This window comes from Algoriphagus pacificus (assembly GCF_017254845.1).
In the GTDB taxonomy this organism is placed as follows: domain Bacteria; phylum Bacteroidota; class Bacteroidia; order Cytophagales; family Cyclobacteriaceae; genus Algoriphagus; species Algoriphagus pacificus.
In genome coordinates, this window is the sequence record NZ_JAFKCU010000002.1 from 403701 (window position 1) to 865073 (window position 461373).

At 39.3% G+C, this 461373-nt stretch carries 403 protein-coding genes and 1 pseudogene (2 of these 404 running past the window's edge); 201 read left to right on the forward strand and 203 right to left on the reverse strand.

The window, feature by feature from the left end:
• The 7 genes from J0A69_RS08510 to J0A69_RS08540 form a co-directional block, all read left to right on the forward strand.
• Positions 1 to 1932: the 3' portion of a SusC/RagA family TonB-linked outer membrane protein gene (locus J0A69_RS08510; RefSeq protein WP_236032754.1), read on the forward strand. 1599 nt of this gene lie to the left of the window's left edge; only the last 1932 of its 3531 coding nucleotides appear in the window; the start codon falls outside the window, past its left edge; its stop codon occupies positions 1930 to 1932.
• 11 nt (positions 1933 to 1943) lie between these two features.
• On the forward strand, positions 1944 to 3461 hold the full coding sequence (locus tag J0A69_RS08515) for a SusD/RagB family nutrient-binding outer membrane lipoprotein (RefSeq protein ID WP_206586136.1): 1518 nt from the start codon (positions 1944 to 1946) through the stop codon (positions 3459 to 3461).
• 56 nt (positions 3462 to 3517) lie between these two features.
• Positions 3518 to 4456 carry an RraA family protein gene (locus J0A69_RS08520; protein WP_206586137.1) on the forward strand — a complete coding sequence of 313 codons (939 nt, stop codon included), beginning with the start codon at positions 3518 to 3520 and terminating at the stop codon, positions 4454 to 4456.
• 25 nt (positions 4457 to 4481) lie between these two features.
• Positions 4482 to 5759, forward strand: coding sequence for a mandelate racemase/muconate lactonizing enzyme family protein (locus tag J0A69_RS08525; protein WP_206586138.1), 1278 nt, complete (start codon positions 4482 to 4484; stop codon positions 5757 to 5759).
• A gap of 55 nt (positions 5760 to 5814) precedes the next feature.
• A complete protein-coding gene (locus tag J0A69_RS08530) occupies positions 5815 to 6777 on the forward strand; it encodes an RraA family protein (protein ID WP_206586139.1) in 963 nt (320 codons plus the stop codon).
• Positions 6778 to 6870: 93 nt separating this feature from the next.
• Complete coding sequence (locus J0A69_RS08535; RefSeq protein ID WP_206586140.1) at positions 6871 to 8355, forward strand: mandelate racemase/muconate lactonizing enzyme family protein; 1485 nt, start codon at positions 6871 to 6873, stop codon at positions 8353 to 8355.
• 158 nt (positions 8356 to 8513) lie between these two features.
• Positions 8514 to 9536, forward strand: coding sequence for a bile acid:sodium symporter family protein (locus J0A69_RS08540; protein WP_206586914.1), 1023 nt, complete (start codon positions 8514 to 8516; stop codon positions 9534 to 9536).
• Here J0A69_RS08540 and J0A69_RS08545 read toward each other — a convergent pair.
• The 7 genes from J0A69_RS08545 to J0A69_RS08575 form a co-directional block, all read right to left on the reverse strand.
• Positions 9533 to 9952: a nuclear transport factor 2 family protein gene (locus tag J0A69_RS08545; protein ID WP_206586141.1), complete on the reverse strand. Its 420-nt coding sequence runs from the start codon at positions 9950 to 9952 to the stop codon at positions 9533 to 9535. The genes J0A69_RS08540 and J0A69_RS08545 overlap by 4 nt on opposite strands.
• Before the next feature lie 262 nt (positions 9953 to 10214).
• On the reverse strand, positions 10215 to 11081 hold the full coding sequence (locus J0A69_RS08550) for a cation diffusion facilitator family transporter (protein ID WP_206586142.1): 867 nt from the start codon (positions 11079 to 11081) through the stop codon (positions 10215 to 10217).
• 123 nt (positions 11082 to 11204) lie between these two features.
• The gene (locus J0A69_RS08555; protein WP_206586143.1) at positions 11205 to 12512 is read right to left on the reverse strand and encodes an APC family permease; all 1308 of its coding nucleotides are present in this window, start codon (positions 12510 to 12512) and stop codon (positions 11205 to 11207) included.
• A 102-nt stretch (positions 12513 to 12614) separates the two neighbouring features.
• Complete coding sequence (locus J0A69_RS08560; protein WP_206586144.1) at positions 12615 to 14375, reverse strand: arylsulfatase; 1761 nt, start codon at positions 14373 to 14375, stop codon at positions 12615 to 12617.
• 67 nt (positions 14376 to 14442) lie between these two features.
• A complete protein-coding gene (locus tag J0A69_RS08565) occupies positions 14443 to 15576 on the reverse strand; it encodes a DEAD/DEAH box helicase (RefSeq protein ID WP_206586145.1) in 1134 nt (377 codons plus the stop codon).
• Between the two features lie 86 nt (positions 15577 to 15662).
• Positions 15663 to 16886: a multidrug effflux MFS transporter gene (locus J0A69_RS08570; protein WP_206586915.1), complete on the reverse strand. Its 1224-nt coding sequence runs from the start codon at positions 16884 to 16886 to the stop codon at positions 15663 to 15665.
• A 222-nt stretch (positions 16887 to 17108) separates the two neighbouring features.
• The gene (locus J0A69_RS08575) at positions 17109 to 17555 is read right to left on the reverse strand and encodes a cupin domain-containing protein (protein ID WP_206586146.1); all 447 of its coding nucleotides are present in this window, start codon (positions 17553 to 17555) and stop codon (positions 17109 to 17111) included.
• A gap of 165 nt (positions 17556 to 17720) precedes the next feature.
• Between J0A69_RS08575 and J0A69_RS08580 the strand changes: the two genes are divergently transcribed.
• From J0A69_RS08580 to J0A69_RS08590, 3 genes are read left to right on the forward strand one after another with little or no spacing between them, the layout of a single operon-like run.
• Positions 17721 to 20264, forward strand: a complete 2544-nt coding sequence (locus tag J0A69_RS08580) for a DUF7133 domain-containing protein (RefSeq protein ID WP_206586147.1) — start codon at positions 17721 to 17723, stop codon at positions 20262 to 20264.
• A 23-nt stretch (positions 20265 to 20287) separates the two neighbouring features.
• Complete coding sequence (locus tag J0A69_RS08585; protein WP_236032759.1) at positions 20288 to 21379, forward strand: sugar phosphate isomerase/epimerase family protein; 1092 nt, start codon at positions 20288 to 20290, stop codon at positions 21377 to 21379.
• A 34-nt stretch (positions 21380 to 21413) separates the two neighbouring features.
• The gene (locus tag J0A69_RS08590) at positions 21414 to 22193 is read left to right on the forward strand and encodes an SDR family NAD(P)-dependent oxidoreductase (RefSeq protein WP_206586917.1); all 780 of its coding nucleotides are present in this window, start codon (positions 21414 to 21416) and stop codon (positions 22191 to 22193) included.
• Here J0A69_RS08590 and J0A69_RS08595 read toward each other — a convergent pair.
• From J0A69_RS08595 to J0A69_RS08610, 4 genes are all read right to left on the reverse strand, one after another.
• A complete protein-coding gene (locus tag J0A69_RS08595) occupies positions 22186 to 22728 on the reverse strand; it encodes a dihydrofolate reductase family protein (RefSeq protein WP_206586148.1) in 543 nt (180 codons plus the stop codon). The two genes, J0A69_RS08590 and J0A69_RS08595, sit on opposite strands and share 8 nt — an antisense overlap.
• A 66-nt stretch (positions 22729 to 22794) precedes the next feature.
• Positions 22795 to 23448, reverse strand: coding sequence for an SGNH/GDSL hydrolase family protein (locus J0A69_RS08600; RefSeq protein WP_206586149.1), 654 nt, complete (start codon positions 23446 to 23448; stop codon positions 22795 to 22797).
• A 65-nt stretch (positions 23449 to 23513) separates the two neighbouring features.
• Positions 23514 to 25205 (reverse strand): DUF2207 domain-containing protein, encoded by a 1692-nt coding sequence (locus tag J0A69_RS08605; protein WP_206586150.1) that lies wholly within the window; start codon positions 25203 to 25205, stop codon positions 23514 to 23516.
• 49 nt (positions 25206 to 25254) lie between these two features.
• Positions 25255 to 25818, reverse strand: a complete 564-nt coding sequence (locus J0A69_RS08610) for a LemA family protein (protein WP_206586151.1) — start codon at positions 25816 to 25818, stop codon at positions 25255 to 25257.
• 430 nt (positions 25819 to 26248) lie between these two features.
• Here J0A69_RS08610 and katG point away from each other — a divergent pair, with 430 nt between their 5' ends.
• Complete coding sequence (gene katG, locus J0A69_RS08615; protein ID WP_206586152.1) at positions 26249 to 28501, forward strand: catalase/peroxidase HPI; 2253 nt, start codon at positions 26249 to 26251, stop codon at positions 28499 to 28501.
• A gap of 53 nt (positions 28502 to 28554) precedes the next feature.
• On the opposite strand, the gene J0A69_RS08620 is transcribed toward katG, so the two are convergent.
• Both J0A69_RS08620 and J0A69_RS08625 read right to left on the reverse strand, forming a co-directional pair.
• The gene (locus J0A69_RS08620) at positions 28555 to 29343 is read right to left on the reverse strand and encodes a polysaccharide deacetylase family protein (RefSeq protein WP_206586153.1); all 789 of its coding nucleotides are present in this window, start codon (positions 29341 to 29343) and stop codon (positions 28555 to 28557) included.
• A gap of 21 nt (positions 29344 to 29364) precedes the next feature.
• Positions 29365 to 30696, reverse strand: a complete 1332-nt coding sequence (locus J0A69_RS08625; RefSeq protein ID WP_206586154.1) for a GntP family permease — start codon at positions 30694 to 30696, stop codon at positions 29365 to 29367.
• Positions 30697 to 30946: 250 nt separating this feature from the next.
• Here J0A69_RS08625 and J0A69_RS08630 point away from each other — a divergent pair, with 250 nt between their 5' ends.
• Both J0A69_RS08630 and J0A69_RS08635 read left to right on the forward strand, forming a co-directional pair.
• Positions 30947 to 32983, forward strand: coding sequence for a family 20 glycosylhydrolase (locus tag J0A69_RS08630; protein WP_206586155.1), 2037 nt, complete (start codon positions 30947 to 30949; stop codon positions 32981 to 32983).
• A 94-nt stretch (positions 32984 to 33077) separates the two neighbouring features.
• Positions 33078 to 33953: a DUF808 domain-containing protein gene (locus J0A69_RS08635; RefSeq protein ID WP_206586156.1), complete on the forward strand. Its 876-nt coding sequence runs from the start codon at positions 33078 to 33080 to the stop codon at positions 33951 to 33953.
• 35 nt (positions 33954 to 33988) lie between these two features.
• Here the strand turns inward: J0A69_RS08635 and J0A69_RS08640 are convergent, their stop codons facing one another.
• The 13 genes from J0A69_RS08640 to J0A69_RS08700 form a co-directional block, all read right to left on the reverse strand.
• Positions 33989 to 34465, reverse strand: coding sequence for an acyl-CoA thioesterase (locus J0A69_RS08640; protein WP_206586157.1), 477 nt, complete (start codon positions 34463 to 34465; stop codon positions 33989 to 33991).
• A complete protein-coding gene (locus J0A69_RS08645) occupies positions 34449 to 34850 on the reverse strand; it encodes a hypothetical protein (protein WP_206586158.1) in 402 nt (133 codons plus the stop codon). Before J0A69_RS08645 ends, J0A69_RS08640 begins: the two co-directional genes overlap by 17 nt.
• Positions 34851 to 34853: 3 nt before the next feature.
• Positions 34854 to 35444, reverse strand: a complete 591-nt coding sequence (locus J0A69_RS08650) for a TMEM175 family protein (protein ID WP_206586159.1) — start codon at positions 35442 to 35444, stop codon at positions 34854 to 34856.
• 3 nt (positions 35445 to 35447) lie between these two features.
• Positions 35448 to 36371 (reverse strand): SGNH/GDSL hydrolase family protein, encoded by a 924-nt coding sequence (locus tag J0A69_RS08655; protein WP_206586160.1) that lies wholly within the window; start codon positions 36369 to 36371, stop codon positions 35448 to 35450.
• Positions 36372 to 36379: 8 nt separating this feature from the next.
• Positions 36380 to 36835, reverse strand: coding sequence for a nuclear transport factor 2 family protein (locus J0A69_RS08660; protein WP_206586161.1), 456 nt, complete (start codon positions 36833 to 36835; stop codon positions 36380 to 36382).
• An 84-nt stretch (positions 36836 to 36919) separates the two neighbouring features.
• The gene (locus J0A69_RS08665) at positions 36920 to 38479 is read right to left on the reverse strand and encodes a M81 family metallopeptidase (RefSeq protein ID WP_206586162.1); all 1560 of its coding nucleotides are present in this window, start codon (positions 38477 to 38479) and stop codon (positions 36920 to 36922) included.
• Positions 38480 to 38630: 151 nt separating this feature from the next.
• Positions 38631 to 38972: an L-rhamnose mutarotase gene (locus tag J0A69_RS08670; RefSeq protein ID WP_206586163.1), complete on the reverse strand. Its 342-nt coding sequence runs from the start codon at positions 38970 to 38972 to the stop codon at positions 38631 to 38633.
• A gap of 11 nt (positions 38973 to 38983) precedes the next feature.
• The gene (locus J0A69_RS08675) at positions 38984 to 39799 is read right to left on the reverse strand and encodes a sugar phosphate isomerase/epimerase family protein (protein ID WP_206586164.1); all 816 of its coding nucleotides are present in this window, start codon (positions 39797 to 39799) and stop codon (positions 38984 to 38986) included.
• Position 39800: 1 nt separating this feature from the next.
• Positions 39801 to 40823, reverse strand: coding sequence for a zinc-binding alcohol dehydrogenase family protein (locus tag J0A69_RS08680; protein WP_206586165.1), 1023 nt, complete (start codon positions 40821 to 40823; stop codon positions 39801 to 39803).
• Between the two features lie 12 nt (positions 40824 to 40835).
• Positions 40836 to 41768 carry an aldo/keto reductase gene (locus J0A69_RS08685; RefSeq protein WP_206586166.1) on the reverse strand — a complete coding sequence of 311 codons (933 nt, stop codon included), beginning with the start codon at positions 41766 to 41768 and terminating at the stop codon, positions 40836 to 40838.
• A gap of 46 nt (positions 41769 to 41814) precedes the next feature.
• Positions 41815 to 43410 carry a sulfatase gene (locus J0A69_RS08690; protein ID WP_206586167.1) on the reverse strand — a complete coding sequence of 532 codons (1596 nt, stop codon included), beginning with the start codon at positions 43408 to 43410 and terminating at the stop codon, positions 41815 to 41817.
• A 94-nt stretch (positions 43411 to 43504) separates the two neighbouring features.
• Positions 43505 to 44236, reverse strand: a complete 732-nt coding sequence (locus J0A69_RS08695) for a peptidylprolyl isomerase (protein WP_206586168.1) — start codon at positions 44234 to 44236, stop codon at positions 43505 to 43507.
• Positions 44237 to 44251: 15 nt separating this feature from the next.
• Positions 44252 to 46489, reverse strand: coding sequence for an FdhF/YdeP family oxidoreductase (locus J0A69_RS08700; protein ID WP_206586169.1), 2238 nt, complete (start codon positions 46487 to 46489; stop codon positions 44252 to 44254).
• A 252-nt stretch (positions 46490 to 46741) separates the two neighbouring features.
• Between J0A69_RS08700 and J0A69_RS08705 the strand changes: the two genes are divergently transcribed.
• Entirely contained in the window at positions 46742 to 47278 is a 537-nt protein-coding gene (locus J0A69_RS08705) for a pyridoxamine 5'-phosphate oxidase family protein (protein WP_206586170.1), read from the forward strand.
• A 99-nt stretch (positions 47279 to 47377) separates the two neighbouring features.
• Here the strand turns inward: J0A69_RS08705 and J0A69_RS08710 are convergent, their stop codons facing one another.
• From J0A69_RS08710 to J0A69_RS08735, 6 genes are all read right to left on the reverse strand, one after another.
• Entirely contained in the window at positions 47378 to 47713 is a 336-nt protein-coding gene (locus J0A69_RS08710; RefSeq protein WP_206586171.1) for a HopJ type III effector protein, read from the reverse strand.
• Positions 47714 to 47765: 52 nt separating this feature from the next.
• Positions 47766 to 48572 (reverse strand): metallophosphoesterase family protein, encoded by an 807-nt coding sequence (locus tag J0A69_RS08715; protein ID WP_206586172.1) that lies wholly within the window; start codon positions 48570 to 48572, stop codon positions 47766 to 47768.
• 104 nt (positions 48573 to 48676) lie between these two features.
• Positions 48677 to 50002 (reverse strand): ADP-ribosylglycohydrolase family protein, encoded by a 1326-nt coding sequence (locus J0A69_RS08720; protein ID WP_206586173.1) that lies wholly within the window; start codon positions 50000 to 50002, stop codon positions 48677 to 48679.
• 27 nt (positions 50003 to 50029) lie between these two features.
• Positions 50030 to 50986: an NAD(P)-dependent alcohol dehydrogenase gene (locus J0A69_RS08725; RefSeq protein ID WP_206586174.1), complete on the reverse strand. Its 957-nt coding sequence runs from the start codon at positions 50984 to 50986 to the stop codon at positions 50030 to 50032.
• 131 nt (positions 50987 to 51117) lie between these two features.
• A complete protein-coding gene (locus J0A69_RS08730) occupies positions 51118 to 51939 on the reverse strand; it encodes a class I SAM-dependent methyltransferase (RefSeq protein ID WP_206586175.1) in 822 nt (273 codons plus the stop codon).
• Positions 51940 to 51947: 8 nt separating this feature from the next.
• Positions 51948 to 52460: an OsmC family protein gene (locus tag J0A69_RS08735; RefSeq protein ID WP_206586176.1), complete on the reverse strand. Its 513-nt coding sequence runs from the start codon at positions 52458 to 52460 to the stop codon at positions 51948 to 51950.
• Positions 52461 to 52714: 254 nt separating this feature from the next.
• Between J0A69_RS08735 and J0A69_RS08740 the strand changes: the two genes are divergently transcribed.
• Positions 52715 to 53269 carry a DUF2911 domain-containing protein gene (locus J0A69_RS08740; protein ID WP_206586177.1) on the forward strand — a complete coding sequence of 185 codons (555 nt, stop codon included), beginning with the start codon at positions 52715 to 52717 and terminating at the stop codon, positions 53267 to 53269.
• A 7-nt stretch (positions 53270 to 53276) separates the two neighbouring features.
• Here the strand turns inward: J0A69_RS08740 and J0A69_RS08745 are convergent, their stop codons facing one another.
• Together J0A69_RS08745 and J0A69_RS08750 are read right to left on the reverse strand one after the other, a co-directional pair.
• Positions 53277 to 54572: an alpha/beta hydrolase family protein gene (locus J0A69_RS08745; protein WP_206586178.1), complete on the reverse strand. Its 1296-nt coding sequence runs from the start codon at positions 54570 to 54572 to the stop codon at positions 53277 to 53279.
• Positions 54573 to 54684: 112 nt separating this feature from the next.
• Positions 54685 to 55488 (reverse strand): M90 family metallopeptidase, encoded by an 804-nt coding sequence (locus tag J0A69_RS08750; protein WP_206586179.1) that lies wholly within the window; start codon positions 55486 to 55488, stop codon positions 54685 to 54687.
• 160 nt (positions 55489 to 55648) lie between these two features.
• Between J0A69_RS08750 and J0A69_RS08755 the strand changes: the two genes are divergently transcribed.
• Entirely contained in the window at positions 55649 to 56833 is a 1185-nt protein-coding gene (locus J0A69_RS08755; RefSeq protein WP_206586180.1) for a dicarboxylate/amino acid:cation symporter, read from the forward strand.
• Between the two features lie 6 nt (positions 56834 to 56839).
• Here the strand turns inward: J0A69_RS08755 and J0A69_RS08760 are convergent, their stop codons facing one another.
• The 6 genes from J0A69_RS08760 to purL form a co-directional block, all read right to left on the reverse strand.
• Positions 56840 to 57769 (reverse strand): DUF1593 domain-containing protein, encoded by a 930-nt coding sequence (locus J0A69_RS08760; protein WP_206586181.1) that lies wholly within the window; start codon positions 57767 to 57769, stop codon positions 56840 to 56842.
• 72 nt (positions 57770 to 57841) lie between these two features.
• A complete protein-coding gene (locus J0A69_RS08765; RefSeq protein ID WP_206586182.1) occupies positions 57842 to 58534 on the reverse strand; it encodes a DUF5995 family protein in 693 nt (230 codons plus the stop codon).
• 77 nt (positions 58535 to 58611) lie between these two features.
• The gene (locus J0A69_RS08770) at positions 58612 to 60399 is read right to left on the reverse strand and encodes an arylsulfatase (RefSeq protein WP_206586183.1); all 1788 of its coding nucleotides are present in this window, start codon (positions 60397 to 60399) and stop codon (positions 58612 to 58614) included.
• Positions 60400 to 60504: 105 nt separating this feature from the next.
• Positions 60505 to 61173 (reverse strand): hypothetical protein, encoded by a 669-nt coding sequence (locus J0A69_RS08775; RefSeq protein WP_206586184.1) that lies wholly within the window; start codon positions 61171 to 61173, stop codon positions 60505 to 60507.
• A 570-nt stretch (positions 61174 to 61743) separates the two neighbouring features.
• A complete protein-coding gene (locus J0A69_RS08780; protein WP_206586185.1) occupies positions 61744 to 62736 on the reverse strand; it encodes a DCC1-like thiol-disulfide oxidoreductase family protein in 993 nt (330 codons plus the stop codon).
• A 289-nt stretch (positions 62737 to 63025) separates the two neighbouring features.
• Positions 63026 to 66712, reverse strand: a complete 3687-nt coding sequence (purL, locus tag J0A69_RS08785; RefSeq protein WP_206586186.1) for a phosphoribosylformylglycinamidine synthase — start codon at positions 66710 to 66712, stop codon at positions 63026 to 63028.
• 329 nt (positions 66713 to 67041) lie between these two features.
• Here purL and J0A69_RS08790 point away from each other — a divergent pair, with 329 nt between their 5' ends.
• The 5 genes from J0A69_RS08790 to J0A69_RS08810 all read left to right on the forward strand — a co-directional run bounded on the left by J0A69_RS08790 (position 67042) and on the right by J0A69_RS08810 (position 74338).
• Positions 67042 to 67656: a TetR/AcrR family transcriptional regulator gene (locus J0A69_RS08790; protein WP_206586187.1), complete on the forward strand. Its 615-nt coding sequence runs from the start codon at positions 67042 to 67044 to the stop codon at positions 67654 to 67656.
• Entirely contained in the window at positions 67643 to 69070 is a 1428-nt protein-coding gene (locus tag J0A69_RS08795) for a TolC family protein (protein ID WP_236032760.1), read from the forward strand. Before J0A69_RS08790 ends, J0A69_RS08795 begins: the two co-directional genes overlap by 14 nt.
• A 78-nt stretch (positions 69071 to 69148) precedes the next feature.
• Complete coding sequence (locus J0A69_RS08800) at positions 69149 to 70282, forward strand: efflux RND transporter periplasmic adaptor subunit (protein WP_206586188.1); 1134 nt, start codon at positions 69149 to 69151, stop codon at positions 70280 to 70282.
• A 3-nt stretch (positions 70283 to 70285) separates the two neighbouring features.
• Positions 70286 to 73690, forward strand: a complete 3405-nt coding sequence (locus J0A69_RS08805; protein WP_206586189.1) for an efflux RND transporter permease subunit — start codon at positions 70286 to 70288, stop codon at positions 73688 to 73690.
• Positions 73691 to 73825: 135 nt separating this feature from the next.
• Positions 73826 to 74338 carry a UpxY family transcription antiterminator gene (locus tag J0A69_RS08810; RefSeq protein ID WP_206586190.1) on the forward strand — a complete coding sequence of 171 codons (513 nt, stop codon included), beginning with the start codon at positions 73826 to 73828 and terminating at the stop codon, positions 74336 to 74338.
• Positions 74339 to 74366: 28 nt separating this feature from the next.
• Here the strand turns inward: J0A69_RS08810 and J0A69_RS08815 are convergent, their stop codons facing one another.
• The 5 genes from J0A69_RS08815 to ligA form a co-directional block, all read right to left on the reverse strand.
• On the reverse strand, positions 74367 to 75068 hold the full coding sequence (locus J0A69_RS08815; protein ID WP_206586191.1) for a hypothetical protein: 702 nt from the start codon (positions 75066 to 75068) through the stop codon (positions 74367 to 74369).
• Between the two features lie 130 nt (positions 75069 to 75198).
• Entirely contained in the window at positions 75199 to 75387 is a 189-nt protein-coding gene (gene xseB, locus J0A69_RS08820; RefSeq protein ID WP_206586192.1) for an exodeoxyribonuclease VII small subunit, read from the reverse strand.
• Positions 75384 to 76694: an exodeoxyribonuclease VII large subunit gene (gene xseA, locus J0A69_RS08825; protein WP_206586193.1), complete on the reverse strand. Its 1311-nt coding sequence runs from the start codon at positions 76692 to 76694 to the stop codon at positions 75384 to 75386. The genes xseB and xseA overlap by 4 nt, the downstream gene beginning before the upstream one ends.
• 5 nt (positions 76695 to 76699) lie before the next feature.
• Complete coding sequence (gene dapA / locus J0A69_RS08830) at positions 76700 to 77563, reverse strand: 4-hydroxy-tetrahydrodipicolinate synthase (RefSeq protein WP_206586194.1); 864 nt, start codon at positions 77561 to 77563, stop codon at positions 76700 to 76702.
• A gap of 75 nt (positions 77564 to 77638) precedes the next feature.
• Positions 77639 to 80089, reverse strand: coding sequence for an NAD-dependent DNA ligase LigA (gene ligA / locus J0A69_RS08835; protein WP_206586195.1), 2451 nt, complete (start codon positions 80087 to 80089; stop codon positions 77639 to 77641).
• Positions 80090 to 80224: 135 nt separating this feature from the next.
• On the opposite strand from ligA, the gene J0A69_RS08840 reads away from it, so the two are divergent.
• Positions 80225 to 80860 carry a TetR/AcrR family transcriptional regulator gene (locus tag J0A69_RS08840; protein ID WP_317194855.1) on the forward strand — a complete coding sequence of 212 codons (636 nt, stop codon included), beginning with the start codon at positions 80225 to 80227 and terminating at the stop codon, positions 80858 to 80860.
• 94 nt (positions 80861 to 80954) lie between these two features.
• Positions 80955 to 83015, forward strand: a complete 2061-nt coding sequence (metG, locus tag J0A69_RS08845) for a methionine--tRNA ligase (protein WP_206586196.1) — start codon at positions 80955 to 80957, stop codon at positions 83013 to 83015.
• Between the two features lie 106 nt (positions 83016 to 83121).
• Here the strand turns inward: metG and J0A69_RS08850 are convergent, their stop codons facing one another.
• Positions 83122 to 84027 carry a YitT family protein gene (locus J0A69_RS08850; protein ID WP_206586197.1) on the reverse strand — a complete coding sequence of 302 codons (906 nt, stop codon included), beginning with the start codon at positions 84025 to 84027 and terminating at the stop codon, positions 83122 to 83124.
• A 297-nt stretch (positions 84028 to 84324) separates the two neighbouring features.
• Between J0A69_RS08850 and J0A69_RS08855 the strand changes: the two genes are divergently transcribed.
• From J0A69_RS08855 to J0A69_RS08865, 3 genes are read left to right on the forward strand one after another with little or no spacing between them, the layout of a single operon-like run.
• A complete protein-coding gene (locus tag J0A69_RS08855) occupies positions 84325 to 85752 on the forward strand; it encodes a circularly permuted type 2 ATP-grasp protein (RefSeq protein ID WP_206586198.1) in 1428 nt (475 codons plus the stop codon).
• 6 nt (positions 85753 to 85758) lie between these two features.
• Complete coding sequence (locus J0A69_RS08860) at positions 85759 to 86751, forward strand: alpha-E domain-containing protein (RefSeq protein WP_206586199.1); 993 nt, start codon at positions 85759 to 85761, stop codon at positions 86749 to 86751.
• Between the two features lie 35 nt (positions 86752 to 86786).
• Positions 86787 to 87668, forward strand: a complete 882-nt coding sequence (locus tag J0A69_RS08865) for a transglutaminase family protein (protein ID WP_206586200.1) — start codon at positions 86787 to 86789, stop codon at positions 87666 to 87668.
• Here the strand turns inward: J0A69_RS08865 and J0A69_RS08870 are convergent.
• The gene (locus J0A69_RS08870; protein ID WP_206586201.1) at positions 87656 to 88423 is read right to left on the reverse strand and encodes a DUF6503 family protein; all 768 of its coding nucleotides are present in this window, start codon (positions 88421 to 88423) and stop codon (positions 87656 to 87658) included. The two genes, J0A69_RS08865 and J0A69_RS08870, sit on opposite strands and share 13 nt — an antisense overlap.
• A 195-nt stretch (positions 88424 to 88618) precedes the next feature.
• Here J0A69_RS08870 and J0A69_RS08875 point away from each other — a divergent pair, with 195 nt between their 5' ends.
• The 6 genes from J0A69_RS08875 to J0A69_RS08900 all read left to right on the forward strand — a co-directional run bounded on the left by J0A69_RS08875 (position 88619) and on the right by J0A69_RS08900 (position 99075).
• Positions 88619 to 89839, forward strand: coding sequence for a PepSY-associated TM helix domain-containing protein (locus J0A69_RS08875; RefSeq protein ID WP_206586202.1), 1221 nt, complete (start codon positions 88619 to 88621; stop codon positions 89837 to 89839).
• 356 nt (positions 89840 to 90195) lie between these two features.
• Positions 90196 to 90864, forward strand: a complete 669-nt coding sequence (locus J0A69_RS08880; protein WP_206586203.1) for a response regulator transcription factor — start codon at positions 90196 to 90198, stop codon at positions 90862 to 90864.
• The gene (locus J0A69_RS08885) at positions 90861 to 92228 is read left to right on the forward strand and encodes a sensor histidine kinase (protein WP_206586204.1); all 1368 of its coding nucleotides are present in this window, start codon (positions 90861 to 90863) and stop codon (positions 92226 to 92228) included. Before J0A69_RS08880 ends, J0A69_RS08885 begins: the two co-directional genes overlap by 4 nt.
• Positions 92229 to 92317: 89 nt before the next feature.
• On the forward strand, positions 92318 to 96646 hold the full coding sequence (locus J0A69_RS08890; RefSeq protein ID WP_206586205.1) for a CusA/CzcA family heavy metal efflux RND transporter: 4329 nt from the start codon (positions 92318 to 92320) through the stop codon (positions 96644 to 96646).
• A complete protein-coding gene (locus J0A69_RS08895) occupies positions 96646 to 97806 on the forward strand; it encodes an efflux RND transporter periplasmic adaptor subunit (RefSeq protein ID WP_206586206.1) in 1161 nt (386 codons plus the stop codon). The genes J0A69_RS08890 and J0A69_RS08895 overlap by 1 nt, the downstream gene beginning before the upstream one ends.
• Before the next feature lie 174 nt (positions 97807 to 97980).
• On the forward strand, positions 97981 to 99075 hold the full coding sequence (locus tag J0A69_RS08900; protein WP_206586207.1) for an alkaline phosphatase family protein: 1095 nt from the start codon (positions 97981 to 97983) through the stop codon (positions 99073 to 99075).
• 48 nt (positions 99076 to 99123) lie between these two features.
• Here the strand turns inward: J0A69_RS08900 and J0A69_RS08905 are convergent, their stop codons facing one another.
• From J0A69_RS08905 to J0A69_RS08920, 4 genes are all read right to left on the reverse strand, one after another.
• Positions 99124 to 99561 carry a VOC family protein gene (locus J0A69_RS08905; RefSeq protein ID WP_206586208.1) on the reverse strand — a complete coding sequence of 146 codons (438 nt, stop codon included), beginning with the start codon at positions 99559 to 99561 and terminating at the stop codon, positions 99124 to 99126.
• A 145-nt stretch (positions 99562 to 99706) separates the two neighbouring features.
• The gene (locus J0A69_RS08910) at positions 99707 to 100483 is read right to left on the reverse strand and encodes a class I SAM-dependent methyltransferase (RefSeq protein ID WP_206586209.1); all 777 of its coding nucleotides are present in this window, start codon (positions 100481 to 100483) and stop codon (positions 99707 to 99709) included.
• Positions 100484 to 100495: 12 nt separating this feature from the next.
• Positions 100496 to 102229: a glycoside hydrolase family 13 protein gene (locus J0A69_RS08915; RefSeq protein WP_206586210.1), complete on the reverse strand. Its 1734-nt coding sequence runs from the start codon at positions 102227 to 102229 to the stop codon at positions 100496 to 100498.
• 32 nt (positions 102230 to 102261) lie between these two features.
• Positions 102262 to 102657: a DUF1801 domain-containing protein gene (locus J0A69_RS08920; protein ID WP_206586211.1), complete on the reverse strand. Its 396-nt coding sequence runs from the start codon at positions 102655 to 102657 to the stop codon at positions 102262 to 102264.
• 126 nt (positions 102658 to 102783) lie between these two features.
• On the opposite strand from J0A69_RS08920, the gene J0A69_RS08925 reads away from it, so the two are divergent.
• Positions 102784 to 103551 carry a hypothetical protein gene (locus J0A69_RS08925; RefSeq protein WP_206586212.1) on the forward strand — a complete coding sequence of 256 codons (768 nt, stop codon included), beginning with the start codon at positions 102784 to 102786 and terminating at the stop codon, positions 103549 to 103551.
• A gap of 78 nt (positions 103552 to 103629) precedes the next feature.
• Positions 103630 to 104391, forward strand: a complete 762-nt coding sequence (locus tag J0A69_RS08930) for an SDR family NAD(P)-dependent oxidoreductase (protein WP_206586213.1) — start codon at positions 103630 to 103632, stop codon at positions 104389 to 104391.
• A 22-nt stretch (positions 104392 to 104413) separates the two neighbouring features.
• On the opposite strand, the gene J0A69_RS22715 is transcribed toward J0A69_RS08930, so the two are convergent.
• Positions 104414 to 104923, reverse strand: coding sequence for a VOC family protein (locus J0A69_RS22715; RefSeq protein WP_317194856.1), 510 nt, complete (start codon positions 104921 to 104923; stop codon positions 104414 to 104416).
• Positions 104924 to 105102: 179 nt separating this feature from the next.
• On the opposite strand from J0A69_RS22715, the gene J0A69_RS08940 reads away from it, so the two are divergent.
• The 3 genes from J0A69_RS08940 (at position 105103) to J0A69_RS08950 (ending at position 108694) form a co-directional block, all read left to right on the forward strand.
• Positions 105103 to 105711, forward strand: coding sequence for a hypothetical protein (locus tag J0A69_RS08940; RefSeq protein ID WP_206586214.1), 609 nt, complete (start codon positions 105103 to 105105; stop codon positions 105709 to 105711).
• 4 nt (positions 105712 to 105715) lie between these two features.
• The gene (locus J0A69_RS08945) at positions 105716 to 106237 is read left to right on the forward strand and encodes a GNAT family N-acetyltransferase (RefSeq protein WP_206586215.1); all 522 of its coding nucleotides are present in this window, start codon (positions 105716 to 105718) and stop codon (positions 106235 to 106237) included.
• 78 nt (positions 106238 to 106315) lie between these two features.
• Entirely contained in the window at positions 106316 to 108694 is a 2379-nt protein-coding gene (locus J0A69_RS08950) for a tetratricopeptide repeat protein (protein WP_206586216.1), read from the forward strand.
• A 60-nt stretch (positions 108695 to 108754) separates the two neighbouring features.
• On the opposite strand, the gene J0A69_RS08955 is transcribed toward J0A69_RS08950, so the two are convergent.
• Complete coding sequence (locus tag J0A69_RS08955; protein ID WP_206586217.1) at positions 108755 to 109432, reverse strand: OmpA family protein; 678 nt, start codon at positions 109430 to 109432, stop codon at positions 108755 to 108757.
• A gap of 211 nt (positions 109433 to 109643) precedes the next feature.
• On the opposite strand from J0A69_RS08955, the gene J0A69_RS08960 reads away from it, so the two are divergent.
• From J0A69_RS08960 to J0A69_RS08995, 8 genes are all read left to right on the forward strand, one after another.
• Positions 109644 to 110492 (forward strand): alpha/beta hydrolase, encoded by an 849-nt coding sequence (locus J0A69_RS08960; protein ID WP_206586218.1) that lies wholly within the window; start codon positions 109644 to 109646, stop codon positions 110490 to 110492.
• A gap of 66 nt (positions 110493 to 110558) precedes the next feature.
• Positions 110559 to 111806 (forward strand): alkaline phosphatase family protein, encoded by a 1248-nt coding sequence (locus J0A69_RS08965; protein WP_206586219.1) that lies wholly within the window; start codon positions 110559 to 110561, stop codon positions 111804 to 111806.
• 1 nt (position 111807) lies between these two features.
• Positions 111808 to 112206, forward strand: a complete 399-nt coding sequence (locus tag J0A69_RS08970; RefSeq protein WP_206586220.1) for a group III truncated hemoglobin — start codon at positions 111808 to 111810, stop codon at positions 112204 to 112206.
• 52 nt (positions 112207 to 112258) lie between these two features.
• On the forward strand, positions 112259 to 113134 hold the full coding sequence (locus tag J0A69_RS08975; protein WP_206586221.1) for a formate/nitrite transporter family protein: 876 nt from the start codon (positions 112259 to 112261) through the stop codon (positions 113132 to 113134).
• 13 nt (positions 113135 to 113147) lie between these two features.
• A complete protein-coding gene (locus J0A69_RS08980; protein ID WP_206586222.1) occupies positions 113148 to 113879 on the forward strand; it encodes a 3-keto-disaccharide hydrolase in 732 nt (243 codons plus the stop codon).
• Between the two features lie 137 nt (positions 113880 to 114016).
• On the forward strand, positions 114017 to 114763 hold the full coding sequence (locus J0A69_RS08985) for a hypothetical protein (RefSeq protein WP_206586223.1): 747 nt from the start codon (positions 114017 to 114019) through the stop codon (positions 114761 to 114763).
• Between the two features lie 50 nt (positions 114764 to 114813).
• Entirely contained in the window at positions 114814 to 115842 is a 1029-nt protein-coding gene (locus tag J0A69_RS08990; RefSeq protein ID WP_206586224.1) for a hypothetical protein, read from the forward strand.
• Between the two features lie 80 nt (positions 115843 to 115922).
• Positions 115923 to 117080 (forward strand): hypothetical protein, encoded by a 1158-nt coding sequence (locus tag J0A69_RS08995; RefSeq protein ID WP_206586225.1) that lies wholly within the window; start codon positions 115923 to 115925, stop codon positions 117078 to 117080.
• Between the two features lie 10 nt (positions 117081 to 117090).
• Here the strand turns inward: J0A69_RS08995 and J0A69_RS09000 are convergent, their stop codons facing one another.
• The 6 genes and pseudogenes from J0A69_RS09000 to J0A69_RS09020 form a co-directional block, all read right to left on the reverse strand.
• Positions 117091 to 120048: a DNA polymerase III subunit alpha gene (locus tag J0A69_RS09000; protein ID WP_206586226.1), complete on the reverse strand. Its 2958-nt coding sequence runs from the start codon at positions 120046 to 120048 to the stop codon at positions 117091 to 117093.
• Between the two features lie 396 nt (positions 120049 to 120444).
• A complete protein-coding gene (locus J0A69_RS22820; protein WP_449500906.1) occupies positions 120445 to 120726 on the reverse strand; it encodes a pentapeptide repeat-containing protein in 282 nt (93 codons plus the stop codon).
• A 48-nt stretch (positions 120727 to 120774) separates the two neighbouring features.
• Positions 120775 to 121005, reverse strand: a pseudogene (locus J0A69_RS22825) (pentapeptide repeat-containing protein); the annotation flags it as partial.
• Positions 121006 to 121062: 57 nt separating this feature from the next.
• Positions 121063 to 121872, reverse strand: coding sequence for a creatininase family protein (locus tag J0A69_RS09010; protein WP_206586228.1), 810 nt, complete (start codon positions 121870 to 121872; stop codon positions 121063 to 121065).
• A 15-nt stretch (positions 121873 to 121887) separates the two neighbouring features.
• Positions 121888 to 123708, reverse strand: a complete 1821-nt coding sequence (locus tag J0A69_RS09015; protein WP_206586229.1) for a tetratricopeptide repeat-containing sensor histidine kinase — start codon at positions 123706 to 123708, stop codon at positions 121888 to 121890.
• Positions 123709 to 124164: 456 nt separating this feature from the next.
• Positions 124165 to 124785 (reverse strand): hypothetical protein, encoded by a 621-nt coding sequence (locus tag J0A69_RS09020; RefSeq protein WP_206586230.1) that lies wholly within the window; start codon positions 124783 to 124785, stop codon positions 124165 to 124167.
• A 328-nt stretch (positions 124786 to 125113) separates the two neighbouring features.
• Here J0A69_RS09020 and J0A69_RS09025 point away from each other — a divergent pair, with 328 nt between their 5' ends.
• Positions 125114 to 125812, forward strand: a complete 699-nt coding sequence (locus tag J0A69_RS09025; RefSeq protein ID WP_206586231.1) for a ferritin-like domain-containing protein — start codon at positions 125114 to 125116, stop codon at positions 125810 to 125812.
• A 24-nt stretch (positions 125813 to 125836) separates the two neighbouring features.
• On the forward strand, positions 125837 to 126655 hold the full coding sequence (locus J0A69_RS09030; protein ID WP_206586232.1) for a ferritin-like domain-containing protein: 819 nt from the start codon (positions 125837 to 125839) through the stop codon (positions 126653 to 126655).
• A gap of 241 nt (positions 126656 to 126896) precedes the next feature.
• Here J0A69_RS09030 and J0A69_RS09035 read toward each other — a convergent pair whose 3' ends face one another.
• Both J0A69_RS09035 and dinB (J0A69_RS09040) read right to left on the reverse strand, forming a co-directional pair.
• Entirely contained in the window at positions 126897 to 127433 is a 537-nt protein-coding gene (locus tag J0A69_RS09035; RefSeq protein WP_206586233.1) for a GNAT family N-acetyltransferase, read from the reverse strand.
• Between the two features lie 60 nt (positions 127434 to 127493).
• Positions 127494 to 128684: a DNA polymerase IV gene (gene dinB / locus J0A69_RS09040; protein WP_205638841.1), complete on the reverse strand. Its 1191-nt coding sequence runs from the start codon at positions 128682 to 128684 to the stop codon at positions 127494 to 127496.
• Positions 128685 to 128904: 220 nt separating this feature from the next.
• On the opposite strand from dinB (J0A69_RS09040), the gene J0A69_RS09045 reads away from it, so the two are divergent.
• From J0A69_RS09045 to J0A69_RS09055, 3 genes are all read left to right on the forward strand, one after another.
• Positions 128905 to 129306 carry a four helix bundle protein gene (locus tag J0A69_RS09045; RefSeq protein WP_206586234.1) on the forward strand — a complete coding sequence of 134 codons (402 nt, stop codon included), beginning with the start codon at positions 128905 to 128907 and terminating at the stop codon, positions 129304 to 129306.
• Positions 129307 to 129371: 65 nt separating this feature from the next.
• Complete coding sequence (locus J0A69_RS09050) at positions 129372 to 130067, forward strand: XRE family transcriptional regulator (protein ID WP_206586235.1); 696 nt, start codon at positions 129372 to 129374, stop codon at positions 130065 to 130067.
• 96 nt (positions 130068 to 130163) lie between these two features.
• Positions 130164 to 130628, forward strand: a complete 465-nt coding sequence (locus J0A69_RS09055) for a methylated-DNA--[protein]-cysteine S-methyltransferase (protein ID WP_206586236.1) — start codon at positions 130164 to 130166, stop codon at positions 130626 to 130628.
• Between the two features lie 2 nt (positions 130629 to 130630).
• Here the strand turns inward: J0A69_RS09055 and J0A69_RS09060 are convergent, their stop codons facing one another.
• Entirely contained in the window at positions 130631 to 131143 is a 513-nt protein-coding gene (locus J0A69_RS09060) for a RidA family protein (protein WP_206586237.1), read from the reverse strand.
• A 74-nt stretch (positions 131144 to 131217) separates the two neighbouring features.
• On the opposite strand from J0A69_RS09060, the gene J0A69_RS09065 reads away from it, so the two are divergent.
• Both J0A69_RS09065 and J0A69_RS09070 read left to right on the forward strand, forming a co-directional pair.
• Complete coding sequence (locus J0A69_RS09065) at positions 131218 to 131682, forward strand: GNAT family N-acetyltransferase (protein WP_206586238.1); 465 nt, start codon at positions 131218 to 131220, stop codon at positions 131680 to 131682.
• Positions 131683 to 131785: 103 nt separating this feature from the next.
• On the forward strand, positions 131786 to 132610 hold the full coding sequence (locus tag J0A69_RS09070) for a universal stress protein (RefSeq protein WP_206586239.1): 825 nt from the start codon (positions 131786 to 131788) through the stop codon (positions 132608 to 132610).
• 1 nt (position 132611) lies between these two features.
• Here J0A69_RS09070 and J0A69_RS09075 read toward each other — a convergent pair whose 3' ends face one another.
• Both J0A69_RS09075 and J0A69_RS09080 read right to left on the reverse strand, forming a co-directional pair.
• A complete protein-coding gene (locus tag J0A69_RS09075) occupies positions 132612 to 133535 on the reverse strand; it encodes a DUF6089 family protein (RefSeq protein ID WP_206586240.1) in 924 nt (307 codons plus the stop codon).
• A gap of 52 nt (positions 133536 to 133587) precedes the next feature.
• Entirely contained in the window at positions 133588 to 134490 is a 903-nt protein-coding gene (locus tag J0A69_RS09080; protein ID WP_206586241.1) for a mechanosensitive ion channel family protein, read from the reverse strand.
• Positions 134491 to 134656: 166 nt separating this feature from the next.
• Between J0A69_RS09080 and J0A69_RS09085 the strand changes: the two genes are divergently transcribed.
• The 5 genes from J0A69_RS09085 (at position 134657) to J0A69_RS09105 (ending at position 141206) form a co-directional block, all read left to right on the forward strand.
• The gene (locus J0A69_RS09085) at positions 134657 to 136198 is read left to right on the forward strand and encodes a bifunctional GNAT family N-acetyltransferase/carbon-nitrogen hydrolase family protein (RefSeq protein ID WP_206586242.1); all 1542 of its coding nucleotides are present in this window, start codon (positions 134657 to 134659) and stop codon (positions 136196 to 136198) included.
• On the forward strand, positions 136180 to 136755 hold the full coding sequence (locus J0A69_RS09090) for a KdsC family phosphatase (protein ID WP_236032762.1): 576 nt from the start codon (positions 136180 to 136182) through the stop codon (positions 136753 to 136755). Before J0A69_RS09085 ends, J0A69_RS09090 begins: the two co-directional genes overlap by 19 nt.
• The gene (gene kdsA / locus J0A69_RS09095) at positions 136752 to 137603 is read left to right on the forward strand and encodes a 3-deoxy-8-phosphooctulonate synthase (protein ID WP_206586243.1); all 852 of its coding nucleotides are present in this window, start codon (positions 136752 to 136754) and stop codon (positions 137601 to 137603) included. Before J0A69_RS09090 ends, kdsA begins: the two co-directional genes overlap by 4 nt.
• Before the next feature lie 7 nt (positions 137604 to 137610).
• Positions 137611 to 139257, forward strand: coding sequence for a L,D-transpeptidase family protein (locus J0A69_RS09100; protein WP_206586244.1), 1647 nt, complete (start codon positions 137611 to 137613; stop codon positions 139255 to 139257).
• A 260-nt stretch (positions 139258 to 139517) separates the two neighbouring features.
• The gene (locus J0A69_RS09105) at positions 139518 to 141206 is read left to right on the forward strand and encodes a L,D-transpeptidase family protein (protein WP_206586245.1); all 1689 of its coding nucleotides are present in this window, start codon (positions 139518 to 139520) and stop codon (positions 141204 to 141206) included.
• Here the strand turns inward: J0A69_RS09105 and J0A69_RS09110 are convergent.
• Positions 141157 to 141861 carry a murein L,D-transpeptidase catalytic domain family protein gene (locus J0A69_RS09110; protein WP_206586246.1) on the reverse strand — a complete coding sequence of 235 codons (705 nt, stop codon included), beginning with the start codon at positions 141859 to 141861 and terminating at the stop codon, positions 141157 to 141159. The two genes, J0A69_RS09105 and J0A69_RS09110, sit on opposite strands and share 50 nt — an antisense overlap.
• Positions 141862 to 142157: 296 nt before the next feature.
• Here J0A69_RS09110 and J0A69_RS09115 point away from each other — a divergent pair, with 296 nt between their 5' ends.
• Both J0A69_RS09115 and folE read left to right on the forward strand, forming a co-directional pair.
• On the forward strand, positions 142158 to 142568 hold the full coding sequence (locus tag J0A69_RS09115; RefSeq protein WP_206586247.1) for a 6-pyruvoyl trahydropterin synthase family protein: 411 nt from the start codon (positions 142158 to 142160) through the stop codon (positions 142566 to 142568).
• Positions 142528 to 143232: a GTP cyclohydrolase I FolE gene (folE, locus tag J0A69_RS09120; protein WP_206586248.1), complete on the forward strand. Its 705-nt coding sequence runs from the start codon at positions 142528 to 142530 to the stop codon at positions 143230 to 143232. Before J0A69_RS09115 ends, folE begins: the two co-directional genes overlap by 41 nt.
• A gap of 86 nt (positions 143233 to 143318) precedes the next feature.
• Here folE and J0A69_RS09125 read toward each other — a convergent pair whose 3' ends face one another.
• Positions 143319 to 143759 (reverse strand): DUF4174 domain-containing protein, encoded by a 441-nt coding sequence (locus J0A69_RS09125; protein ID WP_206586249.1) that lies wholly within the window; start codon positions 143757 to 143759, stop codon positions 143319 to 143321.
• Positions 143760 to 143896: 137 nt separating this feature from the next.
• On the opposite strand from J0A69_RS09125, the gene J0A69_RS09130 reads away from it, so the two are divergent.
• On the forward strand, positions 143897 to 145465 hold the full coding sequence (locus J0A69_RS09130; RefSeq protein ID WP_206586250.1) for an L-serine ammonia-lyase, iron-sulfur-dependent, subunit alpha: 1569 nt from the start codon (positions 143897 to 143899) through the stop codon (positions 145463 to 145465).
• Positions 145466 to 145493: 28 nt separating this feature from the next.
• Here J0A69_RS09130 and J0A69_RS09135 read toward each other — a convergent pair whose 3' ends face one another.
• On the reverse strand, positions 145494 to 148217 hold the full coding sequence (locus tag J0A69_RS09135) for a DUF6797 domain-containing protein (RefSeq protein ID WP_206586251.1): 2724 nt from the start codon (positions 148215 to 148217) through the stop codon (positions 145494 to 145496).
• A gap of 283 nt (positions 148218 to 148500) precedes the next feature.
• Between J0A69_RS09135 and J0A69_RS09140 the strand changes: the two genes are divergently transcribed.
• From J0A69_RS09140 to J0A69_RS09155, 4 genes are all read left to right on the forward strand, one after another.
• The gene (locus J0A69_RS09140; RefSeq protein WP_206586252.1) at positions 148501 to 149634 is read left to right on the forward strand and encodes a hypothetical protein; all 1134 of its coding nucleotides are present in this window, start codon (positions 148501 to 148503) and stop codon (positions 149632 to 149634) included.
• Positions 149635 to 149710: 76 nt separating this feature from the next.
• Positions 149711 to 150844, forward strand: coding sequence for a hypothetical protein (locus tag J0A69_RS09145; RefSeq protein WP_206586253.1), 1134 nt, complete (start codon positions 149711 to 149713; stop codon positions 150842 to 150844).
• Positions 150845 to 150901: 57 nt separating this feature from the next.
• On the forward strand, positions 150902 to 151582 hold the full coding sequence (locus tag J0A69_RS09150; RefSeq protein WP_206586254.1) for an SDR family NAD(P)-dependent oxidoreductase: 681 nt from the start codon (positions 150902 to 150904) through the stop codon (positions 151580 to 151582).
• A 74-nt stretch (positions 151583 to 151656) separates the two neighbouring features.
• Complete coding sequence (locus J0A69_RS09155; RefSeq protein ID WP_206586255.1) at positions 151657 to 152649, forward strand: phosphotriesterase family protein; 993 nt, start codon at positions 151657 to 151659, stop codon at positions 152647 to 152649.
• 66 nt (positions 152650 to 152715) lie between these two features.
• On the opposite strand, the gene J0A69_RS09160 is transcribed toward J0A69_RS09155, so the two are convergent.
• Both J0A69_RS09160 and J0A69_RS09165 read right to left on the reverse strand, forming a co-directional pair.
• Positions 152716 to 154425 carry a M28 family peptidase gene (locus tag J0A69_RS09160; RefSeq protein ID WP_206586256.1) on the reverse strand — a complete coding sequence of 570 codons (1710 nt, stop codon included), beginning with the start codon at positions 154423 to 154425 and terminating at the stop codon, positions 152716 to 152718.
• Between the two features lie 52 nt (positions 154426 to 154477).
• Positions 154478 to 155083: a hypothetical protein gene (locus tag J0A69_RS09165; protein ID WP_206586257.1), complete on the reverse strand. Its 606-nt coding sequence runs from the start codon at positions 155081 to 155083 to the stop codon at positions 154478 to 154480.
• 298 nt (positions 155084 to 155381) lie between these two features.
• Between J0A69_RS09165 and guaA the strand changes: the two genes are divergently transcribed.
• The 3 genes from guaA to hemL all read left to right on the forward strand — a co-directional run bounded on the left by guaA (position 155382) and on the right by hemL (position 160008).
• Positions 155382 to 156911, forward strand: a complete 1530-nt coding sequence (gene guaA / locus J0A69_RS09170; RefSeq protein ID WP_206586258.1) for a glutamine-hydrolyzing GMP synthase — start codon at positions 155382 to 155384, stop codon at positions 156909 to 156911.
• Between the two features lie 148 nt (positions 156912 to 157059).
• Positions 157060 to 158712 carry an ABC transporter substrate-binding protein gene (locus tag J0A69_RS09175; protein WP_206586259.1) on the forward strand — a complete coding sequence of 551 codons (1653 nt, stop codon included), beginning with the start codon at positions 157060 to 157062 and terminating at the stop codon, positions 158710 to 158712.
• 3 nt (positions 158713 to 158715) lie between these two features.
• Positions 158716 to 160008, forward strand: coding sequence for a glutamate-1-semialdehyde 2,1-aminomutase (gene hemL / locus J0A69_RS09180; protein ID WP_206586260.1), 1293 nt, complete (start codon positions 158716 to 158718; stop codon positions 160006 to 160008).
• A 30-nt stretch (positions 160009 to 160038) separates the two neighbouring features.
• Here the strand turns inward: hemL and J0A69_RS09185 are convergent, their stop codons facing one another.
• Positions 160039 to 161124, reverse strand: a complete 1086-nt coding sequence (locus J0A69_RS09185; protein ID WP_206586261.1) for a DUF3667 domain-containing protein — start codon at positions 161122 to 161124, stop codon at positions 160039 to 160041.
• Between the two features lie 92 nt (positions 161125 to 161216).
• Here J0A69_RS09185 and J0A69_RS09190 point away from each other — a divergent pair, with 92 nt between their 5' ends.
• Positions 161217 to 161573: a Spx/MgsR family RNA polymerase-binding regulatory protein gene (locus J0A69_RS09190; protein WP_206586262.1), complete on the forward strand. Its 357-nt coding sequence runs from the start codon at positions 161217 to 161219 to the stop codon at positions 161571 to 161573.
• Here the strand turns inward: J0A69_RS09190 and J0A69_RS09195 are convergent.
• The 5 genes from J0A69_RS09195 to J0A69_RS09215 all read right to left on the reverse strand — a co-directional run bounded on the left by J0A69_RS09195 (position 161567) and on the right by J0A69_RS09215 (position 169219).
• Positions 161567 to 162949: a c-type cytochrome domain-containing protein gene (locus J0A69_RS09195; RefSeq protein WP_206586263.1), complete on the reverse strand. Its 1383-nt coding sequence runs from the start codon at positions 162947 to 162949 to the stop codon at positions 161567 to 161569. The genes J0A69_RS09190 and J0A69_RS09195 overlap by 7 nt on opposite strands.
• A complete protein-coding gene (locus J0A69_RS09200) occupies positions 162942 to 163817 on the reverse strand; it encodes a sugar phosphate isomerase/epimerase family protein (protein ID WP_206586264.1) in 876 nt (291 codons plus the stop codon). Before J0A69_RS09200 ends, J0A69_RS09195 begins: the two co-directional genes overlap by 8 nt.
• 2 nt (positions 163818 to 163819) lie before the next feature.
• Positions 163820 to 165328 carry a DUF1501 domain-containing protein gene (locus J0A69_RS09205; RefSeq protein ID WP_206586265.1) on the reverse strand — a complete coding sequence of 503 codons (1509 nt, stop codon included), beginning with the start codon at positions 165326 to 165328 and terminating at the stop codon, positions 163820 to 163822.
• A 90-nt stretch (positions 165329 to 165418) separates the two neighbouring features.
• Positions 165419 to 168157 (reverse strand): DUF1553 domain-containing protein, encoded by a 2739-nt coding sequence (locus tag J0A69_RS09210; protein WP_206586266.1) that lies wholly within the window; start codon positions 168155 to 168157, stop codon positions 165419 to 165421.
• 114 nt (positions 168158 to 168271) lie between these two features.
• Positions 168272 to 169219 (reverse strand): NAD-dependent epimerase/dehydratase family protein, encoded by a 948-nt coding sequence (locus tag J0A69_RS09215; RefSeq protein WP_206586267.1) that lies wholly within the window; start codon positions 169217 to 169219, stop codon positions 168272 to 168274.
• Between the two features lie 155 nt (positions 169220 to 169374).
• Between J0A69_RS09215 and kbl the strand changes: the two genes are divergently transcribed.
• Positions 169375 to 170568 carry a glycine C-acetyltransferase gene (gene kbl, locus J0A69_RS09220; RefSeq protein ID WP_206586268.1) on the forward strand — a complete coding sequence of 398 codons (1194 nt, stop codon included), beginning with the start codon at positions 169375 to 169377 and terminating at the stop codon, positions 170566 to 170568.
• Between the two features lie 150 nt (positions 170569 to 170718).
• Here the strand turns inward: kbl and J0A69_RS09225 are convergent, their stop codons facing one another.
• From J0A69_RS09225 to folP, 3 genes are all read right to left on the reverse strand, one after another.
• Entirely contained in the window at positions 170719 to 171444 is a 726-nt protein-coding gene (locus J0A69_RS09225; protein WP_206586269.1) for a DUF5715 family protein, read from the reverse strand.
• Positions 171445 to 171697: 253 nt separating this feature from the next.
• Complete coding sequence (gene cdaA / locus J0A69_RS09230; protein ID WP_206586270.1) at positions 171698 to 172576, reverse strand: diadenylate cyclase CdaA; 879 nt, start codon at positions 172574 to 172576, stop codon at positions 171698 to 171700.
• Positions 172573 to 173454, reverse strand: a complete 882-nt coding sequence (folP, locus tag J0A69_RS09235) for a dihydropteroate synthase (protein ID WP_206586271.1) — start codon at positions 173452 to 173454, stop codon at positions 172573 to 172575. The genes cdaA and folP overlap by 4 nt, the downstream gene beginning before the upstream one ends.
• 17 nt (positions 173455 to 173471) lie before the next feature.
• Between folP and J0A69_RS09240 the strand changes: the two genes are divergently transcribed.
• The 3 genes from J0A69_RS09240 to J0A69_RS09250 are packed head-to-tail and all read left to right on the forward strand — an operon-like array spanning position 173472 to position 175640.
• Positions 173472 to 174020 carry a DUF1599 domain-containing protein gene (locus J0A69_RS09240; RefSeq protein WP_206586272.1) on the forward strand — a complete coding sequence of 183 codons (549 nt, stop codon included), beginning with the start codon at positions 173472 to 173474 and terminating at the stop codon, positions 174018 to 174020.
• Positions 174013 to 175113, forward strand: a complete 1101-nt coding sequence (locus J0A69_RS09245) for a BT_3928 family protein (protein WP_206586273.1) — start codon at positions 174013 to 174015, stop codon at positions 175111 to 175113. The genes J0A69_RS09240 and J0A69_RS09245 overlap by 8 nt, the downstream gene beginning before the upstream one ends.
• Positions 175110 to 175640 (forward strand): shikimate kinase, encoded by a 531-nt coding sequence (locus J0A69_RS09250; RefSeq protein WP_206586274.1) that lies wholly within the window; start codon positions 175110 to 175112, stop codon positions 175638 to 175640. The genes J0A69_RS09245 and J0A69_RS09250 overlap by 4 nt, the downstream gene beginning before the upstream one ends.
• Here J0A69_RS09250 and J0A69_RS09255 read toward each other — a convergent pair.
• Positions 175630 to 177141: an OmpP1/FadL family transporter gene (locus J0A69_RS09255; RefSeq protein ID WP_206586275.1), complete on the reverse strand. Its 1512-nt coding sequence runs from the start codon at positions 177139 to 177141 to the stop codon at positions 175630 to 175632. The genes J0A69_RS09250 and J0A69_RS09255 overlap by 11 nt on opposite strands.
• Positions 177142 to 177217: 76 nt before the next feature.
• On the reverse strand, positions 177218 to 178558 hold the full coding sequence (locus J0A69_RS09260; RefSeq protein WP_206586276.1) for a hypothetical protein: 1341 nt from the start codon (positions 178556 to 178558) through the stop codon (positions 177218 to 177220).
• 122 nt (positions 178559 to 178680) lie between these two features.
• Here J0A69_RS09260 and proS point away from each other — a divergent pair, with 122 nt between their 5' ends.
• From proS to floA, 3 genes are all read left to right on the forward strand, one after another.
• A complete protein-coding gene (gene proS / locus J0A69_RS09265; protein ID WP_206586277.1) occupies positions 178681 to 180162 on the forward strand; it encodes a proline--tRNA ligase in 1482 nt (493 codons plus the stop codon).
• A gap of 92 nt (positions 180163 to 180254) precedes the next feature.
• Complete coding sequence (locus tag J0A69_RS09270) at positions 180255 to 180713, forward strand: NfeD family protein (RefSeq protein WP_206586278.1); 459 nt, start codon at positions 180255 to 180257, stop codon at positions 180711 to 180713.
• 3 nt (positions 180714 to 180716) lie between these two features.
• Positions 180717 to 181727, forward strand: a complete 1011-nt coding sequence (floA, locus tag J0A69_RS09275) for a flotillin-like protein FloA (RefSeq protein WP_206586279.1) — start codon at positions 180717 to 180719, stop codon at positions 181725 to 181727.
• 10 nt (positions 181728 to 181737) lie between these two features.
• On the opposite strand, the gene J0A69_RS09280 is transcribed toward floA, so the two are convergent.
• Positions 181738 to 183303 carry a WG repeat-containing protein gene (locus tag J0A69_RS09280; RefSeq protein ID WP_206586280.1) on the reverse strand — a complete coding sequence of 522 codons (1566 nt, stop codon included), beginning with the start codon at positions 183301 to 183303 and terminating at the stop codon, positions 181738 to 181740.
• A 91-nt stretch (positions 183304 to 183394) separates the two neighbouring features.
• Positions 183395 to 184663, reverse strand: coding sequence for a glutamyl-tRNA reductase (gene hemA, locus J0A69_RS09285; protein WP_206586281.1), 1269 nt, complete (start codon positions 184661 to 184663; stop codon positions 183395 to 183397).
• 199 nt (positions 184664 to 184862) lie between these two features.
• Here hemA and J0A69_RS09290 point away from each other — a divergent pair, with 199 nt between their 5' ends.
• Positions 184863 to 185543: a ComEA family DNA-binding protein gene (locus J0A69_RS09290; RefSeq protein WP_206586282.1), complete on the forward strand. Its 681-nt coding sequence runs from the start codon at positions 184863 to 184865 to the stop codon at positions 185541 to 185543.
• On the opposite strand, the gene J0A69_RS09295 is transcribed toward J0A69_RS09290, so the two are convergent.
• A complete protein-coding gene (locus J0A69_RS09295) occupies positions 185528 to 187186 on the reverse strand; it encodes an amidohydrolase (protein WP_236032766.1) in 1659 nt (552 codons plus the stop codon). The two genes, J0A69_RS09290 and J0A69_RS09295, sit on opposite strands and share 16 nt — an antisense overlap.
• 33 nt (positions 187187 to 187219) lie before the next feature.
• Here J0A69_RS09295 and J0A69_RS09300 point away from each other — a divergent pair, with 33 nt between their 5' ends.
• The 17 genes from J0A69_RS09300 (at position 187220) to J0A69_RS09380 (ending at position 207786) form a co-directional block, all read left to right on the forward strand.
• Positions 187220 to 187693: a type I restriction enzyme HsdR N-terminal domain-containing protein gene (locus J0A69_RS09300; protein ID WP_206586284.1), complete on the forward strand. Its 474-nt coding sequence runs from the start codon at positions 187220 to 187222 to the stop codon at positions 187691 to 187693.
• 60 nt (positions 187694 to 187753) lie between these two features.
• On the forward strand, positions 187754 to 188467 hold the full coding sequence (locus J0A69_RS09305; RefSeq protein WP_206586285.1) for a Crp/Fnr family transcriptional regulator: 714 nt from the start codon (positions 187754 to 187756) through the stop codon (positions 188465 to 188467).
• Positions 188468 to 188503: 36 nt separating this feature from the next.
• Complete coding sequence (locus J0A69_RS09310; protein WP_206586286.1) at positions 188504 to 189019, forward strand: rhodanese-like domain-containing protein; 516 nt, start codon at positions 188504 to 188506, stop codon at positions 189017 to 189019.
• 71 nt (positions 189020 to 189090) lie between these two features.
• The gene (locus tag J0A69_RS09315) at positions 189091 to 189930 is read left to right on the forward strand and encodes a DUF547 domain-containing protein (protein WP_236032769.1); all 840 of its coding nucleotides are present in this window, start codon (positions 189091 to 189093) and stop codon (positions 189928 to 189930) included.
• A 23-nt stretch (positions 189931 to 189953) separates the two neighbouring features.
• Positions 189954 to 191309, forward strand: coding sequence for an NAD(P)/FAD-dependent oxidoreductase (locus J0A69_RS09320; RefSeq protein WP_206586287.1), 1356 nt, complete (start codon positions 189954 to 189956; stop codon positions 191307 to 191309).
• Positions 191306 to 192850 (forward strand): 4Fe-4S binding protein, encoded by a 1545-nt coding sequence (locus J0A69_RS09325; RefSeq protein ID WP_206586288.1) that lies wholly within the window; start codon positions 191306 to 191308, stop codon positions 192848 to 192850. The genes J0A69_RS09320 and J0A69_RS09325 overlap by 4 nt, the downstream gene beginning before the upstream one ends.
• On the forward strand, positions 192851 to 194320 hold the full coding sequence (locus tag J0A69_RS09330; RefSeq protein WP_206586289.1) for a cellulose synthase family protein: 1470 nt from the start codon (positions 192851 to 192853) through the stop codon (positions 194318 to 194320).
• Positions 194310 to 195020: a glycosyltransferase family 2 protein gene (locus J0A69_RS09335; protein WP_206586290.1), complete on the forward strand. Its 711-nt coding sequence runs from the start codon at positions 194310 to 194312 to the stop codon at positions 195018 to 195020. The genes J0A69_RS09330 and J0A69_RS09335 overlap by 11 nt, the downstream gene beginning before the upstream one ends.
• Positions 195021 to 195031: 11 nt before the next feature.
• Complete coding sequence (locus J0A69_RS09340; protein WP_206586291.1) at positions 195032 to 195907, forward strand: hypothetical protein; 876 nt, start codon at positions 195032 to 195034, stop codon at positions 195905 to 195907.
• Positions 195908 to 196038: 131 nt separating this feature from the next.
• Positions 196039 to 197259: a glycosyltransferase 87 family protein gene (locus J0A69_RS09345; protein WP_206586292.1), complete on the forward strand. Its 1221-nt coding sequence runs from the start codon at positions 196039 to 196041 to the stop codon at positions 197257 to 197259.
• Positions 197249 to 197992, forward strand: a complete 744-nt coding sequence (locus J0A69_RS09350; RefSeq protein WP_206586293.1) for a DUF6503 family protein — start codon at positions 197249 to 197251, stop codon at positions 197990 to 197992. Before J0A69_RS09345 ends, J0A69_RS09350 begins: the two co-directional genes overlap by 11 nt.
• Positions 197993 to 198018: 26 nt before the next feature.
• Positions 198019 to 198771: a DUF6503 family protein gene (locus J0A69_RS09355; protein ID WP_317194858.1), complete on the forward strand. Its 753-nt coding sequence runs from the start codon at positions 198019 to 198021 to the stop codon at positions 198769 to 198771.
• Position 198772: 1 nt separating this feature from the next.
• Positions 198773 to 199996, forward strand: coding sequence for a bifunctional alpha/beta hydrolase/OsmC family protein (locus J0A69_RS09360; protein ID WP_206586294.1), 1224 nt, complete (start codon positions 198773 to 198775; stop codon positions 199994 to 199996).
• Positions 199993 to 201030, forward strand: coding sequence for a glycoside hydrolase family 113 (locus J0A69_RS09365; protein WP_236032770.1), 1038 nt, complete (start codon positions 199993 to 199995; stop codon positions 201028 to 201030). The genes J0A69_RS09360 and J0A69_RS09365 overlap by 4 nt, the downstream gene beginning before the upstream one ends.
• A gap of 153 nt (positions 201031 to 201183) precedes the next feature.
• A complete protein-coding gene (locus J0A69_RS09370) occupies positions 201184 to 203862 on the forward strand; it encodes a TonB-dependent receptor plug domain-containing protein (protein WP_206586295.1) in 2679 nt (892 codons plus the stop codon).
• A 238-nt stretch (positions 203863 to 204100) separates the two neighbouring features.
• A complete protein-coding gene (locus J0A69_RS09375; RefSeq protein WP_206586296.1) occupies positions 204101 to 205789 on the forward strand; it encodes a hypothetical protein in 1689 nt (562 codons plus the stop codon).
• 11 nt (positions 205790 to 205800) lie between these two features.
• Positions 205801 to 207786, forward strand: a complete 1986-nt coding sequence (locus J0A69_RS09380) for an ATP-binding protein (protein WP_206586297.1) — start codon at positions 205801 to 205803, stop codon at positions 207784 to 207786.
• Between the two features lie 6 nt (positions 207787 to 207792).
• Here J0A69_RS09380 and J0A69_RS09385 read toward each other — a convergent pair whose 3' ends face one another.
• On the reverse strand, positions 207793 to 209484 hold the full coding sequence (locus tag J0A69_RS09385) for a hypothetical protein (RefSeq protein ID WP_206586298.1): 1692 nt from the start codon (positions 209482 to 209484) through the stop codon (positions 207793 to 207795).
• A 309-nt stretch (positions 209485 to 209793) separates the two neighbouring features.
• Here J0A69_RS09385 and J0A69_RS09390 point away from each other — a divergent pair, with 309 nt between their 5' ends.
• Positions 209794 to 209997: a YgaP family membrane protein gene (locus J0A69_RS09390; protein ID WP_206586299.1), complete on the forward strand. Its 204-nt coding sequence runs from the start codon at positions 209794 to 209796 to the stop codon at positions 209995 to 209997.
• 149 nt (positions 209998 to 210146) lie between these two features.
• Complete coding sequence (locus J0A69_RS09395; protein WP_206586300.1) at positions 210147 to 211532, forward strand: Gfo/Idh/MocA family protein; 1386 nt, start codon at positions 210147 to 210149, stop codon at positions 211530 to 211532.
• A gap of 51 nt (positions 211533 to 211583) precedes the next feature.
• On the opposite strand, the gene J0A69_RS09400 is transcribed toward J0A69_RS09395, so the two are convergent.
• Genes J0A69_RS09400 through J0A69_RS09410 form a run of 3 tightly spaced genes read right to left on the reverse strand, consistent with a single transcriptional unit; the run spans position 211584 to position 214520 of the window.
• The gene (locus J0A69_RS09400) at positions 211584 to 212831 is read right to left on the reverse strand and encodes a DUF2264 domain-containing protein (protein WP_206586301.1); all 1248 of its coding nucleotides are present in this window, start codon (positions 212829 to 212831) and stop codon (positions 211584 to 211586) included.
• Between the two features lie 8 nt (positions 212832 to 212839).
• A complete protein-coding gene (locus tag J0A69_RS09405; RefSeq protein ID WP_206586302.1) occupies positions 212840 to 213715 on the reverse strand; it encodes a 3-keto-disaccharide hydrolase in 876 nt (291 codons plus the stop codon).
• 1 nt (position 213716) lies between these two features.
• Complete coding sequence (locus J0A69_RS09410) at positions 213717 to 214520, reverse strand: endonuclease/exonuclease/phosphatase family protein (protein WP_206586303.1); 804 nt, start codon at positions 214518 to 214520, stop codon at positions 213717 to 213719.
• Between the two features lie 188 nt (positions 214521 to 214708).
• On the opposite strand from J0A69_RS09410, the gene J0A69_RS09415 reads away from it, so the two are divergent.
• Positions 214709 to 216316: a DUF748 domain-containing protein gene (locus J0A69_RS09415; RefSeq protein ID WP_206586304.1), complete on the forward strand. Its 1608-nt coding sequence runs from the start codon at positions 214709 to 214711 to the stop codon at positions 216314 to 216316.
• 45 nt (positions 216317 to 216361) lie between these two features.
• Here J0A69_RS09415 and J0A69_RS09420 read toward each other — a convergent pair whose 3' ends face one another.
• A complete protein-coding gene (locus tag J0A69_RS09420) occupies positions 216362 to 216736 on the reverse strand; it encodes a PRC-barrel domain-containing protein (RefSeq protein WP_206586305.1) in 375 nt (124 codons plus the stop codon).
• A gap of 158 nt (positions 216737 to 216894) precedes the next feature.
• Positions 216895 to 217506 (reverse strand): FMN-binding negative transcriptional regulator, encoded by a 612-nt coding sequence (locus J0A69_RS09425; RefSeq protein WP_206586306.1) that lies wholly within the window; start codon positions 217504 to 217506, stop codon positions 216895 to 216897.
• 99 nt (positions 217507 to 217605) lie between these two features.
• On the opposite strand from J0A69_RS09425, the gene J0A69_RS09430 reads away from it, so the two are divergent.
• Positions 217606 to 219870, forward strand: coding sequence for a helix-turn-helix domain-containing protein (locus tag J0A69_RS09430; RefSeq protein WP_206586307.1), 2265 nt, complete (start codon positions 217606 to 217608; stop codon positions 219868 to 219870).
• Positions 219871 to 219920: 50 nt separating this feature from the next.
• Here the strand turns inward: J0A69_RS09430 and J0A69_RS09435 are convergent, their stop codons facing one another.
• Positions 219921 to 221567, reverse strand: coding sequence for a carboxylesterase/lipase family protein (locus J0A69_RS09435; RefSeq protein WP_206586308.1), 1647 nt, complete (start codon positions 221565 to 221567; stop codon positions 219921 to 219923).
• Between the two features lie 90 nt (positions 221568 to 221657).
• Here J0A69_RS09435 and J0A69_RS09440 point away from each other — a divergent pair, with 90 nt between their 5' ends.
• Positions 221658 to 222356 (forward strand): NUDIX hydrolase, encoded by a 699-nt coding sequence (locus J0A69_RS09440; protein ID WP_206586309.1) that lies wholly within the window; start codon positions 221658 to 221660, stop codon positions 222354 to 222356.
• Between the two features lies 1 nt (position 222357).
• Here J0A69_RS09440 and J0A69_RS09445 read toward each other — a convergent pair whose 3' ends face one another.
• Both J0A69_RS09445 and J0A69_RS09450 read right to left on the reverse strand, forming a co-directional pair.
• Complete coding sequence (locus tag J0A69_RS09445; protein ID WP_206586310.1) at positions 222358 to 223536, reverse strand: DUF4421 family protein; 1179 nt, start codon at positions 223534 to 223536, stop codon at positions 222358 to 222360.
• A gap of 71 nt (positions 223537 to 223607) precedes the next feature.
• A complete protein-coding gene (locus tag J0A69_RS09450) occupies positions 223608 to 225143 on the reverse strand; it encodes a M20/M25/M40 family metallo-hydrolase (protein WP_206586311.1) in 1536 nt (511 codons plus the stop codon).
• Between the two features lie 205 nt (positions 225144 to 225348).
• On the opposite strand from J0A69_RS09450, the gene J0A69_RS09455 reads away from it, so the two are divergent.
• Both J0A69_RS09455 and J0A69_RS09460 read left to right on the forward strand, forming a co-directional pair.
• Positions 225349 to 225888, forward strand: a complete 540-nt coding sequence (locus tag J0A69_RS09455; RefSeq protein ID WP_206586312.1) for an ECF-type sigma factor — start codon at positions 225349 to 225351, stop codon at positions 225886 to 225888.
• A 12-nt stretch (positions 225889 to 225900) separates the two neighbouring features.
• Positions 225901 to 228441 (forward strand): serine/threonine-protein kinase, encoded by a 2541-nt coding sequence (locus tag J0A69_RS09460; protein ID WP_206586313.1) that lies wholly within the window; start codon positions 225901 to 225903, stop codon positions 228439 to 228441.
• Between the two features lie 2 nt (positions 228442 to 228443).
• On the opposite strand, the gene J0A69_RS09465 is transcribed toward J0A69_RS09460, so the two are convergent.
• Positions 228444 to 229985, reverse strand: a complete 1542-nt coding sequence (locus J0A69_RS09465) for a thiol-activated cytolysin family protein (protein ID WP_206586314.1) — start codon at positions 229983 to 229985, stop codon at positions 228444 to 228446.
• Between the two features lie 91 nt (positions 229986 to 230076).
• Positions 230077 to 230736, reverse strand: coding sequence for an NAD-dependent epimerase/dehydratase family protein (locus J0A69_RS09470; RefSeq protein ID WP_206586315.1), 660 nt, complete (start codon positions 230734 to 230736; stop codon positions 230077 to 230079).
• Between the two features lie 225 nt (positions 230737 to 230961).
• Here J0A69_RS09470 and J0A69_RS09475 point away from each other — a divergent pair, with 225 nt between their 5' ends.
• Both J0A69_RS09475 and J0A69_RS09480 read left to right on the forward strand, forming a co-directional pair.
• Entirely contained in the window at positions 230962 to 231642 is a 681-nt protein-coding gene (locus J0A69_RS09475; protein ID WP_206586316.1) for a twin-arginine translocation signal domain-containing protein, read from the forward strand.
• An 11-nt stretch (positions 231643 to 231653) separates the two neighbouring features.
• Positions 231654 to 232067, forward strand: coding sequence for a DsrE family protein (locus J0A69_RS09480; RefSeq protein ID WP_206586317.1), 414 nt, complete (start codon positions 231654 to 231656; stop codon positions 232065 to 232067).
• A 51-nt stretch (positions 232068 to 232118) separates the two neighbouring features.
• Here J0A69_RS09480 and J0A69_RS09485 read toward each other — a convergent pair whose 3' ends face one another.
• Positions 232119 to 232904, reverse strand: coding sequence for an NYN domain-containing protein (locus J0A69_RS09485; protein WP_206586318.1), 786 nt, complete (start codon positions 232902 to 232904; stop codon positions 232119 to 232121).
• Positions 232905 to 233051: 147 nt separating this feature from the next.
• Here J0A69_RS09485 and J0A69_RS09490 point away from each other — a divergent pair, with 147 nt between their 5' ends.
• Together J0A69_RS09490 and J0A69_RS09495 are read left to right on the forward strand one after the other, a co-directional pair.
• A complete protein-coding gene (locus J0A69_RS09490) occupies positions 233052 to 235226 on the forward strand; it encodes a B12-binding domain-containing radical SAM protein (RefSeq protein WP_206586319.1) in 2175 nt (724 codons plus the stop codon).
• Positions 235227 to 235317: 91 nt separating this feature from the next.
• The gene (locus tag J0A69_RS09495) at positions 235318 to 235884 is read left to right on the forward strand and encodes a Pycsar system effector family protein (RefSeq protein ID WP_206586320.1); all 567 of its coding nucleotides are present in this window, start codon (positions 235318 to 235320) and stop codon (positions 235882 to 235884) included.
• Positions 235885 to 235930: 46 nt separating this feature from the next.
• Here J0A69_RS09495 and J0A69_RS09500 read toward each other — a convergent pair whose 3' ends face one another.
• From J0A69_RS09500 to J0A69_RS09550, 11 genes are all read right to left on the reverse strand, one after another.
• Complete coding sequence (locus J0A69_RS09500; protein WP_206586321.1) at positions 235931 to 236821, reverse strand: dienelactone hydrolase family protein; 891 nt, start codon at positions 236819 to 236821, stop codon at positions 235931 to 235933.
• 193 nt (positions 236822 to 237014) lie between these two features.
• Entirely contained in the window at positions 237015 to 238325 is a 1311-nt protein-coding gene (locus tag J0A69_RS09505) for a polysaccharide deacetylase family protein (protein ID WP_206586322.1), read from the reverse strand.
• Positions 238326 to 238433: 108 nt separating this feature from the next.
• Positions 238434 to 239015, reverse strand: coding sequence for an O-methyltransferase (locus J0A69_RS09510; protein ID WP_206586323.1), 582 nt, complete (start codon positions 239013 to 239015; stop codon positions 238434 to 238436).
• Between the two features lie 75 nt (positions 239016 to 239090).
• A complete protein-coding gene (locus tag J0A69_RS09515; RefSeq protein WP_206586324.1) occupies positions 239091 to 239780 on the reverse strand; it encodes an SIMPL domain-containing protein in 690 nt (229 codons plus the stop codon).
• Between the two features lie 108 nt (positions 239781 to 239888).
• Entirely contained in the window at positions 239889 to 240857 is a 969-nt protein-coding gene (locus J0A69_RS09520) for a Kelch repeat-containing protein (protein WP_206586325.1), read from the reverse strand.
• Between the two features lie 119 nt (positions 240858 to 240976).
• Entirely contained in the window at positions 240977 to 241825 is an 849-nt protein-coding gene (locus tag J0A69_RS09525; protein ID WP_206586326.1) for a prephenate dehydrogenase, read from the reverse strand.
• Between the two features lie 93 nt (positions 241826 to 241918).
• Positions 241919 to 243067: a pyridoxal phosphate-dependent aminotransferase gene (locus J0A69_RS09530; RefSeq protein ID WP_206586327.1), complete on the reverse strand. Its 1149-nt coding sequence runs from the start codon at positions 243065 to 243067 to the stop codon at positions 241919 to 241921.
• Positions 243067 to 243891 (reverse strand): prephenate dehydratase, encoded by an 825-nt coding sequence (locus tag J0A69_RS09535; RefSeq protein WP_206586328.1) that lies wholly within the window; start codon positions 243889 to 243891, stop codon positions 243067 to 243069. Before J0A69_RS09535 ends, J0A69_RS09530 begins: the two co-directional genes overlap by 1 nt.
• A 3-nt stretch (positions 243892 to 243894) precedes the next feature.
• A complete protein-coding gene (locus J0A69_RS09540) occupies positions 243895 to 245136 on the reverse strand; it encodes a 3-phosphoshikimate 1-carboxyvinyltransferase (RefSeq protein ID WP_206586329.1) in 1242 nt (413 codons plus the stop codon).
• 17 nt (positions 245137 to 245153) lie between these two features.
• On the reverse strand, positions 245154 to 246188 hold the full coding sequence (gene aroB / locus J0A69_RS09545; protein ID WP_206586330.1) for a 3-dehydroquinate synthase: 1035 nt from the start codon (positions 246186 to 246188) through the stop codon (positions 245154 to 245156).
• Positions 246189 to 246275: 87 nt separating this feature from the next.
• On the reverse strand, positions 246276 to 247373 hold the full coding sequence (locus tag J0A69_RS09550; RefSeq protein WP_206586331.1) for a chorismate mutase: 1098 nt from the start codon (positions 247371 to 247373) through the stop codon (positions 246276 to 246278).
• Between the two features lie 526 nt (positions 247374 to 247899).
• Here J0A69_RS09550 and J0A69_RS09555 point away from each other — a divergent pair.
• The 3 genes from J0A69_RS09555 to J0A69_RS09565 all read left to right on the forward strand — a co-directional run bounded on the left by J0A69_RS09555 (position 247900) and on the right by J0A69_RS09565 (position 252632).
• Positions 247900 to 249081: a proline dehydrogenase family protein gene (locus tag J0A69_RS09555; RefSeq protein WP_206586332.1), complete on the forward strand. Its 1182-nt coding sequence runs from the start codon at positions 247900 to 247902 to the stop codon at positions 249079 to 249081.
• A gap of 83 nt (positions 249082 to 249164) precedes the next feature.
• Positions 249165 to 250871 carry a lysine--tRNA ligase gene (lysS, locus tag J0A69_RS09560; protein ID WP_206586333.1) on the forward strand — a complete coding sequence of 569 codons (1707 nt, stop codon included), beginning with the start codon at positions 249165 to 249167 and terminating at the stop codon, positions 250869 to 250871.
• Between the two features lie 312 nt (positions 250872 to 251183).
• Entirely contained in the window at positions 251184 to 252632 is a 1449-nt protein-coding gene (locus tag J0A69_RS09565) for a M48 family metalloprotease (protein WP_206586334.1), read from the forward strand.
• A gap of 93 nt (positions 252633 to 252725) precedes the next feature.
• Here J0A69_RS09565 and J0A69_RS09570 read toward each other — a convergent pair whose 3' ends face one another.
• Positions 252726 to 253469, reverse strand: coding sequence for a DUF4197 domain-containing protein (locus J0A69_RS09570; protein WP_206586335.1), 744 nt, complete (start codon positions 253467 to 253469; stop codon positions 252726 to 252728).
• A 220-nt stretch (positions 253470 to 253689) separates the two neighbouring features.
• On the opposite strand from J0A69_RS09570, the gene J0A69_RS09575 reads away from it, so the two are divergent.
• Positions 253690 to 254904, forward strand: coding sequence for an arginine deiminase (locus J0A69_RS09575; RefSeq protein ID WP_206586336.1), 1215 nt, complete (start codon positions 253690 to 253692; stop codon positions 254902 to 254904).
• Positions 254905 to 254970: 66 nt separating this feature from the next.
• Here J0A69_RS09575 and J0A69_RS09580 read toward each other — a convergent pair whose 3' ends face one another.
• On the reverse strand, positions 254971 to 257766 hold the full coding sequence (locus J0A69_RS09580; RefSeq protein WP_236032772.1) for a putative LPS assembly protein LptD: 2796 nt from the start codon (positions 257764 to 257766) through the stop codon (positions 254971 to 254973).
• Here J0A69_RS09580 and J0A69_RS09585 point away from each other — a divergent pair.
• The 3 genes from J0A69_RS09585 (at position 257765) to J0A69_RS09595 (ending at position 261203) form a co-directional block, all read left to right on the forward strand.
• Positions 257765 to 258565, forward strand: a complete 801-nt coding sequence (locus J0A69_RS09585; RefSeq protein WP_206586337.1) for an N-acetylmuramoyl-L-alanine amidase family protein — start codon at positions 257765 to 257767, stop codon at positions 258563 to 258565. The two genes, J0A69_RS09580 and J0A69_RS09585, sit on opposite strands and share 2 nt — an antisense overlap.
• Before the next feature lie 136 nt (positions 258566 to 258701).
• Positions 258702 to 260312: an acyl-CoA carboxylase subunit beta gene (locus J0A69_RS09590; protein WP_206586338.1), complete on the forward strand. Its 1611-nt coding sequence runs from the start codon at positions 258702 to 258704 to the stop codon at positions 260310 to 260312.
• Between the two features lie 48 nt (positions 260313 to 260360).
• Positions 260361 to 261203 carry a transglutaminase-like domain-containing protein gene (locus tag J0A69_RS09595; protein WP_206586339.1) on the forward strand — a complete coding sequence of 281 codons (843 nt, stop codon included), beginning with the start codon at positions 260361 to 260363 and terminating at the stop codon, positions 261201 to 261203.
• Here J0A69_RS09595 and J0A69_RS09600 read toward each other — a convergent pair.
• Together J0A69_RS09600 and J0A69_RS09605 are read right to left on the reverse strand one after the other, a co-directional pair.
• A complete protein-coding gene (locus J0A69_RS09600; protein WP_206586340.1) occupies positions 261200 to 261778 on the reverse strand; it encodes a thioredoxin-like domain-containing protein in 579 nt (192 codons plus the stop codon). The genes J0A69_RS09595 and J0A69_RS09600 overlap by 4 nt on opposite strands.
• A gap of 7 nt (positions 261779 to 261785) precedes the next feature.
• Positions 261786 to 262415: a 4'-phosphopantetheinyl transferase family protein gene (locus J0A69_RS09605; RefSeq protein ID WP_206586341.1), complete on the reverse strand. Its 630-nt coding sequence runs from the start codon at positions 262413 to 262415 to the stop codon at positions 261786 to 261788.
• A 36-nt stretch (positions 262416 to 262451) separates the two neighbouring features.
• Here J0A69_RS09605 and J0A69_RS09610 point away from each other — a divergent pair, with 36 nt between their 5' ends.
• The 5 genes from J0A69_RS09610 to J0A69_RS09630 are packed head-to-tail and all read left to right on the forward strand — an operon-like array spanning position 262452 to position 266023.
• Positions 262452 to 263366 (forward strand): WD40 repeat domain-containing protein, encoded by a 915-nt coding sequence (locus J0A69_RS09610; RefSeq protein ID WP_206586342.1) that lies wholly within the window; start codon positions 262452 to 262454, stop codon positions 263364 to 263366.
• Positions 263367 to 263369: 3 nt separating this feature from the next.
• Entirely contained in the window at positions 263370 to 264341 is a 972-nt protein-coding gene (locus J0A69_RS09615) for a DivIVA domain-containing protein (RefSeq protein WP_206586343.1), read from the forward strand.
• Complete coding sequence (gene folB / locus J0A69_RS09620; protein WP_206586344.1) at positions 264341 to 264706, forward strand: dihydroneopterin aldolase; 366 nt, start codon at positions 264341 to 264343, stop codon at positions 264704 to 264706. The genes J0A69_RS09615 and folB overlap by 1 nt, the downstream gene beginning before the upstream one ends.
• Positions 264699 to 265562, forward strand: coding sequence for a ChaN family lipoprotein (locus J0A69_RS09625; protein ID WP_206586345.1), 864 nt, complete (start codon positions 264699 to 264701; stop codon positions 265560 to 265562). Before folB ends, J0A69_RS09625 begins: the two co-directional genes overlap by 8 nt.
• Positions 265563 to 265564: 2 nt before the next feature.
• Positions 265565 to 266023: a DUF4268 domain-containing protein gene (locus J0A69_RS09630; protein ID WP_206586346.1), complete on the forward strand. Its 459-nt coding sequence runs from the start codon at positions 265565 to 265567 to the stop codon at positions 266021 to 266023.
• 32 nt (positions 266024 to 266055) lie between these two features.
• Here J0A69_RS09630 and J0A69_RS09635 read toward each other — a convergent pair whose 3' ends face one another.
• The 3 genes from J0A69_RS09635 to J0A69_RS09645 form a co-directional block, all read right to left on the reverse strand.
• On the reverse strand, positions 266056 to 266550 hold the full coding sequence (locus J0A69_RS09635) for a DUF4136 domain-containing protein (RefSeq protein WP_206586347.1): 495 nt from the start codon (positions 266548 to 266550) through the stop codon (positions 266056 to 266058).
• Positions 266551 to 266666: 116 nt separating this feature from the next.
• A complete protein-coding gene (locus J0A69_RS09640; RefSeq protein WP_206586348.1) occupies positions 266667 to 267170 on the reverse strand; it encodes a DUF6265 family protein in 504 nt (167 codons plus the stop codon).
• Positions 267171 to 267203: 33 nt separating this feature from the next.
• Entirely contained in the window at positions 267204 to 267518 is a 315-nt protein-coding gene (locus J0A69_RS09645) for a HesB/IscA family protein (protein ID WP_206586926.1), read from the reverse strand.
• Between the two features lie 111 nt (positions 267519 to 267629).
• Here J0A69_RS09645 and J0A69_RS09650 point away from each other — a divergent pair, with 111 nt between their 5' ends.
• The 7 genes from J0A69_RS09650 (at position 267630) to J0A69_RS09680 (ending at position 273501) form a co-directional block, all read left to right on the forward strand.
• The gene (locus tag J0A69_RS09650) at positions 267630 to 268151 is read left to right on the forward strand and encodes a DUF7935 family protein (protein WP_206586349.1); all 522 of its coding nucleotides are present in this window, start codon (positions 267630 to 267632) and stop codon (positions 268149 to 268151) included.
• A 3-nt stretch (positions 268152 to 268154) separates the two neighbouring features.
• Positions 268155 to 268568: a YkvA family protein gene (locus J0A69_RS09655; RefSeq protein ID WP_206586350.1), complete on the forward strand. Its 414-nt coding sequence runs from the start codon at positions 268155 to 268157 to the stop codon at positions 268566 to 268568.
• A gap of 31 nt (positions 268569 to 268599) precedes the next feature.
• Positions 268600 to 269226: a thioredoxin family protein gene (locus J0A69_RS09660; RefSeq protein ID WP_206586351.1), complete on the forward strand. Its 627-nt coding sequence runs from the start codon at positions 268600 to 268602 to the stop codon at positions 269224 to 269226.
• The gene (locus J0A69_RS09665) at positions 269223 to 269936 is read left to right on the forward strand and encodes an NAD-dependent epimerase/dehydratase family protein (RefSeq protein ID WP_206586352.1); all 714 of its coding nucleotides are present in this window, start codon (positions 269223 to 269225) and stop codon (positions 269934 to 269936) included. Before J0A69_RS09660 ends, J0A69_RS09665 begins: the two co-directional genes overlap by 4 nt.
• Positions 269933 to 270385, forward strand: coding sequence for a D-aminoacyl-tRNA deacylase (dtd, locus tag J0A69_RS09670; protein WP_206586353.1), 453 nt, complete (start codon positions 269933 to 269935; stop codon positions 270383 to 270385). The genes J0A69_RS09665 and dtd overlap by 4 nt, the downstream gene beginning before the upstream one ends.
• Before the next feature lie 52 nt (positions 270386 to 270437).
• Positions 270438 to 271922: a sulfatase family protein gene (locus J0A69_RS09675; protein WP_236032774.1), complete on the forward strand. Its 1485-nt coding sequence runs from the start codon at positions 270438 to 270440 to the stop codon at positions 271920 to 271922.
• Between the two features lie 97 nt (positions 271923 to 272019).
• A complete protein-coding gene (locus J0A69_RS09680; RefSeq protein ID WP_206586354.1) occupies positions 272020 to 273501 on the forward strand; it encodes an ATP-binding cassette domain-containing protein in 1482 nt (493 codons plus the stop codon).
• 49 nt (positions 273502 to 273550) lie between these two features.
• On the opposite strand, the gene J0A69_RS22720 is transcribed toward J0A69_RS09680, so the two are convergent.
• Entirely contained in the window at positions 273551 to 276244 is a 2694-nt protein-coding gene (locus tag J0A69_RS22720) for an alginate lyase family protein (RefSeq protein ID WP_206586355.1), read from the reverse strand.
• A 225-nt stretch (positions 276245 to 276469) separates the two neighbouring features.
• Between J0A69_RS22720 and J0A69_RS09690 the strand changes: the two genes are divergently transcribed.
• Positions 276470 to 277729, forward strand: coding sequence for an aminotransferase class V-fold PLP-dependent enzyme (locus tag J0A69_RS09690; protein WP_206586356.1), 1260 nt, complete (start codon positions 276470 to 276472; stop codon positions 277727 to 277729).
• 4 nt (positions 277730 to 277733) lie between these two features.
• On the opposite strand, the gene J0A69_RS09695 is transcribed toward J0A69_RS09690, so the two are convergent.
• From J0A69_RS09695 to J0A69_RS09705, 3 genes are read right to left on the reverse strand one after another with little or no spacing between them, the layout of a single operon-like run.
• On the reverse strand, positions 277734 to 278120 hold the full coding sequence (locus tag J0A69_RS09695; protein ID WP_206586357.1) for an iron chaperone: 387 nt from the start codon (positions 278118 to 278120) through the stop codon (positions 277734 to 277736).
• A 10-nt stretch (positions 278121 to 278130) separates the two neighbouring features.
• Entirely contained in the window at positions 278131 to 279171 is a 1041-nt protein-coding gene (locus tag J0A69_RS09700) for a zinc-dependent alcohol dehydrogenase family protein (RefSeq protein WP_206586358.1), read from the reverse strand.
• 28 nt (positions 279172 to 279199) lie between these two features.
• Positions 279200 to 279826: a MarC family protein gene (locus J0A69_RS09705; protein WP_236032776.1), complete on the reverse strand. Its 627-nt coding sequence runs from the start codon at positions 279824 to 279826 to the stop codon at positions 279200 to 279202.
• A gap of 117 nt (positions 279827 to 279943) precedes the next feature.
• Here J0A69_RS09705 and J0A69_RS09710 point away from each other — a divergent pair, with 117 nt between their 5' ends.
• Positions 279944 to 280282: a nucleotide pyrophosphohydrolase gene (locus J0A69_RS09710; RefSeq protein ID WP_206586359.1), complete on the forward strand. Its 339-nt coding sequence runs from the start codon at positions 279944 to 279946 to the stop codon at positions 280280 to 280282.
• Between the two features lie 7 nt (positions 280283 to 280289).
• Here the strand turns inward: J0A69_RS09710 and J0A69_RS09715 are convergent, their stop codons facing one another.
• The 5 genes from J0A69_RS09715 to J0A69_RS09735 form a co-directional block, all read right to left on the reverse strand.
• The gene (locus J0A69_RS09715) at positions 280290 to 280763 is read right to left on the reverse strand and encodes a hypothetical protein (RefSeq protein ID WP_206586360.1); all 474 of its coding nucleotides are present in this window, start codon (positions 280761 to 280763) and stop codon (positions 280290 to 280292) included.
• Between the two features lie 39 nt (positions 280764 to 280802).
• Complete coding sequence (locus J0A69_RS09720; RefSeq protein ID WP_206586361.1) at positions 280803 to 282293, reverse strand: sulfatase; 1491 nt, start codon at positions 282291 to 282293, stop codon at positions 280803 to 280805.
• 278 nt (positions 282294 to 282571) lie between these two features.
• Positions 282572 to 283282: a 2-phosphosulfolactate phosphatase gene (locus J0A69_RS09725; protein ID WP_206586362.1), complete on the reverse strand. Its 711-nt coding sequence runs from the start codon at positions 283280 to 283282 to the stop codon at positions 282572 to 282574.
• A gap of 6 nt (positions 283283 to 283288) precedes the next feature.
• Positions 283289 to 284383 carry a glycine cleavage system aminomethyltransferase GcvT gene (gcvT, locus tag J0A69_RS09730; RefSeq protein WP_206586363.1) on the reverse strand — a complete coding sequence of 365 codons (1095 nt, stop codon included), beginning with the start codon at positions 284381 to 284383 and terminating at the stop codon, positions 283289 to 283291.
• Between the two features lie 163 nt (positions 284384 to 284546).
• Positions 284547 to 284873, reverse strand: a complete 327-nt coding sequence (locus tag J0A69_RS09735) for a HesB/IscA family protein (protein ID WP_206586364.1) — start codon at positions 284871 to 284873, stop codon at positions 284547 to 284549.
• A 95-nt stretch (positions 284874 to 284968) separates the two neighbouring features.
• On the opposite strand from J0A69_RS09735, the gene mce reads away from it, so the two are divergent.
• A complete protein-coding gene (gene mce / locus J0A69_RS09740; protein ID WP_206586365.1) occupies positions 284969 to 285427 on the forward strand; it encodes a methylmalonyl-CoA epimerase in 459 nt (152 codons plus the stop codon).
• Positions 285428 to 285587: 160 nt separating this feature from the next.
• Positions 285588 to 286616: a thiamine-phosphate kinase gene (gene thiL / locus J0A69_RS09745; RefSeq protein ID WP_206586366.1), complete on the forward strand. Its 1029-nt coding sequence runs from the start codon at positions 285588 to 285590 to the stop codon at positions 286614 to 286616.
• Positions 286617 to 286765: 149 nt separating this feature from the next.
• On the opposite strand, the gene J0A69_RS09750 is transcribed toward thiL, so the two are convergent.
• Positions 286766 to 287143: a hypothetical protein gene (locus J0A69_RS09750; RefSeq protein WP_206586367.1), complete on the reverse strand. Its 378-nt coding sequence runs from the start codon at positions 287141 to 287143 to the stop codon at positions 286766 to 286768.
• Positions 287140 to 288546, reverse strand: a complete 1407-nt coding sequence (gene rlmD / locus J0A69_RS09755; protein ID WP_206586368.1) for a 23S rRNA (uracil(1939)-C(5))-methyltransferase RlmD — start codon at positions 288544 to 288546, stop codon at positions 287140 to 287142. The genes J0A69_RS09750 and rlmD overlap by 4 nt, the downstream gene beginning before the upstream one ends.
• A 108-nt stretch (positions 288547 to 288654) precedes the next feature.
• Here rlmD and J0A69_RS09760 point away from each other — a divergent pair, with 108 nt between their 5' ends.
• The 4 genes from J0A69_RS09760 (at position 288655) to J0A69_RS09775 (ending at position 295153) form a co-directional block, all read left to right on the forward strand.
• Positions 288655 to 289467 carry an SDR family oxidoreductase gene (locus J0A69_RS09760; protein WP_206586369.1) on the forward strand — a complete coding sequence of 271 codons (813 nt, stop codon included), beginning with the start codon at positions 288655 to 288657 and terminating at the stop codon, positions 289465 to 289467.
• A complete protein-coding gene (locus tag J0A69_RS09765; protein WP_206586370.1) occupies positions 289468 to 293346 on the forward strand; it encodes an AAA domain-containing protein in 3879 nt (1292 codons plus the stop codon).
• Positions 293347 to 293522: 176 nt separating this feature from the next.
• A complete protein-coding gene (locus J0A69_RS09770; protein ID WP_206586371.1) occupies positions 293523 to 293858 on the forward strand; it encodes a helix-turn-helix domain-containing protein in 336 nt (111 codons plus the stop codon).
• Complete coding sequence (locus J0A69_RS09775; RefSeq protein WP_206586372.1) at positions 293852 to 295153, forward strand: type II toxin-antitoxin system HipA family toxin; 1302 nt, start codon at positions 293852 to 293854, stop codon at positions 295151 to 295153. Before J0A69_RS09770 ends, J0A69_RS09775 begins: the two co-directional genes overlap by 7 nt.
• 12 nt (positions 295154 to 295165) lie before the next feature.
• On the opposite strand, the gene J0A69_RS09780 is transcribed toward J0A69_RS09775, so the two are convergent.
• On the reverse strand, positions 295166 to 295936 hold the full coding sequence (locus J0A69_RS09780; protein ID WP_206586373.1) for a YdcF family protein: 771 nt from the start codon (positions 295934 to 295936) through the stop codon (positions 295166 to 295168).
• 170 nt (positions 295937 to 296106) lie between these two features.
• Here J0A69_RS09780 and J0A69_RS09785 point away from each other — a divergent pair, with 170 nt between their 5' ends.
• Both J0A69_RS09785 and araD1 read left to right on the forward strand, forming a co-directional pair.
• Positions 296107 to 299052, forward strand: coding sequence for an FAD-binding and (Fe-S)-binding domain-containing protein (locus J0A69_RS09785; protein WP_206586374.1), 2946 nt, complete (start codon positions 296107 to 296109; stop codon positions 299050 to 299052).
• Between the two features lie 26 nt (positions 299053 to 299078).
• A complete protein-coding gene (gene araD1 / locus J0A69_RS09790) occupies positions 299079 to 300095 on the forward strand; it encodes an AraD1 family protein (protein ID WP_206586375.1) in 1017 nt (338 codons plus the stop codon).
• 51 nt (positions 300096 to 300146) lie between these two features.
• Here araD1 and hutG read toward each other — a convergent pair whose 3' ends face one another.
• The 4 genes from hutG to hutH form a co-directional block, all read right to left on the reverse strand.
• Complete coding sequence (gene hutG, locus J0A69_RS09795; protein ID WP_206586376.1) at positions 300147 to 301109, reverse strand: formimidoylglutamase; 963 nt, start codon at positions 301107 to 301109, stop codon at positions 300147 to 300149.
• Positions 301110 to 301117: 8 nt separating this feature from the next.
• A complete protein-coding gene (locus tag J0A69_RS09800) occupies positions 301118 to 303118 on the reverse strand; it encodes a urocanate hydratase (protein WP_206586377.1) in 2001 nt (666 codons plus the stop codon).
• Positions 303119 to 303201: 83 nt separating this feature from the next.
• Positions 303202 to 304428, reverse strand: a complete 1227-nt coding sequence (gene hutI / locus J0A69_RS09805) for an imidazolonepropionase (protein ID WP_206586378.1) — start codon at positions 304426 to 304428, stop codon at positions 303202 to 303204.
• 15 nt (positions 304429 to 304443) lie between these two features.
• A complete protein-coding gene (gene hutH, locus J0A69_RS09810) occupies positions 304444 to 306009 on the reverse strand; it encodes a histidine ammonia-lyase (RefSeq protein ID WP_206586379.1) in 1566 nt (521 codons plus the stop codon).
• A gap of 98 nt (positions 306010 to 306107) precedes the next feature.
• Between hutH and J0A69_RS09815 the strand changes: the two genes are divergently transcribed.
• The 3 genes from J0A69_RS09815 to J0A69_RS09825 all read left to right on the forward strand — a co-directional run bounded on the left by J0A69_RS09815 (position 306108) and on the right by J0A69_RS09825 (position 309090).
• On the forward strand, positions 306108 to 306974 hold the full coding sequence (locus J0A69_RS09815; RefSeq protein ID WP_206586380.1) for a LysR family transcriptional regulator: 867 nt from the start codon (positions 306108 to 306110) through the stop codon (positions 306972 to 306974).
• Positions 306975 to 307112: 138 nt separating this feature from the next.
• A complete protein-coding gene (locus tag J0A69_RS09820; protein ID WP_206586381.1) occupies positions 307113 to 307901 on the forward strand; it encodes a helix-turn-helix domain-containing protein in 789 nt (262 codons plus the stop codon).
• Positions 307902 to 307968: 67 nt separating this feature from the next.
• Positions 307969 to 309090: a glycoside hydrolase family 16 protein gene (locus tag J0A69_RS09825; RefSeq protein ID WP_206586382.1), complete on the forward strand. Its 1122-nt coding sequence runs from the start codon at positions 307969 to 307971 to the stop codon at positions 309088 to 309090.
• An 8-nt stretch (positions 309091 to 309098) separates the two neighbouring features.
• Here J0A69_RS09825 and menD read toward each other — a convergent pair whose 3' ends face one another.
• From menD to J0A69_RS09840, 3 genes are read right to left on the reverse strand one after another with little or no spacing between them, the layout of a single operon-like run.
• Complete coding sequence (menD, locus tag J0A69_RS09830; RefSeq protein WP_206586383.1) at positions 309099 to 310781, reverse strand: 2-succinyl-5-enolpyruvyl-6-hydroxy-3-cyclohexene-1-carboxylic-acid synthase; 1683 nt, start codon at positions 310779 to 310781, stop codon at positions 309099 to 309101.
• On the reverse strand, positions 310778 to 311995 hold the full coding sequence (locus J0A69_RS09835; RefSeq protein WP_206586384.1) for a chorismate-binding protein: 1218 nt from the start codon (positions 311993 to 311995) through the stop codon (positions 310778 to 310780). Before J0A69_RS09835 ends, menD begins: the two co-directional genes overlap by 4 nt.
• Positions 311996 to 312418, reverse strand: coding sequence for a hotdog fold thioesterase (locus J0A69_RS09840; RefSeq protein WP_206586385.1), 423 nt, complete (start codon positions 312416 to 312418; stop codon positions 311996 to 311998).
• A 52-nt stretch (positions 312419 to 312470) separates the two neighbouring features.
• Here J0A69_RS09840 and J0A69_RS09845 point away from each other — a divergent pair, with 52 nt between their 5' ends.
• The gene (locus tag J0A69_RS09845; RefSeq protein WP_206586386.1) at positions 312471 to 313088 is read left to right on the forward strand and encodes a histidine phosphatase family protein; all 618 of its coding nucleotides are present in this window, start codon (positions 312471 to 312473) and stop codon (positions 313086 to 313088) included.
• Here the strand turns inward: J0A69_RS09845 and J0A69_RS09850 are convergent.
• From J0A69_RS09850 to J0A69_RS09860, 3 genes are all read right to left on the reverse strand, one after another.
• The gene (locus J0A69_RS09850) at positions 313078 to 313497 is read right to left on the reverse strand and encodes a hypothetical protein (RefSeq protein ID WP_206586387.1); all 420 of its coding nucleotides are present in this window, start codon (positions 313495 to 313497) and stop codon (positions 313078 to 313080) included. The two genes, J0A69_RS09845 and J0A69_RS09850, sit on opposite strands and share 11 nt — an antisense overlap.
• Before the next feature lie 109 nt (positions 313498 to 313606).
• Entirely contained in the window at positions 313607 to 314377 is a 771-nt protein-coding gene (locus tag J0A69_RS09855; RefSeq protein ID WP_206586388.1) for a zinc ribbon domain-containing protein, read from the reverse strand.
• 3 nt (positions 314378 to 314380) lie between these two features.
• On the reverse strand, positions 314381 to 315481 hold the full coding sequence (locus J0A69_RS09860; protein ID WP_206586389.1) for a Nif3-like dinuclear metal center hexameric protein: 1101 nt from the start codon (positions 315479 to 315481) through the stop codon (positions 314381 to 314383).
• A 41-nt stretch (positions 315482 to 315522) separates the two neighbouring features.
• Here J0A69_RS09860 and lpxK point away from each other — a divergent pair, with 41 nt between their 5' ends.
• From lpxK to J0A69_RS09890, 6 genes are all read left to right on the forward strand, one after another.
• A complete protein-coding gene (lpxK, locus tag J0A69_RS09865) occupies positions 315523 to 316572 on the forward strand; it encodes a tetraacyldisaccharide 4'-kinase (RefSeq protein WP_206586390.1) in 1050 nt (349 codons plus the stop codon).
• A gap of 4 nt (positions 316573 to 316576) precedes the next feature.
• Positions 316577 to 318514 carry a putative porin gene (locus J0A69_RS09870; RefSeq protein WP_206586391.1) on the forward strand — a complete coding sequence of 646 codons (1938 nt, stop codon included), beginning with the start codon at positions 316577 to 316579 and terminating at the stop codon, positions 318512 to 318514.
• Position 318515: 1 nt separating this feature from the next.
• Entirely contained in the window at positions 318516 to 319127 is a 612-nt protein-coding gene (gene miaE / locus J0A69_RS09875; protein WP_206586392.1) for a tRNA-(ms[2]io[6]A)-hydroxylase, read from the forward strand.
• Positions 319128 to 319130: 3 nt separating this feature from the next.
• Positions 319131 to 319613 carry a GyrI-like domain-containing protein gene (locus J0A69_RS09880; RefSeq protein ID WP_206586393.1) on the forward strand — a complete coding sequence of 161 codons (483 nt, stop codon included), beginning with the start codon at positions 319131 to 319133 and terminating at the stop codon, positions 319611 to 319613.
• A 120-nt stretch (positions 319614 to 319733) separates the two neighbouring features.
• Positions 319734 to 320978 carry an ABC transporter permease gene (locus J0A69_RS09885; protein ID WP_206586394.1) on the forward strand — a complete coding sequence of 415 codons (1245 nt, stop codon included), beginning with the start codon at positions 319734 to 319736 and terminating at the stop codon, positions 320976 to 320978.
• A 117-nt stretch (positions 320979 to 321095) separates the two neighbouring features.
• A complete protein-coding gene (locus J0A69_RS09890; RefSeq protein ID WP_206586395.1) occupies positions 321096 to 322784 on the forward strand; it encodes a GMC oxidoreductase in 1689 nt (562 codons plus the stop codon).
• A 29-nt stretch (positions 322785 to 322813) separates the two neighbouring features.
• Here J0A69_RS09890 and J0A69_RS09895 read toward each other — a convergent pair whose 3' ends face one another.
• Positions 322814 to 323167, reverse strand: coding sequence for a DUF805 domain-containing protein (locus J0A69_RS09895; RefSeq protein ID WP_206586396.1), 354 nt, complete (start codon positions 323165 to 323167; stop codon positions 322814 to 322816).
• A 275-nt stretch (positions 323168 to 323442) separates the two neighbouring features.
• Between J0A69_RS09895 and pnuC the strand changes: the two genes are divergently transcribed.
• Entirely contained in the window at positions 323443 to 324069 is a 627-nt protein-coding gene (gene pnuC / locus J0A69_RS09900; RefSeq protein WP_206586397.1) for a nicotinamide riboside transporter PnuC, read from the forward strand.
• Positions 324047 to 325120 carry an acyl-CoA dehydrogenase family protein gene (locus J0A69_RS09905; RefSeq protein WP_206586398.1) on the forward strand — a complete coding sequence of 358 codons (1074 nt, stop codon included), beginning with the start codon at positions 324047 to 324049 and terminating at the stop codon, positions 325118 to 325120. Before pnuC ends, J0A69_RS09905 begins: the two co-directional genes overlap by 23 nt.
• A 40-nt stretch (positions 325121 to 325160) precedes the next feature.
• Here the strand turns inward: J0A69_RS09905 and J0A69_RS09910 are convergent, their stop codons facing one another.
• The gene (locus J0A69_RS09910) at positions 325161 to 327170 is read right to left on the reverse strand and encodes an alpha-amylase family glycosyl hydrolase (protein ID WP_206586399.1); all 2010 of its coding nucleotides are present in this window, start codon (positions 327168 to 327170) and stop codon (positions 325161 to 325163) included.
• A gap of 129 nt (positions 327171 to 327299) precedes the next feature.
• Positions 327300 to 328619, reverse strand: coding sequence for a tRNA (N(6)-L-threonylcarbamoyladenosine(37)-C(2))-methylthiotransferase MtaB (mtaB, locus tag J0A69_RS09915; protein ID WP_206586400.1), 1320 nt, complete (start codon positions 328617 to 328619; stop codon positions 327300 to 327302).
• Positions 328620 to 328852: 233 nt separating this feature from the next.
• Between mtaB and J0A69_RS09920 the strand changes: the two genes are divergently transcribed.
• From J0A69_RS09920 to J0A69_RS09940, 5 genes are all read left to right on the forward strand, one after another.
• Positions 328853 to 331015 carry a glutamine synthetase III family protein gene (locus tag J0A69_RS09920; RefSeq protein WP_206586401.1) on the forward strand — a complete coding sequence of 721 codons (2163 nt, stop codon included), beginning with the start codon at positions 328853 to 328855 and terminating at the stop codon, positions 331013 to 331015.
• A 443-nt stretch (positions 331016 to 331458) separates the two neighbouring features.
• Positions 331459 to 334521 carry a SusC/RagA family TonB-linked outer membrane protein gene (locus J0A69_RS09925; RefSeq protein WP_206586402.1) on the forward strand — a complete coding sequence of 1021 codons (3063 nt, stop codon included), beginning with the start codon at positions 331459 to 331461 and terminating at the stop codon, positions 334519 to 334521.
• Positions 334522 to 334523: 2 nt separating this feature from the next.
• Positions 334524 to 336122, forward strand: coding sequence for a SusD/RagB family nutrient-binding outer membrane lipoprotein (locus J0A69_RS09930; RefSeq protein WP_206586403.1), 1599 nt, complete (start codon positions 334524 to 334526; stop codon positions 336120 to 336122).
• 144 nt (positions 336123 to 336266) lie between these two features.
• Entirely contained in the window at positions 336267 to 337118 is an 852-nt protein-coding gene (locus J0A69_RS09935) for an ROK family protein (RefSeq protein ID WP_206586404.1), read from the forward strand.
• A gap of 7 nt (positions 337119 to 337125) precedes the next feature.
• Positions 337126 to 338994, forward strand: a complete 1869-nt coding sequence (locus J0A69_RS09940) for an FAD-dependent oxidoreductase (RefSeq protein WP_206586405.1) — start codon at positions 337126 to 337128, stop codon at positions 338992 to 338994.
• 6 nt (positions 338995 to 339000) lie between these two features.
• Here J0A69_RS09940 and J0A69_RS09945 read toward each other — a convergent pair whose 3' ends face one another.
• From J0A69_RS09945 to J0A69_RS09990, 10 genes are all read right to left on the reverse strand, one after another.
• Positions 339001 to 340446 carry a sulfatase family protein gene (locus J0A69_RS09945; RefSeq protein WP_206586406.1) on the reverse strand — a complete coding sequence of 482 codons (1446 nt, stop codon included), beginning with the start codon at positions 340444 to 340446 and terminating at the stop codon, positions 339001 to 339003.
• Between the two features lie 20 nt (positions 340447 to 340466).
• Complete coding sequence (locus J0A69_RS09950; protein WP_206586407.1) at positions 340467 to 341792, reverse strand: vanadium-dependent haloperoxidase; 1326 nt, start codon at positions 341790 to 341792, stop codon at positions 340467 to 340469.
• Positions 341789 to 345073, reverse strand: a complete 3285-nt coding sequence (locus tag J0A69_RS09955; RefSeq protein ID WP_206586408.1) for a VCBS repeat-containing protein — start codon at positions 345071 to 345073, stop codon at positions 341789 to 341791. The genes J0A69_RS09950 and J0A69_RS09955 overlap by 4 nt, the downstream gene beginning before the upstream one ends.
• 20 nt (positions 345074 to 345093) lie before the next feature.
• Complete coding sequence (locus tag J0A69_RS09960) at positions 345094 to 346341, reverse strand: ROK family transcriptional regulator (protein ID WP_206586409.1); 1248 nt, start codon at positions 346339 to 346341, stop codon at positions 345094 to 345096.
• A gap of 454 nt (positions 346342 to 346795) precedes the next feature.
• Positions 346796 to 346960 carry a Lacal_2735 family protein gene (locus tag J0A69_RS09965; protein ID WP_206586410.1) on the reverse strand — a complete coding sequence of 55 codons (165 nt, stop codon included), beginning with the start codon at positions 346958 to 346960 and terminating at the stop codon, positions 346796 to 346798.
• A 39-nt stretch (positions 346961 to 346999) separates the two neighbouring features.
• Complete coding sequence (locus tag J0A69_RS09970) at positions 347000 to 348571, reverse strand: toxin-antitoxin system YwqK family antitoxin (protein ID WP_236032779.1); 1572 nt, start codon at positions 348569 to 348571, stop codon at positions 347000 to 347002.
• 124 nt (positions 348572 to 348695) lie between these two features.
• Complete coding sequence (locus tag J0A69_RS09975; RefSeq protein WP_206586412.1) at positions 348696 to 349259, reverse strand: hypothetical protein; 564 nt, start codon at positions 349257 to 349259, stop codon at positions 348696 to 348698.
• 1 nt (position 349260) lies between these two features.
• Positions 349261 to 350259 carry a 3-oxoacyl-ACP synthase III family protein gene (locus tag J0A69_RS09980; protein ID WP_206586413.1) on the reverse strand — a complete coding sequence of 333 codons (999 nt, stop codon included), beginning with the start codon at positions 350257 to 350259 and terminating at the stop codon, positions 349261 to 349263.
• 90 nt (positions 350260 to 350349) lie between these two features.
• Positions 350350 to 351048: an SOS response-associated peptidase gene (locus tag J0A69_RS09985; protein ID WP_206586414.1), complete on the reverse strand. Its 699-nt coding sequence runs from the start codon at positions 351046 to 351048 to the stop codon at positions 350350 to 350352.
• 34 nt (positions 351049 to 351082) lie between these two features.
• Positions 351083 to 352042 carry a YheT family hydrolase gene (locus tag J0A69_RS09990; RefSeq protein WP_206586415.1) on the reverse strand — a complete coding sequence of 320 codons (960 nt, stop codon included), beginning with the start codon at positions 352040 to 352042 and terminating at the stop codon, positions 351083 to 351085.
• 120 nt (positions 352043 to 352162) lie between these two features.
• On the opposite strand from J0A69_RS09990, the gene J0A69_RS09995 reads away from it, so the two are divergent.
• From J0A69_RS09995 to J0A69_RS10010, 4 genes are all read left to right on the forward strand, one after another.
• A complete protein-coding gene (locus tag J0A69_RS09995; protein ID WP_206586416.1) occupies positions 352163 to 353815 on the forward strand; it encodes a pyruvate dehydrogenase complex dihydrolipoamide acetyltransferase in 1653 nt (550 codons plus the stop codon).
• 136 nt (positions 353816 to 353951) lie between these two features.
• Entirely contained in the window at positions 353952 to 354494 is a 543-nt protein-coding gene (gene hslV, locus J0A69_RS10000; RefSeq protein WP_206586417.1) for an ATP-dependent protease subunit HslV, read from the forward strand.
• A gap of 105 nt (positions 354495 to 354599) precedes the next feature.
• On the forward strand, positions 354600 to 355265 hold the full coding sequence (locus J0A69_RS10005; RefSeq protein ID WP_206586418.1) for a TetR family transcriptional regulator C-terminal domain-containing protein: 666 nt from the start codon (positions 354600 to 354602) through the stop codon (positions 355263 to 355265).
• A 3-nt stretch (positions 355266 to 355268) separates the two neighbouring features.
• A complete protein-coding gene (locus J0A69_RS10010; protein WP_206586929.1) occupies positions 355269 to 356588 on the forward strand; it encodes an ABC1 kinase family protein in 1320 nt (439 codons plus the stop codon).
• Between the two features lie 30 nt (positions 356589 to 356618).
• Here J0A69_RS10010 and J0A69_RS10015 read toward each other — a convergent pair whose 3' ends face one another.
• Positions 356619 to 357827 (reverse strand): PQQ-dependent sugar dehydrogenase, encoded by a 1209-nt coding sequence (locus J0A69_RS10015; RefSeq protein ID WP_236032783.1) that lies wholly within the window; start codon positions 357825 to 357827, stop codon positions 356619 to 356621.
• Positions 357828 to 357919: 92 nt separating this feature from the next.
• Between J0A69_RS10015 and abc-f the strand changes: the two genes are divergently transcribed.
• Both abc-f and J0A69_RS10025 read left to right on the forward strand, forming a co-directional pair.
• Complete coding sequence (abc-f, locus tag J0A69_RS10020; RefSeq protein ID WP_206586419.1) at positions 357920 to 359842, forward strand: ribosomal protection-like ABC-F family protein; 1923 nt, start codon at positions 357920 to 357922, stop codon at positions 359840 to 359842.
• Positions 359843 to 359882: 40 nt separating this feature from the next.
• On the forward strand, positions 359883 to 361154 hold the full coding sequence (locus J0A69_RS10025; RefSeq protein WP_206586420.1) for a type IX secretion system plug protein: 1272 nt from the start codon (positions 359883 to 359885) through the stop codon (positions 361152 to 361154).
• Between the two features lie 51 nt (positions 361155 to 361205).
• Here the strand turns inward: J0A69_RS10025 and cas6 are convergent, their stop codons facing one another.
• The 5 genes from cas6 to J0A69_RS10050 form a co-directional block, all read right to left on the reverse strand.
• On the reverse strand, positions 361206 to 362096 hold the full coding sequence (gene cas6, locus J0A69_RS10030) for a CRISPR-associated endoribonuclease Cas6 (protein WP_206586421.1): 891 nt from the start codon (positions 362094 to 362096) through the stop codon (positions 361206 to 361208).
• Positions 362097 to 362193: 97 nt separating this feature from the next.
• Positions 362194 to 363291 carry a redox-regulated ATPase YchF gene (gene ychF, locus J0A69_RS10035; protein WP_206586422.1) on the reverse strand — a complete coding sequence of 366 codons (1098 nt, stop codon included), beginning with the start codon at positions 363289 to 363291 and terminating at the stop codon, positions 362194 to 362196.
• 6 nt (positions 363292 to 363297) lie between these two features.
• Complete coding sequence (locus J0A69_RS10040) at positions 363298 to 364383, reverse strand: AI-2E family transporter (RefSeq protein WP_206586423.1); 1086 nt, start codon at positions 364381 to 364383, stop codon at positions 363298 to 363300.
• A gap of 82 nt (positions 364384 to 364465) precedes the next feature.
• The gene (locus tag J0A69_RS10045; protein ID WP_206586424.1) at positions 364466 to 364789 is read right to left on the reverse strand and encodes a DUF3276 family protein; all 324 of its coding nucleotides are present in this window, start codon (positions 364787 to 364789) and stop codon (positions 364466 to 364468) included.
• A gap of 170 nt (positions 364790 to 364959) precedes the next feature.
• Positions 364960 to 365307: a 4Fe-4S binding protein gene (locus J0A69_RS10050; protein WP_206586425.1), complete on the reverse strand. Its 348-nt coding sequence runs from the start codon at positions 365305 to 365307 to the stop codon at positions 364960 to 364962.
• 138 nt (positions 365308 to 365445) lie between these two features.
• On the opposite strand from J0A69_RS10050, the gene J0A69_RS10055 reads away from it, so the two are divergent.
• Positions 365446 to 366462, forward strand: coding sequence for an acyl-CoA reductase (locus J0A69_RS10055; protein WP_206586426.1), 1017 nt, complete (start codon positions 365446 to 365448; stop codon positions 366460 to 366462).
• Here J0A69_RS10055 and J0A69_RS10060 read toward each other — a convergent pair.
• Positions 366459 to 368237: a sensor histidine kinase gene (locus J0A69_RS10060; protein ID WP_206586427.1), complete on the reverse strand. Its 1779-nt coding sequence runs from the start codon at positions 368235 to 368237 to the stop codon at positions 366459 to 366461. The two genes, J0A69_RS10055 and J0A69_RS10060, sit on opposite strands and share 4 nt — an antisense overlap.
• A gap of 327 nt (positions 368238 to 368564) precedes the next feature.
• Between J0A69_RS10060 and J0A69_RS10065 the strand changes: the two genes are divergently transcribed.
• Both J0A69_RS10065 and J0A69_RS10070 read left to right on the forward strand, forming a co-directional pair.
• Positions 368565 to 370832: an aconitate hydratase gene (locus J0A69_RS10065; protein ID WP_206586428.1), complete on the forward strand. Its 2268-nt coding sequence runs from the start codon at positions 368565 to 368567 to the stop codon at positions 370830 to 370832.
• A 294-nt stretch (positions 370833 to 371126) separates the two neighbouring features.
• The gene (locus tag J0A69_RS10070; RefSeq protein ID WP_206586429.1) at positions 371127 to 374063 is read left to right on the forward strand and encodes an ATP-binding protein; all 2937 of its coding nucleotides are present in this window, start codon (positions 371127 to 371129) and stop codon (positions 374061 to 374063) included.
• On the opposite strand, the gene J0A69_RS10075 is transcribed toward J0A69_RS10070, so the two are convergent.
• The 7 genes from J0A69_RS10075 to J0A69_RS10105 all read right to left on the reverse strand — a co-directional run bounded on the left by J0A69_RS10075 (position 374051) and on the right by J0A69_RS10105 (position 385503).
• A complete protein-coding gene (locus J0A69_RS10075; protein ID WP_206586430.1) occupies positions 374051 to 375004 on the reverse strand; it encodes a tetratricopeptide repeat protein in 954 nt (317 codons plus the stop codon). The two genes, J0A69_RS10070 and J0A69_RS10075, sit on opposite strands and share 13 nt — an antisense overlap.
• Complete coding sequence (locus tag J0A69_RS10080) at positions 374967 to 376064, reverse strand: AI-2E family transporter (protein WP_317194863.1); 1098 nt, start codon at positions 376062 to 376064, stop codon at positions 374967 to 374969. The genes J0A69_RS10075 and J0A69_RS10080 overlap by 38 nt, the downstream gene beginning before the upstream one ends.
• A 64-nt stretch (positions 376065 to 376128) precedes the next feature.
• Positions 376129 to 378168 carry a M3 family metallopeptidase gene (locus tag J0A69_RS10085; RefSeq protein WP_206586431.1) on the reverse strand — a complete coding sequence of 680 codons (2040 nt, stop codon included), beginning with the start codon at positions 378166 to 378168 and terminating at the stop codon, positions 376129 to 376131.
• A 373-nt stretch (positions 378169 to 378541) separates the two neighbouring features.
• Complete coding sequence (locus J0A69_RS10090) at positions 378542 to 380977, reverse strand: zinc-dependent metalloprotease (RefSeq protein WP_206586432.1); 2436 nt, start codon at positions 380975 to 380977, stop codon at positions 378542 to 378544.
• A 64-nt stretch (positions 380978 to 381041) separates the two neighbouring features.
• Positions 381042 to 383150, reverse strand: coding sequence for a ComEA family DNA-binding protein (locus tag J0A69_RS10095; RefSeq protein WP_206586433.1), 2109 nt, complete (start codon positions 383148 to 383150; stop codon positions 381042 to 381044).
• On the reverse strand, positions 383141 to 383956 hold the full coding sequence (locus tag J0A69_RS10100) for a PorV/PorQ family protein (protein WP_206586434.1): 816 nt from the start codon (positions 383954 to 383956) through the stop codon (positions 383141 to 383143). Before J0A69_RS10100 ends, J0A69_RS10095 begins: the two co-directional genes overlap by 10 nt.
• Positions 383957 to 384042: 86 nt before the next feature.
• The gene (locus tag J0A69_RS10105) at positions 384043 to 385503 is read right to left on the reverse strand and encodes a POTRA domain-containing protein (RefSeq protein WP_236032787.1); all 1461 of its coding nucleotides are present in this window, start codon (positions 385501 to 385503) and stop codon (positions 384043 to 384045) included.
• Positions 385504 to 385569: 66 nt separating this feature from the next.
• Here J0A69_RS10105 and yidD point away from each other — a divergent pair, with 66 nt between their 5' ends.
• The gene (gene yidD, locus J0A69_RS10110; RefSeq protein ID WP_206586435.1) at positions 385570 to 385791 is read left to right on the forward strand and encodes a membrane protein insertion efficiency factor YidD; all 222 of its coding nucleotides are present in this window, start codon (positions 385570 to 385572) and stop codon (positions 385789 to 385791) included.
• Here the strand turns inward: yidD and J0A69_RS10115 are convergent.
• The 5 genes from J0A69_RS10115 to J0A69_RS10135 are packed head-to-tail and all read right to left on the reverse strand — an operon-like array spanning position 385788 to position 391021.
• Positions 385788 to 386891 (reverse strand): prolipoprotein diacylglyceryl transferase, encoded by a 1104-nt coding sequence (locus J0A69_RS10115; protein WP_206586436.1) that lies wholly within the window; start codon positions 386889 to 386891, stop codon positions 385788 to 385790. The two genes, yidD and J0A69_RS10115, sit on opposite strands and share 4 nt — an antisense overlap.
• A gap of 1 nt (position 386892) precedes the next feature.
• On the reverse strand, positions 386893 to 388737 hold the full coding sequence (gene nadE, locus J0A69_RS10120; protein WP_206586437.1) for an NAD(+) synthase: 1845 nt from the start codon (positions 388735 to 388737) through the stop codon (positions 386893 to 386895).
• Positions 388738 to 388765: 28 nt separating this feature from the next.
• Positions 388766 to 389506, reverse strand: a complete 741-nt coding sequence (gene rnc / locus J0A69_RS10125) for a ribonuclease III (RefSeq protein ID WP_236032789.1) — start codon at positions 389504 to 389506, stop codon at positions 388766 to 388768.
• Between the two features lie 8 nt (positions 389507 to 389514).
• Entirely contained in the window at positions 389515 to 390765 is a 1251-nt protein-coding gene (gene fabF / locus J0A69_RS10130) for a beta-ketoacyl-ACP synthase II (RefSeq protein WP_206586439.1), read from the reverse strand.
• Between the two features lie 19 nt (positions 390766 to 390784).
• Positions 390785 to 391021: an acyl carrier protein gene (locus J0A69_RS10135; protein ID WP_092791287.1), complete on the reverse strand. Its 237-nt coding sequence runs from the start codon at positions 391019 to 391021 to the stop codon at positions 390785 to 390787.
• A 152-nt stretch (positions 391022 to 391173) separates the two neighbouring features.
• On the opposite strand from J0A69_RS10135, the gene J0A69_RS10140 reads away from it, so the two are divergent.
• From J0A69_RS10140 to J0A69_RS10155, 4 genes are all read left to right on the forward strand, one after another.
• Entirely contained in the window at positions 391174 to 391602 is a 429-nt protein-coding gene (locus J0A69_RS10140; protein ID WP_206586440.1) for an IPExxxVDY family protein, read from the forward strand.
• A 7-nt stretch (positions 391603 to 391609) separates the two neighbouring features.
• Positions 391610 to 393040: a pyruvate kinase gene (gene pyk / locus J0A69_RS10145; protein ID WP_206586441.1), complete on the forward strand. Its 1431-nt coding sequence runs from the start codon at positions 391610 to 391612 to the stop codon at positions 393038 to 393040.
• Positions 393041 to 393234: 194 nt separating this feature from the next.
• Entirely contained in the window at positions 393235 to 395097 is a 1863-nt protein-coding gene (locus J0A69_RS10150; protein ID WP_206586442.1) for a fasciclin domain-containing protein, read from the forward strand.
• A 164-nt stretch (positions 395098 to 395261) separates the two neighbouring features.
• Positions 395262 to 396032, forward strand: a complete 771-nt coding sequence (locus tag J0A69_RS10155) for a LytR/AlgR family response regulator transcription factor (protein WP_206586443.1) — start codon at positions 395262 to 395264, stop codon at positions 396030 to 396032.
• A 16-nt stretch (positions 396033 to 396048) separates the two neighbouring features.
• Here J0A69_RS10155 and J0A69_RS10160 read toward each other — a convergent pair whose 3' ends face one another.
• Genes J0A69_RS10160 through J0A69_RS10180 form a run of 5 tightly spaced genes read right to left on the reverse strand, consistent with a single transcriptional unit; the run spans position 396049 to position 399807 of the window.
• Entirely contained in the window at positions 396049 to 397632 is a 1584-nt protein-coding gene (locus J0A69_RS10160) for an NFACT RNA binding domain-containing protein (RefSeq protein ID WP_206586444.1), read from the reverse strand.
• Positions 397632 to 398396, reverse strand: a complete 765-nt coding sequence (locus tag J0A69_RS10165; RefSeq protein ID WP_206586445.1) for an MBL fold metallo-hydrolase — start codon at positions 398394 to 398396, stop codon at positions 397632 to 397634. Before J0A69_RS10165 ends, J0A69_RS10160 begins: the two co-directional genes overlap by 1 nt.
• A complete protein-coding gene (locus J0A69_RS10170) occupies positions 398393 to 398671 on the reverse strand; it encodes a hypothetical protein (RefSeq protein WP_206586446.1) in 279 nt (92 codons plus the stop codon). Before J0A69_RS10170 ends, J0A69_RS10165 begins: the two co-directional genes overlap by 4 nt.
• A gap of 3 nt (positions 398672 to 398674) precedes the next feature.
• The gene (locus tag J0A69_RS10175; RefSeq protein WP_206586447.1) at positions 398675 to 399052 is read right to left on the reverse strand and encodes a response regulator; all 378 of its coding nucleotides are present in this window, start codon (positions 399050 to 399052) and stop codon (positions 398675 to 398677) included.
• Positions 399052 to 399807 carry a response regulator gene (locus tag J0A69_RS10180; RefSeq protein ID WP_206586448.1) on the reverse strand — a complete coding sequence of 252 codons (756 nt, stop codon included), beginning with the start codon at positions 399805 to 399807 and terminating at the stop codon, positions 399052 to 399054. Before J0A69_RS10180 ends, J0A69_RS10175 begins: the two co-directional genes overlap by 1 nt.
• 44 nt (positions 399808 to 399851) lie before the next feature.
• Here J0A69_RS10180 and miaA point away from each other — a divergent pair, with 44 nt between their 5' ends.
• Positions 399852 to 400763 (forward strand): tRNA (adenosine(37)-N6)-dimethylallyltransferase MiaA, encoded by a 912-nt coding sequence (gene miaA / locus J0A69_RS10185; protein WP_206586449.1) that lies wholly within the window; start codon positions 399852 to 399854, stop codon positions 400761 to 400763.
• Here miaA and J0A69_RS10190 read toward each other — a convergent pair.
• Both J0A69_RS10190 and pfkA read right to left on the reverse strand, forming a co-directional pair.
• Complete coding sequence (locus J0A69_RS10190) at positions 400748 to 401011, reverse strand: hypothetical protein (protein ID WP_206586450.1); 264 nt, start codon at positions 401009 to 401011, stop codon at positions 400748 to 400750. The two genes, miaA and J0A69_RS10190, sit on opposite strands and share 16 nt — an antisense overlap.
• A gap of 73 nt (positions 401012 to 401084) precedes the next feature.
• A complete protein-coding gene (pfkA, locus tag J0A69_RS10195; RefSeq protein ID WP_206586451.1) occupies positions 401085 to 402059 on the reverse strand; it encodes a 6-phosphofructokinase in 975 nt (324 codons plus the stop codon).
• 129 nt (positions 402060 to 402188) lie between these two features.
• Between pfkA and J0A69_RS10200 the strand changes: the two genes are divergently transcribed.
• The 7 genes from J0A69_RS10200 (at position 402189) to J0A69_RS10230 (ending at position 408860) form a co-directional block, all read left to right on the forward strand.
• Positions 402189 to 403079, forward strand: a complete 891-nt coding sequence (locus J0A69_RS10200; protein ID WP_206586452.1) for an aldo/keto reductase — start codon at positions 402189 to 402191, stop codon at positions 403077 to 403079.
• Between the two features lie 86 nt (positions 403080 to 403165).
• On the forward strand, positions 403166 to 405352 hold the full coding sequence (locus tag J0A69_RS10205; RefSeq protein ID WP_206586453.1) for an acylase: 2187 nt from the start codon (positions 403166 to 403168) through the stop codon (positions 405350 to 405352).
• A 269-nt stretch (positions 405353 to 405621) separates the two neighbouring features.
• Entirely contained in the window at positions 405622 to 406206 is a 585-nt protein-coding gene (locus tag J0A69_RS10210; RefSeq protein WP_206586454.1) for a hypothetical protein, read from the forward strand.
• 139 nt (positions 406207 to 406345) lie between these two features.
• Positions 406346 to 406609: a TIGR03643 family protein gene (locus tag J0A69_RS10215; RefSeq protein ID WP_206586933.1), complete on the forward strand. Its 264-nt coding sequence runs from the start codon at positions 406346 to 406348 to the stop codon at positions 406607 to 406609.
• A 16-nt stretch (positions 406610 to 406625) separates the two neighbouring features.
• Positions 406626 to 407255 carry a flavin reductase family protein gene (locus J0A69_RS10220; RefSeq protein ID WP_206586455.1) on the forward strand — a complete coding sequence of 210 codons (630 nt, stop codon included), beginning with the start codon at positions 406626 to 406628 and terminating at the stop codon, positions 407253 to 407255.
• On the forward strand, positions 407252 to 407398 hold the full coding sequence (locus tag J0A69_RS10225; protein ID WP_206586456.1) for a DUF2256 domain-containing protein: 147 nt from the start codon (positions 407252 to 407254) through the stop codon (positions 407396 to 407398). Before J0A69_RS10220 ends, J0A69_RS10225 begins: the two co-directional genes overlap by 4 nt.
• Positions 407382 to 408860, forward strand: a complete 1479-nt coding sequence (locus J0A69_RS10230) for a cryptochrome/photolyase family protein (RefSeq protein WP_206586457.1) — start codon at positions 407382 to 407384, stop codon at positions 408858 to 408860. The genes J0A69_RS10225 and J0A69_RS10230 overlap by 17 nt, the downstream gene beginning before the upstream one ends.
• A gap of 385 nt (positions 408861 to 409245) precedes the next feature.
• Here J0A69_RS10230 and J0A69_RS10235 read toward each other — a convergent pair whose 3' ends face one another.
• Complete coding sequence (locus J0A69_RS10235; protein WP_206586458.1) at positions 409246 to 409635, reverse strand: single-stranded DNA-binding protein; 390 nt, start codon at positions 409633 to 409635, stop codon at positions 409246 to 409248.
• Positions 409636 to 409913: 278 nt separating this feature from the next.
• Between J0A69_RS10235 and J0A69_RS10240 the strand changes: the two genes are divergently transcribed.
• The 7 genes from J0A69_RS10240 (at position 409914) to J0A69_RS10270 (ending at position 416265) form a co-directional block, all read left to right on the forward strand.
• Positions 409914 to 410801 carry an alpha/beta fold hydrolase gene (locus tag J0A69_RS10240; protein ID WP_236032790.1) on the forward strand — a complete coding sequence of 296 codons (888 nt, stop codon included), beginning with the start codon at positions 409914 to 409916 and terminating at the stop codon, positions 410799 to 410801.
• 154 nt (positions 410802 to 410955) lie between these two features.
• The gene (locus J0A69_RS10245; RefSeq protein WP_206586459.1) at positions 410956 to 411843 is read left to right on the forward strand and encodes a hypothetical protein; all 888 of its coding nucleotides are present in this window, start codon (positions 410956 to 410958) and stop codon (positions 411841 to 411843) included.
• Between the two features lie 127 nt (positions 411844 to 411970).
• On the forward strand, positions 411971 to 412717 hold the full coding sequence (locus J0A69_RS10250) for a DUF6090 family protein (RefSeq protein WP_206586460.1): 747 nt from the start codon (positions 411971 to 411973) through the stop codon (positions 412715 to 412717).
• 323 nt (positions 412718 to 413040) lie between these two features.
• The gene (locus tag J0A69_RS10255) at positions 413041 to 413502 is read left to right on the forward strand and encodes an SRPBCC family protein (RefSeq protein WP_206586461.1); all 462 of its coding nucleotides are present in this window, start codon (positions 413041 to 413043) and stop codon (positions 413500 to 413502) included.
• Between the two features lie 10 nt (positions 413503 to 413512).
• Positions 413513 to 413944: a DUF1801 domain-containing protein gene (locus J0A69_RS10260; RefSeq protein ID WP_206586462.1), complete on the forward strand. Its 432-nt coding sequence runs from the start codon at positions 413513 to 413515 to the stop codon at positions 413942 to 413944.
• 69 nt (positions 413945 to 414013) lie between these two features.
• Complete coding sequence (locus J0A69_RS10265) at positions 414014 to 414376, forward strand: DUF2200 domain-containing protein (protein WP_206586463.1); 363 nt, start codon at positions 414014 to 414016, stop codon at positions 414374 to 414376.
• A gap of 164 nt (positions 414377 to 414540) precedes the next feature.
• Positions 414541 to 416265 carry a tetratricopeptide repeat protein gene (locus J0A69_RS10270; RefSeq protein WP_206586464.1) on the forward strand — a complete coding sequence of 575 codons (1725 nt, stop codon included), beginning with the start codon at positions 414541 to 414543 and terminating at the stop codon, positions 416263 to 416265.
• 11 nt (positions 416266 to 416276) lie between these two features.
• Here J0A69_RS10270 and J0A69_RS10275 read toward each other — a convergent pair whose 3' ends face one another.
• Positions 416277 to 418496: a xanthine dehydrogenase family protein molybdopterin-binding subunit gene (locus J0A69_RS10275; RefSeq protein WP_206586465.1), complete on the reverse strand. Its 2220-nt coding sequence runs from the start codon at positions 418494 to 418496 to the stop codon at positions 416277 to 416279.
• Entirely contained in the window at positions 418493 to 418966 is a 474-nt protein-coding gene (locus tag J0A69_RS10280; protein WP_206586466.1) for a (2Fe-2S)-binding protein, read from the reverse strand. The genes J0A69_RS10275 and J0A69_RS10280 overlap by 4 nt, the downstream gene beginning before the upstream one ends.
• Positions 418967 to 419163: 197 nt before the next feature.
• On the opposite strand from J0A69_RS10280, the gene J0A69_RS10285 reads away from it, so the two are divergent.
• The 6 genes from J0A69_RS10285 to J0A69_RS10310 all read left to right on the forward strand — a co-directional run bounded on the left by J0A69_RS10285 (position 419164) and on the right by J0A69_RS10310 (position 423831).
• On the forward strand, positions 419164 to 420945 hold the full coding sequence (locus tag J0A69_RS10285; RefSeq protein WP_206586467.1) for an SGNH/GDSL hydrolase family protein: 1782 nt from the start codon (positions 419164 to 419166) through the stop codon (positions 420943 to 420945).
• 8 nt (positions 420946 to 420953) lie between these two features.
• On the forward strand, positions 420954 to 421451 hold the full coding sequence (locus J0A69_RS10290; protein WP_206586468.1) for a GNAT family N-acetyltransferase: 498 nt from the start codon (positions 420954 to 420956) through the stop codon (positions 421449 to 421451).
• A gap of 57 nt (positions 421452 to 421508) precedes the next feature.
• Positions 421509 to 422660, forward strand: a complete 1152-nt coding sequence (locus tag J0A69_RS10295; RefSeq protein WP_206586469.1) for an aminotransferase class V-fold PLP-dependent enzyme — start codon at positions 421509 to 421511, stop codon at positions 422658 to 422660.
• 66 nt (positions 422661 to 422726) lie between these two features.
• Positions 422727 to 423095, forward strand: coding sequence for a DUF2116 family Zn-ribbon domain-containing protein (locus J0A69_RS10300; protein ID WP_206586470.1), 369 nt, complete (start codon positions 422727 to 422729; stop codon positions 423093 to 423095).
• 13 nt (positions 423096 to 423108) lie between these two features.
• Positions 423109 to 423528 (forward strand): VOC family protein, encoded by a 420-nt coding sequence (locus J0A69_RS10305; RefSeq protein ID WP_206586471.1) that lies wholly within the window; start codon positions 423109 to 423111, stop codon positions 423526 to 423528.
• A gap of 21 nt (positions 423529 to 423549) precedes the next feature.
• Complete coding sequence (locus J0A69_RS10310; RefSeq protein ID WP_206586472.1) at positions 423550 to 423831, forward strand: GNAT family N-acetyltransferase; 282 nt, start codon at positions 423550 to 423552, stop codon at positions 423829 to 423831.
• Here the strand turns inward: J0A69_RS10310 and J0A69_RS10315 are convergent.
• Positions 423828 to 424094, reverse strand: a complete 267-nt coding sequence (locus J0A69_RS10315; protein ID WP_206586473.1) for a hypothetical protein — start codon at positions 424092 to 424094, stop codon at positions 423828 to 423830. The two genes, J0A69_RS10310 and J0A69_RS10315, sit on opposite strands and share 4 nt — an antisense overlap.
• 25 nt (positions 424095 to 424119) lie before the next feature.
• Here J0A69_RS10315 and J0A69_RS10320 point away from each other — a divergent pair, with 25 nt between their 5' ends.
• The 3 genes from J0A69_RS10320 to J0A69_RS10330 all read left to right on the forward strand — a co-directional run bounded on the left by J0A69_RS10320 (position 424120) and on the right by J0A69_RS10330 (position 427388).
• A complete protein-coding gene (locus tag J0A69_RS10320) occupies positions 424120 to 424527 on the forward strand; it encodes a GNAT family N-acetyltransferase (RefSeq protein WP_206586474.1) in 408 nt (135 codons plus the stop codon).
• 223 nt (positions 424528 to 424750) lie between these two features.
• Positions 424751 to 426256 (forward strand): S10 family peptidase, encoded by a 1506-nt coding sequence (locus J0A69_RS10325; protein ID WP_206586475.1) that lies wholly within the window; start codon positions 424751 to 424753, stop codon positions 426254 to 426256.
• A gap of 4 nt (positions 426257 to 426260) precedes the next feature.
• The gene (locus tag J0A69_RS10330) at positions 426261 to 427388 is read left to right on the forward strand and encodes a serine hydrolase domain-containing protein (RefSeq protein ID WP_206586476.1); all 1128 of its coding nucleotides are present in this window, start codon (positions 426261 to 426263) and stop codon (positions 427386 to 427388) included.
• 4 nt (positions 427389 to 427392) lie between these two features.
• Here J0A69_RS10330 and J0A69_RS10335 read toward each other — a convergent pair whose 3' ends face one another.
• From J0A69_RS10335 to J0A69_RS10345, 3 genes are all read right to left on the reverse strand, one after another.
• On the reverse strand, positions 427393 to 427782 hold the full coding sequence (locus J0A69_RS10335) for a response regulator (protein ID WP_206586477.1): 390 nt from the start codon (positions 427780 to 427782) through the stop codon (positions 427393 to 427395).
• Positions 427783 to 427956: 174 nt separating this feature from the next.
• Positions 427957 to 429585, reverse strand: a complete 1629-nt coding sequence (gene groL / locus J0A69_RS10340; RefSeq protein ID WP_206586478.1) for a chaperonin GroEL — start codon at positions 429583 to 429585, stop codon at positions 427957 to 427959.
• A gap of 38 nt (positions 429586 to 429623) precedes the next feature.
• The gene (locus J0A69_RS10345) at positions 429624 to 429902 is read right to left on the reverse strand and encodes a co-chaperone GroES (RefSeq protein ID WP_184493485.1); all 279 of its coding nucleotides are present in this window, start codon (positions 429900 to 429902) and stop codon (positions 429624 to 429626) included.
• A gap of 217 nt (positions 429903 to 430119) precedes the next feature.
• Here J0A69_RS10345 and J0A69_RS10350 point away from each other — a divergent pair, with 217 nt between their 5' ends.
• On the forward strand, positions 430120 to 430839 hold the full coding sequence (locus tag J0A69_RS10350) for a hypothetical protein (RefSeq protein WP_206586479.1): 720 nt from the start codon (positions 430120 to 430122) through the stop codon (positions 430837 to 430839).
• A gap of 2 nt (positions 430840 to 430841) precedes the next feature.
• Here the strand turns inward: J0A69_RS10350 and J0A69_RS10355 are convergent, their stop codons facing one another.
• The 9 genes from J0A69_RS10355 to J0A69_RS10395 form a co-directional block, all read right to left on the reverse strand.
• On the reverse strand, positions 430842 to 431789 hold the full coding sequence (locus J0A69_RS10355) for a sterol desaturase family protein (RefSeq protein WP_206586480.1): 948 nt from the start codon (positions 431787 to 431789) through the stop codon (positions 430842 to 430844).
• Between the two features lie 163 nt (positions 431790 to 431952).
• The gene (gene secG, locus J0A69_RS10360; protein ID WP_206586481.1) at positions 431953 to 432318 is read right to left on the reverse strand and encodes a preprotein translocase subunit SecG; all 366 of its coding nucleotides are present in this window, start codon (positions 432316 to 432318) and stop codon (positions 431953 to 431955) included.
• 10 nt (positions 432319 to 432328) lie between these two features.
• Positions 432329 to 433087, reverse strand: coding sequence for a hypothetical protein (locus J0A69_RS10365; RefSeq protein ID WP_206586482.1), 759 nt, complete (start codon positions 433085 to 433087; stop codon positions 432329 to 432331).
• A gap of 32 nt (positions 433088 to 433119) precedes the next feature.
• Positions 433120 to 433659, reverse strand: a complete 540-nt coding sequence (gene lptE / locus J0A69_RS10370; RefSeq protein ID WP_206586483.1) for an LPS assembly lipoprotein LptE — start codon at positions 433657 to 433659, stop codon at positions 433120 to 433122.
• Positions 433643 to 434935 (reverse strand): sigma-54 interaction domain-containing protein, encoded by a 1293-nt coding sequence (locus J0A69_RS10375; protein ID WP_206586484.1) that lies wholly within the window; start codon positions 434933 to 434935, stop codon positions 433643 to 433645. Before J0A69_RS10375 ends, lptE begins: the two co-directional genes overlap by 17 nt.
• Positions 434932 to 436410: a tRNA (N6-isopentenyl adenosine(37)-C2)-methylthiotransferase MiaB gene (gene miaB / locus J0A69_RS10380; protein ID WP_206586485.1), complete on the reverse strand. Its 1479-nt coding sequence runs from the start codon at positions 436408 to 436410 to the stop codon at positions 434932 to 434934. The genes J0A69_RS10375 and miaB overlap by 4 nt, the downstream gene beginning before the upstream one ends.
• 145 nt (positions 436411 to 436555) lie before the next feature.
• Complete coding sequence (gene dinB, locus J0A69_RS10385; RefSeq protein ID WP_206586486.1) at positions 436556 to 437650, reverse strand: DNA polymerase IV; 1095 nt, start codon at positions 437648 to 437650, stop codon at positions 436556 to 436558.
• Positions 437631 to 438830 carry an anthranilate synthase component I family protein gene (locus J0A69_RS10390; protein WP_236032792.1) on the reverse strand — a complete coding sequence of 400 codons (1200 nt, stop codon included), beginning with the start codon at positions 438828 to 438830 and terminating at the stop codon, positions 437631 to 437633. Before J0A69_RS10390 ends, dinB (J0A69_RS10385) begins: the two co-directional genes overlap by 20 nt.
• Positions 438831 to 438948: 118 nt before the next feature.
• Positions 438949 to 439674: a YceI family protein gene (locus J0A69_RS10395; protein ID WP_206586488.1), complete on the reverse strand. Its 726-nt coding sequence runs from the start codon at positions 439672 to 439674 to the stop codon at positions 438949 to 438951.
• 146 nt (positions 439675 to 439820) lie between these two features.
• On the opposite strand from J0A69_RS10395, the gene J0A69_RS10400 reads away from it, so the two are divergent.
• The 7 genes from J0A69_RS10400 (at position 439821) to J0A69_RS10430 (ending at position 445986) form a co-directional block, all read left to right on the forward strand.
• Positions 439821 to 440333, forward strand: coding sequence for a gamma carbonic anhydrase family protein (locus J0A69_RS10400; RefSeq protein ID WP_206586489.1), 513 nt, complete (start codon positions 439821 to 439823; stop codon positions 440331 to 440333).
• 98 nt (positions 440334 to 440431) lie between these two features.
• Positions 440432 to 440968, forward strand: coding sequence for a hypothetical protein (locus J0A69_RS10405; RefSeq protein WP_206586490.1), 537 nt, complete (start codon positions 440432 to 440434; stop codon positions 440966 to 440968).
• Between the two features lie 101 nt (positions 440969 to 441069).
• Positions 441070 to 441783 carry an alpha/beta hydrolase-fold protein gene (locus J0A69_RS10410; protein ID WP_206586491.1) on the forward strand — a complete coding sequence of 238 codons (714 nt, stop codon included), beginning with the start codon at positions 441070 to 441072 and terminating at the stop codon, positions 441781 to 441783.
• A 40-nt stretch (positions 441784 to 441823) separates the two neighbouring features.
• The gene (locus tag J0A69_RS10415) at positions 441824 to 442780 is read left to right on the forward strand and encodes an ATP-grasp domain-containing protein (protein WP_206586492.1); all 957 of its coding nucleotides are present in this window, start codon (positions 441824 to 441826) and stop codon (positions 442778 to 442780) included.
• A 17-nt stretch (positions 442781 to 442797) separates the two neighbouring features.
• Positions 442798 to 443925 carry a carboxylate-amine ligase gene (locus tag J0A69_RS10420; protein ID WP_206586493.1) on the forward strand — a complete coding sequence of 376 codons (1128 nt, stop codon included), beginning with the start codon at positions 442798 to 442800 and terminating at the stop codon, positions 443923 to 443925.
• Positions 443926 to 443958: 33 nt separating this feature from the next.
• Positions 443959 to 444792 (forward strand): type 1 glutamine amidotransferase, encoded by an 834-nt coding sequence (locus J0A69_RS10425; RefSeq protein ID WP_449500905.1) that lies wholly within the window; start codon positions 443959 to 443961, stop codon positions 444790 to 444792.
• A gap of 3 nt (positions 444793 to 444795) precedes the next feature.
• Positions 444796 to 445986: a hypothetical protein gene (locus J0A69_RS10430; protein ID WP_206586494.1), complete on the forward strand. Its 1191-nt coding sequence runs from the start codon at positions 444796 to 444798 to the stop codon at positions 445984 to 445986.
• 29 nt (positions 445987 to 446015) lie between these two features.
• Here J0A69_RS10430 and pyrE read toward each other — a convergent pair whose 3' ends face one another.
• Positions 446016 to 446660 carry an orotate phosphoribosyltransferase gene (pyrE, locus tag J0A69_RS10435; protein WP_206586495.1) on the reverse strand — a complete coding sequence of 215 codons (645 nt, stop codon included), beginning with the start codon at positions 446658 to 446660 and terminating at the stop codon, positions 446016 to 446018.
• A gap of 97 nt (positions 446661 to 446757) precedes the next feature.
• Between pyrE and J0A69_RS10440 the strand changes: the two genes are divergently transcribed.
• Positions 446758 to 447447 carry an NUDIX hydrolase gene (locus J0A69_RS10440; RefSeq protein ID WP_206586496.1) on the forward strand — a complete coding sequence of 230 codons (690 nt, stop codon included), beginning with the start codon at positions 446758 to 446760 and terminating at the stop codon, positions 447445 to 447447.
• On the opposite strand, the gene coaD is transcribed toward J0A69_RS10440, so the two are convergent.
• Genes coaD through J0A69_RS10460 form a run of 4 tightly spaced genes read right to left on the reverse strand, consistent with a single transcriptional unit; the run spans position 447435 to position 449863 of the window.
• Positions 447435 to 447890, reverse strand: coding sequence for a pantetheine-phosphate adenylyltransferase (gene coaD / locus J0A69_RS10445; protein ID WP_206586497.1), 456 nt, complete (start codon positions 447888 to 447890; stop codon positions 447435 to 447437). The genes J0A69_RS10440 and coaD overlap by 13 nt on opposite strands.
• A 2-nt stretch (positions 447891 to 447892) precedes the next feature.
• On the reverse strand, positions 447893 to 448711 hold the full coding sequence (locus tag J0A69_RS10450) for a DUF3822 family protein (protein ID WP_206586498.1): 819 nt from the start codon (positions 448709 to 448711) through the stop codon (positions 447893 to 447895).
• A gap of 12 nt (positions 448712 to 448723) precedes the next feature.
• Positions 448724 to 449305 (reverse strand): hypothetical protein, encoded by a 582-nt coding sequence (locus J0A69_RS10455; RefSeq protein WP_206586499.1) that lies wholly within the window; start codon positions 449303 to 449305, stop codon positions 448724 to 448726.
• Between the two features lie 48 nt (positions 449306 to 449353).
• Positions 449354 to 449863: an NUDIX domain-containing protein gene (locus tag J0A69_RS10460; RefSeq protein ID WP_206586500.1), complete on the reverse strand. Its 510-nt coding sequence runs from the start codon at positions 449861 to 449863 to the stop codon at positions 449354 to 449356.
• 14 nt (positions 449864 to 449877) lie between these two features.
• Between J0A69_RS10460 and J0A69_RS10465 the strand changes: the two genes are divergently transcribed.
• The 3 genes from J0A69_RS10465 to J0A69_RS10475 all read left to right on the forward strand — a co-directional run bounded on the left by J0A69_RS10465 (position 449878) and on the right by J0A69_RS10475 (position 452896).
• Positions 449878 to 451323, forward strand: coding sequence for an ATP-dependent DNA helicase (locus J0A69_RS10465; protein WP_206586501.1), 1446 nt, complete (start codon positions 449878 to 449880; stop codon positions 451321 to 451323).
• Positions 451324 to 451441: 118 nt separating this feature from the next.
• On the forward strand, positions 451442 to 451837 hold the full coding sequence (locus J0A69_RS10470; RefSeq protein ID WP_206586502.1) for a DUF1573 domain-containing protein: 396 nt from the start codon (positions 451442 to 451444) through the stop codon (positions 451835 to 451837).
• A 207-nt stretch (positions 451838 to 452044) separates the two neighbouring features.
• Positions 452045 to 452896, forward strand: a complete 852-nt coding sequence (locus tag J0A69_RS10475; RefSeq protein ID WP_206586503.1) for an alpha/beta hydrolase — start codon at positions 452045 to 452047, stop codon at positions 452894 to 452896.
• Between the two features lie 13 nt (positions 452897 to 452909).
• On the opposite strand, the gene J0A69_RS10480 is transcribed toward J0A69_RS10475, so the two are convergent.
• A complete protein-coding gene (locus J0A69_RS10480; protein ID WP_206586504.1) occupies positions 452910 to 453557 on the reverse strand; it encodes a DUF2306 domain-containing protein in 648 nt (215 codons plus the stop codon).
• A 310-nt stretch (positions 453558 to 453867) separates the two neighbouring features.
• Between J0A69_RS10480 and J0A69_RS10485 the strand changes: the two genes are divergently transcribed.
• Positions 453868 to 455613 (forward strand): ABC transporter ATP-binding protein, encoded by a 1746-nt coding sequence (locus J0A69_RS10485; RefSeq protein WP_206586505.1) that lies wholly within the window; start codon positions 453868 to 453870, stop codon positions 455611 to 455613.
• A 27-nt stretch (positions 455614 to 455640) separates the two neighbouring features.
• Here the strand turns inward: J0A69_RS10485 and J0A69_RS10490 are convergent, their stop codons facing one another.
• The 7 genes from J0A69_RS10490 to J0A69_RS10520 all read right to left on the reverse strand — a co-directional run.
• Positions 455641 to 456330 (reverse strand): HAD family hydrolase, encoded by a 690-nt coding sequence (locus J0A69_RS10490; RefSeq protein ID WP_206586506.1) that lies wholly within the window; start codon positions 456328 to 456330, stop codon positions 455641 to 455643.
• A gap of 78 nt (positions 456331 to 456408) precedes the next feature.
• Positions 456409 to 457329: an alpha/beta hydrolase gene (locus tag J0A69_RS10495; RefSeq protein WP_206586507.1), complete on the reverse strand. Its 921-nt coding sequence runs from the start codon at positions 457327 to 457329 to the stop codon at positions 456409 to 456411.
• A gap of 11 nt (positions 457330 to 457340) precedes the next feature.
• A complete protein-coding gene (locus J0A69_RS10500) occupies positions 457341 to 457682 on the reverse strand; it encodes an L-rhamnose mutarotase (RefSeq protein ID WP_206586508.1) in 342 nt (113 codons plus the stop codon).
• On the reverse strand, positions 457679 to 458995 hold the full coding sequence (gene fucP / locus J0A69_RS10505) for an L-fucose:H+ symporter permease (RefSeq protein ID WP_206586509.1): 1317 nt from the start codon (positions 458993 to 458995) through the stop codon (positions 457679 to 457681). The genes J0A69_RS10500 and fucP overlap by 4 nt, the downstream gene beginning before the upstream one ends.
• Positions 458995 to 459765 carry an L-fucose dehydrogenase gene (locus J0A69_RS10510; RefSeq protein WP_206586510.1) on the reverse strand — a complete coding sequence of 257 codons (771 nt, stop codon included), beginning with the start codon at positions 459763 to 459765 and terminating at the stop codon, positions 458995 to 458997. Before J0A69_RS10510 ends, fucP begins: the two co-directional genes overlap by 1 nt.
• 23 nt (positions 459766 to 459788) lie before the next feature.
• Positions 459789 to 460619 (reverse strand): amidohydrolase family protein, encoded by an 831-nt coding sequence (locus tag J0A69_RS10515; RefSeq protein ID WP_206586511.1) that lies wholly within the window; start codon positions 460617 to 460619, stop codon positions 459789 to 459791.
• Positions 460616 to 461373: the 3' portion of a fumarylacetoacetate hydrolase family protein gene (locus J0A69_RS10520; RefSeq protein WP_206586512.1), read on the reverse strand. Its footprint extends 103 nt past the window's final position; 758 of the gene's 861 nt are visible here — the last part of the coding sequence; the start codon falls outside the window, past its right edge; it ends in the stop codon at positions 460616 to 460618. Before J0A69_RS10520 ends, J0A69_RS10515 begins: the two co-directional genes overlap by 4 nt.

Here is a 461373-nt window from a genome sequence, read left to right on the forward strand (position 1 = left end):
TATTCCAATGAGGTTAATAAAAACCCGCCAAACATTGGTCAGCAAGACAATACCATTCCTGTGGCTTTATACAATATGGCCAATTCTATGCCTTTAGATGTCCTCAGAGACAATCGATATGATGCCAATGGAAACGAAGCTGTTTATTCAAGATTTAGAAACAGAACCAATCCTTATTTCACACTTTCTGATCAATTCCAAAATATCAGGAGAGATAGGATTTTTGGAAACGTAGCAGTGAAATACCAGCTGACTGATTGGCTATTTGTCCAAGGTAGAGTCGGTCAGGATTACTGGAGTAGAGATCAGGATTATAACAACTTCCCAACAGGCCAAGCATCAAGAGCTCCTGCGCCAGCTGGTTTCGTAAACGGTGTCTACACGCAGGAGCAAAGAAGATTCAGAGAAATCAACACTGACTTCTTGATCAATGCAAACAAGAAATTCGGTGACTTGGGTGTGAATGCGAACTTCGGTGGAAACCACATGCAGAGAAGGTCTGATCTCAATAGTGTTCAAGTAACAGACTTTGTAGTTAGAGGACTTTATACCGTACAAAATGGTCGAGCAAAAGATCCGATTTATGATTTGAATGAGCGGGCTGTAAACTCATTGTATGGATCGGCGGAATTTTCATATCTGGATAAGTTTTTCTTGACAGGTACAGTTAGAAACGACTGGTTCTCCACGCTTTCAAAAGCAAATAGAAGCATTTTATATCCATCTGTTTCAGCCAGTTGGGTATTCCACGAAAATCTAAATACAACGGGTTGGTTGAATTTTGGAAAGGTAAGAGCAGCCTATGCTGAAGTGGGTAGTGACGCCGACGTGGGAGCTTATTCAAATGTGCTTTTCTATGGAATAAACAATAATCTGTTTGGTGGTCAGCCTGTTGGTGGACCGAATGGTACTAACCTTCCAAACCCGGATTTGAGACCGATGAGAATTGGCGAGGCTGAAATTGGTTTTGAATTGAGCATGTTCCAAAGCCGAGTAAGTTTGGACATGGCGCTTTACAGAAAAATCACAACAGATCAGATCGTTAGTGCTCAGATCTCTGATGCTTCTGGCTTTGTCAATACTTCCATTAACAGTGGCAAAAGTGAAAACAAAGGAGTGGAAATGTTATTGACGCTGGTTCCTGTAGAGACCAAGGATTTTACTTGGGAATCTTCAATGAATGCAGCCTATAATGTCACCGAAGTTTTGAGCTTGTTGACTGATACACCAGGTGAAAGAATCACTGTAGGAACCCACGTTTTCAACGGTGAATTGAGACAAATCGTAGGAATGGAAATGGGACAGGTTGCTGGTTTTGGTTATAGAAGAGATGCACAAGGAAGAAAGATTTTTGGAGCAAATGGGATTCCTCTCAGAACTCCTGACCTAATCAATTATGGAAGTGCTTTGCCTAATTGGGTGGGTGGTTTTACCAACTCGTTCAATTACAAAGGGGTGATGCTTTCATTCTTGATAGACTTTAAGCTAGGGAACATCATGCTTTCCGGTACTAACTTCAATGCCGTCCGTCATGGGTTGCACAAAATGACATTGGAAGGAAGAGAAGGTGGGGTAGTAGGAGATGGAGTCAATGAAGCAGGAGAAATCAATACTGCAGTTGCTCCAGTTCAATCCTATTGGGAAGTGGTGCGTTCCCAAGCTTTAGTCGAGCCGGTAATTTTTGATGGTGGATATTGGAAGCTGCGGCAAATCACGCTGGGCTATGATTTCACGAAGCACTTACCTGCAAATCAACCTTTCAAGTCTGTCAAGCTCAATTTTGTAGCGAACAATGTACTCATGCTTAAGAAATGGGTGGATAATATAGATCCGGAGTCTTTTGGATATTCCTCAGATAACTTGGTGGGAATGGAATCCACTGGATTACCATCTACTAGAGGAATAGGATTTAATCTAAATGTTAAATTTTAAGCTCTAAAGACATGAAAAAGATAATTTTAAATATAGCAATTTTCGCAGCGGTCGCATTCGCAACTTCCTGTGACAGCAATTTCGATGAGCTCAATACCAATAAAGTTTCTGCGACTTCAATTGATCCCGCATTCCAATTAAATCAGGCAATAGTGGGTTGTGCTTATCCCAATGGTAGTTTGATTTATGACATCGGTATTGTTCAGCAGATTATATCTCCGAACTCCGGGGTTTTGACTGGTGCCAATTACAATCAGGATAACAGAAACGCAACTCAGGAACTTTGGCAAGGTTACTACCGAAATGTGATAAAAAACACTCGGGATGTAATTAACAGAATACAAGACCAACCTGAGCGTGCCAACCTGTTGCATATGACCAGAATCATTCAGGCTTTCGCCTTTATGGTTTTGACTGATGATTATGGTAGCATTCCTTATTTCGAAGGAGGTCAGGGATATTCTCAACAGATATATCTTCCAGTCTATGATTCTCAGCAAGCCATTTATGAAGATCTAATAAAAGAGCTTTCTGAGGCTACAGCAGCTTTGAATACAGCAGGAAGAGTAGAGTCGGCTGATATTTTATATGCCGGAGACATCAATAAATGGAAAAGCTTCGGTTATTCTCTCTTGCTTAGAGCAGGGATGAGACTGAGTGAAGTAGATGCTGCTAAAGCTCAGCAGGTTGTTCAGACAGCTTTCCAGGGCGGAGTTATCACTGCCAATAGTCAAAATGCTGTTATTCGACATGACCCGAACTATACAAATACGATTGGTAACCTTTTGAATTCCACAGAAGCTTCCAATTTCTATTTGACTGCTCCTTTTGTGAATTACTTGAGAAGTAAAAATGACCCTCGACTTTCTGCCATTGCGATTACCTATGTAGGTGCTAAATCCGGTCCGGAGCAAACACCTGCCAATGGTACTTATGATGCTTCTGTGCATGTAGGTATGCCGATGGGTAATGACAATGCTGGAGCTGTAAAAGCTGCATCCGATGAAGGTTTGGCGAGCTTTTATGAATTTGCGCAAGCTGATAGAAGAAGACTGGCGAAAAATACTGCGCCAAACTTCTTGGTAACAGCTTCTCAGACCAATTTGCTTTTAGCAGAAGCCAGACAAAGAGGTTGGATTACTTCAGGAACCGTTGAATCCTACTACAATGCAGGAATTAGAGCTCATATGGACCAATTGGGAACAGTTGATCCAGGATCAGCCATTGCTCCCACTGCAGTGGATGCATACCTTGCTGAAAATCCATTCGACGCTTCTATGGCTTTGGAGCAAATCAATACTCAATATTGGGTTTCTTCCTTTTTGAATGGTCCTGAGGCATTTGCGAATTTCAGAAGATCTGGTTTTCCAGTGCTTAATACAAATCCATTCCCCGGAAAAGAAGTGGATTTCATCAACCGTTTGACCTATCCTAATTCCGAAATTTCTGTAAATTCAGAAAATGTTAGTGCTGCGATCTCTTCACAAGGACCTGACAACCTAGCAACCAAAGTTTGGTGGGACAAATAGTTTTCTGCAGGGCTTGGTAATCACCAGGCCCTGTTTTATTTAAATCTAGATTAATCATGCTTAAAAAAATTACAATCACCCTTTTCTTGTCATTATGCATGCTGGCTGGCGTAAATGCCCAGCAGATTTCTAAAGAAGAAATGCTCTTTTTGACACAAAAGTGGACTGGAGAGAGGTATGAGGATGGCAGGCCAAAAGTTTCTGATGATATCCTCAGAAGAATGAAAGAAGTAACCCACGATGAGGCATGGGCGGTGATGAAAAATGAAGGCTATCGCTATCAATATGCTGATGGTTGGGGGCTCACAATCAATCCTGATAGTGTTTTAGTAGGAAGGGCTTTGACTGCCACGTTTATGCCAGGTAGACCAGATATCCATGATGCCATAGATGAGAGAGGTAAAAAAGAAGGAAAGCGCGGTCAAAATTCTTGGCCAGTGGACTTGCTTCAACCAGGAGATGTCTATGTAGTAGATCAATTTGGGATTCATAATGGTGGACCGACCATTGGAGATAATGTCGGAAATGCAATCTATGCCAAATCCGGCAACGGGATTGTTTATGATGGAGCGATTCGTGATATCGTTGGACTAAAAGAAATAGGCTCTTTTACATCCTATGTTTCCAGTTATCATCCCTCTCACCATAATCAACCAGGCGATTTGAATACCATGTTGATTGGAATCAACAAACCCACTAGAATTCATCAAGTGACTGTTATGGCTGGAGATGTTGTCCTGGGAAGAGATGGAGGAGTATCCTTTATTCCAGCTCATTTGGCTGAGAAAGTAGTGGTGACTTCAGAGGTAGTCCGCCTGAGAGATATGTTTGGTCATGAGCGACTAAGAGAAGGAAAATACACTGCAGGGCAAATTGACACCCGCTGGTCAGATGAGATAGAAAAAGACTTTTCCCAATGGCTCAATGATCACATCGACGAACTACCTATTGCCAGGGAACAAATACAGGAAATTTTAAAGAAAAGAACCTGGTAAGCTTTAAGTAAACTCAATTTCAATCATGAATAACAAAAAATCACGAAGATCCTTTTTACAAAAAGGAGCCGCTCTTGGATTAACCGGCGCTGGTCTATTGACGAATTTTGGCACTGGTCTACAAGCAGCAGTTCAAAAACAAAACAATTATTCTAACCCCTCAGACCTAAAAATCACTGATGTGAAATGCGGATTTGTCCGCGGAGCTGTTTACGTAAAAGTGTATACCAACCAAGATGTGTGGGGATGTGGAGAAGCAGTGGATGCAATCCATGGCTCATATTACTTGGTCAAAAGACTAGGAAATCAGCTTAAGGGTCAAAATCCCCTAAATCCAAATCGACTTGCTGAGCAGTTGAGAAAAGGATCATTTTTCGGAGGTGCTCAATCCGGAGTTTTTGTGGCAGTTTTGACAGCCATTGAAACTGCCCTTTGGGATATTACTGGTAAGGTTTTTAACGTTCCTGTTTATCAGCTATTAGGCGGAAAATTCCGGGATAAGATCCGGGTTTATTGCGATACAGCTCTTTACACTTCTACCAATCCAAAACCTTCAGATTATGCCGCCGCAGCAAGAGATGCTGTGGACCGAGGTTACAATGCTGTAAAATTTGATGTGGATGATGGTAGAGATCCAAACAAATATGACCGTTTCAATTGGACTGCAAGTCCTGCAGAAATAGATCGGATGTACAATGCCATCGCTGCGGTAAGGGAAGAAGTAGGGCCAAACATAGATGTCTGCGTGGATATGCATGGTCGCTATGATGCAGTCACAGGGATGAAAATGGCAAAAATGTATGAGCCTTTGAATTTGATGTGGTTAGAAGAACCTGTTCCTGCCGATAATCCGGAAGTGTATAAGAAAATCACACAAGAAACGAGTACACCTATTTGCTCAGGAGAAAATATCTATCTGGCTTACGGATTCACCAAGTTACTTTCTGATGGTGCTTTAGATATAATCATGCCTGACCTTCAAAAAGCTGGAGGATTAGGTGAAGCGCAACGTATCGCCAATCTGGCAAACCTCTATTATGTGCCATTCTCTCCGCATATGGTTGCCTCATTTTTAGGAGCAATGGCTAGTTGTCATGTCTGTGCTTCAGTTCCCAATTTCCAAATCATGGAATGGCAGATCTACATGGACAAGGATGACCTTTGGAAAGATATTGTGACATACGATGGGCCGAGGACTGAAAATAGCTTTATCACACTTTCAGAAAAACCGGGAATCGGAGTTGAAATCAACGAAGAAGGCATGAAAAAATATGCCGTTCCAGGGATACCTTTCTTTGAATAATTAATGCACCCTAACCTTTGGTTAGGGTATTTTAAACGATAAACCCTTCATACCAATGAACCCTAAATTTTTACAAAAATCATCTTTTTGTGCTGTTGCCCTGACAGGATTGCTTTTGTTTTCTTCCGGCAAAATCGCAGCACAAAATGTTGGAGCCTCTCCCGAATATATCAAAGCGCTGACCTCTCAATGGACAGGCGAACGATTTCCTGATGGTAGGCCAAAAGTCTCCGATTCCATTTTGGAACGGTTGAAAAACATCTCCATAGAAGAAGCCTGGGGTGTTTTACGAAATAAAGGCTTTCAGAATCAATACGAAGGAGACTGGCAAATAATGCTTCCGGACGAGGCGATGACCGGCCGTGTTGTAACAGCTCAATACATGCCTTTAAGACCAGATCTGGAAAAACAAGTTAAAGATCAAGGCGTGGAAAAAGAGGGGAGATCTCCTAAAGGTGGGACCAATTCATGGCCGATTGATATCCTTACCAATGGTGATGTTTATGTAGCAGATGGCTATGGGAAAATTGCCGATGGAACCTTGATCGGCGATAATCTCGGGAATGCAATTTTTGCAAAATCCCAGCGAGGAGTAGTTTTCAATGGATCCGTTCGAGATCAGGAAGGCCTTTCAGAAATCGAGGGATTTAATGCCTGGATGAAAGGACAAGATCCATCCTACATCCAACAGATGATGTTAACCTCTATCAATACTCCAATAAGAATTGGAAGAGCAACCGTGCTGCCAGGAGATATTGTTTTGGCCAAAAAATACGGAGTGATATTTATTCCAGCCTATTTGGTAGAGGAACTGGTTTTGACTTCTGAAGTCACTGGTTTGAGAGATGAATTTGGGCATCAAAGGCTCCGTGAGGGAAAATACCTGGCTGGACAGATTGATAGCCAATGGACTGAAGAGATCAAAAAAGACTTTCTGGATTGGTTGAATAATTATCCTGGGAAGCTTCCTATGACAAAGGAAGAGCTGGATAATTACTTGAAAGAAAGAAATTATTGAGTTTACAAAAGGCCACGACTTTTGTAAATCCTTTTTGTCGGTGTGGATTTTCCGACATTCTAAAATTTTTACAAAACAATAACCCAAGAAACTATGAAAAGTACTCTACAAAACCTGATTGAAAAAAATAAAATCCGCGAACAGCAGTATGCTGCCCAGCGGCAGGCCGAAATTGATAATCCTTTGACCAAGGATAATAGAAGAGATTTTTTGAAGAAAACTGCCCTAGGCGGCTTGAGTTTGACAGCCTTGATGGGTCTTAGTATTGAAGATACCATGGCAGAAACTACTAAAAACGTACGTCGGGCTTCAGCACCATCAGACTTAAAAATCACAGATTTACGCTATGCCCATACAGCTGTGATGGGAGGGACAGCCATTCTTCGAATCGATACGAACCAAGGGATTTATGGACTGGGTGAGGTTAGAGATGGGGCAGATCCTAAGTACGCTTTGATGCTCAAAAGCCGAATTCTAGGTGAGAATCCCTGTAATGTGGAGAAGATCTTTAAAATCATTAAGCAGTTTGGCGGACAATCCCGTCAGGCTGGCGGTGTCTGTGGAGTAGAGATGGCATTATGGGATCTTTGCGGTAAAGCATACAACGTTCCCGCTTGGCAATTACTTGGAGGTAGGTATCGGGATTCAATTCGATTGTATGCAGATACTCCAGAGGCAAGTTCGCCTGAGGAACAGATGAAATTGATCAAATATAGAACGGAAGAGCAAGGCTATACCTGGCTAAAAATGGATGTTTCTATTGGGGAGATTATGGATATTCCAGGTTGTATCGTTAATCCGGAGATTTTTAAAATGGGTAAAAGCCAATGGCAAGGAGGTTATATGTCTTACGCCAATACGGCTCATCCATTCACAGGAGTTCAAATCACTGAAAAAGGATTGGATGAACTAGCCAAAATAGTGGATCTTGTGAGAGGCATGGTAGGATATGAGATTCCTCTTTCGACAGATCACTATGGACATTTTGACCTGAATAACTGTATTAGATTGGGGCAGGCTCTGGATAAATATAGACTAGCATGGCTCGAAGATATGGTTCCATGGCAGATGTGGGAGCAGCATAAAACTATTACTAATGCACTCAATACTCCGACTACTACTGGAGAGGATATTTATCTTCTTCAATATTTCAAAGACTTGATCGACAATCATGCGGTGGATATTGTGCATCCTGATTTGGCTTCTTCTGGAGGGCTTTTGGAAACAAAGAAAATAGCAGATTATGCGGAAGAAAAAGGAATTTCCATGGCAATGCATCAGGCAGGAACTCCAGTATCTTTCATGGCAAATGTCCATTGTGCTGCCGCAACTCAGAATTTCTTGGCTTTGGAACACCACTCAGTAGATGTTCCGTGGTGGGAAGATATGGTGACCATGACAGGGGGAGGAAAAATGATCGATAAAGGATATGCACCAGTCCCTTTGGATGCGCCTGGTCTTGGAATTGAATTAAACGAGGAGGTGGTCAAGGCACACTTACATCCTTCCGATCAATCATATTTTGCTCCAACAGATATGTGGAATGATAAGCGTTCGCATGACAGAACTTACAGTTAAACACCTATTTTACCTATAGTAGAACCCGAAAACTTGCTTTAAAGCTTGTTTTCGGGTTAATTTCAAAAGAATTCACCCAAAATACCATCATTTTGAATCCAAAAATCACCAAAGCCTTATCGATTTTCTCAGTTGTCCTATTCCTCGCAGCGATTGCAATGAGTGTATTCTCAGACATTTCAAACGCAGGATTTTTATGGATTGGTTTCTTCTTTATTTGTGCGATTTCATTTTTGGGAAATCCCAAATTGAAAGGGTACGCCTATTCCATGATGATATTTGGCTCAGTGGCAATCGCATTGTATTTCCCTCAATATTTTGTCGAATACAAAGGCTATAAATTCAGTGCGCTGATTGTTCCCTTGATCCAGATCATTATGTTTGGAATGGGTACATCCATGAGTGTGAAGGATTTTTTGGGAGTAGTTAAAATGCCTAAAGGCGTGTTGATTGGGGTTTTTTGCCAATTTTCTATCATGCCTTTTATTGGATTTACTTTGGCAAAATTGAGCGGGTTTCCTCCTGAAATTGCTGCAGGTATGATTTTGATTGGATGCTCTCCTAGTGGGATGGCTTCAAATGTGATGAGTTATTTGGCAAAGGCTAACCTTGCCCTTTCTATTACAGTAACTTCTATTACCACTTTATTGGCACCTTTAGTTACTCCGTTTTTGATGGGCTGGCTTGCAGGAGAATTCGTCGCAATTGATGTGGTCGAGATGATGTTTAGCATCGTGAAAATGGTCATCATACCAATTGGTGCTGGATTATTATTTAATTATTTCCTTCAAGGGAAATCCAAGTGGTTGGACGATTTGATGCCTATTATCTCTATGGCGGCCATCGCACTGATCCTCGTAATCATCGTCGCTGCCGGAAGAGATAGCTTGTTGGACATTGGACCTTTACTGATCGTTTTGGTGATATTTCATAATCTAGCAGGTTATGCTTTGGGGTATTGGGCAAGTCGATTATTCAAGCTGAGTGAAAAAGATTGCAGAACAATCGCCATAGAAGTAGGTATGCAAAACGGAGGTCTTGCTTCTGGAATAGCAAAAGAAATGGGGAAAATCGCAACAGTGGGTTTAGCACCAGCGGTTTTCGGTCCATTTATGAATGTTAGCGGATCAATTTTAGCCTCTTATTGGCATAAAAAGCCAATTCCTGAGGAAAAAGCTTAGGGTAATTTATAAGCTTGTCGGGCCAGTAATTTCCACTGGCCTTTTTCTTTGTGCCAAACTAGCATAACTCCGATTTCTATGGAATTGGAAACTCCGCCATCTGTAATATCAGCAGCAAGTTTATGCCTCACAATTGCAATATCCTTTTCCATTTGAATCGTTTGATCTTTGAAAGTAATGGATGCAAAATCTGAAACTCCACTGACTAATGCCTCTATAAATTGAGATTGGTTTTCAAGTTTGCCGCTGGAATGTCCATAGCTAAGATTCTCTGAGCTAAGGGCTTTAAGGTTTGCTTCGGTAGGATCAATGAGTGCTAAGCGTAATGCTTCTACTTTTGCTTCGACTTCTCTTTCTGCCTGTGCAAAAACAAGGGTACAACATAGAAGAAAGCAGAGAGTAAAGAGGGTTTTCATGGGTTTGATTGCTAAAGATTTTTACAATAAGTAAGGCACTAAAATCAAGTGGATACTTTTTTTAGATTTCGGATTTAAGATACAAAAAATATATCCTCATGCTTTCTGTAGAACCATGATTATTGTGTGGTCAAATTGAATGAGACCTGGGTAAATCCAATCAGGCATAGGTACATGGAGAAGGAGAAAAAATGCTCTTGTTGGAAATTTAAACGAGACAAACCATCTTTTCTCGAAAGATGGTACAAGCAAAATCTAATTTTTAAAAAGGCTCAATGTGAATAAGGACATGTCCCAATTGTGGAATCTCTTTTCGAAGTCGATCTTTTAATAAATGGGCGATGTCATGTCCTTCGGTAACGGTTAAATCACCTTCTACACAAGCATGAAGGTCCACATGGTATTTCATTCCTGCTTTTCGGATAAAACATTTTTCGGTGCCTTTCACGCCTTTTACTTTCAAAGCTACTTCTCGGATTTCATCGGTCAACTCGGCATAATTGTTTTCATCCATGATTTCTCCCAAAGCAGGCCGAAAAATCTTATAACTGTTGTAAGCAATGAAAACCACTGCTACCAAAGCCGCATAATCATCTGCAACCTCATATCCATCACCGAAATAAATCGCGATTGAAATCCCGATAAAAGCTGCCACTGAGGTGATCGCATCACTGCGATGATGCCAAGCTTCTGCTTTTAAGGAATCAGAATTCAACTTAATACTTCGTCGCATGACTATCTGGTAGGAAATTTCTTTCCACAAAATGATGGCTCCCAGAATCCACAAAGTAAAAGTCTCAGGAACTTTGTGGGGAGTCTGAATATGCTGTATGGATTGATAGGTAATCGTTGTGGCTGAAACTATCAAAAAGGCAACCACCAAAAAGGTCGTGAGAGGTTCTGCCTTTCCATGGCCATAGGGATGATTTTCATCTGGGGGACGACTTGCATATTTCAGCCCAATCAAAACCAGAATTGAAGCAAAAACATCCAAAACTGACTCGATTCCATCCGCAATCAATGCATAAGAATGACCGAAAATACCTGCCAAAAATTTGATTGCAGCCAATGCCACATTCCCAAGCATACTGAAAACGACTGTTCTGACAGCTAAATTTTTGCGGGGCATTTTATTCGAAGTCAATTAAATTAAAAATGGATGTGAAAATAATCCCAACCATTTTTAATAGGTTGAACAGAATGGCAAAGGTCTAGGTTTCTGCCAAGCATAAAAACTAATTTTACAAAAAGATCAAGCCTGCCTTTTTCCAGCCTTACTGATCCAATAGAATCCTGATCCAATCAGGATCAACACAGCAGTCATCCAAATCGAAGTCCAGCTGACCTGCATCATGAGCCATAGACAAGCCAATATTCCTAAAATGGGAATCAAATAACCTGCTTTATTGATAAATCTTCCTTCACTTTTGAATCTAGGTCTTAGGACTGGAATCGCTGCACAACTCATGATAAAAAGGAAAAGTCTGGAAAGTACAGTCATAGCTGCCAGGAAAGTAAAGGAGCCAAAAGCAGTCAATAGAAAAGCCGCAATTCCAAAGAAAATGACTGAATTCGCTGGTGTCAAAAACTTGGAATGAACCTCACCAAACCAATTTGGTAGGGATTTTTCCAAAGCCAAAGCATAGGTAACCCGAGTTGCAGAAAACATAGAGCCAATTAGGTTTGCTAAAACGGAAGTTGCTACTCCAATCATAAGAAATACAGCTCCTATATTTCCAAAAAGAGCTGATGATGCATCCAGTAGAGGCGTTTTACTTGATGCCAAATCAGGTACAGCTGCTTGAGAAACTAATTGGATCAACATGTATAAAACAGCCACAATCACCAGGCCTAGCAGTAATCCAACTGGCATGTCTCGTTCGGGATTTTTTGCTTCACCAGCAGGCACTACAGCCCCTTCAAAACCCACAAATGCATAAATCAAAAGTAAAGCTGCTGCCCCAAGGTTAGAACCCGAAGGTAATGGGCTTTCAAAGGTTGGTAAAACTTCTGGTCCAAGAATCAAAAATCCGCCAAGTATCAATCCCAATAAGACGGAAAATTTCACAATCGTAAACACTGTCATTGAGCGGATGGACTCCACAGATCCTAAAATATTGACCAAACTCAAAGCAGAACAAGTCAAGGCTAGCGTAATCAATCTGCCAGCTCCAGACCCTGCAATGGGTAGGAAATAAGCAATGCTATCAGTCAGTAAAACGGTATTGGCAGCAAAGGAAATCAACCGGGCAAGGTAATAAAGCCATCCACCTTGAAATCCCACAAAAGAACCAAAAGCCAATGTTCCGTAGCGAATTGGACCTCCTGTTCCTCTGAAATAGCTCCCTAGCTCAGCAAAGCACAAGATCACGGGAAGAATTAAAAGAGCGCAAAAAGCATAAATCCAAACACTGTATTCTCCTGCCAAAGCTGCTGCTCCAGAAGGCAATCCAAAAATTCCCGCTCCGATCAATCCATTAACCACAAGCATCCAAACTCCCCAAAGTCCTAGATTTCTTGGTAATTTCTCTTGGACTTCTTGACTTGAAATTTGAGGCATGAAAGGCGGTTTTTTTTGATTCTTGCTAAAAAGATAAGCCAAAAAATTATTTCAGTAAATCAGATTTTCAGCTTTCAAGAATTTATTTGATGGTTGGTAAGCTTATTTCTTGGTAATTTCCACCCAAAAAGGAAAAATCTGTTTTCCTTCGACCTCATAAAAAGGAATGATTTTCGACTCAATTCTTGGTAATTCTATGTCTTTCATTTCTAGGAATTCTAAAGGGGAGGCGGATTCATCTTTTGATAAATTCACATGAGGTCCAATTTCCAAAACCATCTTTCCTTTCGCCGCAACCGGCTTCACAAATTTGAATTTAAAATCATAAATACCCGGTTCCAGCTCTACATCCCAATAGCCAAAGATTTCCTCCTGTGCCCAAATGCCTCGTTGACCGCCAGCGTCATTTCGATTTAGAAAAACCGGATTTTCTTCAGCTGATCCAATTTTGATTTTGGGAGGGTTCAGGATGTTTTGTTCATTGACCAATTCCTCGTAGATATGATCCATTTCATCTTTCAATGCTAATCCTAGACTCTCTTGTGTGGAAATTAAATTGGTTTGTTCGTAGGGATCATCTTTAAGATTATACAGTTCAAAGTCCCCAATAGAAGCGTTAAAATCAGTTTTTCCAACTAGCTTCCAGCCGGATTTTTGGATTGAGATGTTGTTATATCGCTCAGGGAATTTACGTGTCCAATAGGAGAATAAACTCCGGTTTTCAAATTCATTTTTGTTCCCATTTAGGAGTGGAACCAAGCTTTTTCCATCAATTTTTCGATCTGAGGGGATTTCAAAACCAATCAAATCCCCCAAGGTAGGAAGGATGTCTAAATGTGCCGTCAATGCCTCTATTGTCTGGGGTTGAGAAAATTTCTTTGGAAATTTTAGAAGTAGGGGAGCCCTTACACCTCCTTGAAAAACATTTCCCTTTAATCCTCTCAAACCTGAAACATAACGCTGCTGCTGGGGTCCATTATCGGTCATGAAAAGAATGATTGTGTTATCAGCTATCCCTAAATCCTCCAGTTTGTTGAACAGTTTTTTTAGATTGTCATCGATGTTTTCCACCATCGCATAGACTTTCCTTGCATCCTCCTTTTGGGATTCATTCATAGGATAAAAAGGTTTTCCATCCTCTCCAAACCCTAAACTTGGATCCAAATCCTTGTATTTTTGATAGTATTCATCTGGAACTTGAAGAGGAGTATGAGGGGCGTTGAATGCCAAATAGGTAAAAAAAGGGTGGTCTTTGTTTTTTTCTAAGAATTTGATTGCGCCTTCAGCAAAGATATCAGAACAGTATCCTTCAAAAGCTTCCTGCTGATTATTATGCCAAAGCACAGGGTCAAAATAACTTCGGTCTCCTTGATAATAGGTAGTAAAATCACCCACTTGACCCATTCCTCCCGAGAGGTGAATCAATGATTCATCAAAACCTTGATCACTTGGCCGCATCGGATAATTATCCCCCAAATGCCATTTTCCAAATATCCCAGTTGCATAATTTTTGGCTTTTAACAATTCTGCAATTGTGATCTCACTTGAAGCCATCATAGCTCCTCCGTTATAAGTATCTCGAATTCCTGTTCTCAAAGAATACCTTCCAGTCATCAAACTTGAGCGGGTTGGAGCACAAACGGGAGAAACATAAAAATTGGTGAACTGGACACTTTCCTTGGCAAGTTGGTCCAAGGTTGGTGTATTGACATGTGGGTTTCCAGTAAAGCCAAAATCTCCATATCCTTGATCATCAGTAATAATGAGGATTACATTGGGTTGAGTTTGGGACAAAACCCTAGTCTGTAGAACAAAGGAAATTAAGAATAAGGAAATACTTAAAAATGCTTTGGGAAAGGTCATTTGGATTTTCTAGCTCATGGAAAGAGATAGAAGTTCCTTTAAAAAAATGAAAATTCAAATCAGCTTACTAAAAATCCATGTCATCCGTACTTCTGAGCTGCACGTGTTTTTTCATTTTTTTCTGGATGATTTTAAAGTGGTGCAAATCCTCTTCAGTGATCAAAGAAATAGCCTCGCCAGTTGCACCTGCTCTCCCAGTTCTCCCGATTCTATGCACATAATCTTTTGGAGATCTGGGCAATTCATAATTTATCACAAGGGGTAAAAACTGTATGTCTATCCCCCTGCCAGCCAAGTCTGTTGCTACCAAAACTCTTGTTTTGCCGGACTTGAATTTTGCCAAAGCTTCTGTTCTGGCTCCCTGACTTTTATCTCCATGGAAAGCCACAGCATCAATCCCATTTTTCACCAATTTATTGGCGACGTTATTTGCAGTACGAATGGAAGAAGTGAAAACCAAAATTTGTTTCCAATCCCCGGATTGTAGGATATGACGTAATAAAGGGCCTTTTTTCTCCGCTTCTACACGATAGGCATACTGATCAATCAGATCCACATCCATTTCAGCAGCCTTTACAGTGATTTTTTTTGGATCTTTCAGAAGAGAAGAAATCATCTTTTCCAAGGTTTCATCCATTGTTGCTGAAAACAAGATGTTTTGACGCTTTTTAGGTATTTCGGAAAGGATCTGGTTGACTTCTTCCCTGAATCCCATATTCAGGACCTTGTCCATTTCATCAAGCACCAAAATTTCTACTTGGGATAGCTGAAGTGAATTTTTAGATAATAGATCCAAAAGCCTGCCTGGCGTAGCAATAAGGATGTCAGTTCCATTTAATTTCCGCATCTGTGGATTGATGGAAACTCCTCCAAAAACCGCAACCGTTTTTACCCTTCTATTTAAAAATCTTGAAAAATTATCTGCAACCTGTGCTACCTGTGAAGCCAATTCCCGCGTAGGAACCAAAATCAACACTGGGATATTTCTTGAGCTATTTTCTTTTTTGCCTTGAAGAATCTGGAGGATAGGTAAAATGTAGGAAGCAGTTTTACCTGAACCTGTAGGTGCAATTCCTAAAATATCCTGGGTTCCTAAAATGGCAGGAATCGCTTCGATTTGAATAGGATAGGGAGTTTGATAATTAGCTTTCTCAGTAGCAGTCACTAACTGCTGATTCAATCCTAAATCAGAAAATTTCATGGGTTCCAAATTTGGACAAAGGTAAGGATGTTCTTTGATTGAGTTTTGCCTAGAAACCAATCATTCCATTCTTTGCTCTAAAATAGTTAGCTCGCAAAAGCCTCCTCTTTGTAAACTTTGCTGATCGTACCTCGAATGTTTTGATCAGTTTTCAAGGCAATAAAGCCAGCAAGTGCGCAGGCGGCCATTCCAGCAACCATTGGCAATGAAGTTCCATCGTGAAAAAAGCTTACCCCAGCAGAAGCCAATCCCCCAAATGCCATTCGCACGCTTCCCAAAATGGCAGAAGCACTCCCCGCATTTCGAGAAAATGGAGCCAAGGATAGAGCGGCAGTATTCGGTCCGTTTAATCCATGAGCAGTTAAAAACACAAACATCAGCGCCAGTAAAATGCCCACTCCAAACCATTGAAAATAGATTCCAATAACTAAAAGAAGCCCAACCAGAACCTGATAGTGCATCGAGAAATTAATGATTTGCTGGCTAGTAAATCTCCTCAAGAGCAAGTGATTTAGCTGTGTGGAACCAATCATCGCAAAGGCCAAAACTGCGAAAATCCATCCATACTGGGTTTCACTAACCCCGTAGATATTCATAAAAACATCTGCTGAACCTGCGATATAAGCAAAAGGAGCTGCTCCAGCCAACCCACCAACCAACATATACACCAAGAACTGGCGGTTTTGCAAAACCTGAATATAGTTTTTCCACACTTGATTTGGCTTCAGCGATACTAATTTATCCGGATCTGCGCCATCAGGTAAAACATAAATTACTGCTAACCAAATGATTACTGTTAAAATAGCCAGTATTATAAACACCCAATGCCAATGGTAAAATGCAGTTACAAATCCACCGAGTGTTGGAGCAATCATAGGGGAAACGGCAATCACCAAAGTCAATAAAGCGAGAACTTGAGCGGTTTTTTTTACAGGGAAAATATCTCTCACCATTGCTTGCGCTGCCACCATTCCTGCACAACCACCAATTGCTTGGAGAAATCTCATAAGGATTAGATTTTCCACCGAGCCAGAAAGCGCACAACCAATAGAAGCCAAGACATAAATCCCTAACCCAGCATACAAGGGTTTCTTTCTTCCATATTTGTCGAGCAAAGGCCCATAAAAAAGTTGTCCGATGGCGATGCCCACCAAATACCCCGTTAAGGAAAGTTGGATATTGGCAATAGAGGTATCCAAATCTCTTGCCATTGCAGGAAATCCAGGCAGATACATGTCTATGGAAAAGGGGCTGATTGTACAAAGTGCGCCTAATACCAAGACAATTTTGAAGTATTCCTTTTTTGAAATTTTCCTATCCAATTAAAAACTGATTTTATCTCACCAAACTATTCTGAGCAAACAGGTTTGATTCTTATTGAGTTCGTAAAATTCGGCCAAATTAATTGACAAAAAAATAAAGAGGAGAACTTAATTTTGAGAATTAAATAATTGATAATCTGAAAACAATAGATCTTTTTAGGTTTCTATGTTTGCTTTTGAATACTCATCGATTGTTAGAAGATAATTTTTTTAAGGATTTGTTTCCTCCAACACTTTCGTAATGGTCATGCCTTCACTTCCAGCATAAAAGACAATGATTTCTGCTGGGACATCTCCGGAATTGACTCCAAAATGAACCGTATTAACTACCTCGATAATAGGATCGCCAGCTTTCATTTTTAATTTATTTCCAAATTCATCTTCTACGGTAAGTTCTCCTGTCAAAAGAACTCCTGCATTGATTACTGGATGAAGATGCTTAGGTAAAGTTGAACCCGGGCCTATGGTGATTTTCAAAATAGAAATTTTAGGTTTCCCCTCAGGATAGGCAGGAATTGGGTTTCCATTCCAAGTTTCTTCCGACGAAATCAATACTTCTGAAGTATTTGAAGTAATCTGGCTGACTGTGATGAAATAAGTGAAAAGAGAGGCCAAAGCTATTAGCAGTAGAGCAAAAATTGGCTTGATTGTTAGCATATGTAGATCAAAATTAATTCGTGAAAAGTGTCAAAAGTAATCCGGATTTTTTTAACCGTTTGGTAAAATAGTCTTGTGAATCAATCGAATAAGTGTCAAATTAGGAAAACTGTCCTTTTAATAAAATTAATGTAGAAGGATGGAATAATAACCCAAAATAAACCTATGTCGATTCACCGCTATGCGGGCATCCTGTTGCTGGTGTCCCTGATGTTTGCTTGTTCCCCTACCGATAGCGAAGATATACGAGGCATTTCAGCTCCAAAATCACCCGATGAAGAGCTTAAAACCTTCCAGCTGGAACCTGGCTTTAAAATCCAATTAGTAGCCTCTGAACCGATGGTACAAGAGCCTGTGGCTATTCAGTTTGATGAGGATGGAAGACTTTGGGTAGTTGAGATGAGAGGCTACATGTCAGACATGGAAGCAAGTGAGGAGGAGAAACCCATCGGAAGAATTTCTGTTTTGGAGGATACGGACGGGGATGGAGAAATGGATAAATCGACAATTTATCTCGACAGTTTGATCATGCCGAGATCCATCGGTTTGTTTTCCGGAGGAGCTTTGGTAGCTGAAAATAATGCACTTTGGGTGACTAAAGATCTTGATGGAGACCTAAAATCAGACTCTAAAGTTCTATTGGATTCCACTTATTCCAAAAGTGGTGTAGTCGAGCACACCGATAATGGATTTGTGAGGAATTTAGACAACTGGTATTACAGCGCCAAGTCCCGCCTCAGGTATAGACTTCAGGGAGATGAATGGATACGGGATTCTACTGAGTTTCGTGGACAATGGGGGATTTCCCAAGACGATAAAGGCAGGCTAATCTATAATTACAATTGGTCTCAGCTTCATGGAGACTTGGTGCCTGCGAATTATATTTTTGAAAATAAAAACTACACCCCATCCGTGGGTATAGATTATGGATTGACAATAGACAGAAGAGTTTATCCAATCCGATCCAATCTTGCTGTAAATCGAGGTTATATTCCAGGTACTTTAGATGAAGAGGGAAAATTGCTGGAATTTACCTCTGCTTGCTCACCGGTAGTTTATAGAAGCAACTTATTTCCAGAAGAATTTCATGGGAATATTTTCGTGATGGAAAATGCCGGGAATCTGGTCAAAAGAAATTTGGTCACTGAAAAAGGAGTTTATCTGGAGGCAAAAGATCCCAACCCAGGTACTGAATTTTTAGCTTCTACTGATGAAAGATTTCGGCCCGTCCATGGTTCGGTCGGCCCTGATGGAGCGCTTTACATAGTCGATATGTATCATGGGATTGTCCAGCATGTGGCATACATGACGGAGTATCTCAAAGAACAGACGATTGAGAGGAGATTGGATGCTCCTGTTCATATGGGCAGAATCTGGAGAATTGTTCCTGAAAATGCTCAAGTAAAAGCACCTGAAAAACTCTCCCAGAAAACTGATCAAGAATTGGCGGAATTTCTCTCTCATGCAGATGGTTGGTATAGAGATATGGCTCAAAGGCTTTTGATTGAGAGAAATGCTAGCGCTATTGAGACTGAATTAAAAAATCTGGCTAAGAATTCTTCTGAAAACTATGGGGCTATCCATGCTTTGTGGACTTTGGAAGGTTTGGGGCTTGCAGATTCAGAATTTTTAATGGACCTATTGAATCATGAAGATGAACTGGTTCAGGCCAATGCTTTAAGGGTTTTGGATAAGCAGGTGGAGACAAATCCCTTACTTCAAGAAAGGTTAGGAGAAAAAATGATTGCCATGTCTCAAAATCCAGGTCCGGAATTGGGACTTCAACTGGCTTTGAGTTCCTATGCTCTTAATGACAAAAACAATCAAGTTGTATTGACAAATATCCTCCAAAATCAAGGCGAAGATCCACTCATAAGAGACGCTGTATTGAGTAGTTTGGAAGATAGAGAGTTTGATTTTTTGAAGACGCTGTGGAATCAGGAAAACTGGGGTAAATCCCAATCTGATAAAGAAATGGTGTTGGAAATGCTCACTGCTGCAATTATAAAAAAAGCGGATGAAGGCGAAATTAAAAATCTTATCAGCTTGATAGACCAAGATGATATGGGCTGGAAGGAACATGCTGTATTGGCCTCTATGGCCATTCAATCCGGAAATTCTCCAGAAGTAGGTTTTGTGGCATATTCCTCCGAACCAAATTTATTTAAAAGGGCAAACCTGCCTCTGGAATCCAATCGAATCGCCATGTTAAAAAGGCTTTTTTCTTGGCCGGGTTTTGATCCAAGCCAAATCACAACTGCGGAAGGCAATTTGGAGGGAAAAGAGCTGAAACAATTTGCTGAAGGAAGGCAAAAATTCCTTGCTAGCTGTGCAAGTTGCCATGGGGCAAACGGGAAAGGTCTGAATAGGATGGGTCCACCGCTTGCCAATTCTGAATGGGTTTTAGGGGATGAAAATCGATTAACTCTGATTTTACTGCATGGCTTGGAAGGAGCAATCGAAGTAGATGGTAAAAAATACGATGCTCCTGAAATTCTTCCTGTCATGCCCGCACATTCTACAATGGATGATTCAAGTATTGCTTCGATTTTGACCTACATTAGAAATGAATGGGGAAATCAAGCGACTGCAGTAACAGGAAGAACTGTCGGAAAAATGAGGGTGACTTCGCAAGGTAGAGTGTACCCTTGGTCTCCAGCTGAATTGAATCAGCATGTAGAAAAATTAAATGCCAGTGAATTCAACTAGAACGACAATAGCCCAAAATATCTATGAAAAAAAATCATCAAATACTGCAGGAAGGAAGAAGGGATTTTATCCGGAAAGCAGGTTTGGGAGCTCTGGCGATGAATTTTCCATTTCCTGAGATTCCCCAAAGTCTTGCGGGAATTCCCATGGGGATTGTCGTTCATTCCTATGCCGCTCGCTGGCATTCGAAAACATCCAGCTCGGTTTACCCCGGCTTTGAAAATGCCCTTGACTTGATAGCCCACTGTGAAAAAATTGGTGCTGGAGGAGTCCAGGTAGGCGTCAATGGATGGGCAAGTGACTTTGCAAAAAAGGTGAGGGATGTCAGAGAAAAAAGCGGATTATATCTGGAAGGCAGCATTGGATTGCCTAAATCTTCCACCGATGTTTCCAACTTTGAAAAAGAGGTAATTGCCGCAAAAGAGGCTGGAGCGGAAGTTTTGAGAACTGTCTGCTTGAACGGAAGAAGGTATGAAAACTTCCACTCGGAAAAAGAATTTCTTGACTTCAAAACAGGAGCTTTGGTTTCTCTGGCTTTGGCAGAGCCAATTGTAAGCAAGCATAAAATGAAATTGGCTGTAGAAAACCACAAAGATTGGAAAGCAGCTGAATTGGCTGAAATTATCCGAGATCTAGGAAGTGAGTGGGTTGGGGTAACGGTCGATTTTGGGAATAATATGGCTTTATTGGAAGATCCCATGGAGGTTATTTCCACTTTGGCACCGCTGGCTTTTTCTACCCACGTGAAAGACATGGGTGTCAAAGAATATGATCAAGGATTTTTACTGTCTGAAGTTCCTTTGGGAGAAGGGATTGTAGACCTCAAAGCTGGGGTGGAACTATGCAAAAAATATAACCCTACTATCAATTTCAGCTTAGAAATGATCACCAGAGATCCTTTGGAAATCCCTGTTTTGATTGAGGAGTATTGGGGGACTTTCCCTGATTCCAATGCCTTAACCTTAGCCAGGATTTTAAAAAAAGTAAAAGAAACCAGCTTTGAAAAAGGTCTCCCAGAAGTTTCTAACTTGACTTCAGAAGAACGATTGGCTTTCGAAGAAGCTAATGTGATAGCCTGCTTGGATTATAGTGAAAAGAGTTTGGGGCTTGGATAAGATTTAATAAAAACAAAAAATAATGAGCAATACGATGAGTGAATTACCAGGAATTAAACTTTTTGATCTGACAGGAAAATCGGCCATCATCACAGGAGGATCCAAGGGTTTGGGTCAGGCTATGGCAGCCGGACTTGCCAGTGCTGGGGCAAATGTGATGTTGGTCAGTAGAAATTTGGACGAAGGCAAAAAAGCCGCCGATGAGATAGCAAGTGCTTATGGAGTAAAAGCTATATCTTTTGAAGCGGATGTGGTGAATGAAGATCAAACCATTGCCATGGCCAAAGCTGCCAATGATGCATTTGGAGGCATCGATATCTTGATTAATTCAGCGGGTATTAACATTCGTGGGGCAATAGATGAATTGACTTTGGATGATTTTCAAAAAGTGATGGACATCAATGTGACTGGTACTTGGCTTTGCTGTCGTGCGGTTACTCCTTATATGAAAGCTGCCAAAAGTGGAAGCATCATCAATTTGTCAAGTACTTTGGGTGTGGTTGGTTTAGCGAATCGAACTCCATATACTTCCAGCAAAGGTGCCGTAGTTCAAATGACAAGGGCTTTAGGATTAGAATTTGCACCTTTCAATATCAATGTCAATGCGATCTGTCCTGGACCTTTTCTAACCGAAATGAATCTACCTATTGCAGATACAGAAGAAGGGAAAAAGTTTGTTGTTGGAGCCACCGCTTTAGGAAGGTGGGGGGAACTAAAGGAAATACAAGGAGCTGCAATTTTCTTAGCTTCAGATGCCAGTAATTACATGGTTGGATCGCTGGTTACAGTTGATGGAGGATGGACTGCTAGGTAACTTCTCGCTCTCGAACAAAATGATTTTGAGCCACCTTATCGAAAAATAAGGTGGTTTTTACACATTTAAAGACCAGTTTTTTTGGAAGGCTACCGAAAAGAGGAATACCTTCTCCCAAAAGAACCGGAATGGTGGTAATGATCATCTCATCGATCAGGTCTTCAGCTAAAAAAGTTTGAATAGTTTTGCCCCCATCGATGTAAAGGTGATGAAAGCCTTTGCTATGAACTTCAGTCAACACTTCTTGAATTGAACCTTTGACCAAAAACACTTTACCCGATAATCTTTCGGGAATTTCAGTCATAGAATTGCTCCAGACAAAAACAGGTTTTTTATAGAACCATTCTCCTTCAAAAGCTTCAACAACCTTATAGGTATTTCTTCCCATCAGAAGTGCGTCGATCTGTGAAGTGAATCCTTCATAACCGGTATCAATATGATCTATCTCAGGAAAAGTTGAAAGCCAGTCCAATTCATCGTTTTTTCCTGCGATAAAGCCATCTAAGCTGGTTGCGATAAAAACACTATTTTTCATTTGCCTCAAATTTTCTCTTCAAATATGCCAAAAGGTTGACTAAACTGTAGTAAAACGACGGGGGAGTTATCGGATTTCTTTATCTAAAAATTCATAGATGATCTCGGCCAACTGTTCATATCCTTCTGGAGTATAATGCACATCGTTATCCCCAAGTCCATTGCTTTTATGAATCGAAATGGAAGGATTATATAGATCATTGATTAAGACTCCATGTTCCTTCATGACTTTTTTGGCAACTTGATTATATTTTTTAGGATCCTTTTTGAATCTCCCTGCTTCGTTTTCTGGGACATAGGTAGTGCTGACAAAAATCAATTTTGCATCAGAAAGCTTTTGGATTTTTGTTACTAGAGCATCAAGATTTGCCTGATATTCCTCCAAAGAATAAGTAAGAGTCCCGTTTATTTTATCACGATTTCCATATTCTTTGGAGTCTGGATGGCGATAGCATAAATCCCACAATCCCCAGTTGAATTGAATGATATCCCAATCCTCTTCACCGATCCATTCATCAATTTTGTCAAGGCCAGTTCCTGTATGTTGCGCATTTCCGGGATTATGTACGACGATAGCAGACTCACCAAATTTTTCCTGAACAAAAGGTGTATAGCCGATGGAAATAGAATCACCGATAATAAGGATTTTAGGTTTTTCTTCAGTGCTGAGGATGACTGATGAAAACAGGAAGACAGCCGCAAAAGTGATCGATTTTATCATCTAGTTCAGTCAAATGAAAATGGGTGAAATTAGTAGAATAAGCATGGTTTGGTGGTATTTGGAGTTTACCAGCTTCCTCCGCCTCCACCTCCGAAACCGCCTCCTGAAGAGCCTCCTCCTCCTGAACTTCCAGAGCTAGATGGTGAACTGACCATGTTGGATTGAGTAGCACTAATGGAGCTAGAAAAGGATTGAGAAAAATGATTCATAGATGTCATCCTTCCTGATGTGGAGGAATACCAAGTAGGTGGAGGCAAATGCAATGCATCAAATTTCTTGGTCCACCTTTCAAAAAGACCAAAAGCCAATGCATAGCTCATAGTGGTCTCAAAATAACTGGGATCTTCTTTCAAAAGCATCCTCAATTTATTTTCCTCAGCCACTCTGATGAAGGATTTGAAGCCTTTCAACTCAGATAAAATCTGACTCCCTTTTTTGTTCTTTTTGATTAAAAACTGACTCATAATCAATAGAAAAATACAAGAAACCACCGTGCACACAGCTGCTAGAATTCCCCAGAAAAAGAAATTCATTGGAGTTAGGATAATGATAAGGAAAATTAATCCTGCAATGGTATAATTCCTGATTTTCCTAGATTCATTCACATAATAGATTTGAGCTGCATCTTTTAAAGCACTAGAAGCACTGCCCATAGTTGTGTAGAATTTGTCCTTCAGACTACTTACCAAAACTTCATCATTCGATCCATATTTTGAGAATAAACCATTGAAAAGTTTGATCTGGTAGTCTGGTACATCATCTCCAAGGTTCTGTAATTTGATAAGCTTGGTGTCATCCTTAGCAAACCAACCTTTTTTATCTATTTCCTCAATTTTTATAAAGCCTTGGGAAGCCCAATAAGGAATCAGAGAAATCAAGTCTTGATTATCGCTGGAATCATCAATCAAATAACCGACCATGGCAGGATCCAATCCTTCTGGTGGATAGTAACTGGTGGTTGTGGTTACTTTGTCGTCTTGTCCGTGCTTTTTCCAAATTCTAAAAAACCCAAAAAATAGCCCTGCAAGCAAAATGGTCCAGCCGTAATCTGTCCAGAATGGCCAAATAGGCTTTATTTCCTTAATACTAGCTGCAGGAAGCTTCAGCAAAACAGTAACACTTTCTCCTTGGTAAGAAATAAAATCATCCACACTTTTGCCAGAATAGACTCCATTTGAATAGGTGGTAGTAAAGTCTGTACTGGGTTCAGAATTTCCATATTCACCTGTGTAGATATAGGAATCACCATCCCCAATAGTGGTATTTTCTGGAAGTCTAATGTTGAATTCAATATTCTTGAACCCTGGCTCCCAGTCCAATGGTTTCAGGTTCCAGTAAAATTGAACTTGGTTATTTTCATGGATAAAGGCATTGTAAACACGGTAGCGAATTTCAAAAGTCTGTGGACCTTCAATGGTAAAGCCAGCATCACCTATCTTGATTTGGGCAGAACCATTTAGGCGTTGCTCAAACTTGGAGCTTTTTTCAAACTTATAATTCAGAACTTCTATATCAGTGATTTGAATATCTCGCTCTTCACGAGATCCATCCATCGTTACAAAGTCATAATTGGTCTGGATTTTCCGATAGATTCCATGCTTGGGAACTTCAAAAAACAGGTCATATTTCTCAACGACATCAAAAAAACCTTCTTCCGAAAGGGTTATGTCCACTTTATAGGAATTGACTGAATATCCTTGCGCAAAAAGATCGAATTGCAGGGAAAACAGGAATAAGAGAAAAATTACCTTTTTCAAAATTTAATGAAGCTTTGGGTTACTGAAGACTATTTTGGAAAGATGCAGACTATTTAGAGAAATCAATTTTGACATTTTCTCTGCTTTCTGGCTCAGCCTCGAAATATTCGAAATGCTGGTAATTAAACATTCCCGCAAACAGCACACCTGGAAAGCTTTCTCCATAGGTATTGTTTTCACGGACTGTTCCATTGTAATATCTTCTGGCTCTTTCGAGGTTTTCTTCAATCTCGTTGAGTTTATCCTGAAGTTGTAAAAAGTTTGTATTGGCTTTTAAATCCGGATAAGCTTCACTCAAAGCAAAAATGCTTCTCAAGGTTTTCTGGAGCTGATTTTCTGCTTCAATTTGTTTATTGATGTCTCCAGATGGAACTGCCATGGCTGCGTTTCTAGCCTGAATTACTTTTTCCAAAGTTTCCTGTTCATGAGCTGCATATCCCTTGACCGTCTCAACCAAATTTGGGATTAGATCATATCTTCTTTTTAAAGCCACGTCAATATTGCTCCAAGCGTCTTTGACCGTATTTTTGTTTTTGACAAAGCTGTTGTAAATGTTGATCATCATAAGTCCGATGAACAAAGCGATAGCGAGGATGATAAAAAATGGAACCATAAGTATAAGTTAATTAGTGTGGGTAAAGTGAAATTATTGACAAGACTCTTTCAATCAATTAGATAGGTTTCAAAATACTACCTTTTATCCAAAACTCAAGAAAAATAAGTAGGGGAAGATTCAAGATTGAGATGTTTTCTGCATTTGAAGTTTTGAATTACTGGAATCTGCTGTAAAAATTAATTTCAAACAATAAGGATGTTTGGAGAGTCATGAGAGTTGTGAATTTAAAGACTTATTGGATTGATGATTTAAATCAGTTTAGAGAAAACCAGCTACCTGTTTGGCTCAAATTTTCTTAAATTACTGATCCTCAAAAAGAGATTGACTAAGTAAAATAGTCATAGGTTTTATCTATCAAAATTAATATTCTATAAATTATATTTTTGATATCTTCACAATTGGAATTAAAACTAAAACCCTAACATATATGGATAACCCTCATAATCATTCGTCAAATGGAAATAGTTTCGATGTAAACAACGGTGCATCAAAATGCCCTTTCACCGGCGGATCAATGAAAGCAGTTGCTGGTGGAGGAATGCGCAATCGTGACTGGTGGCCAAACCAATTAAAACTTAACATTTTGCGTCAACATTCTTCTCTTTCAAATCCAATGGAAGAATCTTTTGACTATGCAAAAGAATTCAACTCACTTGATTTGAAGGAAGTTAAGAAAGATATCTTCGAGTTGATGGAAACATCACAGGATTGGTGGCCGGCAGATTTTGGTCATTATGGTCCTTTCTTTATCAGAATGGCTTGGCATAGTGCCGGTACTTATAGAATTCAAGATGGAAGAGGAGGAGGAGGTTCAGGAACTCAGCGTTTTGCTCCTTTGAACAGCTGGCCAGATAATGCCAACCTTGACAAAGCCAGATTATTATTATGGCCAATCAAGCAGAAATATGGCAAGAAACTTTCTTGGGCAGATTTGATGATCTTGACAGGTAACTGTGCATTGGAATCCATGGGATTGAAAACCTTTGGATTCGGTGGTGGTCGTGAAGACATCTGGGAGCCTGAGGAGGATGTGTACTGGGGTTCTGAAGGCCAATGGATGGGTGATGAAGACCGATACAGCGGAGATCGAGTTTTGGAAAACCCACTAGGTGCTACTCACATGGGTTTGATCTATGTGAACCCAGAAGGACCAAAAGGTCAACCAGATCCAATTGGAGCTGCAAAAGATATTCGTGAGACTTTTGGCCGTATGGCTATGAATGATTACGAAACTGTAGCGCTTATCGCTGGAGGCCATACTTTCGGTAAAACTCACGGTGCAGCAGATCCAACGAAATTTGTAGCTGCAGAACCTGCAGGAGCTCCTATCGAAGAAATGAGTATGGGATGGAAGAACTCTTACGGAACTGGAAATGCCGCTGATACTATCACCAGTGGTATTGAAGTGACTTGGACTACTACCCCTACAAAATGGAGCAATAACTTCTTTGAAAATCTTTTCGGATTTGATTGGGAATTGACCAAAGGTCCAGGAGGAGCCTATCAGTGGACTCCAAAAGGTGGAGCAGGTGCTGGAACAGTTCCTGATGCTCATGATCCATCTAAAAAACATGCTCCTGCAATGTTGACGACAGATTTGGCTTTGAAATTTGATCCGGAATACGAGAAAATTTCTAGACATTTCTACGAGAATCCTGAGGAGTTTGCAGATGCTTTCGCTAGAGCTTGGTTTAAGTTGACTCATAGAGATATGGGGCCTGTAGCTAGATATTTAGGTCCAGAAGTTCCTTCAGAAGAGTTGCTTTGGCAAGACCCAATTCCTACTCCAAATTATAAACTCGTAGATGCTTCAGATGTAGAAGACCTTAAGGCAAAAGTTTTAGCTTCTGGTCTTTCAGTTTCTGAATTGGTTTCAACGGCTTGGGCTTCTGCTTCTACTTTCAGAGGTTCTGATAAACGCGGTGGTGCCAATGGTGCTCGAGTGAGATTAGCTCCTCAGAAAAATTGGGAAGTAAACAACCCAGCACAATTATCAAAAGTCTTGGAAGTTTTGGAAGGAATCCAAACTGAATTTAATAGCAAGCAAGTTGGAGGAAAGCAGATTTCAATTGCTGACATTATCGTACTTGCAGGTTGTGCTGGAGTAGAAAAAGCTGCTAAAGATGCTGGATATGATGTGAAAGTTCCTTTCACTCCAGGAAGAGGTGACGCTTCTCAAGATCAAACTGATATCGAATCCTTCGACGCATTGGAACCAGCAGCAGATGGTTTCAGAAATTATTACGCTCCAAAACACAAAGCTTCAGCAGAGGAAATGTTAATTGACAAAGCTCAATTGATGACTTTGACGGCACCTGAAATGACTGTGTTGGTTGGTGGAATGCGCGTTTTGGGTACCAATTATAATGGTGCGAAACACGGAGTATTTACTGACAAGCCTGGAGTTTTGACAAATGATTACTTTGTTAATCTATTGGATCTTAGAACTACCTGGAATGGTACCACTGATGCTCAAAATGTATTTGTTGGTAGCGACAGAACTACTGGTGAACCAAAATGGACTGGTACAAGAGTCGATTTGATCTTTGGTTCAAATTCTGAGCTTAGAGCGATTGCAGAAGTTTATGGATGTGCTGATTCAGGTGAAAAATTCGTAAAAGACTTCGTTGCTGCTTGGGATAAGGTTATGAACCTAGACAGATTTGATCTAAAAAAATAAGTAACAGAATAAACAGAAAAGGTGATCTGATTTCAGCTCACCTTTTTTTATGCCTAATTATTCAGCTTTTTAGTAAAGTCCGGTGAGATTTTTTCTTTGGCCTCAGTAAAATCAATATAATCAGCCAAACCTTCCATAGAGATCACCCGATAGTTATTCTCTTGTAAAAAATTCAAATATTCTTTGAATAGCGCGGGAGGTGTATTGACCCAAGGGTGTTCAATGTCAGGTACTCCATGAATGGTGAGGATGACTATTTTTCCATCTTTAGCTTGTTTCAAAGCCTCAAAAATTTCCTCTTTATTATTTTCATCAGTTGCCCAACTAGGAATCAAATAGGGATGGTCAGTTAATGGATCATAGGCTCTGCTTCCTCCTGCACGGGCGCTAGAATAATTCAAATCTTCTAAATATATCAAAGCCTGTTCATTTAATCCATAACCTGGATAGGCAAAGGTGCTTGGGTTAGGAATTCCAAGAGAATCACATTTTTGCTCGATATACCTCAGTTCTTCGATGAATTTGGCTTGATCTAACTTAGAGACATTGGCATGGTGATGTGTATGATTCCCTACTTCAAACCCCATTTTATCTAATTGCTGGATCTGTCTCCAATTCATGTAGAGTGTGCTATCCTGAGAATTTGGAGGGAATTCGCACACATAAAAGGTGCCTCCAAAACCATATTCCTTTAATAATGGAGCGACAACTGAATAATGACTTGCCGGTGCATCATCAAAGGTCAGAACAACCAGTTTATCAGGAATCGGGTGCTTGAGAATCTGGGATTTTCCAGTTTGGTAAATCGAAAAAGCAAAAATCAAAAGGAGTAGCTTTTTCATGAATATGCTGAGAATCTTGGACTAGTTTAACAACAAAGTAATCACGTAAATCATCAGAATGGCCGTGATTGACATGATAAATGTGCCAAAGCTATGGGATTTATTCCCCTGCTTGATCGAGAGTCCCGAGAGCTGAGTGACAGCCCAAAAGAAGCTGTCATTCGCATGGGAGATGGCCATGGCACCTGCACCCGTTGCTAATACGGCAAATACACGCATCGTATCTGAATCCAGTCCTAAAGTAGCCAGCAAAGGAGCAATGATCGAAGCTGTGGTGATCATTGCAACTGTAGAAGATCCTTGGGCTGTCTTTAGAGAAAAAGCAATTAAGAATGGCAAGAAAATCCCCCAGCTTGCGCCACTTAAGCTGGAACTGACCAAATCGCCTATCCCTGAATTTTGAAGCATTTTCCCAAAAACTCCACCTGCTCCGGTGATCAGGATAACCGGGGCAGCGATCAGCATTGCTTCACCAATCCAACCACTGGCGCTTAGAAGTTTTTTGTCATATTTTGAAGGAAGAGAAAATGATAAAAATGCTCCAATCAAAAGCGCTATGACAGGACTTCCCAAGAATAAAATGATGTTCGTAAAACTGTTATCTCCAAATGGTTGGGTAGGGTATTTCGCGATGGACGCCAAAACGATCAAGACCAAAGGAATAATGATGGGCAAGAAAGAATTGAAAGGAGTAGGAGCTTTCTTGGTTTCTTTTTCAGGGTTTGTAGTGGCGAATTTTGGCTCCAAAGGAATCTTGGAAACGAATTTATTGACAAAAATATAGCTGGGAATCAATGTTACTAAACTGACAATGAGGCCCCAGAAAATAACCATTCCAAGGTCTGCCTCATAAATTCCGGCAGTTGCAATAGGCCCTGGAGTTGGGGGAACCAACGAATGTGATGCAGTTGCTCCTAAAGCCAAAGCTATTGTAGTAGCAGCATAAGGCACTTTTCCCTTAAGAGAAAGTGACTTGCTGATCGGATTCATCATGATGAAGGTACTATCTCCAAACACTGGAATCGACAAAATATAACCACTGAAAAGCATGGCCGAAGTGACGCGTTTTTCACCGATCCAAGAGAGTATTTTCTGTGCAATAACTAAGGCTCCACCCGTTTTTTCCAAGAATGTCCCGATCATCACACCTAGTAAGATCAATAAACCTATACTGCCCAGTACTCCTCCAAAACCATCAGAAATTGATTTGAGAATAAGATCCGTAGACATTCCGGAAAGCAATCCATAAAAAATTGCACCTACAAAAAGAGCCAAGAATGGATGAATGTCAAATTTGACGATGGCGATCATGATAAAAGCAAGCGCCACCAGGATAATCAGGAGGGTAAGCATGTGGGAACTAGGTTTATTTTGGGTTGGTAGGTTTGAATTACCTCTGGTTAAACCTAAAAATTAAATAAAATTGCCCAATAAAAAAGGCTGGGAATGAATTAAGTTCTTCAAAGCTTGGATTTAGGCAAGATAAAAGCTTGAGCTAGGTCCGAATCCCTGATTTTCTTTAAGTAATCCAGCTAGCGGCAGAATTTTTTTTATTTTAGGTTCTATCTTTTTAAATGATTTTCATAGCTGTAAAAGTCTCACCATGAAATTTGCCTTCCAATCCATTTTAATTTTCGCACTTCTCATTAGTTACGCATGTTCCCCAGCATTAAAGGAAGAGGCAAACTTCCAACTCCTTCCGGTTCCAGCAGAAGTCTCTTGGATGGGATTCTCTAGATTGAATCCTTCGGAGATCAAAGAAGTTTTGGAAAAAGCGAAACATGAATTTACCTCCGGAAATAAACTGGAAGGCTTTAATGAATCTGATTTGACTTTGGTCTTGGATGAGGGATTTGAATTAAAAAATGAGGGATATCAGCTAGGTATCAATGCAGATGGAATAAACATCCTATCCAATTCTGAAGCCGGATTATGGTATGGTTTGATGACTTTGGAGCAGCTAATCCAAGATGCTGAAGATCAAAATGCCTATTTGCCTCTAGTGGAAATCAAAGATGAGCCAGCTTTGGCTTACCGTGCAGTGCATTTAGATGTGAAGCATCATCTGGCGAAAAAAGAATATTACTACGAACTCATGGATCGCTTCGCTGCAATGAAGATCAATGCGATTATCATTGAAATTGAGGATAAACTAGCTTATCAACTTCAGCCAAAAGTTGCCGCACCTGACGCTTATTCTATTGAAGAGTGGAAAGCAATTTCGGATTATGCAATGGCTAGGAATATTCGGATGTCACCTTTGGTACAAGGGCTTGGACATGCCTCATTTATTTTAAAACATCCAGAATACGTTTCTGTAAGAGATGATCCGGAAAGTGATTGGGCTTTTAATCCCCTTGATGAGAAAACCTATGAAGTCCAGTTTGACTTGTACACGGATGCTTTAAAGGCTTTTACACATGCCAATTACCTGCACGTGGGAGGAGATGAGGTTCATACCACGGGGAGGAATAGTGGGATGTCCCCATTGGAGCTCCAGCTTACCTGGCTAAACAGAGTAAGTAAATATGCTGAAGAAAAAGGATTAACTCCGATTTTTTGGGATGATATGCCATTGCAAAATGCTGGACTTTATAGATCTATTTACAATCGAAATTTGAGTGAAGCTCAAATTGATAGCATTTGGTCTGTCAATGAATCCAAGCTCAATGAGTTTGTGGACATGTTCCCAAAGAACTGTATTTACATGCGCTGGAATTACAGCATGCCTGAGTCTCCCGGAAATAAAAGAGCCATTCAGTGGTTTACTCAAAATGGATTTAAAGTGATGGGAGCAACAGCTGGACAGACCCGATGGAATTTGATGCCTTTGGAAAACAGCAATACTGCCAATATTCGAGATTTTGCCTTAAGCTCAATTGATCTGAATGCAGATGGGTTGTTATTGACACTTTGGGATGATGATTCTCCGCTATTTGAATTGTATCAGCGTGGAATAGCGACTTTCGCAGAATACACATGGTCAGGTCAAAAAAGAACTGAAGATGAAATTCATACAGCTTTTCGTCAGCGAATGTTCGGGCCTGACTTGGCGTCAGAAGAATATGCTTTCATAGAAAGTCTGGAGGGACCTGTTGCTTTCTGGAAAAATGCTTTGCTGGATGGAACAGATAGAAATAGACTAAAAAAGCTTAGTAAAACTCCCGATGAATTTTTAATAACAATGCCCATTTTGGATTCAGCAGGAGCCTGGACAGCAAAATATCAGGAGAGAGTTTCCAAAGCAGAAGAAAATCTGAAAATCGTTGAAGAGGTTTTAGCAAAGATTGAGGCTTCTAAAAAAGCAGCTTTGAGGAATACCTATAATCTGGAAGCCTATGAGCAGGTTGCCAAAGTGGTACAGTTTACCAATCAGGCTTTACTTACATTAGCAAAACTTGATCATCCAAGCGGAGAGGAAAGAAACATTGCCAAAGCAGAATTAGCTGGAATGGAAGCTAAATGGAATGCCATAGAATCTGAATTAGAGAGCGTTTACGGCAAAACCAGAGTGTTGAATAAACCAGACGACTATGTGTTAGATCAAGACCATCACATTCACTTAGCTAATCAAGCAAAGAAATTTTCCGATTGGCAATTTCATGTTGAAAATTTGTTTTTAGAAAAGATCAAAGAGTAGCCTTTGTAGGAACACATACTGGCCTTATCTTCACCAATCAATTTGAACACTAAAGATTGAGTAGTTTTTCTTTTTAAATGATTATTTATAAACCATGGCATCAGGAATATTTGCGCTGCTGGATGATATAGCCACATTAATGGATGATGTGGCAGTAATGAGTAAAGTTGCAGCGAAAAAGACGGCAGGAATTTTAGGTGATGATTTGGCAGTAAATGCAGAGAAAGCTTCAGGCTTCGTCTCTGACCGAGAGCTTCCTGTGCTTTGGGCAATCACCAAAGGTTCACTACTCAACAAATTGATTATTTTACCTTTTGCCTTTCTTCTAAGTGCTTTTGTTCCCATAGCCGTCACCATTATTTTGATCATAGGAGGGGTGTATCTGGCTTTCGAAGGGGCAGAGAAAATCTATGAGTATTTAGTGCCGCATAAACATGAAAATAAAGTCGTCTTAATTGAAAATCTCAGTGAAGAGGAGATTTTGAAAAGGGAAAAGGAAAAAATCAGATCTGCTATTGTAACTGATTTTATTCTTTCAGTTGAGATTATAATTATTGCTTTAGGAACAGTGGTAGAATCTCCGATTACTACTCAGATTTTTGTAGTAAGTATAATAGCCCTATTGGCTACTGTTGGTGTTTATGGCATCGTAGCTCTGATCGTAAGAATGGATGAGTTTGGTTACAGATTGATTGCGATCAATGAGGAAGACGATAGTTTTTCAGACAAGGTAGGAAGGATTTTAGTCAATGCTCTTCCCAAAATCATCAAAGGAATGGGAGTCATCGGAACGGTTGCTTTGGTGTTGGTTTCTGGAGGCATTTTTTCTCATAACATTGAGTTTTTCCATCATTTTCTGGAATCCTGGCCTTCGCTACTCAAAGATATTTTGCTTGGCTTGGTAATCGGTTTTGCAGCTTTTGGGATATTTGAACTATTCCATAAGCTCTTCAAAAAGAAAGCACATTAAAAAAGGCTCCATTTGGAGCCTTTTTTGGTTAATTACTATTCGTTGAAAAAGGGTTTCATCTCGTTATGGATGTTTTCCCTCAAGGTTTTCAGTCGCATGGCGTATTCTTCCAACTTCTTTTCTTGGTCAGTTTGAGGTATCCAAGGCTTCACTGTCTTTGGATTACCATGTTCATCCACGGCAACAAAAATGATAATGCAATGGGTTTTTTTCTCGAATTGATGCTCAGAAAAATCCCTGGAGTAGACCTCAACCATGATGTGAATGCTTGAGTTTCCGGTATAGATTACTGCTGCATCTATTTTGATTACTTCACCGATATTTATGGGTTTGTAAAAACGGATCCCACCAACATACACTGTCACACAATAGCTTTCTGCCCAAGTCCTGGCGCAAGTATAAGCTGCCTGATCGATCCATTTCATCACCACGCCTCCATGGACTTTTCCTCCAAAATTTACATCAGAAGGTTCACTGATAAATTGAAATGAGGTTTTATGTAGATTTTCCATTTTTTGTTTGAAGAGGGTGTGTGAATAAAATTAAGGCAAAAATCACTGCGAATACAGTGTAAATCCCCGCCAGGATCAAGAAGGGAATCTGATCGAAATGTTGAGGGAGAAATTTGAGCAGAGCCAAAGCTCCCATGATAAAATGGGTAAAATTCCCCACGGCAATGGGGCGATTATAAATTCCCCCAATCGTACTTCCTCTGACCATCCAATTAATCATCGCAAAGCCAAAATATAAGGCGCCAGTAAGTTGTAAAAAAATAGAAGCAGCTTCAGGAAGACCGAAAAATGCCGCAGTTTCTTGAGGTATAAAGGCAAGGTCAATGCCTATCAATCCTAAAAACACAGCACTTAGTGTGAAAATTAACTTGGTGTTGAGGTTCATGAGTTAGTTTATAGATTCTTCTTCCTCGAGAGTTCGCTCGATTCTTTTATCTGGGATTAGCCACATCAAAGCCACAAGGATATAAAATAAAGCTGAAATCCAGCTATTGATCCAACAGGATGCGATCCCAAGAATGTATAGAATCGGAGAAAGTTTCCCTTTAAAGTCCGAGCCCACGGCTTTTGCCAAAATCCCCTCTGTCCCATGTTCTTGGATGATGAGATTCTGTAAAATAAAATAGGCAATTGCAGCCATCAGAAGAATCCCTCCATAAAGCGCCATGGTCATAGGAGCAAAGTTGTTTTCACCCATCCACCCCGTTACAAATGGCACCAAGGAAAGCCAAAACAAAAGATGAAGATTTGCCCAAAGGATAGGCCCCGAAACACGCTTGACAGTATGCATCATGTGGTGATGATTATTCCAGTAAATTCCGAGATAAATAAAGCTCAAAATATAACTGAGAACCACAGGGATGAGAGGTTTCAAATCTGCGAGTTCATGCCCATGGGGTACTTTTATTTCCAAAACCATAATGGTAATGACAATCGCCAAAACCCCATCGCTAAATGCTTCTAATCTTCCTTTTTGCATGAGTTAGTGCAGTAAATCCCGAATTTCTTTTTCCAGTAAATCAACCTGAATATATGCTTCATCCAGAGGCAAGCCTTCTGCCAATCCAGGTCTCAAATGCCCCGTGGACCGAAGCCAAGCATCCCGAAGAATTGCCTGTTTTTTAGAAATCAAATTGAATATTTTTTCTCCGTTTTCAAATTCTGAAATAGCGGATTGGAAGGTGCCAAATTCTTCAGCTTCAAGACCTAGATATTCCAAAATCGGTCTGGCCATCAACCAATGTCCCAATTCACCAGGATGTATCCCGTCTTTAGCCAAAAAGAATTCCGAATCCGTTTTTCGTTGGTCCTCCAAATATTTCCGCATCGGCCAATGCAAGTCAATGACTTCCCAATCGTCTGTATACCTTTTGCTGATCAACCAATCCGAATAATTGTCCAGCACATTTGCATAGGCTTCTCCTTTAATTGGATCATAGATAGGAGGCGCAAGGAAAATACTTTGGGCATTTATGGAAGCAATTTCACTTGCTAGCCATTCGATTCCATCTTTATATTTTTGAAAGCGAGAATCATCCAAAGGCAAGTAAATGCCATCATTCATACCATAATTTGCAAAGACAAGATCGGGTAGAATCTGCTCGAATATCCGATCTATTCTCTCATGGAGATCCGGCCTTGGAAAAGCCCCACCGGCATGTCCTTCCTCGGAAAGTCCGGAAACAGTTTCACTCGGGAGGCCCAGATTGATCCATTCTATGGTTGATTCAGGATGTTTTAAACGGTAATAGGTTTCGATAAATGCGATATACTGACCCGCATAAGTGATGCTATTCCCCAAAAACAAGATCTGTTGTGTATCTCCAGAAATGGGAGTTTTTTCTTGGCAGTTCGCTTTGGTAGCAAGCAAAAAACAGAAACAGAAAATGAGTAATCTAAACTTCATTGTTTTTCTTATTTGTCTGCGGCAGGAAAGCTATGCAGATTTTTGATTCTCCACCCATCCTCAGTCTTAACGGCAATCACACTTTCAATCCAATGAATCTCACGAGTGACTTCTCCGTCTTTTAAAAACGTCGCATAATTATGATAGATCGTATAGCCCATGTTTTGGTCCACCCGGGTTTCTATAAAATCAATTTTATTGACACGCTCTCCTGAGTTTCGTTTTTTAGCATTTTCCAAAATTCCTTTGATGATACCCATGTCCCAGATTTCGCCATTTTCCAAGATTTTGATATCAGGAGTGTAAAATCTATCTAGTTGGTCGAGATTATAGGAGGAAAACAAAACGTCGAAAGATTCCTGCACCAAATTTTGGATTTGTATTTCATCAGAAAGTGGTTTTTCCTGTGAGAAAGAGGAAATGGTTGTTCCGAGGAAAAGAAGAAGAAAAATCAGTTTTTTCATGGGATTAAATCGGGTATCTAAATTGAAGATAAAAAAATGCTGCTCCTTTTGAGAACAGCATTTTAAATTAATTTTCTAAAGCCATTATTTCAGTTGATCTGAAGCAGGAATGAATTGTGTGCTCAAGTCTGGATCAGGCATGTCTTTATCGAGCGGGAACATTGGTCTTTTGATGCGTTGGTATCCCAATCTTTCCAGATCTTGATCCACTCCGCCTGGAGTCAATGCCATCACCCAATCACCTCTCATATCATAAAGTTCAGGAACTAAATACCCGATTTTAACCATCACGATATCGGCTTCCCTCGGATTTAACCCCAATTCAGTGAAGTCGCTTTCATTGTGATAAGGTTTTCTCTTTTTGGTGACGATTACATGAACCGAACCAATTTTTACCACTACTTCCACCTCTGCAGCTCTGTCTCCTTCTTTGATGAATTCTACTGTTCCTTTTAATGGCACCGGTGGAGCAAAGCGATCATCTACTGCTGCTCCGGCAGTTCCTTCTACTGTTCCACCCACGCCAACTTCCACCGCTTTTTCCACGAATTCAGGTCCTGGAATCGATGCATAGATTAAGGTTGGACCATCTTCAGATTTAAATTCAGGCCTTTTCAAAACTTCAGTGATAGTCCACGTTACATCCCCAGCGCCTCCTGCAGTAGGATTGTCTCCCATGTCAGAAATCATATAAGGCTTTTTGTCACTAGCCAAAGCCATTTTAAGACTTTCATCCAATGTTGCTACTGGAGCTACAAACTCAAATTCATTTCTCACATCCCAAAAGCTATTTGCCAGGTATTCTGCAGATTCGGAAACAGCTTTTTCATCATCTCCAGTGACCATCACTACGGCATGATTTCTTGGTTCGTCAGCCCAAGCATATCCAATCCAGATAGCTGCATCGATCACTCCCTCTTTCTCTATCTGGCTAGGGATTTTCGCATAGAGGCTCTTTCCCGGATCAATTCGGGTACTGGTTTTCTCACCCGGAAGCAGGATAGGTACTGGAATCCAGGCTTTGTAAGCAGGTTTGCCTTTACCACTTTCCAATCTGTCAAGCATATTCTCGACAGCTCTTTGTTTGGATTCCAAAGCATCTTCGTGAGGAGCCATTCGGTAACAGGTAATCAAATCTGTGTGTTGGGCCAATCGCTCAGAAACATTACCGTGCAAATCCATCGAGGTAGAAATTAGCGTTTCTGTTCCTACCACATCCCGCACTTTGGCTATGAAATCTCCTTCAGGATCATCCAAACCCACCACGCTCATGGCGCCATGGATGTCAAAGAATAAGCCATCATAAGGAAGGTTTTCTTTGAGCATTTCCAGAGTCACTCCAACTAAGGAATCATAGGCTTCTCTTGTTACAATTCCACCCGGAATCGCATGACCTCTTAAAGTTGGAAACCACTCGGCTCTACCTCTGTCTACTGAACCTGAATCCAGAAAAGGATAATAGCTGAATATTTCTTCTCCCACTCTTGTACGAAATGCCGCAGCATCACTTTGAGCAGGGGAGAAGGTGCTGGATTCTATGGCCAAACCAGCGATAGCGATTCGGGGAAGTTTTTCTTTCGTTTCTGGACTGGAACAGCCAAATGCAAGTAAAATTGCCAAAAGGCCAAAAATTGAATTTCTCATGAAATTAGTGTTGGGTATTAGAAATGATGTTGAACAGATCATTTGGGCTGTTACAAGTATGGGGGATTTTTTCTGAAATCTTAAAAATTTCAGTTGGAGTTTTACCAATGGTGTTTTTCACTTACCAAAGAAGCAGAATGAAATAGATGGTTTATTCTCCTGATTTGAAAATTCTCTTCATCAAGACCCATTTTTCTCCTGGTTTCGCCCAAGGAATTGCTTGCTGGTATTTCCACATCAGGTTTTCCCATTCCTGAATCTTAGGATTTGCTGCATCCATCTTCGCTTTTTCCTCAAAGGTGAATTCATCCGTTGTTTCCAGAATCATAAACATCCGATTCCCTGTGCGGAAGATTTCAATATTGGTCACTCCACAATCGATGTCATGCTGGGTTACTTCAGGCCAGGCATTCCCTGAGGCATGATACTGTTCGTATTCTTTGATGGATTCCGGGTCGTCTATTAAATCCAACGTGAGGCAAAATCGCTTCATGGTGTCTGGGTTTATCGAAAATATTTTTTGAAAGATTGAATCGTCTGTAAAGCCGCTTCATCAGAGCTTGGTTCAGGAAATGCCTCTGCAGAAATAAAACCTGAATAGTTGATCGATTTAATTGCTTGGGCCACTGAATCCATTTCTGTATGACCCAAACCAATGGCTTTTCTGTTGCTGTCGGCAAAATGAATATGACCAATATAAGAACCAGCTGACCGGATACTTTCAGCCATATCAGCCTCCTCAATATTCATGTGAAACAAGTCTGCCAGCAATTTTACGTGTTTTGTTTTGAGCTTTTCTAAAAATTCAACTCCAGCTTGCAGAGTATTCATTAAGTTGGTTTCATAGCGATTGAGCGGTTCATATATCAAGAATGTCCCTGCTTCTGCAGCCTTTTCTCCAAGAATTTCTAAAGCTTCAGCTAGCCAGAAAAGTGTTTTTTCACGGTCATTTCCTGCCAAAACATTTCCTTGCATAGAGCCAATGATGGCTGGAGCTCCGAAGATTGCACCAAAGGAAATCATGTCAGAGATAAAGGAAATTGCCTTTTTTCTGATATCAGGATTTTGATCAGTCAGAGTCAAGCCATGAATTACTTTTCCGGCACCTGTTCCAACAGCAGAAAGTTCTAGATTGAATTTTTGTAAAAGCTGCTTCAGATTATCTATTGCTATAGTGTCTGAGGCGGGCGTAAATAATTCAATCGCGTCAAAACCAAGATCGGAAGCCTTTTCCATGCCTTTTTCCAAGTCATGCCAATAGATCCAAGGGCCATAGGTGATTTGTGGGACTAGAGCTATGGTGGTACTAGATTTAATCATTTTATGCTTGGTCAAAGTCTATCATTAATTTGGTGATTCCGACAGGATTTGCATCCCAGTCTATCATCGTTTGAGGCGCTTCATCTATGGTAACTACTTTGCTTATCACATCATCAACCGGAAATTTTCCTTCTTCCAGATATTTGATAACAGTCGGGAAGTCACCCAAGCAATTTCTGGAACCGAGGATTTCAATCTCTTTTTGCACAAAGAGCGAGGTGTTAAAGTCCACATCTTTTTTAGCATAGCCAATGCAAACCACTCGTCCCGTAAAAGCAACTTCCTCTACTGCAGCTCTGTAAGTTGCCGGACTTCCTACCGCCTCTATGATTACATCTGGACCATCGTTATTGGAATATTTCTGAAGAGCCTCGTGAAGGTTTTCTTTGCTAGGATTGATCGTTTGGGCAACGCCAATTTTCTTGGCGATTTCTAATTTATTGTCATCTAAATCAATTGCAATAACTTGCGCTCCTCTTTCTACAGCAGAAGCAATTGCGCCCATACCCACAATGCCACAACCTAAAACAGCGACAATATCCTCATCAGTAATCCTCCCTCTTTCTGCCGCATGAAAACCAACTGTTAGCGGTTCTGCCAAGGCAAGTTCGCGGAGCGAAAGCTTACTTGAAGGGAATGTGTCCTGATAAGGAACCGAGATGTATCGAGTCATGGCCCCGGGTCGTCTCACTCCCATGGTTTTATTGGTCTTGCAGGAATTGGGTCTGCCTTTTCTACAGGCTTTACAAGTTCCGCAATTTTGGTAGGGGTAAATGGTGACATTGGTTCCTACTTTAATAGAATCAGGGACATTAGGTCCGATTTCTTCTATGGTTCCGCCCACTTCATGTCCCAGGATATTTGGGTATTCTTGTAAGGGAAATAACCCTCTAAAGCTATTCAGATCTCCTCCGCAGAATCCAACCATTCCCACGCGAACCAAAACTTCTCCTGATCCAACTTTGGGTTTTTCTACTTCCTGAACCTCAGTTTTTCCAACTTCAGTTATTACTAATGCTTTCATTTCAATAGGTATTTATAGGTTGTTTTCTGGTTTACCTTCAAACCACATTTTATTTTTCACAGGTGCCAAAAGGGTAGTAATGTCCTTCAATAGCGATTCCGGAATTTCAAAATCAACAGCTTTTACATTCTGCTCAATGATTTCTGGTTTATTCATCCCTACAATTGTCGTGGCAATATCAGGGTGATCCATGGCATATCGCAAGGCAACATCACTTAACTGAACCCCATAGTTTTGGCACATTTCCAACAAAATTGGCTGCATGGCTTTCACCTCATCTGGTGATCGATGCCATTCAGGAAGCGGGGCGTCAGAAAGAATCCGCTGCATCAAAGGTGCGGCATTCATCAATCCAAATCCTTTTTCCTTCGAAAGAGGAACCAACTCGTCATTAATTTCATCTTCAAGCAAGTTGTAATGTGCCCAAGAAAGAACCGTGTCGATTTCCACTTCTCTGGCTATTTGCGCAAGGTATCTTACTGGCAATCCAGTAATTCCGATAAATCGGGCTTTTCCACTTTTTTTAATTTCCTGAATGGCAGGAATCGCTTCTTCGATAATCTGTTTTTTGTCGACGAACTCAATGTCGTGAAGCTGAAAGAGATCCACATAATCAGTTTTCAAGCGGCTTAAAGATTCATCGATGCTTTTAAAGATTCTTTCCCTTGAAAAATCAAATTCCTGAAGCCCATATCGACCACATTTGGTCGCTAAAATGATGTCCTTTCTTTTTCCTTCCAGCCCTTTTCCCAATCGCTCCTCCGCCAAAGTCAAACCATAGAAAGGAGAAACATCAAAGAAATTGACTCCATTATCGATGGCATAGTGGACAGTTCTTTTGGCTTCTTCTAGGGTACATTCATCGAAGACATTGCCCAAGGGTGAAGCTCCAAAACCAAGGATGGAAACCTCTAAATTGGTTTTTCCTAAGAGACGGTATTTCATAATTTTTTATTTCGGGTTTTTTTTTAAAAAGTCTAAGCTTAATTAATCAGTCAATCGTCTTACTCCCCCACCAATCTTTATTAGGTTGGAAATCTTTCGACAACATGGCTTCGCGTTGATTTTCCAATCTTTCTATCAAGGTAGTGCGATAATTCATGTTGACAATAGCAGCTGAATCAGGATCATATAAAGGATCTTCACTGGCCATGTTTGCATTTCGTTCTGCCAACCAGGTTAGAAGTTCCTTCGAAAGTTCTGCTGTTTTAGTAGGGTTTACAGCGGCTAAATCATTCTCCTCACCCAAGTCATTGGCGAGATTATAAAGCTCATCATGCCCATCCTCCCAATAATGAATCAATTTCCAATCTCCTTTTCGAATGCTGGAATTGGGTTCTCCTCCTTGATTTCCATAATGCGGATAATGCCAATACAAAGACCTTTCTTCCAAGTTTCCCCCTTCCAAAAGTGGACGGATACTCGTTCCATCTAGAGTCTCATAATTTGGATTGATTCCTGCGAATTCTAATAGGGTTGGATAAAAATCTATCCCAGCCACAGGAGTATCGTTTTTAGCTCCGTTGTTATTTAGCCAAGGCACATAAACCAAATAGGGAATCCTCGTTCCTCCTTCAAACTGATAGCCTTTTCCACCTCTCAAAGGATCCAAATTGGTGGAATAATTATCTCCAGAAACAACTCCTCCATTATCGGAGGTGAAAATGATGATGGTGTTTTCTGACAATCCAAGTTCCTCCAACTTATTTATAACCGCTCCAACAGCCTCATCCATTTGTTCTATCAAACCTGCATAAACAGGATTATCCTGATGTTTTCTTGCAGGTAAAACTCGTTCCATTTCAAAACCTACACTATCAATTCCCATAGCTTCAGCCTTGTTTCGATACCTTGCCCATTTTTCCTCCGAGGTTTGAATTGGAGCGTGTACAGCATAAAATGAGAGGTAGGCAAGAAATTTTTCTTCTTGGTGCTGCTCAATAAACATATTGGTTTCCTTGGCTAGTTTCATGGATAAACTCATGCCTTTTTCCTCTGGAAAATCCTCCATAAAAGGGTTTTCAAAAGGGGAGAAGTATCCACCAGAATAGGGGCCTCCAACATGGTATCCTCCTTTATTGAAGTCAAATCCATGATCTGTAGGGAGAGAATTTTCTTCCGCGGATCCCAAATGCCATTTTCCTGCGAAAAAAGTAGTGTAGCCTGCTTCTTTCAACGCTTCAGGAAGCGTGGTCATTTCCTTCGAAAGCTGATGTTCGTAATCTGCAGGAAGTAGTTTTGAATAACGCTTGTAACTTCTCCATTCCTCTCCGGCTGGAGCTCCAATCCAATCCGTAATGCCATGATTTGCGGTAAATTTTCCAGTCATCAAACTTGCTCTCGATGGACTGCAAACGGCACTATTGGCATAGCCATTTGTGAAAATCATCCCTTTCGAAGCGAGCTTGTCTAGGTTTGGAGTTTCATAATACTCGCTTCCCATAAAACCTACATCATTGTACCCCAAGTCATCCACTAGAATAAAAACAATGTTTGGCTCGGTAGGTACAGATGGTTTGCTGGTACAAGAGAAAAGAAAAATGCTGATCAAAAGCCAGACAAAAAAGAGGGGGTTAAAGGTTTTCATGAAAAGAAACAGGGATTATGATGGGTTTTCTTACTTGGGTTTTAAGTCTTCCTCTAAATAATTCGATTTGTTAATAAAGAGAAGTCCTTTTTGATTACCGGAGCTTTTTCGGCTGATTCAGGAGATATAATTTCATTCTAATCGGATTTACTGGCTCATCCCTTTCACCTGTCTCAGTTGTGGCGATTTTATCCAAAACCTCATAGCCAATTTCCAGTTCTCCAAAAACCGTATAACCCCCATCTAAATGTGGAGTGCCACCCACGGTAGTGTATAGCGTTCTTTGAGTATCATTCAGAGTCAGGTCTCTGTCTTTAACATGTTCCTCCAAAGAACTCTCTGTGTAGGGATTTCGCTGAACAATATAAAATTGAGTGCTGCTACTCGCTTTTTCTGGGTTGTTTGTTCTGGCTGCCGCCAAAGCACCTCTTTTATGGTAAATGCCCTGCTCTGTTCTGAATTCGGCTGGAATTAATTCTCCTTGGAAAGGAGCTGTTTCTTCATCTTCAGTTGGATTTGGTCTACCGCCCTGGATCATAAATTCATTAATGACACGGTGAAATTCCAGACTGTCGTAATAATTTGATTTTACTTTGGCTACAAAATTATCCCGATGCAAAGGGGTTTGGTTGTACAGTTTCACCATCATATCTCCTTCACTTGTCGCGATAAGGACATGATAAAGGCTGTCTTTTTTGGGGATTAGAGACTGGAAAGTTTTGATTTTTTCGAGTTCGGCTCCAGAATAGGCTGAATTGATTTTACTACTTTGACAGGAGCTGAAGCCAATTAATAAAATTAGACCTAAGTAAAATTTAAATTTCATAGATGCTGTAGGTTGCTAAGATTGGATGATTTTTACTTTGACTGATTTACTTGCCGGCGTATTGCTTTTTCTGGCTTTGAGTTGCAATGGAACTAGCTCATTGCATTCCGGAAAATAAGTTGCGATACACTTTGAAGGAATGTCATAGGGAACGATGGTCAGTCCTTCCACTTTTCTATTTTTTCCGCCGTATTCATTGTATAAAGTTACAGGTTTTTCGAGGTCAAGATTGAAAAAGGAAATATCATTCTTGTTCATCAACACCACCGTTCTGATCCCATAAATTCCTCTGTAACGATCATCCATTCCATAGATGGTTGTGTTGAATTGATCATGACTTCTGATCGTCATCATCATCAGATCATCCTCCTCTAACTGGTAATCCGGTAGTGAATTTATTGTGAATCGGGCTTTTCCGATGTCATTGGTGAATTTTCCTTCCCTCGGTCCATTTGGCAACTCGAGAATGGAATTACCCTTCAGTTTTTCATTGAATGACTCAAATCCTTTCACAGACTTGGCGATCAAATCCCGGATGTTATCATAATTGTCGATCAATGAATGCCAATCAACGATTTCATTTCCAACAGTTCTAGAAGCAATTTGGGAAATGATATGAGGTTCACTCAATAGATATTCAGATCGGGCGGGCTGATTTCCTTGGGTGCTGTGAACCATCCCCATGGAATTTTCAACTGTCAGTTTTTGGATACCGGATTTTTCCTGAATGATGTCTGTTCGTCCGAGACAAGGTAAAATAAACCCAATCTCCCCGGGATGTAAATGCGATCTATTCAGCTTGGTGGACACATGAATTGTCATCGCACAATTTTCCAAAGCTTTTGTGGTAAAACTGGTATCCGGAGCAGCTGAAAGTAAATTTCCACCCATGGACATAAAGACTTTTCCAGGTTTATCATGCATCAATTCAATCGCTCCTACCACATCTACTCCATGTTTTCTAGGCGGTTCAAATTTAAAAGTGGAGGCCAAAGTGTCTAGAAATTCTTTACTTGGTCTCTCCCAAATACCCATCGTTCTATCTCCCTGAACATTGCTATGACCTCTCACTGGGCAGGTGCCAGCTCCAGGCTTTCCTATACTTCCTTTTAGCAACAACAGGTTGACAATTTCTTGGATGTTGTCCACCGCATTGACATGTTGGGTCAAACCCATGGCCCAGCAAGCGATGATCTTATTCCTTTTGGAAACCAAATCAACAAACTCTTCAATTTGATCAGATTCTAAACCAGTTCTGGAAATCAATGTCCCAGTATCTATTTGCTCCAAGGAATTGCGATAGACTTCAAAGCCATCAGTTTTCCCTTGAATAAAATCTTGATCTATGATTGAGGGATCATTTTTGGAGCGTTCCAGTAATTTTTTGGCAATTGCTTGAACCAATGCCACATCTTCGTTGATCCTGACTTGAAGATATAAATCAGCAAGTGGGGCACCGATTCCCAAAAATCCCGAAACAGTTTGGGGATCTTCAAAACTCAGTAATCCAGCTTCTTTTAGTGGATTGATGACTACGATTTTTGCACCATTGTCTTTTGCCTTTTTTAAGGCAGAAAGCATTCTAGGATGGTTCGTGCCTGGGTTTTGCCCAAAAATCAGAATCAATTCCGATTGATAGAAATCTTCCAGTTTTACAGATCCTTTCCCGATTCCCAAGGTATGACTCAGGGCTACACCACTTGACTCATGACACATGTTGGAGCAGTCGGGCATGTTGTTCGTGCCGAAAATCCTGACGAAAAGTTGATAGAGAAAAGCGGCTTCATTGCTGGTTCTTCCAGAGGTATAAAAAATCCCATCATCCGGTGTGGGAAGACTTTTTAATTTCGATCCGATTGTTTCGAAAACTGTATTCCAATCTACAGGGGAGTAATGAGTTTCACCTTTACGGATCACCATTGGTTGAGTCAATCTTCCCTGATGCCCCAGCCAATAATCACTTTGTTTCCGCATTTCCAAAATGGAATGTTTGGCGAAAAAGGCAGCATCTGCATTCTTGTCTATTGCCTCTTCGGCGATTGCCTTGACTCCGTTTTCGCAGTATTCACCAAGCTTAGATCGATGAGCAGGATCTGGCCAAGCGCATCCAGGGCAATCAACTCCGCCTTTCTGATTCAATGTTCCTAGAATCTTAAAAGTCTTATTGACTTTCATAGCCTGGAAAGCTTTTTCCATAGCATGATAGACTGCTTTTGGTCCTGCTGCTGAACTTGCGGGTTTACCTATTTTCATGGATTTCTTCAATCAATGATTAAAAATACGATAAATAGGCAAAGGAACCTGCTGTAAAGTTTTACCTCAGAATGGGGAATTTTTTCGGAAAGAGGAATTCAAAATATTGCCTTTTTACACAATCCCTAAACTCGGAATACTTAAAAATCGCCCATTTAAGCTTTTAGAGTGGATTTAAGAAAATTTTAAATCAGAGGATGCTCTAAGGCAAGGGCTTTGCACTTTAGAGTATAGTTAATCAAAATGAATGTTATGGAAACTATAAATAAAGAATCAAAAAGTTCAAATGTCGAAAACCTCAATGGAAAAGCTGCTGTAAGCAAAATCCGCGATATGGTGGATTCTTCCAGCCTGTGTTTTTTCCAAACGGAAGTGTCATTTGACGAAAACCAATCTGCAAGACCTATGAGTATCCAAAAATCGGATGATGATGGAACACTTTGGTTTTTGAGTGCTGTAGACAGCGCGAAAAATGCAGAAATCAACAGCAATCCTAGAGCTAGACTCTTTTTCCAGAAGCCTAGTTCCATGGAATTTTTAGAGCTGCAGGGAAAAGCAAAAATCACTCAAGACAAAGAAATGATCTATGAACTTTGGGATTCCCTAGCCAAGAACTGGTTTCCTAAAGGGAAAGATGATCCAAGAATCTCAGTGATCAAATTTACTCCTCAGGCAGGTCATTATTGGGATACCAAGCATGGTGCAGGCCTAGCCGGAGCAAAAATGCTCTTTGGAATGATCACCGGTAAAAAAGTAGATGTAGGGGTAGAAGGTGAGCTGAAGGTATAAAAGAAACTCTGAGACCTGAACATCTCAGCAGTGCGAATGACGCATAAGTTTAATAGGTTTTTGAATTGATAAAGGATCCGGTATTCGCCGGATCTTTTTTTATTTCTCTTTCAAAGCATGTCTTTCGAAAGCAATTCCTTCCCAACCAAACTCAATGAAATTTCGGATATTTTGATGATCTGTTCCCTCAGAATTTTCCAAAACATCCTTTCTGTAATAATCTCCAAATAGATGAAGCGTCTGTTCTTGGCTAAGGGATTCAAGTTTTGCAAAGCTGAAAATCTTGCAGGAACCGTTATTTTGATTTGCCTCATTTACAGTATTTCCATTTGTAAATCGGGTAGGGGTAAATTCAAAATGGGAGTCGATATGGCTAATCACCTCTGCAAACGAAATGTTTTCAGGGGACTGCTTGATTTTTTCTTGTAGGGTCATGAATAATTTTTTGGCAAATATAAGAGGAAAGAAAAGTCAGATAACCCTCTTTTTAGAGTGTATGCCCATTTAAAACCATTCCCGTATCCACAGTTTTCAGGTAAGTGATTGTTTTGCCATCTTCTAGAATTTCTACTACCCGATAAGTATGAAAAGGATTTCCCCAGCTTCCACCAAAATGCCCATCCCAAAGGTATGGTTTGCCTTGGTTGATCATTATGCCATCCACGTCATGGTCATGCCCGTGAAACACGGCTTTTACTTTCGGATAATGGCTGATCGTATCTAAAAAATCATCGCATTTTACAGCGTTTCTTGTCCAGTCATTTTGTGAAATATGAATAAAAACAAAGACATGAGAGAGCTCTTTGAATTTTTCCAGTTCTGACTTTAAATAGCCAACATCCCCACATAAGTATTCCCCAGCTTCATTCGAGCAGTTCAATAGAACGACTCCAGATCCGTCTTTGACTTGAAAAGAATGATTTTCTGGATATCCCCAAATGTTTTCCCATTCTCCTGATGCTAGTCGATCGTGATTTCCACGGGTGACATAGTAAGGAGATTTTAAGGAATCATAATACAACTTAACCTGTGGCATAAATGCAGGATCATCATGAATCAAGTCTCCGTTGAAAATAACAAAATCCACTTGCTCCTCGGAGTTGATAGACTCCATCAGCTTTTTATGGGTTCCCGTAAAATCCGTTTTGGGTTGCCCGAAATGCCCATCGGAAGCAATGATGAATCGTAGTTTCTTAGGCTCTTCCTGAATGGTTTTGCTCAAGCTATCCAGTGGAATCGCCATAACTGCCGAAGAGATCAGACTTAGCTTTTGAAGGAAAGGTCTACGTTTCATAGGAGATTTTGCTTTGAACCATTAAGTTCTAAAAAGTAATCCAAATTGAATTGCTGTTCATCATTTATTAACGGAATGATTATCCAGAAGCAAAGCGAAAAGAATTACCGAATTGGGATAATCCATTCATTTTTTACCGAATCCACTTTTCCATTCATTTCATTTAAAATCACTCTTTCAGTGATTCCAAGGCCGACTTTTGCCATGTTTTCAAAGCTGTCAATTCCATTATTTGGGAAATTGATTCGAGTTCGATGAATATTGTATCGGTTCGAGAATTTTCTTCTGAAAGCGTTTTCAACTCCTTCTTTTCCTAGCATAAAACCGAGCATTCCTCCCCAGGTTGCAGTTGGATTGTCTGAATCCCAACCTGCCAAAGTCCCGATTTTGATGGTTTCTAGTAGGTCTCCTTCTCCATAAAACAAACTGACTAGACTCGCCGCAAAATTGATCCCTGCAGCAAAACATCCATTGCAAGGAAGGTTTTGCGAGGTAAGATCGTATCCATCCAGTTGATTGACTTGATAGCGAAAATAAACGGAATCTCTGGCCTGTTCCCAAGGAATCCCAGATTCATATTTTGCTAGAACATAATCATACATTTTACTGGAATAGGAATCCTCAGGTAGCACTGTTTTTGATTCATCAGCCACAGCAAATACCCTTTCTTTCATTGAGAGATCTGGATTTGATGTAGCTGCTAAAGCATGCATGGCAACATAAAATTCAGAGATCCATTGTGCGTTTTCTCTTGCTGTGGTTTGAATGGGTAAAGCTGCCATTTTCAGTGCGATTTCTGGTCTACCTGGAGCAAAAAGGCCAAAGATCTCTGTGGTCAATTGCGCATCGATCATTTCAAAATGTTCATTCAAAGTCGGATCGCTGGTTTGTGGAGGCACAACGCCATCCTGCATCAGATCAAAGGCTGTTTGGTTGGAAACCCATAAATAATTTTCCTCTTCTTTCTTGATATGATTCAACCAACCTTCCCGGATTTGTTCACCTGTGAGGAATGAAGTTTGATGTTGATTTAATAGAAATTGATATATATACTCAATGTCCGTGTCATCGTCAGAACCCCAGATTTCATCCTCATCTTCAAAGACAAAATCTATGGTTGGAGATAAATCACTGGGAATTCCTTCTGCCCAAATACTGGGTTGATCCGGAGTTCCCCAATCGTTTCTAGTGTAAAAATCTCCAGTCTTTATTTGACCAATATTCCCGACTTTATCCATTTCAGTTACCAATCCAGTCCAGTTGGCGATGCATTGTGCCAGCCAAAAGCCATATAATTTCTCTTGATATTCGGCTTTTGAAATCACAATATCTGTTGTCTCCGACTCGGTTTTTGGCTTTTCTGAGCAGGAAATCAGAAAGAGAAAAAGAGCAAAAAAGCTATAATTCAAAAAAGAGTTGCTGAGTTTCATTGGTGATGGATGATAGATTGGAGATAATTAGATGGTAACGATCACATTTCCTGTTTTTTGGCCGGATAAGACATATTGATAGGCTTTCGAAATTTCATCCAGAGGATATGTGCTGTCAATAACCGGTTTGAATTTCCCTGTTTTCAGTAAATCCAAAATATAAGGCATGGTCTTTTTTTGGCTAAATGGGATAGGGAAGATCACTTTTTTGGATTTACTGCCTTTGGTAGTCAAAGCATAAAAGATGTTTTCTGCATTTGGGCCAAGCTCAGAGGAGATATATATACCCGAATCTTTCAAGATGGGTTTGCAGGCTCCAAAGGTGCTTTTTCCTACCGAATCGAAGATAAAGTCAAACTTTTCGGCTGATTTAGTGAAATCCTCTTTATCGAAATCAATGATTTTATCAGCTCCAAGAGATTTCATCAATTCAAAATTTTTGGAATTTGAGGTAACTGTGATTTCAACCTCAAATAATCTGGCGAATTGAAGAAGAGCTGAGCCAATAGCTCCAGTCGCACCATTGATCAGGATCTTTTGACCTGGGTTAATAGATACATAGTGGATAAAAGAATAAGCATAGTGAGCACCTTCTAGGCTGGCAGCTGCCAAAGTATAATCGATGCCTTCAGGAATCTTCAAAAGCGCATCTTCTTTTATAGTTAGTAATTCAGACTGAGACTGGAGTCCCATATCCAAAAAACCAAAAACGCGATCTCCTTTTTTGAAAGAAGAAACACTTTTTCCAAGCTCTAAAATCTCGCCGGCAAAATCTGTCCCTAAGATTACTTTTCTTGGCTTTGGGAAACCTAACATCATCTTCATGATAAATGGTTTTCCTGTAAGATTAGCGCAGTCAGTCCGATTCACTGTAGTAGCTTTGACTTGGATTAGGACTTCGTCGTCCTTCGGAATAGGGTTTGAGATTTCTTCTACAGAAATGGCCTCAAAGGTGCCATACTTCCGTCTGATTGCAGCTTTCATTAATTAATTGATTTTCAGGTTGAAAAATCTTCTCTTTTTTGAAGTTGAAAAGTCAAAATAATGAAAAAATGTATGATGGAAAGAGCTTGATGACAAGTTTAGACTTTTCAGAAATGGTTTGCTGTTTAATTTTAAGCGGTTTTGATCGCCTTTGCAATCACAAATTCACCAGGGATTTTATAGCCTTCGTTTGATTTATAGGCTTGGATCGATTCGATATATTCTTGTTGCGCTTTCTCTTTTGTTTGCGCATCAAATCTAGAATAGGCCATCGCAACCGGACCACCCAGAAAAGACGCCTGGCATGCATCTTCCTCGTTTTTGTAATGCAGTTCAGTCTTTATTTTTTGAATTGAAATATCTGTAAATCCTGCCTTTTCCAGTGGATATTTTATGATTTCTCCTTCTCCTAGTTGGAAAAACATCGGACAAACATCAGAGCTGACTCGAGCGTCTACAATTGGAAATATCTCTGCCCAACCGCAATTTTTTCTAGAACCCCAAACTGCCAAAACAACTCTTCCATTTGGCTTCAATACCCGATACATTTCTTGTATGGCACGATCTGGATCTGGGAAATACATTAATCCTAATGCACAGGAAACCAAGTCAAAACTTTCATCTTCCAAGCTAAGATTTTCTGCATCCATCCATTGAAAAGTGACATTAGTAAGGCCTTTTTCACAGGCCCTTTCAGTACCTTTTTTCACCATCTCGTCCGAGAGATCAGTAGCAATCATTTTTCCCTTTGGCCCTAATTGGTCCATCATTCTAAATGTGACAAGTCCAGTTCCTGCTGCCATATCCAAAACAGTTTCGCCAGCCTCGATATTAGCCTTTTCCATCAGGGCATCATGAGCTGGTTTTAATTGATCTTGCCATGAATTTTCATAGAAATCTGAGGCTTTATCCCAGCCATATCTTTGAACTCTTCTTTGTAAATCAGGATGCATAGTATTGGTCAGTTAGTTTCGAATTCTACTTTTCTAATACAATGTTGTGCTCTTGAAAACACATCTAGATAAGGACTGTGTTTATCCCCTTGGTCTAGGACCTGTTCTATTTCCTCCTTACTGGCTGGGCTTTTCACTTTGACTAAATATTCAACAACAGTATAGCCAGGAGGAGAATCAGAAGTTTCAAATAACCCTCCGTCGTCATAGCTTGCAGAAATGTGAACTTCAAGGCTATCGATTGGAACATCCATTTTAGAAGCCCACATCATATACCCAATTGCTAAACAGCTACCTAAGGCAGCTCTACCTAACACTCCTGGTGTAGGTCCTGAATCACTTCCGCCAACTTGGCTCGGCATATCGGTATGATAGACATAATCACCTTCTCGGATTTCACAGGATAGACCATTAGTGATTCGGGATACCGATGTTCTGGTTCCCAATCCTAAAGAGGGTTTAAGGCTTAATGCCTTTTGAGTCCTGAGAAATTTCGTTTTGATTTCTTCTTGTTCCTTCATGATGTTCGCAAAAATTTAAAAGCTTAAATGATGTGCACAGAATGGTTGAAAAGTCAATTTGAAATCTGTAAAAAGTGCAATGGTGCTTCCGTAATAAGTTCAATTTACCCAAAAAACTATAATACTTCTAATTTGCTCATTTTTAATTGGATATGTGGATTTTGAAATTCTCTGAATTGTAATTTGGATTACAATTGGATAGGTAGTCTTTTCTGAAAAATTGTTAATTTCAATCTTTTTAAAAAACACAAAAAATGAAAAAACTACTCGCTTCTTTGCTTCTCTTGGCTACCATCTGTTCAGTTTCTCATGCCCAGTCTTTTAGAAAGCCTGATAAAAGTCCAATGGATGTGGCCTATCTTCCTGATAATTTTGCCCACGATCGTAAGCCGGGAGAAGAGGCAATTGCTAAAGCCTATTACAGCAGACCCAATAAGGCGGATAGAGTTGTTTTTGGAGGGATTGTTCCTTTCGGTAAGGTGTGGAGATTGGGTGCCAATGAAGCTGTTGAGTTTAAGGCATTCAAAGATTTGACAATAGGAGGAGAGGCTTTGAAAGCAGGTACTTATTCCATGTTTGCAATTCCCGGTGAAAGTGAATGGACGATTATTCTGAATTCTGATCTTGATTATTGGGGAGCTTTCAAATATGATGAAAGCAAAGATGTCATCCGTTTCACCGTACCCTCTAAATCCAGTCCTGAAATAGTAGAAGCTTTTTCAATCCGCTTTGAAGATCTTGGAAACAATACCGCTGTGATGCGTTTAGGTTGGGATCAAACTATGGTTGAAATACCAGTTTCTTACTGATCCCAAATCATAAAAACTTCTTCATAAACTGTATAAATACAGGGTAGTCAGAAGAGACATTCCCGTGACCACCTTCGTGCATGTAGTATCCCAATTTGTTCTCAAGCAAGGAAGTGTCTCCCGCAGCAGGCATTTCTTTGTTTTGAGGACCATTTTCACCGAAGAGTTGGTAGACTTTACTGGCTTCTTGAGCCGCTAGAAATTCGCCCTTTGGATCTGACCAATAATCGGTATTTCCGGTCTGAAGTAAGATTGGGCGAGGAGCTATCATTGCTATCAAAGAATGCGCATCAAATGGAAAATCATCCAAATGCGTAGAATAAGCATGGTAGTTTGGGGCAAATTGGTAAGCATAGCGGGATGGATCAGACATGTGTTTGATATTTTCGCCATAATCCCTTCTTGCCAAAGCCGCTCCGCCTTCCCCTGAGCAACTTGCAATGATCATTTTAAATCGAGGATCTCTTATTCCTGTCCACAAGACAGTTTTTCCAAGTCGGGAAACGCCCATCAAAGCAACTCTAGCAGCATCTATTTGCTTATCTTTTTCGAAGTAATCCATCGCTCTACTCAAGCCCCAAGACCAGGCGGAGATAGTTCCCCATTCATCGTTTTGAGGCTTCGTTTCGCCAGGCTTAAGAAAATCCTTGCGTATTCCATGCTCAAAACCATCTTTGAAATCCGGATCAATATCCCCGTAGTAAACGGTAGCAAAACCATATCCTGAATCGATAAGCTGCTCCACATTGGTGGCTTGAAATCTTCCTGGCTGATCTGCTTTTACTTTTTGACCTTCTCGATTCCACACTTCTCCAATTTTCACAGCTTGATCATCCACAGATTGATTGTTTGCGGAAAATGAAATCGTAAAGAAAATCGGAACAGGAACTTTTGAATCTTTTGGTAAATAAATCAGTAAGTCCATGGGATGATTCTTGCTGTTTTCGGTCAGATAAACCGTAACCTGTTTCCTGATCGCTTTTCCTTGGAAAGCATCTCCTTCTTTTTCAAAAACCTCGAAAGAAATTGAATTAGGAGGAGGAGGTGTTTTACCATATTGTAAAGCAGCTACTGCCTCCAAAAGCTCAGGTCGACGGGATTTCATCCAGGTTTCAGCATCGGACACTTTTTTTCCATTTTGTAAAGTCAGGAGATCCGGAAGAGTATATGGAGGAATGGCTGATTCATCGTAATTCACCGGAAAACCTGCCACCGTTTTGGCTAGATTTTCTGTTTGGGAAAATGAGCAGAAGCTAAACGCTAAAAATAGACTTGTTGATAAGGTAATCCGGAGAGAAAGCATGAGGTGGTTCTTATGGGTTATTTCTCTAAATAATCATTATTCCTTCTGCAAACTGTCCTGAGCAATGGGAATATTTCCAAATTTTTCTTTGAAGATTGATTGGCGTAATCATCTAGGATTGTGCTTTTTCGGCAAGATTATTCTGAAAAACCTCTGATAAAATCTGATAAAGTTCAGGATGATTTTTCTTCAATAGTTTCGGCCTTTCAAAGAAATACTCACTGGCCACTGCCAAAAATTCCTGCTGATTTGTGGCTCCGTAGACATTTATATCACTTTTGCCAGAAAGCATTTCTGCTGTCATCTTGCTGATCAAATGAAGCCAAGGCAAAACAGTTTGGTTTTTCATGATGACATGTGGGATCCCATCGATTTCTCCATCTTGCTTGTCAAAGAGATGCACGAACTCATGGATGCCTACATTGGATTTGTCAGATTTGTTGTCAAATCCTTGTCGAAGAGCCGGTTTTGAAAATATGACCACATTATTCATGGCTCCACCAGTTCCAACCATCCCTGAAGTGTATCGATGATCGCCGGTGAAATCAAATTTTTCAGTGAATAAATCTGGATACAAAAGAACCTCACAAAGGCTTTTGTATTCCCATTCTGGAAATTTAAAAATCGGAATTACCGTGCTACTTGCTACCAGCAATCGGTCTTCGTCAGTAATCTCGCATTTGACGCCAGTGATCCTGATTCTTTTCAAAAAGTGTAAAACATCAGATTCAAAAAGTGATTTCTCATCCGTGTTAAGATTTGCATAAAACTGAACCTCGTTCTCTAAAAAGTTTCTCCATTTCTCAGGAAATACGGCCGGAACTTTAAAGCCGCTTTTTTTGACTTTTGATCGATAAAAAGCCCAAAAAAGCATTGAGATGAGGAAAAGGGCAAAAAGAAGCGTGAATAGTTTCAAGAAGAATTCAGGGTAAGTGCTTTTGCAAGATAGAAAGAATCAAATCCTCTGGTCTATTACCGTTGAGGTAAATATTGGAATCTGGGACAATTCTAAAAACCTATTCTTCTATCTTAGCGATCTTGAATCAGAAAGCTGAAGAGCTCCAAAAACATAGAAAATGAAGCAATTATTCTCCAATCTTCTTTTTAAAGTATTTATAGCCATCGTTTTGGGAATCCTTTTTGGATTGTTTTTGCCGGAGTGGATCAATCGGATTTTTGCGACCTTCAATGCCTTTTTTGGACAGTTTTTGAATTTTGCCATTCCCCTGATCATCCTGGGATTGATTATGCCAGCAATTTCAGATTTGGGAAAAGGAGCCGGAAAACTTTTGCTGATCACCGCTGCAATAGCTTATGGTTCAACGCTTTTTTCGGGCTTTATGAGCTATTTCACCTCTTCTACGATTTTCCCTTCCCTTCTCGCTTCTCATGTGAATGAAGCGGCAGAAATTACTGATGGAGGAAAAGATTTAGTGCCTTATTTCAGTATTACTATCCCTGCTGTGATCGATGTGATGTCTGCTTTGGTATTGGCTTTTGTGATTGGATTGGGGCTTTCTTATCAGGAAAAATCTACTTTGAAAAAAGTTGTAAAGGATTTTGAAACGATCATTATGCAAGTGATTGAGAATGTGATCATTCCGTGCTTGCCTCTATTCATTCTTGGGATATTTGCTAACATGGCCTACAGCGGCCAAGTGTACTCAATCCTCTCCGTATTCCTTAATATCATCGGGGTCATCTTTGCCATGCATATTTTCTTGCTGATCCTACAATATGTGATCACAGGAGCCATTGTCAAAAAGAACCCATTTAAGTTATTGGCCACCATGATGCCGGCTTATTTTACTGCTTTGGGCACCCAATCTTCTGCAGCCACCATTCCTGTGACTTTGGAACAGGCAGAAAAAAACGGAGTTTCTCCAAAAATTGCAGGATTTGTCATTCCACTTTGTGCAACGATTCACCTGTCAGGTAGTATCATGAAAATCACTGCCTGTGCGATGGCTTTGATGATTTTGGAGGGTGTGCCTTTTGATTTTGGGATGTTTGCTGGATTTATTTTTATGCTGGGTATAGCAATGGTTGCCGCTCCAGGAGTACCGGGTGGAGCGATCATGGCAGCTATCGGAATCCTTCAGTCCATGTTGGGTTTCAGTGAGGAAATGACAGGTTTGATGATTGCACTTTACATTGCCATGGATAGCTTTGGTACTGCCTGCAACGTGACAGGAGATGGTGCTATTGCGCTTGTGGTGGATAAGATTACTGAGAATCAGGAGATGGAAGCAGAAGCTTAATTGCTTTTACTTTAAATAGTCCATTCGTTTTTTCCAGTCCGACAGAAAGTCTTTTCTCCACTTGTTTACCGTTTTGGCTCCTTGTCGATTATTTTCTTCTAAAGAAGGATTGGGATCATCTGTCCAATAACTAAGGCCATGATCGGTCTTCACAAACTGACCACCCCAACTAGGACTTTCTGGATTGCCAGGATCTCCATGTATCATGTATAAAACGGAAGGTGTGTCTCCCATTTTGATGTCTTTCTTCTTTTCAAAAAAAAGATCACCCATAGCACCATGATTTTTGAGATGGGTAGAAACGAAGGTCTCATTTCCAAAATCCTCCTCTTGAAATCCGCCCATATACATGCCTCTAAAAGTGGTGTTGTTTTCTATAAACCAGAGATCCGGATGTTGCTCGAATACATAGTTTCTAGCGCTGGTATCCTGAAGTGTATTCCATGAACCAATCGCATAAACTCTAATCTTTTCCTTTATTTCAGGAGACTGATGTAAAGCTTGAGCCACATCTGTCAAAGATCCCCAAACCAATACATAAAGCGGTCTAGGATCTGGATTTTTTGCCTTTTCAATGATCAGTTTTGCGCCTTCACTAATGTCAGAAGTTGGAGTCTGAGACGCCTGAGAATCAATTGCTCCTTGCACTGTTATGGACCTGAGATAATCCGGAGTGGGATAGTGCGCGGAATGATTGGTTAGGGAAGGATAGTCTTTTTCGTATGCATCGATTACCTCTAGGATGTGTTCTTTTCTACCTTGAAAAGGAGGCGAGGCAACCAATCCTTCTATATCCAAGGTATCTGCATACATGAAGAGGTGAACCATAGATTGATAGTCGTCGGGATCACTTCCGCCGATATCTGTGGAAATAATAATTCGATTTTTAGGTGCTGTCTGCTCACAGGAAATCATTCCAAAAGCAAGAATTGTCATGAATAGAAGGCTTAGGAGACAGCGAGAATTAATTGGCATATAAATTCAAAAGGAAAGTTGAATAATATACAATTAAAAAAAATCAAGGCTAATAAGCTTGTTCCTTTTCAAAACGCTGGCTTCTAGTTTTTTTCGGATTTCTTCTCGTTCTAATTCATCAGAAATCACCAACAAAGAACAGGCTTGATCCCACACTTCTTGCCTCCAATTAGTAATCAATTTTGAGAGTAAATACTCATCCATTCTGCCGAATGCTTGATCAATCCAATCCATAAAGGGATCAGAAGGACTGAGTAATTCATCTTGGACTGTATCAATGGAAGCGGCAATGATTTCATTGACTTTGCAGTGATCCTGGTAACGTGCGAGTTTTTCTGAATCACTGAGTTCTTTCCATTCTAAATGAAGCAGGTCGTAAATCGTAAGTACCAGATCATAATTGATATGCGCATTGACACCCATCAATAAATACTGGACTTCCCGAAGTTCTTTTTCAGCAGTTAACTGGTGGACTTCATACCAGACTTTTGAAGTTGTTCTCCCACAATCATAACAATCCAAGGCCTCAAAGTAATAGTCAGCAAATCGATGAAGCAGGGTATGAATCCAGTCAGGGTCATGAAAAGCTCCTTTGTCCAAAGAATCAAGCATATTACCTGTCATCAGGCGATAACATCTCAGAAAAAACTGGCGAGAATCCTCTTTTTCCTGCCAGCCCCGAATCAGCAAGTCCATTCTGTCCAATACTGGTTCTGTGGGTGTCATATGCGTTTTTTTAGATTTAGAAATGTGAAATTCTATTCAGCGATCTCTTTCAAGTTAAAAATACTTCGGAGAAATTATTACCTATTGATCCTTTCCAGTACCAATAATCGGAAGTCCATTAATTCTGGACCTTTAATTTCAGAGCCATGAAGAGAAATGGTCGATCGACCTTTATCCAGATGAATGATTCCCATTTCCAAGGCTTTAAATTCCTTCTCGTAAGATTCCTGACGGGGAAAACGATCAAATTCTACTCCTATAAAAGGTGGATCATACGCTTCCTCAATTTTCGATTCCAACCTATTGTTTCCCTGTTTTAAATAAAAAGTTGAACCTACTGAAGTGGGCTTAGCGGTATAATAAATGGTTGCTTTAAAATCTCCTGAAGCAAGTACGTCAGTGTTCCAAGTGATGCTATCTGATTCCTGTGTCCAACTAGTGAAAAAGGATGAGTTCGGAAAGCGGTTGGATCTTTGAATAGTCCCATGGGCAATTCCGTCTCGGGCAGGTAGCTGGGTGATTTTTGCAGCCGGAAATCCTACAGGAAAGACTTCTTCTCGATCTCTGTCTAATTCTTTCAAAACCGAGTTTTCCCAGTTTCTTTTTTCGCTTAGTAAAGCAGAATAAATTGAGTCAGCCGGATTTTCCAGAGGCTTTTCCTGACCTGGATCCAGAGTTAAATCATATAATTGATCATTTTGATCCAGTATGAATTGTTGGTTTCTCACACTCACATTTCCATTCCAATGGGAAAACACAAAGCGATTTTCCCAATCTTTACTTTCTCCCAGCAACAAGGGTTTAAGACTTTTCCCGTCAATCGGCTTTTCAGGTATTTTCTGAATTCCTACCAGATCCAGTAAAGTGGGTAAAATGTCAATTGTACTGGCAATTTGATCGATTGTTTGGGAGAGGATTTTGTCTTTCCAATTGACAATAAAAGGAGAGCGAACGCCACCTTCATCAGTGCTGCCTTTGATTCCTTTGAGACCTTCATTCCAGCGCCAGCCGTTTGGGCCATTGTCAGACATGTAGATGATGATAGTGTTTTCAAGCATTTTCAGGCTATCCAATTCACTGACAATTCTACCCACATTCCAATCTATGTTTTCAGAAAGTGCCAAAGCAGCTCTGGTTTTATCCTGATTTTCCTTGTCCCCATTCCGATGAGTGGAGTCTATCGCTATGTCTTTGTATTTATCCCACCAATAGTCGGGAACCTGCATGGGACTGTGCGGAGTGTTGTAAGCGAGTAATATAAAAAACGGATCAGTTTGATGCTCTTGAATGTATTGAAGAGAATGATCTGTCAAATCATCAATTATGAAACCCTTGCCTTTGACCACTTCCCCGTTATGCTCTAGCATAGGGCTCATGTAATTCCCCCAATGACCGGAAGCAAAGCCATAGAATTCATCAAAACCTCTATTGTTTGGATGGTAGGGTGGCTGTGAGCCGTTGTGCCATTTGCCGAAAACAGCGGTGGCGTAGCCATTTTCCTGGAGGATTTCTGCAAGGGTAGTCTCGTCTAGATCGAGTCTCTCTCCCCCGGCGGAGGTATCATAGATTCCACCACGGGGATGGAATCTACCCGTTAGGATTTCGGCTCGGGTAGGGGAGCAGACAGGACTTACATAGAATCTGCTAAACTGAGCCCCTTCTTTTGCCAGCAAATCAATGTTTGGAGTTTGGATATAAGGGTTTCCATTGATAGCCAAATCCCCCCAACCTTGATCATCGGCAAGAACCAGAATGATATTGGGATTTGTGAGGATTACAGGTTTTTCGCTACAACCCAAGAAAAAGAGCAGGAGAAACAGTAAGATGTAAGTAGGTAAAATATTAGGGTTCCTGTGTAAGTGCATATCCGGATTTTTGGGCTATGCTAAAGATAAGGTTTTGCCGTAAAAAGTCTTGGGGTAAGGGGAGGGAAGAGATCTTTTTTAAAAGTCATTGGGATTGGATTTTCCTTAATAATTATCCAATACCAATTTATCAAAATCATCTATCTCCGAAAGCTTTATCAGAGCTTCAACTTTAATATCAGTCCATTTCTCATCAAAGACTTCCTTTATATCCCCTCCATTCTTTGATTGATAGGTGTTTTTGCGAACAAGCTTTTTCTTGCTTAAAAAATTTAGACTTATTTGTTGAATGATAGAAGGCCCTCCCATGTCAGTTTGGTCATAACCAATCAATTCAAAATTTGAATTTTGAAATCTGAAAGTGTAGTCCCAATAGCCGTATCGCCCGTGACCATAATGCACATATAACTTTTCGTTTTTGATCTGAATTACCAAATCAGGCGGGATATAACCTCTACCATCTTCATTTTCGGACGAAAAGCAATTATAATTTTTATCGGCAAGCTGATAACCATTCTCATTTTTAAATAACACAATAATTCCACGTCTATTTCTGTCGACTTTTTTGTCATACTGATTGATTACGACATTATTTTTATCGGTTTTTTTTATTATTAGTACGCAGTCATCTTGTCCATCTTTATTTAAGTCTCCAAAATGCTTTTCAGTTGCTAGGTATCCTTCTGGGATAAATTCAGATACTTCAATTTCTTGTGCGTAAGAGCCAAAAGTTGTTAATTGAAGTAAGACTAATAATTTTAAAAATTTATTCATTAAGTTTTACTGTTTCCAGTTGGTATAAATTACCCTAAACGGTTAGTGAAGGATTAGTTTAAAGTAAAGCATAAAATTGTATAAGTATATTCCGAGTTTAGAATTAAGTAGAAATTCTGAAGTAAACGATAACCACGAGAGTTTTTTCTCCAATTTCATAGGTCAGATAATTTCTGAATTTATTTTCAGTCAGAGTTTTTGTCTAATTTTCTTTATTAAGTTATTGTTTGGTTATACTGTTGGCAGTAGAGATGTCTATTATTCGATTATCGCAGAATTCAATTGTTTTTGATTTAGAAATATTCTGATACTTTACAATTAGAATAGTGGTGTCGCATCCAATATGATTAAGCTTTTCAAAGAAAATCCTCATCGGATGATGAACGGTTGAAACGTAATTTTCATTTCCTTTTTTTATAAGAATTTCAGTTGAGTACATAGAAGGAAATATTTGATATGGGATCCATTCTAGATAGGTCATATTGAATAAAAATCGATCAACGTAAATTTTCTCTGGATTTATTATAGCTATTGTTAAATAAATAACCATAAGTAATTGAATAATATTTTTTAAGAAATTTTGCATGATCTGTTATTTGCAACTTTTAAATAAATACTTTGTCCTATTTTAGTTACTATTTTCAATTTCATTATTGGATATAGCAATGATAATATTGGAATTCTGGAAAAAATCTCACAGTAAGTATCGTATCCATAATAATTTCCCTTATTACTTTTTGAAGCAATAAAAATATAAGCCTTGTTTATATTTACCTCTTCATCAGCTTCTTGTAGATAAGATAGTTTTAAATAGCTAGAATTAAGAGTGTTAAAAATCCTATAGACTTTCATGCAAATACCACAGTTTTGGTCAAAATAAACAGTTAGTACGTCTTTCTTGTGAAATTTTAATATAACTAAGGTCAAAATAAGCCCAAATATTGGTCCTGTTGCGTCAAATATTCCAAATGAAATTGATAAAATCATGCCAAAAATAGATATAGTAGGTATTAAAATACCAAGTCCAAAGGGTAGTAGAAATGAAATTGCAACTGCAAACTCACCAATTAAAAATAAATATGGGATGTTTGCAAATTCATTTATATGTTTTAAAAACTGTGAAGGATGCTCACTGTTTATCCATCCGGGAGTCAATTTGCCAATAAAGGCTCCGGCAAAAATAAAACTAACTATAACTCGTCCGAAAAATATTTGAGGTTTCTTTGGGTTTAGTTCATTAATAAACATCCAAATTAAAATATAAAAAGATACAACATAGTTTTGAATACCAAAAGATTCAGGATGTATAATTTGTATTAATGAAAATAAAATACCTATTAAATAGAATTTTTTATTTTGGATAAAAATACTTGCGACCACAATTAAATCTAAATAAAATGGGTTTATGTGGTATATTATTTCAGGAAAAAAATCATTCTCAATATGGTTGTAGTCAAAATAAATCCCCTTAATTTTCGTATATAATATATACTTTCCCCATAAGAAAAAAAATGCTATTACTGTGTAATGATTATCTGTTAATTTTCTAATTATTGATTTCATTTTTTATATCGCTTAATTTCTTGAGGATTTCTTCACACATATCTTTTGATTTTTTGAATGAGTACAAATTGCCTAATCCATTATTATTGAGTATTAAAATTTGTTTGCTTCTCAAACCTTTAAGGTTTTTCTCAATATGTGTGGAGTTTTATTTGATGGTAAGCGTATTTAGTTTTTTCTTTAGTTTAAAATCAAATGTTAATCCTAAAAAACCTAAATAAATTCTTTAAAAAAATCCCTCAGATTGCTCTGAGGGATTCCGTATGTATTCAAATTCAGCTATCTGATTTTAGCCTTTAGAATTCTTTTCAACCCAATTTTTCGCATTCACAAAGGCATCCATCCAAGGAGTGAAATCATCAGATCTATCAGCTGGATAGTAAGGCCAGTTCCAAGGCTTTAAACTTCTCTCGATATGTGGCATAATCGCCAAGTGACGGCCGTCAGCTGAAGCAATTCCTGCTGTCGCATAATCCGAACCATTTGGGTTTCCAGGATAAGCTTCATAGCTATACTTCATCGCAAAATTATACTCGCTAGCCTCTTTTGGAAGGGAGAATTTACCTTCTCCATGTGCCACCCAAACACCCAATCTCTGTCCACCAAGCGAGCCTAGCATCACAGAATTGTTTTCTGGCACGGTAACATTCACAAAGGTTGACTCAAATTTATGCGAAGCATTATGAAGCATTTTTGGTTTAGCATCATGATCAGGCGTTACAAGTCCCAGTTCGATCATCAATTGGCATCCATTACAAACCCCCAAACTCAAGGTATCAGGTCTTGAATAGAAATTGTCAAGCGCTTGTTTTGCTTTTGGATTGTAAAGGAAAGCGCCTGCCCAGCCTTTTGCCGAACCCAAAACATCTGAGTTGGAGAATCCGCCCACAAACACAATCATCTGTACATCTTCCAAGTTTTCACGTCCTGAGATCAAGTCTGTCATGTGTACATCTTTCACTTCGAATCCTGCCAACCAAAGGGAATAGGCCATTTCACGGTCTCCATTCACGCCTTTTTCACGGATGATGGCTGCCTTTGCTTTGCCTGCTGATTTTCTGAAAGGATCCAGTCCAGCACTTTCAAAGCTTCCTTTCCAGTCTTTGGCAAATTCATAAGAAAGGACATGGTTCTTATAATTATCGAAACGATCCTTCGCTAGTTTCTCTCCACTTTGCTTTCTATCCAAAAGGTAAGAAGATCTAAACCAGACGTCACGAAGCTCAGGAATATCCAAGCTTAAGTCATTTCCTTTAAATTCCACTTTACCAGTATCGGTCACTTTCGCAAGTTCCACATAGTCCACATCAGCTTCCACTAATAAAGCTTCCACGGCATTTTCATCAGCTACCTGAATCAAAATCCCTGGATTTTCTGCGAAAAGAACTTTTACCAAATCTTCCTCATGCATTCTCTCTGCATGAACTTTTAAACCGACACCCGGAGTAGGGAAGCACATTTCCAAAAGGGCGGTAATTAATCCGCCGGAAGAAATATCGTGTCCCGCAAGGATCCAACCTTGATCAATTAAATCCTGAACTGCGGTGAAAGCTTTTCCAAAATAAGCCGCATCCTTCACATCAGGCGTGGTGGAACCCACTTTGTTCAATGCTTGGTAAAAACTTGAGCCAGCAAGTTTCAGATGATCTCTAGAGAAATCTACGTATAAAATTCTGCTTCCTTTGACAGGTTTTAGTGCAGCTTTTACTGTCTTTTTGATGTCAGAGCATTCCCCAACTGTAGAAATGATCACAGTGCCAGGAGAGTAGACCACTTTTCCGTCAGGATATTTCTGAGTCATGGAAAGGGAGTCTTTTCCTGTTGGGATATTTACTCCTAGTTCGATGGCAAAATCAGAAACAGCCTGAACTGCTCTATATAATCTGTCGTTTTCACCTTCATTTTTTGCTGGCCACATCCAGTTGGCAGAAAGAGAAATTCCCTGCAAACCATCCTGAATCGGTGCAAAAATCAAATTTGTCATTGCTTCTGCAATCGCTAAACGGCTACCTGCTTCAGGATCTGCTAAAGCAGCAACTGGTGCATGACCGATGGAAGTAGCAATCCCTTTATTTCCTGTGAAATCCAGGGCCATCACAGCCACATCATTTAAAGGAAGTTGGATTGCGCCAACTGTCTGCTGCGTAGCTACTCGACCGGTTACGGATCTGTCTACTTTATTAGTCAACCAATCTTTACAAGCGACTGCTTCTAGTTGCAAAACTTCACGGATATAGCCTTTGATCAATTCAGCATTGTAGTTTGCTTCAGAGAACTTTGCTTCGCTTCTTTTGTCCTCCAAAATGGTTTTTGGAGAAGATCCAAACATGTAGCTCAAGTTCCAGTCTACTGGTTTTTCACCCGTCTTCTGGTTCTCAAATTTGAAATGCATGTCTCCGGTAGTCTCACCGACTACATAGAAAGGAGCTCTTTCTCTTTCGGAAATGGTCTGAAGCATTTCGATATCTTTCTTTCCTACAACCAATCCCATTCTTTCCTGAGATTCATTACCCACAATTTCTTTGGCAGAAAGGGTAGGGTCGCCAACTGGAAGTTGGTCGATATGGATTGTGCCGCCAGTGCTTTCCACCAATTCAGAAAGGCAGTTCAAATGGCCACCAGCTCCATGATCGTGAATGGATATGATTGGGTTGTTTTCATTTTCAGCCATCGCTCGGATCACATTGGAAACACGCTTTTGCATTTCCGGATTGGATCTTTGTATCGCATTAAGCTCAATGGCATTGGAAAGTTCACCGGTATTCAAGGAAGAAACGGCCGAACCGCCCATTCCGATTCTATAGTTGTCACCACCCATGATCACAATCTGATCACCGGCTTTAGGTTCTTCTTTTTTGGTATATTTAGCATTGGTAAAGCCAACTCCACCCGCAAGCATGATTACTTTATCAAAGCCATGCTGTTTGCCATCCTCTTCATGCTCAAAAGTTAACACTGATCCGCAGATCAAGGGCTGGCCAAATTTATTACCGAAATCAGAGGCTCCATTGGAGGCTTTGATCAAAATATCCATTGGAGTTTGATAAAGCCAAGGTCTGGCTTCCAAGTTAGCTTCCCAGCTTCTTCCTTCTTCTGATCTGGCATAAGAAGTCATGTAAACTGCTGTTCCTGCCAAAGGAATAGATGCTGTTCCGCCAGCCATTCTATCTCTGATTTCACCACCACCGCCGGTTGCAGCTCCATTGAAAGGCTCTACAGTGGTTGGGAAATTATGTGTTTCCGCTTTTAGGGAAATAACGGTGTCAATATCTCTTGTTTCGAAGAAATCTGCTTTATCCTGTGTTTTCGGAGCAAATTGCTGCGCTTTTGGTCCTGCTACAAAAGCAACGTTATCCTTGTAAGCAGAGGCGATTCTGTTCGGATGTTTTTTGGAGGTTTCTTTGATCAGTTGGAAAAGCGTCTTTTGCTTTTCTTCACCATCAATAATAAAAGTGCCATTGAAGATTTTATGTCGGCAATGCTCAGAGTTTACTTGGCTAAATCCAAACACTTCTGAATCTGTCAAAGGTCTACCCAATTGCTTGGCTACATTCTCCAAGTAGTCAACCTCTTCCTGGCTTAAAGCCAAACCTTCTTTTTTATTATAAGCTGCGATATCCTGAATTTCCTGAATCTTTTCAGGCTCTAAATGGATGTCAAAAATATCCTGATCCAATCCATCATAAGCTTTTTGAAGCATAGGATCGATTTGATCGGCTGGGTTCATCGGGAAAAACTCCTCAATCCTGATAATGCCAGGAATCCCCATGTTTCCAGTGATTTCCACTGCATTGGTAGACCAGGGAGTGATCATCTCTTTTCTGGGTCCTGAGAATTTACCTTCTACTTTGCTGGTTTCCAGTGCTTTCGCTTCGCCAAATAGCCAGATTAATTTCTGGATGTCTTCAGGCGCGAAAGGTTGAGGGGTTTGAACTGCGTAGATAAGGTTTTGAGGGGATTCGAAGAAGAAAATCATGTCCTTAGGCTAGTAAGCTGCAAAGGTAAGGAATTGGACTATAGATTGAAAAATTTGAAAATTGAAAGATTGAAAAATATTGAATTGAACTCGTTTTTCTGAGACGATTTTGATTTTTTATTCGTTCAAAAATGAAAATTCACCTTTGATTTTAGTCAAATTATTGCGGAAGAAATTGAAAGTTTTTGCAAAAAGTGTTCAATATCGTTCATTTTTCTATGTTAAATAATTGTTAACACCGAATTTTGTTCGTTGTTGGTACTATGGAAACTTTGGACTTCCCAAAAGTTTCCATAGTTTTGTGGTCTGATGATTCATGTAGAAGAATAATGCGACAGAAGATTTTAGAGGTGGCAGTAGAGCAATTCAGCCGGTTTGGTGTCAGAACCGTAACCATGGAAGATATTGCACGTTTGGTGGGGATTTCTAAAAAGACAATCTACCAGGATTTTAAGGATAAAAAAGAATTGGTCAAGGAGGCTTTTTCCATGTTGCTCAAACATGATCAGGAAAAGTTGAGAGCAATTCTGAATGATGGGGATGGAGTCATTGACCATTTATTACAGATGTCCAAAACAATTCGAGACCGATTGGCGAATATGAATCCCATGGTCATTTTGGAAGTACAGAGATATTTCCCGGAAGCATGGGAAATGTTTGAGAAGTACAAGGAGGAAATTATCATGACAGATATCGTCAATGTGCTCGAGAAAGGAAAAGCTTTAGGCTATTTTCGCGAGGATATTGATTCCCACATCCTAGCGAGGATGCGTATCAATCAAATCAATTCTGTTTTTGATCCGAGTAATTTCAAAATGGAAGGATATAGTATTCTGGATCTTCAAATAGAAATGCTAGACCATTTTCTTCATGGAGTATTTACAGAGAAAGGAAGATTAGCTTACCAACAACAAAAAACAACTACCACAAATGAGAGGATCTGAGCAAGCAATCGCCTTTAAAGAAGTTGCCCCAACTCAAAGATCCTTGAATGATTTGCACACTATGAAAAATTACCTTTTTGTACTGATTGCATTCTTGCTTTTTGGAGCCAATGTTTCAGCCCAGGAAGTATTGCAATTGAACCTGCAAGAAACCATCAGCTATGCGTTGGAAAACAATGTGGATGCCAAGAATGCCAAGTTGGAATTGATGATAGCGGAGGCTACTGTCAAAGAAGAAACTTCAAAGGGATTGCCCCAGATCAATGGCTCTTTCAATCTGAATTACAACCCATCTATTCCGGTTGTTTTCTTGCCAAATGAGCCTCCTTTTGGAGATCCCAATATTGACTCTGATGTGATTCCTGCCAGATTCGGTGTTAGCTACCAATCAGGATTGTCAGCGACTGCATCTCAGATGATTTTTGATGGATCTTTCTTTGTTGGATTGAGAGCGGCTAAAACTCTGAGGGAATTGACACAGTATGATGAGATCAAAACGCAAAATGATGTTATCGAAAATGTGAAGAAGGCCTTTTTTGGGGTTTTAGTCAATCAGGAGCGAATCAAATTAGCTGAAGCTAACCTGACCAGAATCGATTCTTTATTGGACGAAACCAAAGCTTTAAATGAAGCTGGGTTTACTGAGAAAATCGAAGTTTCCAGAATTCAGGTTCAGCGCAACAATACCTACACACAGGTGGAGCGTAGCAAAACAGCTTATGAGATTTCGAAGCAGTTGTTGAAAATCCAGATGGGTTTACCCAAGGAATATGACATCGAAATAACTGAGACTTTAGCTGAATTGAATCCACAATCAGAACTGGAGGAATTGATGTCGATGGAAGGAATGTATCGGGTTGAAGTAAGCCAATTGGAGAAAAACATTGAACTGGTTGGTTTGGATCTCAAAAATAACACAGTCCAATACATGCCGAGTATTGACTTCAATGCCAACTATCAGAGAAGTGGTGCTGCAAATAGTTTTTCCAATTTATATCAGTCAAGAAATTGGTTTTCCAGCTCCTTGCTTGGTGTGACCATGACTATTCCGATTTTCGATGGTCTTGCAAAAAGTGCAAGAATTCAGAAAAACAGAGTTCAATTGCAGCAATTGGAGAATCAAATGGCTTTTCTGGATGATAACATCGCCTTGGAAATCTATGAAGCAAAAACCAATCTCAGAAATGACCTTCATATTCTGGAAGTTCAGCGTGAGAATATGGACTTGGCTCAGGAGGTTTATGATATCTCCAAAATCAAATATAATGAAGGTGTCGGATCCAATTTGGAGGTTGTGGAAGCTGATGCGGCTTTGATCGAAGCTGAAATCAACTATCTGGCTGCTTTATACGACGGATTGGTTTCCAAAGTCAATCTGGAAAAGGCACTGGGTATTTTACAAATAGCTAAATAATTAATTAAATAATTCGAATTCCCGCCTGTTGGCCTAAGGAAAAGCCAGCATCAGGATAGCAATACTAATAACACACACATGAAATCAACGCTTAAATTTTTGTCATTTGCCTCCTTGATTTTAGTGGCCTATGGCTGTCAAAAAGGGGACGATTTAGAGTCCAAAAAAGAAAAGCTTGAGGAGCTGAAAACTGAGTCTGCAGAGCTTGCCGCTTCCATCGATGAATTGGAAAAGGAAATTGGAGCTTTGGATCCTGAGTTTTTGAAACAGACTCAAAAGTCAATGCTAGTAACTACTGTAAATGCTTCAAAAGGAAAATTTGAGCATTTCGTGGAGGTTACTGGTTCTGTACTTTCCAAGAAAAACGTCAGCATCAGTGCTGAAACTGCCGGTAGAATTTTGGAGGTTCCAGCTATTGAAGGAATGAGAGTTGCCAAAGGGCAATTGCTTGCAAAAATCGATGCTGAAACCATTCAGAGAAATATTGATGAATTGCAGACTTCTTTGGACCTAGCTAAGACTTTATTCGAAAAGCAGGAAAGACTTTGGAAGCAGGAAATCGGAACTGAAGTTCAGTACCTAGAAGCCAAAAACAGAAAAGAGTCGCTGGAAAATAGTATAGCTTCCTTGAAAACCCAATTGGATAAAGCATTTGTAAGAGCTCCATTTAACGGTACAATTGAAACTGTGAATGTTAGAATAGGAGAGTTGGTTCAGCCAGGATCTCCAATGTTCCAGTTTGTTGGTGAAAGCGATTTGTTTATCGAAGCAGATATTTCTGAGAAGTACATTGGAGTACTTCATAAAGGAGATTCAGTTTATGTAAGTTTCCCATCTATCGATGAGGAGTTGCATACGAAGGTTTCTTCTGTTGGTGGGATCATTAATCCAAACAACAGAACTTTCAAAGTGGAGGTTTTCCTACCAAACATCAAGGATGTGAAACCAAATATGATCGCTGTATTAGAAATCAAGGATTACGAAAACACTTCTAGTGTATTGGTTCCCAACTATCTGATTTTGAGTGATAATAGAGGTGATTACGTTTTCACAGTTGTAAACAACGTAGCAAAAAAGACCTATATCAAAAGAGGGATGACTTTTGACGGACAAACCGAAGTGATGGAAGGTTTAACTGGAAACGAAGTGATTATCGATAAAGGATTCAGAGAAGTAGGGGATAATTTCAACGTGAATATTTCCAAATTATAAGACATGGCTGAGCAACCAAAATCAAATACTATTAGAGAATTTGGGCTATCCAGCATGAGCGTGGATAATTCCACCTCAGTAGTGATCCTTACCTTGATCATTACTGTTTTGGGATTGAGCGCTTATCGTACCATGCCTAAAGAAAGCTTTCCGGAGATTGTTATTCCAACAGTCTATGTAGGAACTCCTTACCCAGGAAACTCTCCTGTGGATATGGAGAACTTGATCACTAGACCGATTGAGAAGGAATTAAAGTCTCTGAATGATATTAAGGATATTTCTTCCACTTCTGTGCAGGATTTCTCTTCGATTGTTATTGAATTCAACCCTGGTGTCGAGATTTCGAAGGCAATCCAAGATGTTAAAGATGCGGTAGATAAATCCAAAAGTGAGCTACCTACTGATTTGGATCAGGAGCCAAATGTGTTGGAAATCAACACTTCGGATTTCCCGATCATGAACGTGAATATCTCGGGAAATTATACCGAGGCAGAGTTGAAGAAATTTGGGGAATACCTGGAAGATGAAATAGAAAAGCTTTCTGAGATTTCTAAAGCTGAGTTGGCAGGAACTGTTGAAAGGGAGATCCAGATCAATGCGGATCCTTATAAAATGGAAGCCGTTGGGGTTAATTTTTCTGATATTTCCGGAGCCGTACAAGCTGAAAATGTGACTATCTCAGGAGGTAATATCCGTTCTGGTGAGTTTGAAAGAACCCTTCGAATCGATGGTGAGTTTACCGATCCAATGGACCTGCTGAATATCATCGTTAAGACAGATAATCAGAAGATCGTCTATCTAAGAGATGTTGCAGAGGTAAAAGACACTTATAAGGACAGATCAAGTTATGCTAGAAGTAAAAACCTTCCTGTAGTAACTATCAACGTGACCAAAAGAAGTGGTGAAAACCTATTGAATGCAGCGGATAAAATCAAAGAGATTATTGAGGAAACCAAAGCCAATAGATTTCCATCAGATCTTGAAATCACTATTACCAATGACCAATCCAAGCAAACCAGACTACAGGTTAGTGACTTGGAAAACTCCATTATTTTCGGGGTAATCTTGGTTGTATTGGTCTTGATGTTCTTCTTGGGCTTCAGAAACGCCTTGTTCGTTGGGACAGCGATTCCGCTTTCCATGTTCATTTCGTTTTTGATCCTGAATGCTTTTGGGATTACGCTAAACCTGATGGTTTTATTCTCCCTGATTCTTGCACTGGGAATGCTGGTGGATAACGGAATCGTGGTTGTAGAAAATATCTATCGATTGATGTCCGAAGGCAAGTCTGCTGTTCAAGCAGCTAAAGAAGGAGTAGGTGAAGTGGCTTGGCCGATTATTACATCCACAGCCACCACACTTGCCGCATTTTTACCTTTGGCATTCTGGGATGATTTGGTGGGAGAGTTTATGAAATACCTTCCGATCACTTTGATCATTGTATTGTCTTCTTCCTTATTCGTTGCCTTGGTGATCAACCCTGTGTTGACATCTATGTATATGAAAGTGGAAGACGTTACTAAGGAGAAACCAAAGCAGAAATCCATTGTTATTGCAGGGATTTTTCTAGTCTTAGCTACCATTTTCTATCTGGTTACATGGACAGCAATGGGATCATTGATGTTGATCGCTTGCGTTTTGACCTTGTTCAATGTCTTCTTGCTTCGAAAAGGAATCAGATGGTTTCAGACAGTATTTTTGGTCAGACTGGAAAACATGTATGAAGGTATTTTGAAGTATGCTTTAGCTGGAAAAAAGCCTTACATGTTTTTGGGAGGAACTGTTCTTCTTTTGGTTTTCTCAATGGCACTTTTAATTGTTGCCTCACCAAAAGTTTTGTTTTTCCCGGATAACCAACCACAATTAATCAATGTCTTTGTAGAGTTTCCTATTGGAACTGACATCGAAGCGACTAATAAATTTGTGGATGGAATGGAGGATGAGTTGATGACCACTCTAGATCCTTACTCTAATATCATAGAGTCAGTGATTACACAAGTAGGAGAAGGAACTGGCGATCCTATAGAAGGTCCAAGTAATCAAGCTACACCTAATAAAGCGAAAATAACTATTGGATTCGTGGATTACATTGACCGTCAGGGAATTAATACGAATAAAGCCATGGAGGATATCCGAGGATTGGTAGAAAAATACCCTGGTGTTTTGATTACAGTGGATAAGCAAAGAAATGGACCTCCTGTAGGAAAGCAAGTCAATATTGAATTTATAGGTGAAGATTACGAGGAATTGATTGCTTACGTGAATCAGACCCGTGAATATTTGGACAAGCAGAATATTGCTGGAATCGAGGAATTGAAATCGGACTTGTCTTTGGGTAACCCAGAGTTGATTTTGGATATCGACCGAGATAAAGCCAGAAGATTTGGTTTGTCTACATCTCAAATTGCAACTGAGTTAAGAACTGCCTTATTTGGACTTGAAGTATCGAAATTCAAAGAAGGAGAAGATGATTATCCTATCCAGTTAAGATTGGAAGAAGATTACAGGTACGATATCAATACGCTGATCAACAAAAAAATCGGATTCAGAGATAAGTTTGGAGAGAAGCGCGAGGTGCCGATTTCAGCTGTTGCTGATTTGCAATATGGATCGACATATGGTTCTGTGAAAAGAAAAGATCTGGAGAAAGTCGTTTCTGTATATTCCAATGTGTTGGATGGATATAATCCAACTGAAGTAAACCAGAAGATTCAGGATGCCTTGGCAAAGTATGATGTACCTGATGGTATCACTTTAAAATATGCAGGAGAGCAAGAAGAACAGGCAAAATCGATGCAGTTCCTTGTGAAAGCTTTGGCGATTGCCGTTTCGATGATCTTCTTGATTATCGTTGCTCAATTCAACTCAGTAACAACTCCATTTATCATCATGGCTTCTGTGGTATTAAGTACTATTGGTGTTTTCTTGGGGCTAGTAATATTCAACATGGACTTTGTTGTGATCATGACTGGTATCGGTATTATTTCCCTTGCTGGAGTCGTGGTAAACAATGCCATCGTATTGATCGACTATACTAACCTCGTAAGAGAGCGGAAGCGTGAAGAACAAGGAATTGGCAAAAACGATTACTTGTCCTATTCTGACTTGATGGGTAGTATTGTTGAGTCTGGAAAAACAAGATTAAGACCGGTTCTTTTGACAGCAATTACCACAGTATTGGGATTGGTGCCGTTGGCAATCGGTATGAATATCAACTTTGGATCTTTATTGAGTTCATTCGATCCACAGTTTTATGTAGGAGGGGATAACGCAGCTTTTTGGGGACCAATGGCCTGGACAGTTATTTTCGGGTTAACCTTTGCGACCTTCCTCACGTTAGTAATTGTACCAGTCATGTATCTCTTGGCCGATAAGTTAAATATGCGGTTAAAGAAGATTAAAGCATGATTGTTTTAAGGTTGGTGGTTTTTTTAATAAAACCTCCGGGGTTCTATCCCGGGGGTTTTTTGATTTTTAGCCCTAGTTGGTTCGGCCTTTGCTGCTAAAAAATGTTAATTTTACAAACCCAAAAGGAAGTAAAAAATGGAAGAATTAAAGTGGTACGTGATGTATACAGCGTCTCGTTCCGAGAAGAAGGTTGCAGCGAGATTAAAAGAAAATGGCAAGGAAGTTTATTTGCCGATAGTAGAAGAATTAAGACAATGGTCTGATCGAAAAAAGAAGGTAGAACGTCCCTTATTCAATGGGTATGTTTTTGTAAAGACCAGAAGAAATGAACTTTGGGAATGTTTACAGGTTCCCGGTGCAGTTAAATTTGTACACTTCTCCGGGCAGCATGCGACGATCAGAGATGAAGAGTTGGAAACCATTGCCAGAGTTATTTCAACTGGCGTTGCGATTGAGTCTGATGGCAGTGTCATTGAGCCAGGAGAAAAAGTAGAAGTGATAGGAGGGGCTCTTCAAAATATGACAGGAGAAGTAATCGAAAAAGGAAATAAAGATTATTTCCTGATCAGGATCCCAAGTATATATCAGAATATGCTGGTGAGTATTCCGAGGAAGTTTTTGCAAGCAATCGGCAAAGTCAATTCATAAAAAAAGGAGCTAAAAAGCTCCTTTTTCATTAATCTATTTTTGGATATAAATAGCGTCGATACACAATCTGTACTTGTCCGAGATGGTCTCCAAATCTATTGAATCCAACATTTCCATCCAGATTATCAGAGAAGGTCAACATCAATGTCCCTTCTGCAGCGATATCAGCATAAGCCCCTAATTGAAAGCTTAATCCAGCTCTGAAAGGGAGATAGGCAGTGGTCGTACTGAACTTTTCAGGAACTTCATTTTCATCAAACGATTTGGTTTGTTTGGTGCTAGAGTACATAATTCCCACACCAAAACCACCATAAAGGTTTGCGAAGCTTCTGTTCATGTGATTGGTGAAAGGAATCAGGTTTACACTTGGCATAACATCAAAAAACAAAGCACTTCCTTTTGCTGTAAAAGCTGAATTGCGCTCTGCCCAATAATTCTTTATCTGAGTTGAAGGTGTGCCTCCACTTGAAATCCATTGTACACCAGTAGTCGCACGCAGGTCAAACATTGGAGTCAATCTTTTGATATACCCAAGCGAAAAAGATGGCTTAACTTCAAATTTGAAATCTCTATACGCGCCTCCATTATCCAAATAGGCGAAAGAAGGACCAAAACCAATACTTAAGAGATTGTCCCGGGAAATTTTTTCTCTGTAGAAATTTTGAGCTGAAACTTCAATGGAAGTCAAAGCAACAATTAAAAAAAGTGGTATAAATAATAATCTAGACATGGCAGGATTCCTGATAGATTAGAAATGATTTCAGGATTAATTGCAAATTCGACAACAAATATGCCAATCCTTTGACGGATTTCATATCATTAACTCAGTAATTCGCGATTTATTGCTATCTTGATAAAAATCAATCGGCTTCAAATGCCTTCTGAATTTCTTCTTCAGTAGTTTTAAGTTTGATCTTACAGGCCTTGACGAGCTCTGAAGCTTCTTTTACTAACTCAGATAATTCATCCACGCTTTTTTTGCCTTCTTCCAGCTGGGCTAAAATTTCTTCTAGCCTTGCCATTGCTTCAGTATATTTAATTGCTGTCATTGCTCCTCAATTTGTGTAATTGTACTGTTGATTTTTTCCTCTAGTGTATGCGTGGTCATCGAGTCGCCTATTTTAGGTTTGGCTAGATGAACAGGTACTCCAGAGATTTCTGATCTGGTATATCCTCTTGCAAAAATTGCTTTCGGGTCTAAGCTCAAAATAGCCTTACTTTTATGATCTAGTTTTTCTGATTCTGATTTCAGATAATTCCTTACTTTTTCATGAAAGGACTTTTCAAAACTTGATAGCGTAAATTGCTGGATCTGAATGGAGTTTTTGGATGCATTTCTGAATCGTTTGTTGAGTGATTCCAGCTTTTCAAATTCTCTTCCTATTCTGTTTCTACAATTCGATTCCAACCTATGGTTGAACTGCTGAATCAATGCATTTTGCTCTTGCAGTTGATTTCTGGTTGCTCGATCCAATCTTCTCAATAACAAGGATAGGTTTTCTTCAAATTCCCTAAATCCGGAAAGCAGAAATTCCGCAACGGCTGTAGGAGTTTTAAGGCGTGTATGAGCTACCAAATCTGCTATGGTTTCATCCCTTTCGTGACCGATTCCGGTAAAAACAGGGAGTGAGCATTTTGCGATTCTTTCTGCTAGTCTGTAATCATCAAAGCAATCCAAATCCAATTGAGCACCGCCTCCTCGAATGATGACCAAAGCTTCGAGCCCTAGTTCATCTTGTGATGATTCTGCCAGGTCAATTGCTCTTATTAGGCTTTCTACAGCCTCATTTCCTTGCATCAAGGAAGGGAATAATTTATGATAAATTTTATACCCTCCAGAGTTTACAGCAATCTGGTTGATAAAGTCACCATATCCAGCGGCAGTTGCACTACTGATAATTCCGATTTTTTGAATGACTGGAGGTAATTCCCTTTGAGCATTTAATCGAAGGATCCCTTCACGCGTAATCCTGTCAATGGTTTCCTGCCTTAATCTAGCTCTTTCACCGAGTGAAAAAGAAGGGTCAATATCTTTAATATTGATGCTGAGGCCATAAAGTGGATGAAAATTAATGGCTACTTGAGCCAAAATATTCATTCCATTTTTTAGACCTGAACCAGTGACTGATTCAAATCTTGCAGCGACATTTCTATATGTAAACTGCCAAAGGTTTGCCCGTAATTTGGCCTGGATTTGATTCCCCTTTTTTTCTACAATCTCAAAATAGGCGTGGCCTTGAGGAGAAAGTCTGAAATCCGAAATTTCTCCGATTACCCAGTATACCGGATCCAATTCTCTATCAATGACATCTTGGATCAACTGGTTTAATTCGGAGATCGATCGGGCATTATGCATTCAACTTACTTTAACTTTTGGTGTAATGTTTTAATCTGATGATTCAGGTCCAAGCTTGCTCTCAACATTGGTAATCGCAACTGGTCCCCACAAATTCCCATGTGCATCAAAAGATTTTTGATTCCAACTGGATTTCCTTCCACGTACATCAGGCTATTGAAATCAAGTAATGAAAATGCTGCTTTGAGGCTTTCTTTCTCAGAACCATGACAAATGCTTTTAAAAGTTGCCGGAAGGGCATTGGCCAAAACCGAAATCACTCCACATCCCCCGATGCTGTACATGGCTTTGGTCATAAGATCGTCGCCAGAAATTAACAAAAAGTCTTTTGGCTTTTTAGCGGCAATTTCCATGCACTGCTCCAAGTTGCCACTCGCTTCTTTCATTCCAATAATATTTGGATGATCAGCTAGTCGCACAGTCGTTGCTGCAGCCATATTTGACATAGTCCTGCCTGGAACATTGTATAGAATGACCGGAACAGGGCAATTGTCAGCAATAGCAGTGTAATGAGCTATTATTCCAGCTTGACTCGGCTTGTTGTAAAATGGGCTGACTGATAGTATGGCAGAAATCCCCGTAAAATCAGTATTGCTAATGTCGTTTAAAACGGCTTGCGTATTATTTCCTCCAACACCATAAACCACAGGCACTCGTCCATTATTGAATTCAAGGCAAGCTGTTAGGACCTGTTTCTTTTCAGCAGGAGTCAATGTAGCGCTTTCACCAGTAGTGCCAAGTACTACCAAGTAATCAACTCCACCTTCAATAACATAGTCTATCAGGTTTTTTAAGCCAGAAAAGTCGATAGAGCAATCATCATGAAAGGGTGTGACTAATGCTACTCCGGTGCCTTTAAATTGGTTCATATTAGTGTTAATAGGATTGGGGCCTAAAGATAATGGGCTTACTTGAATTGATCTTAAGAGAATTTAAAATTTGGATTATTCTTGGACCATTTTTAGAAATTCTTCCTCTGAAATAAGAGGAATCCCAAGTTTTTGGGCTTTTTCTTTCTTACTCGGACCCATTTCTGCTCCTTCAATGATGAAATCCAGACTTTTGGAAACGGAAGAAATGTATTGTCCTCCATGTGATTTCACAAAATCAACAATTTCATCTCGTTTGAAATTCTCTAATTTTCCGGATGCCAGAATTTTCTTTCCTTCCAGAGTATTCCCCAAGGAAACCGATTCTTTTTCCTCCATTTCAAAATGAAGCCCGTGACCTTTTAGCCTAGAAATAATCTCTAGATTTTCTGGCTGAGCAAAGAATTCCTGAAGGCTATTAACCAAGGTTTCTCCTACACCATTGATTTCGATGAGTTGCTCAGATGTTGCTTCTTTCAGCTTTTCAATCGATCCAAAATGTTCTGCGAGCAAAGCAGCTGTATTTTCTCCAATATTTCTGATTCCAAGGGCAAATAAGACTTTCTCGAAAGGTTGCTTCTTGGAAGCAGAAATTCCTTCCATCATATTTTTGATGACACCCTCCTGAAAGGTATTGGCTTTTAGTTTTTTGATTCGCTCGACCAACTCTTGGCTGAGATCAAGGTTCAATTCAAGTAGAATTCGGTGAACAGTTCCATGTTGCTTGGAAGCCTCTAAAATCTGTTCAAAGTCCACTCTTCTTCCCAAGAATATCTCCAAAACCACTGCTACAGGAACATAATCCTCCAATTTTGGTAAGTCATGGGATTTCAAGTTTGCAATCAGGTAATCTACCATTCCGGTATTGGAAGGTACTTTTTTCTTCCATTTCCGAATTTGATCCTGAAATGCTCGGAGCTTTTCAAATAGGGGAAGTTCCGTGTTTTCAATCAACCAATCTTGAATCTGTTTGAAAGAAATTTGCTCTGTCAGTGCAAAAAGCGCCTTTTCCAGAGTTACGTACAATAAGCCATTCCCTTCTAATTCGTATTGATCTTGAGACATTTCCAGCCCCAAAAGCTCATTTTGCTTTGATTCCAACACATAGATGTCAGCAGGATTTCGGATGAATTCCTGATCGATAAGTGCCCTGATTCTTTCCGTCCCCATGGAATCAATATCCATAGCTCTTTTGTGGACAAAATGCTCGATTCTTCCCAAAACTTGCGGGGCACAATTAGCAGAATTTGGACAGAAGTGTTTTGCTTCACTTTCTTTTCGCTCTAGTGGCGTGCCGCATTCAGGGCATTCTGAAATGTATTCAATCGGTTTAGCTTCAGGTTTTCTTCTCGAAAAATCAACGCCAGTGATTTTAGGAATGATTTCCCCACCTTTTTCTACATAGACAAAATCACCGCTATAGAGTCCCAGTCTTTCTATCTCATTCGCATTATGCAGAGAGGCTCTTTTGACAGTGGTACCCGCCAAACTAACGGGAGCCAAATTCGCAACTGGAGTGATGGCACCAGTTCGGCCAACTTGGTATGTAATGGACAAAAGTTCAGTTTCAGCACTCTCAGCTTTATACTTATAAGCAATCGCCCAGCGAGGATTTTTTGCTGTAAATCCAAGCTCTTCTCTTTGCTCATAATCATTGATTTTCAAAACAACCCCATCTGTGTCAAGAGGCAAACTGAAGCGTTTCTCTCGCCAATCTTCAATGTAAGCCAATACGTCTTCAATTGTTGATGTTTTTCTATAAGTAGGAGATACATTGAATCCCCATTTTTCAATCAAGGAAATTGCCTGATCATGGGAATCCACGCCTATGTTTTCACCAAGGAGTTGGTAGAAATAGCAGTTGAGTCGGCGTTTGGCCACAACCGAGCTGTCCTGCATTTTTAATGTTCCCGAGGCAGCATTTCTTGGATTGGCCAGCAAAGCTTCTCCTCTTTCCTCCCGTTCAGCATTAATTTTTTCAAATTCCTTATGGGGCAGAAAGATTTCGCCTCGTACTTCAAATTTTTCAGGGATTCCAGGAGCATTTAGATGCAAAGGAATATTTCGGATCGTTCTGACATTGGCAGTCACATCATCGCCCCGCGTTCCATCACCCCGAGTTACAGCCCTGACCAATCTTCCATTTTCATAAATCAGACTGATTGCCACTCCGTCAAACTTCATTTCACAGAAATACTCGTACGCGTTTCCTCCCAGTCCTTTTTGCACGCGTTCATCAAATGCAATAAGTTCTTCCTTGGAATAAGTATTCCCCAGAGAAAGCATTCGATATTCATGAGCAACAGTTTCAAACTCTTTGGTAATCGTGCCGCCAACACGCTGACTTGGACTGTCAGGGTTCAATAAATCGGGAAATTGAGTTTCTAGACTGATTAACTCTTCTAGCAGTTTATCAAATTCAAAATCAGATATTTCTGCCTGATCCTCCATGTAATAAAGCTGATTATGGCGGTCAATTTCTTTGCTGAGTTGGGAGATCCTAGCGGCTGCTTCCTGATGGTTCATAGAGGGAATCTGAAAATTTGAATCCTAAAAATACGCTTTGAATGTCCAATGCGCAATCTAAAAAGTCTAGATTACATGAATCCTCGTACTTATTTCTTCCTTGGATTGAATTTATATATTTGAGCAGCGATAACGATGATGAGCAAAAAAAGTAGCGTAGAAAACAAGATTTTGGATGTAGCCTATAAGCAATTTCTGAGCAATGGCTACCGACATACCACCATGGATGATATTGCTTCCGAACTGGGAATGAGTAAGAAAACACTTTACAAATACTATCCTGGAAAGCTTGAGTTGTTGGAGGCTTCTTTTGAAGTGCTGAAGCTAAAAATGAGCTCGAAAGTGGAGGCGATTTTGGAAAACAAATACATCTCTTTTCCGCTGAAATTAAAGTCTACCCTAACTGTTGTTGCCACGCATCTAGCCCCGATAAATCCTGAATTATTTGAAGATGTAAGAGAGCATGCCAAAGAAATTTGGGAAGAAATGCGCCTTTATATCAATGAATCGGCCTATTTGAGATTTTACAAGCTGATCAAGCAGGGAGTGGATCAGGGCTTAGTCAATCCAAAAATCAATATCAACCTAGTGGTCATGCTATATGCATCTGCGATTCAGTCACTTTTAGATCCTAAATTCCTGAGCCAGTTTCCAGAAACCATGCAAAAAGGAATGAAGCTTTCACCCTCAGATATCTTCGACCAAGCAGTTTCTGTAATATACAATGGCATACTGACGGAGGAAGCCAGGAATGAATTTGCAAATGCGTGATCTCTGCTTCGGCTGATTTCCCTATCTTTGCGGCCAGAAATAATGGAATTTTAATTTTATTTCACCCGTTTACCATTCAGATTTTCCGCAGGATATGAGCAATAAGAATTTTAAAAGATATACGATTACTTCAGCCCTTCCCTATGCCAATGGGCCCTTGCATATTGGCCATTTGGCGGGATGTTACATTCCTTCAGACATTTATGTCCGCTACTTGAGAAGCTTAGGAAAAGATGTGGCTTATATCTGTGGATCGGATGAACATGGAGTAGCTATTACGATCAAAGCGAAGAAAGAAGGGAAAACGCCTCAGGAAGTGGTGGATAACTACCATGAAATCATGAAAGGTAGTTTCAAGGAATTCGGAATCAGCTTTGACCATTATTCCAGAACTTCTGCTCCAATCCATCATGAAACCGCTCAGGGATTTTTTAAGGATTTGTATGAAAAAGGCGAGTTTCTAGAGCAAAGCACAGAACAATACTTTGACGAGGAAGCAGGCCAGTTTTTGGCAGATAGATACATCGAGGGAACTTGCCCTAAATGTGGAAATGACCACGCCTATGGTGATCAGTGTGAGCGATGTGGAAGTTCTTTGAGCCCAACAGAATTAATCAATCCAAAATCAAAATTAAGCGGAAGAACACCAGTATTAAAGGAGACAAAGCACTGGTTTTTGGATTTGGCGAGATATCAGAATTTCTTGAAAAAGTGGATTCTGGAAGATCATGCCGAAGATTGGAAAAACAATGTCTTGGGACAATGTCGTTCTTGGTTGGAAGCTGGAGATGGATTGCAAGCCAGATCTATGACCCGTGATTTGGATTGGGGTATCAAAGTGCCATTGCAGGATGCAGAAGGCAAAGTGCTTTATGTATGGTTTGATGCACCGATAGGATATATTTCTTCTACGAAAGAATGGGCGGCAGCAAAAGGGATCGATTGGGAGCCATATTGGAAAGATGAGGAAACAAAACTGGTTCATTTCATCGGAAAGGATAACATCGTTTTCCACTGCATCATTTTCCCGGCAATTCTAAAAACACATGGAGGTTATGTACTTCCAGATAATGTTCCTGCCAATGAGTTTTTGAATTTGGAAGGTGATAAAATCTCAACTTCCAGAAACTGGGCCGTTTGGTTGCATGAATATTTAGAAGAATTCCCTGGCAAGCAAGATGTGCTGCGTTATGTCTTAACTGCCAATGCGCCAGAAACGAAAGACAATGACTTTACATGGAAGGATTTTCAGGGAAGAAACAACTCTGAATTGGTTGCGATCTATGGGAATTTTGTAAACAGAGCGGTCGTATTAACTCATAAATATTACAAAGGAATTATCCCACTAAGAGGTGAACTTACTGGTTACGATCAGGAGGTTATAGATGATTTGGCGGAGTTTCCTGAGAAAATCGCATCTTCTATTGAGCGATACAGATTTAGAGAAGCACTTGGGATTGTGATGGATTTAGCCCGACTTGGGAATAAATATCTGGCAGATACTGAGCCATGGAAAGTCATTAAAACGGACGAAAGCAGAACAGCGACTATTCTCAATATAGCATTGAATATTGCAGCGAATTTGGCAATAGTATCCGAGCCTTTCCTTCCATTTACCGCAGGAAAACTGGTAGATCTTTTTGGAATGAAGAAGATCGCATGGGAAGATGCCGGACAAGCGGAATTATTAAAAGCAGGAACAGCCTTAGGGGAAATGGGCTTGCTTTTCGAAAAAGTTGAAGATGAAGTAGTAGATAAACAAGTACAGAAACTAATGGATGCCAAGAAAGAAAACGAAGCTGCAAATGCACCAGTGCCAGCAATGAAAGAAATCATTACTTATGATGATTTTGCGAAATTGGATATGAGGGTGGTGACAGTTTTGGAAGCGGAGAAAATGCCGAAATCAAAGAAACTGATCAAGCTAAAAGTGGATACCGGATTAGGTCATCGTACTGTTCTAAGCGGTGTAGCAGAACATTTCGAACCTGAGTTTTTGGTTGGGAAACAAGTGACCATGCTAATCAACCTTGCCCCAAGAAAAATGATGGGTATCGATTCCGAAGGGATGATCCTGATGGCAGAAGATAAAGATGGAAAATTGAAATTGTTGACGCCACATGAAGGAACAGCGAGTGGATCATCGATTTCGTAAGAAAAAGGTAAGGCTTGGCTGAAGAAAGTCAAGATCAATCCATAAATAAATGAGAAAGCCAAGAGAAGAGATTCTCTTGGCTTTCTCATTTATTCCTGATAGAGGATTAATGCATCGGTCTTTTCTTGATCATTCCTCCCTTGGTGTCTTTGATCGGATATTGAATTACAAAAGCTTTAGGATCTATTTTTTCAATTGCAGTTAATAATCGAGTTACCTCCAATCTCGTGATCACGCAAAAAAGCACTTTTCGATCGGGAAGTAAATTGGCTTTTTCACCATAACCCCCATCTGATTTTAAAACTGTGACACCGCGACCTAAGTCATAGGAAATCATGCTTTTGATTTCTTCATTTTGAGGAGACATGATCATGACTCCCAAGTATTCTTCCACACCGTTGATAAAGAAGTCCACTGTTTTGGAAGCGGAAAAATAAGTCAACATAGAATACATGGCTGTTTCTAGGGTGACAAAGATTGCTGCGATTATGAAAAGGAAGATATTGAAAACTGTAATAAAATCGCCCACTGTCAAGCTGGACTTTCTGCTGACTGAAATGGCCAGTACTTCAGTTCCATCGATTACCGCCCCTCCTCTGATAGAAAACCCAATACCACTACCCAAGAAAAATCCTCCGAAAACAGCGATCAAAAGCTTATCCGCAGTGATGGTAGGTACTTCTATGTAATGTACCATTAAGGCTAATCCGAAAATGGCTAAGCTGGACTTTATTGCGAAACTGATTGAAAACTGTCTCGCTCCAAGGAGAATGAAAGGGATGTTGACCAAAACGATCAAAACAGATAAGTTGACCGGAGTAAGCAATTCCAGCAATAGTGACATCCCCATAGCACCTCCGTCAAAGAACCCATTGGGAAGCAAAAATCCTTTCAACCCAATACTTGCCATACAAATCCCGATGGCAATGAAAAGAAAGTCTTTCCAAAATGGCCAAGAAGTGATGGTGCTGAGAAAATTTGTCTCTGTACCGATGGGTTGTGATTGATTCATGAAGTAAAATAAATGGATTACTAAGTTTATAAAAAGGAGGAATGTAAAATTCTGGAATTATTAAGTTTTGAATTAAGCAGGCCAAATCCAAATGTGTTTTTGGCTAATTAGCATTTTCCAGCACTTTTTGTAAGAAGGAAACCTTTTGTGATAATTAAACAGAAAACCTCATTTATTAATAAAAAGATCATAAATATTTAAAATCAATAAAAAATTAATCGTATTTCTCTATAAAATTTGACTTTTATCTATTTTGAGCTATCTTATTTGACTTACAAATTGTAAAGTTTGATTTTCATGAAAACAGAAGGATATAGCGCCGGTGAGCATTTTGACGAAATGTTTATGCCGGATGGGACAGTGCGGCCACATTACGAGGGCTTTTATAATTTTTTAAATAAAGCATCCTCCAAAAAAATGAATCATCTTCAATATTCTGCCAATAAAACGCAGCTGGCGATGGGGATGACTTTCAACGTCTATCATGATAATCAAGGAATGGAGAAAATCCTCCATTTGGATATCATTCCTAGGATAATTTCCAATCCCGAGTGGAAAAAGCTAGAGGCTGGGCTGAAACAAAGAATATACGCCCTCAATTTATTTCTTCAGGATATTTACAATGATCAGAAGATTCTGAAAGACGGGATTGTCCCAGCAGAATTGATATTGAACAGCAAAGATTTTCTAAAACCATGTTTAGGTTTGACTCCTCCCAAGGGAATCTGGTGTCACATCACCGGAACAGATTTGGTAAGAGATAAAGACGGGGAGTTTTACATCCTAGAAGACAATTTAAGATGTCCATCTGGCGTGTCTTACATGCTCGAAAGCCGTGAAATCATCAAGCGCGTTTATCCTGAGCTTTTCAATCAAAAAGGGGTGATGCCAGTTTCGGATTATCCGATGAAGCTTTTGAAAATGCTGCAAAACCTCAGTGGAAAAGCAAAGCCTGTCGTGGGAGTTTTGACGCCGGGAATTTATAATTCGGCATATTTTGAGCATTCCTATTTGGCACTTCAGATGGGAGTTGAGCTTGTGAATGGAGTGGATTTGATTGTTGAAAACAAAAAAGTCTACATGCAAACCACTAAAGGTTTACAGCAGATCGATGTGATTTATAGACGAATTGATGATTCATTCCTAGATCCTTTGACATTCAATCCTAAGTCAATGCTTGGCATTCCAGGGATTTTTGATGCTTACAAAGCTGGTAACATTGGTTTGGCAAATGCTCCTGGAACTGGAGTAGCTGATGATAAAGCTGTCTATGCTTACGTTCCAAAAATCATCAAATATTACTTAGATGAAGATCCGATTCTTCACAATGTCCCCACTTATCTATGCCGAGAAGAGCAAGACCGGAAATATGTGTTGGAAAATATCCACAACCTCGTTGTGAAAGAAACCAATGCAGCGGGAGGTTATGGGATGTTGATTGGACCAAAAGCCACTAAAGAAGAACATGAAAATTTCAAAAATCTGATTAAAAGCAACCCATCCAATTACATCGCTCAACCGACACTTTCCTTGTCAACTGTTCCTACTTTGACCGATGAAGGCATTATGGGAAGACATGTGGATCTTAGACCTTACATTTTGTATGGAAAAGAAATTGAGGTGATTCCAGGGGCATTGACCCGGGTAGCATTGAAGAAAGGATCACTTGTGGTGAACAGCTCACAAGGTGGAGGAAGTAAGGATACATGGGTATTATATAATTAAAAAACTATGCTAAGTAGAGTTGCAAATCATATTTATTGGCTGGGAAGATACCTCGAGCGAGCGGAAAATTACGCGCGATTTATTGATGTGAATTTCAATCTGATGCAAGATTTGCCATTGGATTTAAAAGAGCAATGGCAACCATTAATCGCCGCGACAGGCGATATGAAATTGTATTTGGATACCCATCAGACTTTCTCTAGAGATCAGGTTTTGTTCTTTCTTTCCTTTGATGAAAAGAATCCGAACTCTATGATCAATACCATCTCCAATGCCAGAGAAAATGCCAGAATCATCCGGGATAGTTTGAGTAAAGAAACCTGGGAAGAGGTGAATGAGCTCTACTACATGATCAAGCATGGAGCTGAAAAGAAAATGTGGAAAAAAGAAGATCCACGTTTGTTTTTCGAGAAAATCAAGAACCAAATTCTATTAATTTATGGAATTGCCGATAATACCGTTGCAAGAGTAGAAGGATGGTTTTTCAGGCAATTGGGGCAGTTCTTGGAAAGAGCGGATCAAACCTCTAGGATCCTAGATGTCAAATATCATATCCTGCTTCCTTCACCGGAAGAAGTGGGTACACCATTGGACTTCTTGCATTGGATGGCACTATTGAAATCTGTGACAGGATTTAATTCCTATAGGAGACTTTATGGAAATATAGATCCTGCAGGCGTGGTGGAATTTTTAGTATTGAATAAGTACTTTCCAAGGTCCATATATTATTGCATCCGCGAGGCTGAAAAATGCTTGCTGAACATTTCTGGAAATTCTGCTGGAGGTTATCAAAACTCGGCTGAAAAAGCCATGGGTGAATTGAGGTCAAAACTGGAATATGCTGAAGTCAGTGAAATAATAACCATTGGATTGCATCAATATCTGGATAGCTTGCAGCTGAAGATTATCCATATTTCTGATTTGATAGATAATAACTTCTTTAGAATCAGGGATAATTTTGAACACCAAGTGAGCGAACAATCGCAGACTCAATCCTGAGTGTAAGGAAAATTAGACAGGGTGAACCAACCCACATGAAACTTAGAATTAACCATCTTACAGTATACAACTACGATAATGAAGTTTATCTAGGCATACATCTCTTGTATCTATTGCCTCAAAACAGACTGTATTTTGATGTAGTGGAAAAGGAGATGCTTGTCTCACCAACTCCAGATGGAATGAGTGAGCGAATAGATTTTTCTGGAAATTTCTTCTCGCAACTTTGGTTTTCAAAACCTTCCCGCAAGCTGGAAATCAAGAGTTCCATGACTGTCCAGCTCAAAAGCTTCAATCCCTTTGATTTTATTTTGGACTTCGAGTTTGTTCAGGCTATATCTGCTAATTCTCCGGTTTTATTTCATTATTCAGAAGAAGAAAAGGCTTTGGTTGAGCCCTATATTTCAGCATCAGGACCAGATGAAATGCGGAAGCTGGTAGGTGAATTTTGGAAGGGACAAGAAGATATTTTGGGGTTTTTAATGCAAGTAACAGCCCATATCCATCAGAATTGGGAGCATATTATCAGGTATGAGCAAGACCTCTGGAGTCCAGATTATACTTTTCAAGTAAAAAAAGGCTCTTGCCGTGACCTAGCTTGGATGCAAATGAATATGCTGGGCAAAATTGGATTGGCTTGTCGCTTTGTGAGCGGCTATGCTTTTAATCCAGAATTGAATGAAGGACATGAACTCCATGCTTGGCTGGAAGTTTATCTTCCTGGAGCAGGTTGGGTCGGTTTAGATCCAAGTCTCGGTCTCCTGACCAACCATCAGTACATTCCTTTGGCAGCAAATGCAAACCCAAGATTAACCAACCCGGTACAGGGGAATTTTGCAGGAAGTGGTGGTTCTACATTATTTACAAAAGTGGAAATCTCTCAACTTAGCTCTCAAGAGCAAAATCAATCCGCATAGACTCCGTTTTCAGGCTTCTCGAAAATAGAATTGTTGAATAATTCATCTAGAATCAAAACATCTGCAAAGCTGACTTGATTTCGGATGCCTTTGGTAGAATCATTTTCGTAAGTATACCCTGTCAATAATCTCGGAAAAGCCAATCCATTTGTCTCTCTGTAATCATCGTATTTCAAGGCATTCATAGTTGGATTTGGATTTCCAAAATAACTGGCTGTGTAAAGCAAATATTCCAATCTTCCAGTCTCCGAATTTAAAAGCATAAAGTATTGATCATTTGGGCTCGCCCCAACACCTTCTCCCATGGTAGCCTGCAGTGTTTTATAAGAAATCCCGTTCAATAATTTGTTTTCCACTTGTTTGACAGTAACTCCCGGATCAGTGAAAACATAGGGAATGGAATAAAAGTAGAAATATAAGTTGTGGTAAAAATCAATCGATTTACCTCCGAAGGCACTTCGACTTGGACTAACCCAAGTGCCGTTGTCATCTTTTCCAATGGAAAAATCACTGGCATCCAAGCGTACTTTTCTTGAATCCAGATTGATGAAATAATTCTCTTGCGTCAAGTTCGTTTCGTGGAACAAAGTAAAACTCATCGCCTTTGCCTGAATCCATTTTGACCAATCTCCATGCGCTTCAAGCATTTCTTGGAATTCAGGATTAACCTCTGGCATTTCTTTGACAACGGGCTTTTCACAAGAGAAAAATGCCAGGATCAAAATCAAGAAGGTTAGTTGAGAAAGAGTTTTCATAGAAAGGGTGATTCTGGTTTATTAAGTCAAAGCATAAAGTAAGGGATTTTGCCCGATTATCACATGTCAACTGCAAGACAAACAATTTTTTAAAAATTTATATTAGAATTAGTCTAAATAATAATTGTGATTCTTATTTTTGCCAATCAGTACTGCGCAATCAGAAATTCGGACCAATAATCAGTGAGAGAAGCGATGGCTAACAAATCAATTTGGAGTTCAATCAGACATATTTTTAATGAAGTTCACCTCTACGCAGGTTTAATTTCTGGCCTTATCGTCATCCTGGTTTGTTTGAGTGGTACCATTTACGTTTACAATTCTGAGATCAGAGAAATGGCTAATCCTGAATTGCATCAAGTGGAAGCCGCTGGGAATCGAATGAGTGCTGAAGCGATTAAAAAGCAGCTGGAACTGACTCAGGAAGGAAATGTAGTTGGAATAAGCTGGAATGAGGATCCTGAAAAGAGTGTGCAGTTTACTTTGAAAAAATCTGATGATAAGGGAAGAGGAACCAGCTTCTATGTGAATCCATACACAGCTGAAATTTTAGGGAATACAGGCGATAAAACAGCTGCTTCTGAATTTATGGGATACATGTTCAGTTTGCACCGTTGGTTGATGCTGGATAGAATCGAAACTCCAATTATGGAAAGCATGTCAAACCGTGATCTGGGCAGATTTATCAACGGTGTGGCAACTTTACTTTTCACCTTAGGGGTCTTGACAGGTATTGTGATTTGGTTTCCTAAGAAGGTTAAAAACTGGAGACAAGGCCTTAAAATCAAATGGAATGCAAACTGGAAGCGGGTAAATCATGATCTTCACAACACCTTGGCATTTTACTCTTTGGTCTTTTTATTGATCATGGGAGCCACGGGGCCATTTTGGTCATTTCAGTGGTACAGAGAAGGCTGGCAGAAGACTTGGGATACTTACAGAGATCCTAATGAAGCGCAAGCCCAAAATGAAGAAAAAGAACCGGAAGTTTTAGAAGCAGGCGTGTTTCATACTTTGGATGAGGTCATTTTAGCAAGTAATGAGGCTTTGCCATACGAGGGAATCTTGAGAATTTCTATTCCTGAAAATAATGCAGAAGCCATTTCAGTAAGTAAATACAGAACAGGATTTTTTGCAAAAGCAGGTTCAGATCAATTGAAATTGAATCCTAATTCATTGGCAGTTGAAGAAGCGAATTTATTTTCTGATTTGCCTTGGAGACAACAAGTTGGTAGATCTGTCAAGTCGCTTCATACGGGGGAGATTTTCGGTCAGTTCACTAAGTTCATTTGGTTTTTAGCCTGTTTGGTTGCTACAAGTTTACCGATTACGGGAACCTTGATTTGGCTCAATAAGAAGAAGAAAAAGTCACCGCAAAAGAGAAAAACCAATAAGCAGATTTTAGAAACTGCCTAAAGGAAAAGCCTTCTACATAGTGGAAGGCTTTCTTTTTGAGAAACAATTTTAAGAAAATCTTAAGGATGTTTTTAGCAGATTAATAACTAGAATTCAGTGCTTTGACTTTTTAAGTTCTGATGCGATCAATCACAATTCTAATTGTTGATTTTATTAGTGTTTAGGTCTCTCTTCGAAGTTGCTAATTTTGAATTTGACCGTTGAAAGCATTTTTGATTAATTTAAAGAGGATTCCATCATGGATTGATTCGGAAGAAAATCAAGATAGAGCTTGAATGGCGAAAGCAAATGCCTGGATAGGTAGAGCTTACTGATTTGAACGGGAAGAATATGCACATTAATTCGATTCAAGAGAAATGAGAATTTTGGTAGTAGAAGATGAGCCAGGTATTTCCAATTTCTTAAAACAGGGATTGGAAGAGGAATCTTTTGCAGTTGACGTGGCTGATAACGGGAAAGTAGGATTAGATCTGGCTTTATCCGGAAACTATCATTTGCTGCTGCTTGATTGGATGCTGCCCGGAATCAGCGGCATTGAGATTACCAGGCAATTCAGAAAGTCCTTCCCGAATACTCCAATTATCTTCCTGACTGCCAAAGACACATTGGACGAAACGGTTTTTGGCCTTCAGTCCGGTGCAAACGACTACATCAAAAAACCATTTCATTTTGAGGAGTTGCTCGAGCGGATACGGGTTCAGCTTCGATCCAAAGTCGGAGAGCATGAAAAATTCACCTTAGGCCCGATAGTTTTGTATACCGATCGTCATCAGGTTTTCAAAAACGAAGAAGAAATTCAATTGACTCAAAAGGAATTCGCACTGTTGGAATACCTGTTGCGGAATAAAAACAAAGTTTGCCGCCGCACTCGAATTATAGAGAGTGTCTGGGATATCCATTTTGATTACAATACAGGAGTGATTGATGTATTTATCAATTCCCTTCGTAAGAAACTGGATTTGCAAAAGGATGAGGATTATATTCAGACAGTTCGTGGGGTAGGTTATATGGCAAAGGAAAGATGAAAAATAGTTCCTATAAAGAGCGATTGGCCCGGAGGCTAACCTTTGTTACGGCTTTGCTGGTGATGCTGGTTTTCGGGATTATCTACTTGGTGGTGAATTACACTGTCGTGGAAAATATCGATCGAGAACTCGAATTGGAGACAAACGAGCATGTGGGACAGATTTTTCTGGCGGATGGTGAAATCCGTTTTATGCATAAAGATGAATGGCAGGAGCAAGAGCATCAGGAAATTCAGCTAAATCCGATTTTTATAGAAATAGTGGATCTGGAAGGTAATTCCATGGATAAATCCCCAAACCTTGGCCCAAATCGATTGCTCTTTCATCCGGGATGGAATTCGAAAGAAGGAGCTTGGACCATTAAAATTGGCAATCAACAAGTCCGTCAAAAGCAGATTTTATTGAAGCATGAAGGGAAGGCCGAAGGCTATTTATTGGTGGCAACTTCCTTTGAGGATGCCCGAGAGCTTTTGAATAACCTGAGAAATATCCTCCTGATTTTGTATCCCGGAATTTTGATTTCTCTCTTCCTGACGATGCGTTATTTGGCAGGAAAAAGTATTCAACCAATCCAAGAAATCATTCACAAAACCAATCAGATAACTCAAAGCAACTTGAATGAGCGCGTTCCGGACTTGGACCAAGAAGATGAAATCGGCCAGCTGACTCGATCTATCAATGAATTGCTATTCCGATTGGAGCAATCCATGATTCGTGAAAAGCAATTTACCTCTGATGCTTCCCATGAGTTGAGGACTCCACTATCGGTTTTAAGAGGAACTTTGGAAGTTTTGATCCGGAAGCCGAGGACTTCGGAAGAGTATGTCGCTAAAATCCAGACTGCTTTGACCAGCATCGATAGGATGTCTGCGATGATTGATCAATTGCTTGCTTTGGCTAGAGTTGAGAAAGCAGGCTTTTCTCCAAAGGATGAAGTGGAGATTTTATCTTTTGTTGAGGAAGTGGCTGATCAGATCTTGCGTGAATCTGGGCGGGAAATAGAATTTAGAACAGAGCAATCTCTCCCGATTTTTGCCCAGGTGAATGAGAAATCCTTACAGATGATCTTGAATAATCTGATTCAAAATGCAATCAAATACTCCTCAGGAAAGATCATAGTGGAGGTTGGGAAAGTGAATCAACAAACCTCAATCGTGATTTCCGATTCGGGACAAGGGATAGATGAATTTAATCTGAATAAGATTTTTGATCCATTTTTTAGAGAGCCAGATGTTTTGGAGCAAGTGATTCCCGGGACTGGATTAGGTTTGGCAATTGTTAAAAAACTTGCTCAAGAAAGTGGTATTCAGATTCTTGTGGAAAGTGAAAAAGGTGCAGGAAGTACCTTTCGTCTGCTCATTTGACCACAGACCATTTTTAAGGGAATCTTAAGGATTCTTGAAGATGACTATAGGTCTAATTCTAGATTTTTGTAGCATCTTAATTAGAGTTCATGGTAGACAAGATTATTCAGTGGAGCATCCATAATAAGCTCATCATTTTTCTTTTTATCGCAGGATGGATTGGATTCGGGATCTATGCTCTGAGCAATCTTCCTATTGGCGCAGTTCCAGATGTTACCAACAATCAGGTTCAAGTTATCACCACATCCAGAAATCTGGCTACAGAAGATGTAGAGAAATACCTGACTTATCCAGTGGAATTGGAAATGGCAAATTTGCCAGGTGTCAAAGAAATCAGATCCATTTCCAAGTTTGGGCTTTCTGTAGTAACCATCGTTTTTGAGGATGATTTGGGTACTTACCTTCCTCGTCAGTTGATTGCTGAGCGGATTAAAATCGCCCAAGAAAGTATTCCAGATGGATTTGGGCAGCCATTTATGGGTCCAATTACAACCGGTCTCGGTGAGATCTATCAGTATGTCATTGATGTGGAGCCTGGCTACGAGGATCAATATTCCATCACTGATCTTCGGACAATTCAAGATTGGGTAGTGAGAAGACAGCTTTCTGGAATCCAGGGTGTAGTCGAAGTAAATACCTGGGGAGGTTTCCTGAAGCAATACGAAGTTTCAATTAACCCCGAGCGATTAAAAGGAATGCAGATTTCGCTTTCTGAGGTTTTTTCAGCTTTGGAAAAGAACAATTCAATTGCAGGAGGTAGCTATATAGAGAAAACAAACGAAAGTTTTTTTATCCGTGGGGAAGGACTAGTAACTAGTCTGGAAGATATCGGAAATATCGTGGTGGAATCCCGTGATGGAACTCCTGTTTATATCCGGGATATTGCTACAGTTGGCTTTGGACACGCCAATCGATTTGGTGCGATTACAGCAAATGGGGAAGGGGAGAAAGTATTGGGACAAATCATGATGCTCAAAGGAGCGGATTCCAAAGGAACTATTGAACGAGTGAAGGAAAGAATCGAAGAAATGAAGCTCAGCCTTCCCGAAGGAATTGTGATCAATGGGTTCTTGGATCGTTCAGAACTGGTAGGCAGAACTACTTCCACTATCGCTAAAAACCTCATTGAAGGCTGTTTGATCGTGGTTTTTGTAGTCGTTTTGTTATTGGGGAATATCCGTTCAGGCTTGGTGGTGGCATCAGTCATTCCATTGAGTTTGTTATTCGCTTTGTCTCTCATGTACATTTTTGGAGTTGATGCTAACTTGATGAGTTTGGGTGCAATTGACTTTGGAATCATCATCGATGGGGCAGTTATTATTGTAGAATACATTGCTTATCGATTCACGCAAGTGAACAAAGGGTTTGATGGGCTTTCTAAAACAGAAGTCCAGCAAGAAAAAGATGCGATAACCTTTGAAGGAGCTTCCAAAATGATGCATTCGGCCATTTTTGGGCAGATCATCATCATCATCGTTTTTATTCCGATTCTTTCACTGTCTGGTGTAGAGGGGAAAATGTTCCGTCCTATGGCTGAAGTGTTCAGCTTCGCTTTGATCGGGGCAATGATCCTGGGAATGACTTATGTACCGGTAGTTTCTTCCCTGTTTTTAAAGACAACTCCTCCAGGACCAAAAAACATTTCCACTCGGATCATCAAGCAGATCAATAAGGTATATGAGCCAACCATTGCTTGGGCGCTTGATCATGCGAAAATCGTTTTGGGTTCTGCCGCCGCACTATTGGTTGGAAGTATTCTATTGTTTTCCAGCATGGGTTCGGAGTTTGTGCCAACATTGGATGAGGGAGATTTTGTAATCCAACCTGTATTGAAAACTGGTACGACACTCTCGAATACTGTCGAGACCATGACTCAGATAGAGAAAATTCTGAAGAAATTCCCTGAGGTAAATCAGGTGGTAACCAGAATCGGTGCTGCAGAAATCCCGACGGATCCCATGTCCATGGAAGAAACTGATGTGATTGTGACTTTGCATCCACCATCTGAATGGACCACGGTTGAGACCAAGGACGAATTGGCAGATAAATTCAAGGAAGCACTAACCGTAATTCCAGGATTGGACTATGAATTTACCCAACCGATCGAAATGAGATTCAATGAATTGATCACTGGGGTACGTGCTGATTTGGCTATCAAGGTATTTGGAGAAGATTTAGATCAGCTTTTAGTAACTGCCGAAGAAATTGAAGCTGCTATCCAAGGTGTTGAGGGAGCTGCTGATATAGTGGTAGAAAAAGTGGATGGTTTGCCACAAATGAAAATCGAATACGATCGGAGTAAAATAGCCAAGTATGGTTTGAATATAGCTGAGCTGAATGATATCGTAACGATGGGCTTTGCAGGTGCTGCTGCAGGAAAAGTTTTCGAAGGAGAAAAGCAATTTGATTTGGTAGTGCGGTTTGAAAGGGATTTTAGAAAAGACATTTCCAACTTAGAGCAAGCATCTATCCAGCTTCCTGGAGGTGGTAGCATTCCGCTTTCGGAGTTAGCCAAAATCACCTATACCAAAGGCCCTGCGAAAATTTCGAGAGACAATACGCAGCGAAGAATAGTCGTCGGAGTGAATGTAAGAAATAGGGATTTACAATCTGTGGTGGATGATATTCAGGAAATCATCCGCACAAAAATCGATATCCCAGAAGGTTACCGAGTAGACTATGGAGGTCAGTTTGAAAACCTACAGCAAGCAAGAGACCGATTGATTATTGCTGTTCCGATTGCCTTATTCTTGATCTTTGTCCTCTTGTATTTTGCTTTTTCCAGTACCCGCGATGCCTTGATGATTTATTCGGCAATTCCACTTTCTGCGATTGGTGGAGTCTTGCTTCTTTGGATCAGAGATATGCCTTTCAGTATCTCAGCAGGAGTTGGATTTATCGCCTTATTCGGGATTGCCGTGTTGAATGGAATTGTATTGATTGAACATTTTAAGTCTATGGAATCCAAATATTCAGATATCAAGCAGTTGGTGAAAATCGGTGCAAAAGAGCGTTTGAGGCCTGTATTGTTGACTGCATCAGCAGCAGCTTTGGGATTTTTGCCGATGGCAGTTTCCGGTTCGGCTGGCGCGGAAGTTCAAAGGCCTTTGGCCACAGTAGTTGTTGGTGGATTGATCTCAGCAACGATCTTGACTTTGGTTGTTCTTCCTGTACTTTATGTCTTATTCAAAACTTCAGTCAAAAAACCTCCTTTACCAGGGAAAAAAGTAGCCTTAAGCTTATTTCTAATTCTAGGATTGGTTTCTACTTCCTTCGGACAAACTCAAAATTCCATCACTTTGGATGAGGCTTTGAATATCGCTTTGGAACAAAATCTGACCTATCAAGCAGCTTCTAAAGGTTTGGAAGCGGCCACTGTCAAGACGGGAGCAGGTTGGGATGTGTCTAAAACATACGTCTATTTTGGAAGGGATGAAAATGACATTGCAGAAAACGGCTATTCTAACAGTAAATGGGGTTTGAGTCAGAGCTTTGCATTTCCTTCTCTCTATGCTGCGCAAAAGAATGTCTTGGAAGATCAAGTAGCAATGCAGCAAAGTCAGCTGAATTTGCAGGAAAGAACACTCAAAGGGCAGGTTAGCAAAGCCTATCTTACGGCAGTTCATTGGAATGAGATTTCAGCCCATTATTCCAATTTGGATAGTCTCTACAAAGCTTTCTCTTCTGCTTCAAATCGCAGGTTTGAACTCGGTGAAACCAATTACTTGGAGAAATTGACAGCTTCGGGTAAGCAAAGGGAAATCGGATTAAAACTGACAGAAGCAAAGCAGAATTATCAGGTATCTATTGAAGAACTGAAAACCTTATTGAATTGGCAAGGTGAGTTGGAAATCGTGCCTACATCCTTGGAATTGGAGACTGATATAAATTTTGAAGCGGCTTCTCATCCGGGTGTGAGCTACTATGAAAATGCTTTGATTCAAGCTTCTCACCAAGTCCAGGTGGAAAAAAGGAAGTTGCTTCCTGATCTTCAGGTGGAGGTCTTCAGAGGAACCAATTCCTTTCCTAATTCCAAAGTTTATCCGGGAATACAAGGTGGAATTACAGTTCCTTTGTTTTTTGGTGCACAAAGATCGCAAGTGAGAGCGAGTGAATTCCATAAAGAAATGATGGAATTGGAAGCTTTGAACTATCAGAATAAACTGAATTCGCGGTACAATCAAACGCAATATAAGCTGGATCAAAATCAAGAAGTGATTCGCTATTATGAGGAGGAGGGAGAGGCTTTGGCAACTCAACTGATGGAACAAGCTCAGCGGTCTTACCAGGAAGGTGAAATAGACTTCTTGCAATACGTACAGCTAATGGAAAACTCCATGAATATCACCTTGCAGTATTTAGAAAGCAGGTACAATTACCAAATGAATATTTTAGAAATTAATTATCTCATCAACTGATGGAAGCTATAAAATCAACCTTTTCATGGGGATTGATCCTGATTCTAGGGTCCCTCTTTTTTGTTCAATGTTCTTCAAAAACAGAAGAAACTGCTACAGGAATTGACTTGCAATCCATGGAAGGGGAATCCGACCAACTTACTCTGACTCAGGCACAATTTGATGCCATGGACATGCAGTGGGGAAATATGGTTTTAAAGACATTTTCTGAAGAAGTAAAAGTTCAGGGTGAGATCAAGATCCCAGTTGAGGGAATGCAGGATATAACTCCTTTCTATGGAGGATACGTCAGTGGTCTCAAACTGATCGAAGGACAACAGATTAGAAAAGGTGAGGTTCTTTTCTATTTGGAAAGCCCTGAGTTTGTGCGTTTGCAACAGGATTATTTGGAAGCTTCCAGCCAATTGAATTACCTGAAAGAGGAATTCGAGAGACAAAAGACGCTATTTGGAGAAAAAATCGCATCTCAAAAAGGTTACTTAAAAGCTGAATCTGAATATCAAACCACCTTGGCTAGAGCTGAAAGTCTGAAGAAACAACTGGGCATGATCCATGTCAACACAGATAATTTGACAGCAACTACTATTCAGGTGAAAGTTCCGGTAATCTCACCGATTTCGGGTTTTGTGGAGTCGATTTTCACAGTTCCAGGAGCATATCTACCCTCAGCTTCCAAAGCAGCAACTTTGATCAATACAAGTCATATGCATATTGAATTAAGCGTTTTTGAAAAAGATGCGATTCATGTAGAGGAGGGGCAACTTGTGAGTTTTACCATGCCGGATATGCCAGGACAGGAGTTTCAGGCCAAAGTTCACATGGTAGGAAAAGCAATCAGCGAACAGCGATTTATACCTGTTCATGCTCATTTGATAGATGAAAGTCTGGAAAGCAAACTGGTTCCGGGAATGTTTTTGGAAGCCAAAATAAAATTAGCTCCTCAGGAAGGCTGGTCTTTGCCAGCGTCTTCTGTGGTAAACTCGGATGGAGTTGATTATGTCTTAGTCCAGAAAGCTTCAAAAGACAATGTTTTCAATTTAGATAAAGTGGAGGTAAAGCTAGGCCGTCAAAATGATCAATTGGTTGAGATTTATCCCAATCAAAAACTGGATGAAAATTCAAAGATTCTAGTCAAAGGTGGTTTTACCCTTCTGCCTTAATTTTTTTTCTTGAATAAAGCTGATTTTCGAGAAAAGGATCATCTATCAGGTCCTAATGCCATTATCACGGGTGTTTGGTGGGATGTAGATTAATATTGCCTATTTTCAAAGCATGATTTCCGCCAAACCTTTGATGGGATTTGGCGGAAACTTTTCAATTTACCGATACTGACTATGAAAAATATCAAACAAGGGCTTTTACTTTTTGTGGTTTTAATACTGCAAACAGGTTTAACTCAAGCTCAGGAATACAAAACCGAAAACGTCATTCTAATTACTTTGGATGGAATGAGATGGCAGGAAGTATTCACCGGAGCAGATTCTTTGTTGGTGGATGACACTGGTATGATTGAGAGTCCTGGTTCTTTGCTTGCTGAATTTTGGGATGTAAACCCATTGGTTCGTCGTGAGAAATTATTTCCATTTTTCTGGAATATCCTTGCGAAAGAAGGTCAGATTTACGGTAATCGCGCTTATGGCAATTTTGTCAATAATCAGAATACCATGTGGTTTTCCTATCCTGGATACAATGAATTTTTGAGTGGTTTTTCAGATGATTCCCGAATCACTAGCAATGATAAAACGGATAATCCGAATAAAACCATGCTGGAATATTTGAATCAAATGCCAGAATATCAGCGAAAAGTGATGGCTTTTGGGTCTTGGGATGTTTTTCCATACATCATCAATGAGTCTAGAAGTGGAATTCCTGTCAATGCTGGCTTTGATGTGGCTGAAGGAGATGATTTGAGTCCGCAAGAACTCCTGACCAACAAGATGCAAAAGGAGATCAGAGGCCCATGGGGAGGTGTGAGACTGGATGTGTTTACGCAGAATTATGCGATGGCAGCTTTAAAAAATAAGAAGCCAAAGGTCCTTTATATCGCGTATGGCGAGACCGATGATTGGGCACATGAGAATCATTACGATCAATATTTATGGTCTGCTAAGCAAACCGATGCCTATATCAAAGAAATCTGGGATTTTGTTCAGTCAGATCCTCAATACAAGGATAAAACAACTTTGATCATCGGGACAGATCATGGACGAGGCACCTCAAAAACCTCCTGGAGAAGTCATGGATCATCTGTGCGTAATGCTGGAGAGATTTGGTTGGCAGTTATTGGGCCGGATACTCCTGCATTGGGAGAAATGAAAACTTCCGGTCAATGGCAATCTGCTATGGTTGCGAGAACAGTTTTTAAATTTTTGGGACTGGAATATCCTGATGAAAAAGCAGCGCCTGCCATTCAGGAAATGTTGAAATAGGATAAGAAATAAAGCCCGGGATTTTAATTCCGGGCTTTGTTATAATTTTCAGGGTTTACCTTGAAATTTAGGATCGTAGTCTACCATCCATTCAATTCCATATTTATCCCGAAACATCCCGAAGTAGGATCCCCAAGGGCTTCCATCGATAGGAACTTCGATAGTTCCACCTGCAGAAAGGCCTGAAAACAGTTTGTCTGCTTCCTCCTTGCTTGATGCACTGATGGAGATTTTGGATCTGTTTTCCATTTCATTAACCTTGCCCATAAACTCAGGAACATCATTTCCCATCAGGATATTACCTCCAATTGGTAAAGCGATGTGCATGATTTTGTTAGCTTCCTTTTCCGCAAATGGTTGCTCAGGGCTGGCCATATCTTTGAAACGCATGATCATTGCGAACTCACCACCAAAAACCGATTGGTAAAAATGAAATGCTTCTTCGCAGTTTCCATTAAAGTTGATATGTGGATTAATTAGTGCCATAGGATTTAAGTTAAATTGATAGAATCAAATTTACTTTCACTGAACAAATAAACTGGGATAAAATCCGTCAAAAAGAGGAGGTATTGCGACAAGATTTGTGATCTTAATAGAAAGGTTTGATCAAATTTAAATTATACTAGGCCAGCTAATTAGCTTCCTTTATGGCAATTATTCGAATTCTTTTGTAATCAGCAAACCACTTACCGTTGATTAAGCATATTTCTCTAATACTTTCCTGGACCTCTCCTTTGATTACCTCGATATCTTGTTCGTCAATTCCTGAAAAAAAACACCCGGCAAACATGGAAATCCAGTCTTTAATGCCGGAGTTTTCATCCGCGAGCTCAGTAGGACGGTCAAAATGCTGAACAAAAAGGACTCTAAATCCACCAGCTTCTAACGCTGAGGCATATTCTCCAATGGAAGGAAAGTACCAAAGTGCTAATTCCCCTTGTTTTTGATATCCTTTGCCTTGAAGAGAATTTCTCAATGCCTTAACAATGGTCTGGACATTTCCTTTTCCCCCAAATTCCAAAACTAGTTTTCCTCCTGGAACCAAATTTTCATACATGCATTGAATTGAGGCATGATAGTCTTTAACCCAATGAAGTGTAGCATTGGAGAAAATCGCATCGAATTTTTGATTAAAGCTGAAATTGCTCGCATCAGCCACTTGAAATTCAATTTCTGGGAATTTCGCTATGGCATCTGCAATCATTTCGGCAGACTTATCAATTCCGATAGCCTCTTTTGCCAACTCGTTGATTTTTGCAGTCAATTGTCCAGAACCACATCCTAAATCCAAAATTCGTTGATGCGGTTTTGGATCTAGCAATTGAATTAACTCCTCTCCATACTGATAAACAAATGCATGCTTCTCATTGTAGAGCTCGGGTTTCCATTTGGATAGCTGTTCGTTCATTTTAATACAGGACTAATTGATTTTAACGATTGCTGCTTGATAAGGCAAGAGCGTGATTGAACCTTCCGATGTATCCAAATCAGGATAATTATTGATTACTATCTGATCTAAATCTCCTATTTCATCTAGCGTAATTGATGAGTTTTCTTCAGAGAAATTCAGCAAAACCAGCATTTTCTCTTCCTCTAAAGTTCTTGTAAATGCATAGACAGTCGGATGATCCTTTTGAAGTAGCTCATAATTTCCATAAACCAGTACAGGGTTTTCATTCCTGACCTGAGCCATTTTTCTAAAGTGATTCAAAATACTGTTAGGATCCTTTTCCTGAGCTGCTACATTGATTTCTAAATAATTTTCATTCACCCTTTTCCAAGGAGTTCCCGTGGTGAAACCGGCATTTTCCGAGTCATCCCATTGCATGGGAGTTCTTCCATTTTCTCTTGAGCTGTAGTTCAGGATTTCCATAAATCTTTCCATGTCTTCTCCTGCTGCTAAAGCTGCTTTGTACTTGCCTTTGGCTTCCACATCTACATATTCTTCGATTTTAGGCATGTCCATATTAGTCATGCCGATTTCATCGCCATAGTAGGTGAAAGGGGTTCCCCGCATGCTAAGCAAAAAAGTATTGAGCATCTGAGTGGATGGAGTGCGGAATTCCGGATCCGGATTTCCGAAGCGGTTGACCAAACGGGCATTATCATGATTCGATAAAAAGATGGCTATCCATCCATTCTCCGCAAATGCACTGTCCCATTTGGTGAAAACTTCTTTAAAGTCTGCCAATTCATATCCATCTGGAGTTCGGGACATATCAACCGATTCAAAATGATAAGCCATCTGTAACTCCTGACGGTCTGCGTCCACTAGTTTATGAGCATCCTCGAAAGTGCTTCCGGCGCCTTCAGCCACTGCAAAGACATCGTACTTCTCCAGAACTTCATGATACATCTCCTTTAGGTATTCATGAAGCTGAGGACGCATACCGTACCATTTGATAAAATCTTTTTCATGTCCTTCAGGAAATTCCGGCCAAGTTGTGTCTTTACTGGCAAATTGAAAGGCATCCATTCGGAAACCATCCACTCCTTTTTCTGCCCAAAATTTCATGATATCATACACCTCTTGACGAAGCTTAGGATTTTCCCAATTCAGGTCGGGTTGTTCTTCTGCAAATGTATGGAGGTAGTACGCATTGCTTAAAGAATCATATTCCCAAGCTCCTTCTGGATCAAAAAGACTATGTCTGTACGGTGGTTCCCCATTTTCGGCAGGCCACCAATGATAATAATCGCGGTAAGGATTGTCTCTCGAACTTCGGGATTGTTTAAACCATTCATGATCAATGCTGCTATGATTGACCACAACATCCAAAACAAATTTAATCCCACGCTGGTGAAAACCATCCAGCATTTGCTGAAAGTCATCCATAGTTCCATACCTCGGTAGGACTGCTCTGTAATCGGCGACATCATAGCCATTATCTACTAGAGGAGATTCGAAAAATGGGTTCATCCAAACCATGGTAATCCCCAAGCTCTCTATGTAATCCAGCTTTTCTATAATTCCTTGAAAATCCCCAAAACCATCCCCATCGGTGTCTTTGAAGCTTTGTGGATAGATTTGATAGAGGATTCCTTCTTTCCACCATGTTTGCTCAAACGAAGTGGAGGTTTCTTTGGGTTGATCTTGAGGTCCACAACTAGCGACCAAAAGGACTGAGAGTAAACTCCATAGGTGATTTTTCATACTTTAACATTATTAATGTTTTTGATACTTTATTAGGTAGAAGCTTTAATCCATTCTTTTATGATCTGAGTCAATTCAGCTTTTTGATCCTCAATTTCGCTCCTACTTTTAAATGTTACTATTGCTCTGTCATTTTCTTTCCAAACCAAAAGTTTACTCGGATCCTCAATCAATCTAGATGTAGGTTGTTCCTGCTTTTTGGCACCTTGATGCAAGATCAACTGAACCTGTTTTTTTGGAGGATGGATTCTCATGGTGATCCGGTCTTTGTTTTGAAAGGAGTAATTAGGACCATTCCATTTGATATTTTCCTCAATTCCAATTTCTGAATCGAGAATTATTGAGCGTAAAAAATCAATTTCTTCCCTGAAAGGATGATCCAAACCATCTAGAAAATTGCTGACTGAGGGATTTAGATTTTTATCCATTTGGTTTTTAAATAGGGATAAATAAAGATTGAGATCCAAAAATCTTACCTTCTACTGCCCTGAAAATAAGCTTACTTTTAAGAATTTTATAATTTGTAGGCGTTACACCAAACAGGAATATCTCGAATGATTAAATTTTTTAGAAAAATCCGAAAGAAACTTATTCAAGAAAATCGACTCAAAAACTACCTGATTTATGCTTCGGGAGAGATTGTTTTAGTGGTTATAGGGATTTTAATCGCTTTGGCTATCAATAATGCAAATCTCAAAAGAATAGAAAGGAATCAGGAGCAAAATTATCTACAAGGGCTTCAGGATGAGTTTCAAATCAGTAAAATGAAACTTACAGAATTGATTTCTGTCAACCAACAAAGTCTGGAAAGCTCAAAAATGCTGGTGAAAATGATGCAACAAGCAACTGAGGATATCAGCGAAAAAGAACTGTCTGAATTGTTGTTCCAAAGCTTTTCAAATGATATCACTTTCAATTCAAATAATTCTCTGCTTAATGAGATGATTAACTCAGGGAGTTTGAAAGATATTTCAAACATCGATCTTCGAAGACAATTAACTACTTGGGTAGCAACTTTGGAGGATATAAAAAATCAGGAGGAGGAGTTGTCTTTACAAAGAGAATATGTTTTGGATCTTTTTCGGGAAGATGAGTATAGCATGCAGACTGTTTTGAGTTATGCCGGTGCCATGGATGCTTTAGGACTTCCTGTTTCCGGCCAGCAAAAAAGCAACTTTTCCATATTGAACTCACAAAAATTTGAAAACAATCTTTTGACTTTTATTCTGACTAGCGAGGCTACCAAGAGTTCACATTATGACCCTTTAATGAAGGACTTAAATGAGATATTAGAAAAGATTGAAGAAGAGTTAGAAGATTAGCTTTACCGTCTCACCCAAAAAATGTTCAATCTCTGAACTGATTCATGCGGAGATTTGTAGAACAAAAAAACAAAACAGATGATGACAAATAAAATAGCCTTAGTCACAGGCGGTAGCCGTGGATTGGGAAGAGATATGGCTATCAGATTAGCTGAAAAAGGGAATGATCTGATTATTACTTATCATACCAATCATAAAGCTGCGGAAGAGGTAGTTGCTGAAATTGAAAAACTAGGTCAAAGCGCAAAGGCATTACAGCTTGATACCAGTGATATCAAGGGGTTTGATGCTTTTTTCACCATTCTTTTTGAATACCTGCAAAGCGAAAAGCAGCATTCCACTTTTGACTTCCTGATCAATAATGCAGGCACAGGATTGTATGTGCCTTTTTTGGAGACAACAGAAGCCATGTTTGATGAGATGATGAATATACACTTAAAAGGGGTGTATTTTCTCACACAAAAAGCGGTTCCTTATTTAGCCGACGGAGGGAAAATCATTAATATTTCCTCCGGATTGGCTCGGTTCAGCTTGCCAAATTCTTCAGCCTATGGAGCTATGAAAGGTGGAGTTGACGTTTTGACACGCTATTTGGCAAAGGAATTGGCAGGAAGAAAAATTACAGCGAATGTTGTGGCACCTGGAGCTATTGCAACGGAGTTTGGTGGTGGCGAAAACCGCGATAATGAGAAGAAAAGAACTTTGGTAGCCGGTGCAACAGCCTTGGGAAGAGTAGGAGAAGCAGAAGATATAGGAGGAGTAGTCGCTTTCTTGTGTTCAGAAGATGCAAGATGGATCAATGGTCAGCGAATTGAAGTGGCAGGAGGGATCTTTCTCTAAGTTTTGAGTTAGCTCAAGAAATTCATCGATGCTGATCAATTAAAATTAAATTATTATCTGGATCTCTCAATAAAAGACTGGCAGGACCACTTGAGTTTTCGTCTGCTTCCGAAGTCAATGTGATGTTTTTGTTTTTCAAATGTTTTTGTATTTCTCTGATGTCTAAAAAGTCGGCAATATTCTTTCCGTTTTCATCCCAACCGGGATTAAAAGTCAGGATATTGCCTTCAAACATTCCTTGAAAAAGACCAATCAAGCTATTTTTGTTCTTCATGATCAAATAATTTTGATCCATTCCTCCACCTAAAACAGAAAATCCCAGATTTTCATAAAAAGCTTTAGATATTTCCAGGTTTTGGACGCTTAAACTAATTGAGAACGCCCCAAGTTTAATTTCTTCTTGCCTTTGGCCATCATTTAAATCTTGAGAATTTGCTTCGGCTTTATTTGGGGTTTGAAAAAGCGAGCTGGAATAAAACCCCAGTCCGAAGACTAGCATTAGTGTTAAGAGTTTTGCTTTTATCTTTTCCATATCCTATAATTTTTGGATTTCAATTAGTTAATATTTCAATAAGTACTTCAATTTACTGGTTTGGCAAGAGATGGCAGTGCTTGTATTTTTAAATTCCCGAAAAAAGATAATTTCTCAATTTGAGATATGGTAGATCATAACTTTCTTGATGGTTTGTTTTTTCGAGCTAAATAAATGATATGAAAGGTTTCCTAGGAATCTGTTTGTTTTTGGTAAGTTTTTCGGTTTTCTCGCAAACTAAGTATCGCGACGAAATGGGGAAATCTGTTTCCAAGGATGAGTTCCAGAACAAGATTTTGAACGGACCTTATTTTGGTGTGCCCAGTGAAGATCCGGAGGTGATGATGTTGATATATCGGATGCCGTTTGGAAAAGTTGATCCAGAGGTTTTCTATGAAAAATTGGGAAAACTTCCAGATTTGGAAGCAGAAAAATCATTGATGGTGATTTTCTATCCCGGCAAAGACGAATGCAATTCGACAGGTAACAATGCTAATGATCGCAGCTACTTTCAGAAAACCCATGATTACTTTTTAAAGACAGCAGCAAAGAGAAATGCCGCCGAACCTGCCTACATTTTTAAAAATTCCCATGGCTTGGAAAAATATCAAGGGATCATCACTTGGTTGCCCGATCCGGATGGAGTTTTTGAAAAAGAGTTTTTTAAATTTCCTTATCCTTGTCGCAGCTTTGTGGTTATTCATCCCAGCGGAGAATACAGAGCCATACTCGGGGAATTTCCCAATAATCAAGTGGATCAGGCACTCAAAATCCTAAATAAGAATTAAGGAATTGAAAGAAGTAGAACTAGTAAAAATCGAAAGAGAGCAGCTTCCAGAGCTTGTTCAGATGGCTAGAAAATCGTTTTTAGAGGCTTTTACCGAAGGAAACAAACCGGAGAATGTAAATGCATATATGAACGAGGCATTTACTTTGGAGCAATTCCAAAACGAATTTGAAAATGAAGCCTCTACTTTTTTTGTTGCCAAATTATCTGGAAAAATCATTGGCTATACCAAAGTAAATCTAGTGCCGAAACAAACCGATATTCATGATCCCAAGAGCCTGGAAATCGCCAGGCTTTATGTTTTGGAGGCATATCTTGGAATTGGGCTTGGGAAAAAATTATTAGACAAGGCTTTCAGTTTTGCCAAAGAAAATGGACTTGACTATGTCTGGTTGGGTGTTTGGGAGCACAATGCCCGTGCAATCAGATTTTACGAGAAGAATGGTTTAGAAAAATTCGGTTCGCATCCATTTCCTTTTGGCGATGAAATTCAGACAGATTGGCTGATGAGGAAAGCAGTTGTTTGATGTATTAATGGGATTGGGAATTCTTGACTTCCCCAATTCTAATAATATCCTTATTTTTCCCTTGCAATACTTTAAGCCATGAAACAAAATCAGATTTTTTGGATAGTCTTAATTGCTTTGTTTGGAGCTGGACTATACCTACATACATATGATTACGGCTATACCGGAGACGATGGGATTTATGCCTATTTCAATCGAGTAACCCAAAAAGGAATGGCAGAATGGACAGAGCTTTTTAAGTACGGGTCCATGAATTTCATTTCCATCAATCCGGTGAATACCAGTATTTACCGCCCCTTTACCTTATTGACTTTTGCACTGGAATATCAGATTTTCGGTGAGTTCAACGCGACAAATGGGCACGTGTTGAATATCTTTCTATACTTCTGCCTTCTATTGATTTTGGGATTTTTGTTGGTGGATTTGTTCCAAAAGAAAGCCCTTCCGCTCGTAATTCCTTTGGGAATTCTTGCCCTATACGCTTTTCATCCAATTCATACAGAGGTAGTTGCATCGGTAAAAAGCAGAGATACTTTGCTGGCTTCGGTTTTTGCATTTTCTGCAATTTTATTTTGGGTTAAACAGGAAAAAAACATCACCCTTCCTAAACAAACCCTGATTGGCGTACTTTTTTTCATCTCCTTGATTTCAAAAGAAGAGACGATCACTCTGATTGCCATTGTATTTCTGATTGCTTACTTCTTTCAGAATAAAAGCTTTTTGGAAGGGGCAAAAGCAACCATTCCCTTTTTGGTCCCAGCAATCATTTACATGATTTGCAGAGCTGTGATTCTTGACAGCGCTTCTACCACTTACGATTCAAAAATCAACTCTGTTCTTTACGGTCTTTCAAGTGGAGATCGATTGGCTACGAATCTTTTTATCTACTTAGAATACCTGAAATTATTACTGTTTCCTCATCCGCTTTCTTGGGATTATTCCTTCAGTCAAATAGATGTTCAGACCTTCAAAAACCCGATTGTATGGTTAAGTCTATTGGTTTTTGCAGGATTGATATTCTTTGCTGTCAAAGGATTTAAATCAAGAACGCTTTTCAGTTTCGGTATCCTGTTTTACCTGTCCACTTTTTCGATTTTCGCCAACCTTACAACTTCCTTGACCATCGGATCAAATCTCGGAGAGCGATTTATGTTTATTCCTTCTATCGCTTTCTGCCTTTTAGTGGTTTATGGGCTCTATTTCTTCGTAGATCGATTCAAAGTTCAAAAGTCCGAGCTATTGATGGTTTTAGTGCTTTTACCTGTTCTTTTGGCCTTTTCTTGGAAGACTGTGGATCGTGCCAAAGTCTGGAAAAATGCATTGACACTTTCTGAGTCTGGTATCCAAACAGCACCTAAAAGCTGGAGAACTCATGCCATGTATGCTGAGGAATTAAGACTTGAGGCTGCCAGATTGAAAAAAGAGAATCTGGATTCAGCAAAAATCTTTTTTGCCAAATCCGTTTCTGAGTTCGATCGAGCTTTTGAGATCCTTGGAGATGAAGTTTCTGTTTCCCAATATTTAGATGCTCAGGCGGAAGTTCTACTTGGAGTGGGAGATACGGCTAGGGCAGAAACGGTTCTGGAAGAAAGTATTCAGAAAAGACCAAATTCTCATTTTGCGAAATTCAAACTCGCTGCAATCTCTTATAATAAGGGTGATTTTGAAAAGGCTAAAAGACTTTATCTGGAAAGCCTCAAGACTGAAAAGCCCGATTTGTACGCAACCTATAAAAATCTCGGCTTAGCATATTTGAGGCTGAATGAAAACACCAATGCCATAGCTGTCTTTGAAAAAGCAATTGAAGAAAAAGAAGATCCCGAAATTGATAGAAATCTGGCCTATCTCTACACGGAAATTGGAGACCTGGAAAAAGCTGCTAGCTATCAGTCAGAGGATGATGAGTTCTCAGTGGAAGAAACGGCATTTTTATATACCATGAGAGATGGAAATGATGCCTTCCAAAAAAATGAATTCTCAACTGCGGTATTGAATTATGCTAAAATAGAGAAGGACTTTGAGGAGTTTGGAGGTGCAGAAAAGTACCCTTCTTACTTTGCCGCCTATGCCAAATCACTTTTGGAAACAGGGGATACTTTGGCAGCGAAATCTAGGTTCTTAAAGGCAAATGAAGTTGATCCTAATAATTCTGTAGTCTTGACCAATTTGGGAACAATTGCTTTCATTAAGGATAAAAACTACTCTAATGCTGAGCGATATTTCAGGGAAGCTATTCTTGCCGGACCGGAAAATATGTTCACAGCCTATACCAATCTTGGGACCGTTTTGATTATGCAGCGAAAAGAAAAAGAAGCAATTGAGGCCTTTGAAAAATCCCTTCAATATGGATCCAGTAGGGGAGTTTTGGGGAATCTGTTTTTGCTGAACAAAGCGCTGGGCAATGAAGAGCGAATGAACTATTATCAAGAGCAACTTGCCAAATCCAGTAATCAATAAAAGAGAAAGGCGACCAAATCGGTCGCCTTTCGGATCTATAAATAGGGCTTATTGGGCGGTTTAATCCTGTCCCAACTCACCTCGTTCAGCCATTCTTTGCATCTTTTTATTTGCATAAATTGCTACTTCAACCCGTCTGTTTTGTTGTCTACCAGCTTCTGTTTCATTGGTAGCTACAGGTTGGGATTCACCATATGCAGTTGTTTCCAATCTGGATTTAGCAATACCCAAATCTGTCAGATAATCTTCTACCGAATAAGCTCTTCTCTTCGAAAGATCCAAATTGTATTCGTCAGAACCTGTTGCATCGGTATGACCTTCCACCAAAATATTGGTGTCTTCGTATTTCTTCAGCGTCTCAGAAAGTTCTGTAAGATTTTCTCTGGAGTTGGCATTCAGATTTGACTGATCTACTGCGAACATGAGACCGGAATCAAAGGTGATTTTAATACCCTCACCGACACGTTCTACAGTAGCACCTTCAAGGTCTCTTCTTAATTCTTCAGCAGCTTTGTCCATTTGGTGCCCGATAATAGCACCTGCAGTACCACCGATTGCAGACCCGATTAGTACACCAGTTGCGGTATTATCTTTACCTGCAATTACTCCACCTAGTACACCGCCCGCAGCACCACCGATGGCACCACCTTTTACAGCGTTACTTGATTTACAACTTACAGCTCCTAGCGAAGCAGAAGCTATCATAATTGTATAAAGAATTTTGTTGGTCGTTTTCATAGTTTTTTTGTTTGATGAAATCTTCAAGTTCAATTCACATACCAGTGCGAATGGAGCTTATCTTGGCCGTTTTTTAGGAATTCCTGCGGGAAAATTTTCCCGATTTTGTGGAGAACTACCCGAAAAAGATCAGTACTTAGCTAGAAAATAGGTAGTTTGATCCATTGAAATCCAGACTGAGTTTTCTCACCCATTTATGCCTAAAGCAGCTATGAAAACATGTTATTTATTCCCTTTCTTTTTATTTCTTTTTGGATGGGCAGCAGCCCAAACAAATCCTGTTCGCTATAACTTATGGGAAAACGGGGCTCCGGGATTTGAAAATCTCAAGGATATCCCTGAATCAGCTCAAGATTGGTGGGTAAGAGATATACATAATCCGAGTGTTACGCTGTTCACTCCCGAAAACCCCAACGGAACATTTGTATTGGTTTGTCCAGGAGGCGGATTTCGGAACTTGGTGTATAATTCAGAAGGTGTCAAAGCTGCTGCATTTTTGAACTCCCTCGGGATAACCGTTGGGGTTTTGAAATACAGATTATTCAGGCAAGAAGATTCTCCTTACACTGATGCACAACCCAAACAAGATGTGATTAGAGCCATGAGATTTGTTCGGTCGAAGGCTTCGGAATGGAAAATTGACCCGGATCGAGTAGGTGTTATGGGCTTTTCAGCAGGTGGAGAGGTGGTGAATTATGTGGCTTTTGATGAAAATCCTGGTGATCCTACTTCCATTGACCCAATTGAAAAATTTCCTGCGCAGCCCAACTTTATCGTGCAAGTCTATCCGGGGCCATTGGCTACACCTGAGAAAGTTTCAAAAGATGCTCCTCCGGCATTTTTGGTAGCTGCCAATCAAGATGAATGTTGCTCAGGCACCATTATCCAAACTATGATTGCCTACAGAGAAGCTGGGGCTGATGTAGAATTACATTTGTTTTCGAAGGATGAGCATGCGTTTAATATGGGAGATCGAAGTAAATTTGTGTCAATCAATCATTGGCCAGAAAGGCTAAAAGAGTGGTTTGAAGATCAGAATTATTTTAAAAAGGAAAACTAGACTACAAAAACCATTTCCAAATTTTACTCCAAGTCAATTGGTGTTTTGTCATCTAAAATCAGAAGTATGAAAATCAGGATTATCGTTTTTTTATTATCGTTTCTCACCTGTGGTGTTACTTTTTCTCAGGACAAAAAAGAACCCTATGTGATTCTGATTTCCTTGGATGGATTCAGATATGATTACGTAACTCGTTTTCAACCAGAAAATTTATCACGGTTTATCGCTGGCGGGACAGCTGCAACCTCTTTAATTCCATCTTTTCCGACAAAGACTTTCCCAAACCATTATACCATAGCAACAGGATTGAAGCCTGAGCATCATGGCATCGTGGATAATTCCTTTTATAATCCCAAAAGAGACACAGATTACAAAATCAACAAAAGAGAAGTTATAACCGATGGCACTTGGTATGGAGGGACACCTTTGTGGGTTTTGGCAGAGCAAAACGGGATGAAGGCAGCGAGCTTTTTCTATGTCGGATCTGAGGCTGATGTTCAAGGCGTGAGGCCAAGTTATTATTTTGAATATGATGGCAGGATAAAAAACCTGACCAGAGTCAGTCAAGTATTTGACTGGCTTCAATTACCCGAAGAGGAAAGGCCGCATATGATCACTATGTATTTTTCTGACATGGATGATGTGGGACATCGCTTTGGACCAAACCAAGATGAGGAGCTTTCGAAGCGTCTGACGCAACTTGACCGAGAGTTGGGAGCCTTATTTGAAGGTGTAAAAAGTCTGGACTTGGATGTGAATATCTTTATCGTTTCGGATCATGGTATGGCCAATGTCGGCATTGAAAAATATGTTCCTTTGGATTTAATAACTGAGGGAGTTTCTGGGAGAATCGTGAATAGTGGTGCTTTGGGACATATTTATCTGGATGATCCAAAGGATAAAATGAAGGCTATTGCACAAATGAAGGGCAAAGCTGTAGGTTATAAAGTAATTGATCCTTTGGAAGGAGAATATTATCAGGATGTGTCACTTTATGGTGAAAGGATTGGAGACATCATTATATTGGCCGATCTGGATTATTATTTAATCGATAAGGAAGCAGACAGAGAAGTCATTGCTCGCAGGATGCGGATAGACAATGCAGCTGTGAGAGGGACTCATGGATATAGTCAGGAATATGCTGAAATGCACGGGATATTTTATGCCAACGGTCCTCAGATTAGATCAGGTTTGAAAATTGAATCCTTCGAAAATATCCATATCTATCCCTTGATCTGTAAAATTTTGGGTTTGCCTGCCCCTGAATTCTTGGACGGTAAGCTTGAAGTTTTGGAACCTATTTTAAATCAATAGAATGGATAAAATTGACATTCGAAGTAGGAAAGAAGTAGATTTTTTGGTTCGGAGATTTTATGACCAAGTTCGGCTACATGAAATTTTGGGCCCAATTTTTAATGGTGTAGTCAAAGATTGGGAACATCACCTGACCCATTTGTCAGATTTTTGGGAAATGATTTTATTACAAACAGGTCCTGGAGCTGGCAAGTTTAACCCTACAAAAGTTCATCGGGAAGTAGATAAAGCTGTTGACCATAGCATCGAACAAGAGCATTTTGGTCACTGGCTTCAGCTATGGTTTAGCACGATTGATCGGTATTTTGAAGGAGAGATCGCCAATTATGCCAAAGAACATGCTCGGAGAATGGCGCACATGCTATTTATGAGGATTTGGGAGGCGAGAAATCCTGCTTGAAAAGAGTCTTAGTAAGTAAACCCGAGTTTCTTTTAGATTTAAAGAATTGATAATGAGCGAAGAAGAGAAAATAATAGCTGCCGAAGAAAAGAAGAAACAAAAGGCTATCGATAAAGAAATCCAGACTACAAAAAGGACTGGTAAAGATGCTCCGAAGACCCATGGGGAGATCTTGCGTGATCAGATCACGGATGCTCAAGAAACCTATGAGAAAAGCCCAAGCAGTATCTTGGCAAGTTCCATGACAGCCGGACTGGAAATAGGTTTCAGTTTCCTGATGATTTGTTCCGTTTTTTATTTTCTGGAAGGGAAAATGGAAGAATCCTCCATTTTTAAAATGATCGCTTTGGTTTATCCATTGGGGTTTATCTTGGTTGTAATGGGGCAAAGTATCCTCTTTACGGAGCAAACCGCCTTGCTGACTTTACCCGTCCTGAATAACAAAAGGACTATTGGATCAATGTTGAGGCTTTGGGGATTGGTTATTTGTGGCAACCTGATTGGAGGTTATATGATCGCATTGCTATTAAACTGGTTGGGCCCTCGACTGGGAATTTTTAATAGTGAGGTTGTTATTACTATTGCGGATCATGTTTTAAAGGCTGCACCACATGTGATTTTTGTGAGCGCAATCGTGGCAGGTTGGCTGATGGGATTGCTATCTTGGCTGCTTGCCTCCGCTCGAGACACAATCAGTAGAATCGTGATGATTTTTTTAATCACAAGTGTTATGGCATTTACAGGATTGCATCATAGTATCATCGGTAGCGTGGAGGTATTTTCCGGGATGATTAAGTCAGCAGATATCACTTTCCTTGACTATGTCTCTTTTCAAAGTTTGGCTTTGTTGGGAAATGCTTTTGGTGGGGCAATTTTCGTTGGCTTGTTGAAATACCGCGCATTTGTATTTAATATCATAGGAAAATAAAACTTCTAAACTCATGAATCACTTCATCAAATCGGTTAAGATACTTTTCATTTTAGCCATGGTAGTATCAAGTTGTACCCAAAAAACAGGTGATTCTGAGGTAATAATAGAGGAAGAGAGCAATCCAAAAGAGCCAATCAGTTTGTTTGACGGTGAAAGTCTGGCTGGTTGGCACATGGATGTTCCGGATTTAGAGGCGGATAGCAGTCTTCGGATTCCTTTCATAATCAGAGATGGCTTGTTGGTGAGTTTGGGGACGCCAGAAGGGCATTTAATTACTGATAAAGAATACAAAAACTACACATTAGAGCTTGATTATCGGTTTGCTGGTGAGCCTGGCAACTGTGGAATTTTAGTTCATGCCTCCGAACCTCGGGCACTTTACGACATGTTTCCAAAGTCTATTGAAGTTCAGTTGATGCATAGCAACGCCGGAGATTTTTGGTGTATCCAACAGGATATTCAAGTTGATGACATGGAAAGCCGAAGAGGGCCAAAAGCCGACTGGGGTGTTTCTGAGGGAAAAGAAAGAAGAGTTAGAAACCTGACAGATGATTCTGAAAAGCCATTAGGAGAGTGGAATCATATTAAAATAACCTGTCAAGACGATAAAATCACTGTTTGGCTTAACGGAGATCTTGTGAATGATGGATATGGTGCGACAGCCCAAGAAGGGCAAATTGCCTTGCAGGCCGAAGGGGCAGAAGTAGAGTTTAAGAATATTTTTTTGATGGAAAATGAATAAAAAAAATCCTATATTTTAGAGATGTAAATCATTGTTGTTCAAATTATTGCCTGAAATACTTAGAAAAATCATAAATTGAATTTGTATTAATTGAATTTTCTGGGATAGACATCATCCAACCTTTTCAGATTTTTAGCATGGAGAAGTATCTTGTCATCATCAATTGGCGGACGCTAGTGGCATTGGTCATTACGGGCTTGACAACTCATTTTACTCTGATCAAAAATTTCCAGTATAATTTTGATCTGACTATGATCAGTATTGCCATCATTTTCCCTTTGGTTTTTACTATTAGAGGGGCTTTCCGAAGAAGAGAAAAAGCAATTGAGCATCTTGCAAAATTCAAATCTGGACTTATCACTGTAGATGCTTGTCTTCAGAGTCAAGCTAAAATAAGTGCAGAAGATAAAGCAAAGCTACGTTTGAATATTCTAAATATTTCCAAGCACCTACTTGAGTATTTAGGACCGGCACCGACATCGCTTGAAACTGTCAGAGAGGAAGCAGGCAAAATCAGTGATTATATCAGAGAACGCTCAATGTCTATGAAATTTAATGCATCTCTGAAAATCCAAGGATTTATGCGGGATGTGTATTTGGGGATAGAAAATACTGCAGCGATCAAAGAGCATCGTACTCCAGCTTCCATTCGAGCATATTGCCTCCTTTTTATCTATTTATATCCGGTCATCTATGTGCCTTCAGTATATTTTAGACTGTTGGATGGAGGTTCCAAAAGTGACCCATGGATTTTATATACCCTCGCTTTGATATCTACATTTATTCTTATTTCCCTTTTCAATGTGCAAGAGCAATTGGAGAATCCATTTGATCAGGATGGGATAGATGATGTCAAATTGGACATGTTTGAGTGGGAGAAATAGGTAGAGGGAAGTGTATTTAAGTTTTTTTACATCAACCAAAATGATTTGCTATGAAGCGTGTATTCTTTAGTTTAGGAGTAGGTCTAGTGTTTTTTTTGCTGAATGGAAGCCTCTATGGCCAGGCTTTTCCTGATCTCTTTGAAAATCAGGAACCATTGGAGATCAAAATGAAATTTTCTGTCAAAGATATTCGGGAGGAATCAAACGATTCGACCTATGTTGATAGCTTTTTGCAATATAAAAATCAGGAAACGGGGAGTTGGGATTCCTTGGATATTGACCTTAGGGTAAGAGGAAACTTCCGACTTCAAAATTGTTATTATCCACCTCTACGCGTTAAAATAAAGAAGAAAAAAGCTGCTGACACTCCTTTTGATGGGTATAAGAGTTTGAAGTTGGTTTTGCCCTGCCAAAAAGGAAAAGCAGCGGATGGGTACATTATGAAAGAGTATTTGTGTTACAAGCTTTTTGAACCAATTACTCCTTATACTTTTCAGACCAGGATGGTCAAGATTACTTTTGAAAATGAAGATGATAGAAAGGGAGAACCTATGGAGCTTACCGGGTTTTTGATTGAGGATGATGATGATGTGGCCGATCGATTTGAAGGCAACATATTAGACGGGAAAAAGATTTTGGGGACCGTGTTGGAAGATTCAGCTGCCGTCAGACATGATTTTTTTCAGTTGATGATCGGAAATACAGATTGGTCTAGCATGTTTCAGCATAACATGAAGATTCTACAATTGGATGAAAAAACTGTGGTTCCTTTGGCTTATGATTTTGATATGACAGGGATGGTCAATCCGCCGTATTCTCAGGTAAGTGACTTGGTGGATATTGAACATGTGACACAACGACTATACCGAGGCTACTGTCGGGATGAAGCCTTGATGGAGTCGATCAGACAAGAATTTTTAGAAAAAGAAGATGAAATATGGTCCATAATTGATGCACATGAGCCGATTATGGAGAAAGTGGATGTGAAAATGGTGCGATCCTATCTCAAAGATTTTTTCGATATCATGGCTTATGATCAAGTGTACAGAAATCAAATTGTGATGGCCTGTAGAAAATAAATTTTAACAGGAACTAAGTTGTTTTAACATTTGGGTAGTTGTACTTGCTTTTATCTTGGGGTTCATTTTCGATACAAGGTATGAGGCAATTTTACTTTTTATTTTTACTCCTTTTGGTGGTAGTGTTTAGCTGCTCGAAAAAGGATTCTTCAGTAGGTTTTAAACAGGATTTTCAGGTTGAAATCACCGATTCGCTTCAGATTGATTATTTGGGAAAATTGCGGATACTCGATTATGATACCCTGAGTAAATCTTATCTCGCTTGGGGAAATGAGAATAATGAAGCGCTGATTTTGGATGATAATGGAGCGATAACATCGACTTTTATTTTTCCTTCGGACGGGCCAGAAGCTATACCAGGCTGGATAAACCCAATAGGGCTTAAAGATGGTGAAATTCAGTTTTTTGCTGGACATGATGCGTTCTATGGGTATGATTTAGAAGGTAAAAGAACTTGGAAATATAAACCTGAGTCTACCTATTTCTACATCAATGGGCTCAAAGGAGATCCATTGTTTTCAATTGGGAAAGAGCTTGCTTTTTTGAGACCTGAAAAGGGAGAAATGGATTGGGATGGAGGAATGGGAGGGATGTTTGAAAAGATTTATAACTCTCCCATTTTAGAAGTAATTGATACAACTTCTAATTCTTCCCGGTTGACCATGTCTTTTCCTGATGGTTCAATTTATAAGGATGGAAATTTTCATTTTTGGATGTTTCCGACAGTCAGTAGATATGGGACTGAATGGCTTCTTTATTTCAAGAATGAGTTGAAATTCTGGGTTTATCAGGAAAAAGGAAACGAGGTGGTGTTTCAAAAAGAGTTGAGTTTAGATGTTTCTGATGCGATCAGAGAAAAAGGTGTTCCATTTGAAAAGGTTGACGATTATAATGATTTGACAGCGTATGATTTTCCAGGTTCAATTCTAGAAATTTATAGAACCTCTGAGCAGGTTTTGGTGATTTATCACAAGGGGGTCTCTGAAGAAATTGCAAAGCAATTTGATCGATCTACTGCTGATGGAGCTAGAGAATTGGAAAGGTTAAAGAAGAACTACCTTGCTGTATTTGATTCGGATTTCAAACTTCTTCAAAATGATATTCCTGTTCCTCAAGGGTTGATTTTTACCACAGTCTTGACTGAAAATGGAGAGATTTTAGCATTGAAACATCCTGATTTTTTTGGAACTGAAGAAGATCAGGTGATTTATTATAAGTTGAAGGTTTTAGAAAAATAGGCTGGGATATTTAACCTTCCGCATTCCAATATTCCAATCGTTCACATCTGGTAGCTTCGATGCTATAGAAATCAAATTCGGCGGTAACTTTCCCTTCGATCAAGTAAATAGCTCTTCCCTTAAAAGGATATTTTTTGACCACGGGAGGGAAATGTACCGTATCGATCCATTGCCCTTCCCGATCGATGAAGGTGCCAAAATTCATGACTTCCCCTTTGACCGTTCGGGTGTATTTGACGGTAACTAAGTACCCGACGATCTGCACGGTTTTACCCAGATAGCTTTTGAGTTCGGCAGCACGAATGCCTCGAATACTTTGATCTTTGATCAGGTGAAATGGTGAATCCAGCGGAAATTCCAGAATGTCGATCTGGTCTACGATCTCCTGTCGTATGTCAATTTCCTCGAGTTGCGGTACTGCAGGCTGACGAAAATTGAATCCGGTATTTTGCTTGAAAAGATCGGTGGGGCCGGGAATCGCTTTGCGCTTATTTAGGATGAAATGTGCTTCCCAAAGCAGTTCCTGTTTGGTTTTACCGGTGAACCGGAAGCAATTGATCCGAATGAGAATGAGTAACTGTTCCAGGCTGATTTCCACACGTCCGCAGAAATCCGCAAGTCCGAGGAAGTGACCATTTTGTCTGCGTTCGGTTAGGATTTTTTCTACCGAAGCTTTCTCCAGGTACTTGAGGTGGATCAACCCGAGATAAACCGTTTTTCCAATAATTCGGGTCAGGTATTCACTTTCGTTGATGTGGGGAGCCTGGATATCGGCTTCGTTCATTCGGAGTTCGTGTACGTAAAACTCGGTATGGTAGAAGCCTCCGAAATTATTGATTACTCCCACCATAAACTCCAGTGGAAAATAAGCTTTGAGGTAAAGACTTTGGTAGCTTTCCACCGCAAAAGAAGCGGAATGTCCCTTTGCAAAGGAATATCCCGCAAAACTCTCGATCTGATGCCAGACTTCGGCAGCGATCTGGTCGGGATGACCTTTCTCCCGGCAATTGCTGAAAAACCGGTCCTTTACACGCTGGAACTCATCTTTTGACCGGGATTTTCCACTCATACCTCTTCGCAGTACATCAGCTTCACCCAGGCTCAACCCAGCAAAGTAATGTGCCACCTTGATCACGTCCTCCTGATAGACCATGATGCCATAAGTTTCAGGCATGATATCGGCGAGGACAGGATGGGCGATATTGCGACGCTCCTTATCCACATGACGTAAAATGTATTCACGCATCATTCCTGATCTTGCCACTCCAGGACGGATAATCGAACTCGCAGCCACGAGTTCCAGGTAAGTATTGGCTTTCATCTTAGCCAATAGCATGCGCATGGCGGGAGATTCCACATAGAAAGCACCGATGGTATGCCCCGTCTGCAAATGTTCACGAATCAGGGGATCCTTTTTAAACTCTTCCACCTTTCGGATGTCCACTTTCACCCCTTGGTTTTGGTAGATGATCTCAATCGCACTTTTGATATGTCCGAGGCCGCGCTGGCTCAGGATGTCAAACTTATGCAGTCCGATGTCCTCTGCCACATGCATGTCCACATGCGAAAGAGGGAATCCCTTGGGAGGCATTTCCGTAGCGGTGTAATAGTGGATAGGCTTGTGGGAAATCAGAATTCCACAGGCATGTACGGTCAGATGGGAAGGCATGTCATGGAGTACTTGACTGTATTTCATGATCAACTTCCCGAACTGATCCGGTTGGTAGTCAGGTTTGTCTGAGAAGTGAATCAAGGACTCGATTTCACTTTTTGGGAGACCAAAAACCTTCCCGAGTTCACGGAAGACGGAGTTGTATTGAAAGGTACTGTAGGCTGCCAATAAACTGACATGTTCCTGTTTGCCTTGATTGTACTTTCTGAAAATATAATCCGTGACCTCATCCCGATCTTTCCATGAAAAGTCTATGTCAAAGTCTGGAGGATTTTCCCGGTACAGGTTGATAAATCGCTCAAAATACAAGTCCAACTCGATTGGATCTACATCTGTGATTCCCAAGCAATAAGCCACGATACTATTGGCTCCAGATCCTCGGCCTACATGGTAGAAGTTGCGTTGCTGGGCAAAGGTCACAATGTCGTAATTGATCAGGAAGTAAGAGGTGAAAGCCTTTTGCTGGATGAGCTCGAGTTCTTTTTCGATGCGTTGGGAAATCTCTGGAGTCAGATTGGGGTAGCGATAGAGTGCTCCTTTGAAGGTTTCTTGGCGGAGGAAATCGTAGTCTTGCCAGTCTGAACCTAATATGTCACGCTTGTTTTTGACTGCTTGAAAGTAGAAGGAAAACTGACAATGTTCCAGTAGTTTCTGGGCATTGGCCAGCAAGTAGCTATGACCTTCGGCCCGAGCGACCATATCGGCGTAGCTATAGAAGCGATCACTCGGATCTCCTTGTTCATCTTGAGGGAGCTTGCTCAGCAGTGTGTTCAGATCAATGCTTCGCAAGAGGCGATGGGCGTTGAACTCGATCTTGGAACTGAAAGTCGCAGGTTGCAACATGACCAATCGGTCTTTGAACCGGAACCAAGGAGAGGAGATCAGTCGGTTGAGTTGACTGGGGTGTACGCCGATGTATTCATTTTCCCGCAGGGTAAAAAAGCGATCAGGTAGGGGATAAATAATAAAGCTATGATCAAAAGCAGGAGCTCGCTTCCCGAATGGTTTTTTATACACCAAGTGATCGGAAAGGTGGCTGTTGAGTTCGAAGAAGCCTTCCTGGTTTTTTGCCAATCCTATGTATTGCTGTCGGCTGCCATTGCGGAAATCAATACCGATGACAGGGTGAATCCCTATACGCTGAGCAGCCCGGATGAAAGGAAATACTCCTGCGGTACAATTGATGTCTGTGAGGGCAAATGCATCCAAATGTCTGCTCTTTGCCTCATCGATGAGCGCATCTACGGACAGGGTGCCGTACTTAAAGCTGAAGTGAGAGTGACAGTTGATAAACATATTTTTAATATTCTCTACGCTGAAATACGCTTTTGGCGAAATAGAGTCGCTTCGCTCCTGATGAGATACGCCTTTCTACCTTTGGCAGGCAGTCGACGAGATAGGGACTCCTTCGTTGTCCGAGATACAGCTTTGCTGAGATAAGGTCGCTTCGCTCCCGAGATAAACCTTCGGCGAAATAGAACGGAGACAGTATTTCACCGACCGAAGGAAGGTGTATTTCTAAGTATCTCTATTGTTCCCTTTTTCAAAATGTCAATTTTATTAACATTTTAATGTTTATAATGTAGTCAAAAAGTAAATTAGAACACAAGAGTATGGAGTGAATTGTCTTGGTTTTTTTCTTAAAACTGAGAAATAAAAAAACCGAAGCTTTTGACTTCGGAGACGCAGAGATTACCCAATCTTAATTCCATATTTCCCGAGCAAACCAGGAAGTCCGTCAAGATCAAAGCGGGCTCCTTTGATGCGGTTGAGCTCTGGATCGATTCTATAATTTTGAGCTTCCCTGAAGTCGGCTTTTTCGAGCATAGTCTGATCAAAGACAGCACCGCTGAGTTCACTCCCGGCAAAGCTACTTCCTGTAAGATTAGCCATGGTGAAGTCAGCTTCCAGTAATCGACAAGAATTGAAATTGGTTTTCTTCACCTGAAGATTGTAAAAGCCACAATAGTCCATTTGGCAGTTTTTGAAGGAAAACTCAATCAAGAAAGGGTTGCAACTTTGGAAGTGAATCCCCAGTATTTTACAGGAATCAAAGTTGACTCCCCGGAAAGAAACCCCAGGGACCTTGCAGTTACTCAAATCACAATTCGTAAAAAAGCAATCCTCAAAGCTGAAACCTTGGAGATTCATGCCCGAAAAGTTGCACTGCGAAAAGTGGCAAGCTTCATATTCACCTGGTAAGAAATTTTCTGAATTTAAATTCTGGAATTGTTGGTCAGAGTAATAAGACATCAAAGCAAAGGCTAAAAGCTAAAGAATGAAGTTGAAATTGATCCTAGAAAAAAGAACTTAAAGCCCAGCCATATCCCATTTTCTGATCGTCTCTTTGATCAATGTAGCTACTTTAGCATTGACTTTTTGGAAATATTCCTTGGCCTGAGCTTCATCAAAATTAGGATATCCCTGACCTTCCTGATACAAACCTATGCTAGATGGGAAAGGCACAGCCGAATAAGTTCCGGTTTTAGGATAGGCAGTTGCCATATCTGGATTGTATTTTTCCTTATGAACCAAAGTAGGGTCGATGGCTTGTATGTACGCGGTCTCGTTAAGTCCGGCATGTCCACCGTCTTCTTTGAAAACTTCCATAGTCACATCGGAGGCATAAGACCACCAGTTGATTACCAAGGTTCGTACGCCCAGCTCATTGGCAATTTCGCCTGCGACTTTTTGCAAAACGGCAGTTTGACCACCTCCATGGCCATTGAGAATGATGATATTCTTAAACCCGTTTTTGGCCAAGCCTTTCAAAATATCACGGATAAACGGTGTGTAGGCTTCTTCTGTGATCTGAAAAGCCCCTGGGTAAGCAGCCATGCTTCCCGTAATTCCATAGTTCAAAGTTGGAGCAATCATGGCATTTAGCTCATCGGCTATATCTTTCGCCATTGCAAAAGGAGCAGTATTATCGGCTCCGTTATTTACTACACCGTGTGGCTCCAAAGTACCAGTTGGAAGTAAAACCGTATTGATCTTTTCGGGAACAAAATCCGCAAACTCCATCCAGTTGATCCTATCCATCTCCCGGGTAGATAATTCCTGAGAAAAAAGAGGAGTGGAAAGCAAAATTATAAGTGAAATAAAAAAAAGTTTTTTCATGATATGGTGAGTTAATCAGGATTCGAGTTTCCCTACAGGGATATTGATTTTCTCAAAGCTAAGAATGATTTCGGTTCCCTCATTAGGTTTACTATGTATGACAAGAAGCCCTTGGTTTTTTTCCATAAACTGCCGGACCAAAAGCAATCCAAGACCTGTACCTTTTTCTTTTTGGGTTCCTTCGGTAGATTTAACCCGAACAACCTGGGAGGAAATTTCTTCCATTTTAGATTCAGATATCCCGATTCCTTCGTCTTGGATATGGAGATTGATGAATCCATCAGTTTCATTTACGGAGTTCCAAAGTTTGATTTGGCTATCTGGATTAGAGAACTTGATTGAGTTTTGCAGGCAGTTTTGCAAAATAATTCTCAGCTGCTGCGGATCAACCAATATCTGTACATCTTCAAAAATTGATGAATAATCAATCTTGATGTTTTTAGAAATAATTTGGTAGTCAAGCTGACTTACTTGCTCTCTAACGATTGCAGAAAGATCAGTTGGAGTTCGGTTAGTGATAATTCCATCTAGCTGAGCATGTGACCATCTGAGAAGTTTTCTCAGCATTTCATCCGTGTCCGAAACTTGCTTGATAAGTAATTTCCTGGCGGTTTTTTGTTCATCTTCATCCAGCAATCCTTTTTCTTCCAATTCAAGAAGCTGCTTGATGGAATTGATAGGAGCCTTTAAGTCATGAGAAAGAATCGAGAAAAGTTTGTTTTTCTCCTCATTGATTGCTCCAAGTTTTTCATTTTGGATTTGAACCTCCTTTTGTTTTTCTAGAAGGTCTTGATTTATTTTTTCCTTTTGTTTGATCACTCTTCCATATAGGATAAAACCAATGATCAAACCAATCAGGGCAATGGTCAGAATGATGGTAAATTTCTTGTTGGACTTGGCGCTGCTTTCCGCTAGTTCCTTTTCCTGAAGTAAATTTTGATTGTCTGCATCGGCCACTAGTAACTGCAGGTGACTTATTTCTGCATTTTTATTTTCATTGTAAAGACTGTCCGAATAGGCTTTATAGAGTTTAGCGTGTTTCAAGGCAGATTCATAGTTTCCTATCTCTTCATAAGCTGTCATTAAAATGTTTGATACACGTCCTTTATCCCAGAACCCACGTGTTTTATAAACATAGTCTTCAGCAATTTTAGCTAATTCAATGGATTTTCTGACATTGCCTTTTGCCATTTCCACTTCTGCCAATCCCGAATATGCAAATGCATTTGCCCAATTAGACAATTGTCCAGGGTACTCCAATACTTTTTTATAATAACTTTCTGACTCGTTTAGTTTTCCTTCGTCAAAGTAGATCTTACCTGCCCTATTCAAAGTCATGGTATAAATCACTCTTTCTTGATGATCTTTAAGGTATTCTAAGGCCAAATTAATGGATTGATGGGCTTTTTCATATTGACCAAGATCCGACTCACCAATACTTCTATTGAAGTAATTCTTACCGATCCCGTAAGTATCTCCCAGCTTTTTGCTGATTTCAATACATCGGTTAAAAATCTCGATGGCTCTCTCTAGTTGATTTTGGCTTAGATAAATAAGTCCACGACCATTTAGCGCATAGCCTAATCCCGACTCATCCTGAGTTCTATTAAAAATTTCGCTTGCATCGGAATAATATTGAATAGACTTTACATAGTCGCCTTCTACGTAATAAAGCGTCCCAAATAGATTGGCGATTTTACCTAATTTATTGTCCTCTTCCAGTTCTCTGGCTAGCGAATCTGCTTTTTTGAGGTAGGAGTAGGCACTGTCCCATTCTACATAAAGAAATTCTTCACCTTTGCTAATAAGGGAGTCCAGAATCTGCTCTGATTCCATTTTAATAGTATTTTCCTGTTGAAAAGGGGATAAAACCCAGATCAGGGAAAACAATAAAATAAAATTAGGCATTAGGTGAGGTCTAAGATGTTTGGGTTCCGAACCGGAAAGATAATTCACTTAAGATTAAATTAAAAAATTATGGGGCTGAAAATACGAAAATCGTAAAATGATTAATTTATTGATATACAGTCGAATAAGACGTTTTTTAAAACCTTCTGCTAAGAGTTTTAAAACTTTAGGAAAAATAGGAGAAGTTGGATGATTGAAAATCATAACGAGATTAAAAAATTAATATGCTTTTCACGCTACAATTTCTGATCGTTTAGGGTCATTTTAGAATCAGAATAAGCTCTCTTAGAAAAATGAAATTATTAATCAATAATAGGAGAAAGTGGCATTATTGAAGTCTTGAAAATATCAAAAAAAAGCCCCCAAGACAGGGGGCTTTATTATTTAATTGCAAGTGACCTTTGGATTAAACATAGTAAATATTCCGTTTGGATTATGTTTCCAAACCCAGACATGAAGTTGGTAATTGTCAAATGGAAGAGGGTTATTAGGTCCAATTGGCCCTGTCTTTACATCAAATGCCTGCATTCCAAAATAAGGCATTTCAGTATTTTCTGCATCCCATTCATCTTTATTAATGACAAATTCTACTGCGACTAGTTTCATTTGTCCATTTTTATCCATTTCATATAATACAGCCTCTGGCATGGTAGGATCATACTCCCCATCAACTGCAGCAAAATTGACATAATGAAATCCCATACCTCCGGCAGGGGTAGAAACACATCCAGAGCCTAGCCCATATCCATCTTCCATGGCTACTTCTATATCATGATATTTTGCAGTTGCAGCTCTTAGATCTGCAAGCATTTTTAGTGTACCGGGATCCATCCTCAGGTTTTCCAATGGATAGGCTTCAGGGTAGTCAATTACTTTTTCAAGATTGCTATTCGGGTCTAGCGGTTGGTCAGGATTAGTGACGTCCGAGATACATGCAGAAAATGAGAAGATAACCAAGAATAAAAGCAGGAGTTCTCCAATGGGTTTTTGAATGTAGTTTTTCATGATTTTTTTGAGTTTAAATTGAAAAAAGAAGAGTTTTTAAAAATTTTATTCCTTGCAAATATTAACTACCTAACTAATTTATTGTCAGGTAATTACTCTTCAATTTAAATAAACGATAGGATTATTACAATCATTTAATTGTATTTTATAAATAAATTTTCGCATTTGATTTTTTGAATAGATTCAATTTTTTAGCCGACCTAATCCAGTTGGACACTCTGCCTCGTAATTGCTTCTAAATCATCCGACCGAAATCAGTTTTGGTCATTTGGTTTCATTTTTTTCCATGGAAAACTAAAACCGGATTATTAACCTAAACACAAGTAAAATGAAAAATGAATTGATCAAGCCTAAAGGACTGGTGACGAATACTAATAGAAGGAACTTCCTGAAATTCGGAACAATGTCAGTGGCAGGAGCAGGATTGCTTTTGATGGGCTGTAATGATGATGACGATATGATGCCTCCTATGTTGGAAGGTGTGAACCTTGGTTCTGGAGACATCGGTATTTTGAATTATGCCTATGCCTTGGAGCAGCTAGAGGCCGCTTTTTATGCTTCAGTGATAGCAGGAGGATATTTTGCTAATGCAAGTGCTGAGGAGAAAACGATTATGGGGGACTTGGAAAAGCACGAACGTGCTCACCGTGATTTCTTCAAAGCTGCACTAGGAAGTGCTGCAATCGCAGATTTGGAAGTTGATTTTAGTACTATCGATTTCAGCAATAGAACTGCCGTGTTGGCAGCTGCTAAGACTTTTGAAGATTTAGGGGTTGCGGCTTATAACGGAGCTGGACAATTTATTGAAGATCCAAATTACTTATTGATTGCCGGAAAGATCGTATCGGTAGAAGCACGACATGCTGCTGCTATCCGTGATTTGATCAATCCAGGTTCAGATGATTTCGCAGGAGATGATTTGATAGACTCAAATGGTCTGGAGCGTACGTTGGGCTTTACAGATGTTTTGACAGCAGCTTCAACTTACGTAAAAACGCCAATTGACTTTAGTCAATTGCCTAGCTAATATTCACCTTAACCACAATTAGATATGAACTTATTAAAATTGCTTGATACGATGTGTCCGGACACGAATAGTTCGGAAGAGAAAGATATGTTTTTCTCCAGAAGAGAGGCTTTCCGCCAGTTTGGAGATCTCAGTAAGAAAGTTGCCATGGCAGCAGTGCCACTTGGAGTACTTTCAGCTTTGCCAAAAGTAGCAAAAGCTGATACGGCGAGCTTGATCGGAGTTTTGAATTATGCTTTGACGCTTGAGCATTTGGAATACAGATATTATCAGACAGGAGTAGAGTCTGGTGTCATTGATGGAGCAGATTTGAACATTTTTACAAAAATCCGTGATCATGAATTGGCTCACGTAAATTTCCTGACAGAAGTAATCGGAAATGTATTGATGGGAACGCCAGTTGCAGAACCTGATTTTGACTTCACAGCAGGAGGAAATTTCTCTCCATTTACAGATTACCCTACGTTCTTGGCCCTTTCGCAGGCTTTTGAAGATACGGGTGTAAGAGCTTATAAAGGTCAGGCGGCCAATGTGATGGAATCAGATGTGGTGCTTACAGCAGCGCTTTCCATTCACTCTGTGGAGGCAAGACATGCCTCAATGGTCAGAAGATTAAGAACTAAAAAAGGACAGGATACAGTGAAAGGTTGGATCACCAATGGATCTATCGGATCCCTTCCAGCAGCCACGCAGGCGATTTATGCTGGTGAGGAGAATGTTAGCCATGGTGGAGTTGATGTGACTGCTTTGACAGGCATCGATGCAGCCGCAGTTTCTGAGGGTTGGGATGAGCCATTGAGCAAAGACCAAGTACTTGGAATTGCATCCTTATTCTTAGCGTAGTTATTATAGTTGGGTTGGGTGGCGAGATGTCATTTCCTTTGGAGATGGCATCTTTTTTTGTTTAAAGTTGAAATAGGCCTGCGGCGAGATAGAGTCACTTCGCTTCTGAGATACAGCTTCGCTGAGATAGGGTCGCTTGACTCCCGAGATATGCTGAAGCGAGATATGCCTTCGGCGAAATAGCTTGGTTTAGTATTTCCCGACCGAAGGGAGGTTTATTTCAATGGTATTTCAAAGTATTTCAAAGTTTTATCCGATACAAACTGCAAGGATTCAAGTGCTTTGATTTTTTCAGATCTGGATGATCAAAGTCTAGCCAATAGTCCATCCCGATTTTTTGCATGACCCTAATAGAGGCCTTATTATCCGAGGATGCTAGGGAAAGCACTTCTTGTAGTCCTATCTCCTTTGCATATTCCAAGCATCTTTTAGCTCCTTCAGTTGTAAACCCTTTATTCCAAAATTCTTTACGGATTCTCCATCCAATGTCCACACAGGGTGTGAACTCAGCTTCAAAAGTTTTCCATCCCAATCCGATCATGCCTAGGAGTTCTCCGGTCGCCAATAAATCCACTGCGAAATAGCAGTAGCCTTTATCATCAAACATTCGGTTCATCCGATCCATCATAGCCTGGGACTCTTCTATTGATAAGGGCTTTTCGAAGTATTTCATGATTTCCGGATCAACATTCATCTGACTGAAAGCCTCTAAATCTGATTCTAACCAAGTTCGAAAGCCTAAGTGGGAGGAGGTGAAGAGATGGGAAGTTGTTTTCAATTTCGAGTAGAATTTTCGACAATATCGTGGATGAGAAGAAGAACTTCAAGCAAGAGCTTATCAAACAGCCATCCCATTAAAAGGATTAAACCTTCTTCTTCCCACGGACATGCCTACAGCTCGGCAGACGGTTTTCTCACCAAACTTCCCATTGATTTTATCCATAGCTTGGTAAAGGTTGATTTGCTCCTGGGTGTCTTCGAATAGCTTGATCTGGTAGTTGCCGTAAACCAGCGAACTGAAACGTACCCCGATCAGTCGGATCAGCATTCGCCTGTTGTAAAGCTTGCGGAAGAGTTCTTTCACCAGCGGGATCAGCGTGTGATCTGCCGAAGTGTAGGGAATGCGCTGCTGCACAGTATGTGTGTCAAAATCCGAGTAACGAATCTTTACACTCACACAGGCTGTCAATTGTAGATTTTGACGGAGTTTTCCGGCGAGCTGCTCGCACATCGCAACCAGCGTAGCTTCCAGCATCTTCACGTCGATGGTGTCCTGCTCGAAGGTATTTTCCGTAGAAATGGATTTGGCTTCGGAATAGGGGGTGACTGGGGATCTGTCAATGCCATTGGCCTTTTCCCAGATCATATTCCCGTTTTTACCAAAAGTAGCTTGTAGGAGTTCGGCAGGCATTTGCTGCAGCGTCTGTACTTTTTTGACACCCATGTTGTAAAGCGTCTGGGATGTTTTTTCTCCGATCATCGGGATTTTCCGAACGGATAGAGGAGCGAGAAAAGGCTTTTCTTCTCCGAATAGAATCTGTTTTTCGTTGTTTGGTTTGGCCTCTCCGGTTGCCACTTTGGAGACAGTTTTATTCTCTGATAGTCCCAGTGAAATGGGTAATCCCGTTTCTTTCATGATGCGTTGCCGGATCTGCTGCGAAAGCTTGAAGCAACCGAAAAAGCGATCCATTCCTGTGAGATCGATGTAGAATTCATCAATGGAGGATTTTTCAAAAAGAGGTACTTCCTCCCTGATGATCTCGGTGACCTCGTGGGATTTTTGGCTGTACTTCTCAAAGTCGCCCCGAATAATCAATGCCTCGGGACAAAGTTGCCTGGCAGTACGCATGGGCATGGCAGAATGCACACCAAATTTTCTGGCCTCATAGCTGCAAGAAGCCACTACGCCTCGGTCCCCGGAACCTCCGATCAAGATTGGCTTCCCGTTGAGCCTGCTGTCAAATAACCTCTCTACCGACACAAAATAGGAGTCCAGATCCATGTGCACGATACTTCTTCTCGCTTCCATTCCTTTTGTTAATTATATTGACATTTTAGTGTTTATAATTTAAACAAAAGTTTTATATTTGAATACTTGAAATAAAAGATTGAAGGGAGTTGACGGAAAGAGAATTAATCTGAAATACACCTTTGGTGAGATACAATAGAAATACACCTTCCCACCGGTCGGTGAAATACTTAATTCGGGTCTTATTTTACCGAAAGTCTATTTCAACAAAGAATAAAATATGAATGAGAAATCAGCTTATATCCCGATTCATGAACTGGAGGTCTATCGCATTTCCCGAAAGCTTTCTACGAATGCATGGACTGTTTATCAACGATTGAGTTTTCAGGAAAAGAAAGTTTGGGGTGATCAAATGCTGTCTGCGGTTGATTCAGTGGGTGCAAATATTGCCGAAGGATATGCTCGATTTCATTTTTCAGAAAAATCCAGATTCTATTACATTTCAAGGGCATCTTTATCTGAAGGTGTAGAACATTGGATCGATTTGGGCTTTGAAAGAGGAATTGTGTCTGATCAGGAATTCTTACTATTCAATCAACTTAGACGTGACATTCAAGTCAGATTAAATAACATGATTAAATCTACTTATTCTGCTAAAAATCAAATAAAAGACAATAGTTAGCCTGTATTTCGCCCCGCTTGCGGGGCTTATCTCTATTTTATTTCTATTGTATTTCAGATATAATTATGACTTTAAATACCAACATTAAGTTTATAAGAAAAAAGAAAAATCTAACCCAAGAGATGCTAGCTTCTACCTTGGGGATTTCCAGGTCTAAGTTGGCGGGATATGAGTCCAGTGTAAATCCGCCTTTGGATACCTTGGTGAAAATATCAGATACTTTGGGTGTGTCAGTGGATATTTTGCTGCGGGAGGATTTGTCCTCTTATTCGGAATATAAGCTCCGGGAATTGCTGGAAACAGATCAGTTTCTGAGGGGTAGAAAGCTTCGGATTTTGGCGACCACAGTGGATGAGCAGGGGAGAGAGCTGATTGAAGTGGTTTCACAGCGGGCCAAAGCAAGTTACCTAGCAGGATTTGCTGATCCCGAGTACATTTCAGAGTTGCCGAGGTTTGCGTTACCTTTCTTGCCAACAGATAAAAAACATCGTGTGTTTCAGGTAGATGGAGACTCTATGCTGCCGATTCCAGATGGAGCCTGGATCGTCTGTGAATATGTGGATGATTGGCTGGCAGTGAAGGACGGAGAGCGCTATGTAATAGTAACCGAGCAAGATGGGGTGACATTCAAGTTGGCTTATAACCGCATTCAGTCAGAGGAGAAATTACTGCTATGCTCAGCAAACCCGATTTACCCGCCTTTCGAAGTGGAAATCGAACAGGTGAGGGAAATATGGAAATATCGCTTGGCGATGAGTTGATCTATTAAACAAAACAATGGAAATACACCTCACTGCGCTCGGTGAAATACAGTTGAAATACTTTTACTTATACATTTAGAAAACAATAGTCAATCCATGCCAATCATAGCTTCAACTCTGGGAAATATACTTATCGAACTAGAAGATGGTAAGCTTATCCGACTTCAATTTACCGAGGATCCAGTCAGTGAAGAACCATTAGAAGGAAAGGTGGCTGAAGTAAAAAATCAGTTAGAAGAGTATTTTTCAGGCAAAAGAAAAGTATTTGATCTCCCTCTTCAATTGAAGGGAACGGATTTTCAGAAGAGTGTCTGGGAGGCCGTCAATGAAATCCCTTATGGTCAGACCACAACTTATATGAAGCTCTCTCAAAAACTTGGCAATCCCGCTGCAATTCGAGCCGTTGGAGCCGCAATTGGAGCGAACCCCGTATTGGTGATCTTGCCTTGTCATCGCATCATTGGTACCAACGGGCAACTAACCGGCTATGCAGGGGGATTGAAAAGAAAACAAGCTCTGCTGGAGCTGGAAGGATTTGCTGTGCAGCAGAGCTTGTTTTGAGCTTAGTCTTTCAGTTCGACGATTACCTCGATCTCAACTGCAATATCATTTGGCAAAGCAGCCACACCTACTGCAGATCGGGCATGTTTTCCAGCCTCTCCAAATACTTCCACCATTAAATCTGAAAAACCATTGATGACAGCAGGGTGCTTGGTGAAATCCGGTGCAGAATTGACCATTCCCAAAACTTTTACAAATTGCTTGATCCTGCTCAAATCCCCGCCCGTAGCAGCTTTTAGAACTGCCAGTATTTCAATTCCTGTTTCTCTAGCAGCTTGATAGCCTTCTTCAACCGTTAGGTCAGCACCCACTTTTCCGAAAACATCCGGACCATTTCCGGCGAGGTAAAGCACGTTTCCAACTTGCCGCCACTTTACATAAGTGCCCATGGGCTGACCTACTTCAGGTAGCGTGATTCCCAATTCTTTGATTTTGGCTTCAGGGTTTTGTGCGTAAGAAATAAGAGGAAGGCAAAACGCCATTGCCATGATGAAAAGTATTTGTTTTAAGTTCATGATTTGGTTGATGTTTAGTATTCCTAAGCTAAGCTATTCTGATTACTTTTACAGTCTATTCAATCCCAATTTCTATGAATGAGCTAGCCGTTATCCCATTTTCTTCTGATTTGAAATCTGAATTCGAGACCATCAATAAAACCTGGGTTCAGGAATATTTTACGCTGGAACCTTTTGATATTGAGCAATTAGAAAACCCCGAAAAGACGATTATCGAGACGGGAGGAGATATCATTTTTGCTAAGCTGGGAGATGAAATAGTTGGAACGGTTGGTTTGGCAAAAGTAGAAGAAGGTGTTTATGAAATGGTGAAAATGGGGGTGAAGCAAAGTGCTCAAGGCAAAGGTATCGGGATGTTTTTAGGAAAGGCTATCATTGAAAAAGCCAAAGAGATGGGAGGGAAGAAATTAGTCCTTTACAGCAGTACCAAGCTACAACCGGCTCTCCATATCTATAAAAAACTGGGTTTTACGGAGTCTGTACCTGAAGCTGGAAAGTATTGCCGCTGTGATGTCAAAATGGAGTTAAACCTTGATTGATACCTTGGAGAAAAGAGATTTTTCTCATGTTTTGGACTGAATATCATCATGTTGTGAGAATTTTATTTTATGGAAATTGCTACTGATCCAATTAGCAAAGACCATGAAATCTATCCTCGTTCCCTTTGATTTTTCTCCCTATGCTGTAGCTGCATTGAAGACAGCTTATAAAATCAGCCAAAAATCAGGAGCTCAAATTCTCTGCGTGACCATTATCCCTACCGAGTTGGACTGGGATTTTTTGTCAGATCAGATGAAAGCCAAAAACGCTCAGATTCAGCAAGAGTATGATGAAGCTGTTGAGTTTTTGCCCAATTATCTAGCGAATATTCTACCTGTCAAAACCTCTTTGAAATCCATCGTTAAAATCGGAGTTCCTTGGGAGTTGATTTTAAAGACGGCAAAGGAATTTAATCCTGATTTAATAGTCATTGGAGCCTATGGAAAAGGCTATGAGGATGGCGAATTCATCGGGAGCAATCTTCAGAAAGTTCTTAGAAATGCGCATTGTCCTATTTTAGCGGTTAAGGACTCTCTAGATGGAAATCATTTTAGAAAGCTGGCTTTTGCATCAAACTTTTCAGCAAGTGCATCAGAGACTTTTGAATTATTAAAACCAATGGTGAAATTATTCCGGGCAAGTGTCCACTTGGTTTTTATCAATACTCCCTCTCATTTTGAAAACAGTTCTGAGATTCACGAGAGAATGTCACAATTTGTGAAGGGTCATGAAGAAATTACTTTCCATAGGCACATATACAATCACAAAGAGACAGAAAGCGGACTGATTGAGTTTTCAGAAATGCATCAAATCAAGTGGGTAGCGCTGGTGTCAGGACACCATGAAAAAAATCCTAGCTATCAGATAGGTACTACAGAAACTCTGATTTTCCAATCTGAATTAGGAGTTTTGAGCCTGAAAATGTGATTTACCAGAATCGGAAACGCTTCTCGTATATTCTATCCCTGAAAATCCAGTTTTGGAAAATATCCTCAGAAAGGTGGATTTCCAATCCCACATTGATAGTCATGTATCCGTCAAAGCGATGTCTTAATCCGGAACCTCTTCTAATTCTTCCTCCGTTTTGAAGGATTTTATCAACGTCTGGCATTCCATTGTCATCCAGATATTTTGGATTTCTAATGGCTAATCTTAATCGATCAGGGTTGGATCCATCAACATAATCTTCCACAAGGTCCAAATAGAATTCGCTTACATTGAAGGCAGAAATATCATCCATATAATCGGTAAGCGTGAACCGATAGTTTCCTTCGAAAGTTAAATCCATGTAGACATTCAACTTGTATTTGAGACCTAGTCCCATCGGGAAAGCAAGGATATAGCGCTCGTATGGATTGTTTTCTAATTGTAATGGGCGAAGGTCTACCCACTCTCCGTCAAGCTGTGTTTCGGGATTGTTAGTGGAAAGCGCGAGTCCTGCAAAGATATAAGGGTTCCAAAGTGGTCTGTGGATGTTGGGTACTTTGACAGGATGCCAATGGTATTCGAAAATGCTGGAGATCTCCCAGTTTCTGGCCCTGAATGTTAGATTCCTTGGAAATCGATATGCTCTAGGATCAGAAGGTTCATCTGCTCCGGACATCTTGTAATAAGAACCCTCAAGCCTTGTTCTTAGGTGTGTACCGATAGTTCTTCGAATAGCAAAATTTGCATTCCAGTCAGGTTGAACTCCTTCTTGGTATTTCCAGAAAGAATAGAGTTCTCCAAAATATTGAGTGGGTCCTATACTGGCCGAAATTGACCACGGTTCTTCAAACCGGTAGCGGTAGAAACTTTGAGAATGGGCTGTCCATGCACAAAAAAAGAAAAACACAAATAACAGTTTTTTCATGGTTAACCGCAGGCTCTTTGGTTTGAAAAGAGTTAACAAGCCGAAAAATAGCCTATTTAATCATATTTTCAAACCCTGACTTCAGATGCAGATCTCGCTGAGGGAAAGGTATTTCCACTCCGACCTCATTGAATTTTCTAAAGATTTCGTAATACAGCTGACTTTTTAAGACTTTTGGACGGTTGATATACTCCGAAGTCCAGACTCTCAAATTGAAATTGATACTGTTATCTCCATAATCCTCAAAAAGCACATCAGGTTCAGGTACGTTCAAAACACCCTTATTGGCTTTAGCAACTTCCAATAAAATTGCCCGCACTTTTTCTGGATCTTCTTTGTAGGATACACCTACTGGGAAATTGAATCGGATTTTTCTCTCATTATGAGACCAGTTTATTACTTGACTATCAATGAATTGGCTATTTGGTACAATGATCGTAATGTTATCATTAGTAACAATCATTGTGGATCGGGCCGATATTTTTATGACATCCCCTGATACATCGCCTACCTCTATTCTATCTCCAACTTTTATGGGTTGCTCAAAAAGTATGATTAAACCACTGATGAAGTTGTTTGTGATATTTTGTAAACCAAAACCGATACCAACACCCAAGGCACCAGCCAAAATTCCAAAGGCACTTAAATCAATTCCATTGGTTTGGAGGATCGAAAATATCCCGGCAAGAATCAGGAAATATTTGATCATCATACCGATGGACTGCTTGGTGCCCGTATCAATATGGTATCTTCTCAATACTTTATGGACCATGAATCTTCTGATCCATTCCGTTACCACAAATAGCGCAACAAAAGAGATTGAAAGGGTGATGATCAAGCCTATTGTCAATTTAGATTCCCCTAAATTGAACAGGCTGTAATTCATCAGGTCCTGAAACCATTCGATAAATGACTGAGCTTTTTCTTTTGCTACTTGATTTAGATTTTCTTGCATAGAAATTCAGGTACTTTGTCGAAATTTCGACATTAAAATTATTGAGAATAAGAACCTTAAACTATAGATAATTCAACCTCAATAAAAATTCGATAGAATATTTTGTTTTAATGGTAATAGAACTATTGCCTTAGAACGATTGTTCGGATTTTGTTAATTTTGGCATATGAGTAAGAATAAAGAAGAATTAGAACATAGGCTTCGGCTTAGAAATATAAAGCTTTCGGATTATGAGGATATCCAGGCAATCATGACCTCGATTTACAAAAATCCCGGAGGTGCCTGGACCAAAGAAGAACTCAAAAATCAATTACGAGCATTTCCAGAAGGTCAGATCTGTATAGAGGATAATGGTAAGGTTGTAGCTGCGGCTTTGAGCCTTATTGTTGATTATTCCAGATTTGGAGATAACCACACCTATGATGAAATCACTGGTTATGGCAAGTTTGATACCCATGACGATGAAGGGGATACGCTATACGGTACAGATGTCTTTGTGGACAAGGAATATCGAGGTATGCGAATTGGCCGACGTTTATACGATGCCCGTAAAGAACTTTGTGAAAATCTAAATCTACGTTCTATCATCGCAGGGGGTAGAATTCCTGGCTATTCCAATTATGCGGATGAAATGACTCCGCGTAAATACATCGATTTGGTCAAGAATAAAGAGATTTTTGATCCGGTGCTATCTTTTCAGTTAGCCAATGAATTTCACGTCCGCAAGGTGATTACCAAATATTTACCAGAAGACAAGGACTCTAGAGCTTATGCCACCTTATTAGAATGGATCAACATTTATTACGAAAAAGATGAAAAGCTTATCGGTAATAAAAAATCCATTGTACGATTGGGGTTGGTTCAATGGAAGATGCGTCGATTCTCCAATGTGGACGATTTGATGCAGCAAGTTGAGTTTTTTGTGGATACGGTATCTGGCTATAAATCAGATTTCTGTTTGCTTCCAGAATTTTTCAATGCTCCATTATTAGCTGAATTTAATGACATGGATGCTTCTGAAGCTATACGAAATCTTGCCGATTACACAGATGAGATTGTCTCCAGGATGAGTGATTTGGCAGTTTCCTACAACGTGAATATCATCGGTGGCTCGATGCCGGAATACGATGGAAAGAAACTAAGAAATGTGAGTTATCTCTGTCGTCGGGATGGTACCCAAGCCAAACAATACAAATTGCACATCACTCCTGACGAGGCAGCCTATTGGGGACTACAAGGTGGAAATGGGATCAATGTCTTTGATACCGACGCTGGTCGAATCGGGATTCTGATTTGCTATGATGTAGAATTTCCTGAACTAGGAAGGATTCTAGCCGAGCAGGAAATGGATATTTTGTTCGTGCCGTTTTGGACTGACACGAAAAATGCTTTCCTCCGGGTAAATACCTGTGCCAAATCCAGGGCGATTGAAAATGAATGCTATGTCGCTATTACCGGATCGGTTGGTAACCTGCCGAAAGTAGAAAATATGGATATCCAGTATTCGCAGGCAGCGATTTTCTCTCCATCTGATTTTTCTTTTCCACACGATGCAGTAGTTGCGCAAGCGTCAGAAAACGAAGAAACTATCATTGTGGCGGATGTGGATCTTGACCTGTTAACCAAACAGAGAAAGGCCGGTAGCGTAAGGAATTTAGAACAAAGAAGACTAGACTTATATTCGATCCAATGGAAGCAGAAAAAGTAATGCAAGCCTATTTCTCTTCTGTTTCGGAAGAAATCTGGGAGAAAGCCAAAGGCATCAAGTTGCTCATCACAGATATTGATGGGGTGATGACAGATGGTGGAATAATCTATGATGACCGTGGGCTTGAGTTTAAAAAATACAATGTAAAGGACGGCTTGATTGTTCAGCATTTGCGAAGAGGCGGTATTCTCGTTGGAGCAATTACAGGTAGAGAATCGCAGGTGGTCATCAATCGATGTGAGGAATTGAAATTTGACTTCCATTACCATGGTGTCAAAGACAAAGGGAGAAAACTTCAGGATCTGCTTGAAACAATGGAAATCGATCTTGATAACGTTGCTTATATCGGGGATGACCTAATAGACTTGCCGATTTTGTCCCAAGTTGGTTTAGCTGTTGCTCCAAGCGATGCAGTTCCTTATGTAAAACCATTTGTGCACTGGGTTACCACTAGCAAAGGAGGGGAAGGAGTTTTCCGTGAAGTGGCTGATTTGATTTTACACGCAAAGGGTTTATTGATCCCGATTATTGAAAATTTATCAAAGAAAGAAGCATGATTAAGAATACAAAACCCATGAAAATCACCGAAAATGTGGTTTTAGGGGAAGATAAGCCAGTTTTATTTTCAGGGCCTTGCGCTGTAGAAAGCTATGATATCTGTCTGGAAATCGGAACCAAAGTTAAAGCTTGGGCCGAGGAACACGGCTTTTCTTATGTTTTCAAAGCTTCTTTTGATAAAGCAAATAGGACTTCCTCTGGTTCTTTTAGAAGTATCGGAATGGATAAATCCCTGGAAGTATTACAAAGAGTGGGCAATGCGCTCAATGTTCCTTTAGTAACTGACATTCATGAAAGCTACCAGGCTAAAGAAGTAGCCGAGGTAGTGGATGTTCTTCAGATCCCAGCTTTTCTTTGTCGCCAAACAGACCTTTTGCTTGCCGCAGGTGAAACGGGTAAGGCGGTGAAAATCAAAAGAGGTCAGTTTATGGCTCCGGAAGACATGCAATATGCTGTTACCAAGGTGAGATCTACAGGGAATGAAAATGTTTGTCTAACCGAGCGAGGTTTTTCTTTGGGATACCATAATCTTGTGGTGGACATGAGAGGTCTTTCGATCATGCGGCAATTTGCACCTGTGGTATTTGATATAACGCATTCGGTGCAGCAGCCAGGAGGCCAAGGAGGAAGCTCAGGCGGTCAACGTGAATTTGCTCCAATTTTAGCTAGAGCTGCCGCAGCAACAGGCATCGATGGTTTCTTTATTGAAACGCATCCAGAACCAGCAAAAGCCCTAAGTGATGGTCCAAATCTGATTCCATTGCATAAAATGGGAGCCTTTTTGGAGATGCTGAAAGAAGCTTGGGTTTTGGGAAGAAAATATCAGGATTTTGATATAAACAGTTAGAAGTCAAATGTTAAGATTTGTTTTTTGGACTCTTTTTGTATCGATTCTGACTTTTTCATTTGAGCTTTTTGGACAGGATACAACCAAAACCTCAGAAATAATCAGGTTTCGAATTGAAACTGATCCTCCTGGTGAAAAGCTAAGAATCAGAGGGAATTCTCTTTGGTCCACAGATCAAATCATCAATTTTTATACTGATAGATATTTTGCTGAAGTATGGTCAAAGGATGGAATCTTGACCGAATTAGCTTATGAGCTAAGGTTTGAAATAAAGCAAGCCCAATTCGATGGATTGAATCCAAAGGATTATAATTTATCGGAAATAGAGCCATTCTTCCAAAGCTTTGAATCAAATAAGAAAAATGGGATAGCAAATAATCCGGGGGATTTGGCAGACTTGGATCTGCTTTTAAGTGATGCTTTCTTTCATCTTGCAAGCAATCTGGAAATCGGTAAAGTGGATCCTTCAATCATTGACAAAGATTGGGAGATTAGTAGAAAAGATCCGGTTTTTGACTATTCCGAACTTTTGAGCAAAGCAATCGAAGAGGGTCAAGTCCGTCAAAATTTGGAAATGCTTTATCCAAAGTTTAGCATCTATAAAAAAGGAAGAGAAGTTATCCGAGTACTCGTGGAAGAGGAGAAAAATGATACTTTGAATTGGAAGAAAGTCAAGATTTCAAAATCCATCAAAGTTGGAGAATCTAACAATGATATTCCAGTTTTAAGAGAGCGCCTGCAGTATTGGGGGATTTTGGATTCTTATGAATTCTACGATCCAAAGCTTTATGATTCTGTGATGAAGAATGCCGTGAAGGATTTTCAGGGGCTAAATGGGATGGAGATTGATGGAGTTATTGGGAATATGACAGTGGCAGCGATGAACGATTCTCCCCAAGATCGAATCGATAAAGCAAGAGTCAATATGGAGCGCCTGCGTTGGCTGCCCGATACCGTTAAAAATGCAGAATTTATTCTTGTCAACATTGCCAATTTTCAACTGGACTACATTAAAAATCTGGATACTTTGGTTTCCGAAAGGGTGATTGTGGGCAAGAAATATCATGAATCCCCAATCTTCATGGCGGAAATGAGCTATATCGTTTTTAGTCCGTATTGGAATATTCCTTATTCTATTACAAAGAGCGAGATCATTCCCAGTGTCAGGAAAAATGCGAATTACATTTCCGCCAAAAACATGGAAGTGGTGACTACTTCTGGTAAAGTTGTAGACCCAAATACAATAGATTGGACTGCGAAATCATTTCCTTACTTGGTTCGCCAAAAGCCGGGACCCGGAAATTCCCTCGGCTTAGTAAAGTTTATGTTCCCCAATAAGCATAATGTCTACATTCACGATACAAATGCACGCTCCTTATTTGCGAATGATGACAGAGCTAGGAGTCATGGGTGTATCAGGATCCAAAATCCAGACGTTTTTGCAAAGGTTTTATTGAGGGAAGATCCTACTTGGACAATGGAAAAAATTCATGAATCAATGAATCAAACTCAGGAGCAAGTAGTGAAATTAAACCAAAATATTCCCGTGGTTTTGGTCTATCTCACCTTCTGGGCTGATTCAAAAGGAAAGGCTCATTTCAGGGAAGATATTTACGATAGAGATGCTCCAATTTTGGCTGCTTTGGAAAAATAAAGAGAGTTCTCTACTTCATATTTTTTGAAAAGTAATTCCCCAAAACAGGAAAATAAATCCGCTTAACTTTCTTTTTGAATAAAGTCTCAATTCTTCAGGTTTTCAATAAATAGGCTTCTATTAGCTGTTTTGGCAGTTTTTGAGATGAATTTTGATGGGATGGTTTTGTAAGTCAATACAGCATAGGAATTGATTTATAGGAAATAGGAAATTGCCATAAAAGGCACCTAACCAACCTATGAAAGGCACCTAACCAACCTATGAAAAACAAATCAATTCTAATTATTGGGATCATCTTCCTACTTGCAGCCGGTTTTTTTGTTGTCAATAGACTTCGAAGATCTGATTTGACAGAAGAAATTGAATTACGACTGGCGGATAACAACAGAGAAAATCCAATTTCTATTGGAAACTCCCAACTTGAAAATTCAGACGCAGTAATTTCTTTTTATGAAGACAGGGATTACGAAGAAGTTTGGTCAAACAATGGCAAAATCAATGATTTGGCTGAAGAGTTTCTAGAAGAAATAGAAGCAGTCAAGTATGATGGTTTAAACCCACAGGACTACAACCTTGCTCAGATCAATGAATTTTTTGAAGAGATTCAGAATAAAAGAAGAATCTTGAAGCCAAAATCCACCCCGGAATTGGTTGATCTGGATCTGCTGATGACAGATGCTTTTTTTAAACTATCACATGATCTGGAAGTAGGTAAAATCTCATCTCAAAGCCAGGATTCGTATTGGAAACTTGAAGCAAAAGAAGCGAAGGCGAATTATAATGAACTACTCCAGGAAATTGCTGATGGAGAAGATATTCAAGATGGATTGGCCAGTCTCTATCCTAAAATGGATATGTATACCAAAGGAAGAGAAGTTTTAAAAGACCTTTATGAGAAGCATGAAGAAGATACTTTGACTTGGCAACAGGTTTCTTTTGACCAATCTCTCAAAGTGGGTGACGTCCATCAATCCATTCCTGGATTAAGAGAAAGACTTCAGTTCTGGGGATTTTTGGATGAATATGAGACTGAGGATGAACAGCTTTTTGATTCTACTATGTGGGAAGGTTTAAAGCGCTATCAAATGGAAAATGGAATGAATCCTGATGGTGCTATTGGTGATTTAACTACTGAGTTTCTCAACAATTCTACAGAAAAACTGATTGAAATTGCTTCTGTAAACATGGAGCGGATGCGATGGATGCCGGAAATTGAATGGGATAAAGAGTTGGTCTTGGTGAATATTGCCAATTATCAGTTGGATTACCTGACTGAAGGAGATACTGCTTTGACAGCAAAAGTGATCGTAGGTAAGGAATACAATGAATCTCCTGTATTCACTGCGCCAATGAGCTATATCGTGTTTAGTCCATATTGGAATATTCCTCCATCTATCACAAATGGTGAAATCATCCCTTCCGTCCAAAAAAATGGAAATTACCTTTCTGAAAAGAACATGGAAGTCGTTTCCAATTCGGGAGAGGTTGTTAATCCTAAATCTGTGAGTTGGTCAGGGAAAGATGGCAATAACTTTCCTTATAGAATCAGACAAAAGCCAGGGGGATCAAATTCTTTGGGACTTGTGAAATTTATGTTCCCGAATGACTACAATATTTACATCCATGATACACCAGCAAGAAGCTTATTTGCTAGGGAAACTAGAGCGTTGAGTCATGGTTGTATCAGGATTCAAAACCCAGATAAATTTGCTAAAATCCTATTAAAGGATGATCACTGGACGGATGAAAAGATTCATGCTGCGATGAATCAGGATAATGAAGAAGTAGTCCAACTGGACAGAAAAGTCCCTGTCTTGTTATTGTATTTGACCTTTTGGGCAGATGAAAACGGGGAAGGTCATTTTAGACCTGACATCTATAATAGAGATGCCGCTTTGATCAAGGAGTTGAAAGCAGGTCGGAAGACGAAATCAGTGCAGAAGACTTAAGGTAATTGTCATCTTTTCCATAGATGAAAAGCAATGACCCATCTTTAATAAAATCAATTGCTTTGGCAGATAATTCGGTAGGAAGTGCTGGGCAACCTAAACTTCTTCCAAGTCTGCCAACGCTTTTGGCAAATTCTTCTCGCGCATAATCAGCGCCGTGGATGACGATGGCACGATTTCTAGCCTGATCGTTGAACCCTTTTTCCAAACCATCTAAGCGTAATGAATAGCCATGCTTTCCCTGATAAGTTTCTGCGGTTTTATAAAAACCCAAGCTACTTTGATAGGATTCAGGTTGGTTTGAAAACTTGTCAGCCATTAGATTTCCTGAATTTCTTCCGTGAGAAACAACCGAATGAAGCAAAACCATTTGGTTTTCTGGATCGATGATCCACATCCGCTTCTCAGTAGAAGGGAGGCTAAAATCGATGATCGTGATGACTTTGGATTTTAAATCTTTATTCAGCTTTTGCCAGCCTTGCATTGCCAGGGTAAAAACTTCCTTTTTTGGAAGAATAGCTGTTTTTTCAGCAAGCTGCTCATATAATGAAACCGGATTCTTTGGAGGGTTGATTGCTGCAGTTTCAGAAATTTCTGCTGGTGATGTAAAACTGAAAATCCAAAGAAGCGGAATTAGAAAATTTGTTGAAATCATAAACTAGGGGTGATAATTCAAAGGTATAAGGTTAATAATTAAATTAAAAGTTCCATTGAATCAGAACTTTATGATTTAAATCAATAAAGCAAAGGTTCAAAATTGGAACCTAATGAAAGGAAATTCTGGTTATGATGGCGCTGGTAAATACAACGGTTTTTAAGGCCGAATATTATTCTGTATTTTCGCGGCATCATTTGAAATTAAAAATCTGGGCAATAGGAGCTTAGCTAGTTTTGTTTAAAAAATCGAAGAAAAATTTAAACAAAAATTTATCTCCGCTGTTCAACTTACTCATGAAAGTAACCGTCTTTAGAAAAGAGCATTTCAATGCTGCTCATAGATTACACAACGCAAATTGGTCTGAGGAGCAAAATAAGGCTGTTTTCGGTAAGTGCAATAATCCTCATTTTCATGGACACAATTATGAAATGATTGTGAAACTGAGAGGTGAGATAGACCCTCAGACAGGGTATGTATATGATATGAAACTGCTCAGTGATTTGATCAAAGAGCATGTATTAAATAGGTTTGACCATAAAAATTTAAATCTGGATACCGATGAATTCAAAGAACTTAACCCAACCGCTGAGAACATTGCAGTGGTTATTTGGAATATTTTAAGGGAAAAAATTGATCGAAAATTCGAGTTAACAATTCGACTTTATGAAACAGAAAGAAACTTTGTTGAATACGATGGGAATTAATATAGCCCGGGCATCATTTGAGGAAATCGGTGATGAACATGTTGGAACTTCACTTCAAACTCCTCTAAGAGAAGATGCATTCGAAATGGATGATGATCTGAAAGTCGAGTTGATCGAAAAACATTTCCGTGAGATCATGCATATCATGGGATTGGATCTGACAGATGATAGTTTGAAAGGAACACCTCATCGTGTTGCAAAAATGTATGTAAAGGAAGTTTTTAGTGGCTTAAATCCTAAAAACAAGCCTGTTGCAAAACTTTTTGAAAATAAATACAAGTACAATGAGATGCTGGTTGAAAAGGATATCACAGTCTTTTCACATTGCGAGCATCACTTTGTGCCAATCTATGGCAAAGCACATGTCGCGTATATTTCCAATGGAAATGTAATCGGACTTTCCAAAATCAATAGAATCGTTCAGTATTTTGCACAAAGACCACAAGTGCAAGAGCGTTTGACCATGCAAATCGGAAATGAGTTGAAAGAGGCTCTAGGAACTGACGATGTGGCTGTAATTATTGATGCCTACCATATGTGTGTGAGTTCCAGGGGAATTAAAGATACCCAAAGCTCTACCGTAACCTCTTTTTACTCTGGGAAATTTGAAAAAGACGAGCAATCCCGCAATGAGTTTATGAAATATATCAGTCTTGAAAAGTAAGTAAGAAAACAAGGACCAACATTTAAACCGGGTGAACAGCCCGGTTTTTTTGTTTTTAAAGCTTGGTAATGAGTTGTTTAAATGCCTCAGCCGTCTTTTTTTCGTTTTATTTCTGACATTCTCATGGGCATCTGATCTATGACCCCAAATAATTCCTTGCAACTTACAAACTCATTTTTTCGAAGTTTAATCCCGCCATCTAAGCCAATTAAAATAACTTCAAAGTTAGATTCAGGACTTTCGATTTTCTGGAAGCTTTTATCTGATTCAAGCCAAACACTCTCTTGCTTAAATCCCTTTTTTATTTGATTTGAGACGGATTGATAGATGACCAAACGTCTTTCATTCAATCCTTTTTGATGTTTTTCAAATTCCGAAATCTGAGCTTTTAATGCTTGACTGGAAGTGTCATCCGCAGAGATAATAATCACTCGGTCCTTCCATTGATGAGAGGAAAGACTTTGTGCGTTGCTTGGAGAAATGGCCATAAATAGAAAGGCTATTAAGAAAATTTTGATAATACTCATACTAAACTAACTCGATACCAGCTAATTGGTTTTTGAAAAATAGCTATGACCACTTTTTGAGTAGGATATTTCTATCATCATATAATTGTCTTAATCGGTTAAAAATCAATATATTGAACTAGCTAAAGTTCAACCCTATGAGTTACCCAAGCATTTTTAACGACGTTATCGGTCCAGTGATGAGAGGCCCATCCAGTTCCCACTGTGCCGCTGCTTTACGAATTGGTAGGATTTGCCATGATTTGATGGATGGCAGGATATCAAACATTGAAATTGACTTTGATCCCAATGGATCTTTAGCTACCACACACAAGGATCAAGGTTCGGATATGGGATTGTTTGGCGGTTTTTTGGGTTGGGAAGCTTACGACGAACGCTTGGTTCAGTCAGAAATGCATCTGGGAGCAGCAGGAATCCAATTTAAAATCACAATTAAAGAGCTTGAATCCGATCATCCGAATACCTATCAAATCACTTTGACCAATCCTTGGGAGAGGCATCAGGTGATTGCCAATTCAACAGGTGGAGGAATGTTTGAAGTTATTGAAATCGATGGAGTTTCGGTTTCCTTGGCAGGTGATACTTTTGTTACGATGATCTATACGAAAGATCTTTCCAAAGTAAGAAGTTACCTAAGTCAATCAGGTGTTTTGGAAGAAATGGAAATCCATACTGAGGAAGGTGAGTTAATAGTTTTGACAGGCTTATCATTTTTGGATTCAACCCTAATTGAAGAATTGAAAGAAATTGAGGGTATTTCTCAGATCAAACAGATCAAACCCGTATTACCGATTTTAGCAGGCAAAAACATAAATGTTCCTTTTATCACTTGCGATGAAATGTTGGCCTATAATGAGGGCAAAGATTTAAGCCTTTGGGAATTAGCTGTAAAATATGAAAGCATGCGTGGAAATATTTCTGAAAAGGAAGTTCTTTCCAAAATGAATGATATCCGGATTATTTTGAAGAATGCTGTAGAGACCGGACTGAAAGGAACTGAGTTTGAAGATCGGATTTTGGGACCTCAATCCGTGAATTTCAAAGCCATGATGGAAGGTAAGAAGCTGATTGATGGAGATGTTCTTAATAGGATTATCATGTATGTTTCCGCCATTATGGAAGTAAAGAGCTCCATGGGTGTGATTGTGGCTGCACCGACTGCCGGATCTTGCGGAGCAATGCCTGGAGCTGTTTTGGGAGTCGCAGATTCTTTAGGTCTCTCAGATGAGGAAACCAATAAAGCTCTATTGGTTGCTGGATTGATTGGAGTTTTTATAGCCGCTCATTCGACTTTTGCAGCGGAAGTAGGAGGATGTCAGGCAGAATGTGGTTCAGGTTCTACCATGGCTGCTGCTGCCATCGTGAGTTTGACTGGAGCTAGTTTGAAGCAAAGTATTGCCGCTGCTTCTATGGCTTTGCAAAGCTCACTCGGCATGATCTGTGATCCAATTGGAAACAGGGTAGAAGCTCCTTGCCTCAACAAGAATGTAATGGCAGCTTCAAATGCATTGTCCTGTGCAAATATGGCTTTGGCGAGTTACGATCATCTGATTCCTTTGGATGAGGTAATCGAAACCATGTATGAAGTTGGCAAAAGCATTCCAAACACACTGAGATGTACCAATTTGGGAGGACTTTCTATAACCAAAACAGCCAAAGAAATTGAAAGTCGATTAGAGCAAAAGCATTTTTATAAAAGCTGCTAAAACCCATATATTCTTTCTTTAGACAGTCTTATAATGCAGTTGGGTTTCCTAACTGGTGAATAGTATTTTGGATGGATCCGACAATATCTTTACCATTTTGATCTTTAAGCTGGTATTTGATTTCCATCACCCAAGTCGGCTTGATGTCTGGAATAGTCAATCGAATCGTCTTTTTGTCTTTCCCTAGTTCTGCTTTGGTTACAGACAGTATTTTTTCGTTGTAGTGCTTTGATCCGTAATTTCTCGATCTCAACAAATCCCATGTCTCTACGGTGTAGTTTGTGATTTGATTGACGGCGGCTAAGTCCAATTCAGATGTGAAACTCAACTCAATTCCGTCAGAAGTTGCTTTGATCCCAACAGGAATATTCAATGGCTGATCTACTTTTCTAATTCTATATAATCCTCCCAATTGCGGTTGAGTAGAACCCCAGGCTGAAAGCCCGCAGAGATATAATTGTCCATCACCCGGATTGAATCTCCCTCGCATCACACCCGTGGAGAATCTTGGAATGGGTAATTCCACTATTCCCCCTTGGACTTGATCGCCAATCGTTTCATATGGGATTACAAATACTTTCCCATAGCCATAGGAAAGATTCAAGAGCTTTCCATTTAGCGGTCCCCATTTTTCACTGTCTACCCAGAGAAGTTCGGAAGGAGATTGATCAATATCTCTTTCTACCCAAACCAAAGGAAGCTCCATGCCACTTTCGGTACTATCGGCAGGAGGATTGTACCCAAACATGTTACCGTAAAAACCTCCTTCTTTGACCCAATTGATTCTGTTCATCGGATTCCAATGACCTTCCTGATCCGTCACGATAAAGGTGCCATCAGGATTGAGACAAACTCCATTTGCTGCGCGAAAACCACTGGCAATGATATCTGTCTTTTTACCGTCCTTGCTAACTTTTATCAATGTCCCATGCTGAGGAGTCAAAGCTTCTCTGGCATGTCGGCCACTTTTGGCATAATAAAAATTCCCCAACTCATCTACTTGAAGTCCCATCGCAAACTCATGAAAATGATCAGTTACCATGTGATCGTTATTGAAACTTTCGTAAAAGTCCGTTTCCATATCGCCATTATAATCATGCAAGCGAACAAGCTGATCTCTACAGGTGACATAGATTTCCTCATTGATCACTTTTATTCCCAAAGGTTGAAATAAACCGGAAGCAATCCGCTGCCAAGTAAGCTCTCCAGAATCCTTCAGAAATCCTTCAACGAGCCAAACATCTCCATCTGTAGAGCAGATCACGGCTTTGTCGGGATTTTTGAAAAAGTCCAGACCACTTAATCTGAATTGGTTTTTCCAAGGACTATCAAATGGCGGGTTCATAATATCAACCTGAAAAGGTCCTTCTTGCTCACCTTTGTCGATTTTGGTAGTCAGCTTCTCGGGATAACTTGGAGGACCATCTTTAATCCGAGTTAAATCCTCTGGAATTGGTAATGATTTAGCAAATTCTTGGAGTCCTTTGGTTCCGGATTTTGCTATCAATAATTTGAAATTTAGATTTTGGTTAGGGTTTATCTCCAACACATTAAAACCTCCCTCATCTTTTAAAACTGCACCTTTTCCTACCAAAGCAACAGCAGTTTCGCTTGGAGCAACTCTCATTTTTAGAGTTTTGTCGGAAGGTGATATGTTCAATATTCGGGTGAAAACAGGATTATTATCCAGCGTATCAATACCAAAAGTTTCTAATACTCTTGCTTTGCCCACTGTGTAGGTAATAATGACCTGATCATTGTATTCGTAAAGACCTTTATAATGAGTCCATTCTCGAGGAAGCGAACCAAACTTCCGTTTATCTCTCGCTGTAAACCTTGGATCCTCAAAACTACCAGTATTCGGATTTGCCCAGCCTGGACCTACTGGATTTTCAAAATGAAGTTCACCAATGGTTCTAGGAGATATGTTGTGTCTACCATTGAATAGTATTGCTTCCCAGTCAATAAAACCTTCTCCTGTCCAAGCGCCTGCAACTCTCATCAGATCATGGTCAAACATCATCCAGGCTTTGCCTGCAGCAACACCTCCTTCTCCAGGATCAAGTCTTACTGCAATTCCTTTGTAGGCGAAATTAGAATTGACCAGGTTTTCATCGGGAAGTGGAGCTTTACCTGATGAACGCTCCCTTGGTGCTGCATCCGAATCAACCAACTCATAGGTATTGATCAAGAAATTACCATAATCCATTTCTGCCCAAGGCTTAAATTCTCTGGGTTCAGGACCTATGTTGGTTCCAACTGGTAAGCTTGCCAAGTAGGTGGAATCCACTTCAACAAATTGTCCTGGATTTTCTTCTTTCAAAAAAGTCTCCCTTAGGTAATTGATGAGATCATACTTTTCTACAGGAGTCAAATTGACTTGTGGAGGCATGGATCCATAGCCTCTGGTAAGTGTTTGATAAATGGAATATGGGTCTTTGCCTACTTTAAATTCATCTTTCCAAAACTTGAAGGCATTTGGCATAGAGCCTTCCTGATCTGGGTTGCCGTGACAATTGAAGCAAGTATTATTGTAAATATGTTCCCCAGTTCGAATGGATTCACCTTGCCGATCTCCCCAAGCTGTGATGAGTCGCTGATGATCAATGTTCTTTTCATAATCGGGTAGGTCTGACTCTGATAAAGTAAATCCCGAAGAATTATTGTATCCAGAATTATCGCCATTGGGGTTGCAGGCATCGCAAATCAAAAGGAGAGCAAGCATACTCAAACCAAGAACCAGCTTTTTCATAGGTTAATCTTTGGGGTTTAAAAAAATCGATCAAGGAAAAGAATCCTTTAGTGCTAGCATTCCTTTCAGATAGAAAGTAAAATACACAAAATTCCTTTGAAGCTTAGCTTAGTGTGCTGGTAATTCCAATGCCACTTATAAAATGAGATCATATCATTTGGGAGATGATTGTATCTGAAAACAAAGCAAATCAGAAATAGCTGGGTAATCAGTAAGACTAAAAATAGGTTATGGCATTTGAGTTTACGGTATCGTTACCTATCTTATTAGGAAATTGAGATTTATGAAGAATTTTTTGCCAATGCTGCTTTTTGCAGTCCTTTTAGCATGCAGTGAAAGGGCCCAGGAGACACAAACTGAGACCTATATTCCAGAGCTGGTAATAAAAGATAGTATAGTTATAAATAGGCTCATTAAACCCACGATGTTGGATGTAATACCAAATCATTCAGAGTTTTTATTTTATGATTTCAAAGCCTCTGAGTTTTTAAGAGTCAGTAATTCTGGGGTTATTCTAAAAACAGCAAATCTCACAGGAGATGGTAGAAATACTATACAATCGACTTATTTCGTCGGAGCAAAATATGGAGGAAATAATGAAATTGTTATCCAAACCATGACCTCAACTTTTACATATGATCTTGATTTTCAATTGAAAAAAAAGGTAGATAGCAATTTCAGCCTAGTACTTCCTAGAGTGGGGGGAAGTAGAGGATTTGAGACAATTGGGGATTATATCTATACTTTTTCAATAGATGAGAAGGATAGAAATACAGAGCTATTGCAGTCCGAAAACTTCAATAATGAATATCCATTTATTTCCATTAGAGATCGTCATACTTTAGCAATTGTATCGTCATACTTTATACCATCTACTAGCTATGTAGCTCAAAATCCAGGTCAATATTTGGATTTGGATCCAATTGCCAAATTCGAGACTAATGAGATGTATGTTCTTTTTCCAAATTCCCCCGAAATGTATGTTTATGATTTCCCATCCTTAAAGTTAAAAGATCATTGGGATTTGAATCCTGGAAATTCTTATATACAAATGGAGCCTTCTAACTCGGTAGGCGAAATCAACGGTTATCGAAGCCTTACTGCGGGAAGGTATCAAAATTTTGTTTTTTCAAATGGCTATTTGTTGACAGAATATCAAGGAGCTGCACCGCAGGATGAAGTTGATGATCTGGCAAACTATACAGAGGGAGGAGATGAATATAAGGCCCTTGTGAAAAAGTATAGGTCTACTCCATACTATCAGATTTTTGAAGGTAAAAGCAAATTATGGGAAGGACAGTGGAATATTAAATTATCCATGCTTAGGGATTTGATTTTTGCAACAGTTAAGCCCGGCGAAGACCCAAATGCCGTGGAGAAGGATGTTCAAACCTTTTACTTTTATGAGTTGAAATAGTCAATGAACCTATTTTATGAACAATAATAAATCAATTGGAATGTCATTTACCTGTATTGTTAATAGAACTTATTTTATGAAGAATTTTTTGCCATTACTGCTTTTTACAGTCTTTTTAGCATGTAGTGAAAAGACCCAAGAGACTCAAACATCGGCTTATATTCCTGGATTGGTAATTACTGATAGTTTGGTGATTGATCGATTGACTAAACCCTATTTGATCGATGTAAGGGAGGACAAGTCCGAGTATTTGTTTTTTGATTTCCAAACAGATGAATTATTAAGGGTAGCTGCCTCCGGTGAAATTCTAGCGATAGCAAATAGGAGTGAAGATGGGAAAGACAGTTTTAAAACCAGATATTTTTCGACAGCTGATTTTTACGGAGAGGATGAAATTTTAATAATTACTCATGCAGGGGCATTTATTTATGATCTTGATTTCATTTTGAAAGAAGAAAAGCCAATTGATTTTTCTTTAGTCACTCGAAGAATTGGTGGCAGTAATGCTGCTGAGATTTATAAAGATTACCTCTATACTTTTTCCGTTGAAAATGAAGATGGGGAAAAAGTATATAATTCAGATGATTTAAGCACTGCTTATCCTTTTATGACAATTAGGGATTTAGATTCTTTTGAAATTTTAAAATCAGAATATATTCCTTCTCAGACTCAAATAGCTATCACCCCAGGTAATTATCTCAGCTTAGATCCAATTATCCGTTTTTCTGGAGATGAAATTTTTGTTTTATTCCCTAATTCACCTGAGCTATATATCTATGAATTACCTACACTCGTGCTTAAATCATTTATTTCCTTGCAACCAGGTAAAGAGTATAAACAAATTGAGCCTTTAGATAAAAAAATCAATTTTGATGGTTTTTTCAAGTCTTTAGCAAGTTCACAGTTTACCAATTATGCTTTTTCAAATGGATATTTGTTGACACAGTTTGAAGGAGCTGTGCCACAAGAGGAGGTAGATGCATTACCCAGAAATGTCGTAGGGGATGAGCGGTATATGGCCTTGGAGAAAAAATATAAAAGCAAAAATTACTATCAAATATTTAAGGATCAAGAAAAGCTTTGGGAAGGAACTTGGGATGTAAATCTTAGCTCGGTTCGCAATGTGCTTTATTCCAATGGTAAACCCAGCGAAGACCCAGATGCCGTGGAGAAGGATGTTCAGACTATCTATTTTTATGAGTTGAAATAAGATTCTTTTCAAACATTCTTCCTTTCAAAATGCTTTTAGAGAAAAGCATTTAAACATATGAAAGGAAAGAATATAGTCATCATCGGTGGGAATTCAGGAATTGGAAAAGCAGTTGCAGAACAAGCAGATGCTAGTGGAGCCAACTTGTTTCTTTATTCCAGAAATGGTGAGGGGAATCATCAAATTGATATAACTGACGAAACTTCAGAATTGCAGGATTTACCTGATGTGATTGATGGTTTGGTTTATTGCCCAGGCTCTATCAATCTGAAACCCTTTCACAGGATATCCATGGATGACTTTAAAAATGAAATGGATGTTAATTTTTTCGGAGCTGTCAAAACGCTTCAAGCTTGTATGAAAAACCTCAAAAAATCAGGACAAGCTTCCGTGGTGTTGTATAGCACAGTGGCTGTTCAGACAGGGATGGGATTTCATGCCGGCATCGCTTCAGCCAAAGGAGCTGTAGAGGGATTGGTTAGATCTTTGGCAGCAGAATGGGCTCCAAATAATATTAGGGTAAATGCTATTGCTCCTTCGTTGACAGATACTCCTTTAGCAAAGCAATTGGTCAGCACGGATGAAAAACGTGCAGCATCGGGTAAAAGACATCCTTTGGGTCGAATCGGAACTCCAGCCGATATCGCCTCCGCAACTTTGTTTTTGCTTGATGAAAAATCTTCTTGGATGACGGGACAGATCTTACACGTAGATGGCGGTATGTCCAACTTAAAGTAATCCCTTTCTAAAATCCGCTATTATTTAAGCAAAAAACAATTGACAATCTTCCTGCTTGTTGCGTAGCTTTAGCTATGAAGTATTTTCTTTTCTTTTTTGTAATAATCGGTTTTGCTGCTTGTAAAAAGCAGGAAGACAAGTCGATATTTATCCATTCTGTAACAGATTCAATAGCAGTAGAACACATCGGACTTACGCTGGTTCATGAGCATATGTTGGTGGATTTTATTGGGGCTGACTCGGTTTCTCCAGATCGATATAACAGAGATGAAGTGATTGCCAAGGTTTTGCCCTATTTGATGGAGGTGAAGAAATATAGCGTTAAAACCATTTTTGATTGTACTCCATCCTATTTGGCCAAAGACCCCCTTCTGCTTCGGGAATTAAGTGAGAAATCGGGAATCACCTTGATTACCAATATCGGTTTTTATGGAGCTGTGGGAGGGAAGTATTTACCAGATTTTGTATTTGAAGAAAATGCAGCTCAGCTGGCAGACAGGTGGATTTCGGAATACCAAAACGGGATAGACCAAACAGGTATTAAGCCAGGATTTATCAAAATATCTGTAAATGAGGAAGATCCCTTGTTGGAAGTAGATGCGAAACTGGTGCGGGCTGCAGGGATTACCCATGAAAACACTGGTTTGTTGATTTACTCCCATACTGGAACATGGAATACAGCTAAACAAGAAGTTGAAATCCTACAAAAAATGGGAATCAATCCTTCGTCTTTCGTTTGGGTTCACGCGCAGGCTGAGCAGGATTTTCAGAATTATATCACCGCTGCTCAACTCGGAGTTTGGATCAGTTTAGATGGAATTGGTTGGGGATTGGAAGAATACGAAGACCGTTTAGTTTTTGCTAAAGAAAATGGGATTTTGGAGCATGTTTTGATTTCCCATGATGCTGGTTGGTTTGATCCATCAAAGCCTGATGGGGGAGATTTTGTGCCTTTTACCAATATTTTTGAAAAGCTAATGCCCGCATTGAATGACAAAGGATTTGATGAAGCAGATTGGAGATTGCTTTTGGAAGAAAATCCAAAACGAGCTTTTGGGAATAAATAAAGATCAATTATTAACTAAAACTTAGGCTGCGGCTTTGCTCCTTTGCGAGAGGCATTTCACCTAACTTCAGAGCTTCGGAACCTGTGCCTTGATCGCTTCTTTTGCCAAAGTGATCCGTCTCAATCTTCCTTCATCTTCGGCAGGAATCAAGTCCTTAATTGAATCCATGGCATTTGCATAGTAATCTGCCCAAGTGTCAAGAATTTTCTGTTCTTCCTCCTTTGACCCACCTTCCGCAATTGCTTTTTTACTAAGCTCAACTTCAGTCAGTAATCTTATTTTGGCTTTTGCAGCTATCATCAGCATCAGTTGATCAACTGTTTTCTCATCAGCATTTAAAAGAGTGTAGGCTGAAACCAAAGCCGCGGTTCCAACATTGACCATGGTTTTTTGAGAAACATTATCCAATCGATCGTTATCCGTGTGATAAAACTGATCAGTAAAATGCCAAAGCAACAATCCGGGAATATCTGCCTGAAGGAAAGGCGTATGATCTGATCCTCCTTCAAATGGATTGGTTTTGACTACCCAGTCTGCATATTCTCCTTGGGACTCAAAATTGGTCAGGATAAAATCATTCAAGTAATGCGGTTTCATATCTTCAACAGATAGTGGTCGACCGCCCCACTCACTGTGCTTGTCTTCACCGCGAGTCCAAATAGCACTTGGATCAGGCATTTTTTCGATTAGAAAGGTTCCTCCTGTCACATCCGTATTTTCCCCCACCATATCCAATGAAATCCCCCAGTTGATTTCAGGTTCGCGCTTCTCTTTTTCTTGGATGTACCTTCTCGTTGAAATGATCTCATCTCCCCAGAGAAAAGTCAAGGTTCGCTTCAGGTCTAGCTTTCCTTGCTGCATTAAATCCGCAGTAATTTTTGCCATTTCCAATTGTGTTCCAACCCCGGTAGCATTGTCATTTGCGCCAGGTTCTTGGATATGCGCAGAGAAAACCAAGCTTTCCAAAGGCAGTTGAGAACCTTTGACGTTTGCAACGACTGTTAGCTCCTCTGATTCATAAATCTTGGTTTCGATTTCCACATGGACTGATACTGGACCTTTTTCCAATGCTTCCTTCAGTTTTTCTTTGGCTTCGAAAGACATCGCAATCGCCCAAGCTGGGTTGTTCTCATCGTATCTCAATCCACGAAACTGAATGGAAGTGGTGTTTTTCTCAGGCAGTAAATAGCTGGGCATATCATAAGTCAGAATACCCAAAGCTCCTTTTTCAGCGACCGAAGATTGCAATGTCCTGTAGCTGACCTGGTCTGAAAAAAGTATTTTTCCTGATACATCTAGCGTCTCTAGCGCTTCTTTATTTTCTATGTACAAAACCTCAGCTGTAATTCCACCAGCAGGCGTGGAGGAGGAATATTGATAAATCATATTCCTATTGGTTTCCGAACTTAAGAGAAAACCTTCGCTTCCCTCAATTTTTAAAGTGGAAGAAACAGGTTCCCAAGTTGGGCGGTTCATGTCGCGTCGCTCGATTCTATAGACAAATCGGTCATTGTCCTTTGCATTTTCTTCAAGCACATAGCCTGCTGATTCCAGTTCTTCAGCGATTTTAAAAACGGCTTTATTGAAGCCAGTATTCCCTGCAATTCTCCAATATTGCTCTACTAGAGCGACTGTTTCATAGGCTAAATCTCCCTTGAATTCAGGTCTTACTATTTCGAAATAAGGGTCTGTAACTTTTTGAAGGGGAGCATTTTGGGCAAATGAAGTAGCGCTAATGACTAGCAAAAATAGAGGAAAGAAAACTTTGAATTTCATAATGGAAATGGAGCTTCAAGTTGGTTTATTGCCGCAAGATAGACTTTTGATTTTATTTCTTGCCGAGTTTAAACCGGACTTTATAAGTGGCATGAAGATACCATGGCATGGCATTATTCGCACCAAATGCTGATAAGCTGACAGCGTTTCTACGGTTTGGATTTTTTGAGTTCCACTCAGCTTCTAGTTCTAAAAATAAGCCGACTCGTTGGTATTTGTTGGTCACATAAGTGGGATAAGGCGATTCAGAACCATAGGGATAGGCATTAAATAGAAAAGTTTCTCCGCCAAGCTGTAAGGATGGACCAGCGGCAATTGCCAAATTGAATCCGGACTTGCTTTGGATGATGTCGTATTTAAAAGAAGGGGTTATAAAAATTCCAGAATATTGCTCCTTACTTTTTTGCCCCATCAACAAGGATGATTTTTCATAGTTTCCCAATGATTGATAAAATGTAAGACCGGCATTAAGTGAAGTTCTTTTGCCTAATCCAAAATTCAATTCATTTGTGAAATTGAGTCCGTATAGTAGGTTCATGCTATCATGTGATAAGCCAAACCCCACTGCGTATTGAAGCTTGGGTTTTTCCTGAGCGAAGGAAAGAAGTGGTAGCAAAGCAAGGAAAGAAATGATCAGAAGTAGTCTTTTTGTTTTCATTGTCTCGTTTTTTAAAAATTGATACAACGAATAACTACTAAACTTTTCTAACACTAAATTTTATTTAATTTCTTTAACTAAAAGATTGTTAAATAGTTCTTAGCGAGATTTTTGATACCTGATCCTTGGACTGTACATGTATTAGAACTAAACTTTTTCTAAGTTTTCTGACTGGATTTTCCAATTTTTCAATCTTCCAATTTTCAAATTCTTCGACTTCGCTCAGGCTGACCAAACATTATTCTGGAAAATTTATCAGAACATTTCCTCAATTTGCCTGACCTGCTTACCTTTGCGCATGGCAGAACAAATCTTGATCCTTGATTTCGGTTCTCAGTACACACAACTCATCGCCCGAAGAGTTAGAGAGCTGAATGTTTATTGTGAAATTCACCCGTTTAATAAAGTTCCTGAGATTACCTCCGACATTAAAGGAGTAATTCTTTCCGGTTCTCCTTGCTCAGTAAGAGACGAAGGTTCTCCGGATCTTGATCTGGACGCTTTGAGAGGAAAATTACCCCTTTTGGGAGTATGTTACGGTTCTCAGCTTTTAGCTCAGAAGTATGGAGGAGAGGTTCTTCCATCAGAAATCAGAGAATACGGTCGTGCGAATTTGAGCCATATCGATACACATTTCGATTTGCTTAAAGAAATGAGCCATGGATCTCAGGTTTGGATGTCGCATGGTGATACGATCAAAGAACTTCCAGATAATTTTGAAGTAATAGCTAGTACTAGTTCGGTTCGTGTAGCTGCTTTCAAAGTAAAAGAAGAAGAAACTTACGGTATTCAGTTTCACCCTGAAGTAACTCACTCCACAGAAGGTAAAAATCTGTTGAGAAATTTCGTGGTTAATATCTGTGGATGTGCACAGGATTGGACTTCGGACGTATTCATTGATGCAACGATTGCAGATCTGAAGGCTAAAATTGGTTCCGAAAAAGTGGTTATGGGACTTTCTGGAGGTGTTGATTCATCTGTAGCTGCCACATTGATCCACCGAGCAATTGGAGATCAGTTGACTTGCGTTTTTGTGGACAATGGATTGCTTCGCAAAAATGAATTTGAAGAAGTGCTGGATTCCTACAAACACATGGGATTGAATGTGATTGGAGTTGATGCCAAAGATCGTTTTTATAAGGCTTTAGAAGGGTTGACAGATCCTGAAGCAAAAAGAAAAGCAATTGGAAGAGTCTTTATCGAAGTGTTTGATGATGAGGCTCATAAGATAGAAGGAGTGAAGTGGTTAGGTCAAGGAACGATCTATCCAGATGTGATAGAATCAGTGTCTGTAAAGGGACCTTCTGCAACGATCAAATCTCACCACAATGTGGGAGGATTACCCGATTTCATGAAACTTTCGGTTGTAGAGCCATTGAATACTTTGTTCAAAGATGAAGTTCGTGAAGTGGGAAGAGCCTTGGAAATTGTCGAAACCATTATTGGAAGACATCCTTTCCCAGGTCCAGGATTAGGTATCAGGATTTTGGGGGATATCACAGCTGAGAAAGTAAAGACCCTTCAAGAAGTAGATTACATATTTATTCAAGGCCTAAAAGATCATGGACTTTATGATCAGGTTTGGCAAGCTGGAGCTATGTTGCTTCCTATCCAATCTGTAGGTGTAATGGGAGATGAGCGTACCTATGAGAAGGTCGTGGCCTTGAGAGCCGTTGGATCTGTCGATGGGATGACTGCTGATTGGATTCACCTTCCTTATGAATTCTTGGGTAAAATCTCCAATGAAATCATCAACAGAGTGAAAGGTGTCAATCGAGTGGTTTATGACATTTCTTCTAAACCACCAGCAACTATCGAGTGGGAATAATCTAAAAGATTGTATTATAAAATGTTAAAACCCGAAGGCTACTCTTCGGGTTTTTCAATTTAAGAACGTTTCGGCCTAAACTTTGGGTTTGAAAATATTGGGTTAAATTTGCAAACCCTGTTTTGATGTTTGATTCACCTTCAGCTACATGAGAAAATATTTCTTATTACTATCCGCTTTTTTTCTGATCACTTTCAGCTTTGCCCAGAATGTACCTGCGGATTATCAAAAAGCCCAATCTTTTTTGGCCTCAAAAAACTATTGGGAAGCCATGCCGCTTTTCAGGGAATTTTTAGATTCAGATAAATATGGGAATCTATCAAATTATGCTGCATATCATCTCGGAGAGGCGGCTATAGGTGCCAATCAACCCGCTCAGGCAATCACAGCTTTGCAGACAGTTTCCAATAAAGTTTGGACAAAGGCAGATGAATCAAAATACATGTTGGCGCTGGCTTATTTCCAGAACCAACAAAATATAGAGGCTCTCAAAGCTATCAAAGGCATCAAAAAAGATAATGTGAAGAAGATGGCAGAAAATGCCAGTTTCGAAAACTTGAAAAAGACCAGCGCAAGCTTTTTGGTAGCCAATCTTCAGGAATTCAAAGAAAATAAAGGATACACTGCTGCTGTCAAAGCTGTTTTGGAAAGCCAAACGATTCTTTCAGCAACCGAAAGAGCTGCTTATTATGAACTTCAGGGAAATGCCGGTGGAGGCGTAAATGAAGTGAAGGATATGGTGATGGATATCGTCGTGATTTTGCCATTTACTACCTCTGGTTCGGCTTCTATTTCTTCGGTTGAACCATCTAGTTTTGTTTTCGAATTGTATCAAGGGATTGATTTTGCGATTCAAAGATTAAAAGAAGAAGGTAAGCAAGTGACCTTGCACACATTTGATTCCAAGAGAGATTTGGACCGTTTACGAGAGCTTTTGAATGATCCTGTTGTGGCCAAAGCTGATGCGATCATCGGGCCTATTTATCCAGATGAAGTGGATCTAGTGAGTTCTTTCGCAGAAACCGCAAAAATTCCATTAATTCATCCGCTTTCTAATCTTGGAGAGCGCTTTGAAAATACTCAATACAGTTACTTGTTCAGACCATCGGTACAATCAATCGCTGATGGAGTGGTAGAAACCCTTCAGAATCAAAATTGGGGTAGGAAAGTAGCAATTGGCTACAGTGGGAGTTCGAGGGATGAAAGATTGGGAATGCTTTTGAATGAAAAATTGACTGCAAAAGGCTTTTCTGTTATCGAAACTCAGCAAGTAAACCCACGAAATGTCATTGACTTTTTGCAAAAGCAAGGTGTCAGAGCTGGAATGGATAGTGCAGAACTGGATGTGGATCAGATCATTTTATTAACTGATGATCCGACTATCGCTCAACCGACATTTGGACTGATGGAGTCAGTGACGGCATCCGTGCCTTTCTTGGTAATGGATTCTTGGCTCGGCTTCAATTTTGCAAATTTCGAGATGTTGGAGTATCCTAACTTCCACTTCATTTCTAATAATACTCCGAAATTCAATGCCGACGGCATGCAGCAATTCAAGGATAATTTCTTTACCAAAAACCTGAATTATCCTAGTCTCAATGCTGTTTTAGGGAGGGAATTGATTTATTGGTTATCTACCAATATGAGTCCTTCCAAAGGCTTTGATCTAAGAAGAAATCTCGATCAAAGCGTCTTCCAAGTAGGAAAAGTAACCTGGGGATTTAATTTCCAGAATAGCAATAACAACAAATATGTGCCTGTTTTCAAGATGGAAGCAGGAGAGTTGAAACCTTTACAGTAATTCATGCAAATTTCAGAAAGCAAAAGGCTGTTTGCCCACGCCCAAAACTTTATTCCTGGTGGAGTGAATTCCCCAGTAAGAGCTTTTCGAGCCGTTGGCGGAGAACCTCTTTTTATTAAAAAGGCAGAAGGACCTTACCTCATCGATGAAGATGGGAACCAATTTATAGAATTGATCAATAGCTGGGGCCCAATGATTTTGGGACACAACCATCCCATGATCAAAGATGCTGTGGTTAAAGCCATGGAGGAAGGAACCTCTTTTGGTGCACCAACTGCCAAAGAAGTAGAAATTGCTGAATTGATTGTAAGTATGGTGCCTTCTGTGGAGAAGGTAAGAATGGTGAACTCCGGAACAGAGGCAACCATGTCTGCAATCCGAGTGGCAAGAGGATATACCGGAAGAGACAAATTCATCAAAATGGAAGGACATTACCATGGACATGGTGATTCCTTTTTGATCTCGGCTGGTTCTGGTGCCATAACCATGGGGAATCCTGATTCACCTGGTGTTACTCAGGGAACAGCAAAAGACACTCTGCTAGCTCCTTACAATGACTTAGACGCCATCGAAATATTGGTTTCAGCCAATAAAGGAGAAATAGCAGCTTTGATCTTAGAACCAGTACCGGGTAATATGGGGCTTTGCCTTCCAAAGCCTGGTTATTTACAAGGTTTAAGAGATATCTGTACTCGGGAAGGAATCGTTTTGATTTTTGACGAGGTAATGACTGGCTTTAGATTGGCAAAAGGCGGTGCTCAGGAATTGTTCGGGGTCACTCCGGATATGACTACTCTCGGTAAAATCATCGGAGGCGGAATGCCTGTAGGTGCCTACGGTGGTAAGAAAGAGATTATGGAGTTTGTTTCTCCGGCAGGACCTGTTTACCAAGCGGGCACTCTTTCTGGTAACCCAATCGCCATGGCTGCTGGTTTAGCCATGTTGAAGCATCTCAACGAACACCCTGAAGAATATGCGAGATTGAACCACATCGGTGAATTGATTAGTGATGGGATTATTGCTATAAATAAGGAACTAGGATTTGATTTTACAGTGAATCGATTGGGAAGCATGTACTCTCTGTTTTTCACAAGTCAGGAAGTAAACGATTTTGCATCAGCCAAACTTTCAGATACTGCTTTATTCGGCAAATATTTTCAAGCTATGCTCAAGAGAGGAGTTTATTTGGCTCCATCGCAATTCGAAAGTTTATTCCTATCGACCGCGCTTTCAGATGAGATTATCCAGAAGATTTTGGATGCTCATCGCGAAAGTATCAAAGAGATAATGAATTGATCATAAACCGGCTTCTGGCCGGTTTTTTTATTAAAAAGTAATGAGTGAAATATAAAGCTCTAAAGTGACTGCGGACATCAAAACTGTGAAGTAAAAGAAACCTAAGATCCAAAGTTTCAATAGAGTCTTAAACCAACCCTGTTTGGATACATTTTTCATCGATAAATAGGTATAAGTCGTAACCCATATAAAGCTCGCGATAAAAATAAGTGCAATTCCTATTTCAACTTTTACGATCCAAAGAATCGCCAATCCATAAACGATATAGGCAAAGGAATGAAGATGCAAACCATGGATCAGGTGTTCTACATAGAATTTTTTGCTTCTATAGTTGATGATCCAAAGAAGAAACGCAAAAAAAGGAAGTAGAATAAACATCATCAAAGGCAGGTTTTGAACTGCACTGGATATGAAAAGACTTGAATTGGCAACGAATCTTCTCCGCTGTTCTGAATCCAGTCCCACTAGGATATCAAATGAGGTTTTTGAAATGGCACTATCAAACGCAGAATCTGAGATTTCAGGATCCACAGAAAGGCGTCTTAACTCTCTCCAATCGCTTTTACCTTGACTTATAGTGTCTTCAACCGCTTGGTTGAATTTTTCTATATTATCAAGCTTAATAGTTGCAGAATCCATGCTGATTCCTAGCTTTTTCAATTCATCCAATTCTCCAGTTCTATTTAGAGAATCCAAGGCTTTTCCTGCATCCATGTTAAACTTGACCATTCCTCCCGTGCTTTGATCGATTTTCTCTGGACTTAGAGTTCCAGTCATGAACTGATCCACCACATCATTTGGTATTGCCAAAGCAGCGATGAAAAAGTAGAAAAGAGAACTGATCAGATAAAGCCGAATCGGATGAATGTATTTTCTTCTTTTTCCTTCATTGAAAGTAATTGTCAGCCTTCCTGGATGGAGAAAAAAAGCTGGTAAAGTCTGGAAAAAGACCGTCTCAAAATTCAGGTAATTTGAAATGAAATCCTGTACAAAAGTGAAAATGGAGACTTTTTGATCTTTGTTTTCCTGTCCGCAATTTGGGCAGAAATTGGTGTCGGGGCTTAGCTCCAAACCACAATTCAGGCATTGATCAAGTTTCCGGTTGTTGTTTTTCAATGGGTGGATTTTTCAAGGAAATTTAAGCATTCGGGGAGAAAAGTAAAGCCAGCTTCAATCATTCGTTTTAAATTAGCATTAAAAAAATATTCATGTCAGTTAAAGTTTACGGAATCAAGAATTGCAATACAATGAAGAAAGCATTTGATTTTCTTCAAGAAAAAGGAGTGGATTACGAATTCATAGATTACAAAAAACAGAAGCCTTCCAAGGATTTATTGAAAGGCTTTTTGAAAAAGACCGATTTAGAATCTTTGGTAAATAAAAAAGGGACTACCTATCGGAAACAAGACGAGGAAACGAAAGAAGCTTTGAATTCTACTGATCAGGCGCTTGAAATTTTGGTGGAAAATTCAAGTATGATCAAAAGGCCTGTCATTGTTTATCCTGATGGCAAATTGACTTTGGGGTTTGACTCCGATGAAATTAGCAAGCACCTCGGTCAATAAACGATTGTATCTGTCGGTAAGGCTGGTAGTTGATACTTCCCGATTTCAAGGTAGAAACTGAATTTCCCTGGATTTTCGGTTTCTGCCGCGGGCGTATCAAAAGCAAAAACTTTTTCAAGGCTAGGATGATTATTCAAACTACCTATTCTTCCAATATCAATTTTGGTTTTATTCAGATATAAATGTTTTAGCTGTTTATTGGCTTCTAGCTTTTCTAAGGAACTTCCATCAATAGCAGTTTCATTCAGCTTTAAAACCGTCAGGTTAGGTAATGTGCCCAAACTATCCAAAATCTGGTTTGAAACCTGAGTTCCAGTAAGGTCAAGGTAAACGATCTGATTTTGTACAGGCTTTAAGTTGAACCAATCACTATCTGAAAAAGACTGAAAATTGATACAGGAAATCATCAACCAATTAGATTCCTCCGCTACAGTCTCCGCAAAAAAACCAGCCTCTTTCAAATCTGAAATACTTGACTCGCTGGCAGCTTCTACTTCTGTGACAGGATAGAATGGTTTTACTTCTTTGTAGAAAAAAGGCTCCAGAGTTTCTGTTGTGATTTTTGCCTCTCCAAGTTTTGAGTCAGTAGTTCCTCCTAAATCTATCCACGCTTTTATCAGCTCGATTTCCTCCTTTAGAGGCTGTTTTTTTTCTTTTGGAGGCATATGATCTTCGTCTTCCTTGGGAAGGATCAGTCGACTAAAAAGCGGACTTGATTTAGCATTTCCGGCTGTCATCACAGTTCCATCCTCACCACCCTCCATTAAGACCTGATAACTAGTAAGATCCAGATCCCCTTTTTTATTTTTTGGATTATGGCAGCTCTTGCAGTTTTGATTTAGAATTGGCTGGACCACTTGCTCGAAATAAGCTAATTCCTCCCAGCCCTGCTCAGGAATAATCAGTTGTTTTTCTGGTTCCAGTTCATAACCCAAGGCTCCTTGGATCTCTGATGGCAAAACTTCTATTAAATATTCCTCTCCATGTGTGATATTTCCTCCTAAATGACCTGTGAAAAGCAAAAGCCCAAAGAGCCCAGCTGATTTGATTTTAAAATAGCTAGGAAAGGAATTGAGTTTATTGGTTTCATAAAAAAGCCAAAAGGCCGTCAATGCTGTACACCAACCCAAAATGAAATGGAACTGAACAGTTTCCCAGGTGTAGCCTTCGTATTGATACTGAAGAAATCCAGAAATAGACGATAATACAGCCGCAATTCCACCAAGTAGGAATGCTATTTTGATAGAGGAAAAATGTTTTGATTCGTCCTTCCCAGACAGGAAAACCAAGATGATTCCAAAGGCTAAAATACCGATAGGAAGGTGAACCAGAATCGGATGAAACCTACCGAAAAGGGGTAAAATAAAATCAATCATTTGCGAAGCGTTCTTGAATAGCTTTCATGATAAAGACATTGGCTTCCCATTGATCTGCAATAGGTTTATTGGTAAAAGGTATGGTAGGCAAATAAGGAGGTGGACCAAATTCTGTAGTGATGGTAAAGGTTTCATCATCCGAATTTCTGATGATCTCTTCCCAGATATCTAAATGTACTTTTAAAGCATTTTTCCACTCAGGTGCAGCCGGATTGTTTACTTGCGGTCCCTCAGCAAATCCTACTCTAGCGTGAATATGCTCCACCGAAGGCATGATTTTTTGGAGTTGAGAATCGGTTTTCTGAATGAGTTTCTCATGTACAACCATCCAATGACTGATATCCAAGTTATATTTCAATTCTGGAAACTTTTCCAACATGGAAACTGCAGCAGGCAGGGTATAGGAAAATCTTCCTCGATGGGTCTCATGAATGATTGGAATTCCAGATGCCTTTGCAAGTCGATCTGCTATTTTCAAAAACTCCAGATTTTGCTCTTCTGTCCAGAAATCACTTCCCGTATGATTATTGATTTTTACTGGATTCCATCCGATGATTTCCTGAAGGCCTTTTTCATAGGCTCTGAGAGATTGCTCAAAGGGAAGGCTTTTATTGGTTCCGTTAAGGAAAATAACTTTCAACCCATATTTATCAAGTCCATTTTTCAGAGTTGCTCTTGCCTCATCAGATCCTGGCATCCAAACTTCAATTCCATCGTATCCATCAGATTTAACCTTGGCAAGAAATTCATCCATGGGCAATTGATTGCCCCAATCCGTCTGGAAAAACATCAGTTTCTTTTGAGCCAAAAGGCTGTATGGTAACATTCCCAGTAAAATAACCAGGAGGATTTTTGTGATTGCGTGCATGCTTAGGCTACAATTTTTCGGATTAATTCACCTTCAACATCCGTTAGGCGGAACGGTCTTCCTTGGAAATCATAAGTGAATTTTTCATGATCAAAACCCATCAAATGTAAAATGGTCGCATGGATATCATGAACAGAAACCTGCTCCCCAATTCCCGAAAAACCAAAATCATCGGTTATGCCATAGCTAGCTCCTTTTTTGATACCTCCTCCAGCCATCCACATAGTAAATGCGTCTCCGTGGTGATCTCTTCCCAAGAAGCTTTGGGTTTTCCCTTCTCGGTTTTCCTGCATCGGAGTTCTGCCAAATTCTCCTCCCCAGACCACCAAAGTATCTTCCAATAATCCTCTTTGCTTCAAATCCAGCAAAAGAGCAGACATCGGTCGGTCTATTTCACGACATTTATTTCGAAGCCCCATGTCAATAGAGCCATCATGGTCTGTACCATGTGTATCCCAGCCCCAATCATATAACTGCACAAAGCGAACTCCCTTTTCTACCAATTTTCTAGCTAATAAACAGTTATTGGCAAAAGATTCAGCCCCAGGTTTAGTGCCATATAGCTCGTGAATGTATTCAGGTTCCTCATTGATATTCATTACTTCGGGAACCTCGATCTGCATTCGGTATGCCATTTCGTATTGGTTGATTCTGGCCAAAATTTCAGGATCACCATAGGCATTAAATTCCTCTTTATTTACATCGTTGATAGCGGTAACCAGATTTTTCTTCATGTCCCTAGACATACCATCTGGATCTTTCAAGTATAACACAGGGTCTCCCTTCGAGCGGCATTGCACTCCTTGGTATACAGAAGGTAGAAATCCACTTCCCCAGACACTCTTTCCGGCATCAGGCGTTTTTCCACCTGAAGTCAAGACCACAAACCCTGGTAAATTTTGATTTTCTGTTCCTAGCCCATAAGTAACCCAGCTTCCCAAACTCGGTCTGCCAAGTCTTGGACTTCCTGTTTGCATGAAAAGCTGCGCAGGACCATGATTGAATTGATCGGTATGAACTGCTTTTAGAAATGCCACTTCATCAACCACCTTTGAAAAGTGGGGGAGAAAGTCAGAAACCCAAGCTCCTGATTCTCCATGCTGCGCAAAATTTGCCTGAGGTCCCAAGAGATTAGGGACTCCTCGGATAAAGGCGAATTTTCTTCCTTCCAAAAGTGATTCAGGACAAGGCTGATTGTGATATTTTGCTAATTCGGGTTTGAAATCAAATAGTTCTAATTGAGAAGGCGCACCTGCCATGTGGAGGTAAATGATTGACTTGGCTTTTCCTGCAAATGGTGGAGGTAAAGGAGCCAAAGGATTTAGATCCCTTTCACTCAAATTCAAACCAGATGACCCAGATTTGGAACCCCCTAAATCGCACCCAAACATCAATGGAGCAAGTGCTAAACCGCCCATTTTACTGACACAATCCATCAAGAAATGTCGTCTGGTTTGCCTTTCCAGTTTCTGCTGGTTGAGCTCTTGAATCAACTTTTCGACTTGTTTCATGTGTTTATAATTTTATTTCAAAGGCCTTTTGAAATCCCGCATGGATTCTAATCATTTCAAAGATTTTCGCTGAATTCATGTTCGATTTCATTAAGGTTTGGTAAGGAATTCATCCAGATTCATTAAAGCATTTGCCACCACGGTCATTGAAGCTAATTCAGGTGTTATTTGCATATCTTTCAGCAAAACAAACTCATTCATAGCGGTCGAATCATTCTTGAATTCTTTGAAAGATTCTTGATATAAGCTTGTCAGCACCTTTAGTTTTTGTTCTGAAATTGGCACCAGCATCAGTTTTTCATAGCCATAAGCAATTGCTTTTGACGGATTAGGATTCTGATCAATCATTAATTTTCCCAGGTGAGAAGCAGCTTCTAGATAGACCGGATCATTTAAAGTCACTAAGGCTTGCAAAGGCGTATTCGTTACAATCCTTCTACTGATACAAACTTCCCTACTGCCTGCATCGAAAGTAATAAAAGATGGGTAGGGGCTCGTTCGCTTAATAAAGGTATAAACTCCTCGTCTATAGCGATCCTCGCCTTCGGCTTCTTTCCAGGACTCTCCATTATAAACTGTCTGCCAAATCCCTTCTGGCTGTGGAGGTTTGACACTTGGTCCATACATTTTGTGGGAAAGGAGCTCAGCACTGGCAAGTGCCTGATCTCGGATCTGCTCTGCACTCAATCTCACTCGAGGCCCTCTTGCATACCATTTATTTTGAGGGTCTTTGGCGAAAAGTTCAGGAGAAACTACTGAGCTTTGTTTATAAGTTTTGGAAGTGACAATCTGTTTAATCAGTTTTTTGATACTCCAATCGTAGCTTGTCATCGTTTCCCAGGCCAGATAATCCAATAATTCTGGATGTGAGGCAGGATCTGATTGAGTGCCCATATCTTCCAGCGTACTCACCAAACCTCTTCCAAAAAGCTGGTCCCAAACCCGGTTTACCAATGTTCTTGAGGTTAAAGGATTTTCCTGATCCACCATCCAGTAAGCAAAACCTAATCTGTTTTTTGGCCATTCAGATTTCCAGGAATTCAGTTCTTTTGGAACTCCAGGAGAAACCTTTTCACCGAGCATCAACCAGTTACCTCGCTCAAAAACCCGGGTTTCCCGTTTCATGTACTCTGGATTCTCTATCAGAATTGGTAGTTTGGTTCCTTTGAATTCCAGTATGTTTTGCCATGAGTTCTGGATAGAATCATACCCGTTTTGATCTTCGCCAGGAAGAGTTGGAACAAAAGCAAACCAGACGATAATGGATGTGGTCTGCTGAGGTTTAGCATTTGGATTGAAAACAGAAATATATAGATCGTTTTGACCTTGGATTTCTTTGAATGGGAAAGCACCGATAACTTCACCTTTGGTCTTATTGATGGTAAACTGCGAAAGGATTTCCCCTTCAGGCCCATCTTTTTGAATAGTGATTTTCGAACCGTCCATCCCAGTTCGGTAATTCATCAATAGCTGATCAGAACCTTGTGTGTCGATATTTTTTAGATATGCAGAGCCTCCTGACCATATTCCGAGCCACTTGGTGTCGACCAATTCCGCTTTGTCAAAATCAGTTGCAATATGTGCCTCATATTTCGGTTCGAAGAAAGTCAGAAAATCCTTTCTCTTTTTGGCTGCTTCTTCACCTTTGTATTCCTCTACCCAATTCAAGATTTTGCCTATGTCAGTCTTTTCCTTAACCGAGTAAAAGCGAAGTCTTGGTTCCTCATCATGCGTATCTTCATCACGGGTATTGTTAAAGAATGCCGCAGATTCATAAAACTCCTCCTGCCGAATAGGATCATAAGGATGACTGTGACACTGCACGCATGCCATTGTGGTGCTTTGCCATACTTCGTAAGTTGTATTTAGTCTGTCCAGCACTGCAGACACTCTGAACTCTTCATCTTGGGTTCCACCTTCATCGTTATTCATGGTATTTCGATGAAAGGCCGTAGCGGTTAATTGTTCTTCCGTAGGATTTGGCAGTAAATCTCCTGCTAGCTGCTCTATTGTAAATTGATCAAAGGGCTTGTCTTTATTGAAGGATTTAATCACATAGTCCCTAAAAGGCCAAAGAGTTCTGGATACATCTCTTTCATATCCCTTGGTATCGGCATATCTGGCAAGATCCAGCCACCAGCTTGCCCATTTTTCCCCGTAAGTTGGCTGTGCCAATAAATAGTCCACAGCTTCATCATAACTGATTTTTCCATTTTCATAGAGTGAAATCAAGGAATCAGACGGAGGCAAACCTGTGATATCCAAAGAAACTCTTCTTAGTAGTTTATTGGAATTTTCTACAGGAGAAAAAGCTAAACCAAATTCTTCTAGCTTTTCTTCTACATAAAAATCAATGGGGTTTGGGTTTTGGGATCCAGAGTTACCTGAAATTCCTGCTTGAAAGATTTCCTGAACTTCTTTTGGTTCCTCGACAGGCTCATAAGCCCAGTGTTTCCCCCAGTTTGCGCCTTGTTTGATCCAGGTTTTCAAAAGATCGATTTCTTCTTCAGAAAGCGGCTCCTTATCATAAGGCATTCGCAATTCTGGATCAGACTCAGTCAGTCTTTTGATCAACTCACTGTTATTAGGATCTCCTGGAATGATAGCCGGATGACCTGATTCAGTGATCGCCAAAGCCTCTTCACGAAAAAGCACACTGAACCCTCCGTTTTTTTTGACACCTCCATGACAAGAGATGCAATGTTTGTTCAGGATAGGTTTTATCTGAGTGCTGAAATCTAATTCCTTTTCATTCCCAAAAAGCAGGAAGCCAAAGACTGTCAAAACAACAGCAGTACTGAGTAATATGTAAATTCTTGTGCTTGACATGGGTTTATCGCTGAATGGAAAAATAACCATTTTATGATAAGTTCTAAAGTCTTTGGGGGTTAGTGGTAAAATACAATAAAAAAACGCCTGAATTTTATAACTCAGGCGCTTATTTTAAAACTTATAATTGGGGAGATTTTTTAGAATGTCTTCGGTCATTTTGTCCAAATCATATTCTGGTTGCCAACCCCAGTCCTTGGTAGCATGGGAATCATCAATGCTATCAGGCCAGCTATCTGCAATTGCCTGGCGGAAATCAGGTTTATATTCTATTTGAAAATCTGGGATATGTTTTAAAATGCTCTGATAAATCTCCTTTGGAGCGAAACTCATTGAGGAAAGATTGTAGCTGGATCTGATTTTTACAGTATCGGTCGGGGCATGCATTAAATCTAATGTCGCTTTGATGGCGTCAGGCATATACATCATCGGCAAATAACTGTCTTCTCGAAGGAAACAATTGAATTTTTCGCCTGCTAAAGCTTTATGATAAATATCTACTGCATAATCTGTGGTACCACCTCCTGGAAGTGACTTATATCCGATCAGACCAGGATATCGAAGGCTTCTTACATCCACATTGAATTTTTGAAAATAATATTCGCACCATCTTTCACCGGCTTGCTTGGAGATACCATAGACAGTGTTAGGTTCTTTCACACAATACTGAGGTGTATTTACTTTTGGCGTATTAGGACCAAAAACCGCAATAGAAGATGGCCAATAAACCTTGTCCAGTTTGAACTCCTTTGCTATTTCCAACACAAACAGCAAACTGTCCATGTTTAAATCCCAGGCAAAAAGTGGGTTTTTCTCCCCTGTCGCTGATAAAACAGCAGCCAAGTGATATATCTGCTTGACATTTTCGGATTTGACCAGCTTTCTGGCAGCCTCTTTATCCATGATGTCCAATACCTCAAACTTGCAATAGTCGAATTTGGAACGGGCTGATTCATTTAAATCTGTGGCGATAACTTGCTCACCACCATAAAGATCACTAAGAGATTTGGTAAGTTCAGAACCAAGTTGTCCGGCGGCGCCGATGACAAGGATTTTTTCCATGGTAAATTCTTTCAAAAAGAGCCCAAAGGGGAGCTTTAGGTTTTTGTTTATATTTGGGATAACAATCGCAAAAGTAAGAAAAATATAAAGTCTAGCAGGACTTTTTGATTGACGGAAAATAAGAGATTTTGAACTATTAATCCTTTTTATTCAACATGTACGATAGAATAAAACCCAAATTGGTAGAAGAGCTTAAAGGCATCGAAGAAGCGGGACTATTTAAAAAAGAGCGTGTCATAACCTCTCCACAAGCGGCAGAAATCACAATCACAGGAGGTCAGAAAGTACTGAATTTTTGTGCCAATAATTATTTGGGGCTTTCATCGCATCCCAAAGTAATTGAAGCTGCAAAAGCTGCCATTGATTCTCACGGATTTGGAATGTCCTCTGTAAGATTTATCTGCGGAACACAGGATATCCATAAAGAGCTTGAGAAGAAAATTTCTGAGTTCCTTGGCACTGAAGACACCATTCTATACGCGGCGGCTTTTGATGCCAATGGAGGTGTATTTGAGCCGATTTTAGGTCCGGAAGATGCTATTATTTCGGATGCTTTAAACCATGCTTCAATTATCGATGGCGTGAGACTTTGTAAAGCCATGCGATTCAGATACGAGCATAATAACATGGCTGACCTCGAGCAACAGCTGAAAGATGCCGATGCAAAAGGAGCGAAACAAAAAATTATTGTGACAGATGGAGTTTTCTCCATGGATGGAACAATTGCTCAACTTGATAAAATCGTGGAGTTGGCAGAAAAATACGGTGCATTAGTCATGTCTGATGAATGCCACTCAACTGGATTTATGGGTAAAACCGGACGTGGTGTTCACGAGCATTGTGGAGTGATGGGTAAGATTGATATCATCACTGGTACATTAGGAAAAGCTTTGGGTGGAGCATCTGGAGGTTTTACTTCAGGTAGAAAAGAGATCATTGAGTTATTGCGTCAGCGATCCAGACCTTATTTGTTCTCTAATACTTTGGCACCATCCATTACTGGAGCTTCCATAGCAGTATTTGATTTGTTGACTGAAACAACTGCTTTGAGAGATAAACTGGAAGAAAACACTCAGTATTTTAGAGCTAAAATGACTGAAGCAGGATTTGATATGAAGCCGGGTACACACCCGATTGTTCCAGTTATGCTATATGATGCGGTACTTTCACAAAAAATGGCTGAAAAACTTCTCGAAAAAGGAATATATGTAATCGGGTTCTATTATCCGGTTGTACCAAAAGGTCAAGCAAGAATAAGAGTTCAGATTTCAGCTGGGCATGAGAGACATCATTTGGATCAAGCCATTGAAGCTTTCACTGAAGTAGGAAAAGAATTGGGAGTAATTTGATGATTGCCAAAACAATAACTTCTATTTAATTGAAGGAAAATCATAAAAAAGCCGGAAATCTAAATTAGGTTTCCGGCTTTTTTATGTCTTTTCGGCTAATGAATATTGTGCTATTCTCTAAATTTTAAAAGAAATAAAACTAGATAATGTTTATCTAACGGTGACATGGTAGCAGCTTTGTTTTCTTTCTTTGATGAAGAAAATTTTGCCTGCATCCTGAAATTCATTTAGAATCGTTTCCAATTTTTTCTGGGTATTTCTGCTGAATCGCTTCTTTCCGTTAAATCTGATGTAAGAGATGTCAAATGAAACTCCATATGAGTGGGAGCTGACTCCGGATGTTGCATTGCGATTTCTCTTTCTTAAACTTTGCTGTTGTTCTGGAGTCCTAGTGACAGAAGTGAGCGTAAAAAAGCTTTTATCATCTGTAATTATTTGAAAAGCCAGTCCTAATTCCTCCAAAATCGTTTTTGAATAGGGGGTAACGAAAGGATGACTATGGGTTAGCTTCATCACTTCATATCCTTTTCCTTTATCTATTGGAACAAGTTTTTCTTCCCTGATTAGGTCATAAAAGTGATCCTCGCTTTCGATAATTCCAATCCCGTTATATTCCGCAGCATAAAGATGCTTGTCATATTCTTTAGTAATAAGCTGTTCGGGAATAGGAGGGATCACCCTAGGTATTGGAACTTCAATTTCGATAGGCTCTTCTATTTCTGATCTTTTTCTAGCTGACTCAGAATCATTGGTTAGAATAGAATAGGTTTCTTTCAATTGCTTCTTCAATTCAGGTATGTACGCCTGTGTTGCCCAAGCCCCTGCCGAAAAAAGTATAAAAACGATGGCAAGTTGAACGAAATGAGGTTTTTTCATGAGTGAAGATTACTTTTTATCAAATTTTTAGAGTGATAGGTTTTATCCGAAGCAAAGATTAAACCAGCTTAGGTACTCGCTAAAACTAAATTTAATTTTTCTAGCATTCCTATTAGAGTTAACTGGAAAACAACTTGCTTTATTATATCACAAATGCCCAGAAGAAATTTTTTTATGGGGGAATGCTTTTATGAGAGGTAATCAAAAAGGAAAATTTAAAAAATAAAAAAAAGACAAGTGGAGGCTTGTCTTTTTATTGTGATTTGCTGGTCATCGCCAGCTTTCTTTTTTTCTTCATTTCGTAATCCTCGATATTTTCAAATCGGCTATCGACGTCTTCATTGTTCAAATAGTCATTGATAGTTTCCCTGACTTCTTGGAAAGATAAATTGTGAAGGATTTTTCCATTTTTAGCCATAGACAATTGACCTGTTTCTTCAGAAACGATCAAAACCAATGTATCGGTAGCTTCAGACATTCCTATTGCAGCTCTGTGTCTTAATCCAAACTGAGCAGGAACTTCCCTCTCGGTAACGGGTAGGATACATCTGGCTGCTTTGATTTTGCCATTATAAATGATCACAGCTCCATCGTGTAAAGGACTGTATTTATTGAAAATAGAAATCAAAAGTCTTTTGGAAAGGTCAGCGTCCAAAATATCTCCACTTTCTGCATAAAATTTCAATTCTGTACTGCTGGAAATTACCATCAAAGCACCTGTATTACTACCGGCTAGAGTTTTTGAGGCATCAATGATAGGACTGATATTGAATGCCGAATTTTCTCGCTTTCGCCAGAAAAATAAAATGTCTTTCCAAACATTATCGTCTGACAAGAAAGATGATCTACCTATCAACAAAAGGAATTTTCTTATTTCTGGAGCAAAAATGATAATTGCAGCAATCACACCAACTCCCATGAACTGACCCAATATGGCTGAAAGGAGCTCCATTCTGAGGGCCCGAACCAATAAATAAATAAGGTAAATGGAGAGGAAGCCTAAAAAGATTTTAATGGCCACACTACCTTTCAACAATTTGTAAATCTGATATAATAGCGCAGCAACCAACGCAATATCAATCATATTGACGATGGAAATGTCTAAAAATCCGATTTTAAATAGTAGGATCAAGGGTAAATTGTGTGATATAATTTAATTGTTTCTTTAGCTTCTTTTACGTCATGTACTCTAAGGATGTTTGCACCTTGACAGAGCGCAAACATGTGCAAAGCAGTGGTCCCATTTAATGCTTCATCGGGTTCTACTTGCAAAGTTTTATAAATCATCGATTTGCGGGATAAGCCCACCAAAATCGGTAATGATAAACACTGAAAATGGCTCAAATTTTTGAGCAACCAAAAGTTTTGCTGGATGCTTTTTGCAAATCCAAAACCTGGATCAATAATTACATCTTTGATGCCAAACTTTTTGAATTGTTCCAGTTTTTCAGCGAAATAGTTCAATATTTCTCCTAAAATATCGGAATAATTCGTTAGTTCTTGCATATTCTTAGGATTACCCCGCATATGCATCGCTATATAAGGAACTTTTAACGATCCCACTGCTGGGAGCATTTCAGGATCTAATTCGCCAGCTGAAATATCATTGACAATATGAGCTCCTGCTTTAATTGCTTCAACAGCTACTTTGGAACGAAAAGTATCAATTGAAATTAATGTGTCGGGGAAATTTTCGCTGATCCAGCGAATTGCTGGTAAAACTCTGTCCAATTCTTCTGTTTCCGAAACCTCAGCTGCTCCTGGACGAGTGCTATAACCTCCCACATCAAGAATGTCAGCTCCTTCGCTGACGAATCTTGCCACCTGCTCATAGAACTCATTAGAATTTGGATTGGTTCTGCTTTTTCCAAAAAAAGAGTCAGGTGTTACATTTAAAATACCCATTATCTTGGGACTGTTCCAAACATGAAGCCGTCCGTTGATTTGAAATGTATATTTTTGGGGAAATAATTTATCTTCGAAAGAAGAAACTCCCTTATCAGGAAACATTAAAACTTATATAAATTTTGGAGACTCAAACTAGCAACGAATATACACAAGTTATCAGCCGTTGTAAAGAATTATTTCGTAAGAAAACTATTGATTATGGTACTGCTTGGAGAGTTTTGAGACTTTCCTCAATCACTGATCAGATTTTTATAAAAGCCCAAAGAATTCGATCTATCCAAGAAAAGGGAAGCCAAAAAGTGAATGACCCGATTGTGGATGAGTTTGTTGGGATTATCAATTACTGTCTCATAGCCCTTCTTCAAATCAGTTTTTCAGAAGATGAAAGAATGGAGATTCCTTTTGAGGATTTAGAGCCTACTTATGATAAATGGGCTTTTGAAACAAAAAGTCTTCTTGAAAATAAAAACCATGATTACGGAGAGGCCTGGCGGGATATGCGAGTTAGCTCTATGACAGATATTATTTTAATGAAACTTTTGAGAGTAAAACAAATAGAGGATAATGCTGGAAAGACGCTTGTTTCTGAAGGAATTGAAGCCAATTATCAGGATATGATCAATTACTCTGTATTTTGCTTGATCAAATTAGGATATCACCATGATTAAAGAAGCATTTCTATGGATTCTCCGGCTATTAGTTGGAGGATTATTTATTTTCTCCGGACTAATAAAAGTCAATGATCCTGTCGGCACAGCCATCAAGCTTGAAGAATATTTCGATGTTTTTTCCAACGACATAGCAGGGTTCTTTTATTATCTAAAGCCATTTGCGCTTTATATAGGAGTCTTCTTGGTAGTGGTAGAGGTAGTTTTGGGAGTCATGCTGATCCTGGGTGTGAGGAGTAAACTCACTGTCTGGGCATTAGGACTCATGATTTTGTTTTTTACATTTCTGACATTCTATTCTGCCTATTTCAACAAAGTAACAGATTGTGGATGCTTCGGTGATGCGATTAAATTGACCCCTTGGGAGTCTTTTTACAAAGACATTATTTTACTAGTGATGATTAGCTTTTTGTTTTTCTTTAGGGAAAGCCTTCCAAAAAGTTCTCCCAAGTGGGCAAAGAGTATTGTTGGAGCCGTAATGATCATTTCATTTGTGCTTTCAATTACAGCAATAAGAAATTTGCCATTTATAGATTTCCGAGCTTATAAAGTGGGAGTTAATATCCCAGAAGCGATGCAGCCTTCCGCTCCTTTGCTTTATTCCTATGTTATGAAAAAAGACGGGGAGACTGTGACTTTTGACCAATATCCTACAGATGAAAGTTATGAGTTTGTCGAGATGAATCTGAAAAACCCAGAGAACCTACCAAAGATTTCAGATTTTGCTGTTTGGAATGAAGATGGTGATTATTCAGCCGAAATGTTTAACGGAAATAAAGTGGTTTTCTTGGTCAGTAACATGTCCAAAATGAATGAGGATCATCTTCCAGAAATGGATGCTTTGGTTCAAAACCTTAATGGGTCACCTGTAGAAGTGGTCTTTGTCGGAGCAGCTACTCAAGAAGAAATCAATCAACTTATTGCATCTAGAAATTGGGGCATTACTGGACTTCAAGCTGATGCTACTGTTGTCAAGACTATGATTCGAGCTAATCCTGGAATTATGGTTTTGAAAAATGGAGTTGTTTTAGCAAAATTTCATCATAACAATACCCCGGAAGCAGGGGAGGTGATCGATTTATTTGTTCCATGAAAAAACAACTGAAGGTTGTCTTAATTGGTCTACCAGGATCTGGAAAAAGTACCTTTGGACGTCAGCTTGCAAGCGTCTTAGACTTTCCATATTATGATCTGGATAATTTGATTGAGGAAAATTATTCAATGAGAATTCCAGAGATTTTTTCCCAATATGGAGAAGGAACCTTTAGAGAATGGGAGACTGAATCTTTAAAAAAGGTATTGGAACAGGATGAATCCTATGTCCTGGCTTCAGGAGGAGGGTGTCCATGTTTTAATGACAATATGGACCTAATCAATCAGCATGGGATATCGGTTTACTTAGATGTGCCCTTGGAAGAGATTTCTTCTAGGCTTGGGGGATCGAAAGTTCAGAATAGACCTATGTTTAGAGGATTGGATCAAGGAGAAATTACTTTGAAATTGAAAAGTCTACTCGCTGATCGGGAATATTTTTATGACCAGGCAAAAATAAAGCTCAGCGGTGAAGATTTCTCCGCTGAGCTTTTAATGTCGGAATTGATTAATCTGCTTAAAAATTAAAGCCTACCGTAAGCATTCCGGTAAATATTTTATTCTCTAACTCTGTAACAGGCCCAATGTTATTGTTTTGAGCATCTAAAACTTGATAGCTGCTGTATAGGCCTTTAGAAGATTGATTTATAAGCGCCAAGTCAATGGAGAATTTATTGAATTTGGCTCCTATACCACCACTGATTTGATTTGTGCTTCTATCGAATTCAGAATTAGCTATTGGGTCACCATAGTAAGCATAGCCTCCTCTCAGTCTTAGAACATTGAATCTAAACTCAGCTCCGAAACGATAGTTGATCGTGCTTGTGTAAGTACTTTTAATCGCTTGGTTATCGGGGCCTTCGTCAAAGTCTCTGCTTTTTATATTAGCATTGCTATAATCTACCCAATCCAAATCAGCAGATATAAAACCGTTTTTACCTAAGAAAAAAGTGGCTCCTCCACCTAGTTTCAACGGGGTGTTAAGATTATAGGAACCTAAAATAAAATCCGAAACTGCTTCAACTCTACCCAGTGTAACCCCTTCCTGCTCAAATTCATAATTATCATAATTAGCAGTCATACTAGCCTCGTATTCTTCATTCAAGGCATACCAAGTAGGGGTCTGGAATGTGAACCCTAAATTCACATAATCAATAGGTTTGTAGATCAAGCCTAAGTTTAAATTGATTCCAGAACCATTGATGTATAGTCTTTCACCCAAAGAAGAGCTTATTAAAGGACCGTCTGGAAATTCTTCATTATAAGTTTTTATTGAAGAAAAAGTTAAGTTTCTAATACCCAAGGAACCTCCGACAAATACTTTATGATTGAAATTTGCTCCATAACTGAAAGTGATTTGATTAGAATTACCCTCTTGACGCACATTTTCATCTTGAAATGGAAATCCCGTTACGAATGAATCATAGGTGTTTGGATTGTTTATTACATTCCCGTTATCATCAAAAATTATAGGATTGATTTGGTAGGTACTGTAGGCCAGTCCCGTGATTCCAAATGATTCAATCTGTGACTCAGGAATTCCATTTGCATCTTGTAAATAGAAATCAATAATGGAAGTATTCCCTATTTCATCAGAGAAAAAGCCATATTCTGTATTGAAATTGGCTATCCTTTGAATACTGATACCGAACGCCCCTCCTTTAAATCCACTTCTTCCTAAATCCAATTTTGGATTAGCCATCACATAACTCAAGTTAGGAAGATTGAAATTGGTAGTACTGTATGACTTATTTTGATCGAGATAGATGGTATTAACTTTCCAATCTGAATATCCTAAAGAAACACTAGCTTCTGAAGTTCTAAAGAAACCAAGTCCGGCAGGGTTACCTGCGATATTGGAAACATCTCCTCCAATCGACCATTGCGTCCCGCCAATTCCCATGATTCTTGATGAACCACTAGGTTTAACATGACCAAATCTATAGGCGTCTTCATAATATCCGCTTTGCGCGAAAAGAGCATGTCCTGTCAGGAATAGACAAGAGAAAATAAGGATTTTTAACCTCATTGAATCTGTAATTTGTTTATTTATCTAACGGCAGTATTTGCCAAAAGTGACGAGAAAGTTCAAAAAAAAAGGGGAATTAATTTCCCCTTCCTCCTCTGGATGATCCGCTGGAGACGCTGCCTCCGCTGCTTCTGGATCCTCCAGTGCTCATGCCACTTCCACCGGAACTTCTACTTGGAGTAGAGAAAACAGGTGATGATGATCTACTTGGACTTACACTTCTAGACGGTGAACTGTAAGTTGGTGATGTTCTAGAAGGAATATTACTTCTATTGTAAGAAGGACTAGAAGATCTATTATATGATGGACTAGATGATCTTGTATAGCTACCAGAATTTCTACTTGGACTATACATTGAATTTGATGATCTAGAATTAGTGCCTGAATAAGAAGGTCTTGCTGTTGGCATAGCACTTCTTGTAGATCTAATTGTTGAAGATCTATTTATAGCAGGAGAACTTACATTTCTCGTAGTTCCCACTCTAGATCTGCTATTTCCAGAATAATAATCATTCTGAGAGTTACCAAAATCTCTTGAAGTTGCTCTTGAACTATTTGAGCTACTTACCAACCTTCTATTAGTAGGAGAGTTTAATGCTTCTCTTCTTGCTTGAGCTCTTGAAGTATTCGGTAAGATCGCAGAACTTCTAGATCCAACTCCAGCGTTAGCCAAAGTTGCTCCTCTTGTTCCTCTTGCACCTCTTACTACTCTTCTGTCTCCATATTCTCCTCCAGGAAGAACATAGATAGGTCTATTGTAACCATAGCCAGGATAATATCCGTAACCAGGATAACCAAAACCAGGATAGAAACCACCACCCCATGCATAGCTAGGACCCCAGAACGAACCCATTCCAAAACCAAGGCTAAAACCAATATTAAATCCAGGTCTGAAACCGTAAGATGGATACATTAAACCAGGCATGTAGAAAGGATCATAAAATGGACTATATCCAAACCCTCCCATACCCCAAGGACTAAATCCAGCCATATAACCTAGGCTGAAACTCATTGGTGGGAAAAATCCAGTATTATAACTTGAAGATGTATTTCCTACTCTATAATTATCATAAGCATTGATATCAGCTGTATTCTCTTCCATACCTTCATCAAAATAAACCATATCGTTGGATAAGGTATCTTCTGAAGTGGTGTATCTAGCAATGTATTCTGGATTTACATTTCTAGAACTGAAATTTTCATTTGGATAAGTTTCAGAATCAACTGAGCTCAAACGTTCAAAAGAATCAGGATTGTTGTTTTGAACAGCAAATTCTGTCGCAAGTTTTGCGTCAGATGCCATAAAATACATATTGTCCTGCTCTCCTCCTGTCATAGCTAATTTATTAGTGCTACAAGCACTTATAGCCAAAGCTCCAAGGATTACTGATGATGTGAGAATTGATAATTTCTTCATAGTTGAAGTTTGATTGTTACTATCTTATACGTGAGCAAAAGTGAAGGGTTATACTTTTTACTTTATATTTGCCCAGCTCAATTTAACAAAAATAAGGACAATTAGTATCTCAATCAATTATAATGAGTAAAGGACTACCTAAGAGAAGTGAAGATTATTCACTTTGGTACAACGAATTAGTGAAAAGAGCCGATTTGGCTGAAAATTCCGCAGTGAGAGGCTGTATGGTAATCAAACCTTATGGGTATTCCATTTGGGAGAAGATGCAGGCAGAATTGGATAGAATGTTTAAAGAAACAGGACATACCAATGCCTATTTTCCTCTTTTTATCCCCAAATCATATTTGAGTAAAGAAGCCAGCCATGTGGAGGGATTTGCTAAAGAATGTGCTGTTGTCACTCATTACAGGTTAAAAAATGCTGAAGATGGCAGTGGCGTTATTGTGGATCCTGAAGCAAAGCTGGAAGAAGAATTAATTGTCAGACCAACTTCAGAAACTGTCATTTGGAGTACTTATAAAAACTGGATCCAATCTTACAGAGACCTTCCTCTATTGGTAAATCAATGGGCCAATGTGGTCAGATGGGAAATGAGAACCAGACTTTTCTTGAGGACCGCAGAATTTCTTTGGCAAGAAGGTCATACTGCTCATGCTTCTGCAAAAGAGGCCATGGAAGAAACTGAGCAAATGATGAATGTTTATGCACAATTTGCTGAAGAGTTTATGGCATTGCCTGTTGTAAGAGGAAGAAAAACAGAAAACGAGCGTTTTGCCGGGGCCGATGATACCTTGTGTATTGAAGCGATGATGCAAGATGGAAAAGCATTGCAAGCTGGGACTTCCCACTTTTTAGGGCAAAATTTCGCAAAGGCATTCGATGTGAAGTTTGCTACTAAAGAAGGCGGATTAGATTATGTCTGGGGAACTTCTTGGGGTGTCAGCACCCGTCTGATGGGTGCTTTGATCATGGCGCATTCGGATGATAATGGACTTGTGTTGCCTCCTAAATTGGCTCCTATCCAAGTCGTGATCATTCCAATTTACAGGAAGGATGAAGAATTCGAAGCGATTTCAGAGAAAGCAAAAGAAATCATGGCTGAACTGAGAAAAGCAGGTATATCTGTGAAATATGATAATAGGGACACACATAAGCCTGGTTTCAAATTTGCCGAATATGAACTAAAAGGAGTTCCTTTAAGAATTGCAATAGGACCTCGCGATTTGGAAAATGGTACCATAGAAATCGCTAGAAGAGATAATCTTTCGAAGTCTCAATTTGAATTATCTTCCCAGCCTATTGCTGAGAAAATTACTGAGATGCTGGATGAGATTCAGAACTCTATTTATTCCAAAGCCTTCAATTTCAGAGAGGAAATGACTACCGAGGTTAATTCTTGGGAAGAGTTTAAAGAAGTTTTGGAAAACAAAGGTGGATTCTTGTCAGCCCATTGGGATGGAACTTCTGAAACAGAAGATAAAATAAAGGAATTGACAAAAGCGACAATCAGATGCATTCCTTTAGCTAGGAAAGAGGAAGATGGGAATTGTGTATTCACAGGAAAGCCATCCAAAGGCAGAGTATATTTTGCAAAAGCCTATTAATATTAAACCCGGATTTAAATTCCGGGTTTTTTAATTTTTATGGGACACACTATCTAGGATTCTCGTATTTTAGGATTCTACTTGAATGTGACATGACTATTTTAATTCTTGCTACTCTATTGACAATCGGTTTGATCCTAATGATCGCTGAGGTTTTATTTATCCCTGGGACCACCATTGTAGGGATTTTTGGACTTATTGTAAGCTTGGTTGGTATTGGTTATGCATTTATTAGTTATGACGCGGCTACTGCCTGGATGATTACTGGGGTTGCAACTTTGCTAAATGTTGCAGCAATTGTGTATAGTTTCAGGTCTGGAGTTTGGAATAAGTTTTCCCTTAAGACCACCAACCAAGGCGGAGCTTTTGATGGAAGAACCAATGGATTGCAAATCGGGATGCCAGGAAAAGCAGTTTCCGATATCAAGCCAATAGGAAAAGCATCAATTTCAGGTAATATCTATGAGGTGAAGTCAGAATCATGTTACATCACTGTAGGTTCAGAAATAACCGTCATCAAAATCGAAAACAATAAAATTTTAGTCAAATAAATTATGGATCCAAATAGTTCAATGTTTATACTGATTGCTGCATTAGCTGGCATCGTATTACTTTTCATCTTCCTTTATTTTGTGCCGGTCAATCTCTGGATAACAGCTCAATTTTCAAATGTAAGAGTAGGCCTTTTAGAATTGGTGGGGATGAGAATCAGAAAAGTTCCGCCAAGTGTTATTGTTAATTCATTGATTACTGCCACCAAAGCAGGATTACAATTGACGACAAACGATCTGGAAACGCATTACTTGGCTGGAGGAAATGTGCCAAATGTAATCAGGGCTTTGATTTCTGCTGACAAAGCAAATATCAACCTGACATTCAAGCAAGCTACTGCCATCGATTTGGCAGGTAGAGACGTATTTGAGGCTGTTCAAATCTCTGTAAACCCGAAAGTTATCAATACTCCAAATGTGGCGGCTGTAGCAGCAGATGGTATTCAATTGATTGCAAAAGCAAGAGTGACAGTAAGAGCAAATATTGCTCAATTGGTTGGTGGAGCAGGAGAGGAGACCATCTTGGCTAGAGTTGGAGAAGGGATTGTAACTTCTATTGGTTCTGCTTCAAATCATAAAAGCGTTCTCGAAAACCCTGATAAAATCTCCAAATTGGTTTTGGAAAGAGGTTTGGATGCGGGTACAGCTTTTGAAATTCTTTCAATCGATATTGCTGATATAGATGTAGGAACTAACATTGGTGCCAAACTGCAAATCGATCAAGCATCAGCTGATTTGAAAGTTGCGGAAGCCAAAGCAGAAGAAAGAAGAGCAATGGCGGTGGCATTGGAGCAAGAGATGCGAGCCAAGAATGTGGAAATGCGTGCGAAAGTAGTCGAGGCTGAAGCTGAAGTTCCGAAGGCCTTGGCAGAAGCTTTTAGAAGTGGCCAATTAGGTGTGATGGATTACTATCGAATGGAAAACATCAAGTCTGATACCTCAATGAGGGATTCAATTGCAAAGTCTGATTCTGACAGCAAGGATAGCGGAAAAGGCAAAACAGATAAAAAATAAAAAAAGGGACTCAGTCCCTTTTTTTATTTTTCTTTCCGGTAGGTTCTGGAGCTACCAGAACTACTGGTTCGTAAAGATTTTTAGTCAGAATTTTTCCAGTACTTGGATCCAGCTTTAAATCCTCAAAAGCAAGTGGTAGAAGGATTTCTCCAGAATCTGAGATCAAGCCTGTTTTACCGTCTTTTTGAACGATAATCATGTCTCTTTGATCTCTTCGGATATTTTCGAATTCCACTGGAATCATTTCATTTCCCTTAGGATCAAGGATCCCTGACTTACCAGCTTTTTCCACTAAAAAATATCCGTCTTTAGTTCTAGAAATTTGATCAAAACCTTCCTTGGTTACAGTTTCTCCTAGATTATTAAGAAGGTAATAATTTGTGTTTGCTCTTGCTATAGCCAAGCCTTTAGTAAATGGTTTGATTTCATCCCAAGTTGGACTTGTCAGGGTTTCTCCATTAGGTTTGATCAATCCCCATTGTCCACCTAATTTGTAAGCAGCCAAAGATTCTGAGAATAAGGTGACATCATTATACTGAGGCTGAATGACCCATTCTCCAACAGAATTTACAAAACCGATAGCATTTTGATCCATTGCTGGAAAGAGGCCATCAGAACCCATTAATATTTTATTCAGCGGAGCATTAGGTCTTACTAGCCAACCTTTTTTACCCAATAATCCCAAGTTTCCATCTCTGAAGCGCACATTATAGAGGTTCTCATCGATTTGAGTGACTTCTTCCATTCCTACGGCATCTAGAAGGATTCCATCTTCTTCCATGACTCTCCTTAGCTTTCCATGGATAAACTCGAGCATCAAACCATTTTCCAAGGTGATTTTATGAAATGAGTTATAGCGAACATTTGCGCTGATATCATTTCCCTCGATGAGTAAAAACTGGTTTTCATCAAAACCAAAATAAAAATTACCGCGATTGTGCTTCAGTTCGTCAACAACTGGATCCATCACATAATCACCTTCTCGATTGATCAATCCATACCCTGAAGCTTCTTTTGCCAATAAAAAATCACCTTCAGAGTCCTCTAATAATTCAAAAGCTTTCTCACCAGAATTGGAAAGAGGAATGAAATATTCACCTCCGATTTTTGTAATCAACATGCCGGTTTTGGTAAGCTTGGCTTCATCCAATCTGCCCAGTGGAGTGGTTTTCCCACTTCCTCTTTCGAAGATCCAATAATTGTTTCCTTTTCTGGCTAACAATAAATTGAAATAAGTCTGAATCTCATCGTATTCAAGTGGCAAGACTTGCTGACCGTATTCATGGAAAGCTCCGATTCCATTTGGTCCTTTTACCAAAATCCAGGGTTCTAAGTATTGATAGATTTCATAGCCTTGAAGTGAAACAGCAGGCTTGAGATCGGCTGAAAGCAGGCTTAAAACGGAGTCTTTTTTACCGATTCTGACAGTTTCGCTCAAGATGTCCAACTGATCATAAAGTAACCTTGACTCAAGTTTGAATTGATCGTTGTAGACCTCCCAGGTTTGCGCTTGCGAATGAGTAATGGATAATAATGTGAAAAGACAGAGGCTATAAATACCTAATTTCTTGCTCATTGAGGCGGGGATATTTTATGAAGGTCCCAAATATAAAATGACCAAAGGTTTTAACAATCCTTTGGTCATTTCTCTTTTAAGTTTTTATGAATTACTTTTTGATGTTTTCCCTATCTAGGTTAAATAGATCTGAGATAATCTCGATCATTTCCTCGGCTTGATCTCTTTTGCAAGCTGCCCTCAGTTGGACAACAGGAACTTTCAGAATCTTCTGCATCATGCTTTTTGTAATCTTATCGATTACCGCAAATTCCTTTTCATCAGCATTTTTCATGTATCTGCTTAATTCTTCAAGGCGAATCTGCTCAAGCGTTTGCTTTAACTTATTGATGGTAGGAGATACCATCATTTCTTTTTTCCAATTATAGAACTCCTCGATGCTTTCTCCGATAATTTCTTCTACCAAAGGAATTGAAGCTAAACGCTTTTCTAAAGCTTCAGAGGTTTTACTTCGGATATTGTCCACATTATAAAGAATGACTCCTGGTACATCTTCCACAGAAGTTTCAATGCTTCTTGGAACAGAAAGGTCAATCAATAATTTATAACTCGGAATCTCAAATTTCTTAATGAGCTCCTTGGTGATGAAAGGTTCATTTTTCATGATAGAGCAAACGATCACATCTGCATCTTTCATGGCGTCCACACAATTTTCAAATGGGACAACTTCAAAACCAAGTGGACCAGCAATTTCTTCAGCTTTAGCAAGAGTTCTATTGGTTACTTTCACTTGGGCATTGGGAAGGTAGACCATGTTTTTGGCCACATCCTCTCCAATTTCACCAACACCGATCAATAAAATTCTTGGCTGGTAGGTGTTCGAAGTCAGGCTTTCAATGAGCTCAATGGCTGCATATGAAAGTGAAGCCGCTCCCTCACGGAAACTCGTTTCTTGAACAATTCGCTTATTCGTAAAGAAAACTGTATGCATCAGACGATGAAGAAAAGGACCTGCCATTTCTAAATCAGCTGATGCCTGATATGCTCTTTTTACTTGGTTTGAAATCTGAATGTCTCCGACAACTTGAGCTTCTAATCCCATGGAGACTCTAAAAAGATGAGAGATTGCTACCCTGTCATCGTTGTAAATCTGGAAATACTCCAAATAATTTACAATGTCGTGAAGACCTTTTTCCAGCCCTACTAACTTGATGATTTCGGTACTAAGATCCAGATCATGACTGTAATAAACCTCAGTTCTATTGCAGGTAGAAAGAATCAGCACATCATTCAAGCTAAAAAACTCTTTTAGCTTGATTAGAATGCGCTCGATCTCCTGATCGCTGAGAGCGATAATCTCCCGGATCTGGACTGGTGCAGTCTTATGTGATAAACTTAATGCTCTGAACTTGATTTGCATGGGTACAAGTCTTGCTGCAAATTTAATATACTCTGAATAGGTATAAGCCTTTTTTGCGAAGCGATCTTACAATTTGGAATTCGTCTAAATAACAAATTTTAATTATTCACAAATTTCAGGATTATTGAAATCAAATGCCAATATTCTTAAATTATAGGTGATTGACAGAATCAATCGGAATCATATTAGCGATTTTTTTATGAAAGGCAATTTATTTTTCTGGCTTAAGTCCTACTTCGGTTTTTCCAATAAGGAGTCGAGAGGTTTTTTATTCTTGCTCCCATTTTTGACTATCCTGATTTTATTTCCCAGTGTTTTTGATTTGATCAAGAAGAAAGAGTCTGTTGAATTTGAAGCTCACTATCTCAAGCAAATTGATTCTCTTGAGAAAGCCGGAATCCAATTGTTGCAATCTCCAGATCCTGTTTTTAATTATTCAGATACCATCAAAGGAAAACCAGAATCCAAACAATCTGAGAATTTAAATCGAATATCAATCCTAGAAGCAGATTCAGTCACTTTACAAATTGTTCCTGGAATCGGTCCTGGATTGGCTGGGAGAATTATCAAGTATAAAATTCAATTGGGTGGCTTCCATAGTCCTGATCAATTGTTAGAAATTTATGGATTGAAAGAAGAAACCGTTCAGGAGCTTTGGAAGTATTTCGAGTTTGAGCCTTTGGTTTTCCAAAAACTCAACATAAATGACTTAGAGGTGGCTGATTTGGCTAAACATCCATACATATCCTATGCTGAGGCAAAAGTAATTTTTGCCTACAGAAACCAACATGGAAATTACCGATCTGCCGATGATTTGAAACAGATCAAAATCTTTAAGGAATCCTGGATTGATCAGTTAAGACCTTATTTGGCTTTTTGATAAACTGTTTCTCCTCCTATAATCGTAGCCCAAATAGGCAAGTCTCGAAGTTTCTCGGAATCTTCCACCATGATATCATTTTCCATGATTACTAAATCAGCCAATTTTCCTGCCTCTATACTGCCTTTTAGATTTTCTTCGAAATTCGCATAGGCTGCCCAGATTGTCATTCCTTTCAAAGCTTCCTCGCGAGTCAGTTTATTTTCTGTCTGAAAGCCTTCATCCGGCCAATTGTTTTTGTCCTTTCTCGCTACTGCAGCATGAAATCCGTAAAGTGGATTGATAAATTCAACAGGAAAGTCACTGCCTAATGCAATTATTCCATTTTGGTCAAGTAACTCTTTGAAAATATAAGCATGCTTAATTCTCTCAGGGCCCAATCGCTGTTCTGCCCAATACATGTCTGAAGTTGCGTGGGTAGGCTGAACTGATGGGATGACACTGTATTCTGCAAATTTCGAAACATCATCAGGATTGACTACTTGGGCATGTTCGATTCTCCATCTCAAGTCATTTTTACCTTTCAATACCTTAGCATAAATGTCCAATAATGTTCTGTTGGCAGAATCACCGATGCAATGTGTATTCATCTGAAAACCCTGAGCATGCATTTTTTCTGCGAGATCCAGAAATTCTTCAGGTTTACTCAAAAGGAAACCCATTTCTTCAGGCTTATCTGTATATGGTTTTAATAATGCGGCGCCTCTTGATCCCAAAGCACCATCTCCATAGATTTTAAAACTTCGGATAGTCAGATTATCATCTTGGTAAATTCCTTGCTCAAAATAATAGTCCATGTTTTCCTTCGTAGGATTTACCATGGCATAGATTCTCATTTTCAAAGAAGAATCTGCATACATTTTTTTGAAAAGATCAATGGTACTTCTATTTAATCCCGCATCAACTACAGAAGTTAAACCTACCTCAAAGCAATTCTTTTGAGCATCAAGTAATGATTTTCTTGCTTGCTGTTCGGTGGTTGCTGGAATTTTATCCGTTATTAAATCGATGGCGTTATCGACCAAAACTCCCGTGGTTTTGCCATTTTCAACAAGAACACTTCCGCCCAAAAGTTTTGTAGAGGCAGTAATTCCTCCGATACTCAAAGCTTTTCCGTTTACTAAAGCTGCGTGACCATCGATGCGCGAAAGGATCACTGGTTTATCAGGAAACAGTTCATCTAATAGTTCACGGTTTGGAAACTCTTGTCCTTCCCAAAGATTTTGATCCCAACCTCGACCCAAAATCCAAGCCTCATCAGGATTTGCATCAGCATAGACTTTAACACGCTGAATCAACTCTTCAAAACTCTTTGCGCCAACCAAGTCAACTACGCGAAGACCTTCTCCATATCTAAAGAAGTGGGTATGCGCATCGATAAAACCAGGATAAACTGATTTTCCTTCCAAATCGATAGTTTCAAGTGCTTCATATTTGGAGCTGATGTCATCATTAGAGCCAACGGCTACAAACTTCCCGTCCTTAATGGCCAAAGCCTGAGCAATTTCAAATTCAGGATTGACTGTATAGACGGTTCCTCCGAAATAAATTTTATCAACCAGAGTTTTTGGTTCCTGACAGGAGAAATTCAAAACCAAAGCGCACAAGGCGAAAAACGAACAAAACTTTATGTATTTCTTCAATTCGTATTGGGTTTTAATGCACATATTTGAAGTATGAAACAGGATTTAAATCGTGTTCAGCTACCGATTCTTAACCTTCCGCCTTTTGAACCTAAGCTTCAGGAAATTGACGGGAAATTAGGGATTTTTGACAGTCTCAGAAAGAAGTATTTGATATTAACTCCAGAAGAATGGGTGCGGCAGCATTGGATTAATTATTTAATTCATCATTTGTCATTTCCTAAAGGTTTGGTAGCGTTGGAAAAGGGCTTGACTTATAATCAACTCCAGAAGCGAACGGACTTGGTGGTGTGGAATAATGAAGGAAATCCTTATTTGTTGATCGAGTGCAAGGCGCCTCAAATAAAGCTTTCTCAAAAAACGATGGAGCAAGCCTGCCTTTACCACCAGGAAATCAAATCAAAGTTTCTGATAATCAGTAATGGACAACAACATGTTAGTTTGGAATGGAATGCAGATGAAAAGAAATTTATCCAGTTGAAGCATTTCCCATCCACTCCTAATTAGTGATTTACTTATGATTTATCTCAGTCTTTTTTTAACTTTTACCCAAATAAATAGCCAGATATGAGCGGACATGCATCAAATACACCATGTGAACTTTGTGCAAGTAGGAAATACTCCCTCTTCTCGGATTTGTCAGAGCAACAGGTTTGTACAATTTCGGATCACAAAAACCTGATTTCTCATAGAAAAGGTCAGATTCTCTATTATGAAGGCACAAATCCTTTGGGCATTTTCTGCATCAATTCCGGGGTGGTGAAAGTTTATAAAACCGCTTCCAATGGCAAAGAGCAAATTTTGCATCTTGCCCAAAAAGGGGATTTCCTTGGTTATTCTGCGCTCCTTGGAGAGGAAAATTATTCAAACTCTGCAATGATTGTGGAGGATGCCAAAATATGCTTTATTCCAAAAGAGGCTTTCCTAAATACACTTTTTAATAATACACCATTCTTCAAAAGAATCACCAAAGCCCTCAGCCATGAATTGGGTGTGATGGAGGAAAAACTCACAGATGCCACTCAAAAAAGCATCCGCGAAAGGCTTGCATTTACGATTTTACAGCTAGCCAATTCTTATGGTGTGGATGGAGGAGAAAATCAAAAAATAGATTTGATTTTGAGTAGGGAGGAGATTGCAGGTATCGTAGGAACAGCTACAGAATCAGTGATTCGTTTACTTTCTGAGTTCAAAAAAGATAACCTGATCGAACTGGATGGGAAAAAGATTATCGTGAAAGATAAAAGAGGCCTAGCTAGACTATCCGATTTTTACGCGTAATCTGAACCCAAAGAGACTTTCCCAAGTTGGAATGATATGAAATCCAATAATCATTTCGGTTCCATCCTTTCATACCTTTTTATCTTTGTCAGTTTCTTTCTGCTGTCAAATTTTTCTCTTGGTCAGTCCTTGGCCTACAGGACTCTCCTGAATGGATTATATGACAATAAATTTCCTGTAGTTCACCCAACTCAGATTAAAAGCCTTTCTAATTACCAGGTTCTCGACACTCGAGAGAAGGAAGAATATGAAGTTTCTCATTTGAAAGGTGCCAAATGGGTGGGTTATGATACGTTCAACTTAGAAAATCTAGAAGGTTTGGATAAAGAAAAACCCGTTTTGGTTTATTGCACAGTTGGAGCTAGATCCCAGGAAATTGGAAAGAAACTAAAAGAAAACGGCTTTAAAAATGTGTATAACCTCTATGGAGGAATTATCCAATGGTCTAATGATGAACTTCCATTATATAAGGATAGTATTCCCACAAATGAGGTCCATACCTATACAAAATCCTGGGGGATATGGTTGAATCATGGCAAGAAGGTCTATTGAAGAAATTCTTTGTCTTTGGCACGACAAATGGCTAAACAAGGTCATCTTCTCCCTAATCAAACTCGTAAGTGATGAAAAAAGAAATAATGAATCATATTAAAACTTATTTATTAGCCGGATTGGCATTCTTCTATTTGTCTTGCCAGAACTCCAATTCCGAAGTAAAAGGAAATTTAAAGGATGAAGCGAAGCCCGTTGAAATGAATTCTTCAGAAGCAGCGGAAGTAGTAAACGGCCCAAACCATCAACCTTGGAGTGATCTATTGAAAAAGCATGTCAACTCATCAGGAATGGTTGATTACGAAGGTTTTATTAAGGATAAAGCAAAATTGGAAGCCTATCTGAAAACGCTAAGCAGTGCTCGTCCAGATAAAAATACCTGGTCTCGAGAAGAACAATTAGCTTATTGGATCAATGCCTACAATGCCTTTACAGTGAAATTGATTGTAGATAATTATCCTACTAAAAGTATAAAGGATTTAGGTCCAGCCTTGAAAATTCCATTGGTCAGCGATGTGTGGCATTATAAATTCTTCCAAATTGAAGGGGAGGATTTCAGCCTAGATGAGATTGAGCATGGGATCTTAAGGAAGGAATTTGATGAGCCAAGAATTCATTTTGCAGTTAATTGTGCTTCTATTTCCTGTCCACCTTTATTGAATGAAGCTTTTTTTCCTTCGAAACTTGACCAGCAATTGAATTCTCAAGCTGTTGCCTTTATCAATGGCGGAGTCAGAAATAAAATCAGCCAAAATTCGGTACAGCTTTCTTCCATATTTTCTTGGTTCAAGGGAGATTTTACAGATAATGGAAGTTTGATCGATTTTTTGAACAAGTATAGCAAGGTAAAAATTGATAAGAATGCTAAAATCAGTTATTTAGATTACGATTGGAATCTGAACAAACAATAAGGTATTCTTAAAGCCAGATCTACATGAAAAATAATCGCCACGTTGTCATCATAGGCAATGGGATTTCTGGGGTGACTTGTGCCCGTCAACTGAGGAAATTGGACTCACATGTCAAGATCACTTTGATCTCTGGAGAGTCGAAATATTTCTTCTCACGGACGGCACTCATGTATGTCTACATGGGGCATATGAAATTCGAACATACCCAACCTTATGAACCCTGGTTTTGGGAAAAAAATAGAATCGATTTAGTTGAAGGTTGGGTAGAGTCGGTGGATTTTACTTCCAAAACCCTTCATTTTAAGTCTGGGGACAACTTAGCTTATGACGATTTGGTGATAGCCACGGGTTCCAAGCCGAACAAATTTGGATGGCCAGGTCAGGATCTAATGGGAGTTCAGGGATTGTATTCCAAACAGGATTTAGAATCGATGGAGTCACTCACAAAAGAAGGAGTCAATCGAGCGGTTATCGTGGGTGGAGGATTAATAGGAATTGAGATGGCAGAAATGCTCGCCTACAAGAAAATCCCTGTGACTTTTTTAGTCCGTGAATCTGGTTTTTGGAATAACATTTTACCAAAAGAGGAATCTGAATTAGTAGGTAGACATATCTTAGAGCATCATATTGACTTAAGACTTGAGGAGGAATTGGCAGAAATAATTTCTGATCAAAACGGTAGAGTTAAAGCTGTGAAAACGAAATCAGGAGAAGAAATCCTTTGCCAATTCGTAGGCTTGACTGCAGGAGTAAGTCCAAATATTGATTTTCTTAAAAATTCAGTTCTCGAGGTAAATCGAGGAGTAAAAGTGGATTTCCATTTCCAAACAAATATTCCAAATGTCTATGCAATTGGGGATTGTGCGGAATTCCATCAGGCTCCGGCGGAGGATAGACGTCCAATTGAGCAAGTTTGGTATACAGGTAGAATGCATGGCGAAACCTTGGCATATACGCTGAATGGTCAAGCCACCGCATATAAACCCGGCGTATGGTTTAATTCAGCCAAATTTCTGGACATTGAATATCAGACCTATGGGACAGTTCCTCCTATTTGGTCCGCAGAAGAAATAACTTCATTTTACTGGGAGCATTCCTCTGGGAAAGTAGCTTTTCGACTTTTGATGAATAAATCCGGTGAAATAAAAGGCGTCAATAATTTTGGTTTCAGATTGCGTCATGAGTTTTTTGATCGGGCGATCAAAGAAAAATGGAAGGGAGAAAATGTGATTTCTAAGTTAGAGAAAGCCAATTTTGACCCTGAGTTTTTTGCTCCCTATTATCTGGAAATTCAAAAGTCCTTTAATGCACAGTTTGGTACTTCTATCCAAACAAGTAAAAAAACTTTCATCCAAAAACTATTCGGAGCTAGCGTATGAAATTCATTCAAAAAATAGGGATACTCTTGTTTCTGATTGGAGTGATTGCGTTTTCGGTGATTCCTTTTCTGGGAACTTATACCTTGGAAAAAGAACAGGTCTTTTCACAAACAAAGGACATCCATCAGGAAAAAATGGTCGAAATCCTAGAGCCTATGTACGGGAAGGAATACAACTCTAATTTTTCATTTCTCAGTGATTTCAATACCAATTTTAATTCTTACAACGATGCACTAAAAGAGCAAGCTCTTTGGGATCAGGTGATTTGGGATGATTATAGTTTTCCCTTAGCCAAAGCAAGTTTGCACAGCCCTGTCAAAGATCAGCCCTTGCTGTTCTTGATGCTTTCAATCGGATTAGCTATGATCGGAGGATTACTTTACAATCTTCCTAAATATTCTGGAGAACCTGCCGGAATCAAAAACAATGGGATTTTTCATTCAGCTATGAAAAACCGCGGTTGGATGGGGATGATTACCGGTGCCTATTTGATTTTATTTTACATCATTTTGTACTGGTTTCCAGCCTACATCGTCAATCTCGTAGCAATGGTAGATCCAATCAGTATTTTGCTGAGTGGTAATCCTGCCAGTCAATGGTTTCTCTACGGCTTGATCTATACAATTGCGATTCTAGTGATGGGAATCCGCATGTTTCGAAAATACAGAGGGAATAAATATCAGCAACTCAGAACGGCTTCTGTCATGTTTTTCCAAACAGCATTTGCCTTCTTGATACCAGAGATTTTAGTGCTTTTTAATCAGCCCTATTTCGATTTTAAGAATATTTGGCCTCTAGATTATGACTTCTTCTATGCTTACCAAATCGACACATTTCTGAGCGGTGGAGGAGTAGGAATGTTTATGTTGATATGGGGGATTCTTCTGATTATCATCGGGGTTCCAGTTTTTACTTATTTCTTTGGAAAGCGATGGTATTGTTCCTGGGTGTGTGGATGCGGAGGTTTAGCAGAAACAGTTGGAGATCCATACAGACAGCTGTCTGATAAGAGTTTAAAAGCCTGGAAATACGAGCGTATAATCATTCACAGTGTTTTGGTTCTGGCTGTTGTAATGACTGTTTTGACGATTGCAAACTACTTTTCCGGATTCGGTTTGTTGGGAAATGTCACGAACCAGTTACATTCGTTCTATGGTTTTGCCATCGGTTCGGCATTTGCAGGTGTAGTCGGAACAGGGTTTTATCCATTCATGGGCAACCGAGTTTGGTGTAGATTTGGGTGTCCGCTAGCTGCTTATCTAGGACTTGTCCAGCGCTTCAAGTCAAGATTCAGGATTACTACTAATGGTGGACAATGCATATCTTGTGGCAACTGTTCTACCTATTGTGAAATGGGAATCGACGTGAGATGGTACGCACAGCGCGGCCAAAACATCGTACGATCCAGTTGTGTTGGCTGTGGAGTTTGCTCTTCTGTTTGCCCAAGAGGAGTTTTGAAACTCGAAAATGATTCAGAAGATGGCAGGATCAATGAATTGCCCATTATTATTGGAAATGATTCCATAAAGTTGAACGCCTAAATGATCTTTCTTTACCTTTTGATAGGGATATATGTACTGGGAATGCTGTTCATCTTTGTGTACAGTTTGGCCCAGGGAAATCTTTTATGGAATTTTTGGAAGGCCCGAAAAAAGTTAGCCAGCGCCTCTACTAAACATCTGGAAAATTGGCCAAAGGTGACGATGCAGTTACCTGTTTACAATGAACTCTATGTGGTAGAGCGATTGATTGAGGCAGTTTCCAAGATGAATTACCCAAAAGAACTTTTGGAGGTACAACTTCTCGATGATAGTACAGATGCGACTGCAGGACTGATTCTTGAAGAGATCAAAAAATATCCCGAAATCAATTTTCAATACATCCATCGAGTGGATAGATCTGGATTCAAAGCTGGAGCATTAAAAGCCGGTCTTGAAAAGGCAACAGGAGAGTTCATTGCAATTTTCGATGCTGATTTTGTCCCAGATCCGGATTTTTTGCTGAAGACTTTGCCTTTTTTCAGTTCTGAAAAAATAGGAATGGTTCAGACCCGTTGGACGCATCTCAATCGGAATTATTCCCTTTTAACACGATTACAAGCTTTTGCCTTAGATGCTCACTTTCTGATCGAGCAAATGGGTAGAAATAACCAACAAGCCTTTATCAACTTCAATGGAACTGGAGGAATATGGCGAAAGAGTTGTATTCTCGATGCAGGAAATTGGCATGATGATACCTTGACTGAGGATCTGGATCTGAGCTATAGAGCCCAGAGAAAAGGTTGGGAATTTGTCTACCGGCCAGAAATTGAATCTCCTGCCGAGCTTCCACCTATAATGTCTGCAGTCAAATCCCAGCAATTTCGTTGGACCAAAGGCGGAGCCGAATGTGCCGTGAAGCATATTCGAGGAGTAATGGGAGAAAAATTACCATTTCGGGTAAAATTCCATGCCTTCGCTCACTTATTTAATAGCAGTATTTTCATTGCCATTTTATTGGTGAGTTTTAGCAGTATTGGAGTTTGGTGGGCAGGGATTAAAGGCCTGATCCCAGAGTCCTTGTTCAAATTGGCGGGAGTATTTATGATCGGTTTCGTGATCATCGCCGGCGTTTATCTGGTTTCTTACTTCTATGCGAGAAGGTCTTTTATTAAAAGTTTGGGCCAGGTTTTTTGGCAGTTGCCTTTGTTCTTGTCCGTCTCGATGGGTTTGGCATTGCATAATGCGCAGGCAGTTTGGGAAGGACTTTCTGGTAAAAAATCCCCTTTTATCAGGACGCCAAAATTTAATTTAGAAGATGGAAAAAGAGGATTGAAAACCAACCCGTATATAAATTTCAGAATTCCAGTCACCACCTATTTTGAAGGCTTGTTTGCGCTTCTCTTTTGGGGGATGGTGTTTCTTCATTTTCAATGGAAAACCTTCGAAATGCTACCGTTTCACCTGATGCTTGCGATGGGGTATAGTTTGGTATTTATCACTTCATTCAAAGCTTATAGTCTTGGAAAATAATCCTCAATCACTTTCGGCAAAAATCATTGATGTTATTATTCCTGCATACAATGAGGAAAAGTCCATCCCTTTGGTGATTCGTGAGATTCCTAATTTTGTGAGGAATGTGGTTGTAGCAAATAATAACTCAACTGATCATACTAAAGAGGCAGCAGAAAAAGAAGGGGCTGTAGTCGTTTTTGAACCACAAAAAGGATACGGGAAGGCTTGTTTGACAGCGATGGATTGGATCAAGAACCAGGAAGTCCAACCAGACATCGTAGTTTTCCTTGATGGGGATTACAGTGATTATCCTAAAGAAATGACCGACTTGGTTCGGCCAATTATAAACGGTGAGGCAGACATGGTCATTGGATCCAGAGCTAAAGGACAGAAAGAAGCTGGCTCTATGACTTTCCCTCAGATCTTCGGAAATTGGTTGGCTACAACACTCATGCGGTACATTCAAAAAGCACAATTTTCTGATTTGGGACCTTTTCGAGCTATAGATTGGCAAAAGCTGCTTTCTTTAAATATGGTAGATCAAAATTTTGGTTGGACCATTGAGATGCAAATCAAAGCTCATAAAAAAGAGTTGCGGTACACAGAGATTCCTGTGAATTACAGAAAAAGGATTGGAGTTTCTAAAGTAAGTGGAACCGTAAAAGGGGTTATTGGTGCCGGATACAAAATAATTTTGACCATTTTTAAGTATTGGTAAACAGAATTAGGATGAGACAATTGACGATCATATTCATGCTTTTAGCGCTAGTAAGCTGTGGAGGAAATCCAAGAAGCGGTGTGGATGAAGATCAATTTTCCAGCTATTGGTATCAAGGAAAAGCAGAAATCAATGTTTTTGATCTGGAACAGTATCGCTACGGTGAGATGCGAGAGGGGACGGCTGTAATGATTTTTGTGACGGAGGATTTTTCGAGAAGAAAGCAGGTGAAATTGGATAATCCTCAGGAGGCTGGTGCTGATGCAAGGAAGGTCTTGAAATTGAATATGACCCGGGAATTTATCACGGGAGTGTATCCCTACAATACCATGCTTTCGGTTTTTACTCCGGTTTATGATGAGGAAAATGCCTTTAAAATCACGGCATCAATGACAGAATGGTGTGGTCAGTCTTTCACGCAAATGAATTGGAAAAATGGCTCATACAGAGCACAATTGTTTTCTTATTTCGAATCTGAAGGAGACCAGGAACTCAAACTAGAAGGACCTAGCGAAGATGAAATTTTTAATACCATTCGTTTGAATCCTTCGATTGTTCCAGAAGGAGATGTGAGACTTATTCCATCCTTGATTTTCCAGAGGTTTTCCCATATTCCTCTCAAAGTAGAAAGAGCTAAAATCACCAAAAGAAAGATCAGCGGAAATCAGGTGGAATTAAGCTTGGATTATAAAACTATCAACAGAAGACTTTTGGTGCGATACCAGGAGTTTTTTCCTTATGAAATACTTAGCTGGGAAGAGATCCAAAACAAACCAGATGGAAGCGTGGAGCGGACAATTGCCACACGAAGAAATATGGAAATGCTGGATTATTGGAATAAAAACAAACTTCAAGATGAAGAGCTGAGAAGGGCTCTTGGGCTTTGAAAATCAATTGGAAGCTGATTCTTCAGGTAATAATTTGGTTATGCCTGCTGATCGGTATTTTTTTACTTAGTCCTATCTCAAGGCAACATTTCTATACAACATTGATCGTATACACATGTTGTTTCCTCCTGATGTACATCTTCTACAGACTGGTTTCCAATTCAAAAAGTAAGTTTTGGTGGTGGTTTCTAGGAGGTTTAGCATTGCGATTCGTTTTGATTTTCTCTTTCCCCACTTGGTCCGACGATTATGCCAGATTTTTGTGGGATGGTGAGTTGGTTTCCATGAGCCAAAATCCATATAAAGAAACCCCTGAGAATTGGGTAGCTGAAAATTCTGAATCCAAGACAGCCTATTTAGATCACCTCTTTAGAGTGATGAATTCACCGGCTTACTATTCTGTCTATCCTCCATCCAATCAATTGATATTTTGGCTTGGGTCAATAGGGGCAAATCAAGATATCAAACAGGGAATTATTACGCTTCGAATTCTTTTGATTTTGGGAGAAATCGGGGTTTTTTGGCTTCTCTTTAGTCTTTTGCGAGATTCCCACTTAGGCAATAAATCAGTGATTTTATACTGGTTTAATCCTCTGGTGATTCTTGAGATTACAGGAAATCTACACTTCGAAGGATTGGTACTTGCAGCACTTCTGCTTTCGCTCTGGGCTTTGAAGCAAAGTAAATTGGCTGCTTCGGGTGCTTTTTGGTCTTTGGCAATTGGAATAAAAATCCTACCATTAATGCTTGGTCCTTCTTTGCTAGGGTCATCTGTTTTCAGAAAATCAAAGGTTTTTTGGGTGACTTCTGGACTTGTGCTTATCGCTTTGTTCTCACCTTTGATTTGGGATGGTTCTTGGGCAAATCTCTTAGAAAGTATTCGATTGTATCAAGGGAAATTTGAATTCAATGCATCAATTTATTACCTCTTGAGGGAAGTTGGATTTTGGATCAAAGGCTACAATACAATTGCAGTTTTGACCAAAGGACTAAGTATGCTGACCTTTGCTTCCCTAGTTTATTTGGCTTGGAAGAAACAACCCAAAACTTATTCTCAACTTGCTGGAGTTTGGACGCTCAGTTATTTGATTTACTTGATTCTTCAACCTGTGGTCCATCCTTGGTATATCATTCCTGCATTTGGCTTGAGTCTTTTGACTAAAATGAAATCTCTAGGCTTTTGGACTTTTTCGGTGATCTTCTCGTATCAAGCCTATGGCAATCCGAATAATTATGAAAACCCATGGTTTTTATTCCTTGAGTATGGAATAGTAGCTTTGGCCTTGATTTGGGATTATAAAGAGGGAAATTTTAATTTCAGGACTGATACATTGGCTATCCATGAAAAATAATTTAAGTACATATTCATTAATTGGAATTCTTTGTGGCTTAATGCTTTACTGTACCCCAAGTGCAGAGAAAAAGGCTAAAAACATCATTGAAAATTCCATTGAAGCCCATGGAGGTCAAGAAGCTTGGGACAATTTAGAATCCCTGAAATTTAGAAAAAAGACGAAGCTTTTACTTGAAGATGGATCTGTTGAAAGTGAGACAGATCAATGGATCCAGTTCCGAATGAAACCTTATTTCGAGGGCAGTATTTCTTGGGTAAGCGATAGTGTGGAGCACATTTCCGTTTTTGATGGAGCTCAGATGAAATACACCATGGGAGGAAATGCAGTTCAGAATTCAGATTTTTTGAAAAGTAAAAAGAAAGATTTTGATGCGGCATTCTATGTAATTGGTCAACCATGGAAACTTTTGGAGGACGAATCTGCCACACTCACCTACGGGGGTCAAAAAAATCTTGATTCGGGAAAACTTGTTGAAACAGTTAGAGTAAACTATGGGCCAGAGCAGGATGTATGGTGGTATTACTTTGATCCGGTTTCTTTTGAAATGGTTGGAAATGAAGTGCAATTGAAGGACCACAGAAGCTATCTTGAGAATAATTCCATGGTGAAAGCCGAGCCATTCTTGTTTTACGGCAAAAGAAGTAGCTATAGAGTTGATGAAAACGGCAAAAAGTTATTTCTAAGAGCGGAGTATGAGTATTCTGATTTTGAAATTAAAATTAGAGAATAGAATTATTAAAGAATAATTACCCTACAATGATGAAGAGTTTAATGCCCCTGATGATCCTATTGCTTTGTGGTTTATCAGCTTGTGACACACGTACTGAAGCCCAAAAAATTGTCGATAAGGCAATAGAAGCGCATGGTGGGAAAGCCTATGAAGACTCAAAGATTGAGTTTGATTTCAGAGACATGCATTATACGATCTATAAAACCCCCAGTACTTTTGAATACATCAGAGAGTTTTCTCATGAGTCAGGACAGGTCAAAGATGTATTGAATAACGCTGGTTTTACCCGAACTGTGAATGGGGTAGAATTAGACACTTTGAATGCAGAATGGATTGGCAAGTACACGCGATCTGTCAATTCAGTAGCCTATTTTGCTTTCCTTCCTTATGGGTTAAATGATCCTGCTGCAATCAAGACTGATTTGGGAATCACTGAAATCAAGGGTGAAGAATACCACTTGATCAAAGTAACTTTTCAACAAGATGGAGGAGGAGAGGATTTTGAAGATGAGTTTTTGTACTGGTTCGGGAAAGACGATTACCTGATGGATTACATGGCTTATTATTATTTGACTGATGGAGGAGGAGTGAGAATGCGATCCGTGACCGAAGTGAATGAAGTTGGAGGGATTCGTTTTCAAAATTACCTGAATCTGAAACCTGAAGTGGAAAAGACTCCTGTGGATCAAATGCAGCAATTGTATCTAGATGGTAAATTGGAAGTGCTTTCAGAAATAAATACGGAGAATATTAAGGTAGAGAAGCTTTCAAAAAAGTAGAATGAATCCTAAAAAACTGACATTTAAGAATCGAAAGGGGATTGAGCTTGCCGCTCATTTGTATGATCCATTGGATCAAAAACCCAGATTCTATGCAGTTTTTGCCCATTGTTTTACCTGCTCCCAAAATTTCTCTGCAGTTCGAAAAATCAGTACCTCATTATCACAGCAAGGTATAGCAGTATTGAGTTTTGATTTCACTGGATTGGGTAGGAGCGAAGGGGAGTTCGAACAAAGTAATTTCTCGTCAAACATCACAGATTTAATAGATGCAGCTGAATTTTTAGAAAAAGAATACGAGGCTCCAAGCATGTTGGTAGGACATTCTTTGGGAGGCGCAGCCGTTCTTTATGCAAGTTTTGAACTACCAAATGTCGAAGCAGTAGTGACAATTGGAGCTCCGGCATTCCCTGGACATGTCAAACATTTGTTTCAGGAAAGCCTGGATAAAATCGAAGAATTGGGAAATGCTGAAGTAAGAATTGGAGGAAGACCTTTCCGGGTTTCCAAAGAATTTATTGAGGATTTGGAGCAAAAGCCACTCGAAAGCATGCTGAAAAAACTGAAGAAATCCCTGCTAATAATCCATTCTCCTCAAGACGAAATTGTAGGAATAAATAACGCAGCGGACTTATATCAGGCAGCCATGCATCCCAAAAGTTTTATTTCATTGGATGGCTCTGATCATATGGTTTCAAAAGCAACGGATAGTGAATACCTGGGAGAAGTAATTGCGAGTTGGAGTAAGCGATATGTATTTATAAAAGTAGCGGAAGGTGCTGTTTTTGATTTAGGTGGAAATCAGGTAAAAGTCAGATTATCTGGACCAGGATATACTACCGAGATCAAAACTCCTTATCATCATTTGATTGCAGATGAACCATTAGAAGTTGGTGGAGATAATTTGGGGCCAAACCCATATGATTTTTTAATGGCTTCCTTGGGTAGTTGTACTGCTATGACTCTAAAAATGTATGCGGGAAGGAAAAATTGGCCACTTCAGGAAGTGACTGTTTTTTTAAATCATGACAAAGTGCATGTGAATGACAGTAAGAATCCCTCTGAAAAGGATTCCAAAGTCAGCCGATTTACAAGGTTGATTGAATTAGAAGGGGATTTGTCGGAAGAACAGCGACAAAGACTGCTTGAAATTTCGCATCGCTGTCCAGTTCATCGTACATTAGAGGAAGATATTGTTATTCAGACACTTTTGAAAAAAGCATGAAACCTTGGTATACCAAATATTTATTGAGTTCCCTCGCCATTTTTATAGCAATGGGTATGATTTGGTGGACCATTCCGGAAGAGCAATTGCTGGAAACAGCTGAAAAATGGAAAGGCGTCTGCTGGGTAGGGAGTAGAGCTCCTTTGGAAGGAAATGAGCTAAGAGCACTAAAAGCGACGGGTGCAAATGCTTTATCGCAAACTCCTTTTGGGTGGCAAAATGGCGTGAATAATCCTGAAATCCGATGGGAAGTGAATGCCGAAAGACAGTGGTGGGGTGAGACAGCAAAAGGAATCCAAGCAACGCATGATTCTTCGCAGGTATTGGGAATCATGAATATGCTGAAGCCTCATTTATGGGTAAGAGGAAGTTGGCCAGGTGAAATAGAAATGTTGGACGAGGGAGATTGGGAACTCTGGTTTGAGAATTATAGAGGTTTTATCCTCGATTATGCAAAGCTAGCTGAATCGCTGAAAATCCCGATGCTTTGTATCGGAACCGAATTAGAAAAAACTTCCCAACGGGAGGAAGATTGGAGAAAAGTAATTGCTCAAATCAGGAAAGTCTATTCTGGAAAATTAGTTTACGCAGCCAATTTCACAGAATTCGATAAAATCAAATTTTGGGATGAACTGGATTACATTGGGATTCAGGCATATTTCCCTTTGGCAGATAAACATAATCCTGGTTTAGAGGAATTAAAGGCTGGATGGGAAAAGCAAATGCCTAAAATCGAAAAGGTTGTTAGAAAATATAAGAAGCCAGTGATTTTTACGGAAATTGGCTATTGCAATACGGTTGATGCCGCGATTGAACCTTGGGTTTGGCCTAATGAAAGAATGGAAGTCGAATTTTCTGAAGCGGCACAGGCACGATGCTATGAAGCATTTTTTGAGTCGGCTTGGCCAAAGTCCTGGCTTGCTGGAGTGTTTTTTTGGAAGTGGTACCCCAATCGCCATGATAGGGAACCAGATTTTACTCCACAAGGAAAAGAGGCAGAAGCTGTAATGACAAAGTATTTCTCGATTGAATGAATAAAATCAAAGTTCTTAAATCGATTTGCTTTTAGGTCAATTAGTTAATAAAATTAAAATGTTAGCCCTTAAACTATTTAAGGCTTTTTTACTTAATATATTATAACTAAATAGCCCAACAGTAAGCTTTTTAGTAAACAAACCAACTACCACATGCGAAAGCAACTTTTATTGTTGATTGTTTTTTTGACCAGTGCGAATTCGATTTCTCTTTTTGGTCAAGAAACTTTGCCCCAAAAAATCCAAAGCTATTTTGAAACTTACCAAAAAGAATATCCAGTAGAAAAGGCATACCTGCACTTGGATAAAAACACCTACACCCTGGGAGAAGATCTTTGGTTTAGTGCCTATTTGACTGCTGGAAGTAGTCAAATCCCATCTCCTTTGAGCTCTACGCTTTATGTGGATTTATTCGACGGTGATGGATTGCTAATAGAGCAGAAAATAATCCGATTAGAAAGTGGAAGAGGGAAAGGTGATTTTACCTTTCCGGCTTTTGGTAAACCCGGTATTTATCAATTAAAAGCCTATACTTCCTGGATGAGGAATTTTGGGGAAGAATATTTTTTTAATTCCAAAATTAATGTGGTCGATGGAGCAGGTGGATCATTTCTACCAAAAATTGATTTTACAAGCATATCTGCAGCCGATGGAAAGGTAACTTATAAAGCGGATCTGATTGTGATCGATAGCGAGGGCAACCCTCTTGCTGGAAAGACTGTCGAAATCATCGCAAAAGCTGGAGATGATGAATTATACAAACAAGAACTGCCTCTAAACTCGCAAGGCCAAGTAAGTTTTACTTTTACAATACCAGAGAAAGCCAACCCATCACAACATTTGGAATTGACTTTCATGGAAAATGAAAGCTATTCAGTTACTCAGAAACTACGTTTGCCATACAGTTTAACTTTGGCAGATATCCAATTTCTACCTGAAGGTGGACATTCTGTGATTGGCAAAAAGTCCATTTTCGGCTTTCGAGCGATTTATCCTGATGGGATGCCAGCTGATATCCAAGGCTTAATTGAAGGAAGTGATGTTTCATTCGAAAGTAATTTTGCCGGTTTGGGAAAATTTGAATTCACTCCATCACAATCAAGCTATCCAGTTAAAATCACTGAAAAAACCACCACCCAGGAAATCAGTATCGATCTTTCTAAAATTGATCCACAAGGATTGGTTATGCAAGTGGTCAATAATCCAGCTGCAAGCTATTTAACTGCATTTGTACAGGGGGAATCCGACTCAAATTCACTTTTGCTGGTCTCCCAAACTCGGGGAATTATCAATTATATGATCCAAGGTACTTTGGCAAATGGTGTCTGGGGAGTACGTATCCCTAAAGAGAATTTGATCTCAGGTATCAACCAAATCACCGTGATGAGTGAAGAAGGAAAACCGCTTTTGGAGCGATTGGTTTTTATCCAAAAAGAAGATCAAATACAGGTAGACATTGCAAAGAATGGGAATATTACTCCTAGAGAAAAAATCAGCCTAAATCTAAAATCAACATTTACAGGGACACCAAACCCTGGTAGTTTCTCTGTGGCAGTCTTGGATGCTGCTCAGGTAAATGAAAGTGAACTGGAGGCAGGCGATATTTTTTCTACTCTTCTTTTGACTTCAGATTTATCTGCTGAAATCTATCAACCGGGGAGGTATTTCAAAGATAACTCTTCTGAGACCCAAGAGGCATTGGACTTAGTAATGTTGACCCATGGTTGGAGAAGATTTGAGTGGTCTGATGTTCTCGCAGGAGATTTTCCAAAAGTTGAGCAGTTCATTGAGAGAGGAATTAATATAGAAGGTCAAGTAAGTGATGCAGAAGATACAAAAAAGGGCCTTTCTGGTGGGAAAATTACGGCATTAGTAGGAGAAGGAATTGAAATTGTGTCCTCAGAGTATGGTCCTAATGGACGCTTCATTTTCAGAGATTTGGACTATTTAGATTCTGCCTCGGTTACGATCACTGCCGAAGATTCACGGCTCAAAAACTTTGTAAACGTATCTGTGATTCAGCCTGAACCTGTTTTTAATTCAATCGAAGGAAATTATACTCGAGAAGTAATTTGGCCTGAAGGACTTGTGGCAACTTATCGAGAACGCATGATGATGCAGCAACTAAATAAGGAGAAGGATATTGTCGATTTGGAAGGAGTGACTGTTGAAGCGAAAACTATCGAACGCGAGGAAGAGGAAATCAAAAAAATCTATGGTTCGGGTGATGTGACACTTGATCCAGAAAAGATTCCATCTTCTGTTGGTTTTACAAATGTCTTCCAATTGATTCAAGGAAGAGTCTCTGGTGTTCAGGTTTTTGTCTCAGGTCTGGATGTCAATGTCACGATTCGTGGCGTAGGATCACTAGGAGGCTCTGGTACACAACCATTGTATCTGTTGGATAATATACCCGTTGATGCCTCTACTTTGCTCACAATTAGTCCAAGAGATGTATCTAATGTAGATGTGTTCAAAGACCCTGCGAAGACGGCTATTTTTGGTGCGCAAGGAGCAAATGGTGTAATCGCAGTTTACACTAAAACCGGTGCTGGCATAGGAAAAAGCGTGGGAGGTACTTTGGTGACGAAGTACGGTGGATACGCAGTTTCAAGGGAGTTTTACCTTCCAAAATATGACACGAAAACAGTTGAAAATGCGATCAAAGATGCCCGTGCCACCATTTATTGGAATCCTCTAGTGGATACTGGAGAAAATGGTGAAACTCTTCTAGAGTTTTATAATACTGATATTGCTTCAGAGCAAATAATCATTGTTGAAGGAATTGACCCTGAGGGTAGGTTGGGCCGTGCAGTTCGGATTTTAAAATAGGCAATTGTCTCTACCCTAAGGGAATCTAACCTTATTGAAATGCTTCCTTAGGCAAACTTTTCACTTCTATTGTCTTCGAGTTTAATATTTTCCTAGTCATCAATTTCTATTAATTCTCTCGGTTTTTATTTGTCAAGGAATGAGTTTTTAGTTCGATAAAAATCATTTGCAATGTCCTGTGACTTATTAAAAATAGTTTAAATTGAAATTATATAATTGATTGACAGAAGATTAAACTATGAAGACAATCAGGATTTTTATTGCTTCTTCTTCGGAATTGAAAGAAGACAGAGATGATTTTAGACTTTTTATTAGCAATCAAAATGATCTATTGCATAAGAAGGGGATTTACCTTGAGTTAGTCCAATGGGAAGAATTCTTAGATTCTATTTCTGATTCCAGGCTGCAGGATGAATACAATCAGGCTATCAGGAGTTGTGATATTGTGGTCTGTTTGTTTTTCACCAAAGTTGGAAAATATACAGAGGAGGAGTTTGATACTGCGTATGATGTATTCAAAAAACAAGGCAGGCCAAAGATTTGGACCTATTTTAAAGATGCACCAGTCAATACGGGGACACTTTCAGAGGAGGTAAATTCACTTTTTGCCTTTAAAAAGAAGATAGGAGATTTAGGTCATTTTTATACATCCTATACCAGTATAGATAATTTGGTGAATAAATATCGAAGTCAATTGGATCGGTATTTTGCAGATTCTGAAACTGGAGGAAATACGAAGTCAGACGGAGGTACTTCAGAGGAGAAAAAGGAAATTCCAAACCGATTCAATGAAGTCCTGACTGATCAGTTAGTAAATGCTATTAGCAATCATAATAGAAGAGTAAAAGAGTTTTTAAGCGAAAATCCTGATTGGAAGGAAAACGCTCATTTGATTCAAACTGCAAAAAGACTGATTATCAATGGCTATGTTGGAGTGATCGGTGTGCAAATCCGGAAGTTGATGTCTATTGGGGAGGAGGATTTTTCTGAAAGTAAAATGAAACGCTATCTGGAAAATTGCCAGGTAACTGCAAAAAGGACGCTTCAACTGATCTGCTATGCATTGATTTCTTCTCTGTGGGACCATCAATTGACCAAAAAAGCGAAGCTGACTACAACACAAAATGAAGTTTTATCAAAGTTTTTTAGAAATGCGGCTGAAGAGGATATTTTGGATTTACTGGAGCTTTTGAAAGTTTTGCTCGAAATATATTCTGAAAATCAATTCGACTTTTTGATTTCAGAATCTTTTGATCTTCTTCCTAAAATTGAAACCAATTCTGAATTTTATTTGGCTTGTACCAATCTGCATGAAGTCTCGGCTCTGCTAAAAGAATCCAATTATTCACTAGATGATTGTGTGAAGGTGGAATTAAGCCTAGCCAGGGTTTTGGAGGAAATGAGTTTCCTGGCCGAATATAGAATGATTTCTATCAATGAGATAGACTTTAACCAGCAGAGAAATGATGAAGAGGGGCTATACCTTCACAATTACGTGCTCCTGGATGGCGAGATCCAATTTAATACCAGCCAAAGTAAAGTTCGAAGGGAAAATTCGCCATTGATTTCACATGCAGTGATTTTATTCAAGGACAATTACCGAAAAAACATCAATCTAGGTCCTTTCATCATCGACTTCAATGGCATGGCATTGACCGGAGGTTCTAAAATCTGCTTTTATTCTTATTGCAATACCTACGATGACATGAATCTCAACTTCAGTTTCATTGAGGATAATAGCAGAGTTGTCATCAGAAAGTCTGACAATCCTAAACCGGAAGATTCTGATTTAAATGCTTTAAACAAGTGGCTTTCTATGAAAGAGAATAGAAAGGATATGAATTTTGATAAGGTCTATAGCTTGTTCTATCAGGCCAAAAAAACTCTGACAGGAATAGAAGAAGAGTCTACTGAGGATCAATTTTAATTTTTTAGCAAATGGGAAGTCAGATAAAAAAATACCCTTTTAAGTTTCTTGATTCCTACCAGAAAGAGGATAAAAGTGTGTTTTTTGGAAGAGATGAAGAAATCAATTCCTTGTATGAAATGGTTTTTCAATCGGCTGTGGTTCTGGTATATGGAGCTTCTGGTACGGGTAAAACCAGTTTGATCAATTGTGGACTTGCTGGCAGGTTTCAGACTCATGATTGGCTGGAAATCATGGTTCGAAGAGGGAAAGATATCAATCAGTCTTTGGAAACTGCCTTGGCAAATTTAGGAGGGGATAAACAGTCGGTGATTGATAAACAGAAATGGGAAAATGATTGGGAAGAGGAATTTGGAGTGGGTGATAAATCGTTAACACCACTCGCCAGATCAATCAAAACAATCTATCAAAAATCTTTCAGGCCAATCTATTTGATCTTTGATCAGTTTGAAGAGCTTTTTGTGCTGGGGACCAAACTTGAGCAGCAGACTTTTTTAGAGTCCATAAAAGGAATCTTAGAATCCAGGCAACCGGTAAAATTGATTTTTTCGATCAGAGAGGAATATTTGGGTTATTTGACTGAATTCGAAAGAGAAATTCCCCAACTGCTTCGGAAAAAGCTGAGAGTGGAACCGATGAACCTTGAAAAAGTCAAGCAAGTGATCATCGGAGCAGCTTCTTTCGAAAATTCCATTATTTCGATAAAGGCAGGAGAAGAAGATGCTGTGGCAGAAGCGATTTTCCAGAAAATAAAGGGGGATAAAAAGTCCTTGACGATTGCCTTACCATTCCTTCAGGTATTCCTGGATAAGCTTTACATGGAGATTAGCGGTGACGAAACCCGACAAAAACCAGCGGAGTTTTCACTGGCAAGTGTCAAGGAAATGGGAGAAATCGGTGACGTGCTAGGAAATTTTTTAGAGGATCAGGTTTCTCGAATTGCTGATGATCTTAATGGCAAATACGGAACAATCAACCAAGAACTTATCTGGAAAATTCTTTCTCCTTTTGCAACATTGGAAGGGACAAAAGAGCCCATTGGCAAGAATGAGTTGTTTGATCGACTTCCGGAATTTGAACAACAAATGGTTTTGGATGTTGTCCAGGCTTTTATCACGAGTAGGATACTCCGGTATAATGATACAAACGAGACCTATGAAATTGCGCATGATTCTTTAGCCAAACCTATAGCGGATAAAAGATCAGTAGATGAGAAGGCTGTTTTGGAGGTAAAGAGATTGATTAAAAGTCAGGTAGGAGTAAAGGAGGAAGCAAGAGAGTTATTTACTGAAAAGCAATTGATCTTTTTAGAGCCTTACTTGGGGAAATTCAAGCTGAGCGAGGAGGAGAGTAATTGGGTCACAAAAAGCCGCGAATCTCTAAAGAACGAGAAACAAAAAGAGGCTAAAAGGAAGTATGAAGAACTGGTAAAAAGCAAGAAATCCATGTTCTTGAAAATTGCTGTTTTTGTTTTTGTGATCATCGCAGGGCTCTTTGTTTATTTGGCCATTCAGGCCCAGAAAAATGCGATTTTGGCTGAAGAGGAGGCTTTGGAAGCAAAAAAAGCCAATGATTATTCCAGTGAACTTCTAAGGCTGGTAATGGAAGGTAGAGGCGATCAATATGCCAATGTTAGCGATAGTTTACTCAAGCAGATTTTATACAGAGAAAGAACTGCTCCTTTATCTGAGTTAATTGAAGTCAAAGCTTCAGTAAGCCCTTCTAATGCAGGTGGAGAGAATAAGAATTATACTTTGTGGCTAGATATGCCATCTTTCAGAAAAGATGAAATCAAGGAAGTCCAATACAATTTTTGCAGAGGTTTTGCGGATCGTTTGAGGATTTCAAAGGATCCAACATCTTCTTTTTCAATCGGGTATTTAGGTTGGGGATATTGTCCAATTATGAGGATTGATGTTATCCTACAGTCTGGAGATACTATCCGAAAAGAGTTTTCATTCGAGAGATATTTTGAAGAAAATCCCCCAATCAACTAAACTTGATCAATGGATAATAGGAATTAATCCTGCTTGTTGGAGATATTCTTGAATCGTTAGGTTTTCAGTAAGCTCCAGTTCAGGCACTTCTCCAATATTATTTTGATGAAAGTGATAAACCAAAACTGTCAGAGTTTTAGGAGCGACTACCAAGGCTTTCAAATCTTCGGGTAATTCCTTATAGCTATTTGACAAGATCTGTTCCGAAAATGGAGAAGAAAGACTATCATCGGAGGGCTTGGCTTGTTTTGTATCTATAATGAAAGAAAACATTCGATACTCAGATTCGATATCCATAAACATGGATTTGACAATTTCGAAATAGGAAAATTGATTCTCACTTCCCATGCTTTCTACAAACCTCTTTTCCTCAGCTACTGGTGATCCATCTAAGTTGAATTTCTCCAAACTTGTAGCAAGTGCAAAACCCACTTGATTGAAATAATAATAATGTAATTGGCCTTTGTAACCTTTGTTTTCCAAAATGCTTTTGAAAAAAGCATCCACTTGACTTAAGCTTGCTAATCCTTGCTTATAGTTTGAAACAACATGTGTTGCAGAGGCTTTTGGTGGAGGACTTGGGAAGTAATTTTTTTCCATTTTTAAAGAGTATGGGATAGATTCTGGAACTGATTCCTCCATAATTGGTTGTTCAATACCTCCGATTTGCCCTAGGCCCGGTTTTGGTTTTAAAATGGGTTTTGGTCTATTCCCTCCTGATATTCCTCCTCCAGCGGGTTTAGTGGCTGTAATTTTCTTGGCAGTATTGTTAACTGACTTCTTCACTTCTTCGACTACTTCTGCGTTCAACTCATTTTTAATGAATTCGTCTTTTACAGAATTCAGTCGGTTGATCCAATATTTATACTTTGAATTAAGTAATTCATGGTCTGCCTCTCTAGAGCTCCTATTTTTCAACAATGACATTAATTCCACATATCTAAAAATCACTTCAGCCCTCAAACCGGCATGATATGTAGGATCAATGCTGTTATAGCCACTTGCTACCTGAACTACAGGATGAATTTGATTGTCTTGGACCAAAGTATTAATTGGTATTCCATAGCTTCTACTTATTAGTATCATGGAGTCCAAATCATAATCTTTTGAAAGCTTAGCCTTCCTTAAAAACCTTTGATAATCTAAGTACAGCTCCTCTTCGATTTGGTCATTAATCTTATCTTTTAATGATATGATATTGGTTTTGTGCTGAAAATCCGCCTCAAATGTGAATCCGATTAATTGATAAAAGGAGTTTTTTGGTTGATCGTAGAAAAGCAAATCATTCGTTTCTGAATTATTGTAATATTGAATTGCATCATCTAATAAATTTTTCAATCGGATGACATAACTCTTTTTTTGCGGGTTATTTCTGGCAAGGCTGGCTTGGGTTCTTCTGTCAGAATAGAAAAAGTATGTCTGATTTAGATGATAAAGCGATTGAGTGAACTGATAAATAGTTTGGTTTCCTCTTATAAACTCAGGGGATTTGATTTTATCAAGTTCGTCTTTCTCAAACTTGAGGATTTTTTCTATCCTGGAGCGTTCTAAAGTATCAAAGTACAGGCTGGTCAAATACAAATTCATGTACGCTTGAGCCAAGGATGTAGAATCATTTTCAGGGTTGGCTTTGCCTTCTTGAGCTTTTAGATTGCCACAAAGCAGAATGGCGAAAAAGAAAAAAATGAACAATTTCATTTTGCATGTAAATTAAATGTTGACGAAGATTTCTATCTGAAATTTGAAAGAACAAAACTGATGTCTTAAAAAAACAATTAATTCAGAAATGAAAGTAAGAAATAAAATAGCTTCATGAATATACAGCTTAATAATGGAAAAATTTCCTAGAAATATTTGATTTTCAGTGGTATGACCACTTTTCTGCGCCAATTTAAATCAATCACTTCTGTGACTTTTGTCATGTATCTTTAGATAAAGTATAGGTAGGTTTATTGAGTTGTAAATGTCTGCAACAGGTATTTATCATTCATCCAAACCTTAGAAATCATGAAAAAAAATATGGGAAATGCAGATCGCGCTATTCGGTTGATAATAGCGGCAGTTTTGGTTCTACTCTATTTTTCCGGAAGTATTACTGGAACCCTAGGTGTTGTAGGCTTGATCGTGGGGATCATTTTTGCCCTGACAAGTTTGGTTAGTTATTGCCCTTTGTATTCTCTTTTTGGTATAAGAACATGTCCAAGTACCTAAAAAGAACCAAATCTTAAGTTTAGGAAAATTGAAAGCCAGGGTATATTATTCTGGCTTTTTTTGGTGATTAATTTGTCTTATAGCTTTACAAACGATTGATTTTTTTAAAAATAGAGTAGTTTTAAGCAGTAAATTCAAAAAATACCTAAATGAAGAATAACAAAAGAAGGGAGTTTTTAAAAGCTTCCGGTTTAGCCGGACTTGGCTTGGTAGGTGCAGGTTCTGTTTTTGCAAATGATGTAAACCAACTTCCTGAACAGTTAAGAAAATACGCAGGAAGAGCACAGACTTTTAATATGTCGGGCTACGCAGCCCCAAAAATCGAAACGGTTAGAATCGGTATTGTTGGTTTGGGAATGAGAGGTCCAGGAGCTGTTGACCGATTGAGTAAAATTGATGGAGTGGAAATCAAAGCTCTTTGTGATCTTTTGCCTGAAAGAGTTGAAAAAGCTAAAGAGCAGTTGAAAGACACTTATCATAAACCAGATGGTTATTCTGGAAAGGTATATTCCTGGAAGGAAATGTTTGATAGACCCGACCTGGATTTGATTTATATCGCTACCCCTTGGGAATGGCATACTCCGATGGCTGTTTATGCGATGGAAGCTGGAAAGCACGCTGCTTGTGAGGTGCCTATAGCAAGAACTTTAGATGAATGCTGGCAGTTGGTTGAGACTTCTGAGCGGACCAAGAAGCATTGTATGCAGTTAGAAAACTGTTGCTATGATTTCTTCGAGTTGATGACTTTGAAGATGGCAAGAGAAGGTTATTTCGGAGAAGTTCTTCATGTGGAAGGCGCTTATATCCATGATTTACTTGCTTTGAATTTTGATAAAAACGGCTATCAGGGAATGTGGCGTTTGAAGGAAAATTACCGGGATGGTAATCTTTACCCAACTCATGGTTTAGGTCCGATCTGTCAGATTTTGAATATCAACAGAGGGGATCAAATGGATTATTTGACTTCCGTTTCTTCGGATGATTTCATGATGAAATCAAAGGCTCAGGAACTTGCTGCCTCTGATAATTTCTTTTCCGACTTTGCCGCAAAAAGCTACAGAGGAAATATGAATACCACTGTCGTGAAGACAAAACATGGCAAAACGATCATGATCCAGCACGACGTGACAAGTCCTCGTCCTTATTCCAGACTTCATGTGGTTAGTGGAACTGAAGGCTATGCTCAGAAATACCCAACTCCTCGAGTCGCTAAAGGTCATGGTTGGTTGAAAGAAGAAGAATTTAAAGATCTAGAGACAAAATATACTCCTGAAATCGTGCAGAAAGTTGGTGAATTAGCCAAGCAAGTAGGAGGTCATGGAGGAATGGACTTCATGATGGACTGGAGATTGATTGATTGCTTGAGAAATGGACTTCCTTTGGATCAAGATGTATATGATGGAGCACTTTGGAGCTGTATTTCTCCATTGAGCGAATGGTCTGTAGCTAACAGATCCAATTCAATTGATGTTCCTGATTTTACTGGTGGAAGCTGGAAAACAAACAAGCCTGTTCCAATTACACTTAGAGGATAAAAATTTAAAGTCCCTATAAAAAAGAAGCCCGCTGATTTCAGCGGGCTTTACTTATTTCAGAGCTTCGTCTCTTTTTATATTTTCACCTGACCAGATTTTTTTGCTGGTCCAGTATTCCGCAGAATCCGACCAGAATGCGTGGTTTTCTGATAATCCCAGAGGTAAAAATCCTAAAGAACACAGATAAAGGCTTCCTGTACTGATGTAGGGTTCAGCCAATCCAGGTTGATGTCCTGCCAATCCCAATTGTAACCAACCGTTTTGATCAAAGGTGTCTTTTGCGGAGAAAAGCCGAGTGTAAACCGCAGTCAAAGCTGAACGGACTTGTCCATTGCTTATTTCCTCTGGAAGCATTTCTTTCCAAGCGACTTCTGCCAGAGGCTGAAAAGCTCCTGATCGATAACAAATTGATCTTCCCAAAGCTGGGTATGTTCCTTCAGGTGAAATCATCATTTCCAATTGTCGAGAATATCGAACCATGCGTTTTTTTGCCAATTTCAAATCTGACTTGTAAGCATTTTGCTTTTGTGCAGCAATTTCCAAGACCTGAATTAACATGGGCTGGATGACGTATGAATTATAGTAATCCAAATGAAATTCTGGTCCATCTCCATACCATCCATCACCCAGATACCATTCCATGTGCTTTTTGATTGCAAAATCCATCCGCATCAAATCTCCTTGTTCTCCTACAAAAAACAGGAAAGCATCAATCATGGCACCGAATAAAAGCCAATTGCTGTAATAGGGCTTGATTGCTAGCTTTTGGGCTTGCAGTTCTTTGATGAGTCTTGCTTTGGTTTCTGGATCAAGTGGTTCCCAGAGTTGCTTCGGAGCCCGCATAATGCCATGAACTAAAAAAGCACCATCTACAAGAGGTTGAGCGCCTTTGGTCCAATTAATATAATCGGGTGAATTTGGATCCACAGCATGGGCAATACTTTGAATCGCTTTTTTTCTTAAATCTGCCTGAAGCTCTTTTTCTTGATTATTGGTCTCTTCCAAAGCTAGCCATGGGGCCAGTCCAGCTAATAACCTTCCTATTGCTTCCAAATAAGTGACAGTGTCTCTATCCCCGTAGGCTCCTTCAGGTACTTCTACCGGCATCAAGGTCTTTAGTTTTCCTTGAGACATAGCGTCCAAAACCGGGTAAGAAATTTTATAAAGTAAATCCACCCAGATTTTTCTGTCATCCCCAGCTAGTGATTCTGGATTTTTGCTAAAAGCCTGATTTGAAAGTCCAAAAGCAGCACCCATTGCTGGCACTGATTTGATAAAATCTCTTCGATTGAATGACATGGATAAGCTTACTCGTTAGTTGTAGAAGTCTCAGATTTCAATAATTCTAAAACCGCTTTGTTTAACTTTTCATCTTGACCGATCAAATCATCCAGTTCCACAATAACAACTTTTCTGAAATCGATTGGATGGCTTTCGCTTTGCAGCGAGATAAATCCTTCTTTCAAAAGCATTCCGTCAATTTTTACAGCTGGATCAGATGGATTTACATTTCCGCCTCCGATTTGAGGTTTATTGTAGCTGAACACGGTATCTAAACCGACCATATGATGAATCACAGAATCACCTAAAACAATGAAATTCGCAGTAACCCATTGGTCACCAGCATAAGTCTCAGAAGAAGAATTGATGCAATGTGGTGTGAATAAAGTGTCTGCTAAAACCACATTTGTTCCAGGAGTACAAAGGTTACAAGTACTTCTTTTATCAGTACCATTTCCTCCAAGAAACTGCGCTTCAACAGAAATTGGGAAATCCTGATCAACCAACATGGTTTTCGGATCTTGTCCGTGAAGCATGGCGCCGCTGTTTCTCCAAGCCCAACCTTCACCGCCATTGGCTTGCTCACCTACAAAACGGTATTGCACTTGCAGAACATAATTAGAGAAGGACTCATTGTAAAAAATATGACCGTATTGACGGTCAAACTGATCGTATCTATCGTATCGAACCTGCATCATGCCATCTTCCACTCGGAAAGTATTGGCGAAATTATCATTCAATTCATGCTTGCTGATTTTTATACTCCAATCATTCAAATCCTTTCCATTGAAAAGATCTCGCCATTCCAACTGGACTTTTTCTTCTTCCGTGGTGTTTTCGGTACTTGGGCTGCAGGCAAAAAGCGCTAGGCAGCTAAGAGCAATGCTGATAGGTTTTTTCATATTATTTTAATTGTAAAGTGACAAGAACGGGATAATGATCCGAATGGGGGACATTCAGAACCTTGTAATCCAAGAGGGTAAATTTGCTAGAGTCAAACCAAACATAATCAATTCGGGCACCATTCTCTAAAGAACCATAAGTTGGAGCATAGGGTGTTGGCAAAGCCCCAGCATCTTTCCAAGGACCTTTGATGCTTTTGTAAGCATTGGATTCTGGTCTAAAGTTTAAATCTCCCACCCAGACTGTAGGTAACTTTTGGTTTTCAGCGCGTTGACTGACAGCTGCTACTTGAGCAATTCTATTTTCTTCAAATTGATGGCATAAGTGGGTTCCTGCAAAAGCAATTTCCTTTCCTTTAGGAAGTGTATAAGTGACCCAAGCTGCAGCTCGAGGTTCGCCTCCAGCTGGTAAAGGAAGATTTTGGGTTTCGAATAATCCATTCCCTTTGGCTAAAATTCCTTCGCCATAACCACCTTCTGCATAATCCATTGCCTTGGCAAAGTAGCCTAAGTATCCGGTTAATTCGGCTAATTTCTGAACCAAATCTACCTTAGATCCATAGACTCTGGCTGTTCTTATGGTCATGCTGTCTACCTCTTGCAATGCCACTAAATCAGGCTGAAATTCCCTAATCAATGCAGCAATCTGTTCAATATTCCCTTCTCCGGCATTTACTGGATTTTCACCATGGTAAATATTGTAGCTTAAAATTTTAATCGTTTCTCCGGATTTTTGAGCAGCTAGTGGCTGTGCAACTAGGATTAAAAAAAGAAGTGAGACGATGATTTTAAACTGGAATTTCATAATTCAAAAATGTGAAAAATTTGAAAATTGAATTTAAATAGGATTCTAAGAAGTTTCAGCCTTTCCATGTTGAATGGTGAATAAATAAGGATGAAAGTGAAAAAGGCGGTAGATTCTACAAAATAGTTTTGATGGATGGAATCTATCCTGATCGATAAAAAGCTATCTTTCAAGGTAAAGTCTGAAATATGAAGAAAATCGGGATTTCCCTGATCATTTTGATACTACTTGCTTTTGCAGGAACATTTTATTTGGAGGTATGGCTTGCTAAAAAGATACCTGAAATCATCAATACCAATCCTGATAGGAATTATGATTTATTGTTTGAGGATGTAGAGATCAATCTTTTACAAAAAGGAGTAGAGCTTCAGACAATTGTACTCGTTCCCCTCAATGATTCCCTAGCCACTAAAATGAATGGCTCTTTGAGAAGTATCCTGATGGGGAATGTGAATTTCATGGCTTTGATTTTTAATAGCAAACTGGAAATAGGGGAGATAAAATTGATTGAACCGGCTTTCAGACTCATTCAAAGCGATCGAAAAAGTAGCGCCAACGAAAGTTCTCAGGCTTTTCAGGAATTATTTCAGGATCTTATTTCCAGAGGAGAAATTAGGAATTTTATCTTGGAAAAAGGAACTGCCGAAATGTTTATTGACAAGGATAGTCTATATCGATTTGGTCAATTTACAGATCTGAATATCATTGCACATGGCATAGAAACGGATTCAGTCATTGCCACATATGCAATTCCTTTCAAGCTTAAAAGCATCGTGACTAGTCTTAAAAACCTCAAGATCATCACAGATTATAATCAGGAATTCCGTGTCGAGGAGGCTAGTTTTAATTCAAGTGCCCAAACGGCTGATTTCAAAGGAATATCTCTTAAATATGACAATCAGATCTCAGGTGCCAGAGCTGAAGCAGATTTTCAAAAAGATCTAATTCAATTTGAAATCAAAGAATTTGGGCTGAGTCAGATTGATGCAGAAAGTACCATTTATGGAAATTGGTCCATTTTCGCAGGATTGGCAAGCATTGATAGCCTGGTTTTGGAGGATTTGAGGGATAAAAATAAACCTCGTCCAGAAGAACCAGAGAAACCGCTTTTTGAAGGGATGGTCGAGAATATTCCATTTCCGATCAAATTGGATTCAGTGAAAATTTCCAATTCCACTATTTCTTACAAAGAGATTCCTATGGGTAAAGCCAGTCCAATTGTCTTGAATTTTCAAGAGATTAATGGGTTCATAACCAACTTGATTTCTACGGATTCTTTGCAAAAAGATGGTTTGATGAAAGTCGATGTTAGCTCAAATTTGAACGGGTACGCGCCGGTTTCGATGAGTATTGATATCCCTTATGGCACAAATTCCTTTGAGCTGGATGCGAGTATGGGAGGCTTTGATATGGTAGAACTGAATGAAATTTTTGAGCCTCTAGGGAAATTCAAAGTGGAGTCTGGTACCTTGAGAGGATTGAAATTGCACATGACTGCCAATGAAAAGGGTTCATCAAACCAGGTTAATTTCGACTATGAAAATCTGAAATTGGAAGTACTTAATTCGGATGGATCAAAGAAGGGGAAAAATGGGATTTTGTCTACAGTGGCTAATCTTATGACTTCGAAGGAAAATCTACCAGAAAATAAAAACTATAAAATCTCGAGGCATTGGACTAACAGGAACCCTTATCGTGCACCATTTAATTTGATCTGGATTTCCACAAAAGATGGACTAATGGCCATTGTTCCATCTGGATTAGGAAATATTTTTATCTCTGATAATAAAAAGTAAAAGCCCGTCACATTAACGGGCTTTTGGAAAAAGAATTTATACTTCTTATAGAGCAGTAATTCTTCTTCTTTCGAATCCATAATAGGTATGGAGATCATCAATGAATTCGTGCTGAGGACCTTTTGGCCAGTTGTCACTGTCGAATCCTGGAGCTGCCTCCAGCTTTTCTTTTTCAACATTGACGATAATCACATCCTTTTGCTGGGTATGAAAATGGAACGCTTGCCAAGGCAAAGCCAATAACTTTGTTCCTAAGTTTAAGAATCCTTCGTCAACAGCAAGCACTGCATAAACTACATCACCTGTCTCGGAGTCTATCATCAAATCTTTGATTTTTCCGACTTTTTCGTCTCTTGCAGTTTTAACGGTGCAAGAACAGGTGGTAGAACTACTAATTGGAAAATGATAATCGGTATTCATGGTTTAGTTGGTTAAGTAAAACATTTATTGAATGTGATTACTATACAACTAATTCAATGCCGACCTATAAAATGGCTTTCTGAGCTATTTTGAGGGCTTCAAGGTTTTTTACCCTGTGTGGTTTTTCAACCAATTGGGAAAAAGTATTCCAACTAATTTTATTTCATTCGTTTCTTCATTTCGACTGCGATTTCCTTTTCGGTTTCGAAAGGACTGGCCTCAAGTTGTTGGACGATATTTTTGTAGTTTACAGCATCCCGATTTTGGGAAAGTTTAGCACTGGAGTGGACTTCCTTTACTTTTAGCTCAACCCCAACCAAGCCTTTTAACTGACTCTCTAGATATTTTTCGCTCATTGTTTCCACGGAAACTCTATTGGGTCTTCCTTCTTCAAATCTATCCACTAAAGATTTTAAATGATCCATCAATTCATCTCCTTCAATCAACCTTATCGTGCAATAGGCATGAACAGCCAAATAATTCCAAGTGGGAACATTTTCATGATTATACCAAGAAGAAGAGATGTAGGCATGTGGACCCTGAAAAATCACCAAAACTTCCTCTTGTAATTCCTTCCAGTGGGGATTTGCTTTTGCAATATGACCATGTAAAATAGCCGCGCCATTTTTATCCTCAGAAAGCATTAAAGGAATATGAGTGGCCCAAGGTCTTCCCGAAATTGTGGAAACCAGCGTTGCAAAGGAATTTTTTTGGATGAATTCCACGATTTCTGGAGCTTCTTCCCAACGGTTCAGAGGATGGATGTACATAGATTTTTGTATTAAAAACGGAAATTAAAAAAATCAAATTTTGAAGAGAGAGAAATAGCCCTTTATTTCACGAGAGATTATTTTTATTATTTTAGTTATATGAAAGAACAATCCTCGGATAAACTTGAGTTTGCAGCAAAATTTGTGAATAATACCGGTGCTCCGATTTTTCTCACCGGGAAAGCTGGGACCGGTAAAACCACTTTTTTGAGAGATTTGGCAAAACGCACGCACAAGCGGCATGTGATTCTTGCACCAACTGGGATCGCTGCCCTTCATGCAAAAGGCGTGACTATCCATTCTCAGTTTCTTTTGCCCTTGGGTAGTTTTTTACCTGTTAGAGAGCCAGAGGGTAATTTTACCGATCAATATGGTTTTTATACCCAACATACCTTAAGCAGGAGACATCCTTTGAATCAGCTTCGCAAAAGTGTTTTGAAAGCTGTAGAACTCTTGGTTATTGACGAAGTGAGTATGCTTCGAGCAGATGTTTTGGATGCAATTGATTACCGAATGAAAAGTGTCAAAGGTAATTTTAGAGAGCCTTTTGGTGGCGTACAGGTATTGATGATCGGGGATTTATACCAATTGCCTCCGATAGTAAAAGATCATGAATGGCAGGTTTTGAATCGCTTTTATAACAGCATGCATTTTTTTGAGGCCAAAGCACTTCAGAATTCAGGTTTGGTTTACTTGGAATTGGACAAGATTTTTCGTCAACAAGACGATGAATTTATCAATGTATTGAATCACCTCCGAGACAACCAAGTAACGCAACAGGATGTGGATCTTTTGAATAAGCATTTTAAGAGTGCTGAAGAAATCAAAAAACTCGAAGAAGAATATATCACCATCACTACTCACAATTACAAAGCGGACCAGATCAATCAGAAAGAGATGGAAAGTTTGTCTGGAAAATCATTCTTTTTCGATGCAGAAGTAGAAGGTGAATTTCCAGATTCTTTATACCCTTTACCAGATCGATTGGAACTCAGAGAAGGAGCTCAGATTATGTTCGTGAAAAATGACAGCTCTGGAAACGCATCTTATTTCAATGGGAAAATTGCAAAAGTCATCCATCTGGAAAAAGATGAAATATTGGTGCAAATGCAGGGGACGGATGAGGAATATACCTTGAGAAAAGAAGTCTGGGAAAATAAAAAGTACATCGTAAATCAAGATACCAAGGAGTTGGATGAAGAAGTCATTGGTACTTTTTCTCAATATCCGATAAAACTGGCTTGGGCTGTCACAGTTCATAAAAGCCAAGGTTTGACTTTTGATCGGGCCATTATCGACGTGGGTCAGGCTTTCGCTCCAGGTCAGGTTTACGTGGCTTTGAGTAGGCTGAGAAGCCTGGACGGGTTGGTTTTGAGAAGTAGGATTCAATCAAATTTGGTCTACTCGGATCATCAAGTGGTGAATTTTTCCCAAAGTGCCGGGAACCAACTTGAGCTTCAGGACTTGCTGCAAAGAAACCAAAGCCATTATTTAGGAAGTCTCGTGGATCGGACTTTTGATTTACGTCCGATCTTAAAAGAATTGGAAACGTTTCAGAAGGAACAAAATAGCAGTTTGGAATTTGAGGATGCTGAAATGCAGAAGACTATCCCTGAAGTCTACCAGTTGCTTTCTGCTGAAGTTGGAAACACGGAGAAGTTCAGAAGGCAACTCTTATTTCTATTGCAGGAAAATGAATCCGAAAAGCTCCAGGAAAGGATTCAAAAAGGAGGGCAATATTATCGAGAATTGATCGCCAATTCTTTGAAAAAAATCTTATCTCAGGCAGGCTTGGTTGAGCAATTTTCCAGAACAAAAAAATACCTGGACGGGCTAGAATCTGTGGAGGAAAGTCTGTTGAGAAAATATGTTGAGTTAAGTAAACTGGGTAGATTAATCGAAGCTATTTCTTCCGGAAATACTCCTGGAAGAATGGAAGATTTGGACGAGGAAATTTTAAGTCTGAGACGCCAGTTTATTTTCAAAGCAAAAGAGCAGGCTGCGGAAAAAATAAAAGGAATCAAATCAAAAACGGGTCGTAAGAAATCAGGGGGATTGAAGCCAAAAAGACAAAAAGGAGATTCTTTCGAAGTGACCTACCTGCTGTATACACAAGGAAAAACAATCGAAGAAATCTCAAAAGAGAGGAGTTTAGCTCAGTCAACCATCAAAAGCCATTTGGCTCATGGAATAGAAACGGGTCGCGTAGAGCTGGAAAATTGTCTGCCTGAATATGTGATTTCTGAAATCAAAGATCAGCTGGAAAAGCAAACCAGCATGACCGAGTTGCGGGAATATTTTAATGGGAAATATGATTACGGAACCATTAAAATGGTCATTGCGGGGAATAAAGTGGGATTTTAGAAATAAAAAAGGGGAGCTTTATGGCTCCCCCGTTTGGAAACAGGAATAGATTAATTTTTGGTGTTTCCGTAGTATTTATCATGAAATTGATAACGCGGCTGGTCGCTGGCCTGAATCAATTTACTTTCCACATCTATAATCATTGTGGGTGGGGTTTCATCTGAAGCCTCTACTTTTTCCCAATTCGGAAGACCTTCTCCATTTGGGTTTCCAGTTTTGATGAAATTTTCGAAGAAGCTCATAAAGGTCTTAGAAACTTGGTAATCTTCAGGAGTCCAAGCAAAAACATCCACTAGATCCAAATTGCCCATGGCATATTCGATTTCGCAGGCATGAGGTGCACCGATTGGTTCAGGCATTTTTGGTCCTCCTTCCATAGTTCCACCAGCAAGTCCAGGAGTCAAATTCGCATCTTTCAGAGGAGGTCTCAATTTGCTGTATAAATATCGATAAACGGCTTGATTGGAGTTCTTAGCATGTAAGTCTAACCATTTCCAAGTGCTGTACGCGATGAATCTGTCTGCAGCCAAATCTGTCGCAGAACGTTCCACTTCTTCAGGTGTGGAATGAGGGTGGAGTTTTAAAACTTCCTCCCATTCACTTGGATAGGTTTCTTTAACTTTCGCGATAAACGCATCCTTGGTGTAAGGTTGACCTTGCATAAAAGCCATACCTGGGATCTCAGCAGAATTCCAGCCAGCAAGCAAAGGAACCATTGCTTGCTCTTGGGCTTCAAAGATTTCAGGAAGTGTTTTAGGGAGAAAATATCCGTCTAGAACCACTGGGAATCCAAATCTCTTGGATTCATTGTAAATGTCATAAATGTCTTTCGTGGAAAGATTTCGTAATTCTTCGATGCTTTTGTATCCAGCTTGTGTTGCAAAGTCTAGCCCCGTTTTTTCAGCTTCTTCTAATGAAACAGGTGCCAAAGTTGGATTGATTCCAGCACCACTTTCACCGATTGCCCCTGCTATTAGATCTTTTGAGAGGGGAGAAGCCATTTGATAACTGACTGAAATAGAACCGGCAGATTCTCCTGCGATGGTCACTTTTGATGGATCACCACCAAAGGTTGCGATATTTTCCTTCACCCATTTTAAGGATGCCATTTGATCCATCAAACCGTAATTTCCAGACGCTTTATATGGAGCTTCAGCGCTCAGGCCAGGATGTGCTAAAAACCCAAAAATGTTCAATCTGTAGTTGACAGTGACTACCACGATGCCTTTTTGTGCCATTGCCTCTCCGTTGTACCTTGGCTCGGATCCATCTCCGGCGACAAATCCTCCTCCGTAGAAATAAACCAAAACAGGGAGGTTTTTGGTATTTCTATCTGCTGGAGTCCAGACATTTAGATACAAACAATCCTCGCTGATTCCATCAGATTTGAAGTCCATATCTCCAAACACAGGGGCCTGAACTGCTCTGGGTCCGAATTTCATTGTCTTTTTTATTCCTGACCAATTTTCAAGAGGCTGAGGTGCTTTCCATCTTAAATCTTTAACCGGTGGTTTTGCATAAGGAATCCCAAAGAATTTCTGGATTCCGGTTTTGGTATCATATGAACCTTCAATAATTCCGTTTTTGATTTTTGCCTGCACATCAAAAGCATTTAAGTTTTGGGCTATGGCTAGATTGCCGAAAATGCCAAAAAGAAGTAGAATAGATAGTCCGCAAATTTTTATTTTTGAGCTCATGAAATTTGACTTATTGTATCGTTGTGAAACAATAGTAATTGCTTATTTTTAAAAAAACAATTTCTTTGAATAGTTTTCCTATTTTCGTCCATGGCTTTTGAACCAGAATTATATATACCCAATCTTTCCTACGATTCCGTCATTTTTGGTTTTTCTGGTGAAAAACTCAAAATCCTTGTTTTGGAATATCATAATACTGGGACATTCGCGTTGCCTGGAGGATTTGTCCGTAAGGATGAACCTTTGGAAGATGCTGTGAAAAGAGGGCTTTCTGAGAGGACAGGATTAGACGAGATCTATCTCGAGCAGTTTCATACTTTTGGCTCCATGGATCGATTTAGGCCTGACATCATGCGCAAAATCTTAGCTGAGCAGGGCCATATATTGGAAGATCACTGGATGCTGGGAAGGTTTATAACCATTGGTTATTATGCCTTGATCAATTATGAAAATGTCACCCCAAAACCCGATGAATTATCCGATTCAATTGAATGGTATGATTTTGATCAGTTACCCGAATTGATGATGGATCATCATGAGATAGTGAGGAAAGCATTGGAACATCTTCGTACTCATCTGGATCATAAACTACTCAGTTTCAATTTGCTTCCAGAAATGTTTACCATGAAGGATTTGCAGCAGGTGTACGAAGCGATTTTAGGTGAGCCCCAAAATAGAGCAAACTTCCAGCGGAAAATGTTAAGCCTAGGCATTCTGGAAAGACATGAAAAATTGTATACCGGAGGCTCGCACAAAGCTCCTTTCCTTTATAGTTTTAAGAAGTCTTGACTTAATTTAGGATAGGAATCGCGTCTACTGTATTTCTTAATTTTTTTGGTGCAAAAAGTCTGTACCCCACATGCATTTGTAAATAGACTCTCCAGTCCGCGTTGATGACTGAGGTGTTTTGTTGTTTGAACTTTCGGTTTTCAGCAGTGATCAACATCCCAGAAAAGAATCGCTCTCCATTGTAACCAAGAGCTCCTCGAGCATCCCATTTGAACACACCATTGTTTTGCTTTACCTCAACCTGATCACCCACGAATCTTGTAATAACTTTGGAATTCAAAAATCCATAGCCTAATGAAGCTCCAGCAGAGGCATAGAATTTCTCTTGAATCACATGAGTATAATAATATCCTGCATTTGCGATGACTTCAAAGTTCTTGGACTTTTGGGTAGTTATAGTCCCAGTTGGTTCCTCCCGATTGTCTACGATATAATAGCGATAAAGTAAAGTTGGAAGGAATGTACCGGCACTTTTCAGCTGACGCTCGGTTCCTGTAAAAATGGCTTTTGTGGAAAAATGCTGGTTGAAATTATAACCCGTTACCCCTTGAATACTTCTGTAATGAAGATTAGGAAACTGTACATAAGGATCGCCTTCCATCCAATCTGAGTCAAAGTCTGAGGTATTGTCAAGGTAATATCCTGTGGTTCTCGTATAACTCAGTTCTTGAACCCAATGGGTAAAATTAAAACCTGTTGAAAAACCGATCCCAGTCGTTTCTCCCTTGGTCAGATTATCGTCATTTCCTGTAATGAATTTGGGTATAAAACTGAATCCTAAAGACAAAAACCGATAGTTCATATTCAGTTTCAGAACTGAACTCCCATTCGGATAGATTTTTGTAATTGAGGGTCCTGATTCAACCGAAAACCGCTCATTGTCATTAACCAAACTGACTCTAAAAGCCAGATAATTACTCATGTTTTCGATATATCCATCTTCAATTATAATACCTTCCGAACTTGGAATAGTATCGTTTTCAGAAACTTGGATAGCTGGTTTAGCTAATTTTGAACTGTATTGATCAGTAAGTCTTGAAGCTAATTCCTTCTGAAGTCGAGGTGTGTTTTTACTTTCAGAGGGAATTGAAACATTGTCCTCTGTTAGCTGGAATTGCTGCGAAAATCCCAGACTGGTGATGAAAAATAAAGCGAGGAGGAAAAAAGAAAATAGTCTCATAGCACAGTATTTAAGTGACTAAATGCCAATGAAAATACTATTTTATTTTCAGGATTTCTTAAGCAAGAAAATTATTTGAGACGTATCATATCCTGAGTTTTTTCAGTCAGGATTGACATGACCGTAGTAATCCCTTCTTTGTAGTTTCCAAGTCGGATGTTTTCGTTAGGACTATGCTGGTTGTTGTCAGCATTGACAGTAGGAATTGTCACCGCAGGAATTCCCAAAGCATCCACAAAAGGAGAAATAGGAATCGAGCCTCCGGAAATCCTAATTTGAACCGGATCTTTTCCAAATGCTCTATTCATTGCTGAACGGAGCCATTTTCCAGTTTCGGAATCCATAGGAGTTCTAAATGCTTGATATGAAATGGAATAGACCATTTTGACGATTTTTGGATGATTCATGCGTTGCTCATCTGTTGGATCTTCTGAGACAATATGGAATCCTTGGCCCTCTATGTGATCTTTAATTAATCCAAACAATCTTTCAGGATCAGATTCCGGAACTAATCTCACATCAATTTCTGCTGTTGCAGTGGCTGGGACAATCGTTCTGGCTTCTTTTCCTACCCAGGCTGATTCAAGTCCCCTGATATTCAAGGAGGGATATTGAATACTTTCCTGATAGCTATTTCCTACGTTATCTGTTCTGCCTATGCCTAATTTTCTTTGAATAGCTTCCTCATCATCTGGAACTTTTGACAGAATTTCCTTTTCAGTTTGAGTTAAAGTTATTCCATCATAATAGCCCGGAATAGTTACCCTACCATTGGTGTCTTTCATGGATGCCAAAAGCTGAGAAAGTAACAATGCAGGATTTGGAGCATAATTTCCATAATGACCACTATGCTGAGGGAATTTTGGACCATAAGTTGTCAATGTCAAATCAGCGATTCCCCTTGCTCCAAAACTCAAGGTGGGTTCGTTGCTTGTATGTCTTGGCCCATCCATGATCAGCATCATATCGGCGGCTAATTTTTCTTTGTATTTGACTACTGCAGAAGGAAGCCTTGGAGATCCTTGTTCCTCCTCAAAATCCAGAATGATTTTCACATTATAATCAGGTGAAATACCTGCTTCTGCCAGCGCATCCCAAGCGGTGAGAAACATGGCAACGGGCCCTTTGTCATCAGAGGTAGATCTTGCAAAAATCCTCCAGTTTGGATCGTATTCGGTTTTTAATCGATCACTAGGGATTTTAGTCCATTCACCATTTTCCTGAATTTCCTTTAAAACCGGTTTGTATGGATCTGCCTGAAACCATTTGCTTAAATCAACTGCCTGACCATCCATATGGAAATAAAACAAAGCTGTTTTGGTTGCTCCAGGTTGTTTTTTCTCCACCAATAAAAGCGGAATTCCACCCGTAGCAAGGCGTTCGCTAGAATAACCTCTGCTTTCAAACTGATCTTCTGACCATTTGATATTTACTTCTATTTGCTCCGGAAAAACAGCATTATTTGGCATGCTGACTATCTCTTGAAGCAACTCTACTCCATGCTGCCAATGCTTCTCTGTGAGTTGCTCAAGTTTGTTTTTATCTGGTGCTTGGGAAAAAGCCTGGAAGCAGGCCAAGGAAAAAGAAAGGAGTAGAAGTCTTTTCATATGAAATAAGCTTTGACTTGAAAGTAAGTAAATCTCCGCCTATTTGAAAACTCAACTTATCCCCAAACGGCTCACAAAAGATCATAAGGTTGAGAAAACCTTCTAAATAACTGAACATTAATGCTTTGTAATTAGGTGTTTTTGGCGGGATGAATTATTTTAGAGTTGTATTTTTAATTTTCATTCTTGGTATTTTGTATTTCAAATGTATTCTCAAACCTTAACTTCCCAACCAAGTAATTATTCTCTTATCAAAAATCAGTTTTTGATTTGCTATGACGAATTGAGCAAATTTGCACATCAAAAGCTACGATTCGAGCATAATGCTTATACACTTGATACCTCGGCATTAGTCCATGAGGCATACCTCAAAATGGATCAGCATGAAAATGGTTTTCAGGACAAAAGTCATTTTTTGGCTATTGCGGCGATAGTAATGAGAAGATTTTTAGTAGACTATGCCAGACAAAAACATCGTCAGAAAAGGGGAGGGGATCAGATTCATCTGACATATGGTGCCATCACAAATCCTGTGGTGACTACGCCTGAGGAGGTTCTTCACTTAAATGAAGCTTTGACCAGACTTAAATCAATTAATAATAGACATTGTCGAGTAGTAGAATTCCATTTTTTTGGAGGGTATAAACATGAAGAAATCGCCCAAATGATGGGAGTTTCGATTGATACTGTAAGGAGAGATTGGAGACTTGCTAAAGCATGGCTTAGCAAAGAGTTGAGGAATTAATTTTTTTAAATCATGAGAAAAGAAAAGTGGAAGAAAGTTGAAAGACTTTTTCATCAACTTACTGAGTCCGATTCGGAACAGAAATCCGAAATTTTGGATATCCTTTCAAAAGAAGATCCTGAAGTTTACGAGGTATTACTGGAGCTTTTAGAATCAGACGCTCAAGGACATCCGATTTTTGCGGAAACACCACAGCATATTTTTGAAAAGCTCGAAAATGAAAGCTCTTTGATAGGTGAAAATATTGGAGCCTTTCGACTAAAATCCATCATTGGAAACGGTGCAATGGGATCTGTTTTTTTAGCAGAGCGAAATGATGGACAGTTTGAGCAGACTGTCGCGATTAAGCTTTTAAAACCTATGGTGATGGATCCCCGGTTGCGGGAATTCTTTCAGAGGGAAAGACAGATTCTTGCCAAACTGAACCATCCCAATATCGCGAGATTGTATGATGGTGGCTTTACCGCTGCAGAACGGCCGTTTTTTACAATGGAATATGTCTCAGGTAAAACAATCCTTGACTACATAAAAACCCGTAATTTAGATCTTAAACAGAGACTGAGCTTGTTTTTGCAAGTTTGCCAAGCAGTGCAATATGCCCATCAATCTTTGGTAGTCCATTTGGATTTAAAGCCTCAGAATATCCTGGTGAATACTGATGCACAGGTAAAATTGCTCGATTTTGGTGTAGCTAAAATTCTGGAGGATTCCGATGATTCAAAGAGTAGCTTTACGCTAGCTTATGCCTCTCCAGAGCAGATTTTAGCAAGAGATGCCGGAACCAGCTCAGATATTTATTCATTGGGAATTATATTTTTTGAATTGATCTGCGGAGCCCATCCTTTCGGACCTTTTTTCAACGATCCAATTGCTTTAAAAGCCAAGAAACTTGCTGGTAAAGACAAGGATTTTAGCCCCGAAATTTCCAAGAATTTCCCATTCCAGTCAGATCTAAAGTTGATTTATCAAAAGGCGACAAAACTCAATCCTTTAGAAAGATATCAGGCAGTTCAGGAAATGATGCGGGATATCAAATCATTTTTGAGGGATTATCCTGTATCTGTACATCCAAAAAGCTGGAATTATCTCAGTCGAAAGTATTTTAAAAGGAATGTGAATACAGTTCTTGCAGTGGGGATTGCAGGTTTTTTACTGCTTGGTAGTGGGATTTATCATACAATCCGCCTAGGTCAGGAACGGGATCTGGCTAGAATTGAGGCAAAGAAGGCACAACAAATTACCGATCTACTTACTGATGTTTTTATGGCGGCTGACCCTAATGTGGGCGGGGCTGACACCATTACCGCAGTTCAATTGCTAAATCAGGGCTACGAAAACCTAGAGAAAAACCTGGGCGATGAACCAGAAATGTTGGCCTCCATGATGGTTCAGCTTTCTCCGATCTATTTAAATTTAGGACAATATGAAAAGGGACGAGAGTTGGCTGAAAAAGCCCTTGAAATTAATCTAGCATTAGAGTCTGTTTCTGCGGAGACAATAGCAGAAAACGAAATTCAACTAGCAAGCTACTTTTACTTTTTGGGCAAATTAGACTCTTCCTTGTTGTATTCAGAAAAAGCACTCACCCGACTAAAAGATGCTGGAATTGAGCATGGATTGATTCTGGCTTCCTCCCTTATACAGTTAGGAAATGTACTTTATGATTTTAGTGATTATGATCAGGCAGATTCAATTTTCAATCTAGCTTTAAAGATCCATAGTGAGGAATTGAAGGCCCCTGATATTGATATAGCTTTTGATTTGCATATGATCGGTGCAAATGCCAGAGAAAAAGGAGATTTTGAAAAAGCTGAAAAATACCTTTTGGAGGCTCTGGAGATGAAAAAGGAACTGTTTGAAGAACCTCATTTGGAGATAGCCTATACCTTTAATCATTTGGGGAGCCTGTATCAATCCATGGGAAAAGATTCTATTGCCTTGGGTTACATCAAGCAATCATTGGATCAAAGGAAGGCCATACTTGGAGAATACCATGTTGAAACTATGGCGAGTATGGCAAATTATGCCAGGACTATGGTGAGGATCCATCGGAGTGAAATTGCTGTCCCTATTTATGAACAAGCGCTTGTTATTACAGACTCAATTGTTGGGAAGGAGCATATTTATTTTTCGGCTTTGATGGGAAGTTTGGGAGCAGCTTATTTCGATATGGAGGAATATAAAATGGCTAAAGAAAAATTTTTATGGACCGCATCTAAATACAGAGAAATCCTATCTGAGAAAGATCCCAGGATTTCATCTGCATATATGAATTTGGGCAAAACATACATGAAGGAAAACAATTTGGATTCTGCTTTATTTTACTTCAAAAAAACATTGGATATCAGATTGGAAATCATTCCAGACAATCATCTTCAAATAGCCCAAAGCCAACAAGCACTCGGAGAATGTTTGTTGGCAATTGGGGATTATTCTACCGCCATAGAATATCTGGAGTCGGCTAAGCAAGGGTATCAATCCCTTACAGATCCACCCATGGATGCGCTGAGCACGATCAATGCCTCCTTATTAGCGGCTAGAGAGGCCAAATAACTTTAACAAGAGACTTGTTTGACAAAAATTTGTGCCTTCCAGAAATCAAAGGTTGTTTCCATACAAACTTGAGTTGGTTTGGAATAGGTATTATCGGCAAGGAATTTCCATTTAAATCCATCCAAATATTCAACTGTCAACCGAATTCCATAAGCACCAGCAGGGACCGTAGCTACTTTTTTGGTATTTGTTTTTATATCCCCACTTCCAATAGTCTTGTTATACTCTATTCCGTTTGTTCTGATTTTATAGGCAATTGTGAATTTAACAGTAGGACCTAATGTCCCGTTTTTGTTATTCAAAGTCACCTGTTTGGAAGGATGTTGATAATCTTGACAAGTCTCCACGTTGTATTCCGTGGTATAACCAAGTTTGGCAGTGCTATTATCCTTCAAATAAGAAAGCTTGTAAGAAATAGGCACACCAGGATTATCCCGAGTATAGACAGCATTGTCTCCAGTGATGATGTCATTCAGATCTCCAAATCCTTTTGCTTCTACAGCGCGAGACGCAACTGATGCATTACCTCCAATTGTCACCACGGTGATGGAGGATTTGTTTAGAATATCCTTGTACTTCGCTTCAACTTCCGCAGAAACATTGGAGGTCAATCCTGTCGCGTAATTCAAGGCTCCTTCTAATTGAACATCAGTGGCAGAAGTGGTGGAGACCATTCTGAACATAATGATCCTGCCGTAATTCACAGCTTGAACATATGCAGGTGGAGCTGATTCACTGAATTTTTGTTCAATATCTTCCAATTTGGTTTTCGGGCCAAAAACTTCCCCAGGGCTGAAGGGTTCATTCATGGTGATAGAATAAAAAACCTGTTTGAAAACCATCATGGCAACACGTTCGGTTTTTGTGGATTCGTAGCTGAATTGGGTAGAAACATCGCCTCGTGCCCATTCTACATTCAGACCTACATCCATACTTAATTGCCTTGAACTATATGATGTGCTTGCCGAATAACTTGAATTTGCGGCATTGACATAGCCATCTTGATAGGCATTTGCATTCCACCATTCCAAGGCTTCATCTATTTTTGATTGAACGGTGGTGTTACTCGGATTTTCGACAAGGATGTTCCCATTTTCACCAATTCCAGGTAAATCCAGTCGAAGTGAAACAGGAGCTCTATCTACTCCGGCAGGTGTAGGAAGTCCTCCCAAGGTTTCTTTATCGGCGATGACCAAAGCGCCTGGATAAATAATTCCGTTGGTTGGTCTCAGAATAGCGATGTTTTCAAAATTATTTTTCAAATCATAAGTCACAGTTTTACATTCTGTGAATCCTCCATCAAAATTGGAGTTAGAGGTTTTACTGTTGATTTGTGTTCGCTGGGAAGAACCGGAAATGGACTGGACGTTTAATAAATCGTTTGTGTTTCCGCTTAAATTTCTCAAATAATCACTGATGGTAGCTGCATCAGGTGAGATCTTTATAGGTTCTTCTTTTCCTCCCAAATCGCAGGAAGCTGTGATGAAAAGTATCAAGGCAAAGAAAAAATATGCCTCGATAGGTTTTTGAAATAATGATTTCATGGCGAATAGAATTTTTGGTTATAATTCTATAGGCGATGTTTTGTGGTAAAAGTGGTAATGAGTATTGAAAAAAAATCAAATTTTTTGATTCCTACAGTTTTTTAGCCGTTTCCCTGATCTCTTTTCCATTCAGGATAAATTGTTCAAATCCGTGTAGTGATACATAAATCATTGAATCGCCGATTTCTTCTAAAAGATTGAATCCATTTGGAAGAGCTTTTTGACCTACTGGGTATAACCACTCAATATATTTATAAAAAGAAAGTTGATTTTTCATTCCTTCGATAGGTTTGATAAATCCTGGGCGATAAGCGTAAACAGCCTTGAATGGTAGTTTTTTTAACTCATTTTCTGTTTTTCCTTTAATTCTTGCCCAGTGACTTCTGCTTTTTTCCGAGCTATCAGTTCCCTGACCTGATACATAGGTAAAAGTCATAGCTGGATTTAATTCAGCTAAGGTTTCGGCAAAAGCAAGCGTCAAATGATATGTGATTTTTTCATAAGCTTCTTTGGTTATGCCAACAGAAGAAATTCCAGCACAAAAAAAGCAGGCGTCATACCCTTTCAATTGATCTTTAATTGGATTCAGATCCATAAAATTGGGATGGATGATCTCTTTTAATTTTGCATCGGTGTACCCGCAGGATTTCCTATTGATCACTAGGATTTCACTGATACTTTGGTTTCCCAAAGCACGGATTAACACTCCTTCGCCAACCATTCCAGTGCTTCCAGTTATAATTATTTTCATAGTATTGGACATATCTAATATGAAATTTTTTAGTGTCAATTCTTTAGTCGACTATATCTTAATAAACGTGAGTCTGATGAATTGAATACGGGTTTGATAGTTTATAACTATTTAATTTTCAGTAGTTAAATTATCTTTTTGCGATGAAAAAGTGTATATTTCAGTAGCAACTTTTTAACTATTCCACAATGAAATAACCCAGTTTCAACTAAAATAATTTTTAAAATGAAAGAACAAAATAGTAATTCTCGAAGAAATTTTATTGGCGCAATAGCATTAGGCTCAGCTGTAGGAGGTTTAACGGGTTTCTCTAGTCCTTTGGGCATAAATAACCCACAAAACACGAAAAAATCACTTCATGAGGCAGATGAATGGTTTAAGAAAGTAAAAGGGTCTCATCGAGTAGTTTATGATGGATCCACACCGCATGATGGGTTTCCGATAATCTGGAATTGGGCTTATTATTTAACAAATAATCAGACAGACAGTCCTGATTCAGATATTACTGCTATGACAGTTTTACGCCATAGTGCTATTCCTTTTGCATTAGAAGATAGGCTTTGGGCAAAATATAAATTGGGTGAGGTTTTTCAGGTTAATGATAATATGACAGGGAAGGCCTCTTTGAGGAATCCATATTATGAGCCAAAAGAAGGAGATTTTCCAATGGCAGTGATTCAAGGAATAAAAGATTTACAGGCAAGAGGAGCGATGTTTTGCGTTTGTGATTTGGCTTTGCAAGTGTATAGTGGAGCCATTGCAGGGCAAATGAATCTAAAGACGGAAGATGTTTATGCAGATATGAAAAGTGGAGTGCTTCCCGGTATCCAGGTGGTTCCGTCCGGAGTATGGGCGTTGGGCAGGGCTCAAGAACATGGTTGTGCTTACATTTTCGCAGGGGGTTAAACTCAAAACTCATGAAAAATCTACTGGTTTTCTGCTTTACACTATTGGTTTCAGGGACGGCATTTGCCCAGAACCCTCCGGTTAAAATCGTTTTTGATGTTACGAGTTCAGACAAAAGCGTCCATGAATCCGCGATAAGGCACATCAAGTTGATGTCAGATTTGTATCCATCTTCGGAATTTGAAATGGTTCTTTATAGTGGATCCCTTCCGATGGTCTTAAAAGATGAATCAACTGTTTCAAAAGATCTGGAAATGCTGGCAGCCCGTGAAAATGTTTCTTTCAAGGTTTGCGAGATGACAATGAAAAGACATGAAAAAACAATTGCAAATCTGATTCCTGGTGTCGGAATAGTACCAGATGGAATCCTTGAAATAATCATGAAACAGAAAGAAGGTTGGGGTTATATCAAGGAGAGCAAATAGAATCTTCTCGACCTATTTAAACCAAAAAAAAGGGCCGGTTTGGCCCTTTTTCTATTTTAATTTCACCAATGGGTAATTTAATCCATTTACCTCATTTTTGATGACTTGGTATTTTTTGAGGCTTTTAAATAACTCTGTCAGATTTCTATATCCATAAGATCTCGGGTCAAAAGAAGGATCTATTTTCCGCAGAGAAGCTCCTATTTTAGCAATATGGATTTCCTCTTCTTCATCAGAGGAAATTTCAAAAGCTCTATCTATTAACCCCAAATCCAAGGTGGGAGATTCTTTGAGGATCTCTTCGTTCTTTGATTCTTCTGGTTTCACGACATCTTTTCGATTGCTTTTTGGCTGTATTTTTTCTGATTTCGATACCTCAATTTTTTCAGTTTCTTCTTTATGGCCGAGGTTTTCTGAAAAAGTAAAAATTTCACAGGATTGCACAAAAGCTTTTGGGGTGATTCTTCTTCCAATTCCCATTACAAACAACCCCTCCTCACGGATTCTTTTTGCAAGTCCGGTATAATCTGAGTCACTGGATACGATGCAAAATCCATCTACACTATCACTGTGGAGGATATCCATAGCATCGATGATCATCGAACTATCGGTGGAGTTTTTTCCGGTGGTATATGAAAATTTTTGAATGGGATTAAATGAGTGTTGATTGATCAATTCCTTCCAGCTGTTCATTTGAGGGGTGGTCCAATCTCCATAGATTCTTCGGATTGTGGCTTTTCCATATTTGGAAACCTCTTCCAGAATTTCTTTTAAAAGTTTGGCCTGTGCATTATCGCCGTCAATGAGTACAGCTATGTTGAATTTGTTATCTCTCATGGTTTATATTTTCTGAATAGGTTAAATCTACCAATTTTCGAGCCGCAATGCCCAAAGGACAAAAACCTTCCTTTTCATTTTATCAAAAGGAATTCGTGAGAATCAGCGATTCTTTACGAACTTTGGACTCTATCCAATCAAAGATCTGTGGCTGTCAAAGTTCTTTTTATCACTCCTCCTTTTACCCAACTTAACACTCCATACCCTGCAACGGCATATTTAAAAGGTTATTTGAATACGCTTGGTGTGTCTTCTAAACAAATGGATCTGGGGATTGAGGTTATTTTGAAGCTTTTCTCCAAAGAAGGCTTGACAAAAATCTTTGATCAAATAGAGCAAAATGAGATAGATCTTTCAGATAATTCTGCTAGAATTTTACGGTTAAAAGCTAATTATCTTCAAACGATAGATCCTGTGATTGCTTTTTTGCAGGATAAGAATCCCACCCTGGCTTATCATATTTCCGAGGGAGACTTTTTACCTGAGGCAAGCCGATTCGAGCAATTGGATGATTTGGAATGGGCATTTGGCACTTTGGGTGTCCGAGACAAAGCCCGCTATTTCGCCACGCTTTATCTGGAAGATATTGGGGATTTGATTACAGAAGCGATAGATCCAAATTTTGGTTTCAGTAGATATGCAGAGCGTTTGGGCATGTCTGCGAATAACTTTGATGAAATGGAGCAGGCTCTGGAAAATGAGTCAGGTCTGATTGATCAAATCATGTGGGAAATTCTGAAAAAAAAAGTAGAAGAGGTTCAACCTCAATCTATTGCGTTTTCGGTGCCCTTCCCCGGTAATTTGTATGGAGCTTTAAAATGCGGGCAATTCATAAAAAGCCAGTTCCCAGAAATTAAAGTCTGGATGGGAGGAGGATATCCTAATACAGAATTAAGGACATTGAAAGATCCTCGTGTATTTAATTACCTGGATTACATCACACTGGATGATGGAGAGGCACCCGTTCGGTTATTGCTGGAGTTTTTAGATGGGAAAAGAGGAATTGAGGAGCTAAAGCGAACCTTTGTCCGAATCAATGAAGAAGTTAAGCTTTTGAATAATTCGTCAGTCAAAGATGTATCCCAACGAGAAGTTGGTACTCCGGATTACAGCGATTTGCGATTAAAGAATTACTTGTCGGTCATCGAAGTTGCAAATCCCATGCACAGACTCTGGAGTGATGGGAGATGGAATAAGCTCACTTTGGCACATGGTTGCTATTGGGGCAAATGCACTTTCTGTGATATTTCTTTGGATTATATCGGAAGATACGAGCCAATTACTGCTTCGATACTTTGCGATAGGATAGAAGAAATCATGGCGCAGACAGGAGAAAACGGGTTTCATTTTGTTGATGAAGCTGCGCCTCCAGCTTTGATGCGGGATTTAGCTATTGAGATTCTCCGACGGGAATTAACGGTCGTTTGGTGGACCAATATTAGGTTTGAAAGTAGTTTTTCAGCTGACCTATGTAGGTTGCTTCGGGCTTCGGGATGCATTGCGGTTTCTGGCGGTTTGGAAGTGGCATCAGATCGACTTTTAGCATTGATAAAAAAAGGAGTTACCGTTTCTCAAGTGGCTCAGGTGTGTCAGCATTTCACCCAATCGGGTATTATGGTCCACGCATATTTGATGTATGGTTTCCCAACACAAACAACCCAGGAGACGATTGACTCCATGGAAATGGTTCGTCAGTTATTTGAAACAGGAGTTCTTCAATCTGCTTTCTGGCATCGATTCGCGATGACAGCACATAGTCCAGTTGGTTTGGATCCTAAAGCATTTCAGGTTCAAAGAGTAGGGGTTGGAGAAGGAGATTTTGCAAATAATGAGTTGGATTTTCAGGATCCAGTGGGAGCAGACCACAGCCAGTTTAGTCAAGGGTTGAGGAAGTCCCTCTTCAATTACATGCATGGGGTAGGCTTCGAAATTCCTTTAAAGGATTGGTTTGATATCAAAATGCCTAAAACAACGATCCCTAAAAATTATATTTCAAATGTACTTCAAAGCGAACCGGACCTTGAATATAAAAGTCATCAAAGGGTATTGTGGATTAGAGCTTTGCCTGAGTTAGTTGCTGCAGAGGATGAAGGTTTTTGCGAGTTGGTATTTTCTGGCAAAAAGGAGGATTTCGCAATGGAATTACCTCTTGAACTTGGGCAATGGGTTTCTAAATTTCTTACCCAGGTCTCGTATACACAGCAGCTTCAGACTTTGAATCCGATCATTCAAAGTTATGAAGAAGAAGTTGGAAGTTTTGACGAGTTGGTAGAATCGGAAGTCTGGGAAATTTTAAGGGAGCAAGGGTTATTGATTTTTTAAACTGAAGTTAAGGGTGTTGGCTATCAAATTGTTTGGCTCCCAATTATCTTGAGAAAATATTATGTAAATTCCATACCACTTTAACAGTACTATGGAAGAACAAATACTCGTAAAAAAAGATAAGGCAGACAGAGAACATCAGACCTTCTTTAGGGTGACTTTTAAAAACAACTGTAATCTGCTTCAGATTGCTGATAACAAAGCAAACATCATAATTAGCATCAATGCTCTTGTGATTTCCTCTGTGGTAGCAATTATGGGTTATGGGACGATTTCGCATCAAATAGAGGTGCAAAGCCCAATTACTTTGATTCCTGTTTTGCTGCTGATTTCTGCATGTTTTGTTTCTACTATTCTGGCCGTGCAGTCCGCTAAGCCCAAAATCATGGGAAATAAGAGTTTGAATGTGGTGAATCCAAAAGCCAGTATTATGTTTTTTGGATCTAGTGCCCATTTGACAATGGAGCAATACCTGGAAGAGATTAATCGGATTTTGCCGTCCAAAAAGGAAATCCGAGAGCAGATGTCTATCGCTCTTTTTTATCAGGCAAAAGTTTTAAACAAAAAATATAGCCTTCTACGGCATGCCTACAATGTTTTCATCCTTGGCTTGGCTTTAGGCATTTTGACTTTTATTATTTACCTCGGAATGGTATAAAGAAAAAGGGAGACTCGATAATGTCTCCCTTTTTTGTTGTTTTCAATTACCCTTTCAAGTGTTTGTTGAAAAAGTCTATGGTTCTTTCCCAAGCTAGAGTGGCAGCCGCCTCATCATACCTTGGAGTCGTATTATTATGAAATCCGTGATTTACATCTGGGTAAATAAAAGCCTGATATTCCACGTTGTTTGCCTTCAATACCTCTTCATAAGCTGGCCATCCGGCGTTTACTCTTTCATCCAAACCAGCATACTGAAGCATAAGAGGAGCTTTGATCTGAGCTGCTTCTTCGGCAGAGGGTTGGCCTCCATAAAATGGAACTGCTGCTCCTAATTCCGGAAGTCTCACAGCCATCATGTTTGAGATCCATCCTCCGAAGCAAAAACCGACAACACCTACTTCACCTGTGCAATCAGGATGTTTTTTTAGTGTTTCATACGCTGCTATAAAATCCTCCAACATTTCATTTCTATCTCTTTTGGATTGCATGGCTCGGCCGTCGTCATCATTGCCTGGATAACCTCCGAGCGGAGTCAAAGCATCTGGCGCCAAAGAAATAAAACCAGCTACGGCGCATCTTCTTCCCACATCTTCGATGTATGGATTCAAGCCCCTGTTTTCATGTACTACTACGATACCAGGAACTTTTCCACTCATTCCAGTTGGAGTGGAAAGAAGGCCTTTGATTTTTCCTCCTCCTTTGGGAGAGTCATACATTATATAGTCAGACTCCAATCGCTCATCATCGGGGAGAATAGTTTTAGTATCAACATAATTTGGCATCATGGCACTCATTAAAGAGGCAACTGTAACCCCTCCGACGGCATATGCCGAAAGCTTTTCAACGAATGTTCTTCTATCTAATTTATTATGGGCATAGGCATCGTACAGGTCAAAAACCTCCTGTTTGATATCTTCTTTTTTTAATTCTTTCATGGATGACTTGGTTAAATATGAGTTTTAAATGTTGCTAATCTAATTTATTCAAAATCAGCTTGTTTTAAGAATTGTTTTGAAAAAAGTGAGAAATCCTCTTTCAATGGTTAAAACCAATGGTTGGAAGAGATTCTTTCAACTAAAAGCTTTCAAAGGAAATAGGACTTCGAATCGTTAAAGTTTTAATTAAGTTTTATTGAGTAATCATCACTTTAGATTCAGCTAAAGTCAAAGGAAACAAAACATACCGTCCCGATTCATCTTCTTTGATTTCCAGATCTTCTTCTCCATTGATTTTTGCTTGTTTCCAATCTTCTGGAATGTAAGTCTTGATCGTTAATGGAATAGTATAGATCTCCGGATCAAGTTCGCTTGTCAGGGAAATAGTAATCTGCTGATCTTCGACTGTGCTGGTCAATTGCGTGTTTTGCCGAGCTCGGATATATTTTGTTACATCACGGAATGTATCTATCCAAAGCTCATTTTCTTTGGATTTCATAAAGGAAAAATACTCTTCAAGTTGTTCTTTAGTCTTTGGCTCCCAGCCAAGATTTTCAACTCCATGGATTACTAAGACCAGCCAAGTATTGTCATGATTCAAGGTCGTATCAATCCATGCTTTCATATCTTCGAACGAATGCCGAGTTAAAATCCCACGTTGCCACTGCACATATTCTTTCTGCGATGCGCCTGGAGCAGCATTGCTACCACGGTTTATTTCTTCTAGCCAAGTCTCAGGCATCCGGTTTCTTAGCGCAGGGTAAATTTCATGAGCATATTCCATGACCCTTTCATTTTCCGTTCCATATGGCCCTTCTGCTGTGAAAATAGACTCTTCACCGATGATCTTCAGAAGATCGGCTTTGCTTTGCTCTAATTCATATAACATGTTTATTTCATCCAGAACCGCAAGTCTTGGATGAGTCACCGTGTGGGAAGCGATTTCATGGCCTTGAGCCGCGTAAGATTTGTATTGCTCCCAAGAAGTGGTGTCTTCCACGTTATTGTGAAAAACCACTTCTCCAGTATTCCTCATCTTACCTGTTCTGATTTTTTCATACCCCTCATCCAGTAACTCATAAGCCTCTTCGATTCTTCCCGATTCAAACATGGAACCAACTCGGGCATGATAATCCTCGGCTTCAGTAGTGCCAGTAAAAGCAATAAGTGAGGCACGCTCAAAGAAGTTGCTGGAATCAGTTCTAACAGTTTCTGTCTCTTTTATGATTTCCTGAGGATCTCTTCCGATGAATTTTCCTTTGCCTGAACCTTCTACTTTTCCAGTGATGATGTAAAAAGTAGCAGGTAATCCTAAGCTGTCTAAGATTGGTTTGGCAATTGTCAATTGATTGATGATGCCATCGTCGAAAGTGATAGAAACAGCTCCTTTTTTATCATCCGGCCACTTCGTGATTTCTGATTTTACAGTTTGATCCCCTGAAGGAGAACAAGAAAAAAAGAGATATGAAATCAGTAGCGATAATAAACAGGAAACTCGGGTCATATTTTATTCGGTAAGGTCAGATTCTAATATCAGCTTTTCAAAGCTGAAATGGGAACCGTTAGTCTAAAATAATTCAATTAAGTCCCTGAAGTACTTGTTTATTAGCTACTATCGGATCTTAGTCATCAATATCACTCCGGTGGACCAATTCATTTTAGTCAAGTAAAAATCATCTCGCTGTTCTAGGATTTCGACTAAAGAAGCGGCTTTTTCAGCATGACCTTCGGGCCAATTTGGTTGCTCATCCATATCGTCGATTACATAGATGCCTCCGACTTTGAGCAAAGCAAAAACTTCGTCCAAATGGCTGTATTTTCCAGGCCAGGCATCAGCAAAAACCAAATCAAAAGGAGAACCATCATAGTTTTCGATCCATTTTTCACCATCTTCCAAAACTAGATCTACCCTTTCATCTTTACCGAAGAATTCTCTTGCAATCTGGATCAATTTCGGGTCATTGTCCACACTGATCAAAGAAGACTCTTGATCCATCCCATCAATCATCCAAGAAAGAGAAAGACCGATGCCGGTTCCTAATTCCAGAAAATGTCCTGCGGGCTTACTAGCCACTAGGGTTTTAAGGAGTGATCCTATGTACAAATCAGAGGGCATAGTAAACCCTATTTCAGCCGATTTAGCTTCGATTTTTGAATGAATTTCCGGTTTGTTATGAATTTTTTCGTCTTTCATAAATTGGTGATTGGAATAAAAAAAGAGATCAAAATTTGATCTCTTTAAAATAAGTTTTCTAAACTGAAATTCGGTCTAGTAGGTGTATTTTACAATTACTTTTTTCTGTAGAGACATATCATCAGGGGAAAGGAGAGGTCCTTGTGCTGCATCTGCACTTGCTCGCATCATTTCCATTTTGTAGACTGGTTGGGATGCTGCAAGGGAAACACGGTGTACTCGAATAGATTTAATGCCTAAAGTCTCAGCTACTAATTTTGCTCTGCTTTCAGCATTTTTCAATGCTTCTGTCAACAACTCATTTTCCATAGATTTTTGAGTTGCTTCAGAAACCTGAAAATTCATATTGAAACTCATGTCACCTGAATTTTGAATGGCTTCCACGATTTTCTGAAGGTCTTCATTTTTGCTATTTGTCGTGATCATCAAGTTTTGTGTGGCAACATATCCACTGTCTCTTGCATATCCGCTTCTATAGATTCGGTTGATATTCACGGAATAGTTATCAGCAACTAACTTATAATCTTTGATTCGGGCTTTTTCCAAAGCTTTTGCAAGGTTCTGGGTTTTGGTGTTTAAAACCTCAACAGCATCTCCAACTTTCATTGCTTTTTCTTCTAAATGGATGCTGAACACAGCTTCATCTGGAGCCACTTTTCTCTCTGCCATTCCTTCAACTTCAATTAAAGGCACAGACAGATCTTCTTGAGCTAAAACCGGCACTGCCAGCATCAATCCAAATAATAGGGTGAATAGATTTTTCATGGTTTAGTTTTTTAATTCTTTTACACTTTATTCAAAAGCAAGGCCAAAAACTCCGCAAGACTTAATTTGAGTTGGATCGCAAAAGGCTTTGTCTGTGGAATGGAATGATTATTTCCATTCCAAAATCTCTATGTTATTGAGTTCAGGTCCGCCTCCGCGATTGGCAGAACCTGCAGCTACATAGATTTTCCCGCCATAATAAACGACTCCTGTGCCATGTCTTCCCTGATTTAGATTCGGTAAGCTGGACCAGGTGCCTGTCCTCGTATCCAAAACTTCAACTTCAGCATGCGCTGGTACTTGGGTGTTGCTTTCTCCATTCATGACGACCAAATAGGGTCCATTCGCAACATTGGATGTGCCTGCTCTTTCAGTGGGAATAGGGGAATCTACTGTATGCCAAGTATTTGTGCTAAAATCAAAATAATCAACTTCAGGAACTGTCAGGTCAAGAACTTTCCCAATCACAGCAGAAGATCTTCTTCCTCCGGCTACATAGGCTTTGTCTCCAACCATGGTTGCACTGAAGTGATCCCTTGCTCTAGGAGCATCCGGTAAAACAGTCCATTTTCCAGTCTTTGGATCATACTCATCAAACCAAGTCACATGTCCGTCCCAATGCCCATCGATAATACCTGATACCAAATAGATTTTATCATTTCGGGTAAAAACGCCGACAGAACCTCTCAAGCGATCTTTTGGGATTTCCGCCCCTTCACGCCAAGTATTTGTTTTGGGATTAAAAATCAGAAAGTTAGGAATTGGAGTTTCGTGAGGATAACCTCCCGTAAATGCTCCGATCACGTAGATTTCATGGTTGTAAGAAATCGCCTGAAAATGGTGAAAGTTCATCGGTACATCCGCCAACTGCTTCCAGGTTTTCGTCACTGGATCAAATTCTTCAACAGGACGATCTGCCCGACCTCCAAGGGCGTAAAATTTCCCATCACATTCGACAAATGAGTTTTCATGTCTTGGCGAAGCTTCATTCGTGGTTTCCAGAACTTTCCAAGAATTTTCCTGGGCAAAGAGGTATTGAGAAAAAAGTAATGCAAAGAAGAGGGTTAGGTTTTTCATGGTTTTAGAGTTAAGATTCTGAATTTAAACTTTTTCTACTAAATGGAATAAACCCTTGTGGCAGATAAAAGAAAAGCCACGTCAGGGACATGGCTTAAATTTATTTTTTGAAGAGAAGATTAATTTCCTAAATCCAGAATATCTCTGATTTTATTGATTTCTGCCATTTCCTCAAACAAGGCTTGCGAGTCGCTCTGAGCAATTTTTTCTCTAAATGAGGAAAGGTTTGCGATATAGCCGTCCAGTGCGTTTAGAATATTCTCTTTGTTTTCGGTCAAAATTGGAGTCCACATAGCTGGGCTTGATTTGGCAAGTCGTACTGTAGAGGCAAATCCGGAACCTGCCATATCAAAAATGTTTTTTTCATCAGCCATCTTTTGCAGTACTGTCTGCCCAAGCATGAAAGAAGAAATATGAGATAGGTGTGATACAAAGGCTAAATGCCTATCATGCTCCTCCGCATCCATAAACCGAAGTTTAAGGTTCAACGCATCAAACAACTCGTATGCTTTTTCTTTGAGGTGTAAATCCGTCTTTTCCAGTTCGCAGATGATCATTACTTTTCTGTCCAGCAAATCTTCCAAAGCAGCTTTAGGTCCAGAATATTCTGTTCCGGCAATCGGGTGAGCTGCTAAATATTGAGCTCTATTTGGATGGTTTGCTACCAGCTTCGTTAATCGGGATTTGGTCGAACCCACGTCAAAAACCAGCGTATTTGGTCCGATAGTGTCCAAAGTTTGGATTAGCAAATCACCCAATGTGTCAGCAGGAGTTGCCAAAATGACTAAATCAGTATCTAAATCAGGAGTTTCTTTTACTTCTGAAATAATCTCTAGAGTCAGAGCATCCTTTTGGTTTTGCGGGTCAATATCATAACCGGTTACAGTAAGATCAGCGATTTTCTTTTTAGCGCCTAGTGAAAATGATCCTCCTAAAAGTCCAAGTCCGATAATGTGAATTTTTTTCATCTGTTTAATTTTTTGGTCTTCCCGATGGCTATCGGTAAGAATCAAGCAAGGGTATTATTTCTTCAGAAAAGGTAATCCTAGCTTGATTTCTTTTTATGGTTTAATGCGATTGATTGCTTCTAATATTTTGAATTCTGGCATGCAAAGAGAAATCCGAACGTAGCCTTCTCCCTGGGACCCAAAGATTTTACCCGGTGTGATGAATATATGCCTTTCGTAAAGCAATTGATCCACGATTTCCTCAGCTGTTTTGCCATCTGGTACTTTACACCAAACAAACAAACCTGAGGCATCTTTGGCATAAGTCAAACCAAGTTTATCAGCTAATTTCCAGACTAGTTTTCTACGGTTGGCATAAAGCTCACCCAGTTCCTCAAACCATCCTTTCCCTAATTTCAAAGCAGCGATAGCACCCTTTTGAATGCCTAGAAACATCCCAGAGTCCATGTTGCTTTTCACCTTCAAAATCTTTTGGATCCAGTCTGCCCTACCTACCAGCATACCCACTCGCCATCCCGGCATGTTGAAGGTTTTACTTAGTGAGTTTAATTCCAAAGCTACATCTGTTGCTCCGGCCACTTCCAAAATACTGAGAGGCTTTTCACTCAAAATATGACTATATGGATTATCGTGAAGCAGCACGATTTCATTTCTTTTTGCAAAGGCGACAATCTCTTCCAAAATCTTTTTTGAACCAGGAGCACCCGTCGGCATATGGGGATAATTGATCCACATGAGTTTGACTTTACTTAAATCCCTGCTTTCAAGTTCCTCAAGATTTGGTCTTCCTTTTTGACTTAAATCCAAAGTGTAATAAACCGGTTCTGCTCCTAGCAAATTGGTAACGGAAGCATAAGTCGGATAACCTGGATCAGGAATCAAAACCTGGTCTCCAGGGTTCAAGAATGTCATGCTGATGTGCATGATTCCTTCTTTTGATCCGATTAGTGGTAAGATTTCTTTATCAGGCTGGAGGCTAACACCATATTCTCTTGCATAAAACTCAGCCATAGCAATCCGGAGTTCTGGAATCCCCTGGTAGCTTTGATAACCATGTGCTTGAGGGTTTTCTACTGTGCTTTTCATGGCTTCCAAGACCAGTTTGTCAGGTGCCAAATCAGGACTTCCGATTCCTAGATTTATCACTGGCTTGCCTTCCGCAATCATTTGATTTACCTCTCTCAGCTTGGCAGAAAAATAGTATTCCTGAACTGTTTCGATTCTTTGTGAAAAGCCTTTCATTATTTTCTGCTTTGGTATTCTCCAAATATTTTAACCTCGCCAAACCTCTCTGAAATCTCCTTCATGGTTTGAAGAAATAAATCATAATCCTCAAATACTGTGTCCATAAAAAAGGCATATTCCCATGGTTTTTGGATCACTGGGATAGATTGGATTTTGCTCAAATCTAAGCCGTTTTCACTCATCAAAGTCAAAAGTTTTGCAAGTCCTCCTTTAATATTTTGTATGGTGACTTTTATTGAAGCCTTATTGGGAGTGAAGTCATGAGTTACCTGTGCTTTTTGCAAGATGATAAATCGAGTGAAATTGCTTTTTACCGTTTGGATATCTTTTGCGATGATTTCCAAACTATAAATCTCTGCTGCTATCCGAGAAGCGATTGCTCCGACACCTGTCAAATTACCTGCTGCTATTTGCTGGGCAATTGCAGCTGTGTCCACATCATCTTTTAATTGGATTTCCGGGTATTGAGCAAAAAATGCTTTGCACTGAAGGATGGCCATCGGATGGGAGCGGACCTCACGAATGTCTTCGATTTTTTGTCCCGGCAAAGCCATCAGTTGATGGGCGATCGGCAAGTAAAACTCATCTCGAATAGTCAATTCATACCTATCAATCAACTCGTAATTAGGGAGAATCGCTCCAGCAATGGAATTTTCAATTGCCATGATTGCAAAATCTGCCTCTCCAGTTGATACTGATTTTGCGACCAGCTCAAATGTATTGAAAGGCAAAATATCAGTCTCTTCTCCAAAATTAGCCAATGCAACTTGATGATGGAAAGAACCAGGAACGCCCTGGATCGCTATCTTAAGTTTTCCCATCTTTTATGACTTGGTTTCCATTTCGATCCCCAATAATTCACAATGCTTCCAAAAGCTAGGATAAGACTTGTTGACCACTGCTGGATCTTCTATGATTACTCGAGTTTTGGTCAATAAAGGCATGAAAGCCATTCCCATTCTATGATCTTCATAGGTATGAATCCGTACTTCTGCAGGCATGGTGAAAGAAGGGATTACTTGATATACTTCAGGCTCTATTTCCACTAAATCAGCATTGAATTTTGCCAACTCCTGCTGAAGGGCAAAAATCCTATCTGTTTCTTTGATTTTTAAGCTTTCCAATCCTGTGAAAACAGCATTTTGACCTAAGATAGCACAGGTTACAGCTACCGTCTGAGCTAAGTCTGGGCAGTGGGTAAAATCCCAATTTTTCAATCCTTTTACAGCTTGTTTTTGCAACAAAACTCCGCCTTCTCTGAAGGTACTTTTTATGCCAAGGTGATCCATGATATCCACTATTTTTGAATCACCTTGCAAACTGTTTTCTTTTAATCCTTCTAAAAAAAGAGCACCTGAATCAGCGCAGGCAAGCAAACTAAACCAGTAACTTGCTCCTGACCAATCACTTTCCACCGCAAATGAAGTTGGTTGGTAGGCTTGATGGGCAACATGAATGAAATTATCTTTCCAAGTATATTTTATTCCAAACTGCTCCATCAATTGAAGTGTCATTTCAATATAGGTTCGAGAACCAACTTTTCCTTCCAATTCTATTTCCAATCCTTCCGGTAAAACAGGTGCAATCATCAACATTGCTGAAATGTATTGAGAAGAAACATCACCCCTGATTTTTACTTTATTGGAAGTCTGGGAAGCTAGTCCATGAATAGCTAGTGGGGGATAGCCCTCAACACCTAAATAGTGTATTTCCGCTCCGATACTTCGCAAAGCATCTACCAGAATTCCAATCGGGCGCTCACACATCCTGGGTGTTCCGGTCATGACTTTGTTTTGATTAGTCACTGAGGCATAGGCTGTCAAAAAGCGCATGGTTGTTCCCGCATCAAGCACATCATAAACGGGAGGGTTTTTACCCAATAAACGAATCATCGTTTGGGTATCCCGAGCCTCAGCTAGATTGGATATTTTGTTGTTTCCTTCTGTCAAAGCATCAATTACCAAAACCCGGTTGGATTCACTTTTTGAAGAGGGAAGTGGGATTGTTACGGTTTGGTAATCGCTTTTTTGGCTTAACTGCAACAGGTCTTTTGTATCGGTACTCACTGGTTTAGGTTTAAGAATTAGAGGTTTTCGTAGTAGAAAATGGATTCTTCGATTTCTTGCCGATTTACAGGGATGTTGTAAGTACAAGAGCCGATTTTTTCCAATAAAGAGAACATCAAAACTTCTCCTTCATTTTTTTTGTCTTGGAGACAAAGGTCAAGAATCGGTTTTAGATCAGCTTTGGAAAAGGTAAATTTTCCATAGATGCTCAAGAAGATATTTTGAATGGTTTCAAGTTCTTCCTTGCTCAAATTTGTTTTTTGGAATGACAGATAAGCTTCGCAAATCATCCCAATTGCAATTGCTTCTCCGTGAAGCAAATGTTTGGGTCCATCTAGAAAATGCGATTCAAACGCATGTCCGATGGTGTGCCCAAAATTCAATATTTTTCGAAGTCCAGCTTCTTTGGGATCGGCTAAGACGACTTGTTTTTTTATTCCAACAGAATGCTGGATAAGTTCCATCCAGTCTTGATCTTTCCAATTTTCAATTTTCAGCTTCTCAAAGTAAGCTTTGTCTTGAATTAAGCCGTGTTTGATGATTTCTGCGTAGCCTGATCGCAACTCTTCTTCAGGAAGGGTTGACAGAAATTCAGGGGAAATCATCACTGTTTCTGGCTCATTGAAAGTGCCCAAATGATTTTTCAATCCTTCGAAATCAACTCCCAATTTTCCCCCAACACTGGCATCTACTTGCGATAGAAGGGTAGTTGGGATATTGATAAATCGGATTCCTCTTTTGTAAATGCTTGCGCAAAATCCTCCCATATCACCAATGACCCCTCCGCCAATGTTGATGAACAAAGCTTTGCGGTCAAGTGCAGCAGCAGTCATAGCTGACCAAATCGCAGCACAGGTGCTTAAATTTTTGTTTTTTTCACCTGCTGAAACTGAATAGAAAAGAGTTTTAGCAGGCAAAACTGACTTTAAAAGAGGGAGGCAATGTTGCTCGGTGTTTTGGTCCGTCAGGACGAAAAGTTTGGAAAAGGAAATGCCTTGAAGCACTTTTTCCAAGTCTGAGGCAATTGAGTTTGAGAAAATGACTGGGTCCACCGGTAGAAATAATTTGGCAAAAGGTAGGCAATTGATTTTGGGAAGGACAAAATCCCTCCCAAAATCTAAGTAAGCTTAGCCTTGATTTTACTTTTTGACAGCTTCTGATTCGCGAAGTTGTTTTTCTTGTCTTTTTACGGATTCTTCATGAATAGAATAAAGTAACTCCTTCATAAATTTCTCGCTAAGATTTCTTTGAACACCTTTTTGAGTACGGCTTTCCATTACTTCTTTCCATCTGTTTGATTGAAATACTGTTAGATGATGCTCTCTCTTGTGCGCTCCGATTTGATCAATTACAGCAAATCTCTCCTGAAGGATATCCAAAAGCTGATCGTCAAGATGGTCAACAGCTCTTCTCAAATCATTTAATTTTTCACTAGGCTGCTCAGTTTCCATAGGTTTCTTGAAGTCGATTGCATTCAAAATTTCCTTCAATCTCTTTGGAGTAACTTGCTGCTTGGCATCAGACCATGCATTATCAGGATCATGGTGAGTTTCGATCATCAAGCCATCTAATCCAAAGTTGATCGCTCTTTGAGAGATCTCAAGGATTCCGTCTCTTTTACCGACGATATGGCTAGGGTCATTGATTACTTCCATTCCAGTCCAAACACGCTTAAGGTGAATTGGCATAGACCAGTTTGGCTTGTTTCTATAACGCTTGTCATAAGCATCAGAGAAACCTCTATGGATTGCCGCTAGCTTAGTCAAACCCACCGCGTGGAATCTTTCTAGAGCACCCATCCAAAGATCTAAGTCTGGATTCATTGGGTTTTTTACCATCACCGGAATATCAGAACCTCTTAGCGCTTCAGCAATTTCCTGTACAGCAAATGGGTTAACCGTTGTTCTGGCTCCAACCCAAACTACATCTACATTATTTCTCAAAGCGATTTCTGCATGAGCCGCGTTTCCAACTTCTACTGTAATTGGGATATTCAAGTGATGACGAACGATTTCCATCCATTTCAACCCTTCTTCACCGATTCCTTCGAAGCTTCCTGGTCTGGTTCTTGGCTTCCAGATACCTGCTCGGAACATGGATGGCACCACGTTGTTTTCCTTCAATTCAATACAGATCTTCTCGATCTGCTCAGGAGTCTCTGCGGAGCAAGGTCCTGCGATGATAGTGGGGCCTGTTAGTCCAAGTCCCCAGTCTTTGATTTGTTTGTGCGTTTTCATACGGCTAAGCATTAAATGAAAAAACCCGACTCTTTCGAATCGGGCTCTTTGTATAGTTTATTTTCTTTTAGTTTTTGGCTAGACAATAGGCAGCTCCGATTCGATTTTGGCTTCGAAAGTAAAAGTAAAAGAATGTAAAATAAATCGCGGCTGTCATTAACATGCCCCAAATGTAAGCTAGGGTATTTTAAAAACAAAATAATTTTTCCCTATAAAATTTAACAACTCCATATTAAATGGCAGATTCTGTTTCCATCTTTCATTTCCAGCTTGGAAATGAATCGAATTCAGAATTATATTCTGTTTTAGAAATTATTTATTGAAATTAATTTTAAAAATATTTTTTCGATTTATTTCCTGAGAATGAAGGGATTCAAATGTGCAATATTCTTTGGCTTCAAAGATTCCAAATCCCGGCTGCACTAAAATCTATTTTTGATTGAATGGAGTGAAGGCTTTGTTTCTTACAAACATATGCCTAGCGTAAGTAGTTTTTTTGATATCTTTGCACCTTTATTTTAGGAATATGCCCACAAAATCGTCTATTTCTTTCGAAAACCTGGAAGTTGCCTTTGCTTCAAAATCTGATGCTGAGCTTAAAAAAATGCATCTGGTTTTCTCCTTGCTGAATAATAAGACTCTCTCCGATATCGGGATTGCGTTGACTCATTTCGCATTGAAGCTAAAGCTGCCAATCAAATGGATCATGAAGCAGACCATGTTTGGGCATTTTTGTGGTGGAGAAACTATCAAAGAAAGCATCAAAGCCTGTGAGAAACTTGCTGAATTTGGAATTGAGGCGATTCTGGATTATTCGGTAGAAGGGAAAGGAGATGAGGAGAGTTTTGAAAGGACTACAGAAGAAATTCGCCAGACGATGGTAGAATCTGCTAAAACGGATTATATGCCTTTTGGAGTGATCAAAGTGACCGGATTGGGTGATTATCACAATTTGATTAAAATCCAGGCAGGAGAGAAACTGAATCCTCAGGAGCAAATAGCTTACGATAAAACCAAAGCCAGAGTGGATTTACTCTGCAAAACAGCCCATGATCTAGGTTTGAAGATCTTGATCGATGCAGAAGAATCATGGTTCCAGGATGCTGTCGATAACCTGGCTTACGAGGCTATGGAAAAGTATAATCTTGAGCGATGTGTTGTTTATAATACCTATCAGATGTATCGTCATGATATGCTTGGAAGATTGAAGAAAGCTAAAGAAGCAGCTTCACAAAAAGGTTATTTGCTTGGAGCAAAACTGGTTCGTGGGGCTTACATGGAGAAAGAAGGAGAGAGAGCAGAAAAGTATGGATATCCAAGTCCTATCCAACCCAGCAAAGCCGCAACAGACAAGGATTACAATGCCGGTGTAGAATTCTGCATAGAAAATAAGGATATCGTTTTTCTTATGAGTGGGTCACACAATGAAAACAGCAATTACCTAGTTGCTGAACTCATGAATAAATATGGAGTAGACCCTAAATCTGATAAGGTTTTCTTTGCGCAGCTCTATGGAATGAGTGATAATATTTCATTCAACTTGGCAAAAGCTGGTTACCGGGTGGTGAAATATGTTCCTTATGGTCCGGTAGAAAAGGTAATGCCTTATTTGACAAGAAGAGCTGCAGAAAACAGTAGTATTGCTGGTCAAAGCAGCAGAGAGTTTGAACTGATCAAGCGGGAAATGAAACGAAGAAACAGCAAGTAGTAGGTTGTGAAGGGGAGTAATAATTGATCTGAAAATTAAAATAAACTAGAGGCTCATTTGGTCTCAGGAAACAATAAATAAACATGCAACTTTTAAGCGAACAGGAATTAGAGCGGAGAAAAGACAGGGAAGAATTGATGCGTATGGGGATCAACCCTTACCCAGCGGAAGCTTTCCCAATAAATGTTACTGCTGAGGATATCCATAGAAACTACGAAAACCGCAAAAATGACTATAAGAGCATTTCAATAGCCGGTCGGTTGATGAGTAGAAGAATTATGGGTTCTGCTTCTTTCGGAGAGATCCAGGACTCTACTGGTAGATTGCAGATTTATGTTCGTAGAGATGATATCTGCCCAGAGGAAGATAAAACCCTTTACAATACTGTATTCAAAAAGCTTTTGGGCATTGGTGACTTCATTGGTGTGAAGGGCTATATTTTTACAACTCAGACTGGAGAAATTTCACTTCATGTTACCGAGTTGACTTTACTTTCTAAATCAGTAAAGCCACTTCCTGTGGTGAAAAGAGATGAAGAAGGAAATGTGCATGATGGATTTACAGATCCTGAATTGAGATACAGACAGCGTTATGTGGATTTGACGGTGAATCCTGAAGTCAAAGAAACCTTCAAAACCCGCTCAAAAATCATATCCAACATGCGTCGCTATTTTGATGACCATGGTTGGCTGGAAGTAGAAACTCCTATTCTACAGGCAGTTCATGGTGGAGCTGCAGCAAGACCTTTCCAAACGCATCACAATACTTTGGATATGCCGCTTTTCTTAAGAATCGCGAATGAGCTTTATCTTAAAAGGCTGATTGTCGGCGGATTTGACGGAGTATATGAGTTTGGTAAAATGTTCCGAAATGAAGGAATGGATCGTACTCACAATCCGGAATTCACATCCATGGAAATCTATGTTGCTTACAAAGATTATATCTGGATGATGGAAATGGTGGAAGAGCTTTTAGAGCAGGTAACTGAATCCATCCATGGTAAGACTGTAGTAAAAGTAGGTGAGAACGAAATTGATTTTGCAGGTCCTTATAGAAGATTGACTATGTATGATTCTATCAAGGAATATGCAGGAGTGGATGTAAGCAAAATGGATGAGGCAGGCTTGAGAGCTGTTTGTGCTGAAATGGGTATTGCTGTGGATGATTCCATGGGCAAAGGAAAGTTGGTGGACGAAATCTTCGGTGAGAAGGTGGAGGCTAATTTGATCCAACCTACCTACATCACAGATTATCCTATTGAGATGACGCCTTTGGCGAAAAAACATAGAACAGAACCTGGTTTGGTAGAGCGATTTGAGTTGTTTGTAAACGGAAAAGAAATCGCAAATGCCTATACAGAATTGAATGATCCAATCGATCAAAGAGAGAGATTTGAGGATCAATTAAAGTTGGCGGCCAGAGGGGATGATGAAGCAATGGCCATGGATGAGGATTTCTTGAGATCTTTGGAATATGGAATGCCTCCAACTTCTGGTTTAGGAATTGGAATCGATCGTCTGACGATGTTGCTGACCAATAAAACCACCATTCAGGAAGTGCTATTCTTCCCTCAGATGAGACCAGAGAAGAAAGCTGTGGAATTGACAGAGGAAGAAAAAGTAATCCTTGAACTTTTGAAGCAGGAATCGCCAGCCGCTTTGGCTGAACTAAAAGCCAAAGCTGGATTGAGCGGAAAGAAATGGGATGTGTCCATGAAAGGCTTAACAGGAAAAGGTGTAGCCAAAGTGATAAAAGAAGGAGATTCAATCACTGTTTCTCTTGTCGATTAATTTCAAAAAGATTGAATAGAAAAAACCGAGCTGCGAGGCTCGGTTTTTTTTTGTGGTTGGGTTTTTACCGCGGTGGGCTCGGAGTTTTGTGCAGTGAGGTGTTGAGGGACTTGGCCCAAAGAAAGCGCGTAATCGATATAGTTATTCTTGCTGCTGTCAAATTGCCTTAGCATTACTGCCGTGAGTGTCTTTACTCACGGCTTTCAAAATCACCTTGTAATCTCCAGTGATTAAGGCTACTTCCTTTTCCAAAATTAATTGGAATGAATTTTTCAATACTCATTATTAGAAACCCACCAACCAAACCTAACTATGAGAGCTTTTAAGAATTACCTCAGCCTCTTTTCGGTCCTTATCCTATTGAGTTTAGGGTCCTGTGCAATCAATCCAGTAACCGGTAAAAAGCAACTTGTTTTGATGTCTGAAGCTCAGGAAATCGCTATGGGTCAGCAGGCTGATCCTGAAGTGATTGCTTTTTTTGGGCTTTATGAAGACCCAGAACTCCAAGAGTTTATTACCAAAAAAGGAAATGAAATGGCAGCGATCTCACACCGTCCAAAATTGGCCTATGAGTTCAAAATAGTCGATTCCCCGGTCATTAACGCATTTGCCTTGCCTGGTGGCTTTGTTTATTTTACTCGCGGAATCATGGCGCATTTCAACAATGAAGCAGAGTTTGCTGGGGTGCTTGGCCATGAGATCGGGCACGTCACAGCAAGGCACTCAGTGATCCAACAGCGGAATCAGATTCTAGGTCAGTTAGGTCTTATTGCAGGAATTATTTTAGTGCCTGAGCTAGGTCGATTTGTAGAGCCGCTTTCCCAAGGGATGCAGTTGGCCTTATTGAAATTTGGTAGAGATGCGGAGAGACAGTCGGATGAGCTAGGTGTGGATTATTCTTCCCAAATCGGGTACGATGCAACTGAGATGGCTGACTTTTTCGAAACCTTGGAAAGGCAACAGGCAAACACCGGGGCAGATGAGATTCCACCTTTTCTTTCTACTCACCCTTCTCCTGAGGAAAGAAATGCAACTGTCGATCAACTAGCTTTGGAATGGCAGCAAAAGTCTAAAAAATCGGACTTTGCCGTAAACCGGGACAGTTATCTGCGCAAAATAGATGGACTTATTGTAGGAGAAGATCCTAAGCAAGGATTTGTGGAAAATAGCGCCTTTTACCATCCGGTCCTAAAAATCCAGTTTCCAATTCCTTCAGATTGGAATCACCAGAACTCACCACAGCAGTTCCAGATGGCACCAAAGACAGGTGACGCAGTTATGATTTTGACATTAGCATCGGGGGCAAACCTGGAGGAAGCTGCCAATGCAACCATGGAGAATTATGGGTTGACGCTGGTAGAATCCAAGAAGGAGACTATCAACGGCATGCCGGCAATACTAATGGTTGCCGATTTTATACAGGAGCAAGCCAATACGCTTCGTGTTCTTTCTTCCCTTATTCAGTTTGAAGGTAATATCTATAGCCTGATGGGAGTGACAGAAATTGATAATTTTAATTCGTATCAGCTCCTATTTTCAAGTACAATCAGAGACTTCAGGGAATTAAAGGATTCGGAAAAGTTAAACCGTAAACCTGATGTAATTAAAATCAAAACTGTCCCAAATGATATGACATTGGAAGCTGCCTTTAGATACTACGGAATGCCTGCGGAGAGATATGAGGAACTTTCTTTATTGAATGGAATGCTTTTGACAGACCAAGTAGATAAAGGAATGCTGATCAAAGTTGTAGGGAAATAACAGTCAGCATTTAAAGTTAAAAACAAAAAAACCGAGCTGATAGGCTCGGTTTTTTTGTTTTAATTGGCTCAATGGCTTTTTGAAGATTTAAAATTAAATTCCAGAACCAGCTTTTTCTCTTTCGGCATAGCCAAATACTTTTTGAAGCAATACCGTACTTCTTGCCGCAACGTTTTCACGGATCTTCAATTCTTCTTTTGCAATTTCATAAAACAATCCATCTATCGCTTTTTGAGTGACATATTTGGAAAGATCAGTTTCAATTGGCTTTACCAAAGGAACTTGGTTGTATTTGCCGATTACATCTCCCCAATATTTAGTCGCTCCAACTTTATTCAAACTTGTTTCTATGATCGGCTTGAATTTAGACTCTAGAGAGCTAGTCGTTTTGTTTTCAAAATACTGCGTAGCTGCATCGTTTTGACCTAGAAGTATATTTCTCACATCAGTAATTGTCATTTCTTTAATAGCAGCTACAAAAATCGGCTTTGCTTCAATGGCTGCATCTTCCGCAGCTCTGTTGACACTGGTGATTACCTGATCGCAAAGATTTCCTAGTCCTATTGATCGAAGTGTATTCTCCACTTTTTGGGCTTCTTCTGGAAAAACAATTTTGATAGCGAGGTTTCCTAAATAGCCGTCTTCTTCAGATAGTCTATCGGAGGCATAACTTGTTCCATATTCCAGTGCTTGCTTCAAACCTGAATTGATTTCGGCTTCTGTTGGCGTTCCTAATCCAAATTGTCCTCCGAGTTGATTTAAAGTGTCGCAACTCGTGAAAAACAGCGTAAAGGATAGCAGGAATACTAGTGAATAGTTAAATTTTTTGGTTCCCATTTTTCGGTCTTTTTATTTTCAGCCAATAGTAATTCAACAATGGTACCCGAATTGAAAATTCTAGAATAAAAAAAATAAAAGTTCAGAGGCTGAAAATCAGATGTTTAATTTTGTTTGGGTTAATATTTCCGATGAATTATTTCAAAAATTATCGTGATAGGCAATTTAAATTTGATAAAACATAATAAATACCTATAATAGATATAAAAGTGAAAAATAAATGAACCTGCGACTCAACTCTGAATTTGGAACCCTTAAAGCGGTGCTGATGCATAGACCTGGAAAGGAAATAGACAGACTGACACCCTATAATAAGGATTTTTTACTTTTTGAAGATGTACCCTATTTAGAGGCCTTACAGCGGGAGCATGATGCCTTTTCAAATTTGATTAAAGAATCCACAGGAGCACAGGTTTTCCAATTGAGAGAGTTGCTTATCAGGGTGTTATACGATGAGGTGATCTTACTTCAGCTTATGCGCGAATCCCTAAAGAGGTCTGGGCTGGTCCACCTAGCCGAAGATATCTTAGAGCGATTTTCTACGGCAGAGTGCGCGACAATCCTAACTGCAGGTTTGAAAATTCACGAATTAAGAAAAAAACTCCCCAATCTAAATGCTGGGGAATTGATGGAATCAGCTTTTGCTATATCTCCTTGCCCCAATTTGTATTTCCAAAGGGATCCGATGGCTTTGACTCCTTCCGGAATTATTTTTTCGAGCATGAAAATGGACGGTCGGCAGCGTGAAGCAGACTTACTTCGAACGATTTTTGAAAACCATATGGATTTCAAAGACAATGTAAATAGACTCTATCCAATAATAGGACATGATAATCCGCCAAGCATAGAAGGAGGTGATGTGATAGTGCTTTCAGGAAAAGCGGTGGCAATCGGCAATAGTGAGCGAACGGATGAAAAAGCGATTTACCATGCTGCCAAAGCCATGCTTGCTGAAGGATCAGTAGAAAGGGTTTACGAAGTTCATCTGCCGAAAAAACGCCAATACATGCACTTGGATACGGTTTTTACTATTCTGGATGAAAATCTTGCTTTGACTTACCCCGATGCTCTGAATTCTGTTTTGCAAACCTCACTCTATACTTTGAAAGAAATCAAAGATGATAAGGTGCATATCAAACGAGAAGTTTTACAAGAATCTTTATTGACAATATTGGAGCGGGAAATCCCACATTTGGAGATACTTCATACAGCCGATGGAAGCCCTGATTATTCTCAGCGCGAGCAGTGGTTTGACGGCGCCAATGTCTTTGCGATTGGGCCTAGAAGAGTTATTTCTTATAATAGGAACATTCATACCAACCGAGCTCTGAGGCAGATGGGAGTGGATGTTTTGGAGATACCTTCTTCGGAGCTTTCAAGAGGATTAGGTGGGCCAAGATGTATGACAATGCCTTTAAGCAGATCGAGAGTTTAGGGATTTCGGATGTTTAATTTCGAATTTTCCTAAATCTTACCTCTCACATCAAATATCATACATCGATTAGTTGTCGAAGAACGATCTTCTTCTAGAAACTTTCAAGTCTTGAAGGATGCTTGACTTCACTCGTATATCAATGCTATAAGAGGTAAATCTTCCGAAAGGAATCCAGTTTACATTCATTTGCCAGCAGTGTAGATCCCTTGCAATTCCAATCATAGATTGGGTGATTTTCTGGGCTTGCAAGTCAAGACCTGTGTTGAAATTGATCTTCCATTTTTCCGATAGGGAAACATCCCCGCTCAGGTTCATGCCCTGGGTGATATTAGTCGTGCCGGTGGTCTGTTTGCTGTAGCTAAGGTTATATCCGATGCTCAAGTTCCATGGGATATTCCAATCGATGTACTGATTTGGGTCAGAGACTATTCTGTTGATTTCGCTTTCCACAAACTCATTCATGACCCCGCCCTGCTGCATGAAGTTGGTAGTCACCTCATCGCGAACCTCTCCCGGTGTTTTATTGCCTCCTGGATTGAGAGACATATTCATATTCAAGGAGGCATTTCGAATCGTACCTATGCCTTGACCATTTTTCCAAGCATATTGATTGATCTTCCTTTGTGTCTCTACTCCATTGCTATTTAAGGAGGTAGCTGTGGCATAAGGATCCAAAGTTGTCGTCATGTTGACGGAAAGCTTTCTGTCGAAGAAGCTGGTTCTGGCACTGATACTCAAAGGGGCGAGATTGAAGGAGTCCGCAGCAAAGTTGTAGCTGGTACTCAAGTTGAGAGTTTCCAGCAAAGGAATTTTTTTGGTTTCTGCTTCAGCAGTATCAGAAGGGTTTTTGATTTTTGCTTCCAATACGTTTCGAAGATTAAAAGTCATTGACCTAGACTCTCCCAAAGTTGCCCCACCGTAGATAAATCCTTGATGTCTGGATAAAAGCCTTTTATCACCTTCCTCATTGACTTGAACCTCTTGATAGTAACCAAAACTCGGATCGGAAAAGTCCGGCTGAAAACTGAATCCAATCGATGGCTGGAGGTGTTGACGAATCGTCTGGATTTTACCATTTCCTTTGAAATTGAAGAAACCATAAATGTTGGTATTCAAGGCAAAAGAGGAAGTGTATGTTGTTATCCTATTGAAGCCATCCTCCAGAATTTTATCTACGCGTTGTTCCGTTGGATTGTAGTAATAATTGATCCGGTTTAGATACCAGAGTTCAGTTAATGTGGTGTTGACGTTTCCAGTAAAGTATTTGAAAAGCGTAAAATTAGAACTGATTGGAATCGTATTTTTCGCCCCGTTTTTGGCATTATCTAGCAATAAATTGGCATTTGCAAGATTGAAAGGGATTACATCAACTGTCTCGTTCCCTGTAGATAGATCTGTTGGCACGCCAAAAGACTGATCCACCCTGTTGGTAATTGAGTTCTGCAAGTTGAAATTCCACGCAATATTTAAGGTCTTCAGTGGTTCAAAATTTACATTTCTAAATGGGCTCTGCCGGTTCATGTTTAAAGAAATGGAAGGCAGGTCTAGGCGAACTTCATTAGTCGAGACACTTTGAGAATGTCGCATATTAGCAGACATCGAAAAAGGTGTTCCGGTAAATGTTTTGGAATAAGAAACATTGGAGGTGAATTCAGAAGAGATGTTATTCTGGAAATTATTCTGATTGATCACATTATTGAAGTAACTCGTACTTCCTGCATTGACAGAAGCAGAAAATTTACTGGTTCCTCTGGTTTCTGGAGAATGACTCCATTGAATTCTGAATGTATTGTAGTTGACAGGATTCAGTTCCGTTTCTGGAGAAACGAACTTTTGGAAATCCAGATTGAAGCTTCCTGTGTAGCGATAGCGTTTTTTATAGACTGACTGGGCTTTTGCTCCCCATCCACCTTTGGAATAGATATCACCGGTTAATCGCGCATGGATATAATCATTGATGGCAAAGTAATATCCAAAATCCCTTAAGAAAATACCTCTGACCTGTTCTTCTCCATAGGAAGGGAAAATAATTCCAGAAGCTTTTTCTTCTGGCGTGTTTGGAATAATACCAAAAGGTAATCCTAATGGAGTTGGGATGCCATTGAAATAAAGATTGAAAGGCCCGGATACCACCTGTTTTCCTTCGATTGACTTGATTCTTTTGGATGAAATATGCCAGTGGGGTTCGGTCAATTTACAGGTAGTGTAATATCCGTGACTTAAATAAATACTTCCGTCTTCCTCTTTTTTGATGGTTTCACCTCTCAGAATTCCATCCTGTTGCTCGGTTACTACATCTTTGATAATAGCCTTTTGCGTGGCAAAGTTGTAGCGCATTTCCTTTCGGATTTCATATACAGAAGGCCCGTCTTTGAAAAAGGGATTTCCTCTAACGTTTCCTAAACTATCTGTAACTCCAGAAGCATAAAGCATGGAGTTTTTCCAGTCAATCTCGATATAATCTGCCTCAAGCCTCATTTCACCGTATTCGAAGTAGGCCTGATTGTAGAGATAAATCTTGTTTTGGGTGAAATCTGAAACGATGCTATCCTCAGCGTGATAAGTTATTTCTGTTTGGATTGGCCCAGTGGGCATAATTTTTGCCAAACTATCACTAGGCAAAGTGTCTTTTAGCGCAGGCGGGTTAGATTCTGGAATTGTATCCAGGTTTGGGGAAGCTAAAGTATCCGGCACAGTCAACCTTCTTTCAGTTCTTCTGGTAGGTTGTTGTGCAGCTGCCCAATCAGGAACAATCAAAAGTCCGAGTATAATTAATAAAAGGAGTCTAAATCCCTGCACAGCTGCTTGCGCTTTGTTTAATTTGTGTAAAATTTCGCGTAAAGTTAATTCTATTGCCCTCATGGAACGGTCTAAAAGCAAAAAAATTCTAATTAGTTTAATTGTCCTAGTACCTTTTTTATTTGGAGGATTCATATCTAACGAATCTATGATGCCAGCGTTTCGCATGAAGAAAATTGTCCTCGATGCAGGTCATGGCGGTAAAGATCCTGGTAATCTGGGTTCAAGGTCCAAAGAAAAGAATATTAATCTAGCTGTGACACTTTTGGTTGGGAAATATATAGAGGAGAATCTTCCAGATGTGGAAGTCATCTACACTCGTAAAGACGACAGCTTCCCCGAACTGAAAGAAAGACCCATCATTGCAAATAAAAACAAAGCAGATTTATTTGTGTCCATCCATTCCAATTCAGCTCCAAATCGTTCTGCTTTTGGAACGGAGACTTTTGTGATGGGGATGAAGCATTTCGATGCCAATTTTGATATTGTCAAAAGAGAGAACTCAGTAATCTTACTTGAAGATAACTATAAGGAAAATTACGAGGGTTTTGAGCCGGGTTCGCCAGAATCATACATGATGTTTAACCTGATGTCTAAAGTTCATTTTGAGAATTCTGTGACTTTAGCTGATCATGTAGAAACCCAATTCAAAGATAAAGTAGGTAGAAAAAGCCGAGGTGTAAAACAAGGACCTTTTTATGTGCTTTGGACTCCATCTATGCCAAGTGTTTTGATTGAATTGGGATTTTTATCCAATTCTACTGAAGAGGCATTCTTGATGAGCCAAAAAGGACAAGAGTACATGGCTTCAGCAATTTATAGATCCATCAAGGAATATAAAAACCAGATCGAGGCAAATTAATTTTCTCTTCAGATACAATCAGTTAGCCCTTTTTCTCATCGGAAAAGGGCTTTTGCGTATATTCAAACCAAACTCTTCTCATCGAATTGGAGTTTTTAATCTATAAACCCAAAAATTCACAGAACCCAAATTTTCCATGGAATCTCAAACTTTTCAAAGCCTATTAGATCAACTCAAGACAAAAACCGAACTGGTAAAACTAGGAGGAGGTACTAAGAGGATTTCCAAAGAACATGAAAAAGGCAAGCTCACTGCTCGGGAAAGAATTCAATATTTAATCGATAAGGATTCGGATTTTCTTGAAGTCGGGGCCTTTGCTGCCGATGGCATGTACGAAGAGGAGGGAGGATGTCCATCTGCCGGAGTAGTGACTGGGATTGGATATGTCAAAGGAAGAATGGTGGTGATCGTTGCAAATGATGCGACTGTAAAAGCCGGAGCCTGGTTTCCGATGACCGCAAAAAAGAATCTAAGAGCTCAGGAAATTGCCATGGAAAATCATCTGCCAATTATCTACCTGGTAGATAGTGCTGGGGTTTTTCTTCCCATGCAAAACGAGATTTTTCCTGACAAAGAACATTTTGGAAGGCAGTTCAGAAACAATGCAAAAATGTCTGCCATGGGGATTGTCCAAATTGCTGCAATCATGGGAAGCTGTGTGGCTGGAGGAGCATACCTTCCGATTATGTCTGATGAGGCGATGATTGTGGATAAAACTGGTTCTATATTTTTAGCGGGTTCTTACTTGGTCAAAGCTGCCATCGGCGAATCAGTGGACAATGAAACCTTGGGTGGAGCAACTACTCACTGTGAAATCTCTGGAGTAACAGATAATAAATACGATACAGATCAGGATTGTCTTGATGCGATCCGAGACATTTTCGATAAGATAGGTGCTAATCCTACCGCAGGATTTGATAGGGGAGAACCGAAAGACCCTAAAATATCCGGTGATGAGCTCTTGGAGGTTTTTCCTATGGAAAGAGTAAAACCTTATGATATGTTGGATGTCATTTCCGGACTAGTAGATGGAGGTGAAATTGAAGAATACAAAAAAGACTATGGCAAAACCTTAATCTGTGGAACAGCCAGAATTGATGGTTGGGCAGTAGGTATTGTGGCAAATCAGCGTAAAATCGTCAAGACTGCGAAAGGAGAGATGCAGATGGGAGGAGTGATTTATTCTGATTCCGCAGACAAAGCAGCGCGATTTATCATGAATTGCAACCAGCGAAAAATCCCTTTGGTTTTTCTTCAAGATGTCAGCGGATTTATGGTTGGCAGTAAAGCAGAGCATGGCGGAATCATCAAAGACGGAGCAAAAATGGTGAATGCCATGGCTAATTCTGTGGTGCCAAAGTTTACAATAGTTCTTGGCAATTCTTATGGCGCTGGCAATTATGCCATGTGTGGCAAAGCTTACGACCCACGCTTGATTTATTCTTGGCCCACAGCTCAGATGGCTGTGATGTCAGGTGCTTCTGCTGCTAAAACCTTGCTTCAAATCAAAGTGGCCTCTTTGAAGAAAAAGGGGAAGGAGATTTCTGAAACAGATGAAAAGGAACTCTTGGATGAAATTACCAATAAGTACAATGAAGAGCTCAGTCCATATTATGCTGCTGCCAGACTTTGGGTTGATGGAGTGATTGATCCAAGAGAAACTAGAAATGTGATCAGTATGGGAATTGCGGCCGCCAATCATGCGCCGATTTCGGAAAGATTTAATGTGGGAGTTATCCAGACTTAAGCGCTTTTTTACTAAATTATTGATATCAAAAATTTCTAATCTCTGCCTATGAGTACCCTGACCACCGGAGAATTAAATGCATTGGTTTCTCTTTTGGATGATACGGATGATGAAGTCAGAAATCATGTTCGTGAAAGAATTATTTCTTTGGGTACTGAGATCATTCCTTTTCTCGAAAAAAAATGGGAAAACAGCTTTAATCCTGAGATTCAGAAAGAAATTGAAGAGTTGGTCCATGACCTTCAGTTTTCCTTATTGAAAAGAAGACTGACGGAGTGGAGGGATTCAGAAGACAGGGATTTGCTGACTGGACTTTGGATTATCAATACCTATCAGTATCCAGATTTAGAATATGAAAAGCTGAATGCCGAAATGCATCAGATTTATTTTGAAGTTTGGACAGCTTTTAAAAATGACTTGCCTCCCTATGATCAGGTGAGAATCATCAATAACGTACTTTTTAACACCCTTCGGTTTTCTGCTAATACCAAAAACTTCCATTCACCAGCGAATAGCATGCTCTCGGCTGTTTTGGATAGCAAAAGAGGAAATCCTCTGAGCCTTTGTGCGATTTATTTGCTTGTGGCAAAGAAGTTAGGGCTTCCGATTTACGGAGTGAATCTCCCAAATCTGTTTGTACTCACTTATAAGTCTGCCGAACTCACTTTTTATATCAATGCCTTTAACAAAGGTTTGATTTTCAGTAAGCAGGATATTTTTAATTACCTGGAGCATTTAAAGCTCGAGCCAAAAGACGAGTATTTCGAGCCTTGCGCTTATTTGCAGATTCTTCTGCGGACTCTTAGGAATCTTGGAAACTCCTTTGAAAAGCTGGGAGAAATGGAAAAAGTTGAAGAGGTAAAAGAGATGATCTCTATTTTGGAAGCTTAAAATGCCCTAACATTACAGCCTACTGCCCTTACTTGATTTGGGCTTGGAGTTTCTCCTCGGAGCACTTGATTGATTGCCTTTTCCAAATATTTTTCAGTTACCGCAGTCGCAGCTTGCGCATTATTATCAAAAGCACCCCTATAAACAACCGTAGGCCCATTTGCTCCTGGAATTAAAATGACCATTTCAGGGATTTTAGTAATGTTGAAAAATTTCACCCATTCCTGGTTTTCATCCATGACATAAGACATGTTAAGCCCTGTATTGTCAATGTGATTCTTTAAGCTTTCTGCACTTTGTTCCTTTCCTGAGATTTCAGAATTCACCATCAAAAAAGTAATATCCTGACTTTGGAAGCGACTCTTGAAATCAATGATCCTTTCCTCATACATCTTTGCAAAAGGGCAATTCAAACTGTGAAATATCAGTACTAATGCTTTTCCTTTTACCTGGCTGGTGAGGCTTAGTGTTTTGCCCGTCACAGCATCAGTCAATTGTAGATTTGACATATCCTGTGCTGAGACTAAGCCAGCGAATAAGCTTGTGAAAAGTAAAAGCGTGATGATTTTTTTCATTTTTAATTTACCAGATTGTATAAGTTAAAACCACATCATTCAGCACACGGGCATGTACTTGATAATGGTGGTCTGCAAAATCTGTTCCTCTGATTTTTGCTTTGATGATATTGGAATCTATGGAAAATGGCTCCAATAATATATTCTCCCGAAAACTTACCCCTCGTCTTCCTTGACATTTAAAGATTGATTCTTTGGCTGACCAAGCTAATGTGTAATGAAGCGGATCTTTTTCCAGAAAATCAAGTTCCGAGGAATCCAAAAACCTGAAACCAATTCTCAGGATTTTTTCACGGATCAGATCCATGTCTATTCCTACAGGTAATTCTCTATGAAAGATCGCGCCAGCCAGCCCTTCGGTATGGGAAAGAGAAACGTATCCACTTCCGCCCATTGTCTGGGATTTGCCATGCTCGTCCTTGAAAAAGCCAGGGTAGGGAATGTATAGTGCTTCCAAGGCATCTTTTATCGCCATTCTTGCTGTGGCCCATTCCTTTCGTTTTTCGGGATGGGAGATATTGGCATAAGAGAGTTTTTCGCGAAAGCTTAGGAATTCAAGATCTTCTTCGTGTTGAGATTCAATTATCTTGATCGCTAAGGCCGATGAAGAGTCAATTTTTTCTATTTTTGTTTGCATAGGCCAGCAGGGCTCAGCTAAGTCATCGTCCAATATATGTCAAAAATTCAAGTTAATAAATTCCAAACGCTGACCGGGCACAACGACTGCATCTATGCATTGACCGAAGGAAGCGATCCAAGGTTTTTTTATACTGGTGCAGGGGATGGAATGGTAGTGGAGTGGGATTTGGATTTACCGAAAGATGGAAAGCTAATTGCCAAATTACCACATTCTGTCTATGCAATGGAAGTAGATAAAGAGCGGAATTTGCTTTTTATCGGTCATAATTTTGAAGGAATTCATGTCATTGACCTCAACGAAAACAAAGAAGTTTGGTCTTTAAAGATCACCGACCAAGCTATTTTTGATATCAAGATTTTTGGAAATGAGGCATTTGTAGGAACAGGAGATGGAGTGCTATTGGTACTTGATATTCCAAATCAATCCCTTCGCAAAAGGATTAAACTGAGTTCCAAAAGCATTCGAGTGATGACCGTTTCGCCTATCAAAAAGCATTTGGCAATCGGTCTCAGCGATCATACAATCAAGGTTTTAGATCTCAGAAATGATTTTCAGCCAGTGGCTAATTTAACTGGACATACCAATTCTGTTTTTGCTTTGGCTTATTCTCCAGATGAAAACACGTTGGTAAGTGGTGCCAGAGATGCCCGTCTGAAATTTTGGAATACGGCAGATTACGCCATTGAAGAAACGATAGTGGCGCACATGTATGCCATTAATTATTTATCTTTCAAAGAAGACGGAAGTCTCCTAGTTACCTGCTCGATGGACAAGTCCATCAAAGTTTGGGATGCTGGAGAGAAGAAACTTTTGAAAGTAATTGACAAAGCAAGAAATGCCGGTCACGGCACATCCATAAATAAAGTTCTTTGGAGTACCTATTCAGGACAGGTGATTTCTGTCTCTGATGACCGTACCATATCCATTTGGCAAATAGAAGCAAGCTAACCCATGAAGATTACACCAGCAGCCATCCGGCAACAATCCTTTGAAACAGCGTTTCGAGGCTATGAAAAAAAAGATGTAACTCAATTTTTAGAAGAAGTCAGTCAAGTAGTCGATCAGCTTCATCAGGAAAATATGGAGTTGAAAACCAAACTTCAAAATACGGAAGCTGAGGCCAAGCGATTAAAGGATGTGGAGGATTCTCTATTTAGAACTCTGAAAACAGCTGAAGACACCGGTGCATCAATTATTGAAGAGGCTAATGAAGCAGCGGATTTGATTATTTCTGAGGCCAATGCCCAGGCAGAAAAGACTGTTTCGGAAGCCAATGAGTATGCTGAAAAAGTCCAAGAACATGCGCAGCAGCAAGCAAACGTAATCGTTGGAGCCGCTGAAACGAAAGCCAAAGAAACCATAGTCGAATTACGGGAAAGCATGCAAGGACTGGTTCGATCCTATGACGGACTGGTGGAGCAAAGAGAAGCTTTGGTGAAAAGCCTCAGAAGAATATCCCAGGACATGTTAAATCAGATTGATTTATCTGATGCGCATTTTGCCAGAATTGATGCCAAAGCCTACCAACGAGCGATCGATGAGTTGAGCCGTTCTAATGCTTTTACCTACGCCAATATTGAAAATTTAGCGCCCGTAGAGGAGGTAGTTCCTCCAGCTCCTTCAGAAGATCTGATGGAAGAAATGGAAGTGATTGAAGAGGAACTGGAACTTGAAATCCACGACGAATCTCCTGATATGGAGATGAAAGAGGAACTTGTTGCCGAAGAACCAGAAGAAGAAGTAATCGAAGAGCAAATAGAGGAGGAAATAGAAGAAGAGCCAGTAGCTGAGGAAGAGCCGGAAATTGAGGAAGAAGAAGCTCCAAAAGTAATAGCCAAAGCTGAACCAGTTGAAGAGGAGGCTCCAAAAGCCAAAGAGGATCCAGGAAAGCAGTCCGGATCATTTTTTGACCAATTTGACTAATGGGAAAAGTAGCTTTAGAGGGAATTGAGTTTCATGCCTATCATGGCGCATATCCGGAAGAAAATGTTCTGGGAAATCGTTTTACTCTCGATTTGGAGTTGGAAACTGATTTCAAAGATGCAATGCTTCAGGACAATCTCAAATCGACAGTAGACTACACTAAGATTTATAAACTTATCAAGGACCGAATGGATGTGAAGGTAAAATTACTGGAGCATCTTGGTCATTTGATTATTGAGGATATTCTGAAAGTTTATCCTGACGTCAAGAAAATTACAATCACACTGAAAAAGCATCATCCGTCTTTGGGCGGCTTGGTGAAATTCTCTGCAGTCCAGATTCAATACCCAGAAGATTATGCCTAAATATTTTGCATTCGTTTTAGTCTTTTTATGCAGTTTGACTACTTCTTTTTCCCAGGGGAAAGCTTACCAGTTTTTCAATGAAAAGGGAAAGAAAATTGAATTGGACGATGTGCTGAAAATGGCAAATAAAGCCGATGTTACTTTTTTTGGAGAGTTGCATAACAACAGTTTGACTCATTGGCTGCAGTTGCAGGTTTTGAAAGGGATGTATGCCCAAAATCAAGATTTAGTACTCGCTGCTGAGTTTTTTGAGCGGGACGACCAGCTTAACATTGACGAGTGGTTTGCTGGAAAAATGACCGAGAAAAACTTTGAGGCAGAAGCCAAACTCTGGAATAATTATAAAACTGATTACCGTCCTTTGATGCGTTTTGCGAATGAAAAGCATCTTCATTTCATAGCCAGTAATGTTCCTCGAAAATATGCTTCCCAAACAAGCAGATCAGGGATGGCTTCATTGGATAGTTTGAGCGATGAAGCAAAACGATACATGGCTGCTCTTCCTTTCGAAGTGGATATGGCAATGCCAGGTTATGTTGCGATGAAAGACATGATGCATGGAGCACCGGGGAATTCTGATTTTATGGTTCAGGCCCAGGCTTTGAAAGATGCAACTATGGCTGAATCACTTTTTGAAACGATTGCTGCAGGTAAGAAAATTCTTCACATCAATGGTTCCTATCATTCCAAAGATGACGAGGGGATTTTGTGGTATTTGAAACGGAAATTCCCAGATCTTCAGATGCTGAATATTCACACCGTCACTCAGGACCAGTTGGATTCTTTAAATCCTGAAAACAGCAAAGCAGGTGAGATCATCCTTGTTTTGCCATCTGATAGTCACGAATCGTATTAATCATGTATAGTCGGGCAGAAACCTCCCGGATCCGAAAAGAATTTTGGGTTGCCTTTGGGCAATACATGAAGCCTATCCGCAACGCGGGTGGCTATCGTGTTAATTGGCCGAATTACAAAACCGGAGTCAAAGACATTTATTTCAGAATGAAGGCAGAGCGTGATTTTGCTTCAATTGGTATTGAAGTCTGTCACGCAGATGAAGAACTTCAGGAACTTTTTTTTGATCAATTTAAGCAATTCAGGAAGCTGCTTGAAGCTGAACTAGGGGAGGTTTGGACTTGGGCGTTACATGCTGAAAATGAATTCGGACAAAAGATCTCCAAAATCGAAAAAGTTCTTCCAGCTGTGAATGTCATGGAACAGCAAGATTGGCCTGAGATTATATCTTTTCTCAAACCCAGAATTATTGCATTAGATGCATTTTGGGAAAATATTAAGCCTGGGTTTGAGGATTTTTAGTCTGAAAATTTCTTCCAAAAATTTCCAAGAAATTACTTTAATCCGGCTATTAATTGGTCTAAGGCAGAGTTTATTGAACCTTTGTCAATTATTTCTTTTTCAGTCAAAATCCCAGTTCCTGTACCCATCCATAAAACTTCATAGGATTGAGCATCTTGGATTAAAAAAATAACTTTTCCATACTTTACAGATTCAAGGAAGGTAGGAGAATAGGTTGAGGAAGCAGCATAGCCAACACCAGCATACCCAAATACTTCTTTTTCATAATCAACCGAGGCGATTACCGATTGGACCAGGATTTCTGGATTTTGCTCCACTTTAGAATACCCTTTCTCTCTCATTTTTTTCTCAAAAAGCTTATTAAGTAGTAGAATATCTTTGGAAGCATCAGCTTGGGTAATCACTTGAAAGGTTTTTTTACCGGATAATCCAGGATTATTAATAACCTGATCTACGGTTATATTTTCAGAAGTTTTGCATGAAAATAAGGTGAAAAGAATTCCGGTAACTAAAAGCAGATTTTTCATATTAAAAAGAATTGGATGCTGTTAAAATACGAATTAAAAGGAGTTTAGTTTACTGAAGGCTTATTATTAGAATTTCAAACTTTCAAAAAATCTATTGATTTATGAATTTGCTAGGCTTAATAGCCTAATTGTTTCTGCTTAGTATAGGAAAACTCCATGGTAGTTTTTTCTCCATTTTCTTCCAATTCTAACCAAAGCTGCATTTCATCGCCCACACGTTTCATCGTAAATCCATGAAACCAGATCGTGTTTTCACCGGTTTCCACCAGTCTAAAAATCGTCCACTCTTCTTTTTCCTCCCAACCAGAAAGATCCGGATTGAAATGTTTAAGCTTCAAGTAAAAAGTGTCTCCTTCTTGAACCATATTCATAAACTCAGAAAAGACAAGTTTTCCTTTATTCCAAAATCGGAAAGTTCCAATCATATGACCATCGGCAGCAGGCATCCAGGTTTCATCACAGGTTCCGCTCAATCCAGTGCCTGTCCAATAGCCAACCAGCCAGCCTAAATCCTCCAAAGAACCAGTACCAGGCTTTTTACCTTCTTCAAGAAATTTTACTTGAGAAAAAAGAGAATTGGTTACAGCGAAGAGGAAGAAAGAAAATAGTAAGGTTTTCATAGACTTAGATTTACCTATGAAAATATAAAAAAATCAGAGATCGTGGCGTTTTGGAAGGTCAGGATTAATGAAAGTGAATCCTCTTGCCTCATCACCCTCAAAAAAGTCAATTTGCATCCCCATTAAAAACATGAAATGGCGCTTTTCGATCAATACAGGAATGCCTGAGATTTCAAACTGTTGGTCCTCAGCCTTTGGTTTATCAAAACCCAGTGCATAAGACATGCCGCCGCATCCGCCACCTTTCACGCCCACTCGCAGACTGTAGTCCGATGGGATATTCTTGTTGGCCATGATGTTTTTAATCTCAGCCTCAGCTTTTTCTGTGATTTGGACAGGAATAATCATGTGAATCAAATGTTTTTGGCGCGAAATTGGTTCGTTTCGCATTCAAATTTACAATCTCTGAAGTTTTTTGACAGGGATAATTTGTAGATATTCGAAGGAAATACACCCAAGATGGAATACGCAATAGATTTACTTAAAATTCTTTTACCGGCAGGCATCGTCCTTTACGGAATGTACCTTGTAGTCATCTCTTTTTTGGCAAAAGAGAGAGAGAAATTGATTGTGGAGTTAAAAACTCAAAATTCTCAGACGATCCTTCCAATTCGCTTGCAGGCTGCGGAGAGATTGTGCTTGCTTTTGGAAAGGATTTCTCCCAACAATCTTGTCAGAAGGTCTAACCCTGGCTCTTTGACCGCAGCAGAATTACATGCACAGTTGCTTCATGAGGTGAGAGAAGAGTTCAATCATAATTTTTCCCAGCAGGTTTATTTCTCTGAGCAGACTTGGGAGGCCGTAAAGAATGCCGTTGAAAATGTAAATACCATCATCAACCAAAGTCGCCAATCTGTGGCCGCGGAAGCTTCCGGGATGGAATTGGCCCGTGCGATTTTCAGCAAATCTCTTGAACAAAATAACGATGCTGTTTCTTATGCGTTGAAACAAGTGAAATCAGAAATCAATATTTACTTCTAATAAATGGCTACTCTCAAATCAAAAGCGACCGAAGTATTGGATCAAGCCAAAAGACTTTTTGGCAAACAGGTTGATGCCTTGATTCGCCAAGAGGAGAAAGTCAAAGACCTGCTTTCCCAGACAGGTAAAAAGATCAGCAAATTTGGAGCTGATTCTAAAATCAAAAAGCTGGTTGAACCGGTTGGTGTTTTTATCCGAATGATCAAAGCTCATTTCAGCGGAACTCATAAACTGGCAGGAAGTACCTTAGGATTGCTTTTATTGGGTTTGATTTATTTTATTTCACCTTTTGATATAGTCCCTGACTTCTTGGGATTTTTGGGTTTCGCGGATGACTTATCTGTCATCTTGGCGATATATGCGAAGATTAAAGATGAAATTGAGGAATTTTTAGACTGGGAGAGAACTCAAGGATAAGCCATTCTGTTACCTTCCAAATTCTCAAAGTATGCTTACCTCGATTACACCGTCAATTACGAAGGAAATATTAACTACCGCACTTTCCTATCCAGAATTCAAACAGCTGACTTTTGACTTGGTTGCCCAGGGAAAAACTACCGGCCCCAATCAATCTGAGTCATATTTGAATTATACCCGATTGAATTTGGTGAGAATGAACCGCGTGGAGAAGACTTCCAAAGTCTCAGAAGCCATGGTAGATTTGATCCAAAAAATTGATCAGCCCCAAGTTTGGCTTTTGCTGACAGAAGCTTGGTGTGGAGATGGATCTCAGACCATTCCATATATCGCCAAATTGGCTGATTTGAATCCCTTGATTTCATTGAAAATTATTTTTCGGGATGAGCATCCAGCCATTATGGATCAGTATTTAACTGAAGGAGCCAGATCAATCCCGAAATTGATTGGTTTTTCTGCTGATTTAGAAGAAGAATTGTTTACTTGGGGACCAAGGCCAAAATATCTTCAGGATCGATTGAAAGCTTTCAAACTGGATCCACAGGGAGTTAGCTCTAAAGAATTTTCTGAAGGAACCTACCTTTGGTACGCCAGAGATAGGAATAAAGCCACCGAGCAGGAATTGTATGAAGCAATTTCTAAAATAAACGAATCATGAAAATAGCCCTGATCTCAGGTACTTCCGGTATGGTGGGGATGCAGCTTTTGCATCAGCTACTCTCTAATTACGATTATGTAATCAGCGTAGGAAGAAGAAAACTTGCCATCAAGCATCAAAATCTGGTTCAACTAGAGGGAGATTTGGCAAAAATAAATACCTGGGATTGGGAGCATCTGATCGGTGCTGATTCTTTAGGTGGAGAATTTAATGCTTTGAAGGAGTCGATTTTGGAAAAAAATGCTGAAATGCATGCTTTCTCTTCTCTCGGGACTACCATCAAGCAGGCAGGATCAAAAGAGCGTTTTTTTCAGATCGATCATGATTTGGTGATTGAATTTGCGAAATGGGCAAAAGCTTTAGGAGCTTCTCGATTCTTGTATGTTTCTTCCTCAGGAGCTGATGCCAATTCCTCAATTTTTTACAGTCAGACAAAAGGTAAAACAGAAAATGATTTGAAAGACTTAGGATTTGAATACCTAGGTTTATTTAGACCTTTTCTGTTATTGGGAAATAGATCTGAGTTCAGACTCGGTGAGCAAATAGCTACGATTGTGATGAAGCCTTTGGTTTGGTTAAAGCTATTTAAAAACATCAGACCGATTTACGATTATCAAGTTGCAAAAGGAATGGTCAAAACAGCTTTGGCTAGTAAAAATGAATCAGTTGAAATCATTTCATCCGGCCAATTACAGGATCTAAGTAAATGATAGTAGTTATACAAAGAGTATCGGAAGCCTCTGTTAAAATCGACGGGTTAGTTAAATCTTCAATAGAAACAGGTTTGATGATCTTGGTAGGGATTGAGGAGGCAGATAATCAGGAGGATATTGAATGGCTTTCAAAGAAGATCGTGAATCTGAGAATTTTTCCTGATGAAAATGAAGTCATGAATAAATCTGTGCTGGATTGTGGAGGTGATATTTTATTGATTTCCCAGTTTACGCTACATGCCAGCACCAAAAAAGGAAACCGCCCTTCTTACATCAAAGCAGCGAAACCAGATATTGCCATTCCTTTGTATGAACAATTTATTCACACACTTGAAAGCGACTTGGGCAAATCTATAGGAACAGGGGAATTTGGTGCAGATATGAAAGTCAGCTTGGTCAATGATGGCCCTGTGACCATTTTGATGGACAGCAAGAATAAAATCTAAACTCGGGTTAGAGCAGGATAGAAAAAGATCTAGATAAGTCTACATTAACTTAATGAAGGCTTATATACTATCCCTGTTTTTCACGCTAACTGTTGCTTTTTCTTTCTTAATCAGCAACAATTCTGTCTCAACTTCGGAGGAACCAAAACTCGAAGAAAACAATCATCCCAATATCGTTTTTGTATTAGCTGACCAGTGGAGGGCTCAAGAAATTGGTTATGCCGGCAATGATCAGATCATTACTCCCAACCTGGATAAACTTGCTTCCGAAAGCTTGATTTTTGAAAATGCAGTTACGACAATGGCCGTTTGTGCTCCTTGGAGAGCAAGTTTTTTGACAGGCCAATATCCTTTGACGCATGGGGTTTTTTATAACGATAAGCCGCTTCCAAATGAAGCTCTGACTTTGGCGGAAATTTATAAAGAGGCTGGCTATGCGACTGGATATATCGGAAAATGGCACTTAAATGGTCATGCGAGAGGAGCTGATCCCTTTAGCGCGAGAGACCAACCTGTACCAAAAGATCGAAGACAGGGATTTGATTATTGGAAAGTAAGGGAGGTTACCCATAATTATAACAACAGTTTTTATTTCGATGAGAATGATGAAAAACACACTTGGGAGGGGTATGATGTTTTTCCACAGACAGATAGTGCGATCAGTTTTATTTCAAAAAACAAGGAAAAACCATTCGTCCTGATGCTTTCCTATGGGCCACCTCATGACCCATATTTTTCTGCGCCTAAGGAATATCAGGAACTCTATGATGCAGGTACTTTAAAATTGCGGCCCAATGTACCCGAAGAATATCAAGATAGTGCCAGAAGAGTTTTGGCAGGATATTATGCACATGCCACTGCGATTGATAAGGCAATAGGAGATTTGCTTGCAGGAATTGATAAGGCCGGAATAGCAGACAATACTATTTTTGTATTCACATCCGAGCATGGAGATATGTTGATGTCCAGAGGGGTAGTTAAAAAGCAAAGACCTTGGGATGAGGCGATCAAAGTGCCAATGCTGCTGAGATATCCAGATAAATTTGGAACAAGAAGTAAGAGAGTTCTTGACCCGATAGGGACACCAGATTTGCTTCCTACATTGCTTGGGCTGAGCGAAATTCCCATTCCAGAATCAATTGAAGGCAAGGATTTTTCAGCAAATCTTCTTGCTGGAAAAGACTTGGAAAATGAAGCAACTCTGATTATGCTTCCGGTTCCTTTTCATGAGTGGCAGTTTAAAAACGGAGGAAGAGAATATCGAGGTATCCGAACTCGAAGGTATACCTATGTAACAGATCTTCTGGGCCCATGGCTTTTGTATGACAATGAAAAAGATCCTTATCAGCTTACAAATCTTGTGAATCAAGCCGAATACAAAGGTTTACAAAAGGAGATGGAAGCAATTCTTAAAAGGAAATTGAAGGCAACGCATGACCAATTCCTGCCTGCTGACGAGTACATGACCCAATGGAATTATTTATATGACCGAAGCGACAGTTTGCGTGCAGAAAATTACCTTGAAATAAACAGGTAAAACAGGTTGGAAATGGTTGAGGTACTTTTCATCTGATCTTTTATTGATTGGCTGAATATATTTTTCAATCTTTCGATCCCTATTAAACAGCAGTCTTTTGTCAGATACAATTTTATCCATCCAGCAGGCCACCATTTTATTTAAGGCACAACAAGCTTTTCAAAACCTGGATTTCCAATGGAAAAAAGGAGAAAACTGGGCCATAATTGGAGATTCTGGCTGGGAGCTTACTGCTTTTATCGAAACACTGAGGGGAAATACGGTACTTTCTGCGGGAAAGATAGAAAGGTCGTTTTCAGCTGATTATGTGAAAAGTAAAACCGAAGCAGGTGAGGTACATAGCTTCAGGGATTTGATCGCCTATGTTTCCCAAAAGTATGTTTTCAAGAACAGGTCCCATATTCAGAACTTTTATTTTCAGCAGCGGTTCAATTCTTCCGAATCAGAAGAAACAGCAACTGTCAGAGAGTATTTGCTAGAGGTTAATCCCAAAGTTTCAGGGCCATGGAACATCGAAAATGTAGCCAAATTGTTGAGATTGGAGGCTTTATTAGATAAGTCTTTACTGAAGCTTTCCAACGGAGAAACGCGAAGGCTTGCAATCGCTTTGGGTCTGATGCAGCAGCCAAGGATTTATTTGATGGATCAGCCTATGACAGGACTGGATGCAAAAAGCAGAGAGGAGTTTGGTCAGATTTTGAAGAGAATCTCCGAAGCTGGTGTCCAGGTTTTAATGACTACTTCAGCTACAGAAATTCCGGATGGAATTACCCATATTGGAAAACTTTCCAAAGAGGGATTGGTAAATACTTGGACAAAGGAGGATTTCCATCTTGACCAGATCCAACCTTTGCAAATGCCAAGCTGGGATTGGGAATTGTTAGCTAGTTTGCTTCCAAAGGATTTAGAAGTGGATCCTTTTCCTGTGATTAAATTAAATGATGTGACCATAAAATATGGAGACAAGGTCATTTTGGATCGACTGAATTGGGAGGTGAATTCTGGAGAACGTTGGTTGTTAAAAGGAAAAAATGGAGCAGGAAAGTCTACTCTTCTCAGTTTATTGATCGGAGAAAACCCGCAAGCTTATTCGAAGGATTTTTGGTTGTTTGGAAGGAAAAGAGGAACAGGGGAGAGTATTTGGGATGTGAAGCGACCAACAGGATTTGTAGCTCCTGAATTGAGCAGGTATTTCCCCGCCAATCAAACTTGTAGAAAAGTGATTTTATCAGGCCTTTTTGATACCATGGGTTTGTTTAAAAAAGTCAGTTCTGAGCAAGAGGAATTGGCTCATCAATGGATTAAACTTTTTATTCTTGAACCTCTCCAAAATACGGTCATTCAGAGATTGTCATTAGAGCATCAGCGCTGGACGCTCCTAGCTAGAGCTTTGATCAAAAAGCCAAAATTATTGATACTTGATGAGGCCAGCCAAGGCATGGATGAGTTTCAGCGGAGGCTTTTTAAAGAAACTGTCCAGCAAGTATGCGAGCGAAGTGGGATTACTTTAATCTATGTCAGTCACTATGCTGAGGACGTGCCTGAGGTAGTAGAGAAGGTGAAAGAGTTGGGTAATTGAGTAAAATCAATTTAGGCTAGGGTTTAAACCCTGGTCTATGAAATGAAGCTTATTTTTTGATCACCTTTACATCATTAAACATCAATGGATTCTCGCTAATCCTTAATTTTTTTCCACTGGAGGTGGTTACATTATCTAAAATCACTTCTTCTGTGATGATATACGGAAATGCTTCTTGATAGGAATTGTCCTTCATTTCCGGATTGAAATTTCCAAAAATAGCTGGCCCCTGATAGTTTTCCGGATGATTGGAATCTTCGATTTTAAGGTTTTCAAAAGTGATTTTTTCTGGCATATAGCAGGTATAGCCGAAGTCATGTTGACCGGAATTATATCCGCCGATAAGTGAGGCATTATAAGTTTTACCTCCATTTGGGATAAATGTGCAGTCCTTGATGATGAATTCTCCTTGCCAGGTGCTTCCATAATCTGAACGCAAATTGATCACATTTCTACCTCGTATGATTGTATTTTCTACGAGAAGGGTTCCACTGCCAATTGCATTGATTCCCATATGTCCCATTGTAGAATTTCGAATCTTGGCATTCGCAACACCCATATGCGCATCGAAGCGGGAGAAAGTACAATTGTCATAAAGCAAGTTCTTACAATAGTTGGATCCCATAATTCCCCAATAGGTAGAATCATCAATGTCGTTGGTTTGACTACAATTGATAAATGAAACATTGAGAGCGCGGCTGATAGAAATATCATAGCTACCCATGGAGACTGGTTTTCCAGCGTTTCCAATAGTTTGATAGGTTTTGTGCCCGGTTAAAACCGTATTTTGGACAGTGACATTCGTGCAGTTGCTGATGTTCAAAAATCCTCCATATGGAGCACCCTGATCACCTTCGCCGATGATTCGGTGCTCAAGCCCATCAACAATTACATTTGAGCGTTTGATGGAAAGATTTCGACTATAATAATTGTATTTAGATTCTTCCTGATTCGCAATCGTAGTAAATCGGCCGCCAGTTATTTTCAGAACTTCCTCGTCAATCGGCAACACTGTCATATCAGTGATTTCCTCAAAATCCCAGATAATAGGAGCATTCATATCCACATTTCCATCTTTGTCTACTAGAAAAATATCGGTTTGTGAAGCACCATTGTTCTGGTTTAATCCAAAGCGGATATATCGTTTTTTGTTGGCGTTGGTGGCGGTAATCAGACTGGGGCGAGGAAGGGAAATGTCTAGTTTTTCTTGATTTCTTCTGAGGGTTTTTATTCCTTCAAGTTGGTAGGATTCTAATTTGGAACTGACGAGAAAAACAGGAGCCGTGCGGTTTTCGACGTTTCTATCATCAATAATAAAGCTAGCTGAACCAAAGTCAGTATCCGTTTGGATGATGGCAGTTTTATCTGTTCCTCCTATATAAAAAGAAGCATTTTCACTTGCTTTTACGGTTAATCCATGCTCATTGGCAAATTCATGAGTTGCTATAATTGCTTCAAAATCATCCGCTTTCCCATCTCCCATAGCTCCAAAGTCCTTGTAGCTAACGGATCCGGCAGAGATGAATTCTTGGAGTTTTTCATTCGAAATTGAAACTGAGGCATCTAGTTTTTTCTCATTAAGCCATAGCAAAGGAAATCTCACCGGCATATTCCGGATTACCTCGGGAGTATCAAAGTCCGCCTCCAGTTGATTCCAAAGCTGTAAATTGTTTTCCTTATCGTAAGCCATTCCACCAAACAATAGGAATGGATGGCGCACTGGCCATTGATCCCAATACATGACATCTTGTTGATAAGGCCAAGAGTTTTTGTCTTTTACAAAGGGGTACAAAAATGAAATTCCTTTTTTCAGAGACTTTCCATCCGGCGTTTCATATTGGAACAGGTTTTCCTTTTCATCCGAATAAACCTGGCAAAGTGTTGCCATGGCATCTAAAGTAAACAAGGAATAGCCGTAGGGTTTGGTACGCTTGAGTTCGAGGGGAAAGCTTCCATTTGCCTCCATTTGGTCTGGAAGAAGTTCGTTTTTATACATCTCCTTGCAAAATTCAAGCACTTCCTGATTTCCTACCAGTTTGGCGAAAACCGCAGCTTGCATGGCCCAGCAGACACTGTGATTATTGCCATGATCCCGCTCATCGATACCATAGGGATGAGTTGTCATCCAGTTAAGGTATGCTGCAAACCAGTCTTTCATTTGCTGAATTTCTGATTTTGGAATCACTCCTGAGTTTTCGACGGCTTCGATTGCCTTTGCCACTTCCATTAACTGAATCGTATCGATGATCCCAATTCCCCTTCCTGTTACCTTCCCTTTGATTGCTTGAGCATAGAGCAGATTTGGGGTCATTTTGGTTTCTTCATTGATAAACCAAGCTTTCAAATGAGGAGCTAGAGCCTGTACATATTTTGTTTCATTCGTCACCAAATAGGCTGAAGCCAAAGCGCCGGAAATCTGACTAAAACGGATCATAGCCTCTCGATGGGCAGTGAAATTTTCTGGATTGGTGAGACCATCGCGCTGGATATATGGACCGGCTGGATTTTCTGGATCAGGCCACCAATAATCTCCTTCGGAATAAAAATCATGAATTCCTCCCACACTTCTAGGGCTACTTTCAGCCGTTACGGTAATTGGTTTGAAGGAAGCGTATTCTTCTGCCAATCGGACAACTCTTACCTTTTCTTTTGAGAATAAATCCTCTTCTGGAGCATTTTGAACTTCATTTTGATTCGATAAAGCGAAAAAAGTAAAAAACAGGATTAGCAGATATTTTGGCATTTTGGGATTTCTAATTATTCAAACTATAAAGTGCAATTAATTTAAATGTTTTGAAAGTTTAATTTCTTGATAATCCAACGAAGATTAATTGAAGATTTTTTTCTGGCTAAAACAGAGGATTGAAAATGAGACATAGCGAAGACTAATTTTCTTTTATCTTTAGCTCGGAATTAGCAGATTGGTTAACTTAATTTCACTACTTTTTGAACGCTACAATCAACTTATATGAAAAGTAGAAGGTCATTTTTACAAAAGCTTGGAATAGGAATCATGGCTCCAGGGCTTTTGGGTATCCCTGATTCAAAAGCAAATAGCCTGAACCATAATCTTCAAGGGGAAGAGTTTTGGGAGCAGGTAAGAGATCAGTTTCCTTTGACTCAAATTCGCATTTATATGAATAATGGGACATTTGGCCCATCTCCAAAAGCAGTTTTAGAGGCTTTGAAAAATTCTTTTGAACAAACAAATGCTTCTGGAGAATATGGACATATTGATCCCCTGAGAGCTCAGCTAGCTGATTTTGTAGGAATCAAAGAATCGGAAATTTCTTTAACCCATAACACGACTGAAGGAATCAATATCATGGTTTGGGGTTTGCCCCTTAAGGCTGGAGACGAAGTGATCATCACCTATCATGAACATGCAGGAAATGCAATTCCTTGGTTGAACCGTGCAAAACTACATGGGATAGTTTTGAAACCATTCGAACCTGGATTGACGAAGGAGGAAAATCTGGATTTGATTAAAAGCCTGGTGACTCCAAAAACCAAAGTAATTGCAGTTCCACATATCACCTGCACGACTGGACTGGTTATGCCTGTTAAAGAGATTGCCGATTTCGCCAGAAGCAAAGGGATTTACACGGCAATTGATGGAGCACATGGCGCAGGAACGTTTGACTTGAATTTAAAAGAATTGGGTGTTGATTTTTATGCCAGTAGTTATCATAAATGGGTTTTAGGACCTAATGGGACTGGGTTTTTATATGTGAGAGAAGAATTATTGGACGATCTACAGGCCTTTCAAGTAGGTGCTTATTCCGAAACTGGATATGATTTACATCAAAAGCCTTTACAGCTCAACGAATATGTAAAGACCGCACATAGATATGATTACGGGAGCCAAAGTTTACCAATGATCAAAGGAGTATTAGCAGCAGTTAATTTCCATCAAGAAATCGGAAGACAGAAAATTGAAACCAGAATTCGGGAATTGAATCAGCAGCTTTATGATGGCTTAGCGGAAATGAATAATCAGTTAGAAATTATTACACCGAAAGAAGCTGAATCAAGGATTTGTATGGTTGCCTTCAAGCCTAAAAATAAAGACTACGAGGAGGCTTATCGGGAGATAAGTCAAGAAGGATTCAGAATTCGAATCGTGCCGGAGGGAGGAATTAATGCGATCCGGATTTCTACCCATATTTATAACAAGAAAGCAGAGGTTGATTTACTTCTGAATGCAGTTCAAAAGGTTCTGGGTTAACCTCTCACTTACTCTTTTTCTTCAATTTTTTCATTTCGGCACTTTGCTGGGCCATTTCCTTTCTGAAAATAGCGATATCAGAAATAAGTTCTAGAGGCAATTCTTGCGAATAGGGAATTTGGATTGCCCCTTTGGAGGTTTGGTATCCTTCCAATTCTTTTTTGAATTCTATAATGGGCAGGTTAGTTGGATAATAACCCAAATGGTTTTTCATAGCTGCATAGTAAACCAAAACCTCGGTTGTTTTAATGGCCGGCATATGATAGCTAATCACTTCGGTCGCCTCAGGAACAGCTTTTTTTAAGGTTTCTCGAATGATTTGTAGTTTTTCTTGAATTTCTGGAGAGAACCAGGAAATGTATTCCTCAATGGAACTTGGCTTTGGATTCATGCTAAAATGATTAAAAACTGGTGATCAGAGTAATCCCTGTTCCTTTAAATTTATCCATTTCAGGCAAAGCTGTCAATGCCTCCTCTAAAGATATTTTTGCCCCGATCAAAAGTTCAGGATTCATTTTTCCGGATTGGATCATTTGCAGCATATCAGGATATCGATAAGCTTGCATGCCGTGGCTACCATAGATTTCCAGCTCTTTAGATATTACTTGGTTCATTGGAACAGCTGCGTGTTTATGGTCCGCCAACATCAATCCAACTTGAATATGTTTGCCCCTCTTCCTCAAATTCGCGATAGAATTGAAGCTGGTTTCAGCACTACCCAAAGCATCGATCGAAACATGAACTCCGCCTTTGCTAATTTCTCGAACTGCTTCCACCACATTGGCTACTTTGGCAGCATTGATAGTAAATGATGCTCCGACTTGTTCAGCTAGCTTTAATTTGTTTTCATCAATATCAATCGCAATGATCTGAGCACCCATAGCATTTGCAATCATAATTGCAGAAAGCCCAATCCCACCACATCCATGAATAGCGACCCATTGGCCGCCTGAGATTTTCCCTTGGTCCACCACTGCTCGAAAAGAAGTAGCGAATCGACAACCTAAACTGGCTGCTGTTTCCATGGTGATATCCTCTGGGACGGAAACGAGATTGATTTCTGCTCTTTCAATTGCGACGTATTGCGCAAAAGAACCCCAATGGGTAAATCCGGGTTGGAACTGGACGTCGCAAACCTGCTGGTTTCCTGAGGCACATTCCGGACATTTCCCACAAGCACAGACAAAGGGAACAGTTACCCGATCTCCAACTTTCCAGTTTTTCACATCTTTGCCCACAGCTGCGATAATCCCGGCAAACTCATGTCCTGGGACATGTGGAAGTTCAATATCATCATCATGCCCCATCCATCCATGCCAATCTGATCGACATAGCCCAGTCGCCTTGACTTCAATCACTACTCCATCTGGAGATGGATTTGGATCTTGAACTTGAGTTATTTTGGGAGTTCCTTGAAAATTTTCGTAGAGTAGAGCCTTCATAGAAAAGGAATTGAATTGTCTAATTTGATTAAAGTTCGAAAGCGACTTTGACCCCTTCGATGATCATACTGGTGCCAATGATGGCGATAATCAAACCCATGATTTTTCCGATTACGGTAATCACATTCTTACCTACTCGAAGCACCAATTTGTCACCCAACCGAAATGCCCAATGGGTCAAAATGCACATGATAGCAAAAACCAAAATGACGATTCCTATGTGGATATAATTGCCGGAAGAAACAAAGTTCATGGCAGTTACGATGGTACCTGGACCAGCTAGAATGGGAATTGCAAGAGGGGAGATGGCAATGTTTTCATCAAATGCAGTTTCTTTCAAATGCTTGACGCTTGATTTTTTGGATTGCAGCATTTCAAACCCCACAAAGAAAATCAGAATACCTCCTGTGATTTTAAAAGCTGGTATGGTTATACCAAATAATTCAAAAATAAACTTGCCCAGAATCACGAATATGAACACGATCAGAAAAGCTACCGTTGTGGCCTTTTTACTGATTTTCCGTTTGGTTTCTTTATCTGCATCCTCTACCAAAGAAGAAAAGATAGGCACATTTGCAATCGGATTCATAATTGCGAAAAAGCCTGTAAAAACAGAAAGAGTAAAGGTTAGTAAGTCACTTGTCAAAGTTGACATGGGAGATTGGATCAATTTTAAGTAATAGAAGGCAAGATAAAAAAGCAGATTTGTTTTCTACTGTTCACTAGCTTGGTACTTTTATTATTCAGTTTCAAGAACACAAGAAAAAATCTGATGAAAAAGGAAATTACACTCTCTGAAGCCCAAGAACAAGTAGATTACTGGATCAAAACGGTAGGAGTGCGCTACTTCAATGAATTGACCAACATGACGATTTTGATGGAAGAAGTGGGGGAGTTGGCTCGGATAATGGCCAGAATCTACGGAGAACAGTCCTTTAAGGAATCAGATAAAGGAAAAGATCTTGGGGATGAAATGGCTGATATTCTCTGGGTTTTGATGTGTCTTGCCAATCAGACTGGAGTGGATTTGACCGAAGCTTTGAGAAAGAACCTAGAAAAGAAAAATATCCGAGATATTGACAGGCATAAAAACAATGAGAAGTTGAAGTAAAAAGATTTTATTTCTTTTCATCGATTGCGATAGTAAAAGTTTGAGGCTGATTGTAAAGTTCGATTCCCATTAACTTCCAAGTTAGAAATCCATTTATTTGAAGTTGATTTTGAATTTCACTCAGACCTGAAAGATTCCAATTTAATCCTGCAACAAAACCAGTTAATTGGGCTTGGGTGAATTGAGGCAAAAGTTGGTTAGTTTCTTTATCCCTTATGATAGTTATGTCAAGGCGATGAGTTAATGTATTTTTTACCTCAAAGTGATCCATAATTGCAGGCAAGTCGTGACTCTTCTGATAAGTAAGCTCATTTTTTGAGTTACTTGTAAGGAGACTAACTAGACCAATAATGAATGCTACAGAATAGAGTCTCGTTTCGATTGGTTTATGACTCTTTCTTTTAAACAGAAGATTTGAGCCAATCCAAAGCCAGCCAAAAAACACAACTATATTCAGAACTCCCCAGAAAAGATATATCATAACTAAAAATTTATAGTAAGTTAAAAAATAAATTAAAAATTAGTTATCACTTTTATTTTTTTCATACAATCCTGTGTTCCCTTTCTCTAGCAAAGGCATCAGGTTCGCTACAATTTCTGGGTTTTCTGCAGCGATATTGATTGTCTCCAATGGGTCATTTTGATGATCGTAGAGTTCAATGGTAGGTCCTTGGTTTCGGAAGTATTTGGTCAGCCTGTAACGCTCATTTCTGACAGTAATTCCTTGTTTGAAATAGCCGTATGCTGTTTGATTTTCTGGTTTCACTTCCTGCTGAATTAAGGGCACCAAGCTTTCCCCATCCAATGTATAAGGGCTTTCTATACCTGTTAATTCTAGGATGGTTGGATAAATGTCTACTGATTCTACTATGCTATTTTCGATTCTGGCTTTTTCTTCTTTTCCTGGGATCTTAATGATCAGAGCACTATTTAAAGCATTTTCAAACAAGGTATGCTTTCCCCAGACTTGCTGTTCACCCAAATGCCAACCATGATCTCCCCAAACAATCACTATCGTATTTTCATCTAGATTTAAGGCCTTCAATTCAGCAAGCAGCAATCCAATTTGTGCATCTGAATAAGAAGCAGCAGCATAATAGGCATGCTTTATTTTTTTTGCATAAGCTTGGGAAGCCACTTTCTCTAGATCAGGATGTTCTTCTCCTAAGGCATATTGATTAAACTCGCCACTAGGCAAAAGACTGCTTTCTGAAACATTCTTTGGCTTGGTTGGATTCAGTGCAGCAGGAATGCTTTCTTCGTCATACAGATCCCAATACTTTTTAGGAGATGTAAATGGAAGATGGGGCTTGAATAAGCCAACTCCCAGAAAAAATGGCTTGTCGCTGTCCTTTAATTCTTTCAGTTTAGCAATGGCAAGTTGTGTTGTCAAACCATCGGGATAACCTAAATCATCTACCTCACCAGCTTCATAAGGCCTGACTTGTCTATTCATACTTTGACGGTTTTCACCATCAGCATAGGCAAAGAAGGCATTCCAGCCAGTTTTCCATTTTCCGGCATCGAAAAGAAGTTCGTCCCAGCTATATGGTAATTCTCTTTGATTTGAAACCTCCTCTTCATATTCATAGACATATCCATCGGCAGAGTGACTGATTTTGCCAATTCCAACGGTGTGGTAGCCATTTCTTTTCAAGTGATGGATAAAGGTTTCCGGGATTTCATTTTCTGCTTTTTTCGGAAACTCATTTTGCATGATGAGGTTGTTGAGTTCCACAGTTCTTCTAGGCCTAGTTCCGGTGAGCATAGCAGCCCTTGAAGCTCCACATGTGGGAACTTGCACGAAATGATTGGTAAAGCTGACAGCAGAGTTCGCTAGCTGGTCTAAATTTGGGGTTTGGATTTTCGTGTTTCCAAAATGACCCAATTCTGATCGAAGATCATCAACTGCAATAAAAAGGATGTTTGGTTTCTTAGTGGGTGTCTGGGCAAAGGAGCTTCCTGTAAAATAAAACAATAGAAAAATCGTGAAGGCTAAGATCCTATTCATGGGTTTATTGCTTAGTTAAATTCGATTCAAGCATTAAAAATGCTCAATGTTTACTTTTCTAATGCCTGACTTTCAGGAGGAAAGAAAATTAAATTTAATGCAATTATGGCTTTTTCAATACCAAACTTCATCTAAAGGCAAACAGAGTGAAAAATTCTTTATTTCCAGAAACAGAAAAAAATAGTGCTATGACCTGAACCCAAAAAGTATTGGTCGAACGGGTTTTGAAAAGAATGTTATTTAGACTAGCGGTCTATGGATATTGGTCTTTTAATGAATTACACTTCCTTGCTCTTTAGAACTCCATTTTCCACCTTTCCTATGATAGAAAACAAATCCAATGTAAGGCAGAAATCAATATCAGATTCAATGTTGTGATTTTGCAGTCTTTTTGCATGAGAGGCTTGAGAAAGAAATCCTTTCAAATCATGCCCTTCCTTTTCAAATAAGGCTTTCATTGCCAAAGCTCCATCCTCTGAGGCCTCATGACTTGATTCCAGACTTTTTACCAAAGCTCCGGCGTAAAGAGAATCCTCGAGATTAAACATTCCCTTCCATCCAGCACAATGAATCAGCACATCTTTGTCTTTCCCTTGAAGGTATTGGATCGTGGCACTGAGATTTGGAAAAGCTCCAATTAGAATTTCATCAGCTTCAGCAGATTTTGAAATGGCCAAGGTTCCATTAGTCGTGGTCATAGCTAATTTTCTCCCCTCGTATTTGCTATTTAGATAGGCCACTGGAGAATTTCCCATTTCAAAACCTGGAGCAGTCAATCCGTTTCTTTCTCCTGCTATCAAAAAATCCTGCTCTTTCATTGCCCTGCATTCTTCCAGATCTGCGAAAGTTCGGATTTCAGTGATTCCATTGGCCAATGCGGATATCATCGTGGAGGTGGCACGGAAAATATCGACCACCACCACGATTTTACCTTTTAAAGAATGTAAATGGATTAACTCTGGGCTAAAGCAGATTTCTACTTTTCTCATGAAATTTTAGGATTTCAAAAGCGGTAGTTTTTCTACCTGAGCCTTTAAGTTTTTATTTCTTACCTGAATGAAGATTTCAGTTCCTGGTTTAGAAAACTCAGTTTTCACGTAGCCTAGACCGATTCCTACTCCCATGCTTGGAGATTGAGTTCCTGAAGTTACCTCACCGATTACTTCGCCTGCAGCGTCCACAATAGGGTAGTGGCCTCTAGGGATACCTCTCTCTTGCATGATAAAGCCAACTAATTTTCTGGAAACTCCAGCTTCTTTTTGGGCTTTCAGAGCTTCTGAATTGGTAAAGTCCTTGGTGAACTTGGTAATCCAACCCAAACCAGCTTCTAGTGGCGATGTAGTGTCTGTGATGTCATTTCCATAAAGGCAATACCCCATTTCTAATCTCAAGGTATCTCTTGCTCCCAAACCGATTGGCTTGATATCAAAGTCCTTTCCAGCTTCGAAAATTGCCTTCCAAACGTGTTCTGCATCTTCATTCTTCACATAGATTTCAAAGCCTCCAGCGCCAGTGTAACCAGTTCCGGAAATGATCACGTCTTTCACGCCTGCAAATTCACCTACGGTAAAATGATAGAATTTTACTTCCGAAAGATTTACCGGAGTTAAAGACTGAACGGCTTCGATTGCCTTTGGACCTTGCACAGCAAAAAGTGAAATCTCATCAGAGATATTAGTCAATTTAGCTCCCATGGTGTTGAACTTGTTCACCCAAGCCCAATCCTTATCGATATTGGAAGCATTCACCACCAACATGTATTTTTCATCAGAAAACTTGTAAACGATCAAATCATCAACGATTCCGCCAGTTTCATTTGGGAAGCAGGAATACTGAGCTTGGCCCTCTACTAGCTTAGATGCGTCGTTTGAAGTTACTTTTTGAATTAAGTTCAAAGCCTCTGGTCCTTCAACCATAAACTCTCCCATGTGGGATACATCAAAAACTCCAACTCCATTTCTGACACAGAGATGCTCTTCATTATCTGAACTGTAGCGAACCGGCATGTTGTATCCGGCAAAAGGCACCATTTTACCACCTAGGGCAGCGTGCAGGTCATTAAGTTGAATTTTTTTGATTTGCTCTTCCATATTTGGGGTTAATTTTTCGTGGGCAAAGGTAAGGAATGAGGTGGATTTTGGAGAATTGAAGGATCAAAAAGTCAAGGTAGGATATAAAGTGCCTTAGATTGAACTAGCGAAAACAAAAAAAGACAGCTTTCGGGCTGTCTTTTGTGAGTTCGTTAAATGGGTTTTAAATGGAGAAACTCTCACCACATCCGCATGTTCTTGAGGCATTTGGATTGATAAATTGAAATCCTTTTCCATTTAATCCATCGGAAAATTCCAATGTTGTTCCAGCAAGATACAGCAAACTTTTTCTATCTACGATGATTTTCACACCTTTATCTTCGAAAATATGGTCGGTTTCTACTGTATTGGCATCAAAACCAAGATCGTACATTAATCCTGAACAACCTCCGCCTTTTACCGAAACACGGATGTTTTCTCCCTCTGCACGTCCCTCTTCTTTTTTGAGTTCGAGGATTCGCTCTTTCGCTTTGTCAGAAACGATTATCATATCTTTATGCTTTTACTTTAAATTCAATTATCAGGTCGAGATGGAAACATCTTTCCCTTGGAAATAATTCAACCACAAATATAAGAAATTTAAAAATGAGGAAAATCGAACATATCGGGATAGCTGTGGCAGATTTAGAAAAATCCAATGCTCTTTTTGCCAGTTTGTTGGGTAAAGAGCATTTTAAGACGGAGATCGTGGATGGAGAAGGAGTGGAAACATCCTTTTTTCAAGTAGGACAGACCAAAGTTGAGCTATTACAAGCTATAAGACCCGATAGCCCTATTTCTAAATTTATTGAACGAAAGTCAGAAGGAGTGCATCATATCGCTTTTGATGTGGAAGATATTCAGGCTGAGGTAGAAAGGCTGAAAAACGAAGGCTTCGAAATCTTGAATGAGACTCCAAAACTAGGTGCAGACAATAAATTAGTGGTATTTTTGCATCCCAGAAGCACGAATGGGGTTTTGGTGGAATTGTGTCAGGAGATTTCAGAAGGCAGTCGCAGTAAGCAGTCGCAGAAAACAGTGAACAGTAAGCAGGGTAGGTTGTAAACAATCGCAGACTTGTTATTCAGATTGTAATGGGCGATAATGTATGGACAGTTTGTTTGCCAGGTTTAGGTTCAGTCGGAGTTTATAAAGAAGCATTTAATAAAAAATCAATAAAGAATTAAACCGTTGCGACGTAGCGTGGTCGCGAGAGAAAAATATTATGTCAGAAAAAAGAACAGAAATAAGTGATTTAGGTGAGTTTGGATTAATTGATCGACTCAGCAAAAAAGTAACAATTAAAAATTCTTCCAGTCTGAAAGGGATAGGGGATGACGCGGCTGTCATTGATGCAGGCGATCATGTTAAAGTTATTTCCACAGATTTATTGATGGAAGGAGTTCATTTTGATCTTTCCTATGCACCACTTCCTCACTTGGGATTTAAGGCTGTTGCGGTGAACGTTTCTGACATTGCAGCGATGAATGCAATACCTAAACAAATCACGGTAAGTATTGCACTTTCCAACCGATTTTCTTTAGAAGCGGTGGAGGCATTATACGAAGGAATTTATGCTGCATGTGATCATTATGGAGTGGACTTAATTGGGGGAGATACGACTGCTTCTAGGTCAGGTTTAGCCATCTCAATTACGGCGATCGGAGAGGCAAAAAAAGAGCAGATTTCTTACCGTTCTGGAGCCAAGGAAAATGACATTCTTTGCGTGACCGGAGACCTTGGTGCCGCTCTTGTTGGACTGCAGATTTTAGAGCGGGAAAAACAGGTGTTTTTAGCTAATCCGGATATGAAGCCAGACTTGGAAAAGTACACTGTTGTAACCGGTAGACAACTAAGACCAGATGCCAGAATGGACATCGTTCATGAGCTCAGAGAACTAGGAGTTGTGCCAACTAGCATGATGGATATTTCGGATGGATTGGCTTCTGAAATTTTCCATATCTGCAAGGCCTCTGGGGTAGGGGCAACCATCTACGAAGACAAACTTCCAATCGACAAACAGACCTTCGATACGGCAGTAGAGTTAAATCTTGATCCGATAACTTGTGTGTTGAATGGAGGCGAAGATTATGAACTTCTCTTTACAATAAGCCAGAATGATTTTGCCAAATTAGAGAAGCATCCGGACATCCATTTTATCGGTCATATCACCAAAGCTGAAGAAGGTAAATTCTTAGTGACGAAGAGTGGAACTGCTGTTCAGATCAAAGCCCAAGGATGGAAGCATTTTTAGGGTACTTAAGTAATTTTAAAAATAAAAACTAAGTAGTGTAAGTAGTTAATGATGACTTAATATATGTAATCATAATTAACTGAAAGTCATAAAATAAAAAAGCTTTACCTAAATTAAAGGTAAAGCTTTTTTTATGAGCATACTTAGGGTCAATCGTTGGGATAAGGGATGTATACGAAACTCGTAAAAGCCCCATCCATGACGAATAAGCAGCAAAATTCATCTGGATCTTTATAGGATTTTTTGAAGTCTTCCAGTGCTTCTTCACCTATCAGTTTTCGCTGGACAAATTCATCAACATAGGTGATGAAGTAATTCCAATCTAGGTCTTTTTCAGCCTTGCCTAAAAATATTTTACCTATAGGTTGCATCTCTTTTGAGATCGGAAAAATCGGATAATCTGAAAATTTTCTGGATCGGATTTGATAGGAAGCTTCTTTTAAAGTGTCAGATATTTTGACAAAATCCTGGGTGATCGTGCCCAAATATTTTCCACTCAATTCGGGATCATTGAAATCTGAAATCATTTTTTGAGAGTTAAGAGTACGACATTTTCTACATGATATGTTTGTGGAAACATGTCCACTGGCTGCACTTTTTGCACTTGATATTTTTCCCCTAAAAGTGCTAAATCTCTCGCCTGCGTCGCAGGATTACAAGAGACATATACCACTTTTGGAGCTGCTAAACGGAGTAGCATTTGGACTACTTTTTCATCCATTCCGGCTCGAGGTGGATCGGTAATTATGACGTCTGGAGCAGCATGATTTTGGATGAAATCTTCATTCAAAATATCCTTCATATCACCCGCATAAAAGAGGGTATTTTCAATGCCATTTATTTGTGAATTTACCTTGGCATCTTCAATTGCTGCAGCGACATATTCAACCCCAATTACCTGCTTCGCTTGCTTCGCTAAAAAGTTGGCAATCGTACCTGTTCCAGTGTACAAATCATAGACAATTTCATCCCCTTTCAGGTCTGCAAAATCACGTGCTACTTTGTACAATTCGTATGCTTGTTCAGAGTTAGTCTGATAAAAAGACTTAGGACCAATTTGGAATTTCAGGCCTTCCATTTCTTCTTCTATGTAAGGCAAACCTGAGGAGGTAATCAGTTCCAGATCGTGGAATGTCTCATTGCCTTTGGTGTTAATGACATAGAGCAGAGAAGTGATTTCAGGGAATCTGTTTTTCAAAAACTCCATTACTTCCTGAATCCTTTCCGGATCAGATTCACCAAACTGGACAATGACCATGGTTTGGTTAGTAGTGGTAGTTCTGATAATCAGATTTCGGAGAAGACCTACCTGATTCCTGATATCATAAAAGGAGTAGTTCTTTTCCAGGGCAAAAGCTCTCAATTCATTTCTGACCTCATTGGAAATTCCTCCTTGCAGGTAACAATGATCGATATCAATGATTTTATCAAACATTTTAGGAATATGGAAACCTAAAGCATTTCGATCAAAGTCCTCTTCGGACCTGATTTGCTCTAAAGTCAACCATTTCTTATTGCTGAAGGTAAAATCGAGCTTATTTCTATAGTATCGGGTCTTTTCAGATCCAAGGATTGGTAAAACCTCAGGAATTTCCACTTTGGCGATCCTTTGAAATTGATCTAATACTTGCTGACGCTTGTAGTTTTTCTGCAAGTCATAGTTGATATGTTGCCATTTACAACCACCGCAGGTTCCAAAATGCGGGCAAAATGGCTCGATTCGATCTTTGGAGTATTGATGAAAATGGACAGGCTCTCCTTCCATAAAGGAGCTTTTTCCCTTAGTGATCCTTACATCTACCACATCACCTGGTGCTACACCGGTGACAAATACGACTTTTCCGTCATGATGTCCCACACATTTACCCTCTGAGGCGATCCGCTCAATGGTCAAATTTGTGACAACTTTGTTTTTCATTTTACGCGACATGGGCGCAAAATTAGGGAAATTCGAAGTGGCTAAGAAAATCATTATCTAAAAGGTGGCACTTACCTTCGTTTTTTTTTGTTTTAGCTATCTTTGGAACATTGTATACCCATGGAACTTAAGAACAAAGTCGTAGTCATCACAGGAGCCACTTCAGGAATTGGGGCTGCGTGCGCTTATGCGTTTGGTAGGGAAGGAGCAAAGCTTGCAATAACAGGTAGGAATGCTGAGAAACTGGAAGTTGAGCGCAAAATTCTAGATGAGGCAGGTTTTGATGTATTGGCTATTTTGGCAGATGCTGGAAGTGAATCAGATAATCAAAAAATGGCTGAGGAGGTGCTTTCAAAATATGGAAAGATTGATGTCCTGATCAATAACGCCGGGATTTCTATGCGGGCATTATTTCAAGACTTGGATTTGGAAGTTTTTAGAAAGGTGATGGACACCAATTTCTGGGGAACAGTCTATGCGACCAAGTTTTGCCTTCCTTCCATTATGGCAAATAAAGGCTCAATCATAGGGATTTCTTCCATAAATGGCTACAGAGGAACACCAGCCAGAACCGCCTATACGGCTAGCAAATATGCCATGAATGGATTTTTTGAATCTCTGAGAACAGAAGTAATGCATCGGGGCGTACACGTATTGGTGGCTTCTCCAGGATTTACGGCATCAAACATTCGAAGCAATGCACTTACCGCAAATGGCACCACTCAAGGTGAATCTCCAAGGAATGAGGCCAATATGATGTCTCCGGAAGACGTCGCTCAGGCGATTTTGAAGGCGACAAAGAAAAGAAAAAGAGACTTGGTACTGACTACTCAAGGGAAACTGGCAGTATTTTTAAACAAATGGATTCCCGGCATAATGGATGGAATGGTCTATCGGGAAATGGCCAAAGAACCAGATTCCCCTTTCAATTAAATGGCGGAATCGATCTTTCAAACGTATCTGAATAGATTGACAGACTTGTCTTCGAAAAACAAGTCATTGTATATTCCAAAAATTGAAGGAAGCGGATTCATTGACCTTCAGGAATTAGATTTTTTAAATGGAGAAAATTCGTTTGGGATCCTAAGGAAGCTGATCCAAAAAAAGAAGCGCATTCCTCTTCTTCCAGAATCAGACTCAAGGCAATCCAAAACCAACCTACTTTCCAAATCTATCTCCAGATTAAGTTTCAAAGATCAGCTAACACAGGAAGAGACAGGTGATCGGGCACTTTATGTTTCTTGGCTATTTGCAGAAGGGAAACTACTAAATGGGCAATTGGTGAGGGCTCCTCTATTGATGTTTCCTGTCTCAATAGAGAAAGAAAAAGGAATTTGGCAACTGATTCCGGATGGTAACTTGCAATGGAATCCTGCTTTTTTGTTGGCATATCAGCATGCATATAAGTTAAATTTTAACTCGGAAATAGAAGATATTCTTGAGAGTCTATCTTCAGATCCTGTAACCTTTAGGACGGAATTAGCTAAAATCATTCAAGAGAATTTTTCGATTCAGCTGAGTTCCAATCTTTTCGAAGATAAAATTGTAAGTTTCCCTAATTCTCAGAAGAGTTTGGATATCAATCGTTTTGAGGATGGGAAAGTAAGCGTAAAGCCTTATGGTCTACTTGGGCTTTATGCTCAAAAAGGAAGTTTCTTATTTAGTGAATACGAATCCCTTCAATCGCGATTTGGAGAAATAAATTTAGAGGAACTGTTTCAAGATCATTTTGCTCAAGTCAAATCAAAAACAAAGCCTACAGAGGAAAAGATGTTTCCGGTTTTTCCTTTGGATGCTTCGCAGGAACAGGTACTTCTTGATGTAAGACAAGGAAAAAGCTTGGTGGTAGAAGGTCCTCCTGGAACTGGTAAATCTCAATTGATTTCAAATCTTGTCTCTGATTATATAGCCAGAGGAAAGAAAGTTCTGGTTGTTTCTCAGAAAAGAGCGGCTTTGGATGTGGTTTTTGAACGGATGGAAAAAGCGGGTTTTGGAGTGTTTTTAGGATTGGTTCACGATTATAAAGCGGATCAGAAGAACCTGTTTGCAAAGATTAAATCCCAGATAGATTCCATTGAAAAGTATCAGGAGCTTAATCGAGGAATAGATTCCATTTTCCTTGAAAGAGAAATCTCGACTCAATCTAAAACAATCCGAAAGCTTTCTGACAAGTTTGAAGAGTTTCGAGATTCATTGATTGATACGACAGCAGCTGGGATTCCAATAAAGGCAATGTATCTACAGGCACAAAATACAAAAGGTAAAACGCTTGACTCACCTTTCCTTACTCAACTAAACTGGGAGGATTCACTGTCATTTAAAAATGAGTTCCAGCTTTTCAAATCTTACAAAACAAAGTTTCAAGGCACATTCTGGGAGAATCGAGTTTCTTTTTCTCACTTTCAACCGATCAATTTTCAACAGCTTTTGCAGGTATTGGAAGAAATTGAATCGCATGATCTCCAAGCAAATCCTAGCATTTGGAACAGTAATTTTTTGAATAAAGAAAAGAGGAACTTGATAGCTCAAGGTCCATTTAGCAAATCAATTGAACAGGTTTTAAATGAATTCAAGACTCTTAAAAACCCCGAATTTGGGCTTGAAATCGCCTTTTCTTCAGAGAAGAATGAGTTTTTGAATAAGGTTCAAGATTCGTTGAGTAGAGCAGTTCAAAAGCTAAATTCCCTGGATTTCGATATTCCAGAGGAGCTTGATGCTTTGAAAGCCGAGCAAATTGAACTTGCTGAAGCACTCGATTCTTGGTTTAAGAGCATGTTGCTTCCATGGAAGAAAAAGCATTATAACGCATTCTCAAATTGGATAGAATCAAGTGGGAAAAAGTTTGGAAGGAAGGATATCAATCAGGCTTTTATTGAACTATCTAAGCTTTCTGAAATTGAACTTGAACTTGAGGAGCTCAAGGATTTTTCAAATCTTGATAAGTCATTAACCCAAATAGGAAATACCAAAGCAGTGGTTGATGAAGTTTTAGAATGGCTTTCCAATGAAAATATATTAAAAGTTATTTCAAGAATAATTGGGCCCGAGATCCTTGGCAAAAGCCCAGAAAATTTTCAGAAGCATGTTTCACTTTTATCAGAGGAGTTCAGAAAATTTGAATCTGATCTCGTCAGATGGAAAAACTACCTCACCTCATCCCAAATTGAGCGCTTACTTTTTAAAGAGTTTGAAGTCGATAAATCAAATCTGAATCAGGATTTTATTGATCTGCAAGCTTATGATCGATTTATGGATGAATGGGATTCCACGAAAAAACGACTTGCAACCGTTTTGGAAGAGCAGTTTGCGGAATACTCGACCTCAGAGCAACTTCAGCTTTTCGAGGATTCTTGGTACTTAAGTTGGATTTCTGAATTAGAAAAGACCCAACCACTTCTAGCAGAAGCAGGAAGCCTAAAATTGGCTCAAGAAATGGAGGAGATGAAGACAGCAATTCTGGAAAAGCGCAAGAGGTCTCAGGATTTTGCATTGTTGAGGTTACGCGAACAAATGAGCTCGAATCTGGAGGAAAATAGACTTGGAAATCGTACAACCTACAGAGAGCTTTCGCATCAGGTGAATAAAAAGAAGCAACGTTGGCCTATTCGTAAGCTGATTCAGGAATTTGAGGATGAGATTTTTCGCTTGTTACCTTGTTGGCTTGCGAGTCCTGAGACAGTTTCAGCTCTTTTTCCGGCTTCTCAGAATTTTGACTTGGTGATTTTTGATGAAGCCTCACAGTGCCAAGTAGAAAGAGGGCTTCCGGCAATGCTTCGAGGTAAGCAGGTGGTTGTCGCAGGTGATTCGAAACAATTGAGGCCTTCTGATTTTTACCAGGTTACTTGGGAGTCGGAAGAAGAGGGAGTTGAATTTGAATCAGAATCCTTATTGGAGCTTGCGGGATATTATTTTGAAAGGCGACGGTTGACTGGGCATTATCGTTCTGCTGATCCTGCTTTGATTCATTTTTCTAATTCCCATTTTTACGAAAATCTATTGGAGATTTTACCTGATTATAAGACAGTAGAAGCTGGAGAGCCGGCTTTTTCTTGTATGAAAGTTGAAGGAATTTGGGAAAATCAAACCAATCGAATAGAAGCGGTAGAAGTTATTGAAATGGTGAAAAAGATTGGTTTTGATGCTTCTGAAGACACCATTGGAATCGTTACCGGTAACTATTTCCAAATGGAATTGATCCGGGATTTGCTTTGGAAGGCTGGTTTAAATTCTGACAGGATCAAAGTTAGAAATATTGAAAACGTGCAGGGTGACGAGTTTGATCAAGTGATATTGTCTTTGGGCTACGCCCCGAATAGGGAAGGGAAGTTGGTGACCAATTTTGGATTGTTGGGTAAATCAGGAGCTGAAAATCGCCTGAATGTGGCCATTACTCGGGCCAGGAAAAAGATGCATGTGATCAGCAGCATTCTACCTGAGGATTTTCGTCCTTCTCAAGTGAATAATCCCGGATTAGCTTTGCTAAAAGAGTTTTTGACCTTTGTTCAAAATCAATTAAAAGAGCCACTTATTGTTTCTCCTGAGGTTAATTTGAAGCATTTTGAAATAGATTGGAGTTTAAAGAATAGGTTATTAGCAATGGATTCCAGGTATTCTAAAAAGATTCCTTCAGCTGTAATGGATCTGATTTTTATAGATTCTAGTGGTAAGAAGACAGCTATTTTAACCGATGATCAGCGATTTTTTAATGCGCCTACTGCCAAAGCTGCAATTGCTTATCATCCGATTTTGCTTGAACAGAAGGGCTGGAATTGGAAGTGGGAGTGGAGCCGTACCGCTTTGTTTAAAAGCTAGGGAAATAATTTCTTTATCCTGTTTATTTAATTTATCTATTTATTGAATGATTTATCATTCGGTAATTCAATTTTATTTATTTAATGAATGATTTTTAATTCATAATTTATTTTTAAAATTGTATGAAAAATCATGCATAATTCTTATTTTTGTATGTAACGAATGATATTTCATAAATGGATTACCATAATTTAAGTGATGCAGCAATTCTCCGTCAGATCGGTACATTTGTAAAACACCACAGGATCAATCAGCAGAAGTCTCAAGACCAATTGTCTTCTGATGCAGGAATCAGTAGATCCACTTTGAGTTTATTGGAGCGGGGAGAGAAAGTCAATTTGATCACTTTGATTCAGGTGCTGCGGGTTTTAGATCAATTGGATTGGCTTGCAGAATTTGAACTGTCTCAAACGATAAGCCCGATAGAATACATCAAACTTCAAAAGAAGCATGAGCGTCAGCGTGTCCGCAATTCTGATAGAGCCGCAGAAAATCCTCCTTCAGAATGGTAGTAGCAGCAGAAATTTGGCTTTGGGATAAGTTGGCAGGAGCGGTTCTCTGGGACGAGAGCCAGCAGCTGGCAAGCTTTGAGTTTAGTCCTGGATTTTTACGATTGGGTTTGGATATTTCACCGATCAAAATGCCTTTGGCGCAAGGAAGAACTGTGTTTCAATTTCCAGAACTGCGAAAATCCAGAGGAGATGTCTTTGATACATTCAAGGGTCTTCCGGGTCTTTTGGCGGACATGCTTCCGGATAAATATGGAAATCAACTGATCAATACCTGGCTTGTTCAGAATGGTAGGCCGGCCGATAGCCTTAATCCCGTGGAGCAACTTTGCTTTATTGGAAAAAGAGGGGTTGGGGCGCTGGAGATAAAGCCTTCTTTACGAAATGAGGCAGCAAAATCAAGTAATTTGGAAATAGATAGCTTGGTGAATATTGCGGGTAAAATCCTTAATTCCCGAGAGGATTTTCAATCTGACTTAAGTAGTCAAGAGCAAGAGGCCTTAACTGATATTCTGAAAATCGGGACTTCAGCAGGTGGGGCCAGAGCCAAAGCTGTTATTGCTTATAACCCTAAGACAGGAGCCGTAAAAAGTGGTCAAGTGAAAGCTCCAGCTGGATTCTCTTATTGGATCATCAAGTTTGATGGAGTGCACGATTCTCAGTTTGGAGCGAGTGAGGGCTATGGCCGAGTGGAAATGGCGTATTATCTAATGGCTTTGGAAGCGGGAATTGAAATGACTGAGTGTCGGTTGCTGGAAGAAAATGGACGAGCGCATTTTATGACCAAGCGATTTGACAGAACTGACAAAGGAGAGAAGATACACATGCAAAGTCTCTGTGGGATCAGGCATTTTGATTTCAACCGGGTAGGGGAATACAGCTATGAGCAGGTATTTGAAACCATGAGAATGTTGCGGCTCACCTATCCTGAAGCCGAGCAACTGTTTATCCGAATGGTCTTTAATGTGCTTGCCAGAAATTGTGATGATCATACCAAGAACTTTGCTTTTTTGATGGATCAGAATGGGAAATGGAGACTCTCTCCAGCTTATGATATTTGCTTTGCCTATAGGCCAGGAAGTATTTGGGTGAGCTCACAATCACTCACTGTAAACGGAAAACGAGAAGATATTCGAGACTCAGACTTTTTGGAAATAGCCCAAAAGATGAATATTAAAAAACCACAGGAAAAGATCGAAAAAGTAAAGTTGGCAGTAAGTAAATGGGATCAGTTTGGAAAGGAAGTTGGAGTAGATTCAAGCCTTCATAAAGCGATCAAAAACTCCCTTTTGGTTTAAAAGGGAGTGATTTTACATATATCCAACCATTTTATAAACCAGGATTCCTATCCACTCTTTGACTAATTTATGCCAGTTGTCTAATGAAGTTGGACTAGGGTAGACGAAAGCAGGAAAGTCATACTTAGTATCGTGACTGTAATAATCCGTTGGGAAAGTTTCTGTTATTAACCCAACTTGATCGAAGCAGCCTTTTGCCCGATACATATGAAATGCTGAAGTTATTAAAAGGAATTCCTGCTTGGTATCAATTCCATTTTTATCCAAAAACTCCTTAGTAAACTGTGCGTTTTGGGCAGTGTTTTTCGCCTGATCTTCAATCATGACATCTTCTTGGGGCACCCCAGCCATTAAGAGAAATCTTTGCAATAACTCAGCTTCCGACTGAGGATTGACCGGATTCAGGCCCTGTCCACCAGTGATTAGAATTTTTTTGATTTTGCCCATTCTATACAGTTGTAGTGCATGGGTGATTCGGTCTGCTCCTTTATTAAAAAAAGTACGGTCATAAGCCGTTTTACTCAGGTTGGTTACACCCGTGAGAACGATCCCAAATTCATGGGTTTTGATATCATCAAACTCTTTGAAATCAGGTTCCCAAGCTAGCATGGCTTGATTTGCAATAAACTGGTTGGTAAAGAACCAAAGCAAAATAATTCCGGTCCAAAGACTCCTCTTTCCCCATTTCTTTTTTACATACAATGCTCCAATTACAATCAAAATACTGATGATCGTCAAAGGCATCGCTAAAAAACTCAGGAATTGGGAGAGGTAGAAAAACATGAATTAGAAATGGTGACTGACACAAAGAAAGGATGGAAAAGCTCAATTTTCAAATTCATCGTTGAAAGTTGGTTTGGGGAATTAATCCTTGGATAAATTAATTATTGGCCAAATGAAATTCTTTCCTCTTTCTTGTTTCTTAAATCTACCTAGGAAAGCTATTTTTGAGCATGAGTTCAAGCCAAACTAACCTATTGCCTTTGCTTCAGGAGCTTTCAGCCCAGCTGGAAGGAACCCTGCATGTAGATTCATTGACGAAGACCCTTTATGCCACTGACGCCTCTGTTTATAGAGAAATCCCATTGGCAGTTGCCTTTCCAAAATCAGAATCAGATATCCAGAAGCTAATCCACTTTGCTTCGAAAAACGGAACTTCTTTGATTCCAAGAACCGCAGGGACGTCTCTAGCAGGTCAATGTGTTGGAAATGGGATTGTGGTAGATGTGGCGAAGAACTTCACTAAAATACTTGAACTCAATGTCGAGGAGCGATGGGTGCGGGTACAGCCAGGAGTGGTAAGAGATGAATTAAATCGCTTTTTGAAGCCACATGGCTTATTCTTCAGTCCGATTACTTCTACTGCAAACCGTGCGATGATCGGAGGTATGGTGGGTAATAATTCTTCCGGTACCACTTCGATTGTTTATGGAGTAACTCGGGACAAAGTAATTTCCCTCAATACCATTTTAAGTGATGGAAATTCTGCCGTTTTTGAGGAGATTTCCCAAGATGATTTTGACCGAAAATGTGGGCTTCAAACTCTGGAAGGGAAAATTTATCGGCAGATTTTCGATGAATTAAATAACCCTGAAGCGAGAGAAGAAATCCATGCTCAGTTCCCCAAAAAGTCAATTCATCGACGAAATACAGGTTATGCAGTAGATGAATTGCTGAAGTCAGAGCTTTTTGAAGGGAATGAGAAATTCAATTTCTGTAAGCTTTTGACTGGTTCGGAAGGAACCCTGGCATTCACAACAGAAATAAAAATCAGCTTAGATTCTTTGCCAGATCCGATTGAGATTGTTGTAGCTGCTCATTTTGAAACAATCCATCAAAGTATGGTGGCATCCCAAACGGCTATGAAGCATCCAGCCACGGCGGTGGAGTTGATGGATAAAATCATTTTGGACTGCACCAAAGAAAGCATTGAATACTCCAAGAATAGATATTTTGTCGAAGGCGATCCTGAAGCATTATTGATGGTGGAATTCCGTGGTCATACCTTGGAAGAAGCCATGGCAAAGGGAGAGGCTTTGGTCAACGATTTAAAGAAAAACAACTTAGGCTATGCCTATCCGATTATTGAGCCAGCAATGGTTTCAGCGGCTTGGGCATTGAGATCTGCGGGACTTGGCTTGCTGGCAAATATTCCAGGTGATCCAAAGGCAGTTGCTTGCATCGAAGATACAGCCGTGGATATTGCTGATTTGGCGGATTACATTGATGAAGTGGACGAGATGATGAAAGGCTTCAATCAAAAGCCTGTTCATTATGCCCATGCTGGTGCCGGAGAAATCCACCTTCGCCCAATTTTGGATCTAAAAAAATCCAAGGATGTGGAGGAGTTCTACCAAATATCAAAAGCTTCAGCTGAGTTGGTCAAAAAGTACCAAGGTTCTCTAAGTGGAGAGCATGGGGATGGACGAGTTAGAGCTGCTTTCATCCCAATGATGGTAGGGGAGAGGAATTATGAACTTTTCAGACGAGTGAAATTCACTTGGGATCCACAGAATATTTTTAATCCCGGCAAAATTGTGGATGCAGCTCCGATGAATAAGTTTCTCAGATACGAGCCCGATCAAAGTACGCCTGAGCATAAAACACTGATGGATTTTTCGCAGGTAGGAGGTATTCTCCGCTTAGCAGAGAAATGCAATGGTTCCGGAGATTGCAGAAAGCTTCCAGGTTCGGGAGGTACGATGTGTCCAAGTTTCATGGCCACTCGAAATGAGCGGGACACCACAAGAGGCCGAGCGAATACCTTGCGGGAGTTTTTGACCATGGATAATAAGGAAAATGCATTTGATCATCCCGAGATCAAAGAGGCGATGGATCTATGTCTGAGTTGCAAGGGGTGCACCGCTGAATGTCCATCCAATGTGGACATGGCAAGTCTGAAAGCTGAATTTCTTTACCAATACCAAAAGACCAACGGGATTCCATTACGATCCAAAGCTTTTGCTCATATCAATGAGTTGAACGAGCTTGGAGCAAAGGTGCCAGGCATCGCCAATTTCTTCTTGAACAATAGTTTGACGGGTGGTTTGATGAAATCCATCTTGGGTGTTGCGCCAAGTAGAAACCTACCTTCCATTAGTTCACAAAGCCTTCGTAAATGGTATCAAAAAAACTATGCTTCTCTTCCAGGAGCATCAAAAACGATCAAATCGGTTTACTTTTTTGTGGATGAGTTTACCAACCACAATGATACCCAGATTGGAATTAAAGCGATTTCTCTTTTGAAAAAACTGGGCTATGAGGTTGAAATCGTAGCTCATGAAGAAAGCGGTAGATCAGCACTTTCCAAAGGACTACTTCCAAAAGCAAAAAAGCATGCTGAAGCCAATGTGAAGGTATTTGCAGAATTGATTGATGGAAACACACCATTGATTGGTTTGGAACCTTCTGCTATTTTGAGTTTCAGAGATGAATATCCTCGCATTGTAAGCAAGGAATTAGTGGAAGCAGCTAAAAAACTGAAATTCCATGTGAAATTAATTGATGAATTTTTGGCTCAGGAAGCAGCTGCCGGAAATATCAAACCGGAGTTATTTACTACCAAAAGCCAGAAGATCAAACTTCATGGCCATTGTCACCAAAAAGCATTGTCCTCTATGGTTTGGACGCAAAAAATTCTTTCACTTCCTAAAAACTATTCAGTTGAAACGATTCCAAGTGGATGCTGTGGAATGGCGGGAAGTTTTGGGTATGAGGCAGAACATTTTGAAGTTTCTCAGCAGGTAGGTGAGTTGGTATTGTTTCCAGCAGTTAGAAAAGCTGATTCAGAAACCATCATTGCTGCTCCCGGTACATCCTGTAGACATCAGATCGCTGATGGAACAGGTAGAAAAGCCAAGCATCCGGTGGAGATTCTTTGGGATGCATTGAATTTATAAGTAAAACCCATTTAATCAACCAGAAAATGAAAGAGAAAACCAGGTTAGTACAGATTGCCCATCAAAGCAAAGGCAGGAAAGTAGCGGTAGTTTCAGAACCCTTTTTGGTTATTGTAAATGAATTTACATCCGTCTACCAATTGGCAATAAAGGCTATAGACTCAGGAATCTCGATTCATTCACTATTAAACGAAAAGCTTTCATCCGAAAAGTTAGATTACGAAAAAATTTATAATGGCTTAAGTGAATGGAAGTTATTGCCTTCGTTTGATAACCCTGACAATCCAACTCACTGTATCGTGTCAGGAACAGGTCTTACGCACCTTAGCAGCGCAATGAACAGAAATGTCATGCATCAAAGCGAGCCTGGAAATTCGTTAACAGACAGTATGATTGTTTATCAGTGGGGAGTAGAAGGAGGGAAACCTGCAAATGGAGAAGTGGGGGTACAGCCAGAGTGGTTTTACAAAGGAACAGGAGCTATTCTAAAAGCCCATGGAGATGCTTTAACAGTTCCGGATTTTGGAGATGATGGTGGTGAGGAGCCAGAAATAGCTGGAATTTATATCATAGACAGAAATGGAATGCCAATACGAATTGGTTTTACTACCGGCAATGAGTTCTCGGATCATGTGATGGAAAAGAAGAATTATTTATATCTCGCTCCTTCCAAGCTGCGCAATTGCTCTATAGGTCCAGAACTCGTTCTTACAGAGGATTTTTCTGATCTAAAAGGAAAAGTGGCTGTTTCCCGTAAAGAAGAAGTACTCTGGTCTGCAGATATAAAAACAGGCGAAACCAATATGGCACATAGCTTGGCTAATTTGGAATACCACCATTTTAAATATGCCGATCACCGCCAACCACTGCAGGGTCACGTTCATTTTTATGGTACGGGAGCATTTAGTTTCGGTGCTGGTATCAAATTGCAAACGGGAGATGAGATGAAGGTACACTGGGAAGGAATGGGCCGCCCACTTGTCAATACGATAGAAATAGAAGATAATAAGAAGGAAGTCTTAAGTGTTAAATCTATTTTTTAAGTAAAAGGATAAAAAAGCAAGTTTAGAATTAGTCATTAGTTAAGATTTGATTTAGCTAAAAACTTTTCGTGCTATATATTCTGCACATCTAGCGGCAAGTCTTGCTGTGCAATTGTCTTGATCAAAATTTGGGTTCAATTCCACCACATCCATGGAAATGACTTTCTGACTTTTGCTGATCAACTCAAAAACTTTGAAGGCAAACTCAGGTCTGAATCCCATAGGAGAGGGGGCTGAAACTCCCGGAGCAAAAGCGGATGAAAATCCATCCATATCTACTGAAAGATAAATTTGGTCCATGGAATCTAAAAACCATAAAATCTTCTCTTGGATTACTTCCCAGTTATTGAGACGGAAATCTTCCATGACCATCCATTGAGAATTCGTTTTCTCTGCTGTTGCAAATAGGGATTTCGGATTAACCGAACGCTGAACACCTAGGCAGAGGTAATTAAAATCCGCCCCATATTCCTGCGCTAATTGCAAAAAAGGCGAACCCGAGTGACCCTTGCCGTTTACCAAGGGCCTCAAATCAAAATGGGAATCCATATTGATAATCCCTAATTTTTTGCCGCTAGGCTTCAAGTAATCATAAATTCCCTTGGCATGTGCATAGGCCAAATCATGCCCTCCTCCAAAAAGTATCGGCAAATGCTTTGTTTCCAATAGTTTAGTGACTGTTTCGGAGATTAATTGATGGCTTGACTCTAGGTCTTCATTGGAAGTAATTACATCGCCATAATCGAATACCTGGCAGTTTTGGGGCAGATGAAAAGCCAGACTTCCCATCATGTTCCGGATTGAGTTTGGAGCGGCTGCAGTTCCCAATCGACCTTGATTTCTCTTTACTCCCTCCTCACCGGCATAGCCTAAAATACCAACTTTTGGATTTCCTGCTGAAGTGTCGAATTTCAAATCATTGACAGAGATAGTGGCCTGGTGCCAATATTCTATCTCTGTCGATTTTCTTCCATACCAATTTGAAGTATCTGGGTTTTGATGTAGAGGGTTCATTGCTTTTTTTAAAGCAATTTATCCAAAATACTGTCATCCACCAGATTTGGTAAAGTGACTTTTAGGTTTGGTGTTCTATTCATCTCTCTTTGGATTGCTTCCAACGAACCTTTATTTCTTGCCCAAGCTCTTCTTGAAATACCGTTATTTACATCATAGAAAAGCATGGATTTCAGCTTTCGTTCAGCATCATCAGAGCCATCCAGCACCATTCCGAAGCCCCCATTGATTACTTCTCCCCAACCTACACCACCGCCGTTATGGATGGAAACCCATGTTGCTCCCCTGAAACTATCGCCAATAACATTGTGGATCGCCATATCAGCAGTGAATTTACTCCCATCGTAGATATTGCTGGTTTCACGATAAGGCGAGTCAGTTCCACTCACGTCATGATGATCCCTTCCCAAAACAATCGGAGCTGAAATTTCTCCAGTTTTGATCGCCTCATTAAAAGCTTGCGCAATTTTGGTGCGACCTTCGGCATCAGCATATAGAATTCTGGCTTGTGAACCAACGACCAATTTATTTTTCTCTGCTTCTTCGATCCAAGTGATGTTGTCCTGCATTTGCTGCTGGATGGAAGCAGGGGAGTTTGCCTTGATTTCTTTTAAAATCCTTGCTGCTATTCTGTCTGATTTTTGCAAGTCTTCCGCTTTTCCTGAGGTACAAACCCAGCGGAAAGGACCAAAGCCATAATCGAAACACATTGGGCCTAAGATATCCTGGACATAGCTAGGGTATTTGAAATCAATTCCGTTTTTAGCCATAATATCAGCTCCGGCCCGTGAAGCTTCCAGTAGAAAAGCATTTCCATAATCGAAAAAGTATGTGCCTTTTTCTACATTTCGGTTTATCGCAGCAGCATGACGTCTAAGTGTTTCCTGTACCTTTTCTTTAAATAGATCAGGTTCATTGGCCATCAATTGGTTTGATTCCTCGAATGTCATTCCAACTGGATAATATCCTCCAGCCCATGGATTGTGCAATGAGGTTTGGTCTGATCCGATTTCCACAAAGATATTTTCCTTGTCAAAGCGTTCCCAAACATCCACTATGTTTCCAATAAAGGCGATTGATACAACTTCCTTATTTACTTTGGCCAATTGGGTTCTCAGTACCAATTCATCTAAATTTTCGATCAGTTCGTCGACCCAACCTTGTTCATGTCTTTTCTTTGCAGCTGCGGGATTGACTTCCGCACAGACAGTAATGCATCCGGCGATATTTCCCGCTTTTGGCTGCGCACCAGACATGCCTCCCAATCCAGCTGTCAGGAATATTTTACCTTTTGGAGATTCACCTTTCTTTAATTTCATTCGGAAGGCATTCATCACTGTAATCGTTGTGCCATGAACGATCCCTTGAGGCCCAATATACATGTAGGATCCAGCCGTCATTTGACCGTATTGAGTCACTCCCAAGGCATTGTATTTTTCCCAATCATCTGGTTTGGAGTAATTAGGAATCATCATGCCGTTGGTGACGATGACTCTTGGCGCATCTTTGGAGGAAGGAAATAAGCCCATCGGATGGCCGGAATAAACATGCAATGTCTGCTCATCAGTCATCTCTGAAAGGTATTTCATGACCAAAAGATATTGCGCCCAATTTTGAAAAACAGCTCCATTTCCACCATAAGTGATCAATTCTTCTGGGTGTTGAGCAACTGCTGGATCCAGATTATTTTGGATCATTAGCATGATAGCAGCTGCTTGTCTGGATTTGGCAGGATATTCTCCAATGGGTCTTGCCTTCATTTCATAATCTGGCATAAAACGATACATGTAGATTCTACCGTAATTCTCCAGTTCCTCTAAAAATTCATTGGCAAGTTCTGAATGCCAATCTTTTGGAAAATACCTTAAAGCATTTCCTATGGCCAACTTTTTTTCATCCGCACTCAGTATTTCCTTTCTTTTAGGAGCATGGCTGACATAAGAGTTTCTGGATTTTTTCTTTGGGAGAAAAGATGGAATACCTTGGGTTATTTGCTCTTGGAAAGACATATAATTTATGAATTACGATTTGGGATTTACGAGATTTTTCTGAACCTCATGCATAAATGTTTGATTTTAAAGAACTAGATTCTTTAAATCTTAAGGCCATTTTTCCAGACCTGCTCTGGCTTGAGTTTGCCTTGCTGATAAAGGATTTCTTGGTAGTTAGAAGTTGGAAAAAGGTTAAAATCTGCCAACATTCCCGCTTTTAAAACTCCTCGATCTGAAAGATTTAAAGCTGAAGCAGCTCGGAAGGTAATTCCTGCCAAAACTTCAGCAGTACTCAGCTTTTCATATGTTGCCAAAACGGAAGCCTGCGCAACCAAATCTCCCATAGGAGCAGAACCAGGGTTCCAGTCAGTCGCAATTGCCAAAGCTCCGCCTTTATCCAAGATTTTTCTGGCTGGGGTAAAAGGAACTCCTAAACCAATCGATGCTCCGGGCAGCGAAACTGCGATGGTATTGGACTGTGCTAAAAGCTCAATTTCCTGCTCTCCTGAAGCTTCCAAGTGATCAGCAGAGGTCGCTTCAAACTGAACAGCTACTTTAGATCCACCTGATGAAAACTGATCTGCATGAACTGTGATATCAAACCCCAGATCTTTTGCCTGCTGAAAATAGAAATGTATTTCTTCGGGTGAAAAAGCACTTTTCTCAATAAAAGCATCTACTCGATTGCTCAGATTTAGGGATTTCAGAAGAGGGAATAGCTTTTCAGAAATGGATGCCAAATATTCTAAATTATTACCTTCAAAATCTCTAGGCTTCATATGGGCAGCGAGACAGGTTGAAATCAAATCTGCTTTTGTATTTTGATTAGCTTTTTTAATAGCCTCAAGCATTTTGATCTCTTCATCAAGATTGAGTCCATAGCCACTTTTAACTTCTATGGTTGTTACTCCTTCCTTGAGATGTCGATTTGCATGGGATACGGTTCTTTTTGCAAGTTCATCTAAACTGAGTTTTCTGGTTTCCGTCACAGTATCCCAAATTCCCCCTCCAGCTTCAGCGATTTCCAGATAGGATTTTCCAGCATTTCTCATCGCAAAGTCTCTAGCCCTACTGCCGCCAAAGCAAATGTGAGTATGGCAATCCACCCAACTTGGCAATGCCACAAAGTTTCCTTCTAGTTCATGAACCTCAGCTTGAGGGTAGGAGTATTTTAAAGAAGAAAAATTACCTACAGCAAGTATTTTATCTTCTTGGATGATTAAACCAGCCTCATCGATAATCTCCAATTGCTCGTCTTTCAGGGCTCCTTTTAAAGGGAGATGATCAAGAGTCAAAAGCTGACGAATTGGTCCGATTAATTTGAGCATGTATTCCATAAGATTTTAAAAGTTAAAAAGTTCACTCCATTCTGTCTCAAATTTCAGGTTTTCCGCTTCCGCTACTTCTTTTGCTATTTTGACCAATTCTCCACTTTGGATCATTTCGATTGCCATTTCCATGTCTTCTGTCATTACCCTATCGGATTCAACTGGCTTTATTTTGGTTCTTACATGCTCATAAATTGCAGTCATAATTTTTCCTGATTTCATGGGAGCATGAAAATCCATTGCTTGAGCAGCGTAAAACAATTCCACTCCAAGGATTTTTTCCACATTTCCGATTACCTGAAGTGCTTTCCTAGCCCCAATCGATCCCATACTGACATGATCTTCTTGGCCCAAAGATGTTGGAATACTGTCCGCACTGGATGGAAAGCAAAGCCCTTTGTTTTCAGATGCCAAAGCTGCCGTAGTGTATTGCGGAATCATCAAACCTGAATTCAATCCGGTTTCCTTCAGCAACAATTTTGGCACTCCTGGAGTATCACCTTCGATAGAAAGGTAAATTCTTCTATCGGCAATATTTCCGATTTCGGAAGCCGCCAAACAGGCATAATCTAAGGGTAAAGCGATCGGCTGACCATGGAAATTTCCTCCACTGACTGTATGATCGGCATCAAAAACTACTGGGTTATCGGTGACAGAATTGATTTCTGTCTCGATGGAATCCTTTAGATGTAGCCATGCATTTCTTGAAGCTCCATGAACCTGAGGCATACATCGGAGAGAATAGGGATCCTGAACTCTAGCACAATTGGCATGAGAATTTACAATTTCTGATTCGTGAAGGAGATTCAAGATTGTTTGAGCCACATGCTTATTTCCAGAGAATGGTCTCAATTGATGGAGTTCAGCCGAAAAAGGTTTGATCGATCCCATCAATCCTTCAATCATCATGGCACCTGTAATATCCGCATGTTGCAAAACATTATGTAGCCGATCCACTACCATCACGCCAAATGCAGCAATAAATTGGGTCCCATTAATTAAGGCAAGTCCTTCTTTAGGTCCCAAGTGAAGTGGTTCCAATTGGAAATGTTTTAATGCTTTGGAACTACTGGTGATCTCACCTGCAAAATGAACTTTTCCTAAGCCAATTAACGGTAAAAATAAATGTGAAAGTGGAGCCAAATCACCCGAAGCCCCAACAGATCCTTGCATGGGAACTACCGGTACAATTTCGTTTTCCAACATCCAAAGCATCCGCTGGAGGGTTTGAAGTTGAATTCCAGAAAAGCCTTGAGCCAAAGCATGTATTTTCAGAACCAACATTAATTTGGAAATTTCTTGGGGTATGGGTTCTCCCAAACCAACAGCATGGCTTTTTAAAAGATTTTCCTGAAGGGTTCGAGTATCTGCTTCTGAAATTCTACTGGTGCAAAGCGGTCCAAAGCCGGTATTGATGCCATAAACAGCCTTTTCACCTGAAGCAATTTTTGCAACTGCAGCTGCAGAAGCATTGACTTTTGAAATTGTTTCATCATTCAAAAGGCCTTTAGCTTCTTTTCTGGCAAGTTTCAATGCCATGGATGCTGTCAATCTATCGATGCCGAAATGGAAAGTTTCCATAAAATTTGGGTTTTATTCTTTAGGGTACACAAAATTAGCCAAGATCAATGATAATTATTGATACTAATTTTGTTATGATTTGATACCTTTAAGGCATCATGGAACTAAGACACTTGAGTTATTTTAAGGCAGTTGCCGAGGAGTTGAATTTTCGGAAAGCTGCAGAGCGCTTGTTTATTTCCCAGCCTGGCTTGAGCAGGCAGATCAAACAATTAGAGGAGATGCTGGAAGTACAGCTTTTTGAGCGGGATCAGAAGCATGTGGAACTCCGGGAGGCTGGTCGGTATTTATTGGCTGAGGTAGATTTTGTTTTGAATCATTTAGAAATGACCAAAAGCCAACTCAAATTGATAGATGCGGGGAAAGTAGGGGAGTTGAGAATCGGGTTTTTGGGTTCTGCTTCAAATCAGGTTCTCCCTGATTTATTGAAAAAATTAAATAGGCTAGAACCTCTTATCACTTCCAGTTTGGAGGAATTGAGCAATGCGGTTCAGGTGGAAATGGTGCAAAAAGATAAATTGGATTTGGGTTTTGTGAGATTGGCTTCAGTTCCTTCTGATGTTGAAATGAAAGCTGTCATGCGGGATTCTTTTTCCTTGGTTGTGCCAAAAGATCATCCAATCCAAACAAAAGATTTCGAATCCTTAGGTCAATTTTCCCAAGAGTCTTTTATCCTTTTTTCAAGTGATTATTCGAATCACTACTTCGAGCAAATCATCGGAATCTGTAGAAAAGCAGGATTTTCTCCTAGAATCCGTCACAAGTCAGTTCATGCATTGACGATTTTTAAATTAGTTGAAAATGGCTTGGGAGTGGCAATTGTTCCGACCTCTTTAAAGGAAGGATATGAACTGAATGTTAGTTTTATGGAGATCCCCAATATTTCAGAATTCACAGAATTATCAGTTATTTGGAAAGCAGAAAACCGGAATCCAGCACTTCAAAAAGTTTTGCCTTTGATCTGAATTCCACCTCATTTAATCATAAAAAGCCCTTTTAAACTAAATGTCGGGCGAATGTCGGGTTAAATCCGAGTCTAATTCGCCCTTTGTCAAAATCAATTCAGAGAAATTGCCATGGTAAATCAAAATCTAACAAAAATTATGAAGCAACCAGAATTAGGCAAAAAAGTTTCTGAGCTTAGAAAGGCTAAGGGAATGACACAAGAGGAGCTTGTAGAAAAGTGCAATCTTAATGTAAGAACGGTACAGCGTATCGAGGCAGGTGAAGTAACACCGAGGAGCTATACGGTCAAAGCTTTATTTGAGGCTTTGGAATATCACTGGGAAAATGAAAAGACTGATGAAAATCAAATAACTGCAAAACCATCTCCTCTATTATATGGGGCAGTTGGTGCAGCTATATTGTACTTTTTTCTTTCTATCCTAGAATTAGGCTTGGATCAAGAAAATTTGGGAGGCGAACTGTCTTATAGTTTGATAGGTTATTCGCTTATTAAAACTGGTTCATACATGTTTTATGTGGTTTTTCTTTTGGGTTGGTTAAAATTGGTCAAAACGTTCCCCAATACCATATTGAATATTGCGCTATGGGCCATGATCGGAGCCAATGTAATTTGGTATTTGATTGACATGATATCCCTGTTTACAGATGCAATTTCATTTGGTGACCTATATATGTTAAAAATCAGCTCATTTGGGTTTCTCTATGCCTTTCTTGGTTTTGGCTATTTGGCATATAAAAAGCAGTTTTCATCGGTGGCTACAATTATGGGAGCATTGTTGATAGTTGCAGGTGCGTTGATGTTTACTGGGGTTGGAGTTTTTCTGGCACTAATTCCATGGACTTTAGCAGAAATAGTACAAATCGGTTTGATGGTTTATTTAATTCAAAAAATCGGGAGAAATTCATCTCCCGAGCTTTCTTTTTGATTCTAAACATTTTAAGATTCTTTTGGCTTAAGATATTATCTTGTATCCGAACCCAAAATAATTTTGAATGATGGAATTTCTCAAAAAATGCCTCTTCGTCCTCTCATGTTTATTTTTTTTAAATGCATGCTCAACTGGTGATGAAGTAGATGATCAAATAAAGACTATTTCAGATTTTGTATTGGAAGTTGAAAAGCTAGGTGATGGAGAAGTTCGGGCGACTTTTTCAGCAACAAATGCAAGTTTTTTTAAAATCAGCTTTGGTACATCAGGAGAAGTCCCCAAACGAGTCGATGGCAATTCAGCCACTTATAAATACACTGAAAAAGGAGATTACAATGTAGTTGTCCAAGCACATTCCACAGAATCAGATTTTGTAGTCAGTATAAAAAAGGTGACTATGAATACGGAAGCTTTAGGCTTAGGGCCAAATGCAGGATATGTCAGCCCTGACTCTTATGCAGGATATAAATTAGTCTGGGCAGATGAATTTAATTCATCATCGCTTTCTGAGGATTGGACGTTTGAACTTGGAGATGGGTGCCCAGACCTTTGCGGTTGGGGGAATCAAGAACTAGAATATTACAAAAAAGAAAATACCTCACTAGCAGATGGAAAACTTATCATAACTGCTAAAAGAGAATCAGTTAGTGTAAAGCAATACACTTCTTCAAGGTTGATCACTAAGGGAAAACAATCATTCACTTATGGTAGAATTGATATTAGGGCTATTCTACCGAAAGGCCAAGGGCTTTGGCCTGCTCTTTGGATGTTAGGAGAGAATATTGATGAGGTGAGTTGGCCAAAATGTGGAGAAATTGATATCATGGAACTGGTTGGCGGATCTACTGAAGATCGAGATAAAACCATTCATGGGACAGTTCACTGGGATAATGGTGGGAGTTATGCCAATTATGGAGGTAGCACGAAGCTTTCAACAGGAATATTTAACGACGAATATCATGTGTTTTCAATTAATTGGGATCCGCAAAAAATTGTGTGGTTACTCGATGGAGTTGAGTTTCATGTCATTGATATTACTCCAGCTGGACTTGATGAATTTCACAAGCCTATGTTTTTTATTTTCAATGTGGCAGTAGGTGGAATTTGGCCTGGAAACCCAGATGGGTCTACGATTTTTCCTCAAGAAATGAAAGTAGATTACGTACGAGTTTTCCAAAAAGAATAGCGCTAAGTTTATTTTAAAACTTCTGAGATTCTTTCTTTCACAGTCTTTATAATTTCATGATTATTTGGGCTCTCAGTTTCGATTTCCAAAATTTTTGGATGGATTCCCGGAGCATAAAAATCAGTCAATGCCTGGTCCAGTTCCTTTCTTGTTTGGACTTTTACATAGAAAAACCCAAACTCAGTTGCCAGATGCTGTGCATTTAGCTTTTGTTTAGTTTCAAAAAACTCTTCCAGTTCCGGTTGGTTTTTAGGCCCATCTATCATTCGGAAGATTCCTCCGGCATGGTTATTTAAAAGAACAATCCGAAGGTTTGGGATAGCATAATTATGCCAAAAAGCGTTCCTATCGTAAAAAAACGCCAAATCCCCGGTGATCAAAGTAACAGGGTCTTTGGTAGTAAATGTGCAGCCCACGGCAGTGGAATTGGATCCATCAATTCCGCTTGTTCCACGATTACAAAAAATTTCAGGATTTCTTTTCCCTAGAAAATTCAAGTAGCGCACCGCCATGCTATTTGCTACATGTATTTTTGAAAATGGCAGCACCTTTTTTAAAACCGCATTCAATGCACCATATTCCCCAAAATCCACTTCATCTAATACTATTGGTAGTGAATGAGAAACAGTTTGATCTAATGAATGCCATGCATGATGGTATTCAGGGTTTTGAGGTCTCAGGTTTTGACTCAACCAAAGCAAGAAATTTTTGGGTGAAATCGGCAAGATTTGAGATAAACTCTGATAAGTGTCTTTAGCTTCTCCATTTTCTTGAATATGCCATTGTGGCGCATCAGAGTTTCTAAGAAATAGCTTCAGTGATTTGGAAATAATAGACTTTCCGAAACTGATAATTAAATCAGGTTTTAGATTCTCGGAGATTTTTTCATTCCCCAACCAATGATCGTGAAAAGTGATTGTTTGCTCGGATTGCAAATTGGAAATCGTATCAGCGACAACCACTGCTTTTTGCTGAATGGACAATTGATCCAAAATTGATTGGAGAGTCGCATCAGATTTTTGTTGCCCAGGAACAATTACAAGATTTTGAACTGAAGCAAGGATGTTTTTCAAATTCAAAAAAGAATCCTCACTAAGCTGTAACGTACTTTTGGAGAGGTTGAAAATCCGAGGGTTTTCTGGAAAACTAATTACTTCACCTGCTTGGGGATAGAAAGGCTCTTTTAAAGGAATATTGATATGAACAGGTCCAGCAGGATACTTTTTTGCCAGGTTGATAGCTTCGTTGCTGATTCGATTGGCTAGCCATAAATCATCTTTTCCATTCACCTGATTTGGAAACTGATAACTCCCTTTTACATGCTTTCCATAGACTTCCGTCTGGAAAATAGTCTGTCCATCATATTGGTCGATCCATTCTTGTGGACGATCTGCAGTTAAGACAAGCAATGGGATTTCTTGAAAAAAAGCCTCAGCGATTGCTGGATAATAATTCAAAGCAGCTGAACCACTGGTGCAAACCAAAGCAACTGGTTTACCTAATTGCTGGGCCATGCCTAGTGCAATAAAGGCCGCAGCCCTTTCGTCAGAGATGGTTCGGGTATGGATTTCCGGATACCTTGCAAAAGCCAAAGTCAAAGGTGCACATCTGGAACCAGGGGATAAAATAACGTGCTGAACGCCTTTTTTGGCACAAACAGCTACTAAATCTATGATTTGCTCGAGAATCAAGTTGTAGGATTTTGGATGAATTTACCGATGATCTGGCATTTGAGTTCAGTTTCTTCCCATTCTTTTTCAGGATCGGAATCCTCCGTAACTCCGGCTCCAGCATATAAAATTGCTTGATTCTCAGAAAGGGAAGCTGTTCTCAAATTCACATAGATGGAGGTTTGATCTTGGATGTTTACAGGACCCAAAAATCCAGCGTAAAAAGAACGGTCAAATCCTTCATAAGCTTGTAAAAATTCATGGCTTTCTTTTCGGGGCATGCCACAAACAGCTGAAGTAGGGTGCAAAAGGTCCAACATAATGGATCCTAATTGAGGAAAGCCAGTTGCTTGCATGTCAATTTTAAAATCAGACCTCAAATGAAGCAGGTTTCCAGCAACCACTGTTTTAGGACCATGTTCTTCATATTCTCGCAATCTGATTTTTTTCAAACAAGAAACAATGTATCGACTGACCAATGCCTGTTCTTCAATTTCCTTTTGCGTCCAAGCTACTGTTTTCAGAGGATTATCACCTACGGCAGGCTGGGTTCCTGCCAAAGACATGGTATAGAAAATATCGCCTTTTGTCTCTATCAAAACCTCTGGAGAGGCACCCATCCAGGTTCCTACTTGAGGAATATGAAAGAAATTGATAAACGCAAAAGGATAGGATTTCATTAAGCTCAAAAGAGTCAAACTCAAGTTAAAATCTTCTGGGATAGCAATTTTCTTGGTTCTTGCAGGAACTACTTTTTCCATTTTACCACCAAGCACTGATTGCACTCCCATTTCTACCAAATGCATAAAATGAGCTTTGTCCTGACTTTCATCGATCCCTGTATTATAGGGATCCTGAGGAAGCTTAGAAAGCAAAGATTTTAATTCCTTTGGAGTTAAGAGACTTTCGTTTTCCAATCTGATTTTAGCCCATTCAGGCAATTCATCCCTTTCAAAAGGCCCATCTATTTGGATTTTCAGGTAATTATTGGCTTTGATGAAATATGCTTTTTTATCTTCCTGATCGGCAAAAGGATGAATGATAAACCCTGGATCAAGTTCCTCGATCGTGATTGGTACTTTCGTCGGAACCGTGCTATCATCCAATACCATCTCCACTGTATTGGATTTAGGTTTTCTCCAAATAGCAAATGAACCGCCGGAACTGAGTCCTAATTGTAAAAGGAGTTGGATTACTTCAGTTTGCGTATGATTCGTGGATACTTCCGTATTCATTTACTTTTTATCTATAATAGCAATTGTAATTCTACTGATGCAAGAAAGCTGACCCTGCTCATTGGTGATTTTGATTTCCCAAATCTGAGTGCTTTTCCCCACATGAATAGGAGTGGTGGTGCCTATCACGTAGCCAGATTTTACCGCCTTGATATGATTGGCATTTATTTCTAAACCCACACATGCTTGTTTCTCCACATCAATAGTCAATGAGCTCGCGATGCTACCTAGGGTCTCTGCTAAGACGACGTTTGCTCCCCCATGCAACAAACCCATTGGCTGTTTTGTTCGCTCGTCTACCGGCATTGTTGCGGAAATGGAATCTTCAGAAATCGCAGTAAAAATAATTCCCAAATGCGAGACCAAGGTATTTAAACTTTGATTATTCAATTCTTCGAGAGAAGGCTTTCGCTTAAATACCATGAAAATTAAAGTAAATGAGTTTTCTTTGGGATGAAGACAAAAATAGAGAATCTTGAATCGAAAAAAAATTTACCTGGTTAGGCACGGACAGACAGATTTTAACCTGAAGGGAGTTGTTCAGGGAAGTGGTATCAATGCGGATATCAACGAAACTGGGAGAAAACAAGCAGCATTATTTTTTGAGGCATACAAAGATGTTCCTTTTGATCAATTGTATCACACAGCATTAATTCGAACCAAACAATCCATTCAGGGATTTTTGGATTTGGGGATACCGGTAGAGACTTTACCGGAACTCAATGAAATTTCTTGGGGGGATTATGAAGGAACTCCAATGACACCAGATGAAAGTCAGTATTATGAACACATGCTAGGTCAATGGAAGTTGGGGAATTTAGACTATGCTATTGCTGGAGGAGAAAGCCCGAATATTGTGGCAGCTCGAATGATCAAAGGGATTGAAAAAATCATTAATGGCCCTGGTGAAACTATTCTGGTGTGTATGCATGGTAGGGCGATGAGGATATTTTTAAGCCTCATCATGAAACATGACTTAAGGCATATGGATAATTACGAGCACCAGAATTTATGCTTGTATTTATTGGAAGAAAAGGAGAATGGGGAATATGAAATATTGAAAAGAAATGATGTGAGCCACCTTAAGGCTTAAGGTCTGCTTTTGCAGTTTTATCATTCTTTCGTTGCTGCTGCAATTCTTCGTATTCTGAAAGGAAACTTTCCATTTCTTTTTGCCCTTCAGTCAAATCGAAAACACGGAAAGCAATATCTTGAAGTTTGAATTCTTTATTGTTTCCGACTTCTACTAAAAAATCACCCAAGAGACATTTGTCGATTTGTTGGGTGGGTACCTCTATCACCAAAGTGAGGTCAGAATTCCCAGTGTAGGATTTAGTTTTAAAGGCAGATGAAAATTGACTTTCTATATTTTTGATCGTTGTATTTAGTGATTTTAGCTCCTTCTGCTTGAAAATCACCATAAATGTCCTCGTATCATCATTTTTTGCAAATGCTGAAAGAGACATAAACATGATAATCGCTACTATTCCTAAACTTCTCATACCCTGTAAGGTACTAAAATAATGCCTGAATAAGCAAATGTCATTTGGGTAAAAAAAAGAAAACCCCAGAAAAAATCTTTCCGGGGTTTTATATGGATTCAAAAACTGATTAAGCTTTTGCTCTTTTCTTTTTTGTAGTAGCTGCTGGATCTTCCACTTCATCTTCAACACCTGCTAGGATTCTTCCGCAATGCTCACAAACGATCAATTTCTTCTTTTCACGAATGTCTGCTTGTCTTTGAGGAGGAACAGTGTTGAAACATCCACCGCAAGCACCTCTTTTAACCATTACTACTGCTAAACCATTTTTAGCGTTAGCTCTGATTTTAGTGTATGATTTGATCAATCGCTCATCTACTTTCTTCAGTGCTTTTTCTCTGTCAGCTTTCAATTTTGCTTCTTCAGACTCACTTTCAGAAATGATTGTGGACAATTCGCCGTTTTTCTGATCCAAATCCTTTTGACGATCTTTCATGATCGCACTTAATTCTTCAAGATCAATTTTCTTTTGGTCGATTTTTGCTCCAGCTTCAGCGATTTTTTTCTTTGAAACCTGAATTTCCAAGTCTTGCAATTCCAGCTCCTTGGTGATGGCATCGTACTCTCTGTTGTTACGCACGTTCATCTGCTGTTCCTGATACTTCTTGATCAGTTTTTCAGATTCTTTAATGCTTTCTTTGAGATTCTTGATGTCCTCTTCGTAAGCTTCAATCTCGGTTTGGAATTTATCCAAGCGGGTCTCGTAACCAGCGATCTCGTCTTCTAAGTCTTGAACTTCCTCAGGTAAGGCACCTCTCACTTTAATAAGAGCGTCAAGTCTTGAATCTATGAGTTGAAGGTTATGTATAGCCTCGAGTTTTTGTGCTACTGTACTTTCCATGTACTATCGGTAGGATGTGGGATTTGTAACTACTTTCGTCAAATAGAGTGCAATATTAGGAAAATTTTGTGACAATAGCTCTCCAAGTAATTCTTTTGTGAAAATTTCACTCTCATAATGTCCAATATCACAAAGAATTAGTTTGCCCTCTGTATCGAAAAACTCATGGTATTTCACGTCAGAGGTAATAAAAACATCAGCACCGGCTCTTTTTGCATCATTTAATAAAAATATTCCTGCTCCGCCGCAAACAGCTACTTTCTTGATTTTCTTTCCCAAAAGTGCCGTATGCTTGATGATTTGGAGTTCCATTTTGGATTTCATATAATCTAGGAATTCCACTTCATCCATACCAGTTTCCAATTCACCTACCATTCCGGCACCCACTTCCTGATTTTCATTTTCAAGGCTGGTTAGAAAATAAGCAACTTCTTCGTAAGGATGATTTTTCCTCATGGAGCCTAGTACTTTTCCAAATAGATGGTTTGGAACCAGGACTTCCACTTTTGTTTCTTCAACGGATTCTGGATTTCCTTTAGACCCAATAGCAGGATTTGCTTTTTCAGAAGGAGTGAAAGTTCCCAAACCTTCCGATTGAAAAGAACAATTTGAATATTCTCCGATTTTACCTGCTCCAGCCTTAAAAATTGCCTGAAGGACTTCTTCTTTGGAATTAGTGGGAACGAAGAATTCCAGTTTGCTGAGCAATTGCTTTTTTGGTTGAAGGATCTTGGTTTGTTGGAGACCTAATCGATCTGAAATTCTTTTATTGACCCCTGTTGCAACATGGTCTAGATTAGTATGGATAGCAAAAATCGCGATGTCATTTTTTAAGGCTTTGATCACTGTCCGCTCCACATAGTTTTTACCCGTAAAGCTTTTCAAACCCCGAAATACGATTGGGTGGTGTGCAACGATCAGATTTGCTCCTAAGCTGATAGCTTCCTCGACAACCTCTTCAGTACAATCTAAAGTACAAAGCACACCTTTTGCTTCCCAGTTTCGATCTCCAGTGATCAGGGTGGCATTGTCATAGGATTCTTGATAGGCTGGTGGCGCAATGGATTCTAACCACGAAATCAGTTCTCCAATCTTGTATCCCATAATTTTTCTGTTTATTTGATCAAAAATAGTAATTCTAAGGAATGCGCCCTTACGCTTTTTTGCTTTATCCATTTGCAGTGCTCTATGATTTGAGCACTTGGGTCAGAAACAGATTTTTTGACTGGGGCTGGTTGAAGAGTAAAAATACATCCATAACAAGTGTCCTAGTGGGCAACCTAAGTGTTGGAGGAACAGGTAAAACTCCAATGGTTGAACATTTGATTCGATTAACTCAGGATAGATTAAAGATCGCGACGCTGAGTAGGGGATATGGAAGAAAGACTTCTGGTTTTTTGAAAGCAGAAGTAGGGATGAAACCTTCTGATATCGGGGATGAGCCTTTTCAGATATTTCAGAAATTCAGTCAATCCATTTCCGTTTTTGTAGGAGAAAAGAGGGTGGAAGCCATGGCGAAAATAGCCTCTGATTTTCCAGAAACCGAACTCGTTATTTTAGACGATGCTTTCCAACACAGATATTTAAAAGCAGATTTTAATATTCTTTTGACCACTTTCGATAGACCTTTTACCAAGGATTTTTTATTGCCGATGGGCAGATTAAGAGAAAGTAGAAAAGGGGCAAATAGGGCTGATATAGTGGTAGTGACAAAATGCCCACAGCAGCTTTCGAAGGAAGAAAAAGCTAAGCTTACAGAGCAGATTAAAAACTATACCAAGCCCTTAACTCCAATTCTTTTTAGTGCCATTGGATATGGCGAAATCTATCCTATTAAAAATCAAGAGTTGGAATCCAAAAATGTGATTTTGCTGAGTGGAATTGCAAATGACAGCCATCTCAAATCACATGTTAGCCAAAATTTTAAGCTTCTGGAAACTTTAAAATATCCGGATCATCATGAATATGGGGGAGAGGATTTTAAGAAAATACAAGAGGTGTTTTCAAAATATTCTCATCAAAAGCCTGTTTTAGTAACGACTGAAAAAGATGCGGTAAAAGTTAAATCCAATGCACCGGAAGGATTTCTGGCAGAAATTCCGATTTTTGTTCTGCCAATCGAGGTGATCTTTTCACCTGAAGATGCACAACTACTAGCAAGTCTTATCGATCAGGTAATTCTTCAAAAGAAATAAATTGGTGAAAATCAGAGTTTTAAGTCTATTCTTGTTTTTGACACTGTGCCAAGTTCACAGTCTTTTTGCCCAGCGACCTATTGGGACGAATCCTAATCAGGCAAGAAATAGAGAACTTGTAAATCAAGAAGGAGAGGAAGAGGAATTAGAGGGAAGAAGAACCTTGCTTGATGATAGTACCAAACAAGTTTATGGGCCTAAAACAAGCTTGTATTATTTCGAAAAGGATATCAAAAGAAATAATCTGATTCTTTACCCTCAGGACACCTCATTGACCAATTTCCATAATTACGATCCAGTTTCGAAAAGTGGCTGGAAATATCAGGATCTTGGAAATATCGGAAGTGCATCCAAATCTGTTTACTATCAAATCCCGGAAGTCATAGGAACGAGATCAGGCTATTCAGCCTATGATCTTTATTACCAAAGTCCTGAAAACAAAAAGTATTTTGACACCAAATCTCCCTTTACCGAGATGTCGGCTTTTTTTGGGGGAGGAAACAGGAATATGCTGGATATAGCTTTTGCCAGAAACATCAATCCCAGATGGAATGTAGGCTTTGATTTTCATACCATAAAAGCTAGAAAAACCCTTAATCCAGTCGCTAGAGATGATAACATGGTGGAGCAGACGTCCTATTCGCTTCATACCAATTATCGATCAGAAAATGGGAAATATTGGTTTCTTGGGAATTTTTCCCGGATGAGACATAAGGTGAATGAAATTGGAGGGATTATTCCTCCGGAAATTGATTCAACCTCGGTTTACTTTACCTATGAAGATGCCAAAGTGTGGCTTAGAAATACCCAAGCTCGGGATCTGAGGCAGGACTACCATTTTTACCATGAGTATAAGGTTGAAGATGGTTTACAGATTTACCATGTCTTTGACAGGAGAAGTCAGGATATGACTTTTGAAACCAATTTACTGACAGATGACTCCAATTATTTTCCATCGGCCAGATTAAACGATCAGGATACCATTTCGAGGAATTTCAATGAGTTCAAGGAATTCCGAAATGAAGTTGGTTTCAAAGGTACTTTTGGCGGATTTTTTTACAATGCTTACGGTAAGTTCAGAACTGGCCGGATGAAGAATAAATTTTTTGATGAGGATGATAAGTTTAATGAGGTTTATCTAGGAGGTCAACTTATCGGGAAAATTTCCGACAAATGGTCTTTAACAGCTGATGGTGAATATTTACTTCCTGGAGCCTACCGATTACATGGAGTTTTCGTTTCTCCTTGGCTTGAAGTAGAATACACCAAAGCCCTTTATAAGCCTACCTCTGTCCAACAGATTTATAGAGGTAATTTCTACCAATGGGAAAATGATTTTGACAATACTGGGGTAGATCAGGTCAAAGGAACTGTTATCCTGAACTTTGATAAAATCCGATTAAGACCTAGTCTGACAATCAACAGAGTGAATAACTATATCTATTTCAATGAAGATCGGGTTGCAGCTCAAAACTCAGGAGAGGCATTTATGCTGATGCCAGGTCTGATCGCAAACTTCCAGATTGGAAAAAAATTCAGATGGGATAATGAGCTGATCTTTACACAGGTTACAGGTGCAGGATCAGATGCTTTTAGAATTCCTAAGTTTTATGCAAATAGTAAATTCTATTTTGATAGCCCGGCTTTCAACGAAAATGTTTTTATCCAAATGGGGATAGATTTCAGGTATAAATCTGATTATTATGCGGATGCCTATTTTGCTTCTACCCAGCAGTTCAATATCCAGAATGATTTTAATATTTATGCCTATCCTGTAGTGGATGTATTTTTGAATTTCCGAATTAATAGAACTCGGGTTTTATTTAAATACAACCATCTCAACGCAGGCATGATGAATCAAGAAGGGTATTTTGTAACGCCTGATTATACCGGATACAAATCATTTTTAGACCTGGGGATTACCTGGTATTTATTTGATTAATATGAGTTGGGAAGAAAGTACAAGACAGAAAATGCTTCATTTGAAGCTTCCGACAGATCCAAGGTGGGTGAATATTGCCGAAATGAAGATTGGAGATATCCTGACGGATCATGCCTATTGTGAGCAAAAGGCAGCCTCTTCCTGTATCAGTTTGATTCTTAGATTTTTTGACTTGCCCGAACTGGTAGATACCCTGACGCCGATTGTTGCGGAAGAATGGGGCCATTTTGAAAGAGTTCTGGAGCAAATTAGAAAACGGGATCTGAATTTCGGGGAACCAAGAAAAGATGAATACGTGATGCGTCTCCAAGGATTTGTAAAAAAAGGTGGAAACCGAGCTCAACAATTGACCGAAGTGTTATTGCTTAATGCATTGATCGAAGCTAGAAGTTGTGAGCGATTTAAGTTGCTCTCGAAAAATATTCAAGATGAGGAGCTGCAGAAATTCTACTATGAATTGATGATTTCTGAAGCAGGTCATTATGTTACTTTTATTGAATTAGCCAGAAAATACCAAGACCCTGAAAAGGTAAATGCCAGATGGCAGGAGTGGTTGGATTTTGAAGCTGAGGTGCTGAAAGAAATAGGAATCCGAGGGGACAGAATGCATTGATAAATGAAGATCTTAATCTCAGAGATAACCAATAAAAAGCTGTTTGGCAGCAGTATTCAAACAAGTTTCGCAAAACAAGAAACGTCAAAGCTTTGGAGACCATTCAGAGCGAAAATTGCCATCTCACCCTTTCTTAATCCCAAAAAATTCTATTCCATTCAACGCTACGGTTCTGAAATGAAAATAGGTGTTTTAGGAATGGACACACTTTTTGAAAAAATTGCTGCTTTTGAAATAGAGGAAGGAGAGCATCCTGAGGGTTTTGAAGAAATAAATTTAGAAGGTGGATTGTACGCGGTCTTTGAGCATCAAGGTTCGGCATTGGATTTTCAGAAAAGCTTGCAGAATTTTCTTGAAAATTGGCTTCCCGGTTCAGGCTATGAACTCGATTCGAGAAACCATTTTGAAACCTTCGACGAAAATTATGATCCCTTTTCTGCTAATTCCGTTGAATTGGTTTGGATCCCCATAAAACGCTTGGAATAGCTTATTTAAAGGGGTTAATCCTTAATTTTTGCTAAGCTTTAGTCAAATCAAGGTGAATTGATTATACTTAAAATTAATTAACCAGGAAAATTAAAAAACCTGTTCCAATTCGGACAACTTATGAATTTGATCGAAAATATTCGCGAAGCTTTAAACTCTGTAAAAGTCAATCTTCTTAGAACCATTTTAACTGGGGCAATTATTGCCATTGGTATTTCTTCTTTAGTTGGGATGCTGACTGCGATTGATGGAATAAAAACTCAAATTGCCGATAGTTTTTCTGGTTTGGGAGCGAACTCTTTTGATATCAGAAACAAAGGTTTTTCGGGTGGTAGAGCTATCCAACAGGGAGTTACAGAGAAAACTTATCCAAAAATTACTTACAGAGAAACCCAGGCTTTTAAAGAAGAGTACAGCACGATTGGAATTTCGACAGTTTATACTAGAGTAGCAGGTGCTGCAGAAATAAAGAAGGGATCCAAAAAGACTGATCCTAACTCTAGAATTACTGGTGCAGATGAAAACTATTTGAATATCAAAGCGATGAAAATCGAAAATGGTAGGAATTTCAGTAATCTTGAGGTTCAATATGGAAATAACGTTTGCGTAGTAGGAACCGAGATTATCAAAACTCTTTTTGAACCTAATGAAGATCCTATCAATCAAAAAATTACAGTTTTCGGAAGACCGTATACGATTGTTGGAGTTTTGGAAGAGCAAGGTGGAGTTGGGCAGGATCAAGGAGCCGATAGACAAGTGATCATTCCGATTGAGAACGCAAGCAGACTAGACAGAACTGGCAATTTCAATTATAACATCACGGCTTTGAGTTCTGATGGGACAAAAATCGAGTATGACATGGGCCAGGCAACTGGGATGATGCGAAAGATCCGTCAAGACCGTGTTACGACGGAAGACTCCTTTGATTTAACAAAGAGTCAGTCTGTAGCAGAAAGTTTGGAAGAAGTGGCAGGCTACTTAAGAATGGGTGGTTTTGGAATAGGATTTATTACGCTTTTGGGTGCATCTATAGGGTTGATGAATATTATGCTGGTTTCAGTTACAGAAAGAACAAGAGAAATCGGAATCAGAAAAGCTTTAGGAGCTACTCCTTTAAGAATTCGTCAGCAATTTCTTTTAGAGGCTATAATGATTTGTATTCTTGGGGGAATTATGGGGATGATCTTGGGAATAGGAATTGGAAACCTCATCGCATTGGTAATTGGAGTTGGAGGGTTTTTGATACCTTGGCTTTGGATGGTCGTTTCATTTATGATTTGCATTTTAGTAGGCCTGCTTTCAGGTTATATTCCTGCCTCTAAGGCAAGCAGATTGGATCCAATTGAATCTTTGCGCTACGAATAAATAGTTGTTTTATTTAAATCATTCATAAAACCTCCAACAGATTTTTTGGAGGTTTTTTATTTTTTAATGCACTATAAAAACCTTGGCAATTGATTGGTATACCTTTATTTTTCAGGAATGAAGTCGAATGAATTTGATGCAATTGTAATTGGTTCTGGAATCAGTGGAGGCTGGGCTGCCAAGGAGCTTTGTGAGAAAGGAATGAAAACCCTTGTTCTTGAGCGGGGTAGGGATGTGGAGCACTTGAAAGATTACCCAACCATGACTGCTGCTCCTTGGGAAATGCCTCATAGAAACCAAATTCCCAGAGCCGATAAAATTGAAAACCCAGTTGTAAATCGTTGTTATGCATACAAAGAGGATACGGCACATTTTTTTGTAAAAGATATTGAGCATCCTTATGTCCAAGAAAAACCATTTGATTGGGTACGCGGCTATCAGGTAGGTGGTAAATCTTTGATCTGGGCAAGACAAACGCAACGTTGGAGTAAATATGATTTTGAAGGTCCGGCGAGAGATGGCTTTGCTGTGGATTGGCCGATTCGTTATGATGATGTAGCACCTTGGTATAGTTACGTCGAAAAGTTTGTTGGAATTAGCGGAAGCTATGAAGGTTTGGAAACGCTACCTGATGGTGAGTTTTTGAAAGCTTGGGAAATGAACTGCGTGGAAAAAGAAATTCAGAAACGAATTAAAGAATCTTATTCCGATCGCGATGTCATTATAGGTAGATGTGCCCACTTGACAGAACCAAAAGAAGTTCATTTGGCACAAGGAAGAGGACAATGTATGGCTAGAAATCAATGCTACAGAGGTTGTCCTTTTGGAGGTTATTTCAGTTCTAATTCATCCACTTTGCCTCATGCTGCAAAAACTGGGAATTTGACTTTGAGGCCGGATTCAGTTGTTCAATCCTTGATCTATGATGATCAAAAAGAAAAAGTAACTGGTGTAAGAATTGTGGATCGAGTCACGAAAGAGTCGATGGAGTATTTCGCAAAAATAATTTTTGTAAACGCCGCTGCGCTGAATTCAAATCTGATTCTTTTGAACAGTACTTCTAAGCGCTTTCCGAATGGTTTAGGAAATGATGCTGGGATTTTGGGAAAATATATTGCCTTCCATAATTACCGAGGTTCTTTAAACGCCAGTTTCGAAGGTTTTAACGATGAATATTATTTTGGGAGAAGACCAACAGCGGTGATGATGCCAAACTTTAGAAATGTCAAAAAACAGGAAATGGATTTTCTTAGGGGTTACATGACATTTTATTCTGCAGGAAGAGCTGGTTTTGGGCATGCAGATGCACCATTCGGCCCGGAATTTAAAAGTGAGAATTCGAAACCAGGGCCTTGGTCTGTATATATGATGATGCAAGGAGAAACTATTCCCAAAGAATCAAATCAAGTTACTTTAAGCTCGACTGCTCAAGATGAATGGGGGATCCCTTTATTGCAGATTTCTGTAGACTACGATGAGAATGATGAGAAAATTCTCAGGGATTTTCATGAACAAGGAGAGGAGATGCTGATAAAAGCTGGTTGTACCAATATCAGAAAATCAGATAGCAAACAATCTCCGGGATTGGATATTCATGAAATGGGAGGGGTCAGAATGGGAAGAGATCCCAAAACATCCCTTTTGAATGCTTTTAATCAAATGCATTTGGCACCAAATGTTTTCGTCACAGATGGAGCATGCATGACTTCTACAGGTACTCAAAATCCATCGATTACCTACATGGCACTGACTGCTAGGGCAGTTGATTATGCAGTGAAAGAATTGAAACGGGCAAATATCAAATAAAAAGTCCCATCATTAATGGGACTTTAGTCTTATATAATATCTGTTTTTCTAGGATCAGGGCCGTATTCATTAGGACCATCTTGTCCTTTTTTTGCTGCCAGCCATATGAAGCCAATAAAATTGACTGGGGGAGGGATCAAAAGGTATAAAGCATATTTCCAATCCATTCCGATGTCATGGAACCTTTTGATAGCTTGAATCAGCAAAACAATGATTGATGCTATTAATATTATTGAAAAAGAAAAGAAGGTAGGCCAAGCTTCTTGATTGTATGCTTGCCACATCATCATCAAGCTTAAAATATTGGTGAAGTAAAAAAACATAAACAGCACCAAATATTTTCTTCTGCTAATTCTTCCTTCTGGTTTAAAGATAGTACTCATAACTATTTAACAAGTTAGAAGTCGGATTGTTTAAAATTTTCCTTTTTTAAATTTTCTGCCTCAGAATGTCAAATCGGCTTCCCTTGTTTGTTTTTAACTTTTCAAAACTTATTTATTCCCTATATTAGTAGTCTCAATTAAGGGGTGCCCTAATATTTCGGGCTGAGATCATACCCATCGATAAGCAATTATCGAGCACCTGATCCGGGTAATGCCGGCGTAGGGATTAGATTACTGTTCTCCCTTTTTTGAATAATGACTTAAAAATTATTCAAATGGAAATTAAAATTGGAATGGATCTGCTCGTAAAGCAGATACAAGAAACAAGCGTGCTCGAATGGCTCGCAGTCACATTTGGTGTGACGGAGGTTCTATTGGCTAGAAAGAACAATGTTTTGCTTTATCCTGCCGGAATTATTGGGATTTTATGCTCCTCTTTTCTGCTGATAGTTGCAAAGCTTTATGCAGAAACATTACTCCACGCCTACTATTTGGTCATGAGTATTTATGGCTGGGCAATTTGGAAAAGTAAGTCGGAAATGGGGGCTCCAAAGATTTCTGAAAGCACCAGTAAGGACAAGAAAATTACTTGGATGATCGCTATCGGTGGCTATGCATTTTTATATTTTATGCTGACCAGATTCACTGATTCGGATGTACCAGTTTTAGATGCTTTTGTTTCCTCTACAGCTTGGGCAGGAATGTGGCTTTTGGCAAAAAGGAAATTGGAGAATTGGATTTGGCTGAACGTTTCTAATTTGGTGGCGATTCCTTTACTTTTTCATAAACAACTCATCCTCTTATCCTTATTGACTTTATTCCTATTTATCGTTGCGATTTTTGGGTATTTGGATTGGAAAAAAGAACTAAAAAGACAAAATGAAGCAGTTAGCCATATTTAATCAAGAACAAGCTGCTCTGGCGGAAAAGTCAGGTCAACTGACTGATGAGTGGCTGCAGGCAATTTATAAAGAGAAGTACTTTAAACTTTTTGTACCAAAGGAATTGGGTGGTTTAGGTTGTAATTTGACAGATGCTCTTGTAATTGAAGAAAATCTGGCTCGGATAGATGGGAGCCTGGGTTGGACAATAACTCTTTGTGCAGGAGCTGCATGGTTTGTCGGATTTATGGATGAAAACCTGCGGGAGGAAGTCTTTAAAAGAAAGGATTCATGTCTGGCAGGAAGTGGTTTTGTAGGTGGAAAAGCGAATAAAGTAGGTCAAGAACACCAGATTTCAGGAAGTTGGACTTATGCTTCTGGAGCATTGCATGCCACTCATTTTACTGCAAATTGTGAGATTTTGGAAAATGGAATTCCCCTTTTGGATAAAAAAGGGAAGCCAGTTATCAAAGCTTTTCTGATCGATCGAAAGGATGTGACAATTTTAGATGGCTGGAATTATATGGGTATGATTGCCACTGGAAGCCATGCGTTTAAAGTTGAAAATCTGAAAGTTTCACTTGAAAAGTGTTTTGAGATTATCCCCGAAAAAGCCCAGGTTGAAGATCCTATTTATCAATATCCCTTTTTGCAATTTGCAGAAGCCACACTTGCAGCTAATATTCTGGGTATTTCTTTTCATTTATTTGAATTGATAGAAGACTCTTTTTGGAAGCGTCATGAATACAGAAAGTATGATAAAAAGCATCTAAAATTTTTCAAGAAGCTGAGTGAGAATAAAAAAGAGAAGTTGGAAAAAATCAAAATTGCGTTTTATAAGCAAGTGGATAGTTCCTATCAAGAACTGACCGAGAAAGGTGAAATCAGTGGCAAAACACTTAAAAAAGTTAGCAAGATTGCCAGAAAGTTAACTCAGACTTGCAGAGAAATCAATTCAAGAATGTATCCCTTTTCAGGTTTAGAAGCAGCAAAAACCCATACAGAATTAAATAGGGTCTGGAGGGATTTCAATACAGTGAGCCAACATGCCTTATTGATCTTTCCTTTTTAAAAGAAAAGCACAAATTGAATTAATGATTTTCAACTTTCAATCATTGTCTTTCCAGAACTAGCATGGTCCTGTTTGGAAGATATAATAATAGATTTTGATCTTTATCAGTGAAGTACTCGACTGATTTATCCAATCTTTCAAAGCCACCAAAAGCTTTCTCATCTGAATCCAAAATTATCTTATATGAACCAGGACTGGGTAAATGGATTGGGAATCCGAAAAATGATTCTGTAGGGTGGAAAGAAAAAACAAAAATCAAATTCGCCCGCTCATATGCAATGATTTTCTTATTGGGGTCCAAATAAAGCTGTACCGCATGTTTAGACGCCAGGACTTGATACTTGGTTCCTAAACTTGTCATTGCTTTATCCCATGCTCCCAACTGACCATAGCGCAGTAATGGATCATCCACCAAAGACCATTGCCTTCGCGCGTATTGATAGCTCCAATCATTCCCTTCTCTAGGGAAATCCACCCATTCCGGATGTCCAAATTCATTTCCAATAAAATTCAAATAACCCTCACCACCCAAAGAGAATGTGATCATTCGGATCATTTTATGCAGGGCAATACCGCGATCCACCACTAGGTTTTGCTGAAGCAAAGACATGCTAAAATACATCTCCTTATCCATCAGCCAGAAAGCAAGCGATTTATCACCCACTAGGGCTTGGTCATGGCTTTCTGCATAAGCAATAGATCGTTCTTTAATAGGGCGATTTGATAGTTGGTGCCAAAGCTCAAACATATCCCATTCTTCATCTTGCTTATGTTTCAGCGTCTTGATCCAGTAATCTGGTACTCCCATGGCCATTCTAAAATCAAATCCGATTCCTCCATCTTCGATTTTTCTCGATAATCCAGGCATGCCGCTCACATCTTCAGCGATAGAAAGGCTATTTGGCTGAAGTTGGTGAATTAATGAGTTGGCTAATTGGAGATAAAGGATGGCTTCCTCATCAATATTTGAGTCAAAATAGAGATCTACATTATCGAAATCCATGAAAAGCCCGTGGTGCAAATACATGATCGATGTGACCCCATCAAACCGGAATCCATCGATATGAAACTCCTCCATCCAATAGCGGATGTTACTCAACAAAAACTGCTGGACTTCGGGTTTATTGTAATCAAAAACTTTGGAATCCCATCCTTCATGGTAGCCTCTCGGTCCAGGGTGGAAATATTGATGATCGCTGCCATCAAATTCATTAATGCCTTCATTTACATTTTTGACAGCATGGGAATGGACAATATCCATAATTACTGCAATTCCCATTTCGTGAGCTTTATCGACGAGCGACTTCAGCTCTTCAGGTGTTCCAAAACGGGATGTTGGTGCAAAGAAGTTGGAAACATGGTACCCAAAAGAACCATAATAGGGGTGCTCCATGATGGCCATGAGTTGAATCGTATTGTATCCCGCTTTTTTTATTCTTGGTAGAATTTCCGTCTCAAATTCCTTGTAAGTGCCGATTCCAAGTTTTTCCTGCGCCATTCCAACATGGCATTCATAAATCAGGGGTTGCTTAAAGCTATTAGCGGCAGAGAATTCTGAATCCATCCATTTAAATTTTTCACCAAACCATAACTGACCGGCGAAATCATGTGATTTTTCGTCTTGAACCACTCTCCTTATATATACAGGGATTCTATCAAGTGCATTCTTTGGAGAAATCACATGGACTTTAACTTTGCTGCCATGTAAGAATCGATCTTTGTATTGATCAAAAGGGAGGAAAATTTCCCAATCTCCCCTCGGATTTTTCTTCATTGGATGGGAGCGTCTGTCCCAATTGTTGAAATCACCAAAAAAATAAAGTTCATCGGCAGCAGGAGCCCATTCTCGGTAGACCCAGCCATTTCTCAATGGTTCGAAGTGAATCCCATAAAACTCATGGATTCGGGCATATTCTAAAATACTACCGCTATGCTGCTCAATTTCTTTTTTTGCAGATTGAAACTTATCAAACCGATTTTGAATTTTGGCAGCATACTTTTCTAGCCAAGGCTCGTCTTTTAGTATGGGAAGTACTTCGGGTCCTTTCACAAAAATGATTTTTAGCTTGGCTGAATTTAGAAAAATTGCTGGGCATTAATAGTAAAAAAATCAGCTTCATCTATTCAATTTTGAATTCGAACAGATAAAGCTGATTTACAAAAGTAGGATTAAGATTGTTTAGTGCTTTTCGTAGACCATTTCTGGTTCTAAAACTTCTACATTCCCTTGCTCATTAATTTGATCCAAAGTCACCAATTTCATTTCATTAATCAGCACTGGGTCGTATTTAGCGGCTACACGGATATAGTTTTCAGTAAATCCATGCATTTTTCCATTTTCGACATCTTCCTCAAACAAGACGGTAAAAGTTTTTCCTAGATTCTCCTCATAAAACTTCCTTCTTTTCTTCTCGGAAAGAATTCGCAGCATTTTGGAGCGTTCATTTCGTTTTTTAATAGGAACAACTCCATCCATTTCTACTGCTCGAGTATTTGCTCTTTCCGAATAAGTGAATACATGGAGGTAAGAAATCGGAAGTTCATTCAAGAAATTATAAGTTTCCAGAAAAAGCTCATCTGTTTCACCAGGGAAGCCTACAATCACGTCCACACCGATACAAGCATGAGGCATCAAAGTTTTGATTTTGGAAACTCGGTCCTCATAAAGTTCTCTTAGATACCTTCTTCCCATTTTCCGAAGAATAGTGTTGGATCCAGATTGGAGAGGAATATGGAAGTGCGGAACAAACCTTTTGGAGGTGGCAGCAAAACTGATAATCTCATTAGTCAAGAGATTTGGTTCGATAGAAGAGATTCTAAAGCGGCTAATTCCCTCTACCTCATCTAGCGCGTAAACTAAGTCAGCAAATTTTTCATTTCGTTTGCCATCAACAATTCCGAAATCACCAATATTAACTCCTGTCAAAACAATTTCCTTCACATCGGTTCCAGCGATTTCCCGAGCAGATGCCAATACACTTTCTATTGTATTGCTTCGGCTTTTTCCACGAGCTAAGGGGATGGTACAAAAAGCACAGCCATAATTACAGCCATCTTGAACTTTCAAGAATGTTCGGGTTCTATCGTTGATGGAGTATGCATTATTAAAGGTGGTGGCTTCTTGAATTTCTGAAGCAAGAACTTTCGTTTCTTGGGCTTTAGCAAAATCATCCAAAAGCTCAATAAGTCTAAATTTCTCTGCTGCTCCAAGGACAGCATCCACACCTTCAATTTCTGAAATTTCTCTTGGTTTCAGTTGGGCGTAACAACCGATGATGGTCACATAAGAATTAGGCGAAATCTTCTTAGCTTCTTTGACAATCTTTTTACACTTCTTGTCTGCATTTTCTGTCACAGAACAGGTGTTGATAATGAAAATGTCAGGATTTTCCTGAAAATCCACTTTTAAATACCCTTTCTCTTCAAATTGTCTACTGATAGTAGATGTTTCAGAGAAATTGAGTTTACAACCCAGTGTATAGAATGCTACCTTTTTCACGATGACGCTCCTTCTTAATTAGTTTGCAAAGGTAATTAAACTCTGCTTGTTTTCAATTTTCCAATTTGAAGACTGAAATGCAGTTTTTTTACGGTTTTGGTGTCAAATACATCGTGATTTTTTGAAAAAACTGTAAATTTTTTAAAAAATGACTTCAAAAACTGACCATTTTCATTTTCGAATCAGTATTTTTCTATTTTTGTGTATAAAATTTTAAACCACATATTGTAGAAATGGCAACACTCAGACAACAAGCCTTGTCAATGGTGCAGGCTAGACAGCGAGTAACTGTTAAAGCACCATCCAACAAAATCTCCGATTATTTCGGAACTAACGTTTTTGGAACAGCTCAAATGAAGGTTTCATTGGCTCCTAGTGTTTTCAAAAAGGTCATGGAGGCCATTGATAAAGGAACCAAAATCGACACTTCAACAGCTGAAGAAGTAGCATCTGCAGTTAAAACTTGGGCATTAGCCAAAGGTGTAACACACTACACTCACTGGTTCCAGCCTTTAACAGGTTCAACAGCCGAAAAGCATGACTCATTTTTTGATGCATTAGGTGGTTTAGAAAAATTCAAAGGAAGTGCATTGGTACAGCAAGAGCCTGATGCTTCTTCTTTCCCGAACGGTGGTATCCGTTCTACTTTCGAAGCAAGAGGTTATACTGCTTGGGATCCTTCTTCTCCGATTTTCATCTTTGAAAACACACTTTGTATTCCTACAATTTTTGTTTCCTACACTGGTGAAGCATTGGATTATAAGACTCCTTTGTTGAAATCCATGGAAGCAATCAACGAGGCTGCCATCCAGATTTGCCAATTGTTTGATAGAAATGTGAAGAAAGTATTTCCTTCATTAGGTGTTGAGCAGGAATATTTTGTGATTGATAAAGCTCTTTTTGCAGCAAGACCAGATTTGGTAATGGCTGGAAGATCAGTTTTTGGTCATAGCCCTGCTAGAGGTCAGCAATTGGATGATCATTACTTCGGATCTATCCCTACAAGAGTAAAAGATTTCATGGTTGACTTTGAAATCGAAGCTCATAAGTTGGGTATTCCTGTAATGACAAGACATAATGAGGTTGCTCCAGGTCAATTTGAAGTAGCTCCTTTATTTGAGGAAATCAATAAAGCAACAGATCACAACCAATTATTGATGGACGTGATGGAAAAAGTTGCTGAAAGACATGATCTTAAAGTACTTCTTCATGAAAAACCATTCGCTGGTGTAAACGGAAGTGGTAAGCATAACAACTGGTCTTTGATCACAGATACTGGTGTTAACCTTTTCCAACCAAGCAACTCAGCAAGAGAAAATCTTCAGTTCCTGACTTTCTTGGTAGCTACTATTAAGGCGGTTTATGATTATTCTGACTTGTTGAGAGCAAGTATCGCTTCAGCTGGTAATGATCATAGATTGGGTGCTAACGAAGCTCCTCCAGCGATTATTTCTGTTTTCTTGGGTGCTACCTTGACTGAAGTTTTGGATGAACTTGAGAAAAACGGAAATATCAAAATCGAGAAGGGTGATAACATGTATATGAAGTTAGGTATCTCCAAGATTCCTGAAATCATCCTTGACAACACTGATAGAAATAGAACTTCGCCATTTGCATTTACCGGAAATAAGTTTGAATTCCGTGCTGTAGGTTCTCAGGCTAACGTTGCTGGTCCTATGACTGCCTTGAACGTAATCGTTGCTGATGTCTTGACTGACATGGCAAAGGATATCGAAAAGGAAATGAGCGCAGGAAAAGAGAAGAAAATTGCTATCGTGAATGTATTGAGAAAATATATCAAGGATAGCAAGAAAGTAAGATTCGAAGGAGATGGATACTCTGAAGCTTGGGCTAAAGAAGCAGAGAAGAGAGGTTTGTCTAACTTGAAATCTACTCCTTTGGCTTTGGATGTTTATTCTGCTAAGTCTACAAAAGAGCTTTTTGAAAGACACAATGTGATGAATCATATAGAGCTTCATGCACGTCACGAAATCATGCTTGAAAACTTCATCAAAAAGGTACAGATCGAAGGTCGTGTGATGGGTGATTTAGCTTTGAATCACATTATTCCTACTGCGATTTTGTATCAAAATAAGATTATCCAAAATGCAAATGGTCTGAAAGGACTAGGTTTGGATCATACTGCCGCGGTAGAAACAATTAAAGAAGTTTCTAAGCATATCGAATCTTTGAAATCAAACATCACTGCGATGATTGAAGCTCGTAAGAAGTTGAACAAAGAAGAAGATATCGTGAAGATGGCTAAAGGCTATCAGACGGAAGTGAAAGAAGCTTATTTCGATAAGATCAGATACGCCGTAGATAAATTAGAGCTATTGGTGGATGATGAGTCTTGGCCATTAGTTAAATATAGAGAAATGCTGTTTTTGAGATAATCTCTAAGTATTATCTAAAAGTTAAAGCCTTCCTTTTTGGAAGGCTTTTTTATTTACCTAGAATTTTAAAGTATGAAGAAACTTACCAAAATGGACGGGAAATTTTATTCATCATTATATATCATCCTCGAAATATTATTCTTGATTTCGGGTTAATTGTAAAAATAAGACTATTGATATCTGACTTTTAAAAAAAAATAGAAGAATTATTCGAGTTTTGAATAAAAATATTAATTAATTTTTTTTGAATGAATTTTGATTTTTCTAGATTTACAGAATTGTAGCACATATTGAATCCTTTTAGGAGATTATTCTTTCTAATGTGTTCTTAAACAAAAGTTTTATCACGGTAAGATGAGATTGCCAAACAATATTTTTAATATGATCTGGTTGTTAAGTCTTTTAAATCAAACTCAATTATTTCTAACCATTAATTACCAACTATGAGAAAAGTTTTATCAATTGCTTTTACTCTGGTTTTGACGCTTGGAGCGATAGCTCTGGCTCAAGGTCAAAGTAGGGTTTTGAAAGGAGTTGTGACAGCATCACCCGATGGTTTACCCATGCCGGGTGTCACAATTTTGGACAAAACGAACCAAACAGGTACCACCACAAATGTGGATGGTGAATATTCAATTAATGTAGGGCCAAATTCGGTTTTGGTTTTTTCATTTATTGGGTATGCAACTCAAGAATTTCCAGTAGGAAATAAGACCGAGCTTAACGTAAATCTTGAAGAAGATGCCAGCGAACTTTCAGAAGTTGTAGTAACAGCTTTAGGTATTAGTAAGGATAAAGAAACACTTGGATACTCAGTTACCCAAGTTGGAAGTGAATCCTTAACTACTGCCCGGGAGACAAACGTGGCAAACTCTTTAGCAGGTAGAGTAGCTGGTTTAGTAGTAAAAGGAACTAGCTCTGGTCCAGGTGGAACTTCAAAGATTACTTTAAGAGGTTTGCCAAGTATCAGTGGTACTGGTTCACCTTTATATGTAATCAACGGTATTCCTATGGATAACACCCAAAGAGGTTCTGCTGGACAGTGGGGTGGAGCTGATGGTGGTGACGGTATCGGTAACCTTTCTCCTGATGATATCGAGACAATGACTGTTTTGAAAGGTCAAGCTGCCTCTGCGCTTTATGGTTCAAGAGCATCTAATGGTGTAATCTTGATCACTACTAAAAAAGGTGCAAAAGGTGGAGACTGGACTTTAAACTATACCATGAACTATATGGCTGAAAACCCAGTAGATTTTACTGATTTTCAGGAAGCTTATGGTCAAGGTACTGGTGGACAGAGACCTGCTACAGCTACAGATGCTCAAACCACAGGCAGATTGGCTTGGGGTGAGAAGATGGGTGGAAATGTAATTGGGTTTGATGGAAATCAGTATCCATATGCACCTTCTAACGACAGATACATTGATTTTTATAGAACTGGAACAAACTTTACCAATACAGTAGCAATCTCTAAAGGATTGGGAGAAGATGGTTCTTTCAGAATGTCTATTTCTAATTTGGATGCGAAATCAATTGTTCCAAATTCTGGGGTGGATCGTTTGACTTTGAACTTAAATGTGGAGCAAAATATCACAGACAAGTTAAATGTGACTGCAATGATCAATTACATTGACCAGCAATCAACTAACATTCCAAACCTAAGTGATGGTCCTAAGAACCCTAATAACTTCTTGTTGCTAGCACCGAATATTCGTCAAAGTATCTTTGCGCCAGGTTATGATCCTGTGACAGGAGCTGAGACAGTATTTAGTGATGATATCTACGTGACTAACCCTTATTTTATTGTTAATCAAGGTATTAATGATGTGGGAAGAAAGCGTACAATCTCTGCTATTTCAACGAAGTATAGCTTCACCAAGAATATCTATGCAATGGTCCGATTGGGTAATGATGCTTCTAATGATGATTTCTTCAGTGTTGATCCAACAGGCCTAGCATATACTGCTAACCTACAAGGTAACTTGAACGGTAGAGGTCAATCAAGCAGAACAGAAACCAACATTGATGGTATTTTAGGAGCTAATTTTGATTTGACTAGTAAGTTAAATCTTGATGTTTTGGCTGGTGCTAATAGAAGAAACAACAAATTTGAATCAGTTGGAGTAGGAGGAAGCAGATTTGTTCTTCCTTATCTATATTCTCCATTCAACGTTGAGAATTTCTCTAGATCTTATGGCTATAACGAGCGTGAGGTTCAATCAGCTTACTACTCAGTAGGTTTTGGATTCAATAATATCTTGACTTTGACTACTACAGGTAGATATGATGTCTACAGTACGCTTCCTACTGATAACAATAGCATTTTCTCTCCTTCAATTGCAGCGGCATTTGTTTTTGATCAGTTGATCGACATGCCTGCACTTGATTTTGGTAAAGTAAGAGCATCTTATGCTGTAACTAGTGGAGAGCCGTTTGATGCATATCAAAGTACTTTCTATTATAATTCAGCTAACTCTTATAATGGCGTTCCAGCTGGTTCTTCGCCAACTTCTTTGCCTAACTTAAATTTGAAGCCTTTTACAACCAGTGAATTTGAAATTGGTACAGATCTAAGCTTTTTCAACAACAGATTAGGTTTTGATATTGCTTATTATCAGAAAGAAACTCACAATGAGATTATGAATGCAAACCTAAGTATCACTTCAGGTTTCAACAGCTCAGTTGTGGCAACAGGTTCTACAAGCAATAAGGGTATTGAGGTATTAGTAACAGGTACTCCAATCCAAACTCCAGATTTCATTTGGAAATCATCTTTCAACCTTTCTAAGGTGAAAAATGAAATTCTAAGTACTGATCCGAATAACAATCCAATCAATTTAGGACAAAATAGAGGTACTCTAGGAAATGCGATTACTGCTTATGTTGTAGGAGAGCCAGGACCACAAATCAGAGCTTATGACTATGCATACAATGCCGATGGAAGCATTCAGGTGAATGAAGCTGGTCTTCCTGTTCGTGGTGAATTAATCAACATGGGTACTGTTCTTCCTACACTTTATGGTGGTTGGAATAACGAATTCAATTATAAGGGAATCTCTTTCTCTTTCTTGATTGATTACAACTATGGCAATAAGGTGCTTTCTGCTACTGAATTCTATTCAATATTCAGAGGTTTAAATCAGATCACTTTGGAAGGTAGAGAGTCTGGTGTTACCAACGGTGGTGTAACTGCAAATGCTGAAGATTATTACAAAGCATTGGCTCAAAATGTAACCAGTACTTCAGTTGTAGATGGTGATTTCATCAAATTGAGACAATTGACCTTAGGTTATACATTCCCAGCAAAATGGTTTGGAAATACCCCAATCTTGAAAGGGCTAAGTGCGTCTCTAGTAGGTAGAAATATCGGATTCTTGATGCGTAAGGCTAAGAATATTGACCCTGAAGCCAACTTCGGATCCAATATCAACTATACCGGTATTGAGGGTGGTAACCTACCAAGCACCAGATCTTTTGGTTTTAACCTGAATTTCAAATTGAACTAACTATGAAAAAATATATTTCAATATTTCTTACGGGCGTACTCTTAGCAGCTTCAAGTTGTGATGGAGACTTCAAAGAAATCAACACAGATCCAAACCGTGCGGACGGTGAGGTATTTGACCCTAATTTGATTTTACCTACAGTTTCTTACAACTATGGTAATATGATGACTGGTTACACCGGCGCGATCCTTTTCCAAAGTATGTGGATTCAGGCTATGGCTTCTACCTCTACAGGTGGTGCCAACTACTATTCCAATGCGGATAAATATGTAGCATCAGGAAGTACAAACAGTTACATCCAAAGTGTTTGGAATGATGGTTTTGCTGCATCTTCTAGAGTTTACCAAATGCAAAAGCTTGCTGAACAAAAAGGTTTTACAAACCTAAGTGCGGTAGGGCAAATCTGGAAAGTATTGACTTTGTCATTCGTTTCCGATGTGTATGGTGATCTTCCTTATTCTGAGGCTTTAAGAGCTGAAGAAGGTATTACTCAACCAAAATATGATTCTCAGTCGGAAGCTTATATGATGATGCTTTCTGAATTGGAGACAGCATTGAGTACTTTAGGTTCAGGAAGTGATGCAATTAGAAATGATGTGCTATACGGTGGTGACATTGCCAAGTGGAAAAAACTTGGTTATTCTATCATGTTGAGAATGGCGATGAGATTGGTAGAAGTGGATCCATCCACAGCACAAACTTACGTGACTAAGGCTCTTGCTGGTGGCGTATTCACTTCTCCAGCAGATGAAGCTGTTTTGGTCTCTGATCAAGGAAACGGTTATGCAAATTCAAGTGCAAATGCCTTGAATGTTACTGATGACGTTTACGAGGTTCGTTGGTCCAAAAAAATGATCGATTTCTTGAAGTCAACTAACGACCCACGTCTTTCTATTGTAGCTGAAGTTCCACCTGCTGGACTTGCGGCAAACAGAAACGGAAATGTAGTTGGAAACAGTGACCCAAGTGTGCAAATAGGATTACCTAATGGATATGACTTGAAAGGTGGAGCAACTGACGTTTCAAAAGAGCCTAATTTTCCAGGGCCAACAGGATCTGGTGATGATCTTGCTCCAATCGGTGCTTATTCAAGACCTACTGCAATTTATAGAGATAGAAATGCGCCAGTGTTTATCTTGACTTATGCTGAAATCCAATTGTTATTGGCTGATGCAGCAGCAAGAGGACTTACCGTTCCTGGCACAGCTGCAGCTTATTATGCTGCTGGTGTAGAGGGTGCCTTGATCACTATTGGAAAATTTGGTGGTAGAAGTGTTTCAGCAGGTGACGCAGCAGCATTTGCAGCAGCAAATCCTTTGAATACTAGTAGCTCCGCTGCTTCATTAAAAATGATCAATGAGCAAATCTGGGCTACAACTAGCCTTTTGGCAAACTTTGTAGAATCTTGGAATAACTGGAAGCGTTCTGGATATCCAGCGTTGACTCCAATAAACTACACTGGTAATTTCTCAGGTGGTCAAATTCCAACAAGACAGCTTTATCCTGCTTCTGAAAGCACTACTAATCCTGAAGGATTAGCTGGAGCTATTTCAAACATGGGTGGAGATACTTGGACAAATAAAGTATGGTGGGATAAGTAATATCCTTCTAAAAATCTCATAGATAGATTAGAGTACCGATAGAGGTTTTGATTCAATTCAAAGCCTCTATCTTTTTTTATAATTGTTACTGATTAAACTTACCTTCATCCTCCATATTTCTTATTGGAGATTAGAATCTGAAAAATGACAATTATTGGTGTAGATATAGGTGGTTCTCACATTTCAGCAGCACAAGTCAGTTTGAATAAAACTGATGAACCCATCAATGCTTTTCATGAATCTGATGTGGATACTTTTCAGGACAAAGCGTCAATTATTTCATCTTGGACCGAAGTGATTTTGAAGGCTGCAAATGGAAATAAGGATTTTAAAGTAGGGATAGCAATGCCAGGACCTTATGATTATGTGAATGGTATTTCTCTCATTAAAGACCAGGGAAAAATGGCATCACTCTTTCAGCTTTCCGTGAAAAGCCTTTTAGCGAAAAGTCTTAATATTTCAACTCAAAATATTTTGTTTACCAACGATGCCGAAGCTTTTTTGGCCGGGGAAAGTTTTTCTGGTGCGGGAAAAGATTTTTCCAATTCAATCGGAATTACATTGGGAACAGGCTTAGGTTCTGCAATTAAAGTGGAAGAAGTAGTTAAAGATGCGAAGCTTTGGACTGCGCCCTTTAAAGGTGGAATTGCAGAGGATTATCTTGGTACGTCTTGGTTTATTAAAACTGCTAACAAGAATTATAATATTAAAATCAAGGGAGTTAAAGATTTGCTGAATTCAGATATTGATCCATCTATTTCCAGGATAATATTTGAAGAATTTGGAAGAAATCTAGCTGAGTTTCTTTTTCCCTATGCGGTAAGACTACAAACGCAAGCAGTAGTACTAGGAGGTAAAATAAGCTTGGCGGCAGATCATTTTTTGCCATTTACAGATTCATGCTTGGACTCTATGGGGTATTCAATTCCTTTCAAAATTTCAAAACTAGGGGAAAAAGCCACTTTAATTGGGGCTTGCCTTCCATTCAAGAAATAAATTAAAAATGAGTACAATTAAATTTAGTGCAATCATAATTTTTCTTTTCCTCTTTCTTTCAAATCAAGTAAAAGGGCAGGAAAGCTATGATTTGATTATTATCGGAGGGGGAGCTAGTGGAACTGCTGCAGGGATTGCGGCGGGTCGATTAGGGATGAAAACATTGATTATCGAACCTACGCCATGGCTCGGAGGAATGTTGACTTCAGCAGGAGTTTCAGCTATTGACGGGAACCACCGATTGCCATCTGGAATATGGGGTGAGTTTAAATCCAAATTGGAAGAGCACTATGGAGGACCTGAAAAATTAGCTACAGGATGGGTTAGCAATACTTTGTTTGAGCCAAAAGTGGGCAATGAGATTTTGAAAGAAATGGCTTCTTCCGTTCCAGATTTAAACATTTCATTTGAGAGCTTTTGGAAAGAGGCGAATTATAATAATGAAGAGTGGACTGTATCCTATCAAAAAGAAGGTCAAAAGATTTATGCAAAATCCCCCATGTTAATTGATGCCACAGAATTGGGAGATGTGGCGGCTTCACTAGGTTTACCCTATCGATTAGGAATGGATGCTAGGGATGAGATTGGTGAAAGCTTTGCACCTGAAAAAAAGAATAATATCATTCAGGACTTGACCTTCGTGGTCACTTTACAAGATTATGGGGTGGGATCCGATCGGACTATTCCTAAACCCGCAAATTACAATCCTGAGGAATTTGCCTGTGCTTGTGCTCATGCAGATCCAACATCAGACGATGTGGCTACCTTGGATTGTGATAAGATGATCAGTTATGGAAAGCTTCCCAATGGTAGATACATGATCAATTGGCCCAATTGCGGGAATGATTATTATGTAAATATGGTGGAAATGGATGAAAAAGAAAGGTTGGAAGCAGTCAAAGATGCTAAACAAGCAAGTTTGAGATTTATCTATTACATCCAGGATGAATTAGGTTACAAACATCTTGGTTTAGCAGAAGGGGAATACCCTACCGAAGACAACTTGCCTATGATACCTTACCATCGAGAATCCCGAAGATTTAATGGCTTGGTTGATTTTACGCTTCCCTATGTGAGAACTCCCTACCAAGCCCCAAGTCCACTCTATCGAACGGGAATTGCAGTGGGTGACTATACTATTGATCACCATCATAAAAAGAATCCTGAAGCTCCTGCGATTGACTTTATTAAAATTCGAGTTCCATCCTATAATGTACCACTGGGTTCTTTAATACCACAAGACCATTCAGCATTGATACTTGCTGAGAAAAGTATTTCAGTATCTAATATTGTCAATGGCGCAACCAGACTTCAGCCTGTTGTCTTAGGAATAGGGCAAGCTGCGGGAGTTTTGGCAGCTGTTGCTATAAAAAATAAGAAGCCTTTGAATGAGGTTTCAATTCGGGATGTACAGTCTGTTTTGCTGTCTAAAAATGCCTACATTATGCCTTTTCTGGACATGAATCCTAATCAGGATCATTTTGCTGCCATGCAGAAAATTGGAGCCACTGGAATTTTGAAAGGCGAGGGAGTTCCATACCTCTGGGCTAATCAAACATGGTTTTATCCGGATCGTTTGGTTACTGAATACGAATTAGTTCAAGGAATGAGGCCCTTGTATCCGGCTTTGAAGGATTATTGGGGTGCATCGGGAGATTATTTGACAGGTGAGAGATTCCAAAAGATCTTAGAACTGGTGAAGCCCAACACTCCTTTATTAGAGCTTGCTCAAGCATGGAAAAGGAGAGGATTAGAAGGAGAGTTCACCACCGAAACCAAACTCACTAGATTGCATGTTTCAGTTTTGCTGGATGAATTGCTAGATCCTTTTGCAAAAGAGGTGGATTGGAATGGGGAATTCGCTAATTCCAATTAAGGTTTTTCATTCCTCAACACGCCCATGTTTTCTCAGATTATTCCCTTCTGAATCAGTCAAGGCATCTCCCATATCTGCTCTTGCCTCATCGGCAAACTGATTTAGTTTCGCTACGATTTCAGGGTTTTTTGCTGAGACATCTGTTGTTTCATTTGGGTCTACAGAAAGATCAAATAAGGCAGCATTTTCTAAATTTAGCATGTGGTATTTAACAGGAATTCCATCATTTCTCATTTCTGTTCCTTCAGGGATACTCCTATAGGCATGGGGGAATACCATTTTCCACTTTCCATAGATTACAGCCTGCAATTCGTTCCTATTGTAATAGGCAAAATATGGCTTGGGTTCCAATTCTTTACCTTCCAGCAAAGGAAGTATGCTTCTTCCATCGATTGGCAAATCTGGAAGCTTTGAACCTGTAATTTCAGCTAAAGTCGGTAAGATGTCGATCGTCATTGCTGATTGATTCTCCACCTTACCCTCTGGGAAATGGTTAGGCCAAACAAAAATACCTGGTTCACGGATTCCTCCATCCCAAGAAGTTCCTTTGCCTTCTCTCAATCCTCCTGTCAATCCAGCATGACCTCCATAGGAAAGCCAAGGGCCATTATCTGAAGTGAAGATGATGATTGTGTTTTCTGCAAGCCCAAGCTCCTCCAATTTCTCCCTAACCTGGCCTACTGACCAGTCTACTTCCATCATCACGTCTCCATAAAGACCCTGTTCAGATTTTCCTTTGAACTTATCAGAAACATACAAAGGCACATGTGTCATGCTGTGTGCCAAATACAAGAAAAAAGGCTTGTCTTTACTTTGCTCAATAAATTTGATAGCTTCCTCTATATAATTCGTTGTCAGCATGCTTTGATCATCAAGCGTATCAATCACAGCTGTATTTCTATACAATGGAAGAGGTGGATAATAATCTTTTACCTCTGGATGAAGAGGCCACATGTCATTGGAATAAGGCAATCCATAAAAGGAATCAAAACCCTGTTTTGTAGGTAGAAAGGGTGCCAAATGTCCCAAATGCCATTTTCCAACCATACCAGTGATATAGCCATTTGCTTTAAGCATTTCTGCTATTGTGGTCTCTTCAGGGTTGAGGCCATGGTTGGCAGAATGATCTAAAGCTCCAAAAATCTCCAATCGATTGGCATAAGTACCAGTTAAAAGAGCTGCTCTTGAAGCTGAACAAACCGCATGGGGAACATAAAATTGGGTGAATCTAACACCGTCTGAGGCTAGTTGATCTAGGTTGGGAGTTTTCCATTGCGTGGCTCCATAAACCCCTAAATCGCCATAGCCCATGTCATCTGCAAAAATTAAGACAATGTTAGGCTTTGAAGGGGATTCTTGAAGGTTTTCTTCTTTCGAATTGGATTGGCATGAACTGATTCCAGCAAGAATTGAAATCGTAAAAAGGAATCTATGTGTGTTTTTGAAAAGCATAACCACTGATTATTCAATATTTATTGGATTTTATTCCAGATCATGTCACCGATTTTTTCACCCTGTTTCACGCCTTCTTCGATTGCATCTCTAAAGTGAATACCTCCATATAATCTGGAAATTGCGGCTTCTTCTGAAGCTAAAAGAAATGATTTGAATGGTCGCTTCGGTAGGCCGAAATAAGTTTCCGAACTGTCTATAAACTCAAAATTATCCCCAAAATAACCTGTCAAAACAACAGCAGAAGCTCTGCTGATGACCGAATGCCCAGAGGTATATTCTGGGAAAGGGGGTGTTTGTAATAAAGGTCTCCAACGCTGATCTACTTTTTGATTGATGACAGTTTCAGGTCGGATTCTATCTGTGTCATATTTTGCTTTCCAGCAGGAGATAAATGCATCATGCAAAGTCATACCTACCAATGCATGGATGTAGGAGGTTTCAGCAAATGAAAGATTTGCCTTCTGGGCTGCGATGCCTGTTATTCCCATCCAATGACCTCCTGGAGAAATCTTCTTTACACCAATTGCCATATGGCCTGAAAATTCTACTTTGAAAGGATTACAATCCCAAAAATTGGCTATCAGCTTCCGCTCATCATTTAGCTCGTTGGTTGTGGTATAAACTTCCATCAGCTGCTTGTGAAATGAGCTTCCTTCCGTCATATCAAAAGGAGCCATGGGTGCAGGTTTATACGCTTCCAAATTTTCAATAAAGAATGGTTTAATGGTTTTCCACTCAGGCTCCACTGCCGCGATATATGCTGGAGGAGTAGGGTACCAAAAGCCTTCTCCTTTTTGCGGAGTATAACGTGTCAAAGTAGAAAGTTGTAAATACCCGTCTTTTTTTGCTACTTCCATCACTTTTTTGGCAACCAGAGTCGCAAAATCAATGTGTGCCTGAAGTGATTTTTTGTTGATTATTTTGGCTCTCAAAGCTGCCTCAACCCATTCCTCTTGCTTCTCTTTCAAAAGATATCCGGATGGCATGATTGCCTCGCCAACTTTTAGCATTGCATAGATTGCTGCGAATTCTGGAGATGTGAGGGTAGGATTTGGGATTTCCAAATTTTGATCTGAGAGATAAGTTTCTGAAAGCAAATCTTCATGATCAAAACTTTGATTAGTTTCCTTGATCACTAAATAGGAAGCAAGGTTAGAATATGCGTAGATCCTTGCTGCTACAGGAGGGCTTGCCACGTCGGTGACCATGACTTCCGTGATATGAAATAGCTCTTCGGTGTAAAGTTTTGGCCAGTTAGGATTCTTGGGATTGGCATTTACTTTTCCAATCCAAATCAATGAGATCAGAAGGAATAGCCAAAAATATTTATTAGAAATCTTCATTTCAATTGAAAGCTTCTTAAAGGCTTTTGATTTATTCCGAATAGAATTTGTGTTCCCGATTCCGATTCAATTGGAATCATAGATTTAATGTCTCCTTTAATCGCAAGACCTGATTGTGCAGGTGTCAATGGAGTGAAATTTCCTTTTCCATCACCTTCTAATACTAGACCCAATCCTGCATCTATTAACCCAATTCGAATTCTAGTATAGGTTTGATTTCCGCCTAAAATCAAATCAAGAATTCCATCGCCAGTCACGTCGATTGGCAGAATGCTATAAATTGGAAAGGATTGAGCTATTCTAGGAAGCTCTTTTTCCTTAAATCCATTTCCAGTATTTTCTAGATAGAATGATTTCAAAGTATTTGCCTCCAAAACCTGGGAATTTTCAAGTTCTTCTTTGGTAAATAAATCCTCCATTGTTGCTTTGGAATAAGATGCATAATCTGTGAATCGACTGCGCATACTCGCCATTTGATCCAAAAGCTCATCTCTACTTGGGAAAGGATACATTTTGTCAGCTACAAAACACTCAAGAATTGGGTCAATGGATCCGTTTTGATCAAAATCGGAAGCATACAAGCGAAGGGTTTTACCTTCGTTGGTTTCAAATTGAGAATTCATTCCAAAATTTCCGGCAATTAGATCCTCGTCACCATCTCCGTCCATATCGGCTTTAGCCAAACTTCCCCACCATCCGGAAAATTCTTGATCGAAATAAGTGGATGTCTGGTTTTCAAAGGACTCTCCGTTATTTATCAGTGCAGTAATTGGGAGAAATTCACCTGCTAGGACTAAATCCATCAATCCATCTTTGTTCAGGTCAATTGCGACCGAACTTGTGATAAGTCCGATTTTCCCTTCTTTGGGCAAATATTTTATTGTCTGATCAACAAAATTACCTTTTCCGTCATTCACTAGAAGTTTGCTTTCTGAAATGATAGGGTATTTGCCAGGAATCAATTTGGCTCCAACAAAAAGGTCTAAATCGCCGTCTCCATTGACATCAATTGCCTGGGCTGTTCCAGTGCTGAATTTATAATCTGGGAAAGTAGTACTTCGTGTCAGGGTACCGGTTCCATCATTCAAATATAGGCGATCCTGTAAAGCCTCGTCCGAACCAATGTAGTCGTGATAGCCACCGCTTCCAGCAAATAAATCCTGTTTTCCATCTCCATTAAAATCCTCAAAAATGGCCACTGCATCCGTAAATTCCGGAGTAGATTTAAATCCTGTATAGGGTTTCCAGCTTGAATTTTCGAAGCTGAAAATTTTACCAGACTGCCCTTTACTTCCTCCAATAAAAAGCTCAGGATTTCCATCAGCATTCAAATCACCTTTTGCCATGATAGGGCCTATATGACTTGGCATTGTAAGCATAAGTGGCTGACGCTTGAAGTCATTTACATTTTCAATTGCAGGAGTGAAATTTGGGAAATTTGAGTTCTCGGTGAGAATAGGGACGATTTCAGTTCTTGAATTTGCAACAGTTTGATTCTCTTTAGAAATTTCCAAAACTTGGTTTGCAGCGATATTTTCTAAAACCTGGTTGGTTCCGTCTGGCCAAATTATTTTTATAATGTCTATTACGTCGTTTTTGCCTAACCCAATATTTAACCTTGGGCTGACAGATGACTGAAAACCTCTTACTGTTTGAAGTTCAAAGATCTGTGAATTTTCTTTGGTCTTTACTTCGATTTTTGAACCAATTCCAAAAGTGTTTTTATCATTTGACTGGAGTCTCAATTGGATCCAGTTATTTCCTTTTGATTTATTTTCATAGATAGAGGCAAATTCATTGATATTATTGACCACTAAATCCAGATCTCCATCATTGTCCAAATCAGCATAGGCCGCACCACTTGAAAAACCTTTCTCCTCAAATCCCCAATCAATAGTTCGATCACTGAACTCCAGATTTCCTTTGTTTTCAAAAATATAGTTATGAATGGGGGTGGAAGTCATCGTTGTGACTAAATGGAGAGTATCAGCTTTTTCATTGGCTATGGCTTGCTTGAAATAATAATCCCCTTTGTATTTTAAAAAGTCTCGATTTGTGTAATCTCTGAAATAACCATTTGAGATAAATAGATCTTTGTTTCCATCATTCGTAGCATCAAAAAACAAAGCAGACCAACTCCAATCTGAGTTCGAAATGTTAGCCATCTGGGCTATTTCAGAGAAATTACCTTCGCCTTGATTCAGCTGAAGCATATTCCGCATGTTTTGGTGATGAAAACCTTCCTGTATCATCAGGTTGTATTGCTCATAATTTTCAGGACCATAAAGGAGTTTTTGTCGCTCATTATCCTCTGGCAGCATGTCCAAGGTATAGATATCAAGTTTTCCATCATTATTGATGTCGGAAATATCGGCTCCCATAGAAAAGTGAGAAATGTGCTGGAAGTAATCTGTGATTTGATCAGAAAAAGTTCCGTCACCATTATTGATATAAAGGTAATCTGGCTCTATGTAATCGTTGGTGACCAAAATGTCTGGCCAACCATCTTCATTTATATCTGAAGAAATTACGGCTAAACCAAAGCCGAGCGCAGAACCTTTTATTCCAGCTTGTTCACTGATGTCTGTGAAAGACCCATTGTTATTTCTATATAGTTTGTCGCCAGCAAATGGATGTCTGATATCTTTAACTTCGCTAAATTCTAGTTCATTGATGACTTCAATGTTATGATTTAACAAATACATATCGAGATCCCCGTCCTTATCAAAATCAAAAAATAATGCTTGAGTGCTATTGGAATTATCAGCCAATCCATATGACTTAGCTTCCTCTTTAAACTGGAAATTTCCTTGATTAATCCATAGCTCATTACCCCGCTCTGATGCAGGACCTTTACCCGAATAACAAACATAAATATCTAACAAACCGTCACCATTGACATCTGCCATACTTACTCCTGTGGTCCAGGTACTTTTTCCACCCAATCCAGTGGTTTTTGTAAGGTCTTCAAATTTCCAGTTTCCAAGATTTCGAAAAACTTTGTTGGAGCTCATATTTCCAGTGAAAAAAAGATCCTCCCAACCGTCGTTATTCAGGTCGCCAACTGCTACGCCTCCTCCGTTATAAAAATACTCGTACCTTAAAATGTTATTTTGTTCGTCTTCCTTTAGTTGGTTTTTGAAGGTAACTCCTAATTTTTTGTTTGAGACTTTTTCAAAATGGGTAGAGGGTGCTTGAGCAAGGAGTTGAGTTCCTTGAAAAAGCAATAAATATGTCCCCAAAAGCAGTAAACCTGTTTTGGATTTTTGAAGAAAGTACATGGTATTGGTTTGACGAGAAATTAACTCAGTCTGTTTATAATATCTTCAAATAGCTTTTCATTCACTACTGCCACGCCTCCCAAAAGACCAACATCTTCTCCTAGTTGGTATAAAGCCAATTGGGATTTTTCCCGAGACTTCGCCATACTGTAGATATTGAGTGCTTGCTGAATTGGTGTGATTAGATATTGATTGGCTTCCGCAACAGATCCTCCAATGATGATTAATTCAGGGTTCAATAATTGGATCAATATCGAAATACCTCTACCCAAATCAAGTCCAGCTTCGGATAAAATGGTAATAGCTCTTTGATCTCCAGCCAAAGCTGCTTCAACGACAAGTGCCGGCTCCAGATCTCCCTGGTGATCACGCACCATTCTAGCCAAAATGCTGTCTTTGTCAAGGTTGATTGCGTCTTCAGCCATTTTGACAATTGCAGTACCTGAAGCGACAGCTTCTAAACAGCCTTTTTTACCGCAGGCGCAAGTCACATCTCTGGATTCGAAGATAGGAGAGTGGGAAAACTCACCAGCGAAACCAGATGCTCCATGGTAAATTTTACCATCGATGATGATTCCAAGTCCTATTCCCCAACCGACAAAAATTCCCAATACATTTTTATGAGAATGATCTGAACCGAATTTGAATTCTGCCAAAGTCATCGCTCGGGCATCATTTTCCAAGAATATTTTTTTAGAGAATCTTGCTTCGAGGTTTTCTAGCAAGGTCTTTTTACCAAACCTTAGATAGGTGTAATTTACCCCACCTACAGAATCCACTAATCCAGGCATCGAAAACCCGATTGCAATGATTTTTTCTGTAGGAATTTTGGTGTTTTTGAGGTATTCATCAATGATGTCACACAATTGATCGAATGTCTCTTTTTCGTTGTTTAGAGTGATTTTGTGACTTTCTTTTTCAGATGCCAAGATTTGATTACATGAATAAAGGGCAAGGTTTACCTGAAATTTGGATAAGTCCACAGATAGTACGTAAAACGCATCTTCCGCCAACCGGTACAGATCCGGTTTTCTTCCACCTTGGGATTCAGCTCTTCCTTGCTTGATCACCTCTCCGGAATTCATGAGATCACCCAATAGAGCATTAACTGTTGGAAGGGAAATCCCTACTTCTGCACAAATTTCACTTGCAGTATTTGCACCTTTTAGGTACAGGTTTTTTATGATTTTGATTTTATTGAGGTAGCTCTTGATTTCGACGACACCGTCCATTTTATCAATTACTTCCTGAGGGTTTATTAGATGCATAGGTCAAAGTTATTGTTCAATTAAGGTATTTTTTGTGTTTCAAAAAAATACTTTTTTAAAAAAATAAAGAAACGTATTCAATAAATCTCTGCTATAAGAGATTTATTGATTGAATTGAAAGAAAAGCAAAGAAGAATTGGGGTTATTCCAATAAAAAATTGAAATACCAAAATTTGATATCACAGATTAATGAACAAGAAAAAGAATTATTTTATTAAGCCTCTTCATTTTGGAGTAACATCGATGGTCAGAAAATTAGGATCAAAAAAAGCCCGGATAAACCGGGCTAAAAAGATTTAATAAGTTAGTCCGTAGCTCAATCACCCTTAAAATAAACTATTACAGTTTAAAAAAATATCTATCGGACAGATTTAAAAGTGATTGAATTTAAACATAATCATTTAAACATCAAAATTTTACATGTAAAAAACACTTTGATTAGTCTGTAAATTATTTAAGGTAATTTCTCAATTTGCTTCGCCAATTCATCTGCTTCTGCTGAAAGTTTATCCGATAAAGCTCGATTGACATTGCTCATTTTAAATGCTTCTTCCAATTTTTTGGAGTAAGCAGCTTGAAGCTTTTCTTTTTCTGATTTTTTCTTGAAGATTCCGAACATACTAGTTTTTCAATGATAACACTGACAGGAATCTTTTTGTTAGTTCAATGGCCTGAAATAACTTTCTAAATCCTGCACAATTTCATCTTCCTTATAGTTGATCAAGTCTTCTAATCTTCCAGCAGGATTATAATACCTCCAAGGACCTTCTTTCTTACCATCTACCATTTTACCTTCTGAAGCTTTTCTTCCGTTTTCATGATAGAAAGTCCAGACTCCATCTGCTTTTCCAGCTACAAAATTTCCTTCAGACTCCTTTTTACCTGTGATATAATAGGTGATTCTAGTTCCGTTTCCATCTTTGAGGGTTCCTTTGTCTAAAGTTTCATCTCCTTTATAAGAATAGTATTCACCTATATTTTTTAATCTACCATTATCCCAATATTCCTCTTGCGTCAATTGCTTGTTGTCGTAAAAAAGTCCCCAAATCCCATCTTCAAAGCCTAGTTTATAACTGCCGACAGATTTGAGTTGGCCACCATCGTAATAATAAAACCACTGCCCATTTTCTAGACCAAGATTATATTCACCTTCGGCAATGAGTATTCCGATTTTATTAAAAAACTTCCAAAGTCCAGATTTCAGATCATTTCTATATTCCCCGATAGAATAGATTTCTCCATCTGGGAAAAAGCTTTTCCATAGACCAGTTTTCATTCCAGACTCGTATTGACCCGTGACAGACAATTCACCGGATTCATGGTATTCGACATATTCACCAACTGGAACTCCAAGCTCAAAGGTTTGTCTTTTTGATAGAGACTTATTTGGGAAATACTCTTCCCAAGTACCTACTGCGATTCCATTTTCATATTTTTCGACGCGAGCTAACCGACCATTGTCATAGTAATATTTCCAATCTCCGATTTTTCTTCCTTCTTCGTCGTAATATTCTTCAGCCTCAATTTTTTGGGTTTCAGCAAAGGTTCGGACCCATTTTCCAACTTTTTTACCGTTGGAATACTTTCCTGTTTCTATAGGTCGATTAGGGTAATAGTATCTTTTAAAATCTCCTTCCAACAGCCCATTTTTATACATGGCTTCAACGGTTAATACTCCGTCAGGACTGTATTCTAGATAAGGCCCCTCTCTTTTGTCATCTTTAAAAAATTCAACAATGGAAGTTTCTCCGAACTCATGATAGCTGACCCATTGTCCTTCTTTTTTTCCATTTTCGTATTTACCCTCTCTTTTTACTTGCTTTGGAGATACGTAATCTGGTACTCCAGTACGGCCATAATATTCAGTAAATTGCCCCACTAAAACAGAATCTTGGAAGATCATTTCGGTTATGATAGCTCCGTCCAAGTCATAAATTTCCGCAGGACCAAAAAGCTTTCCATCTCGATATTCAGCAACTACTTTTTTCTTACCGGCTGAATTATAAGACGTCCAACTTCCTTCTCTGATTCCATCTTTAAAAGTGCCTTCTGAAATAAGCTGGTTTGTCTTTGGATTGTAATATTTCCACAAGCCCTGCTTTATTACTCCATTCATTACACCAGTCGCCATAATGGAAGAATCGGGGCTATAAAGTGTTTTAATTGAAGATTGTTGGGCAAATAAGGAGGATGAAAAAAGGAAGAAACCTAGGATGAGGATATATTTCATAAAGATGTTTTTCATTCAGGTATTTCAGATATAAATCGGATTATTCTGATTTATGGTGTTGGGTCAATTGAAATTATTGTACGGTTTTACCTGATTCCAGTTTAAAAATAAGTTAAATCCTTCTTTATCCAATCGAAAGAATCAAGCTAATCGTATTATTTACGGTCGTAGAAATCTTATTTATGATCTCATTTCGATCCCCACCAATTTCTAATTCCTTAATCCAAACTTGAAGTCCTTCTTGTTCAAAGTTTTGATTATCAAAGGTGTAAATTAATTTTTTTTCTAAAATGAGTCCAGGGTAATCCCATGGACTGCCTGTGTCACCAAGATTAAATCCACCCTTAAAAAGTTTAGTTGAAAGCGAACTTGAAATCTCGTTTCCAGTTAGTGCCATGAAGTACATTCCCACCCCAAACCAATTCAGAAGCCTAAAATTCAAGCCTTTTTTTTCATCAAAATCTCGGATAATATCCAAAACGTGATAAGGCATGCCTAAGAGATCATTTCCTTTGGACAGCTTAAAAGATTTGTGTTTTGAGTGAACGGCAGAAAGCTTTTCCTCAGAAATTCCTTCAGCAACCTCATTCAAAATTGTCCAAAATTGGAGTTTGAGACGATGTTGTTTTTTGAATAATTCAAGGTCTTTCCAAAGGATTAAATCAGGATTTGATTGGTTAACATCCATTTTACCATCTTAAAAGTGCTGAGGCCCAAGTGAATCCGGAACCAAATGCAGCCAGACAAATTAAATCACCTTCTTTGATTCTTCCTTGTTCCCATGCCTCACTCAGTGCAATTGGAATTGTTGCGCCAGTAGTGTTACCCAAATGCATGATATTATTGAAAACTTTTTCATCTGGGAATTTCAGTTTTTGCTGAATGTATTGGCTGATTCGTAAGTTGGCTTGATGTGGTACCAATAAGTCAATGGACTCTTTGGTTAAATTATTTTTCTCCAATGCTTCATTAATTACCTCGATGAATCTAACGATAGCATGCTTGAAGACTACATTTCCATTCATTTTTAGAAAAAAACTTCCTGAATCAAACAATTCTTTGGAAAAGCGATCTTCCCGTGAGCTTCCAGGATCTTTGCAATAAAGCTCTTCTGCGTAAGTTCCGTCCGCATGGAGATGGGTAGATAGAATTCCAGAGTTTTCATTTTCACTTACCCCAAGAACGACCGCACCTGCTCCATCTGCAAAAATTACAGCACTTGACCTTCCTTCATTACTTTTATCCAATCCTGACGATTGAATTTCTGCACCTACCACTAAAATCCTTCGATACATTCCGGTTTTTATAAATTGGTCTGCTACTGACAAAGCATAAATAAATCCAGAACATGCATTTCTGATGTCCAATGCCCCAATTCCTGGGATGCCAAGTTCTCGTTGAAGTAGAACTCCATTTCCAGGCACATAGTAGTCAGGGGTGATGGTAGCAAAAACAATAAAATCAAGTTCTTTAGCTTCTATTCCAGCTCTTTCCAAAGCAATTTCAGTAGCTTTTTTTGAAAGACTGGTAACAGTATCTACGCCAGGCGTAAACCACCTTCTTTGTTCAATTCCGGTTCTCTCCACAATCCATTCGTTGTTTGTGTCCATCATTTGAGAGAGTTCCTCATTTGTGACAATACGCTCAGGAACGCAATGTCCTACACCCAGAATTTTGGATTTTTTCATTTTGATTTGGGTTCATTAAAAAGAAATCAAATATCGGAATACATCAGTACTCCAACAAAAAGACTTGCTGAGCTGGAAAAAGGTTTTGGTTTATCCAAATAAAGTATAATTCCCATGTTGGTCCATAGGAGAGGTTTTTCGCATAACTGCCGCAGTATCATTTGCAACCGAGTTCACAAGTGGAGAAACCGTAAAGCTCAACATTTGATCTGAGGTATAAGGAGCCAGGTATTTTTTCAAATCTTCTTCAGAAGAATAATTATCCAACCATTTTTTTTCAGCCTCTTTGGTTAAAATAACAGGCATTCTATCATGAATTTCCGATACGACTTCATTGGGAGTGGTAGTCAAGATCAAAAAGGTGTGTTGGGTTTCTCCTGAAACTGATTCGTACTCCTCCCAAATTCCAGCCATCGAGAATAATTCATTGTCTCGAAGTGTAAATCGATAGGGGATTTTCGTCTTTTTCCCCAGTTTTTTCCACTCATAAAAGCCATCAGCTGGAATGATGCATCTTCTTCTTTGGAAAGAGCTTTTGAAAGAAATTTTCTGGTCTACTGTTTCCGCCTTAGCGTTTATAAGTTTCTGAGCCACAGGTTTGTTTTTTCCAAAATCCGGGGTAATCCCCCAATAGAAAAAAGAAAAGCCTTTGGGACTGGCAGACGTGATTACCGGAACCAACTGTGTGGGCGCAATATTATATCTGGGATTGAAGTCAGGTAGCATTTCTGCCTGAAATCTCTCCTCTAATTCGATCTTGCTTTTACTCAAAGAATATCTTCCGCACATAATTCGGTTGGTTGTGGTGTTAAAGAGTTGGAAGTTAGATATCCCTGCTTATAAATTCAACTGCCCTTTGCTCAGAATAATAAGGAATTGTGGATTTTTTTGAAGTAAATCCAACATGTCCTCCTTTTTCAGGGAATTCAAAGTAAACTTGGTCTAGCTTTTCCGCCATTTCATAGGGATAACAAGCTTTGCTTAGAAAAGGATCATTCAAGGCATTTAACACCAAAGTTGGAATTTTGATCTTATCCAGAAAGTAAAGTGATGAATTGACTTCATAATACTCTTTGGCATCCGAAAAACCATGCAAGGGACCTGTCAGGTAATCATCAAAATCTGCCAAAGTCTTGATTTGATGAAGCATTTCCAAAGGGATTTCATTGGGATGGCTTTGTGCTTTTTGGATTACTTTTTCCTTTAATGTTTTCAAAAATCGTTTGGAATAAAGCGTGTTTTCCAAACTGGAAATTTGTGCGCTAGCACTACTGAGATGAAGGGGGACAGAAATAGCAACAGCTTTCTTGATTTTTTCGGTTTCTAGTCCCTTTTCTCCGATATATTTTAAAACCAGGTTTCCGCCCAATGAAAATCCAATCAGAAAGATTTCATCATAATCATTGGAGGAATGAGAGACAACTTGATTTAGATCGTAAGTAGCACCGGAATGATAAAAAATCGGTTTTTGATTTAACTCATCTCCACATCCACGATAGTTCCAAGTGAGAACATCGAACCCATTTTGAAGGAAAATTTTAGCCATTCCCAAAATATATGCACGGGAACTATTTCCTTCCAGACCATGGTTGACGATAACAAGTTTGGAGCTACCTTGACGGTACCAATCCAAGTCGAGAAAATCATCATCAAACGTCTTAATTCTTTCCCTGATAGGCTTTTGCAATTCAACTTTCCTGAAAATTGCAGGATAAATTGTTTCCAAATGCCGGTTGAAAAGCCACTTTGGTCTTTGATAATTGTCGTTTCTAATGATAGGCATATCAGGGAATTGGTGAATAAAGGCTGAAATGCAGGGGGAAAATACTAGTTTTATATTTGATTAAAGTCATTATAAAAACTATTTTTGGACACTTTAAAAACGAATAGAGCGCAATAACTCATGGCCGAAATTATTAGAATGCCTAAAATGAGCGACACCATGGAAGAAGGTGTGATCGCTGCATGGTTGAAAAAAGTAGGGGATACTGTAAAACCAGGAGATATTCTGGCAGAGGTTGAAACTGACAAAGCAACAATGGAGCTTGAATCCTACGACGAAGGTGTGCTTTTATATATTGGAGTACAAGAGAAAGATTCTGTACCTGTAAATGGTGTCATCGCTGTGATCGGGGAAAAAGGTGAAGATTACGAGCACCTGCTTAATGGATCTGATAAATCTGAGAAAAAAGAAGAAGCTCCTAAATCAGAAGAAAATGCTTCTAAATCCGAAGAGAAGGATTCAGAAGCAAAAAAATCTGAGGCTCCGGCAGAAAAAATTGATGTATCTAACATCAATGCAACTGTCATTACCATGCCTAAAATGTCTGATACCATGCAAGAGGGAACAATTGCTTCTTGGTTGAAAAAGGTCGGAGATGACATTAAGTCCGGTGAAATTATTGCCGAAGTTGAAACCGATAAAGCAACCATGGAGCTGGAAAGCTATGAGGATGGTACTTTACTTTATATTGGTGTAGAAGCTGGTGACAGCGTGCCTGTGGATGGTGTAATTGCCGTAATCGGAGAAAAAGGAGCTGACTTTGAGACTTTACTTAAAGCTCAAAAATCCAATGCTTCCGAACCTGCTGCCGAATCTAAGCCAGAGCCAGCTGCTGAAACAAAAACTGAATCAAAATCTCCTGCTCCTGCAACTTCTGCTCCAAGCGCACCTGCGCCTGTCAATACTGCCGATGGTGAGAGAATTAAAGCTTCTCCTTTAGCGAAGAAAATTGCAGAAGAAAAAGGTGTTGATATCCGTCAGGTAAGTGGTTCAGGGGACGGAGGAAGAATCATCAAGAAAGATGTAGAAAACTTTGTTCCAGCTGCCGCGCCTCAAGCTGCTGCTGCAGCCGGTGCACCTGCTATTGGACAAGAAAGCTTCAAAGAAGAGAAAGTTTCTCAAATGCGAAAAGTTATCGCAAAGAGACTTGCTGAAAGCAAATTCGGAGCTCCTCACTTCTATTTGACCATGGAAATCAACATGGACAAAGCAATTGAGGCTAGAAAAAGCATGAATGAAGTTTCTCCAGTGAAAATTTCCTTTAATGACATGGTGATCAAAGCTGCTGCTGCTGCTTTGCGTCAGCATCCTAAAGTAAATTCAAGCTGGTTAGGAGATAAAATCAGATACAACGAGCATATTCATATTGGAATGGCCGTAGCGGTAGAAGAAGGTTTATTGGTTCCTGTGATCCGATTTGCTGATAACTTGTCGCTTTCGCAAATTTCTACTCAAGCAAAAACCTTGGGCGGAAAAGCTAAGAACAAAGAGCTTCAGCCTAAAGATTGGGAAGGAAATACTTTCACCATTTCAAACTTAGGAATGTTTGGAATCGATGAGTTTACTGCGATTATCAATCCGCCAGATGCATGTATTTTGGCAGTTGGTGGCATCAAAGAAACTGTTATCGTAAAAGATGGTCAGATGCAAATTGGAAACATCATGAAAGTAACGCTTTCCTGTGACCACAGGGTGGTTGATGGATCTGTTGGTTCAGCATTCCTGATCACTTTGAAAAGCCTTTTGGAAGATCCAGTCAGAATTCTGGTTTAAGAAATATAAAAATCTGTCAAAAAGTCCTGAATTCAGGACTTTTTGCTTTTTGTATGGTTATTGGTAGGATTGGGAGAGAGAAAAGTTTTTTATTAAAAGATCCAGTTTATTTAAAACTGATATTCAAGCATAAAACATGACAAAAATAAAATCAACTACCGTCGTTGCGATCAGACATAATGGAGAAGTGGTAATCGGAGCAGACGGTCAAGCTACTTTAGGAAATACTGTTGCGAAAAGTACCGTCAAAAAATTGAGGATTTTGCAAGGAGGTAAAATTGTGACTGGTTTTGCAGGATCAACTGCGGATGCCTTTACTCTTTTAGAAAAATTCGAGGAGAAGTTAGGCGCATTTGGAAACAACATGAAGCGGGCAGCGGTAGAATTGGCAAAAGAGTGGAGAACAGATCGAATGCTTAGCAAATTGGAAGCAATGATGATTGTTGCAGATAAGGAAGATATTTTGATTATATCAGGTACTGGAGATGTTATCGAGCCAGATATGGAAATAGCAACAATTGGTTCGGGAAGCATGTATGCGCAATCTGCTGCTCGTGCGATGAAACAATTTGCTCCACACATGACTGCTGAAGAAATGGTTCGGGAAAGTCTGAATATCGCTGCAGATGTGTGTATTTATACGAATCACAACCTGGTCATTGAAAAAGTCAATTCCTAAAACAAGAAATTTTTAAGCCGGAGATTTATTCTCCGGCTTTTTTTGCTCTTTTTTAAACCTGATCAATGCTTTGGGTGTTATGCAAGAGATTATCATCTATTAATTATGGAGTCTACCAAAACAAAAAGAACAAGCAAGAAAGATTATAGAAAACTGATTTTGGACGGTTTTAAAAACCATGTGTTGGAAAACGGAAGTTCACCAAAATCAGTGTTCAAATTTGCCAAGGATTTGGGAATGAAGGAGGAGGATTTTTATACTTGGTTTACTTCTTTTGATGCGATCAAATCTGCAATCTGGCTAGAAATATTTGACGATACTCTAAAGCAGATAGAAGCTCAAGAGGTCTTTAAAGAATACAGCGCAAGAGAAAAATTTCTTGGGTTTTTATTCACCTGGATTGAAGAATTGAAGAAAAACCGTTCCTATCTGTTGAGCCTATATCAAGATAATAAACCTGCAATGGCGGCTTTTCCAAAGGAAATAGGAGACTTCAAACAGAAGTTTAAGGAATTTGCAAGCGAGATTATTTTGGAAGGAAAAGAAACTGAGGAAATAGCCAATAGGCCTTTTATCAGTGATAGATACGATGAAGCCCTATGGGTTCAAGTTTGGTTTGTTTTCAAATACTGGATTGATGATAGATCTCCAAGATTCGAAAAAACAGATGCCGCTATAGAAAAATCAGTGAATTTAGCCTTTGACCTGATGGGTAAAAGTGCCTTGGATTCATTTATTGATTTTGCAAAATTCATGTACCAATCTAAATAAATGATGGCTGAAAAAATGAATGAACAGGAATCTATTCCAGTTTCAAAAGTACAACGTGCTGCCAAGTTTATTTCTACGGGTGCGAGAGTAGGGGGGAATTATGTAAAGCATTATGCCAAAAAGGTGGTGAATCCAAGTTTGGATAAGGAAGAGCTACATCAAAATAATGCATCTGATATTTACAATTCTTTGAGTCAGTTGAAAGGTTCTGCTCTCAAAGTGGCTCAGATGATGTCCATGGATAAGAATTTGTTGCCAAGAGCTTACCAAGACAAGTTTACCATGGCGCAGTATTCTGCCCCTCCTTTGTCATTTCCATTGGTTGTAAAGACCTTTCAAAAGTATTTCGGGAAATCTCCTGAGCAGCTATTTGAAACTTTTACAAGATCGGCAGTAAATGCTGCTTCCATTGGGCAGGTTCATAAAGCCACGAAGGATGGAAAAACCTACGCAGTTAAAATTCAATATCCAGGGGTAGCAGATTCTGTAAGTTCTGATTTAAAATTGGTTAGGCCATTTGCTTTGAGGTTGTTGAATATGAATGAGCGCGAGTTGGATCATTACATGGCGGAAGTAGAAGAAAAGCTATTAGAAGAAACCGATTACGTACTGGAAATCCAGAGATCCAGAGAGATTTCAAGTGCCTGTGAACATATTCCTCATCTCAAGTTTCCTACCTACTATGATGAGCTTAGCTCGGATAGAATCATCACCATGGATTGGATTGAGGGGAAACATCTAAAAGAATGGTTGGACCTTAATCCAAGTCAGGAATCAAGAAACCAAATTGGACAGGCCTTGTGGGATTTTTACCATCACCAAGTTCATAATTTAAAACAGGTCCATGCAGATCCACATCCAGGAAACTTTATCGTTCAGGAAGGAGATCAACTTGGTATAATTGATTTTGGTTGCGTTAAAGTTATTCCAGAAGATTTTTACAATGGATATTTCGCGTTGATCAAGAAAGATCTTTTGATCAATCAGGAAGAATTAGATCAGATATTCTACGATTTAGAATTTATCACCGATAAAGATTCCAGCGAAGAGCAAGCTTATTTCAAAGGAGTATTTAAGGAAATGATTTCCTTACTTGGAAAGCCTTTTCATGTTGATAAATTTGATTTTGCGGATGATGGGTTCTTTGAGCTGATCTTTCAGTTGGGTGATCGAATCTCGAATGATAAAATGTTTAAAAAATCAAGGCAGGCAAGGGGATCGAGACATGGTCTGTATGTAAACCGTACCTACTTTGGATTGTATAATCTTTTGAATCAATTACAGGCAGAGGTAATCACTACCAAGCCAGCTTGGTTAAAATAAAAAAGGGAAGCTAAATGCTTCCCTTTTTTGTTATTCTGCAGTTTCCTGATAGGTTACTCGGTATATGACACCAGCCATATCGTCCGAAACTAACAAACTTCCATCTGGCAATTCCTGAACATCAACTGGTCTTCCCCAAACTTCCTGAGATGCATCGTCTAGCCAGCCTTCAATAAAGATTTCTTCTCCGGTTACATTTGAATTAGCGTCTACTTTTTCTAGCGCTACCACATAACCAGCTTTTTTACTTCTATTCCAAGATCCATGCTTTGCTACGAAGATTTGATTTTGGAAAGTATCAGGGAACATTCCACCCTCATAAAAACGCATTCCTAGTGGTGCATTGTGTGGTCCCATCAAAGCAGCTGGAGCGACATAATCACTTTCAGCTCCTCCAGCATCACCAAATTCAGGATCTTTCACATCCCCGGCATGCCAATAAGGATATCCAAAGTGTTGTCCAGCCTCTGTGATTTTGTTTAACTCACAGTTAGGGATATCATCACCCAACATATCACGTCCATTGTCAGTAAACCATAGATTTCCTGTTTTAGGATTCCAATCAAAACCCACGGTATTTCTTACGCCATGGGCATAAACTTCCGGGCTTGGATTTGGAGCAGTTACATCTAAACTTGTGATACTTGCAAAAATCTCTTCTTCTGGATCACAAATATTACAAGGAGCACCTACGGGCACATATAATTTTCCGTCAGGACCAAAAGAAATAAACTTCCATCCATGATGGGTTTCAGTAGGATAGCCATCGTAAACAACTTCAAAGCTTGGATTTCCTAAGTTGTTTTTAATGTCTTTGAATTTGATGATTCTACTTACTTCTGCCACATATAAGTCTCCGTTTTTATAAGCAACTCCATTTGGCATTTGAAGATCCTCAGCGAGCACAAATTTAGAATCGGCTTTGCCATCGGCATTTTCATCTACGATCGCGTAGACTTTTCCCTCTTGTCTGCTGCCAACGAAGATGATTCCTTCTTCAGAAATCGCCATGGATCTTGCGTTAGGTACATCAGCAGCCCAGACATCAATTTTAAAATTGGCTGGAAGGGTAAGTTTATCCAACTGAACTTCTGCAGTTGCCATTGAAATGTCTGATTTGTTGGCTCCATCGACAGTTTCAATGGGTTTAAGCTTGGCTTCTTCTTTTTGGTGACATCCTACGGTAAAAGAACCTGCAGCCAAAAGCATAGAAAATGTTAATGTTGATATGGTTTTCATGTTTTTTGTTGTCTTTTATTAAGTAAACTAATGAATTTCAGAATGTTCTTTTTTCAAAGGTTTATGAACGGGTTAATCTTTATTTTTGGGGCATGTTATCGATTAGCAATCTCTCTTACTACATAGGCGGAAGGCCATTATACGAAAATGCCAATTTGCACATTAAACCAAAAGATAAAATTGGTTTAGTGGGTCAAAATGGTACTGGCAAATCTACGCTTTTGAAAATTATTAATGGCGATTATCAGCCAAGTTCTGGGGAAGTTCAGAAAGCAAAAGACTGTACCATTGGTTTTTTGAACCAGGATTTACTTTCCTACCAGTCTGATGAAAGTATTTTAAATGTTGCTTTGGCAGCATTTAAAGAAACGCTAGCTCTTCAGGATGAAATTGACGAGGTACTGAAGAAGATGGAAACAGATTATTCAGAAGAGATCATCAATAGATTGGCATTTCTTCAGGATCGCTTTGAGGCAAATGAAGGATATACCATCAAAGCCAAAGCGGAAGAAGTGCTGGAAGGGATTGGATTCAAATCTGCAGACCTAGATAAACCGCTTCGGACTTTTTCCGGAGGTTGGAGAATGCGAGTGATGCTCGCCAAATTATTGTTGGAAAAGCCATCCTTGCTGATGCTGGATGAACCTACCAACCACTTGGATTTGCCTTCCATCGAATGGGTGGAAAACTACATGAAAAACTACGAAGGGGCAGTTATTGTTGTTTCTCACGATCAGACTTTTTTGGACAACTGCATCAGCAGCACAGTTGAGGTTGCAAATAATACTTTGACGCTCTATTCAGGCAATTATTCCTTCTACAAGGAAGAGAAAAAGGAGCGGATGGAAATCCAGCAGAATGCTTATGAGAATCAGCAACAGATGATCAAGCAGACGGAAAAATTCATTGAAAGATTCCGAGCTAAAGCCACAAAATCCAATCAGGTTCAATCCAGAATCAAAGCTTTGGATAGGATGGAGCGGGTTCATGAAGTAGTGAATGATGAGGTTTCGGTGAATTTCAAATTCAAATTCTCCAAACAATCTGGAAGAGATGTTGTGACCCTTGATAATATTTCTAAAGCCTACGGAGACAATGTGATTTTGAAAAATACCTCGGCAAGAATAGAAAGGGGAGACAAAATTGCTTTGATCGGAGCAAACGGTAAAGGGAAATCTACCTTGCTAAGGATTATTGATGGCTCTGAAAGAGGTATTGAAGGAAGAACGGAAGGTTATAATGTGATCAAATCCTTCTTTGCGCAGCACCAATTGGAAGCTTTGACCTTAGAAAATGAGATTCTTCAGGAAATGGCCCAAGCCGGAAGTGCTAAGACAGAAATGGAGCTCAGGGGAGTTTTGGGATGCTTTTTATTTTCCAACGAGGAGGTATTCAAAAAAATCAAAGTCCTTTCAGGAGGGGAGAAATCAAGAGTTGCTCTGGCAAAAACGCTTATTTCAGAAGCTAATTTCCTCTTACTGGATGAACCGACCAACCATTTGGATTTCCAGTCAGTAAATATTTTGATTCAAGCACTTCAGCAATACGAAGGCACTTTTGTGACTGTTTCTCACGATAGACATTTCATCAGGGGAGTGGCCAATAAAATCTGGTACATTGAAAATCACGAGATCAAAGAATACCCTGGAACTTATGCAGAATATGAGTTTTGGAGATCTCAACAGCTAGAAAACCAACAAGAAGTAACTGAAAAAGCTCCCAAGAAAGCCAAACCAGCACCACAAAAAAGTCAGGTAGAACTCAATCAAGCAAAAAAGGATTTAAGGAAATTAGAAGAAAGTCTATTTGAAGTAGAATCTGAAATTGAGAAACTTGAGACCAAAAAGGAAAAGATAGAAGCTAAAATGGCTGATCCTGAGCTTTATTCAAAAGAAACCGAATTGAAGCAGGTACAGGATGAACATCAAGAGGTGCATAGAAAACTCGATGATTTAAATAAAAAGTGGGAAAAGTTGGTAGATGAAATTTCGACTTTGCAAGAGGCAATTGCTTGATTCTGACTTTTATCCCGGTCTAATTGATTAATTTGAAAGAATGAAAATAAAAAAACTGCTTCTTTCAGTGCTTTTTTTTGGGTGGGCTTTTCTTGTTTCCGCTCAAATTGAGGACAAAGTTTTCAAAGACCATATTCAGTCTGTCAGATTATTTCCAAGAGGAGCAACTACTGGAAGTCAATTGGATTCTCCTATTGTTCCGATTTCAGAGAGTCAAAAATTAGTTCTGCTATTTGATGATCTGGCATATGATCCGGAAATGTATTCGGCTAAATTGATTCATTGTGATGCTGATTGGCAAGAGTCATCTTTAAAGAATAATGATTTTTTAAATGCTTTCAATGAATTCAATATTCAGGATTACGACTATTCAGTAAATACACGAATTCCTTACATCCATTATAGGTTTCAGATTCCCCAGGTAACCAAATCCGGGAACTATGTGGTAAAAGTTTATCGCCGAAGAGACGAAAACGAAGTGATTCTGACCAAACGATTTATGGTTTATGAGGATCTTTTGGTCGTGGGAGCGGCGGTTGTTCCTCCTTCTCAGACTTCAGGAAGAAGAGGTTCCCAACAAATCAATACCGTAGTTAATTATTCGAAACTGGATGTAATTAATCCTGATTCTCAAATCAAAGTTGTGATTAGGCAGAACCAACGCTGGGATAATTCCAAATTCCTTACTAAGCCTACTTTTATGAACCAAAGTTCTAAAGTTCTTAGATACGAGGATTTTGATGGAGCAAATGCTTTTGATGCCAGCAATGAGTTTAGATTTATAGATCTACGGTTTATGCGAGCGAGAGGCCAAAATATGGCTTCGGTACGAGTAGAGGAGGACGCTGTTTATGGGGAATCTTTGGCAATCACACCAAGACCAAATGAGGTGTATTCTCAATACTTAGACTTGAACGGGCAATACATCGTAGATAATAATGATAGACCTGGAGGAGATTCTGAGTTAGAAAGCCAATATGTTTATATGACTTTCAATGCAAGAGTTCAAAAAACTTCCCAACCCATTTATCTCTTAGGATCTTTGACTAATTGGGGAAAAGGCCCAGAATCAGAAATGAAATGGGATGAAAAAGAACAATTATACAGGACTTCTCTTTTGCTGAAGCAGGGATGGTACGATTTTCAACTTGGGGTAAAAGAACAAGGCTCCTTCGTCACTGATCTATTTGAAGGCAGTCATTTTGAAACTGAAAATATATACGAGGTACTCGTTTATTACCGAGGACTCGGATCTAGATATGACCAGTTGGTAGGTTTTGTGAGCTTACAACCCAACCGAAGAAGGTTATAGAAAAAGTGTCATAAAAAAACACCTCTTGAATCTCAAGAGGTGTTTTTTTGTTTATGCTTCAGAATCGCCTTCCTCAGATTCTTCATCTGCAGGAGGGGCTACGTTTTGCCTTACTCGCTCATTTGGCTTGTAAGGGACAAAACCTTCTCTTTTAAATTTATAAGTAGTTGTTCTTGCTCCCGGAGGGTGTGTCGCAAGATCAAGCATTCCAAAACCTTTGTGGGTAAATGCTCCTAATCCGCATTTGAATACAAAATCCTGAACTTCAGGTGCTGCATACAAAGTGAAAGGTAAAGTATAACCTCTTACTTCATATTTAACGTCCATGTCATATACTGCGTAGATCCTTGCAAACTTTTTCTGCTGTTCTTTCAGCTTGTTTACATAGACCATGTCAGGTACCACTTGGAACTTGAAGAAAGATTCCATTTGCTCTGGAGTATACCAGCCTGATCTCTCCATACGCGTCAAAGTAGATTCGTACAATAGATCTGAGAATTCGTCGCTATCCGGACTGATAAATCTCTTTCCTGCTTCTTCATTGAAAGCAGGAATGATCAATACCAAAGGAGAAATACAAACGAATTTATTGGAAGTCTCCAATACAGGTTCTACTTCAATTTCAGTGTACTCAGGGACCAAGATCAAGTTTCCAAGCTCCACTTTAGGAGTTGCGAAAACCTGCTCCAACAAATAATCCATAAAGTCTTCACTTTGAGAAGACAGCACTAGGGTAACTAAGCTGGAATAATAATGCAAACCACTTCTACTTACTTTAGTCTGACCTTTAAGGCCAGAAAAGTTGAAGAAATTGTAATTGTAAAATTCTTCTCGGCCACCTTTCACGATCAATCCTTTAAGGAATTGCGCTAAGATGTACTGATGATGGAAAGGCAAATAGGAGCCTTTGTTTTTTAGGGAAAATATAAGTCTAACTCTCACGGTGATTTAAAAATAAATTGAGACAATAGATAAATTAAAATATATACGCTATTGGGTGATTATGAAATGCGAAATTACAAATTTTTTCAAGAAATTCTTAAACATTAAACCTAAAATGCATGATATCGCCATCTTTCACCACGTATTCTTTCCCCTCTATGGAAATTTTTCCATTCTCACGGCACCCTGCTTCTGTTTTGAATTGTTGATAATCAGGTAATTTAATGACTTCAGCTTTAATAAATCCTCTTTCAAAATCTGTATGAATTACTCCGGCAGCTTGAGGAGCTTTCCAACCTTTCTTAATTGTCCAAGCGCGAACCTCCTGCACACCAGCTGTGAAATAGGTAATTAAGTCTAATAACGAATAAGCTGCTGCGATTAGTTTATTCAGACCACTTTCTTCTAAACCATATTCTCCTAAAAACAGTTCTTTTTCTTCAATATCCTCAAATTCTGCGATCTGAGATTCAATGGCAGCACAGAGTACAATTACCTCGGCATTCTCCTCTTTAACATTCTCACGCAATTGATCGACAAATTTGTTTCCTGTCAATATGCTTGCCTCATCAACATTGGCAACGTAAAGCACAGGTTTGATTGTCAATAGGTGCAAATCTCTAACAGCTTCTAAGTCTTCTTTTTCGACATCTACAGAGCGTGCGTTCTTACCAGAAGTCAAAGCTTCTTTAAAAAGCATCAACGTTTCCAGCTCTTTTCGAGCTTTGGCATCACCTGATTTTGCAACCTTTTCAGTTTTCAGGATTTTCTTGTCTACTGATTCAAGATCCTTCAACTGAAGTTCTGTATCGATGACTTCTTTGTCAAAAATAGGATCGACACTTCCTGCCACGTGAACGATATTTTCATCTTCAAAACATCTGATCACATGGATTACAGCATCAACTTCCCGGATATTCGCAAGAAATTTATTTCCAAGACCTTCACCTTTGCTGGCACCTTTTACTAAACCTGCGATGTCTACAAACTCGATAACAGTAGGTAATACACGTTGAGGATTAACCAATCCTTCTAGGATCTGCAATCTTTTGTCAGGAACGGTAACTACTCCTACGTTTGGTTCGATGGTACAAAAAGGGAAATTTGCAGCTTCTGCTTTCGCGCTGGAAAGGGCATTAAATAGAGTGGATTTTCCAACATTTGGAAGTCCTACGATGCCACATTGTAAGGCCATTAGTTATTATTTTATTTTAAAGATTCTATACGATTTATACCCTTGATAGAATTCCATAATTGAAACCCGAAAGATGGTATAAACCGGGATGGCAAAAATCATCCCTGCTACGCCGGCGATTTTTGCACCGGCAAAGATAACAACAAAAATTTCAAGGGGATGCGCTTTTACAGATTTAGAAAATATCATAGGCTGTAAAAAGATGTTGTCGGTCACCTGGACAGCTCCAAATACAGACAGAATTTTTAAAAGTAGCAGATTCAATTCTTTGGTTTCTTCAAAATTACCTGTCGAAATTCCGACAATAATCCCAAAAGAAGCCCCTAAAATGGGTCCAGCGTAAGGGATCAGATTTGCCACTGCTGCAAAAAGGGCGATGGTCAAAGCATAATCTACTCCAACAAGAGTCAGTCCAAAACTAGCCAGCGAAAAGATCGCCAACATCTGCAATAGTAAACCAGAAAGGTAATTGGAAAGTAGTTTTTCAACTTTGGTAAAAGTCGCAACAGAAAGTTCAAAATAAGGGTTAGGGATTAAATTGAGCAGGTTTCTGCGCAACAAGCCATTTTCAAGTAATAAGAAAAATGTGATAAAAAGAACTGCCAAAAGTCCGATAAATAGACTGCTGGTAGTGTTGAGGATATTTGAAATGATCATCCCAAAATCCACACTTTTGATCATATTGATGATTTGGGATTTCAACTCTTCAAAAAGATATCCCGGCTTATTTTCCAATAACTGATAACGGAACAAGAAATTTTCAACTTTAGAAACTGGAATATGAATTTCTTGGTAAATGGTATCTAAATCCAGTTCACTCAAAATCACTATTTGATTATTGATTAATGGAAAAAATAGCAGACTTAACAAAACCAAGATTAGGACAATCGATGAGTAGGAGATGATAATCGCCATCCATCTAGGAATGTGCTGACCTAAGAGATGGAAGTCGTTTAAATGATTTGTCATCGGTCTCAGCAAAGCCGCGATAATAAGCGAAATGACCAAGTATAGGGTGATATTGGAAAAATACCAGCCAAACAGCAGGAAGGCCACAATGATGAGAATCAGATATATAAAAAAACGCTGCATAGACATAAAATAAAAGGAGGCATCTCTGCCTCCTCTAATATACTATTTCTGCTCATTGAAAATAATTTTCAAAACTCAGAAACTATTCCCATTTCAACTCATTGGATGATTCTTCTTCTTCTCTCTCGAATTGGTCAAAGTCTACGTCTGGAAGCAATTCATTCTTCACATGATCTACTGTTTCATTCAATGCTTCTACAAATTTGAAAAAGTCTTCCTTGTAAAGGAAAATCTTATGTTTTTCGTAGGAAAAAGAATCTCCATTGACTCTTCTTTTACTTTCCGTGATGGTTAAATAATAATCGTTAGCACGGGTCGATTTAATATCGAAAAAGTAGGTTCTCTTTCCTGCCTTCACTTTTTTCGAAAAGATTTCTTCCCTGTCGTAACCTCTTTGATCTTCCACAGTTCTTCTTGTTAATGATTTTAATAAAGATAAATACGACCTAAGATAAGACAATTAGTAGCTAGAAATCAAAGCTTGGTAGTACTTTTTTTCAACCAAAAGTCAAATTTTATACGTAAGATGTTAAAATTCAGGGGTGAATTTCATTGGATGAAAAGCTTGTAAAAAGTTTATTCTCCATGCATCATGGCTTTTTTAGCCAATAATTCCTCTTCAGTCTCCTGATGGTCAGGATCATCTACACAGCAATCAACAGGACAAACAGCTGCACACTGTGGTTCCTCATGAAATCCATTACACTCCGTACATTTTGCAGTGACGATGTAATAAAACTCATCAGAAACAGGTTCCTGCTTTTCGTTTGCATCTAATACGGTACCATCTTCAAGGGTAACTTCCTTCAATGTCGTACCGCCTCCCCATGTCCATTCTACTCCGCCTTCATAGATTGCAGTGTTTGGACATTCAGGCTCACATGCACCACAGTTGATGCATTCGTCGGTAATCATTATTGCCATAACTCAATTATTTAAATCCAAAAGTAACAAGCTTGAAGAGAAGAGACAATAAAAAAATGATGAGTGTGGGAATTAAAATTTATTCTTTCCTGCTCCTTCGGCTCAAAATCGATAAATTTGCAGCTCCAAAATTTGTCTATGAACCTGAATCAAAGAATTGCCGCTTTTGTCCAACTAGGAAAAAATATCCAGCAAATGGATGAAGAAACCCAAGAGGAGCTTTTTTGGAGAGCTCAAAATGGAAATAACTGGTTTACGCAAGATTCTGTAAGTTCTGCTTTGGCAGGAATCAGTCATTTTTTATTACCTGAGAATCTAGAAAAATGGCTGGCTACTTATCGGATCCCAGAAAACATAAGACCTAAATCAGTTGGAATTCTTATGGCAGGCAATATTCCTGCGGTAGGTTTTCATGATCTTTTAACAGTTTTGATTTCAGGAAACAAGGCTTGTGTAAAGCTAAGTTCATCAGATTCAATTTTGATGAATTGGTTGATTTCAGAACTGAAAACTATCGAGCCAGCATTCAATGAGCTGATTTCTGTTGAGGAAATGCTAAAGGAGAAAGATGCCTATATCGCCACTGGAAGTGATAATTCAGCGAGGTATTTCAATTACTATTTTGGTAAATATCCTAGTGTAATTAGACAGAATAGAACTTCAATTGCAATTTTATCAGGTGAGGAAACTAGCGATGAGTTGGCTGAGTTTGGAAAAGATGTATTCCAATATTTTGGTTTGGGTTGCAGAAACGTTTCTAAGGTTTTTGTGAAATCAGAGGAACAGCTGACTCAGATATTGGATGCATTTGAGGTTTATTCTAAAGTCTCAAATCATCACAAATACCACAACAATTATGACTACAATAAATCCATCTATTTAGTCAACAATGAAAAGCATCTGGATAATGGATTTCTCCTTTTGAAAGAGTCCGATGAATTAGTGTCACCTATTTCAGTTCTTTATTTTGAGTTTTATTCTGATAAAGATGCTTTAAAGCAGAAATTGGATGCCATTTCAGACAAAATTCAATGTGTGGTAGCTAATCCGGAATACTGGGAAGGTGCAGTTACATTTGGAAATGCGCAATATCCTGAATTATGGGATTATGCTGATCAAGTAGATACCTTGGCTTTTTTGATCAGTTTAAACTAGGCTTTTACAGAACTTTCATCCTCCGACTTGGGTAGGTAAATACAGAATTTTGTCCCTTTTCCTAATTCAGATTGGATTTCAAGTTTTCCATTATTTTTCTGCACATATTCTCTGACCAAAATTAAGCCGAGACCTGTTCCACTCTCATTGCTTTGGCCTTTTGTAGTGAAGGATATCCCTTGATTGAGCTTCAAAAGATTCTCTTCCGAGATTCCAACACCTGAATCCTTAACACAGATTTTGACTTGATTAGCCTCATAATGCGCTGTTAATTTTATGGTGCTGTTGATATCTGAAAATTTGATTGCATTATTAATCAAATTTCTAACTACCAATTCAATCATATTTCGATCGGCATAGACAAAAATTTCTTCTAGTTCTACCATTTCTATCCTGATTCCTTTTTCGATCGCTATTCTTTCGAGCAGATTTTTTTGTTGCACCAAGACTTTGCAAACATCAAAGGAATGTAGCTGGATGTACTCGCCTCTCAATTGGGAACTTGTCCAAGCAAGAAGGTTTTCCATGAGAATTGCCACGTTTTCCATGTTTTTGGAAATTTCAGGCATCATTTCCATGAATTCTTCTTGCGTCACCAAGCCACTTTGAGTCAAGTGAATTAATTCTTTAACGCCGAAAATAGGACCTTTTAGATCATGAGAGATGATGCTAAAGTATTTGTCTTTCAGATCATTAAGTTGCTGAAGTTCTTCCTTTTGTTTTTGTAAAGTTTCCTTTGTATTGATTTCCTCAGTAATATTTTCAAAAAGCAATATTGTTCCACTTAGAGAGGAGCCTTTCTCCAATAGCGGGATGGATTCAACTCTATAAAATCTTTTTTCCTCTCCAAATTCTGCTGAAAACTCTATCAGTTTTTTTTCTCCTTCTTTAAGTAGTTTTTGAATGGGAGGATGGGAAGAAAAAAGCTCGAGTGCAAAACCACCAGTTTTTACTTTATCAGGATTTTTGAAAAATCGTAGTAGTGCAGGATTGAAATCAACAATGATTTTTTTAGCATCCACCACCAAAACTCCTTTAGTCAAAGCTTCCATTACTTTACCAAGAGCAACTGGTTTGATGCTAAATAGATTGAATTTCAGGATTGCAAATGCAATAATTAGGTATGTGAGAAGGAAGGCATAAGGAGTCAGATCAATATTTGCATAGGGTCTAATCAGCCCGCTTTGATAGAAAATATTAAATAAAATCGGAATTAGGCCAGCGACAAAAATCAACCGGGTTTGGGTTTTATACAAAGGATCTGCAAACCTAAACCTTCTCCATAAAATTACCATTCCAATAACAAAAGTTAGGTAGGAGTAAACCACATTTACCAAATACCAAGGTCCAATTGTAATTTCAAGGACAGGGAAAGGTCCTGAATTACTTACAGAGGTAGCTGCATAATGCAACTGATGAAAATCATTGGTAAGAACCAGGATGTATGAAATAATGGGTATTGCAAAAATCAGAGTAAAAAGAAGCTTTTTATTTCTTGGTCGGAATCCTGTGTAATACATACAAAATAACATCCAAAAAGGAGGTGTAGTCAGGATCCCTAAATATTCAAAATTGATGTAAAAGAGCATTCGCTCTTTAGTAGTAGATGAAAGCTCAAGGCCGTAAAAAAATCCCCAAATCGCCACCGCTAGCATTGTCAATGCAATCCATCGTGTGGAATCTCCTAGTCTAATAGCTATGAATGCAGAAAGTAATGCAACTAAGGTTCCAGAAACAAGCAGGGCTACAGAATATGGATTTAGTATAAATTCCACAGGACAGGGTGTTTCAGAGATTTAAAATTTAGACTCTGTTTTGGTGATTTCAGGATAATAATAAAGCATTATTTACAACTAAAAAAACTTTGTTGCCACAGTTGGTAAAATCTGGGTTTCTCTAAAATAATTAACAGAAGAAGATCTGGTTTTTTTGTTTTTTGATCAATAAAAATGCTTTTGACGACAGTCTCAGGTTTATAATGGTTTTAAATTAGGATAAACGCTGATTTACAGATTGTATGCGGCTACGTATTATTGGGCTATATTTCTATATTTGCCTTCGGTTATAAAGAACCTTTTATACAACATAAAATACCTTTACAAATGGCATTTGATATAGAAATGATCAAGGCAGTATATGCGAAATATCCTGAGCGTATCGCAGCTGCCAGGAAGGTGGTGGGTAAACCACTTACTTTAGCAGAGAAAATACTTTACGCTCACCTTTGGGAAGGAGATGCAACGGAAAGCTTTGAAAGAGGGAAATCTTACGTGGATTTTGCTCCTGATAGAGTTGCCATGCAAGATGCTACCGCTCAAATGGCTCTTTTGCAGTTTATGCAAGCTGGAAAAGACAAAGTAGCTGTTCCTTCCACTGCGCATTGCGATCACTTGATTTTGGCTCAAAATGGAGCAAAGGATGATTTGAAGAGCTCTCTTACCGCCAGCGGTGAGGTATTTAACTTTTTGGAGTCAGTTTCTAATAAATATGGAATCGGATTTTGGAAGCCAGGCGCAGGTATCATTCACCAAGTAGTTTTAGAAAACTATGCGTTCCCAGGTGGAATGATGATTGGTACTGATTCTCACACTGTAAATGCCGGAGGTTTGGGTATGGTGGCGATTGGTGTTGGTGGTGCTGATGCAGTGGATGTGATGGCAGGAATGGCTTGGGAATTGAAATTTCCTAAGTTGATTGGTGTGAAATTGACTGGCAGAATGAATGGATGGACGTCTGCGAAAGATGTCATCTTGAAAGTTGCTGGTATCCTAACAGTAAAAGGTGGTACTGGATGTATCGTTGAATATTTTGGTGACGGAGCTATTTCTCTTTCTGCTACCGGAAAAGGAACGATCTGTAACATGGGTGCTGAAATTGGAGCGACAACCTCAACTTTCGGTTATGACGAAGCAATGGAGCGTTACCTAAAAGCTACTGACCGTGCAGATGTTGCTGAATTGGCAAACGGTGTTAAGGAGCATTTGACTGGTGATCCTGAAGTTTACTCAAATCCTGAGAAATACTTTGATCAAGTAATTGAAATTGATCTTTCTACGTTGGAGCCTCACGTGAATGGTCCATTCACTCCAGATAGAGCAACTCCAGTTTCTCAAATTAGAGCGGAAGCAGAAAAGAATGGCTGGCCGACTAAAGTTGAGTGGGGATTGATCGGTTCTTGTACCAACTCTTCTTATGAGGATTTGTCAAGAGCGGCTTCTATTGCTCAGCAGGCTGTTGATAAAAAATTGAAGACTAAAGCTGAGTTTGGAATCAACCCAGGTTCTGAGCAAGTTCGATATACTGCAGATAGAGATGGTTTATTGAAGATTTTCGAAGATCTAGATGCAACAATCTTTACCAATGCTTGTGGACCTTGTATCGGTCAGTGGGCAAGGGCAGGAGCCAACAAGCAAGAAAAAAACACCATCGTTCACTCTTTCAATAGAAACTTCTCTAAAAGAGCTGATGGTAATCCAAACACGCATGCCTTTGTAACTTCTCCCGAAATGGTTGCAGCAATTGCAATTTCAGGTGATTTAGGCTTTAACCCAATCACGGATACTTTGGTAAATGCTGATGGGGTAGAAGTGAAGTTAGATCCACCGGTTGGAGATGAACTTCCAGAAAAAGGATTTGCTGTTGAGGATAATGGCTATCAAGCTCCTGCTGAAGATGGAAGTGGAGTTCAAGTAGTTGTAAACCCTGATTCTAACCGTCTTCAATTATTAGATCCTTTTGCTCCTTGGGATGGAAAAAATATCACTGGAGCCAAGCTTTTAATCAAAGCATTTGGTAAGTGTACAACTGACCACATTTCGATGGCAGGTCCTTGGTTGAGATTCAGAGGACATTTGGATAATATCTCTGACAACTGTCTGATCGGAGCTGTTAACGCATATAATCAAGCGACTAACTCGGTTAAGAGTCAATTGACTGGTGAATACGGTCCAGTTCCTGCTACTCAAAGAGCTTACAAAGCTGCTGGAGTACCAACGATCGTAGTGGGTGACCAAAACTATGGTGAAGGTTCTTCTAGAGAGCATGCTGCTATGGAGCCAAGACATTTAGGTGTCAAAGCTGTTTTGGTTAAGTCATTTGCTCGTATTCATGAAACGAACTTGAAGAAGCAAGGTATGCTAGCTTTGACTTTTGCAAATGAAGCCGACTACGATAAAATCCAAGAAGATGACACGATCAACTTCCTTGATTTGGATCAGTTTGCTCCTGAGAAACCACTCACGTTAGAGTTTGTTCATGCGGATGGTTCTAAGGATACTATCATAGCAAACCATACTTATAATGAAGCTCAAATCGATTGGTTTAGAGCAGGTTCTGCTTTGAACTTGATTAAGGAAAAAGCTAAGGCTTAATAGTATAGATTCTAGTGAAACCGCAGCATTTAAATGTTGCGGTTTTTTTTATGATTTTTTTACCGAAGAAATTAAGTCTATCGGAAGTGAATTGCTTCAAATCAAAAATCCCCCGTTTATCCCGAATTTTTCATTTCAATTGTGTCGATTGAAAATTTTTTATGCAAAAAAATGTATTTATAAATCATAATATTTGTTATGAAATACAAATTGATGTATGTTTACGACAGAGATATCTAATTATGATTTTTCTGAAATAAGAAAACAAACGCCCTTAAATAATAACTAATTCGAATGCAGGAAAGAGGTATTAATAGCACCTTTAAAAAGATCATTTACGAATCCTCGGAAATGGTCTTCCTTGCTGATGATACTTTTCCATATAGTATATTTTATGCCAATGATTCTTTTGAGAATCAAATTGGACAAGACTTGCAGGAAAAAACCTTAGCAGGTCTTGGGCTGGATATCAATGCATATATTTTCAAAGAAGAGTTAATCTTAACCCATGATGGGAAAGATTATAGCTTTAGGCTCGAACTTCCCCATGAAAATGGTTCTAATTATTTTCTGTTTTATAAAGGGAAAGAGGTTAGAACACATGGATTACCAAGTAAAAAGGAATCTCAGCAGTTTTTCAAATCAGGTCTCGATGTAATAGCCATTGGACAGCACGACTACTTGACCTATTTGAATGGAACAGTACTTCCTGTTTTAGGCTATGAAGTGGAGGAGTTACTGAATACTAATCTGTGTAACTTTATTCATCCGGACGATATTGAAAGAGTTCGGAATATTTGGAAGAACAATGCTGATCAGGATACTAATGCCTTTTTCCAAACAAGACTCAAGACGAAGCAGGGAGAATTTAAGAATTTAGAATGTTCTGTCCAGTTCACGCCGGACAGATTTTTTATTATAGCGCGGGATATAACTGAAAAGGTAAAGTCTACAGAAATTCAGGAAAGAGTTGAGCTTCTAGCCTTAGAGACACCTGCTGAGGTAAAAACCGGAACATGGAATTTTAACCGACAAAGTTCCATTTTGACCTTTAGTCCAGTCTCTACTCAGCTTTTGGAATGTCCTGCAATTTTGGATCTTTCCAAAAATCCAATTGAAAACTCGAACAAGGAATTTGTTACTAAATGGCTTGAGTCTTTTGAACTAGTAGCTGCTGAAAAGGAAGAATTTGATTTTAGCATCCAGCTAAAAGAAGAAAAGGAGCAGTGGTTAAAAGTGAAAGGAATTGCTTCTGGAGATCATAAATTTTCCGGTGTAATTTGGGATGAATATGTGATCCAAGAGAAAACAAACAAGATTAGCCTTTTGGAAGGCCTGTTCCAAAACTCTCCTGAACCTGGAATCATTGTTTATTCTGACGGTAAGATTTTTCAGGTAAATGAGGAAGCAAAAAATCTGTTTGGGCTTGAGCAAGAAAAAGTAAATCACTTGAGCGAATTAGGGGTTTTATTTGATAATTCTGATTTATGGAAAGACTGGATCCAATTTGATGATTCAGATGCTCATATTCAGAGATTTTCATCGCTTTTGATTAGTGCTCAAGGAAAACAGTTGACTTTGGAAGTTTCTTCCAAATCGATTTCAATAGCTTCAGAAAAATACATCAGTTTAGTTTTTAGAAACATTACTGAAAAAGTCACGCTTGAAAAAACCATTGAAGAGAGCAGTGATTTCTTGATGAATTTAACTGAGCAGGTACCTGGTGGTCTGTATCAGATGGTCTTGGATGTAGAAGGAAAAATGAAGTTTTCTTTCTTATCAAAAGGAATCAGTACTGTTCTTGGTTTGAAGAATGAGGAACTTGATCAGTTCACAGATATTTCTGCTGCAATCACTCGAGTTCATCCAATGGATTTGCCTCAAGTGATTATGAGTTCGGTTGCTTCCGCAAGGAAACAAGAACCTTGGCAATGTCAATTTAGAGTCAAGACCGATGATGAAAATAATTTCAGATGGGTTTTGGGTGCCGCTAGACCTCAACTTTTGCCAAATGGAGATATGGTTTGGTATGGCTATCTGACCGACATCAGTAATCAGAAAGAGTTTGAGGCTAAACTAGATGAGGCTAGAAAAACTGCCGAGAAAGCCAGCCAGATTAAGTCTGATTTCCTATCTATGATCAGTCATGAATTGAGAACTCCTCTCAATGCAATATCAGGTTCCGTTTATTCTTTGCTACAAGAGCAGCCTAATGATTCTCAAAAGACGGCTCTAAATACAATCAATTTTGCAGTGGACAATTTGATCATAATGATCAATGATCTATTGGATTTCCAAAAAATTGAAGCTGGAAAACTTACCATAGAAAAAGCTCCTTTTAATTTCCAAGGATTAGTAAATCAAATCATCAAAGGATTATCATTCCATGCGAGAGATAGCAAAAACAATTTAAACTTGCATATTTCGGAAGGTCTTGATATTTGGTTGAAAGGGGATAAGACAAGACTTTCTCAAATTTTGAACAACCTAATCACAAATGCCCTGAAATTCACGAATGAGGGCAATGTGGATGTGACGGTAAAATTGATAGACCGAAAAGGTGAAAAGGCTAAAGTTTATTTTGAAGTAAAAGATTCGGGAATTGGAATAGCCAAAGAAAATCAAGAGAAGATTTTCAACGATTTTGATCAAGTGAAACCGACTTTTAGTACCAAATATGGAGGTACAGGATTAGGGTTATCCATTACGAAGAAACTACTTTCTTTGATGGGCGGAGCAATTCAATTGGAGTCTGAAGAAGGAAAAGGAAGTAGATTTTATTTCAACCTAGAATTTGATTTGGCAGAGGAGCAGCCGATCTCAATCACGCCTGAAAAATCGAAAGTATTTGAACCTGCTACCCTAAAATTATTGATGGCTGAGGATAACGATGTTAATGCTTTGGTTTTAGGAAAGATTATCAAAAAGTGGGGATACACTTTTGACCGGGTCATGAATGGGCAAGAAGCCGTGGAAGCGGTAAAATCAAACCACTACGATTGTATCTTGATGGATATTCAAATGCCGGTAATGGATGGTTTTGACGCCACTGTTGCCATAAAGTCATTTTCTAAATCTCCCGTTATTGCTTTGACTGCTGCTGCAAAACTTGAGATAATGGAGAGAATCGACGAATGTGGCTTTGATGGTTTTGTAGCAAAACCTATTGATGCAGCTGAGCTTTTGAAGAAAATAAAAGAGGTTGTCTCAGGAGAAAATTACAGCGCCTGAGCTTTTTGAAGATACTCTTCGACTAATTCCATTTCAGGAAATTTTTGACTGACTTCTTCCAGAAACTGCAAAGCAGTCACTTTATCTCCTTTCAAAAAGTAATAAATTCCTTTGTTTCTCAAGGCATATGGATTGTTTTCATCCATTTTAATACTTTGGTTGATTAGCTCCAATCCTTCCTCTAATTCACCTGTATAAAGTAAGTATAACCCTTTGTTATTGTAGTAATAAGCTTGGCTCTTATTCAGCAAAATCGCTTTATCAACTGCTTCTATAGCTTTATTATAATCTCCCTGATCAAAGTAAATCATAGATCTTAAATTGTGAAGGTTGGCTTCAGATGGATTTACAGTTTCTGCAGTTTCCAAAATTTGTAAAGCCTCTTCAGGTTTTTTGAGGTAATAAAGCAAAGTAGCCTGGTTTACCAAAAGATCTGAGTTTTCAGGATCAAGTTCAACTGCCTTTTCAAATGCAGCTAATGCTTGTGGGTAGTTTTTTAGTTTTTCCTCTACCAGACCAGAAAGAAAATAGCCTTGCCAGCTATCGCTTTTCAACTGAAGTAGCATTTCTGCATCCTCCCGTGCTTTGTAAAATTCCCCATTATCCAAATAGGTCAGCCCTCTTTGGAAATAACTTTCAAAACTTTGATTGTTTACTTGAATGGCGTCACTTAGAGCATGAATTGCTTCATCAAACTGATTGATCTTAAGATGGGCCATTGCTTTATTGTAATAAGCATCGAAGTAATTACTGTCGATTGAAAGGGCCTCCTCATAGAAATTAATGGCAGATTTAGGGTCGTTTTCTTCCATTTTTTCATTTCCTTTAAGAAGGAAACGACCCTTTTTATCTTCATCTGTGTCGCAGGATACTGTAGAAATCAGAACAAAAATGACAAATAGGTTAATCGCTATCTGGTTCCTCTTCTTTACGTTTTTCATGTTCTTTTTCTTCTCCCAATAACAAGGCAAATGGACTTGTCTGGTCACTTAATTCAAATATTTCTCTAAGAATTGCTAAGGTAGGAATAATCAAAACCATCCCTGCTATTCCCCAGATGGATCCACCTACTAAAAGTCCCAAAAAGGTGATAAAAGGATTGAGGTTTACGTTTCCGCCGACAATTTTTGGAGTAAGGAAATTCCCTTCTATTAATTGAATAAGCTGATAAGATGCCAATACGGCAAGTGGATAAAAAAGGCTGTCTTTTGTTAGGAACGCATATACCATTGGCATCATAGCACCAATCAATGGACCTACATAAGGTATAATATTTAAAAACGCAGCAATCAATCCAAAGAATATGGCATGCTTAATTCCTAATGCTGTAAAAGCAGTGATGTTTAAAATTGCCAAAATACCCATCACCTTCACAACTCCAATAATGTAATTCTGAAGTAATTTTCTCAAGCTTGTAATCCGCATTCTGACCAGTTGTGGATCTTTGTCACGATAGATTCTGATCATCACTTCCGTGAGATGATCTCTGTATAACAGGAAGAAAAACATAAAGACCGGTATCAAAACGGAGCCGGAAAGAGAACCAACAGTTCTTAAGGCGAAACCTGTAATGTTTGCACCATTTTCCTGTAGTACTGTTTTAAGGAAATCGTCGCTTGCTTTTTCTTCTAGATTCTCATCAATCCCAAAATTGGTATATGTCCATTCATCAATCTGCTTGGCATAATTACTCAGCTTATCCGATACATTGTCAAAGTCCTTGGTAAAGTTGGAAACAGTTGTGATGATGAAAGATAAAAATCCAACAACAACCGCAATGTTGATCAATAAAGAAATAACACAGGCAAGCGTTCTTGGGACTTTTTTCTTTTCTAGCCAATTACATAGAGGGGTGAAAAGAACAGCGAAAAAGCCACCCATAAACAATGGAACCAGCAAACTTTTACCAACGATCAAAAAGAAAACCAAAACGATAATAAATATCAAAACCGATAAGGCTTTCAAATAGGGCGGCATGTTGAGGGACTTTGGAACCATCATAGATTATTGCTTTTTTCGATTTTGAATATAAATAAGATTAAGCAATTAATTAGTAATCTTGATTTCAAGAAGTGTAAATCAATCCTGATCTTTTCAACAAAGCATCTTGTTTTGGTTCCCTTCCTCTAAATCTCTTGTAAAGAATTGAAGGATGTTCACTTCCTCCCGCTGCTAAAATATTCTTTTGGAATGAAGTGGCAGTTTCTTGGTCAAAAACTCCTTTTTCCAAGAATAACTCGAATGCATCAGCATCTAAAACTTCAGCCCATTTGTAGCTGTAGTAGCCAGCAGAATAACCTCCTTGGAAAATATGAGAAAATGAGGTGGACATCAAAGTCCCCGGAACTGAGGGAAGTAAGTCTGTCCGCTTCATTGTTTCTTTTTCAAAAGCTGCGATATCCTCGATTTCTTCAGCTTTATGGCTGTGGTAGGCCATGTCCAAAAGACCAAAGCTGATTTGTCTGACAGTTTGATATCCCTGTTGAAAATTCGCTGCTTTTTTGATTTTTTCGATCAAATCCGCAGGTATTTTTTCACCGGTCTCAAAGTGCTCGGCAAATAAGTCCAAGCATTCTTTTTCATAGCACCAGTTTTCAAAAATTTGAGAAGGTAATTCAACAAAATCCCAATAGACACTTGTTCCTGATAGAGATTCATAGGTTGTATTTGCAAGCATACCATGCAGCGCGTGACCAAACTCATGAAAAAGAGTTGTCACCTCATTAAAAGTTAACAAGCTAGGCTTGGTCTTAGTAGGCTTAGTAAAATTGCAAACTATAGAGACATGCGGTCTATTCTGAACCCCATCAATGACACTTTGACCTCTATAACTAGTCATCCAAGCCCCATTTCTTTTGCCAGGTCTTGGGAAGTAATCTGCATAAAACACAGCCAAATGATTGCCAGCTCTATCTTTTACTTCATATGCTAAAACATCTGGGTGATAGACTGGAATATCACGATTTTGGGTAAACTCAAGACCGTATAGCTTTTGAGCTGTTTGGAATACCCCAGAGATGACTTTTTCCAATTGAAAATAAGGTCTAAGCAATTCATCATCGATGGCATATTTTTTCTTTTTCAAAAGCTCTGAATAATAAGCAAAATCCCATTTTTCCAGTTTTGTTATTCCATCCAATTTGGATGCAAAGGCCGTTAATTCCTCCAATTCCTGACTTGCCTTTGGTCTGGCTTTTTCCAATAAGGACTCTAGAAAAGAAATAACCTCATCAGGGCTTTTCGCCATTCTTTCAGAAAGGATGAATGCTGCATGCGTTTCATAGCCAAGAAGCTTGGCTCTTTTTTCTTTGAGTGTTAAAATGCTTTTGATGATTTCCTGATTATCCAAGGCATCACCTTTTGCACATTTGGTGTTATAGGCTTTGAATAAAGTCTCTCGCAATTCTCTATTCTTAGCATAAGTCATAGCTGGTATATAGCTCGGGTAATCCAAAGTAAAAGCCCATTTTCCAGCTTGTCCTTTTTCTTCAGCTATTTGTGCTGCAGCTTCCTTAATACCTTCAGGTAGGCCGTCAATTTCATCTTCTTCAGAAACGAAATGAACAAATTTGTTTGTTTCCTCCAGGACGTTTTCTCCGAATTTGAGACTTAACTGTGCAAGCTCTTGATCTATTTTCCGAAGGATTTCTCCATCAGTCTCATTCAATTTGGCCCCATTCCTGACAAACGATTTATAAGTTTTGTCAAGTAAAGTATTTTGCTCTGCGTTCAAAGACAATTCATCTTTGCTTTCATATACGCTTGCTACTTTTTGAAAAAGCTTCTGATCCAATAAAATATCATTGGAATGCTGAGTCAAAAGTGGAGAAATCTCCCTCGCGAGCTGTTGTAACTCAGGATTAGTTTCCGCAGCATTTAAATTGAAAAATATGGAACTGACAATTCCTAAATGCTTACCAGAACGGTCCAGAGCCTCAATGACGTTTTCAAAACTTGGAGTTTCAACGCTCTTAATTTCTTCTATTTCAAGTTTAGCTTCCTCTATCGCGGTTTTGATGGCAGGAAGGAAATCTTCATTTTTTATTAGTGTGAAAGGTGCTGAATCAAAGGGTGTGGCAAATTTCGCCAATAATGGGTTTGTCATAATTCAAAAAGGGATTTGGATACTTAAGCCAGAGGAGTCCAGGAAGGTTCCACCAGAAGTCCTGTTTTTGTCATTTCAATCTGCAATTTACTGATTTGCTCAGTAAAGATTTCCCACATTCAGACAGGATGCGGAATATTTTTCGTCTAAAGAAATTTTTTTTGAACTCTACAAAATAACCTTAACCAAAAGTGGCTTATGCTCGATTGACAGTGATCTAAAATTTCTAGATATAATAATATTCCCGAAGCTCTGACACTTCAATTGTTCCTGATATTAAGACTGGATTAAAACTGGTTCTTATTAATAAAAACATGTCCTTAAAAAAAAGAGCTTCCAATTTTGGAAGCTCTTTTGTCATTTTATTTGCTGATTAATAATCAAAATCACAGGACATACTGTCGGATCCAATTGGCGATCCATCTGGAGCTTTCAGGGTTTCCTGAACAGTTAGTTCCTCAGGTAATTCCAAAAATGCATTGATTTTGGCAGCTAGATACTTCGAGTGCTGGGAAAATAAACCACTTGAATTTCTAGTAGCTAGGCTCTTACTTCCGTTTGCCAAAGCATCCAGTTGTGCTCTAGTGATGGCTCTTACAGAATTGGAAGCATCAGAGTTTTTTGCCAAAGCAATCATATGATCCACCATCTTGGTTTCAGTCATCAATTTGATTTCAGTTTGTAAACCAGAAGGAACAGAAGCACTGAAAATCTTATCGCTCACCTTTTTCAAAATCACATCATATCCCGGCAAATCGCTGTTTTGAAGATTTTGAAGGTAAACTCGGTTCATTCTAGCTTCATCAAATAGGAAAGATAAAGTCAAATCTACGACCGTCTCAGCTGGTGCAATTGGATCGAAAACAGGACCTGTTCTAGAGACAAATGTTTCTCTATTTCTTCCATACCCATAAGGTCTTGGAGGTATCAATGCAAGAATGTGTTTTGGCACTTCCAATTGGTCTGGAGAAATCGTTAATAAAAGCGCATCTAATGCATCCATTTGATCTTTGGTAGAAACCCAAGAATGATTTGGCTGATTATCGCCTTTTACTTTATATGTATAATCCATGCCACCAACCAATTTGGTAGTGGCTTCTACTTGGTAACGATGCATTAAATAAAGAGGTACCAAAACTTCTTCTAACAAAGCCTCAGGCTGACCGGCAGGAATGGCATTCAATCCAAAGCTTTCAAGTTTGTTTGCTCTTAGATCCAGCATTCTTTTCAATTCAGAAGCTGCTGAAGCACCATTATCCCAAAGGTGGGAGCGAGGATGAGCTCCACTTGGATCACGAGAGTCAGAGTCTGTGATAAACTCATAGCCAGCTGCATAAGTGTCCTGAAGGGTTTTTTCAAGAAATTCTGCTTCGCTCATTCCTGCTGGAGGAACGCCATATCCGTATTTGATTGCCCATTTGTCCCATTCACCAATTTTTTGATCATAAGCATTGCTGAGATCCAAATCTCCATTGGAATTTTGAGTGATGACAGGGTAGGGATAGTCCATTACGGAAGATCTGTTTTCTGCTGAAGTGGCATAGCTATGAGCCAAACCAATCGTGTGACCGATTTCATGGGCTGACAATTGACGAAGTCTGTCCAAAGCCAATTTTAGCATTTTAGGATCTGGCTCAGTGCCGTTTTCATAAGGTTGAATTAAGCCTTGAGCAATTAGGTAATCCTGGCGAACTCTCAATGAACCCAAGGAAACGTGTCCTTTTAGGATTTCACCGGTTCTTGGATCTCTGACACTGCTACCATAAGACCAACCCCTAGTGGATCTGTGAACCCATTGCACCACATTGTAGCGAACATCCATTAAGTCCATTCCTTCAGGAGCAAGTTCCACCCGGAAAGCATCCTTGAAGCCAGCCGCTTCAAATGCCTGATTCCAATAATTTCCGCCTTCAATCAATGCAGAAGCAACTGGTTCTGGTGTTCCTCGATCCAAATAGTAAACGATTGGCTCGACAGCCTCAGACATTGCTGCAGTAGGGTCTTTTTTCTCGAGTCTATGTCTTGAAATAAATCTTTTTACGATTGGCTCAGTAATCGGAGTGGTGAAATCCATGTAGCTGATTGAAAAATATCCGCCTCTTGGATCAAATTCTCTCTTCTGATAGTCTAAATCAGGAAGCTCAATAAAGGAATGTCTCTGACGGACTGTCACAGCATCTGAACCGGGAGTTACTGATCGAAGTTCTCTTCCAGTTACCTGTCCAGTAAGGGTGATTACAGCTTCCACTTCTGTGTTTTTAGGGAAGTTTTTAATCATCGGATAATAAAGTCCAGATCTACTGGCATCCGCTCTAAAAGTTCCTTGTCTTCCTTGAGTCAATCTATTTCCTACACCATGTGTGTCTTGAAGGTAGAAAGTGGTGGCATCCACAATGAAATTATCTCCTTCTTTTTGCGCGATTTCAAATCCCCAAAGAATGGATTCAGCAAAAGCATCTTTGATGGATTTAACTTCTGCAGGATTATCAGAATAGGCTCTATAATCGTAGTTTTTTTGAACCAAAAAGACTTTGTTTCCAGTCCTTCTAAATTCAACTATTCTTGTTTCTCCTAATTGACCGCGATCTAGACCCAGATCGTTGGAGCCAACTCCAGCGGTAAGAGAACTTACATAAAGAAATTCCTTATTCAGGTCCTCTACTTCTAAGTAGATTTTACCCTTTTCTTCATCCAGGTAGAAATCAATGAATCCTTCAGCCTTTGAAAACTTACTCAGATCAAGATTTTGAGCAATTGCAAAAGGAAGAATAAAGGTGAAAATGAGAAATGATAGTACTGTTTTTTTCATGGTTTAGTGGTTTGATGACAAATTATCAAAAAAACAGGCTGAAAATTGTACCATTGATGGAAATTTACTGATGGAGCATGTATCGAAGTAAAAATGTGGTCTCAGTTTGATGGTTGGATTCTATTGTTTGCAACCCAGAACTTATTGATTCACGGTCTGTATAAACTGTTCTGGCGAATCTAAGATAAGCGGTCAACTGGCTGTTGAAACTGTATTGTCCCAAAAGGTAATATCGCATGCCCTGACCAGAAAATGCAGGAACTGAGAAGGTCCAGAGTACATTGTTTTCAAATGCATATTGGCGATTATCGTAATCGTCTGTATCAAACATCGCAACCCTTCCAGTCATTCTCCATTTTTCTTTTCCATATTGGACATCCTGCAAAATCATGAAACCATTGCTTTTTTTGTTTTCAAAATCAACTTGACTTCCCAAGATTCTGGATCTTAAAAAGACCTGCGAGTTGATGCGATATTCCAAACTGATCATTGTATTCGTTTTGGAAATCGTACCAATCTGATAGGGGAGTTGGGCTTCCCCCGAATCAGAAAAATTCCGGTCTTTTTTTTCAGTTCTTACCTGTAGAAAAGCGAGTAAAGTTTTGGACGGCTGGTAGCTTATTCGGGTCAACCATTCCGATCCATCGGATGGAGCATAAACTCTGTAACGAAGCCAAGGAAATTTAAAAGCATCGTAATAGGCATTGATTTTCCAAGTCTTTGTTGGGGTTATTTGAATGCCCATATACAATCCTTGCTCATTGATTGGGTTTGTACCTTCGGAAAAGGCATTGGAATAAAAACTGTGGAAGTTTCTGTCATATTTTCTCCAAACTAAAGAAAAATCAACTTGCTTGCTAAGACTCGTGATAAAGCCAAAAACGGAACCTGCCCCTTTTGATTTAGAAAGACCTGACTCTCCAAATAAGAAGAAGTTTTTCCAATTGAAATTGAAATATAGGCTGCCAACCCAATTTTGTTTTCCAGCAAAGTCAAAGCGGTTGTAAATCGTTGGGCTTTTTATCCACGGATTATCAAATTTGGTGAAGAGAAAATTGCTACCAACTTGAAGCTTTCTGGAGAAATCGTATTGAATATTTGACCCAAGATTCATCTCCCGAAACTGGTTTTTTGTCGATAGCTCACTTGGGGTCCGATGGAGTCCGCTTTGACTCAAGGAAGAAATGACTTCAAGTTCATTGGATAGCGTATCTCTATTCAACTCGGATCTACCATCTCTAGGTGCATGGGAGGCGATGATGGAGCTTTGCCATTTGCCAGCTTGATATGTGGCGCCAATTCCTCTGAAAAATCCAGCTTCCAATGCAGCTGTATAAGGTAAAATTCCCACACTACTTTTGCGAACCGTTGGAACGGTTTCGGCTCCTTTCCCTAAGGAATACCCGGCACCGAACACCAAACCCTGGCCGAATTGTGCCTGAAAATCACCTAGGCTAATCACTTTCCATTTTCTGAATTGGAACTTCGTGAAATGAAAAGAAAAGAAATTGAATCCGTATCGTTTGGTTTTATTGTCCCAGGTAAATTCCTCTCCAGCGTCTTTATCCAGAGTGATTCCTAAACTAAAATCCCGTGCATGCTGAATTCTAAATCTTACATAAAGATCATTTGGATCGCCTAAGTACCGAGTAGAAAGAGATCCGTTTTTGGCAGTGTCTGGTTCGGAAAATCCTCTTCTTTCCTCCCAAACTCTTCTATGGCGAACCAATAGATAAGCTTGTTCTTCTTCCAAAATTCGATTGATTAAACTCTTATTGGAGGGGTTTCCAGAAGTTCCCAGCGTGATAAAAGGTAAGATTTGCTGGATGGTTTGTAAATCAAAATTTGGAATTGCCTGCAGCTCATAGAGAGAAAGTAAATCTCCAAATTCGGATCGATAAGTGAGTAGGGAAGATATCTGAAGCGGACTAAGTAGATAAGTTGCCTGAAGCGCTTCTGTATTTGCTTGATTGATGTTAATCGGATTAGAATTTAGCTGAAACAGAACTTCATAAATGGATTCGTAATCCAAATCTTCGTCTTGAACCGAAAACAGCCTCTCAGCAAAACTTTCAAGATCAATACTTTCTTTGGGAGGAGTTTGGGCAAAAAGCTGGAAGCCCTGAAAAATCAGGAAGAAAAGAAGGAAAGATCGTCCTAATTTCAATCCCATTGGAATCCCAAACTTACGTGATGTGTACTTCCCAAAGCTGTGTTTTGTCCCATTCCATAATCCAAAAGGAACTTACCAGGCCTAATACCCAGTCCAAAAAATAACCTGGATGGATTGCTGTTTACTCCAGCTCGCAGCAAAACCAAATCATGAATCCCGTATTCTAACCCGGCTTTTACCACAGGTTTGATCAAGATATCCTTCTCAGTTTCGAGATGGATTTTGAGTGTGGAAATAGGGACATAGGTTAGGCCTAGATTAATAGCAGTAGGTAAATGATCTTGGGAGTTATTACTTATTTTGGCTCGATTGATATTTGAGAAATAGCCACCAATCTGGATTTTTGGCCCTAAATCTGCCACGCCGCCTAGACTGAAAACGAAAGAATTTCCGGTTCCAAAATCTTGAATTTGAGTTTGAAACCAATCTGCTTTCACTCCAAAACTGGAAATCCCGAGTTTTTGGGAATAACCAATTCCAAACATTTGCTGGTTAAATAGCTTTCCTCCGAACCTTGAAAGGCCAAGACCGAAGCTTCCCTTTTCTGTTTTCAGAGATGCCGCTAAATCAAGCGTACTTAATTCATTTAGACCAAATCTTTGATCATAGCCTACGGCAATTTCTGAAGCAGAAATCCGGTCCAATGCCCCAATATTATTGAAGACAGTCCAAGCATCTGGAAGATTGACTTTAAGATTTCCCATTCCCTGGCTTCTTGCTCCATGGGCTTGGGTCAAAGGATCAGTTTGTGAATTCGCCTGGAAATAAAAAAAGCAAGCGATGCATAAAAAAGTTAGCCGCCACATTTCAATAAAAATTTGAATGAATAATTAAGTTAACTAATTTTTCATTCAAACTATTTGTGGAGACAAATTATTTAGCTATCAGTAGGTTAGAATGGAGTCTTGAAGTTGAAAAAGAAGTTTCCACTTCCCGTATTGTTGAATGAGTATTCAAATCTCAGGACCGAATCGTAAAAACTCACCATGTCAATACCTAGTCCATAACCCATCAAGTATTTGTTTGCCAATCGGGCATTGGAAGGAATGTTGTTTCTGTCTTTTACAAATCCATGATCGAAGTTTGCTGAGAGGTAGAATCTGATTGGAATTGTATTGAATTGATCCAATGGAACAGTTCTCGAAATATCGAAGGCATAGTCAAAGAATTTCCATCTAAAGCTGTTTTTATGAACATAAAGCTGCTGTCCCTCAATGACATTCAATTCATAGCCACGGATAAAATTAGGGCTGTAGCCTATACCCCTAACTAACGTGTAGGGTTGCGAAGCACTCAAAAACCAATTGGCTGTCAAACCTGTGTTAAAGTGAAACTTTTCGCTAAGTTTAAAATACTTATTAGCAGTCAAATTGACCTCTACCTCATCTAATTCCTCGGTAAAAAACACGCCATACTTAGTAGCTGTAAAGACTAAGAGTTCACCATCTGTGGCATAGGAAATGTTGTCTCTTCTGTCGTGGCGAAAGCTATATGTCAAGAACAAGTATCTAAGTGTATTGCTACCGTGCTGGAAGTAGTTCGGACTTTGCTCCAAAGCCAAGGGGTTGATCCAGGTGTGGTTAAAACCTAAGGTGACAAAATGGAAATTATAAAAACTCCTTCTGTAGGTATAGCGAATCGCAGCTGCCAAATTTTTTCTTAAAACCTCCTCATTAGGTGCTGTATAGAACACTTGCTTATTGTTTTCAGATTTTATCGCCAGCGTTTTATTGTTGTAATAAGTAAACTGAGCAGCTAAACCATGCTTTTGGTTTTTGTCAATGTAAGGTTTACTGTACTGCACGTCCAATGCTTTAGTAAAACCAAGTTGACCGGCGAATTTTAATTTTTCATTTCTTCCAGCCACGTTATTATGACTTAATCGAAGTCCATAATTGACTCTGGAGAAATCCCTGCCTTGATTTGTCCACCACTCAGCGAAATTTCTATCTGCCAAGTTAAAAATCAAAGATGGTAGAATATACCATCGCTCTTTCACTGTAATGAGTACTTCTACTTCTTCATCACCAGTAATCAGAGGAGTGATTTCAACAGAGGTAAATAACCTGAGGTTGTAGATTTTCTTCTGGTCTGCTTGGATGATTTCCAAAAAAGTCTCCCAGTCATAATAATAGTCTGTAGTAAAATCCAGCTCTCTCAGAATTATGCTTTTCTTTGTTTTCTCATTTCCGATGATGAAAATATTATTCACCTTGACTTTTTCAGGTGTTTCTTTATTCGCCGGACGCAAAGCTGTATCTACCTGTGCGGTAGACCTAGGGATTCCAAGCCCAAGAAAAATGCTTGAAAAGAGCAAACCAACATAAATAATATTTCTAATCTTGGAAGACAAAGTGGAATTCTGATTGAATAATTTTAGTTACTAATTTGACAGATTATTAGTGGGGCGATGATACCAATGAAAACTTTAATTCGAAAGATAGCCATATTTCCCGTTTTGGTCTACCAATACACCATTTCTCCACTTTTTCCTACCAGTTGCCGCTATACACCAACTTGTAGTCAATATACTAAAGAAGCAATATTGAAGCATGGAGTTTTCAAAGGCGGCTGGTTGGGAATCAAACGGATAGCAAGCTGTAACCCTTGGGGAGGTCACGGCCATGATCCAGTACCTTAATTTTTTGCAGGCTTTAGTCCATTTTTCAAAGCTCGGATCACCAAAATGATACCCGCGATAACCAATGGAATACTAAGAATCTGCCCCATGTTTAATGCCATAGTTTCTTCAAAGTCTACTTGAGCTGCTTTGAAATATTCCCAAATGAATCGCATTCCAAATACTGAAATCAGGAATAAGCCTAATAAAATGCCCTCTGGTAATCTTTCTTTATACTTGTTCCAAATGCCAAACAAAACCAAGAAAATGGCAAAATAAGACAGGGATTCATAGATCTGCGTAGGGTATTTGGTACGGCCAAATGTCTTTACAGTAGCAAGGTAGAAATCTCCCTTATCAGTCAAAGTCAGATTCAAAGGTGGTTCAATTGGTTCCGCTAAGTATTCTCTGGAAGAATTAAACTGAGTCAAAGCATACTTAATATCTCTACGTAAAGTGGATTCCAAATCATCAACTGAATAACTTCCTTTCTCGATTTTCAAGTCAATATTTAAAGGGACAATTCCATTGTTCTGTAATTCGGATTGTCTATCCTCTGGCTTGTAAGCATCTATTGATTCAATAGGAACTCTTAGTGTAGCGAGAATATCTTCCGCTTCCCAAGCGTAAACGAACCCAAAATCACTTCCGGTATCTTTTCCGCCGATTTCTGAATTCATCAAATTACCAAATCTAATCAAGGCTCCAGTCATCGCTGTGACGATCACAATTCTATCCACAACCCATAAATAACTCTGTCCTGGAGTTCTTTTAGCATATAACCATAGGGCAAAAAGAATAGCTATAGCCGCTCCATGACTCGCAAGTCCGCCTTCCCAAACCTTCAAAATATCGATTGGGTTGCTCAAATATTTCTCAGGCTCATAAAACAACACGTGACCTAATCTGGCTCCAATGATTGTTGCCAAAACCATATAAATGGTCAGCTTATCAACCAGAGTTTCATCATGTCCTTCTTTTCTGAAAAAGTGAACCATAAACTGCTGGGAAATAATAAATCCCAGGGCAAATAAAAGACTGTACCATCTTAGTCTCTCAAAACCCGCAAAGACTGCAGGATTAGGGTCCCAAACGACATAATTCAGCAATGATTCAATCATATTATAGTTGATCTAATTGTTCTAATTCTTCGGCATAGCCTCCTGATAAAATTGGGAAGCGATACCAAGTTTTTGGATCCACATTGAATTCATCCAAGTGAAAGGAAGGAGCAAGACGCTCACGCTTCCATTGATTTCTGGACCAAAGACGAAAGAATTTTTTGATGTATTCTTTCAGCAAGGCTGGCTCAATTTCTAATTCATCCTTCAAAATCAAAAATGTATCCATAGGAGATCTTTTGTCTCTAATGGCCAGTTTTTCGATTTCAACAATGACAGCATAGGGCATCAAGTCCTTTTCATCCGTTTGGGTTCTTTCCAAAGGCCTTAACTCAGCACTTGGCTGAAGGGAGTTGACGAGCTTTAAACCCGGTTGGTTTAATTTTTTCTCCGCCCAAGATAGCCATTGTAGAATGAAATACTTGTCGACAGCTGCAATAGGAGAGATGCTGCCACTTGTATCCCCATCCATCGTTGCATAACCTACGTCACCTTCACTTCTATTGGATGTAGAGAGCAAAAGCGCATTATTTATATTCGCAAGCATCCAAATTATCGGTGAACGGGTTCTTGCTTGGATATTTTGCAATGTAATATCGTCCTGTTCCCAAGTAAGTTTTCTGCCTATTGCATGCTCAATTTTTTGGGTATAGGAACTCACTTCGTCATCGATTTCCCAATGATAAAACTTTGCTCCGATACTTTCAGCCAATGTTTTGGCGCTTTGAAAGGTGTCATCGGATGAGTTTTTTGTTCCTTGATAAGCGGTGGTAAGTAATTCACCAACCAAATATTTTTCTACATCCTCAATTTCAGATGGAGGAAGTGAGATGTTTATTTTTTTGCAAAATAAAAGCAAACCCAAGTCTTGGATTCCTCTTTTGACCATTTCTGAAACCAGAATGGCTATGGTAGAAGAATCGGCACCACCGCTAAGGGATAAGACAAATCCTCTGCTCTTACTTTTTCTCAAATAATCAAACAATCCCAAGGCTGAAGCCTGGACAAATTCCTCCTCTTTCGGTTGAATTGGGGCTACATCTTGAATTCTATCTTCTAGGTAAAAGCTCTTTACCTGAAAACCCTGAAACGAAAGTAGGTCATTCCTTGAAAGGATTTCGCCGGACTTTCCGAGCATGATTTCTCCGTCAAAAATCATTCTACCAGCCTCATTGCCCAATAAGTTTGCGTAGCAATAATAACAATCGAAAATCTTGGAGCTATTGGCGATTAATTCTAATCGCTCTTTGGTTTTGCCCATTGCAAAATGACTTGCGCTGGGGTTGAAGATCAAATCAACTTTTCTTTCACAAAGTCTATAGCCTGGTCGGATTGATCCTCTCCATGCGTCCTCACAGATTTCAAATCCATAATGAATGTCTTTGTGATAAAAAGTCAAATCACCCAAAGGATAATTCGCCCCTTCAAATTCTATTTGGACCACCTCTTTCGCTTTCCATGGTGTAAACCAGCGGAATTCGTAATGAACTCCGTCAATTGCCATGTATTGCTTGGCCACAAAACCTTTCAGCTTTGCATTTTCTATGACGGCAACTGTATTGTAAACTTTCTCTTGAATTCTAACCGGCAAGCCCACAGCAACGGTAATGCCTTCGCATTCCGGGATTAATTTTGAAAGTTGCTGTAAAGCTTTTTGAGGAAACCAATAGCTTAAAAATAAATCTTCGCTTCCATAACCTGTGATTGCTAGCTCTGGAAGACAGAGAATTTCTGCTTTTTCGGATTTTGCCTCCCTGATTGCCCGGATAATCCTGTCAAGGTTTCCGCTCCAATCCAATGGAGTTTGATTGACGGTGGCAGCTGCAATTTTTATGGGAGACTTCATGGATTGAAATGAACGTAAAAGTACACCACTAGTTGGTTATATTCAGTTGATCGCAGGCATTTTTGGAAGCTTCCTGCTCGGCTTTCTTTTTAGTACTGCCTTTTCCCTGAGCAGCCTCTTGTCCATCAATTTCCAAAGCGACGATAAACTCCTTGAATCTTTGGTTTCCATGCACATGAAGAACTTTGTAATCAACCGATTTATTTTCTTTTTGCGACCATTCGATGATTTTACTCTTGTAATTGGTCACTGTTGCGATCATCCCATCTAAATCAAAATGAAGTAATATCCTTTTTAAGATGAATTTTTTAGTGAAATGGTAGCCTTTGTCAAGGTAAACAGCACCCAAAAATGCCTCTAAAATATCTCCATAAAGGGATTTGTTTCCGATGAAGTTCCTATCGCCAATTTCAATATTCAGGATTTTTTTTAATCCTATTTTGATGCCTGTGGCATTCAGGGATTCTCGGTTGACTAGCTTGGATCTTGTTTCGGTAAGAAAGCCTTCGTCACGGAAAGGATATTTTTGGAAAAGATACTCTGCTACAACTGCCCCAAGAATCGCATCACCCAAAAACTCCAGTCTTTCATTGGAGATTTTGAAACCTTTCATGGTTTCTTCTCCCAATCCGGAAGGGGTGAGGGCAAGTTTGTAGAGTGTAATGTTAAAAGGCCTGCTGCCCATCATCATTTTGATGGAGGCAGCAAGCCTTTTATCTTTTTTGCTAAAGAAGAGAGTGTTGATTCCGAGTCTCTGAAGAATTTTCAAGTTCCGGTTCAATTATATTTTTTGAAGATGACGGAACAGTTATGTCCACCAAATCCAAAGGTGTTGCTTAAAGCGTAATTTATTTCTCTCTTTTGGGCTTTATTGAATGTTAAATTCAACCTTGGATCAAAGCTTTCATCATCTGTGAAATGATTGATCGTCGGAGGAACTATTCCATTTCTGATTGCAAAAATGGATGCAATCGCTTCAATGGCTCCTGCTGCACCCAATAGGTGACCAGTCATTGATTTGGTACTACTGATATTCAACTTGTAAGCATGGTCGCCAAAAACTTTTTGAATCGCTTTTGTCTCTCCCACATCACCTAGAGGAGTGGAAGTACCATGAACGTTGATGTAATCAATTTCCTCTGGTTTTAGGTTTGCATCAGCCAATGCAATTTCCATTACATTGCTGGCTCCTAAGCCCTCTGGATGTGGCGCAGTGATATGATAAGCATCTGCAGTCATTCCACCGCCAACTAATTCAGCATAAATTTTAGCACCCCTTGCTTTGGCATGCTCGTATTCTTCAAGGATTAAAGCACCGGCTCCTTCGCCAAGTACAAATCCATCTCTATCCTTATCGAACGGTCTTGAGGCCGTTTCAGGAGACTCATTTCTTTGAGAAAGTGCTTTCATGGCATTAAATCCGCCAATTCCAGCTTCAGTAACTGCCGCCTCAGAACCACCGCTGATGAAAATATCAGCTTTGCCTAGACGGATGTAATTGAATGCATCGATCAATGCGTTGGTAGCAGAAGCACATGCCGAAACAGTGACAAAGTTTGGACCTCTGAAACCATATTTAATAGACAAGAATCCTGCACTAATGTCAGCAATCATCTTTGGAATAAAGAAAGGGTTGAAACGTGGAGTGCCATCACCATTGGCAAAATCCTTCACTTCATCCTGAAATGTCTTTAATCCTCCGATACCGGACCCCCAAATTACTCCAGCTCTGGATTTGTCGATTTTTTCCAAATCGAATCCAGCGTCATTCATGGCCTCTTCTACAGAGATCATTGCATACTGGGTAAACGGATCCATCTTCCGAGCTTCTTTTCTATCAATAAACTGCTCTACATCAAGATTTTTGATTTCGCAGGCAAATTGAGTTTTGAAAAGAGAGGCATCGAATCTGGTGATCGGCGCAGCACCGCTCACCCCATTAATCAATCCGGACCAGAATTCTTCTGCCGTATTGCCTATTGGGGTGAGGGCACCTATACCTGTTACAACAACTCTTTTTAAATTCATACAATGAATTTATGGGTTATTATTTTACGTTAGCCTCGAGGTAGGAAACAGCTTGTCCTACCGTGCCAATTTGCTCAGCCTGATCATCTGGGATGGAGATATTGAATTCTTTTTCAAACTCCATGATCAATTCTACAGTGTCCAGAGAGTCAGCTCCAAGGTCATTGGTGAAGCTAGCTTCTAAAGTAACTTCAGACTCTTCTACGCCAAGTTTGTCTACGATAATGGCTTTTACTTTTTGTGCAATTTCAGACATTTTGTGATCAGTTTAGTTATTAACACTTCGCAAAGAAATATATTTAATGCCTAATTGGCAAAGAAAAGATTCAAGTTAATTTTAATATAAAAGTCAGTTCTGCTTCGTTGGATTTAAATTTCTAACTTTGACCTCATCTATTTTCTTCCTCAATGAAGAAGACAAAATTACTTGTAGAACATACGTATGATTTTGAACTTCTAGGCCTCCAGTCCCCTGTAAAGGACTATAAGATGGCCTGGTTGATCAATCGTGACTTAGATATAAACTTGGTCAGAAAAGAGGATCTTGAATTAGAGTTTCTTACCTCACCTAGTCTGAAAATATCACAATATTTCCTTTCTTTACCACATGGTTATATTCAACTTTTGAAAAACAAAGCACTTAATTCCGGTAATCAAGTCACCTATCTGATACCAGAATTAAAATTTATGGATTATTTCTTATTGGTACAAGACCATACGTTTCAAACGAGTATTCATACATTTGTAAACCAACTAGCAAAAAATTCATTTGTACAAAACATTGTCAAACTGGATATTTCAAAAATTAAATCAAAAGAGAACCTATTAACTTATTAATGTTCCAATGAGCTATACTCAATTCAACAAGACTAAAATTCTTGCAACAATCGGCCCTGCTTCAAATAACTACGAAACCATCTCTAGTCTGGCAGCAGCCGGAGCGAATGTTTTTCGTCTTAATTTTTCTCATGGTAGTCATGATATTCACAAAGAAGTAATTGAAATCATCCGTAGAGTCAATAAAGAGCAAAAATTAAACTTGGGAATCCTTCAGGATTTGCAAGGACCAAAAATCCGTGTCGGCGAAGTCGAAAACAATGGTGTTGAAATTAAATCCGGTGAGAAAATCACTATCACAAACGATCCTGTTGTAGGTACCAGTAGTTTGGTAAGTACTGTTTATCAGAACCTTCCTCAAGATGTGGTGACTGGAGACAGAATTCTAATTGATGATGGAAATCTGGAAGTGGTAGTAAACGATACCGATGGAAAAAATGTCAATTGCACCGTTATTCATGGTGGTATTTTGAAATCCAGAAAAGGAATCAACCTTCCAAATACCAAAGTTTCTGCTCCATCTCTTACAGAAAAAGATATTGAAGATTTAGCCTTTGGATTATCTCAAGAAGTAGATTGGATCGCACTATCTTTTGTAAGATCTGCTGAAGATATCGTTGATCTTAGAGAAAGAATCGAAGCTGAAGGTAAGGTTTGTAAAATTGTCGCAAAAATCGAAAAGCCTGAGGCTCTAGAAAATATCGATTCCATCATCGAAGCTACCGATGGTATCATGGTTGCTCGTGGCGATTTGGGAGTGGAAGTTCCAATGGAAATCGTTCCGCTTTGGCAAAAGAAAATCGTTGAGAAGTGTAAACTAGCTTGTAAGCCAGTGATTATTGCTACTCAGATGATGGAAAGTATGATTGTGAATCCAAGACCAACAAGAGCAGAAACCAATGATGTGGCTAATGCAGTTTTGGATGGTGCGGATGCTGTGATGCTATCTGCTGAAACTGCTTCCGGAAAATATCCTGTCAATGCGGTGAAAGCGATGAGCAGCATTATTGGGTACCTAGAAGCCAATGCTGAGATCTATCACAATCTTTATAAGATTCCAGAAGACGATGAGACTTTCTTGAGCAATAACTTGATTTTGATGGCATCTAGACTTTCTAGAAACGTTAAAGCTAAGGCAATTGTAGGTATTACATCTTCAGGATTTACAGGATTCAGAATTGCTTCCCACAGACCTTTGGCGAATATTTTTGTCTTTACCAGCAAAAAATCTTTGATCACCCAAATGTCTTTGGTTTGGGGTGTAAGAGCATATTACTATGATAAATTAGTCTCTACTGATGCTACTTTTGAGGATATCGAAAATATGCTTAAAAATGATGATCACGTGAATACAGACGATATTATCATCAATACTGCTAGTATGCCTTTGAAAGAAGAAGGTCGTACCAACATGTTGAAAATTCATGTGGTTAACTAAATGAAACTGCAAAAATCATAAATGAAATACCCTCCGTTTGGAGGGTATTTTTTTTGTTCAGATTAAAAGGGAAATAGATTTTTACAATTCAAATTTGAATTAAGACAGTTCAAAACTAGAAAAAGACAGTTCAACTCTTTTTAAAAATCTAATTTGAGATGTCATAGTTAAGGAGGTAACTAACCTAAATAACTATGTACAACTATTTAAAATATTTTCTACTGGGATCATTGTTTTTCATGATCCTTTCTTGCAGTGACGACTACCAGGGTCCGATCCCTTACCCAACCTTAACTGAAGCAGCTCAAGAAGCCGGTTTAACCACTTTAGTAACTGCTGTGAATGCTATTCCTGGTCTTACAAATACCCTTCAATCCCAACCTGAAATTACTGTTTTTGCGCCGACCAATGATGCTTTCGCAAATGCATTGGCTGAATTTGGTGCGTCAGATCTAAATGATCTAGTAGCAAAACTTGGTGGTGCAGCAAATTTGGAAACTGTTTTAGGATTCCATGTTGTACCAGCAGTAGCTTTTTCTAGAAACTTGAATGAGGTGAATATTTTCACGACTGTTTCAGGCCAACAATTAAGAGTAAATTCTACTCCAGGTTCAGTAACTGTTGTGGATGCTGCAGGTAACACTGCTAGAGTAGTTCAAGCTGATGTTCAAATTGAAAATGGAGTTGTGCATGTAATTGACCGTGTGTTGATTCCAAGTATCGAACTACCAAAGCCAACTTTGGTAGAAGCAGCAACTAGTGCTGGTTTGACAACTTTGATTTCAGCAGTTACTGCTGTAGATGGATTAGCAGAGCAACTACTTTCTGCTGATGCAATTACTGTTTTTGCACCTACAAATGAAGCTTTTGCAGCAGCATTAGATGTTTTTGGAGCAGCCGATCTAAATGAATTGGTGATTAAAATCGGAGGTGCCGTAAATCTTGAAAAAGTTCTTGGATTCCACGTTGTTCCAGCTGTAGCATTCTCTACCGACTTAGCCGCAACAAATTCATTTACAACATTATCAGGACAAAATATCACAGTTGAGAAAAGTGGTTCCACAGTTTCAGTAACAGATCCTTTGGGACGAGTTGCTCAAGTAGTAGCTGCAGATATTGCGATTTCAAATGGAGTTGTTCATGTCTTGAACGGAGTAATGTTGCCTGATTTGATGCTTCCAAATATTGTAGAAGCTGCAACAGCTGCCAATCTTTCTGTTCTGATTGATGCAGTAACAGCTGCCGGTTTGGGAAATGCATTGTTGAATGCTGATGCAATTACTGTTTTTGCTCCAACAAATGATGCTTTCATGGCTGCCCTTGATGCATATGATGCTGATGATTTAAATCAACTAGTAGCTAAGATTGGAGGAATTGAAAACCTTCAAACAATCCTTGGATTCCACGTAGTACCTGCAGTTGCATTCTCAACAGATTTGGCAGCTACAAACACATTTACCACCCTTGCAGGGCAGGAGTTGACAGTAACCGCTGGATCCTCAGGAGTAACTTTAACCGATGCTTTGGGAAATACTGCTAATGTTGTTACAGCTGATGTTGCGATAGAAAACGGTGTTGTTCACGTAATCGACGGAGTGCTATTACCGGAATTTTCTCTTCCTAACTTAGTTGAAGCTGCTACAGCTGCAAACTTGACAGTTCTCCTTGACGCAGTCACTGCAGCCAATCTTGGTGGAGCTTTGTTAGATGCTGAAGCAATTACAGTTTTTGCTCCTACTAATCAGGCATTTTTGGATCTACTTGATGCTTTGAGTTTAAACTCTTTGGAAGAATTGATTTCAACTTTAGGAGCTGAGGCAGTTACTAAAGTACTACAATTCCACGTAGTTCCAGCTACAGCATTTTCTTTTGATTTGGCATCAGGTTCTCAAATGGTACCAACTCTTTCAGGTGAGATGCTAACAGTAACTAGAAACGGATCTAATGTGACTGTAACAGATAAAGCAGGAAATACTTTCAATGTAGTCGCAGCCGATGTAGCCATTCAAAATGGAGTAGTACATGTCATCGACGGTGTACTCCTTCAGACACTATAATTTAACTACCACAATAACTCAAAAATAGGGCGATTTTATCGTCCTATTTTTTTTGTGCTAATCTCAAAAATTCAAGATTTAAAACAATCTAAAAGGAAGCGTGTTACAGTATTGTTTCACAGAATCTAAGTTGTTTTAAATCTTACCTCTGTTTTTTAGAGCCCATGAACCTACTTTTAATAACCAATGATCAGGAAGCAAAAAGCAGAATTATTTCTCTGTTAGAAAGATCTTTCCCTGGTTGGAGAATCTTGGATGAAATTCAAACTGAATCGGCTTCCAAATCAAGATTAAAGGATTTGGAGGTTTTTGATTTTATCATCGGAGACATGGATTTGCTGAATAATTGGAAATCTTTGGATGAATTGAAATCGCAAGATGAGATTCCTTTGGTGTTTATGTCTGATTCGGATCAATTTGCAATTCAGGCATTTGATTACAATTGTTTGGATTATTTGATCAAACCGATTCAGGAAAAAAAGGCGGTAAGAGCCTTCCAAAAAGTAAGCAAATATTTAAGTTCTAAAACTTCTCAAAAAATTGAAAATCAATTAATTGAGAGAATTATGGAAAGCTACTCTAATGAGAGTTATAAGAAGAGATTTCTGGTGAAAATTGGGAACAGGTTTACTTTTGTTCCGACTGAAAAGGTATCATTTTTTTACTCTGAAAATGGAGTGACTTATATGGTAGAGAGCAATTCTTCCCAGAAATATATTGTTGAAAATTCTCTCAATGAACTTCAGGATAAGCTGCTGGATCCCACTAGATTTTATAGAGTTAATCGATCCATGATCATCAATCTAGATGATGTTTCTACTATCAAACCTTATGTGAATGGTCGCCTTATTCTCTCCCTTAATACCAAAAGTGATTATGAACCAATTGTAGCGAGAGAAAGGGTATCTGAATTCAAAAATTGGATCAACCAATAAGGAAATCAAATTCTTTTTATGATTTAGCCATGGCGATACTGTCATCGGGTCCGATCGGTTTGACCATCAATACATTTTCCCGATCTACTTTAACTGAACCTGCAGGTGAACCTTTTACTTTTCTTACAAATTTTGCTTCTGTGTAGATTACTGGCGCAAGAGATTCACTTTTGTATTTGGAATAAAAGGCCGCTAGAGATGCCGCTCGTTCCAAAACATGAGTTGGAAGTGATTTTTGCCCTTTCATTTTGATGATAGTATGAGATCCTGGAACAAGTCTCGCGTGCAGCCAAATATCATCTTTGTGTGCAAAACCTCTGAGCATTTCATCATTGTCTTTAGCTGATTTCCCAACCCAGATCGTAAAACCTTCAACTTCAAATATTTTGAAAGGCAGGGAACTGGACTCTTTTAGAAGCGATTTTTCTGGGACATCTTCTTTTTTGAATGACTTAAGTCCTCTGAAATCATCGACCGATTCCAGTTTTTCTATTTGTCTTTGCAGCTCCGTTTCTTGTTGTTTTTTAGCTTCAATGGTTTTCTCGATTTGTTCCCATTCCAGCTTACGATTCTTGCTTTTCCGATACAGTTGAGCTGCTAAATCCTGAGGTTTTTGTTGAGGTTTTAGGGTGACTTTTACTTGTTGACCGGTATAAAAATCCAATAATTCAACATCCATTTTACCTCCTGAAAATTCATGGAGATTTGCCATGATCACATCTGCCAAATGGGAGGGAGGAGCACTATTTTTAAGTTCATCCAGCTTCGCTGTGGCTTTTGCCAGATAGGATTTCGTTTTTTTTAATTGATCTTGAAGCTTTTTGAGTAAATCATTTTTATCCTTCTCAAAATTCCCTTTGACCAAAGCCAAATAGAATAGTTCATTTACTGCCGTAATTGGATCCGAAAAGACTTTGATAGGATTTGATTCAGGAAGAAGACTAAGAATCACTCCCGCATCAGTTTCCACCAAAGCAAAAAGTGGAGAATCTAAAATATCCAAAACTTCCTCCATCAGCCGCCATTTTGTTTCAATGGATGAACTGGGATAGTTTCTTTCTTTCAACCAAGCCCTTGGAATAGCCCCAAGTGTTGGGAGAAATTGAGAAGCATTCCCATCCAATTCCCAAAACCGATCTTTACTCAAGTCTATTTCGCGATTGAGTGTATGCCAATCAAGATCTTTATCTTCTGAAATCGCATTTCTGAAAACTCGACTTGGGACTTTTTCGCCAGCTTGGTAAAAAAAAACGTTACTTCTGTTGCCATGGAGTTTAAAAAGCAGAATCCCTCCCGATTCAAGAATGAAAATGAAAGCCCTTTCGAAAGTCAATACCTGGCAGGAGATGATTTTATCGCCTATTAATTCCTGAAATAAATTGATGCTGTTTCTTTTCGCTCTTCTAAATTGATCTGGAAAGCTCAGATAAATTTGGGGAGTTTTGAAATGGGCTCTTATCCAACATTCTTCTTCTCCTGAAGTGGTTTCGATCACCAACTCGTCTTTGTTTTGTGAGAAACAGGATTGAATTGTTTTCCCTGCAAATTTTTCATTTAAAGCAGGGCAGAGGTATTTCAGAAAATGATAATTGAGATGCATCAGGGCAAAGTTACCTGAAGCCCATCGTAGGCCAAAGCAATTCCTTCAGGTAATTCCTCTTCAATTGCTGCATGCAGTCCGATTTTATGAGACATATGCGTGAAATAGGTCTGTTCAGCACCGATTTCTTTCGCTTTTTGGATGGCTTCGTCCAAGGTGAAATGCGAAATGTGAGATTCCTTCTGAAGTGCATTTAACACCAATACCTTACTGCCACGGATCAGTTCAAAGGATTCATCAGGAATGTGATTGCAATCAGTAATGTAAGTGAAGTCACCTATCCGAAATCCCAAAACCGGAAGTTTATAATGAAAAACAGGAATTGGGGTAATTTGAATTCCTTCGATTGTAAATGGAGATTCGTCAATTTCTACGGGAGCGATCTGAGGAACTCCAGGATATTTTTTGCTGGAAAACACATATGCAAACTCTCTTTTTATTTGCTCTAAAACCTGTGATCTTCCAAAAATGGGCATGTCTTTTTGCTGCGCAAAGTTAAAAGGCCGAATATCATCCAGTCCAGCCGTATGATCCTTATGCTCGTGGGTAAATATGACGGCGTCTAAGCGCTTTACTCCCGCGCGAAGCATCTGACTGCGAAAATCCGGACCAGTGTCTATTACAAGGCTTAATTCACCTATCTGGAAGTGCACACTTGAACGAAAGCGCTTATCCCGAAAATCCAATGAAGTACAAACCTGACAGTCACAGCCAATCACTGGTACTCCCTGTGAAGTGCCGGTTCCTAGAAAAGTAACTTTCAAAATTTAAGGGTAGTTTGTCGGAGTTCGCGAAGGAAATCGTGATTGGTTTTATCCGCAAAGTCCTGGGGATTAAAATTCAATTCAGCTAGTATATCGATCAAGGCATTGATCTTTCCTTCGAGTGGAAAATATTTATTGATGATGACGATTTTGGTATCTCTTAGTACACAATACCCGGATTTGAAATTCCCTTTTTCATAGCGCAGCATGTATTCGGATGCGGCAAAGAGGTTTTCAAGTTTATCCAGAAAATGCTTTGTGTACTTGACAGCCATTTTTCAACTCAAATATTTCTTGACAGTGGCTAATACCTTGTCGTAATCCAATGGTTTTTGGATAAAATCATCGAATCCGAATTTTCTAAATTCATCCATGGTGTAATTATGGACATTTCCTGAAATAGCGATGATTGGAAGTTTGGACTTTACAGGATCTTCCAATTTACGGATGGCTTGAGTACAGGCTGCTCCGTCCATCACCGGCATGCTGATGTCCATCAAAATCAAATCAAAATCCTCTTTATCCAACAAATCCAAAACTTGCTGACCATTTCTAGCTGCTTTCATCTCATATTTTTCAAAAGCCAAAACGCTTTTGGTCAAATTGATAATGACGGAACTGTCTTCGCCGACTAGAATTCTTTTAGGTTTATCCATTATTCAAAAATAGTTTCTTCTTGTATATAATCATCAAGTTTTGATAGTTCATTTTTAAGGTTGGGAATTAAAAGCTGGGTTTCATCCCATTTGTTATTTCTAGCCAAGAATTCACATTCTTTTGCTATTAAAAATACCTGGTTTGCACCCAAAGTCCCACTATTCCCTTTTAATATATGGAGTTTTTCTATGAGACAGTTCAGATTTCCTTCGGATTTGATAGAAATAATTTCTGACATGAGTTTTTCGCTTTCCTTCAAAAAGTCCAGATAGACATTTCTTATGGTTTCACCGGAATTGTATTTCATGAGTTGTTTTACAATGCCATGATCCAAAACAACTTCAGGTACTCCAGTTTCCTCCTTTTGAGTCTCTTCATTTTTTTTATCCGATTTCTGAAGCAATTTTTTGACTGTTTCCAAAAACTCTCTAGGACGGATTGGCTTGGTCAAGAACTCGTCAAAACCCTGATCCAGAAAGCTATACTTGTCCTCCATATCGGCATATGCTGTAATAGCCATGATAGGGCAAGTACTGATCTTATTCATTCGAATTTGTTTCATAGCCGTTAGTCCATCCATTTGAGGCATTTGAATATCCATCAGGATTAAGTCAAATTGCTCTGTTTTTAAGATGTCCAAAGCTTCAAGACCATTTTTCACACTCTTGAAAGTACATAGCTGCGCGACCAGATTCTCAAAAAGTTTTCTATTGAGATCATTATCATCTACGATCAACACTCTTTTGCTTTTCATCTTGTAAGTTTGGATTTTTGACTCCCGCCTAATCAAATTAAATCTTGGCAGCACAAAATTACCTTATCCTGATAGTAGGACCAACTGCGGTTGGAAAAACTGATTTATGTATAAATCTAGCCAAAAAATTTAATACAGAAATCATCTCCTGTGACAGTAGGCAATTTTATCGTGAAATGAATCTCGGCACTGCAAAGCCCACAAAACAGGAATTGGAACAAGTTCCACATCATTTTATCAACTCACTTTCTATTGAAGACTCGTATGATGTCAAAATGTTTGAAAAGGAAGCGATAGAACTTTTAGAAGACCTTTTTGAGGAGCATCAGCAGGTGATTATGACGGGTGGATCAGGTTTATTTGCAGATGCTGTAGTGGATGGTCTAGATGAAATGCCAACCTTAGATCCTTCGATTCGGGAGGGAGTTATTCAAGATTATGAGACCAAAGGATTGGAGTTTTTGCAGGAAGAAGTGAAAAGAAATGATCCGGAATATTTCGAAAAAGTAGATCAAAATAACCCACAGCGTCTGATGAGGGCTTTGGAAATATTTCGTGGGACTGGAAAGCCATTTAGTAGTTTTCGTGTCAAATCGAAAAAAGAAAGACCTTTCAAAACCCTAAAAATCGGCCTCGAAAGGGACCGAGAAGAACTTTACAGCAGAATCGATTTCCGCATGGATCAGATGATTGAAGCAGGATTGTTTGATGAAGCGGATGCCTTATTTGGAAAGCGACATCTCAACGCGCTACAAACAGTCGGCTATTCGGAAATCTTTGGCTTTATGGAAGGGAAATACGATAAAGAAGAAGCTATTCGCTTGTTAAAAAGAAATTCCCGTCGCTACGCCAAAAGGCAATTGACTTGGTTCAGAAGAGATCCTGAAATCACCTGGTTTCACCCTCAGGAAGAATCAAAAATCATTCAGTGGATTTCCGATCAGATCGGAGAATAACCTGAGATTTTAGCTACCCAATTATAAGGTGCTTTTTTGATCAATTGATTGTATTGGAGTCGGTTTATCTTCAGTTCCCTCACCAATTCCTGACTTTTTTTAGGGAGAGATTTATCTGGATGGGCTTTGGTCCAAGCAGAGAAAACCTGCTCAGGCTCAATCATTTCTCCAAGGATAATATTTAGTTCGGGATGAGCCAATGCCAGTTTAGATGCAATTTCTCGTTGGGCATTCAGCTTGCGCTGCATGGTAGTTCGAACTGTAAGAAAAAACAGGAGGCAGGCGCCTCCCATTGTTAAGAATATTGGAATAAACCCCATATTAAATACTTAGAATTTCCATCAATTTAAGATGTTCTTTATTGAGAGGTTTTTCTTTGCCAATGCAATCTCCAAAAGGTGTGTAGACGATTTCTTGGTTCATCACGCCTGCCATGCAGTTCATACGTCCTTCCAATAATCCCTCTACTGCGGCCATTCCACACAAACTACCCAACACTCGATCTTTGGCAGTAGGGCTTCCACCTCTTTGTATATGTCCCAAAGTTGTCACTTTGAAGTCTTTTTCTTTGTCATTGATCTTCTCTTTGACTTTCTGACAGATAGCTTCAGCATTTCCTTCTTCATCTCCTTCAGCAACTACTACGATACTCGAGCTTTTGCTTTTTCTGAGATTTTTGAGGCTTTTGACCACAATATTTAAATCAGTTTTGGTTTCCGGAACCATCACATATTCTGCTCCTCCACCGATTCCGCAATCCACGGCAATAAATCCGGCATCTCTTCCCATGACTTCGATAAAGAAAATTCTGTCATGAGCCGCAGCAGTATCTCTGATTTTATCAATTGCTTCCAAAGCTGTATTTACAGCAGTATCAAATCCAATTGTATAATCCGTGCCATAGATATCATTATCGATTGTACCCGGACATCCAACGGTTGGGATTCCAAATTCTTCCTGAAAAATCTTGGCTCCTGTAAAAGTACCGTCACCTCCGATTGCTACAATCCCTTCGATTCCATGTGCCACTAGGTTGTCATATGCTTTTTTTCTGCCTTCAGGAGTTTTAAACTCCATTGACCTTGCAGATTTCAGCACCGTCCCACCTCTTTGAATAATATTACTTACTGAGTGTGAATGCATCCTCTTGATGTCACCCTCGATCATTCCTTCGTATCCTCTATATATTCCGTATACTTCTAGACCTTTGAAAATAGCTGTTCTGACCACTGCTCTCACGCAAGCGTTCATGCCAGGACTATCTCCACCAGAAGTAAAAACTGCGATTTTCTTCATTTCAATAGGTTTAAGTCCCCAAAAATAGGAATTCTGAAAGGAATAAAGGAGTTCGGGGATTTTAAAAGCCCAAAAAAATCAGCTTTATTGAAAAACAAGAAATTAAGATTATAAACAAGTTAATTTTTTATGAAAAACAGTACGATTTCCGATTCCAATATTCAAATAACACCGATTGGCTTGGGAGGCATGTCGCTTCCGGAGGATTTTGAAACCAGTCAAAAAATAATAGATGCGTGTCTGGATCATGGAATTAATTTTTTGGATACGGCAGATTTATACCAAGGAGGATGGAATGAAGAAATGATCGGGAAAACGATCCAAGGAAAGAGAAGTTCTGTGGTTTTGGCCACAAAAGTTGGGAATCAACTAAGGCCAGATGGGAGTGGATGGGACTGGAACCCAAGAAAATCCTACATTTTGGAAGCTGTGGATAAAAGTCTGAAAAGACTCCAAACAGATTTTATCGACCTATACCAATTGCATGGAGGAACCATCGAGGATCCTTGGGATGAAACCTTGGAAGCCTTCGAGATTTTGAAAAAGCAGGGAAAAATCAAGGCATTTGGAATTTCTTCAATCCGACCAAATGTGATCAGAAAAGTTCTTTCAGATTCCAATCCTGCAACTGTGATGATGCAGTATTCACCTTTAGACAGAAGACCGGAGGAAGAAGCATTTCCTTTGATATCCACTACCCAAACAAAAGTTTTGGTACGTGGAAGCCTTGCCAAAGGTATGTTGATCAATAAAGCAGCCGGAGAATATCTGGATAGGACGAAAGAAGAAGTGCAAGCTATGAAGATTGCTATTCAGGAATCTGGTTTCTCTCCAGAGGCATTTTTGATCAAATTTGGATTGATGGAGTCTTCCGTAGGAGCTTTAATCATAGGGGCAAGTTCAGTAAGCCAAATCGAAAAAATGGCTCAAGGATACGAGGAGAGTATGCAAATTCCAGATCAGCTGATCATTGATTTTAAAGAAAAATTCAGTCCAAACTACTACCAACAGCATCGGTAAAATTTCTGTTGTCCACTGAAAACAAATAGTTTATTTTCGGCAACCCTGGATTTGATTCCTATAACCACCCAAATTTTAAAACAAAGATGAAGTTTCGATTACTCTATTTGGCATTGCCACTTTTGGTATTTGCCTGCCAACCTAAAGAACTCACTGAACAAGAACGCTGGGAAGCTACTGCAGAACGAGTAGAGATTATCCGTGATGATTTTGGCGTTCCGCATATTTATGGCGCAACCGATGCGGATGCAGTTTTTGGAATGCTCTATGCCCAGTGTGAAGATGACTTTAGGAGAGTAGAGCGAAACTATGTTTGGGCGACTGGTAGATTAGCCGAATTGGAAGGAGAGGAGGCGATTTACTCTGATCTTCGTGCCAATCTCTACATGACAGAAGCGGAGGCTAAAGCGGCCTATGATACAGCGCCGGACTGGTTGAAAAAGCTTTGTATAGCCTTTGCTGATGGGGTTAATTATTATTTAGCTACGCATCCAGAAGTCACTCCTCAGGTGATTACACACTATGAACCATGGATGCCCATGTTCTTCTCAGAGGGTTCCATTGGCGGAGACATTGAGCAGATTCCAACCCGAAGAATTGCTGCTTTTTATGGGGATAACCAATCCTTGGCTTTGAATGAATTTGGCAGTGGGTTAGATCCTGTGGATCTGACTGAAGAACCGAAAGGTTCCAATGGAATTGCTGTTTCTGGGAAATTAACAGAATCAGGAAATGCCATGTTACTTATCAATCCTCATACTTCTTTTTATTTCCGACCAGAAATCCATGTGGTCAGCGAAGAAGGCCTGAATGCCTATGGAGCGGTGACTTGGGGGCAGTTTTTTGTCTATCAGGGATTCAATGAAAAGACCGGTTGGATGCATACCTCCACAGGAGTGGATTTTATCGATGAATTTGTGGAGGATGTGACAGAGACAGAGGGAAAATTGACCTACAAATATGGAGAAGAAAGCAGAGCTGTAACCGAGCTTCCGATTACGATCAAGTATAAAGAAGGAAGTGAGATCAAGGAAAAATCTTTTACCATGTATCGCACGCATCATGGTCCAGTGACGCACAAACTCGATGATAAATGGGTTGTGACCAAAATCAATTGGGACCCAGTAAATGCTTTGACGCAAAGTTTTACAAGAACCAAGTTGAACAACCATGCGGAGTTTAAGGAAATGATGAACATCCGTACCAATTCCTCAAACAACACGGTATATGCTGATGCAGATGGGAATATTGCCTATTTCCATGGCAATTTTATTCCAAAGCGAAATCCAGGTTTTGATTTTTCTAAGCCAGTGGATGGTTCCGATCCGGCTTCGGATTGGCAAGGTTTACACACGCTAGATGAAAGCATTACTTTGCTCAATCCTGGAACAGGCTGGATCCAAAACTGTAATTCGACACCATACACTGCTGCTGGTGAGTTTAGCCCGAAAGCCGAAAATTATCCTGTTTACATGGCTCCGGAATCAGAAAATTACAGAGCTGTACATGCCGTTAGCGTATTAAAAGACGCCAATCAACTGACTTTGGATAAATTGATTGATTTGGCTTATGATCCGTATTTGCCAGCATTCGAAAAATTGATTCCGATGCTTTTGAAAGCCTATGACCAAAAAGGGGTGGGTGATCCGGAATTAACCGAACCGATGAAAGTTTTGGAAAATTGGGATTACCGCACGAGAAAAGAATCCGTGGCCATGTCATTGGCACATTTCTTTGGGATGAATTTTATGCGGAACCATGGAAATATCAATAACCTGCTTGAGTTTAATGCAGGAAAAGGAGAAATCCCAGCACCTGCAGCAACTGATCTTTTGGCAACTTTTAGAAGTACGATAGAGCAGATGAATGCTGATTTTGGTACTTGGAATACACCTTGGTCGGAGATCAACAGATTCCAGAGATTGACAGGGGCTATCGATCTGAAGTTTGATGATGATAAACCTTATGTGCCAGTTGGTTTAGCTTCAGGAACCTGGGGAGCTTTGGCAGCTTATGGAGCCAGATCCACTCCGGAAACCAAGCGTTTGTACGGTTATAGAGGAAACAGTTTTGTAGCAGTAGTAGAGTTTGGAGAAAAAGTAAAAGCCAAATCTATATTGGCAGGAGGACAAAGTGCTGATCCGAATTCTCCTCATTTTGATGATCAAGCCCAGCGCTATGCAGATGCTGAATTCAAAGACGTGGCATTTTATAGAGAAGATATCGAGGCTCGGGCAGAGGAGAAGTATCAGCCCGGCAAAAGGAATAAATAGAAATTAGATACTATAGAAATAGGCACTCCGCTGGTGGCGGAGAGCGAAATAAATTAAGATAGGATTTAGGGATTATGTTGAACTATAATTCTAAAAAATTAATATTCCGAGGGAATTGAATCTCTCGGATTTTATTTTTCAATGAAAATCAGATTGTTTAGTAAACGGAAGCTGCTAACGAAGAAAAATTTTCTCATTTTATGGTCTTAATTCTAAGTTAAGCCGGTGTTACTTGAAACGACCTTTTGCAAAGTGAATAAAACGAACATTTGAAGGGATTAACAAAAATACAAAGTATTGGAAATGGGATAATAAAGATGAAATTCAAAAGTCCTATAACTTTGGATGAATTCATTGTGCTCTTCGTTTTTGGAATAGTCTTGATCGCATTAACTATTCTCAATATCAATAAGGGAAAAACATTAATTGATAATATTTTAATTTTTGTTCCTGGAGTATTCGGGCTATTACTTTTGATTTGGTTTTTTGAACTGGTACTTCTCAATTTTCGAACATTAATAATCAATAAAAAGGCTGGAAATATTCTATTTAAAAAAGTGATTAGTAGAAAAACAGTTCCGATTTCTGAAGTGAGTCACGTTTTATTAGGTAAAAAGAGAAATTCAGGGATACGGAACAACAGTGGATTTAAAGGATCTGACACTATTACCACCTCAATCTACTTGCAGCTTAAGAACGGAAAGTTGGTAAATTTAATCCAAACGAGAGGTGTTAATATCTCAAACAAGAATGCTATAAATCAATTAAATAGTCACACAAAAATATCAGCTACTGAAATTGCCAACTTGCTAAATGTCAAAGTGAAAGTTGATAAAAATGATTTTTTTTGGTAGCAGTATTTTCTGTTAATTGGACTCAATCACCTTTAAAATCTATCTAGTCCTAAACATTTTTTTTCCTTTCGGCTTTATCTAATTAGAAATGAATTCAAGGGAATTTGTATCCTATTTTCCTTTTGAAGATCGATTTTATATGACAGATAGAGAAATAGACCGGATTATAGAAATGGCTTGGGAGGATCGAACTCCCTTTGAAGCAATCGAAAACCAATTTGGGATTTCGGAAGCCCAAGTAATCAAATTGATGCGAAAAGAACTGAAACAGAGCTCTTTCAAAATGTGGCGAAAGCGTGTCAATAGCGGCGTTAGCCAAAAGCATCTCAAAAAGCGAAGCATTGAAATCAACCGATTTAAGTGTTCCAGACAGAGAAGCATTTCCCTGAATAAAATTTCCTAGCGCTTTCCTCCATCACATGCAGTTAAAAAAAGAAGAACTAGAAAAGCTTGAGCGCAAGTTTAGGCTGAATCTGATCAATTCCATTTCAGGAATAAAACCGGCCAATCTGATTGGAACAAAATCTCCCAATCAAGAAGAAAACGTGGCGGTATTTTCCTCGGTGGTCCATTTGGGTTCCAGTCCCGCCCAACTGGGATTTATCATGCGTCCCCAAACGGAAGTTCCTAGAGATACCTATCCGAATATTATGGAGACGGGTTTTTACACGATCAATCATATTTCGAAATCCTTTATCAAGAAGGCTCATTTCACTTCCGCGAAATTGAAAAAGGGAGAATCTGAATTTGAGCGGATGAAATTACAACCGGAATACATAGCGGATTTTTATGCTCCCTTTGTGAAAGAGAGTTCTGTAAAAATCGGGATGAAACACCTGGAAAGCATTCCCTTGCCCAATGGTTGCATTTTTGTGATTGGATCGGTAGAACTGCTTGTTGTACCCGATCAGGTCATAAACTCGCTGGGTCAATTGGATTTGGAAAGCTATGATGGGGTAGGGATTTCCGGACTAAACAGCTATTACGGTTTGAATTTGCTCGAAACCTTTCCCTATGTACGGGAAGATGAAATCCCTGATTTTGAATGAAGAAATCTGATTTGCCTACCAAGATTTGCATGGTCTGCAAGCGACCTTTTTCCTGGCGGAAAAAATGGGAAAAAGACTGGGACGAAGTAAAATATTGCAGTGAACGCTGCCGAAGAAACAAATCGCATGGTACTAGCCATTAACCTTATTTTTCCACATCAGCTTTTTTCTTCCAGTCCTTTGTTGGAAAATAAGCATGAGGTTTACCTGATTGAGGAGTTTTTGTTTTTCAGGCAATACAATTTTCACAAGCAAAAGTTGGCATTTCATAGAGCTTCGATGAAAGCCTACCAAAGTTTCTTGGAGGAAAAAGGAAAAAAGGTTCACTACATCGCAAGCGACTCTGAGCTTTCCGACATTAGGAAATTTCAAAAAGAGATCGAAGAAAAGAAGATTACCGAGATCCATTTCATAGATCCAGTTGATAACTGGCTGGAAAAAAGATTCCGAAAAGCAGCCAAATCCTGCAAATTGACATTGCATGAGAATCCAGCATTTCTGAATAGCAAAAAAGAGCTTTCCAAGTTTTTCAAGCCTGATAAAAAATCGTTTTTCCAGACAACTTTCTACAAGCAGGAGCGGAAAGACAAAGAGATTCTCATGGATAAGGATCATGAGCCGGAGGGTGGAAATTGGACTTACGATACTGAAAACCGGAAGAAATATCCCAAAGGCAAAACCCCTCCTTCGATTCAATTCCCTGATGCTTCTGATTTTTGGGAGGAAGCTGTGACTTACACCAAAAAGCATTTTGGAGATAATCCCGGCAAACTGACCAAAGAGCCTATTTATCCCATCAATCAGCAACAAGCGGAGGCATGGTTGGATCAGTTTTTAGAAAAGAGATTTCATGAATTTGGGCCTTACGAGGATGCAATTGTTAAGGATGAGTCCTACCTAAACCACAGTTTGCTTTCTCCTCTGATCAATGTGGGATTGCTACTTCCGGATCAGGTATTGGATAAGAGTCTAGAATTTGCCAAAAAAGAAAAAGTCCCTATCAATTCTACTGAAGGATTTGTCCGGCAAATTATAGGTTGGAGGGAGTTTATCAGAGGGATGTATGAATGCAAGGGTACTTATTCCAGAACCCGGAATTACTGGGGATTTAAGCGAAAGATTCCAGCAAGTTTTTATGATGGAAGTACAGGTATAGCTCCAGTTGACCAAACGATCAAAAAGGTATTGAAAACCGGATATTGTCATCATATCGAGCGTTTGATGATTCTGGGTAATTTTATGTTACTCTGCGAATTTGACCCGGATGAAGTGTATCGATGGTTTATGGAATTGTTTATAGATGCCTACGACTGGGTGATGGTACCCAATGTGTATGGTATGAGTCAGTTTGCAGATGGGGGATTATTCGCAACGAAACCCTATATCGCTGGATCCAATTACCTGAAAAAGATGAGTGACTATCCAAAGGGTGATTGGGAGGAAATTTGGGATGGTCTCTTTTGGAGATTTATAGACGAGCATTCTGATTTTTTCCAAGGCAACCCAAGGTTATCGATGATGTATCATACTTGGAATAAGATGTCAAAGGATAAAAAAGAAGCGCATCTGAATAATGCCAAGGCGTTTTTGGGGAAGTTGAATTAAAGAGAAATACAGTAGAGATACAATGGAAATATGCTCACCGCCGGCTGGCGGATCGCGAAATATTTAGATAGCCCTTCTCGGGCAGATATTTTAAAGATATGGCTAAAGCCAAGATATTTCAGGGGATATCTCCGAAATACCTAGAAATACAGTAGAAATAAGCTTACCACTGATGACGGTAAGCGAAATACATAGAAATAGAGTTTTGACTAAGGTATTTCGCGAAGCGTATCTCGGGAGCGAAGCGACCTTATTTCGCCGAAGGCGTATTTCAGCGAAGCTGTATCTCGCTGTAGCCTTTCTCGCCGAAGACCAATTAAAAAATCCAATAAAAAAACCGGGAAAGTATTCTTCTCCCGGTTTTTGGTTTAGGATAATATCCATTTTAGAAAGGCAAATCATCCTCAGTTTCTTCAGCAGCTTCTGCGGAGATACTTGCTTTTCTATCACCCATCAAAAGGATGTTTTGTACGATGACTTCAGTGATATACCGCTTGTTGCCTTCCTTGTCTTCATAGGAACGGTTGCTAAGCTTGCCTTCGATGGCGATTTCCGAACCCTTGTCTGTGTACTTTTCTAGAAGCTGAGCTTGCTTGCCCCAGGCAACCAGATTATGCCAGGTGGTTTCTTCTACACGTTCACCTTTTTGGTTTTTGTAATACTCGTTGGTGGCGAGAGCTACCTTCCCTAGGGATTTGCCACCCTCTAGATTTTTGATTTCTACTTTGGCTCCTAGACGTCCGATTAGCTGTACTCTGTTTCTTAGCGTGTTCATAATGTTTGTTGTTTTGTTGTGAAAATTTGTTTTTCGTTTTCGCTAGAGGAATTCGATAAGCCAAAGTTGGGAGATGGCTATAAGTAGAGTCGGGAGTTAGTCGTTTGTATCCGTTTGTAGTCGTTTGTTGTCGGATAAGCTTCATTTAGAGGCTATTGAGGCGGATTATTATTGAAAAAAGTTTAGTAGGTTTAGTATAGAAAAATGTGACATTCGTATAAATGGGTGTTAGCGGTCATTGTAACGAACGAAACAAACCCACAGAAAAGTAACGGAAAATGAAACAGACAATAATTTTTGCATTAACAATTTTCACATTGACCTCGTGCAACAACAAAACAGAAAACACAGATAAGAGTATGGCGACAACAACAAACGATAGTTTGACTTTTAAAAATGGCTATTCCGAAGTGAACGGACTGAAAATGTATTTTGAAATTTACGGACAAGGCAAACCACTTGTTCTCATTCACGGTGGTGGTTCGACAATCCAGTCCAACTTTGAAAAAGTTATTCCATTATTTGCAAAAAATAGAAAAGTAATTGCGGTTGAACTTCAAGCACACGGACGGACAAATGACCGAAATGCTGACCTAACATTTGAACAGGACGCAGATGATGTTGCTACACTTCTCAAAAACTTGAAAATAGACAAGGCGGACTTTTTCGGTTTTAGTAACGGTGGGACAACTACTTTACAAATCGCTATTCGACACCCTGAATTAGTTGATAAAATAATTTTAGGTTCTGCACTTGCCAAACGTAACGGAGTTCCTGAATGGTTTTGGGGTTTTATGTCGCAAGCAAAATTGGAAAATATGCCTGAGCAACTAAAAGAAGGTTATAAAAAAGTTGCGGCTGACACAAATGGTTTACAAGTTATGCACGACAGAGATGCCAAGAGAATGGTAAACTTCAAAGACATTCCAGATGAACAAATTAAATCTATAAAAGCACCGACTTTAATCATCATTGGAGACAAAGATGTTATTACACCCGAACACGCAATTGAATTGCACAGACAAATTAAAAATTCTGATTTAGCAATTATTCCAGGCGGACACGGACAATACATTGGAGAAATTACAACAATAACACCCGACACAAAAGAAAGTGAATTTGTTGTGCCGATGATTGAAAAGTTTTTGAACAAATCGAAAGAATAAACAACGAACTGCCAACATTGTGTATAAGCAATAGCGGGTAAAGTGCTATTTTGAAATGTAAAACTTTAAATCAAAGGTAGGTACTATCGGATAGTTTAGTAGCTTGAAATCCGCTACTGCTCATACACTTGGCTATTGGGAGGAATTATATAAAATGACATTAATCGTAGCAAAAAATATCGATGGGAAAATCCAGATTGAATCTGACTCTCGTATAACAGATTCAAATGTTGTTAAAGCAAATCCACTGAAAGGATTAATTAAATTAATAATTTACCTACCTGAAGTATCAATAGCATATGCTGGGGATGTCAAATTTGCTGAAGAGGCAATCAATACTTTATATAAGTTAAAACCAAATTACTTAAATGATTTAGTAGGTATATTGATGGCTAGTCATCAAAAATCAATTGGCGAAACTGATTTTATTATAGCTACACTAGTAAAAGGAACTTGTAATCTTATTAAAATATCATCAGGAAGAATTGAGGATAATCTTCAAACGGCTTGGATAGGAGATATTGATGCATTTGAATTATTTCAAAAGAACTTTCATGAACTTAAAGGAAACGAGGAAGAGAATGTTAACATATTTTCTGAAGCGTTCAAAAAAACAATTGAAAATGAATCCTTGGAAAGTGTTGGAGACTTTCAAATTTCAGTTTTAACCACTGATAATAACTCTCATAAAGTTCCTGTGTTTATGTATCAGGAACGGATGGAGTTAACATCCGGAGGAACCATAAAACAAACAATACCTGCGGGGGAATCAGTGGCTTTATCATTTGGTAATGCTAGTAATGGATCTTTCGGTATCAGCTATTTCACAGCTACTGACCTTTATAAACAAGCAATTGGAGTCTATTTCTCAGAAGGCAATTTTGGTCTTCTATTCTTTCCAATGAAAAGATTGACTAACATTAAATTTCCAGAATTAACTGCCCAAGAGTTTATAGATAAAATAAAAAAGGAATATGGAGTTCCCATGAGAGGGTTTGAAAGGATGTCTGAAACTTCAATAAGGTTAATTGCATCAAATTAATAACTCCTCCTAACAACTGGTATAGTTCATGCCCTTGGGGACACGTACTATACCCAAACCGTTCTTCATTATTTTCAACTAATAGCCAGTGATAAAATTCATTAGAAAAATTCGACAAAACTTACTCATGGAAAATAAAACTGGGAAGTATTTTAAATATGCAATAGGAGAGATTGTCCTTGTCGTTATTGGAATCTTGATTGCTTTACAGATTAATAATTGGAATGAGCAAAGAAAAGATAACATAAAGGAACAAGGTTTACTTAAACAACTGCAAGAAGATTACCAATCCAATCTTTTACAATTAGAGGAAAAAATGGTAACCAGGGAAATCTCGCTAAATTCTGCAGTAAAACTTTTGAATGCCTTTGATGAATCTGATGGAGTTGTAAAAGATTCAGTAATTAAAGATCTCGCTAATATTAGACATGATCCGACATTCGATCCTATAAAAAATAACTTAACCAGTTCGGAGAATTTAAGATTGATTCGCAACAACGAATTGAGGCGTTTGCTATCAAACTGGTCGTCTGATGTAGTGGGAGTAACAGAAGTCGAAACGACTTGGAGTAATTTAGTGAATGAGCAATATCATCCAATTATCTCAGAATTAGGTTTGGGTAGAGATATCTATAATAGTTTTGTAAATGATACTGAACATAATTGGCTATTAGATAAGAATTCAAATTCATTTAAATCAGAAATTGGGATTTCAAAACTAAGTGCACCACTAAATGAAATGTTAATAAATAAAGAATTGGAATCTATGATTTCTGCATCTATTGTTTTTAATAGAGGTGCAAATCTGCAATCTGAGGCTTTACGACAAAGAATCTTGGAGATTTTAGAATTAATAGCAGAGGAAATTAAATAAGGAAAACAAAACAATAGCTAAGCAAATATCCTCTGTTTAACTGAATAAGAATAAGCTCCATCTTTCAATCCACGATTTTTTCAGGCTAGAAAATTCACGTTTTGAAAGCCGCAGATTTCTTGGCCAAGGCCGTTTCTCCAATGAAAATGAATAAACATGTTGAATTACGTTGGGGGATTTTTCTTTTGTCGGTACTCTTGGTGGCTTTTGGTCGATTAACAGTTTTTTTTATTCATCTCATTTCCCACCATTTCCAATTCATTGATTTTGTATAAATTAGATAGTTTTCATTCTGTCTTTTTTCTTATTTAATCCCCAAACCCATGGCCAGTGAAATGATTGTTGAGAAGTCCATCGTGATCGACCAACCCAAAGATGTTGTTTTTGACTACCTGAAGTTTTCCAAAAATATGGATCACTACAGTGTCTGGAATATGAAGGACCCCAATAAAAAAGCCGAATATATCGGAACAGATGGATCGGTTGGTTTTATCTACAAATGGGATAGTACTGATAAAAGTGTGGGTGCTGGCCAACAAAAAATCACCAATCTGATCAAAGGAGAGCGAATTGAATACGAGATGATTTTTGAAAGACCAATGAAAAATACCGGTACTTCGAAGTTTCTCATTTCCGAAGTAAATCCTAAACAAACTATGGTGACTTGGGATTTTCGGGGACCTACCAAATTTCCAATGAGCCTACTCAAAGGGATTTTCCAAAGAATGCTGGGCAAAGACTTAATGGCAAGTCTGGAAAACCTGAAAAAAATACTCGAAAAATAAGTTTTAGACTATGGCAAAAGAGAATAAAACCGTCGTAACTGAAGTCAGTATTGCTGATTTCATAGATTCATTTGTAGACAAAGAGCAGAAGAAAACCGAAAGCTTTGAACTGATCCAATTGATGGTAAAGTGCTCGGGTTTTCAGGCGAAAATGTGGGGTCCAAGTATCATTGGTTTTGGAATCCATCATTACAAATATGCTTCTGGCCATGAGGGTGACATGCCTTTGATTGCATTTTCTCCCCGTAAGGCTGCTTTCTCTTTGTACATCTATACCGATTCGGAAGAAAGTAAAAAGCTTTTGTCAGAACTAGGAAAGTATAAAATGGGAAAAGCCTGTATATACGTCAATAAGCTCGCAGACATAGATTTGAATGTCTTGGAGAAGCTTTGCAAAGCAGGGATTAATCATCTGCAAAACCATCCAGAGTCTGCCTGTTAGGGAAATAGAAAAAATTGTAAAAATGAAGAGGCCTCTAAGAAAGGTTGTAATAAAAACTGATTGAATCCGATGAAAACAACTCCGGAACACGATGCTAAAATTGCCAGACTGACTTTTGCCTCAGTCTATCCTCATTATGTAACCAAAGTTGAAAAGAAAGGAAGAACCAAAGAAGAATTACATCAGATTATAACTTGGTTGACTGGCTTTGATGAGAAGCAAATCCAGAAAATGATAGAAGAGAAGGTAACCTTTGATATATTTTTTGAGAAGGCAACCCTAAACCCAAATGCAGAACTGATCACGGGAGTAATCTGTGGCTATAGGATTGAGGAAATAGAAACTCCTTTGACCAGACAAATCCGATATTTGGATAAGGTGGTCGATGAACTCGCCAAAGGCAAAAAGATTGAAAAAATCATGCGGGAATAAAAGATTTATTCCATAAAATATCTGGTTCATAGGTGTTTACATTAATTTTTTATTAAATATTTTTGTAAAAACATTTTATAGACAGGAGATTGATTTTTTTAAATCGACTTTCTAAAAGAATGGTTTTAGGATTTGTATTTCAATTTTTTACCAAATTCTGACCTATGAAAATTCTAAAAATCTCAATTTTTTCTTCAGCACTTTTCCTGATTGGTTGCGAAGAAAAAACACCTTCGTTTGAGGCTCCAATCCTAGAAAATATTGGGGATTACAGTGTGTCTGTGACTACAGATTCGAAGTATTCCCAGCAGTTTTTTAATCAAGGGATCATCATGGCCAACAATTTTAACCATGCTGAAGCAGAAAGATCCTTTAGAGAGGCTGTGCGATTAGATCCTGATTTCGCTATGGGATATTGGGGAATTGCTTACGTCTTAGGTCCAAATTTTAACTCCTCAGATAACATGGGGGCAGTGAATGAAATCCGGGAAGCTGTGACCAAAGCAACCGAACTTAGCAGAAACTCTTCGGATTGGGAAAAAGCCGTTATTCAGGCGATCCAGGTAAAATTCCCAATGGATAATTCAGAGTCTGATGGTGAAGGATTTGCTAAAGCCATGAAAGATGCCTTTTTAAAATTTCCCGACAATTCTTTTGTTGCCACACTTTATGCAGAGGCAGAAATGAATTTGCACCCTTGGGATTTTTATGATAAAAGAGGAGGGGAACCAAGAGATTGGACTCCAGAAATTGTTGCTCTTTTGGAAAAAGTAATTTCTATTGATCCTAAGAATCCACTCGCAAATCATTTGTATCTGCATGCGACAGAAGCAAGTCCAGATATTGAAAAGGCCTTGGCAAGTGCAGAAAGACTTAAGACTTTGGTTCCGGCTGCCGGACATTTGGTACACATGCCATCTCATATTTATATCAATACCGGAGACTATCATGAGGGTTCAATAGCTAATGAAAAAGCAGTGGTTGCAGATAGTATTTACATCGCTGAATGCAAGGCCCAAGGATATTATCCTCAAATGTATTATCCACATAATTATCATTTCTTGGCAGCTACAGCAGCATTTGAAGGGCGAGGGGCAAGGTCATTGGAAGCAGCCTACAAAACTGCAAGTTTGGTGGATAGGCAATATTATCATGAGCCAGGGTATGAAATGGTCCAGCATTACCTGACGATTCCTTCCCATATCCTGGTGAAGTTTGGGCAGTGGGAGAAAATTATGTTGTTACCAAAGCCCACAGAGGATTTGATTTATCCGGCTGCTATTTGGCATTATGCCCGTGGAATGGCTTTAGTTAATCAAAATAAATTGGAAGAAGCCAAAGCTGAATTGGCTTTATTGAACGAGCTCAGTCAATCCCCTACGATTGCAGATCAGATGAATTGGGGGATAAATAAGGTGACAGAAGTCTGTAAAATATCTTCAAAGGTTTTGGAAGCTTCCTTGAAAGAAAAAGAAGGTGATTTAGACACCGCAGTTCAATTATTGATAGAAGCAATTACAATAGAAGACCAACTGAATTACAATGAGCCACCGGACTGGTTTTTCTCGGTGAGGCATGTTTTGGGAAATATTCTTTTGAAAAAAGGAGACTTCGAAAAAGCTGAGGAAATCTACCAAGAAGACCTTTATAATTGGCCGAAAAATGGATTTGCACTGAGTGGACTTTATGAGAGTTTAATGGCCCAAAACAAATCTGAAGAAGCAGAATCAGTCAAAAATCTATTTGTCGAATCTTGGAAATATGCGGATACGGAATTGAAGGCTTCTATGGTAGATCCTGATAAGCGAAAAGATTTAGCCTTGAAAATTGACCAGAATTCTCCCTCAGACTTAATTTATTTGGCGGCAGCAGCATGTGTTACAAAGTAATTTGAGCTGGCTCAACTTAAAATCTTTTCAGGAGTGATTGGCAAATCATAAACCCGCTTACCACTAGCCTTATACACCGCATTTGCAATGGCTGCACCAGTTGGAGGCATGGAAACTTCTCCGCCTCCTTCTGCTGCTTCTTCTGGTCTATTGATCATGTGGACTTCCACTTCCGGGATTTCCGGGAACCTGAAAATCGGATAGCTGTCCCAGTCTTCACTTGTGATTTTATTTCCTTCAAAAGTCACCTCTTCTTTCAGTGTCCAGCTTGCAGCCTGAATCATTCCACCTTCAAGCTGATTGATGATTCCGTCCATGTTGATGATTTCTCCTACGTCCACTGCGGCCCACATTTTGAGAACTTTCACTGCACCGCTCTTAGTGTCAACAGCTACATGCACAGCCACCGCAGCATATGCAGTGGTGTTTTTATATCGGGAAAAAGCAAAGCCAATTCCTTCGCCATCGTTCAGTTTTGCTGAATTTGTTGTCTCTTTGATTTTCTTCAAAACCTCTATCGCTCTAGGATCTTCAAGATGTGTCAGGCGAAATTCAATCGGATCTTTTCCTTCTTTTTCCGCCAATTCATCCATAAAAGACTCAATTGAAAAAATAGTCCCATAAGATCCTAAGCTCCTCAAAGAGGATACTCTCAATGGACCATTAAAGAAATGTGCATTGACCTGCATGTTTGGAATCGAATAATAGGGATCAGCATTTCGATGACCTCCTCCCAAGTAGCCTCTTCCTTTCAGTTGGGCTGGAGATTCCAAATAGCGGGTATCCAATAAAGTTGCCGGATCGCTATCGGGACGCATACTATGGGTGTCTGTCCATACATCCGTAGTCCATGTTTGGATTTTCCCCTGAGAGTCCAGCCCAGCTTTTAAATCCAAAATCATCGAACTTCCATATGGTTCCCAGGTATGTTCGTCTTCTCGGGACCATTGCACCCGGATATGTTTTCCTGGCAAAGTCATAGCAAGAATTGCCGCATCCGCAGCTGCATCATCTGCAGTACTATGGCCAAAGCATCCAGCTCCCGGAACAGAGATGACATGAATTTTTTCTTGATCCATTTTAAGCATTCCGGAAATAGCTCTCCGCATTGGGTAGATTCCCTGACTATGGGACCAGATATGTAGGATATCTCCGTCAAACATTGCAATGCCACATCCTGGGCCGATGGATCCATGTTGCAGGTATGGTTTGGTATAGCTCGCCTGATAGGTGCTTATTCCATTGTTTGCCTCATTAACATTCCCATCATTTCTGATTTGCTGAGGTGGATCGGCAATTTCTTTCAGGTGGGAATACATATTTTCCTGTCTTGGAAAATCTGGGCTTTCCGACCATTGGGAGCGCTTTTTTAGAAAATCCACTGCTTTTACAGCTTCATATTCTCTTACAGTAATTACACCCACAAAACTTCCATTGACAACTGTTTTGACCAAGCCGGAAACTGCAGAGCCAAGCCCTGAATCATCCAATTTCTCCAATTTTGATTGGTATCCTGCTGGTCTTAAAACCCTGGCATGGAGCATTCCGGGAAATCGTAAATCCTGAATGTAAATTTCCTCAGCACGAACCATTTTAGGAATGTCTTTTCTCGGAATAGCTTTTCCAACATAGCGATAACCAGATTTGACTTTCACCGGAACAGGCTTGGTCACTTCCATCTCTAATTGCGCACCCTCTAAAAGCTGAGCAAAATTCATGGATTGACTTCCGTTTTTGGTTTTCACAAGACCGTTGTAAAGAATCAATTCGGATTCAGGGGTATTCAGTTTTTTGCTTGCCAGTTCCAATAATTTTTTCCTTGCCATAGCAGCAGCATATCTAGCAGACATGGCGCTATTGGGCACAGAACCGCTACCCGCAGTGTAGCCTTCATCAGGAGTCAAACCAGTTTCAGCCAAATGAACTTCCACTTGATCCAATTCCATATCCAACTCTTCAGCGGCAACTTGACAAATGGCCATTCTGATTCCTTGACCCAATTCCACCTTGCCCGAAAAAACCTTTACGCTACCATCTTCCATTACCCGAAGCCATGCATTTATTTGATTGGCATTTCGCATGCTCCCTGGGAGATTTCCATTATATAAGACACGCGCAGCCATTTCTGGATCTTGATTCAGGAAAGCAAAACCAAGCATCGGAAACCCTACGCTGATATAGCCTAGGTTCTTTAGGAATTTTCTTCTGGAAGTTTTTGGAAGTTCAATCATAATCCTGCTGAGTTTTTAACTGCTTTTTTGACGGCTTTGATGATTCTCGCTTGAGTGCTGCATCTGCATAGGTTCAGTTCCAGCGCTTCCTTTATTTCTTCATCGTTTGGATTTGGCTTTGAATCCAGTAAAGCAACTGAAGCCATGACCATCCCATTGAGGCAATACCCGCATTGCGCAGCTTGCTCTTCGACAAATGCTTCTTGAACAGGATGAAGTTTTCCATTTTTATCTGCCAATCCCTCCAAAGTGATGATTTCGGCATCTCCAACTGAAGAGATTGGTCTTATGCAGCTAGTTGCAGCTTTTCCATTGATCAAAACCATACAGGCCCCACATTGAGATAGTCCACAGCCAAACTTTGGACCGTTGAGTTCGAGATGATCTCTCAATACGTAGAGTAATGGGGTGTCAGAGTCGGCCTCGATGGTTTTTTTAGAACCGTTGAGTTTTATTGTGAATTTGGGCATGGTAGCAAAAGTCAAATTCCAAGTTAAGAAATTGGAAGGGGAATTGGGATGCCATTTATCAAAACTGAGACCTTTGGCCGTATCTCAAATCTATATACCTAAAATGTTTTCTTAAGCTTTAAGATTTTACAAGAAGAAATATTTCCATTTATCCCAATACCCATTCTCTGAGAAAAAATCCCGATTTTAAGCATCTTATGAAAAATCAGCATTCTTATTCTCGGCTTTTACTCTCTCTTCTATTTTTATTTGGATTATTAAGCTTTGCGCAAGCTCAGGAATCTAGCAGTTTAAAATGGTGGAATCCTTCGGAAAGTGCATTTCCAGTGATTTCGGGTCAATCATGGGCGGATGAAGTTCCTTCCCTCTATCATCGACTTCCTGCCAGAGCTGAGAGTAATGTGCGAACCGCAGTTTGGAATCTTTCCAAGCAATCTGCTGGATTGTCGATTCGATTCTGGAGTAATTCAGACACAATTCAAGTCAGATATAAAGTGAAAGGCAATATTTCAATGCCACATATGCCTGCAACAGGAGTCAGTGGTTTGGACCTTTACAGCAAATCATATGATGGGGAATGGGCTCGAAGCTGGGGTAGATATTCTATCAAAGAGGAGTCTTCTTACACTTTTGTGATCAATGACGATTCTCCTAAATATGAAAAATACGGGAGAGAGTATCAGCTATTTTTACCCCTTTACAATGAGGTAGAAAACCTTGAAATTGGAGTTGAGAAATCTGCCTTTTTTGAGGTTCTTCCAGTCAGAAGAGAGAAACCAATCGTAGCATACGGAACATCTATTTGCCAAGGTGCATGTGCCAGCCGACCCGGCATGGCTTGGAGTAATATTCTAGAGAGGAAGTTGGAAAGACCGGTTATGAACTTTGGTTTTTCGGGAAATGGCAGAATGGAGCCTGAGGTAATTGCTCTTCTGACAGAGATAGATGCCAAAGCTTATATATTGGATTGTTTACCCAATTTAAGCCCAGATTCACATGATGTGTACCAATTGACACTAGATGCTGTACATCAATTGAAATCTAAAAGACCCAATGTTCCGATTATTTTGACAGAGCACGTGGGGTATGCTGATTCCTTCACCAATATCAAAAATGCAGATCATGTCAAAAGACTAAATGAGCAATACAAAAAAGCCTTTTTGAAACTGAAAGAGGAGGGAGTAACAGGTATTTACCTATTGGAAAACGAGAGTATGGGTTTGGGTTTTGAATCCTTTGTGGACATCATCCATCCGAATGATTACGGAATGATCCAATATGCTGAGGCTTATGAAAAATTGATTTTGGAAGTTTTAAATGAGGAAAAGGGTCAAATTTTTACCACAATTTCCACTAGTCAAAGTAGGGATATAGCTGTCTATAAGTGGGAGGAAAGACATCAGGAAATCCTGAAAATGAATCAAGAGAATCCTCCTAAAATCTTACTGTTTGGCAATTCGATCGTGAATTTTTGGGGCGGTGAACCCAAGATTAAAACTGTCAATGGACCTGATTCTTGGGAAAATATGCTCAAACCCGCTGGCGTTCGGAATTTTGGTTATGGATGGGATAGAATAGAAAATGTATTGTGGAGAATTTATCATGATGAATTGGATGGATTTGAAGCAGATCAGATTCTATTGATGATCGGGACAAATAATCTTCAAATCAACTCCCAACAAGAAATAGTTCTTGGGCTTGAAAACCTCATTCAGGAAATCAAAGAACGACAACCATCCAGTGAAATAGTGATGGTTGGGTTGCTGCCAAGAAGAGGGATGGAGAAGGAAGTAGAGCAGATCAATTTGAAAATTTCGCAAATGGCTGATTTGGCAAATGCTATATACTTGGAGGTTGGGAAAGGCCTTTTGTTACCAGATGGAAAATTGAATGAATCGCTTTTTTCAGACGGATTACATCCCAATGAATCTGGTTATCAAGTGATAGCTAAAGAGTTGGTTCCAAAACTCCATAAATAATTTGTGTGATGATACAGATTCGACCTGCTGATAATAAAAATGACCTAGATGGCATCTGGGAGATTTTTTCAAAGGTGATTCAAACAGGGGATACTTATGTTTTTGATCCAAAAACTCCCAAGGAAAAGCTTTCAGATCTTTGGTTTGCCAGCTCCATGGATACATTTGTTTTGGAAAATGAAAGTGGGAAAATAGCAGCAACATATTTCATCAAGCCTAATCAGATTGATTTAGGTAATCACATCGCTAATTGTGGGTACATGGTTCATCCTGATGAGCAAGGAAATGGTTATGGAAGTATGCTTTGTGAGCATTCCATTCAATTTGCTAAGCAAAAAGGCTATTTAGGAATCCAGTTTAATATTGTGATCAGCACCAATCATGCTGCGATTCACCTTTGGAAAAAACATGGTTTCGAAATTATTGGAACCACTCCAAAAGGATTCAGGCATAGCCAGCTCGGATTTGTAGATACTTTTGTGATGTTTTTGAATCTTAAAAGCTGACAGGTTTGTTTCATTTTTCGTAAATACTACTTTATCAAAGTACTTTAATCATTTTCCATGCTCCACTGCCAAAAACACCTTTTCACACTAGATCCAGAAATTCATTACCTCAACAATGCTTATCGTGCTCCGTTGCTAAAAGCTTCTGAGGAGGCTGGCATTGCTTCAATAATCAATCAGAGAAGTCCACATAAATTCAGCTCAGATGATTTTTTTGACGGAGTAATGGATGTAAGGTCTGCTTTTGCAAAGCTTGTGAACTGTTCGGCAACTGATGTGGCAGTAGTGCCATCCACTTCTTATGGATTTACCTCAGTTTTAAACAACATCAAAACCGGCAAAGGAAAGAAAGCGATTACAGTCAAAGATGAGTTTCCAAGTGGCTACTTTTCGCTGGAAAGATGGTCCAGAGAAAATGATGCAACACTTCAGGTAATAGCACCTTATCCGAATCAGAATCAAAAAGGAGCAAATTGGAATAAGCGTCTTATTGATGCTATCGATTCAGAAACTGCAGTGGTTTTGATTTCGTCGATTCATTGGATGAGCGGAGTCAAATTTGATTTGGAATCCATTGGAAATAGATGTCAAGAAGTAGGAGCTTATTTCATTGTCGATGGAACCCAATCAGTGGGTGCGATGCCAATTGATGTCAAAGCATTCAAGATTGATGCTTTTGTCTGCGCAACATACAAATGGTTGTTAGGACCTTATTCCCTCGCTTTGGCTTTTATTGGAGAAAAATTCGCAGATGGAAATCCTTTAGAAGAATCATGGATGAACCGGGTCAATGCCCGTGATTTCAGTTCGCTATCTGATTACGCTTCTAACTATCAACCCGGTGCAGGTAGATTCAATGTGGGTGAAACAAGTAATTTCATTTTGATGCCCATGTTGAAAACAAGTTTGAATCTTTTACTGGAATGGAAACCGGAATCGATTCAAGAATATGCACGTAAACTCAACGCTCCTTTAAGAGAATTTGTCCAGGAAATCGGTGGTTCTGTGGAAGATGATGAATTTCTTGCTTATCATTTAATCTCTCCTAAACTCCCTTCAAAAATTGATTTGCCAAAATTAAAGCAGGCACTTGATAAGCAACAGGTTTTTCTTTCCGCCAGAGGCGAGAATTTGAGGGTTTCTGTAAATGTGTTTAATACTGAGGAAGATATTCAGCAACTTATAGAGGTTATAAAAGCTGAATTGTAAACTAATTTTATAAATATCGTTCCTGAAATTCGTTTAATTTCTTAGATTAAGGTTAGTTTTTTGGGTATGAGCATAGAAAAAAGAACCTGTTTGAATTGTGGTGAACCGATCCGTGGACGGGTGGATAAGAAGTTTTGTGATGATTCTTGTAGAAACAATTATAACAATCAGCAAAATGCCATTTCAACCAATCTGATTCGAAACATCAATAATGCCCTAAAGCGGAACAGAAATATTTTGGAAAGCTTGATCCCGGCAGGGGAGGACCTGGCAAAATCATCTAAGGATAAGCTGATGCGCGCAGGTTTTAATTTTAAGTATTTCACCCATATCTACACCAATAAGAAGGGAAATCAATACCATTATTGTTATGATTTTGGTTTCCTGGAATTGGAAAACGATTGGTTTTTAATAGTCAAAGGCAAAGAACAATAAAACAGAGATTCGAATGAAAAAACGCGTGACTGCAATTGGAGGAATATTTTTCAAAGTAAAAGATCCATCCAAAACCAAAGACTGGTATAAAAAACATCTTGGACTTCAAACAGATGATTATGGGACTACTTTTGAATGGAGAAGTTCAGAAAACCCAGATCAAAAAGGGTTTACTCAATGGTCTCCAATGAAAGACACAACTGGTTACTTTAAGCCTTCTGAGAAAGATTTCATGATCAATTATTGTGTTGAAAATTTAGAAGAACTAGTGGAAGAATTGAAAAAAGAAGGGGTTACGATTCTAGATGAAATAGCTTCTTACGATTATGGAAAATTTGTCCATATTTTAGATCCAGATGGGCATAGTATTGAGCTTTGGGAGCCTGTCAATGAAGTCTATGATGAAATGGTAGAAAAGAAAACGGAAAGTTAAAACTTGGTTATTTAATTAAAAATGGAAATACAACATCAATTTGATGGTAGAAAAGGGTCCTTCTATATTGAAGAAGGAGCGAAGCGATTTGCAGAGATGGTCTATGTTATGGCTGGTCCAAAAAAGCTGATCATTGAACATACGGAAGTAGATGATTCACTTCAAGGCCAAGGCATCGGAGCCAAATTATTGGAAGCTTTGGTGGATTACGTCCGAAAGGAAGAAATTAAAGTTTTGCCACTCTGCCCATTTGCAAAAGCCACTTTCAAAAAACGCCCAGATCTTCAGGATGTCTTGACTTAACTCATCATATAAAGAATCAGAAACAGGATAAATCCACCAATCCAGACTCCTCTAAAGGTCCATTTTCTAAAATTCTCTTGTTTGATTTTTCTTTCTATCCTGAAATGAATTGACTCATCCAAAGCTTTCAAATTGACCAAATCAATTTTCTCCTTGTAAGAATAGGAATCTGAAACGACAGGAATTGGTCGGATCTTACCTAAATTTCGGTTGTCTTTCAAAGAATGATTACCCGACAAACTAAAACCTGCTCCTCCTGCCATAAACCTTGAATTAATTCTTTAATATATGGTTTCTATTCAAACAGAACAAACAATCACATTGGGAGAATTCATAAAAGTTTTGAATGAATCGGGCTTGGGAAAAAGGAGACCAATGGAAGATGAAAATCTCTTAAACCAGATGGTTTTGGGAGCCAATCTATGGGTAACTGCTAGGGAAGAAGGAACTCTGATCGGACTGATGCGGGGCATTTCTGATTACTGCTATCGCACTTTTGTGGCTGATCTTGCAGTCATTGAGAGTTGGCAAGGAAAAGGAATTGGAAGGAAATTGTTGATTTGCACCCGGGAAGTTGCTCCCTCCGCCAGGCTTTTTCTTTTTTCTGCAGAAGATGCGGAAGATTTTTATAGAAAATTGGGCTTTCACCTGCATGAGCGATGCTATCAATTGAAAACAGACGAGCCATTGTGCTGATTTTTTAGTAAACTGCTTCTGAATTCAATGGATCGGACAATTGCATTTAAAATTGATAAAGGAAGGATTTTCTTTATCCTTTCATTTAGATAATTGTTTTCAAAAATTGGATTAGCGATTTCTTCTGAAATATGAGGAATCAAATTTGAAATTAGAGCCCGAAGTTTTGGGCTTTTTTTAAAAAGTAGTTTAAACCTTTCCACTCAACCAAAATCAAAGAATCATGAAAGTCAGATTTTTATTTGTCCTTTTCTTGGTTTCAACTTTTGCCTTTGCTCAGGAAAAAGAAGAAGCTAAGAAAGACACACCAAAAGCACAGGTTTTTGAATCCAAGCAGTCCGTTACCATCGATGGGAAAACTATCAATCTGAATGCAAAAGCCGGTACTTTTGAATTGAAAGATGAGCAAAATAAGCCAATTGCCCTTTTTGGGTTCACGGCTTATTTCAAAGAAAATCCTGAGAAAAACAGACCGATAATTTTCTCTTATAACGGAGGACCAGGATCTTCTTCCTATTGGCTTCATATGGGAATCATGGGGCCAAAAAGAATTGTGGTCGACGATCCAAACTACAACCAAGCTGGACCTTATGAATTGGCAAACAATGAGTATTCTATTTTAGATGTAGCAGATGTCGTGATGATGGATCCGGTTGGTACTGGCCTTAGTGTCCCAATTGGAGATGCAACTGGCAAAGACTTCTGGGGAGTAGATCAGGATATCAGAAGTGTGAGTTTATTCATCATGCAGTTTTTGAAGGAGTATGATCGTTTGAATTCTCCTAAATATATCTTGGGAGAGAGCTATGGTACTTTCAGAAATGCCGGCGTGATGAGTAATCTCTTAGACAATGGTTATGCGCTTAATGGTGTGATCATGGTATCCTCAGTATTTGATCTAAGAACCTTGTTTTTTGTTCCTACAGAAGATATTTCCAATATTGTTTATTTGCCAACGGTGGCTGTAACGGCCAGATATCATGACAGGATAACCAATAAAGGAGCTGATTTAGAATCCTTTGTCCAAGAGGTTAGAGAGTTTACTGAGAATGAATATGCACCAGCTCTTTTTAAAGGAAATACCATATCTGAAGCTGCAGAAAATGCCATTGCCCAAAAACTGGAAGGCTATACTGGCATTTCGGCAGAGATTTGGAAAAGAGCCGATCTAAAACTGAATGCAGGGGAGATTTTTCAGGAAATGCTCCGCGATGAAGAAATGACAGTAGGTCGATTGGATTCTAGATACAAAGGGATAAACAAAGACCCAATGTCAATGGCTTCTTTCACAGATCCTCAGAGTGATGCTATTTCCCCAGCTTATACCAGCTTATTCTTGGATTACTTCCATGGTTCTTTGGGAGTAAGTAAAGATTTACTTTATGCTCCTTCAGCTTATAGTAAAGAAGGATTTAAATGGGATTGGTCACATAATGGAAACCAATATTGGGGAACTACTGGTGCCATCACCACACTTCCGGATATGGCTGATGCTTTGAGCAAAGACCCGAATATGAAAGTCTTGATCATGAATGGTTATTATGATCTAGCCACGGTGTTTTATGGTGTGGAGCACTCGATATCTCACTTGGGATTACCAAAATCAGCTTCAGATCGTATTATCATGACTTATTATGAAGCAGGTCACATGATGTACACACACCTTCCTTCTGCTGCCAAGTTTCGTGCAGACTTAAAAGATTTTATTCAGGATACATTAAGGAAATAAGGATATGAAATCCAGCAACTTTCATTGTTTTATTCATCAATTGCAACTGGCAGGTAAAGTAATTGCGAGTTGCTGGATTTTATTTTTCACTTCCTGTGTCGACGCACAGCAACCTTCAAAAGGTGTCAATTTATATTTCCCAGACTCAGAGACTTCAACCTGGGAGGAAGTTAATTATCAGGAATTAAACTGGGATGGAACTGCTTTAGCAGAGCTTTTAGCCTGGTTGCCAACCCAAGATACACGAGCTTTTATCATTCTAAAAGACGGTAAAATTGTAGTGGAGGAGTATTGGGGAAGCAAGTTGACCGGAATGGGGGAGATGGACCAAAATTCACTTTGGTATTGGGCATCGGCAGGAAAAACATTGACTGCGGCCTTGGTGGGAATTGCTCAGGAACAAAGGTTATTATCCATTAAGGACCGGACTCAGAAATATTTGGGAGAAGGTTGGACTTCTCTCAGTAACGATCAGGAAAGGGATATTCGAATTTCCCATCAACTCAGAATGACCACGGGTTTGGATGATGGAGTGGCCAATAGAGATGATGTCAGTCCTGCTTCTTTGGTTTTCAAAGCAGAAGCTGGGACTAGATGGGCATATCATAATGCTCCCTACACCTTATTGGAAAAAGTTGTAGAAAAAGCTTCAGAGTCTAGTTATCAGAATTTTTTCAAAAATAATCTGGGTGAAAAAATCGGAATGACTGGTTTTTGGCAGCAAACAGGTGAGAATAACGTTTTTTATAGCAATGCCCGATCAATGGCTCGCTTTGGTCTATTGTTACTGGCAAATGGCTATTGGAAAGATCAGAAAATCTGGTCGAGTAGATACTTTGAAGACCTTCATGAATCTTCACAAAAATTGAATGAAAGCTATGGGTATTTGACCTGGCTAAATGGAAAGAATTCCTACATGTTTCCGCAAAGCCAACAAGTCTTACCAGGTAGTTTGATTCCTCAGGCTCCAGCAGACATGTACCAAGCCATGGGGAAAAATGGGCAGTTCTTGATGGTCATTCCATCGGAGAATATGGTGGTAGTAAGAATGGGAGGAGCTCCTGGAGATTTGCCGGTTCCTTTTTTGTTGATCCGGGATATCTGGGATAGACTAGCTCCAGTTATACAATAATCGCTTATTTGTTGTATTTGGACAGTTGAAAATGAATCTTGTCCAATGTGAGAGGTTTCTCTAAAAATCCGGATACAATTTCAAAATCCTGTGCTTTTTGTCTATCCTGAAAGTCGATAGAACTGGAAAGGATAACTATTTTATCATTTCTGTGAGGGTATTTTTCCTTGTATTCCTCGAGGAATTCCCAACCGTTCATGACAGGCATGTTGATGTCCAGAAAAACCAATAATTCTTTTTCTAAAGGTATGTCTCCGATGCGTTCTATAGCATATTGACCCTCTAAAAATTCCTCTATCGTCTCTGATACTCTAACCTTACTCAAAAGCCTGTTATTTATCAGGTTGTTGATTGGGTCATCATCCACTAGAAAAATGGCGTCAAAGTGAATCATTGAATGATTTAATAATATCAGTTGGGGTATTCATAGCAAAATACAATTATTCCATATCCTAGAAAAAGTATTTTCTTGGTTTTTTAATAAAAAATACGTTTTGCACCTTATAATCAGACAAATAAAAAAGGAGATCAAAATGATCTCCTTAGTTTATTTATCAAATGTTCGGAATTACATCATTCCGCCCATTCCTCCGCCGCCCATTGGAGGCATAGCTGGAGAATCTTCTTTCACATCTGCTACCACACATTCAGTAGTCAATAGCAATGCTGCGATTGAAGCTGCATTTTCAAGTGCCAATCTAGTTACCTTAGTTGGGTCGATAACACCAACTGCAAATAGATCTTCGTATTTGTCAGTTCTTGCGTTGTAACCGAAGTTTCCAGAGTTTTCTCTGATCTTGTTGATTACTACAGAAGGCTCACCACCTGCATTGGAAACGATAGTTCTCAATGGAGATTCGATTGCTTGTCTGATGATGTTGATACCAGTATCCTCATCTTCATTCAATCCTTTCAAGTCAGCAAGTGCTTCGCTAGCTCTGATTAGAGCCACACCACCACCTACTACTACACCTTCTTGTACAGCAGCTCTAGTAGCGTGCAAAGCATCATCTACTCTGTCTTTTTTCTCTTTCATTTCTACTTCAGTAGCAGCACCGATATAAAGGATAGCTACACCACCAGAAAGCTTAGCAAGTCTTTCTTGTAGTTTCTCTCTGTCGTAGTCAGAAGTAGTTTTCTCGATTTGAGCTTTGATCTCAGAAACTCGACCTTTGATAGCATTTGCATCTCCAGCTCCGTTTACGATCGTTGTATTGTCTTTGTCAATGTTGATTTTTTCAGCTCTACCAAGCATATCAACAGTTGCATTTTCTAGTTTGAAACCTCTTTCTTCAGAGATTACAGTACCGCCAGTCAAAATAGCAATGTCTTCCAACATAGCTTTTCTTCTGTCACCGAATCCTGGAGCTTTCACCGCAGCAACTTTCAGAGCACCTCTGATTTTGTTTACTACCAAAGTAGCAAGAGCTTCGCCGTCTACATCTTCAGAAATGATGACCAATGGCTTACCAGACTGAGCAACTGGCTCAAGAACTGGAAGCAATTCTTTCATTGAAGAGATTTTCTTGTCATAGATCAAGATGTAAGGCTGCTCCAATTCAGATTCCATTTTCTCTGTGTTGGTCACAAAGTATGGAGAAAGGTAACCTCTATCAAACTGCATACCTTCTACAGTTTTTACTTCAGTTTCAGTACCTTTTGCTTCTTCTACAGTGATTACACCGTCTTTTCCTACTTTGTCCATTGCGTCAGAAATCATTTTACCGATTTCTTCGTCATTGTTAGCAGAAACAGTAGCGACCTGAGCGATTTCTTTAGAAGTAGAGATTTCTTTAGAGTTCTCTCTCAATTTTGCAACAACAGCAGCGACAGCTTTGTCAATACCTCTCTTAAGGTCCATTGGGTTAGCACCAGCCGCAACGTTTTTGATACCTACGTTGAAAATAGACTGTGCCAAAACAGTTGCAGTTGTAGTTCCATCACCTGCATTGTCTGCAGTTTTAGAAGCTACTTCTTTCACCAATTGAGCACCCATGTTTTCGATTGGCTCAGCAAGCTCAATCTCTTTTGCTACAGAAACACCATCTTTGGTGATAGTTGGTGCACCGAATTTCTTATCTAGAATCACATTACGACCCTTAGGTCCCAATGTTGTTTTTACTGCGTCAGCTAATGCGTCAACACCTTTTTTCAGGCGGTCTCTAGCATCTGTGTCGAAAAATAATTCCTTAGACATATTTTTTGATTTTTTAGGTTAACGTTTTTGGTGATTACTTACAGGATAGCGAAAATATCAGATTCTCTCATGATGAGGTAATCCTTGCCATCTACATTCAGTTCAGTACCAGAGTATTTTCCGTACAATACGGTATCTCCTACTGAAACAGTCAAGGGCTCATCTTTTTTACCATTACCCACTGCTACTACGGTGCCTTTCTGAGGCTTTTCTTTTGCAGTGTCCGGGATATAAAGTCCGGATGCGGTTTTCTCTTCAGCTGCAGCTGGCTGTACCAAAACCCGATCTGCAAGAGGTTTGATGTTCACGTTTGACATATTATGTATTTGTTTAAAATGTTAGATTAAAATGCATATGGCTATTAGCACTTCCTGTGCCATTAGCAGATATTTAAAAAAGGCTGACAAATCGGCTGTAAATGTCAGGTGACTGCCTCTACCAATACGACAGATTGGAAAAAAAGAACTGTCAATTTTTCCAAAACTGTCAGTTTTTATGTCAGATTTTAGTATTTTTTGGTAAACCTATATCCCTATGAAGACATTACCGAAAAACTGGATTGCCGAAGGCTTGATTGATTTTGAGTATAAGAAATACCAGCTGCTGGCATACTTACAGGAGACAGACCAACAATTTGATGCGACAAAGCTCTACCCGGTACTTGGAGAGCTGATTGAGCATCATCGGCTTTTGGATGATTTGAAAAAAGGAAAGTCTGAGTTGAAAAACCTTTTTCCTAAGGCTATCTCAGTTATTGATCTCCAAAATGCCAAAATCCATTATCAACCCAGGGAAAATGAAAGTGATTTGATGCAAGAAATTGCCAATATCACAGAGTACGCCCTTCCTTTATTTTCTCAGCAAATCCACAAAGGGAAAGAGATTTATCAGCATGTTGAAAGCCAAGTTAAATTTGAACCGGTAGGAATTATGCCAATTTATACACAAGAAGGGTTTATTCTGGTTTCCAAAGAGTCCAAGGCTGATATCCATGCTTTCAGATACCAATCCAGCTTCTTGCAATTGGCAGGGGAGAAGTTCCGAAGCATACGCATGTGGCTAGTTGGGATTTTTCAGAAATCTCTTGTGAATACCTTGGAGAAAATCAAACTACAATTGATCCGGGAAATTAAAGAATTGCCGAATCCTGCAACTTGGAGATTGCATAGCCCGCATGATTTTCCAATGGAAGAAACATTGCTACCAATCAGCAAGAGGTTGCTGCTTCAGCATGTTTCACCAGATAAAGGCTGAAATTATTTCTCCTGAACTTCCAGGGCTAATACCTTCTCCTCAACTTCAGGAGAAGGGTTAGCTGTTATGCTTTTTTCAGCTTTTTCCCTGTTGGCTATCACCTCAGCTCCTGGCTTGTCAAAAAGAACTCTCCATCCTTCTTTGAAATCTTTGGCCTTTCGAAGGTCTTTGAAAATATCAACCCACTCGTGAAAAACCAGGTAGATCGGATTGTAGGAAGTGACAGGTTTTGTGATCCCATAAGTTGGTCTTTCTCCTTCTGGCATAAATGTGCCAAACATTCTATCCCAAATAATAAATGTGGAACCGTAATTTTTGTCTAAGTAATGCTCGTCGCTGGCGTGGTGAACGCGGTGATGTGATGGTGTGGTAAAGAAAAACTCTATTGGTCTTGGCAGTTTTGTGATGTATTCTGTGTGAATCCAAAACTGATATAAAACCGCAATTTGATGACAGATAAAGAATACAAATGGATTGAATCCCATAAACATCACAGGGAAAAAGAATATCACTTTGATGTGCTGGGTCCAGCCTAATCTGAAGGAAACAGAAAGGTTGTATTTGGATGAATTGTGATGGGTAATGTGAGTAGCCCACCAAAACCGCTGCTCATGAGCTATTCTATGTGCCCAGTATCTTGCAAAATCTATCGCTACAAAACAAAGGATAAAAGACCACCAAGTTACCGGAATGGTAAAAGGTGAAATATTATAGAAGAACAAGGCCGATCCAAAAGTGGCTAGTTTGATTAATGCGCTGATCCCAACATTGACTAATCCAATGGTGGAAGCTGCGAAAAAATCTTTGGTATTATAAGCGTCTTTTTTCTGATAGGCGCTGATGCCCCATTCAATAAAGACGAGTAGGAACATGATCGGGGCTGCCCATAAGATTAAGTTCGGCCAATTTTCGATATGCAAGTCCTCTAGACGAATAGGTTTTGTATTCATTTGGAAAGGTTATGAGAGATGATAAAATGTTCTGGTAGCTCAAAAACGAATCAAAAGACCAGATTTTGGTGACTAGATAGGAAAATACTAGATCGAACTTATTTAAACAAAAAAAGTCTGCCCTTTTGAGGCAGACTTTCAATTTTTTCTCGAATTACTCTAATTATTCACCACCTGAGGTAGTGTCTTCGCTAGTCGCAGGAGTAGTTTCAGTAGGCAATAAGCTTTCGTCATTTCCAAAAGCAGGTGCTACAACTTGCTGTTTTGCATTTTCGATATTGGGAGATGAGAATTGGTTTGACTGGCCCTCTGTATAAAATGCAGAAGATGCCAAAGACAGTACTAAGATAGAAACTGCCAATACCCAAGTAGCTTTTTCCAAAACATTTCCAGTTCTAGTGACACCCATAATTTGAGATGCACTACCACCAAAAGCTGCTCCAACGCCACCTTTAGAGTTTTGACCTAAAATAACTAGTATCAGCAATACAGCTAAAATCAGGATAACGGTGATTAATAAAGTAAACATATAAATGGGATTATTCTTTCAGTTTTTCAATCAAGTCCGCAAAGTAAGACCTTTTATCCGGAAATTTCAATATCAATTTCTCATAAATTTCCTTTGCCATGGACTTTTTGCCTTGTGCCACTAGTAATTTGGCGTATGATTCAGAAATCAAATTGTCATTGATCTGAGTGCTATTGGCTGCCAGGTTTTCAGTATTTTGATTTGCTTCTATTTCCTTGATTGTAGCCAGTTTGATGGACTTTTTGCTAAAAGCTTTGATCAAATCATTCTGCTCTTTCTTTTTACTGTCAAGGATTTCCTTTTTCTCTTTCTGTTTAATTGACTCAATCAGGTCATCTTTAGGCGGTTTCCTTCTTTTTCGGACTGGTTTAGGAGCTTCTTCCGGCAAATCTGTTACTTCAGGAGCCTTCGTTCCTTTTAAGTCATTCCCTAATTTAACCAGCGATTGAGTTCTAAGATTTGGATCTTTTTTTCCTCCAGTTTCTTCTGGTAATAAATCTTCAGTTTCAGGTGTAGATTTAGAGGAAGGTGTATCAGTTTTCTTATGAATAAAATTCTTTAACCAAATTCTATCAGGACTGGTGATAGCCGCAAAACCCAACGAGTCGGATCCTTTTGAAGGACTTTTCAGATAATCATACCTCGCGGCAAGTACATGTGGAATCTGGAAATAAGGGAAGTTTTCCTGAATTTTCTTCAATGACAATAAATCACTTCTTTCAGGAGCTTCTGACTTATTTAAAATTTCTATAAACTGAGCTGCGTTCACGCTGGGGAATTTTGGGATTTAATATAGGGATTTTACCAGTTAGCTACTGTAGCAGTGAAGATATCTTGGATAATATTTTGAAAGATTTCCTCTACCAGTTGGCTTTCTACATCCAAAAGAGTAGTGGTTCTGGAATCATAGTCTTTAAAGAACGAAAAAGTCCTTCTGAGATTTTCTTCCTCATTGGCTAAATTGATGTATTCCACTTCTACAGAAATGGTCAGTCGCATCTGACCGGCACGGTCAGGGAGATTCGGGTCAGAACTGGAAACAGCAGATTGAGGGGTCAACCTATATCCGTTGATTGCTCCTGCAAACTGAAGATCTCCATTTGATCGAACCAGCTCTAATTGCGTGTTTCTTTGGTAATATTCCTTGAGGGATTCAGTAAATAGCTGCTCCATGTTGGCAGGGCCACCCCCTGAATCATTGAAGAAATTTTCTACCGTAAAGGTCTGAACCAAGTCATAATTAATATTGGTGCCTGTGAAACTGTATTTTACCGAACAGCCCTGAAACAGTAAGAATATTCCAACAGCAAGTAATCCTCTCAACTTATTGATCGATTTCATATTGTTTGATCTTCCTGTACAAAGTTCGTTCGGAGATTCCCAAATCGCTCGCTGCATATTTTCTCTTGTTATTATGTTTGCGCAAAGCCTTCAGAATCATTTCCTTTTCTTTTCTCTCCAAAGAAAGCGAATTATCATCTTCCTCATGGTAAATATCTTCAATGACATTGTCTTCGTAGTCATCTTCTTCAATTGAATTGCCCTTTTGAGGAGCAATCACCAACGGAACGGAATAATTTGGACTGCTTTCACTTGGTTCTTTAGCCGCGATTCCGCTGTCCATGTCTTCAAATAACCCTTGATGTTTTTGGATGATGCTTTGGTTTAGACCACCGCTTTGATATGATTCCAGCACGAGTTTTTTCAACTCGTTCATGTCTTTTTTCATATCAAAAAGGACTTTGTAAAGGATATCTCTTTCCGAAAAGTCCGTAGATTCTGATCCAGCACTTGGATTATTTAACGCCATAGGAAGCCTGGAATTGTCAGTTGGCAAATATCTTGACAAGGTTTCGGCATTCACGTCTCTGGATTCTTCCAAAAGAGAGATTTGCTCGGCTAGATTTTTTAACTGGCGGATATTTCCTGGAAAAGGATAGCGCATAAGCAAACGCTGTGCGTCTAAGTCTAAAGAGATCGGTTTCACATGATATTTCTCAGAAAAATCAGAAGTAAATTTTCTGAAAAGTAAAACCACATCTTCACCTCGTTCCCTCAGCGGCGGCACATAAATAGGCACCGTATTCAAACGATAGTAAAGATCTTCCCGGAATTTTCCTTTTTCTACTGCTTTTAAAAGCTTGACGTTAGTCGCTGTGATGACGCGAACATTCGTTTTTTGCACTTTGGAAGAACCAACCTTGATAAATTCTCCATTTTCCAAGACCCTTAAAAGTCGGGCTTGAGTTCCAAGTGGCATTTCGCCGATTTCATCCAAGAAAATAGATCCTCCGTCAGTTACTTCAAAATATCCTTTTCTAGCTTCATGAGCGCCGGTAAATGAACCTTTTTCATGTCCAAAAAGCTCTGAATCAATGGTTCCTTCAGGTATCGCACCGCAGTTGATTGCAATGAATTTCCCATGCTTGCGAAGGCTAAGTGAATGGATGATCTTTGAAAAGCTTTCCTTCCCACTTCCACTTTCACCTGTGATCAATACAGTCATATCTGTTGGAGATGCCTGCATTGCCACCTGAATCGCATGATTCAAAAGCGGACTATTTCCGATTATCCCAAATCGTTGTTTGACACTTTGTATTTCCGCTTCTGTTATCATCCAATAGCTGGGTTTACAGTGATGATTTCTCCGAATAAAGTCGCAGGAGTACAATCAATGATTTTCACGAGTACGTAATCGCCAATTTTATAATCTCCTGCCGGGATGATGACCACTTTATTGGCTGAGTTTCTTCCTCTGTATTCCTGGTCAGATTTTTTAGAAATACCCTCTACTAGAATCAACTGCTCTTTGCCAAGATCCATTTTGTTTCTTGCATGAGAAAGTTCACTTTGCTTGGTAATTACCTCTGCAAGCCTTCTTTTCTTTATTTCTAGCGGAATATCATCCTCAAATTTTTTGGCAGCCAAAGTTCCTGGACGCTCTGAGTAGAAGAACATGTATGAAAAATCATACTGCACAATGTCCATAATAGATAAGGTATCCTGATGCTCTTCCTCTGTTTCTGTACAAAAACCAGTAATCATATCAGAGGAAATTCCACATTCATCGCCAAGGATATCTCTGATTGCCCGAACTCGATCCAGATACCATTCCCGATCATAAGTTCTGTTCATCAGTTCCAAAACACGACTATTTCCGCTTTGCACAGGCAAGTGAATGTATTTACAGATGTTGTCGTACTTTTTCATGGTGTAAAGTACCTCGTCTGTGATGTCTTTTGGATGGGAAGTCGAGAATCTGATACGAAGCAAAGGACTTACTTGAGCCACCATTTCCAATAGATTGGCAAAATTGACAACAGTACTGACTGCACCTTCTTTTTTCTCCAGTCTTGCTTTATTGTTTTCTTCTGGAGACCATTTGTAGCTATCCACATTTTGGCCTAAGAGTGTCACTTCTTTGTAGCCTTTGTCAAACAGATCCTGAGCTTCTGCCACGATGGAATGTGGATCACGGCTTCTTTCTCTTCCTCGAGTGAATGGAACCACACAGAATGAACACATATTGTCACATCCACGCATGATGGAAATGAACGCAGTGACTCCATTGGAATTCAATCTTACAGGCGCAATGTCCGCATAGGTTTCTTCTCTGGAAAGAAAAGTATTCACCCCTTTATTGCCATCTTCTGCTGCAGAAACCAAATTTGGTAAGTCCCTGTAAGCATCTGGACCAACTACAACGTCAACTATTTTCTCTTCTTCAAGAAGCTTGTCTTTCAATCTTTCAGCCATACAACCCAAGACTCCAATAGTCATGTCTGGGCGACTTTTTTTGGCTCTATTGAAATCAGAAAGGCGCTTTCTTACTGTTTGTTCGGCTTTTTCTCGAATCGAACAAGTATTTAAAAATATTACATCTGCTTGGTTGAAATCCGAAGTTGTATCAAAACCATTTTCTTTCATAATGGAAGCGACAATTTCAGAATCGGAAAAATTCATTGCGCAACCATAGCTTTCTATGTAAAGCTTTTTGGTTTTGCCGGTGTTTTCATCGGCAGTTGTTTTGAAATCACATGCCTGAGCTTCCTCAGCAGAGATGATATCTATGTCTTTAATCAAATTATCCATGAATAGAATTTCTTTCGGGATGCGAAATTAATAAAATGCAGACAAAATGGCAGTTTGATTGTCTGATTTATTTCAAGCATACGGATGATTCAGTTTTAGAGCTGAGGGAATTGGGCTTTTTTGTCTAAAAATTTTCTAAATCCTATTAAAGCTCGAAAGGGATCTTCAATTGTTCTCCAAAATGCTGTACCTCCTCTGTGATATTCAAGTTTGAAAGGCCAAGACCCAAAAGGCGAACTGGTTTTGGGATTTCTTCTTGGTTCAAAAGCTCTTTTGCCAAGTCCCAGATATGATTGGTTTCAACGTATTGCTCCAGGGTTTTACTTCTGGTCTGTTGGGTGAAATCAGCATATTTTATTTTTAAAGTTACGGTTCTGCCTTTTACTCCAGTTTTTTCCAATCTCCGAATTAGTTCCTCGTAGATTGAGTTTAAGGACTGTTCCATTTCCTCTAAAAGCACTAGGTCCTTTTCAAAAGTATTCTCAGCACTTAGAGACTTCCTCAAACGATGCGGTTGCACTTCCGAGAGGTGGATTCCACGTACTATATTGAAATAGTGTAGGCCTGATTTTCCGAATTTCTTGGTAAGAAATTGCAAAGAAAACTGCTTTAAATCCGCCCCGTTATGAATGCCGATTTTCTGCATTTTCTCAGCTGTTACCTTTCCAATCCCAAAGAATTTCCCGATTGCCAGCTTCTCAAGAAACTCCTCAGCTTCTTCAGGTAGAATCACTGCTTGACCATTGGGTTTGTTTAGGTCAGACGCGATTTTGGCTAAGAATTTATTGTAACTCACCCCAGCCGATGCATTGAGTCCCGTTTTGATTTTTATTTTCTCACGGATTTGTCGGGCAATTAAAATGGCTGATTTCAGACCTTTTTTGTTTTCTGTTACATCTAAAAATGCCTCATCAAGGGATAGTGGTTCCACCAAATCCGTGTATTCAAAAAAGATCTCCCGAATCTGATAAGAGATTTCTTTGTATCGATCAAAGCGGGGTTTAGCAAAAATTAGCTGAGGACATTTTCTGGCAGCGATGCTAGAAGCCATCGCTGAAAATATTCCATACTTTCTTGCTTCATAGCTGGCTGCCGCGACCACACCACGGGATTCATTTCCTCCGACTACCAGTGGTTTTCCTCTCCATTCCGGATGATCCATTTGCTCCACAGATGCATAAAATGCATCCATATCCACATGGATGATTTTTCGGACAGGGTTATTTTCTGGGTTTTCCATGGAGTACTTCCAAAAGTACCTGAGCTTTTAACAGACATTCTTCGTATTCCAGAGCTGCCTCAGCATCTGAAGTAATGGCACTTCCAACTCCAAAATATAGTTTTTTTGTGGCTAGGTCAGCGAGGATGCTTCGAATAATAACAGAAAAGTCAAAATCTCCTTTTTCATCTATCCACCCAAATGCTCCTGAAAACCAATTTCTTTTGAAGGATTCCAGTTCATCTATTAATTCCATGGTTCGGATCTTTGGTGCTCCGGTCATACTTCCCATTGGGAAAGTGGCGTCTATGATCTCCTTAAATGAAATGTCTGGCTTCAAGGTAGATTGTACAGTTGAGATCATCTGGAAAACTCTGGGTAGCTCATAAATGCCAAAAAGCTCTTGAACTTGAACCGAACCAGTTTTTGAGATTTTGGAGAGATCATTTCTGGTCAAATCAGTGATCATCAGATTTTCAGCTCTCTCTTTTTCACTTTCTAAAAGTGCTTGTTTGTTTTCCTGATCCTCAATCTCATTCTTTCCTCTTCTAATGGTTCCTTTGATAGGCTGTGCAATGATTTTTGTTCCGACTTTTTTTAAAAATCGCTCAGGTGAAGCTGAAACAAGCCATTTTGAACCTGCTTTAAAAAGGACAGAGAATGGCATGGGAGACACTTCCTGTAATTGAAAGAAAGAAGAAATTGGATCCCAATTTTCAAAAGTGCCTTCGAAGGTCTGACAGAAATTTAATTCATACGTTTCTCCTTCACGGATTTGCTCTTGGATTGCATGGACTTTTTCGATGTATTCCATTTTATTCAAATGTGAGATTACATCGCAGGAGGTATTGCTATTAGGTAATTCTACTGTTTCAATTTCCTTCCAAAACCCTTCGCTGAGCTTGTATTTACTGTTTACTTGATCCTTTTCAAATTGAAAACAGATACTAGGTGTGAAAAAGCAAAGTTCGGGAAGACCTAAATAAGAAGGGTTTTCACTTTTCAGCTTTTCAAGCTGGTTTTTATAATCATAACCAATTATCCCTACTTTAAATTGTTTCCGGGATTCATTCCAGATTTCACTTTCACTCAATTCTTGGGATCCTGCGAAAAATAAATTTTGAAAAGGTTCTGAAGGGTAGGGGGATGCGTTTCCATCCAAGTAGGCAAAAAAATCGAAATTGGAATTTGCCCAATACATTAATTTTTGCTTCCAAAACTTAAATCCAGGAGAATATTGATAAGGGAATCGCTTCATCAGAGCACAAAAAAAAGAGGAATTCGGCTGAATTCCTCTTTAAAATATTTTTTAATACTGATTAGTCTACCGCTTTCACGTCCAGTTCAAGAGAAACTGTATTGTAGATAAACTTATCTTTTGCTTTGTCTACTGCAGTAGCTTCGTCGCCATATGCTAGACCCCAAGCTGTTCTGTCAATATTGAAACCAGCTTTCGCTACAACAGCACCGTTTTCAATTGAAACAGCCGCTGGGAACTTGATATTTTTTGTAGTTCCTCTCATAGTCAAGTTACCGCTGATCCAATGCGTTGGATTCTCTGGAGTGATTTCTGAAGCTGCCTTTGGAGTGTTATCAGTTACGAATTGCTCTTTGTCTTCAATTACATCACCTGCTGAAAATGGTTCTACATCAGTGATTTCGAAAGTAGCTTGAGGATAGTTAGCTGCGTCAAAGAAATCTGGAGATTGCAAGTGACCCCAAAGTTTACCGTAGCTCTCATCTGTTTCCTGCATATCTTCGATCTTTAGACCTGTAATGTCAAAAGTGAATTTTCCTCCTGTGATTTCTTCACCTTGAACAGCCAATGTGCCTTCTACAGCTGGAATTTTACCGAAATGCTGTCCTGCTGGCTTATAGCCTCTCCAAGCGATAGTTGTTTCAGTTGGTACAATTTCTAATGTTTTACCTTCTGCTGCTGCTACTTCCTGTGCTTCTGTAGTCTCAACCGTTTCGGTTGGTTTGTTACAGGAGAAAGCGATCATTGCAGCGGCAATGAATAATCCTGATAGTTTAATAGTTCTCATTTTGGTTAGTTTGATAAGGGTTGAAATATTTTGCGAATTTAAATGTATATACATGTAACTCAAAATTTTTCTAAAAGTTTCATTTAGGATAAATAAAGTTCCTACTAAGGAATGCTTAGATTTGATTTGAATAACGATTTCAGCTTATGGCATTAATTATTCCAGTAAACTCAAAAGAGCCAATATTCGGTGATAATTGTTGGCTTGCACCTAATGCAACTGTGGTTGGGGATGTAGAAATGGGTAAAAATTGTACTGTATGGTTCAATGCAGTAATTCGAGGAGATGTACACCAAATCCGAATAGGTGATGACACAAACATACAAGATGGGGCAGTTATCCACTGTACGTATCAAAAACACCCCACTATAATTGGCAATAAAGTTTCGATTGCCCATAACGCTGTCGTGCATGGATGTACAATTCATGATCGGGTGTTGATCGGAATGGGCGCAATTGTAATGGATGGTGCGGTGGTGCATTCTGGAGCTGTAATCGCAGCTGGGGCAGTAGTTCTGGCAGGGACGGTTGTTGAGGAAAATTCAATTTATGCAGGAATGCCTGCGAAAAAAGTCAAAGATACAGGTGAGGGAATGCAGGAAGTAATTGATCGAACAGCAAGGAATTATCCAATGTATGCAACTTGGTTTTCAAAATAGGATTTTATAATAAAAGCCAGTTTTTTTATAATTATTATAAAAGTATCTTGGTCTAGAATTAAGATTTTTAGTATTTTTAGTTTTTAAATTCATTTTTTATGGTTTCAAAGACAATTTTTTCTTCTCTCGAGAGGAGACCGATATTAATCAGTCTTACTGTACTATTCTTCGGATTCAATTTTTTATTAAAGCATTTTATTTCCGCTGAATATGCACTCGACCTAAAATTTGCATATTCTGTAGACCAAGCTTATCAGGCAATAGGAAGTTTATCAAAATCGGAATTGAATATGTACCAATTTGGAATTTGGGCATTGGATTTTCCTTATATGGTCGTTTACGGCCTTTTAGCCACTGGCTTGTTATTCAAATTATGGAGAAATAAGAAAGTGGTCTTTGTTCCTTTGTTTATCGTACTTTTTGATGCTTTGGAAAATATCCTGATTTCTCAATTGCTCGAAAACTTCCCCGAGCGCCACGAAGATTTAGCAATTTTCGCATCTGTTTTTACCACATTCAAATGGGTTTCTGTCTCCTTTTTAATTCTCCTTTTGCTTTGGGGCATAACTAAATTCTACAAAAGAGAAAAACTCGAGCATACCAAAAGCTTAAAGCCTGAAATGAAAAATTATTAGGCATGATCATCCTAATTAAGTTTTTGTTTTTGAGGATTTTTGACTAGTATTTGATTTGAAGAGGAAACCTCTTAACAATCAGGTATTCAAAGTCAAATTCGATGAAAGAAGAGTATTTTAAGTGGTTTTCAAATTATCTCCAGCGAGATGTCGAGATGCTGGTCTTTGGTCACGCAGGATATCCGGTGGTCGTTTTTCCAACCTCTATGGGTTCTTTTCATGAAAACCGTGACATGGGCTTGATAGAATCAGCTCGATGGTATATAGAGCAGGGTTTGATTCAGATTTATTGCCCTGAAAGCAACGACAAGCAAAGTTTTTACAATAAGCAGCTCCACCCGCATCAGCGCATTCAAAATCATGTGGCTTACGACAAGATGATCTGCCATGAATTAGTGGAGAGAATCAGGCTAAATACCAGAGTAGGCAAAGTTGTGACTGCTGGCTGTAGTTTCGGAGGATATCATGCTGCAAATTTTGCCTTTCGGCATCCAGGTTATGTCAGTCATATGTTTAGTATGTCTGGAGCCTTCAATATCCGCAACTTTATGGATGGATACGTCCACGATGATATCTATTACAATAGCCCATTAGAGTTCTTAGGAGCTCTGAATGACCATGAATTATGGAATATGGATATTGTTTTGGGGACTTCAAATTGGGATATCTGCTTCGATGCTAACCTTAAGATGCATGAGGCACTCAAATCGAAAGGCTTGAATCATTGGTTTGATGTGAGGCAAAATCGAGAACATGACTGGGGAGTCTGGAAGGAGATGTTTCCTCATTATTTATCCAGGATCAAATTTGATTAACAAAGCAAAAATCTACTAATCACCTTTTTATATTAATAGCATGAAAAAAATCGGAATACTTTTCGGAATGGAGGATACCTTTCCACAGGCATTTATTGATCGAGTAAATCAAAAGGCTGAAAAAGGAATTATGGCTGAGGCGGTGAAAATTGACAAGGTGATTCAAAATCATTTGTCAGAATATGCTGTCATCATAGATAGGATTTCGCAGGACGTCCCTTTTTACAGAGCTTATCTCAAAAATGCCGCACTGACGGGTACTGCAGTTATCAATAATCCGTTTTGGTGGAGTGCAGATGATAAGTTTTTCAATAATGCATTAGCAGATCAGTTGGGAGTGCCACTTCCTAAAACAGTGCTTTTACCTTCTTCTCAACATCCGACAGATACAACCAGCAAATCTTTCAGAAATCTTGCTGCTCCTTTGGATTGGAATGGGATGTTTGAATACATCGGTTTCCCGGCATACATGAAACCATATGCTGGCGGAGGTTGGAAAAATGTTTATCGACTAGAGAACAAAGAAGAGTTTTTTCAAAAACATCCTGAAACTGGTCAATTGGTAATGTTGCTTCAAGAAGAAATTGTTTTTGATGAATATTTCAGAGTGTATTGTTTGGGAGGTAAAGCTGTTCGAATCATGGAATACGAACCAAGAAATCCCCATCATTTAAGGTATGTGGTAGATAAGGCTCCGGCTTCTAAAAAGCTTTTGGCTACAGTAAAAGATTATACTATCAAGCTTTGCAAAGGACTTGGCTATGATTTCAACACGGTGGAATTTGCTGTAAGAGATGGAATTCCTTACGCTATTGATTTTGGGAACCCGGCTCCCGATGCCGACATTAATTCTGTTGGGCAAGCAAATTTTGACTGGGTAGTAGAAGAGGCCGCAAAAATGGCGATCAGTTATGCTAAAGCTCAAAAGCCTGGGAAAATGAATTTGACCTGGGGAACATTTATCCGGGATGCAGCTTCCACCGCCAAACGTTTTTAACACTTAAAAGGGATTTCATGAAAGAGGGAGTAAAAAGGTTGCCCAAATTCACCTTGGGTGTTGAAGAGGAATATCAGATCATAGATCCAAAAACAAGGGATCTTAGATCACACATGTCCAAGATTGTGGAAGGGGGAAAAATCCATTTGAGGGAACAGGTGAAAGCTGAGATGCATCAATCTGTGGTGGAAGTAGGTACGAATGTCTGTGAAAATATCTCTCAAGCTAGAAGAGAAGTTTCTTTTTTAAGAGGTAAAATTTTCGAACTGGCGCAAAAACAGGATTTAATCGTCGGTGCTGCAGGGACACACCCATTTTCTAAATGGCAGGATCAAGAAATTACTGATGATACCCGCTATCATGAGATTGTAAACGAATTGAAAGACATCGCAAGATCAAATTTGATTTTCGGGCTCCACGTTCATGTGGGGATTGATAATCGGGATATTGCTTTGCAATTGATGAATCAGGCTTGTTATTTCTTGCCTCACATTTATGCTTTGTCTACCAACTCACCTTTTTGGGAAGGTAGAAATACTGGTTTTAAGGCTTTTAGGGCAAAGGTTTTTGCGAAATTTCCAAGAACCGGATTACCAGAATATTTTGATTCAGTACAGTCTTACGACAACTTTCTTGAGATTTTAGTCAAAACGAACTGTATCGATAATCCTAAAAAAATCTGGTGGGATTTGAGGATGCACCCATTCTTTAGCACTATTGAGTTTCGGATTTGTGACATGTGCCTCACAGTGGACGAAACAATTTGTATCACCGCGTTGATCCAAGCTGTAGTTGCTAAGCTTTATAAACTCTTGACAAGTAATACAAGCTTCAATATTTATCGGATCGCTTTAATCAGAGAGAATAAATTTAGGGCCGCAAGAAATGGAATAGACGGGCAATTGATCGATTTCGGCAAAAAGACCGAAGTCCCTACCCGAGAGTTGATTCACGAATTATTAGATTTTATAGATGATGTGGTTGATGAATTGGAAAGCCGAGATGAAATCAACTATGTACATGAAATCCTCAAGAAAGGAACAGGAGCAGACCAACAGTTGGCAGTTTTTGAAGAAACTAAAGATCTGATTAAAGTCGTGGATTTTATTACCGATAAGTTTACGCAAGGGATTCGTACCCATTGATTAACTTTGCATCAAATACAAAGAAAGAGAACCGTGCGTAAGAAAAAGATCAATCTGGCGATTTTGGATATGTATGATGGCGAGGCCAACCAAGGCATGCGCTGCATCAAAGATATAGTATCCAGATTTTCGGATCAGATTACCTATAGAGTATACGATGTGAGGGGTAAGGCAGAAATCCCTGAAATCCATGATTACGATTTATATATTTCCACTGGAGGCCCTGGAGATCCGCTGGAAGGAAATGGAAACTGGGATTTGAAGTACTTTGATCTATTGGATCAAATCTGGATTTGGAATCAAAATCACTCACACAAAAAACACATTCTATTGATTTGCCATTCTTTCCAAATGGCTTGTCGCCATTTTGGGCTTGGTCAATTGAGCAAAAGAAAGTCAACTTCTTTTGGTGTGATGTCTATTCACAAGACAGCAGAAGGTATGAATGATCCCTTGTTTTTGGGATTAGATAATCCATTTTGGGCAGTTGATTCCAGAGATTACCAAGTCTTGCAGCCTAACCAGAAGAAATTCAATTTATTGGGAGCTAAAATTATTGCGTTGGAAAAAATTCGAACTCATGTTGAATACGAGCGCGCGATTATGGCAATTCGTTTTTCCGATGAGATTATCGGAACCCAATTTCACCCTGAAGCAGATCCAGTAAGTTTTCTGGCACATTTGAAAAAGCAGGAAGTTCGGGATAAAATCATCGCCTCTAAGGGGAAGACAAAGTTTAGAGCCATGCTTGAGCATCTGGTTGATGAAAATAAGATCTATAAGACAAATGAGACTTTGATTCCTAACTTTTTGGAGCAATCAATTCGTAAGATCAAGTCGGCAAAAACACCTTCCCTTATCCTATAAATTATGATTTCTGACCTTCGAGACGATTTTAATGCGAGCTTTTCAGCAGAAAAGTACGAGGAGTTCTTGAAGGATATAGCTAGTGATTTTGGCTTTGCACCTACGTTTAGAATTGCAGAAACGCCTTTTTTTATTCCTGATGAGCTTAAAGATAAAATTCTTGAAGCTTGCGATTCGGTAATTGAATTTGTGATGAGGCCTGATTTCAAAGAAATCACCCAGCGGGCTATAGATTTGAATACCTCAGTGCCAAATGAGGATGAGCATACCCAATTTCTGGCCATTGATTTTGGGATTTGTGAGGAGGATGGACAAATCATTCCCAAGCTGATTGAAGTTCAAGGTTTTCCTTCCGTCTTTAATTTCCAATTTAATCTCTTCAAGAAATTCAGGAAGCATTATCCTCTTTTAGAGAATTCCAGTCCTTATTTGGATGGAATAGACGATGTAGCCTATTTAGTGCTTTTGAGAAAAGTAATCCAAGGTAGGCATAGTCCCGAAGAGGTGGTTCTTTTAGAAATTGAACCTGCAAAACAGAATACAAAAATTGATTTTCATTACTGTCAGCATGACTTGGGTATTCCCATTGTCTGCGTGACGGATGTGGAAAAGGAAGACAATAAACTTTTTTACAAGGATGATTCCGGTAAGAAAATTCAAATCAAACGAATCTACAACCGAGTAATTTTTGATGAATTGGATATGCGACCTGATCTGAAATTAAATTTTAGTTTTCAGGATGATTTAAATGTGGAGTGGGCAGGGCACCCAAATTGGTATACCCGGATTTCAAAATTTATTTTGCCTTATCTGGAAGGCCCTTATTTTATTGAGAGCAAACTTTTAAGTGAAATATCTGAGATTCCAGAAGACTTGGAAAATTATGTTTTAAAACCTTTGTTTTCCTTTTCCGGAAGCGGTGTTAAATTCCATGTGACTAAGGAGGATATCGCAGAAGTGAAGGAAAAAGATTTGTTTATTCTTCAAAAGAAAGTGCATTATGCTCCCGTGATCAAATCGCCAAACGGTCAAGTAAAAGTAGAAGTTAGAATATTGGCCCTTTGGCCTGAAGGTGATGCTAGACCTACCATTGTTGGCAACTTGTCCCGTTTAAGTAGGGGAGAAATGATAGGAGTAAAGTTTAATAAGGACAAGGATTGGGTTGGCGGATCCATCGGATTGTTCCAAAAGTAAAAAAGCTGGTTTTACCAGCTTTTCTAATTTCAAGGTTTCCAGCTTCCCGGATCTTTTCGCCAAGAAGAAAGAGATTTTAGAGTCTCATCTGTAACATACTTTTTTTCTATAGCTCTAGGCAAAAGCGCTTCGTAATGGCTCAAGCAAATCAATTTTACTCCTGCCTTTTTAAAGTTTTCAGCAGCAACATCAAAGCCATAGGTGAAAATGGCTACCATTCCCAAAACTTCAAATCCAGCATTTTTTAGATCTTCTACTGCTTTCAGAGAGCTACCACCAGTCGATACCAAATCTTCAACTACTACAACCTTTTGCCCTGGTACAACTTTTCCTTCAATCATATTTTCCATGCCATGTCCCTTTGGTTTGGATCTGACATAGATAAAAGGAATTTCGAGATCATTTGCGATCAAAGCTCCCTGAGGAATACCTGCAGTTGCCACACCGGCAATAGCCTCAGCATTTGGGAAATAATGCATTACACTTTTTACCAGTTGATTTTTGATCAGATTCCTAACAGGAGGAAAGGAAAGAGAAAGTCTATTGTCGCAATAAATAGGAGACTTCCATCCTGAAGCCCAAGTGAAAGGATTTTCTGGTTGAAGTCTAATAGCTTGGATTTCAAGTAATTTATCAGCTACTTCTGCTGCTACGCTTTGGTCTAATATTTCCATGTGACAAAAATAAGTGATTAACTTTCTGGAAGGTTGCTGCTGCTGTTTTTTTTATGCATTTTTGACCGAATCATACGATATCTTACTCAGACCCACCATGAGAATTTTTGTAAACGACAAGCCATTGGACTTGCTTTCTTACGAAGAGTTAGATTCCAAAAAAAGTTACGAGTCGATTTACCATCAATCTGAAGAATTACCCGCACAGATTACCTGGCAAGATGATATTTTGTTTCATGAGCCTTCTCATGATTTGATTATCAGGTTATTATATATTCTCAGGACGAGGAAATTAAAGGATCTAGATTCCATTACTTTAGTCACTAAAGACAAATCTGCTTTGAAGCAGTTTGTAAAAAGCCGTTTCAATATCATCAAAGCCGCAGGAGGCGTGGTGACAAATAAAAAGCAAAAAGTTCTCTTGATTTTTAGATTGGGAAAATGGGATTTTCCGAAAGGTAAATTTGATAAAGGAGAAACTCCGGAGCAATGTGCGCTACGTGAAGTGGAGGAGGAATGCGCTATTAAAGTCAGAACGAAGAGACATCTTTACAACACCTGGCATACCTATACCCAAAATCGGAAAAGCATTCTGAAGAAAACTTATTGGTATGAAATGGAGTGTCTGGACGATAAGAACATGGCTCCACAGAAAGAAGAGGGGATTGATGATATTAGATGGTTTTATGAGGCTGATGCCAAAATTGCTTTGGTCAATTCCTATCCATCCATGAGGTTCTTATTCAAGCAGTTTATCAAAAACCACCCAAAACCTCAGATTTTGTAAGGTAAAAATTCCTGAACTTCACCACCATATCGGTGAACTTCACGGATTACTGTAGAGCTGATTGCTGCAAACTGAGGAGAAGTAATCAAAAATACTGTTTCGAGTTCATCATTCAAGTAGCGATTCATTTGACTGATCGTGTTTTCGTACTCGAAATCCGTGGTGTTCCTTAGCCCTCTGACTAAAAATCCTGCATTGTGTTTTTTCGCTAAAGTCGAAGTTAGTTCATTGTAGACAATCACTTTGACTGAATCCATTCCCTTGTATACTTCCTTGATCTTCGATACCATCAAATCAATATCGAAGTAGCGATTTTGTTTGGTAGAATTATAGCCAATTCCAATGATGACCTCATCAAAAAGCTTCAAACTTCTAATGACAATGTCATGGTGTCCCATGGTAAATGGATCAAATGACCCTGGAAATATGGCTATCTTTTTCATGCTTAATCAAATTGCCAGTAGGCTTCAAAAAGACCTCCAGACTTCAAATGCTTGAAACCATGGGAGTAATTTTGATTAGAATGCGGCGTCATAATCCTGAAATGATGGAAATATTTTTTGCCCCATTCTTCAGTTATTTGCTGATTTTCAGAAACTCCAAATACATTGACCCGGACATGATTCTTGTCAAATTTCAATTGGGCAATTAAAATGGAAACATACTTGAGAATATCTTCTCTATCGTTGATTTCAAAAATATTGAAGACACTTAGCTCTTGATCTGTAAAAGCAGCGATATAGATGTAATTGTCTAAGATGCAGATTAAGATTTCCTGACCGATTAAATTGAATCGTTCTTTGAAAAGGTAGGATAGGAAGGAGGTGCCTCCATGGTGAAAAGTCAGCTCGGAGAACCTAGCCTCGAGTGATTTTTTCAGTTTACTAGAAATGTAGGAAACCAGCTGGATGTTATTGCTATCCAAAGGGGTAGCAAAATAGAAATTGTCGCTGTCCAATTTTCCTGCAAAAGAAAGATAAGTTTCTTCCTTTCCAGGGTAAAATAGTACTCCAGGTACCAAACTGAATAGAGGTTGGTGAAGATAAATCTTGGTAGGTACATCCAATCTCAACAAAGGATCGGAGACAACCATTTTATCCAATTCGCTCCATTCGATGGAAGTGTAATAATGAATCCCAATGTTTGCTTGATTCTTGTCTTTGGCAAAAATTGCCATCGAATTGGGATATAAAAAAAGTGATAAGCTTGTTGTGTCCTCCACATCAAACTTATCACTTTTATATACTTTGAGAGTGTTTTCCAAAATCCTTTGGGATTATTTCCAGTTACCTTCCGTAGAAGCGTCAGTTCTGGAACCCACTTTAAGAGCTTTCTCGTTATTGTTTAATCTTCTTTCAGGGTTGATTGGAGCAGGGTCTCTGATCTCGAAGACAGCGATTTCATAGCTGTTTCTTTCGATTTTGTCAGCAAAGAATTCAAACTGCTTTCCACCAGAACCTGGCACTACTGCCAAAGCTTCTAGATTGAAGTTAGGGTATTTTCTATCATTGAATAGAGAATCCATCACGTTTACAGAACCTAGAGTATCAAAAGTAACAGTAGTTTCTTCTTTACCATATTCCAACAATTTGGTTGATTCAGTTCTCTGTACAAGCCAGATTTTTCCTTCCTTGATGAATTGCTTTAAGCTGTCCCAGTTGTCTGCATATTTTCCGTTTGCAGCTTGGTAAGCTAGTTCAGCATCACGTAGCATCTGAAGTTTTTCGATAATTGCAGCTTCTGTCAAAGCAATTCTTTTCTCAGTTTCTACTACATCATCTACACCTTTCCAAAGTAGGTAACCAAGACCTAGAGCTGCTAGAAGGAAGACAAAGGATAATACTTTCGTTAGATTCATTTTGATTAAATTTTAAATCAAGGTAAGGTTGAAGGTTTTTAAAACGTGCTATTTTATGGAAATATTTCCAAAATTAAAATATCCTTTCCACAAACCTAGGTCCTCAAGTGAATTTATTCGCCAAAAGATTTGATGAAGGGAGTCCTGAGGCAGTGAACGGATATCTTCTATACTCATCCACGCTATTTCATTCAATAACTGGAATTGTTTACTAAGTTCGGGATCTTCTCCGAGTTTTAAACTACCTCCGGTGGATTTTAAACTAAAAAAATGCTCTAAAGCGTGTAATGGAGGCTCTAAAAACTCATGAACGAATAAATATTTGGAAACTTTAACATCCAATCCCGTTTCTTCCCGGAATTCCCGAATTAGATTTTCTTCAGCATTTTGACCGAAAACCATCCCACCGCCCGGAACAGACCATAAAATCCTTCCATTACCCATCAGATGTTTGACCATCAAAAGTTTATTGTCCTCAATTAAGATCCCATTAACCCGGATTCTTAAATGATTTCCAAATTTTGATTCTATTTCCTTGCTGATTTCGTCTTTTGCCATTTACATTCGCTTCTATGGCTAAAGATAATCAGCACTTGCCGAAGCCTTCGGATTTATTGATCAAAAATTTCCCTTTTCCTCCAACAGGAGGGCAAATGGATTTTTTTAGAAAAATGGATAATTTTCTTTTAATGGAATCTGAATCAAAGCCCACGTTCGTCTTGAGAGGCTATGCTGGTACAGGTAAGACTTCCGTTATTTCCGCTTTGGTGAAAACCTTGCCTCGCTTGAATATGCGATCCTTGCTTTTGGCTCCTACGGGTCGAGCGGCCAAGGTCATGGGGAATTACAGTAAGAGAGCTGCCTACACGATTCATAAGATTATCTATAAGCCAAAAGGAGAAGATGGAAGTCTTGGAATGGGCTTTATCCTTCAAAAAAACTACTACAAAGACACCGTATTCATTGTCGATGAATCTTCCATGCTTGCGGATGATGGCGGCATGTCAGGTACATTATTGGGAGATTTGGTTCGATTTACCTTTCAGGGTTCGGGTAATAGATTGATTTTGGTTGGTGATACGGCACAGTTGCCTCCTGTGGGAAGCGACTACAGTCCAGCCTTGGAATCTGGGTATTTGCTGAGGCATTTTCGACTAAAAGCATCTCAAATCGAACTTACTGAAGTGATGAGGCAGCGATTGGAATCAGGAATACTTTTCAATGCGACAAACCTCCGAGATCAGCTAAAAAAAGAGCCTCCAGTCATTCAAATCACCACAAATACTTTCAAGGATACTTTTAAAATGACAGGGGAAAGGCTGGAAGATGGTTTGCGGTATGCCTATGATAAATTTGGAACAGAAAATACAACCATCGTTACAAGATCAAATAAAGCAGCGGTACAATACAATCTCTACATCCGAAAAGTCATTCATTTTTTCGAAGATGAGATCAGCTCAGGAGACTTGTTGATGATTGTAAAGAATAATTATACCTACATGGCGGAATCAGATCGGGTAAACTTCTTGGCCAATGGAGACATGGCAGAAGTGATGAAAATCCGATCATTTGAAGAATTGTATGGTTTCCGCTTTGCCACTTTGGAGCTTCGCCTTTTGGATTACCCAGATGAACCCCACTTTGAGGCGAAAGTACTCTTGGATACGCTTTATTCTCCTAGCCCATCTTTGATTAGAGACCAATACAGGACGCTCTATCAGCAAGTTTCGGAAGATTATGCTGATGTAGCCAGCAAAGTAGAGCGAATGGAATTGATACGGAAAGATCCCTATTTGAATGCGCTTCAGGTGAAATTTGCCTATGCTTTGACATGTCATAAAGCTCAAGGAGGGCAGTGGAAAGCGGTTTTTGTGGACCAAGGCTATTTAAAAGAAGATCAGGTAGACCAAGATTTTACACGGTGGTTATACACTGCAATCACTCGAGCAACAGAGGAATTATACTTGGTGAATTTTAACCCTGTTTTCTTTGTTAAATCCTCGGAAGATCCTTCTTGAAGGAATTCTGACCAAAATTGGCAAGGTATTTTCATTAGGTAACCCAATAGTTTTCAAATTCGTTATTTGATGCTATTCGAAAAAATTGAATATTTGAACACCATTAGATAGTTAAATCATGAAAAAATTAGCAATCCTTTTTAGTCTATTTGCCTTCGCGTTGGTATTTCATGCAAATGCACAGGAGGCTTCAGGAGCAGCGATCACATTTAAAGAAAAGTCTATCGACTTTGGTGATATCACTCAAGGGGATAAGGTTTCTCATACCTTCGAATTGACCAACACTGGTAAAGCTCCTTTGATTATTTCCAATGTAGCTGCTACATGTGGATGTACTGTACCAAGCTGGCCAAAAGAGCCAATTGCACCGGGAAGTTCTGCTGAAATCAAGGTTTCCTTTAATTCAGCTGGAAAAATGGGTAAGCAAAATTCAGTAGTAAGAATCTATTCAAATGCTTCTGAGCCAATTGAAAAAGTTTCTCTGATTTCAAACGTCCTTCCGAAAACGAAGTAAGATCAATTAAGACAAAATTATTAAGCCTTCCATTTTGGGAGGCTTTTTTTTGATCCAGATATTCTTGAGGAATTAAATCAGGTTGTTTTTCCATTACCTAAAATCAAAAAGAGAAGTAATCCTTTTAAATTTTTCATTGCTGCTTCTATTGTATCATTTTGTAACAATAAAATTTTTAGCTTACTTCAGGGCCAAATCAGGATTCTTATGAATAATACAGCTCTTCTTCTATTTCTTTTTTCAGCCATTGTTACTTCAAGTTTTGCGAAATCAGATACGGTTCAAATAGCCAATTCCAAAACTTCAATCACATACAAGGCAGTTGTGGTTACTCCAAGTTCATATGAACAAGGAAGTAAAAATTATCCTACGCTATACTTATTGCACGGAGGAATAGGGAAGTTTTCTGATTGGACACAGCAGATTTCTGACAAAGCCTTAATCCAAAAACTGGCTGATCAATACGGATTTATTATTGTCATGCCAGAGGGTGATGTGTTTAGTTATTACTTAGATAGCCCTGTGGTTGAGAATAGTCAGTTCGATACTTATATTTCTAAAGATGTAGTCAATTTCATGGATAAGAATTATAGAACTATTGCCAAAAAAGAGGGTAGGGCTATAACCGGTTTATCAATGGGTGGATTTGGCGCATTGTATTTATCTGCCAAACACCCAGAGTTATTTTTGGCAGCTGGAAGTATGAGTGGAGCTATTAACCCGGACCTCAAAGGTTGGGGCCTTCCACAACAAGCGATGATTGATGTCGGAAAAGGATTTGCTAGTATTTTAGGTAGCAAAGAAGAGTTTCCAGAGCGATACGAGGAGGTAAGTATTATCAACAATATACATGTTTACAAAGAGCACGGGATCCATTTGATGATAGACTGTGGTGTCAATGACTTTTTAATTCAGCCCAATCGTGAGCTGCATAGAAGGTTAGTCTTCGAAGGTATTTCACATGATTATACTGAGCGAGATGGCGGACATTCTTGGAAATATTGGGAAAATGCACTCCCTTATCACCTCGTGTTTTTTGCAAGCTTGCTGGAAAAATAGGCTGAAAGGGAACTCAAGAGGTTGCTTTCAAAAACTTATTGATATTTTTCTCTACTAAGAAAGCAACAATAAGCGAAACTAGAAGAGGTGCGAAAGTTGACATTTCCAAGCTGATAAAATCAATTTTTATTCCGATTCTGATGATGGCCATTACCGCAAAGCCAAATGTCAGAATCATTCGAAAAGCATGACGTTTGACATAAAACAAGTGGTCCTCAGGCTTACTTCTAATTAATTTAATATCCTTTAAAATCAAGATTCCGAAGGTCAAAGCAAATAAAAGTCTAGTAGCTGCACCAAGAGAAATTTCAGGAAGGATCCTAATGAATTGAAGGAAAGAAAATGCAAATAACAGAATTGGGATTAACAGAATTGTTCTGTCGATGATGTAACTGGATTTTCTAGTATGCCTCAATGCTGCTATGGAACTCATCAACAAATAGACGGTGGCAAATCCCATCAGGACTGCTAAAGGAAGGAATTCCTCCATCATGAAAATAATCGTAGAAATGGAAGAATAGAACATGCCAAAAACAAAAATCCATCCTCCGGTTTTATGGATTTTTGATCCTTTTTTTGTGCTCAAGGCTATAATTCCTCCTCCAAAAGCGAAGGATCCAATAATCACATGTGCGATGCGATTTATTTCAAACAAGTCCATTTGTTACTAATTAATTGTTGCAATAAATAATCTCAAAGAACCAGCAACCATTGAACTAACTTCTATCTGGATCAAAAAAGATTAAGGATTGAAATAATAAATTAATGAATAATTTGATTTTATATGCTGATTCATAGTCTTTTAGTACAAATAATTGAAGCGTCTCAAAGACAATTATAGCTGAGGTTTTTATTGGACTTATAGTTTAAAAATTTTCTTAGAGCATTTTTATTTTCTATAAAATATTCTTGGGGCTATTTTGGAACTGTGAAACAGGATTTTGGGTTTTCCAGTCTTAACAAACTATTTCATGGCTAAAAAAGCAGAACGAAAAGTGACTATGGGTCAGGTTTTTAAAACCATTATTTGGCCCAGAAGAAAGCATTTATTTTTAGGACTGTTTCTAATTATCATCAGTAGACTTGCCAGCTTGGTTTTGCCAGGAGCCAGTAAATATCTGATTGATGATGTGATCCCAAGTAACGATTTGAATATGCTCAAGTGGTTGATCATCGCAGTAGTTACAGCCATAGTTGTTCAATCAGTTACCTCATACGCGCTTACTCAAATCCTGAGTGTTGAAGCGCAGAACCTGATCGCAAAACTTCGGTCTCAAGTTCAAAGTCACATTATTAAGCTACCGATTCGATTTTTTGATAATACGAAAACAGGAGAATTGGTTTCCAGAATCATGTCAGATGTAGAGGGAGTTAGAAACCTTGTCGGAACAGGCTTTGCTCAAATGATCGGAGGAATATTGACTGCGGTGATTTCCCTCTTTTTATTGATCAGTATATCACCAAAGATGACCTTGTTTGTGTTGCTTCCGGTGGTTGTTTTTGGCCTGGTTTCTTTAAAAGCTTTTGGTAAAATCCGTCCGATCTTCCGTGAAAGAGGGAAGATAAATGCACAGGTAACCGGAAGGCTAACAGAAACACTTGGAGGGATTCGTGTGATCAAAGGTTTTAATGCTGAGCAACAAGAAATTAAAACTTTTGCAAAAGGCGTTGAAGAGCTTTTCTTAAATGTGAAGGCAAGTTTGACCGCAACTAGTTTTGTGACTTCTGCAGGTGCTCTTTTATTAGGACTTGCTTCAGCAGGAATCATGGGGCTTGGAGGTTATATGATCATGCAGGACCAATTAACTTTTGGAGATTTTCTGGCTTTCACACTTTACCTCGGCTTTATGATCGCACCAATCGTTCAGATGTCCAATATTGGAAGTCAGTTGACAGAAGCTTTTGCGGGGTTGGATCGTACCGAAGAAATAATGAATACTCCATTGGAGGCTGATGATAACTTGAGAACCCTTTCTTTAGATAAAATCAAAGGAAAGATGGTTTTTGATAAAGTTTCTTTCGCCTATGAAGAAGGAAAGGAAGTGGTCAAAGAAATCAGTTTCGAAGCTCCTGCTGGATCAGTTACTGCTTTGGTTGGAACTTCTGGTTCGGGAAAGACCACAATTGCTGGTTTAGCTGCGACATTTTTAACCCCTGATTCAGGTACGATTTATCTGGATGGAAATGATCTTGCAACCGTGACATTGGATTCTTTTAGATCCAAACTCGGAGTTGTTTTACAAGATGATTTTCTATTTGAAGGGACTATCCGCGAAAATATTTTATTTCCGAGGCCTGATGCTTCCGAAACCCAATTGCAGCAAGCTGTCCATGCAGCCCATGTGCAGGAGTTTACAGATCGCTTCGAAAATGGATTAGATACTTTGATTGGAGAAAGAGGAGTGAAGCTATCAGGTGGACAAAGACAGAGAATAGCCATCGCAAGAGCAATTTTGGCAGATCCTAGAATACTTATTTTGGATGAGGCTACTTCCAATTTGGATACAGAATCCGAGACATTAATTCAAGCCAGTTTGAAAGACCTGATGCAGGGAAGAACCACTTTTGTGATTGCTCACAGGCTGAGTACGATCCGACAAGCCGATCAAATTCTAGTGATTGAGCAAGGAAACATTGTCGAAAGAGGAAAGCACGAAGATTTAATTGCCTTGGAAGGAAGATATTATCAATTGTACACTTACCAAGCTAGGATTTAAGGACTTTGATGTAAAGAGCCTTAAGTTTTACAAGCCTTTGACCATTTCCAAAATTTGAGAAATGTTTTCAGCCTTGTGAAAGTTTATATGTTCGATTTCATGCTCGATCATTTCATGCTTCCAAGTGATATGAAATGGGATATGAATGGCATATCCTCCTAGGTTTAGCACAGGTAGAATATCTGATTTCAAACTGTTTCCAATCATCATAAACTCAGAAGGGTGTACATCCAGATGTCCGATTAACTTCTTGAAATCATCTAGTCCTTTCTCGCTCATGATTTCAATGTGGTGGAAGTATTTTTCCAAACCAGATTTTTTGAGTTTTCTTTCCTGATCCACCAGATCTCCTTTGGTGGCTAGAACCAATCGGTATTCTTGAGAAAGCTGGCTTAAAACATTTTCTACATGGGGCATGAGTTCGACAGGTTTTGCAAGCATTTCCCTACCGATCTCTAGGATTTTTTCGATTAAAACAAGAGGTACTTTCTTGTCTGTTACTCTCAAGGCCGTCTCAATCATCGACAAAATAAAGCCTTTGATCCCGTAGCCATATAGATTGATATTCTCTATTTCAGTGTGATATAATTCTTTCAAGATGCTATGCTGTGGCATAAAATCTTCAAGCATTTCGGTAAACTGCTCTTCAGCCTCTCGGAAGAAAGGTTCGTTGACCCATAAAGTGTCATCGGCGTCGAATGCAATTACTTTGATCATCTTTATTCGATACTTTTTAAACTTAAAAGCCGGTTTAACCAAATTGTTCAAACCGACTTTTGAAAACTGTTTTTCTTACTATTTACTATCCAAAGATTTCATCCAATCCAACAAAACATCTCTCCAGCCATCTACTGGACCTTTTCCTAAACCAAACCCGAATCCATGTCCTCCAGCAGGATAAATATGCAAAGAGGCAGGGACGCCTTTGGCATCCAAAGCTTTGTAATACAAAAAGCTATTCTCGATTGGAACACCTTTGTCATCCTGAGCATGAACCAAGAATGTTGGTGGTGTTTCTTCTGTGACGTTGAGTTCACCGGAAAAGCGATCTATTAATTCCTGGGAAGCATCCTCGCCAATCAGGTTTCTTCTTGAACCAGAATGAGCGCTTGCATCTCTAAAAGAAATTACCGGATAAGCTAAAATTGAATAGTCAGGACGTGCAGAAAGTGCGTCTATTTCATCTTTTGCCCTGTCAACTTCATGCATGTATTGTGTGCTTACCGTAGATGCTAAATGTCCGCCGGCAGAGAATCCCAAAACACCAATTTTGCTCGGATCAATTTTCCATTCTTCTGCATGGAATCTAGCCATGCGAATTGCCCGCTGAGCGTCAAGTAGCGGCACTTCTTTGGCATCTGTCAACGACTTGGAATCGGGTAATCTATATTTCACAACAATTCCCACAATCCCTTGGGTATTCAACCATTTGGCAAAATCCCTTCCTTCCCAATCATAGGCAAGAATATGATATCCACCACCTGGGAAAATCACCACAGCCTGTCCTGTTCGCATTTGCTTACTTGGTAGAAAAACCTCAATCTGTGGGATCTGAACATTTTCGATTCGAATGATTCCCTCTTCTATTGCTTTTTCTTCAAGCCCCATATCCTTTTGAAGGGGAGGGGTTCCTTCCCAAAGTGGTAAAATTAGTTCTTGGGCGTTAGCGAATAGGCTAGTCATGGCCAGACTGAGGATTAGAAATGTCTTTTTCATACTGGGTTATTTTAGGCTTGAAAATCAAATATTTTTTCTGTCAATGCCCATCTCCAATTGGGTGGAGTTCCGGGAAGATTGGTCTGGTATTGACCAAGAAATGCTTCCCATTCCTGCACTTTTGGATTGGCATCATCCAATTTAGCTTTTTTCTCAAAGGAAAATTCTTCATTCCCCACCAAGATCATGGTTAATCTGTTTCTCCAACGATAAATACTCATTTGTAGCACTCCAGCTACTCGGATGCTTTCGATGATTTCAGGAGCAACGGACTCATGACATTTGACATATGCTTGAATTGCCTCCTCTTCATCTTTGAGATCACAGATCAATACAAATGTTTGGGTTTTCATGAATTCACTGGTTTTACTCGGATACTAAATAAAGCCACAAAAACGAAGCAAATCAAAGGGAGGATAAAGGAGAAGTTGACTTCAGGAACTCCCAAGATCAAGGTGTCATCATAGGCTGCTCCTCCTATATCCATGATCATTCCTTGGAGAGTAGGCATGATTGCTCCTCCAACAATAGCCATTACTAAGAAGGCTGCGGCAAATTTTGAGTCCTCACCAAGACCTTCCAATGCAATTCCATAAATCGTAGGGAACATCAAAGACATAGCGAAGGAAATAGCTACTAAACTATAGAGCCCAATCATTCCCGGAAGGAAAATAGCTCCTGCTGTGAAAGCGATCGCCAAAATAGAGAAGATGGTAAGCAATTTGGACGCGGAGAAAAACCGGAATAAATAAGTACAAACCCACCTTCCAATCAGAAATACCACCAAAGCAGCATAGCCGTAATTGACTGCCTCTGAGTTGGAAATACCTAATACTTCTGCGTACTGATAAATGTAAGTCCAAACCATGATTTGGGCTCCCACATAGAACATCTGAGCAAGCGTACCTTCCACAAAGTTACGCTTCGCAAGCAGACGTTTCATGGTTTCTTTAAACTCGATTTTGTTGTTATCTCTGCTCTCTGGCATTTTGGCCAAAGCAATAATGACAAGGATAGCCAGCACCACTAGGCCCAACATGACATAAGGATTTCGTATGACCATTAGATCGGCAGTTCGAATTACAGCTTTGGCTGATTCATCCAAACTGGTGAAAATAATATTCCCATCAGCATCCGTTTCGTTAGACTGAAGCGCATTAAGAATAAATTGCTTTGCTACAAATAGTCCTGCCAAAGCTCCCATTGGATTGAAAGCTTGAGCTAAGTTCAATCGCTGCGTGGCGGTAGCTTCCGGTCCCATTGAAAGGATATAAGGATTTGCCGTTGTTTCTAAAAAAGCCAGACCAAACGTAAGAATGTATAAGGAAGCCAGGAAGAAGCCATAGCTTTCCCAGGCAGCAGCAGGGTAGAAAAGGAGAGCCCCAAAGCCGTATAATCCCAATCCGAGAAGGATTCCTGTCTTGTAAGAATATTTCTTGATGAAAAAAGCCGCAGGCAAAGCCATGGTGAAATATCCACCGTAGAAAGCCATCTGTACCCAAGATGCCTGTGTGTTGTTGAGCTCTAGCACTCTTTTGAAGGCAGCCACCATGGGGTTAGTGATGTCATTTGCAAATCCCCAAAGTGCAAACAAAGAGGTGATTAAAATGAATGGTAGGATTAAATTTTGGGGGACAAGTGCAGGTTTTTGGGTGTTTTGATTCATCAAAGTGATCGGTCAAGGTGGGTATATCCTCCGTCCACAAACAGGTGTTGTCCTGTAATGTGAGAGGCTTTTTCAGAAAGTAAGAAAATAGTCATAGCAGCAATTTCCTCAGGAGTTGTCATTCGGTTTCCCAAAGGAATATTTTTAGTGATATCCGCTAGTTTTTGTTCAGGGTTTTCAAAAGTCTGAATCCAGTTTTGATAAAGTGGGGTGTAAACTTCAGCAGGGATTACAGCATTGACCCGGATTTGATATTTCAGTAATTCAACTGCCCACTCTCTTGTCAATGAAAGTTGAGCTCCTTTGGCAGCTGTGTAACCAGAGGTTCCTCCTTGGCCAGTTACCGCAGTTTTACTACTGATGTTTACAATCGCGCCTTTTGATTTTTTGAGGTAGGGAAGGGCATAATGTGCCAAATGGTAATAGTGAAAAAGGTTTTTGGAAACCGATTCTGCAAAGGCTCCCGGAGAACCATTTTCCAAACCTATGCTGTCATTTGCTCCGGCATTATTAACCAAACCATCAATTCTTCCAAATTTCTCAAATGCTAGTTCAACTGCTTTTTGGGAATCAGAAGGATCAGAAAGTCGAATCGGAATCTGAAGGGATTTAAGAGGTGCCTTTTCCAGAATTTTTACTCCTTCCTCCTCCGAGGGATCAATGATGATTGGAATAGCTCCCTCTTCAATCAATCCCAATGAAATCGCACCACCAATTCCTTTGGCACCACCACTGATTAGGATGACTTTATCTTGTAAGTTTAAATTCATTTTGGGTTTGGTCAATCAATAATTTATTCTTTTATCCCGTAAAAATCAGCTGCGTTTTTGCCCAAAATCTGATTCTTTTCAGTTGGAGAAAGCGTATCTGTAAATCTTTCTACCAAGTCAAAAACCTGTTCGTAAGCACCTGCCACTAGACATACTGGCCAGTCTGAGCCAAACATCAGGCGTTTGGGGCCAAAAAGCTCCAAAGCAATTTCCATGTATTGCTGAAAATCTTCTTTTGTCCAGTCTTTCCAGTTTGCTTCAGTGACCATTCCAGAGATTTTGCAGGAAACATAATCCCGCTCTGCGATCAGTGCGAGCTCTTTTTTCCATTCCCTCCAGATTCCCAGTTTGATATTTGGTTTCGCCAAATGATCTATGACAAAGGCTTGTTCTGGGCTTGATTTAAGAAACTTCAAAGTGGCCTCCAGTTGGTTATGAAAAATGAGGATATCATAGGCATAGCCTCGTTTCCCGATTTTTTCAATGCCTCGGATAAACTCTTTTCGAAGCATGTATTCGACAGGCTTGGACTGAAGTACTTCGCGATAGCCTTTTAACTTGGAATGACTGGAAAACTGGTCCAGATCTTTGTCCAGATCATCACTGGCGAGGTCAGCCCAACCGACCACTGCTTTGATCTCTTGGTATTCATCTGCCAGATCAATCAAGAAAGCCGTTTCATGAAAACTTTCATCTGCTTGCACGGCTACACAGCCATCTATCTGGTGTTCAGAAAGTAGAGGAAGTAAGTCATCCGGAAGAAAATTCTTCTGGATGACTTTCATATCATCATTGATCCATTCGTGTTTTTTTGGATTATACTTCCAAAAATGCTGGTGAGCATCTAGTCTCATGCTTCAGGATCATTTATTGCCACTTGACGGGAAACTCCCAATCCATCAATTCCCAACTCCACAACATCTCCTTCTGAAAGGTATTTTGGTGGGTCAAAGCCTAAGCCAACCCCAGCCGGAGTACCAGTTGAAATAACATCGCCTGGTAGCAAAGTCATGTATTGGCTGAGATGCTCAATCAAAGTCGGGATGTCAAAAACCAAATCGGAAGTGTTGCTGTCTTGGATGGTTTCCCCATTTAGCTTTAGCCAAAGTCTCAGGTTGTGAGGATCAGGGATTTCAAATTTAGTCGCCAAAAATGGACCCAGCGGAGCAAAATTATCAGCACTTTTTCCTTTGACCCATTGGCCGCCATGACGCAATTGAAAATCTCTTTCGCTGACATCGTTGTGTAGGCAATATCCAGCAATATAGTCTATTGCATTTTCCTTGCTCACATATTTAGCGCGCTTACCGATGACCACAGCAAGTTCTACTTCCCAGTCTGTGGCTACCGAGTTTTTAGGAATATAGATTGGATCAAAAGGGCCGCAAAGAGAAGAAGTTGCTTTCATGAAAATGATAGGAATCTCAGGCACTGCCATCCCAGATTCAATGGCATGCTTGCGGTAGTTCAGACCAATACAAACAATTTTGGATGGACGAGCAACTGGAGAACCAATTCTGGAGTTTTCCGGGATTTTATTAAGACTTTCAAGATTTGCTTCCAGCCAAGCATCCAAACGGTCGAGCCCGTTATTTTCGAAAAAAGCCT

Coding starts and splice junctions, on each gene's coding strand:
- katG (WP_206586152.1), top strand. CDS start 26,249: ATGGATAACCCTCATAATCATTCGTCAAATGGAAATAGTTTCGATGTA.
- J0A69_RS09150 (WP_206586254.1), top strand. CDS start 150,902: ATGAAAGGAAAGAATATAGTCATCATCGGTGGGAATTCAGGAATTGGA.
- J0A69_RS09380 (WP_206586297.1), top strand. CDS start 205,801: ATGGGAAGTCAGATAAAAAAATACCCTTTTAAGTTTCTTGATTCCTAC.
- J0A69_RS08905 (WP_206586208.1), bottom strand. CDS start 99,561: ATGGCACTAATTAATCCACATATCAACTTTAATGGAAACTGCGAAGAA.
- J0A69_RS09705 (WP_236032776.1), bottom strand. CDS start 279,826: ATGTCAACTTTGACAAGTGACTTACTAACCTTTACTCTTTCTGTTTTT.
- J0A69_RS09340 (WP_206586291.1), top strand. CDS start 195,032: ATGAGACAATTGACGATCATATTCATGCTTTTAGCGCTAGTAAGCTGT.
- J0A69_RS08915 (WP_206586210.1), bottom strand. CDS start 102,229: ATGAAAAATCACCTATGGAGTTTACTCTCAGTCCTTTTGGTCGCTAGT.
- J0A69_RS08910 (WP_206586209.1), bottom strand. CDS start 100,483: ATGAACGAACAGCTATCCAAATGGAAACCCGAGCTCTACAATGAGAAG.
- ligA (WP_206586195.1), bottom strand. CDS start 80,089: ATGAACCATCAGGAAGCAGCCGCTAGGATCTCCCAACTCAGCAAAGAA.
- J0A69_RS08710 (WP_206586171.1), bottom strand. CDS start 47,713: ATGACCCTACAAGAAAAAATCAAGCAGTCCCCTGAAAACATTTCGTTT.
- J0A69_RS10150 (WP_206586442.1), top strand. CDS start 393,235: ATGTACAACTATTTAAAATATTTTCTACTGGGATCATTGTTTTTCATG.
- J0A69_RS10350 (WP_206586479.1), top strand. CDS start 430,120: ATGAAGACATTACCGAAAAACTGGATTGCCGAAGGCTTGATTGATTTT.
- J0A69_RS10375 (WP_206586484.1), bottom strand. CDS start 434,935: ATGATAACAGAAGCGGAAATACAAAGTGTCAAACAACGATTTGGGATA.
- J0A69_RS09800 (WP_206586377.1), bottom strand. CDS start 303,118: ATGTCTTTCCAAGAGCAAATAACCCAAGGTATTCCATCTTTTCTCCCA.
- J0A69_RS09065 (WP_206586238.1), top strand. CDS start 131,218: ATGAATGAGCTAGCCGTTATCCCATTTTCTTCTGATTTGAAATCTGAA.
- J0A69_RS09155 (WP_206586255.1), top strand. CDS start 151,657: ATGAAGTATTTTCTTTTCTTTTTTGTAATAATCGGTTTTGCTGCTTGT.
- J0A69_RS09360 (WP_206586294.1), top strand. CDS start 198,773: ATGAATCCTAAAAAACTGACATTTAAGAATCGAAAGGGGATTGAGCTT.
- J0A69_RS10390 (WP_236032792.1), bottom strand. CDS start 438,830: ATGTATTGGGCAAATTCCAATTTCGATTTTTTTGCCTACTTGGATGGA.
- J0A69_RS09905 (WP_206586398.1), top strand. CDS start 324,047: ATGAAGCAGTTAGCCATATTTAATCAAGAACAAGCTGCTCTGGCGGAA.
- hemL (WP_206586260.1), top strand. CDS start 158,716: ATGCAAATTTCAGAAAGCAAAAGGCTGTTTGCCCACGCCCAAAACTTT.
- J0A69_RS10240 (WP_236032790.1), top strand. CDS start 409,914: ATGAAACAGACAATAATTTTTGCATTAACAATTTTCACATTGACCTCG.
- J0A69_RS09500 (WP_206586321.1), bottom strand. CDS start 236,821: ATGAAAGAATTAAAAAAAGAAGATATCAAACAGGAGGTTTTTGACCTG.
- J0A69_RS09470 (WP_206586315.1), bottom strand. CDS start 230,736: ATGAAAATAATTATAACTGGAAGCACTGGAATGGTTGGCGAAGGAGTG.
- J0A69_RS09300 (WP_206586284.1), top strand. CDS start 187,220: ATGAAACAGGATTTAAATCGTGTTCAGCTACCGATTCTTAACCTTCCG.
- J0A69_RS08725 (WP_206586174.1), bottom strand. CDS start 50,986: ATGAAAGCTGCAATCAGACGGAAGTATGGCACCTTTGAGGCCATTTCT.
- J0A69_RS09205 (WP_206586265.1), bottom strand. CDS start 165,328: ATGAAACAAGTCGAAAAGTTGATTCAAGAGCTCAACCAGCAGAAACTG.
- J0A69_RS10465 (WP_206586501.1), top strand. CDS start 449,878: ATGGCTAAAGATAATCAGCACTTGCCGAAGCCTTCGGATTTATTGATC.
- J0A69_RS09090 (WP_236032762.1), top strand. CDS start 136,180: ATGGAAGCAGAAAAAGTAATGCAAGCCTATTTCTCTTCTGTTTCGGAA.
- xseA (WP_206586193.1), bottom strand. CDS start 76,694: ATGCATAATGCCCGATCGATCTCCGAATTAAACCAGTTGATCCAAGAT.
- J0A69_RS10475 (WP_206586503.1), top strand. CDS start 452,045: ATGAATAATACAGCTCTTCTTCTATTTCTTTTTTCAGCCATTGTTACT.
- J0A69_RS08670 (WP_206586163.1), bottom strand. CDS start 38,972: ATGAAGCGATTTTGCCTCACGTTGGATTTAATAGACGACCCGGAATCC.
- J0A69_RS10015 (WP_236032783.1), bottom strand. CDS start 357,827: ATGAAAACCATATCAACATTAACATTTTCTATGCTTTTGGCTGCAGGT.
- J0A69_RS09690 (WP_206586356.1), top strand. CDS start 276,470: ATGAAAAGTAGAAGGTCATTTTTACAAAAGCTTGGAATAGGAATCATG.
- fucP (WP_206586509.1), bottom strand. CDS start 458,995: ATGAATCAAAACACCCAAAAACCTGCACTTGTCCCCCAAAATTTAATC.
- J0A69_RS09405 (WP_206586302.1), bottom strand. CDS start 213,715: ATGAAAAAACCTATCAGCATTGCTCTTAGCTGCCTAGCGCTTTTTGCC.
- J0A69_RS09725 (WP_206586362.1), bottom strand. CDS start 283,282: ATGAGAAAAGTAGAAATCTGCTTTAGCCCAGAGTTAATCCATTTACAT.
- floA (WP_206586279.1), top strand. CDS start 180,717: ATGGATCCAAATAGTTCAATGTTTATACTGATTGCTGCATTAGCTGGC.
- J0A69_RS10510 (WP_206586510.1), bottom strand. CDS start 459,765: ATGAATTTAAACTTACAAGATAAAGTCATCCTAATCAGTGGTGGTGCC.
- J0A69_RS08720 (WP_206586173.1), bottom strand. CDS start 50,002: ATGAAACTCAGCAACTCTTTTTTGAATTATAGCTTTTTTGCTCTTTTT.
- miaB (WP_206586485.1), bottom strand. CDS start 436,410: ATGGATAATTTGATTAAAGACATAGATATCATCTCTGCTGAGGAAGCT.
- lpxK (WP_206586390.1), top strand. CDS start 315,523: ATGCGCCCTTACGCTTTTTTGCTTTATCCATTTGCAGTGCTCTATGAT.
- J0A69_RS10190 (WP_206586450.1), bottom strand. CDS start 401,011: ATGCAGCGCAAGCTGAATGCCCAACGAGAAATTGCATCTAAACTGGCA.
- J0A69_RS09515 (WP_206586324.1), bottom strand. CDS start 239,780: ATGAAAAATCTATTCACCCTATTATTTGGATTGATGCTGGCAGTGCCG.
- gcvT (WP_206586363.1), bottom strand. CDS start 284,383: ATGGAAGAGCAAATCAAAAAAATTCAACTTAATGACCTGCACGCTGCC.
- J0A69_RS09580 (WP_236032772.1), bottom strand. CDS start 257,766: ATGAGGGCAATAGAATTAACTTTACGCGAAATTTTACACAAATTAAAC.
- J0A69_RS10095 (WP_206586433.1), bottom strand. CDS start 383,150: ATGGGATTGAAATTAGGACGATCTTTCCTTCTTTTCTTCCTGATTTTT.
- J0A69_RS10270 (WP_206586464.1), top strand. CDS start 414,541: ATGAAAATTCTAAAAATCTCAATTTTTTCTTCAGCACTTTTCCTGATT.
- J0A69_RS08660 (WP_206586161.1), bottom strand. CDS start 36,835: ATGAAAAAACTGATTTTTCTTCTTCTTTTCCTCGGAACAACCATTTCC.
- J0A69_RS10310 (WP_206586472.1), top strand. CDS start 423,550: ATGGAAATACAACATCAATTTGATGGTAGAAAAGGGTCCTTCTATATT.
- J0A69_RS09310 (WP_206586286.1), top strand. CDS start 188,504: ATGAAATCCAATAATCATTTCGGTTCCATCCTTTCATACCTTTTTATC.
- pnuC (WP_206586397.1), top strand. CDS start 323,443: ATGGAAATTAAAATTGGAATGGATCTGCTCGTAAAGCAGATACAAGAA.
- J0A69_RS09895 (WP_206586396.1), bottom strand. CDS start 323,167: ATGAGTACTATCTTTAAACCAGAAGGAAGAATTAGCAGAAGAAAATAT.
- J0A69_RS10170 (WP_206586446.1), bottom strand. CDS start 398,671: ATGGCTGTCAAGTACACAAAGCATTTTCTGGATAAACTTGAAAACCTC.
- J0A69_RS10335 (WP_206586477.1), bottom strand. CDS start 427,782: ATGATTCACTTTGACGCCATTTTTCTAGTGGATGATGACCCAATCAAC.
- J0A69_RS09455 (WP_206586312.1), top strand. CDS start 225,349: ATGTATTCTCAAACCTTAACTTCCCAACCAAGTAATTATTCTCTTATC.
- J0A69_RS08700 (WP_206586169.1), bottom strand. CDS start 46,489: ATGAAAATAGGTAAACCCGCAAGTTCAGCAGCAGGACCAAAAGCAGTC.
- J0A69_RS08735 (WP_206586176.1), bottom strand. CDS start 52,460: ATGAAGGAACAAGAAGAAATCAAAACGAAATTTCTCAGGACTCAAAAG.
- J0A69_RS08610 (WP_206586151.1), bottom strand. CDS start 25,818: ATGGTTCCATTTTTTATCATCCTCGCTATCGCTTTGTTCATCGGACTT.
- J0A69_RS09765 (WP_206586370.1), top strand. CDS start 289,468: ATGGCGGAATCGATCTTTCAAACGTATCTGAATAGATTGACAGACTTG.
- J0A69_RS08690 (WP_206586167.1), bottom strand. CDS start 43,410: ATGAAAACCTTTAACCCCCTCTTTTTTGTCTGGCTTTTGATCAGCATT.
- J0A69_RS08635 (WP_206586156.1), top strand. CDS start 33,078: ATGGCATCAGGAATATTTGCGCTGCTGGATGATATAGCCACATTAATG.
- J0A69_RS09605 (WP_206586341.1), bottom strand. CDS start 262,415: ATGCAAACAAAAATAGAAAAAATTGACTCTTCATCGGCCTTAGCGATC.
- J0A69_RS09135 (WP_206586251.1), bottom strand. CDS start 148,217: ATGAAAAAGCTGGTTCTTGGTTTGAGTATGCTTGCTCTCCTTTTGATT.
- J0A69_RS09250 (WP_206586274.1), top strand. CDS start 175,110: ATGAAAAAACAACTGAAGGTTGTCTTAATTGGTCTACCAGGATCTGGA.
- J0A69_RS08715 (WP_206586172.1), bottom strand. CDS start 48,572: ATGAAACGTAGACCTTTCCTTCAAAAGCTAAGTCTGATCTCTTCGGCA.
- J0A69_RS08565 (WP_206586145.1), bottom strand. CDS start 15,576: ATGAAATTTTCTGATTTAGGATTGAATCAGCAGTTAGTGACTGCTACT.
- pfkA (WP_206586451.1), bottom strand. CDS start 402,059: ATGAAGAAAATCGCAGTTTTTACTTCTGGTGGAGATAGTCCTGGCATG.
- J0A69_RS09610 (WP_206586342.1), top strand. CDS start 262,452: ATGTCAAAAATTCAAGTTAATAAATTCCAAACGCTGACCGGGCACAAC.
- J0A69_RS10265 (WP_206586463.1), top strand. CDS start 414,014: ATGAAAACAACTCCGGAACACGATGCTAAAATTGCCAGACTGACTTTT.
- dinB (WP_206586486.1), bottom strand. CDS start 437,650: ATGGAAAACCCAGAAAATAACCCTGTCCGAAAAATCATCCATGTGGAT.
- J0A69_RS08965 (WP_206586219.1), top strand. CDS start 110,559: ATGAAAATCAGGATTATCGTTTTTTTATTATCGTTTCTCACCTGTGGT.
- J0A69_RS09045 (WP_206586234.1), top strand. CDS start 128,905: ATGAATGAGAAATCAGCTTATATCCCGATTCATGAACTGGAGGTCTAT.
- J0A69_RS09570 (WP_206586335.1), bottom strand. CDS start 253,469: ATGGGAACCAAAAAATTTAACTATTCACTAGTATTCCTGCTATCCTTT.
- hutH (WP_206586379.1), bottom strand. CDS start 306,009: ATGGAAACTTTCCATTTCGGCATCGATAGATTGACAGCATCCATGGCA.
- J0A69_RS09850 (WP_206586387.1), bottom strand. CDS start 313,497: ATGAGAAGTTTAGGAATAGTAGCGATTATCATGTTTATGTCTCTTTCA.
- J0A69_RS09395 (WP_206586300.1), top strand. CDS start 210,147: ATGAAGAATAACAAAAGAAGGGAGTTTTTAAAAGCTTCCGGTTTAGCC.
- J0A69_RS09590 (WP_206586338.1), top strand. CDS start 258,702: ATGGAATCTCAAACTTTTCAAAGCCTATTAGATCAACTCAAGACAAAA.
- J0A69_RS08770 (WP_206586183.1), bottom strand. CDS start 60,399: ATGCACTTACACAGGAACCCTAATATTTTACCTACTTACATCTTACTG.
- J0A69_RS10080 (WP_317194863.1), bottom strand. CDS start 376,064: ATGATGGTTCCAAAGTCCCTCAACATGCCGCCCTATTTGAAAGCCTTA.
- J0A69_RS09390 (WP_206586299.1), top strand. CDS start 209,794: ATGAAAAAAAATATGGGAAATGCAGATCGCGCTATTCGGTTGATAATA.
- J0A69_RS08885 (WP_206586204.1), top strand. CDS start 90,861: ATGAAAAATAGTTCCTATAAAGAGCGATTGGCCCGGAGGCTAACCTTT.
- J0A69_RS08665 (WP_206586162.1), bottom strand. CDS start 38,479: ATGAGAAATTCAATTTTTGGCCTTTTGGCAATTTTACTTGCATTTGGC.
- J0A69_RS09715 (WP_206586360.1), bottom strand. CDS start 280,763: ATGATATATCTTTTCTGGGGAGTTCTGAATATAGTTGTGTTTTTTGGC.
- J0A69_RS09930 (WP_206586403.1), top strand. CDS start 334,524: ATGAAAAAATATATTTCAATATTTCTTACGGGCGTACTCTTAGCAGCT.
- J0A69_RS09775 (WP_206586372.1), top strand. CDS start 293,852: ATGGTAGTAGCAGCAGAAATTTGGCTTTGGGATAAGTTGGCAGGAGCG.
- J0A69_RS08850 (WP_206586197.1), bottom strand. CDS start 84,027: ATGAATCAATCACAACCCATCGGTACAGAGACAAATTTTCTCAGCACC.
- J0A69_RS08645 (WP_206586158.1), bottom strand. CDS start 34,850: ATGAACCTCAACACCAAGTTAATTTTCACACTAAGTGCTGTGTTTTTA.
- J0A69_RS10065 (WP_206586428.1), top strand. CDS start 368,565: ATGGCATTTGATATAGAAATGATCAAGGCAGTATATGCGAAATATCCT.
- fabF (WP_206586439.1), bottom strand. CDS start 390,765: ATGAATTTAAAAAGAGTTGTTGTAACAGGTATAGGTGCCCTCACCCCA.
- J0A69_RS08790 (WP_206586187.1), top strand. CDS start 67,042: ATGCGACAGAAGATTTTAGAGGTGGCAGTAGAGCAATTCAGCCGGTTT.
- J0A69_RS08985 (WP_206586223.1), top strand. CDS start 114,017: ATGGAGAAGTATCTTGTCATCATCAATTGGCGGACGCTAGTGGCATTG.
- purL (WP_206586186.1), bottom strand. CDS start 66,712: ATGATTTTCTTCTTCGAATCCCCTCAAAACCTTATCTACGCAGTTCAA.
- J0A69_RS10245 (WP_206586459.1), top strand. CDS start 410,956: ATGACATTAATCGTAGCAAAAAATATCGATGGGAAAATCCAGATTGAA.
- dapA (WP_206586194.1), bottom strand. CDS start 77,563: ATGAACCAATTTAAAGGCACCGGAGTAGCATTAGTCACACCCTTTCAT.
- J0A69_RS10275 (WP_206586465.1), bottom strand. CDS start 418,496: ATGATTGAACTTCCAAAAACTTCCAGAAGAAAATTCCTAAAGAACCTA.
- J0A69_RS09965 (WP_206586410.1), bottom strand. CDS start 346,960: ATGTTCGGAATCTTCAAGAAAAAATCAGAAAAAGAAAAGCTTCAAGCT.
- J0A69_RS09780 (WP_206586373.1), bottom strand. CDS start 295,936: ATGTTTTTCTACCTCTCCCAATTCCTGAGTTTTTTAGCGATGCCTTTG.
- J0A69_RS09010 (WP_206586228.1), bottom strand. CDS start 121,872: ATGAAAAAACTTTTTTTTATTTCACTTATAATTTTGCTTTCCACTCCT.
- hutI (WP_206586378.1), bottom strand. CDS start 304,428: ATGCTCAAATTAATCGGACCAATTCGTCAGCTTTTGACTCTTGATCAT.
- J0A69_RS09020 (WP_206586230.1), bottom strand. CDS start 124,785: ATGAAAAACTACATTCAAAAACCCATTGGAGAACTCCTGCTTTTATTC.
- J0A69_RS08870 (WP_206586201.1), bottom strand. CDS start 88,423: ATGAAAACTCTTTCTCAACTAACCTTCTTGATTTTGATCCTGGCATTT.
- J0A69_RS09475 (WP_206586316.1), top strand. CDS start 230,962: ATGAAAGAACAAAATAGTAATTCTCGAAGAAATTTTATTGGCGCAATA.
- J0A69_RS08745 (WP_206586178.1), bottom strand. CDS start 54,572: ATGCTTTCTCTCCGGATTACCTTATCAACAAGTCTATTTTTAGCGTTT.
- groL (WP_206586478.1), bottom strand. CDS start 429,585: ATGTCTAAGGAATTATTTTTCGACACAGATGCTAGAGACCGCCTGAAA.
- J0A69_RS08995 (WP_206586225.1), top strand. CDS start 115,923: ATGAGGCAATTTTACTTTTTATTTTTACTCCTTTTGGTGGTAGTGTTT.
- J0A69_RS10420 (WP_206586493.1), top strand. CDS start 442,798: ATGAAAGAGGGAGTAAAAAGGTTGCCCAAATTCACCTTGGGTGTTGAA.
- thiL (WP_206586366.1), top strand. CDS start 285,588: ATGTCAGAAAAAAGAACAGAAATAAGTGATTTAGGTGAGTTTGGATTA.
- J0A69_RS08815 (WP_206586191.1), bottom strand. CDS start 75,068: ATGTCTAGATTATTATTTATACCACTTTTTTTAATTGTTGCTTTGACT.
- J0A69_RS09700 (WP_206586358.1), bottom strand. CDS start 279,171: ATGAAGGCTCTACTCTACGAAAATTTTCAAGGAACTCCCAAAATAACT.
- J0A69_RS09355 (WP_317194858.1), top strand. CDS start 198,019: ATGATGAAGAGTTTAATGCCCCTGATGATCCTATTGCTTTGTGGTTTA.
- J0A69_RS10490 (WP_206586506.1), bottom strand. CDS start 456,330: ATGATCAAAGTAATTGCATTCGACGCCGATGACACTTTATGGGTCAAC.
- J0A69_RS09290 (WP_206586282.1), top strand. CDS start 184,863: ATGAAAGGCAATTTATTTTTCTGGCTTAAGTCCTACTTCGGTTTTTCC.
- abc-f (WP_206586419.1), top strand. CDS start 357,920: ATGTTATCGATTAGCAATCTCTCTTACTACATAGGCGGAAGGCCATTA.
- J0A69_RS09970 (WP_236032779.1), bottom strand. CDS start 348,571: ATGAAATATATCCTCATCCTAGGTTTCTTCCTTTTTTCATCCTCCTTA.
- coaD (WP_206586497.1), bottom strand. CDS start 447,890: ATGAAAAAGATAGCCATATTTCCAGGGTCATTTGATCCATTTACCATG.
- J0A69_RS10460 (WP_206586500.1), bottom strand. CDS start 449,863: ATGGCAAAAGACGAAATCAGCAAGGAAATAGAATCAAAATTTGGAAAT.
- J0A69_RS09980 (WP_206586413.1), bottom strand. CDS start 350,259: ATGAAAAAATCCAAAATTCTGGGTGTAGGACATTGCGTTCCTGAGCGT.
- nadE (WP_206586437.1), bottom strand. CDS start 388,737: ATGAAGTCTCCCATAAAAATTGCAGCTGCCACCGTCAATCAAACTCCA.
- J0A69_RS08940 (WP_206586214.1), top strand. CDS start 105,103: ATGAAAGGTTTCCTAGGAATCTGTTTGTTTTTGGTAAGTTTTTCGGTT.
- J0A69_RS10135 (WP_092791287.1), bottom strand. CDS start 391,021: ATGTCTGAAATTGCACAAAAAGTAAAAGCCATTATCGTAGACAAACTT.
- J0A69_RS08545 (WP_206586141.1), bottom strand. CDS start 9,952: ATGAAAACCCTCTTTACTCTCTGCTTTCTTCTATGTTGTACCCTTGTT.
- J0A69_RS09270 (WP_206586278.1), top strand. CDS start 180,255: ATGACTATTTTAATTCTTGCTACTCTATTGACAATCGGTTTGATCCTA.
- J0A69_RS09835 (WP_206586384.1), bottom strand. CDS start 311,995: ATGAATACGGAAGTATCCACGAATCATACGCAAACTGAAGTAATCCAA.
- J0A69_RS09920 (WP_206586401.1), top strand. CDS start 328,853: ATGGCAACACTCAGACAACAAGCCTTGTCAATGGTGCAGGCTAGACAG.
- J0A69_RS09385 (WP_206586298.1), bottom strand. CDS start 209,484: ATGAAATTGTTCATTTTTTTCTTTTTCGCCATTCTGCTTTGTGGCAAT.
- J0A69_RS09625 (WP_206586345.1), top strand. CDS start 264,699: ATGCCTAAATATTTTGCATTCGTTTTAGTCTTTTTATGCAGTTTGACT.
- J0A69_RS10025 (WP_206586420.1), top strand. CDS start 359,883: ATGAAAATAAAAAAACTGCTTCTTTCAGTGCTTTTTTTTGGGTGGGCT.
- kdsA (WP_206586243.1), top strand. CDS start 136,752: ATGATTAAGAATACAAAACCCATGAAAATCACCGAAAATGTGGTTTTA.
- J0A69_RS10330 (WP_206586476.1), top strand. CDS start 426,261: ATGAAATCCAGCAACTTTCATTGTTTTATTCATCAATTGCAACTGGCA.
- J0A69_RS09055 (WP_206586236.1), top strand. CDS start 130,164: ATGCCAATCATAGCTTCAACTCTGGGAAATATACTTATCGAACTAGAA.
- J0A69_RS09190 (WP_206586262.1), top strand. CDS start 161,217: ATGTCAGTTAAAGTTTACGGAATCAAGAATTGCAATACAATGAAGAAA.
- J0A69_RS09060 (WP_206586237.1), bottom strand. CDS start 131,143: ATGAACTTAAAACAAATACTTTTCATCATGGCAATGGCGTTTTGCCTT.
- J0A69_RS09510 (WP_206586323.1), bottom strand. CDS start 239,015: ATGAAAGACGAAAAAATTCATAACAAACCGGAAATTCATTCAAAAATC.
- lptE (WP_206586483.1), bottom strand. CDS start 433,659: ATGAAATCGATCAATAAGTTGAGAGGATTACTTGCTGTTGGAATATTC.
- J0A69_RS08530 (WP_206586139.1), top strand. CDS start 5,815: ATGAACCCTAAATTTTTACAAAAATCATCTTTTTGTGCTGTTGCCCTG.
- J0A69_RS09365 (WP_236032770.1), top strand. CDS start 199,993: ATGAAACCTTGGTATACCAAATATTTATTGAGTTCCCTCGCCATTTTT.
- J0A69_RS09655 (WP_206586350.1), top strand. CDS start 268,155: ATGGCTACTCTCAAATCAAAAGCGACCGAAGTATTGGATCAAGCCAAA.
- J0A69_RS08680 (WP_206586165.1), bottom strand. CDS start 40,823: ATGAAAGCATTAGTAATAACTGAAGTTGGAAAAACTGAGGTTCAGGAA.
- J0A69_RS08860 (WP_206586199.1), top strand. CDS start 85,759: ATGCTAAGTAGAGTTGCAAATCATATTTATTGGCTGGGAAGATACCTC.
- J0A69_RS08550 (WP_206586142.1), bottom strand. CDS start 11,081: ATGCCCCGCAAAAATTTAGCTGTCAGAACAGTCGTTTTCAGTATGCTT.
- J0A69_RS08970 (WP_206586220.1), top strand. CDS start 111,808: ATGGATAAAATTGACATTCGAAGTAGGAAAGAAGTAGATTTTTTGGTT.
- metG (WP_206586196.1), top strand. CDS start 80,955: ATGAGCAATAAGAATTTTAAAAGATATACGATTACTTCAGCCCTTCCC.
- J0A69_RS09015 (WP_206586229.1), bottom strand. CDS start 123,708: ATGGAATCAGAGCAGATTCTGGACTCCCTTATTAGCAAAGGTGAAGAA.
- J0A69_RS09375 (WP_206586296.1), top strand. CDS start 204,101: ATGAAGACAATCAGGATTTTTATTGCTTCTTCTTCGGAATTGAAAGAA.
- J0A69_RS09445 (WP_206586310.1), bottom strand. CDS start 223,536: ATGAGACTATTTTCTTTTTTCCTCCTCGCTTTATTTTTCATCACCAGT.
- J0A69_RS08920 (WP_206586211.1), bottom strand. CDS start 102,657: ATGGATAAAAATCTAAATCCCTCAGTCAGCAATTTTCTAGATGGTTTG.
- J0A69_RS09760 (WP_206586369.1), top strand. CDS start 288,655: ATGGAACTTAAGAACAAAGTCGTAGTCATCACAGGAGCCACTTCAGGA.
- J0A69_RS08590 (WP_206586917.1), top strand. CDS start 21,414: ATGAGTGAATTACCAGGAATTAAACTTTTTGATCTGACAGGAAAATCG.
- J0A69_RS09825 (WP_206586382.1), top strand. CDS start 307,969: ATGATGGAATTTCTCAAAAAATGCCTCTTCGTCCTCTCATGTTTATTT.
- J0A69_RS08890 (WP_206586205.1), top strand. CDS start 92,318: ATGGTAGACAAGATTATTCAGTGGAGCATCCATAATAAGCTCATCATT.
- J0A69_RS09530 (WP_206586327.1), bottom strand. CDS start 243,067: ATGAAAGGCTTTTCACAAAGAATCGAAACAGTTCAGGAATACTATTTT.
- mce (WP_206586365.1), top strand. CDS start 284,969: ATGAGGAAAATCGAACATATCGGGATAGCTGTGGCAGATTTAGAAAAA.
- J0A69_RS08585 (WP_236032759.1), top strand. CDS start 20,288: ATGAAAAAAAATCATCAAATACTGCAGGAAGGAAGAAGGGATTTTATC.
- J0A69_RS10180 (WP_206586448.1), bottom strand. CDS start 399,807: ATGAAAAGCAAAAGAGTGTTGATCGTAGATGATAATGATCTCAATAGA.
- J0A69_RS10200 (WP_206586452.1), top strand. CDS start 402,189: ATGAAAAACAGTACGATTTCCGATTCCAATATTCAAATAACACCGATT.
- J0A69_RS10215 (WP_206586933.1), top strand. CDS start 406,346: ATGACAGATAGAGAAATAGACCGGATTATAGAAATGGCTTGGGAGGAT.
- J0A69_RS08775 (WP_206586184.1), bottom strand. CDS start 61,173: ATGAATAAATTTTTAAAATTATTAGTCTTACTTCAATTAACAACTTTT.
- J0A69_RS09315 (WP_236032769.1), top strand. CDS start 189,091: ATGAAAAAAGAAATAATGAATCATATTAAAACTTATTTATTAGCCGGA.
- J0A69_RS08640 (WP_206586157.1), bottom strand. CDS start 34,465: ATGGAAAATCTACATAAAACCTCATTTCAATTTATCAGTGAACCTTCT.
- guaA (WP_206586258.1), top strand. CDS start 155,382: ATGGCAGAACAAATCTTGATCCTTGATTTCGGTTCTCAGTACACACAA.
- J0A69_RS08755 (WP_206586180.1), top strand. CDS start 55,649: ATGAAGCAATTATTCTCCAATCTTCTTTTTAAAGTATTTATAGCCATC.
- J0A69_RS09535 (WP_206586328.1), bottom strand. CDS start 243,891: ATGGGAAAACTTAAGATAGCGATCCAGGGCGTTCCTGGTTCTTTCCAT.
- J0A69_RS09050 (WP_206586235.1), top strand. CDS start 129,372: ATGACTTTAAATACCAACATTAAGTTTATAAGAAAAAAGAAAAATCTA.
- J0A69_RS09350 (WP_206586293.1), top strand. CDS start 197,249: ATGAAAAATAATTTAAGTACATATTCATTAATTGGAATTCTTTGTGGC.
- J0A69_RS09770 (WP_206586371.1), top strand. CDS start 293,523: ATGGATTACCATAATTTAAGTGATGCAGCAATTCTCCGTCAGATCGGT.
- J0A69_RS09595 (WP_206586339.1), top strand. CDS start 260,361: ATGAGTACCCTGACCACCGGAGAATTAAATGCATTGGTTTCTCTTTTG.
- J0A69_RS10010 (WP_206586929.1), top strand. CDS start 355,269: ATGGCTGAAAAAATGAATGAACAGGAATCTATTCCAGTTTCAAAAGTA.
- J0A69_RS09955 (WP_206586408.1), bottom strand. CDS start 345,073: ATGTACTTTCTTCAAAAATCCAAAACAGGTTTACTGCTTTTGGGGACA.
- J0A69_RS09650 (WP_206586349.1), top strand. CDS start 267,630: ATGGAATACGCAATAGATTTACTTAAAATTCTTTTACCGGCAGGCATC.
- J0A69_RS09215 (WP_206586267.1), bottom strand. CDS start 169,219: ATGGAAAAAATCCTTGTCATCGGCGCCGCCGGACAACTTGGTTCTGAA.
- J0A69_RS08855 (WP_206586198.1), top strand. CDS start 84,325: ATGAAAACAGAAGGATATAGCGCCGGTGAGCATTTTGACGAAATGTTT.
- rlmD (WP_206586368.1), bottom strand. CDS start 288,546: ATGTCGCGTAAAATGAAAAACAAAGTTGTCACAAATTTGACCATTGAG.
- J0A69_RS09145 (WP_206586253.1), top strand. CDS start 149,711: ATGAAGAATTTTTTGCCATTACTGCTTTTTACAGTCTTTTTAGCATGT.
- J0A69_RS10300 (WP_206586470.1), top strand. CDS start 422,727: ATGAGCATAGAAAAAAGAACCTGTTTGAATTGTGGTGAACCGATCCGT.
- J0A69_RS09735 (WP_206586364.1), bottom strand. CDS start 284,873: ATGATAATCGTTTCTGACAAAGCGAAAGAGCGAATCCTCGAACTCAAA.
- J0A69_RS09025 (WP_206586231.1), top strand. CDS start 125,114: ATGAAAAATGAATTGATCAAGCCTAAAGGACTGGTGACGAATACTAAT.
- J0A69_RS10160 (WP_206586444.1), bottom strand. CDS start 397,632: ATGCATCTCAATTATCATTTTCTGAAATACCTCTGCCCTGCTTTAAAT.
- J0A69_RS10250 (WP_206586460.1), top strand. CDS start 411,971: ATGGAAAATAAAACTGGGAAGTATTTTAAATATGCAATAGGAGAGATT.
- J0A69_RS08655 (WP_206586160.1), bottom strand. CDS start 36,371: ATGAAGTTTAGATTACTCATTTTCTGTTTCTGTTTTTTGCTTGCTACC.
- J0A69_RS08800 (WP_206586188.1), top strand. CDS start 69,149: ATGAAATCAACGCTTAAATTTTTGTCATTTGCCTCCTTGATTTTAGTG.
- J0A69_RS09085 (WP_206586242.1), top strand. CDS start 134,657: ATGAGTAAGAATAAAGAAGAATTAGAACATAGGCTTCGGCTTAGAAAT.
- J0A69_RS08630 (WP_206586155.1), top strand. CDS start 30,947: ATGAAATTTGCCTTCCAATCCATTTTAATTTTCGCACTTCTCATTAGT.
- J0A69_RS09415 (WP_206586304.1), top strand. CDS start 214,709: ATGAAGAAAATCGGGATTTCCCTGATCATTTTGATACTACTTGCTTTT.
- J0A69_RS08535 (WP_206586140.1), top strand. CDS start 6,871: ATGAAAAGTACTCTACAAAACCTGATTGAAAAAAATAAAATCCGCGAA.
- J0A69_RS10175 (WP_206586447.1), bottom strand. CDS start 399,052: ATGGATAAACCTAAAAGAATTCTAGTCGGCGAAGACAGTTCCGTCATT.
- J0A69_RS09665 (WP_206586352.1), top strand. CDS start 269,223: ATGAAAATAGCCCTGATCTCAGGTACTTCCGGTATGGTGGGGATGCAG.
- kbl (WP_206586268.1), top strand. CDS start 169,375: ATGTACGATAGAATAAAACCCAAATTGGTAGAAGAGCTTAAAGGCATC.
- J0A69_RS08875 (WP_206586202.1), top strand. CDS start 88,619: ATGGCTAACAAATCAATTTGGAGTTCAATCAGACATATTTTTAATGAA.
- J0A69_RS09305 (WP_206586285.1), top strand. CDS start 187,754: ATGAGCGGACATGCATCAAATACACCATGTGAACTTTGTGCAAGTAGG.
- J0A69_RS09320 (WP_206586287.1), top strand. CDS start 189,954: ATGAAAAATAATCGCCACGTTGTCATCATAGGCAATGGGATTTCTGGG.
- J0A69_RS09575 (WP_206586336.1), top strand. CDS start 253,690: ATGAACCTGCGACTCAACTCTGAATTTGGAACCCTTAAAGCGGTGCTG.
- J0A69_RS09660 (WP_206586351.1), top strand. CDS start 268,600: ATGCTTACCTCGATTACACCGTCAATTACGAAGGAAATATTAACTACC.
- J0A69_RS08600 (WP_206586149.1), bottom strand. CDS start 23,448: ATGATAAAATCGATCACTTTTGCGGCTGTCTTCCTGTTTTCATCAGTC.
- secG (WP_206586481.1), bottom strand. CDS start 432,318: ATGTTTACTTTATTAATCACCGTTATCCTGATTTTAGCTGTATTGCTG.
- J0A69_RS09425 (WP_206586306.1), bottom strand. CDS start 217,506: ATGTACATCCATCCTCTGAACCGTTGGGAAGAAGCTCCAGAAATCGTG.
- J0A69_RS10345 (WP_184493485.1), bottom strand. CDS start 429,902: ATGTCAAACGTGAACATCAAACCTCTTGCAGATCGGGTTTTGGTACAG.
- ychF (WP_206586422.1), bottom strand. CDS start 363,291: ATGGCCTTACAATGTGGCATCGTAGGACTTCCAAATGTTGGAAAATCC.
- J0A69_RS08525 (WP_206586138.1), top strand. CDS start 4,482: ATGAATAACAAAAAATCACGAAGATCCTTTTTACAAAAAGGAGCCGCT.
- pyrE (WP_206586495.1), bottom strand. CDS start 446,660: ATGGAAATATTAGACCAAAGCGTAGCAGCAGAAGTAGCTGATAAATTA.
- J0A69_RS10395 (WP_206586488.1), bottom strand. CDS start 439,674: ATGAGAACTATTAAACTATCAGGATTATTCATTGCCGCTGCAATGATC.
- J0A69_RS08990 (WP_206586224.1), top strand. CDS start 114,814: ATGAAGCGTGTATTCTTTAGTTTAGGAGTAGGTCTAGTGTTTTTTTTG.
- J0A69_RS22820 (WP_449500906.1), bottom strand. CDS start 120,726: ATGGACTATTGTGGCTTTTACAATCTTCAGGTGAAGAAAACCAATTTC.
- J0A69_RS09710 (WP_206586359.1), top strand. CDS start 279,944: ATGAAAAAGGAAATTACACTCTCTGAAGCCCAAGAACAAGTAGATTAC.
- J0A69_RS10480 (WP_206586504.1), bottom strand. CDS start 453,557: ATGGACTTGTTTGAAATAAATCGCATCGCACATGTGATTATTGGATCC.
- hutG (WP_206586376.1), bottom strand. CDS start 301,109: ATGAACCCTCTACATCAAAACCCAGATACTTCAAATTGGTATGGAAGA.
- J0A69_RS08895 (WP_206586206.1), top strand. CDS start 96,646: ATGGAAGCTATAAAATCAACCTTTTCATGGGGATTGATCCTGATTCTA.
- J0A69_RS08555 (WP_206586143.1), bottom strand. CDS start 12,512: ATGCCTCAAATTTCAAGTCAAGAAGTCCAAGAGAAATTACCAAGAAAT.
- J0A69_RS08925 (WP_206586212.1), top strand. CDS start 102,784: ATGATTAAATTTTTTAGAAAAATCCGAAAGAAACTTATTCAAGAAAAT.
- J0A69_RS10315 (WP_206586473.1), bottom strand. CDS start 424,094: ATGGCAGGAGGAGCAGGTTTTAGTTTGTCGGGTAATCATTCTTTGAAA.
- J0A69_RS08580 (WP_206586147.1), top strand. CDS start 17,721: ATGTCGATTCACCGCTATGCGGGCATCCTGTTGCTGGTGTCCCTGATG.
- J0A69_RS10225 (WP_206586456.1), top strand. CDS start 407,252: ATGAAGAAATCTGATTTGCCTACCAAGATTTGCATGGTCTGCAAGCGA.
- J0A69_RS22720 (WP_206586355.1), bottom strand. CDS start 276,244: ATGCCAAAATATCTGCTAATCCTGTTTTTTACTTTTTTCGCTTTATCG.
- J0A69_RS09990 (WP_206586415.1), bottom strand. CDS start 352,042: ATGCCTATCATTAGAAACGACAATTATCAAAGACCAAAGTGGCTTTTC.
- J0A69_RS09210 (WP_206586266.1), bottom strand. CDS start 168,157: ATGTCAAGCACAAGAATTTACATATTACTCAGTACTGCTGTTGTTTTG.
- J0A69_RS08650 (WP_206586159.1), bottom strand. CDS start 35,444: ATGCAAAAAGGAAGATTAGAAGCATTTAGCGATGGGGTTTTGGCGATT.
- J0A69_RS10325 (WP_206586475.1), top strand. CDS start 424,751: ATGAAAGTCAGATTTTTATTTGTCCTTTTCTTGGTTTCAACTTTTGCC.
- J0A69_RS09260 (WP_206586276.1), bottom strand. CDS start 178,558: ATGAAGAAATTATCAATTCTCACATCATCAGTAATCCTTGGAGCTTTG.
- J0A69_RS09330 (WP_206586289.1), top strand. CDS start 192,851: ATGATCTTTCTTTACCTTTTGATAGGGATATATGTACTGGGAATGCTG.
- J0A69_RS09465 (WP_206586314.1), bottom strand. CDS start 229,985: ATGAAATCATTATTTCAAAAACCTATCGAGGCATATTTTTTCTTTGCC.
- J0A69_RS09100 (WP_206586244.1), top strand. CDS start 137,611: ATGTTAAGATTTGTTTTTTGGACTCTTTTTGTATCGATTCTGACTTTT.
- J0A69_RS09450 (WP_206586311.1), bottom strand. CDS start 225,143: ATGAAAAGACTTCTACTCCTTTCTTTTTCCTTGGCCTGCTTCCAGGCT.
- J0A69_RS09940 (WP_206586405.1), top strand. CDS start 337,126: ATGAGTACAATTAAATTTAGTGCAATCATAATTTTTCTTTTCCTCTTT.
- pyk (WP_206586441.1), top strand. CDS start 391,610: ATGAGCTATACTCAATTCAACAAGACTAAAATTCTTGCAACAATCGGC.
- J0A69_RS09645 (WP_206586926.1), bottom strand. CDS start 267,518: ATGATTATTCCTGTCCAAATCACAGAAAAAGCTGAGGCTGAGATTAAA.
- J0A69_RS08795 (WP_236032760.1), top strand. CDS start 67,643: ATGAGAGGATCTGAGCAAGCAATCGCCTTTAAAGAAGTTGCCCCAACT.
- J0A69_RS08515 (WP_206586136.1), top strand. CDS start 1,944: ATGAAAAAGATAATTTTAAATATAGCAATTTTCGCAGCGGTCGCATTC.
- J0A69_RS08540 (WP_206586914.1), top strand. CDS start 8,514: ATGAGTGTATTCTCAGACATTTCAAACGCAGGATTTTTATGGATTGGT.
- lysS (WP_206586333.1), top strand. CDS start 249,165: ATGCAACTTTTAAGCGAACAGGAATTAGAGCGGAGAAAAGACAGGGAA.
- J0A69_RS10055 (WP_206586426.1), top strand. CDS start 365,446: ATGAACCTGAATCAAAGAATTGCCGCTTTTGTCCAACTAGGAAAAAAT.
- J0A69_RS09675 (WP_236032774.1), top strand. CDS start 270,438: ATGAAGGCTTATATACTATCCCTGTTTTTCACGCTAACTGTTGCTTTT.
- J0A69_RS22715 (WP_317194856.1), bottom strand. CDS start 104,923: ATGGAAAAGATAAAAGCAAAACTCTTAACACTAATGCTAGTCTTCGGA.
- J0A69_RS08760 (WP_206586181.1), bottom strand. CDS start 57,769: ATGACAATTCTTGCTTTTGGAATGATTTCCTGTGAGCAGACAGCACCT.
- J0A69_RS09925 (WP_206586402.1), top strand. CDS start 331,459: ATGAGAAAAGTTTTATCAATTGCTTTTACTCTGGTTTTGACGCTTGGA.
- dinB (WP_205638841.1), bottom strand. CDS start 128,684: ATGGAAGCGAGAAGAAGTATCGTGCACATGGATCTGGACTCCTATTTT.
- J0A69_RS10320 (WP_206586474.1), top strand. CDS start 424,120: ATGGTTTCTATTCAAACAGAACAAACAATCACATTGGGAGAATTCATA.
- J0A69_RS09630 (WP_206586346.1), top strand. CDS start 265,565: ATGTATAGTCGGGCAGAAACCTCCCGGATCCGAAAAGAATTTTGGGTT.
- J0A69_RS09950 (WP_206586407.1), bottom strand. CDS start 341,792: ATGAAGATTTCTAATAAATATTTTTGGCTATTCCTTCTGATCTCATTG.
- J0A69_RS09105 (WP_206586245.1), top strand. CDS start 139,518: ATGAAAAACAAATCAATTCTAATTATTGGGATCATCTTCCTACTTGCA.
- hemA (WP_206586281.1), bottom strand. CDS start 184,663: ATGCAAATCAAGTTCAGAGCATTAAGTTTATCACATAAGACTGCACCA.
- J0A69_RS08880 (WP_206586203.1), top strand. CDS start 90,196: ATGAGAATTTTGGTAGTAGAAGATGAGCCAGGTATTTCCAATTTCTTA.
- J0A69_RS09345 (WP_206586292.1), top strand. CDS start 196,039: ATGTACATCTTCTACAGACTGGTTTCCAATTCAAAAAGTAAGTTTTGG.
- J0A69_RS09960 (WP_206586409.1), bottom strand. CDS start 346,341: ATGCATCTAATAAACCCTCAGGAAGTAATTGATAAAATGGACGGTGTC.
- J0A69_RS08840 (WP_317194855.1), top strand. CDS start 80,225: ATGATGAGCAAAAAAAGTAGCGTAGAAAACAAGATTTTGGATGTAGCC.
- J0A69_RS10230 (WP_206586457.1), top strand. CDS start 407,382: ATGGTACTAGCCATTAACCTTATTTTTCCACATCAGCTTTTTTCTTCC.
- J0A69_RS09000 (WP_206586226.1), bottom strand. CDS start 120,048: ATGTTTATCAACTGTCACTCTCACTTCAGCTTTAAGTACGGCACCCTG.
- J0A69_RS10440 (WP_206586496.1), top strand. CDS start 446,758: ATGAGAATTTTTGTAAACGACAAGCCATTGGACTTGCTTTCTTACGAA.
- J0A69_RS09435 (WP_206586308.1), bottom strand. CDS start 221,567: ATGAGCTCAAAAATAAAAATTTGCGGACTATCTATTCTACTTCTTTTT.
- J0A69_RS10155 (WP_206586443.1), top strand. CDS start 395,262: ATGAACCTACTTTTAATAACCAATGATCAGGAAGCAAAAAGCAGAATT.
- J0A69_RS09720 (WP_206586361.1), bottom strand. CDS start 282,293: ATGAATAGGATCTTAGCCTTCACGATTTTTCTATTGTTTTATTTTACA.
- J0A69_RS10075 (WP_206586430.1), bottom strand. CDS start 375,004: ATGAAAAACGTAAAGAAGAGGAACCAGATAGCGATTAACCTATTTGTC.
- J0A69_RS09935 (WP_206586404.1), top strand. CDS start 336,267: ATGACAATTATTGGTGTAGATATAGGTGGTTCTCACATTTCAGCAGCA.
- J0A69_RS10455 (WP_206586499.1), bottom strand. CDS start 449,305: ATGAATCTAACGAAAGTATTATCCTTTGTCTTCCTTCTAGCAGCTCTA.
- J0A69_RS10500 (WP_206586508.1), bottom strand. CDS start 457,682: ATGAAAACCCAAACATTTGTATTGATCTGTGATCTCAAAGATGAAGAG.
- J0A69_RS10085 (WP_206586431.1), bottom strand. CDS start 378,168: ATGACAAACCCATTATTGGCGAAATTTGCCACACCCTTTGATTCAGCA.
- J0A69_RS09555 (WP_206586332.1), top strand. CDS start 247,900: ATGCCCACAAAATCGTCTATTTCTTTCGAAAACCTGGAAGTTGCCTTT.
- yidD (WP_206586435.1), top strand. CDS start 385,570: ATGAAAACTTTAATTCGAAAGATAGCCATATTTCCCGTTTTGGTCTAC.
- J0A69_RS10205 (WP_206586453.1), top strand. CDS start 403,166: ATGAAGTTTCGATTACTCTATTTGGCATTGCCACTTTTGGTATTTGCC.
- hslV (WP_206586417.1), top strand. CDS start 353,952: ATGACAAAAATAAAATCAACTACCGTCGTTGCGATCAGACATAATGGA.
- J0A69_RS10495 (WP_206586507.1), bottom strand. CDS start 457,329: ATGAAAAAGACATTTCTAATCCTCAGTCTGGCCATGACTAGCCTATTC.
- J0A69_RS10285 (WP_206586467.1), top strand. CDS start 419,164: ATGAAAAATCAGCATTCTTATTCTCGGCTTTTACTCTCTCTTCTATTT.
- J0A69_RS08620 (WP_206586153.1), bottom strand. CDS start 29,343: ATGAAAAAGCTACTCCTTTTGATTTTTGCTTTTTCGATTTACCAAACT.
- J0A69_RS09160 (WP_206586256.1), bottom strand. CDS start 154,425: ATGAAATTCAAAGTTTTCTTTCCTCTATTTTTGCTAGTCATTAGCGCT.
- J0A69_RS09750 (WP_206586367.1), bottom strand. CDS start 287,143: ATGATTTCAGATTTCAATGATCCCGAATTGAGTGGAAAATATTTGGGC.
- J0A69_RS09840 (WP_206586385.1), bottom strand. CDS start 312,418: ATGGTATTTAAGCGAAAGCCTTCTCTCGAAGAATTGAATAATCAAAGT.
- J0A69_RS09075 (WP_206586240.1), bottom strand. CDS start 133,535: ATGAAAAAACTGTTATTTGTGTTTTTCTTTTTTTGTGCATGGACAGCC.
- J0A69_RS10260 (WP_206586462.1), top strand. CDS start 413,513: ATGGCAAAAGAGAATAAAACCGTCGTAACTGAAGTCAGTATTGCTGAT.
- J0A69_RS10410 (WP_206586491.1), top strand. CDS start 441,070: ATGAAAGAAGAGTATTTTAAGTGGTTTTCAAATTATCTCCAGCGAGAT.
- J0A69_RS08805 (WP_206586189.1), top strand. CDS start 70,286: ATGGCTGAGCAACCAAAATCAAATACTATTAGAGAATTTGGGCTATCC.
- miaE (WP_206586392.1), top strand. CDS start 318,516: ATGAGTTGGGAAGAAAGTACAAGACAGAAAATGCTTCATTTGAAGCTT.
- J0A69_RS10115 (WP_206586436.1), bottom strand. CDS start 386,891: ATGATTGAATCATTGCTGAATTATGTCGTTTGGGACCCTAATCCTGCA.
- J0A69_RS09225 (WP_206586269.1), bottom strand. CDS start 171,444: ATGAAAAAACCTCATTTCGTTCAACTTGCCATCGTTTTTATACTTTTT.
- J0A69_RS08675 (WP_206586164.1), bottom strand. CDS start 39,799: ATGATTAAATCTAGTACCACCATAGCTCTAGTCCCACAAATCACCTAT.
- J0A69_RS09640 (WP_206586348.1), bottom strand. CDS start 267,170: ATGAAAACCTTACTATTTTCTTTCTTCCTCTTCGCTGTAACCAATTCT.
- J0A69_RS09485 (WP_206586318.1), bottom strand. CDS start 232,904: ATGAGAGATAACAAATTCAACATAGCTGTACTCATTGACGGCGATAAT.
- J0A69_RS10415 (WP_206586492.1), top strand. CDS start 441,824: ATGAAAAAAATCGGAATACTTTTCGGAATGGAGGATACCTTTCCACAG.
- J0A69_RS09130 (WP_206586250.1), top strand. CDS start 143,897: ATGAGTTACCCAAGCATTTTTAACGACGTTATCGGTCCAGTGATGAGA.
- J0A69_RS10405 (WP_206586490.1), top strand. CDS start 440,432: ATGGTTTCAAAGACAATTTTTTCTTCTCTCGAGAGGAGACCGATATTA.
- J0A69_RS09125 (WP_206586249.1), bottom strand. CDS start 143,759: ATGAGTATTATCAAAATTTTCTTAATAGCCTTTCTATTTATGGCCATT.
- J0A69_RS08765 (WP_206586182.1), bottom strand. CDS start 58,534: ATGACACCCACAGAACCAGTATTGGACAGAATGGACTTGCTGATTCGG.
- J0A69_RS08595 (WP_206586148.1), bottom strand. CDS start 22,728: ATGAAAAATAGTGTTTTTATCGCAACCAGCTTAGATGGCTTTATCGCA.
- J0A69_RS09195 (WP_206586263.1), bottom strand. CDS start 162,949: ATGATTGATTTTATTTTACCCCTTTTCGGTAGGTTTCATCCGATTCTG.
- araD1 (WP_206586375.1), top strand. CDS start 299,079: ATGAAAGAGAAAACCAGGTTAGTACAGATTGCCCATCAAAGCAAAGGC.
- J0A69_RS09440 (WP_206586309.1), top strand. CDS start 221,658: ATGGCTTTTGAACCAGAATTATATATACCCAATCTTTCCTACGATTCC.
- J0A69_RS09325 (WP_206586288.1), top strand. CDS start 191,306: ATGAAATTCATTCAAAAAATAGGGATACTCTTGTTTCTGATTGGAGTG.
- J0A69_RS10100 (WP_206586434.1), bottom strand. CDS start 383,956: ATGTGGCGGCTAACTTTTTTATGCATCGCTTGCTTTTTTTATTTCCAG.
- J0A69_RS10140 (WP_206586440.1), top strand. CDS start 391,174: ATGAAGAAGACAAAATTACTTGTAGAACATACGTATGATTTTGAACTT.
- folP (WP_206586271.1), bottom strand. CDS start 173,454: ATGTTTCCTGATAAGGGAGTTTCTTCTTTCGAAGATAAATTATTTCCC.
- J0A69_RS10290 (WP_206586468.1), top strand. CDS start 420,954: ATGATACAGATTCGACCTGCTGATAATAAAAATGACCTAGATGGCATC.
- J0A69_RS09520 (WP_206586325.1), bottom strand. CDS start 240,857: ATGAAAAACCTAACCCTCTTCTTTGCATTACTTTTTTCTCAATACCTC.
- J0A69_RS09255 (WP_206586275.1), bottom strand. CDS start 177,141: ATGAGGTTAAAAATCCTTATTTTCTCTTGTCTATTCCTGACAGGACAT.
- J0A69_RS08730 (WP_206586175.1), bottom strand. CDS start 51,939: ATGCATCCTGATTTACAAAGAAGAGTTCAAAGATATGGCTGGGATAAA.
- J0A69_RS09110 (WP_206586246.1), bottom strand. CDS start 141,861: ATGATTTCAACAAATTTTCTAATTCCGCTTCTTTGGATTTTCAGTTTT.
- J0A69_RS08930 (WP_206586213.1), top strand. CDS start 103,630: ATGATGACAAATAAAATAGCCTTAGTCACAGGCGGTAGCCGTGGATTG.
- J0A69_RS10235 (WP_206586458.1), bottom strand. CDS start 409,635: ATGAACACGCTAAGAAACAGAGTACAGCTAATCGGACGTCTAGGAGCC.
- J0A69_RS09080 (WP_206586241.1), bottom strand. CDS start 134,490: ATGCAAGAAAATCTAAATCAAGTAGCAAAAGAAAAAGCTCAGTCATTT.
- J0A69_RS09505 (WP_206586322.1), bottom strand. CDS start 238,325: ATGACCCGAGTTTCCTGTTTATTATCGCTACTGATTTCATATCTCTTT.
- J0A69_RS10090 (WP_206586432.1), bottom strand. CDS start 380,977: ATGAAAAAAACAGTACTATCATTTCTCATTTTCACCTTTATTCTTCCT.
- J0A69_RS09070 (WP_206586239.1), top strand. CDS start 131,786: ATGAAATCTATCCTCGTTCCCTTTGATTTTTCTCCCTATGCTGTAGCT.
- J0A69_RS09695 (WP_206586357.1), bottom strand. CDS start 278,120: ATGAATCCAAAGCCAAGTTCCATTGAGGAATACATTTCCTGGTTCTCT.
- J0A69_RS09855 (WP_206586388.1), bottom strand. CDS start 314,377: ATGGAAAGTACAGTAGCACAAAAACTCGAGGCTATACATAACCTTCAA.
- J0A69_RS09600 (WP_206586340.1), bottom strand. CDS start 261,778: ATGAAAAAAATCATCACGCTTTTACTTTTCACAAGCTTATTCGCTGGC.
- J0A69_RS08575 (WP_206586146.1), bottom strand. CDS start 17,555: ATGCTAACAATCAAGCCAATTTTTGCTCTACTGCTAATAGCTTTGGCC.
- J0A69_RS09410 (WP_206586303.1), bottom strand. CDS start 214,520: ATGAAATTCCAGTTTAAAATCATCGTCTCACTTCTTTTTTTAATCCTA.
- J0A69_RS10040 (WP_206586423.1), bottom strand. CDS start 364,383: ATGCAGCGTTTTTTTATATATCTGATTCTCATCATTGTGGCCTTCCTG.
- J0A69_RS08780 (WP_206586185.1), bottom strand. CDS start 62,736: ATGAAATCAATAATTAGAAAATTAACAGATAATCATTACACAGTAATA.
- J0A69_RS09030 (WP_206586232.1), top strand. CDS start 125,837: ATGAACTTATTAAAATTGCTTGATACGATGTGTCCGGACACGAATAGT.
- J0A69_RS09615 (WP_206586343.1), top strand. CDS start 263,370: ATGAAGATTACACCAGCAGCCATCCGGCAACAATCCTTTGAAACAGCG.
- J0A69_RS10515 (WP_206586511.1), bottom strand. CDS start 460,619: ATGAGACTAGATGCTCACCAGCATTTTTGGAAGTATAATCCAAAAAAA.
- J0A69_RS10280 (WP_206586466.1), bottom strand. CDS start 418,966: ATGCCCAAATTCACAATAAAACTCAACGGTTCTAAAAAAACCATCGAG.
- J0A69_RS09480 (WP_206586317.1), top strand. CDS start 231,654: ATGAAAAATCTACTGGTTTTCTGCTTTACACTATTGGTTTCAGGGACG.
- J0A69_RS09245 (WP_206586273.1), top strand. CDS start 174,013: ATGATTAAAGAAGCATTTCTATGGATTCTCCGGCTATTAGTTGGAGGA.
- J0A69_RS09175 (WP_206586259.1), top strand. CDS start 157,060: ATGAGAAAATATTTCTTATTACTATCCGCTTTTTTTCTGATCACTTTC.
- J0A69_RS09525 (WP_206586326.1), bottom strand. CDS start 241,825: ATGAAAAAAATTCACATTATCGGACTTGGACTTTTAGGAGGATCATTT.
- folB (WP_206586344.1), top strand. CDS start 264,341: ATGGGAAAAGTAGCTTTAGAGGGAATTGAGTTTCATGCCTATCATGGC.
- J0A69_RS09280 (WP_206586280.1), bottom strand. CDS start 183,303: ATGAGCAAGAAATTAGGTATTTATAGCCTCTGTCTTTTCACATTATTA.
- J0A69_RS10255 (WP_206586461.1), top strand. CDS start 413,041: ATGGCCAGTGAAATGATTGTTGAGAAGTCCATCGTGATCGACCAACCC.
- J0A69_RS08955 (WP_206586217.1), bottom strand. CDS start 109,432: ATGAAAACGACCAACAAAATTCTTTATACAATTATGATAGCTTCTGCT.
- J0A69_RS09430 (WP_206586307.1), top strand. CDS start 217,606: ATGAAAGAACAATCCTCGGATAAACTTGAGTTTGCAGCAAAATTTGTG.
- J0A69_RS09420 (WP_206586305.1), bottom strand. CDS start 216,736: ATGAATACCGATTATCATTTTCCAATTAGTAGTTCTACCACCTGTTCT.
- J0A69_RS09820 (WP_206586381.1), top strand. CDS start 307,113: ATGAAGCAACCAGAATTAGGCAAAAAAGTTTCTGAGCTTAGAAAGGCT.
- J0A69_RS09200 (WP_206586264.1), bottom strand. CDS start 163,817: ATGCACGCAATCACAAAAATCCTCCTGGTTATTTTACTGGGAATGTTA.
- J0A69_RS08810 (WP_206586190.1), top strand. CDS start 73,826: ATGGAAGAATTAAAGTGGTACGTGATGTATACAGCGTCTCGTTCCGAG.
- J0A69_RS09945 (WP_206586406.1), bottom strand. CDS start 340,446: ATGCTTTTCAAAAACACACATAGATTCCTTTTTACGATTTCAATTCTT.
- J0A69_RS10295 (WP_206586469.1), top strand. CDS start 421,509: ATGCTCCACTGCCAAAAACACCTTTTCACACTAGATCCAGAAATTCAT.
- J0A69_RS10485 (WP_206586505.1), top strand. CDS start 453,868: ATGGCTAAAAAAGCAGAACGAAAAGTGACTATGGGTCAGGTTTTTAAA.
- J0A69_RS08695 (WP_206586168.1), bottom strand. CDS start 44,236: ATGAAATTTAAATTTTACTTAGGTCTAATTTTATTAATTGGCTTCAGC.
- J0A69_RS09115 (WP_206586247.1), top strand. CDS start 142,158: ATGAAAGTAACCGTCTTTAGAAAAGAGCATTTCAATGCTGCTCATAGA.
- J0A69_RS10005 (WP_206586418.1), top strand. CDS start 354,600: ATGGAGTCTACCAAAACAAAAAGAACAAGCAAGAAAGATTATAGAAAA.
- J0A69_RS09460 (WP_206586313.1), top strand. CDS start 225,901: ATGAGAAAAGAAAAGTGGAAGAAAGTTGAAAGACTTTTTCATCAACTT.
- J0A69_RS09890 (WP_206586395.1), top strand. CDS start 321,096: ATGAAGTCGAATGAATTTGATGCAATTGTAATTGGTTCTGGAATCAGT.
- J0A69_RS09815 (WP_206586380.1), top strand. CDS start 306,108: ATGGAACTAAGACACTTGAGTTATTTTAAGGCAGTTGCCGAGGAGTTG.
- J0A69_RS09370 (WP_206586295.1), top strand. CDS start 201,184: ATGCGAAAGCAACTTTTATTGTTGATTGTTTTTTTGACCAGTGCGAAT.
- J0A69_RS09885 (WP_206586394.1), top strand. CDS start 319,734: ATGAATTTGATCGAAAATATTCGCGAAGCTTTAAACTCTGTAAAAGTC.
- J0A69_RS09880 (WP_206586393.1), top strand. CDS start 319,131: ATGAAGATCTTAATCTCAGAGATAACCAATAAAAAGCTGTTTGGCAGC.
- J0A69_RS10070 (WP_206586429.1), top strand. CDS start 371,127: ATGCAGGAAAGAGGTATTAATAGCACCTTTAAAAAGATCATTTACGAA.
- J0A69_RS08865 (WP_206586200.1), top strand. CDS start 86,787: ATGAAACTTAGAATTAACCATCTTACAGTATACAACTACGATAATGAA.
- J0A69_RS09550 (WP_206586331.1), bottom strand. CDS start 247,373: ATGAAAACGCACAAACAAATCAAAGACTGGGGACTTGGACTAACAGGC.
- J0A69_RS10400 (WP_206586489.1), top strand. CDS start 439,821: ATGGCATTAATTATTCCAGTAAACTCAAAAGAGCCAATATTCGGTGAT.
- J0A69_RS10050 (WP_206586425.1), bottom strand. CDS start 365,307: ATGGCAATAATGATTACCGACGAATGCATCAACTGTGGTGCATGTGAG.
- J0A69_RS08560 (WP_206586144.1), bottom strand. CDS start 14,375: ATGACCTTTCCCAAAGCATTTTTAAGTATTTCCTTATTCTTAATTTCC.
- proS (WP_206586277.1), top strand. CDS start 178,681: ATGAGTAAAGGACTACCTAAGAGAAGTGAAGATTATTCACTTTGGTAC.
- J0A69_RS09565 (WP_206586334.1), top strand. CDS start 251,184: ATGAGAGCTTTTAAGAATTACCTCAGCCTCTTTTCGGTCCTTATCCTA.
- J0A69_RS09985 (WP_206586414.1), bottom strand. CDS start 351,048: ATGTGCGGAAGATATTCTTTGAGTAAAAGCAAGATCGAATTAGAGGAG.
- J0A69_RS08520 (WP_206586137.1), top strand. CDS start 3,518: ATGCTTAAAAAAATTACAATCACCCTTTTCTTGTCATTATGCATGCTG.
- J0A69_RS09400 (WP_206586301.1), bottom strand. CDS start 212,831: ATGTCATTCAATCGAAGAGATTTTATCAAATCAGTGCCAGCAATGGGT.
- J0A69_RS09975 (WP_206586412.1), bottom strand. CDS start 349,259: ATGGATGTTAACCAATCAAATCCTGATTTAATCCTTTGGAAAGACCTT.
- J0A69_RS09495 (WP_206586320.1), top strand. CDS start 235,318: ATGGAAGAACAAATACTCGTAAAAAAAGATAAGGCAGACAGAGAACAT.
- J0A69_RS10305 (WP_206586471.1), top strand. CDS start 423,109: ATGAAAAAACGCGTGACTGCAATTGGAGGAATATTTTTCAAAGTAAAA.
- J0A69_RS09995 (WP_206586416.1), top strand. CDS start 352,163: ATGGCCGAAATTATTAGAATGCCTAAAATGAGCGACACCATGGAAGAA.
- J0A69_RS08950 (WP_206586216.1), top strand. CDS start 106,316: ATGAAACAAAATCAGATTTTTTGGATAGTCTTAATTGCTTTGTTTGGA.
- J0A69_RS09785 (WP_206586374.1), top strand. CDS start 296,107: ATGAGTTCAAGCCAAACTAACCTATTGCCTTTGCTTCAGGAGCTTTCA.
- J0A69_RS10430 (WP_206586494.1), top strand. CDS start 444,796: ATGATTTCTGACCTTCGAGACGATTTTAATGCGAGCTTTTCAGCAGAA.
- J0A69_RS10355 (WP_206586480.1), bottom strand. CDS start 431,789: ATGAATACAAAACCTATTCGTCTAGAGGACTTGCATATCGAAAATTGG.
- dtd (WP_206586353.1), top strand. CDS start 269,933: ATGATAGTAGTTATACAAAGAGTATCGGAAGCCTCTGTTAAAATCGAC.
- J0A69_RS10220 (WP_206586455.1), top strand. CDS start 406,626: ATGCAGTTAAAAAAAGAAGAACTAGAAAAGCTTGAGCGCAAGTTTAGG.
- J0A69_RS08975 (WP_206586221.1), top strand. CDS start 112,259: ATGAGCGAAGAAGAGAAAATAATAGCTGCCGAAGAAAAGAAGAAACAA.
- folE (WP_206586248.1), top strand. CDS start 142,528: ATGAAACAGAAAGAAACTTTGTTGAATACGATGGGAATTAATATAGCC.
- J0A69_RS08685 (WP_206586166.1), bottom strand. CDS start 41,768: ATGAAATACCGTCTCTTAGGAAAAACCAATTTAGAGGTTTCCATCCTT.
- J0A69_RS08705 (WP_206586170.1), top strand. CDS start 46,742: ATGGAAACTATAAATAAAGAATCAAAAAGTTCAAATGTCGAAAACCTC.
- J0A69_RS09635 (WP_206586347.1), bottom strand. CDS start 266,550: ATGAAAAATCTGCTTTTAGTTACCGGAATTCTTTTCACCTTATTTTCA.
- J0A69_RS09165 (WP_206586257.1), bottom strand. CDS start 155,083: ATGAAAACAAAAAGACTACTTCTGATCATTTCTTTCCTTGCTTTGCTA.
- J0A69_RS08625 (WP_206586154.1), bottom strand. CDS start 30,696: ATGCTTACCCTCCTGATTATCCTGGTGGCGCTTGCTTTTATCATGATC.
- J0A69_RS08980 (WP_206586222.1), top strand. CDS start 113,148: ATGAATCACTTCATCAAATCGGTTAAGATACTTTTCATTTTAGCCATG.
- J0A69_RS10470 (WP_206586502.1), top strand. CDS start 451,442: ATGAAAAAATTAGCAATCCTTTTTAGTCTATTTGCCTTCGCGTTGGTA.
- J0A69_RS09860 (WP_206586389.1), bottom strand. CDS start 315,481: ATGGGATACAAGATTGGAGAACTGATTTCGTGGTTAGAATCCATTGCG.
- J0A69_RS09585 (WP_206586337.1), top strand. CDS start 257,765: ATGGAACGGTCTAAAAGCAAAAAAATTCTAATTAGTTTAATTGTCCTA.
- J0A69_RS09140 (WP_206586252.1), top strand. CDS start 148,501: ATGAAGAATTTTTTGCCAATGCTGCTTTTTGCAGTCCTTTTAGCATGC.
- J0A69_RS08960 (WP_206586218.1), top strand. CDS start 109,644: ATGAAAACATGTTATTTATTCCCTTTCTTTTTATTTCTTTTTGGATGG.
- J0A69_RS08900 (WP_206586207.1), top strand. CDS start 97,981: ATGAAAAATATCAAACAAGGGCTTTTACTTTTTGTGGTTTTAATACTG.
- xseB (WP_206586192.1), bottom strand. CDS start 75,387: ATGACAGCAATTAAATATACTGAAGCAATGGCAAGGCTAGAAGAAATT.
- J0A69_RS08740 (WP_206586177.1), top strand. CDS start 52,715: ATGAAAAAACTACTCGCTTCTTTGCTTCTCTTGGCTACCATCTGTTCA.